Source organism: Oscillospiraceae bacterium (assembly GCA_025758045.1).
Lineage (GTDB): Bacteria > Bacillota > Clostridia > Oscillospirales > Ruminococcaceae > Gemmiger.
Genome location: CP107208.1, coordinates 1,089,682 through 1,551,054 on the forward strand (window position 1 = coordinate 1,089,682; position 461,373 = coordinate 1,551,054).

General features: G+C 57.3%; 411 protein-coding genes, 14 tRNA genes, 6 rRNA genes and 8 pseudogenes (2 of these 439 cut by a window edge). 241 read left to right on the forward strand and 198 right to left on the reverse strand.

Annotation, left to right across the window (positions count from 1 at the left end):
* The 3 genes from argC to OGM81_05175 all read right to left on the reverse strand — a co-directional run.
* Positions 1 to 703: the 5' portion of an N-acetyl-gamma-glutamyl-phosphate reductase gene (gene argC / locus OGM81_05165; protein ID UYJ44525.1), read on the reverse strand. It extends 239 nt beyond the left edge of the window; the window shows 703 of its 942 coding nt (coding positions 1–703); it begins with the start codon at positions 701 to 703; its stop codon lies off the left edge, out of view.
* A gap of 108 nt (positions 704 to 811) precedes the next feature.
* Positions 812 to 2,188, reverse strand: coding sequence for an argininosuccinate lyase (gene argH, locus OGM81_05170; protein UYJ44526.1), 1,377 nt, complete (start codon positions 2,186 to 2,188; stop codon positions 812 to 814).
* Between the two features lie 139 nt (positions 2,189 to 2,327).
* Positions 2,328 to 3,566, reverse strand: coding sequence for an argininosuccinate synthase (locus tag OGM81_05175; GenBank protein UYJ44527.1), 1,239 nt, complete (start codon positions 3,564 to 3,566; stop codon positions 2,328 to 2,330).
* Between the two features lie 366 nt (positions 3,567 to 3,932).
* Between OGM81_05175 and OGM81_05180 the strand changes: the two genes are divergently transcribed.
* Positions 3,933 to 4,223 (forward strand): hypothetical protein, encoded by a 291-nt coding sequence (locus tag OGM81_05180; protein ID UYJ44528.1) that lies wholly within the window; start codon positions 3,933 to 3,935, stop codon positions 4,221 to 4,223.
* Positions 4,224 to 4,236: 13 nt separating this feature from the next.
* Here the strand turns inward: OGM81_05180 and OGM81_05185 are convergent, their stop codons facing one another.
* The gene (locus OGM81_05185; GenBank protein UYJ44529.1) at positions 4,237 to 5,313 is read right to left on the reverse strand and encodes a branched-chain amino acid aminotransferase; all 1,077 of its coding nucleotides are present in this window, start codon (positions 5,311 to 5,313) and stop codon (positions 4,237 to 4,239) included.
* A gap of 450 nt (positions 5,314 to 5,763) precedes the next feature.
* Between OGM81_05185 and OGM81_05190 the strand changes: the two genes are divergently transcribed.
* Positions 5,764 to 6,420: an HAD family phosphatase gene (locus tag OGM81_05190; protein UYJ44530.1), complete on the forward strand. Its 657-nt coding sequence runs from the start codon at positions 5,764 to 5,766 to the stop codon at positions 6,418 to 6,420.
* A 67-nt stretch (positions 6,421 to 6,487) separates the two neighbouring features.
* On the opposite strand, the gene OGM81_05195 is transcribed toward OGM81_05190, so the two are convergent.
* Together OGM81_05195 and OGM81_05200 are read right to left on the reverse strand one after the other, a co-directional pair.
* Positions 6,488 to 7,018, reverse strand: coding sequence for a methylated-DNA--[protein]-cysteine S-methyltransferase (locus OGM81_05195; GenBank protein ID UYJ44531.1), 531 nt, complete (start codon positions 7,016 to 7,018; stop codon positions 6,488 to 6,490).
* A gap of 91 nt (positions 7,019 to 7,109) precedes the next feature.
* Positions 7,110 to 7,186 (reverse strand) — tRNA-Arg (locus OGM81_05200).
* 220 nt (positions 7,187 to 7,406) lie between these two features.
* Between OGM81_05200 and OGM81_05205 the strand changes: the two genes are divergently transcribed.
* Positions 7,407 to 9,080, forward strand: a complete 1,674-nt coding sequence (locus tag OGM81_05205) for a phospho-sugar mutase (GenBank protein UYJ44532.1) — start codon at positions 7,407 to 7,409, stop codon at positions 9,078 to 9,080.
* 120 nt (positions 9,081 to 9,200) lie between these two features.
* Here the strand turns inward: OGM81_05205 and OGM81_05210 are convergent, their stop codons facing one another.
* The 3 genes from OGM81_05210 to OGM81_05220 are packed head-to-tail and all read right to left on the reverse strand — an operon-like array spanning position 9,201 to position 11,905.
* Complete coding sequence (locus OGM81_05210; protein ID UYJ44533.1) at positions 9,201 to 9,881, reverse strand: methyltransferase; 681 nt, start codon at positions 9,879 to 9,881, stop codon at positions 9,201 to 9,203.
* Positions 9,878 to 10,417 (reverse strand): NUDIX hydrolase, encoded by a 540-nt coding sequence (locus tag OGM81_05215; protein UYJ44534.1) that lies wholly within the window; start codon positions 10,415 to 10,417, stop codon positions 9,878 to 9,880. The genes OGM81_05210 and OGM81_05215 overlap by 4 nt, the downstream gene beginning before the upstream one ends.
* Before the next feature lie 27 nt (positions 10,418 to 10,444).
* Positions 10,445 to 11,905, reverse strand: coding sequence for a helix-turn-helix transcriptional regulator (locus tag OGM81_05220; GenBank protein UYJ44535.1), 1,461 nt, complete (start codon positions 11,903 to 11,905; stop codon positions 10,445 to 10,447).
* Positions 11,906 to 12,251: 346 nt separating this feature from the next.
* Between OGM81_05220 and OGM81_05225 the strand changes: the two genes are divergently transcribed.
* Positions 12,252 to 13,205: an ATP-binding protein gene (locus OGM81_05225; GenBank protein UYJ44536.1), complete on the forward strand. Its 954-nt coding sequence runs from the start codon at positions 12,252 to 12,254 to the stop codon at positions 13,203 to 13,205.
* 267 nt (positions 13,206 to 13,472) lie between these two features.
* Here the strand turns inward: OGM81_05225 and phoU are convergent, their stop codons facing one another.
* From phoU to OGM81_05250, 5 genes are all read right to left on the reverse strand, one after another.
* Entirely contained in the window at positions 13,473 to 14,147 is a 675-nt protein-coding gene (gene phoU, locus OGM81_05230) for a phosphate signaling complex protein PhoU (GenBank protein ID UYJ44537.1), read from the reverse strand.
* Between the two features lie 19 nt (positions 14,148 to 14,166).
* The gene (gene pstB, locus OGM81_05235; GenBank protein UYJ44538.1) at positions 14,167 to 14,919 is read right to left on the reverse strand and encodes a phosphate ABC transporter ATP-binding protein PstB; all 753 of its coding nucleotides are present in this window, start codon (positions 14,917 to 14,919) and stop codon (positions 14,167 to 14,169) included.
* A gap of 155 nt (positions 14,920 to 15,074) precedes the next feature.
* Complete coding sequence (pstA, locus tag OGM81_05240) at positions 15,075 to 15,989, reverse strand: phosphate ABC transporter permease PstA (GenBank protein UYJ44539.1); 915 nt, start codon at positions 15,987 to 15,989, stop codon at positions 15,075 to 15,077.
* Positions 15,982 to 16,878: a phosphate ABC transporter permease subunit PstC gene (pstC, locus tag OGM81_05245; protein ID UYJ44540.1), complete on the reverse strand. Its 897-nt coding sequence runs from the start codon at positions 16,876 to 16,878 to the stop codon at positions 15,982 to 15,984. The genes pstA and pstC overlap by 8 nt, the downstream gene beginning before the upstream one ends.
* Before the next feature lie 243 nt (positions 16,879 to 17,121).
* The gene (locus OGM81_05250) at positions 17,122 to 18,081 is read right to left on the reverse strand and encodes a substrate-binding domain-containing protein (GenBank protein ID UYJ44541.1); all 960 of its coding nucleotides are present in this window, start codon (positions 18,079 to 18,081) and stop codon (positions 17,122 to 17,124) included.
* Between the two features lie 426 nt (positions 18,082 to 18,507).
* Between OGM81_05250 and OGM81_05255 the strand changes: the two genes are divergently transcribed.
* The 3 genes from OGM81_05255 to OGM81_05265 are packed head-to-tail and all read left to right on the forward strand — an operon-like array spanning position 18,508 to position 22,510.
* Entirely contained in the window at positions 18,508 to 20,319 is a 1,812-nt protein-coding gene (locus OGM81_05255) for a Na/Pi cotransporter family protein (GenBank protein UYJ44542.1), read from the forward strand.
* Positions 20,320 to 20,376: 57 nt separating this feature from the next.
* A complete protein-coding gene (locus tag OGM81_05260; GenBank protein UYJ44543.1) occupies positions 20,377 to 21,069 on the forward strand; it encodes a response regulator transcription factor in 693 nt (230 codons plus the stop codon).
* Positions 21,062 to 22,510, forward strand: coding sequence for an ATP-binding protein (locus OGM81_05265; GenBank protein ID UYJ44544.1), 1,449 nt, complete (start codon positions 21,062 to 21,064; stop codon positions 22,508 to 22,510). Before OGM81_05260 ends, OGM81_05265 begins: the two co-directional genes overlap by 8 nt.
* Positions 22,511 to 22,671: 161 nt before the next feature.
* Here the strand turns inward: OGM81_05265 and OGM81_05270 are convergent, their stop codons facing one another.
* A complete protein-coding gene (locus OGM81_05270; GenBank protein ID UYJ44972.1) occupies positions 22,672 to 23,136 on the reverse strand; it encodes an Hsp20/alpha crystallin family protein in 465 nt (154 codons plus the stop codon).
* A gap of 404 nt (positions 23,137 to 23,540) precedes the next feature.
* On the opposite strand from OGM81_05270, the gene pckA reads away from it, so the two are divergent.
* Positions 23,541 to 25,145, forward strand: a complete 1,605-nt coding sequence (gene pckA / locus OGM81_05275) for a phosphoenolpyruvate carboxykinase (ATP) (GenBank protein ID UYJ44545.1) — start codon at positions 23,541 to 23,543, stop codon at positions 25,143 to 25,145.
* A gap of 95 nt (positions 25,146 to 25,240) precedes the next feature.
* On the opposite strand, the gene OGM81_05280 is transcribed toward pckA, so the two are convergent.
* Positions 25,241 to 25,789 carry an NUDIX domain-containing protein gene (locus tag OGM81_05280; protein ID UYJ44546.1) on the reverse strand — a complete coding sequence of 183 codons (549 nt, stop codon included), beginning with the start codon at positions 25,787 to 25,789 and terminating at the stop codon, positions 25,241 to 25,243.
* Positions 25,790 to 25,923: 134 nt separating this feature from the next.
* On the opposite strand from OGM81_05280, the gene OGM81_05285 reads away from it, so the two are divergent.
* On the forward strand, positions 25,924 to 26,481 hold the full coding sequence (locus OGM81_05285) for a flavin reductase family protein (protein UYJ44547.1): 558 nt from the start codon (positions 25,924 to 25,926) through the stop codon (positions 26,479 to 26,481).
* Between the two features lie 69 nt (positions 26,482 to 26,550).
* On the opposite strand, the gene OGM81_05290 is transcribed toward OGM81_05285, so the two are convergent.
* Together OGM81_05290 and cls (OGM81_05295) are read right to left on the reverse strand one after the other, a co-directional pair.
* Positions 26,551 to 27,663 carry a GDSL-type esterase/lipase family protein gene (locus tag OGM81_05290; protein ID UYJ44548.1) on the reverse strand — a complete coding sequence of 371 codons (1,113 nt, stop codon included), beginning with the start codon at positions 27,661 to 27,663 and terminating at the stop codon, positions 26,551 to 26,553.
* Positions 27,664 to 27,705: 42 nt separating this feature from the next.
* Positions 27,706 to 29,256, reverse strand: a complete 1,551-nt coding sequence (gene cls / locus OGM81_05295) for a cardiolipin synthase (GenBank protein ID UYJ44549.1) — start codon at positions 29,254 to 29,256, stop codon at positions 27,706 to 27,708.
* A gap of 286 nt (positions 29,257 to 29,542) precedes the next feature.
* On the opposite strand from cls (OGM81_05295), the gene OGM81_05300 reads away from it, so the two are divergent.
* Positions 29,543 to 30,769, forward strand: coding sequence for a hypothetical protein (locus OGM81_05300; protein ID UYJ44550.1), 1,227 nt, complete (start codon positions 29,543 to 29,545; stop codon positions 30,767 to 30,769).
* A 246-nt stretch (positions 30,770 to 31,015) separates the two neighbouring features.
* Here OGM81_05300 and OGM81_05305 read toward each other — a convergent pair whose 3' ends face one another.
* The 3 genes from OGM81_05305 to OGM81_05315 form a co-directional block, all read right to left on the reverse strand.
* On the reverse strand, positions 31,016 to 31,555 hold the full coding sequence (locus OGM81_05305; protein UYJ44551.1) for a phosphatase PAP2 family protein: 540 nt from the start codon (positions 31,553 to 31,555) through the stop codon (positions 31,016 to 31,018).
* On the reverse strand, positions 31,552 to 31,872 hold the full coding sequence (locus OGM81_05310; GenBank protein UYJ44552.1) for a DUF368 domain-containing protein: 321 nt from the start codon (positions 31,870 to 31,872) through the stop codon (positions 31,552 to 31,554). The genes OGM81_05305 and OGM81_05310 overlap by 4 nt, the downstream gene beginning before the upstream one ends.
* Positions 31,873 to 32,002: 130 nt before the next feature.
* Positions 32,003 to 32,521 (reverse strand): helix-turn-helix domain-containing protein, encoded by a 519-nt coding sequence (locus tag OGM81_05315; GenBank protein ID UYJ44553.1) that lies wholly within the window; start codon positions 32,519 to 32,521, stop codon positions 32,003 to 32,005.
* 145 nt (positions 32,522 to 32,666) lie between these two features.
* Here OGM81_05315 and OGM81_05320 point away from each other — a divergent pair, with 145 nt between their 5' ends.
* A complete protein-coding gene (locus tag OGM81_05320; GenBank protein UYJ44554.1) occupies positions 32,667 to 33,020 on the forward strand; it encodes a helix-turn-helix domain-containing protein in 354 nt (117 codons plus the stop codon).
* Positions 33,014 to 33,859 carry an IS3 family transposase gene (locus tag OGM81_05325; protein ID UYJ44973.1) on the forward strand — a complete coding sequence of 282 codons (846 nt, stop codon included), beginning with the start codon at positions 33,014 to 33,016 and terminating at the stop codon, positions 33,857 to 33,859. Before OGM81_05320 ends, OGM81_05325 begins: the two co-directional genes overlap by 7 nt.
* A 70-nt stretch (positions 33,860 to 33,929) precedes the next feature.
* On the opposite strand, the gene OGM81_05330 is transcribed toward OGM81_05325, so the two are convergent.
* The 8 genes from OGM81_05330 to OGM81_05365 all read right to left on the reverse strand — a co-directional run bounded on the left by OGM81_05330 (position 33,930) and on the right by OGM81_05365 (position 44,062).
* Positions 33,930 to 34,202, reverse strand: a complete 273-nt coding sequence (locus OGM81_05330; GenBank protein ID UYJ44555.1) for a hypothetical protein — start codon at positions 34,200 to 34,202, stop codon at positions 33,930 to 33,932.
* Positions 34,199 to 35,221: an ABC transporter ATP-binding protein gene (locus tag OGM81_05335; GenBank protein UYJ44556.1), complete on the reverse strand. Its 1,023-nt coding sequence runs from the start codon at positions 35,219 to 35,221 to the stop codon at positions 34,199 to 34,201. Before OGM81_05335 ends, OGM81_05330 begins: the two co-directional genes overlap by 4 nt.
* Before the next feature lie 3 nt (positions 35,222 to 35,224).
* On the reverse strand, positions 35,225 to 36,379 hold the full coding sequence (locus tag OGM81_05340; GenBank protein UYJ44557.1) for an ABC transporter ATP-binding protein: 1,155 nt from the start codon (positions 36,377 to 36,379) through the stop codon (positions 35,225 to 35,227).
* A 19-nt stretch (positions 36,380 to 36,398) separates the two neighbouring features.
* Positions 36,399 to 37,940 carry an ABC transporter permease gene (locus OGM81_05345; GenBank protein UYJ44558.1) on the reverse strand — a complete coding sequence of 514 codons (1,542 nt, stop codon included), beginning with the start codon at positions 37,938 to 37,940 and terminating at the stop codon, positions 36,399 to 36,401.
* Positions 37,941 to 37,959: 19 nt separating this feature from the next.
* Positions 37,960 to 38,946: an ABC transporter permease gene (locus tag OGM81_05350; protein ID UYJ44559.1), complete on the reverse strand. Its 987-nt coding sequence runs from the start codon at positions 38,944 to 38,946 to the stop codon at positions 37,960 to 37,962.
* Between the two features lie 278 nt (positions 38,947 to 39,224).
* Positions 39,225 to 41,501, reverse strand: a complete 2,277-nt coding sequence (locus tag OGM81_05355) for an ABC transporter substrate-binding protein (protein UYJ44560.1) — start codon at positions 41,499 to 41,501, stop codon at positions 39,225 to 39,227.
* 333 nt (positions 41,502 to 41,834) lie between these two features.
* Entirely contained in the window at positions 41,835 to 42,359 is a 525-nt protein-coding gene (locus OGM81_05360) for a hypothetical protein (protein UYJ44561.1), read from the reverse strand.
* On the reverse strand, positions 42,359 to 44,062 hold the full coding sequence (locus OGM81_05365) for a M3 family oligoendopeptidase (GenBank protein ID UYJ44562.1): 1,704 nt from the start codon (positions 44,060 to 44,062) through the stop codon (positions 42,359 to 42,361). The genes OGM81_05360 and OGM81_05365 overlap by 1 nt, the downstream gene beginning before the upstream one ends.
* A gap of 700 nt (positions 44,063 to 44,762) precedes the next feature.
* Here OGM81_05365 and OGM81_05370 point away from each other — a divergent pair.
* Together OGM81_05370 and OGM81_05375 are read left to right on the forward strand one after the other, a co-directional pair.
* Entirely contained in the window at positions 44,763 to 45,584 is an 822-nt protein-coding gene (locus tag OGM81_05370; GenBank protein ID UYJ44563.1) for a transporter substrate-binding domain-containing protein, read from the forward strand.
* Entirely contained in the window at positions 45,574 to 47,751 is a 2,178-nt protein-coding gene (locus tag OGM81_05375; protein UYJ44564.1) for an ATP-binding protein, read from the forward strand. The genes OGM81_05370 and OGM81_05375 overlap by 11 nt, the downstream gene beginning before the upstream one ends.
* Positions 47,752 to 47,832: 81 nt before the next feature.
* Here OGM81_05375 and OGM81_05380 read toward each other — a convergent pair whose 3' ends face one another.
* A complete protein-coding gene (locus OGM81_05380) occupies positions 47,833 to 49,017 on the reverse strand; it encodes a nucleotide sugar dehydrogenase (GenBank protein ID UYJ44565.1) in 1,185 nt (394 codons plus the stop codon).
* A 174-nt stretch (positions 49,018 to 49,191) separates the two neighbouring features.
* Here OGM81_05380 and OGM81_05385 point away from each other — a divergent pair, with 174 nt between their 5' ends.
* From OGM81_05385 to OGM81_05405, 5 genes are all read left to right on the forward strand, one after another.
* Positions 49,192 to 49,815, forward strand: a complete 624-nt coding sequence (locus tag OGM81_05385; GenBank protein ID UYJ44566.1) for a hypothetical protein — start codon at positions 49,192 to 49,194, stop codon at positions 49,813 to 49,815.
* Between the two features lie 97 nt (positions 49,816 to 49,912).
* Positions 49,913 to 50,818, forward strand: coding sequence for a DMT family transporter (locus OGM81_05390; protein ID UYJ44567.1), 906 nt, complete (start codon positions 49,913 to 49,915; stop codon positions 50,816 to 50,818).
* A gap of 125 nt (positions 50,819 to 50,943) precedes the next feature.
* Positions 50,944 to 52,683 carry an ABC transporter ATP-binding protein/permease gene (locus OGM81_05395; GenBank protein ID UYJ44568.1) on the forward strand — a complete coding sequence of 580 codons (1,740 nt, stop codon included), beginning with the start codon at positions 50,944 to 50,946 and terminating at the stop codon, positions 52,681 to 52,683.
* Positions 52,673 to 54,538: an ABC transporter ATP-binding protein/permease gene (locus OGM81_05400; protein UYJ44569.1), complete on the forward strand. Its 1,866-nt coding sequence runs from the start codon at positions 52,673 to 52,675 to the stop codon at positions 54,536 to 54,538. The genes OGM81_05395 and OGM81_05400 overlap by 11 nt, the downstream gene beginning before the upstream one ends.
* 153 nt (positions 54,539 to 54,691) lie before the next feature.
* A tRNA-Met gene (locus OGM81_05405) sits at positions 54,692 to 54,767 on the forward strand.
* Between the two features lie 84 nt (positions 54,768 to 54,851).
* On the opposite strand, the gene OGM81_05410 is transcribed toward OGM81_05405, so the two are convergent.
* Together OGM81_05410 and OGM81_05415 are read right to left on the reverse strand one after the other, a co-directional pair.
* The gene (locus OGM81_05410; protein UYJ44570.1) at positions 54,852 to 55,961 is read right to left on the reverse strand and encodes a site-specific integrase; all 1,110 of its coding nucleotides are present in this window, start codon (positions 55,959 to 55,961) and stop codon (positions 54,852 to 54,854) included.
* Between the two features lie 118 nt (positions 55,962 to 56,079).
* Positions 56,080 to 56,295, reverse strand: a complete 216-nt coding sequence (locus tag OGM81_05415; protein UYJ44571.1) for a helix-turn-helix domain-containing protein — start codon at positions 56,293 to 56,295, stop codon at positions 56,080 to 56,082.
* Between the two features lie 266 nt (positions 56,296 to 56,561).
* On the opposite strand from OGM81_05415, the gene OGM81_05420 reads away from it, so the two are divergent.
* Complete coding sequence (locus OGM81_05420; protein UYJ44572.1) at positions 56,562 to 57,317, forward strand: helix-turn-helix domain-containing protein; 756 nt, start codon at positions 56,562 to 56,564, stop codon at positions 57,315 to 57,317.
* Positions 57,318 to 57,398: 81 nt separating this feature from the next.
* Here OGM81_05420 and deoC (OGM81_05425) read toward each other — a convergent pair whose 3' ends face one another.
* The 10 genes from deoC (OGM81_05425) to agaB form a co-directional block, all read right to left on the reverse strand.
* Positions 57,399 to 58,079 (reverse strand): deoxyribose-phosphate aldolase, encoded by a 681-nt coding sequence (gene deoC / locus OGM81_05425; protein UYJ44573.1) that lies wholly within the window; start codon positions 58,077 to 58,079, stop codon positions 57,399 to 57,401.
* 37 nt (positions 58,080 to 58,116) lie between these two features.
* Positions 58,117 to 58,992 carry a YitT family protein gene (locus OGM81_05430; GenBank protein UYJ44574.1) on the reverse strand — a complete coding sequence of 292 codons (876 nt, stop codon included), beginning with the start codon at positions 58,990 to 58,992 and terminating at the stop codon, positions 58,117 to 58,119.
* Positions 58,993 to 59,057: 65 nt separating this feature from the next.
* Complete coding sequence (locus OGM81_05435; protein UYJ44575.1) at positions 59,058 to 60,491, reverse strand: HAD family hydrolase; 1,434 nt, start codon at positions 60,489 to 60,491, stop codon at positions 59,058 to 59,060.
* 13 nt (positions 60,492 to 60,504) lie between these two features.
* The gene (locus tag OGM81_05440) at positions 60,505 to 60,945 is read right to left on the reverse strand and encodes a PTS sugar transporter subunit IIA (GenBank protein ID UYJ44576.1); all 441 of its coding nucleotides are present in this window, start codon (positions 60,943 to 60,945) and stop codon (positions 60,505 to 60,507) included.
* A 44-nt stretch (positions 60,946 to 60,989) separates the two neighbouring features.
* Positions 60,990 to 61,742: a GntR family transcriptional regulator gene (locus tag OGM81_05445; GenBank protein UYJ44577.1), complete on the reverse strand. Its 753-nt coding sequence runs from the start codon at positions 61,740 to 61,742 to the stop codon at positions 60,990 to 60,992.
* A 20-nt stretch (positions 61,743 to 61,762) separates the two neighbouring features.
* The gene (locus OGM81_05450; GenBank protein UYJ44578.1) at positions 61,763 to 62,632 is read right to left on the reverse strand and encodes a PfkB family carbohydrate kinase; all 870 of its coding nucleotides are present in this window, start codon (positions 62,630 to 62,632) and stop codon (positions 61,763 to 61,765) included.
* 2 nt (positions 62,633 to 62,634) lie between these two features.
* Positions 62,635 to 63,639, reverse strand: coding sequence for an SIS domain-containing protein (locus OGM81_05455; GenBank protein UYJ44579.1), 1,005 nt, complete (start codon positions 63,637 to 63,639; stop codon positions 62,635 to 62,637).
* Between the two features lie 103 nt (positions 63,640 to 63,742).
* Complete coding sequence (locus tag OGM81_05460; protein ID UYJ44580.1) at positions 63,743 to 64,528, reverse strand: PTS system mannose/fructose/sorbose family transporter subunit IID; 786 nt, start codon at positions 64,526 to 64,528, stop codon at positions 63,743 to 63,745.
* Positions 64,518 to 65,318 (reverse strand): PTS sugar transporter subunit IIC, encoded by an 801-nt coding sequence (locus tag OGM81_05465; GenBank protein UYJ44581.1) that lies wholly within the window; start codon positions 65,316 to 65,318, stop codon positions 64,518 to 64,520. The genes OGM81_05460 and OGM81_05465 overlap by 11 nt, the downstream gene beginning before the upstream one ends.
* A gap of 69 nt (positions 65,319 to 65,387) precedes the next feature.
* Positions 65,388 to 65,864: a PTS galactosamine transporter subunit IIB gene (agaB, locus tag OGM81_05470; GenBank protein UYJ44582.1), complete on the reverse strand. Its 477-nt coding sequence runs from the start codon at positions 65,862 to 65,864 to the stop codon at positions 65,388 to 65,390.
* A gap of 209 nt (positions 65,865 to 66,073) precedes the next feature.
* Between agaB and OGM81_05475 the strand changes: the two genes are divergently transcribed.
* Entirely contained in the window at positions 66,074 to 67,198 is a 1,125-nt protein-coding gene (locus tag OGM81_05475) for an SIS domain-containing protein (protein UYJ44583.1), read from the forward strand.
* A 53-nt stretch (positions 67,199 to 67,251) separates the two neighbouring features.
* Positions 67,252 to 68,262 (forward strand): ethanolamine utilization protein EutH, encoded by a 1,011-nt coding sequence (gene eutH / locus OGM81_05480; GenBank protein UYJ44584.1) that lies wholly within the window; start codon positions 67,252 to 67,254, stop codon positions 68,260 to 68,262.
* 134 nt (positions 68,263 to 68,396) lie between these two features.
* Here the strand turns inward: eutH and OGM81_05485 are convergent, their stop codons facing one another.
* From OGM81_05485 to OGM81_05530, 10 genes are all read right to left on the reverse strand, one after another.
* Positions 68,397 to 69,806 carry a putative DNA binding domain-containing protein gene (locus OGM81_05485; protein UYJ44585.1) on the reverse strand — a complete coding sequence of 470 codons (1,410 nt, stop codon included), beginning with the start codon at positions 69,804 to 69,806 and terminating at the stop codon, positions 68,397 to 68,399.
* An 82-nt stretch (positions 69,807 to 69,888) separates the two neighbouring features.
* Positions 69,889 to 70,197, reverse strand: a complete 309-nt coding sequence (locus OGM81_05490; GenBank protein UYJ44586.1) for a MobC family plasmid mobilization relaxosome protein — start codon at positions 70,195 to 70,197, stop codon at positions 69,889 to 69,891.
* A gap of 159 nt (positions 70,198 to 70,356) precedes the next feature.
* Positions 70,357 to 70,707, reverse strand: coding sequence for a TnpV protein (locus tag OGM81_05495; GenBank protein UYJ44587.1), 351 nt, complete (start codon positions 70,705 to 70,707; stop codon positions 70,357 to 70,359).
* Positions 70,688 to 71,932, reverse strand: a complete 1,245-nt coding sequence (locus tag OGM81_05500; protein ID UYJ44588.1) for a hypothetical protein — start codon at positions 71,930 to 71,932, stop codon at positions 70,688 to 70,690. The genes OGM81_05495 and OGM81_05500 overlap by 20 nt, the downstream gene beginning before the upstream one ends.
* Positions 71,933 to 72,263: 331 nt before the next feature.
* The gene (locus OGM81_05505) at positions 72,264 to 72,542 is read right to left on the reverse strand and encodes a type II toxin-antitoxin system HicB family antitoxin (GenBank protein UYJ44589.1); all 279 of its coding nucleotides are present in this window, start codon (positions 72,540 to 72,542) and stop codon (positions 72,264 to 72,266) included.
* Positions 72,543 to 72,552: 10 nt separating this feature from the next.
* A complete protein-coding gene (locus tag OGM81_05510; GenBank protein ID UYJ44590.1) occupies positions 72,553 to 73,644 on the reverse strand; it encodes an NTP transferase domain-containing protein in 1,092 nt (363 codons plus the stop codon).
* Positions 73,586 to 73,927, reverse strand: coding sequence for a LysR family transcriptional regulator (locus OGM81_05515; protein UYJ44591.1), 342 nt, complete (start codon positions 73,925 to 73,927; stop codon positions 73,586 to 73,588). The genes OGM81_05510 and OGM81_05515 overlap by 59 nt, the downstream gene beginning before the upstream one ends.
* A 9-nt stretch (positions 73,928 to 73,936) precedes the next feature.
* On the reverse strand, positions 73,937 to 74,749 hold the full coding sequence (locus OGM81_05520; GenBank protein UYJ44592.1) for an ABC transporter ATP-binding protein: 813 nt from the start codon (positions 74,747 to 74,749) through the stop codon (positions 73,937 to 73,939).
* On the reverse strand, positions 74,746 to 75,729 hold the full coding sequence (locus OGM81_05525) for an iron ABC transporter permease (GenBank protein ID UYJ44593.1): 984 nt from the start codon (positions 75,727 to 75,729) through the stop codon (positions 74,746 to 74,748). The genes OGM81_05520 and OGM81_05525 overlap by 4 nt, the downstream gene beginning before the upstream one ends.
* The gene (locus tag OGM81_05530) at positions 75,722 to 76,810 is read right to left on the reverse strand and encodes an ABC transporter substrate-binding protein (protein ID UYJ44594.1); all 1,089 of its coding nucleotides are present in this window, start codon (positions 76,808 to 76,810) and stop codon (positions 75,722 to 75,724) included. The genes OGM81_05525 and OGM81_05530 overlap by 8 nt, the downstream gene beginning before the upstream one ends.
* 147 nt (positions 76,811 to 76,957) lie before the next feature.
* Between OGM81_05530 and OGM81_05535 the strand changes: the two genes are divergently transcribed.
* The 4 genes from OGM81_05535 to OGM81_05550 all read left to right on the forward strand — a co-directional run bounded on the left by OGM81_05535 (position 76,958) and on the right by OGM81_05550 (position 81,745).
* Positions 76,958 to 77,719 carry an FAD binding domain-containing protein gene (locus OGM81_05535; protein UYJ44595.1) on the forward strand — a complete coding sequence of 254 codons (762 nt, stop codon included), beginning with the start codon at positions 76,958 to 76,960 and terminating at the stop codon, positions 77,717 to 77,719.
* A gap of 12 nt (positions 77,720 to 77,731) precedes the next feature.
* Positions 77,732 to 78,202: a (2Fe-2S)-binding protein gene (locus OGM81_05540; GenBank protein UYJ44596.1), complete on the forward strand. Its 471-nt coding sequence runs from the start codon at positions 77,732 to 77,734 to the stop codon at positions 78,200 to 78,202.
* Positions 78,199 to 80,475, forward strand: coding sequence for a molybdopterin-dependent oxidoreductase (locus OGM81_05545; GenBank protein UYJ44597.1), 2,277 nt, complete (start codon positions 78,199 to 78,201; stop codon positions 80,473 to 80,475). Before OGM81_05540 ends, OGM81_05545 begins: the two co-directional genes overlap by 4 nt.
* Before the next feature lie 919 nt (positions 80,476 to 81,394).
* A complete protein-coding gene (locus OGM81_05550; protein ID UYJ44598.1) occupies positions 81,395 to 81,745 on the forward strand; it encodes a helix-turn-helix domain-containing protein in 351 nt (116 codons plus the stop codon).
* Between the two features lie 421 nt (positions 81,746 to 82,166).
* On the opposite strand, the gene OGM81_05555 is transcribed toward OGM81_05550, so the two are convergent.
* Positions 82,167 to 83,048, reverse strand: coding sequence for an AraC family transcriptional regulator (locus OGM81_05555; GenBank protein UYJ44599.1), 882 nt, complete (start codon positions 83,046 to 83,048; stop codon positions 82,167 to 82,169).
* A gap of 266 nt (positions 83,049 to 83,314) precedes the next feature.
* Here OGM81_05555 and OGM81_05560 point away from each other — a divergent pair, with 266 nt between their 5' ends.
* The 4 genes from OGM81_05560 to OGM81_05575 all read left to right on the forward strand — a co-directional run bounded on the left by OGM81_05560 (position 83,315) and on the right by OGM81_05575 (position 89,113).
* Positions 83,315 to 85,174, forward strand: coding sequence for an esterase FrsA (locus OGM81_05560; GenBank protein UYJ44600.1), 1,860 nt, complete (start codon positions 83,315 to 83,317; stop codon positions 85,172 to 85,174).
* A 160-nt stretch (positions 85,175 to 85,334) separates the two neighbouring features.
* Entirely contained in the window at positions 85,335 to 86,915 is a 1,581-nt protein-coding gene (locus OGM81_05565; GenBank protein UYJ44601.1) for an FGGY-family carbohydrate kinase, read from the forward strand.
* An 18-nt stretch (positions 86,916 to 86,933) separates the two neighbouring features.
* A complete protein-coding gene (gene araA / locus OGM81_05570; GenBank protein UYJ44602.1) occupies positions 86,934 to 88,412 on the forward strand; it encodes an L-arabinose isomerase in 1,479 nt (492 codons plus the stop codon).
* 11 nt (positions 88,413 to 88,423) lie between these two features.
* Positions 88,424 to 89,113 (forward strand): L-ribulose-5-phosphate 4-epimerase, encoded by a 690-nt coding sequence (locus OGM81_05575; protein ID UYJ44974.1) that lies wholly within the window; start codon positions 88,424 to 88,426, stop codon positions 89,111 to 89,113.
* Positions 89,114 to 89,418: 305 nt separating this feature from the next.
* Here the strand turns inward: OGM81_05575 and OGM81_05580 are convergent, their stop codons facing one another.
* From OGM81_05580 to OGM81_05605, 6 genes and pseudogenes are all read right to left on the reverse strand, one after another.
* Positions 89,419 to 89,901, reverse strand: coding sequence for a GNAT family N-acetyltransferase (locus tag OGM81_05580; protein UYJ44603.1), 483 nt, complete (start codon positions 89,899 to 89,901; stop codon positions 89,419 to 89,421).
* Positions 89,902 to 89,966: 65 nt separating this feature from the next.
* Positions 89,967 to 91,274, reverse strand: a complete 1,308-nt coding sequence (locus OGM81_05585; GenBank protein ID UYJ44604.1) for an L-serine ammonia-lyase, iron-sulfur-dependent, subunit alpha — start codon at positions 91,272 to 91,274, stop codon at positions 89,967 to 89,969.
* A gap of 6 nt (positions 91,275 to 91,280) precedes the next feature.
* A complete protein-coding gene (locus OGM81_05590; protein ID UYJ44605.1) occupies positions 91,281 to 92,561 on the reverse strand; it encodes an L-serine ammonia-lyase, iron-sulfur-dependent, subunit alpha in 1,281 nt (426 codons plus the stop codon).
* Positions 92,562 to 92,711: 150 nt separating this feature from the next.
* The gene (locus tag OGM81_05595; GenBank protein ID UYJ44606.1) at positions 92,712 to 92,918 is read right to left on the reverse strand and encodes a glutaredoxin; all 207 of its coding nucleotides are present in this window, start codon (positions 92,916 to 92,918) and stop codon (positions 92,712 to 92,714) included.
* A gap of 3 nt (positions 92,919 to 92,921) precedes the next feature.
* Positions 92,922 to 93,197 (reverse strand): annotated as a pseudogene (locus OGM81_05600) (Rid family detoxifying hydrolase).
* A pseudogene (locus OGM81_05605) lies at positions 93,196 to 93,396 on the reverse strand (dicarboxylate/amino acid:cation symporter). Before OGM81_05605 ends, OGM81_05600 begins: the two co-directional pseudogenes overlap by 2 nt.
* Here OGM81_05605 and OGM81_05610 point away from each other — a divergent pair.
* Together OGM81_05610 and OGM81_05615 are read left to right on the forward strand one after the other, a co-directional pair.
* Positions 93,389 to 93,616: a hypothetical protein gene (locus OGM81_05610; protein ID UYJ44607.1), complete on the forward strand. Its 228-nt coding sequence runs from the start codon at positions 93,389 to 93,391 to the stop codon at positions 93,614 to 93,616. The pseudogene OGM81_05605 and the gene OGM81_05610 overlap by 8 nt on opposite strands.
* Before the next feature lie 384 nt (positions 93,617 to 94,000).
* Positions 94,001 to 94,249 (forward strand): DUF6061 family protein, encoded by a 249-nt coding sequence (locus tag OGM81_05615; GenBank protein UYJ44608.1) that lies wholly within the window; start codon positions 94,001 to 94,003, stop codon positions 94,247 to 94,249.
* Between the two features lie 49 nt (positions 94,250 to 94,298).
* Here the strand turns inward: OGM81_05615 and OGM81_05620 are convergent, their stop codons facing one another.
* From OGM81_05620 to OGM81_05650, 7 genes are all read right to left on the reverse strand, one after another.
* On the reverse strand, positions 94,299 to 95,324 hold the full coding sequence (locus OGM81_05620) for a sensor histidine kinase (protein ID UYJ44609.1): 1,026 nt from the start codon (positions 95,322 to 95,324) through the stop codon (positions 94,299 to 94,301).
* Positions 95,321 to 95,998 (reverse strand): response regulator transcription factor, encoded by a 678-nt coding sequence (locus OGM81_05625; protein ID UYJ44610.1) that lies wholly within the window; start codon positions 95,996 to 95,998, stop codon positions 95,321 to 95,323. The genes OGM81_05620 and OGM81_05625 overlap by 4 nt, the downstream gene beginning before the upstream one ends.
* Before the next feature lie 19 nt (positions 95,999 to 96,017).
* On the reverse strand, positions 96,018 to 98,090 hold the full coding sequence (locus tag OGM81_05630) for an ABC transporter permease (GenBank protein ID UYJ44611.1): 2,073 nt from the start codon (positions 98,088 to 98,090) through the stop codon (positions 96,018 to 96,020).
* Complete coding sequence (locus OGM81_05635; protein UYJ44612.1) at positions 98,080 to 98,847, reverse strand: ABC transporter ATP-binding protein; 768 nt, start codon at positions 98,845 to 98,847, stop codon at positions 98,080 to 98,082. Before OGM81_05635 ends, OGM81_05630 begins: the two co-directional genes overlap by 11 nt.
* A 77-nt stretch (positions 98,848 to 98,924) precedes the next feature.
* Positions 98,925 to 100,112: a hypothetical protein gene (locus OGM81_05640; protein ID UYJ44613.1), complete on the reverse strand. Its 1,188-nt coding sequence runs from the start codon at positions 100,110 to 100,112 to the stop codon at positions 98,925 to 98,927.
* A 35-nt stretch (positions 100,113 to 100,147) separates the two neighbouring features.
* Positions 100,148 to 100,855: a hypothetical protein gene (locus OGM81_05645; protein ID UYJ44614.1), complete on the reverse strand. Its 708-nt coding sequence runs from the start codon at positions 100,853 to 100,855 to the stop codon at positions 100,148 to 100,150.
* A 10-nt stretch (positions 100,856 to 100,865) separates the two neighbouring features.
* Positions 100,866 to 101,972, reverse strand: a complete 1,107-nt coding sequence (locus tag OGM81_05650; protein UYJ44615.1) for a DUF6076 domain-containing protein — start codon at positions 101,970 to 101,972, stop codon at positions 100,866 to 100,868.
* 222 nt (positions 101,973 to 102,194) lie between these two features.
* On the opposite strand from OGM81_05650, the gene OGM81_05655 reads away from it, so the two are divergent.
* From OGM81_05655 to mobC, 13 genes and pseudogenes are all read left to right on the forward strand, one after another.
* Positions 102,195 to 102,815: a CHC2 zinc finger domain-containing protein gene (locus tag OGM81_05655; protein UYJ44616.1), complete on the forward strand. Its 621-nt coding sequence runs from the start codon at positions 102,195 to 102,197 to the stop codon at positions 102,813 to 102,815.
* A gap of 1 nt (position 102,816) precedes the next feature.
* Positions 102,817 to 104,163 (forward strand): phage/plasmid primase, P4 family, encoded by a 1,347-nt coding sequence (locus OGM81_05660; protein ID UYJ44975.1) that lies wholly within the window; start codon positions 102,817 to 102,819, stop codon positions 104,161 to 104,163.
* A gap of 400 nt (positions 104,164 to 104,563) precedes the next feature.
* Entirely contained in the window at positions 104,564 to 104,779 is a 216-nt protein-coding gene (locus OGM81_05665) for an LLM class flavin-dependent oxidoreductase (GenBank protein UYJ44617.1), read from the forward strand.
* Positions 104,780 to 105,125: 346 nt separating this feature from the next.
* A complete protein-coding gene (locus tag OGM81_05670; protein ID UYJ44618.1) occupies positions 105,126 to 105,341 on the forward strand; it encodes a hypothetical protein in 216 nt (71 codons plus the stop codon).
* Entirely contained in the window at positions 105,322 to 106,959 is a 1,638-nt protein-coding gene (locus OGM81_05675; protein UYJ44619.1) for a C40 family peptidase, read from the forward strand. Before OGM81_05670 ends, OGM81_05675 begins: the two co-directional genes overlap by 20 nt.
* 12 nt (positions 106,960 to 106,971) lie before the next feature.
* Complete coding sequence (locus OGM81_05680; GenBank protein ID UYJ44620.1) at positions 106,972 to 107,223, forward strand: DUF4315 family protein; 252 nt, start codon at positions 106,972 to 106,974, stop codon at positions 107,221 to 107,223.
* The gene (locus OGM81_05685; GenBank protein UYJ44621.1) at positions 107,220 to 107,942 is read left to right on the forward strand and encodes a DUF4366 domain-containing protein; all 723 of its coding nucleotides are present in this window, start codon (positions 107,220 to 107,222) and stop codon (positions 107,940 to 107,942) included. The genes OGM81_05680 and OGM81_05685 overlap by 4 nt, the downstream gene beginning before the upstream one ends.
* Positions 107,939 to 108,123, forward strand: a pseudogene (locus OGM81_05690) (hypothetical protein). The gene OGM81_05685 and the pseudogene OGM81_05690 overlap by 4 nt, the downstream one beginning before the upstream one ends.
* Positions 108,113 to 108,463: a cysteine-rich VLP domain-containing protein gene (locus tag OGM81_05695; protein ID UYJ44622.1), complete on the forward strand. Its 351-nt coding sequence runs from the start codon at positions 108,113 to 108,115 to the stop codon at positions 108,461 to 108,463. The pseudogene OGM81_05690 and the gene OGM81_05695 overlap by 11 nt, the downstream one beginning before the upstream one ends.
* A gap of 174 nt (positions 108,464 to 108,637) precedes the next feature.
* A complete protein-coding gene (locus OGM81_05700) occupies positions 108,638 to 109,594 on the forward strand; it encodes a hypothetical protein (protein ID UYJ44623.1) in 957 nt (318 codons plus the stop codon).
* A gap of 9 nt (positions 109,595 to 109,603) precedes the next feature.
* On the forward strand, positions 109,604 to 110,167 hold the full coding sequence (locus OGM81_05705; GenBank protein UYJ44624.1) for a hypothetical protein: 564 nt from the start codon (positions 109,604 to 109,606) through the stop codon (positions 110,165 to 110,167).
* A 26-nt stretch (positions 110,168 to 110,193) separates the two neighbouring features.
* Positions 110,194 to 110,367, forward strand: a complete 174-nt coding sequence (locus OGM81_05710) for a DUF4316 domain-containing protein (protein UYJ44625.1) — start codon at positions 110,194 to 110,196, stop codon at positions 110,365 to 110,367.
* Entirely contained in the window at positions 110,364 to 110,708 is a 345-nt protein-coding gene (mobC, locus tag OGM81_05715; protein ID UYJ44626.1) for a plasmid mobilization relaxosome protein MobC, read from the forward strand. Before OGM81_05710 ends, mobC begins: the two co-directional genes overlap by 4 nt.
* Before the next feature lie 58 nt (positions 110,709 to 110,766).
* Here mobC and OGM81_05720 read toward each other — a convergent pair whose 3' ends face one another.
* The gene (locus tag OGM81_05720) at positions 110,767 to 111,936 is read right to left on the reverse strand and encodes a DUF262 domain-containing protein (GenBank protein UYJ44627.1); all 1,170 of its coding nucleotides are present in this window, start codon (positions 111,934 to 111,936) and stop codon (positions 110,767 to 110,769) included.
* Between the two features lie 260 nt (positions 111,937 to 112,196).
* On the opposite strand from OGM81_05720, the gene OGM81_05725 reads away from it, so the two are divergent.
* A complete protein-coding gene (locus tag OGM81_05725; GenBank protein UYJ44628.1) occupies positions 112,197 to 113,561 on the forward strand; it encodes a relaxase/mobilization nuclease domain-containing protein in 1,365 nt (454 codons plus the stop codon).
* A 285-nt stretch (positions 113,562 to 113,846) separates the two neighbouring features.
* Here OGM81_05725 and OGM81_05730 read toward each other — a convergent pair whose 3' ends face one another.
* Positions 113,847 to 114,206: a helix-turn-helix transcriptional regulator gene (locus OGM81_05730; GenBank protein ID UYJ44629.1), complete on the reverse strand. Its 360-nt coding sequence runs from the start codon at positions 114,204 to 114,206 to the stop codon at positions 113,847 to 113,849.
* A 167-nt stretch (positions 114,207 to 114,373) separates the two neighbouring features.
* Between OGM81_05730 and OGM81_05735 the strand changes: the two genes are divergently transcribed.
* The 7 genes from OGM81_05735 (at position 114,374) to OGM81_05765 (ending at position 118,825) form a co-directional block, all read left to right on the forward strand.
* Entirely contained in the window at positions 114,374 to 114,580 is a 207-nt protein-coding gene (locus OGM81_05735; GenBank protein ID UYJ44630.1) for a helix-turn-helix transcriptional regulator, read from the forward strand.
* Positions 114,577 to 115,035 (forward strand): hypothetical protein, encoded by a 459-nt coding sequence (locus OGM81_05740; protein ID UYJ44631.1) that lies wholly within the window; start codon positions 114,577 to 114,579, stop codon positions 115,033 to 115,035. Before OGM81_05735 ends, OGM81_05740 begins: the two co-directional genes overlap by 4 nt.
* Positions 115,036 to 115,170: 135 nt before the next feature.
* Complete coding sequence (locus tag OGM81_05745; protein UYJ44632.1) at positions 115,171 to 115,344, forward strand: cysteine-rich KTR domain-containing protein; 174 nt, start codon at positions 115,171 to 115,173, stop codon at positions 115,342 to 115,344.
* A gap of 511 nt (positions 115,345 to 115,855) precedes the next feature.
* Positions 115,856 to 116,278, forward strand: coding sequence for a sigma-70 family RNA polymerase sigma factor (locus tag OGM81_05750; protein UYJ44633.1), 423 nt, complete (start codon positions 115,856 to 115,858; stop codon positions 116,276 to 116,278).
* A 445-nt stretch (positions 116,279 to 116,723) separates the two neighbouring features.
* Positions 116,724 to 116,867 carry a hypothetical protein gene (locus OGM81_05755; protein ID UYJ44634.1) on the forward strand — a complete coding sequence of 48 codons (144 nt, stop codon included), beginning with the start codon at positions 116,724 to 116,726 and terminating at the stop codon, positions 116,865 to 116,867.
* Positions 116,868 to 116,959: 92 nt separating this feature from the next.
* Positions 116,960 to 118,504: a recombinase family protein gene (locus OGM81_05760; GenBank protein UYJ44635.1), complete on the forward strand. Its 1,545-nt coding sequence runs from the start codon at positions 116,960 to 116,962 to the stop codon at positions 118,502 to 118,504.
* Between the two features lie 48 nt (positions 118,505 to 118,552).
* On the forward strand, positions 118,553 to 118,825 hold the full coding sequence (locus tag OGM81_05765) for a hypothetical protein (protein UYJ44636.1): 273 nt from the start codon (positions 118,553 to 118,555) through the stop codon (positions 118,823 to 118,825).
* Between the two features lie 57 nt (positions 118,826 to 118,882).
* Here OGM81_05765 and OGM81_05770 read toward each other — a convergent pair.
* The 19 genes and pseudogenes from OGM81_05770 to OGM81_05860 all read right to left on the reverse strand — a co-directional run bounded on the left by OGM81_05770 (position 118,883) and on the right by OGM81_05860 (position 137,014).
* Positions 118,883 to 118,959, reverse strand: a tRNA-Arg gene (locus OGM81_05770).
* Positions 118,960 to 119,286: 327 nt separating this feature from the next.
* Entirely contained in the window at positions 119,287 to 120,387 is a 1,101-nt protein-coding gene (locus OGM81_05775; GenBank protein ID UYJ44637.1) for a DUF2971 domain-containing protein, read from the reverse strand.
* Between the two features lie 177 nt (positions 120,388 to 120,564).
* Entirely contained in the window at positions 120,565 to 121,461 is an 897-nt protein-coding gene (locus OGM81_05780) for a winged helix-turn-helix transcriptional regulator (protein UYJ44638.1), read from the reverse strand.
* Positions 121,462 to 121,463: 2 nt separating this feature from the next.
* Positions 121,464 to 122,249: a hypothetical protein gene (locus tag OGM81_05785; protein ID UYJ44639.1), complete on the reverse strand. Its 786-nt coding sequence runs from the start codon at positions 122,247 to 122,249 to the stop codon at positions 121,464 to 121,466.
* 57 nt (positions 122,250 to 122,306) lie between these two features.
* Positions 122,307 to 122,897 carry a Fic family protein gene (locus OGM81_05790; protein ID UYJ44640.1) on the reverse strand — a complete coding sequence of 197 codons (591 nt, stop codon included), beginning with the start codon at positions 122,895 to 122,897 and terminating at the stop codon, positions 122,307 to 122,309.
* Positions 122,898 to 122,903: 6 nt separating this feature from the next.
* Positions 122,904 to 123,080, reverse strand: a complete 177-nt coding sequence (locus tag OGM81_05795; protein UYJ44641.1) for an antitoxin VbhA family protein — start codon at positions 123,078 to 123,080, stop codon at positions 122,904 to 122,906.
* Between the two features lie 83 nt (positions 123,081 to 123,163).
* Positions 123,164 to 123,454: a hypothetical protein gene (locus tag OGM81_05800; protein UYJ44642.1), complete on the reverse strand. Its 291-nt coding sequence runs from the start codon at positions 123,452 to 123,454 to the stop codon at positions 123,164 to 123,166.
* A complete protein-coding gene (locus OGM81_05805; GenBank protein UYJ44643.1) occupies positions 123,394 to 123,534 on the reverse strand; it encodes a hypothetical protein in 141 nt (46 codons plus the stop codon). Before OGM81_05805 ends, OGM81_05800 begins: the two co-directional genes overlap by 61 nt.
* A gap of 37 nt (positions 123,535 to 123,571) precedes the next feature.
* Positions 123,572 to 124,690: pseudogene (locus OGM81_05810) on the reverse strand (recombinase family protein).
* Between the two features lie 185 nt (positions 124,691 to 124,875).
* A complete protein-coding gene (locus tag OGM81_05815) occupies positions 124,876 to 127,230 on the reverse strand; it encodes an ABC transporter permease (GenBank protein UYJ44644.1) in 2,355 nt (784 codons plus the stop codon).
* On the reverse strand, positions 127,227 to 127,910 hold the full coding sequence (locus OGM81_05820) for an ABC transporter ATP-binding protein (protein UYJ44645.1): 684 nt from the start codon (positions 127,908 to 127,910) through the stop codon (positions 127,227 to 127,229). The genes OGM81_05815 and OGM81_05820 overlap by 4 nt, the downstream gene beginning before the upstream one ends.
* 101 nt (positions 127,911 to 128,011) lie before the next feature.
* The gene (locus OGM81_05825) at positions 128,012 to 129,049 is read right to left on the reverse strand and encodes a HAMP domain-containing histidine kinase (protein UYJ44646.1); all 1,038 of its coding nucleotides are present in this window, start codon (positions 129,047 to 129,049) and stop codon (positions 128,012 to 128,014) included.
* Positions 129,050 to 129,058: 9 nt separating this feature from the next.
* Positions 129,059 to 129,739 carry a response regulator transcription factor gene (locus OGM81_05830; GenBank protein UYJ44647.1) on the reverse strand — a complete coding sequence of 227 codons (681 nt, stop codon included), beginning with the start codon at positions 129,737 to 129,739 and terminating at the stop codon, positions 129,059 to 129,061.
* 337 nt (positions 129,740 to 130,076) lie between these two features.
* Positions 130,077 to 130,153: transfer RNA gene (locus OGM81_05835), tRNA-Arg, on the reverse strand.
* Positions 130,154 to 130,747: 594 nt separating this feature from the next.
* Positions 130,748 to 131,629, reverse strand: coding sequence for an ABC transporter permease (locus OGM81_05840; protein ID UYJ44648.1), 882 nt, complete (start codon positions 131,627 to 131,629; stop codon positions 130,748 to 130,750).
* A complete protein-coding gene (locus OGM81_05845) occupies positions 131,616 to 133,007 on the reverse strand; it encodes a biotin/lipoyl-binding protein (protein ID UYJ44649.1) in 1,392 nt (463 codons plus the stop codon). The genes OGM81_05840 and OGM81_05845 overlap by 14 nt, the downstream gene beginning before the upstream one ends.
* 24 nt (positions 133,008 to 133,031) lie before the next feature.
* Positions 133,032 to 133,868 carry a carbohydrate ABC transporter permease gene (locus OGM81_05850; protein ID UYJ44650.1) on the reverse strand — a complete coding sequence of 279 codons (837 nt, stop codon included), beginning with the start codon at positions 133,866 to 133,868 and terminating at the stop codon, positions 133,032 to 133,034.
* Positions 133,850 to 134,692, reverse strand: a complete 843-nt coding sequence (locus OGM81_05855) for a sugar ABC transporter permease (protein ID UYJ44651.1) — start codon at positions 134,690 to 134,692, stop codon at positions 133,850 to 133,852. The genes OGM81_05850 and OGM81_05855 overlap by 19 nt, the downstream gene beginning before the upstream one ends.
* A 57-nt stretch (positions 134,693 to 134,749) precedes the next feature.
* Positions 134,750 to 137,014: a hypothetical protein gene (locus tag OGM81_05860; GenBank protein UYJ44652.1), complete on the reverse strand. Its 2,265-nt coding sequence runs from the start codon at positions 137,012 to 137,014 to the stop codon at positions 134,750 to 134,752.
* Positions 137,015 to 137,152: 138 nt separating this feature from the next.
* Here OGM81_05860 and OGM81_05865 point away from each other — a divergent pair, with 138 nt between their 5' ends.
* From OGM81_05865 to OGM81_05900, 8 genes are all read left to right on the forward strand, one after another.
* Positions 137,153 to 137,830, forward strand: coding sequence for a response regulator transcription factor (locus OGM81_05865; GenBank protein ID UYJ44653.1), 678 nt, complete (start codon positions 137,153 to 137,155; stop codon positions 137,828 to 137,830).
* On the forward strand, positions 137,824 to 139,113 hold the full coding sequence (locus tag OGM81_05870; GenBank protein UYJ44654.1) for a HAMP domain-containing histidine kinase: 1,290 nt from the start codon (positions 137,824 to 137,826) through the stop codon (positions 139,111 to 139,113). Before OGM81_05865 ends, OGM81_05870 begins: the two co-directional genes overlap by 7 nt.
* Before the next feature lie 1,083 nt (positions 139,114 to 140,196).
* The gene (locus OGM81_05875; GenBank protein ID UYJ44655.1) at positions 140,197 to 141,381 is read left to right on the forward strand and encodes a helicase RepA family protein; all 1,185 of its coding nucleotides are present in this window, start codon (positions 140,197 to 140,199) and stop codon (positions 141,379 to 141,381) included.
* Positions 141,378 to 141,647: a hypothetical protein gene (locus OGM81_05880; GenBank protein UYJ44656.1), complete on the forward strand. Its 270-nt coding sequence runs from the start codon at positions 141,378 to 141,380 to the stop codon at positions 141,645 to 141,647. The genes OGM81_05875 and OGM81_05880 overlap by 4 nt, the downstream gene beginning before the upstream one ends.
* Positions 141,634 to 142,980, forward strand: a complete 1,347-nt coding sequence (locus OGM81_05885; protein UYJ44657.1) for a relaxase/mobilization nuclease domain-containing protein — start codon at positions 141,634 to 141,636, stop codon at positions 142,978 to 142,980. The genes OGM81_05880 and OGM81_05885 overlap by 14 nt, the downstream gene beginning before the upstream one ends.
* A gap of 18 nt (positions 142,981 to 142,998) precedes the next feature.
* Positions 142,999 to 144,198 (forward strand): site-specific integrase, encoded by a 1,200-nt coding sequence (locus tag OGM81_05890; GenBank protein ID UYJ44658.1) that lies wholly within the window; start codon positions 142,999 to 143,001, stop codon positions 144,196 to 144,198.
* Between the two features lie 162 nt (positions 144,199 to 144,360).
* Entirely contained in the window at positions 144,361 to 145,536 is a 1,176-nt protein-coding gene (locus tag OGM81_05895) for a site-specific integrase (protein UYJ44659.1), read from the forward strand.
* On the forward strand, positions 145,533 to 145,808 hold the full coding sequence (locus OGM81_05900) for a hypothetical protein (GenBank protein UYJ44660.1): 276 nt from the start codon (positions 145,533 to 145,535) through the stop codon (positions 145,806 to 145,808). Before OGM81_05895 ends, OGM81_05900 begins: the two co-directional genes overlap by 4 nt.
* A gap of 62 nt (positions 145,809 to 145,870) precedes the next feature.
* Here OGM81_05900 and OGM81_05905 read toward each other — a convergent pair.
* A tRNA-Arg gene (locus tag OGM81_05905) sits at positions 145,871 to 145,947 on the reverse strand.
* Positions 145,948 to 146,728: 781 nt separating this feature from the next.
* Between OGM81_05905 and OGM81_05910 the strand changes: the two genes are divergently transcribed.
* On the forward strand, positions 146,729 to 146,860 hold the full coding sequence (locus OGM81_05910; protein ID UYJ44661.1) for a hypothetical protein: 132 nt from the start codon (positions 146,729 to 146,731) through the stop codon (positions 146,858 to 146,860).
* Between the two features lie 230 nt (positions 146,861 to 147,090).
* Here OGM81_05910 and OGM81_05915 read toward each other — a convergent pair whose 3' ends face one another.
* A complete protein-coding gene (locus tag OGM81_05915) occupies positions 147,091 to 147,489 on the reverse strand; it encodes a hypothetical protein (protein UYJ44662.1) in 399 nt (132 codons plus the stop codon).
* A gap of 138 nt (positions 147,490 to 147,627) precedes the next feature.
* Between OGM81_05915 and OGM81_05920 the strand changes: the two genes are divergently transcribed.
* A complete protein-coding gene (locus OGM81_05920) occupies positions 147,628 to 147,927 on the forward strand; it encodes a recombinase family protein (GenBank protein UYJ44976.1) in 300 nt (99 codons plus the stop codon).
* On the opposite strand, the gene OGM81_05925 is transcribed toward OGM81_05920, so the two are convergent.
* The 5 genes from OGM81_05925 to OGM81_05945 are packed head-to-tail and all read right to left on the reverse strand — an operon-like array spanning position 147,846 to position 153,548.
* Complete coding sequence (locus OGM81_05925) at positions 147,846 to 149,054, reverse strand: carboxynorspermidine decarboxylase (GenBank protein UYJ44663.1); 1,209 nt, start codon at positions 149,052 to 149,054, stop codon at positions 147,846 to 147,848. The two genes, OGM81_05920 and OGM81_05925, sit on opposite strands and share 82 nt — an antisense overlap.
* A complete protein-coding gene (locus tag OGM81_05930; protein UYJ44664.1) occupies positions 149,054 to 150,313 on the reverse strand; it encodes a saccharopine dehydrogenase family protein in 1,260 nt (419 codons plus the stop codon). Before OGM81_05930 ends, OGM81_05925 begins: the two co-directional genes overlap by 1 nt.
* A 37-nt stretch (positions 150,314 to 150,350) precedes the next feature.
* Positions 150,351 to 151,208: an agmatinase gene (gene speB / locus OGM81_05935; GenBank protein ID UYJ44665.1), complete on the reverse strand. Its 858-nt coding sequence runs from the start codon at positions 151,206 to 151,208 to the stop codon at positions 150,351 to 150,353.
* Positions 151,208 to 152,065, reverse strand: coding sequence for a polyamine aminopropyltransferase (speE, locus tag OGM81_05940; GenBank protein ID UYJ44666.1), 858 nt, complete (start codon positions 152,063 to 152,065; stop codon positions 151,208 to 151,210). Before speE ends, speB begins: the two co-directional genes overlap by 1 nt.
* Before the next feature lie 16 nt (positions 152,066 to 152,081).
* The gene (locus OGM81_05945) at positions 152,082 to 153,548 is read right to left on the reverse strand and encodes an aminotransferase class V-fold PLP-dependent enzyme (protein UYJ44667.1); all 1,467 of its coding nucleotides are present in this window, start codon (positions 153,546 to 153,548) and stop codon (positions 152,082 to 152,084) included.
* Between the two features lie 573 nt (positions 153,549 to 154,121).
* Between OGM81_05945 and OGM81_05950 the strand changes: the two genes are divergently transcribed.
* Positions 154,122 to 154,415 (forward strand): hypothetical protein, encoded by a 294-nt coding sequence (locus tag OGM81_05950; GenBank protein UYJ44668.1) that lies wholly within the window; start codon positions 154,122 to 154,124, stop codon positions 154,413 to 154,415.
* 197 nt (positions 154,416 to 154,612) lie between these two features.
* Positions 154,613 to 154,741 (forward strand): annotated as a pseudogene (locus OGM81_05955) (MerR family transcriptional regulator).
* A 178-nt stretch (positions 154,742 to 154,919) separates the two neighbouring features.
* Here OGM81_05955 and OGM81_05960 read toward each other — a convergent pair.
* Positions 154,920 to 155,075, reverse strand: a pseudogene (locus tag OGM81_05960) (recombinase family protein).
* 314 nt (positions 155,076 to 155,389) lie between these two features.
* Here OGM81_05960 and OGM81_05965 point away from each other — a divergent pair.
* Positions 155,390 to 156,319: an alpha/beta hydrolase gene (locus OGM81_05965; protein UYJ44669.1), complete on the forward strand. Its 930-nt coding sequence runs from the start codon at positions 155,390 to 155,392 to the stop codon at positions 156,317 to 156,319.
* A 108-nt stretch (positions 156,320 to 156,427) separates the two neighbouring features.
* Here OGM81_05965 and OGM81_05970 read toward each other — a convergent pair whose 3' ends face one another.
* Positions 156,428 to 157,297, reverse strand: coding sequence for a patatin family protein (locus OGM81_05970; GenBank protein UYJ44670.1), 870 nt, complete (start codon positions 157,295 to 157,297; stop codon positions 156,428 to 156,430).
* 132 nt (positions 157,298 to 157,429) lie between these two features.
* On the opposite strand from OGM81_05970, the gene aroD reads away from it, so the two are divergent.
* The 3 genes from aroD (at position 157,430) to OGM81_05985 (ending at position 162,077) form a co-directional block, all read left to right on the forward strand.
* The gene (gene aroD / locus OGM81_05975; GenBank protein ID UYJ44671.1) at positions 157,430 to 158,155 is read left to right on the forward strand and encodes a type I 3-dehydroquinate dehydratase; all 726 of its coding nucleotides are present in this window, start codon (positions 157,430 to 157,432) and stop codon (positions 158,153 to 158,155) included.
* Positions 158,152 to 159,048, forward strand: a complete 897-nt coding sequence (locus tag OGM81_05980; GenBank protein UYJ44672.1) for an Ig-like domain-containing protein — start codon at positions 158,152 to 158,154, stop codon at positions 159,046 to 159,048. The genes aroD and OGM81_05980 overlap by 4 nt, the downstream gene beginning before the upstream one ends.
* 227 nt (positions 159,049 to 159,275) lie before the next feature.
* Positions 159,276 to 162,077 (forward strand): methylase, encoded by a 2,802-nt coding sequence (locus tag OGM81_05985; GenBank protein UYJ44673.1) that lies wholly within the window; start codon positions 159,276 to 159,278, stop codon positions 162,075 to 162,077.
* A 255-nt stretch (positions 162,078 to 162,332) separates the two neighbouring features.
* On the opposite strand, the gene OGM81_05990 is transcribed toward OGM81_05985, so the two are convergent.
* The 14 genes from OGM81_05990 to rpmH all read right to left on the reverse strand — a co-directional run bounded on the left by OGM81_05990 (position 162,333) and on the right by rpmH (position 174,919).
* Positions 162,333 to 162,407 (reverse strand) — tRNA-Glu (locus OGM81_05990).
* 93 nt (positions 162,408 to 162,500) lie between these two features.
* Positions 162,501 to 162,577: transfer RNA gene (locus OGM81_05995), tRNA-Met, on the reverse strand.
* Positions 162,578 to 162,724: 147 nt separating this feature from the next.
* On the reverse strand, positions 162,725 to 164,032 hold the full coding sequence (serS, locus tag OGM81_06000) for a serine--tRNA ligase (protein ID UYJ44674.1): 1,308 nt from the start codon (positions 164,030 to 164,032) through the stop codon (positions 162,725 to 162,727).
* A 48-nt stretch (positions 164,033 to 164,080) separates the two neighbouring features.
* A complete protein-coding gene (locus OGM81_06005) occupies positions 164,081 to 164,968 on the reverse strand; it encodes a ParB/RepB/Spo0J family partition protein (protein UYJ44675.1) in 888 nt (295 codons plus the stop codon).
* 4 nt (positions 164,969 to 164,972) lie between these two features.
* Positions 164,973 to 165,737: an AAA family ATPase gene (locus OGM81_06010; protein UYJ44676.1), complete on the reverse strand. Its 765-nt coding sequence runs from the start codon at positions 165,735 to 165,737 to the stop codon at positions 164,973 to 164,975.
* Between the two features lie 158 nt (positions 165,738 to 165,895).
* Positions 165,896 to 166,765: a ParB/RepB/Spo0J family partition protein gene (locus tag OGM81_06015; GenBank protein UYJ44677.1), complete on the reverse strand. Its 870-nt coding sequence runs from the start codon at positions 166,763 to 166,765 to the stop codon at positions 165,896 to 165,898.
* Positions 166,766 to 166,892: 127 nt separating this feature from the next.
* A complete protein-coding gene (gene rsmG / locus OGM81_06020) occupies positions 166,893 to 167,597 on the reverse strand; it encodes a 16S rRNA (guanine(527)-N(7))-methyltransferase RsmG (GenBank protein UYJ44678.1) in 705 nt (234 codons plus the stop codon).
* 10 nt (positions 167,598 to 167,607) lie between these two features.
* Positions 167,608 to 169,473 carry a tRNA uridine-5-carboxymethylaminomethyl(34) synthesis enzyme MnmG gene (mnmG, locus tag OGM81_06025; GenBank protein ID UYJ44679.1) on the reverse strand — a complete coding sequence of 622 codons (1,866 nt, stop codon included), beginning with the start codon at positions 169,471 to 169,473 and terminating at the stop codon, positions 167,608 to 167,610.
* A gap of 15 nt (positions 169,474 to 169,488) precedes the next feature.
* The gene (mnmE, locus tag OGM81_06030) at positions 169,489 to 170,880 is read right to left on the reverse strand and encodes a tRNA uridine-5-carboxymethylaminomethyl(34) synthesis GTPase MnmE (GenBank protein ID UYJ44680.1); all 1,392 of its coding nucleotides are present in this window, start codon (positions 170,878 to 170,880) and stop codon (positions 169,489 to 169,491) included.
* A 970-nt stretch (positions 170,881 to 171,850) separates the two neighbouring features.
* Positions 171,851 to 172,966, reverse strand: coding sequence for a Jag N-terminal domain-containing protein (locus tag OGM81_06035; GenBank protein ID UYJ44681.1), 1,116 nt, complete (start codon positions 172,964 to 172,966; stop codon positions 171,851 to 171,853).
* An 18-nt stretch (positions 172,967 to 172,984) separates the two neighbouring features.
* Positions 172,985 to 174,010, reverse strand: a complete 1,026-nt coding sequence (locus OGM81_06040) for a YidC/Oxa1 family membrane protein insertase (GenBank protein ID UYJ44682.1) — start codon at positions 174,008 to 174,010, stop codon at positions 172,985 to 172,987.
* 85 nt (positions 174,011 to 174,095) lie between these two features.
* Positions 174,096 to 174,353, reverse strand: a complete 258-nt coding sequence (yidD, locus tag OGM81_06045) for a membrane protein insertion efficiency factor YidD (protein UYJ44683.1) — start codon at positions 174,351 to 174,353, stop codon at positions 174,096 to 174,098.
* Positions 174,350 to 174,709 (reverse strand): ribonuclease P protein component, encoded by a 360-nt coding sequence (gene rnpA / locus OGM81_06050; protein ID UYJ44684.1) that lies wholly within the window; start codon positions 174,707 to 174,709, stop codon positions 174,350 to 174,352. Before rnpA ends, yidD begins: the two co-directional genes overlap by 4 nt.
* Positions 174,710 to 174,784: 75 nt before the next feature.
* Positions 174,785 to 174,919, reverse strand: coding sequence for a 50S ribosomal protein L34 (rpmH, locus tag OGM81_06055; protein ID UYJ44685.1), 135 nt, complete (start codon positions 174,917 to 174,919; stop codon positions 174,785 to 174,787).
* A 456-nt stretch (positions 174,920 to 175,375) separates the two neighbouring features.
* Here rpmH and dnaA point away from each other — a divergent pair, with 456 nt between their 5' ends.
* The 7 genes from dnaA (at position 175,376) to gyrA (ending at position 184,677) form a co-directional block, all read left to right on the forward strand.
* Positions 175,376 to 176,698, forward strand: coding sequence for a chromosomal replication initiator protein DnaA (gene dnaA, locus OGM81_06060; protein ID UYJ44686.1), 1,323 nt, complete (start codon positions 175,376 to 175,378; stop codon positions 176,696 to 176,698).
* Positions 176,699 to 177,262: 564 nt separating this feature from the next.
* Complete coding sequence (gene dnaN / locus OGM81_06065) at positions 177,263 to 178,372, forward strand: DNA polymerase III subunit beta (GenBank protein UYJ44687.1); 1,110 nt, start codon at positions 177,263 to 177,265, stop codon at positions 178,370 to 178,372.
* 3 nt (positions 178,373 to 178,375) lie between these two features.
* Positions 178,376 to 178,591 (forward strand): RNA-binding S4 domain-containing protein, encoded by a 216-nt coding sequence (locus tag OGM81_06070; protein UYJ44688.1) that lies wholly within the window; start codon positions 178,376 to 178,378, stop codon positions 178,589 to 178,591.
* Complete coding sequence (gene recF, locus OGM81_06075) at positions 178,591 to 179,682, forward strand: DNA replication/repair protein RecF (GenBank protein ID UYJ44689.1); 1,092 nt, start codon at positions 178,591 to 178,593, stop codon at positions 179,680 to 179,682. Before OGM81_06070 ends, recF begins: the two co-directional genes overlap by 1 nt.
* Positions 179,683 to 179,696: 14 nt before the next feature.
* Entirely contained in the window at positions 179,697 to 179,960 is a 264-nt protein-coding gene (locus OGM81_06080; protein UYJ44690.1) for a DUF370 domain-containing protein, read from the forward strand.
* Positions 179,961 to 180,020: 60 nt separating this feature from the next.
* Positions 180,021 to 182,009, forward strand: coding sequence for a DNA topoisomerase (ATP-hydrolyzing) subunit B (gene gyrB / locus OGM81_06085; protein UYJ44691.1), 1,989 nt, complete (start codon positions 180,021 to 180,023; stop codon positions 182,007 to 182,009).
* A 94-nt stretch (positions 182,010 to 182,103) separates the two neighbouring features.
* Entirely contained in the window at positions 182,104 to 184,677 is a 2,574-nt protein-coding gene (gene gyrA / locus OGM81_06090) for a DNA gyrase subunit A (protein ID UYJ44692.1), read from the forward strand.
* Positions 184,678 to 184,863: 186 nt separating this feature from the next.
* On the opposite strand, the gene OGM81_06095 is transcribed toward gyrA, so the two are convergent.
* From OGM81_06095 to OGM81_06105, 3 genes are read right to left on the reverse strand one after another with little or no spacing between them, the layout of a single operon-like run.
* Positions 184,864 to 186,267 (reverse strand): ABC transporter permease, encoded by a 1,404-nt coding sequence (locus OGM81_06095; GenBank protein ID UYJ44693.1) that lies wholly within the window; start codon positions 186,265 to 186,267, stop codon positions 184,864 to 184,866.
* Positions 186,254 to 187,660 (reverse strand): hypothetical protein, encoded by a 1,407-nt coding sequence (locus OGM81_06100; protein ID UYJ44694.1) that lies wholly within the window; start codon positions 187,658 to 187,660, stop codon positions 186,254 to 186,256. The genes OGM81_06095 and OGM81_06100 overlap by 14 nt, the downstream gene beginning before the upstream one ends.
* Positions 187,661 to 187,677: 17 nt before the next feature.
* Positions 187,678 to 188,460 (reverse strand): ABC transporter ATP-binding protein, encoded by a 783-nt coding sequence (locus tag OGM81_06105; protein ID UYJ44695.1) that lies wholly within the window; start codon positions 188,458 to 188,460, stop codon positions 187,678 to 187,680.
* A 132-nt stretch (positions 188,461 to 188,592) separates the two neighbouring features.
* Here OGM81_06105 and tsaA point away from each other — a divergent pair, with 132 nt between their 5' ends.
* Together tsaA and nifJ are read left to right on the forward strand one after the other, a co-directional pair.
* Positions 188,593 to 189,273 (forward strand): tRNA (N6-threonylcarbamoyladenosine(37)-N6)-methyltransferase TrmO, encoded by a 681-nt coding sequence (gene tsaA / locus OGM81_06110; protein ID UYJ44696.1) that lies wholly within the window; start codon positions 188,593 to 188,595, stop codon positions 189,271 to 189,273.
* A gap of 303 nt (positions 189,274 to 189,576) precedes the next feature.
* Positions 189,577 to 193,116, forward strand: coding sequence for a pyruvate:ferredoxin (flavodoxin) oxidoreductase (gene nifJ, locus OGM81_06115; GenBank protein UYJ44697.1), 3,540 nt, complete (start codon positions 189,577 to 189,579; stop codon positions 193,114 to 193,116).
* Positions 193,117 to 193,344: 228 nt separating this feature from the next.
* On the opposite strand, the gene OGM81_06120 is transcribed toward nifJ, so the two are convergent.
* On the reverse strand, positions 193,345 to 194,205 hold the full coding sequence (locus OGM81_06120) for an undecaprenyl-diphosphate phosphatase (GenBank protein ID UYJ44698.1): 861 nt from the start codon (positions 194,203 to 194,205) through the stop codon (positions 193,345 to 193,347).
* 180 nt (positions 194,206 to 194,385) lie between these two features.
* Between OGM81_06120 and OGM81_06125 the strand changes: the two genes are divergently transcribed.
* The 3 genes from OGM81_06125 to OGM81_06135 are packed head-to-tail and all read left to right on the forward strand — an operon-like array spanning position 194,386 to position 197,284.
* On the forward strand, positions 194,386 to 195,045 hold the full coding sequence (locus OGM81_06125) for an HAD family hydrolase (protein ID UYJ44699.1): 660 nt from the start codon (positions 194,386 to 194,388) through the stop codon (positions 195,043 to 195,045).
* Between the two features lie 58 nt (positions 195,046 to 195,103).
* Positions 195,104 to 196,306 (forward strand): pyridoxal phosphate-dependent aminotransferase, encoded by a 1,203-nt coding sequence (locus OGM81_06130; GenBank protein UYJ44700.1) that lies wholly within the window; start codon positions 195,104 to 195,106, stop codon positions 196,304 to 196,306.
* Positions 196,307 to 196,315: 9 nt separating this feature from the next.
* Positions 196,316 to 197,284: a L,D-transpeptidase gene (locus tag OGM81_06135; GenBank protein ID UYJ44701.1), complete on the forward strand. Its 969-nt coding sequence runs from the start codon at positions 196,316 to 196,318 to the stop codon at positions 197,282 to 197,284.
* Positions 197,285 to 197,366: 82 nt separating this feature from the next.
* Here OGM81_06135 and OGM81_06140 read toward each other — a convergent pair whose 3' ends face one another.
* Together OGM81_06140 and ftsH are read right to left on the reverse strand one after the other, a co-directional pair.
* Positions 197,367 to 197,606, reverse strand: coding sequence for a phosphopantetheine-binding protein (locus OGM81_06140; GenBank protein ID UYJ44702.1), 240 nt, complete (start codon positions 197,604 to 197,606; stop codon positions 197,367 to 197,369).
* 94 nt (positions 197,607 to 197,700) lie between these two features.
* Complete coding sequence (gene ftsH, locus OGM81_06145; protein UYJ44703.1) at positions 197,701 to 199,584, reverse strand: ATP-dependent zinc metalloprotease FtsH; 1,884 nt, start codon at positions 199,582 to 199,584, stop codon at positions 197,701 to 197,703.
* 622 nt (positions 199,585 to 200,206) lie between these two features.
* On the opposite strand from ftsH, the gene OGM81_06150 reads away from it, so the two are divergent.
* On the forward strand, positions 200,207 to 200,560 hold the full coding sequence (locus tag OGM81_06150; protein UYJ44704.1) for a winged helix-turn-helix domain-containing protein: 354 nt from the start codon (positions 200,207 to 200,209) through the stop codon (positions 200,558 to 200,560).
* A 2-nt stretch (positions 200,561 to 200,562) separates the two neighbouring features.
* On the opposite strand, the gene OGM81_06155 is transcribed toward OGM81_06150, so the two are convergent.
* Positions 200,563 to 201,786, reverse strand: coding sequence for a family 10 glycosylhydrolase (locus OGM81_06155; protein UYJ44705.1), 1,224 nt, complete (start codon positions 201,784 to 201,786; stop codon positions 200,563 to 200,565).
* Positions 201,787 to 202,057: 271 nt separating this feature from the next.
* On the opposite strand from OGM81_06155, the gene OGM81_06160 reads away from it, so the two are divergent.
* Positions 202,058 to 202,130 (forward strand) — tRNA-Ile (locus OGM81_06160).
* Positions 202,131 to 202,182: 52 nt separating this feature from the next.
* On the opposite strand, the gene OGM81_06165 is transcribed toward OGM81_06160, so the two are convergent.
* Together OGM81_06165 and treR are read right to left on the reverse strand one after the other, a co-directional pair.
* The gene (locus OGM81_06165; protein UYJ44706.1) at positions 202,183 to 202,398 is read right to left on the reverse strand and encodes a tyrosine-type recombinase/integrase; all 216 of its coding nucleotides are present in this window, start codon (positions 202,396 to 202,398) and stop codon (positions 202,183 to 202,185) included.
* Entirely contained in the window at positions 202,395 to 203,117 is a 723-nt protein-coding gene (gene treR, locus OGM81_06170; GenBank protein ID UYJ44707.1) for a trehalose operon repressor, read from the reverse strand. Before treR ends, OGM81_06165 begins: the two co-directional genes overlap by 4 nt.
* A 233-nt stretch (positions 203,118 to 203,350) precedes the next feature.
* On the opposite strand from treR, the pseudogene treP reads away from it, so the two are divergent.
* From treP to OGM81_06185, 3 genes and pseudogenes are all read left to right on the forward strand, one after another.
* A pseudogene (treP, locus tag OGM81_06175) lies at positions 203,351 to 204,754 on the forward strand (PTS system trehalose-specific EIIBC component).
* A 41-nt stretch (positions 204,755 to 204,795) separates the two neighbouring features.
* Entirely contained in the window at positions 204,796 to 206,439 is a 1,644-nt protein-coding gene (treC, locus tag OGM81_06180) for an alpha,alpha-phosphotrehalase (GenBank protein ID UYJ44708.1), read from the forward strand.
* A gap of 213 nt (positions 206,440 to 206,652) precedes the next feature.
* On the forward strand, positions 206,653 to 207,576 hold the full coding sequence (locus OGM81_06185; protein ID UYJ44709.1) for an alpha/beta fold hydrolase: 924 nt from the start codon (positions 206,653 to 206,655) through the stop codon (positions 207,574 to 207,576).
* Between the two features lie 251 nt (positions 207,577 to 207,827).
* On the opposite strand, the gene OGM81_06190 is transcribed toward OGM81_06185, so the two are convergent.
* The 3 genes from OGM81_06190 to OGM81_06200 all read right to left on the reverse strand — a co-directional run bounded on the left by OGM81_06190 (position 207,828) and on the right by OGM81_06200 (position 209,827).
* Positions 207,828 to 209,018: a sodium ion-translocating decarboxylase subunit beta gene (locus OGM81_06190; protein ID UYJ44710.1), complete on the reverse strand. Its 1,191-nt coding sequence runs from the start codon at positions 209,016 to 209,018 to the stop codon at positions 207,828 to 207,830.
* Between the two features lie 12 nt (positions 209,019 to 209,030).
* Positions 209,031 to 209,444, reverse strand: coding sequence for an OadG family transporter subunit (locus OGM81_06195; protein UYJ44711.1), 414 nt, complete (start codon positions 209,442 to 209,444; stop codon positions 209,031 to 209,033).
* A 62-nt stretch (positions 209,445 to 209,506) separates the two neighbouring features.
* Positions 209,507 to 209,827, reverse strand: a complete 321-nt coding sequence (locus tag OGM81_06200) for a hypothetical protein (GenBank protein ID UYJ44712.1) — start codon at positions 209,825 to 209,827, stop codon at positions 209,507 to 209,509.
* A 58-nt stretch (positions 209,828 to 209,885) separates the two neighbouring features.
* Between OGM81_06200 and OGM81_06205 the strand changes: the two genes are divergently transcribed.
* Positions 209,886 to 211,601 carry an ammonium transporter gene (locus tag OGM81_06205; GenBank protein UYJ44713.1) on the forward strand — a complete coding sequence of 572 codons (1,716 nt, stop codon included), beginning with the start codon at positions 209,886 to 209,888 and terminating at the stop codon, positions 211,599 to 211,601.
* An 83-nt stretch (positions 211,602 to 211,684) separates the two neighbouring features.
* On the opposite strand, the gene OGM81_06210 is transcribed toward OGM81_06205, so the two are convergent.
* Together OGM81_06210 and OGM81_06215 are read right to left on the reverse strand one after the other, a co-directional pair.
* Complete coding sequence (locus tag OGM81_06210; GenBank protein UYJ44714.1) at positions 211,685 to 212,224, reverse strand: hypothetical protein; 540 nt, start codon at positions 212,222 to 212,224, stop codon at positions 211,685 to 211,687.
* A 35-nt stretch (positions 212,225 to 212,259) separates the two neighbouring features.
* Positions 212,260 to 212,661, reverse strand: coding sequence for a winged helix-turn-helix transcriptional regulator (locus OGM81_06215; GenBank protein ID UYJ44715.1), 402 nt, complete (start codon positions 212,659 to 212,661; stop codon positions 212,260 to 212,262).
* Positions 212,662 to 212,855: 194 nt separating this feature from the next.
* On the opposite strand from OGM81_06215, the gene OGM81_06220 reads away from it, so the two are divergent.
* The 7 genes from OGM81_06220 to OGM81_06250 all read left to right on the forward strand — a co-directional run bounded on the left by OGM81_06220 (position 212,856) and on the right by OGM81_06250 (position 220,159).
* Positions 212,856 to 214,154 carry a M18 family aminopeptidase gene (locus OGM81_06220; protein ID UYJ44716.1) on the forward strand — a complete coding sequence of 433 codons (1,299 nt, stop codon included), beginning with the start codon at positions 212,856 to 212,858 and terminating at the stop codon, positions 214,152 to 214,154.
* Positions 214,151 to 215,071, forward strand: a complete 921-nt coding sequence (gluQRS, locus tag OGM81_06225; protein ID UYJ44717.1) for a tRNA glutamyl-Q(34) synthetase GluQRS — start codon at positions 214,151 to 214,153, stop codon at positions 215,069 to 215,071. Before OGM81_06220 ends, gluQRS begins: the two co-directional genes overlap by 4 nt.
* A 47-nt stretch (positions 215,072 to 215,118) precedes the next feature.
* Positions 215,119 to 217,707, forward strand: a complete 2,589-nt coding sequence (locus tag OGM81_06230) for a heavy metal translocating P-type ATPase (GenBank protein UYJ44718.1) — start codon at positions 215,119 to 215,121, stop codon at positions 217,705 to 217,707.
* Positions 217,704 to 217,982 carry an acylphosphatase gene (locus OGM81_06235; protein UYJ44719.1) on the forward strand — a complete coding sequence of 93 codons (279 nt, stop codon included), beginning with the start codon at positions 217,704 to 217,706 and terminating at the stop codon, positions 217,980 to 217,982. Before OGM81_06230 ends, OGM81_06235 begins: the two co-directional genes overlap by 4 nt.
* A gap of 108 nt (positions 217,983 to 218,090) precedes the next feature.
* Complete coding sequence (gene rsmI / locus OGM81_06240; GenBank protein ID UYJ44720.1) at positions 218,091 to 218,924, forward strand: 16S rRNA (cytidine(1402)-2'-O)-methyltransferase; 834 nt, start codon at positions 218,091 to 218,093, stop codon at positions 218,922 to 218,924.
* Between the two features lie 9 nt (positions 218,925 to 218,933).
* Positions 218,934 to 219,428, forward strand: coding sequence for a metallophosphoesterase family protein (locus tag OGM81_06245; protein ID UYJ44721.1), 495 nt, complete (start codon positions 218,934 to 218,936; stop codon positions 219,426 to 219,428).
* Positions 219,425 to 220,159 carry a biotin--[acetyl-CoA-carboxylase] ligase gene (locus tag OGM81_06250; GenBank protein UYJ44722.1) on the forward strand — a complete coding sequence of 245 codons (735 nt, stop codon included), beginning with the start codon at positions 219,425 to 219,427 and terminating at the stop codon, positions 220,157 to 220,159. Before OGM81_06245 ends, OGM81_06250 begins: the two co-directional genes overlap by 4 nt.
* A 147-nt stretch (positions 220,160 to 220,306) precedes the next feature.
* Here the strand turns inward: OGM81_06250 and uxuA are convergent, their stop codons facing one another.
* The gene (gene uxuA, locus OGM81_06255) at positions 220,307 to 221,404 is read right to left on the reverse strand and encodes a mannonate dehydratase (GenBank protein UYJ44723.1); all 1,098 of its coding nucleotides are present in this window, start codon (positions 221,402 to 221,404) and stop codon (positions 220,307 to 220,309) included.
* Positions 221,405 to 221,495: 91 nt separating this feature from the next.
* Positions 221,496 to 223,112 carry a mannitol dehydrogenase family protein gene (locus OGM81_06260; protein ID UYJ44724.1) on the reverse strand — a complete coding sequence of 539 codons (1,617 nt, stop codon included), beginning with the start codon at positions 223,110 to 223,112 and terminating at the stop codon, positions 221,496 to 221,498.
* A gap of 196 nt (positions 223,113 to 223,308) precedes the next feature.
* On the opposite strand from OGM81_06260, the gene OGM81_06265 reads away from it, so the two are divergent.
* From OGM81_06265 to OGM81_06280, 4 genes are all read left to right on the forward strand, one after another.
* Positions 223,309 to 224,175: an AraC family transcriptional regulator gene (locus OGM81_06265; protein UYJ44725.1), complete on the forward strand. Its 867-nt coding sequence runs from the start codon at positions 223,309 to 223,311 to the stop codon at positions 224,173 to 224,175.
* 147 nt (positions 224,176 to 224,322) lie between these two features.
* On the forward strand, positions 224,323 to 224,889 hold the full coding sequence (locus OGM81_06270; GenBank protein UYJ44726.1) for a M48 family metallopeptidase: 567 nt from the start codon (positions 224,323 to 224,325) through the stop codon (positions 224,887 to 224,889).
* Between the two features lie 43 nt (positions 224,890 to 224,932).
* Positions 224,933 to 226,366, forward strand: coding sequence for a polysaccharide biosynthesis C-terminal domain-containing protein (locus OGM81_06275; GenBank protein ID UYJ44727.1), 1,434 nt, complete (start codon positions 224,933 to 224,935; stop codon positions 226,364 to 226,366).
* Between the two features lie 6 nt (positions 226,367 to 226,372).
* Complete coding sequence (locus OGM81_06280) at positions 226,373 to 227,131, forward strand: nitroreductase family protein (GenBank protein ID UYJ44728.1); 759 nt, start codon at positions 226,373 to 226,375, stop codon at positions 227,129 to 227,131.
* 130 nt (positions 227,132 to 227,261) lie between these two features.
* Here OGM81_06280 and OGM81_06285 read toward each other — a convergent pair whose 3' ends face one another.
* From OGM81_06285 to OGM81_06295, 3 genes are all read right to left on the reverse strand, one after another.
* Complete coding sequence (locus tag OGM81_06285) at positions 227,262 to 227,861, reverse strand: prepilin-type N-terminal cleavage/methylation domain-containing protein (protein ID UYJ44729.1); 600 nt, start codon at positions 227,859 to 227,861, stop codon at positions 227,262 to 227,264.
* Between the two features lie 39 nt (positions 227,862 to 227,900).
* On the reverse strand, positions 227,901 to 229,778 hold the full coding sequence (locus OGM81_06290; protein UYJ44730.1) for an LTA synthase family protein: 1,878 nt from the start codon (positions 229,776 to 229,778) through the stop codon (positions 227,901 to 227,903).
* 123 nt (positions 229,779 to 229,901) lie between these two features.
* Positions 229,902 to 230,681, reverse strand: a complete 780-nt coding sequence (locus tag OGM81_06295; GenBank protein ID UYJ44731.1) for a type III pantothenate kinase — start codon at positions 230,679 to 230,681, stop codon at positions 229,902 to 229,904.
* Between the two features lie 568 nt (positions 230,682 to 231,249).
* Here OGM81_06295 and OGM81_06300 point away from each other — a divergent pair.
* The 15 genes from OGM81_06300 to OGM81_06370 all read left to right on the forward strand — a co-directional run bounded on the left by OGM81_06300 (position 231,250) and on the right by OGM81_06370 (position 245,812).
* Positions 231,250 to 232,763, forward strand: a 16S ribosomal RNA gene (locus OGM81_06300).
* Between the two features lie 142 nt (positions 232,764 to 232,905).
* Positions 232,906 to 232,981: transfer RNA gene (locus OGM81_06305), tRNA-Ala, on the forward strand.
* 3 nt (positions 232,982 to 232,984) lie between these two features.
* A tRNA-Ile gene (locus tag OGM81_06310) sits at positions 232,985 to 233,061 on the forward strand.
* A gap of 234 nt (positions 233,062 to 233,295) precedes the next feature.
* Positions 233,296 to 236,125: ribosomal RNA gene (locus OGM81_06315) — 23S ribosomal RNA — on the forward strand.
* Positions 236,126 to 236,201: 76 nt separating this feature from the next.
* Positions 236,202 to 236,318: ribosomal RNA gene (gene rrf, locus OGM81_06320) — 5S ribosomal RNA — on the forward strand.
* Together the 16S, 23S and 5S rRNA genes with 3 tRNA genes alongside form the textbook arrangement of a ribosomal RNA operon.
* 60 nt (positions 236,319 to 236,378) lie before the next feature.
* Positions 236,379 to 236,454 (forward strand) — tRNA-Lys (locus OGM81_06325).
* A gap of 428 nt (positions 236,455 to 236,882) precedes the next feature.
* Entirely contained in the window at positions 236,883 to 237,473 is a 591-nt protein-coding gene (locus OGM81_06330; protein UYJ44732.1) for a cytidylate kinase-like family protein, read from the forward strand.
* A 285-nt stretch (positions 237,474 to 237,758) separates the two neighbouring features.
* Entirely contained in the window at positions 237,759 to 238,595 is an 837-nt protein-coding gene (locus tag OGM81_06335) for a transporter substrate-binding domain-containing protein (GenBank protein ID UYJ44733.1), read from the forward strand.
* A 99-nt stretch (positions 238,596 to 238,694) separates the two neighbouring features.
* On the forward strand, positions 238,695 to 239,390 hold the full coding sequence (locus OGM81_06340) for an amino acid ABC transporter permease (GenBank protein UYJ44734.1): 696 nt from the start codon (positions 238,695 to 238,697) through the stop codon (positions 239,388 to 239,390).
* A complete protein-coding gene (locus OGM81_06345; protein ID UYJ44735.1) occupies positions 239,377 to 240,123 on the forward strand; it encodes an amino acid ABC transporter ATP-binding protein in 747 nt (248 codons plus the stop codon). The genes OGM81_06340 and OGM81_06345 overlap by 14 nt, the downstream gene beginning before the upstream one ends.
* A gap of 56 nt (positions 240,124 to 240,179) precedes the next feature.
* Positions 240,180 to 241,193 (forward strand): alpha-hydroxy-acid oxidizing protein, encoded by a 1,014-nt coding sequence (locus OGM81_06350; protein UYJ44736.1) that lies wholly within the window; start codon positions 240,180 to 240,182, stop codon positions 241,191 to 241,193.
* Positions 241,194 to 241,361: 168 nt separating this feature from the next.
* Entirely contained in the window at positions 241,362 to 242,195 is an 834-nt protein-coding gene (locus OGM81_06355; protein UYJ44737.1) for a transporter substrate-binding domain-containing protein, read from the forward strand.
* Entirely contained in the window at positions 242,195 to 242,854 is a 660-nt protein-coding gene (locus OGM81_06360; protein UYJ44977.1) for an amino acid ABC transporter permease, read from the forward strand. The genes OGM81_06355 and OGM81_06360 overlap by 1 nt, the downstream gene beginning before the upstream one ends.
* A gap of 12 nt (positions 242,855 to 242,866) precedes the next feature.
* Positions 242,867 to 243,649 carry an amino acid ABC transporter ATP-binding protein gene (locus tag OGM81_06365; GenBank protein ID UYJ44738.1) on the forward strand — a complete coding sequence of 261 codons (783 nt, stop codon included), beginning with the start codon at positions 242,867 to 242,869 and terminating at the stop codon, positions 243,647 to 243,649.
* A gap of 171 nt (positions 243,650 to 243,820) precedes the next feature.
* Positions 243,821 to 245,812: a beta-galactosidase gene (locus OGM81_06370; GenBank protein ID UYJ44739.1), complete on the forward strand. Its 1,992-nt coding sequence runs from the start codon at positions 243,821 to 243,823 to the stop codon at positions 245,810 to 245,812.
* A gap of 458 nt (positions 245,813 to 246,270) precedes the next feature.
* Here OGM81_06370 and trxA read toward each other — a convergent pair whose 3' ends face one another.
* Positions 246,271 to 246,582: a thioredoxin gene (gene trxA, locus OGM81_06375; GenBank protein UYJ44740.1), complete on the reverse strand. Its 312-nt coding sequence runs from the start codon at positions 246,580 to 246,582 to the stop codon at positions 246,271 to 246,273.
* Positions 246,583 to 246,866: 284 nt separating this feature from the next.
* Here trxA and OGM81_06380 point away from each other — a divergent pair, with 284 nt between their 5' ends.
* The 4 genes from OGM81_06380 (at position 246,867) to OGM81_06395 (ending at position 251,919) form a co-directional block, all read left to right on the forward strand.
* Positions 246,867 to 247,880 (forward strand): LacI family transcriptional regulator, encoded by a 1,014-nt coding sequence (locus OGM81_06380; protein UYJ44741.1) that lies wholly within the window; start codon positions 246,867 to 246,869, stop codon positions 247,878 to 247,880.
* Between the two features lie 261 nt (positions 247,881 to 248,141).
* Positions 248,142 to 249,455 (forward strand): extracellular solute-binding protein, encoded by a 1,314-nt coding sequence (locus OGM81_06385; GenBank protein ID UYJ44742.1) that lies wholly within the window; start codon positions 248,142 to 248,144, stop codon positions 249,453 to 249,455.
* A 155-nt stretch (positions 249,456 to 249,610) separates the two neighbouring features.
* Positions 249,611 to 251,023: a sugar ABC transporter permease gene (locus OGM81_06390; GenBank protein ID UYJ44978.1), complete on the forward strand. Its 1,413-nt coding sequence runs from the start codon at positions 249,611 to 249,613 to the stop codon at positions 251,021 to 251,023.
* Between the two features lie 53 nt (positions 251,024 to 251,076).
* Entirely contained in the window at positions 251,077 to 251,919 is an 843-nt protein-coding gene (locus tag OGM81_06395) for an ABC transporter permease subunit (protein ID UYJ44979.1), read from the forward strand.
* Between the two features lie 253 nt (positions 251,920 to 252,172).
* Here the strand turns inward: OGM81_06395 and OGM81_06400 are convergent, their stop codons facing one another.
* Positions 252,173 to 253,663 carry a carboxypeptidase M32 gene (locus OGM81_06400; GenBank protein UYJ44743.1) on the reverse strand — a complete coding sequence of 497 codons (1,491 nt, stop codon included), beginning with the start codon at positions 253,661 to 253,663 and terminating at the stop codon, positions 252,173 to 252,175.
* Between the two features lie 125 nt (positions 253,664 to 253,788).
* Between OGM81_06400 and OGM81_06405 the strand changes: the two genes are divergently transcribed.
* Complete coding sequence (locus tag OGM81_06405) at positions 253,789 to 254,634, forward strand: glycosyltransferase (GenBank protein UYJ44744.1); 846 nt, start codon at positions 253,789 to 253,791, stop codon at positions 254,632 to 254,634.
* Positions 254,635 to 254,667: 33 nt separating this feature from the next.
* On the forward strand, positions 254,668 to 255,132 hold the full coding sequence (locus OGM81_06410; GenBank protein UYJ44745.1) for a hypothetical protein: 465 nt from the start codon (positions 254,668 to 254,670) through the stop codon (positions 255,130 to 255,132).
* 32 nt (positions 255,133 to 255,164) lie between these two features.
* Here OGM81_06410 and OGM81_06415 read toward each other — a convergent pair whose 3' ends face one another.
* The 4 genes from OGM81_06415 to OGM81_06430 form a co-directional block, all read right to left on the reverse strand.
* The gene (locus tag OGM81_06415; GenBank protein ID UYJ44746.1) at positions 255,165 to 255,725 is read right to left on the reverse strand and encodes a TetR/AcrR family transcriptional regulator; all 561 of its coding nucleotides are present in this window, start codon (positions 255,723 to 255,725) and stop codon (positions 255,165 to 255,167) included.
* A 60-nt stretch (positions 255,726 to 255,785) separates the two neighbouring features.
* Positions 255,786 to 256,445: a hypothetical protein gene (locus OGM81_06420; protein UYJ44747.1), complete on the reverse strand. Its 660-nt coding sequence runs from the start codon at positions 256,443 to 256,445 to the stop codon at positions 255,786 to 255,788.
* A 243-nt stretch (positions 256,446 to 256,688) separates the two neighbouring features.
* Positions 256,689 to 256,862 carry a hypothetical protein gene (locus OGM81_06425; protein ID UYJ44748.1) on the reverse strand — a complete coding sequence of 58 codons (174 nt, stop codon included), beginning with the start codon at positions 256,860 to 256,862 and terminating at the stop codon, positions 256,689 to 256,691.
* Complete coding sequence (locus OGM81_06430) at positions 256,859 to 257,611, reverse strand: hypothetical protein (protein UYJ44749.1); 753 nt, start codon at positions 257,609 to 257,611, stop codon at positions 256,859 to 256,861. Before OGM81_06430 ends, OGM81_06425 begins: the two co-directional genes overlap by 4 nt.
* A 178-nt stretch (positions 257,612 to 257,789) precedes the next feature.
* Between OGM81_06430 and OGM81_06435 the strand changes: the two genes are divergently transcribed.
* The 4 genes from OGM81_06435 (at position 257,790) to OGM81_06450 (ending at position 261,143) form a co-directional block, all read left to right on the forward strand.
* Positions 257,790 to 259,103 (forward strand): hypothetical protein, encoded by a 1,314-nt coding sequence (locus OGM81_06435; protein UYJ44750.1) that lies wholly within the window; start codon positions 257,790 to 257,792, stop codon positions 259,101 to 259,103.
* Positions 259,104 to 259,411: 308 nt separating this feature from the next.
* Positions 259,412 to 259,744 carry a DUF2200 domain-containing protein gene (locus OGM81_06440; protein ID UYJ44751.1) on the forward strand — a complete coding sequence of 111 codons (333 nt, stop codon included), beginning with the start codon at positions 259,412 to 259,414 and terminating at the stop codon, positions 259,742 to 259,744.
* A 78-nt stretch (positions 259,745 to 259,822) separates the two neighbouring features.
* Positions 259,823 to 260,416, forward strand: a complete 594-nt coding sequence (locus tag OGM81_06445; GenBank protein UYJ44980.1) for a sugar O-acetyltransferase — start codon at positions 259,823 to 259,825, stop codon at positions 260,414 to 260,416.
* 199 nt (positions 260,417 to 260,615) lie between these two features.
* A complete protein-coding gene (locus OGM81_06450; protein ID UYJ44752.1) occupies positions 260,616 to 261,143 on the forward strand; it encodes a hypothetical protein in 528 nt (175 codons plus the stop codon).
* Positions 261,144 to 261,216: 73 nt separating this feature from the next.
* Here the strand turns inward: OGM81_06450 and OGM81_06455 are convergent, their stop codons facing one another.
* Positions 261,217 to 262,611 (reverse strand): MATE family efflux transporter, encoded by a 1,395-nt coding sequence (locus OGM81_06455; protein ID UYJ44753.1) that lies wholly within the window; start codon positions 262,609 to 262,611, stop codon positions 261,217 to 261,219.
* Positions 262,612 to 262,774: 163 nt separating this feature from the next.
* On the reverse strand, positions 262,775 to 264,562 hold the full coding sequence (locus OGM81_06460) for a M24 family metallopeptidase (protein ID UYJ44754.1): 1,788 nt from the start codon (positions 264,560 to 264,562) through the stop codon (positions 262,775 to 262,777).
* 218 nt (positions 264,563 to 264,780) lie between these two features.
* Here OGM81_06460 and OGM81_06465 point away from each other — a divergent pair, with 218 nt between their 5' ends.
* The 4 genes from OGM81_06465 (at position 264,781) to OGM81_06480 (ending at position 269,442) form a co-directional block, all read left to right on the forward strand.
* Positions 264,781 to 265,977: a GTP-binding protein gene (locus tag OGM81_06465; GenBank protein UYJ44755.1), complete on the forward strand. Its 1,197-nt coding sequence runs from the start codon at positions 264,781 to 264,783 to the stop codon at positions 265,975 to 265,977.
* Between the two features lie 79 nt (positions 265,978 to 266,056).
* Complete coding sequence (locus OGM81_06470) at positions 266,057 to 267,034, forward strand: outer membrane insertion C- signal (protein ID UYJ44756.1); 978 nt, start codon at positions 266,057 to 266,059, stop codon at positions 267,032 to 267,034.
* A 157-nt stretch (positions 267,035 to 267,191) separates the two neighbouring features.
* Positions 267,192 to 267,464 carry a hypothetical protein gene (locus OGM81_06475; protein UYJ44757.1) on the forward strand — a complete coding sequence of 91 codons (273 nt, stop codon included), beginning with the start codon at positions 267,192 to 267,194 and terminating at the stop codon, positions 267,462 to 267,464.
* Positions 267,465 to 267,666: 202 nt separating this feature from the next.
* On the forward strand, positions 267,667 to 269,442 hold the full coding sequence (locus tag OGM81_06480; protein ID UYJ44758.1) for an oleate hydratase: 1,776 nt from the start codon (positions 267,667 to 267,669) through the stop codon (positions 269,440 to 269,442).
* Between the two features lie 58 nt (positions 269,443 to 269,500).
* Here the strand turns inward: OGM81_06480 and OGM81_06485 are convergent, their stop codons facing one another.
* From OGM81_06485 to OGM81_06495, 3 genes are all read right to left on the reverse strand, one after another.
* Positions 269,501 to 269,872, reverse strand: coding sequence for a RidA family protein (locus tag OGM81_06485; GenBank protein UYJ44759.1), 372 nt, complete (start codon positions 269,870 to 269,872; stop codon positions 269,501 to 269,503).
* Positions 269,873 to 269,944: 72 nt separating this feature from the next.
* Positions 269,945 to 270,931, reverse strand: a complete 987-nt coding sequence (locus OGM81_06490) for a helix-turn-helix domain-containing protein (protein ID UYJ44760.1) — start codon at positions 270,929 to 270,931, stop codon at positions 269,945 to 269,947.
* A 130-nt stretch (positions 270,932 to 271,061) separates the two neighbouring features.
* Positions 271,062 to 272,243, reverse strand: a complete 1,182-nt coding sequence (locus tag OGM81_06495) for an MFS transporter (GenBank protein ID UYJ44761.1) — start codon at positions 272,241 to 272,243, stop codon at positions 271,062 to 271,064.
* A 324-nt stretch (positions 272,244 to 272,567) separates the two neighbouring features.
* Here OGM81_06495 and OGM81_06500 point away from each other — a divergent pair, with 324 nt between their 5' ends.
* Both OGM81_06500 and OGM81_06505 read left to right on the forward strand, forming a co-directional pair.
* On the forward strand, positions 272,568 to 273,875 hold the full coding sequence (locus tag OGM81_06500; protein UYJ44762.1) for a H(+)-transporting ATPase: 1,308 nt from the start codon (positions 272,568 to 272,570) through the stop codon (positions 273,873 to 273,875).
* Between the two features lie 152 nt (positions 273,876 to 274,027).
* A complete protein-coding gene (locus tag OGM81_06505; protein UYJ44763.1) occupies positions 274,028 to 274,699 on the forward strand; it encodes a TrkA family potassium uptake protein in 672 nt (223 codons plus the stop codon).
* A 153-nt stretch (positions 274,700 to 274,852) separates the two neighbouring features.
* Here the strand turns inward: OGM81_06505 and yfcE are convergent, their stop codons facing one another.
* Complete coding sequence (yfcE, locus tag OGM81_06510; GenBank protein UYJ44764.1) at positions 274,853 to 275,398, reverse strand: phosphodiesterase; 546 nt, start codon at positions 275,396 to 275,398, stop codon at positions 274,853 to 274,855.
* Positions 275,399 to 275,494: 96 nt separating this feature from the next.
* Between yfcE and OGM81_06515 the strand changes: the two genes are divergently transcribed.
* The 13 genes from OGM81_06515 to OGM81_06575 all read left to right on the forward strand — a co-directional run bounded on the left by OGM81_06515 (position 275,495) and on the right by OGM81_06575 (position 292,287).
* Positions 275,495 to 276,580, forward strand: coding sequence for a Xaa-Pro peptidase family protein (locus OGM81_06515; protein ID UYJ44765.1), 1,086 nt, complete (start codon positions 275,495 to 275,497; stop codon positions 276,578 to 276,580).
* Between the two features lie 281 nt (positions 276,581 to 276,861).
* Positions 276,862 to 277,695 carry an MYG1 family protein gene (locus OGM81_06520; protein UYJ44766.1) on the forward strand — a complete coding sequence of 278 codons (834 nt, stop codon included), beginning with the start codon at positions 276,862 to 276,864 and terminating at the stop codon, positions 277,693 to 277,695.
* On the forward strand, positions 277,692 to 278,594 hold the full coding sequence (locus tag OGM81_06525; protein ID UYJ44767.1) for a GNAT family N-acetyltransferase: 903 nt from the start codon (positions 277,692 to 277,694) through the stop codon (positions 278,592 to 278,594). The genes OGM81_06520 and OGM81_06525 overlap by 4 nt, the downstream gene beginning before the upstream one ends.
* Before the next feature lie 217 nt (positions 278,595 to 278,811).
* The gene (locus tag OGM81_06530) at positions 278,812 to 281,202 is read left to right on the forward strand and encodes a hypothetical protein (protein ID UYJ44768.1); all 2,391 of its coding nucleotides are present in this window, start codon (positions 278,812 to 278,814) and stop codon (positions 281,200 to 281,202) included.
* 369 nt (positions 281,203 to 281,571) lie between these two features.
* Positions 281,572 to 282,477: a class I mannose-6-phosphate isomerase gene (locus OGM81_06535; protein UYJ44769.1), complete on the forward strand. Its 906-nt coding sequence runs from the start codon at positions 281,572 to 281,574 to the stop codon at positions 282,475 to 282,477.
* A 178-nt stretch (positions 282,478 to 282,655) separates the two neighbouring features.
* The gene (locus OGM81_06540) at positions 282,656 to 285,349 is read left to right on the forward strand and encodes a hypothetical protein (protein UYJ44770.1); all 2,694 of its coding nucleotides are present in this window, start codon (positions 282,656 to 282,658) and stop codon (positions 285,347 to 285,349) included.
* 3 nt (positions 285,350 to 285,352) lie between these two features.
* A complete protein-coding gene (lepB, locus tag OGM81_06545) occupies positions 285,353 to 285,886 on the forward strand; it encodes a signal peptidase I (protein UYJ44771.1) in 534 nt (177 codons plus the stop codon).
* Between the two features lie 59 nt (positions 285,887 to 285,945).
* A complete protein-coding gene (locus OGM81_06550) occupies positions 285,946 to 287,019 on the forward strand; it encodes a hypothetical protein (protein UYJ44772.1) in 1,074 nt (357 codons plus the stop codon).
* Positions 287,019 to 287,741, forward strand: a complete 723-nt coding sequence (locus tag OGM81_06555; protein UYJ44773.1) for a class B sortase — start codon at positions 287,019 to 287,021, stop codon at positions 287,739 to 287,741. The genes OGM81_06550 and OGM81_06555 overlap by 1 nt, the downstream gene beginning before the upstream one ends.
* Before the next feature lie 15 nt (positions 287,742 to 287,756).
* Positions 287,757 to 288,404, forward strand: coding sequence for a hypothetical protein (locus OGM81_06560; GenBank protein ID UYJ44774.1), 648 nt, complete (start codon positions 287,757 to 287,759; stop codon positions 288,402 to 288,404).
* Positions 288,405 to 288,711: 307 nt separating this feature from the next.
* The gene (locus tag OGM81_06565; GenBank protein ID UYJ44775.1) at positions 288,712 to 289,209 is read left to right on the forward strand and encodes a DUF4352 domain-containing protein; all 498 of its coding nucleotides are present in this window, start codon (positions 288,712 to 288,714) and stop codon (positions 289,207 to 289,209) included.
* Positions 289,206 to 290,063 (forward strand): sortase, encoded by an 858-nt coding sequence (locus OGM81_06570; GenBank protein ID UYJ44776.1) that lies wholly within the window; start codon positions 289,206 to 289,208, stop codon positions 290,061 to 290,063. Before OGM81_06565 ends, OGM81_06570 begins: the two co-directional genes overlap by 4 nt.
* Positions 290,064 to 290,448: 385 nt before the next feature.
* Complete coding sequence (locus OGM81_06575) at positions 290,449 to 292,287, forward strand: InlB B-repeat-containing protein (protein ID UYJ44777.1); 1,839 nt, start codon at positions 290,449 to 290,451, stop codon at positions 292,285 to 292,287.
* A 226-nt stretch (positions 292,288 to 292,513) separates the two neighbouring features.
* Here OGM81_06575 and OGM81_06580 read toward each other — a convergent pair whose 3' ends face one another.
* Positions 292,514 to 294,064: a glycoside hydrolase family 3 C-terminal domain-containing protein gene (locus OGM81_06580; GenBank protein ID UYJ44778.1), complete on the reverse strand. Its 1,551-nt coding sequence runs from the start codon at positions 294,062 to 294,064 to the stop codon at positions 292,514 to 292,516.
* Between the two features lie 132 nt (positions 294,065 to 294,196).
* On the opposite strand from OGM81_06580, the gene OGM81_06585 reads away from it, so the two are divergent.
* The 5 genes from OGM81_06585 (at position 294,197) to gdhA (ending at position 300,089) form a co-directional block, all read left to right on the forward strand.
* Entirely contained in the window at positions 294,197 to 294,850 is a 654-nt protein-coding gene (locus OGM81_06585; protein ID UYJ44779.1) for a response regulator transcription factor, read from the forward strand.
* A gap of 37 nt (positions 294,851 to 294,887) precedes the next feature.
* On the forward strand, positions 294,888 to 296,237 hold the full coding sequence (locus OGM81_06590) for a HAMP domain-containing histidine kinase (protein UYJ44780.1): 1,350 nt from the start codon (positions 294,888 to 294,890) through the stop codon (positions 296,235 to 296,237).
* Entirely contained in the window at positions 296,234 to 297,166 is a 933-nt protein-coding gene (locus OGM81_06595; protein UYJ44781.1) for a hypothetical protein, read from the forward strand. Before OGM81_06590 ends, OGM81_06595 begins: the two co-directional genes overlap by 4 nt.
* The gene (locus tag OGM81_06600) at positions 297,159 to 298,595 is read left to right on the forward strand and encodes a hypothetical protein (protein UYJ44782.1); all 1,437 of its coding nucleotides are present in this window, start codon (positions 297,159 to 297,161) and stop codon (positions 298,593 to 298,595) included. The genes OGM81_06595 and OGM81_06600 overlap by 8 nt, the downstream gene beginning before the upstream one ends.
* Positions 298,596 to 298,742: 147 nt before the next feature.
* Entirely contained in the window at positions 298,743 to 300,089 is a 1,347-nt protein-coding gene (gene gdhA / locus OGM81_06605) for an NADP-specific glutamate dehydrogenase (GenBank protein ID UYJ44783.1), read from the forward strand.
* 80 nt (positions 300,090 to 300,169) lie between these two features.
* On the opposite strand, the gene OGM81_06610 is transcribed toward gdhA, so the two are convergent.
* From OGM81_06610 to OGM81_06655, 10 genes and pseudogenes are all read right to left on the reverse strand, one after another.
* Positions 300,170 to 300,943: a hypothetical protein gene (locus OGM81_06610; GenBank protein UYJ44784.1), complete on the reverse strand. Its 774-nt coding sequence runs from the start codon at positions 300,941 to 300,943 to the stop codon at positions 300,170 to 300,172.
* Entirely contained in the window at positions 300,924 to 302,228 is a 1,305-nt protein-coding gene (locus OGM81_06615) for a HAMP domain-containing histidine kinase (GenBank protein UYJ44785.1), read from the reverse strand. The genes OGM81_06610 and OGM81_06615 overlap by 20 nt, the downstream gene beginning before the upstream one ends.
* Before the next feature lie 63 nt (positions 302,229 to 302,291).
* Complete coding sequence (locus OGM81_06620; protein ID UYJ44786.1) at positions 302,292 to 302,945, reverse strand: response regulator transcription factor; 654 nt, start codon at positions 302,943 to 302,945, stop codon at positions 302,292 to 302,294.
* A gap of 242 nt (positions 302,946 to 303,187) precedes the next feature.
* Complete coding sequence (locus OGM81_06625; protein ID UYJ44787.1) at positions 303,188 to 305,824, reverse strand: TetM/TetW/TetO/TetS family tetracycline resistance ribosomal protection protein; 2,637 nt, start codon at positions 305,822 to 305,824, stop codon at positions 303,188 to 303,190.
* A 207-nt stretch (positions 305,825 to 306,031) separates the two neighbouring features.
* On the reverse strand, positions 306,032 to 306,742 hold the full coding sequence (locus tag OGM81_06630) for a WecB/TagA/CpsF family glycosyltransferase (GenBank protein UYJ44981.1): 711 nt from the start codon (positions 306,740 to 306,742) through the stop codon (positions 306,032 to 306,034).
* Between the two features lie 165 nt (positions 306,743 to 306,907).
* A pseudogene (locus OGM81_06635) lies at positions 306,908 to 307,426 on the reverse strand (hypothetical protein).
* Between the two features lie 255 nt (positions 307,427 to 307,681).
* A complete protein-coding gene (gene glpK / locus OGM81_06640) occupies positions 307,682 to 309,190 on the reverse strand; it encodes a glycerol kinase GlpK (protein ID UYJ44788.1) in 1,509 nt (502 codons plus the stop codon).
* 153 nt (positions 309,191 to 309,343) lie between these two features.
* Entirely contained in the window at positions 309,344 to 309,949 is a 606-nt protein-coding gene (locus tag OGM81_06645) for a hypothetical protein (protein ID UYJ44789.1), read from the reverse strand.
* Positions 309,946 to 310,506 (reverse strand): sigma-70 family RNA polymerase sigma factor, encoded by a 561-nt coding sequence (locus OGM81_06650; GenBank protein ID UYJ44790.1) that lies wholly within the window; start codon positions 310,504 to 310,506, stop codon positions 309,946 to 309,948. Before OGM81_06650 ends, OGM81_06645 begins: the two co-directional genes overlap by 4 nt.
* Positions 310,507 to 310,591: 85 nt before the next feature.
* Positions 310,592 to 311,533, reverse strand: a complete 942-nt coding sequence (locus OGM81_06655; GenBank protein UYJ44791.1) for a magnesium transporter CorA family protein — start codon at positions 311,531 to 311,533, stop codon at positions 310,592 to 310,594.
* A gap of 783 nt (positions 311,534 to 312,316) precedes the next feature.
* On the opposite strand from OGM81_06655, the gene OGM81_06660 reads away from it, so the two are divergent.
* The 7 genes from OGM81_06660 (at position 312,317) to OGM81_06690 (ending at position 317,917) form a co-directional block, all read left to right on the forward strand.
* Positions 312,317 to 313,830: ribosomal RNA gene (locus OGM81_06660) — 16S ribosomal RNA — on the forward strand.
* Between the two features lie 143 nt (positions 313,831 to 313,973).
* A tRNA-Ala gene (locus tag OGM81_06665) sits at positions 313,974 to 314,049 on the forward strand.
* 3 nt (positions 314,050 to 314,052) lie between these two features.
* A tRNA-Ile gene (locus OGM81_06670) sits at positions 314,053 to 314,129 on the forward strand.
* A 233-nt stretch (positions 314,130 to 314,362) separates the two neighbouring features.
* A 23S ribosomal RNA gene (locus OGM81_06675) occupies positions 314,363 to 317,192 on the forward strand.
* 76 nt (positions 317,193 to 317,268) lie between these two features.
* Positions 317,269 to 317,385, forward strand: a 5S ribosomal RNA gene (gene rrf / locus OGM81_06680).
* 60 nt (positions 317,386 to 317,445) lie between these two features.
* A tRNA-Lys gene (locus OGM81_06685) sits at positions 317,446 to 317,521 on the forward strand.
* A 225-nt stretch (positions 317,522 to 317,746) separates the two neighbouring features.
* A complete protein-coding gene (locus OGM81_06690; GenBank protein UYJ44792.1) occupies positions 317,747 to 317,917 on the forward strand; it encodes a hypothetical protein in 171 nt (56 codons plus the stop codon).
* Between the two features lie 49 nt (positions 317,918 to 317,966).
* Here OGM81_06690 and OGM81_06695 read toward each other — a convergent pair whose 3' ends face one another.
* The 3 genes from OGM81_06695 to OGM81_06705 form a co-directional block, all read right to left on the reverse strand.
* Entirely contained in the window at positions 317,967 to 318,314 is a 348-nt protein-coding gene (locus tag OGM81_06695; GenBank protein UYJ44793.1) for a DUF2116 family Zn-ribbon domain-containing protein, read from the reverse strand.
* 33 nt (positions 318,315 to 318,347) lie between these two features.
* Positions 318,348 to 318,554 (reverse strand): hypothetical protein, encoded by a 207-nt coding sequence (locus tag OGM81_06700; protein ID UYJ44794.1) that lies wholly within the window; start codon positions 318,552 to 318,554, stop codon positions 318,348 to 318,350.
* Positions 318,555 to 319,268: 714 nt separating this feature from the next.
* Positions 319,269 to 319,805 carry a TIGR00730 family Rossman fold protein gene (locus OGM81_06705; protein UYJ44795.1) on the reverse strand — a complete coding sequence of 179 codons (537 nt, stop codon included), beginning with the start codon at positions 319,803 to 319,805 and terminating at the stop codon, positions 319,269 to 319,271.
* Positions 319,806 to 320,032: 227 nt separating this feature from the next.
* Between OGM81_06705 and OGM81_06710 the strand changes: the two genes are divergently transcribed.
* Entirely contained in the window at positions 320,033 to 321,427 is a 1,395-nt protein-coding gene (locus OGM81_06710; GenBank protein UYJ44796.1) for a diguanylate cyclase, read from the forward strand.
* A 98-nt stretch (positions 321,428 to 321,525) separates the two neighbouring features.
* The gene (locus OGM81_06715) at positions 321,526 to 322,458 is read left to right on the forward strand and encodes an AEC family transporter (GenBank protein UYJ44797.1); all 933 of its coding nucleotides are present in this window, start codon (positions 321,526 to 321,528) and stop codon (positions 322,456 to 322,458) included.
* A 254-nt stretch (positions 322,459 to 322,712) separates the two neighbouring features.
* On the opposite strand, the gene OGM81_06720 is transcribed toward OGM81_06715, so the two are convergent.
* The 3 genes from OGM81_06720 to OGM81_06730 all read right to left on the reverse strand — a co-directional run bounded on the left by OGM81_06720 (position 322,713) and on the right by OGM81_06730 (position 324,844).
* Positions 322,713 to 323,348, reverse strand: a complete 636-nt coding sequence (locus tag OGM81_06720) for a DUF6198 family protein (protein UYJ44798.1) — start codon at positions 323,346 to 323,348, stop codon at positions 322,713 to 322,715.
* Positions 323,349 to 323,423: 75 nt separating this feature from the next.
* A complete protein-coding gene (locus OGM81_06725) occupies positions 323,424 to 324,260 on the reverse strand; it encodes a YihY/virulence factor BrkB family protein (GenBank protein UYJ44799.1) in 837 nt (278 codons plus the stop codon).
* Positions 324,257 to 324,844 carry a TetR/AcrR family transcriptional regulator gene (locus tag OGM81_06730; protein ID UYJ44800.1) on the reverse strand — a complete coding sequence of 196 codons (588 nt, stop codon included), beginning with the start codon at positions 324,842 to 324,844 and terminating at the stop codon, positions 324,257 to 324,259. The genes OGM81_06725 and OGM81_06730 overlap by 4 nt, the downstream gene beginning before the upstream one ends.
* Before the next feature lie 205 nt (positions 324,845 to 325,049).
* Here OGM81_06730 and OGM81_06735 point away from each other — a divergent pair, with 205 nt between their 5' ends.
* Positions 325,050 to 325,706 (forward strand): DUF6198 family protein, encoded by a 657-nt coding sequence (locus OGM81_06735; protein UYJ44801.1) that lies wholly within the window; start codon positions 325,050 to 325,052, stop codon positions 325,704 to 325,706.
* Between the two features lie 243 nt (positions 325,707 to 325,949).
* Here OGM81_06735 and OGM81_06740 read toward each other — a convergent pair whose 3' ends face one another.
* Positions 325,950 to 326,732, reverse strand: a complete 783-nt coding sequence (locus OGM81_06740) for a ZIP family metal transporter (GenBank protein UYJ44802.1) — start codon at positions 326,730 to 326,732, stop codon at positions 325,950 to 325,952.
* A gap of 263 nt (positions 326,733 to 326,995) precedes the next feature.
* Between OGM81_06740 and OGM81_06745 the strand changes: the two genes are divergently transcribed.
* The 40 genes from OGM81_06745 to OGM81_06940 all read left to right on the forward strand — a co-directional run bounded on the left by OGM81_06745 (position 326,996) and on the right by OGM81_06940 (position 374,903).
* Positions 326,996 to 328,204: a phosphoglycerate kinase gene (locus tag OGM81_06745; GenBank protein ID UYJ44803.1), complete on the forward strand. Its 1,209-nt coding sequence runs from the start codon at positions 326,996 to 326,998 to the stop codon at positions 328,202 to 328,204.
* Positions 328,205 to 328,285: 81 nt separating this feature from the next.
* On the forward strand, positions 328,286 to 329,056 hold the full coding sequence (gene tpiA, locus OGM81_06750) for a triose-phosphate isomerase (protein UYJ44804.1): 771 nt from the start codon (positions 328,286 to 328,288) through the stop codon (positions 329,054 to 329,056).
* A 229-nt stretch (positions 329,057 to 329,285) separates the two neighbouring features.
* Positions 329,286 to 330,812 carry a 2,3-bisphosphoglycerate-independent phosphoglycerate mutase gene (gene gpmI / locus OGM81_06755; GenBank protein ID UYJ44805.1) on the forward strand — a complete coding sequence of 509 codons (1,527 nt, stop codon included), beginning with the start codon at positions 329,286 to 329,288 and terminating at the stop codon, positions 330,810 to 330,812.
* Between the two features lie 258 nt (positions 330,813 to 331,070).
* Positions 331,071 to 331,415, forward strand: a complete 345-nt coding sequence (locus tag OGM81_06760; protein ID UYJ44806.1) for a hypothetical protein — start codon at positions 331,071 to 331,073, stop codon at positions 331,413 to 331,415.
* A complete protein-coding gene (locus tag OGM81_06765; protein ID UYJ44807.1) occupies positions 331,396 to 333,396 on the forward strand; it encodes a hypothetical protein in 2,001 nt (666 codons plus the stop codon). The genes OGM81_06760 and OGM81_06765 overlap by 20 nt, the downstream gene beginning before the upstream one ends.
* A gap of 5 nt (positions 333,397 to 333,401) precedes the next feature.
* Positions 333,402 to 335,714, forward strand: coding sequence for a hypothetical protein (locus OGM81_06770; protein ID UYJ44808.1), 2,313 nt, complete (start codon positions 333,402 to 333,404; stop codon positions 335,712 to 335,714).
* 78 nt (positions 335,715 to 335,792) lie between these two features.
* Positions 335,793 to 337,424, forward strand: coding sequence for a hypothetical protein (locus OGM81_06775; protein UYJ44809.1), 1,632 nt, complete (start codon positions 335,793 to 335,795; stop codon positions 337,422 to 337,424).
* 60 nt (positions 337,425 to 337,484) lie between these two features.
* Positions 337,485 to 338,606 (forward strand): N-acetyl sugar amidotransferase, encoded by a 1,122-nt coding sequence (locus OGM81_06780; GenBank protein UYJ44810.1) that lies wholly within the window; start codon positions 337,485 to 337,487, stop codon positions 338,604 to 338,606.
* Positions 338,606 to 338,908, forward strand: coding sequence for a Dabb family protein (locus OGM81_06785; GenBank protein UYJ44811.1), 303 nt, complete (start codon positions 338,606 to 338,608; stop codon positions 338,906 to 338,908). Before OGM81_06780 ends, OGM81_06785 begins: the two co-directional genes overlap by 1 nt.
* A 106-nt stretch (positions 338,909 to 339,014) precedes the next feature.
* Positions 339,015 to 340,178, forward strand: a complete 1,164-nt coding sequence (locus OGM81_06790) for an amidohydrolase (protein ID UYJ44812.1) — start codon at positions 339,015 to 339,017, stop codon at positions 340,176 to 340,178.
* A 175-nt stretch (positions 340,179 to 340,353) separates the two neighbouring features.
* Positions 340,354 to 341,727 (forward strand): N-acetyl sugar amidotransferase, encoded by a 1,374-nt coding sequence (locus OGM81_06795; protein ID UYJ44813.1) that lies wholly within the window; start codon positions 340,354 to 340,356, stop codon positions 341,725 to 341,727.
* Between the two features lie 12 nt (positions 341,728 to 341,739).
* The gene (locus tag OGM81_06800; protein UYJ44814.1) at positions 341,740 to 342,507 is read left to right on the forward strand and encodes an imidazole glycerol phosphate synthase cyclase subunit; all 768 of its coding nucleotides are present in this window, start codon (positions 341,740 to 341,742) and stop codon (positions 342,505 to 342,507) included.
* Positions 342,504 to 343,154, forward strand: a complete 651-nt coding sequence (gene hisH / locus OGM81_06805; protein UYJ44815.1) for an imidazole glycerol phosphate synthase subunit HisH — start codon at positions 342,504 to 342,506, stop codon at positions 343,152 to 343,154. The genes OGM81_06800 and hisH overlap by 4 nt, the downstream gene beginning before the upstream one ends.
* Positions 343,155 to 343,278: 124 nt before the next feature.
* A complete protein-coding gene (locus tag OGM81_06810) occupies positions 343,279 to 344,205 on the forward strand; it encodes an NAD(P)-dependent oxidoreductase (GenBank protein UYJ44816.1) in 927 nt (308 codons plus the stop codon).
* 2 nt (positions 344,206 to 344,207) lie between these two features.
* Positions 344,208 to 344,996: a sugar phosphate isomerase/epimerase gene (locus tag OGM81_06815; GenBank protein ID UYJ44817.1), complete on the forward strand. Its 789-nt coding sequence runs from the start codon at positions 344,208 to 344,210 to the stop codon at positions 344,994 to 344,996.
* Positions 344,993 to 345,793, forward strand: coding sequence for a glycosyltransferase family 2 protein (locus OGM81_06820; protein ID UYJ44818.1), 801 nt, complete (start codon positions 344,993 to 344,995; stop codon positions 345,791 to 345,793). Before OGM81_06815 ends, OGM81_06820 begins: the two co-directional genes overlap by 4 nt.
* 30 nt (positions 345,794 to 345,823) lie before the next feature.
* On the forward strand, positions 345,824 to 346,942 hold the full coding sequence (locus OGM81_06825; protein UYJ44819.1) for an FAD-binding oxidoreductase: 1,119 nt from the start codon (positions 345,824 to 345,826) through the stop codon (positions 346,940 to 346,942).
* A complete protein-coding gene (locus tag OGM81_06830; GenBank protein ID UYJ44820.1) occupies positions 346,939 to 347,853 on the forward strand; it encodes a glycosyltransferase in 915 nt (304 codons plus the stop codon). Before OGM81_06825 ends, OGM81_06830 begins: the two co-directional genes overlap by 4 nt.
* A 12-nt stretch (positions 347,854 to 347,865) precedes the next feature.
* The gene (locus tag OGM81_06835) at positions 347,866 to 349,584 is read left to right on the forward strand and encodes a DUF6311 domain-containing protein (GenBank protein ID UYJ44821.1); all 1,719 of its coding nucleotides are present in this window, start codon (positions 347,866 to 347,868) and stop codon (positions 349,582 to 349,584) included.
* Between the two features lie 21 nt (positions 349,585 to 349,605).
* The gene (locus tag OGM81_06840) at positions 349,606 to 351,306 is read left to right on the forward strand and encodes a hypothetical protein (GenBank protein UYJ44822.1); all 1,701 of its coding nucleotides are present in this window, start codon (positions 349,606 to 349,608) and stop codon (positions 351,304 to 351,306) included.
* A complete protein-coding gene (locus OGM81_06845) occupies positions 351,303 to 352,520 on the forward strand; it encodes an NAD(P)/FAD-dependent oxidoreductase (GenBank protein ID UYJ44823.1) in 1,218 nt (405 codons plus the stop codon). The genes OGM81_06840 and OGM81_06845 overlap by 4 nt, the downstream gene beginning before the upstream one ends.
* Before the next feature lie 125 nt (positions 352,521 to 352,645).
* Entirely contained in the window at positions 352,646 to 353,308 is a 663-nt protein-coding gene (gene cmk, locus OGM81_06850) for a (d)CMP kinase (protein ID UYJ44824.1), read from the forward strand.
* Positions 353,309 to 353,320: 12 nt separating this feature from the next.
* The gene (locus tag OGM81_06855) at positions 353,321 to 354,118 is read left to right on the forward strand and encodes a 1-acyl-sn-glycerol-3-phosphate acyltransferase (GenBank protein UYJ44825.1); all 798 of its coding nucleotides are present in this window, start codon (positions 353,321 to 353,323) and stop codon (positions 354,116 to 354,118) included.
* Positions 354,119 to 354,139: 21 nt separating this feature from the next.
* Positions 354,140 to 356,059 (forward strand): bifunctional 4-hydroxy-3-methylbut-2-enyl diphosphate reductase/30S ribosomal protein S1, encoded by a 1,920-nt coding sequence (locus OGM81_06860; protein UYJ44826.1) that lies wholly within the window; start codon positions 354,140 to 354,142, stop codon positions 356,057 to 356,059.
* Between the two features lie 255 nt (positions 356,060 to 356,314).
* Positions 356,315 to 356,764, forward strand: a complete 450-nt coding sequence (locus tag OGM81_06865; protein UYJ44827.1) for a GtrA family protein — start codon at positions 356,315 to 356,317, stop codon at positions 356,762 to 356,764.
* A 132-nt stretch (positions 356,765 to 356,896) separates the two neighbouring features.
* Positions 356,897 to 357,055, forward strand: coding sequence for a hypothetical protein (locus tag OGM81_06870; GenBank protein UYJ44828.1), 159 nt, complete (start codon positions 356,897 to 356,899; stop codon positions 357,053 to 357,055).
* A 17-nt stretch (positions 357,056 to 357,072) separates the two neighbouring features.
* Positions 357,073 to 357,726, forward strand: a complete 654-nt coding sequence (gene deoC, locus OGM81_06875; protein UYJ44982.1) for a deoxyribose-phosphate aldolase — start codon at positions 357,073 to 357,075, stop codon at positions 357,724 to 357,726.
* 337 nt (positions 357,727 to 358,063) lie between these two features.
* Positions 358,064 to 358,837, forward strand: coding sequence for a ZIP family metal transporter (locus OGM81_06880; protein ID UYJ44829.1), 774 nt, complete (start codon positions 358,064 to 358,066; stop codon positions 358,835 to 358,837).
* Between the two features lie 50 nt (positions 358,838 to 358,887).
* On the forward strand, positions 358,888 to 360,189 hold the full coding sequence (locus tag OGM81_06885; protein ID UYJ44830.1) for a hypothetical protein: 1,302 nt from the start codon (positions 358,888 to 358,890) through the stop codon (positions 360,187 to 360,189).
* A 14-nt stretch (positions 360,190 to 360,203) separates the two neighbouring features.
* Complete coding sequence (locus OGM81_06890) at positions 360,204 to 360,905, forward strand: response regulator transcription factor (protein UYJ44831.1); 702 nt, start codon at positions 360,204 to 360,206, stop codon at positions 360,903 to 360,905.
* A gap of 236 nt (positions 360,906 to 361,141) precedes the next feature.
* A complete protein-coding gene (locus OGM81_06895) occupies positions 361,142 to 362,590 on the forward strand; it encodes a HAMP domain-containing histidine kinase (GenBank protein ID UYJ44832.1) in 1,449 nt (482 codons plus the stop codon).
* A 33-nt stretch (positions 362,591 to 362,623) separates the two neighbouring features.
* A complete protein-coding gene (locus OGM81_06900; GenBank protein ID UYJ44833.1) occupies positions 362,624 to 363,553 on the forward strand; it encodes a DUF1385 domain-containing protein in 930 nt (309 codons plus the stop codon).
* Entirely contained in the window at positions 363,550 to 364,392 is an 843-nt protein-coding gene (prmC, locus tag OGM81_06905; protein UYJ44834.1) for a peptide chain release factor N(5)-glutamine methyltransferase, read from the forward strand. Before OGM81_06900 ends, prmC begins: the two co-directional genes overlap by 4 nt.
* Positions 364,393 to 364,518: 126 nt before the next feature.
* On the forward strand, positions 364,519 to 365,700 hold the full coding sequence (recA, locus tag OGM81_06910; GenBank protein ID UYJ44835.1) for a recombinase RecA: 1,182 nt from the start codon (positions 364,519 to 364,521) through the stop codon (positions 365,698 to 365,700).
* Positions 365,700 to 366,314 (forward strand): recombination regulator RecX, encoded by a 615-nt coding sequence (locus OGM81_06915; protein ID UYJ44836.1) that lies wholly within the window; start codon positions 365,700 to 365,702, stop codon positions 366,312 to 366,314. Before recA ends, OGM81_06915 begins: the two co-directional genes overlap by 1 nt.
* A 35-nt stretch (positions 366,315 to 366,349) precedes the next feature.
* Positions 366,350 to 367,690 (forward strand): 30S ribosomal protein S12 methylthiotransferase RimO, encoded by a 1,341-nt coding sequence (gene rimO, locus OGM81_06920; GenBank protein ID UYJ44837.1) that lies wholly within the window; start codon positions 366,350 to 366,352, stop codon positions 367,688 to 367,690.
* Positions 367,691 to 367,693: 3 nt separating this feature from the next.
* Positions 367,694 to 368,269 (forward strand): CDP-diacylglycerol--glycerol-3-phosphate 3-phosphatidyltransferase, encoded by a 576-nt coding sequence (gene pgsA, locus OGM81_06925; GenBank protein ID UYJ44838.1) that lies wholly within the window; start codon positions 367,694 to 367,696, stop codon positions 368,267 to 368,269.
* A gap of 84 nt (positions 368,270 to 368,353) precedes the next feature.
* Positions 368,354 to 370,297: a hypothetical protein gene (locus tag OGM81_06930; protein UYJ44839.1), complete on the forward strand. Its 1,944-nt coding sequence runs from the start codon at positions 368,354 to 368,356 to the stop codon at positions 370,295 to 370,297.
* Between the two features lie 233 nt (positions 370,298 to 370,530).
* Complete coding sequence (cysS, locus tag OGM81_06935; GenBank protein UYJ44840.1) at positions 370,531 to 371,928, forward strand: cysteine--tRNA ligase; 1,398 nt, start codon at positions 370,531 to 370,533, stop codon at positions 371,926 to 371,928.
* A 92-nt stretch (positions 371,929 to 372,020) separates the two neighbouring features.
* Entirely contained in the window at positions 372,021 to 374,903 is a 2,883-nt protein-coding gene (locus tag OGM81_06940) for a phospholipid carrier-dependent glycosyltransferase (protein ID UYJ44983.1), read from the forward strand.
* Positions 374,904 to 375,151: 248 nt separating this feature from the next.
* Here OGM81_06940 and OGM81_06945 read toward each other — a convergent pair whose 3' ends face one another.
* The 3 genes from OGM81_06945 to OGM81_06955 form a co-directional block, all read right to left on the reverse strand.
* Positions 375,152 to 376,387 carry a 6-phosphofructokinase gene (locus OGM81_06945; protein ID UYJ44841.1) on the reverse strand — a complete coding sequence of 412 codons (1,236 nt, stop codon included), beginning with the start codon at positions 376,385 to 376,387 and terminating at the stop codon, positions 375,152 to 375,154.
* 384 nt (positions 376,388 to 376,771) lie between these two features.
* A complete protein-coding gene (locus OGM81_06950; GenBank protein ID UYJ44842.1) occupies positions 376,772 to 377,995 on the reverse strand; it encodes a 6-phosphofructokinase in 1,224 nt (407 codons plus the stop codon).
* Between the two features lie 31 nt (positions 377,996 to 378,026).
* Entirely contained in the window at positions 378,027 to 378,857 is an 831-nt protein-coding gene (locus OGM81_06955) for a Cof-type HAD-IIB family hydrolase (GenBank protein UYJ44843.1), read from the reverse strand.
* Positions 378,858 to 379,233: 376 nt separating this feature from the next.
* Between OGM81_06955 and OGM81_06960 the strand changes: the two genes are divergently transcribed.
* The 7 genes from OGM81_06960 (at position 379,234) to OGM81_06990 (ending at position 384,684) form a co-directional block, all read left to right on the forward strand.
* Positions 379,234 to 379,977: a DUF1624 domain-containing protein gene (locus tag OGM81_06960; GenBank protein UYJ44844.1), complete on the forward strand. Its 744-nt coding sequence runs from the start codon at positions 379,234 to 379,236 to the stop codon at positions 379,975 to 379,977.
* Between the two features lie 160 nt (positions 379,978 to 380,137).
* Entirely contained in the window at positions 380,138 to 380,314 is a 177-nt protein-coding gene (gene rpsU, locus OGM81_06965; GenBank protein UYJ44845.1) for a 30S ribosomal protein S21, read from the forward strand.
* A 334-nt stretch (positions 380,315 to 380,648) separates the two neighbouring features.
* On the forward strand, positions 380,649 to 381,158 hold the full coding sequence (locus OGM81_06970) for a YqeG family HAD IIIA-type phosphatase (protein ID UYJ44846.1): 510 nt from the start codon (positions 380,649 to 380,651) through the stop codon (positions 381,156 to 381,158).
* Positions 381,151 to 382,011, forward strand: coding sequence for a TIM barrel protein (locus OGM81_06975; GenBank protein UYJ44847.1), 861 nt, complete (start codon positions 381,151 to 381,153; stop codon positions 382,009 to 382,011). Before OGM81_06970 ends, OGM81_06975 begins: the two co-directional genes overlap by 8 nt.
* Positions 382,012 to 382,307: 296 nt before the next feature.
* The gene (efp, locus tag OGM81_06980) at positions 382,308 to 382,868 is read left to right on the forward strand and encodes an elongation factor P (protein UYJ44848.1); all 561 of its coding nucleotides are present in this window, start codon (positions 382,308 to 382,310) and stop codon (positions 382,866 to 382,868) included.
* Positions 382,869 to 382,935: 67 nt separating this feature from the next.
* Positions 382,936 to 383,367, forward strand: a complete 432-nt coding sequence (locus tag OGM81_06985; protein UYJ44849.1) for a zinc-ribbon domain-containing protein — start codon at positions 382,936 to 382,938, stop codon at positions 383,365 to 383,367.
* Between the two features lie 63 nt (positions 383,368 to 383,430).
* Positions 383,431 to 384,684, forward strand: a complete 1,254-nt coding sequence (locus OGM81_06990; GenBank protein ID UYJ44850.1) for a hypothetical protein — start codon at positions 383,431 to 383,433, stop codon at positions 384,682 to 384,684.
* Between the two features lie 73 nt (positions 384,685 to 384,757).
* Here the strand turns inward: OGM81_06990 and OGM81_06995 are convergent, their stop codons facing one another.
* From OGM81_06995 to OGM81_07045, 11 genes are all read right to left on the reverse strand, one after another.
* Positions 384,758 to 385,045, reverse strand: a complete 288-nt coding sequence (locus OGM81_06995) for a hypothetical protein (protein UYJ44851.1) — start codon at positions 385,043 to 385,045, stop codon at positions 384,758 to 384,760.
* A gap of 60 nt (positions 385,046 to 385,105) precedes the next feature.
* Positions 385,106 to 385,465, reverse strand: a complete 360-nt coding sequence (locus tag OGM81_07000; GenBank protein UYJ44852.1) for a DUF2304 domain-containing protein — start codon at positions 385,463 to 385,465, stop codon at positions 385,106 to 385,108.
* A 2-nt stretch (positions 385,466 to 385,467) separates the two neighbouring features.
* Positions 385,468 to 386,187: a glycosyltransferase family 2 protein gene (locus OGM81_07005; GenBank protein UYJ44853.1), complete on the reverse strand. Its 720-nt coding sequence runs from the start codon at positions 386,185 to 386,187 to the stop codon at positions 385,468 to 385,470.
* A 1-nt stretch (position 386,188) separates the two neighbouring features.
* Positions 386,189 to 387,331: a glycosyltransferase family 4 protein gene (locus OGM81_07010; GenBank protein UYJ44854.1), complete on the reverse strand. Its 1,143-nt coding sequence runs from the start codon at positions 387,329 to 387,331 to the stop codon at positions 386,189 to 386,191.
* A gap of 9 nt (positions 387,332 to 387,340) precedes the next feature.
* Positions 387,341 to 389,884, reverse strand: a complete 2,544-nt coding sequence (locus tag OGM81_07015) for a DUF2142 domain-containing protein (protein ID UYJ44855.1) — start codon at positions 389,882 to 389,884, stop codon at positions 387,341 to 387,343.
* Between the two features lie 71 nt (positions 389,885 to 389,955).
* Complete coding sequence (locus OGM81_07020) at positions 389,956 to 390,462, reverse strand: HAD hydrolase family protein (protein ID UYJ44856.1); 507 nt, start codon at positions 390,460 to 390,462, stop codon at positions 389,956 to 389,958.
* Positions 390,463 to 390,465: 3 nt separating this feature from the next.
* Positions 390,466 to 392,025, reverse strand: a complete 1,560-nt coding sequence (locus OGM81_07025) for an aldolase catalytic domain-containing protein (protein UYJ44857.1) — start codon at positions 392,023 to 392,025, stop codon at positions 390,466 to 390,468.
* Positions 392,018 to 392,752 carry a 3-deoxy-manno-octulosonate cytidylyltransferase gene (locus tag OGM81_07030; GenBank protein ID UYJ44858.1) on the reverse strand — a complete coding sequence of 245 codons (735 nt, stop codon included), beginning with the start codon at positions 392,750 to 392,752 and terminating at the stop codon, positions 392,018 to 392,020. The genes OGM81_07025 and OGM81_07030 overlap by 8 nt, the downstream gene beginning before the upstream one ends.
* Before the next feature lie 174 nt (positions 392,753 to 392,926).
* Complete coding sequence (locus tag OGM81_07035; GenBank protein UYJ44859.1) at positions 392,927 to 393,898, reverse strand: glycosyltransferase family 52 protein; 972 nt, start codon at positions 393,896 to 393,898, stop codon at positions 392,927 to 392,929.
* Between the two features lie 6 nt (positions 393,899 to 393,904).
* Entirely contained in the window at positions 393,905 to 395,188 is a 1,284-nt protein-coding gene (locus OGM81_07040; GenBank protein UYJ44860.1) for a polysaccharide ABC transporter ATP-binding protein, read from the reverse strand.
* Between the two features lie 13 nt (positions 395,189 to 395,201).
* Entirely contained in the window at positions 395,202 to 396,074 is an 873-nt protein-coding gene (locus OGM81_07045; GenBank protein UYJ44861.1) for an ABC transporter permease, read from the reverse strand.
* A 66-nt stretch (positions 396,075 to 396,140) separates the two neighbouring features.
* Between OGM81_07045 and OGM81_07050 the strand changes: the two genes are divergently transcribed.
* The 3 genes from OGM81_07050 to OGM81_07060 all read left to right on the forward strand — a co-directional run bounded on the left by OGM81_07050 (position 396,141) and on the right by OGM81_07060 (position 397,613).
* Positions 396,141 to 396,335: a hypothetical protein gene (locus OGM81_07050; protein UYJ44862.1), complete on the forward strand. Its 195-nt coding sequence runs from the start codon at positions 396,141 to 396,143 to the stop codon at positions 396,333 to 396,335.
* 218 nt (positions 396,336 to 396,553) lie between these two features.
* Positions 396,554 to 397,069, forward strand: coding sequence for a YcxB family protein (locus OGM81_07055; protein ID UYJ44863.1), 516 nt, complete (start codon positions 396,554 to 396,556; stop codon positions 397,067 to 397,069).
* A gap of 100 nt (positions 397,070 to 397,169) precedes the next feature.
* Entirely contained in the window at positions 397,170 to 397,613 is a 444-nt protein-coding gene (locus OGM81_07060; GenBank protein UYJ44864.1) for a GNAT family N-acetyltransferase, read from the forward strand.
* A 134-nt stretch (positions 397,614 to 397,747) separates the two neighbouring features.
* On the opposite strand, the gene thrS is transcribed toward OGM81_07060, so the two are convergent.
* On the reverse strand, positions 397,748 to 399,538 hold the full coding sequence (thrS, locus tag OGM81_07065; protein UYJ44865.1) for a threonine--tRNA ligase: 1,791 nt from the start codon (positions 399,536 to 399,538) through the stop codon (positions 397,748 to 397,750).
* Between the two features lie 431 nt (positions 399,539 to 399,969).
* Between thrS and OGM81_07070 the strand changes: the two genes are divergently transcribed.
* The 4 genes from OGM81_07070 to OGM81_07085 all read left to right on the forward strand — a co-directional run bounded on the left by OGM81_07070 (position 399,970) and on the right by OGM81_07085 (position 403,915).
* Positions 399,970 to 401,094, forward strand: coding sequence for an acyltransferase (locus OGM81_07070; protein ID UYJ44866.1), 1,125 nt, complete (start codon positions 399,970 to 399,972; stop codon positions 401,092 to 401,094).
* Positions 401,095 to 401,300: 206 nt separating this feature from the next.
* Entirely contained in the window at positions 401,301 to 402,155 is an 855-nt protein-coding gene (locus tag OGM81_07075; GenBank protein ID UYJ44867.1) for a transporter substrate-binding domain-containing protein, read from the forward strand.
* A gap of 289 nt (positions 402,156 to 402,444) precedes the next feature.
* On the forward strand, positions 402,445 to 403,212 hold the full coding sequence (locus tag OGM81_07080; GenBank protein ID UYJ44868.1) for an amino acid ABC transporter permease: 768 nt from the start codon (positions 402,445 to 402,447) through the stop codon (positions 403,210 to 403,212).
* Positions 403,199 to 403,915: an amino acid ABC transporter ATP-binding protein gene (locus OGM81_07085; GenBank protein ID UYJ44869.1), complete on the forward strand. Its 717-nt coding sequence runs from the start codon at positions 403,199 to 403,201 to the stop codon at positions 403,913 to 403,915. Before OGM81_07080 ends, OGM81_07085 begins: the two co-directional genes overlap by 14 nt.
* A 169-nt stretch (positions 403,916 to 404,084) precedes the next feature.
* On the opposite strand, the gene ptsP is transcribed toward OGM81_07085, so the two are convergent.
* From ptsP to OGM81_07100, 3 genes are all read right to left on the reverse strand, one after another.
* The gene (gene ptsP, locus OGM81_07090; GenBank protein UYJ44870.1) at positions 404,085 to 405,764 is read right to left on the reverse strand and encodes a phosphoenolpyruvate--protein phosphotransferase; all 1,680 of its coding nucleotides are present in this window, start codon (positions 405,762 to 405,764) and stop codon (positions 404,085 to 404,087) included.
* Positions 405,765 to 405,855: 91 nt separating this feature from the next.
* Complete coding sequence (locus OGM81_07095) at positions 405,856 to 406,116, reverse strand: HPr family phosphocarrier protein (GenBank protein UYJ44871.1); 261 nt, start codon at positions 406,114 to 406,116, stop codon at positions 405,856 to 405,858.
* Positions 406,117 to 406,339: 223 nt separating this feature from the next.
* Positions 406,340 to 407,131, reverse strand: a complete 792-nt coding sequence (locus OGM81_07100) for a Cof-type HAD-IIB family hydrolase (protein ID UYJ44872.1) — start codon at positions 407,129 to 407,131, stop codon at positions 406,340 to 406,342.
* Between the two features lie 200 nt (positions 407,132 to 407,331).
* Here OGM81_07100 and OGM81_07105 point away from each other — a divergent pair, with 200 nt between their 5' ends.
* From OGM81_07105 to OGM81_07115, 3 genes are all read left to right on the forward strand, one after another.
* Entirely contained in the window at positions 407,332 to 407,880 is a 549-nt protein-coding gene (locus OGM81_07105; GenBank protein ID UYJ44873.1) for a gamma carbonic anhydrase family protein, read from the forward strand.
* A 33-nt stretch (positions 407,881 to 407,913) separates the two neighbouring features.
* A complete protein-coding gene (locus OGM81_07110) occupies positions 407,914 to 408,891 on the forward strand; it encodes a Gfo/Idh/MocA family oxidoreductase (protein UYJ44874.1) in 978 nt (325 codons plus the stop codon).
* Between the two features lie 130 nt (positions 408,892 to 409,021).
* Positions 409,022 to 409,723, forward strand: a complete 702-nt coding sequence (locus tag OGM81_07115) for a M23 family metallopeptidase (protein UYJ44875.1) — start codon at positions 409,022 to 409,024, stop codon at positions 409,721 to 409,723.
* A gap of 196 nt (positions 409,724 to 409,919) precedes the next feature.
* Here OGM81_07115 and OGM81_07120 read toward each other — a convergent pair whose 3' ends face one another.
* The 5 genes from OGM81_07120 to OGM81_07140 all read right to left on the reverse strand — a co-directional run bounded on the left by OGM81_07120 (position 409,920) and on the right by OGM81_07140 (position 414,871).
* Entirely contained in the window at positions 409,920 to 411,809 is a 1,890-nt protein-coding gene (locus OGM81_07120; GenBank protein UYJ44876.1) for a heavy metal translocating P-type ATPase, read from the reverse strand.
* A gap of 183 nt (positions 411,810 to 411,992) precedes the next feature.
* Entirely contained in the window at positions 411,993 to 412,208 is a 216-nt protein-coding gene (locus OGM81_07125) for a cation transporter (GenBank protein UYJ44877.1), read from the reverse strand.
* Between the two features lie 245 nt (positions 412,209 to 412,453).
* Positions 412,454 to 412,819, reverse strand: a complete 366-nt coding sequence (locus tag OGM81_07130) for a metalloregulator ArsR/SmtB family transcription factor (protein UYJ44878.1) — start codon at positions 412,817 to 412,819, stop codon at positions 412,454 to 412,456.
* 300 nt (positions 412,820 to 413,119) lie between these two features.
* A complete protein-coding gene (locus OGM81_07135; GenBank protein ID UYJ44879.1) occupies positions 413,120 to 413,476 on the reverse strand; it encodes a hypothetical protein in 357 nt (118 codons plus the stop codon).
* A 66-nt stretch (positions 413,477 to 413,542) separates the two neighbouring features.
* Entirely contained in the window at positions 413,543 to 414,871 is a 1,329-nt protein-coding gene (locus OGM81_07140) for a uracil-xanthine permease family protein (protein ID UYJ44880.1), read from the reverse strand.
* 365 nt (positions 414,872 to 415,236) lie between these two features.
* Here OGM81_07140 and OGM81_07145 point away from each other — a divergent pair, with 365 nt between their 5' ends.
* The gene (locus tag OGM81_07145) at positions 415,237 to 415,620 is read left to right on the forward strand and encodes a thioesterase (protein UYJ44881.1); all 384 of its coding nucleotides are present in this window, start codon (positions 415,237 to 415,239) and stop codon (positions 415,618 to 415,620) included.
* Between the two features lie 122 nt (positions 415,621 to 415,742).
* Here OGM81_07145 and OGM81_07150 read toward each other — a convergent pair whose 3' ends face one another.
* Positions 415,743 to 415,952: a hypothetical protein gene (locus OGM81_07150; GenBank protein UYJ44882.1), complete on the reverse strand. Its 210-nt coding sequence runs from the start codon at positions 415,950 to 415,952 to the stop codon at positions 415,743 to 415,745.
* A gap of 153 nt (positions 415,953 to 416,105) precedes the next feature.
* Here OGM81_07150 and OGM81_07155 point away from each other — a divergent pair, with 153 nt between their 5' ends.
* The gene (locus OGM81_07155; GenBank protein UYJ44883.1) at positions 416,106 to 417,110 is read left to right on the forward strand and encodes a nucleoid-associated protein; all 1,005 of its coding nucleotides are present in this window, start codon (positions 416,106 to 416,108) and stop codon (positions 417,108 to 417,110) included.
* A 59-nt stretch (positions 417,111 to 417,169) separates the two neighbouring features.
* Here the strand turns inward: OGM81_07155 and OGM81_07160 are convergent, their stop codons facing one another.
* The 6 genes from OGM81_07160 to OGM81_07185 form a co-directional block, all read right to left on the reverse strand.
* Complete coding sequence (locus OGM81_07160) at positions 417,170 to 417,874, reverse strand: LrgB family protein (GenBank protein ID UYJ44884.1); 705 nt, start codon at positions 417,872 to 417,874, stop codon at positions 417,170 to 417,172.
* Entirely contained in the window at positions 417,858 to 418,241 is a 384-nt protein-coding gene (locus OGM81_07165) for a CidA/LrgA family protein (GenBank protein ID UYJ44885.1), read from the reverse strand. Before OGM81_07165 ends, OGM81_07160 begins: the two co-directional genes overlap by 17 nt.
* A gap of 193 nt (positions 418,242 to 418,434) precedes the next feature.
* Entirely contained in the window at positions 418,435 to 419,403 is a 969-nt protein-coding gene (locus OGM81_07170) for a transketolase family protein (protein ID UYJ44886.1), read from the reverse strand.
* The gene (locus tag OGM81_07175) at positions 419,396 to 420,265 is read right to left on the reverse strand and encodes a transketolase (protein ID UYJ44887.1); all 870 of its coding nucleotides are present in this window, start codon (positions 420,263 to 420,265) and stop codon (positions 419,396 to 419,398) included. Before OGM81_07175 ends, OGM81_07170 begins: the two co-directional genes overlap by 8 nt.
* A gap of 385 nt (positions 420,266 to 420,650) precedes the next feature.
* The gene (gene cls, locus OGM81_07180; GenBank protein UYJ44888.1) at positions 420,651 to 422,225 is read right to left on the reverse strand and encodes a cardiolipin synthase; all 1,575 of its coding nucleotides are present in this window, start codon (positions 422,223 to 422,225) and stop codon (positions 420,651 to 420,653) included.
* Between the two features lie 164 nt (positions 422,226 to 422,389).
* Positions 422,390 to 422,551 (reverse strand): hypothetical protein, encoded by a 162-nt coding sequence (locus tag OGM81_07185; GenBank protein ID UYJ44889.1) that lies wholly within the window; start codon positions 422,549 to 422,551, stop codon positions 422,390 to 422,392.
* A gap of 554 nt (positions 422,552 to 423,105) precedes the next feature.
* Here OGM81_07185 and OGM81_07190 point away from each other — a divergent pair.
* The 5 genes from OGM81_07190 to OGM81_07210 all read left to right on the forward strand — a co-directional run bounded on the left by OGM81_07190 (position 423,106) and on the right by OGM81_07210 (position 430,458).
* The gene (locus OGM81_07190; GenBank protein UYJ44890.1) at positions 423,106 to 424,491 is read left to right on the forward strand and encodes a radical SAM protein; all 1,386 of its coding nucleotides are present in this window, start codon (positions 423,106 to 423,108) and stop codon (positions 424,489 to 424,491) included.
* Positions 424,492 to 425,697 (forward strand): hypothetical protein, encoded by a 1,206-nt coding sequence (locus tag OGM81_07195; protein UYJ44891.1) that lies wholly within the window; start codon positions 424,492 to 424,494, stop codon positions 425,695 to 425,697.
* On the forward strand, positions 425,694 to 427,757 hold the full coding sequence (locus OGM81_07200) for an AAA family ATPase (protein ID UYJ44892.1): 2,064 nt from the start codon (positions 425,694 to 425,696) through the stop codon (positions 427,755 to 427,757). The genes OGM81_07195 and OGM81_07200 overlap by 4 nt, the downstream gene beginning before the upstream one ends.
* Positions 427,758 to 427,947: 190 nt before the next feature.
* Entirely contained in the window at positions 427,948 to 429,561 is a 1,614-nt protein-coding gene (locus OGM81_07205) for a peptide chain release factor 3 (GenBank protein UYJ44893.1), read from the forward strand.
* A gap of 12 nt (positions 429,562 to 429,573) precedes the next feature.
* Positions 429,574 to 430,458 carry a YitT family protein gene (locus tag OGM81_07210; protein UYJ44894.1) on the forward strand — a complete coding sequence of 295 codons (885 nt, stop codon included), beginning with the start codon at positions 429,574 to 429,576 and terminating at the stop codon, positions 430,456 to 430,458.
* A gap of 511 nt (positions 430,459 to 430,969) precedes the next feature.
* Here the strand turns inward: OGM81_07210 and OGM81_07215 are convergent.
* A complete protein-coding gene (locus OGM81_07215) occupies positions 430,970 to 432,298 on the reverse strand; it encodes an AAA family ATPase (protein ID UYJ44895.1) in 1,329 nt (442 codons plus the stop codon).
* Positions 432,299 to 432,575: 277 nt separating this feature from the next.
* Between OGM81_07215 and OGM81_07220 the strand changes: the two genes are divergently transcribed.
* From OGM81_07220 to OGM81_07310, 19 genes are all read left to right on the forward strand, one after another.
* The gene (locus OGM81_07220; protein UYJ44896.1) at positions 432,576 to 432,998 is read left to right on the forward strand and encodes a hypothetical protein; all 423 of its coding nucleotides are present in this window, start codon (positions 432,576 to 432,578) and stop codon (positions 432,996 to 432,998) included.
* 141 nt (positions 432,999 to 433,139) lie between these two features.
* Complete coding sequence (locus OGM81_07225) at positions 433,140 to 433,334, forward strand: hypothetical protein (GenBank protein UYJ44897.1); 195 nt, start codon at positions 433,140 to 433,142, stop codon at positions 433,332 to 433,334.
* Between the two features lie 67 nt (positions 433,335 to 433,401).
* Positions 433,402 to 434,646: a PBSX family phage terminase large subunit gene (locus OGM81_07230; GenBank protein ID UYJ44898.1), complete on the forward strand. Its 1,245-nt coding sequence runs from the start codon at positions 433,402 to 433,404 to the stop codon at positions 434,644 to 434,646.
* A gap of 98 nt (positions 434,647 to 434,744) precedes the next feature.
* Positions 434,745 to 435,038, forward strand: coding sequence for a hypothetical protein (locus tag OGM81_07235; GenBank protein UYJ44899.1), 294 nt, complete (start codon positions 434,745 to 434,747; stop codon positions 435,036 to 435,038).
* 20 nt (positions 435,039 to 435,058) lie between these two features.
* The gene (locus tag OGM81_07240; GenBank protein ID UYJ44900.1) at positions 435,059 to 436,066 is read left to right on the forward strand and encodes a hypothetical protein; all 1,008 of its coding nucleotides are present in this window, start codon (positions 435,059 to 435,061) and stop codon (positions 436,064 to 436,066) included.
* Complete coding sequence (locus OGM81_07245) at positions 436,059 to 436,232, forward strand: hypothetical protein (protein ID UYJ44901.1); 174 nt, start codon at positions 436,059 to 436,061, stop codon at positions 436,230 to 436,232. The genes OGM81_07240 and OGM81_07245 overlap by 8 nt, the downstream gene beginning before the upstream one ends.
* 100 nt (positions 436,233 to 436,332) lie before the next feature.
* Positions 436,333 to 437,187, forward strand: a complete 855-nt coding sequence (locus OGM81_07250) for a N4-gp56 family major capsid protein (protein UYJ44902.1) — start codon at positions 436,333 to 436,335, stop codon at positions 437,185 to 437,187.
* Positions 437,188 to 437,200: 13 nt separating this feature from the next.
* Positions 437,201 to 437,569 (forward strand): hypothetical protein, encoded by a 369-nt coding sequence (locus tag OGM81_07255; protein UYJ44903.1) that lies wholly within the window; start codon positions 437,201 to 437,203, stop codon positions 437,567 to 437,569.
* Positions 437,562 to 437,972, forward strand: coding sequence for a hypothetical protein (locus OGM81_07260; GenBank protein UYJ44904.1), 411 nt, complete (start codon positions 437,562 to 437,564; stop codon positions 437,970 to 437,972). The genes OGM81_07255 and OGM81_07260 overlap by 8 nt, the downstream gene beginning before the upstream one ends.
* 18 nt (positions 437,973 to 437,990) lie before the next feature.
* Positions 437,991 to 438,425: a hypothetical protein gene (locus OGM81_07265; GenBank protein ID UYJ44905.1), complete on the forward strand. Its 435-nt coding sequence runs from the start codon at positions 437,991 to 437,993 to the stop codon at positions 438,423 to 438,425.
* A gap of 27 nt (positions 438,426 to 438,452) precedes the next feature.
* Entirely contained in the window at positions 438,453 to 438,926 is a 474-nt protein-coding gene (locus OGM81_07270; GenBank protein ID UYJ44906.1) for a hypothetical protein, read from the forward strand.
* Positions 438,927 to 439,013: 87 nt separating this feature from the next.
* Complete coding sequence (locus OGM81_07275; GenBank protein ID UYJ44907.1) at positions 439,014 to 439,472, forward strand: hypothetical protein; 459 nt, start codon at positions 439,014 to 439,016, stop codon at positions 439,470 to 439,472.
* Complete coding sequence (locus tag OGM81_07280; protein UYJ44908.1) at positions 439,469 to 440,065, forward strand: bacteriophage Gp15 family protein; 597 nt, start codon at positions 439,469 to 439,471, stop codon at positions 440,063 to 440,065. Before OGM81_07275 ends, OGM81_07280 begins: the two co-directional genes overlap by 4 nt.
* A 1-nt stretch (position 440,066) precedes the next feature.
* Complete coding sequence (locus tag OGM81_07285) at positions 440,067 to 441,746, forward strand: hypothetical protein (GenBank protein ID UYJ44909.1); 1,680 nt, start codon at positions 440,067 to 440,069, stop codon at positions 441,744 to 441,746.
* A gap of 5 nt (positions 441,747 to 441,751) precedes the next feature.
* Positions 441,752 to 442,099 carry a hypothetical protein gene (locus tag OGM81_07290; protein ID UYJ44910.1) on the forward strand — a complete coding sequence of 116 codons (348 nt, stop codon included), beginning with the start codon at positions 441,752 to 441,754 and terminating at the stop codon, positions 442,097 to 442,099.
* Between the two features lie 613 nt (positions 442,100 to 442,712).
* Positions 442,713 to 444,470 (forward strand): hypothetical protein, encoded by a 1,758-nt coding sequence (locus tag OGM81_07295; protein ID UYJ44911.1) that lies wholly within the window; start codon positions 442,713 to 442,715, stop codon positions 444,468 to 444,470.
* 22 nt (positions 444,471 to 444,492) lie between these two features.
* A complete protein-coding gene (locus OGM81_07300; protein UYJ44912.1) occupies positions 444,493 to 445,959 on the forward strand; it encodes a hypothetical protein in 1,467 nt (488 codons plus the stop codon).
* Position 445,960: 1 nt separating this feature from the next.
* Entirely contained in the window at positions 445,961 to 446,617 is a 657-nt protein-coding gene (locus tag OGM81_07305) for a M23 family metallopeptidase (GenBank protein UYJ44913.1), read from the forward strand.
* 2 nt (positions 446,618 to 446,619) lie between these two features.
* Positions 446,620 to 447,087, forward strand: coding sequence for a phage holin family protein (locus tag OGM81_07310; protein UYJ44914.1), 468 nt, complete (start codon positions 446,620 to 446,622; stop codon positions 447,085 to 447,087).
* Positions 447,088 to 447,700: 613 nt separating this feature from the next.
* Here the strand turns inward: OGM81_07310 and OGM81_07315 are convergent.
* From OGM81_07315 to OGM81_07350, 8 genes are all read right to left on the reverse strand, one after another.
* The gene (locus OGM81_07315) at positions 447,701 to 448,750 is read right to left on the reverse strand and encodes a type IV pilus twitching motility protein PilT (GenBank protein ID UYJ44915.1); all 1,050 of its coding nucleotides are present in this window, start codon (positions 448,748 to 448,750) and stop codon (positions 447,701 to 447,703) included.
* Positions 448,751 to 448,756: 6 nt separating this feature from the next.
* On the reverse strand, positions 448,757 to 450,445 hold the full coding sequence (locus tag OGM81_07320; protein UYJ44916.1) for an ATPase, T2SS/T4P/T4SS family: 1,689 nt from the start codon (positions 450,443 to 450,445) through the stop codon (positions 448,757 to 448,759).
* Positions 450,442 to 451,167, reverse strand: coding sequence for a type II secretion system protein M (locus OGM81_07325; protein ID UYJ44917.1), 726 nt, complete (start codon positions 451,165 to 451,167; stop codon positions 450,442 to 450,444). Before OGM81_07325 ends, OGM81_07320 begins: the two co-directional genes overlap by 4 nt.
* Before the next feature lie 18 nt (positions 451,168 to 451,185).
* Entirely contained in the window at positions 451,186 to 451,776 is a 591-nt protein-coding gene (locus OGM81_07330) for a hypothetical protein (protein UYJ44918.1), read from the reverse strand.
* A 474-nt stretch (positions 451,777 to 452,250) separates the two neighbouring features.
* Entirely contained in the window at positions 452,251 to 453,144 is an 894-nt protein-coding gene (locus OGM81_07335) for a hypothetical protein (protein ID UYJ44919.1), read from the reverse strand.
* Positions 453,145 to 453,294: 150 nt separating this feature from the next.
* Positions 453,295 to 454,506 carry a type II secretion system F family protein gene (locus OGM81_07340; GenBank protein UYJ44920.1) on the reverse strand — a complete coding sequence of 404 codons (1,212 nt, stop codon included), beginning with the start codon at positions 454,504 to 454,506 and terminating at the stop codon, positions 453,295 to 453,297.
* Between the two features lie 28 nt (positions 454,507 to 454,534).
* Complete coding sequence (locus OGM81_07345; GenBank protein UYJ44921.1) at positions 454,535 to 455,326, reverse strand: prepilin peptidase; 792 nt, start codon at positions 455,324 to 455,326, stop codon at positions 454,535 to 454,537.
* Positions 455,326 to 455,793, reverse strand: a complete 468-nt coding sequence (locus OGM81_07350) for a hypothetical protein (protein UYJ44922.1) — start codon at positions 455,791 to 455,793, stop codon at positions 455,326 to 455,328. The genes OGM81_07345 and OGM81_07350 overlap by 1 nt, the downstream gene beginning before the upstream one ends.
* Before the next feature lie 285 nt (positions 455,794 to 456,078).
* Here OGM81_07350 and OGM81_07355 point away from each other — a divergent pair, with 285 nt between their 5' ends.
* On the forward strand, positions 456,079 to 461,373 hold the 5' portion of the coding sequence (locus OGM81_07355) for a prepilin-type N-terminal cleavage/methylation domain-containing protein (GenBank protein UYJ44923.1). Its footprint extends 5,589 nt past the window's final position; only the first 5,295 of its 10,884 coding nucleotides appear in the window; its start codon is at positions 456,079 to 456,081; the stop codon falls past the right edge of the window.

Below are 461,373 nucleotides of genomic sequence, written 5' to 3' on the forward strand. Positions count from 1 at the left end.
CGTAATAGTCGGCCAGGGCATCGGCCACCTGCTGGGCGGTCAGGCCCAGAGCGGGCAGATCCAGCGGGATCATCGTCTCCATACCGGCGTAGTAGTCGGCCACCACCGGCACAAAAGTGGGCGGCGCGGTCAAGCCGGTAATTGCTGCCATCTCCGGCAGGTGCTTGTGGTGCAGTGCCAGCCCGTAGGGGCGGGGCGCGTCCAGCGCGGGATCGGTGCGTTCGGCCTCATACTGGGCGATCATCTTTTTGCCGCCGCCGGAGTAACCCGTCAGGCTGGTGCAGTGCAGCAGCGCGGTCTTGGGCACCAGGCCCAGTTCTACCAGCGGGGCCACCGGGGCAATAAAGCCAGTGGCGTGGCAGCCGGGCACGGCTACGCGGGTGGCGGTTTTCAGCGCCTTGCGGGTGCCGTGCAGTTCCGGCAGACCATAGGTCCAGCCGGGAGCCGTGCGGTGTGCGGTGGAGGTATCCAGCACGCGGACATCGGGCCGCAGCAGCGGCACCACCTCGCGGGCGGCATCGTCCGGCAGGCAGAGGAAGGAGAGGTCACTCTCATTGATCACCGCCGCGCGGGCGTGTACGTCCTTGCGTTCGGCCTCGGAAATATGCAGAATCGTGAACTCCGACCGTTCGGCCAAACGGTCCGCAATGCGCAGCCCGGTGGTGCCGGAACTGCCGTCAACAAAGATTTTATACTTTCCCATTTTTACACCCCTATCATGTAGGCAAGCACACAGTTTGTAGGGGCGGATGCAAGCATCCGCCCGCGGGTCGATGCAAGCATCGCCCCCTACAGAGCCGCAAATATCCCTTTAGGCAAGTTTCTCTTTTACCAATTCGATCTGCTTCAGCACGCTGGCCTTGGTGGGGCCGCCGTAGCTGGTGCGGCCCTCGCAACAGGTAGTCAGGTCAATGGCGGTATACACGTCCTCCGCAAACAGGTCGCTGTACTGCTTGAATTCGTCCAGCGTCAGTTCCTCCAGCGTCTTGCCCTCGCGGATGCAGGCGGCTACCATCGTACCGGTGCACTTGTAGGCATCGCGGAAGGGCATACCTTTCTTGGTCAGGTAATCGGCGCAGTCGGTGGCATTGATAAAACCCTTGGCGGCGGCGCGGCGCATGTTGGCGGGCAGCGGGGTCATGGTGGCCAGCATGGGGGTCACGGTGCGCAGGCACAGCTCCAGCGTGTCCACCGCGTCAAAAATGGCCTCTTTATCCTCCTGCATATCCTTATCGTAGGCCAGGGGGATGCCCTTCATCATGACCAGCAGCGTGTTCAGGTCGCCGTAGACGCGGCCGGTCTTACCGCGGATCAGCTCGGTGACGTCGGGGTTCTTCTTCTGGGGCATGATGGACGAGCCGGTGGTAAAGGCGTCGTCCAGCTCAATGAACTTGAACTCCCAGCTGCACCACAAAATGATTTCCTCGCTCAGGCGGGAAAGGTGCATCATGCAGGTGGCCATGGCACTGCACAGCTCAATGCAGAAGTCGCGATCCGATACACCATCGATGGAGTTCCCGCAGGGGGCGGCAAAGCCCAACTGCTTGGCCGTATAAAAGCGGTCCAGCGGGTAGGTAGTACCGGCCAGTGCGCCGGACCCCAGCGGGCACTCGGCGTCCATACGGGCGGTGGCGTCCTGCAGGCGGCCCAGGTCGCGCAGCAACATCCAGGCGTAGGCCATCAGCTGGTGGCCAAAAGTAACGGGCTGGGCACGCTGCAGATGAGTATAGCCGGGCATGACGTAACCGGCCCCTTTTTCGGCCTGGTCACACAGCACGGTAATCAGTTCTTTAATCTGGCCTTGGATATGTTTGCTGGCTTCCCGCAGATTCAGGCGGATGTCCAGCGCCACCTGGTCGTTGCGGCTGCGGCCGGTGTGCAGCCGCTTGCCTGCATCACCCACGCGGGCAGTCAGGGTCTGCTCTACAAAGGTGTGTACATCCTCGGCGTTGGGGTCAATTTCCAGTGCGCCGCTGTGCAGATCCTCCAGAATAGAGTGCAGCCCCTTGTGAATATCGTCCACATCCTGCTGGGAGATAATGCCCTGACGGCCCAGCATGGCCGAGTGTACCAGGCTGCCCTGGATATCCTGCTCAATCATCCGTGCATCAAAGCGGATGGATGAGTTAAAGTCGTTTACGCGGCTGTCTACGGCCTTGCTTGCACGGCCCTGCCAAAGTTGCGGCATACGGTTCCTCCAATGCTGTTTTGTTTGTTATAGCGTGCATGCGGGGCGGTGCAGCCGCCCGGCACGCACAGTGTATAGAAACGCCAAAACCGCCAAGTGGGCGCGTGCCCTCCTGGCGGTGCTTATAGCGTTGGACAGATTAGTCCTGAGCGGGCCAGTTCTGGGCCAGCTTGGCACGCTCTGCAATGGGCAGGCCAAACAGGTTGATGAACCCGTTCGCATCGGCCTGGTTGTAATCGTCATCCTCGCCGAAGGAAGCGGTCTGCTCATCGTACAGGGTGTACGGGCTGGTGACACCGGCATTGATCATGTTGCCCTTGTACAGCTTCAGGGTAACATCGCCGGTAACAGTTTTCTGCAGGTCGTCGGTGAAGGCACTCAGGGCCTCACGCAGCGGGGTGAACCACTGGCCGTTGTAGACCAGTTCGCCCATCTTCTGGGCAATGCTCTCCTTGAAGTGGAAAGCCTCTTTGTCAATGGTGATGGTCTCCAGCACATTGTGGGCCTTGTACAGGATGGCACCGCCGGGGGTCTCATACACACCGCGGCTCTTCATGCCGACCAGACGGTTCTCAACGATGTCCAGCAGGCCGATGCCGTTGGCGCCGCCCAGCTTGTTCAGGTACTCAATCAGGGCCACACCATCCATCTCCTGCCCGTCAACAGCGGTGGGAATGCCCTTTTCAAAGTGGATCTTGACGTAGGTCGGCTTATCGGGGGCCTGCTCCGGGGAAACGCCCAGTTCCAGGAAGCCGGGCTTGTTGTACTGGGGCTCCAGAGAGGGCTTCTCCAGATCCAGGCCCTCATGGCTCAGATGCCACAGGTTCTTGTCCTTGGAGTAGTTGGTCTCACGGTTAATCTTCAGGGGGATGTTGTGGGCTTCGGCGTAATCGATTTCCTCATCACGGCTCTTGATGTTCCACTCACGCCAAGGGGCGATGATGGCCATTTCGGGGGCCAGGGCCTTGAGGGTCAGTTCAAAACGGACCTGATCGTTGCCCTTACCGGTGCAGCCGTGGCAGATGGCGTCGGCATGCTCTTTCTTGGCGATGTCAGCCAGAGCAGCGGCGATGCAGGGACGTGCATGGGAGGTGCCCAGCAGGTAATCCTCATACTTGGCGTCAGCCTTCAGGCAGGGCCAGATGTAGTTTTCCACATAATCCTTCTTCAGGTCCAGAACATACAGCTTGGAAGCGCCGGTCTTGAGGGCCTTCTCCTCCAGGCCGTCCAGTTCGGTGCCCTGGCCGACATCGCCGGAAACGGCAACGACTTCGCAGTTGTTATAGTTTTCTTTCAGCCAGGGAATGATGATGGAAGTATCCAGACCGCCGGAGTATGCCAGAACGACTTTTTTGATGTCTTGTTTGTTCTTTTTCATGATTCTTACCTCTCCCAATCATATTTGTTCAGGACGCCCGGATGTTGCTTGCCGTCGTCGTGAATATTTATTCATCTGATACTGCATATTATACAACTTTATACAAGATTTGCAAGCGGTAAAATCCACAAAGGATTTTCTACTTTTTCTGCTTTTTTAGGCATAATATACAGTAAAAAGCACGCTTTATACAGAAAAAACGATGAATATACATTCCTTAGCAGGAAACAGCCCTACTTTTTATAAATATAGCACGCTTACGGGGAAAAAACAAGAATAAAAACAAAAACGAGACGGCCACTGCCCCGTCTCGTTTTCTTTAAAAAGAAGGAGAAAAACAGAACGTCTTGCCGGCGCCTGCATCGAATGGAAACCACCCCTCTACAAGTGGATGCCGTTCCTTGGGAATCGGCAGGGCGCTCTGGTATTCTTCCTCTTTTACCTATTGGGAAAGCTTTGCAGCGCCTCAAGCGCTCTTTGCTTTCGATGCCTAAATATTACACTATTTTTGTCGAGATTGCAAGATGCGGATTTATACAACCTGCAATAAATGTTACACTGCATTTTGTTGAAATTGCACAATCGCCAACTCAAAGACCATACAAAAAGCCCCGGCGCGTTCAAAATACGCCGGGGCAAAAAGCATGCGGTTTATAGGGTTTATAAAAGGTTACTGGGCATCAACGGGAACCGTCCAGCCCTTGGTGTCGGGCAGCTTGCCCCACTGGATGCCGGTCAGGGTGTCATACAGCTTCTGGGTCAGCTCGCCGATCTTGCCGCCGCTGATATGGGCAGTCTTGCCCTCCCAATCCAGCTCCTTGACGGGGGAAACGACAGCAGCCGTGCCGGTGCCAAAGACCTCTTCCAGCTTGCCCTCGTCGGCAGCCTTCATGATGTCAGCAATGGCAACACGCTCCTCGTGTACCTTGTAGCCCCAATCCTTCAGCAGCTCGATGATGGAACGGCGGGTAACGCCGGGCAGAACGGTGCCTACGCAGGGTGCGGTATAGATCTCGCCGTCGATCTTGAACATGATGTTCATGGAGCCGACTTCCTCGACGTACTTCTTCTCAACGCCGTCCAGCCACAGCACCTGGCTGAAGCCGCGCTCCTCGGCCAGCTCGCCGGCCTTGATGGAAGCAGCGTAGTTGCCGCCGCACTTGGTAAAGCCGGTCAGGCCCGGGGCGGCACGGATGTACTGGTCTTCGACGTAGATGCGGACGGGGTCCAGACCCTCGGCATAGTATGCGCCGGAGGGAGCAGCGATGATGGCGAAGCGGTAATGCTTGGCAGCATGCACGCCCAGGCCCACATCGGTAGCGATGCAGAACGGGCGGATGTACAGGGAAGCACCGTCCGAATGAGGCACCCAGTCGCGGTCAACATCGACCAGGGTCTTAACGGCCTGGACAAAATCCTCCGGCGGGATGGGGGGCATGCCCAGACGGTCAGCAGAATCGTTGAAACGGTTAGCGTTGCAGTCGGGGCGGAACAGCTGGATCTTGCCCTCGGCGGTGCGGTAGGCCTTCATGCCCTCGAAAATTTCCTGGGCGTAGTGAAACACGGTGGTAGCAGGGTCCATTTCCCACGGGCCGTAGGGGACGACACGGGCATCGTGCCAGCCCTCACCGGCGGTATAGTCCATCACGAACATATGGTCGCTGAAGATCTTGCCAAAGCCCAGCTTCGACTCGTCCTGCGGTTTCTGTTTCGGATGTTCGGTTTTAACAATTTTAATATCCAACATGATTTGCACTCTCCCTTATATTTCCAGGCGCGCTTAGCCGCACAGCAAAGCGCGGATGATGGTTAAATCCATTATAGCGCTGTAAAGCGGTAAAAACAAGTCCCTATTTTATTTCATATTGCACCGGGACACAAAATGGGGTACAATAACCTTGGGCAACACCGCATAATTCCCGCCTTACGGCTTAAGCACCGCTCCGGCGGCTGCGGCACGGCATCTGCGTTGCCAAAATGCTCGATAAGACATCCAGTATTATCTGCGCTTTTGGCTTAGCAGCTGCCGCACCTCGCTCACCGTATCGGCACTTAGAATTATGCGGTATTGCCCTTGGTTTCCCCCGCTTTCTTTGAAACCTTACTTTCTTTGAAAAGAAAGTAAGCAAAGAAACTTTCAATATGTTTCCTGGAAAAGCAACGATTATAAAGCAACGATTATTTTAAGGAGTTACCAATGGTCAAAGCAGTCATTTTTGATATGGACGGCCTGATGTTTGATACCGAGCGCCTGTGGGATACCCTGTGGGAGCCTGCCTGTAAGGAGCTGGGCCTGCCCCTGCCCCCGGATATGGCCAAGTTCCAGGCGGGCGGCCGCGGCCTGGCGGGCGATAACCTGCGCCGCCACGTGGCCCAGTATATCCCCGGCGACCCGCAAAAGGTGCTGGACAAGGTCTGGCAGCTGGCCGACGAGCGCTTTGCCCAGGGCGTGCCCTGCAAGCCCGGCCTGAAAGAGCTGCTTTCTACGCTGGAAGACCTGGGCATGCCCCGCATCGTGGCCAGCTCCAGCCCCCGCAATATGATTGAGATGAACCTGCAGACTTCCGGCACCGCCCGCTATTTCCATGATGTCGTTTCCGGCACCGAGGTCGCCCGCAGCAAGCCTGCACCCGATACCTTTCTGCTGGCGGCCGAAAAACTGCACACCAACCCCAAGGATTGCCTGGTGCTGGAGGACAGCTTCAACGGCGTGCGCGCCGGCCGCGCTGCCGGCTGCGTGACCGTGATGGTCCCCGACCTCATGCAGCCCACCGACGAGATCAGGGCCTTGTACACCTGCTGCTGCAAGGACCTGCTGGAAGTCCGCGACCTGCTGCTGGCCGGCAAGCTGTAACCTTATAATAAGAAAGCCCCCGGCGGGTGGAAGATTCCACGCCCGCCGGGGGCTGTTTTGTGGTTGCTTACAGGGCCGTGCCCTTCTTGGGGATAAACAGGCGGCTCATATCCGCGTGTTCCAGTTCCAGCAGCTTGATTTTTTTATCAATTCCTCCGGCGTACCCGGTCAGGCTGCCGTTGGTGCCCACCACGCGGTGGCAGGGAATGATGATAGACACTTTGTTGTGCCCCACGGCCCCGCCCACCGCCTGGGCGGAACCCCTGCCGCCCTGCTGTGCCGCCAGCTGGCGGGCAATGTCACCGTAGGTGATAATCTGCCCGTAGGGGATTGTCAGCAAGATTTTCCACACCGATTGTTGAAAACTTGACCCGACCGGGTGCAGCGGTGGCAGGAAGTCGGGCTCCTTGCCGGCAAAATAGATGTCCAGCCAGCGCTTGGCCTCAGCCAGAATGGGCGTGGTCTGGGCACAGTGTTCGACGGGCAGGGTGTTGGCAAAATATTTCTGCCCCTCAAACCACAGCCCCACCAGCCCGACCTCGTCCGCCGCCAGCAAAATCCCGCCCAGCGGGGACTGGTATTGTTGGATAGAAACCATAGCGGACACCTCGCAAGGATAGCGGCTGTGCCGCTTTTTTGCCATAAGGACATAAAACAAAAAAGGCAACTTACCATTCAGTAAGTTGCCTTGGTGCGCCGGAAGAGACTCGAACTCCCGACCTTCTGATTCGTAGTCAGACACTCTATCCAGCTGAGCTACCGGCGCGGAACGTGTATTATAATACCATCCGTTCCCCCAAATGTCAAGCGTTTTTTCAAAAAAAGTTTTTACTTTTTTAAATTGGGCGGCAGGGCCGATTTCGGGGCCGTATGCTTGCAATTCGGGGGTAAACGTGATAAATTTATAACAACCACTATGCCGATTTTGAATCGCATCTGCCGGCGCTGCAAGATTGCGGCGCCGGCCCGGGAAAGGACATTCTACCATGACCAATACAGAACTGTTTGACCTCTGGCGCGCCCGCGCAGTGGAGGATCCTGACCTGCTCACCGAACTGGACGGCATCCGGGGTGATGCCGATGCCATCAACGACCGCTTTTACCGCGACCTGGCCTTTGGCACAGGCGGTCTGCGCGGCGTCATCGGCGCAGGCAGCAACCGCATGAATATCTACACCATCCGCCGCGCTACCCAAGGCCTGGCAGACTACATCAACGCCGCAGGCCTGCCTAAAAAAGTAGCCATCGGCCACGACAGCCGCCACAAGGGCGAGCTGTTCAGCCGCGAGGCCGCCCGTGTGCTGGCCGCCAACGGCATCACCGCCTACCTGTACCCCCGGCTGGAGCCTACCCCGGCGTTGTCCTGGGCTGTGCGTTATCTGGGCTGCGGCGCGGGCATCTGCGTGACCGCCAGCCACAACCCCGCCAAGTACAACGGCTACAAGGTCTACGGTGCCGACGGCTGCCAAATCACGCTGGAAGCCGCCGATGCCGTGCTGGCTGCTATCGACAAGCACAATTATTTCGATTCCATCGAGCTGACCGACTTTGACGCCGCCGTGGCCGCAGGCAAGATCGTCTGGATCGACGACAAGTGTCTGCGCGACTTCGTGGATGCCGTACTGGCCCTGCGCCCCGGCAACGATGTCTCCAAACTCAAACTGGTCTACACGCCGCTGAACGGCTCCGGTCTGGAACCTGTCAAGATGCTGTTGGACCGCATGGGCGTGACCCAGGTCACCGTGGTGCCCGAGCAGGAGAAGCCGGACGGCTCCTTCCCCACCTGCCCCTACCCCAACCCAGAGATCCGCGAGGCCATGGAGACCGGCCTGAAGCTGTGCGACACCGTAAAGCCCGACCTGATGCTCGGCACCGACCCGGACTGCGACCGCATGGGTTCCGCCGTGCCGGACGGCAAGGGCGGCTATCGGCTCATCACCGGCAACGAGATGGGTGTGCTGCTGTTTGACTATATCTGCCGCACCCGCATTGGCAACGGCACCATGCCCAAGGACCCCGTGGCCGTGACTACCATCGTGTCCACCGACATGGCCACCCCCATCGCCAAAAAGTACGGCGTGGAGCTGCGCCGTACCCTGACCGGCTTCAAGTTCATCGGTGAGCAGATCGGCTTCCTGGAGGCCGAGGGCCATCCCGAACGCTACATCTTCGGCTTTGAGGAAAGCTACGGCTACCTGTCCGGCGCACACGTCCGCGACAAGGACGCCGTCAACGCCGTAATGCTGGCCTGCGAGACCGCCGCCTATTACGCCGCCCAGGGCATGAGCCTGCTGGACGCTGTAAACGCACTGTACAGGGAGTTCGGTTTCTACCGCAACGCACTGGAAAGCTTTACCTTTGAGGGCGAGACCGGCATGCACAAGATGCAGGGCATCATGGCCGGGCTGCGCACCAGCGCCCCCAAAACCATTGCCGGGTACGAGGTCGCCGAAGTGGTGGATTACGACGCTGACGGCACCGGCCTGCCCCGCGCCGACGTGCTGGAATACCGCCTGGTCAACGGTGCCAAGCTGATGGTCCGTCCCAGCGGCACCGAGCCGAAGATCAAAGTTTACCTGTCTGCTGTGGCTAACAGCGAGGAAGCCGCCGATGCCATCAACACCGCCATGGCAGATGCGGCCAAGGATTGGATGAAGTAAGGCTGTAAAATAAAAACGAAACCTCCCCTGAAACCGTAGGGGCGGATGCTTGCATCCGCCCGCGGGTCGATGCGAGCATCGACCCCTACAGATTCACGGGGAGGTTTTTATTTTATAGATTTATTTTCCGTACCGCGCCACGCCGGATTCGATCAAAATATCCGGTTCCAGCTTCAGGCCGGGCTTGCGGCCTTTTTGGGCTTCGACCAAAAACAGCCAGGGCGTGCTGCCGGTGCGCTGGCGCACAAAGGCCAGTCGCTTGGGTTCCAGCCGGGCGGCGCGCAGGGCACACAGTACTTCCACCAGTTGGTCGGGACGTTGGCACAGCACAAAGCGGCCGCCATCCCGCAGAGCGCGGCGGGCGCACTGGGCCACATCCTCGGTGGTGCAGGTCACAGTGTGGCGGGCGGCGGCCCGCACCGGGTCGGGACTTTGGGGGCCTGCCGTAAAATAGGGCGGGTTGCAGGCAGCAAAATCATATTTTCCCTGCTCCGGCCCGGCGGCGCAAAACATCCGCAGGTCGCCCTGCGCAGGGGTAATGTGGTCGATGCCATTCTCCGCCACGGCCTGAACACACAGGGCGCTGGCGTCAGGGTCCAGCTCCAGCGCTGTGCAGGGGCCGCGGTGTCCGGCATCGTGCCATAACAGCGAGATTATGCCGCACCCGCTGCACATGTCCAAAGCCCGCTCGGCCCGGCGGGGCTGGGCAAAGCGGCCCAGAAGCAGGGCATCGCTGCCAAAGGCGGCGCGAGGAGCGGTCAGCACTCTGGTGCCGTTATCCAAAATTTCTACACCGCTCATGCTTTATCCCGCAGCAGCGCGTATTTCATCAGGCCAATCTGGGTCTTGCTGTCCTTGATCTCGCCATGCAGCACCTTTTGCAGGGCTTCCTCAAAGGGCATGCGCACCACATCCAGGAATTCCCCGGCATCCAGGTGCTGACCGCCCTTGTGCAGGCCGGTGGCGGCCCACAGATAAATCTTCTCGCTGTCATAACCCACAGTGGGGTAGACGACGCCCAGGTCAATGTAGTTGTCGGCGGACAGGCCGCACTCCTCGCTCAGTTCCCGCTTGGCGGATTCAAATGGGTCCTCGCCGGGTTCCAGCTTACCGGCGGGCAGCTCCCAGATCTCCTCGCCCAGCGCGTAGCGGAACTGGCGGACCAGATAGATGCAGCCCTCGTCGTCGATGGGCAGCACGCAGGCGCCGCCGTGGTGGTGTACGACCTCTCGCAGGCTGGTGCGGCCGTCTTCCAGGCGGACGGTGTCCAGCGTAACGTGGATGACATGGCCGTCAAAGATCTCTTTGCTTTCCAGTTTGGTTTCGGTATGCGGCATGGGACAGCACTCCTTTTATTACAGTTTTTACAGCAGGCGCAGACAGAAATCGATATACTCCAGGGTATACCGCTGGGTACACACCAGGCTGGAATCTTTTAAATTGGACATATAATCGGCCAGCCGGTTGGCCAGCATGGCATCCCGCAGGGTGTATTCACGGCAAAAGCCCTCCTGCGGATCGTCGGACAAAGTGCAGAATGCAACGCTGCGGCCACGGAAGGCGGTTACCGTAACGTGGGGGTCCAGGGGAAAGGCTTCGGCACTGACGATGCGCAGCACAGCGGTGTTGTTCTCGCAGGCTGTGCGCATCCGCAGCAGCAGTTCCCGGCGGGCTTCCGGGGGCAGCGGCCCTGTCAGGGAGGCATCTACATCCACTATGCGGCCGGTGCGCACAAAATCCATCAGGCCGTCCTCGCTGAAATAGAACTCATACGGGGCGGTCAGCCAGGCCTGCATGTAGTCGGCCAAGCCCGGCATGGTTTCCAGCGCCGCCAACGCCTGGGGGGCATAACGGCCGATCATTTCCATATCGATAAACTTGGAGACCGGCGGCTGGGCACGCATATAGCAGGCTTCGGTCTCGTTGTCCAGCAGCTGGTTGCCAAACGCCATGGCCTGCTCAAAACTGTGGGCGTCCGATGCCAGAGAGAAGAGCACCGGTGCTTCCAGATACTGGCGGCTGAACTCCATGCGCAGGCACTGCACCACCGATGGCTCGGTCAGGCAGATGCACTTTTGCAGGTTGAGATCCATAAACACGACCACATCGGGGAACAGCACATAGACCGGCATCAGCAGACCGGGCAGCGGCCCGGCAAAAGGCGCACAGGAAAGCCGTGCCTCGTACTGCATTGAGCGCAGGACCAGAAAAGGCAGCGCCCGGGACACGGTGCGCACGTTGCCGATGAAATTCTCCTGTGCATCGTTATTGGTCACAAACCGCAGCAGATGCCATACCGGCTTTGGCGAAGCCTCGGCGGAAAAGGCACCGATGAGGATCGAACTGAGTGCGCGTTCCCCCACAAACGGGGAAAGCATCAGCGGGCGCTTTTCTTCGCTGCGCAGGTAGCGGATCAGCAGCAGATACAGCTGCTGTGTCACCGCCTGGTAGCCCTGGTAGCACCGGCTGGTGAAGGCGGCTTCCAGGTCGGCTTCGCTGCGGGGCATGGGGGCCAGTACATCATCCATCAGGTTGTCACGGGAGCGCATCGCCGTCTGCAGCAGCTCGTACAGGGCTTCATCGGTACGGTGGGCCTGGGCGCCGCTGCGCAGTTCGTCGTATTGGGTGGTCAGGTGCTCGGCCTGGCGGGCGCTCAGGCCCAGGGCATGAATGAGCCGCTGCAGCTGGGCGCGGTTGGGCATCCGCTTGCCGTCCATTATTTTATATAAGGAAGATCGGTCGATCTGCGCCTGGCGGGCCAGTTCGGCCATCGTGCCGGGGTAGCGGTCCACCAGGATCTTCAAGCTTTTGCTCAGGTCATTCATGGGAGATTCTCCGTTGTTGGTTTGTTATCTGTATCATACCGCAAAGCGGGGAAATATGCAAATGTTGGTTTGCTTTGTTTTGCTGCTTTGGGCGGCCCTGCCTGCCTTGCGGCAGGGCCTAATATAACAGGCTGCATCCGTTAAGCCTGCCCTTTTTGGCCACAAGAGAGTACGCATAGCGGCTGGATGCTGTTAAAAAACGAGGGAAGCGCCGCATGATGGCGCGGAGCGAAAGCCGCACGATAAAAAGCACCCATTTCAAACAATTTTCACTAAAAGCATTTTATTGCTGCGCAATTTATGTTATGATAAAATCAACTGATTTTCCGGGAATGGTGCATGCGTTATGATGAGTTACGAAGAATTCACCCAAAAGGAAGCCGCGCCGGAAAGCAACCCCTTCAACCTGGACCGGGTCTGCACCGAAGCGGCCGAGATCGTGCGCTTCCAGGCGGAAAGCGCCGGCCTGCATGTGGAGGAAGAACACCCCGATGTGCGCAATGTCAACCTGCTGGGCAGCGAGCTGTACCTGAAAAAGATCTTGCTGAACCTCTTTAGCAACTGCATCAAGTACAACAAGCCCGGCGGGGCCATCTACACCCGCATGCGCGAGCTGGAGCACACCGACGACACCGTGACTTACGAGTTTTTCATCCGGGATACCGGCGTCGGCATGACCCAGGACTTTATCGACAACCACCTGTTTGAGGCATTCACCCAGGGCGACAACGCGGCCCGCTCCCAGTACGGCGGCACGGGGCTGGGCATGTCCATCGTGGCGCAGCTGATTAAAAAGATGAACGGCACGATTCAAGTGGAAAGCACGGTGGGCGAGGGCAGCAGCTTTACCGTGGTGCTGCCGTTTGCCATCGACCATGACCCGCCTGCGGCGGCCGAGAAGACTCCCCCCGCCGGCGACCTGCGCGGCAAGCGTCTGCTGGTGGTGGAGGATAACGAGCTGAACATGGAGATCGCCGAATTTATACTGAAAAGCACCGGGGCCGAGGTGGTCCCTGTGTTTGACGGCGAAAGCGCGGTCAAGGCCTACGCCCAGGCTGCGCCCGGCACTTACCAGGCCATTTTGATGGATCTGATGATGCCGGTCATGGACGGCTATGCCGCCACCCGCGCCATCCGCAGTTCCGGCCGCCCCGATGCGGGGACCATCCCCATCATTGCCATGAGTGCCAACGCCTATGCCGAGGATGTGCAGAAATGCCTGGACACCGGCATGAACGCCCACATCAGCAAGCCGCTGTATAAGGACGTTATGCTGGAGACGATCGAGCGGTTTGTATAAAAGGATAAAAACGAAAACGACCGTGCCTTACAAAGGGTACGGTCGTTTCCGTTGGTATAGGAAAATAAGGGCAATACCGCATAATTCTAAGTGCCGATACGGCGAGCGAGGTGCGGCAGATGCTAAGCCAAAAGCGCAGATAATACTTTTTGTATTATCGAGCATTTTGGCAACGCAGATGCCGTGCCGCAACCGCCGGAGCGGTGCTTAAGCCGTTAGGCGGGAATTGTGCGGTGTTGCCTAAGGGAATGGTAAGATTGGCCCGCGTCAGACGATCTTGCGGGACTTGTGGACACCGGTCTTCAGGAACTCGACCCACTCGGCCACGTTGACGGCATGGTCGCCCAGGCGCTCCAGATACTTGGCGATCATGAACAGGTCCAGCGCGGTCTCGGCGTCGTCGGGGTGGGCGGCGATGTACTGGGCGATTTCGCGGCTGATCTTGGAAAACATCGCGTCGCAGTCATCGTCCCGGGCAATGACCTGGGCGGCGGTGGATAGATCCACCTGCACGTAGGCGCCAATGGCGGTCTTGACCATGTTCAGCGCCACATCGCCCATTTTATACAAATCATCCATTACGCCCACAGCGGCAGCGCCCGCGGCGTGGAGATGCAGGGTGATCTCGGCAATGTCGCTGGCCTGGTCGGCAATGCGCTCAATGTCGGTGACCATTTTTAATGCGGTAGAAACTTTGCGCAGGTCGCCCGCCACCGGCTGCTGCCGCAGGAAAAGCGTTAAGCAGCGGTGCTCGATCTCATGCTCGGCGGCGTCGATCTCGCTGTCCCGGGCAATAACGCTGCGGGCCATCTCGGCATCGCCGGTGCGCAGGGCTGTCATGGCACTTTCAATGGCGCCGCCCGCGGCGTGGCCCATGCGGGCCAGCATCGTATCCAATGCCATCAGTTCGGCATCATACATTTTGCGTAAACTGGTTCCCATTTGGCTCATCCTCCCTGTATCAACCGAAACGGCCCGAGATGTAATCCTCGGTGCGCTTGTCCACGGGCGTGGCGAATACGCGCTCGGTGGGGCCCATCTCGACCAGCTCACCCAGCAGGAAAAACGCCGTCTTATCGCTGATACGCGCGGCCTGCTGCATGTTGTGGGTGACCATGACGATGGTGTACTTTTCTTTCAGCTCCGTCGCCAGTTCCTCGACCTTGGAGGTGGAGATAGGGTCCAGGGCGCTGGTGGGTTCATCCATCAGCAGCACTTCCGGCTCCACAGCCAGGGCGCGGGCGATGCAAAGGCGCTGCTGCTGGCCGCCGGACATGCCCAGGGCGCTCTTGTTCAGGCGGTCCTTGACTTCGTCCCAGATGGCGGCGTCCCGCAGGGATTTTTCCACAATCTCATCCAGCCGGGCCTTGCTGCGCACACCATGGGTGCGGGGGCCGTAGGCGATATTATCGTAGATGGACATGGGGAAGGGGTTGGGCTTCTGGAACACCATGCCCACCCGCTTACGCAGGACGTTGACGTCCATCTTATCTTTGTAGATGTCCACGCCGTCCAGTTTGATGTCGCCGGAGATGCGGCAGCCCTCGACCAGGTCGTTCATACGGTTCAGGCTTTTTAAAAAGGTAGACTTGCCGCAGCCGGAAGGGCCGATGAAGGCGGTGATCTCCCGCTCCGGGATATTGATGTTGATATTTTTCAGCGCATGAAAGCTGCCGTAGTATAAGTCCATGTTGGAAACTTCAAATTTATTCACAGGTATCCTCCTCGTGTTCTAAACAGCTCCCTCTGGGAGGGAGCTGTCGCCGCAGGCGACTGAGGGAGAGAGCCCAACGAAAGCCGACAGTTAAACTGAATGTCTCTCCCCCCACCCGCTCCGCGGGAGCCCCCTCGCAGAGGGGCCTTTCCTCGTTACTTCTTCGCCAGCTTGCCGGCGATAAAGCCGGACAGGCAGTTGATGGCCAGCACCAGTACCAGCAGCACCACGGCGGTGCCGTAGGTCTCGTTGATGTACAGGCCCTCGTTGGAGAGCAGGTACATATGCACGGCCAGCGTGCGGGTAGAGCTGAAGATGCTCTTGGGGATCTGGGGCATCGAGCTGGCGGTGTAGATCAGCGCAGCGGTCTCGCCCACGATGCGGCCCGTGGCCAGGATAACGCCGGACAGGATGCCGGGCATGGCGCTGGGCAGTACGATGGTAAACACGGTGCGCAGCTTGCCCGCACCCAGGCCGAAGCTGCCCTCGCGGTAGGAATCCGGCACGGCGATGAGCGCTTCCTCGGTGGTGCGCATGATGACGGGCAGCACCATAATGGCCAGCGTGAAGGCACCGGAGATCAGCGAGTAGCCCCAGTGCAGCTGGGTGACGAAGAACAGCATGCCGAACAGGCCGTACACGATGGACGGGATGCCCTGCAGGGTCTCGGTGGTCAGGCGGACCAGACGCACCAGCTTGCTGCCGCGGTGGGCGTACTCCACCAGCCAGATGGCGGCAAAGATGCCCAGCGGCGTAGCAATGACCAGCGAGAAGGCGGTCATCAGCAGCGTATTGATGAGGGCAGGCATCAGCGAAACGTTCTCGCTGTTATATTCCCAGGCGAAGAGGGAGGGTTTGAGGTTGGGGATGCCGTTGACCAGGATGTATCCGATTAGGAACAGCAGCACAGCGGCGGTCAGGGCAGCAGCCAGCCCCACCAGGCCGCGCAGCAGGGCAGCCTGCACGCGGGCGGCGGTGCGGTTGCGGCCACCGTTGGGGTAGATGGCTTTGGCGGCGGCACGGCTCATGTCCGGCACAGCAGTGCCGTTGTTGGCAATGGTATCAGGCATGGTCCTTGCCTCCTTTCAAAACGCTGAAGCAGAGGTTGATCAGGAGAATGAAGACGAACAGCACAACGCCGGTGGCGATCAGTGCTTCGCGGTGCAGGTCGGTGGAGTAGCCCATCTCGATGACGATGTTGGAGGTCATCGTGCGCAGGCCCTGGAACAGACCCTTGGGCATCCAGGTCTGGTTGCCCGCGACCATCACGACGGCCATCGTCTCTCCGATGGCGCGGCCAATGCCCAGGATGACGGCGGACAGCACGCCGGACTTGGCGGCGGGCAGCACGGCGTAGAACACGCTGCGCTCATGGGTAGCGCCCAGGGCCAGGCTGCCCTCGTAGTAGCTTTCGGGCACGGCGTCCAAGCTGGTCTTGCTGACGGTGATGATGGTGGGCAAAATCATGATGCCCAGCAGCACGCTGGCGGTGAACAGGCTCATACCCTTGCCGCCCTTGACGTGCAGCACTGTTTTGAAAAAGTCGCTCTTGACCATGGCCTGCACGGCGGGCACCAGCACGATCATGCCGAAGAAGCCGTACACGACCGAGGGAATGCCGGCCAGCAGCTGCACGGCAGGCAGCATCACCCGCTTGATGGAGGGCGTGGAAAACCGGGACAGGTAGATGGCAGTAAGCAGACCGACGGGCACACCCACAATGATGGCCCCGGCGGTGACGTACAGCGAGCCTAAGATCATGGGCAGGATGCCGTAGATGTCGTTGCCGGGCTTCCAGGTGGTGCCCAGCAGGAACTTCAGCGGGCCGATCTTGCCGATGGTGGGCAGGCCGTTAGCAAACAGGAACACACAGATCAGCACGACGGCTAAGATCGAGATGCAGGCGCAGGCAGTAAAAACGGCCTGCATAATGCCTTCCCGCAGATGAGCGGTCTTCATTTCCCTATACACTCCTTTTATCACATAAAGGCTCCCCTTGAGGGGAGCCGGCTTGCCGAAGAGCGGTACCGTTGCCGGATAGAGGTTGTTGGGGCGAACATTGTTCGCCCGCCAACTTGGCGTTGCAACCCGTTCCGGGAAAGGCCACTCACAAGGCAAACGGCCACGGGCGAACACTGTTCACCCCTGCAGAGCACGTTTTGAAAGCCTGAGCAACACCCTCAAAAGGGGAGCCTATTCAAATTACTGCAAATCGCTCCAGACGGTCAGCTCGCCGGTGTAGATGCCCTTGATCTGGTCAACGGTCAGATCCTCAACAGAATTGACGGGGTTGACGACGACGGCGATGCCATCCTGGGCCAGGACGGTGGAAACGGCGCCGCCCTCTGTCTCGGAATCTTTCAGCTCGCGGCTGGCCATGCCGATGGTGTAGCTGCCATCCAGCGCGCCGGAAACACCGGTGGTGGAATCAGAGGTCAGCAGTTCCAGCTCGGCGTTGGGGTTCACGGTCTTGTAAGCTTCGATCAGCTTTTCCATCAGCGGAGAGACGGAGGAGGAACCGCCAACGGTGATCTTGCCTTCCGGCTGGGCGGAGGTGTAATCCTCGCCCTCGCTGCCAACGTAGCCTTCCTCGGTGGCCAGAGCCTGGCCGTCCTTGCTCAGGCAGTAGGCGATGAAGTCAACGGCCACGGGGTCGGTGGCTTCGCCGTTGGTCACGATGTTGAAGGGACGGGCCAGGGTGTAGCTGCCGTCCTTGACGGTCTCGGCAGAAGCCTCGATGCCGCCGACCTTGACAGCCTTGACGGAATCGTTCAGGGAGCCAAGGCTGATATAGCCGATGGCGGTCTCATCGTTGGCGACGGCAGTCATGACGCCGTTGGTGCTGGACTGGATGGCAGCGGCCTCGGTGGTGTTGTCGACCTTCTGGCCGTCGGCGTTCTTTTCCTCCACGCCGGTCAGTTCGATAAAAGCACCGCGGGTGCCGGAACCGTCCTCACGGGAGATGACGGTGATGTCCTGGTCGGTGTCGAAGTCAGCAGCGGCTTCGCTCTCGGCCGGGGCAGCCTCGCCGGAAGCAGCCTCGGAAGAGGCGGTGCTCTCAGAAGCAGCGGGGGTGGAATCGGCGGCGGAGCTGCCGCAGGCGGCAAGGCTCATCATCATAGCAGCGGCGGTAACAACAGCAGCAACAGATTTGCGTTTCATAGATGTACTTCTCCTTTGCCCAAAGGGGCATTGCATTGCGGCGCACAGGCCGGTACCGGGTTTTCCCGGGTACAAGGCTATTGTACTGCGCCGCCGGGGCGGTTTCGACCATAGTCAGGTACAATCCCCGTAAAGCTTGTGAAAAGCAGGCAGCTGTTTTGCAAAAAAGCTGTAAAATTGGTAAAGTTTTGGGTCATATCCCAGCGGCTGTACAGTTTATATAAGGCAACAGACGACAAAATGTACGCAGAAACGGCATTTTACACAAACTTTACAAAACCTTTACGCATCTCTGCTGGTGAAATGCCCCCGAAACCAGCTATAATATACAACGGTATAGAGAAATAAAAGCAGCACCGCATAGGCCTGCGTTTTGGGCGCGGGGAACGGCGGCGCTGCCTAAAAAGAGAATGGACGTGTAATCCGATGACCATTTTTAATGTGTTCACCCTGATGGGCGGCATCGCTATGTTCCTGTATGGCATGGACCTGATGGGCAAGGCGCTGGAGCAGACCGCCGGCAGCAAATTGCAGGGCATCCTCTCCACCATGACTTCCAGCCCCATCCGGGCGCTGCTGCTGGGCGTAGCGGTCACCGCCGTTATTCAGTCCAGCGGCGCCACCACCGTTATGGCGGTCGGCTTCGTCAACTCCGGTCTGATGGAACTGCACCAGGCCATCGGCGTTATCATGGGTGCCAACATTGGTACCACTGTTACCGGCTGGCTGCTGTCTTTGTCGGGTCTCGAGGGCGAGAGCTTTATCACCAAAATGCTCAACCCCAATGCCTGGAGCCCGATCCTGGGCTTCATCGGCATCTGGCTGTATATGGTCGGTAAGGACCGCAAGCGCGGCGTAGGCAAGATCCTGCTGGGTTTCGCCATTCTGATGGCCGGCATGAACACTATGTCCAACGCCATGTCTCCCCTGGCCGATGAGCCCTGGTTCATGAATCTCTTCCTTAGCTTCAGCAACCCGGTGCTGGGCGTCATTGCCGGCGCTGTGCTGACCGCCGTGCTGCAGTCGTCCTCGGCGGCGGTGGGCATCCTGCAGGCGCTGACCAGCACGGGTGCTGTCACCTACTCCGCCGCCGTGCCCATCATCATGGGCCAGAACATCGGCACCACCGTTACGGCGCTGATCTCCTCGGCCGGTGCGAACAAAAACGCCAAGCGCACTGCCTTCGTCCATCTTTATTTCAACGTCATCGGCACCATTATCTTCCTGTGCGGCTTCTACGGCCTGCATGCGCTGATTTGTTTCAGCTTCTTTAATGCGACGGCCAATACCTTCGGCATCGCTATGGTGCATACCATTTTTAACATAGTCACCACCGCCATCCTGCTGCCCTTCAACCGCCTGCTGGAAAAGCTGGCCATCATGACCGTGCCCGACTCCCCCGCCGACAAAAAGCAGGAGAACTCCCTGCTGGACGATCGTCTGCTGGCAACTCCGTCTGTGGCTGTCGCCCGCGCCATGCTCACCGGCGGCGATATGGCCGAGATCTGCCGCACCTCGCTGCTGCAGGCCATGTCTACCACTCATAAGTGGAACGATGCCATCGCCGACGAGGTCGAGCGCAAAGAGGACGCCGTCGACCATTACGAGGACGTGCTGGGCACCTACCTGGTCAAGCTCAGTGCCAAGCATCTCTCCACCGAAGATAACCGCACGATCAACACCCTGCTGCACACCATCGGCGATTTCGAGCGCGTCTCGGACCATGCCGTCAACCTGATCAAGACGGCCGAGGAGATCCGCGATAAATCCATCCAATTCAGCGAGGAAGCCCTGGGCGACCTGGGCGTGCTGGAAGCCGCTGTGCAGGATATCGTCAACCGCACCGTCGATGCCTTCCAAAAGGGCGATGTCTACGCCGCCGGCAAGATCGAGCCGCTGGAGCAGGTCGTGGACGGTCTGGTGCGCGAGGTCAAGACCCGCCATATTGCCCGCCTGCAGGCTGGTGTATGCACCATCGAGTACGGCTTTGTGCTGGATGATCTGCTGACCAACTACGAGCGTATCGCTGACCACTGTTCCAACATCGCTGTTGCAATGATCGAGGTCGCCGCCGATAAGTTCGATACCCACGAGTACCTGGCTTCCGTCAAGCATGGCGGCAGCGTGAAATTTGAGCAGCGGTACGAGAAATACCGCGGCCGCTATACCTTCCCGCCGGAGACTTACGCCGAGATGCAGCCTGTTTCGGCCCCCGGCAACGCGGAAGAAGACGCATAACCGAAAGGGGCTGGGCGCATGGCCCGGCCCCTGTTTTTGTAAGAGAGGGGAACTTATATGATCTACATTGTGGAGGATGACGCCAGCATCCGCGAACTGGAACAGTATGCCCTGCAAACCAACGGCTACGAGGCCGCCGGCTGTGAGGACGCCGCCAGCTTTTGGGCCGCCATGCACCAGGCCCGGCCGGAACTGGTCATCCTGGACGTGATGCTGCCCGATGAGGACGGCTACCAGATCTTGTCCAAGCTGCGGGACGACCCTGCCACCCAGACACTGCCGGTCATCATGGTCACCGCCAAAACCAGCGAAATCGACGTCGTCAAGGGGCTGGACCACGGCGCGGACGATTACCTCTGCAAGCCCTTCGGCATTATGGAGTTTATTTCCCGGGTCAAGGCCGTGCTGCGCCGCGCCGCGGCAGCCGCCCCGGCCCCTGCGCCCAAGACGCTGCAGTTCGGCGGCATCGTCATCGACGATGTAGCCCGCACCGTCAAGGCCGACGGCGTGCCTGTGGAGCTCACCTTTAAGGAATACGCGCTGCTGCATCTGTTTTTGGAGCATCCCGATCAGGTGTTGGCCCGCGAGCGCATCATGAAAGAAGTCTGGGACACCGATGACCTGCTGGAATCCCGCACCATCGATATGCATGTGCGCACCCTGCGCCAAAAGCTGGGCGCTGCGGGCGAGGCCATCCGCACCGTGCGCAAGGTGGGCTACAAGCTGAGCACGGAGGGCACCGATGAGTGACGAACAACAAAAAGAAAAGCGCCCCCTGAGCATGACCCGCCGCTACCGCCGCGGGCTGGTCATCGTGGGCCTGCTGTGCATGATGGTTACGCTGGCAATCGCCACCGTACTGTTCCAGCGCAGCTACACCGTGCGGGTGGATAAGTACCTGAGCCAGATCTGCGACAGCGTGGCCGCCGGATACAAAGCCCAGCCCACCCATGATGCCGTGACCCTGGCCAACCTGCTGCCCGAGAGCGACGCCTCCCTGCGCTTTACCTTAATTGATGGCGGCGGCACTGTGCTGTATGACAGCGAGGCCGCCACGGGCGTGGTCTATGACAAGGACAGCAAGGTCTACGCCGTGGATGCCCCCGACCTTCCCAGCCATGCCGATCGCCCGGAGTTCATCGCTGCTATGGCCGACGGCAGCGCCAGCGCGACCCGCGAAAGCCAGACCATGCAGGAGGAGACCCACTACTACGCCCGCCGCATCGTCACCCCGGAAGGCACCCAAGTGCTGCGTGTGGGCGAGGACGTGGCCAATATCTGGGGCCTGAGCGCCGACACCCTGCCGCTGCTCTGCGGCGCGGTGGTGGTCATCCTGCTGGCCACGGCGGTGCTGGCCTGGTGGCTGACCCGCCGCCTGGTGCAGCCCATCAACCATCTGGCCGAAAGCCTGGATACCATCGAGGCGGACGTCCCCTATGAAGAACTGATCCCCCTCGCGCGCACCATCCAGACCGACCGCAAACTGCGGGAGGATAACGAGACGATGCGCCGGGAGTTTACCGCCAACGTCAGCCACGAGCTGAAGACTCCGCTGACCAGCATTTCCGGCTACGCCGAGCTGATCGAGACCGGCATGGCCAAGCCCGCCGATGTGCCCACCTTTGCGGCGCGCATCCATAAAGAGGCGCAGCGCATGATCGCGCTGGTCAGCGATATTTTGCAGCTGAGCGAGCTGGACAGCACCCAAGCTAGCCAAAGCCGGGAAAAACCGGCGGAGATGGCGCCGGTGGACCTGGCCGCGCTTCTCAAGGAGACTGCCCAGAACATGACGGTCAACGCCCGCAAGGCCTACGTGACGCTGCAATACAGCGCCCAGCCCGCCACCGTGCAGGGCAGCAAGGACCTGCTGGCTGAACTGGCCACTAACCTGTGCGACAATGCCATCCGCTACAACCAGCCCGGCGGCCATGTGGAGCTGCGCTGCGGCACCGGCCCCGACGGCCCCTGGCTGCAGGTAGAGGATAACGGCATCGGCATCCCCCAGGACAGCCAGGCCCGCGTGTTTGAGCGGTTCTACCGCGTGGATAAAAGCCGCAGCAAGGCCACCGGCGGCACCGGCCTGGGGCTGGCCATCGTCAAGCATATCGCCCTGCTGCACCACGCCCGCATCGACCTGCAAAGCCAGGTCGGCAGCGGCACCACCATCAAGGTGACGTTCCCGAAGGCATAATAACAATAAAAAAAGCTCAAAGGTCTGCGCTTTTATTATTTATAGTGGTTTTCCCTATACGGTGCGGACGCGGAAAAGTCAAAACAAAAAAAGTGCGCCGCAGAGCGTTTTCACTCTGCGGCGCACTTTATATCAGGTCAGGTCTGCTGACGAAGGAACTGTTACTGGATCTCGATCAGCGTGGTGGGCTTTTCGGGGATCTGCTTGTCAGCCTTGGGCAGCTTCAGCTCCAGGATGCCGTTCTCGAACTTGGCGGCAACATCGGTGGGCTTCAGGTTCTCGCCTACATAGAAGCTGCGGGCACAGCTGCCGGTGCAGCGCTCCTGGCGGATGTAGCGGCCCTCGTTGTCCTTCTCGTCCAGATCCTCACTGCGGTTGGCGGTGATGGTCAGGTAGCCGTTCTGCAGGTCCAGCTTGACGTCCTCTTTCTTGAAGCCGGGCAGATCAACAAAGACATCGTAGCCATCCTTCGTCTCGCGCACATCGGTCTTCATCACATTGGCGCTGCGTTTGCCAAACATGTGGCGGGGCTGCATGCTGTGCATAGCGCGGTCGAAGTCGCGCTCCCAATTATCGTTAAACAGGTCATCCATCAAATCATCATTGAACATATACGGAACCATCATCATAAGTCATTCCTCCAATTCTCATCGGCCGCTTATTATATAAGCGGTGGACTTTTGCGATTCTGGTTTTTCTTTTTTGTTCTTGGGGGTTCTTTTCCCTTCGAACACCCTCAGTATAGCACAGAAATTAGCACTGTCAAGCGTAGAGTGCTAATGTTTACAACCTATGCAATGTTTGTTCACAAAATATGCGATTCTGGCCAGAAATTGCCCACTTTCGGCAACAAATGCTGAAGTGTACTAAAAATTTAACGAATTTTTTATTGCTTTTGCGGCGGAAATCTGTATAATAAGAACTAAGGTGAGGAAGTAGCGGGCTGGGCTCCTCATACCGCGAAAAGTGGTGTGCGCACCACTTGGATCACAGCCCAAAACAGACTGATAGAGAAAGAGGTATCTGCATCATGGCAAAGTTGGATTTGACCAAGTATGGCATTACCGGCACGACTGAGATCGTGCACAACCCCTCTTACGAAATGCTGTTCGAGGAGGAGACCAAGCCTGAGCTGACTGGTTACGAAAAGGGCCGGGTCAGCGAGCTGGGCGCTGTCAATGTTATGACCGGCGTTTACACCGGCCGTTCCCCCAAGGATAAGTACATCGTCATGGACGAGAACTCCAAGGACACTGTCTGGTGGACCAGCGACGAGTACAAGAACGATAACCATCCCATGAGCGAGTCCACTTGGGCTACCGTTAAGGATATCGCCAAGAAAGAGCTGTGCAACAAGCGCCTGTTTGTTGTTGATGCTTTCTGCGGCGCCAACAAGGATACCCGCATGGCTATCCGCTTCATCGTGGAAGTGGCCTGGCAGGCACACTTTGTTACCAACATGTTCATCAAGCCCTCTGCTGAGGAGCTGGAGAACTTCGAGCCTGATTTCGTTGTTTACAATGCCTCCAAGGCTAAGGTCGAGAACTATAAGGAACTGGGCCTGAACAGCGAGACCTGCGTTGCCTTCAACATCACCAGCCATGAGCAGGTCATCATCAACACCTGGTACGGCGGCGAGATGAAGAAGGGCATGTTCTCCATGATGAACTACTTCCTGCCGCTGAAGGGCATGGCTTCTATGCACTGCTCTGCCAATACCGACTTGAACGGCGAGAACACCGCTATCTTCTTCGGTCTGTCCGGCACCGGCAAGACCACCCTGTCCACCGACCCGAAGCGTCTGCTGATCGGCGATGACGAGCACGGCTGGGACGACAACGGCGTCTTCAACTTCGAGGGCGGCTGCTACGCCAAGGTCATCAACCTGGATAAGGACTCCGAGCCTGACATCTACAACGCCATCAAGCGCAACGCCCTGCTGGAGAATGTCACCCTGGATGCCGAGGGCCATATCGATTTCGCCGACAAGAGCGTTACCGAGAACACCCGTGTTTCCTACCCCATCAACCACATCAAGAACATCGTTCGCCCGATCTCTTCTGCACCTGCAGCCAAGAATGTCATCTTCCTGTCTGCTGATGCTTTCGGCGTTCTGCCCCCGGTCAGCATCCTGACCCCCGAGCAGACCCAGTACTACTTCCTGTCTGGCTTCACCGCCAAGCTGGCCGGCACCGAGCGCGGCATCACCGAGCCCACCCCGACCTTCTCCGCCTGCTTCGGTCAGGCCTTCCTGGAGCTGCATCCCACCAAGTACGCTGAGGAACTGGTCAAGAAGATGCAGAAGTCCGGCGCCAAGGCTTACCTGGTCAACACCGGCTGGAACGGCACCGGCAAGCGCATCTCCATCAAGGATACCCGTGGTATCATCGATGCTATCCTGAGCGGCGCTATCAACGAGGCCCCCACCAAGAAGATCCCGCACTTCGACTTCGAGGTTCCCACCTCTCTGCCCGGCGTTGATCCCGCCATCCTGGACCCCCGCGACACCTACAAGGATGCCGCTGAGTGGGAGACCAAGGCTGTCGATCTGGCTAGCCGCTTCATCAAGAACTTCGCCAAGTACGAAGGCAACGAGCACGGCAAGGCCCTGGTCGCCGCCGGCCCGAAGCTGTAATGTAAGCGTAGCTGCTTAGTTAATAAGTAGAACACCCCCGCACGAGTAATCGTGCGGGGGTGTTTTGTATAAAAGGCTCCCCTTGAGAGGAGCCTTTAGCGTGTTGCCGCCGCCACCATCTCCAACTCCTCCAAATAAATGCAGTTGGGGATGGTGTTATTCTTCACGGCTTCGATTGCCTCTTCCAGCCCGAACCACCGCACGTAGTCGATCTCCTCTTTCTGCACGGTGAAATCCTCGGCGTTCTTGTCCAGCCACAGGCAGAATACCTTGCTGACCTGGTTATCTTTAAACAGCCTGCCGTGGAAAACGTCCTCAAAGGTAAAGTGCCGCACGCCGCACTCCTGCAAAGCATCGGCGGGCAGGGTCACGCCAAGCTCCTCCCGCAGTTCCCGCAGGGCCGACTCCACAAAATCGCACCCGGCGGGAATGTGCCCGGCCGAGGAAATGTCGTAGCAGCCTGGGAAGGAATCCTTCGCCTGGCAGCGCATTTGCAGCAGCACTTCCACGCGGCCCGCATGCCGCCGCAAGATCCACACGTGGGAGGTGCGGTGCCGGATGCCCTCGGCATGGGCCACGGCGCGGGGTACGGTCTGCCCGGTGGGGCGGCCCTGCTCGTCCACAATATCCAAAATTTCCGCCATAATGGGGCGCTTCCTCTCTTTTGCAAATTTCCCCCAGTATAGCACCGGGAGCGGCAGAGTGTCAATTCCCCAAGGTATTCCCCGTTGACAGGTATGATATAATAAAAGCAGCAAAATCAAGAGAGGTGTTTTCTATGCGCAAAAATTTTGGTGCGAAGGCGTTCAGCTATCCCCAGCCCGTTTTCATCATTGCAACGTACAATGATGACGGCTCTGCCGATGCCATGAATGCGGCCTGGGGCGGTATCAGCGATACCACCGAACTGTCCGTTTGCCTGAGCGAGGGCCACAAGACGGTCAAGAACCTGCTGCGTACCGGCGCGTTTACCGTCAGCATGGGTGACGCCAAGCATGTAGCCGCCTGCGATTATGTGGGCATTGCCTCCGGCAACAACACCAGGGATAAGCTGGCCAAGGCGGGCTTCACCGTCAGCAAGAGCGAGAGCGTGGATGCCCCTGTCATCAACGAACTGGCCGTCTGCATGGAATGTACGGTCAAGAGCTACGACCCCGAGACAGGCCTCCTGGTGGGCGAGATCGTCAACGTCAGCGTGGACGAATCCGCCATGACAGACGGCAAGGTAGACGTGGCCAAAGTTGCCCCCATCACCTTTGACCCCTTCAACAATGCCTACCACGTTTTGGGCGAAAAGGTCGGCAACGCCTTCTCCGACGGCATGGCCCTGCGGTAAAAACAGCAATCGTACAAGTAAAAGAGGTCTGCCCCATGCAAAGGGCAGGCCTCTTTTTGCGTTTAAAAATTACAGCACACTGCGCAAAAACTCCGCCAGACAATTGGCCGCAGCGCGGTGGGCGGCGGCACCGGGGTGCTGTCGGGCACCGATGGTATCGCCCCTTGCCTCAGGCAATTCCAGCAGATACACCCGCTCATCACCGCTGACGGTGCGGTATTGGTCCAGCCCGTCCCGCAGCAGCGGCAGCAGACCGCTGCCCAGCATGCCGTAAGCCCACACGATGACAGCGTGGGGGTTGTGCTTGCGTACCAACGCCAAAAAGTTTCGCACAGCCCCCGCCAGCCGGGCAGCATCGGCAGGGGCAAAGCTGCCGTCATCGGCCAGGGTTTGCTTAAAGCTGCGGCCGGTCTCCGGGTCCACCCAGGGCGGATTGTGGAAGGCGTTCCAGTCGTTGGTGCCCAGGTTGAGGATGACCGCATCGGCGGGCCAGGCGGCAAAATCGTAGGGCTGCTGCGCCCCCAGCGCGGCGTTGCGCTCCCCCGCTGCCAGGCCACACACCTGGGTATAGCAGGGGGCCAGTGTGCAGCGGGGGTCGTTGTCCCAGCCGGAGACCAGCCCCCAGCCGCTGGCCGATACTACGCGGTACTCGGCGCCCAGGGCGTCGGCCGTCATGCGGCCGTAGTGGTTCTCGGCCGAGAAAAAGGTGCTGATCCAATCGGTCTCGCACACCGCGCCGATAGCCCCCTCGCCACTGGTGATGCTGTCGCCGATGAACTCCAGCCGGCAGCGCGGCGCTGGCAGGGGCAGAAACTCGCCGCCCGCATGGCAGATAGCGGTAACTTGCAGCAGGTGGGCCGGGTCCTCAGACATCGCCTGCACGTCCTTCAGCAGCCGCACATGCTTGGCCCGCCCCGGTGCGGCCCCGCGGAATATGCACATCCGGCTGGTTCCGGGGTTCACCGCAAAGCGGCTGATCCACGCGCCGTCCAGTTCCACGCTGACCCAGGGTTCCATGGTGTCGTAGTCGGCATTTAGCTCTACCCAAAGCTCGCTGCCGGTAAACAGCAGTTCAATACCCGACCCGGTCCAGAACAGCGTCAGCGGGTCCGTTCCGGCACAGCGCCCCAGCACCCGCACCTGCGGCAGGGTGGACAGCGGGGATATGGTAAGGTTTTGCATGGTAGTCCTTTCAATGGTTAACATCCCAATTTGTAGCGGCGATTACATCAGTGGGCTGAACAATCTAAACACGCACTGCACGCCGCGCAGGGCCAGACTGCGCTGGCCGCTGTACTGGGGCGTTACGTTCTCGCACTGGGGGAACAACGCCTCAAAATCTGCCCGCACATCCTGTACGGCCTGGCAACCGCAGAACCAGCAGCCATTCTCAAAATGCAGGTACAAACTGCGGTAATCCAGGTTGATGGTGCCCACTGCGGCGGCCTTGTCGTCGGCCACAAACTGCTTGGCGTGGATGAAACCGGGCGTGTACTCGTAGATTTGCACGCCGCCCGCGGCCAGCCGCGCATAGTAGCTGCGGGTGACCGAAAAGATCAGCTTTTTATCCGGGATGCCCGGCGTGATGATCCGCACATCCACGCCCCGCTGGGCCGCCAGCACCAGCGCCCGCTGCATCTCGTCGCTCAAGATCAGGTAGGGCGTGGTGATGTATACATACCGCTGGGCGCTGTTGATAAAGTTGAGGTAGACATCCTCGCCCACCCGCTTGTCGTCCAGCGGGTTGTCGGCGTAGGGCAGCACAGTGGCAGCCTCCCGGGCGGTGTAGCGGATGGCAGGCAGATAGGGCTCGATGGCCGGCATTTCTTTCTGCGTCGTACCCCACATCTCCAAAAAGATCAGTGTCAAATTGCGCACGGCGTCGCCCTCCAGCCGCACGCCGGAGTCCTTCCACCGGCCGTAGGGGTGGGTCAGGTTGAAGTATTCGTCCGCCAGATTGTAGCCACCGGTGTAGCCGACCTGCCCGTCAATGACAGTGATCTTGCGGTGGTCGCGGTTGTTCATAAAGACGTTCAGCACCGGCACGATGGGGTTGAATACCCGGCACTGGATGCCCCGCTGCTGCAGCTTTTTGGCAAAGGCGGTGTCCACAAACCCGATGCTGCCCATGTCGTCGTAAAAAACGCGCACCTCCACCCCGGCGGCGGCCCGCTCGGCCAAAATATCCTCAATGCCCTGCCAGGCGATGGAATCCTCGATAGCGTGGTACTCCATAAAAATAAAGTGCTGGGCTTTGCGCAGGTCGGTCTTCTGGGCCTCCAGCGCGGCGTTGGTGTCACCGTAGTAGGTCACATCGGTGTTGCGGCAGGCGGGATAGTGAGCCTGGGTCTGCAGGTAGTGGATCTGGTTTTGCAGGGCCGGGTCCTGGGGCATGGCGGCGCGGTCCAGCGGCGTGGCATAGTGGGGCTGCAGCTCCGTATCGGTGCGGGTGAACCGCCCGCGCATGATGTTGACCGCCCCGCTGCGCCCGAACAAAAGATACAGACAGACGCCAAAGATGGGAAAGGTCAGAATGACGATGATCCACGAAAGTTTGGTGGCGCTGTTGGTGTGGCGGCCGTAGATGCGCAGCGCCAGCAGAAACGCCAGCACGCTGATGGCCAGCTGCACCCAGGCGTAGTAGCGGGTCAGCCTCAGGGCGGCCCACACGATCCACAGCACTTGCAGCAGCACGCCCAGCGCAGCAATGCCCACGCGGCTCACCCCGCTGGGGACGGCCTCGCGCTTTTCTTCGGTCTGGTTTAAGGGATTCATGGCAAATCATCCTTTTTGTAGCTGTAAAATAATACCAGTATAGCACAAAATTGTGTCTTTTTCTATTGCAAATTGTCGCTTTTTCCGCAGGAACGTCGAATAGTTGGACGTTTTCACATTTTTACACAAAAAAGTCCGTGACAAGGGGATAGTGGCTGTGCTATAATTAAACCAATAGTTACAAAACGGAAACAAAACGCGCTGGAGGTGCTTTGCCACGCAGTTCATAAAAAGAAACGGGCTTCGCCAACTGGTATTGGCGGGGCTGGTGTTGTGTCTGCTGTTTTTGACCGCACCGCATACTTTTGCCGAGGATTATAACACCGTGCTGGACCGCCTGGGCCGCCTGCAGGCCCTGGCCAATTCCTACGTAGAGACCGAGGATTCGTCCGCCGACCCAATTGTGCTGACCCTCTCCTACACCCGCACGGGCGACTACAATACCCAGATGTGGCAGTTGACCGCCGGTGTGCGGGATGCCGCCTTTGAAAATTACGTCAACACCAACGACAGTGATCTGCAGTCTCTGCAAGGCATGAGCACCGTCACCCTGCCCGGCGGGCAGAATATCGATTTCGGCCACCTGCTGGCCTCGATGAACCTGGTGTACAACGGCATCCCCATCACAGGCAGCTGGGGCGGCGACTGCATGCAGCTGGCCAAGGCTTATTACGGCCAGGCCAGCGATGAGACCGGCTACGCTGATGTGATGCGTGCTACCTTTGCCAAAGACGATGACGGCTCGGTCAGTGTCTTTGGCGACCAGGACCTGCGGGCGGACATTGACTCCATCAACGTGGGCACCGAGCTGACCAAGGACACCGACATCGCCACGGCCCTGCGGGATTACTACCAGAATCTAAGCGCCAATGTGGTGGATTACGCCCGCGCCAAGCAGTTCATCATACTCAACTTCGGCACGGTGGATACCTCGGCCGACAACTTCGGCGACGTCATCTACGAGACCATGCTGGAGGATTCCGGCATGCAGCTGCTTTTGTACATGAACCGCATGTGGACCACCAGCGGTTGGACTGTGAACAACGAGTACGCCCCTGCCCTGCACGGCGCGGCGGACCTGCTGGCCGAGTGGCTGGCCAACGCCGTAAACAACGAGAAGATCAAGAGCGACACCAACGACCGCCTGGTAGCCATGGGCGGCGAAGCCCTGGCCGAAGCCCTGGCTGCCCTGGGTTACAGCGATGCCGCCAGCGAGGCCTTGGCCGCTGCCCAGAACGCCGCAGACAGCGCCAGTTCGACGGCTTCGACAACGGAATCTGTCATTTCTGATGCCACGCAGACCTTGCAGCAGAAGTTTAATGTAAAGATCTTCCAGTTGGTACTGCTGATCGTGGCAGCTGCGGCCATCTTTATGCTGATCTTGAGCTGCGCCATGTTTGCCAACCACCACAGCAAACGCAAAAAGGAATTTGAGAAAAAGCAGCGCGCCGCCCGCAAAGCCGCCGCCCGGAAACGGAAAGCCGCGAAGCAGAGGCGGGAGCGGGAAGAGTAAAGCCATATAAACTGTAAATGGTTTCTCCTTGAGGGGAGCTGTCACCGAAGGTGACCGAGGAGTACCCCACGTGCCGTCCGGTGCCCCCCTCAAAGGCCGAAGAAAAAAATCCCTCTGTACCATTTTTTGCATTGGTGGTATAGAGGGATTTGCTTGTTTAACTAAGTGACATTGAGCTTCGGCTGCGCCTTTTTTGCATTGTGCGGGCAGATGCGAACAGCCACCTGCACAAATACCGTCATCTCGTCACTGTAGGGGCCGATGCTTGCATCGGCCTGCAATCCGCCGCTCCCCATACAGCATCAGCAACCCGATCCCCACGCCCAGTACCGCACCTCCCAGGACATCACTGGGAAAATGCACGTACAGGTACAGGCGGGAGAACGCGATGAGCACTGCCAGCGGGATGGCCGCCCAGCCAAACCGCCGGTCCGCCGCCGTCAAGATGGTGGCACCGATGGCCCCGGCCATCGTATGACCGGATGGGAAAGAGTAGTCGCTGGGGCGGGCGATCAGCAATGGTACGCTCTCGTCCAACCAGCAGGGGCGCGGCCGGGCGAAGAGATTTTTCAGCGCCAGATTGCCCAGCAACAACGCCGCCGCCAGCCCTACCAGCAGCATGACGCCGTACCTGCGGTACTTTTTGGTGCAAAGCAGCACTATGGCCGCCACTACCCAAACGATGCCGCTGTTGCCCAGCGCCGTAATTCTCGGCATCCAAAAATCCAGCAGCGGGCAGGCGGTCAACACCCGCAGGCCGTGCAGGATGATCCAATCCAGGTTCATGCCTGTTTTGCTCCTTTCACAATGGGTACGCCAGGTTGTTCTTTACGTTCCATCATCATTTTTGCGCCTTCCAGCGCCAGTAGCACGGTAGCGCCCAACACAAAGCCGACAGGCTGGGAGGTCGCCATACTCAGCGCCGGGCGCGGCGTGGCCAAACTTGCGGGGCCGTTGGCGATGGCGTACAGTGAGCCAAGCATCAGGCCCAAGATCAGCCAAATCATCTGGCTGCGGTACTTTTGCAGCGCGGCGCGGATAGCACTGATGGATATAGCCACGCCCGCCAGCACGCCAAATCCCAGCGTGCACAACCCCGGCAATACTGCCAGCTGCAGGCCTATCAGGCTAATGCTGTTAGAATCATCAGGAACTCTCCCTAAAAAAATTCTTGAACTGTACCCAGTGTAGCGAAGCTTTTTTAACAGAGTCCCCTGTGCATTTAAACGGTTTTTAAACTGTATGCAACCGGTAGCCCACGCCCCACACCGTTTGCAGCAGCTTCGGGTCCGAGGGGGTGTCCTCGATCTTTTCCCGCAGGCGGGCTGCCATCTCGTCTACAGCATCACAGGCAGGGCGGAACTCATCATTTTTTGTGTAGACGATGGGCGCATTGAGGTCGCCGTTTTGGATGTGGTGGATGCCCTGCATCAGCGCAGCCAGCGGCTCACGGATATGGGCAAACAGGTTCCGGGTCAGCCACAGGTTGGTGCCCACCACCGCCGCCAGCAGCACTGCAATGACTACCACGCCGTACAGCACCACAAAGTGCCTGAGGTCGGCAAAGGCGGCCTCGGCCTGCTCGCCCAGGGTATGCAGATCCTGCATGGTCAGCCCCAGACGCGGCAGGTAGATGGTCTCCAGCAGCAGGACCAGCACCCCCAGCCCTACGGCCAGCAGCACCCCAGCCACCGCCACCGGCACCACCAGCATAATAAGATTCGAGCGTTTGAGCCGTTCCTGGATCATCATAACCGTCCCCACTTTCTTAGTTTAGATTGTACCACAAAGCGCGGGCGCAAAGTTAAACAAAAATTAAAAAGCCCGCATCGTTTTTGAACTGCACCCCATTTGTTAGACAGTATGGTATACTATCTAATAAGTGGGGTGTTTTTCTATGCCAAAAGGAGTACCAAACAAACGATATACGCCGGAATTCAAAAAACTGGTGATTGAAACCATGCAGGAAGAGAAATTAAGTTACAGCGAAACCTGTCATAGATTTGAGGTAAACAGCAGAGATCGAATCAAATCATGGGAGCGAATCTATCTGGAGGAAGGGCCGGAAGGCTTTGCCGTCGAACGGCGTGGCCGCAGCAGTAAGGGTCGTCCGCCAAAGCAGCTGCCGAAGCAGGTAGAAGAAGATCTGCTGGCCGAAGTGCAGCGACTGCGTGCGGAGAACGATTACCTAAAAAATTTGCAAGCCTTGGTTTTGGAAGACGAGCGACACCAGCACAAAAAACGCTGGTAGTTCAGAAGCTAAGGCAAAAACACGCACTCAGTATTCTGCTCTCAATCGCTCAACTGCCCCGTGCAACTTTCTACTATCATTTGAAGCAGATGCAGAAAGAAGACAAATATGCATCTGTTAAGGAAGAAATCACAACGATTTACCACGAAAACAGGGGTCGATACGGCTATCGCCGGATCACGGCAGAACTTCGCAAGCGTACATTCTCTGTGAACCACAAGACTGTCCAGCGGCTTATGAAAGAGTTGGGCTTAGTTTGCCGTGTCAGGATGAAGAAGTATCGCTCTTATAAGGGAGAAGTGGGCAAAATCGCACCAAATCTGCTAAATCGGGATTTCCATGCCGAAAAGCCGAATCAGAAATGGGTCACGGATGTGACGGAGTTCAGCCTGTTTGGAGAGAAGCTCTACCTGTCCCCGATTCTCGATCTGCACAGCAGCGATCTGGTCAGTTACACCATATCGGATCATCCTGTGCTCAGCATGGTAACCACCATGCTGGACGAGGCGTTTGCAAAGATCCCGGCCGGAACACGCCTGATTCTCCACTCTGATCAGGGTTGGCAATATCAACACAAGCAGTACCAGCGGATGCTTCGCGAGAAGGGGATCCGACAGAGCATGAGCCGCAAGGGAAACTGTCTGGACAATGCTGTGATAGAAAATTTCTTCGGACTGCTCAAAAGTGAACTGTTATATCTGCAAGAATTTCAATCCATGGAACACTTCAAACAGGAACTGATCGAATATCTGGATTACTACAACAACCGCAGGATCAAGGCAAAGCTAAAGGGCTTGCCGCCTGCAATTCACAGACAGCAAGCCCTTTCGGCTGCTTGAACAATTTTTACTTCAAAATATTGTCTAACTTTTCGGGGTCACTTCATTTCAGATGCGAGCTTTTATCAAATCATTTCCACAGCCAGAACAGCACAGCCAGCAGCACCGCCAGACCCACCAGGTAGGCACCGGCGATGAGCAGGGTGGCCTTCAGCGCGCCCATAACGGCCCAGAATTTCTCCTTGGCGGTCCATTCGTCGGGCTGCTCCCAGGGGCGGTCGTTGACCGGCTCCGGGGCAGCGGCAGGCTTGCGGCTATGGGGCAGCAGCGTCGGCGTGGGGCCGATGCCGCTCATATCGGCGATGGTACGGCCATCGTCCTCAAACAAATCGTGCTTTCTCATTTCTCGTACAGGTGGCAGACCACATAATGGCCGGGCTCGACCTCACACTGTTTGGGGGCTTCGGTCTTGCAGCGCTCGGTGGCGTAGGGGCAGCGGGTGTGGAACTTACAACCAGCCGGCGGGTTGGCCGGGGACGGAATGGAACCCTGCAGCACGATGCGCTCTCGCTTGACCGTCGGGTCCGGGATGGGAATGGCCGAGAACAGCGCCTTGGTGTAGGGGTGCAGCGGATTGGCAAAGATGTCGTCGGTCTCGCCGTACTCCACCAGGTTGCCCAGGTACATAACGCCCACCGTGTCAGAGATATGCTCGACAACGGACAGGTCGTGGGAGATGAACAGGTAGGTCAGGTTGCGCTTTTCCTGCAATGTTTTCAGCAGGTTGATGATCTGTGCCTGGATGGACACGTCCAGTGCGGAGACCGGTTCGTCGCAGACAACGAACTCCGGGTTCAGGGCCAGGGCGCGGGCGATGCAGATACGCTGGCGCTGGCCGCCGGAGAACTCATGAGGATAGCGAGTCTTGTGGTAGGGCTGCAGGCCGCAGTCGTCCATGACCTGGTCGATATAATCATCAAACTCATTCTTCGGCACCAGGTTATGCTCGCGCACAGCCTCGCCGATGATCTCGCCGACGGGCAGACGGGGGGACAGGCTGGAGAACGGGTCCTGGAAGATGATCTGCATCTTGGTGCGCAGTTCCCGCAGCTCGGCGCTGTTCATATCGTAGACTTCTTTGCCGTTGAACAGCACCTGGCCGCCGGTCTTATCGCCGCTCAGGCGCAGGATGGTGCGGCCGGTGGTGGACTTGCCGCAGCCGGACTCGCCCACCAGGCCCATGGTGCAGCCGCGGCGCAGGTTAAAGGTAACGCCGTCCACTGCCTTGACATGGCCCACCGTCTGGGACAGCAGGCCGCCCTTGATGGGGAAATATTTTTTGAGGTGGTTGACCATCAGAATGTACTGAGGGTCATAGGTGACGGGGGTGTAATCCATTGCTTCAGGCATTTTCTTTGCCATACGTCACTCACCCGCCTTTCTGTTTTCTTCGTAGTAGCGGTAGCAGCTGACCTTATGGGTGGGGGACAGGCTGATTTCGCAGGGGTACTCGCCGCTGCAGCAGGGCAGCTGCATCTCGCAGCGGTCCTTGAAGTAGCAGTAGTCCGGCATATCGACCGGGTTGGGCACCTTGCCGGGGATGGAGTACAAGCGGTCGACCTTTTTGCCGACGACCGGCTTGGAGGCCATCAGGCCGATGGTGTAAGGGTGGCTGGGATGGGCGAAGATCTCCTCGACGGTGCCCTTCTCGACCACGCGGCCCGCGTACATGACGACGACATAGTCCGCCATCTCGGCAATAACGCCCAGGTCATGGGTGATGAGCATGATGGAGGAGTTAATGCGGTCCTTCAGGTTGCGCAACAGGTCCAAAATCTGGGCCTGGATGGTCACGTCCAGCGCGGTAGTCGGCTCGTCGGCAATGATGATCTTGGGGTTGCAGGCCAGGGCCATGGCGATCATGACGCGCTGGCGCATACCGCCGGACAGCTCGTGAGGGTACATCTCGTAGACGCCGTTGCTGTTGGCGATGCCAACGGTCTCCAGCATCTCGATGGTGCGCTTCTTGATGTCCTCCTTGGTCTTACCTTCACCCTCGTGCAGGGCGATGACCTCGTCGATCTGGGCGCCGATGCGGAATACCGGGTTCAGGCTGGTCATAGGCTCCTGGAAGATCATCGAGATATAGTTGCCGCGCAGGCCCTGCATCTTATCGGCGGGGGTCTTGGCGATGTCGTAAGCCTTGCCGCCGCCCAGGTTCAAGCGGATCTCGCCATCTACGATCTGGCCCTGGGGGCGCTGCAGCAGCTGCATCAGGGACAGGCTGGTAACGGACTTACCGCAGCCGGACTCACCCACGACGCCGACCGTCTTGCCGACGGGCACCTCGAAGGAGACGCCGTCAACGCTTTTGACCACGCCGGTATCGGTGAAGAAGTAGGTGTGCAGGTTATCGAACTCGACCGCGTTTTTCTCATCGTGCATCTGGACCGTGTACTCGCTCTCCGGCACGTTGCGGCGCTTGCGTTTTTTCTCGTATTGATCGGTAATGCGGCGGTTTTCTTTGGAGATACGCCGCGACTCTTTGGCGGAAAGGTATCCGTCCTGTTTTTTAGCCATCGTGTGTTTCTCCTTCCAATCAGCGTTTCATCTTGGGGTCAAAGGCGTCGCGCAGACCGTCACCCACAAAGTTGAAGCCCAGAACGGTGAGCAGCAGGCAGACACCGGCGGGGATCCAGATAAACAGGTAGTTGGTCATAACGTAGGCATTGTTGACATCGTTGATGATGTTGCCCCAGGAGGCAAACGGGTATTTGACGCCCAGGCCCAGGAAGGACAGGGTGGCTTCGGTCAGGATGGTGGAGCCGAGACCCATGGTGCAGGTGACGATCAGCTGCGGGATGACGTTGGGGATCAGGTGGCGGAAGATACGGTGCCAGACGTTGATGCCGCAGGCCTCGGTAGCCAGCATGAACTCCTGCTCACGCAGGGAAAGGATCTGGCCGCGGACCAGGCGGGCAATGCTGGGCCAGCCCAGGAAGCCCAAAATCAGCATCAGGTACATCATACGGGTCCAGGAGTCCACGCGCATGGCGTCCATGGCGGCGCCGATGATGATAATGACGGGCATCGAGGGGATGCAGTAGAACACGTCGACCACACGCATGATGATGTTATCGACCCAGCCGCCGAAGTAGCCGGAGATGCCGCCCATCAGGATACCCAGGGAGGCTTCGATGACAACGACGATGAAGCCGATGATCAGCGAGACGCGGCCGCCGTACATCAGGCGGGTCAGCATGTCCATGCCGTTGGTGTCGGTGCCCAGCCAGTGCGCCTTGCTGGGGCTGCCGTAACGGTCGTAGACGTAGGTCTCGGTCATCTGCTTGACGCTCCACACCTTGGTGGAAGGATCGTAGACGATGTCGTACTCGGCCTCGTTGCCGTCGGCATCGGTGTAGTCGAACTCCTCGGCATCATCATCGATGGCTTCCTGCAGGAGCTCCTTGAAGTCGCGGGTGATGACGATGCTGGAATCGGCGGCGGAGACGACGAAGCGGCTGACATAGCCCAGTGTCTCGCCGCCGGCGGTGATGTTGCCGTCCTCGTCCAGGGCGTAGTCCACGCCGTTGGCGGCGAACTCTTCCTCTTCATTGGCCATAGCGGTCAGGGCGGCAAGCTTGGTCTCGAAGTTAAACTTATCTGCGCCGTCAGCCTCGTTGACCAGGTCACGGCTGGCGTACCCCATAACAGTATTGCCCTTGTAAACAACGTAGAAATCGTCGTTCACCAGGTCGAGGGTGTAGTCCACATCTTTATAGGTGAACTCGGTCTCGCCTTTTTTGGAGGCTTCCAGCGCCTTGCTCTGGGCGATAGAGCCGAAGTCCTGGCCGTCAGCCACGACAAAGCGCATGGTGTCGTTGCGGGTCACGCCCACATACTCTTTGGACATCTGGGTGTAGGTGAAGAACTGCTCGTCCTGGCCGTAGGGGCTGACAAGGCCGCCAATGAAAGAGAAGACGAACATAGCAACCAAAATGGACAGGCCCACAACGGCCAGCCGGTTGCGGAAGAACCGCTTGGCAACCAGTGCGCCGGGGGAAAGTACCTTGACGCGGCGGTCATCGTTCAGGGAGTACTGCTCCTGCTGGGGGTTCTGGTTCTGGGTGTTTTCACTCATGGGTGTGCAGTCTCCTTTCTTAAGAAATGCGTACGCGCGGGTCGACCACGCCGTACAGGATGTCTGTCAGCAGGTTGCTGGCCAGGGTCAGCACTGCCATAAAGGACAGGTAGAACATCGTAAAGGGAATATCGCCTGCGACCATCGACTGGTAAGAAATGTAGCCGATGCCGGGGATGGAGAACAGCGTCTCGGTGATCAGTGCACCGCTGAACAGGCCGGGCAGGCTGCCGCCAATGATGGTGACCAGCGGGATCAGCGTGTTGCGGAAGGCGTGCTTATAGATAACGGTATGTTCCGACAGGCCCTTAGCGCGGGCGGTGCGGATGTAGTCAGCGTTCAGCACTTCCAGCATATTGGTGCGGGTGTAGCGCATGTAGCCGCCGATGGAAACGATGACCAGCGTGGCGATAGGCAGCACCAGGTGGTTGGCCTTATCCAGGAACTGGCCCATCGAGTCCAGCTGGGCATAGTCACGCCCTACCAGACCGTACAGGTCAAACCAGCCCAGCTTGACCGAGAACAGCAGCTTGAGCAGCGTAGCAAAGAAGAAAGTGGGCAGAGAGATGCCGACCAGTGCGGCCGCGGTAATAACGTAGTCGGTACGGCTGTACTGCTTGGTGGCAGCCAGCACGCCCAGGGGCACCGCGATGATGATGGACAGCACAAAGGAGATGCCGCCCATAATAACGGACAGGCCGACCACTTCCTGGAATTTCTGGGTAGCGGGGACGTTCCATTTCCAGCTGTCACCAAAGTTGCCGACGATGGCCTTGGACAGCCAGGTGAAGAAGCCGGGCACAATGTCCAGATCCAGGCCGTAGGAGGCATTCAGCTGGGCCAGCCATTCCTCATAGGGTTTGGCACCGGGTGCCTGGGCCAGCTGCATTGCCATCGTCTCGGCAAAAGAGCTGGGCAGGCAGCGGATCAGCGCGTAGATAATGAACATGACACAGAACAGGATCAATACCGACTGCGCGACACGCTTGATGATGTAATTTCGCACGGGTGTTTCGTTCCTTCCTTGCACGGCGGGGCCGCGTTTGTTTTTATGCAGGGATTTTTGCAGGGATATGCCGGAATATGGGCATCCCCGTCCCCCGCAAGGGCTGACCCCCTGCGGGGGAGTGGGACAACCATATTATGGCCGAATGTGCATAGTATGGCTGTTTTTGTATCCAAACTGCTTGAATAAGTTTAGACACAGCAACCGTTCCGGCGTTATAAAGCGCCGGAACGGTCGCTATTTATTGCTGTTTAAGCAGAACGCAGGGTGAACTTAACTCAGTTCAGCTCGGTGTTGTTCAGCTCAGACTTGTAGGTCCAGTACGGGGTCTGATCCTTCGCGATGGTGTCGATGTTGACACGCTCGGTGGAGAAGATGGTAGCCTCGCTGCGCTGGTAGACGGGCAGCTCGACACCCCAATCCAGGATGATCTCCATGGCCTCTTTGTACATGGCCTTACGGGCCTCCTGGTCGGTGGTCTGGCGGGCAGCCATGATCAGTTCATCCAGGTCGGCATCGTCGATGGCGTAGTAGTTGGTGGAACCGCTGCTGTGGTACAGCTGGAACATATCGGGGTCATTGGTGGACTGCCAGGCTGCGACCCAACCCTCGGCAGCGCCGGACTGGTAAGAAGCGAACAGGTCAGAAGCGTTGGCCATATCGTTGACAGTCAGGGTGAAGCCGATGGTCTTGAGAGCGGCAGCAGCATTGGTCAGGGTCTGGAAGGAGGGGTGGTCACCGTTGCCGGAAGCACCGATGTTGATCTGATACTCCATCTTGGCACCGGCGGGAGCGGCAGTGACCTGGCCGTTCTCGACGGTGTAGCCGGCAGCCTCAAAGTAACCCAGGGCAGCCTGCAGGGCAGCCTGGTACTTGTCCTCGCTGCTCATGTCAGAGGTGTAGATGTCGTTGCCGTCCACGTCGGTGGAGTAAGCAACCTTGTAGCCGTCATCGGTAACGGAAGGAGCGGCCCAGGAAGTGTTGGAGATGGGGTAGTTGATAACGCTAGCGGTATCGCCGTAGTAAGAGTCGATGCCCTCATCACGGTAAGCGGAGACAACGGTCATGATGGCCTTGCGCAGATTCTTGGAAGCCTCGGAAGCGGGGTCGCCGCCAACATTGACGTTCTTGGCGCTCAGGGCGATGTAGCCGTAGCCGCGGTAGTCCTTCAGGCGGGTGGTGATGACGGGGCCATCCTCGCCCTCGACGCCGTTGATGTCGGCGATCTGGTCAGCAACTTCCAGAGAGTAGGAAGGATCGGAAATGTCGATGGTGCCAGCCTGAACGCCGGTGATCTTATCGGCCTCCTGGGTCTCCTTCATGTTGACGTGAGCAATCTTGGGTGCGCCGTCAAAGTAGTCGGGGTTGGCATCCAGGTAAACAACGCCGTCGCTGTACTTGTTGAAGGTGAACATACCGCCGCCCAGAGGAGCGCTGGTCTTGGAGCGGACACTGCTCAAGTCGCCCTTGGGGAAGCCGAAGGAGTTGTTGTCGTAATCGTACAGAGCGGTATCGCCGTAGTAGTGCAGGGGGGCGATGGGCATCTGCAGCTGATAGATCATGGTGGTGGACAGCTCGGTGGTGGTCAGGGTCATGCTGTAGTCGCCAGTCTTGACGATACCGGCAACATTGGGCACGTCGTTGCCAACGGTGACACCAGTGGTGGAGTAGTTGTAAACTTCCTCGGGAATCAGATCAGACAGGGCAGAGCCAGCAGTCTCGGCTTCCATAGCGGAGAAGTTCCAGTCGTACTGGGCGCCGATAGCCAGGAAGAAATCCTTAGCGGTAGCGCCATCGGCCAGGTCGAAGCCCCAGCCGGCAGCAGCGGAGGCAACATCGGTAGCGCCGCCGTTCTCGGTCATGTCGTCAACGATTTCCTGGGCAAACTTCACGCCGCCGTCGTTGACAGCGTCCCAGAAAGCCTTCTGCTGGTCAGCAGTGAAGTAAGTATTGTCGGTGTTATCCTCGCCAGCCTCAGCGATCAGCTTAGACAGGGTGGACATGGAGTTGCGGTACTCCTCCAGGCCAACGATGGGGGTGGAGTACATGGTGGCAGAACCGTCATAAGTCGGATCCAGGAATACATACATCGAGAAGATAACGTCGTCGATGGTGACAGGCTCGCCGTCAGAGAACTTCAGGTCGTCACGCAGTTTCAGGTCATAGGTAACGGTGCCGTCGTCATTCTCGGTGACAACGCAGTCAGAGGTGCCGTGGTAGGTGTAGTCGGTGCCATTGTACTCGCGGGTCTCGCCCTCGATGCCGTTCAGGATCATTTCGCCCTTACGGTCGGCGCCCAGCAGGCCGAGCTGGGTCAGGTCGATGACATCCTGGTCAGAGGCAGAAGCGGCGAAGAAGGGGCTGAATTTGCCCTCAAAGCCGGTCTCTGCCAGGACGAGGGTGCCGTCGCTGGTGGAAGTGGTAGCCTCGGCCGTGGCAGTGCTGGTAGCTTCGCTGGATGCAGCGGAGGAAGCGGAGCTGCCGCAGCCGGCCAGCATGCTCAGGCTCAGGGCCGCAGCAGATGCCAGCGCAATGGCTTGCTTTGCGTTTTTCATGTGTACAAAACCTCCTAAAATTTTGCCCTCACCCACAAGTCATTATGGCCGCTCCCCAGCGGCCATAACGGGAAAGGGAATTCCCTTTCCGATGACTGTTTATTCATACAGTGTACACTTGTCGATAATGGCTTATCTTATATAGTACCTGAGATTGCGTAAAATGTCAACTTAAAAGTTCTATTTTTGTGGCATTTACCGAAATTTGTGATATTTTTTTGGCAAAGAAAGGTCTTGATTTTATTGTGCCTCGTACCAAAAAGCGGGCAGCTGCACAGTTGCCCGCTTTTTTTCACATTGCTACATATTATATTTATCAATAATTCTGTATAATTATTCCTGCTTTTCATACTTTAGCGCTTTAAATTGATGGTTTTCCATTGCAAAGGCACCGGCTGCTGCTGCCTGCAGCAGGATAAACAGGATACGCGCAGGCAGGTTTTGCCTGCTGACCGCCAGCTGTACCAGCTGGGCGGCAGCTGTAATTCCGGCAAGTACAGCCGCCAGCGTGCAACTGCCCGGCAGTTTCAGAACGGTCTGCTCATGAATATACGCCCGCAGCGGTTCCCCCGCGGCGGTCAGCCGCACCAGCAGGTATACCGCATAGCCTGCCGCCAGCAGGCCCGCCATGTAAGGCAGCAGCAGCCAGACCGGCGCATAGGCGGTCGCGCCGGGCACCAGGCCCGCCGCCACTACCAGCGCGGCCCCACCGCCGCACAAGACCCAAAGCCAGGCCAGTGCCCGGCCGCGGGATTTTGTACCTTTATAATGGTAGTGCGCGCCGCGGTACTGGTAGTTGCCGTTCAGGTCTTTTTCAAAGTCGTCCAGATAGGCGCGCTTCTTTTTGCGGTCCGCCATTATTCCAGCCCCGTCAGGTCGTAGTGGTCCAGCCAATCCTTGGCGGTCTCGCAGACGCCGCGCAGGCAGCTTTCCTCAAAGGGGCTGACCAGGTCGGCGTTTTTCAGCAGCTCGGTAAACACACGGCTGCCGCCCTGGCGGGTGTAGGCCATGTAGTGGTCCCATGCGTTGGCGCGGTCCTTTTGCATCAGCGCCCAGATCTGCAGGCTGACGGTCTGCGCCAGGCAGTAGTCAATGTAGTAGAACGGGCTCTGGTAGATGTGCATCTGGCGCTGCCAGTACTCGCCCGCACCATAGAAGGGGATCTCGCCGTCCAGGCGCATCCAGGGCTGGTAGATGGCGGCCAGCTCCTTCCAGGTCTCGTGGCGCTGGGCCGGGGTCATATTCGGCTTTTCGTAGACGATATGCTGGAAGTGATCCACCATCGTGCCGTAGGGGATGAAGGTCAGCGCCCCGGCCAGATGGCTGTAGCGGAACTTGCGGGCATCCTTGCCAAAGAAGCCCTCGGCCCAGGGCCAGGCCAGGAACTCCATCGACATCGAATGGACCTCACAGCCCTCCATGCTGGGCCATACGGTGGAGTAGGGGATGCGCTTGCGGTTCATATAGGCGGCAAAGGCGTGGCCGGCCTCGTGGGTGACGACCTCGACATCGTGCTGGGTGCCGTTGAAGTTGGCAAAAATAAACGGCACTTCGTAATCATCCAGGCTGGTGCAGTAGCCGCCGCCCGCCTTGCCGGGGGTGGAGAGCAGGTCCATCAGCTGGTCGTCCAGCATCTTGTGGAAGAACTCGGCGGTTTCGGGAGACAGTTCCTCGTAGAACTTTTTGCCCTGAGCCACGATGGCATCGGCATCACCGCAGGGTTTGGGGTTGCCGCTGCGGAACATCAGGGCGTTGTCGGCGGCGTTCATCGGGTACTGCTTACCCAGGCGCCTGGCCTGCTCGCGGTAGATGCTGTCGGCCACGGGGACGAGGTATTTCACCACAGCAGCGCGGAATTTTTCCACATCAGCCTTGGTGTAGCAGTTGCGGCCCATGCGGTAGTAGCCCAGGGTAGTGTAGCCTTCGTACCCCAGTTTTTTGCCCATGGTGTCCCGCAGGTGGACCATCTTGTCGTAAATGGAGTCGAACTCCTCCTGATGCTCCTTATACCAAGCACCCTCGGCTTTCCAGGCGGCCAGGCGGCGGGCATCGTCGGGGTCGTTTTTGAAGGGAGAGAGCTGGCTTAGGGTGTAGACGCCACCCTCAAAGGGGATCTGAGCCGAGGCGATCAGCTTGCCGTACTGGGTGGAGAGGTCGTTTTCCTGGGCCATCTCGTCCAGGATCTCCGGCGAGAAGGCTTTCTGGGCGATCTCGGCGTTGAGGAACATCAGCTCGCCGTATTCCTCGCCCAGCTGTTTGCGGTAGGGGGACGCCAGCAGGGCGGCGCTCCAGGTATTCTGGCACTCCTGGATCTGCGGGGTGGCAGCGTTCCAGAAATTCATCTCATCATCGTAGAATTCATCCCGGGTATCGATGGTGTTGCGGATGCTGGCCAGGTTGGCCAGCGTGTCCACGTGCTTGTTCAGGGTCTGTTCGTCCAGAAAGGCGGCCTTGGCGGCGGCGTAGTCAGGCGCGGCGGCAAAGCGCTGGGTCACAGCAGCAAACTGCGCCTTGATCTCGTCCAGGTTCGGGCGCTGATAGGGCATCTCAGAAAATTTCATGAGCGTATTTCTCCTTTGTGCGTTTTGTAGGCATTATAACATAGAAGCGAAAAAAAGGCAAAGATATAAATAGATACAAAAAAGCCTCCCTTGTGCAAAGGGAGGTGGCACGGCGAAGCCGTGACGGAGGGATTGTAACCTTACGTGGTAGACCGATTTGCAACGCAGACAGGACAATCCCCCACCGCTTCGCGGAGCCCCCTTTACACAAGGGGGTCTTTATGCGTCGTTAAATCCTGCGGTATCTCCGCTTCAAATTCTGCAGCAGCGTATGCTTGGGCCGGCTGCGGATCAATTTCCACAAAAAGCTGCTCAACGCGCGCTCCTCGCGGGCATCGGGAGCCTGGCCGCCGTAGACGCAACGCTCCAGCAGGGCGCAGGTAGAGTGCCTTTTCCTGCTCGGTGGTGACGGTAAGCATATTACGCTTACGTATAACATCCGGTCCGTGATCCCGCAACAGAAAATCTGCATTTTTCGCTACTTTGTCTTATACTTCGCCAGTTGTGCACATGTGTTGGAATTTAACAATGCCTCTTTTTAGCAAGTTGCCGCAAATTTTGAAAACGCACGGTTTTCATGTTTTGCAAAACGCCAATTTATGCCCACACAAGCGATTCAAAATTGACCGCAGTAACTGTTATATGGTAGAATATGTCTATATATTATATGCTGCACCAGTGCCATTTTTAGGAGGGCCTTATGCAGAAAAATTTCACCCTAAAACGTATCGTCTGCCTCCTGGCAGCCCTTTGCCTGGCCGCCGGGCTGGTGGGCTGCGCCGATATGCCCGCCGGCAGCAGTGAGGAAAGCAGCCTGCCCACGATTTTGGTGGGCAGCGATGTCTACCCGCCCTTCAACTATATTGGCGAGGACGGCGCCCCCACCGGCATCGATGTGGAGCTTGCCAAAGAGGCATTCCGGCGTATGGGCTACCGCGCCGAGTTTACCATCATCGACTGGGAGCGAAAGACCCAGCTGCTGGAAACCGGCGACATTGACTGCGTGTGGGGCAGCTTTACCATCAACGGACGGGAGGATGACTACCGCTGGGCCGGCCCCTACATGGCCAGCCGCCAGGTGGTGGCCGTAATGCCCGGCAGCGATATTGAAACCATTGCCGACCTGGAGGGCCGCACCCTGGCTGTGCAGAGCACCACCAAGCCGGAGGAACTGTTTCTGACCGACGCCTCCCTGCCCGCCCTGCGGGACCTCTACTGCTTTGAGGACCGGGAGCTGATCTACACCGCCCTGGGCAAGGGCTACGTGGACGCCATCGCCGCCCACGAAGTCTCGATCCTGCAGTACATGCAGGACTACAACACTGAGTACCGCATTTTGGACGAGCCTTTACAAGTGGTGAGGCTGGGCGTCGCCTTTGGCAAAAACGACGTGCGCGGGCTGGAAACGCAGCTGACCGCCACCCTCGATGAGATGCGGGCGGACGGGACTTTAGCCGCCATCATCGGCAAGTATCTGGCAAACCCCGAGAAATTTTTGGAGGTGGACGGCCTTGTCGAATAGAAAAGTATCTTCCTTCACCGTCCGCTTTTTCTGGCCCCTGATGCTCTGCCTGGGGCTGGGGCTGATGGCGCTGGTGGGGCTGATGTCCTACCGCAGTGACCTGTACCTGGCCAGCCAGAACCTCACCGATGCCACCCAGTACGTCAAACAGCAGCGTACAGCCTACGACCGGTTCAACGATACCTCGATGACCAAAAGCCTGCTGCGCGTCATCGAGAACGCCCAGCAGATCGACCGCGAGATCCAGTACAAGATTGCCCTGACCGGCGAGGCCACGCTGAACACCGACGATCTGCGCCGCTATACCTACGAGCAGCGGCTGACCGGCATCATCCTGATGAACGAGCATGGCGTCGTCCAGCGGGAGTACAGCACTGACGGGCTGGACTACGCCGCCCTGCGCGGGTACGTCACCATGGACACCGTGCTGGGAACCGCCCAATTCCCCATTAAGACCTACACCGCCCGCATCCGGCTGGACGATGGCTCCTACGTGGACCTGGCTGCCCACGGCCGCACCGACGAGCCGGGCGTGATCGTCGTTTATTATCATACCCGCGCCGAATATGCCACCGACTACAACCTGATCATCCAGAACTTGCTGGAAGGCTACGACCCCGGCACCGAGGAAACGCTGGTGGTCACCAGCGGCGACAGCATCATTGCCGCCAACCGCGAAGGCCTGGCCGGGCAGAACGTCGACGACGTGCCGGTGCTGCGCAGCATCCGGGAGAACGCCCACGGCGGCGAGATGACCCGCGTGCGGGCCGGTTCCGGCGACGGCGAGTGGGTCTACTGCATGCTGGAGCGCGGGCGGGACTACTACGTCTACGCCTACATGCCGCTGACCCGCGCGCTGGACACCACGCCCAAGAACCTGCTGTTCACGCTGGTGGCCTACGCCATGGTGCTGTTCATCGTCATCATGATCCGCTGGCGGCTCAAGCATGTCTACCAGGAGGAGCAGCTCCGCCGGGAGCAGAGCTACCAGCAGCAGTTGAAAGACGCCGCCCGTAAAGCCGAGAGCGCCAACCGCGCCAAGACCGAGTTTTTGCAGCGCATGAGCCACGACATCCGCACACCTATCAACGGCATCCGCGGCATGGTGGAGATCGGCGACCATTACAGCGAGGACCTGGCCAAACAGGCTGAGTGCCGCCGCAAGATCTGGGATGCTTCGACTCTGCTGCTGGAGCTGGTGAACGAAGTGCTGGATATGGGCAAACTGGAGTCCGGCGAGATCTTGCTGGAAAGCTGCCCGTTCAACGTGATAGAGCTGAAAGACGGCATCCGCCAGACGATGGAGCGCGCCGCCGCCGAGCGCGGCATCACGATGACCGACCGCACCGAGGTCAAACACACCACACTCATTGGCAGCCCGCTGCACCTGAAGCGGCTGCTGATGAACATTTGGAGCAACGCCATCAAGTACAACAAGGACAACGGTTCCATTGACCTGACCTGCCGCGAGGTGCGCAGCGACGGCAAGATTGCCTGGATCGAGTTTATCTGCGCCGACACCGGTATTGGCATGAGCGAGGAATTTCAGAAGCACCTCTACGAGCCGTTCACCCAGGAGCACAGCGACGCCCGCACCTCCTACAACGGCACGGGGCTGGGCATGGCCATCACAAAAAGTCTGGTGGAGAAGATGGGCGGAACGATAGAATGCCGCAGTAAGCTAGGGGAGGGCACGACCTACTGCATCACGATTCCCTTTGCCATCGACTCCAGCGCTGCCCCGCGGGTCGAGGAAACCGCCGCCCTGCCTGCCGCCACGCCGGAGGGCATGCACGTACTGCTGGCCGAGGACAACGAGCTGAACATAGAGATCGCCGTGTTTGTGCTGGAGAACGCCGGTGTCACGGTGACGAAGGCCGTCAACGGGCAGGACGCGCTGGACCAGTTTGCCGCCAGCGCCCCCGGCACCTTTGATGCCATCATCATGGACGTGATGATGCCGGTGATGGACGGCTACCAGGCCACCCGGGCCATCCGTCAGCTGGACCGCCCCGACGCGGGCAGTATCCCCATCCTGGCCATGACTGCCAACGCCTTTGTGGAAGACCGCCGCCGTGCCTACGAAGCCGGCATGAACGAGCACCTGACCAAACCGCTGGAGCCGGAGGTAGTGCTGAGGACATTGGCGAAATATCGGAGTAAATAAGCAGGAAGGCCCCCTCCCAGAGGGAGCCTTTAACGCAAAAAAGCCGCACATCTGTGCGGCTTTTTTGCGTATTATCATTATTTAGTCCCGGCTATACAAATCTCTCGTATACACCTTCCCGGCCACGTCGGCCAGCTCGGGGGCGGCGCGGTTGGCGATGATCACATCACACTCGGCCTTGAATTTGTCCAGATCTTTCTCCACGCGGTCGCCGTAGAAAGTATCCTCTTTCAACGTTGGCTCGTAGATAACCAGCGGCATGCCCTCGGCCCGCAGGCGGCGCATGACGCCCTGGATGCTGGACTGACGGAAGTTATCACTGCCCGCCTTCATCGTCAGGCGGTAGATGCCGACAGCCTTCGGCTCGCGGGAGAGCACCTGCTCGGCGATAAAGTCCATACGGGTGGCGTTGGAGTCCACGATAGCCTGCATCAGATTCTGCGGTACATCGTTATAATTGGCCAGCAGCTGCTTGGTATCCTTGGGCAGGCAGTAGCCGCCGTAACCAAAGGACGGATTGTTATAGTGGTTGCCGATGCGCGGGTCCAGGCAGACGCCGTCAATGATGTCACGGGTGTTTAGGCCGCGCACCTGGGCGTAGGTGTCCAGCTCGTTAAAATAGGCCACACGCAGGGCCAGGTAGGTGTTGGCAAACAGCTTGATGGCCTCAGCCTCGGTCAAGCCCGGGAAGATGGTATCCACATTCTGCTTGATGGCCCCCTGCTGCAAAAGCCCCGCAAAGGTATGGGCACGGGCGGCCAGTTCCCCGTCCCCCGCCGGGCAGCCTACCACGATGCGGCTGGGGTAGAGATTATCGTACAGCGCATGGCCCTCCCGCAAAAACTCTGGGCTGAAAAGGATATGCAGGTTGTGAAATTTTTTCCGTACCGACGCGGTATACCCGACGGGCACCGTGGATTTGATGACGATGGTCGCCTCCGGCGCATACTGCCCGGCTAGCGTCAGCACAGCCTCCACGCTGGAGGTATCAAAATAATTCTTCTTGGGGTCGTAGTTGGTGGGGGTGGAAACCACGATGATGTCCGCGCCGGTGTAGGCAGCGGCAGCATCGGTGGTCGGGTGCAGGTCCAGCTCTTTTTCGGCTAAATACTGCTCGATCTCCTTATCGGCAATGGGACTTTTGCGGGCCGCCAGCAGGGCCACTTTCTCGGGCAGAATGTCTACAGCCCATACCTCGTTGTGCTGGGCCAGCAGCACACTGATGCTAAGGCCCACATAACCGGTACCGGCAACGGCGATTTTCATAAACAGGCGCTCCCTTAACAGTGATATTTATTGTAAGTATACCATGGTGCGGGGCCAGCCGCAACGGTTTTTACCGGATTTCCTTTTCTGTCCTCTTGTACCCCGGCCCAAAATGCGATATAATACCTATGTTTACTTTGAGTTTTGAGTATTCCCACGGAGGTTTATTAAAATATGAAACGTACCCGTACCCTTGCCCTGCTGACCGCGCTGGTCTGCCTGTGTGTGTCGCTGACGGCCTGTTCCCCCAAAGAAGTGTTGAAAAGCGCCATCCTGAAAACCACCACTGCCCTGGGCCTGCGCCAGGAAACCAGCGATGAGGACGAGGTCGACGATCTGACTTACGCCACCAGCGGCGGCGACGTGACCTTCCCCGAAACGATGGACACCACTGCCTCCAAGCTGGTGTCCGAGGTGGACGGCGACACCCTGTATGTAGCCTTTAACGGCATCCAGAACCGCAGTACCGACTACTTTGTGGCGGGTTCCGACAGCCTGTCCATCACCGGCTATGCCACCACTGAGTCCACCAACGAGAACTTCCAGACTTTCAAGATCGCCTTGTGGGAGCTGTCCGACGACAAGACTTCCACCAGCTATGTCATCGGCTCCACCGTTTACTACACCACCGACGGCACCTGCTACCAGTACAATGTTTCCGGCCTGACCCCCGGCAGGCAGTACAAGGTCTACATCAGCTATGACTCCACCCGTTACTATATCACCGGCGGGCTGAAGGTCCAGGGCCTGGGCAGCGAGGAGCTGACCACCATCGAGAACGAGAACACCGTCCAGTAACCACAAAACAGCACCGCCCGCGCCGCGCCAAGACGGTGTGGGCGGTTTTGTTGTAGAGGAATTTTTAGAGGAAAAAGTAACGTAAAAGGGGAAGTTTATGCCAAACGTACAATTACGCAATACCCTGCTGCTGATGGGGGCTTCCTTCATCTGGGGCACCGCTTTTGTGGCGCAAAGCGTGGGCGCTGACCACATGGGCCCTTACAGCTTTCTGGCGGGCCGCAGCTGGCTGGCCTGTGTGTTTCTGCTGGGGCTGATGGCCGTGCTGCGCAAAGCCGGCAAGACCAACTCCGCCGCCGAGCCGGGCTTTTGGCAGAACCGCAAGGTGCTGGTAAAGGGCGGCACCTGCTGCGGCATCGCGCTGTTTGCGGCATCGGCTGCGCAGCAGATGGGCATTGGCACCACCAGCACGGCCAAGGCCGGGTTCATGACCGCTTTGTATGTAGTGCTGGTGCCGGTGTTCGGCGTGCTTTTTGGCCGCCGCCCCGGTGTAAAGCTGTGGTGCTGCGTGGCCGCCAGCGTGGTGGGCCTGTATCTGCTGTGCCTGGCCGGGCACGACAGCCTGGCCCTGACCGGCGGCGAATGGCAGCTGCTGGGCTGTGCCTTTTTGTTTGCCACCCAGATTTTGCTGGTGGACCACTTCAGCCCCAAGCTGGACGGCATCCAGCTGAGCTTTGTGCAGTTTTTGACGGTGGCGGTCATTTCCACCGTGTTTATGCTGATTTTTGAACAGCCCACCATCGAGCAGTTCCGCCTGGCGGCGGTGGCCATCGCCTACTGCGGCATCATGTCCAGCGGCGTGGCCTACACACTGCAAATTGTGGGCCAGAAAGCGCTGGACCCCACCATTGCCAGTTTGGCTATGTGCTTGGAGAGTGTGTTCAGCGCCTTGGCCGGTTGGCTGATTTTGGGCGAGACGCTTTCCACCACCGAGCTGTGCGGCTGCGGCCTGATGTTTGCCGCCATCGTAGCCAGCCAGCTGCCGGACAAAAAGAAAGTTTAAGTAAAGGCCCCCTCTGCGAGAGGGCTCCCGCGAAGCGGGTGGGGTAGAGACTTTCCCAAGGCGCTCTCCCTCAGTCGCCTCCGGCGGCAGTTCCCTCCCAGAGGGGGCCTTTAATAGGAGCATCTATGAATGACTTGCGCTTAATTTTCCGCTATGGCAAGCCCTACCGCCGGGACCTTTGGGCGGCTGCCGGGCTGATCTTTATTGAATGTATCTTTGAGATGGTCATCCCCGTGCTGATGTCCACCCTGGTAGACGAGGGTGTGCCCAGCCATAATATGGCGATCATCCTGCGGCAGGGCGGGTTGATGGCACTCTGCGCGGTACTGGCACTGATCACCGGCCTGCTGTATGCCCGCTATGCCGCCCGGTTCGCCAACGGCTTTGCGGCCGAGTTGCGCCTGGCCGAGTACGCCGCCGTGCAGAAATTCGACTTTGCCAACCTGGACCATTTTTCCTCTGCGTCCCTCGTCACCCGCATGACCACCGACGCCACCGTGCTGCTCAACGCCATCAACGCAGGCCTGCGCCCCTTTGTGCGCAGCCCGGTCATGCTGGCCATGGGTCTGGGCATGGCATTTCTGCTGAGCCCCAAGCTGACGATTGTTTTCCTCATCACAACGCCTATTCTGACCATTTTGCTGACGCTCATCGTGTGCAAGGTCGGCCCGCTGTACGGCCGCCAGCAAAGCGCTGTCGACCACCTGAACAGCCGCATCCAGGAATCCCTCACCGCCATCCGCGCCATTAAAGCGTTCGTGCGCTGCGATTATGAAAACGAGCAGTTCAACGCCGTCAACACTGAGCTGAGCGACGCCAGCACCGAGACCTTCCGTTACGCCGTGCTCAACCTGCCCGCGTTCCAGACCATCATGTACACAGCCATCGTCTGCATCATGTGGTTCGGCGGCGGGTTCATCCTGCAGGGCGACATGAGCGTCGGCCAGCTGACCGCCTTTTTGAGCTACGTTTTGCAGGTGCTCAACTCGGTCATGATGTTCTCCGGCGCGTTTTTGCAGATGACCCGCTCGCTGGCCAGCGCCCGCCGCATCCGCGAGGTGCTGACCGAGCAGCCCGACCTGGCCAATGCCGCCGATCCGTTGGAGACTGTGCCGAACGGTCAGATCGACTTCGAGGGCGTCAGCTTCAAGTATAACGCTGCGGCACAAAAAAGTGCCCTGTCCGACATTACGCTGCACATCCCCGCCGGGGCGACCGTGGGCATCATCGGCGGCACCGGCTCGGCCAAGACCACGCTGGTCCAGCTGATCCCCCGCCTGTACGACGCCACCGAGGGCACCGTGAAGGTCGGCGGCCACGACGTGCGGGACTACGACCTGACCGCCCTGCGGGACGCCGTAGGCATTGTGCTGCAAAAGAACCTGCTGTTCTCCGGCACCATCCGGGACAACCTGAAGTGGGGCAACCCCGACGCCGCCGAGGAACAGCTGTGGGCCGCCTGCCGCGCCGCTCACGCCGATGAATTTTTGGACCGCATGCCCGACGGCCTGGATACCGACTTAGGGCAGGGCGGCGTCAACGTCTCCGGTGGGCAGAAGCAGCGCCTTTGCATTGCCCGTACCCTGCTGAAGCACCCGAAGGTGCTGATTTTCGACGACTCCACCAGCGCCGTGGATACTGCCACCGAGTCCGGCATCCGCCGCGCCCTGGCCGAACTGACCGACGTGACCAAGCTGATTATCGCCCAGCGCATTTCCTCGGTGCAGAGCGCCGACCTCATCGTAATCTTGGAGGATGGCCGCCTGCACGCCGTGGGCACCCACGCCGAACTTCTGGAAAAAGATACGATCTATCAGGAAATCTACTATTCCCAGATGAAGGGAGGTGACCCCGATGGCGAGTAAAAAGAAAGTCACCGGCGGCAAGCGCCCGCAGAACCTGCGCCGCACGCTGGGACAGTTCAGCGCCTATCTGGGCCGCCACCGCATCATGATCGGCCTGGTGGCGCTGCTGGCGGCCATCAGCGCCCTGGCCGCACTGTTTGGCACCTACATGATCCGCCCGGTAGTCAACGGCCTGCTGGAAAACGGCAGCAAAGCCTACCTGGCCGGGGCCGTGGGCCTTACCGCCTGTATTTATATCATTGGTGCGCTGTCCACCCTGGGCTATACCCAGCTGATGGTGCGCGCCGCGCAAAAAGTACTGCAGGAGATCCGCCAGGATCTGTTTGCCCACCTGCAGACCCAGCCGCTGCAGTACTTTGATACCCACCGCAACGGCGATTTGATGAGCCTTTTCACCAACGATGTGGACACCATCTCCGATGCACTGAACAACAGCTTTGCTGTCGTTATCCAGACCTTTATCCAGGTCGTGGGTACCCTGCTGATGCTGTTTATCCTCAACTGGCGGCTCTCTCTGCTGGTGGCGGTGGGTTATGTGGGCATGTTCTGGTACATCAACTTTTCCACCCAGCACAGCCGTGCCTACTATGCCAAGCAGCAAAGCAGCCTGGGCGAGCTGGACGCTTACATTGAGGAAATGATCGCCGGGCAGAAGGTCGTGAAGGTGTTCAACCACCAAAAAGCCGACCTGGCCGAGTTTGCCGCCCGCAACGAAAAGCTGCGCCTGGCCGGCACCGGCGCGCAAAGCTATGCTGCCACGATGGTGCCCGCCGTCGTCAGCATCGGCTACATCAACTACGCGGTCATTGCGGTGCTGGGTGGCCTGATGGTCATGAAGGGCTGGACCGACTTGGGCAGCCTGGCCAGCTATCTGGTGTTTGTGCGCCAGACCACCCTGCCCATCAACCAGTTTACCCAGCAGGGCAACTTCCTGCTGGCGGCGCTGGCCGGTGCCGAGCGTATTTTTGCCGCCATGGAGCAGTCGCCCGAAGTGGACGAGGGCACGGTAGAGTTGGTGAACGTGCGGAAGAACGCCAACGGCACCCTGACCGCCTGCCCCGAGGTCACCGGCCGCTGGGCCTGGCGTGATTCCGCCCACCCGGACGTAGCGCTGGAGCCATTGCGCGGCGATGTGCGGTTCCATAACGTCAGCTTTGGCTACACGCCGGAGCGGCTGATTTTGCAGGACCTTTCGCTGTACGCCAAGCCGGGGCAAAAGATTGCCTTTGTCGGCTCCACCGGCGCGGGCAAGACGACGATCACTAACTTGATCAACCGCTTTTACGATGTCACCGCCGGTTCCATCACCTACGACGGAATCGATGTGCGACTCATCCGCAAAAACGCGCTGCGCTCGTCCCTGGGCATCGTGCTGCAGGACACCCACCTGTTTACCGGCACCGTGGCGGACAACATCCGCTTTGGCAAGCTGAATGCCACGCAGAAGGAAATCGAGAAGGCCGCAAGGATTGCCAACGCCGACTCCTTCATCCGCCGCCTGCCCCAGGGATACGACACGATGGTCACCTCCGACGGGGCCAACCTGAGCCAGGGCCAGCGCCAGCTGCTGGCCATTGCCCGCGCCGCCGTAGCCGACCCGCCGGTGCTGATTTTGGATGAAGCCACATCCAGCATCGATACCCGCACCGAGGCGCTGATTGAAAAAGGCATGGACGGCCTGATGGAGGGCCGCACGGTGTTTGTCATCGCACACCGGCTTTCCACCGTGCGCAACGCCGATGCAATTATCGTGCTGGAACACGGCCGCATCGTAGAACGCGGCACCCACGATGAACTGCTGGCCCAAAAAGGCGAGTATTACCAGCTGTACCACGGCATGTTTGAACTGTCGTAAACGGACGCGGCGGTGGTTTCTCCAGCTTTCCCAGCTTTTGGAACACGCCGCGGCCCCGTGGCCCGGATTTTTGAAAAAAATTCTGCAAACCTGTTGACATATGTCCACGGTTGTGCTATTATACTATAGCACTCCGAAACACGGAGCATATATCGCGGGGTAGAGCAGATGGTAGCTCGTCGGGCTCATAACCCGGAGGTCGCAGGTTCAAGTCCTGTCCCCGCAACCAACAAAGAACGGTAAGACGTCAAGTTTTACCGTTCTTTTTCTTTTGCAGGCCGCAAAAAAAGAAAAGTGGTAACAAAGTGGTAACTCATTTGTTACCATCTCCGAAAATCACGCTGCTCAGGGTGTCCCCCGCCCTGATTTTGGCGGAGTCGATGACGTGGGCATAGCGCTCGGAAACGGTGGCGGGTTTGTCACCGATAAAGGCAGCTGTCGTCACAATGTCGGTACCGTTCGCCACAAGGATGGACGCAACGGCATGGCGGAAGGCGTGGGGGTTCAGGTGGGGAAAATTCGGGTTTTCCTTTTGCAGCCTGTCCCCCATACGGTTCAGATACTGTGTAATGTTGTCCGGATTCATAGGTCCACCGTACTCATTGGTAAACAAGTAGCCACTTTCCTGCCAGAGGTCCCCGTACCATTCGGGCTGTTCGCCGCGCCACTTCAGGTAGCGGCGCAGGATTTCGTCCATCTGCGGGGTAATCGGCAGCTGACGCGGCTTGCGCTTTTTGGGGTAGGGCTTCTCGTACACACCGTTCTTTGGGTCGTACATGACGCAGGAACAGATGGTGATGGTCTTGCCCCTCAGGTCTACGGCACTCAGCTTGATGCCCGCGCACTCCCCGCGCCGGATGCCGTAGAGCATCAGCACGTGGATCAGCGTGTACCACTTGACGCTCTCGTTCTCCAAAGCCTGACGGATCAGTGTTAGATCGGCGGGCTGGTAGTAGTTCGGCATCGGCGGGTCTGCCACAGGCGGCGTGGCATCGCGGCAGGGGTTGAACGCAATCAGATGCTTGCGGATGGCGTGTTCCATAATGGTGGAAATCACATGGTGGTGTTCCAGCACCGTTTTGCGGGAAAGTCCGCCGCCGGTTTTCTTGTTCTGCCCCGGCTTGAGCAGCATGGCGTAGAAATCGTCCAGCATATCGCCGGTGATTTCGTCCACGGGCGTCTTGCCTAAGTACGGATTGATGCGGGAATCCAGCATATCCTGATATCGTGCGAGGGTGCTTTTCTCCTTGCCGGTGCGCTCCTTAATTTCCATAACCTTAGCGGCAAAATCCTCGAACGATATACATTTCGGTTCGGCGGCTTTTGCCGCTTCTTCTTTTTCATGGGCTGTGATAAGCTCGCACTCCTCCTCAAAATGGACGGTTTCGCGCTGGATCAGCGTTTCGATCTGCCGCGCGTTCAATTCAGGCGGAACACGGACAGTTTTGATAAAGGGCGGAAGCTGCTTGCCAAATTCATCCCTCCCGTGAAAAACGTGGATACGAAAAGAAATAAGGTTTCCGGCCTTATTGTAGCGTTTCTCAACCGATGCCATGGTTCAGTTCGTTTTCGTCAATGGTAAGCCCGAAATAGCGTTCTACATCGTCCAGCGCCACCAGATACTTTGACCCGGCTTTACGGCTGGGAATTTCCTTGTGTAGCACCAGCTGACGGATGTTGTGTGCGCTGATGGCACAGCCGGGATCACGTTTGCGCAGTTCATCGGCTGCGCCTTGAATGGTACGGATACGGTTCATAAGAGAGGTCCTTTCTCGCGTTTTACAGATGCGAAAGCGGCTTCGGAAGTTTCGGCATATTGGATTATCAAGGTGCTATGCAAATGTACTTTTAAGTTACATATGCTATATCTGAATTATATAGTACTTTTAAGTTACTGTCAATCGTTTTTGCAAAAATATTTTAAGGAAACATAAGAAGAATTCTCGCTCTTGTACAGATAGCAAAAGTTTGTTATAATTAGGTTGTTCCTTAAAAGTACAGAGCCGAGGCGGAGGATAAAGGTATGTCAATGCATTGGACAACTGCGAGTGATAAAGATTTTACGTTGATGCGTGATGAATTCGGAAACTACTCTCACGCCGCAGATAAGACACCGATCAGTTTTCAAGAACAGAAGAAGATTTTGGGCAACCGTATCAAACGGTTGCGCCTTTACCGAGAAATGACGCAGGAGGAAGCCGCAGAAAAGACAGGAATCAATGCGACCCTGTGGCGGCATTATGAATATGGTCTGAAAATGCCCCGGCAGGAAAATTTAGAAAAAATCGCACAAACGTTAGATGTTCCGATGCAAATGCTGTTTCCTATCGACACCTGCACCCCGGAGGGAATTGCCACATTGCTGCTGAATATGCAGCTGCAATTTGGCAGTATGGAAATCGTCGAGGTTGACGGCAGCGTCAGCTTGAAATTCCCAAAAAACGAATTCTCGAAAAACGCAACAGATACGCTCCATACAGTTAAAGAGCTGCTGGATAAAATCACTTGGGATGATGGTGTTAATTTGACAGCAGAACGCTTTCTATGCAGCCGTTATGCGGTTCCTAGAGAAATGGGCGCAGAAATTAAAGAAAAACGTGAGCTATGGAAAGAAATTTTGGACGGACGTATGGACGAAAGTTCCATGCCTAAAGGTGAAAGCTGGTCGTATCTGGAAGATACTGCAGGCTCTATAGAGGAAGCCACCTACCGCCTGAAAAATATGGCGCTGCTGGATTACATTACAGAATGTTATAAAAACAAAAAAGAAAGCCAATAAAACAATAAGCACCACCGAGTTATACTTAGTGGTGCTTATTGTTTTATGCGGTTCAGACCTTTCCGGCCATCCCTATCGATTTTATAACCTATGTTTCAGTTCTTCTATAATGCTGACGCTGGCTGTGGAGCCGATGCGGGATACGCCCAGCTCGATCATACGCAAAGCGGTATCCAATGTGCGGATGCCGCCGGCTGCCTTGATTTTCACCTCATCGCCAACGCATTTTTTCATCAGCGCCACATCCTCAAAGGTTGCGCCGCCGGTGCCAAAGCCCGTGGAGGTCTTTATGAAATCCGGGCGAACCTCCCGCGCGATGGAGCACAGTGCGCGCTTTTCCTCCTCGGTCAGGTAGCAGTTCTCAAAAATAACCTTCGAGATCACCCCTGCACCGCGGCATTCCTCTACAATACCGGCCATCTCATGCTCAATAAAATCGTAGTTTTTTTCTTTCAGCTGCGTAATGTTGATAACATAATCGATCTCATCCGCGCCATTGGTGATTGCATCTACGGTTTCGTATTTCTTGACCTTGGGCGTACTCTGCCCCAAGGGGAAACCAACCGCTGCTCCTACATGGACCGATGTTCCCGCCAACAGCTCCTTGCACAGGGAAACCGGAGCCGGGTTGATGGCCACCATGGCAAAGCCGTACTCACGGGCCTCTGCACAGAGCTTTTCAAAATCCTTGCGCTGCGCATAGGCGCGCAGCTGGGTGTGGTCAAAATAAGCTGCCAGTTCGGCAGGCGTAATAGGATTCATAACAAAACATTCCTTTCGTTTCGTGTGCGGTATCGCCTTATAAAAACGACGCCGTCTTGCCCGGGTCAACAAAGCCCTCGCCGTAAACCTCGCCGGTTTCCGTCACCATGACCATACAGCCGGGGTCAATGCGGTAGGCCGCCATCCGGATGCGGTACACCTGCGGTCTGGCACAGACGCAGAGCAGCATCTGCCGCTCCGTACCGGTGTATGTGCCCACTGCTTTGACCATTGTTGAGCCGCGCTCGCATTGGCGGGAAATTTCGTCCGCAATTTCCTGCCCCTTGGTAGTGATGATCGTCAGCATTTTGCCGGCATTGCTGCCGTACATGATTTTGTCGATAACCAGCGAGGTAACCGCCGTTGTGACAAGACCGTACAAAACGGCATCGACAGAGCCAAACACAGGCCAACCTAACAGGATGACCACAAGGTCTATCGCACCGGTCACAACACCGACCGACAGATGCGGGCGCAGCACTTTGATCGACATCGTCAAGAAATCGGTGCCGCCGCTGGACGAACCCCGCATATACAAAAGCGCCAACGCGCCGCCCCATGTGATACCCGCAAACAGGGCCGCCAGCAACGGATCGCCGCCGTAGCCGGGCTGGTCTGCAAAGGCAACATCCTGAAAAAAGGTACACCACAGCATACTGATGACGGTTTTCCCCAGAAAGGCGCGTCCCACAAAGCGGAAACCAAGCAGAACCAGGGGCACATTCAGCACCAGCGTTGTGATGCCGATGGGAAACCCCCACAGATAGTTGCCCAGCAAAGCAAGACCCGACAGCCCGCCGGGTGCAAAGTCCGCGCCCTTGGCAAAATAACAGATGCTCAGGGCGTACAGAAACCCCGCAGCCAGGTTATACAGCTGATCCGTTACAAGGGTCTGCGTTTTTTCTTTCATCATAGAACACTGCCCCTTTTGGAAAACGAGGAGCCTTTCTTGCGGGAAAGCGTTCCTCGTTTTATAATTTATCCAATCAGTTTTAATTTTTGGAGTGCATGGGCGATGCCGTCATTTTCCACGGTGTCTGTGACCATATCGGCACAGGCACACACCTGCGGCAGGGCATTGCCCATTGCCACGCCGATACCGGCCAGCTGCAGCATTTCCAAATCGTTGTCGGCATCTCCAAAGGCAATGGTTTCCTCCGTGGTGATACCGATTGCCGCACACAGGGCACGGATACCGTTTTCCTTGCCGCCGGTTCGGCTCATCAGATCCACCACAGCATCCCCCCAGCGCTTTGTCCGGCAATGGGGCATCTGCCGCAGCAGTTCTTCTTCTTCCTCCTCGTTCACGAAGGGAATGACTTGATATATGCGGCGGTTTTCCAGATCGGAAATGTCCCGCACAGCCGGCACGGCGGTGCCGATTTTTGCCTGCTCGACCTCCATGCGGGAGTCCACACAGTTGGCGTACATCCTGTCTTTTTCAAGAAAAATGCAGCTGCGGTTCTTTTTCTGTAAGAACTGTTTCAATGCCGACAGATCCCCGGCAGGAATGGGCGTTTCCCGCACGATCTGCCCCTGCAGCTCGCAGAGCTGGCCGTTCATATAAACAGCACCGTCAACCGTGATGCCGGGCAGCATGTTTTCTTCCTCGATTTCCAGCGCGTGGCGGCCGGTACACAGAAACACCTGCACACCGCTGCGCTGTAAAGCCTGCAACGCAGGGGCTACGCCGGGCGGCATCCGATGCCCGCCCACGGTAATCAGGGTGCCGTCCACATCAAAGAAGGCGGCGCGTATCCTTATTCCGCCGCACGCCGCCAGCGCAGGCAGTTCGGCAAGGCTGTCGATATGCAGCTGCGCTGCCCGCTGGTCAAACGGGAATCTTTCGTCCCGCAAGGCAGCCACAACGCCGCCTGCCGCCGTACCCGCCTGCACACCGTAGGTGGAGTCCTCCACGATCAGACATTCCTCCGGCTTGCGCCTGAGCTTGTCCATGGTGAAGCGGTAAATTTCAGGGTCCGGCTTACTGCGGGTAAATTCGTGACCGCTGACGATACAGTCAAACAGTTCCCGAATCTCGCATTGGTCCAGAACCTGCTCAATACATTCCCGGCTGCTGCTGCTTGCAAGGGCTACCTGCAGCCCCATCTGCTTTAATTCATGCAGCAGCGGGCGAACCTCCTTGCGCAGAATGTCCGGGTAATACACCCGGCAGCCGGCGTTCATGGCGTCCATTTCCTGCCGGAATGCGGCATCGTCGGTGCGGCGGCAGAGTTTCGCCATAAAGGGCATATATTCCTGCCCGGAAATGCCCACCAACGGGTACATGCTTTCCAGGGTGATCCACGGGTAGGACGGTTTCAGCTGCGTATACTGATGGTGCAGGTAGACCGGTTCACTGTCGATCAGCACGCCGTCCATATCAAAGATGACTGCCTTGATCGGCTTCATGACGTTTCTCCCTTCAGATACCGTCCTCGTCCTCCTGCGGCTGGGCGGGAACCTCCAGCACAAATTTGCCGATGTTTTCGTGCCCGGTCTGCATAATGTCGGCAGCCAGTGCATCCACATCGGGGCATTCGTCACCGGTGATGTTGCGCATGCACAGATCCATCAGCATACTGCTGTTCAGCCCGGAGATCACGCGCACCTTGGGGCGGGTCATCGAAAGTCCCGCTGCGCGGTTGTACGGCGTGCCGCCGGCAATGTCTGCCAGCACCAGAACAGCCTCGCAGTCTGCATAGCTGTCGATTGCCTCTGCCAGCTGCTTTTCAAACACTTCCACATCCATGCCATCGGCAAAATCCACGGCCTTTAGTTCCGCATCACTGCCTGCCAGCATTTTTACATTGGCAGCCATACCGGCGGCAAAGCCGCCATGCCCGGTCACAACTACACCTACCATAGCAAACTACACTCCTTTAGCAAAATCGGGCGCACAGTCCCGGCTTATTGGTTGACAACTTCAAATTCAAATTTCTGGGTAACGCCGTCCAGATATTCTTTACTGAGGTCGATCGGACGGTCGTTTTGGTCCATGACCACGTTTTCGACATACAGCACGGGGGAACCGCGGTGTACGCCGAACAGGTTGGCAAACTCGGCGTTGGCGGTCTGCGCCATCAGCACACGGCGCGATTTAACGATCTTCTCGTGGTAGACAGTTTCAAAGACATCGTACAGCGAGCGCTGGGCGAAGTCGTAGGCATCAATACCGGGAAACACAGATTCCGGCACATAGTTTTCCACGAGAACAAAGGGCTTTCCGCTGGCGTAGCGCATACGCACAAGATGGTAGCAGCGCTCCCCGTGTTCGAGCTTGAGCCGTGCAAAAAGCTCCGGGGTATAGCTTACCCACTCTGCACGCAGCACCTCGGTACGGTGCTCCAGATTCAAAACCCCCATCTCGGCGGCAAAGCTCAGCTGCTTGTTCAGAAAGCGTCCGCGGGTATCAGGGCTGCGCACAAAGGTGCCGCGCCCCCGCATACGTTCCACAAAGCCGTCTTCGATCAGCATATTGTAAGCCTGCCGTGCAACAGGGCGCGAAATGCCGAACTGGGCGCACAGCTCCTCCTCCGTCGGCAATTTTGTCCCTGCCGACAGCTTCCCGCTGGTGATAGCCTCCAGCAATGCCTTACGCAGCTGTTCGTACAGAGGAACTGCGCTGGTTTTGTCAAGCTGTATTCCGTTCAGTTCGATCATGATAGGAAATCTCCTTCTTGTTATTCGGTGCCGTCTGGGGAGATTTCCGCTTTACAGCCAAAGCCGCCCTGTGCCATGCAGTTGCGTGCCGAGACCTGCTGCCCGGCAGCCAGTGCAGCCAGAAGCGCCTGCTCCGGCATGGGCTTTGCCTTTTGCCACCCCGCAGTATACAGCGAGCAGAGGAAGGCAGCAAGGAAAGAATCTCCTGCCCCCATTGTATCACTTGCCTCTACCATTTGGGTAGTCTTTTCCACGATTTTCCCTTGTACAGACAACATTTGTCCGGCTGCGCCCATTGTGGCCAGAATATGCACCACGCCGCGACGATGCAGTGGTGCGCACAATTCCGCAAAGGCAGTCTTGTCCATCGGCTTGCAGGAAAGCATCGCCAGATCTATGCCGTGGCAAACCTCGTCATAGTAGGCATCGGTGCGGTACTTCTCCTTTTCGCCGAAGTCATAGGCGAACACAGCGGGCAGCGCCTGCACAGCCGCCATCTGTTCGGGCATTTTGGCGTTGCAGCTGCTGACGATCAGATCGGCGGTTTTCAGCTCGTCCAGCTCCTGCGCACCGATCTGCAGCGGGCCGGTCCAGCTTTCCCCGGTGATCACCTCGATAAAGCTGCGCTCCCCGTTGACCACATCATAGCTGCACACCTTGGTGGTACGCCCCCGTAAAACGGGGCAATGGCTGATGTCCACGCCGTTTTCCCGGAGTGCTTTCTCCACAATATGTGCCATCTTGTCATCGCCAAGGGAGCCGAGATACTCGGCCTGTGCCCCCAGCCGCGCAGCATGAACTGCGACGTTTACCGCATTGCCGCCGGGGAAACACTCCTGTGTGTTGTGGTAATAGTCTATTACGTTATCCCCTAATGCAATCAGTTTCATACTCAATAGCTCTCTTTTCTGTAATAGCGGCGGATATCCAGAGAATGATCCGTGATGACCTCAATGTTCTTGCTGATGCGCTGCAGAACGGCCGCCATGACAACGGGGCTGAGCAGCGGGCGGAACTCATCGCTGATGCCGGGCAGGGCATACTCCTTTGTGTCAAAGCAGGTCAGCTTTTTGGTATGGCGGGCGGCAAACTCCTTTACGCGCTCGTCCTGCGCACGGGTGGGGCCCTCAGTCAGCAGCAGCGTGGTGCAGACATCGTCCTCCAGCAGCTCCAGCGTGCCATGGAAGAATTCCGGGCTGGAAACGCTCTTGGTGCGGATCCACTGGCTTTCCTCCAGCACGCACATACTGTAGCTGTAGGCGGTGGGCCACAGATCGCCGCTGCCGATCCAGATGTTATACGGCTCCTTGCAGTAATCCTGCGCATATTTCAGGCACTTGGCATCTGCCTGCTTGCGTACCTGTGCCAGCGCAAAGGCAAGGTTCTTCAGCTCATCCGCAAAGCGGGGGTAGGCATCAAAGCTGCAGCTGCGGTACAGGATGCGGCCGATCAGGAGATAAAACACCAGTTCCTGCGGGCGACCCTCGCTGTAGACGATGGTGTCATCGCAGATGGATTCCAGCGTGGAGTTCTCCTTGCCGACGGCGGCAAACAGGCGCACGCCCTGCTCTTTCAGCCAGTTGGCTGCCTTTACGGTCTCGGCGGTGTCACCGGACTTCGAGGTCAGGAACGCCACGGTCTTATTGGTGATGCGGTTGCAGTCACCGGTCATCAGGTTGGCGGACAGTACATTTTCGACCGGCAGGCGGGACATATGGCGGATGTAGAAGGCGAACGGATCCAGCATCGCCTGAGAACCGCCACTGCTGGTGAACAGCAGCAGGTCAAACCCGTTATCCACAATCGAATCGGCGATAGCCTCGATCTTGGCGCGCTGGTCGTAGATTTTGGCGCCGTTGGCAATGATCTGGTTTTCGTCAAAGTTTACCATGCTCATAGGTACAATAGCCTCCATTTGTAATTATGTCATGACAATACAGCATATAAAAAATGCGGCTCGCGGGGGAATGCTGAACCGGCGCGAGCCGCCGCAGTAAAACTTACATGATGCCCAGGAAGGACAGTGCAACCGACAAAGCAATGACCAGCAGGATCAGCTTCATGGTGTTGACATTCTTCTTCTTGAACAGCCAGTAGAGCAGGAACACAAAGCCCAGCGGCAGAATGTTGGGCATGATGGAATCAAAGATGCCCTGCACGGAAACGCTGGAGATGACAAGCGTTTCGGGGAAAGCAAAGGATACATAGCTGGGGATCAGTCCGCCGACGACCATAACGCCCAGAATACCGGCAGCCTTGCTGATATAAGCGGCGTTATCACCGATGAACTTGATGGAGCTTACACCGGCATTGTAGCCCAGACGCACGAACCAGATGCGGCTGAAGATAGCGGTCAGTGCCCAGAACAGGATGTAGAAGATGGGGCCCAGAACATTGTTCTGCGTTGCCAGAGAGCAGCAGATAGAGGCAATGATGGGCATGGCGGTGTACCACCAGATGGCGTCGCCCAAACCTGCCAGAGGTCCGAACAGACCGGTTTTCAGGCTGTGGATCATCTCACGATCCTGACCTGCCTCCTCCATGGAGACGATCAGGCCCTGCAGGATCGCGGCCATGTGCGGCTCGGTGTTGATGAAGTCGAGGTTGTTTGCCATCGCGGCGGCCATTTCCTCATTGTTGTCGCCGTGAATCTTACGGAAGCACTTGGTCATGCCGTAGCAGAAGCCTACGGCCTGCATACGCTCAAAGCTGAAGCAGCACTGCTCCGCCATAGAGCGGACGGCCATTTCGTTGAGGTCTTTTTTGGTAATCTTATTAGATGCCATCTTCAAAATCTCCTTCCTGGGCGGCAGTTGCAGCGGATGCAGCCGTCAGCTTGGCAGTCTCCGTATCGCGGGTGAAATTGACATAGGCGATGCAGCCCGCAATAACAGCAATGGGCAGGATGTTCTGGCAGTTGGTAATGACCATGATGACAAAACCAGCAAGCAGATAGGCTGCGTTTTCCTTCTTGAGCATAACGACCAGCAGCAGGGCAAGGCCGACAGCCGGCATCAGACCACCGGCAACTTCAAAGCCGTGGACAAGCCATGCCGGGAAGGCTGCCACAAAAGCGGAAATACCGCTCTGCAATGCGTAGGTGGACAGGAACGCGGCAAGGGCAAACATGGCGGCATACAGGATCCAGCCGGTATACATGACCTTGGCAATGCCTTTTTCGTCACCGGCGGCAGCGCATTTGTCAACCTTCGGCAGGAAGCCGGCGTAGAAGGTGTTGGTGCCGGTGTTGATCCACTGGCCGATCAGCGCGAACGGAACGGCAAGACCCAGCGCTGTGTTGACATCGCAGCCGGTGGTGTACGCCAGCACGGTGGTCATCAGACCGGCAAACAGGGGATCCGGCGGCACGGTGCCGCCAACGGTCAGCAGACCAAGGTAGGAAAGCTCCGCAACGGCACCTGCCTGCATACCGAGCTGTACATCACCGAGGATGATGCCGGTGAAGAACGCTACGACCAGCGGGCGGAACCACATAAAGGTTTCCATGTGTTTGTCGATCGCGCAGATGAAAACGAGCAGCGCAATCAGCAAACCTTGCACGAGTGTGATTTGCATAGATTTTCTCTCCTCTTTATAAAATATATTTTTTGCTCTGCAGACCGCCTGCAGAGCCGGAACCATGGGTTACTTCTCAAAGTCCAGCTTGTGGTCGCCGGGTGCGATTTGGATGTAGACATCCACACCCTTGGCACGGATGGCGCGAAGGTCTTCCTTGTCCTTCTCGTCCATATAAACGTGCACATCGCCGGTCACTTCCTTGCCGGGGCCGACATGCATATTGCCGATGCACAGCTTATCAATGGGAACGCCGCCCTCGACCAGTTTACGGGCACTCTGCGGGTTGCGCACGACCAGGAAGATGTGCTGGCTGGCAGATGCCTTATGAATGACTGCAATGGTTTTGTCCAGCGTAAAGAACCGGATGCCGCAGCCGGAACTTTTCGCGGTGGCAGCCATCAGGCTTTGCTGCAGCGGGTCAGCAGCTGCCAAATCATCCGCCACAACAATAAGGTTGACACCTTGTAAGGCGGTGGTCCACGCCACACCGACTTGCCCGTGCACTAAGCGATTGTCGATTCTTGTCATCAAAATGTCAGGCATAAGTTTTTCCTCCTTGTAAAATGCTGCAAAGATTTTTAGATTTTTTCTTAATTTTTAGAAATTTTCTCTAAAATCTTTGTAATATTGTAATGACAATATACCAAAGTTGTGGTATAATGTCAATAGAGTTCGGGGACTTCCCGAAGATTTTAACGTTTTACACAAAGTAAGCGTTAGAAATTTAGACAAAACGTGAAGGAGACTGCTTTATGGAACACAAAAAGACTATGCTGGACTACATTGCCGACTGCCCGGAGTTTATCCGCAACAATGTCGCCGACAGCGCCGCGCTGACAAAGCCCCTTGTGGATGAGTATGTAAGCGGCGGCTACAAGAACATCTGGATCGTTGCGTGCGGTTCTTCCTCCAACGGCTCACTCTGTGCGCGGCAGTTTATCCGCCGCCATCTGAAGTGCGAGGTCAAGATCGTCACACCGTTTCATTTTGTATCCAGCGAGAATGATTTCAGCGAGACCGATATGGTCGTTGTCGTCAGCCAAAGCGGCTACAGCCTGAACGCGCTGGACGCCATCAAGGTCATTGAGGCAAAGGGCCGCCGCTGCATCGGTCTGACCGGCGATGTCAACAGCGATCTGGGCAAGGTGTGCGATGTTGTTGCCAACTACGGTGTCGGTCGCGAAACGGTCGCTTATGTCACCCGCGGTGTCACCACGCTGGCACTCTTCTTTATGCTGTTTGCCGTGGAGGCGGCTGTCCGTCTGGGCATCAAAACTGCCGCCGAGGGTGAGGCCGTCAAGCAGCAGCTGCTGAAGGCCGCAGACATCAATGCCGCCGTACAGGCACAGACCCCTTCCTTTATTAAAGAGCACTACCGTCAGCTGTCCGGCATGACCAACGCTTATGTCTGCGGCGTGGGTGCCAACCTCGGCACCGCAAGCGAGGGCGCACTGAAATTCGGCGAGACCGTCAGCATCCCCACCGCTGCCTATGAGGTCGAGGAGTACATCCACGGCCCCAACATCCAGATGACCCCCCGCTACAGCGTATTTCTGATTGACGGCGGCGAGGGCACGGAGCGCATCCACCGCATTTTTGAGGGTACCAAAATTGTGACGGATAACGCTTTCCTGCTGACGCGCTGCGCCGATTACAAGGACGAGCACAATGTTATGTATGTGCCTATGGATGTGCCGGAGGAAATCACCCCGCTGTGCTGGCTGCCCTTCTTCCAGATGACTGCCTGCCGGCTGACGGATGATCTGGACCGCTGGAACAAGCACCCGCTGCAGCGCGCGATGGAGAAGTTTGTTTCCTCCAAGAGCGCCAACTATGTCAACAGTCCCTTCAGTGAAGACACGCCGGGTCGTGCGTAAGAACGATGGCGTGGATATCTGCTGTATTTTTCTGCCTGGGTGCTGCGGACACCTTGTTAGGTGATCGGCTGGGGTTGGGTAGTGCCTTCCGGCAGGGCTTTGCCGCCGTGGTGGATCTGCTGCTGCTCATGACCGGTTTTATGGCACTGGCACCGTGGCTTGGGACCCATCTGGCGCCTGTTATCACGCCGGTGTTTTCCGCCGTGGGGTGTGACCCTTCCCTGTTTGCCTCACTGTTTTTGAGCTGCGATGCAGGCGGTGCCGTGCTGGCCGCGCAGATCGCGCAGGAACCCGCCGCCGGGCTGTATAATGGTTTGATCGTGGCGGCCTTTCTCGGTGCCACGATCAACGGTACGATTCCGCTGGCGCTGGGTGGGCTGACAGGCACCAAACGAGCCGCTGCCGTTCGCGGATTGTTTCTCGGCTTTCTGGTTCTGCCGGTGGGCTGCCTGCTCACCGGAGTGCTGTGCGGCATCCCCTTGTTGGTTCTGCTGCACAACACCTGGCCTGTTCTGGCAGTAGCGGTCGTGTTGCTGCTGCTTTTCAAGTCCGGCAGTAATGCAATCGGCCCGATATTCAACGGCATCTCTTTGACGGTGCGCGGCCTGACCTTGTTCGGCTTCTGCATTTCCGTGCTGCAGGAAACAACCGGTATTGTGCTGCTGGAGGGGCTGACCCCCTTGGCGGAAATCTACCCGGTCATAGGCAGTATCGGCGCGTTTCTTGCCGGGATCCTGCCGTTTTTCGCCTTTGTACAGCGGCTGTTGACCGCACCGCTTGCCAAACTGGCCGCACGGCTGCAGCTGGAGCCCGCCTCCATCACCGGTCTGGTCGTGACGTCCGCCAACTGCATCCCCACGTTGCTGAGTCTTGATACGCTGGAGGAACGCGGCATCACACTGAACACGGCCTATGCCGTAGTAGCTGCTTACAGCGTCGGCGATTTTCTGGCATTTACCCTGCAATTCAGCCCCGCACACGCCCTGCCGATGATGGCAGGCCGCCTTTTAAGCGGCTTGCTGGCAGTGGTGCTCTGCCTGAAAACAACACCCAAAACCACCTGAGTAAACACCCCCAACTGGCAGCTAAAGCCCGTTGGGGGTGTTGGTGTTTTCCTATAGCGTTCCCTGTGAGCCGCACGCATGTCTATAATGCGAGAATTGTGCGGCGATGCCTTAGAAAATTTCCCGCTTCACTGTCAGATACCCGTTTTTGATTGATTATCAACTTCCCAATGCCCGCTGAAGCCGCGACCAATGTAGTGAACATTATCCAGTTTCTTTATACGCCGCAGAATGGTTCGGGTGCTTACGCCCAGCATCATGCCCATTTTTTCGGTGCTGATTTTATTGTTCCGCTTGATGAGCGCGATGATTTTTGCATCCAAATCGTCTTGAGCGACATCTTGACTGACATCTTGGGTGACATCTTGACTGACACCTTGAGGGACACTGTAATTCAAGTTCGGCATAACGACCGTAAACTGGTAGCGGTCAGAACGGAATGTGGGACGCTTATCCTCGGTGTAGTTGATTTGCGCTTTGTAGCCGTTCAGAATTTTCCCAAAGCCGCTGCCCTTGCGCTCCATGTAGCCAAGGCGGTTGAACACATCGGCCAGTACCGGGTTGCGCCGGGTGGACGGCACGGTAAGCGGATCACGGTCTTGGATCATCGACCCGTCCGGCATACCGCCTGGCGAGTAAATCTCTAAGCGGTCATCGTAAATGTCAATGTGGACCTCGCTGCCGTAGACGAGATAATCGCGGTGCGCCAGCGCGTTGATAAGCGCCTCGTGGTAGCTGCGTTCCACATATTCGGGCATTTCTTCACGGGAATTGGGCGTTTTGCGCCACATCATGCGGGCGTTGCGCTTGATGAATGCCTCGCCGTTTTCAATCAACGAAAGCACACTCCCGGAATACTCGGCATCGTCCAGCGCGTCCATCGTGCCGCCGCTTTTGTCCAGCCCGTTCCAGCGTGTGCAGAACAACCGTGACCAGCGGATCGGGCTTTCGTCGGCAATCAGGGCACCGGCATTTGTCAAAAAGCCGCCCTCGTCTGCCAGACCGAAGGAAACAAGGTCTTTGTTGTCAAAGCTGTTTCCCGTCCACTTCTTATAGCGCTCCCGCAGCTTGGAAAAGGCGTAGTCCTCCACCCTGTAAGGTGTCACCTGAGAATCGTAGGATGTGTTTCTGCCGCGCAGGACAAGGCGTTTCAACTCGGTGGCGGATGCCTTAACGCTCTCGTTTCCGATGCGTACAAACGCCTCTAAGGTGCCGTCGCCGGAGTAATAGTAGGGCGTTTCCTCGCCTTTGAACACATCAAGAATCAGCAGCACTTTGCCGTCTTCGGTCCTGTGAAACCGCAGCCGAAACTCCGGGATAGGCTCCATGCGCGTCTTGAGGATCTCGCTGATTTTCTCGGCGTCACTGTCGGGTTCGGTCAGCCCAACGATCTGCCCGTCATCCGCCATGCCGAAAATCAGCGCACCGCCCAGCGTGTTCGCAAAAGCGCTTACGCTCTTGCACCAGCTTTTGGGCTTTCGTACTTCAAGCGCCGCTTTCTTGTCATATTCGGTTGTTTCACCGATCAAGTTCTCCATATCCATCTGTTCCGACCACCTTTTGCGCGAAATATCGGTGCTTTCAGTATAATATAAAGTCGGGCGTTTTTCAAATAATCTTTTGAAATCAAAGTTCATACGCGCAGAAATCCCATATCTTTTCCAGAAGCTGATGCGTTTCTTTCCACTGGTCCTCTGTAATTTTCCCGGTTGCGTTCGCAAGATGGGCAATCTGATTCAGGTTATTCCCTACCGCAGACAGCTCCTTTATGAGCTTGATGTAGGTGGCATTAGGGCGCGGGCGAATCTCGTAACCGACAAGCAGCTTCCGAATGACAGGCTCCATTTTTAAGCCGGATGTTTCGCTCATCTCGCGCAGTTTGGCGTACTCTTTGTCGGTGAGCCGCACGGTGATTTTCTTGGTTCTGTATATCATAGTGTCAATATTCCTTCGAATCAAAAGTCACAAAATGAGGGATGGGGTTTCAGGGGGATTCCCCTGACAAGTGGGCGTTTTGCCGTCATGACGGCAAGATGCCGTGCTTGCGGGGGACGTTCCCGCATTTCCATGCGGGAACAGCCCTCTGAAAAAGAGTTAAATATAAATTAACTCACAGTACACGATTTCCTCGGCTTGCGCCTGCAAAGCTTGCATCTGCGCCGCCCATTCCAGAGGGTGATGCCGTTTCAGATCCTCGGTGACGCCATGCTGTTCTGCAAGCCGGTATACCAGCGCGCTGACCTGATTGTGTGCCTCGCTGTCGACGCCGGCAAGGTGCTGTGCCAGCGTACCATCCAGCAGCATTTGGTCGCGTTCAAAGGGGCGATGCTCGTCAAGAAAACGCGCCCGCATCGTACCGTATTTGCCCAACGGCGGTGTGCTGCCCGTGGGCAGGGCAAACGACGGAACCAAGTACCCGTTTACGTTAGTGTAATCCGTAGACATTTTTGACCTCCTTGTATGGCGCGGTTATACCGCTGATGATGTTGAGTTTGTAGGTAGCAAGGCTTGTCCACAAAAGTGATTTCATGTACTGCGGCAGATTTTTGACCTTCCGCGTGGTGATTGCCTGCAAAAAGGTATCCAGCACATCCTCCACATACGGCTCCAAGCCGTCCTCCTCGCAGCCGTTGCTGGCGCAGCTGATTTCAGCCAGCACCTTGTCGGCCGTGACAAGCGCACCGCGATACGACTGTGTGCCGGTGGCGCAGCACATCTCGGTAAGGCAGGTGTTGAGCAGCCCAAATGCGCTTTGGCGGGCGTCATCCGTGACGCCGTTTGCTTGATACGGATGCTGCTGACGGAAGTCGTATCCGGTCAGGTAGTGGATCGCCGTCTGTATAAGGGCGGGCTTAGCCATATACACCTGCGGAATGGACTTGTGCTTTGTCAGCGCGGGCAGAACTATGTTTTCCAAAGCGTTTTCATCCATCTCTCCCCCGTTTTCAGGCAGCTCTGCCGCAGAAGAGATTGATAGATTAGTTTTTATAAGTTTTTCTTTATGATTTAGTTTTATATTACCGCCCCGGTTTCCACCGCAGTGGTTTCCACTATGGTGGTTACCACCGGGGTAGTAATTGGGGTGGTGGTCTGCGGCTGCTTTTTCAGCAGGCTGTTCGGCGGTTTCGGTTTGGTTTCGTGTCAGATTGGTGCTTTTCACATCGCCGTTGCGGTCGTGGTAGAAAAGGTAGGCGCCGTCCCAACCGCTGTTGTCGGGGCGCAGTTCATACTGATAGACGAAGCGCCCCTTTTCACCGGGATACACATGGATGAACAAATACCCCTTGCTTTTCAATTCGTTCCATGCCGTGTTGAAGGCGTATTCTCCCTCCGGCACACGCTCCATAAGGCTGCCTTTGGTGAGGGTAATGTTCTCCATTGTGATATAGCTTTGGATGCGTGTATACAGCCCCAATGCGCCGCTGCTGAGGTTCCAGTCGCGGGCGACACTGTTCTGCACCACAGTAAAACCAGGCTTCGGGATAAAAGTGCCGTTATTGGCTGCTTGATTTTTCATTTTCCCTCCAACAAGAAGATTCTGATAATTCCAATATGCCGAATTCTTCCGAAACAGAGGGTAACAGACAAAAGTTAGGAATTGTTCTTGATTTTGAAAAGTGGTAACTAAGGTGGTAACAGATAATGGCAAATTTGCGGTAAAACTGCGCAATGCGTACCTTTAAGGTTTACAAGAAACATGAAAATCAAAGAAAAGCGTATCTTTAAGGTACAGAAACGGATCGGTATGCGCTCATAACCCGGAGGTCGCAGGTTCAAGTCCTGTCCCCGCAACCAACAAAAGCTCGTTGAAACGACAAGTTTCAACGAGCTTTTTTCTACCTTATGGCAAAAGTGGTAACAATCTGGTGACTTTGACCCCAAAATGACCCCAAAACGAGAAAACGACTGCGCCCGGACGGCTGAAATTTTCAACCGTCCGGGCGCTTTTTGTGGATAAATTTTGCGGAGTTGGCAGGTAAAAATAGGAGCGGTCTGCGTAGTCAGCTCGCTTTGACAAGTACCAGAACGCTGTTGTCCGGCACGACAATCTGTTCCTGTTTGGTAGGAATGGGCGGGTTCTTGTACTGGCGCAGGGCTTTTTGGATTTGCTGCTTGACTTCGAGCAGGGCGGCGTCCAGCGTAGCTGCTTGGGTAGCGATTTTTGGGAAGTCGGGAACATGGGCGGTGCAGCCGTCTGCCGAGAGTGTGCAAAGAACAGGGTAAGGCTGGTTCTCAACCGAAATGCTGTATAGCATCCTGAACATATAGCTATAAATCAAAAATACGGCATTACCCCTTGCTCCCGCGCAGCGCCTCAAGGTCGCTGCGGGTGTCGATGTCCCGCAGCTCGGCGGCGGGGGTGGGCAGCAGGCGGATCGCCTGCGGGTGGGCGCGCAGCACGGCGCTGCCGCCGCTGCCCTCCGGCAGGTGAAGGAGGGCAGCAAAATAATCCCGACCGAACAGCACAGGGCTGCCCGGTGTGCCGTCGGATGCGGCCGGCCGCCGGATCGTGTCCGGCGCGGCACCGATCGCCAGCGCCTCCAGCGTCTGGCGGGTCAGGCAGGGCTGGTCCCCCGGCAGAAACACACACCCCTGCAGGTCGGGCTGCTGCGCCAGCAGCGCGGTCAGGCCAAGGCGCACCGTATCGCTACGGCGTGGCTCGTCATGGCGCAGCACGGGGAAACCCTCTGCGCGGCAGAGGGCCTCGACCTCGGCCGAGCGGGTCACGGCAATGCGCCCGGCAAACACCGGCGCGGCGGCCAGCGCCAGCGCATGGGCAGCCAGCGGCCGGCCGTTCAGCTCGGCCATCAGCTTGTTGCCGCCGAACCGCCGCCCCAGCCCCGAGGCCATGACGATGCAGCCCAGCGGCGGCACAGGACAGTCCAGATCGTACACAAAGGCGTCCGGATCGGTGCAGAGCGTGCGCAGGAACGGGGTGTCCTGCTTGCGGACGACCGCGAGAACGCGGCAGACTTTCAACATATCCAGCACGCCTTGTTGAAAATCTGCACAGCTGCTCTCCAGATAGCCAAGCTCGTCCAGTACGGCCCAGCCGCCGGCTGCCGCCATCCGCTGCAGGGCGGGCAGTCCCACGGCGGCAAAGCCGGCCGGTACGGAGCGCATCCGGTTTTCACCGGGGGGCAGGGCGGCATCAAACCGGCCGATGACTGCCGTCACCCCGGCGGCATCGCGCATCTCGACCCATCTGCCCGGGACGGCGGTGGTGAGAAGCATCGGGGCATCGGGGCAAAGGGATGGCATAAGTGCGCGCAGCAGCGTTGTTTTTCCGCTGCCGCGCCCGCCGGTCAGCAGCAGATGGCGCTTACCGCTGGCCAGGAAAGAACGCAGAATAGAGCTCGCGGCTGGTCTGTACACAGGCATCACGGTAGGCCTCATACCTTTCTAAAAATTGGCGGGCCTCGGCGGTCAGGGTGCTGCCGCCGCCGCCCCGCCCGCCGATGGTCTTGCAGGTCAGGGCAAAGCCCAGTTCTTTTTCGGCGTGCTGCACAAGTCGCAGCGCCTTGGAGTAGGAAAGCCCCATCCGCGCCGCTGCGCTGCGCAGCGAGCCGGTCTCCTCGATCAGATGGAGCAGGCGGCAGGGCCCCTCGCCAAAAAAACGCTCGCCTGCGTCATCGCAGAGCATCACGCGCAAAGCAGGTTTCATGATATCACCTCACAGCGGCAGCAGGGCCAGACGGCGTCGGCCCCGGCAGTCGGTAACGGGCAGCAGCTCCAGCGGGCCGTACACGGCGGCAAGGGCTGCCTGCAGCACGGCGAGCGGGTCGGTTTTGGGGTGCAGCACCGCCGCGACCCCGCCGCCCTGCAATACCACCAGTATATCACAGCTGTCCAGCGCCAGCGCGGGGTCGTGCAGGCAGACCAGCGCGGTCTTGCCGCTGGTGTGGACCAGCTGCGCCAGCAGCGCGGTCATCCGACTGCGGTTCGCAAGGTCAAGCGCACTGTCCGGCTCGTCCAGCAAGAGCAGCGGCGCATCCTCGGCAATCGTGCGCGCCAGAATACAGAGCTGCTTCTCGCCGCCGCTCAGCGTCAGGTAGTCCTGCCCGGCCTTGTTGGCCAGACCTACGGTGCGCAGGGCCTCGTCCGCAGCGGCGCGCATGGCGGCGGTGGGGCTTTGCAGGACCCCCAGCCGCGGGTTGAAGCCCATAAGCACGACCTCCCGCGCCGAGAGCGAGACCGAGATGCCGCTCTGCTGCGGGATATAGCTGACGGTCTGCGCAAGCCTGCGGGTGGACAGACTCTCCAGCGGGACGCCGTCCAGAAGGCACTGCCCGGTGTGGGGCAGCAGCCCGGCGGCCGCCTTGAGCAGCGTGGTCTTGCCGCTGCCGTTTACCCCCAGCAGCCCGATCAGCTGCCCGGACACCGGGACAGAAAAGCTGACCCCTTGCAGCACGGCCGCTGTGCCGTACCGTACGGTGAGGTCCTGCACGCAAAGCCCCACAGGCGGGGGCGTGGTTTGTGGCATCATGACGCATCCCTCCCCGGCCGCAGGATCAGATAAAGCAGAAACGGTACGCCCAGCAGCGAGGTAAAGATGCTGACCGGCAGCTCAGTGGAGGCAACCGTCTTGGCCAGTGTGTCGGCCGCCAGCAGCAGGGCGCTGCCCAGCAGCCCGCTCAGCAGGCAGGCCGAGCGCCGGTTGTGCCCCACCAGCAGCCGGGCGCTGTGGGGGGCCAGAAGCCCGACAAAGCTGATAAGCCCTGTCACGCTGACAACGGCGGCAACCGTCATGGTGGCAAGCGTCAGCAGCAGCAGACGCATCGCACCCACCCGCACGCCGAGCAGCCGGGCCTCGCCCTCCTCAATCGAGAGCAGCAGCGCCTGCCGGTGCAGCGCAAAGATCGCCGCGCAGCAGACCAGCACGACCGGCACCGGGAACCACACCCGGCTGCGGGTCACGGCGGCCAGACTGCCCATGATCCAATACTCGATGCTGGCCAGCTCCTTCTCGGGGTCGGCGGTCAGCTTGAGCAGCATCAGCAGCGTCTGGGCCAGCGCGTGGACGGCGATGCCCGCCAGCACCAGCGACATTTTGCTGCGCCCCGGCGCGGCGGCGGCCAGCCCCAGTGAGAGGAACACCGCCGCCAGCCCGCCCGCAAAGGCACAAACCGTGGTGGACAGCGCCCCTGACGAAACGAACAGGATGGCGAACGCCGCGCCGACACTGGCCCCCGAGGAGACGCCGATGATGTCGGGGCTTGCCAGCGGGTTGCGGAATACGGTCTGGTAGACAAAGCCGGCCGCCCCCAGTCCAAAGCCGCCGATCAGAGCCATAACGGCGCGGGGCAGCCGCAGCACGGTGAAGGTGCGCACCGCCATAGCATCGCCGGCCAGCAGCGCCGCCGGTGTTATGGGGTAGCGGCCCAGCGCAAGGGCCGCACCAAAAGTCATAAAAACGCAGAGCGCTGCGCCCAGAAGGCACAGCGCCGTGCGCTTGCGGTTATTCATAGGAGGCAGGGGTGAAGCCGTAGTAGGTCGTGTAGAATGCATCGGCGCAGTCATGGTAGAACTGCTCACTCACCTGCTCGGGATGCAGCACGCTGCCCAGATAGACGCTGCCCAGGAAGCTGCCGGGCACGGGGGAGTCCACAGCCTCGATGGCGTGGGGCAGCTGGTAGACATGGCCCTCCTTGACGGCGGTGCAGTCGGCCAGTGCGGCATCGTTCAGGACGGAATCGACATCATAGTCGGCATCGGACGCCAGAATGATGTAGTCGGGATCCCAGTCCAGCACCTGCTCATAGGAGACCTCGGCCCAGTAGGTGTCCTCAACACTGGCGGCAGCGTTGAGACCGCCGGCGTTCTCGATCATATAGTTCTGGTACATGGCGGGGCCGGCGGTCTGCAGCACAGAGCTGTTGCCGGCCATGTAGACGGTGGGGGCCTCGGCATCGCCGATGGCCTCGTGGAGGCTGAGCAGGTTGTCCTCGATCGCGGACTTCAGCTCCTCACCGCGGGCAACGGTGTTGGTGGCCTGAGCCAGCAGGTCGATGGCGCCGTACAACTTGTCCTGATCCTCCGGCTTGACGGCCAGCACGGTCAGGCCCAGCTCCTCCATCTGGGGGATGGAATCCTTCAGCTTGGCGGGCACGATGACAAGGTCGGGGGTCAGCGCGGCGCAGCCCTCAAGGTCAAACTCCTTGGCGGTGCCGATGCTGGGCAGGCTCTGCAGCTCAGGTGCGGAGAGGCTGTAGATCGTGCGCTTGTCGGCCTTGGCCTCAACGCCGACCAGCTCGTCCTGCACGCCGAGGGCGATGAGCAGGCTGGTGGAGATGTAGTAGCCGCTGGCCAGCGTCTTGGGCTCGGTCTCGATGGTGACCTCGCGGCCCAGCTGGTCGGTGACGGTCAGCGGATAGGTGACGGCGGTCTCGGCGGCAGCGGGTTCAACGGCAGCCTCCTCGGGGCTGGCGGTGACCTCGGGTGCAACGGCGGAGGCGGCAGCCTCACTGCTTACGGCGGCGGTGCTGCCGCAGGCGGTCAGCGCCATGGCGGCGGCCAGCAGCAGGGCGGTCATTTTGGTCATTTTCATGGATCTTCTTCCCTCATACAATAAAAAATATCGTTGTATTTTTAAAACAACAACGGTATTGTACCAGATTTTATGGTAGAATAAAAGTACCTATCCACGAAAAGTATGATTTTTTCGCCCAAAATAGAAAAAAACGGAGATTGACCCATGATGACGATACGCGAATATGCCCGCCCCGCCACGCTGGAGGAAGCATGGCAGCTGAACCAGAAAAAGCCCAACCGCGTGCTGGGCGGTATGCTCTGGCTCAAGATGGAAAAGATCAATGTCGGCACGGCCATCGACCTGTCGGCCTTAGGGCTGGATACGATCGAGGAGACTGACACCGAGATCCTCATCGGCGCTATGGCAACGCTGCGCGATCTGGAAACGAACGCCGCCCTGAATGCCTACACCGCGGGGGCTGTGCGGGAGGCTGTGCGCCACATTGTCGGCGTGCAGTTCCGCAACTGCGCCACGGTGGGCGGCAGCATCTATGGCCGGTTCGGCTTTTCCGATGTGCTGACGCTGTTTTTGGCGCTGGACTGCGAGGTCGAGCTGTACAGGGCGGGCCGGATGCCGCTGGCGCAGTTTGCCGCGATGCCCTATGACCGCGATATTCTGACCCACATCTGCCTGCGCAAGACGCCGGGGCTGAAGGTGCAGTACCAGTCGGTGCGCGCGACCCAGACCGATTTCCCGATCCTGACCTGTGCGGCCGCCCGCACGGCGCAGGGGCAGTACCGCTTTGCCATCGGCGCGCGCCCGATGAAGGCCGTGCTTGTCACGCCGGACTGCGACCCGGCGCAGATGCCCGCCGCCGTGCAGGCAGCCGTCAAGACCGGCAGCAACCTGCGCGGCAGTGCCGAGTACCGCACCCACCTGACCGGTGTGCTGGTCCGGCGTGCCGTGGCCGCGCTGGAAAATTGACGGAGGTATACCATGCAGATCACATTTACCTTAAATCATAAAAAAGTCACCGCCGAAATCGCGGCTGACACCGTGCTGCTGGACCTCGTGCGCAGCCTCGGCTGCAAGAGCGTCAAGCGCGGCTGCGAGACCGCCAACTGCGGCCTTTGCACGGTCTTTCTCGATGAAAAGCCGGTGCTGTCCTGCTCGGTGCTGGCGGCGCGGGTCAACGGCCGCAGCGTCACCACGCTGGAGGGGCTGCAGGAGGAGGCTGCCGAGTTCGGCGCCTTTATCGCCGATCAGGGTGCGGAGCAGTGCGGCTTCTGCAACCCGGGCTTTATTATGAACGCGCTGGCGCTTTTCCGGGAAAACCCCGACCCCGGCGAGGATGAAATCAAGGAGTATCTGGCCGGCAACCTCTGCCGCTGCTCCGGCTATGAGGGCCAGCTGCGGGGTATTTTGAACTTTTTAGCGTGGAAAAAGGGGAAGGAGGCCGCCCAATGAAAACCGTGAACCAGTCCATGCGCAAAAAGGACGCCATGCAGCTTGTGACCGGCCAGCCCGTCTACATGGATGATGTCATCCCGCAGGACTGCCTGATCGTAAAGCTGCTGCGCTCCCCCCATGCCAACGCTATCGTGCAGGAAATCGACACGAGCCGTGCCCTGCTGGTGCCGGGCATCGAGGCGATCTACACATGGAAGGATGTGGACCAGCAGGGCCGCCGCTACACCCAGGCGGGCCAGACCTACCCTGAGCCGAGCCCCTATGACCGACTTGTCATCGACCGCCATGTCCGCTTTGCGGGGGATGTTGTCGCAATTTTGGCCGGCAAGGATGAAAAATGCGTCGATAAGGCGATGAAGCTCATCAAGGTCAGGTATGAGGTCCTACCCGCCGTGCTGGACTACCACACGGCGCTGGACAACCCCGTCCTTGTCCACCCGGAGGAAAACTGGGAGTCGCTGGCACCGGTCGGGGCCGACAACAAGCGCAACCTCTGCGCCCACGATGAAACCGGGGCGGGCGATATTGAGGCGGTGCTGGCGGGGTGTGATGTCGTCATCGACCATACATACCACACCCGCGCCTGCCAGCAGGCCATGATGGAGACCTTCCGCACCTACTGCAGCATAGATGCCTACGGGCGGCTGAATGTCCTCAGCTCGACCCAGATCGTTTTCCACTGCCGCCGGATCCTGGCCAATGCGCTGCACATCCCCAAGTCGATGATCCGGGTGGCCAAGCCCCGCATCGGCGGCGGCTTCGGCGCCAAGCAGACCTCGGTCTGCGAGGTCTACCCCGCCTTTGTGACATGGAAAACCAAAAAGCCCAGCAAGATCATCTTCAGCCGGTATGAGAGCCAGATCGCCTCCACCCCGCGCCATGAGATGGAGCTGCATGTCCGCCTTGGTGCGACAAAGGACGGCATCGTCAGGGGCATCGACCTCTACACCCTGTCCAACACCGGTGCTTACGGCGAGCATGGGCCTACAACGGTGGGCCTGTCCGGCCACAAATCCATCCCGCTCTACGGCAAGGCCGAGGCATTCCGCTTTGTCAGCGATGTCGTCTACACGAACCACATGTCCTCGGGCGCTTACCGCGGCTACGGTGCGACCCAGGGCCTGTTTGCGGTGGAGTCCGCCGTCAATGAGCTGGCCGACAAGCTGGGCATCGACCCGTTTGTGATCCGCCAGCGCAACATCGTCCATGAGGGCGATGTGATGCCCGCCTACTACGGGCAGGTCAACACCAGCTGCGCGCTGGACCGCTGCCTGCAGGCCGTGCATGACAACATCGGCTGGGACGAAAAATACCCCGTGCGCGACATGGGTAACGGCAAGGTGCGCGCCGTGGGCATGGGCATGGCGATGCAGGGCTCCGGCATTACGAGTGTGGATGTGGGCAGCGCCAGCCTGAAGATCAACGATGATGGGTTCTACACCCTCTCAATCGGTGCAGCCGACATGGGCACCGGCTGCGATACGATTCTGGCGCAGATTGCCGCCGAGGTGCTGGAGTGCCCGCTCGACAATGTGACGGTCCTCGGCGCGGACACCGATTCCTCGCCCTACGATTCCGGCTCCTACGCATCCAGCACGACCTATGTCACCGGCAAGGCGGTTGAGCAGTGCGCCGAGCAGCTCAAGCAGAAGATCTGTCAGGTCGGCGCGGGGCTGCTGGGCCTTGATGAGCGTGCGGTCGTCTTTACGGGCGATGCCGTGACAAGCGAGGACGGCACGCAGCGCGCCACGCTGGCGCAGATCGCCGCAGCCTCCCAGTGCGGCAGCAATACGGCGCTGGAGGCAGTTGTGACCCACAGCTCGGAAATCTCGCCCCCGCCGTTCATGGTGGGCGCGGCCGAGGTCGAGGTCGATCTGGAAACCGGCGAGGCACAGGTCATCCGCTATGAGGCGGCCGTTGACTGCGGCACACCGGTCAACCCGAACCTTGCGCGGGTGCAGGCCGAGGGCGGCATCCTGCAGGGCATCGGTATGGCGCTGACCGAGAATGTCACCTACGATGACCGCGGCATGCCGCAGGAAAACTCGCTGATGCAGTACAAGATCCCGGCGCGCAACGACATCGGGCATATCCATGTCGTATTTGAGAGCAGCTACGAGGGCACCGGCCCCTTCGGTGCCAAGAGCATCGGCGAGGTGGTCATCAACACCCCGCTGCCCGCCGTGGCCGATGCGATCTACCACGCCACCCACAAGCGGTTCTATGAGCTGCCCATCACCCGTGAGCAGATCGCACTGGCCGGGCAGTAAAAGGCAGGGAACGGCGAAAAAGACCCTCTGCGGGGGATAAAAAAATTGCAAGCCAGCAGATCGCCGGCTTGCAATTTTTTTTCAGGCTGCAAAAAAACTTTTGTAGGGGCGAGCATTGCTCGTCCGTGCCCGTTTGTCTGTGAAAAACCTTCCAGGAAAACGCGCTTCTGCGCCAAGCCGGCGGGCGGCCAATGGCCGCCCCTACACATTCAACAGGCCAGGAATGTGATTTTTTGGAGGAAAGAAATCCGTCAAAGCACCTTGCTGCCCAGCGCCTGGCTGGTGCGGGAGAGCGAGAGGCTGGCAAGCTCCTGATTGTCAAGGGTGTAGCGCAGGACCAGCACATTCATATTTCTCAGTGAGACCAATGCTGCGCATTTATTTGAGAGGTGCAAGTCAGAATCCGTCTCACGAATTTGCCCCCAAAACGGCCCCCAAAAGGGTTTGAAACGGTTCAGCACGGTGCAGCACCTTTTTGTACACATGGGACAAAATCTATTCCGAGCCTTGGTACACAACACCACAAAACCCAACAAAACCGCACTGTAACGCACAAATTTTAGACTTCTCATAACCCGGAGGTCGCAGGTTCAAGTCCTGTCCCCGCAACCATCAGGCTGTGACAAAAATGTTGTCACAGCCTTTTTTGTTGTAACGCCAAAAAATGGCGATTTTGCGCCCTCGTTTTGGAGGCTGAATAGAACACAGTTGTCCGGTCGTTTTGCCACGGCCGGACATTTTTGTTGCCGATTTTCCACCGAGATAAGCTCCCAAAGTGGAAAAATCGGCGATATTTTCCGAAAAAATCTGCAAAATAACAGCTTGTTTTCAAATTGTTTACAAAATCCTGCCTTTTCATGAACTGCACCCCATTTGTTAGACAGTATGATATACTATCTAACAGATGGGGTGATTTATTATGTCAAGAGGAAAACCGAACAAACGATATACGCCGGAATTCAAGAAAATGGTTGTAGAAACCATGGAAAAAGAACATCTGAGTATCCATGCAACGATGCAGGAATTCGGAATTAACGACCATAAAATTATAGAGCGTTGGGAACGCATTTATTTGGAAGAAGGGCCGGAAGGCTTGTCGGTTGAGCGACGGGGCCGCAGCAGCACTGGTCGGTCAAAGAAGCTGCCAAAAGAGGTAGAAGAAGATCTGCTGGCCGAAGTGCAGCGACTGCGTGCGGAGAACGATTACCTAAAAAACTTGCAAGCCTTGGTTTTGGAAGACGAGCGACGCCAGCGCAGAAAACGCAGGTAGTTCAAAAGCTGAGGCAAAGACATTGTCTAACTTTTTGGGGGCACTTCATCACTGGGATATAGAGGGACTTATCAGATTTTGAGCTTATTGGCTATTATTGGCCATTCTTGGCGTACAGTTCTTCCTCATAGGCACGATACTTCTTATCTGATACTGAAAGTGGATTCACTCTCAGCCGGTAAAAAAGCAGTTTTCACCAGCGAGGAAGTCTGCCTTGCAAGAACAGCCGTAAACCAACTGCGAAACAAAAAAATTCAACAAAGGAAGTACACAGATGCCACCGATGATATGCTATATCAGCTTGAAAATGCTGGGCTACGTCAAAGATAGAAAGTCGTAGTTCCCATAATAAGTTCTTGGTATGGTATAGGAGAAGCCACTCTTTTGGGAGTGGCTTCTCTTGTTTTATGTTCTTTTGCCGCTATGGGTTAGTCGCATCCACATAATCGATGAGTTCTGTGCCAGACAATGTCGGATCAAAACTTCCATAGATCGCTGGCAAAGTTCGCGTATTCAATACGAAATTTTTCGGCAATTCTTTTGGTGTATAACCCGTGATGCGCCTGAATTCGCGATTGAAATTGCGAATCGTTGTGAACCCACAGCTTGCACAAATCTCCGTGATTTTTGTGTTTGGTTCCGAATGGATCAACTGAACAGCCTTTTCTACGCGTACGGTGCTGAGATACTGCGAAAATGTCATACCTGCCTGCTTTTTAAAGTATCGCGAAAAGTACGCCGGAGAGAAGTTCATGAATTCAACCGCATCGTCAAAGGTGATGCTGGAATAATCTGTATCGACACGGTTCAATAGCTGCTTATATCGGTTCACCTGTGCATTTTCTTGTTGGCAGTCTATCAATGGTTGTGCCCGATAAATATCTACAAGAATCAGAATCATTAACGCCAGTGTTCTCTGTTCAAAGAAAGGCTGCTTTTCATAAAGCTCACGACGAATTTCCATCAGCTGGTTTTGAATATGCCCATCGTCATGAAAAAGCGATTGAGTCGGCATACGACCACATGTGAGCGATGTTGTTGTTCGCTCATCGATCAATGATACAAAAAGAACACAGTCTTGCCCTGCATTAATTGAATGGATGTTGCCACTGTAGCAGAGTAACCCCTTTCCCGGTGTTAGGCTGTACTCGTGTTCATTGAGAGTTATATGTGCAGTTCCAGTCTTGCATAGAATCAATTCATGCTCCATGTGCCAGTGGGATATGTTATGCAGATTTTTGTACTCTCCAACCCACACACGTTCGTTCCCTGCATAGTATCTTTTTTCGAGTTTTGCTATCACAATTCGTTCCCTCTCTCGCCAGAACAATAAATGTCCACATCTTGCCAAAGGTTGTCTTTCAATCCGTCAATTTATATGTTAATATTACCACAAATCAACGAATTAGTAAATAATTTATGTGCAACATTGACCATTTAGGCAGAATCCTAATCAAAAGTGGTATTCTACCTGCAACGGCACGAAGTCAACACACAGCAAGAAAAGGAGGCTATTTGTCGAAAAAACGCATTTAACGCAACCAATTTAATGAAAGGAAACGGATTACGATGAAAAAGCAAAAAAGCTTGATTGCCTTACTGATATGTCTGGCGTTTTGCCTGATCAGTATGTTTGGAACTTGGTCTATGTTGACTTGCAACGGAACGGTTGAAGTAAATGATTTGAAGATTTCGACCTCCAAGGGTGACTTGGTTCGCTTCCTGGAGTATCGCCCTAAAACAGCTACTGCAGATAACCCTGTTCCTGCGATCGTTTATAGCCCTGGTAATGATAGCACCGCCGAAAGCGTTCGCCTTTGCTCTTCGGAACTGGCGCGTCGTGGTTATGCCGTGTATGTTCTGGATCTGCTCTCCGCAGGTCACTCCTCCGAAGGCATTGGTAATTCGCCCACCTTTGGTTTTGAAGAGCTGATTGACTACGTCTACAGCAACCTCGACTATGTAGACAATGCTCATATCGGCATCGCAGGTTATTCAAAGGGCGGTGGAAATGTTATCCGCGTCATGACTACTCTTGGCGATCAGCAACGTGAAGATCCTGACAACTATGTCCGCAAAGTTGACGCAGCTCTGATCCTTGCTCCGCCGTTCCAGCCTCTGGATGCTCTGGCTACCGGCGTCAACCTTGGTTTTGGTGCTGGCCTGTACGATCCTTATTCTCGCATCGGTTTCAAACCAGTAGAAGGTTACTGGCCAGGCGACCTGAGCGTAAAACGCGAAATGAAGGAAACCATTAACCTTGGTGTGCCTGGCACTTTTGCCGAAGATGAACTGGACGACCCGAATGTTAAGGTTGAAATCGGTCATGTATACGGTAGCTTTGCTGAGAACAACGCTCGCGTCGTTTACAATCCTGCTGACTCTACCCACGGTTCTGGTATGATCAGCCGCGGCTTTATTCATGATACTGTGGACTTCTTTATGCAGGCTATTCCTGCACCGAATCCCATTGATGCCAACGACCTGGTGTATCCTGCGTTGATGCTGTTCTCTGCACTCGGTTTGATCGCTCTGTTGACGATGACGGTTCCTGTTGCTCTTCTGCTCCTCGAGACGCCTATCTTTGCTGCGCTTCACCGTCCGGCCGGCGCTCCCGTTTCCGGTTTGAACACCAAAAAAGACTGGACCATCTTTATTGTAGCTTCTCTGATTGCTGGCTTTGTTCCTCCGATCATGGCTCCTGTCATCATTCAGCAAACCAGCAAGATCTTCTCTCTGACTGGGCAGGGAACCACTGGCAGTGTCTTTGTTTATGGTGTCGCAAACAATGTCGTTGTATGGATGATGTTCAGTGCTTTGTTCCTGTTGGCAATGTTCTTCCTGTTCTATAATGTTATTCACAAGAAGAATGGCGTAAAACTTTCTGATTATGGATTGGCAATTTCTCTGGCTGATATTGGCCGCATCATTCTTCTGGCTATTGCCGTTATCCTGACCTGCCGCAGCGTTGTCTGGTTTGCAGATTACTTCTTCAAGGTTGATTTCCGTCTTGTTGATCTGTCCATGGCTACAATGGACTGGAATCATCTGCGTGTATCCCTTTGCTACGCTCCGTTCTTTATCCTGTACTGGTGCATCAACTCTCTTACAATGAACGGCTGCAACCGCTTTAAAAACATGAGCGAAGGCAAAAACCTTCTGATCTGCGTGCTTTGCAACACTTTCGGAACGATTGTTGTAGTGCTGGTCTACTATATTATGCTGTATCGCACTGGCTGCGGTATTGGTGCATTCTCCAACTGGAAAGCATATATGATGCTCAGCTACATGATTCTTTCCGCTACTGCAGGTACAATTATCAATCGTAAGATTTATAACGCAACCAGCAGCCTTTACCTTGGTCCTGTGATTTTCGGTACGCTGATTGCCATCATTAACACCACAGTTTATACGTTGCCCGCAGCTTAACTGCAAGCAGACCATTTGGGCTAAAGTAAATTGGACAAAATATTTACCTGAAATGCCGAGAAGGAAATAACAGATCCCCCCTAGTGGATTACGCAAGCTAACTAGGGGGGATTTCTCTGGATTATTTAGAAAAGAAAACCAAGGCGGTGATAAGAGTATTATGGCAACGAAACAAAAGTTGACCACTTTGGGCATCGAATTAGGCTCAACACGCATCAAAGCAGTTTTGACGAGTTTTGATGGTACAATACTAGCCAGTGGTATGCATGACTGGGAGAACCGTTTTGAAGACGGTTATTGGACTTACCATCTAGATGATGTATGGGCAGGCATTCGAGATGCCTATCGTGATTTAGCACTGAACTATGAAAACACCTATGGGGAAGTTCTTCAGACCGTTGGCGCTATTGGCGTTTCAGCCATGATGCATGGCTATCTTCCATTTGATTGTAATGGACAACAGCTGACAGCATTCCGTACCTGGCGTAACACTACAACTCAACAGGCAGCAAATGCTTTGACAGAGCGTTTTCATTTCAACATTCCTCAGCGATGGAGCATAGCTCACTTTTATCAGGCCATTCTTAATGGAGAGGCACACGTTAATAATGTTGCGTTTCTGACAACTCTTGCCGGTTATGTCCATTGGCAGCTAACTGGTAATAAGGTTCTGGGTATCGGGGACGCATCCGGCATGTTTCCTATCGACAGCAACACCTGTGATTATAATGCTTCCATGCTCGATTCCTTCGATGCTTTGCTCAAAGAAGCAAAGTTACCATTTCACCTGCGTGATTTGCTTCCCAAGGTACTGTGTGCGGGGGAAGATGCCGGTTATTTAACAGAAGCAGGTTCCAAACTCCTCGATTCCACGGGAACACTATCTCCCGGAATTCCATTTTGTCCACCAGAAGGTGATGCCGGAACCGGCATGGTGGCTACTAACAGCGTTGCACAGCGCACCGGTAATGTCAGCGCCGGCACAAGCGTTTTTGCTATGATCGTGCTTGATAAGCCGCTGAAACAAGTTCATCCAGAGATAGATATGGTCACCACTCCACAAGGTGCTCCTGTTGCTATGGTTCACTGTAATACTTGCACATCTGATCTGGATGGCTGGGTGAATTTGATGGGAGAAATGACCGAGGCTGCCGGGACCACACTGACCAAATCTCAGCTGTATAATCTTTTCTACCAGAAAGCATTACAAGGCGATGCTGATTGCGGTGGGTTGATCAATTTCAACTACTTCTCCGGCGAGCCAGTCACGGGCATATCAGATGGACGGCCAACATTTATTCGTCGCCCCAATGCAAAATTTCATCTTGCCAACTTCGCACGAGCCCAATTGTATTCCTGCATTGCGACTTTGAAGTATGGTTTGGACATTTTGTTCGAGCAAGAGCAGGTAACAGTCGACAATCTACTTGGCCATGGTGGTCTATTCAAGGTCCCCGTAGTTGGGCAGAAATTACTGGCCGGGGCGTTGGGTGTTCCGGTATCTGTAATGAAAACAGCCGGAGAGGGCGGACCGTGGGGTATGGCACTTTTGGCTGGCTATCGTTTGAATCGGAATAAGGATGAGAACTTGGAAAACTATTTACAGAACCATATCTTTATCCATTCCGAAGGAAATACCCAGACACCCGATAAAGCTGATCAGTTCGGATTTTCCGCATTCATGAAAGAGTATATACGTTGCTTGCCGGTCGAACGCGCCGCCGTAGATGCTCTTCGCTAAATTAGGAGGCTATTAATAATGCGTATGCAAGACTATGAATTTTGGTTTGTAGTAGGAAGCCAGTTCCTGTATGGTCCCGAAGTGCTCGAAACCGTAGCTGCTCGTGCTTCCGAAATGGCCGATGTGTTAAATGCTTCTGGCAACTTGCCTTGCAAATTGGTATACAAGGTCACCGCAAAAACTAATAAAGAAATTGCTGATGTTGTACGTGAAGCCAACTATGACCCGCACTGCGCTGGCATTATCACATGGTGCCACACTTTCAGCCCAAGCAAAATGTGGATCAATGGCTTCGTTGACCTGCAAAAACCTTATTGTCACTTTGCCACTCAGTATAATCGCGAAATCCCAAATGAAGAAATCGATATGGACTTTATGAACCTGAACCAAGCTGCTCACGGCGACAGGGAACATGGATTCATTGCCGCAAGACTGCGGATGCCTCGCAAAATCATTTTTGGTTATTGGCAAGACGAGGAAATTCAAAAGCGTCTCGGTCGTTGGATGCGTGCTGCTGTAGGTGTAGCAGTTTCGCGGAATCTAAAAGTCATGCGTTTTGGTGACAATATGCGTGAGGTTGCAGTAACTGAAGGCGATAAGGTTGAAGTTCAGGCTAAACTCGGATGGCAGGTAAATACCTGGGCAGTAGGTGACCTTGTGAAAGTAATGAACGAGGTCACTGATGCTGAAGTCGATGCTTTAATGGACACTTATCGTTCCAGCTACGACTTTGCTACTGATAATATCGATGCTATTCGCTATCAGGCCAGAGAAGAAATTGCCATCAAAAAAATGCTGGATGACGAAGGATGTCAGGCATTTTCTAATACATTCCAAGATTTGTATGGCATGGAGCAGCTGCCCGGCCTGGCCAGTCAACATTTGATGGCTCAAGGATACGGCTACGGCGGCGAAGGGGACTGGAAAGTTGCTGCCATGACTGCCATCATGAAATCGATGGGCGATAACGGCAATGGATGCTCGCTCTTCATGGAAGACTATACTTACAATCTGGTTCCAGGTGCAGAATATAGCCTTGGTGCTCATATGTTGGAAGTTTGCCCTTGCTGCGCAGCAGAAAAGCCCCGTATCGAGACCCACCCCCTGGGTATCGGGATGAATGAAAAAGACCCGGCACGTCTTGTGTTTGAAGGTAAAGCCGGCCCGGCTATTGTTGTCAGCCTGATTGATATGGGTGGTCGTTTGCGACTGATCTGCCAGGATATAGAGTGCGTAAAACCCATTCTGCCAATGCCTAATCTCCCCGTTGCCCGTGTCATGTGGAAGGCACTGCCGAGCTTGGCAACTGGCGTAGAATGTTGGATCACTGCTGGCGGTGCCCATCATACAGTACTGAGCTATGACGTAACTGCTGAGCAAATGCACGACTGGGCCAACATGATGGATATAGAATTCGTCCATATCGGTAAGGATACCACTCCTGAAAGTCTGGAGCACGATCTGTTTCTTGCTGACCTTGCCTGGAAGCTGAAGTGAGGATCATGATGCTGGAATATCTTCGACAACAGGTCTACGAGGCGAACATGGAATTGCCTCGCCACGGTCTTGTAACCTATACTTGGGGAAATGTTTCCGCCATCGACCATGAAAAAGGTCTAATCGTTATTAAGCCATCTGGTGTGGATTATAACGAATTGGCTCCTGACAATCTTGTAATAGTAGATATGGATGGCAATGTGGTAGAAGGCAGCTTGAAACCTAGCAGTGATACAAAAACTCATCTGGAATTGTACAATGCATTTCCTGCATTGGGCGGCATTGTCCACACCCATAGCACTTATGCTGTAGCATGGGCACAGGCGTGCAAGGATATTCCTGCCTTTGGTACAACACATGCTGATTATTTCTACGGTGCAGTGCCATGTACCCGCAAGTTGACCCAGGAAGAGGTTGATTCAGATTATGAGCGGAACACTGGTAAGGTAATCGTTGAAACCTTTTGTGATCACAATATCGATCCCATGCATGTACCAGGTGTCCTGTGTGCGAACCATGGTCCATTCACTTGGGGAAAGGATGCTGCTCAGGCAGTATACCATGCCGTTGTACTAGAAGAAGTTGCAAAAATGACATTACTGACCAATCAAGTCAATCCTAATACAGCACCAGCTCCACAATATGTATTGGACAAACACTATCACCGCAAACATGGATCCACTGCATATTATGGCCAATAATAAGACCTCCTTAACATACCAGCAGAGAGCCGTAAACACAGGTTGGCGTGAAACAGGTTATCTGATACTGAAAGTGGATTCTCTCCCAGTCGGTAAAAAATCAGTTTTCACCAGTGAGGAAATCCATCTAGCAAGAACAGCCGTAAATCAGCTGCGAAACAAGAAAATCCAACAAGGCCAGTACACCGACGCGACCGATGATATGCTGCTGAAATTGGTCTGAAAGAACAAATTATGCATGAACAGAAACTACCCTGCAAGGTGCCTTGCAGGGTAGTTTTCTATAATTACAACGAACACTTTTATCAAAAGGTCAATCTCATCTGATACCACGTCACATCACCGTGGGTGGAGCCGGAAATACCCTCGCTGACAAAGCCGAACTTGGCGTAATAATGTACAAGACGGTCCTTGCAGGTCAGCACAAGCCCCTTGCGGCCCTGACGGCGCGCCTCGGCAATGACATGTTCCAGCAGCATGGCGGCACAGCCGCGGCGACGGTAAGCGGGGATTGTATCCACGCCGAAAATCATCTGCCACGCGCCGTTTTCGTTATGCAGGGCCGCGTCATCGTACATCTCGTCCCGCAGGTCCGGCTCGTCCGTAGCCATGCCATTCACAAAGCCCACCAGCTGTTTGCCGTCCATCAACACCCAAAAATGGTTCGGATACAGCGCCAGCCGTCTGGCAAGGCTCAATTCTGTGGCGGCTTCGGCAGCGGGGAAGCACTCGGCTTCAATTTGTACCACAGCTGCCAAATCGGCGGAAGTCGCGGTTCTGATTTGCATAACAATTCTCCTTATTTTCTCAATGCTTCGGTTTTCTTCTATTTTGCCTTTCCTGCGGGCTGCTGTCAAGATTCCTGCAGCATGATCTTTACGATTTCCTTGTCGGTTTCGCGCATACCCTCGCGGCCGAGCTGGCTTACATTGCGGATTGTGTTTTCTACGCCCTTGGTGACAATGCCGTCGCCGCCGCGGAACTGCTGGCCGTTCTGGTACATATGGTAGCCCATGATACCGGCCTGCACGCTGGACGCAATTTTGGCCGCACAGCTCGGCTTGGCACCGTCGCAGATAATGCCGGACACGATTGCCAGCGAGTTTACCAGTGTGTGTGAAATAGCCTTGAGGTCTGCGCCCTGCAGATAGGCAATACCACACCCGGCCGCACAGCCGGCGCTGACTGCACCGCAGTATGCGGACAGCCGCCCGATACCCGTTTTTTCGTGAATGGCAATCAGGTTGGAGAGTGCCAACGCGCGGTAAAGTCTATCTTTCGGCACCGCCAGTGCTTTGGCGTACTCGATAACCGGCACGGACACCGTAATCCCCTGGTTGCCGCTGCCGGAATTGATAACCACCGGCAGTTCGCAGCCGCTCATGCGCGCGTCGGACCCGGCCGCCGCCTTGGCAATGGCGCGGTTGCGCACATCGTCCCCATAAAATTTGAGCATGGTAGAACCGATGTTGGCACCGTAATCACCCAGCAAGCCTTCCTCGGAAATCTGGGTATTGTACTGAATCTGGGTATCCAGCACCGGGCAGACGTCTGCCGTATCACAGGTGTTGGCAAAGTCGAAAATATCCGCGATTGTCAGCAGGTTCCTGTCGGACAGGCCGTCCTCTGCGGGATTATCGCCGCCGCAGGCCGGTTTGCTTTCTGCCGCGGTATTGTCCAACAGAATGTCACTGTTTTTCTGGATAAACACAATGTTTGTGTGATACCGGCAAATGCGCACCACCGCAGAATCCGCGCCGTGATACAGTGCCACGATAATATCAAAGATAAAGCCGTTGTCGATGGACTCCACCGAAATCGGGACTTCTTTCATAAAACTGCGCATGGAGGCTTTCTGCTCTGCCGTCACCTTCGAGATAACTTCCAGTGCCTTGTCGGCATGGCCGCCCACAATGCCCGCCGCGGCTGCGGCCTCAATGCCTTTCATGCCATCGGTGTTGGGAACAACCACGCTCTTGACATTTTTAATGATATTGTTGCTGACACCGATTTTTACCATATCCGGCGTACAGCCCAGAACCTCCCGCGCTTTGGCGGCCGCGTAGGCAATGGAAATCAGCTCGGTGCAGCCCATTGCCGGAATAAGTTCCTCTTTCAGAATCTGTAAGTAAGTCCGATAGACCTTGCTCTGCTTTTCCATGCTGTGTTACTCCTTTGCTTGTTTATCCTGCAAAATCTCCACAATCGTCTTTTCCGTTCCCACCATACCGGGGGAGGCAATCAGCCCCATGTTGCGCATGGTCTGTTCCGGTGTTGCGCCGTTGATTCCGTGGACATTGTAAATATACGCCTGCTTTTCGGCCAGTGATACCGCCTGCCACGCGGCGTCCACGGCAACAATGCCTTTCATAGTACAGCCCTGGTTGCCGCCGTCGCATATCATGCCGGTAATACTGGAAGCTAAATTGTTGATGGTATGCGCCATAGTTTTGGTACTGCCGCCCCGCAGCAACACCAGCCCGCAGGCCATGCCGGTACCCGCCGCAATGGCACAGCCGCAGAATGCCGACAGCTTGCCGGAATATTCCTTGATGTACATACAGACAAGATAGCTCAATGCCGTGGCGCGCAGCAGCATTTCCTCGGAATAGCCGCGCACCTTGTAGGCCGCATAGAGCGGCATGGTGGCGATAATGCCGTGCGCCCCGGAGCCGGTAATGCTCATAGCCGGTTCCGGCAGGCCCAGAACCCGTGCTTCAATGGCCGCATTGCAGAGCAGGGACGCCGTTTTTTGCTCATCGTCGGAAATCATTTGGCCGTCGTTTGCCTCCAGCAGGCAGCGGGCGTAGGTCGTTTTGGGGCTGGCAATTCCTGCCTGACAGAGTGCATAGTTCAACTCAAATGCTTTTCTGATAAAGGTCAGTTCTTCTGCCGGTACCGTCAGGGCATAATCGTGAAGTTGTGCCAGTGTGTAGCGGTGAATGAGCGGCTCTGCATGGGATTCCTCGGCGGCGGTATGCGGCTTTTCATAGACGGTTTTTCCGTTCTCTGTGATTTTTACGATGTTGGTGTGTGCGTCGCGGATTGTAACGCAGGCAGTATCCGTATCTGTTTCCACTTCCGCTTCAATGAAGATACGGCTTGTGATTTCCGTCATTTCCACTTTGATAATACCGGCGGCCGCCATGTTCCGCGCGGCCTGTGCCTGCTCTGCGGTAATACCGTCCAGACATTCCAGCCTTTTATCCGGGTCAGCCCCGCAGGCCCCCAGTGCCGCGGCTTGGCAGTTACCAACCTCGGTGCTGTTGGGGATTCCGCAGGTAAACGCGTTCTTGAACATACCGCTGTTCAGCCGCAAAGTGATATGTTTTACCGCACCGGCAGTATGCTTTCTGGCTGTGGCAACAACAAAGGCAATCGCGCCCGGCTCGGTCACACCCAGAGCAGGGCACATATCCTGCCGGATAAGTTCTGTCAATTCATGCATAGTCTTGCTCCTTTGGAATGTTCTTTACAGAAAATGCCCCGGCGCGGCCTGCGCCGTTCCGGGGACATTTTCTGAGAAGAGGATAATGCTTATAGCTGTGAACTATCAGCCGAGAATGTCGTTGAGGTCAAGCGTCATGGTGCCGTCCTCCTAAATGAAGCAGGGGACACCCAGACGCTGTGTGCCGCGGATCTCCGCGTACAGGTCGCTGGTTTCGCGGATATGCAGGTAAGTCTGCAACGCCGCGTGACAGGAGAGAATGTCCTGAAAGCTGACTTCGGCACCGGCGGCGCTCAGCTTATTCAGGGCGTAGAGGGTATCGGGGCAGAGATGACTACCGACAACAGTAATTTTCATGGCTTATAGCTCCGCAATTGCTTCAATCTCACACAGAACGCCTTTCGGCAGGGCTTTGACGGCCACGCAGCTGCGGGCGGGCTTGCCGGTAAAATACCGGGCGTAGACTTCATTGAAAGCGGCAAAGTCACCCATATCGGCCAGAAAACAGGTGGTTTTGATAACATTTTTCAGGTCGGAACCGGCCTCGGCCAGAATAGCGCCTACGTTCTTGCAGCTTTGCTCTGCTTGTGCGGCAATGCCCTCCGGCACCGAGCCGTCGGTGGGATTCACGGGAATAGTCACCGATAAGCTGCGGGCCGAACTCGCCGACAAGATTCGCAAAGTAAGCAACCAGGCCGATGGGGGAAAACTTCATAATCATCTCAATCAGCTTCATAATAACCTGATTCATGTTTGCCAGCAGCTTGCCGAAGGGGCTTTCCTCGCCGCCGCACTTGGCAACGGCAAGGCCGGTCAGGATAGCAACTATGATGATGGACCACTATCAGGTCGGCATTCCCAGCCCTTATATGAACGCCCCTGTCAAGTGGGGGTTGGCTTTCGGCATTTCCAGCCGCCCGCTTATGCCTACCTCCACCAAAGTGCTGTTAAGCAAGAATATTCAGGAAGAAACCGCCGAATTTGAAAAAGACCTCCGCTTTTCCAAAGAGGACATTCGCCTGATGAAGCTGTACAATATGCTGACGATATTGTGAGAAGGCCCGATTTCACCGATAACAGAGTATTGAAATTGCTTTGAAAAGCAGACGACAATATAAAAAAATCACCTTGCAAAGTACATTGCAAGGTGATTTTTTGGTGCGACCGGGAGGATTCGAACCTCTGGCCTTCCGGGTCAGAGAACTACGACAGGGCGGGATGAATCAACGATGAAGTGCGAAACTTGTTGGTTCTGCACAGCGGCTCCCAAAACAGGAAAAAAGCCCGTTGTTGGTTGGCTTAACAGTGATAAGGAACTAATTTACTTATCAACTGTTAGCTGACGGTTTCCGGGGTGCATACGGACAAATCCCGTCTGATTTCTAACAGGAAGTCAGACGGGATTTTCGCTTTATATTACGAATTATGGAGGACATACCATGAAAACCTTAATATCTTGTGCCTACAATATGGATAATTGCTGTGTGGAAGTGAAATTCAGCGACGGCAGTATGATTGCGATTGACACTATCGTCGTTGAGAACGAGATTGCTGACAATATGTATCAGCGGTCAGAGCTGGATTATTTGATCTACAACGCTCCTTTGGAGTATGCAGACCTTATCTTGAACGGCGATCCCGAAACCTATTTGAAAACTGTAACAGAATACAAGCCTTGGGATAGCTGACAACACGCTGCCCGCAGGAGAAAATCCTGCGGGCGTTTTTCTGTTTATATTATTTCCCTCCGTTGGATCTCAATTTAGGAAAGAAGATGACAATCTTGAAGCTCTTTCCCCACTGGGAAGCTGCTTCCAGATGAAGATTTAGATCGTCGGCCATCTTCTTAACCAGGTAAAGTCCCATACCGGTAGCCTTCTTTCTGCTGTCAGTAGAATCCCCGGTAAAGCCCTTTTGAAAAATGTACGGCAGATTATATTTTTTTACGCCAATGCCGTTATCTTCAACAGAAAGGATATCTGCAGTCTCCGAATGTATCACGGAAATTGTAAGCATGGGACTATCGCTGCTATATTTGATGGCATTGCTAACGATTTGTCCCAACATAAACTGAAGTCCTCTACGGTCTGTATAGACTGTTTCAGATTGCAGTTTGTTGAGAATGACAAAATGCTTCTCTTCAAGAAGTGGGGCATAGTCCTCCAGAACTTCACCCAAGCAGTCATTCAAATTGACATCCTCAAATCGGTAATCCTTTGTACTGCTCTTCAACCGGGCATAGTACAGCATCTGCGTGACATCCTCCTGAAGCTGACTGCGGACATAATCCAGCTTTGCTTGCAGGGAAGGAGAGATTTCATCGTTCCGGTTATCCAAGAGCATGGTCAGCAACGATAGGGGCGTTTTCGCTTCATGTGCCCAGCCCTCCACGTATTCTTCATAGTCCCGTAGGGCATCCGCCATATTGTTACTCTCGTTTTTGTATTCCCGTAAAACCGAAGCCAAAAATCGGACAGATTCTCCTTCTTTCTGACTAATGGCACTGAGCAGCCGTTCTTCATTGCAGATGGTAGGATCACTGAGGAAATCTCGGAACAGTTCCATGTGGGTGTTCTCCCTCTTGTTTAGTACAAACAGAATCGCTGAAAACAAAAGGATGCTCGTCAGAACTACTAACCCGATCAAGGTTTGAAATACCTGAATGTCAGAAATCCAAAGAATGACAGTGCAAAAGCAATCCACGCCCAGCAGCAACAGAAGCCAGGGGTAGTACCGTTCTATCATGTGCCAAAGCTGCTTCATAGAGACACCTCCGCTTCCAAACGGTAGCCCATTCCTCGAACTGCAACGATTCGCTGCTTCATTTCAAGGGCGGACATCGTTTTTTTCAGCCGGGTTAGGTTAACCTGCAAGGCATTTTCATCTATGTATTCCGTGGTTCCCCATAGTGCCATGCAAAGCTGCTCCGTCGTGACCAGAGCATCGCCGCCGGACAAAAGAGCGACCAACAGTTTTCCCTGATTTTTTGGAAGCACCACAGAGGTATTATGAATATAAAGCGTGTAGGTCTGCTGGTCTAACAGGAAATCTGGTCCCTCTATGAGATTGGTACGGCCTTCATACCTTTTGAGAATATTGGATACCCTGGCAAGAAGTCGATCTTTTCTGCACGGCTTCGTCAAATATTCATCGGCACCCAACTGGAACGCTTGCAGTTCATCCTTTACCTGATCTCTGGAAGTCAGCACCAGGACGGGGATAGCAGTTTTATTCTTTAGCTCCTGGCAGATTTGAAAGCCACTGATCTCCGGCAAGTTCAGGTCTAAGATCACAAGGTCAGGGCGGAGGGCTGCCAAGAGCCGAGCGGCATCTTCAAACTCGGTAATTGCCTCCACAAGATAGCCGTCCTTTTGGAGCATATCGCAGAGTTCTTCCCGCATATAGACTTCATCTTCCACAACAGCAATTCTTTTCATGACAGCACCTCCTTCCAAATTATTCTTCTCTCTGCGGCTGCATCAGTGTCAGCAAATACCGATCACTGGAGCGCTTGACCACTCTCATATAAATATATTCTATCACGCAAAGTAGTAAAATCATAGCAGCAGATACAAGCAGCATTTCAGACACTGTCCCACGGGTTCGGGACGAGAGTATCCCTGTAAATAACGCCCTGACTCCAAACAGACTGCTGACAGCCGCAACCAATACAGGAAGTCCCATAAACCAGGTAATTTGCTTTCCAGCAGACTGGCAAAGGGTTTCGTAAGTAGCTCCCAGGCGGATCAGGGTCTGGTATCTGCGCCCGGTTTTCTGCTGACTCATCAGGAACTGAACACCCACGATGGTGTTGGCAACTACCAGGAAAACAATCGCAAGATAGAGGGTAATATAACTGGATGCTATGGTGTAGAAAAGCTGACGACCTATATTCTGAAGATAGCTTTCATATTCAATGCCAGTTTCGTCCAGCTTCTCGTTCAAATCCAAATATGCAGTCATAAGGCTATTTCCATCCAGAGCCTGCTCACTGAGCACCGCATTGACATAGGTATCATACATTCCCTGGCTATAATATAGGAATGCTTCATCCGGAAGAATCAATGCAAAGGACAAGGTTATAGAACGGTCCGTGACCAAATTCACAGACTGAACCTCTCCTGTAAGATGAATCGGACTACCATCCAGTTCCACCTTGGGCTGTCCGGCCAATACTTGGTTCAGCATTGCGGTACGACTTACTGTAGTAAACTCTGTATCAATATAGACAGCGGCCTCCTTTTCGCCTAATTGGAGAGCCGGTTTGCCGGACAATTCCAACAAACGATTATAGTCCGATAAACAAATCAAATATGGGTATGTGGCATAACCAAGATTGTTCAGAAGGACATCCCGGTCTTCCGACTGGGGCAGGCTCCGAAGAGAGTCCATAACAGCGTCCATGCTGTAGGCATTATCATAATCTTCTGTGGTGCGAATACGCCCAACCCTCATTTCAAAAAGCTCTGAAAATTGATTTTCCAAACCGTTTTCTTTCAGGGCTGCCTTTATATTCGGAAGAACCTGCGATGAATCTTCTGCAGTATGATCTTCAAAAGTATAGTCGATTACATGGCCAGAAGACAGGCTATTCGTTCCTGCAATTCCTACGCCCGCACCAAAACAACACAGCGCCGCCAGAATCAGCAGGGAGCTGATGGCCATGGAGGTTGACTGATGAATAACATTCTCCTGAATCTGCCGGAAGGTAAATACATGAAGCTGCTTATTTCCTTTTCCTTTCTTAACAATCAAAGCAATCAGCGCACGCATCCCATAGAAAAGCAGCATCGTACCAACTATGCCCAACAGCAAAGTCAGTCCCATCATACTTACCTTTGTCCATGCAATTCCCTGAATCGCCATGTAGTAAGCCACTGCCAACATCACACTTCCGCATATAGCAGCCAGTCCATAGATAACAGATGGCATTTGCTTTTTGGGGCGGTTCGTTGGCTGGGATAGCAAAGTACCGATCTCCTGGCGGCTGATTCGTCCACTCAAAATCAGAAGTGCCGTCAGCTTAATTGCCAGAAATCCTGCCAGCGTCCATTCAATTGCAGACCAGGATAAAGAAAACTGATGACCGATGATCCCCATGCCTACCAGCTTGGCGGTGACAAGACTGACAATTTCTGAAAGCACCACAGCCACAGGTAAGCCTATGAGCATGGCAAGAATACTGGTCAGGAAATCTTCCGCCAGAAGCATACCAAACAGTTTACTTCTACGCATCCCCAACATTAGATAAACACCAAACTCATGCCGTCTGCGCTCGAACTGATACTTGCAGGCAAAATAGATCAAAAAGAACAGAATACCGAGGGTCATCCCATAAAACGCAGGAATCAGAAGCAGGAGTTTGTCAACTGCGTCACTCTCCATTTTCTGCAAAAAGAGCATCACATCTTGAGTGGAGATGGAAAGAATCATGTAAAAGGCAACAATAGAAATCACCAGGGAGCTGAAAAACAGACCGTTTTCCTTTCGGCTGCGGTGGCTGTTCCGAAGAATGAGATTAGAGAACATTTGCGCTGCCCCCTCCCAGTTGCGCCATCACCTTCAGGATGCGCCCGTAGAACTCCTGCTGGCTTTCGTCTCCACGCCGAAGCTCATGAAAGATCACGCCGTCCTGGATGAACAGAATGCGCTTGCAAAAGCTGGCGGCATTGGAATCATGGGTTACCATCAGGATCGTAGCTTGTTCGTCACGATTCAGGCCGGACAGCTTCTCCATAAGACTTCTTGCGTTCTTAGAATCCAGCGCACCCGTCGGTTCATCGGCAAGGATCATTTGGGGATGTAAGATCAGAGCCCTTGCTGCCGCAACACGCTGACGCTGGCCGCCGGACATCTTGGACGGAAACTTATCCAGAACATCAGTGATTTCCAGATAGTCAGCCAACTGCTTCAGCCGCTGGCTGCTTTCTGCTTCGGATACCCCATGCAAGGAAGTCGGGAGCAGGATGTTTTCCCTGCCAGTCAGGTTGTCCAGCAATTCAAAGTTCTGGAATAGATAACCAACTTTTTTGCCACGGTACTCTGCAAGAGCCTTTCCCTTGAGGGATTGCAGAGTATCGCCTTCCACCTGAATGCTTCCACCTGTGGGTTGAATCACAGTCGCAATACAATTGAGCAGTGTGGATTTACCGGAACCGCTGCTTCCCATAATGCCGAGAAACTCTCCCGGCATCACCTGGAAGGTGATCCCATTCAGTGCCTTTGTTTGACTTGGCACATTGCCATAGATTTTTGTTAAATTTTCAATATTCAAAATGGGTTTCATGTGAATACCTCCTATCATTTGTAATAAAATGATAGCATGGGAACACAGCAAATACCACTTACAGTGGTTGTAAGGATTCAAGATATAAGTGGCGGCTCAAGGGGGACGAGCATATATTTTGTAAGAGCATCAGGCGACAATGATAAAATATACCGGATCGCCTCCTTGGCAAACCAGTTCGTTTTAATTGTATCCCAATCAGCAAGTCGGATAATCTCTGCTGTGCCGTTCTCAAAATCAACTGAAATTTCGCCCCATTCGCCGTCGCAGTCTGCTTGATATTCGTAGATTGCGGCGGCGATTTTCTTTTTGCGCTTGGTTTTGGTTTTCTGTTTCAGCCGGACAGCATGGAGCGCACCTTCGGCAACCAGCAGTTCTGTCAGTTTGTCCACCGCTTTCCGGTAGGCTCGCTCTGCACCGCTGGCTGTGCTGCCCTCAAACATAATCGCCAATTCTTCAAAAGTGGGGCGGTTCTTCCATGAGCCAACTCGCCCGCAGGTCATACAGATTGCTAACCGTTTTTCGAGCAAGGTCTGTTCCCGGTAATTCAGCTTCTCAAATGCCCGCTGTACCTTTTCTGCTTGTATGCCGTTCCAGAGGATGTCGGTATAGTTCCAGCTATCGTCAAGGGCTATATCCTCGCCTGTTTCCTCGCCGTCCTCGTCCGTTATATAGAACGGCTGCTGGTTGCGGATTCCACGGACAACTTTCAGATATTCTTCCGCAAGAGCAAGGTCGCAGTTATACTTCTTGGAAAACTGGTTGACCGCATCTTTGGTGTTATGGTACAGCCACGCCATTGATCGCACCATTTTGTAATTGGTCAGAGAGGATACCGACCATTTTTCTTCGCCCATGCGGAAACGGAGCATAGAATCCCAGATGAACGGATAGATGTATGTAGCATACTCCGCACCCTTGGCAGGATCATAGTCCATCAGCTTTTGGAGCATTTGCTCCCGGCAGGAGATCTTTATATCGATAAATCGGTCTGTGTCGTACAGATTGCCGCCGTCCACACTGAGAAAGCCTTTGATGCGCTTGTTGAGCTGCGTTTCGTAGTGGTGCAGAAAGAACGAAAAATATAGCAAATTCTTTTCCCGCAAAGCAGACAGGATATATTCATTCAGACTGTCCACCGCTGGCGGTTCCGGTTCCAGTTGGAAGATGCACTCTGCCACATAGGGGATGATGCCGTCACCGTGTGGATTAACTTGGTGCTTCGGTATGTATCCGGTCATGTTCCACGAAAAATCATTTAGCATAGCGCACCTCCCTTCTAAGTAATCAGCGGGAATAATTAACCATAATTCCAAGTTTGTCTTGCAGCATTTATATTATCCAGAAGAACAGATGCAGGATTTGCCTCGTAATAGTACGTGCTCATATCCAAAATGCCTTCTTCCATTTCACCCCACTCTGCTGTGCGAGAAACAAAGATTCTATTATATACACACCAATCGCATGTGGTGGTGAAAGCAGCAATATCTGCAAAGTCTTTTGGAAATACAATTCTTCTTCCATTTGATGTTGGCTTAAGATAGTTCTCCATTATTTCTTTGAAATTCTTCAGATCATAATCCGTAGCGTTTTCCAAAGCTTTACAGACAATCAATTCTTCGTGCGTGAATTCTGTAAGTGTTTCTAAATGGTTTGCAAGAATTAGACCATAAATAACGCAAACCTTTGGGCATTCTGCATTTACGGTTTGTTTGAACAGATTGGCTACGATAATAGCCTTTTCCGGGCTGGAGTTTACATAGTTGTAAAGCTCGTTCAATCTTCTTTCGAGATTAAAGCCAGATGCAAGACCGTTCAGTAGATGGCCGAGTTTGAAGGTATTGTATTCAGATAGAAGATCATTTCCTATTCCGCCTACAATTCCCGCAACTGGGTTTACTACGCCCAACACACCAATAGAGCCAGAACGGATTATTTTGGTCATAGGATTGTCCATAACCCGGCTAAGCGCATTCCCAATATCAGTTAAATCATATTTCTGTGCCATTACATATTCCTCATTTCGTCCGTAATTTTGCTTCTTTCTTCAAAGCAGCCTGTCCCATCTCTTTTTCGTAATCACCTTTGGCATAGGCGACATTGCTCAGCGCTCGAAGCATTTTATCCTTTGCCAGCTTTTTCATAACCTCTGCAAGATCAGCGTCCAGAGTACCACGCTTCACATAGCGGTTTATGGTGTTCAGCCGTTTCTCATAAATCTGTTTCACCGGATGATCGTCCGCAAGCTCCCGTTGTTCTCTGCCTTTCAGGTTGCCGATCTGTCGGCAAGTGCGGTGCAGCTTGTCCCCCGGTGCATAGCCGCCGCAGTATTTGGTGTGCCTTGCGTTGGTGGTGAGGAACCACTTGCCGCAGATTTTGCATTTTTTCGGGGCATGACCAACACATAAGCCCTCAAAAAGATCAGACCGGAACATCCCTACAAAGGATACATAGTGCATCCGCTTGACCAGCTTCGCAACTTTTTCGCCGGGACGGATGACCGATATATACTGAACGGAATTATTCAAAGTAGACATCCAGGCATTGCCCTCCGTGATAGAGAACTCCGGCGGAAAATAGTCGCCGAACATTTTTGCAAAACCCTCTGCGGTGCGTTCTGCTTCATTGCCGTCTGATTTTTCTGCAAAATCAAGCATGGCCGTTTGGTATTCCCCAAGGGAGTATGCCAGATGCCCGAAAACTGCGGTATAGCGTTGGAGCATCATCGCATCGGCAAAGTTCTGGATTTCTTCAAATTGCAAAGAATTGGTTGCGGCTTTTATGGCAAACTCCACATATTTCAGCGCATTGTCCACAGTAAAGACTTTTTCAATCCGTTCTCTGTGCTTTGAGATATTCATATAGGAGAACGGCGGTGTTTGACTGAGAATATCAAGCATCGTCAGAGCAGCTTCCGTTGCAATAGGACAGAGTGCAGAAGCATCCTGTCCGGCGTTTAATATTCCAAGCAGCAGATTGATTTTCTCGCATTGCTCGTTCATCTTTGCGATGGTATCCGCAGGGACATTCAGCGCATCACAGGCAAGAGCGCCGACAGGAAGTGTTTTTCCCTCATATATGACCGTATCCTGCCAAAAATCCAATGTCATCAGTTCTTGGTTCATGCTTGCCCCTCCTGTCCTGTTTTTTCATTTTCTTAATTCTATCATGCTAATGTAAAGAAATCTACATCTATCCATAAGTTGTCCTGTTTTTTGAAACGGGGTTGTCCTCCGATTAGCCTGTTTTTTGAAAAATCCGGCATAACCATAGTAGAAGGAGCCAAACCCCTGCCAATCACGGCGGGTGTTTCGTGCTTTCTAAATACTATGAACGGAGGTTTTTCTATGACAATCTATGAAATCATCAAGGCGGCAATCAGCGTAAAGCAAGCCGCAAAACACTACGGGCTGAATGTCAACCGCAATGGTATGGCTTGCTGCCCGTTCCACAACAACAGGCATCCGAGCTTGAAGCTGAACGAGGATTATTTCTTCTGCTTCGGCTGCGGAGCCAAGGGGGATGTAATCGACCTTGTGGCAAGACTGTTCGATCTGAGCAGTTATGAAGCAGCGCAAAAGCTGGCTGCGGACTTCGGGCTTGACCCGAAACCGCCCACTGCCGCAGCTATGGTCAAGCCAAAGCGTCCCTATATCCGTCAGTTCCGGGAGAATGAAATGCTGTGTTTCCGGGTGCTGACGGATTATCTGCATCTGCTGGAAGATTGGAAAATACGATACGCACCCAAGACACCGGAAGATGCTCTGGATGACCGTTTTGTGGAAGCCTGCCAGATGCACTGCTATATCGAATATATGGCAGATGTGCTGACGGTGGGTGATCTGGAAGAACGGGTGGCATTGGTGGACAAGCTGATGCAGGACGACAAAATTGCTTTTCTGCAAGAGTATACCGCACGAAAGAAAAAGGAGGTGGCGCACCGTGGCGAAGAACCGGAAAACGCCTAATATGAATTTTCCTGTCTGGTTTGACGGGCAGAACATCAACGAAGCTCTGTTTTGTGAAGAATTTCTGCATGAGCGCAGAATCATCTTCGCAAACGGAGCTTTTTTCACGCCCGATGGTCGAGTGACGGATGACCTTCCTCTGCGTGGGGAGATTTACGACAAGCTGAAATTTTGTGCCGTGAACAACATCCCACGGAAGATCACCAACATTCTGGAAGTGCTGAAACTGGAAGCGCAGGTGTCTGACTTCCCTCCGGAGCAGGATCGCATCCATGTTGCCAACGGTACGCTGCTCTTGAACGGCACTTTCACCGAAGGCAGACCGGCTATCGTGCGAAGCCGTCTGCCTGTCGGCTATAATCCCGATGCTCCTGCACCGGTGATCTGGCTGAACTTTCTGGATGGGTTGCTTTACGCCGAGGACATTCCAACTTTGCAGGAGTTTATCGGCTATTGCCTGATTCCCTCCAACAAGGGGCAGCGCATGATGGTGATTAAAGGCAACGGTGGCGAGGGTAAATCTCAAATCGGTGCGGTGCTGTCCACCATCTTCGGCACGAATATGAAAGACGGCAGCATCGGGAAGATTTCTGAAAACCGTTTTGCCCGTGCCGATCTGGAACACATCCTGCTGTGCGTGGATGATGATATGCGGATGGAAGCTCTGCGTCAGACCAACTATGTAAAATCCATCGTGACTGCACAGGGCAAAATGGACTTGGAACGCAAGGGCAAGCAGAGTTATCAGGGCTGGATGTTTGCCCGGTTGCTGGCATTCAGCAATGGTGATCTGCAAGCCCTATATGATCGCAGCGATGGTTTTTACCGCAGACAGCTTGTGCTGACCACCAAAGAAAAGCCCATGGACAGAGCCGATGATCCTGACCTTGCAGAGAAGATGAAAGCTGAAGCCGAGGGTATCTTCCTGTGGGCATTTGAAGGCTTACAGCGGCTTGTTGCCAACAACTTTAAGTTTACGGAGAGTGACCGTATCCGGAAAAACCGGGAAGCGGTCAAGCGTGACAACAACAATATCTTTGATTTCATGGAGTCGGAGGGATACATCCGATTGAAAGCGGATGCTTCCATCAGCTCTAAGGATTTCTATGAAATCTACCGGATGTGGTGTGAGGAAAACTCCCTTGCACCGCTGAAAGCCCGTAGCTTCAGCGATGCCATGATTGCCAATGCCGGGAGATTCAATCTGGAGCATTGCAACAACATCACCAACTCTGCCGGACGGCGGGTGTGGGGCTTTATGGGCGTGGAAGCTGTGGCAAGACCTCATATAAATGGATTTTACGATGTTTCGCCGTGTACGTACGTACCGGAGGACTGGCGGGATTGATTTTGCCAGTCATGCTCTGTACGTATGTACGCAGCATTTACCCCTGTTTTCTTCCGTTATAGGAAACAGCAGCTTTCAAAGCTGACCTGTTTTCGGGCATTAAAAATCAATGGTAATGGAAACAGCAAAGTTTTTGACCGCAGGACGAAACTATTTCACGAAATCGTGCTTCTCTGAACCGTGTACCCTGTTCACGGAACAATGGGTGTTTTCACTGTTCCAGACCAAACCACACAAAACGGCAAAGTGGGATATGGTCATATATGGACAGGACATCACAAGCGAAATTCTGAACGGATTTCGGAGATTGCAGATTTTTCACTGTTCGGTGCATCCACTCCACCTTGGAGCGCAGAGGTTGCACCGACACATGAACTGAATTATGGAGGATTTTATCAATATGAATATACGCAACGAAATAAAGGCACAGATCATCCGTGCCGGGATGACCATGCAGGAAGTTGTTGACCTGCTCTCGGACGAGTACGGATGGAGCGACAGCGTTTCCAACCTGTCCGCAAAATTACAGCGGGAAAGTATACGATACAAGGAAGTATTGGAGCTTGCCGCTGTGCTTGGTTACGACATCGTATGGCAGAAAAGACGGGAGAAGTGATACCCCGGCAACAGCCCTCCGCATCTCCCGTCCCCATAGGCGCACCGCAGTGCTGCCCATGGACAGGCAGTGAAAGATACGGTTTTCGCTGCCATCGTCTGCAAGAAATGTTCCGCAGAACAGCTTCATGCAGACGGGCTGACCAAGGTAAAAGGCGCAGACATTTTGCCTTGGTCAGCAGAGGTCACCGCAGTGACCGCATTCCCCCTCGGGAGAGCCCTCGGAGAGCCCACGGCACTTTGTAGCCAGCATGGATGAAAGTGTAATAGTGGGTTATTACACTTTGAAAAAGTGCCGTTCCTCAGCCCTCCGCTGTCTGCAAATCTTAAAGAAAGGACAAAAATCTATGGCAAGAAATGATGGAATTGATCGTACCTTAGCCAGAAATCAGGACTTGGAAACTCCGGATGATGTGACAAAAGTACAGGAACACAATGAGCGTGAAAAAGACCGTTATTCCAATGTCACCATCCCGTTTGTAGACCGTTTCCCCCGTGGAGAGATCTATGACCTGCTGACTACCCGCCCGGAGGATCTTGCCCATGAGCGAACAGACGAGTAACCCCACTTCGGGACAAAATGTCCCAAAGTCCAAATTCCGCAGGAAGAGCCGGCAGGAGCAAACGGCGGCGTCCAAGCTGCGGATGGAGCGCCGGTGCGAGAAGCTGGATGCCGCCCGGGAGAAGCTGGTAAAGCAGAAGCCACCGAAAAAGCCCGGGGCGGTCAAGTGTCTTGCCCATACCGCCGGACACGGCGTCCACGGCTTTGTGCATGGCAAGCTCTATGAGGTCGAGCATGAAAATGTCGGCACGGAGGGCGCACACCGTTCCGAGCTGGCGGCGGAGTCCGTGTACCGCTTCGGCAGGCGCAAGCTCCGCAAGGCCATCCGGGAGCACCCCACAAAAGTCGTGGAGCGTGCGGAGAGCAAGCATATCAAGGCCACAGCGGATTATTACTACCGCAAGACCGTGGAGGAACACCCGGAAATGCAGGAGGGCGGCGCGGTGTCCCGGTATCTGCAAAAGCAGAAAATCAAGCGCCAGTACGCAAAGCAGGCGCGGGAGGCTGCCAGACAGACCGCCAAGGCCGCCGAGGGTACGGCGTCCGTCACAGGCAAACTGACGGAAAAGGTGTCCGCCTACATCAAGGAACACCCCGGAAGGCTGCTCCTGCTTCTGGCGGCGTTTCTTCTGCTGGTGGTGCTGCAATCGTGTATGTCCTCGCTGGTGACGGTGGGCAACGGCGTGGCCGGAGCCATCGGCGCGTCCACCTATGCCGCCGAGGACGCTGACCTGCTGGGGGCGGAGGCCGCCTACTGCGCTCTGGAGGACGAGCTGCAACGCTACCTCGACACCTACACCCGCACCCACGATTATGACGAATATCATTTTGACCTTGACACCATTGAACACGATCCCTATGTGCTGCTGTCCATCGTCTGCGCGCTCCATGAGGGCGAGTGGACGCTGGACGAGGTGCGGGGAACGCTCCAAATGCTCTTTGACCGCCAGTACATTTTGACCGAGGATGTGGTTGTCGAGGTACGCTACCGCACGGTCACAAGGACGAACAGCGAGGGCAACGACTACGATGTAGAAGTTCCATACAACTATTACATCTGCTATGTCACGCTGGAAAACTTCAATCTCTCCCATCTGCCCGTTTACATCATGGGCGAGGAAACCCTGTCCCGGTATGCCTTATACATGGCGACGCTGGGCAACCGCCCCGACCTGTTCCCATCCTCGCCCTATGTGGGCAAGTACACCAACAAGCCCCCGGCACATGAGATCCCGGAGGACTATCTTGCCGATGAAACCTTTGCCGCCATTCTGAAAGAAGCGGAGAAGTATGTGGGATACCCCTATGTGTGGGGCGGCAGCAGCCCGTCCACATCCTTTGACTGCTCCGGCTTCGTCAGCTATGTCTACAACCAATGCGGCTGGGACTTCGGGCGGCTGGGGGCGCAGGGGCTATACAACATCTCCACCCGGACGAGCAATCCCAAACCCGGTGACTTGGTATTCTTCACGGGGACTTATGACACGCCGGGGATCTCCCATGTGGGCATTTATGTGGGCGATGGCTGGATGCTTCATTGCGGCGACCCCATCAGCTATGCCAACCTCAACACGAGCTACTGGCAATCCCATTTCTACGCTTACGGAAAATTGTTTTGACAGGAGGTTTTTATGGCTATCTCCAAAAGCGCAAAAATTCAGGCTGAGATCGAAAAGGTCACGGCCAAGATCAACGAGCAGCAGGCACGGCTTAAAGAATTGGAGCAGAAGAAGCTGGAAGCGGAAAACAGCGAGATCGTGGAGATCGTGCGCGGTATGAGTATCTCCCTTGCCGATCTGCCGCTGGTGCTTCAGCAGCTCCGGGGCGGTGCTTCTGGTCACGGTGGCCAGAAGCCAACGGAACAGACGGAGGTGACGGAATGAAAAAACTGCGGCTTTTGCTGATGACGCTTTGTGTGACCGTCCTCATGGGTAGTATGGCGGTCACGGCCTACGCCGGGGGCGGTGAGGAATGGGATGGGCTTGACCAGGTGGAGCCGCTGCCCACCGAAACCGTTGACCCCGGCGATGGCTTCACCGAGGACGGCAACCTTGTGACCCGTGACCTGCTCTACGGTAAGGCCACCAACAAGCAGTTCATCACGGTGCAGACCAGCGGCGGCAATACCTTTTACATTGTCATCGACTACGATAAGCCCACCGACGAGGATGGTGAGCAGTACCAAACCTATTTCTTGAACATGGTGGACGAGGCCGACCTGTTGGCGGCGATACAGGCGGCGGGCGGTGAGCTGCCGGAGTGCTCCTGCTCCGATAAATGCGCCGTGGGGGCTATCAACACGGATTGTACCGTCTGCGCCGTGAACATGAGCGAGTGCCAGGGCAAGGCCCCGGAGCCTGCGCCCGTGGTAGAGCCGGAGCCTGACCCCGAGCCGGAGCAGCCCAAGGCCACGGGCAACGTCGGTATGCTTCTGCTGGCGCTGGCCGTGGTGGTCGTTGGCGGCGTGGCTGGCTGGTATTTCAAGATCTATCGTCCCAAAAAGCAGCAGGCCGCCGACGCTGCGGAGGACTACGGCGACGATTACGACGATACCCCGCCTTGGGAGGACGAGGACGAAACGGAAAGTGAGGGAGAGGAATGAGATTTACCAACAGCCCCTATGAGGACTTTATGAAAAAAAAAGCTACTTTAAGGGTGCTCCGCCCAACCTGCCGCCCAAAGGCTCCCGCTGCGACGGCTGCTCCTACTGGCGTGGGATCGGCTGCGTGTTCTGCTACCGGGAACAGCTCAAGCCCAAGACAGGGGGCAAACATGAGCCGTGAACTGACTCGGCAGGAAAGGGCGGCGATCCGCAAGCTGGTGACAAAGTGGTGCGCCAACTACGATAAAGACTATGGCTGCCTGCCACTGGACTGTCCCTGCTATATGCTGGGCAAGTGCTGGACGGGCGCTTATTGCCGCTATTTCCGCACGGCGGTGCTGCCCCTTGATCCCGTACTGGAAAGGTCACTGACCGTGGAGCGTATCACGGAAACCCGGCCTTGCCCGGTGTGCGGCAGGGCTTTTCTCCCAGATGGGCGGCAGCGGTATTGCTCCCCGGCCTGTGCCGGGACTGCCCTGCGGGAACAAAAGCGGGCGTATATGCGCCGCAAACGGAGGTAGTGCGTGGAAAAATAGCCCCGAAAAACGCCTGCATTTACAAGGCTTTTCCGGGGCGCTTTTGGGGTGGGCGGTATGTTTTCCCGCCCGCCACTGTTTTCGCAGAAATGCTTTCCACATCCAAGTGCCGTGGCTTTGGGACATTTTGTCCCAAAGTCCCGGCTGAAAGGAGGACTTATGCCTAAATATTATGAGATCAGCGAGGCGTCGGCAAAGCGGGCAAAGGACATGAACAGCTATTCCGACTATGCCACCGGCTCGGCCACGGCGGGCTACCGGGCGATGGTGGATGAAGCCTATGCGCTGGCAGAGAAGCAGAAAGCGCAGGTCAATCCCATGTACCATGATAAGATTGATGCCCTTGTTGACCGCTACACCCGCAGGCTGGCGGAAAATCTTAATGAGCGCAACGCCATTGACGCCCGTGTTCCGTCCATTCTGATCACCGGGGGCGGCAATTTCCCCGTGGCGAAAAAGGCCATGCAGAACGCCGCCCGGGATCGCAACTACGGCGAGTACGCCGAAATTGAAAAGCTGCTGGACAAAATCCGCTCCACAGGCCGGGGCGGTATCAGCGCCGACGATGACCTCGCCGTGGAAAAGCTCACAAAAAAGCTGGAGGGGATGGAGTCCCAGCAGGCCACGATGAAGGCGGTCAATGCCTACTACCGCAAGCACAAGACGTTGGAGGGCTGCCCCGAGCTGACGGCGGAGCAGGTGGAAAAGGTCAAGGCGTCCATGTCCCAAGACTGGCGCAAAGACCCCGTTCCGTTTCCGTCCTATCTGCTCACCAACAATAACGCCAATATCCGCCGTGTGCGCCAGCGCATTGAGGAGTTGAGCCATAAGGCGGAGTTTGTCGGCTGGACATTCCCCGGCGGTGAGGCCAAGGTCAACGAGGCGGAGAACCGTTTGCAGCTCATTTTTGAGGAAAGGCCGGATGCCGATACCCGGCAGGCGCTCAAAAGCGAGGGCTTCAAATGGGCACCCAGCCAAGGGGCATGGCAGCGGCAGCTCAATCAGAACGCCATCCGTGCCGCCGCAAGGCTGGACTTCCTGCGCCCGGAGGACGGCAAAAGCCCCTATCAGCTCCAGCCCTTTGCAAAACGGGCGGAAAAGGATGTATCACGGTGAGGAGGGTATATGGACAAAAACCAAGGCTATGAGATCATCAAGGCCGTCATGCTGGAAAACGGCAGGGGCTTTGCACTGGGGTATCATCCAACTGCGCCCTCGCCCTATTTCACATGGGCTTGCTATGATGACAAGGACGGCCAGCGGCAGTATGAATGGGGGCATTATGGCAGCGACCGTGCCGCTCTGGAACAGGATTTTGCGGCGCGGGTGCAGGAGTACCAGCGCCTTTACAATGTCGGTGTCAAGCAGACCGAGGCTCCCGGCCTTTACAAGTATTATTCTACTCAGCGCCCCGTGGACATTGGGACATTCCCCAAGCCGCCCCGCAACGCCCCGGATGAGATCGTCAACTATGATCAGCGCGTTCTGGTTGAAAATGGGTCGTTTCTGGCGTGGGGACATTTGACCTACACACGGCCATTGACCAAGCGGCAGGCGTCTGACTATGAGCTGCGGCCTGCGCCCGACAATCCCGACAGGCCCCGCCCGATCCGGGAGCAGATGAAAACCGCCGCAAAGCTGGCCGAGGCTGACCGGGGGGCAATCCGTCCCCAAGAAAAATGCCCCTGACCGGGGCGACAGATAGGAGGATATTTATGGAGCAGGAACATAATCCCAACAAGAACGCCGAGCTTGCGGTGGAGCAGAATGGGAACATGATCGACGGCATCATCAACAATCTGCCTGTGCTGCCCCCGGAGGAAAAGCCGCTGGACAAGGTGCGGGAACACCCGCCCAAGCGCCGCAGCCGGGAGCGTGAGGAGCGTTGACAAAAAAGCGGCGGCGTTCTGTCCATCTTCATGTGATGGTGACACCGGAGGAGCAGGCGTTGATCGCTGACCGTATGGCCGAGGCCGGGATCTCCAACATGGGAGCCTATATGCGGAAAATGGCTTTGAATGGCTATGTGCTCCATGTTGATCTCTCGGACATCCGGGAGCTGGTGGCCTTGCAGCGGCGGTGTGCCAACAACCTAAACCAAGTGGCCGTCCATGCCAACACCTACGGCATCTATCCCTCGGAGATCGCGGCGCTCCAAAAGGACTATGCCGACCTTTGGGAGCCGCTGTCCGAACTGTTGAAAAAGCTGTCGGCGGTGGTGAGCCTATGACCTGCTGGGGAACGGCGCAAGACCGTTCCCCAGCTTTCTTTTGAAACAATTCTTCTAATCACATACACTTCTGCTCAATAAGCGAGTTGAAAATATCACGACGCTCGGTATTAGATTTGTTGGTAAAATCTACGGAGTCGTACCATTTTATCAAGAACTCCCTTGTGCTATCGTCAATGTCAAACCCATTAAATACAAAGTACCCGATGAGATAATTGATATAATCAATCCGATCCGGTTTCTTTAACTCGTTACTGTCCATGAAATCCAACACGGTATCTAATGCCTCTAAAGTCAAAGAAAAACATTTGGTTAATTCCGCTGGCTTTAAATTGCAGAGTTGATTCTCTTTGGTGTCAGAAGGAATAGGAGCATAATTGTTAGAATGAGAGCGTCCTGTGATTTTTTCATAAGCAGGATTAAGTGCCGCAATAGGATAAGATACAGTCGTTTTTTGAGGGGTAAAGAAGTCCTCAAAACCAACTTCTACCAACTTGCTTCGGAAAAGATTAGTGTACTGTGTGTAGATATCAATACCATGAGCTTTGAGTTTAGAGAAACGCATTTGAATAATACTAACTCGGCTACCAGCATTATTCAAAACCTCAAACCATTCGATTTGTTCATCTTCTGACAAATCTTCGGCAGAATTAATGGTGTAGTTATAGTTTTTTATTTTGCTTTTAATCTGTAAAAGTAAGCTCATGATTTCAGGGGCTCGGAGTGCAGATCTCTTCTGCACATATTCAAAAAGTAGCGCATCATCTTTGTGAAGAAGAACTCCTGCTGGAATTTGATTGTTCCGAATTGCACCTTGCACCTCAGTGAAAACTCCCTTTCCCAAGTCCAGAACAATATTCCTGAAATCCTCGTGGTTGACATATGCCTTATAATTTGTTGTTAGGCGTTGCTGACCATCAACAACAGAATACTGCCCACGCTCCACATTATCCAGTAGTTCTCGGTCAATAAATGAGACCTGCGGCACACAATCCTGTGCATTTAAAATAACATTTATGGAAATTGGTGATACGGGAGCTTTACCTAGCAACTGGTAATTAAGCAATGCAATTGATTTTGCAATAGTCCAGCTGAGGTCTCTTTGATATAGAGGCAGGGAAATCGACTGGTTATCAATTTTCTGACACATATCCACAATTGACATTTGGTGGCTCTTTTTGGTCGGATTAAAGGAAGCTGCTTTGACTAATTCTTTGCTGATTCTCATAATGTCACTCCTTTTGTAGTAGCTGCTTAAATTAGCAGCTATATTGTTTTTTGCTAATTATATCAAAAATAAGAAAAAAGTCAATAGCTGCTCTTTGGCTCGGCACCATTAGTATCAATTGAGAGTAGGAATCGATTTAAAACATTCAATGCGGCGGCTGACAGTAGCCGCCGCTTGTCATATCGGAAGGAGGGCTGCCTACGGCCACGACCTACTACAAGAAGCACAAAATCAGCAAGGGCGAAACCATCGCGCAGTCCTTGAAAGAGCGGTTTGACTACGGGCAAAACCCGGACAAGACCGAGGGCGGCGAATTGATTTCCTCCTATGAGTGCGACTACATGACCGCTGATGCGGAGTTCCTGCTCTCCAAGGCCAAGTACAAAGCCGCCACAGGCCGGGAGCAGCGGCGGGACGCGGATGTGCTTTGCTATCAGATCCGCCAGTCATTCAAGCCCGGGGAGATCACGCCGGAGGAGGCAAACCGCATCGGCTATGAAACGGCGATGCGCTGGACAAAGGGCAATTACGCCTTTTTCGTTGCCACCCACACAGACAAGGCACACATCCACAATCACATTTATTATAACTCAACCTCGCTGGACTGCACCCGGAAGTTCCGGGACTTTATCGGCTCTGGCCGTGCGGTACGGCGGCTCTCTGACCGCATTTGTCTTGAAAATGATCTGTCCGTCATCACCAACCCCAAGCTGCACAGCAAGGGGCGCTTTCTCCATTACGGGGCATGGCTGGGGACGGAGCGGCAGCCCCCATACAAGGAGCAGCTACGGCTTGCCATCAATGAAGCTCTTGCTAAACGCCCCGCCGATTTTGATGCTTTCCTCCGGCTCATGGAGGCGTCCGGCTACACAGTCAAGCATGGGCGCGGCGGTACGATCTCTTTTCTTGTTCCGGGGCAGGAGCGGGCGACCCGGCTGCGGGCATCCACCCTCGGGGACAGCTACGATCCCGAGAACATCAAGGCCGTCATCGCCGGGGAGCGCCCGATCCCGGAACAGCCTGTTTCTGTACCTGCGCCCTCTCGCCGTGTCAATCTGATCGTGGATATACAGGAGCGCCTGCGCTCCGGCAAGGGTGCGGCCTATGCACGGTGGGCAAAGGTCTATAACCTTAAACAGATGGCGGCGACGCTTCAATTCATGCAGGAGCAGAATATCACCAAGTATGACCAGCTCTCCGCAAAGGCCGAGAACGCCGTTTCCCGTTTTCACGCTCTGACCGAGCAGCTCCGGCGGACGGAGGCTGACCTGTCCGCAACATCCGAGCTAATGGGAGCCGTAGTGCGGTACGCCAAGACCCGCCCCGTCTTTGATGGGTACAATGATGCCAAGTACAGCCGAAAATACCTTGCCGAGCATGAGGCGGAGTTGGCGGACTACCGGGCGGCCAAGGCCACAATGGGAGAGCTGCTGGGCGGTGAGAAGCTGCCCAAGATGGCAGAGCTAAAAGAAAAACGCCGCCAACTGGCGGCGCGGAAAAAGGCACTCTATACCGAGTACCGCTCGGCGCAGGAGGAAATGCGGCAGGCCGTGGCGGTCAAGGCCAACATTGACCATCTGCTGGGCGTCACGGACGGCCAGCGCAAAAAGGAACAGGAGCGATAGCGCACGGTGACGCAGACAAATTACTTTGGGCATGGGGTGCCCCGCAAAGTCGCAAGACTTTGTGGGGAGAGGAGGCACAACGGAGCGGGCGGATTTTGGGACATTTTGTCCCAAAGTAGCATAGCGGAGTTTGTGCTGACGAGTCCCAAAGCCGGGTTTGGGGAGGCTCCCCAACAAGCATTTTTGCAGCCCGCCGGGATGCAAAAATAGCAAGTGTGGCTACACTTGCCCTGCTTGCCGTTGTGCGTGCCCACAAAAGTGTGAAAAAACGGAGGCGGCGTTTTTTCACACTTCCTCCGCTTCCTTGGCGTCTTTCAACGCCTTTATGGTGGCTTCAATTACCCGCAAATCCTTTTCGCCCAGCGAGTTCAGCATCACATCAATGCGCTTGCGGCAACTGTTTTCCGGGTATTTCTCAGGAAAGAAAAACTGATCCACAGAAATATCAAACATTGTCATCATCTGATAAAAGGCATTAAGGCTGGGATACTGGCCGTTGTTCTCGTTATACATGATCGTGCGCGGGGTACGGTCAATGACAAAGGCCAGATCCTCCTGTGTCATTCCCTTGGCTTCACGCCCCCGCTTGATAGCAAGCCCTATTGGGGTAAAATCCAATCGTCGCTCATCACGCTGAAATTTCATAACATCACCTAATGTAATTTTACATTTCAGGTCTTACTATTTGAACGAATTTATTTTTCATGTATAGTACTTTTTAATTTCTTAGAAGTAAGGTTTACTTGACATATCTTTTGAGATGTGGTATAACTATCGTGTCAGGTTAGCTTGACACGATAGGAGGCGCTATTTTGAAGAACAAACTAAAAGAAATGCGTGAGGCCAAAGGGTTGACGCAAAAAGAGGTAGGAGAAAAGGTAGGTGTTTCTCGACAGGCAATCAATGCTATTGAAACAGGGAAGTTCGATCCGTCAATTTGGCTGGCGTATGATCTTTCAAAATTATTTGATACGACCATTGAAGATTTTTTCGATTTCGAAGGGAGCGAGAGAAAATGAAGTTAATGAAAAATCCGTATATCAATGCCGCCGTTATCGCAATCCTATCCGTGTTCTATGCGGCGGTATTTATTATAACAAGCGGTCACATTGAGTTTCAAAGCATACTCGATCATAGCCAGACTTTGAATAGCACATTTTGGAATGGCTGGTCTACTTTTTTACAGCAAGGTCATCTCAAATATATTGGCTATGGCTATATTCTTGTTGCGCTCTGCATACTTGCATTATCATTCATTCGGGGAAAGAACTATGACGAGTATCAAGTCGGTATCTTGACAACGAGTTTTATCGCAACAGGTATTGTACTTCTACTCTTGTTCCCTATAGCTCTTTTGTTGGTAATGAGTGACCCGAACTATGCGGTTGAAACGCTAATGTTTCTTGTGGTTATTCATTGGTCTGTCTTTCTACTTGTCAACCTAATCTATTCGATCAAATGGTGCAAGGGGTAACTATGAAAAACAAGAAGATTGTTCCAAGCGTGATCATTACGGTTTTGTGCGTCATAACTTTGTTGTTAATTATCCGTGTTTTTAACATCTCAATACTGATGTCGGAATAGTTTTTCATCGAATAGAGGTGGAGCATTGGAAAAAGAAAAATGGATATTATGCCCGATCTGCAACAACAAGACCCGGATCAAGGTACGCCTCCAAACGGTGCTTGAATATTTCCCACTATTCTGTCCCAAATGCAAGCAGGAAACAATAATCAGCGTCAAGCAATTTCATACATCCGTTATCAAAGAGCCAGACGCATAGACGCAGAGCCGATAACCCGTAGCCAACAGGCACACGGTTTATCGGCTCTTTTCTTTTGATGGTAACTGCGCTGGCATACACAACAAGACCGTTTTGTTCGGCCTTGCGGCGCGAAGCGGCGGTTTTGAAATATTGTATTTCAAGCCGCCGTTTTCCTTTTGAAAAAAGGATCAACGGAGGGTGTGTTAAAGTCGCCCTTTTTTAAGGATACGGCGGTGTCCGAGGAGGTATCGCTGTGTCCGTTTTGCTTTTTCTCAGCACTCATGATTTGCACCAGCTAAAAAAAGCATAGCCCCTCCATCGGAGCAGTCCGGCTTTGAAAGTGAAACTAAACATCATGTAATACGAATTTTATTTGCTTGCGTCCGCATAGCGTCATGCTGTGCGGGCGTTTTTATATGCCTGCACCTGCGGACAATTTGTCCCAAAGCAGCCAGCCCCGGCTGCCGATCCCCGCCGTTTCTCCGTTCTGTTCACCCACTCACACATGAACTGAATGGAGGAAATACAAATGACGACCATCAATCTGAAAGACTTTTACCCTTGGTACACCACCGATGAATATATCCAAGCTCCCGATGAAGTGGCCGCCGAGCTGCGGGCGGACAAGCTGTACGAGGCCGCCTACCAGCGCCGGATTGTCCGCAACAAGGCGCAGTTTTCCCTCGACTGTGATGATGGGATCGAATACTCGGCTTGCCTGTCCGAGCCCACCCCGCAGGAGCTGGTAGAGCGCATGGAGCGTTTCTGCGATCTCTGGAACGCCCTCAACACCCTGCCGGAGATCCAGGGCCGCCGTGTGGATGCCTGTATCATTCTCGGCAAGAGCTATCGTGAGGTAGCGGAGGCCGAGGGAGTACACAAAAGTTCTGTGCAGGAGTCTGTTCGCTCCGGCTTGGAAAATATGAGAAAGTATTTGAAAAAAGTTTGGTAAGATACCCCGCCATTTGAATGTTTTTTGTCCTTGGTATATGAGAGGAGTTGATCCTCTCCACAACTGAATAGCGGTGGCCCCAGCTCTGCCGGGGAGCCGCGCGACGGGTACGCTGTGACTTCTCCCACAGGAGGATGAGCGATCCATACCATCGCCGCAAGTGGGGCATCGCCACCCCACGGCCATGATCCGGCGTGGACAGGCTGGCTGCCTGTCCCTCCGGGTCGCCGCACCCCAGCGGGAGCGCCATGCCGAGTATTGCTGTCTTATGACGGGCCAAGGAAATGTGCGTGGCGCTCCCGACTACCTTGGGACAACTTGTCCCGAGGAGGTGGAGAAAGACGAAAGGCCAGCGCTCTTTACGGGCGCTGGCTTTTCCTGTTTCCCCAAGGGACAACGGGAATACGGATCGCAGATTGTTTTACTGTCACGAAAGGAGTGCGCTATGGCCGAAGCAACTTGCCGAGAAGAATATACATACCAAGTCGGAAAAATCACATTCATTGTCACGCCTGTCTACAAAGACGAGGGCGAACCTATGCGTGACATTCTTTTGAAACTGATGTTGGCTGATTTAGAGCCGGCATAACTGCTCCATCGACATCCTTAACATGGGCGGTCGGCAGAGGTATAATATAAATAGGATAAAACCTCTTGCTTGACTGCGGGAAGGAGGATATTTTGAAACAGTCAAGTAAGAAAATCACCCTCGGCACAGCCGCTCTTTACTGCCGCTTGAGCCGTGACGATAACATGGACAACGAGTCCAATAGCATCAGCAATCAAAAAAAGATACTGCAAAAGGCCGCCAAGGACAAGGGATATTCGGACACGATCTTTTTCGTGGATGACGGAATCACCGGCACTACCATGAAGCGTCCCGGTTTTCAGAAAATGATAACCGCAATCGAAGCTGGGTACATCTCGGCAGTGTTCGTCAAAGACCTGTCCCGGCTGGGCCGCAACTACATCGAGGTCGGCAAGCTGACCGAGGAGTTTTTCCCGCTCCATGATGTGCGGCTGGTGGCTGTTTCGGATGGCGTGGATAGTGACGAGGGCGAGGATGACTTCACCCCGTTCAAAAACATCATGAACGAATACTACGCCAAGGACATTTCCAAGAAGCGCCGGATCGTCAACAAAATGAAAGGCAACGCTGGTATTCCGCTGTCACCGCCACCCTATGGCTACATCAAAAATCCGGACGATCCCCGCTTTTGGGTGGTCGATCCCGAGGCTGCCGATGTGGTGCGCCGTATCTACCGCATGGCTCTGGAGGGTTACGGGCTGGCTGAAACCGCCGCCGCTCTCGGTGCTGATGGTATCGTCAACCCTACCTATTACTGGCGCAGCAAGGGTACAAGCCGGGGCGGCTCCAAAAGTACCTTGGAGCCTACCAAGTGGGGCCACACCACAATCAAGAAAATCCTTACCACACAGGAGTATTGTGGCGATGTGATCAACTTCAAAAGCTACTCCAAATCCTACAAGATGAAAAAGCGGATCGAAAACCCGGAGGAAAACCGGGCGATCTTCCTCAATGTTCACGAGGCCATCATTGATCGGCCTACTTGGGAAAAGGTACAGGCGCTGAAATCCGGGACACGGCGCAAGCGCCCTACCGTCACCCAAGAGCCAAGCGTTTTTTCCGGCGTGATGAAGTGTCCCGAGTGCGGCGGCAATTTGAACTTCCACTTTAATCAGAATAACCACGACATCAAGTTTTTCAGTTGCCAAAACCATAATTCGGGGCTGCGTAAATGCTCGTCCACTCACTATATCCGGCTGGACTTCTTGGAGCAGGTCGTTCTCTACGAGGTGCATCGGCTGGCCTGTTTCGCCAACGAGTACGAAAACGACTTTATCAAGGCTATGGTGGGACGCTCGGCAAAGGTGGCCGAAAATGAGCGGGTACGCAAAAAGCGGGAGCTGGATGCGCTGCTGGCCCGTGACCGGGAATTGGATGCGCTCTTTGAACGGCTGTATGAGGACAATGTTTCCGGCAAGATTGACGATGCCCGGTTTGCGAAAATGGCAAAGCGCTATGAACAGGAGCAGGGTGAAAACGCCGGGCGCATTAAGACTCTGCGGCTGGAAGTGAAAAAGCTGGACGAAAAGCGGATGGATGTGGATGACTTTTTGGAAACGGTACGCCGTTATACGGACGCCACCAAAATCACCAAGCGCAGATGGAGCTCTCCTAGCGATTTATGCACACGCCTTTGACAAAAATAAGCGTGAGGCACAGCAAAAGCTCGGAAAGGCGATTGGATTATGAGAAAAATCAAGCTGACCCGCGCCAATAAAATTATTTTGCTGAAAGCGCTGGGCGATTACTATTATCGGCAGAGAGCCATGAACACAGATTGGCGTGAAACTGGATATTTGATACTCAAAGTGGATTCTCTCCCAACCGATAAAAAAGCAGCTTTCACCAGCGAGGAAGTCCACCTTGCAAGAACAGCCGTAAATCAGCTGCAAAACAAGAAAATTCAACAGGGGCAGTACACAGACGCAACCGATGATATGCTGTTGAAGCTGATTTAAAGCGGAAATAGAGCAAACAAAAAATCACCTTGCAAACTACATTGCAAGGTGATTTTTTGGTGCGCCTGAAGGGATTCGAACCCCCGGCACCTGGCGTCGGAGGCCAGTGCTCTATCCAGCTGAGCTACAGACGCAGATGTATGAAAAATCGTTTTTCAGCGGTTCTCAACGTATGAAATTATAGGGAAAATCGGTCAAAAATCAAGTAGTGGTCAATTCGTGGTCTGACTACCGTTGACCACCGCGGTTTTGCGAGCGTAAACAACGGTACATCGAACAAAAACGGCAATGAAATATGCTCTGTCGCAGTAGTCGGAGAACTACGACGCGGCACATAACTCGATGATATATAGTAATTTTTTGTTGGTTCTGCATCACTCTGGCACACTTATCACAAGCAATATAAAACAATGTGTCAACGATAAAAACTGACCGCAGACAGCCAAAAACACTGCCGGTGGTCAGTTGGTAGTCAACGGCCAGACTTTTTCAGCGCCGTCTGGTGAAAATACGCATCGTGGCTTTAGGTGATAATTTCTCGAGTTTGCATTAACAAGCGTTTTATAGACAGGAATTCTTTTTTCTCTTGCAATGTCCAAAAGCAAGCGCGCATATATAGGAGAAATCTTTCTACCAAGATAGATAGCACTCGCTTTTTTCTTTACAAATGTGTGTTCTTCTGAAAGTAGCGCGGGTGTTGCGAAAGTCCCCATAAGGCGCCATTCATGCTCGGATTTCCACTCTGTGGATTTATGTATCATTATTTTGATGGGTGCAAGCATATCGGGGCACGGAAGGATTTTAGCTGCATCAAGTATGTTTCCCTGACTGGAAAATGTCTTAAAATAGTCGTTTACAAGAGAACATATTAAAAGCCATTCGGCATAAGGCGTTGCGTCGTAACGCCTTGATTGGTAAATAATTGGGAACAATTCACATCGAGTGGGCAACTCACTGTTTCCTTCACCTACAGAATCAACACATGGAAAACCTCGAAAGTTATATCCAATGGAAAATCCTGTACTTGAGGATGCATAATGTCCCCACATATTTGCAGATGTAATCGTATCAGAGAAACAGGCGAATTTTAATGTATTTTGCGTTAAAACCGAAATTTTCGGAGAGTATGCTTTAATAGCATTTTGAGAAAATGCTTCAAAGTGTCGTAAATAAGTTTCCATATCCTTTGCAGTAATATGCGCAACGGATTCTCTCATCTGGCAAAGAACTTCACGCGGGAAAAAGCGTTGTACTACCTGCGGAAGTTCTTCCCAAGAAACTTTTCCCGAAGTGAACCGTGAAAATTCGTTTATAGCCTGTAAAACGTGCGCGGTGATTTTTGCTTTATCAAAATACAGCAACGCATCATAATCATCATTCATGACATTTCCCTTGGAAAGCCAGATTTTATCATCCCAAAGGGCTTGAAGAGAAAGTTCATTGCAGGAACGATAGCGAAATAGCATTGGCGGAATCATCGATTGAATGCCGTCCAATAGGGGGTTATACAGACGATTATATTCCTCATTCGAAAGATTGCCTTGAAGTGCGGTATCATTCATCAGCTTCGCGTATTCTCTGAGAGTCACTACATTCACCACCTTTTTATAGATTGCGTTATAAATTAACGAATCCTGCGGTGCCTATTATGTGCCAAATTGTAGCTGAGCAGTTTTGTGAAGCGGATAGGCATTGATTGGTATTTCATTACTGTATGTTCCGAAATGCAATCACTGTACTCATGTTTTCAGCCGATATTTACGCGCACGTCCGGCGCCTTCTGCAACAACAGCCTCTTGTTCAATCAATTCTGCCAAATACATTTTCGTGCGGGAAACCTGTAGTCCAACCGCCTCGGCGATTTCTTTGCTTGCCGCTTCAGGAGTGTCTGTCAGGTACTGTAAAATGTCCGCTTTGCGATGTTCAGCAATGCCGCCACGTTTTACCGCCACTTTTTTACCGCCACTTTTTACCGCCATTTTTGCGGCGGAAAGCGGTAGTGTCAGCGTTGTCCGATCCGGATTAAACGCTTCTACAATCTCTGGCACCTGCCACCCCTGCTTTTGCCAAACGGAGCGAATACTTGGCAATCCGCTTCCTGCACGCTCGCCAACATTTATCAGGTTGAACATTTTAATGAGCGACTCGTTTCGCGGGTCGGATACACCACCGACAAGAGCCTCCTGCACATTGATACGGAAAGCGCCCGGATTGGCGATACGAATTTTATCCGGCCATTTTTGAATCACCAGACCGCGCCGGTCATAGTAGTCGGCATGAATCAAGGCGTTTGCTAAAGCCTCGCGCAAAGCCTTATGCAGAGGGGTGTCATCAATGCGGTCAGCACCATTCAGTTTGAACGGAACTTTTATGTCCTGCGCAATGCGGTTATAAACGCGGAAATAAAAGTCACAGATATTACCACTCCAATCGCCTGAACTGGACACGATTCTGTCCGTCCAGCGCTCATCTTCTGTGGAACTGCGATCATGTTCCTGATAGTCCAGAAAATAATGCGGAAATTCCCGCACGATTTCGTATTCATGTCCGAACATCAATAATCCCGCTGCAGTAGGGCGCAGTTTACCGTCCGTATCTCGTGCCATAGCGCCGATGCGATGCAGAAAATCCTCCACAGCTACTTTTTTTCTTTAAAGTCTTTCGTAACAGTGTTCATTTGAACAGGTATTCCAAAGTGATTTGCCACATGAGAAATCAAAACGCTGTCGATATTATTTCTCAGGCGAAGGCTTTCAGCATCTGATAAAGAAAAAACATATTTCTTATCAAATGTGCCTTTGCTATGAATTGTTGTTATAACCATTTCATATTCGTCGGCCTTCCAAAAGAAATGGTCGTTTAATGCGATTTTTGCTAAAGCATATTCAGGCAGTGCACGTACCGCGCCATCGACAATAGGCAAGGTTGCATTTGGTTGAGAAAATATTGGCATCGTTGCACACACAACCGGATATAAAATGTTATTGGATACTTCATCCATATTAGCGCATTTATCCACAAATTCTACAAATGCAGGTGCCAATGTATCCGCTTCTACTTTAAAGGGATGTGCAGTTTCAAAAGAAGTTTCAAAATTTCCTGCAACTCTGCGACAAATAGGAGAAGGAAAGGTTGACCATATCAGAGAAAGAGTTTCATTATCTGACTGACGGATAACCTTAGCTGTAATTTCCTTGATTGTTGTCGACTTGTTCTTTACCTCATAGACACCTCCAAGGGAAATGTACGATCCGCTCCTGTTGTGAAATAGTGTAATCATACCAGAAGGCAAGAAATCAACTTTTAGCTTTTTAATAAAATGATTATAAATGTATTTTATAAGTGGAATGATTAATGCAATTGTAGACAGTGCAATTGCAATCAGTTCATATACTGTTATTGGTTGTGTCCAATTTATATTCATATACGCGTCTTCCTTGTTTTGACATTGAAAAAGTATATTTTCCAAATTCTATACTCATTAGACAACCATCTCATCAAACAGAACCTTCAAAAAATCATCCACGCCGCCTGCAGCCTGAATTGTGGCAATCATTAAATCATCCGGGTCAACACGGGCAAAATCAATGACATATCCCGCATGGCGGGCAAGCTGCGAAAGAAAAACACGCTGGGTTCTGCCGTTGCCCTCTCGGAAGGGGTGAAGCTCATTCGTTCGTTCATAAAAGTCTACTATGGCAGAAATGAAGTGCGCTCTGTCTAAGCCGACAAGAAAATTCTGCTTTTTTAATCTGGCAAAGATGGCTTTCGCTGTGCTTTCAATTTGCGCAGCGGGGCAAAACTGCGTGCCTTTCTTTGAAATATCCACCGTTCGCGGCTTGCCCGACCATTCGTATAAATCTTCAAACAAAAAGCGATGAATCGCACAGTAATGCGCAAAATCGAAACTTCCGGCTAAAGGTTTTTCTTCCCATAAAGCAACCTTGGCCGGAACGATCGTACCTTCCACGGCATCCAAGTCGGACTGATTTTGAATGCCAAGTATATTTATTAACACCACAGTGCCCGGATAGCACCCATCCTGCAAAGAATCCACTGCATAGTTTGCCATAGCATTTTACCCTCGCTGCGCCCTGCGGCGTGCCAGAATTTCAGCAGCCAAGGTGCGGGCATCTACTTTGCCGTCCATCAGGCGGCGGCAGTCGGCACGGGTCTGTTCGGTGACTTCATACCCCTCGATGCGCGAAGAAGCCAAAGCATTTTCCAATGCCTGTTCACGAGTAATTGGTGCCATATACAAAACCGCCTTTCGCTTTTTCATCAATTATATACGATAAGGCAACCAAATGCAATTTTTCTTGCAAAACTTCTTACCGCTTATTCCATAACCACCTGCATCAGCTTATCGTAGCTATCCACCACATTGTAGACGACGCTGTCGTTGCTGATGGCGGCAAAGTGAGCCTTGGCGCATTGGACCTTTAGGCCCTCAACGCCGCGCAGCTCATTGCGGTCAAGCAGGGTCGTGCCTTTGGTTTCGGCAATAAAATAGATATGCTTGACCGTTCCCTCGTGGAAGGCAATCGCCCAGTCCGGGTTGTACTTGCCTACCGGCGTGCTGATGAAAAGTTGCCGGGCAGCTTGACATACACGGCAATTTTGTCGCAAACATCCAGCTCGTGGGCAAAGCGGCGCTCGTTATCGGAATCGTAAATCACATAATTGTACAGACTGCGGTCGGCGGGCATGGCGTTTACGCCCTGTCTGCCGTGCAGGTTTGCCAGCATTCTGGATACCCGATTCCGCATCCCGAAGCTGCTTCTCATAAAGAGGAATATTGGTGTTTTCCTTATTTTGCAGTCCCATCACCTTGGCGATGATAGATTCCATGGCGGCATCGTCTTTGACAAGCTGCATCGTCTGGTTGACTACCAAATCTTTCAGCCACTGTTTACGGACAGTCTTTTTCTTGCAGCCCTTGTGCTTTTTGGCAGTAGCACATTTATAATAGCGGTGAACTTCACCCGTCCGGCTCGTGCCGCTTTCGCCAAACATCAACGCCCCACAGTAGCCGCAGAACAGCTGGGTGGTGAGCAGGTAGTCATCCTCTGCCTTTCTACGGGCAGGGGCTTTCTTGTTTTTCAACATATTCTCCTGCACATCCTCAAACAGTTCCAGTGGAATGATGGGCGGGATAGCATCCGGCACGACCACATCCCGGAATTTCAGTTCTCCGATGTACCGCCGGTTTTTGAGCATATGTTCAACACTATTATAAGTAAATGCACCGCCCACCGGGTTCTTGATGCCGTTTTCGTTCAGCCAATCACGGATCTCCTTCATAGTGGAGCCTTCATTGTATTTCCTGAACGATTCCAGCACAAAAGGTGAGGTGAGAGGGTCAATATGGAACTTCCGCTCAGAATCCAGCGTGTAGCCAAAAGTTCTACGTCCACCGTTGCAGCGGCCTTTCAGGATGTTCTCGGTCTGTCCACGCACGACCTTCTCGGCAAGGTCTGCCGAATAATACTCGGCATAACCTTCCAGCACCGATTCCAGAATGATGCCCTCCGGCCCCTCGGAGATGATCTCGGTGGCAGACATGAGCTTGACACCGTTATTCTTTAACTGAGTCTTGTACCGGGCACTGTCGTAGCGGTTTCGGGCAAAGCGGTCCAGTTTCCAGACCAGCACGATGTCAAACAGCTTCTTGTCACTGTCCTTGATTATCTGCTGGAACTCCGGGCGGTTGTCCGTCTTGGCAGAGATGGCACGGTCAATGTAGTGCTTGACGATGGTGATGCCATTCTTTTCGGCATAAGCCGTACATTCCCGAATCTGACCTTCGATGGATTCTTCGCGCTGGTTATCCGATGAATAGCGGGCATAGATCACAGCGGTCATGGCAGGCACCCCACTTTACACATCATTAAACGGCGAAAGGTTCTTTCAAAATGTAGTTTCGTATAATAATTTTACAACGGTTTGCAATGGGAAAATCAGCGAACAGCATTTAATTCTTTTCGTAAATCAGATACCCACCGACCTATGGTTTTCGCCATAAGCTGGTGGGCATCTGTTGTTCTGGCTTATAATTCACTGATGGTTGCAGTAATGGGCTGCATGAGGATTCGCCTGACCGGGTTATATACTGCCAGCACCACAGCCGCCAGCACGACTACGACAATCACGGCAAGACACCCCCACGGCACCTGCCACGCTGCACCGAAATAATGGGTGATGAGCAGGATATACAGCTTCCGATTCAGCACAAGACCCAGCGCAATGCCCACCACAAGACCGGACACCGCATAGGTGCCAGCTTCGGCAGAGATCATGCGTTTCAGCTGTGCATCATCCATCCCGATGGCACGCAGGATGCCATACTGCTTCATTCGTGCCGACACGCTCATGGAAATGCTGTTGATGATGTTCAGAATGGTGATTCCTGCAATCACGATGAGAAACGCATAGACCACCAGATGGAACGCCCAGTAGGTGCTTTGTATCATCCGATTTCCTTCGATTCGGTTGGAAAAAACAACCTGCTTGTTTAACGTGTCGCTCAGCAGGGTGTGTATTTGTGCAATGGCTGCGTCTGCTGTGGTATCTTTTAGTTGAATATCGATCACCGCATAGCGGTTTTGCCCGGTCAGCTGATGGAAGGTTTCTTCGGTGCAGATAACAATCGGGGAATCGGTACTACTGAACGGGCTGTCGTTCAATACACCCACGACTGTGAGCTTTGCATCCTCCAGCTGAATGGTATCACCCACAGTCAGAGAGTTGCTTTTGTCGAATACCGTCAGCACAGGGTATGTGCCATCCTCCGGCTCCTGCGGAAGGGTTCCGCTGATCAGGTCTTTTTTCGCCCAGCCAAACTGTATCGTATCGTATGAAATCAGGTCGATGGACCCCTGTTTTCCCTGATATTCCGCCGGGAACGGGCAATACATCCGCCCGAATGCGTGTTTGACTTCCGGCAGAGCTTCCAGCTGCTCCACCAGCACCGGGTCAAGGACATTTTGCCCGGATGTTTCACCCACCGATAAGTCCGGCGCGTAGGGCTGCAACGGATTCAGCGCAAATCCAACCCATCGAAGCAAAACCGAAAAGCTCAAAAACAGGAGAATGCTCAACGCAAAGGAACCTGTCATCAAAAGCAGATTCTTTTTGGACGAGGTTGCATGGCTCACGCCCAAAGAAAGCTCTGCACGACTTCCAAACAACCGAGCATGACACGGAGAAGCCGCTGCATTTTCCACCGCATTCCCAGTTGCTGCTGTGATTGGAGAAGCTTTTGCCGCCCGCCGTGCCGGAGAAGATGCCGCGAACCAAACCGTGACTAGTCCCAATACCATTCCGCAAACAATGCCGACCGGGCTTATTCCGAACACCGGCAAAGAGCTGAATTCATCGCCGACAAATCCACGCAGAAAGGCACACAATCCCCATGTGGAAACGATTCCCAGCACACACCCTGCTGGAACAGCAGTTTTACACCAGAAAAGAGCTTCCAGCCGGACAAGCGTCCGAACCTGATTTTTTCCTGCCCCAAGACAACGCAGCATTCCATAATAGCTGGTACGCTGAGCTACATTGCTGTTGATGCTGCCTGTGATCATAAAAATTCCGGCAAGGACGACCATGCCAGCCAACACAGCCGCCACCGTATATAAGCCTACAATATAATCGTTGTTGCTGCTTGCGTTCAACGCCATCAGGTAAGCGTTTTCGGAGATTTTTTCTTCTGGAATGCCGTACTCTTTTTCGACATTTTCAATAGACTGCCGCAAATTGGTGCGTGGCTTGAACTGGATGTAATACTGTGTTTCAAAGGATTCTTCTACCTGTGCAGTGATCTGAGAAAATGTACTGCGGTTCATCACCAGAACAACAGCATCGTACTGGTTCGCCTCGGAGGTATCTTCATTAAAACCTGCGACAGTAAGTGAAATGGTCTGTCCATCCGGGAGCGTCAGCGGAATCGCTGTACCGACCGTAACATCCAGCCAATCCCGGATGTTTGCTGTCACGAGCACTTCGCCATCCGCCGGGGCAGTGCTACACTGCATTCCCGGAAAGATTTGAAGGATTGCATCATCTGCTCCTACCAGTGCGGCACGTTTATCTCCGGCAAAGTAGTTTTCCGTAAGGGAAGCGTTGATGTCGCTATACGCTGAAAATGCAGCAACATCCTCCTGTGCGGCAAGCTCTGCGGCTGTTTCAGGGGAGATGTCCTTTACCATGATATGCCAGTTTCCGTTTTTGTTCAGCTGGTTTGAGGTTTCCATCCGAATCGCCATATCTGCCATACTGAACACCACCGTAACCAGAAACACCGCAAGGACGATGCACAAAATCGTCATGCGGTTCTGCCGTCTGCGTACCTTGGCAGAAATCGGGATCAGGCTCAGATAGCTTTTCATTTCTGTGCTGCTCATTCCCGGCACCTCCCAAAATCGGTCAGGCAGCCGTCCGATACCTGCAGCACCCGGTCTGCCGTCTGCGCAATGCTGCGGTTGTGGGTGATCATCAGGATGGTCTGCTCGTATTTCCGGGATGTTTCTTTTAGCAGGGCAATGACCTCGCTGGTGTTCTGGGTGTCCAGATTGCCGGTCGGCTCATCCGCCAAAATCAGTGAAGGGCGGGTCATCAGGGCGCGGCCGATGGCTACCCGTTGCTGCTGCCCACCGGAAAGCTGGCTTGGCAGATGCTTCCGACGGTCTTTCAGATTCAGCACGGTCAGCAGTTCTTCCAGATATGCCCTGTCCGGCTTTTGGTAGTCCAGCAGCACCGGGAACAGGATGTTCTGTTCTACGGTCAGTTCCGGGATAAGGTTGAATGCCTGAAAGATAAAACCGATATTGCGGCGGCGGAAGATCGTCAGCTCCCGGTCTTTCATGGCAAAAACATCCTTGCCATCAATCAGCACCTTGCCGGAAGTCGGCGTATCCAGTCCGCCGATCAGATTGAGCAGGGTGCTTTTGCCGGAGCCGGATTCGCCAACGACCGCCACATATTCGCCTTTCGGCACGGAAAAGCTGACATCTTTCAGCGCATGGACAGCAGTTTCTCCGCTGCCGTAGGTCTTGCAGAGATGGTTGACTTCTAATAGTTCCATAGTGTATCCCTCACTTTGCAGGTTCCTTCGATTCAGACGGATTATCTCTGTCTGTGCAGAAAAGGATAACACGTCAACCTTACTGCAAGCCTACACTCAGCCTACAATTTTGTAGGAATCGGAAAATTCAGAGTAAAGGTCGTGCCCTTTCCCAGCTCACTGTCTACTTCAATGGTGCCGTGATGGGCTTCCACAACAGCTTTTGTCAGCGGCAGACCCAGCCCGATGCCCTGTGTATCCTGTGAAAAGCGGCTGCGATAAAACCGTTTGAAGATATGGTACAAATCTTCCGGGTGGATGCCGCTGCCGTTGTCGCGCACTTTGATCTGAACCATGGACGGCAGTGCATTCCACTCTACCTGAATCGTATCTCCGCTCTTTGTGTGGTCAAGGGCATTCTTTACAAGATTGTCCACAGCTTCCTGCATCCAGTCACGGTCGCACCAAAGTGTAACCGCCTCTGAGCCGGACAGAACAAGCTTTTTCTGTTCCTGCTCTGCACGATAGTTATACTGCCGCGCGATGTCCTGCACCATTTCAGCAACATTTTCGTTTTTCTTCTCCAATACGACCGAACCGGCATCCAGCCGGGTGATTTTGAGCAGATTCTGCACCAGCGTTTCGATGCGGTCCAACTCTTGTTCGGACAGGTCTGCAAACTCTTTGACTTCCGACGGCGAAACAGCTTCGTCCTGAAGCAGACCATTGTAGATATTCAACGCCGCCAGCGGTGTTTTGAGCTGGTGCGAAATATCTGCAATGGTATTTTTCAAAAAATGCTTCTCCCGCTGCTCGTTGTCTGCGTGTGCGCTCAGAACTGCCGCCAATGCATTAACGGAGTGAAACAGACGGTAAAGTTCTCCCTCCCGGTCGCAGTCCAGTCGTGCATCCGGGTTGCCATCCAGACAGCTTTGGATTTGCTGGACTGCCTGTTCCAGAAGTGCGCTCTGCCTTTGAAAATAGCAGAAAAGAATGCCCCAGAGGCAGCCGCCCAGCAGCAGAAAAACAAACAGTGACCCGAAAGAGAATGCGTGCGTTGTATGCCATGCAACGCCCTGCGTGAGAGCCAATGCCACTGCCCAGACCGCCAGCACGGCTTGGAATAAATTCCGGATCTCCCGGTTTGCGAATACTTTCATACGGCACCTTTACCCATTCCATTTATAGCCCATCCCGCGGACAGTCAGCAGCATCTGCGGTTTGCCGGGGTCGTCCTCGATCTTCATCCGCAGCCGCCGGATGTACACCGTTAAGGCACTGCTGTCAATGTAATCTCCATCGCAGTCCCACAGTGCATCCAGAATTTGTTCCTTGGATAGCACGGCATTCGGATGCTGCATAAAGAAACAGAGCAGCTTGTACTCTGCGCCGGTCAGTTCCAGCAAGATTCCGTTTTTGTACGCCTGCCCCTGCAACAGCCGGACGGTGATACTGCCCGATTCCAGTACGGGTTCTCCTGCGCTGAACGCATTTGCACGGCGAAGCAGTGCATTGACCCGCGACAACAGGACACCCAGCTTGAACGGCTTGGTCAGGTAATCATCCCCGCCCATATCCAGTCCCATGATGATATTCATTTCCTCATCCGAAGCAGTCAGGAACAGAATCGGCACATTGGATGTGCGCCGCACCTTCTGGCAGAAATCGAAGCCAGAGCCATCCGGCAGGGAAACATCCAGCACCAGCAGGTCATATTTTCTGTCTGACCACAGCACCTCGGCTTCTGCCAGCGTCCGGGCGGTATCCAGTGCAAAGCCCTGCTTCTTGAATGCAAAGGTCAGCCCACTGATCAGGCTCAAATCATCTTCCAAAAGGAACAGTTTTCTCATGATTCCCTCTCTTTTCCGCGTTTTGTGTGTCCTACAAGTTCAAAAGCATTATAAGTTTTTTCTGCGAACATTACAATGTGCGAAACGGAAATTGTTTTTTGCCGTGTGTTAAATATAAGTCCTACTATCACCGCTTTACTGCGTAAAGTACATTGCAATGCGATTTTTAAGTGTGCCCGAAGGGATTCGCCAAGCCACGCCCTAGAAACGCCCCACCGGGGCGTTTCTGCCCCGCGGGACGCAAAGCGCGGGGCACGGGCTGTTCGAATCCGCTCTTTTACTGCTCCATAAAATCCATGCAAAACAAAAAGAGCAGCACCCCATAAGGTGCTGCTCTTGGTGCGACCGGGAGGATTCGAACCTCTGGCCTTCCGGGTCGGAGCCGAACGCTCTATCCAGCTGAGCTACGATCGCTTATATATGAAAAACGCCGTTACAGCGTATTTCAATCTTGTAAAGTGGTCAATTTCCAATAGTGGTCAATTCGTGGTCTGACTACCGTTGACCACCGCGTTTTTGCAAGTGCAAACAACGCTGTATCGCACAGAAACGAACCTAAAACCTACCTTGTCGCAGTAGTCGGAGAACTACGACAAGCCCGTACAGACCAACGTTGAAGCGTGAATTTTGTTGGTTCTGCACAGTTGCGTCCAAAGCAAGAAAACGCCTGTTGGTGGTTGTCACAACGGGCTTTTCGGTGTTTTACGGTGCGTCTGCACAGTAGTAGTCAAATGGTGGTCAAAGAATGTAAAATAAAACGCAATAGAGTACCACTATTCCCGGTATATGACCCTTGCTTTAGCATCTTGCTGTTTTCCTATATAAACCCGTTCATTATGTTCAATTCCAAAAATGCTTGTGCATTTAATTGTCATGTTCATGCAAAAATATCCCAAAGAGTTTGTCCAACTTTCCCAACGATTTCTATAGACATCCTCAGCGAAATATATATCGAAAGCAAGTTTCTTCATCATCAATCTGTGGCTTATTCTGCTTGCAAATTTTAAATTACTTCATATTTCCATTGCAAGTATCCATAATTTTCGTCCATAAAGTGGGCCAAAAGCTGAAATCACTCCAGCGGCCGGGGATAAGCCAGCCGGGCAGGGTTTGCAGAAAATGGGGTACCGCCCACGCAAATGCCAGTGCTAAAGCAAACAGGGCTGCCCCGTGCAAGACACCGGGCAGGGCACAAATAAAGCGCAGCAACAGCACGACCAAAGCCAGTCCGACAATCAGGGCAGGCAGGGCACACGCTGCTTGAGCCAGCCATGCCTTTTGGGGGCCGTAAGTGATGGCGGTGATCTTTCCGGCACCGGTTGCTGCGGCCCACTGTTCGGCGTCCGTTTTGGGGGTGTCGGGCGAAAGACCCCGCAGCGCCGCGTGGGTAAAGCCGCTTTGCGCCGGATAAAGAAGCGTTTTGCTTTTACTTTTAAACACGCCGGAAATGAAATACTCGGTACGGTCCAGTGCAACAGTCAAGCCCATAATATCATAGCTGCCAAACAGTGTCCACGCCAGCGTCGAAGAAATCGCGCACTGCTGTCCTACGACACCGGGTGCTGTGCCCTGAAGATATTCCACAGGCAGACAGTCCTGCGCTGTACCGTCAAAGCCGATACAGGTCACATCTTCCGCTGTGCGGTCAGAATCTGCCGAGACCGCTGCTGCTTTCTCGCTCCAAAAGCTGGCAGTAACGGCTTGAGTGTTGGCATTACTTTTTTCCCATTCCCGTGCAGCGGCAAGCTGCCCGGCTGTAAGCGGGGAAGACAGGGTCACCGTCACGGTTGGGTTCTGCTGTACAATATGCGCTGCGCGGGTCTGCAAAAGCAGCTGCAAAACTACCAGCAATACTGCCGCAACCGCCCAACCTCTTTTACGATGCATCATGGATCTTCACCCGGTCCCCGGCCTGCACGGCCCGCGTACTGCTGACAATGACCTGTGTATCGGCGTCCAGCGCACCACTGACGGCGGCGGTGGTATCGCCCGTTTCCACCACCGTGACAGGCAGCGATACTACGATATTCTGCTGACCCAAGATTGTGGCTTTTTGTTCGATAGCCAGCACATAGCAGCCGGTATTATCTTTATGTACCGCGCTGGCCGGCAGCACACAGGGCCGCTTTTCACCCTGCACCGTGGCCGATGCGTTGGCAGCACCGGCACACCATGCCCCTTTGGACAAGGTGCATTTTGCTGTAACGGTGCCGTTTTCATCCGGGGCCGAAAGGCTCTGCACGGCGGCATCACAGCTTGCGCGGCTCTGGCTCAGGTGCAGTACAGTGCCAACTGAAACAAGGTTGGCTTGAGATTCTTCCAAAGGAATTTCGGCGGTAAAATCGGCATCTGCAGCCAGCTGGCCGCCCACGGCAGGGGAGGGCTGCCCAACCACGAGATCCAGCGACACAAGGGTGCCATCACTGGGGGCAGTCAGTGTGCCGCCCGCCTGCTGCACGGCAAGCAAGGCATCCAGTTCGGCCTGCAGGGTTTCGGCATCAGAGGCCGTTACAGCAGCAGCGGCGCGGTCCAGTGCGTTCTGTTTTTCCGTGGTTTCCTGCTCTTTCTCCAGCGTGTGCAGTGCGGTGTTGCGGTTATCCTCGGCACTTTGGGCGGCGGAAAGTGCCGCATTGTTGGCATCTTCGGCGGCTTTTTGGGCGCTGTACAGGGCATCCTCCGCAGCTTCCAGGGCAGCGGCGGCGTTTTCTACGGCGGCCTGTTTTTCAGCGTCGTCCGCATAGCCGGCATTGCGGGCTTTTTCCAGAGCGGCAGCAGCTTCGTCCCGCTTGGTCTGGGCACGGGAAACGCTCTCTTCACCATCGGCGTAGATTCTGTGTGTTTCCTCGTAGGCACGTTCTAATTGCTGCTGGGCGAGCTGGGCGGCGTAGGGGTCGGCGGTGTCTCCCGCCGTCTGTTGTGCGGCCTGGGTCCGGGCCTGCTGCAACGCGGCCCGCTTGGCGTTTACGGCGCGGTCCACTTCAGCGGCATCAAACACGGCCAGCGTGTCCCCGGCCTTGACGGTCTGCCCCGCCTGCACGGGTACTGCCATGACCAGCAGACCCGCGGGCACTGTAAAAGGGGTGCCGCCCGCAAAGCTGACCGTGGCCGTAGTGCGCACGCTTTTTGTCACATTGCCGGAGGACGGCCTCTGCACCGTCACGCTGGCCATGGCTGCCCCTGCTGTACCGCGGGCCAGCAGTGTCAGCACCAGCAGCAGTGCAAAAAAGCGGACAATCCACCCAAGCCGCTGGCGCTGGCGTGGGTCCATCCCGGTAAGCAGTTCGATAGGTCCTCATCCTTTCACGGCTCCGGCCAGAATCCCCTGTTCCAGATACTTTTGGCCGAAAGCAAAAATCAGTACGGCGGGCAGCAATGCAAACAGGCTGGCCGCCATGGTCAGTGCCAGGTCGCGGGTAGTATCGGTCAGATAGAGTGACAGCGACCAAAGCGACTGTGTTTTTAAAAAGGTCATAGGCTGTTCCAGCGCATTCCAGGCATCCAGAAAGCTCATGGTCAGCGCAGCCAGGATACCGGGCAGCCCCACTGGCAGGCCGATTCGCGCAAACTGCTGCCACGGGGTCGCGCCATCTATAGCGGCAGCTTCCAGCAGCGGCAGAGGAACAGCGTCAAACCCGCGCTGCATCACAAATACGGGAAATGTGCTGAATGCCCCCGGCAGAATGACCGCCCAGACAGTATCCATCAGTCCCAGGTGGTTTATCGTCAGATAGGCAGGCACCATAGTGACCTGGAACGGCAGCAACATTAAAATAAGGTACAGCCCCCGCACGGCCCCGCGCCCGCGAAATTTCAAGCGGGAGAGTGCCCATGCGGCGGGAGCACCCACGACCAATTGACCAGCCAACTGCGGAAATGTCTGCAGGCAGGTGTTCCAATAGGTGGTAAAGTATTCCGGTGTGTCCAGCAGCAGCTTGACAGCAGGTTCCAGCGTAGGGTAGCTGGGCAGCAGGGTCCACGCAGCCTGCCCGCTGCCGGAAAGCGCCGGGCCGATGGTCGCTGCCAGCTCCTCCGAGCCGGTCAGCGTGCCCATCAAAAGGAACCATAGCGGGAACCATACGAGCAGGACGAATGGGAAAAGCAGAATTTTTTTTAGAGCCGTTTTATGCATACCGCGATCACCGCCCCCAGCGCCCCTGCCATCAGGATTGCTGCGGCGCTCAGCCTTGGCAGATCCAGTGCCAGGAACCAGTTGTTGAACAAATGCTGCAATAAATAGATGCTTTTTTCCGGGTAGGCCCCGGCCACCAGATAGGCTTCGCGGAAAACTTTAAAGGTGTTCAGCAGACTCAGCACCAGCGTGACGGCCAGTGTGGGCAGCAGGTTGGGCAGGGTAATGGCTGTAAACTGCCGCCACCCACTGGCACCATCCACGGCAGCGGCCTCGTACAAGTCTGTGGAGATGCTGTCCAGCCCGCTGGACCAAAGGATGCTGTCATAGCCGATGTTTTTCCACAGATAAGTACCGATCAGCACCCAGAACGCAGCATCCGTGCCCATAAAGTCACAATGGGTGCCAAAAGTTCCGTTCACAAGGCCGTTTTGGGCAAACAATACTTTCCAGAGCAGTGCAAGGCTTGCCACCGGCAAAGCCATGGGCAGCAAAAAGGTTGTGCGGCAGACCTCGGCCCAGGAGGTATTTTTTAAGCCTTTCGCCCGTAGCGCCAAAGCCAGTGCCAGACTGAGCGCCAGCAGCAGCGGAACGCATACTCCGATAAACCGCACCGTATTTTCCACCGCCAGTCGGAACGCATCGTTGCCCAGTACCGCCGTATAGTTGGCAAGGCCCACAAAGTGTCGCCCCATCGTGTCGGTCACGCTGCGGCGCACCGTCTCCACAAAGGGGGCCAGCACAAACAGGGTGACACCGCACAGGCTGGGGGCCAGAAACAGCCAGGGCGTAGGGTCCGGGTGTTTGTTTTGTCTTTTCTGCATACAATTTTTTCCTGCAAAGCGATGCGCGGGGCAGCATGGCCGCTCCGCGCACCGATGTTACTTTTGTTCTGCCAGATACAGCGCCAGATCACTCTGCACACCCGCCACAGCGGCGGCCACGTCCTCGCTGCCGTCAATGATGGCCTGGGCATGGTTTATAAAGTTCTGCTGCAGCATCACCGGGAACAATACAGGTGTGGTGCAGTTGGCGTAGAAGGCATCCAGGTCGCCGACATACGCGCCGGTCACTTTACCCGTTTTTGCGCCGCTTACCGTCGCTTTGACGGCATCGAGTTTTTCCCGCAGGCAGTCCGCCCGCACCGTTGTACCATCGGAGCAATACTGGCTTTGCACATCGGTGCCGAAGAACGCAGCGGCCAGCCCCTTTGCGGCATCCGGATTTTTGCTGTTGGCATTCACGCCCACCAGTACCTGCGGGTTATAGGCACCCTGCGTCAGGCCGGGCATCGGGATCATATCCACGGGAACGGCCTCGGCATCCGCATCAAAAATATCGTTGGTGCGCGCCATTGCAATGACGGCGTAGGGGGTGGCAACATCCATCCAGCCGAATTTGGCGCGGCTGCAGGTGCTGTACTCGTCCTGCTGTGCATCGATGGTGACAATGTCCGAGTTGTCGTAGCTCTGGGAAGATACACCGTCCATCTCGGTGTTGATATAGTCAGCCATGCCATAGTAGTCGGCAGTTGTTTTCACAAAGGTAAATATCTTGGTCAGGGCGTCTGCATCCAGTGCGCCGTCGTGCAGCAGGGCATTGGCACTGGAAGGCAGGAGCAGCTTCGCGAAGTCAACGCCGCTGGCCAGCGCCAGAGCATACTTCTGGTCATCGGGCAGAGCCGTGTAATATTCATCGCTGAACTGCTCGGTGTCGGGGCGGGGTGCAGCGGCCAGCACGGCGTCCTGCAGGTCGTTCAGGTCGGTCAGGCCGTCCAGCGTGCCCGCGTCACCACAGAGTGCCGGGACGATGAACCGCGCAGGCAGCACATAGGCCCTGCCATCGGTCATAAACGGATCGATGATATTGCTCTGCAGCGCATCCAGCGGCACGGTGTCACTCATGTCAGCCAGCATTCCCTTATTGATATAGGTCGTGTAGTCGACACGATCCAGAAGCAGCACATCAGGCCCTTCCCCGGCCAGCAGTTCGGTGTTCAGCTGGGTCAGCGCATCGTTGATGGCGGCGCTGACATCATCGGTGTCGGTCTGCACGGCGGTTTCAAAGGTAACGTCCACCTCGGGATTGGCTTTTTTGTAGGCGTTCACGGCCAGCCGCGCCGTGGCGGAATCCGCCAATGACCAGACGGTCAGCGTTGTGTCGGCATGGGTGGGCAGCGTTTCGTCATAGTGATAGAAATAGAGATCGCCGTTTCCGCCGCTGTCGCCAAAGAGCAGGACCATAAAGTCCTCCGCCGCCGTGCGCAGCAGAGAGAGCGGATAGTTGCTGGAAATGCTCATCGCTGTGCCCTCGGCAGGGACGACCTGCTCCGGCAGGGTGCCGCCGGGGGCCAGGCGGTAGATGCCGTCCGTGCAGGCGTAATAAGCCGCGCCGTCTGCGTCGCCGGTCAGCGCTTGAGAACTGGTCGCATTGGGGACCGGGTTCAGCAGTTCGGTGCTTGCGCCGGTGGCGGGGTCCAGGGCGTTCAGGATAATATCGCCGGTATTATTGTCAAAGCTCAGGTAAACAAGCTGGTTGCCGACTGTCGTGAGGGAGTTGAGGCTGTACGCCAGATCCTGCGGCAGTGCGGCGGTCGTAACACTGCCGTCAGTCAGGCTGACCTGCACAAAATCCACGGTGTCGCCGTTGGAGACAAAATCCAGCTTATCCCCCTGAAATACAGCTGTGTTGGGGTTGATGCCCTGCTTTACCGTGTCATCCTCTACAACGGTTTTGGTTCCGTCAGGTGCCTGCAGAACCAGCCCGGCATTCTCCCCGTCATAGGTGATAAGCGCCTGCTCACCGTCCGGCGCAACGAGGATCCACGTGACCATCGCATCGCCCACGTCAAACGCTGCAGGTTCTGATGTCCAGTTGGTTCCGTCAGTGCTGGTGCGGCGGGTGTAGTCTTCGATGCTGTCCTCCCCCACCTTGCCGGTGTACAGAACAACCGTTCCGTCCGCCAGCTGCGTCGGGTAAGAGATGAGCGGCTCACCGCCAAGGTCAACGCGGCTCTCGACCCAGCGGCCCATCTGGGTATCGGTGGTGTCTGCAGCGGTCAGGCTGGGAGTGGTGTCCTGCCTGGCGCAGCCTGCCAGACTCAAAATAAATGCCGTGCATAATCCGGCACTGATGATTCGTTTCATAAGTATGTGCCCTCCTTCATCGGGTGTAGCACCAGTATACCGCCCGAATCTTGAATTGTCCTTGAAAAAAGCTGCGGCTTTTCAAGACTGTTTCAAGGTTTGGGGTGTATACTAGAAAGGGAAAAGGAGAATTATGCCATGCGGATTTTATTGATCGAAGATGACCGCGCCCTTTGCACGGCGCTGCTGCCTGCCCTGCAAGCTGCGGGCTATACTGTAGATACCTGCCACGACGGCGCAGACGGCAAAGCCCTTTTGTGCGGCGGCGCATACGATGTCTGTGTACTGGACCGGATGCTGCCCGGGCTGGACGGTCTTAGCCTGCTGCGGGCCGCCCGCGCCAAGGGATGTACCACCCCGGTGTTAATGCTGACGGCCCTGTCCGGCATCAATGACCGGGTGGACGGCCTGGATGCCGGTGCAGACGATTACCTGGGCAAGCCCTTTGACACGCGGGAGCTTCTGGCCCGGCTGCGGGCACTAACCCGCCGCCCCGGCACCACTGCCGAATCTGCCATACGCTGCGGTGACGTGACGCTGGATGCCGCCCAACTGACCCTGAGCGGGCCAAAGGCCGCTGCGGCCCTGACCAAGAGGGAGGCCGATCTTTTAGAGGTACTGCTGCGCACACCGGGGCAGCTGCAGACCCGTGCGGTGCTTTTGGCGCGGGTTTGGGGACCACTGGCCGAAGTTGAGGACGCTAATCTGGACTGTTACATCCATTTTGTGCGGCGGCGGCTGAAAGCCGTAGGCAGTGCGGTAACGATCACCACCGTGCGCGGTAGCGGCTATAAGGCGGAGGTACAGCCATGCTGACTGCACTGCGCCGCCGTTTGACCCTGCTGATGACGGCGCTGACCTCGTTGGTGCTGGCAGGTGCGCTGGTCGTGACATGGAATTATGCCGCCGCCCAGTACAGGACCGCCGCGGAGACGCTGCTCACGCAGAACTTTTCTGCCATCGTTGACCGGCTGGACAGCGCCGACAGCGTAAGTGACGCTTGGCTGGCTGACCAGGAGCACAACAGCGGCTGCCTTTTGTTTTTGTGGGACAACGGTGCCGCGCTGCATTTTGCGGGCACCACGGGCAGCGCCGATGCCCGCAATGCGGTTGAACCTCTGTTAGAAGAAGGTTTTTCCCCCCTGCTGGACACAAGTCTGCATGCCAGCAGCGGTGCCGTGCAGCGGCAAAGCGCGGTGTTCACGCTGAACGAATACCGCTGCCACGCAGCCTTGCTGCCGCGCGGCACAGCAGGCAGTTATCTGCTTGTGGCCGCTTTACAGGATATGGGCTTTGTACACCGTCATGCGGTCCAGACAGTTGTGCAGTATGGTGCGATCTGGTTCACTGGCACACTGCTGCTGGCGATCATCAGCTGGCGGCTGACCGGCAAAGCGCTGGCTCCGACGGCATTGGCCATGCGGCGGCAGAAGGAGTTCATCGCCGCAGCCGGGCACGAACTGCGCAGCCCGCTGGCCGTAGTAAAAGCAAGCCTGGACGCTGCGTGCCGCACTCCTGTGACTGAACGCGCCACCCTTTTGCGGAATGCCGAGCAGGAGACGGACCGTATGGCGCGGCTGGTGGAGGATCTGCTGGTGCTGGCCAACGGCGACTTGGATGCCTTGCCGGCCCATCTGCACCCCATCGCACCGGATAACCTCTGCCTAGAAGTATACGATGCGTTTTTCCCGTTGGCGCAGCAGCGCCAACACCCGTTAAGTCTGACCCTGCCGGAGGACAGCGTTCCTTCCATAGAGGCGGACCCGGACCGTGTAAAGCAGCTGCTGGCAATCCTGCTCAACAATGCGTTTGACCACACCCCCGCGGGCACCCCCGTGGAACTGTGCTTGACATACTGTGGGGAAAAAATCACCCTGGCCGTGCAAGACCACGGCCCCGGCATACCGGATGCCGAAAAAGCTCGGGTCTTTGACCGTTTTTACAGCGCTGATCCCAGCCGCACCGACAAGCACAATTTTGGCCTTGGTCTAAGCGTAGCCAAGGAACTAGCCCGGCTGCATCATGCAGACTTGACCGTGACCGACACCCCTGGCGGCGGGGCAAAATTTGCGGTGACTTTTGCGGCAAGGATATCTTAATGCTTGATTGACATCCATAACCGAAAGATGCATCAGCGAACCCTGCTGATGACTATGTACAATACATTAGACGGTGAGCAAACTCTCTAATGAAATCCATCATAGGTGGATTGTCGCCTTGAATTGTGAATGTCGTGTAAACAATTAGCACTTACTGTTGACCGACTGCTAATCTGTGGCGTATACTAGACTTACAGATTTATTCTGTACCAGCACCTTTACAACTGAATACACAGCATAACAGGTACTTTACTTTCCCGGTGGGGCGCACAGCAAGGTCAAGGCAGACCCTAACCCACGGCTGGGAGAGAACATAATGATACTCCAGATGCCCCACAGCTTCAGATGGGGTGACCGCGCAGGGGTTGTGATCAGTAAGATCCCTGCAGAGTCAGTGTACGGTCGTCGTCAGCGGCTTGCCTGTTATGTTCCCATGTCTGGGGGCGAGCGGCAAATTAGACATTTTTTCTCAGCATTTATTTTGATGTACACGGTTTCTTTTATTTATTTTTATTATTTACATAACCGTGTAACTAACGCTAACATGCGTATTATTTGATTTTTAATGAATTCACATCAAAATTTGCGGGGAAAGTGTACCCTCACGCCCGGATAGAACAGAGAAAATATAGAAAGAGCCCGGAGGGCCTTACCAAATCGGTAAGGCCCTCCGGGCTCTTTTTTCTCCCCGGAAAGTGTATTCAAGAGGGTTACATGAAACAACAATGCAAATTAAGAAAGAGGGTGTATGTATATGACAAAATCAAATCCAGAAGATTGTGCAAAATATATACGCGGGCCGCCGGAGTGAATCCGTTCTGATTCACTTTTTGAGGGAAGAACTGAAAAGTGAATCATATCTGATTCACTCTCGCACCTCGCCCAAATGCGGCCCACGTGGAGGAGAATCCCCGCATCGCACACGGATCGCGAGGTCACCTACAAAACCGCCGTTTGGCACGTTTGTGGGGCTGTGGGGCGGCATAGCCGTACAGCTTACTACAAGAGAGTAAAACTTACTACACACAAAATCACGATAATATGAGATAATGTATATATCTTGAAATTGAAAGGATGTTGCAAATGACTTTTACAAAACTTCCGAAAGCAATCTCCGCAGAAGAACTCCTCTCCACGCCGCTGCCGCCTGTTAAATGGATTATTCCCGGTCTGCTCCCGGCAGGACTGGCACTGTTTGCTGGCCCCAGTAAAGCTGGCAAAAGTTGGCTGGCCTTGTGGCTGTGTTTACAGATTGCGCAGGGAAATCCCGTTTGGAATCGAGAAATAGAGCCACGCACCGTGATTTATTTCTCGTTGGAAGATACATTCAACCGCTTGCAAAACCGCATCTTTCAGCTTATCGACGGTGGAGACGCCCCGGAACGACTGATTCTCCAAACAGAATGTCCGAGTATCGGGCAGGGCTTAGAAGAACAAATCGATTCTCTTATCTATACATACTCTGACGTAGGCATGATTGTCATCGATACACTTCAAAAAGTGCGTGTGAGCGATGGAAACGGAGGAATGTATGCAAATGACTATAAGGAGGCCGGTGCATTGAAGAAGCTCGCTGACAAGTATGGTATCTGCATTTTGTTAATTCATCACTTGCGCAAGCAGAGTGCGGCTGACCCGTTTGACCAGATTTCCGGCTCCACTGGTCTTATGGGCGTAGCCGATACAAGCTGGGTCATGCAGAGAAAACGCATGAGCCAGACCGCTGACATTCTGCTCACCGGGCGCGATATGGACGATAGGACGCTGCATTTGCGGGAAGATAACTGCATTTGGACACTTGAAGATGAAGAAACCGCAGAGGAACGAGAAATCAGGGTTGTGCCGGATTACTTGTGGAAAGCAGCGGAGTACATCGAAAGTGTGGGAAACTGGCAGGGAACGGCCTCCGAGTTGCTTGCAGCGGCAGGTATTGAAAATGCCAAACCGAACCAGTTCACCTACAACATGGCAAAGTATTTCGATAAAGTGTTCGAGCCGAAAGGTATTCACTATAAAACTCATCGAAAAAACAAGGTTCGTCTTTTGAGCTTCTACGGTGACGATGGTGACGGTGGTGACGATGATATTGACATAACTCAATTATCGGGGTGGGGTATCCCAGAAAGACCGTCACCATCGTCACCATCGTCACCATCGTCACTCGGAGCGCTTGAGAGGAGCAAGCATGGGCGAAGTGTTGCCACAGGGCAACCCGCCGAAAAGCCTACGGGGACAGCCCCGAACCCCTGTGAGGCTGCTGGCGCATGAGAAAGCGCAGCGTTGGGATCAATGTCCGCGTCAGCGTGACCGAAAAGAAAAAGGTGACGATGTTGGCTAGAAAATGTGGTCTGTCGCTCTCGGAATACTTACGCCAGCGGGCGCTGGGATATGAACCGGGCGGGCATCCGCCCAAGGAGGTATTTGATGTGTTGGATAAGATTGATGAAATAGCAGAAAGCTGTTCTGTGCGAGATGGCGCGGCCATCAACGCCCAGACCGACCGTATGAGGGATTTGCTGATTGGCGGTAACTAAGATTTGGACGATCAAGGACAGCTTACAGCGCGTCCTTGACTATGCAGCCAATCCGGACAAGACCGAGTACGATGCCCTTGCCCAGACTCTCCACTATGCGGAGAATGATGCCAAGACCAAGCTGAATGAGAGCGCCCAGCTCGTCACCGGCATTCATTGCAGGGCAAATCATGCGTGGGAAGATATGCGGGCCGTACAGGAACGCTTTGGTAAAACAGACGGCGTGGTGGCGCTCCACGCCTACCAGAGTTTCCGCGAAGGAGAGGTTGCCCCGGAGCAATGCCATGAGATTGGCGTGGCGCTGGCACGCAAGGTCTGGGGCAAGCGCTTTCAGGTGCTGGTCGCCACTCACATGAATACGGATAACCTGCACAACCACTTCGTTATCAATTCCGTATCGTATGTGGACGGGAAGAAATACGAGCAGCGCCGCAGTCAATATGCGGAATTTAGAGAAACTTCAGACAAGCTGTGCCGGGAGTACGGCTTGTCGGTGGTGGAGCAGCCCAAGGCAAAGGAACCGGCACGGTACGCCCGAATGCGGGAGGCCATCGACCAAGCCTGTGAGGATGCCAGTACCGCCGAGGACTTCCACAGGGCTTTGTACCGGCAGGGGTACATTTTCGGTAGTGACCCAAACCGAAAGTACGCAACCATCCGGGCACGGGATGGTGGTCGAGCCGTGCGGCTTTATCGGCTGGGAGAAGAATACGATTTACCTGGCATAGATGACAGGCTTCGCGGAAATTACCTGCTGTATGGATCAAGGTTGTATGAGCTGAAACACCCACCCCGGCAATATACGCCGAAACGGTATCGCCCCAAGGATACCTATGCAGGAAAAGGCATTCTAGAAATTTTCCTTGATGTGTTCTTTGGTGAATCCCAGATGCACCGCTTGTATCTGTACTACTGTTATCAGCTGGGTATCCTGCCCAAGAAACAGCAACCGCGTATCAACCGCCCGGAGTTGGAGCGCATTTGGAAAGATACCGAGAAAATCCTTGCAGAACACGCCTTTGTTTACGACCACAAGTTTCCCTCTTTGCAGGCAATCGTGGACTATCGCAAGAGTTTGTCCCAGCAGATGGAAACCCTTGCCGCGCAGCGGGCGGAAATCGCCAAGCAGATGCGCCGGAAAGATGCCCCGCCGGAACTGGCAGACCGCCGTACAATGCTTACCTGTAAGATTGCGGAACTCCGCAAAGAGGATAAAATTGCAGAGGGAGCAATCAAGCGTATTCAACGCACACGCGAATCCAACCGCATAGACCAAGAAAACCGAAATCAACATACAAACAATAGAAACCGCTGCCGAAACCGTTCTTGGTAGCGTTGACAAGGAGGTACAATGGCTTACATTAAGAAAAAATCCGAACGAAAATTCAAAATCACTGTCTGCAACGGCTACAAGGTCAACGGTCAGAAGCGAATGAAAGCGCAGACCATCACTGTGCCATCATCCGTGCCAAAGCGCGGCATTCAGCAGTATGTCATGGCTGAAGCGGAACGCATTGAGAAAAAGTTCAAGTATGGCGTTGAAGAAAGTGACCAAACCCATTTTGAGCAGTACGCGGAAAACTGGCTCAAGCGGCAGGAACCGTTCTTTAAGGCTACCACTTACGCAGGGTACAAACGCAATCTGGATATTGTTTACCCGCTGATTGGGGGCATTCCACTTGCAAAGTTGCTTCCCATGACCCTAGAGGAAATGTGCGAAGAATTGCGCAAGCGCCCCGGACGTGGTGGAAACTGCATCAAGGAAACAACGGTGCAGAAATACCTCGAAACGGTTTCTTCGGTACTGGAAGATGCCAAGAAAAATGACATCATTCCGTTCAATCCGGCGCACCGTGTCCGCAAGAAGCATTTTGAGAAGGAAGTGCAGCATATTCCGCAGAAATATGAAATGGGTAAACTGATGCAGGCAATTCAGAACGAACCGATTCTGTATCGGGCGTACTACATACTGGCAATCACGACCGGGTTGCGGCGTGGGGAACTGTGTGCTCTGCAATGGGGGGACATAACCGGTGCTTGTGAACTGACCGTCCGCCGTTCCCGCAGCTGTGCATCCGGGGAAATCGTAGAGAGTGACTCCAAGAGTCATCGGGAACGGATCGTAACCATTCCGCTGGGTATATGGGAGCTTTTGATGGCGCTGCGACAGCAGCAGGTGCTGCATAGCGGCGTTCCGGATAGAGAGCAGCCGATTTTTACAGACCCCGATGGTCATGTACCGCACCCGGATACCTTTACCCGACATCTGCGTAAGCTGTATAAGCAATGCGGATTATCTGAGGATTACCACCTGCACACCCTGCGGCATTTCTACGCAACGTACTTGCTGCAGGAAGGCACCAGCAAACAGGTGGCGGCATCCCTGCTGGGTCATGCGGATACGGCATTCTTGGAACGCACCTACTGCCACCCGCAGGATGCTGTAAAGCTTCAGGCCGCAAACCTGATGCAGGATTTGTTGAACAGCCAAAATCCGTGCTATGTTGCATTTATGAAAAATAAGAATAGAAAAGCCAAGAAAGCAGGTTAAATAAGCAGGCGGCACCGTCAGAGATGGCGGTGCCGTTTTGTCGGTTTTACGATAGATTCTGCGCGAAAGATTGGTGGTTCTGGTGATAGCTTTCTGTCGCAGTTGTCGGTATGCTTTGTAGTACCAGAGGTCAATAAAACATACAAAGGAGCGTTGAAAACAATGGCGTCTATCAGAAAACGCGGCAGTAACAGTTACTTGATTGTGGTATCTCGTGGGTATGATTATGAGGGCAACAGGCTGAAATCGGTGCAGAAAACGGTCAAGCCACCCAAGGAGTACACACCCAAACAGGCAGAGAAATGGGTAAAGGAGCAAGCAATTCTATTTGAACGCGAGGTACAGCATACGCCGGAACCCATCAATCGAAGCATCACGCTGGCAAAGTACATTGAGCATTGGGCGGCTGACATAGGACCGAAGAAGCTGGCGGACTCAACATACCAACGAGATTTGCAGGATATTCGCAGAATCCTGCCCGCGTTGGGAAACTACAAGCTGACGGATTTACGCAAGGAGGTTATCCGAGATTTCTATGAGCAGATGAGGCATAGCCCGCGTTTGGACGGCAGAGGGAATCTATCCGAGAAGTCAGTCGAAGGCTTACACAACACGCTGTGCGGCATCCTGTCGGCGGCTGTGGACGAGGGCTATTTGACCCACAATCCTGCATGGCGGTGCTATAAGCCCAAAGGAAAAAAGAAAGAACGCCCCGTAGCCGATGAGGAAACCGTAAAAAAGTTGATTACAGCTTTCGAGGGTCAGAGCATGAAATACGAAACCTATTTCAAGCTGGTGCTGGCAACCGGACTGCGCAGGGGTGAAGCCTGTGGGCTGAAATGGAGTGACATCAACTGGCGCAAACGGACGATTCATGTACAGCGCGGAGTCGTGAAGTTGAGCCACCAAGAGTCCATCACGAAAGACCCTAAGACCAGCAGCGGTGATCGTATGGTCTACTTGAGCAAAGAAATGTGCCAGCTATTGAAAGCGTGGCGGAAAGAGTGTGAGTGGGATAGAGCGCAGACAGCAAATGAAACCGTGGACGATAATGATTATTTGTTCCGCCAGCCGAACGGAAAGCCTATGTGCCCTAGTACATTCACATATAGATTCAAGCTGATTTTGAAGGCTAACAACCTGCCGCTGGATTTGAGTGTGCATAGCTTGCGCCATACCAATGCCAGCCTGCTGATTGCACAGGGTGTGGATGTGCGCACGGTGGCTAGTCTATTGGGCCACGCACAGGCCAGTACAACGCTGGACATTTACGCCCACGCCTTTGACAAGAACAAACGCAAGGCGCAGGAGAAACTCGGAAAGGCGATTGGATTATGACGAGAAAAATCAAGCTGACACGCGCAAACAAAAGTATCTTACTGAAAGCACTGGCACCCTATTACTATCAAGAAAAGGCACTTGGCCATAACACGGAAAACCCGGAGCGACTGATACTGAAAATTGATTCTGTCCCAGCCGATAAAAAAGCTACTTTTTCTACAGAAGAAATCCGCCTCATGCGAATCACTATAAACAGGCTGAGGAACGAGCGTCTAGGAAAAGGGCAGTACACCGATGCTGCAGACGATATGCTGCTAAAATTATTCTGAAAATCAAACACTAACAAAAACAAAAAACCTCATTGCAAAAAATACATCGCAATGAGGTTTTCTGGTGCGACCGGGAGGATTCGAACCTCTGGCCTTCCGGGTCGGAGCCGAACGCTCTATCCAGCTGAGCTACGATCGCTTATGTATGAAAAACGTCGTTCTGACGTATTTCAATCTTGTAAAGTGGTCAATTTCCAATAGTGGTCAATTCGTGGTCTGACTACCGGTGACCACCGCGTTTTTGCAAGTGCAAATTACGCTGTATCGAACAAAAACAAGCCTAAAACCTGCCATGTCGCAGTTGTCGGAGCCGAACGCTCTATCCAGCTGAGCTACGATCGCTTATGTATGAAAAACGCAGTTACAGCGTATTTCAATCTTGTAAAGTAGTCAATTTCCAATAGTGGTCAATTCGTGGTCTGACTACCGTTGACCACCGCGTTTTTGTGAGTGCAAATCGCGCTGTATCGAGCAAAAACAAGCCTAAAACCTGTCCTGTCGCAGTTGTCGGAGCCGGACGCTCTATCCAACTGAGCTGCGATCGCTCATATGCCACATTTATGTGACTAATATAGTATAGCAAACCTGTCGCAAAAATGCAAATATTTCTTGGCGAATCCTTACGGAAAGTTTCTTACCGCCTACGTGCCGCACAGCTTCATGGGCAAATTGTAAACAATTTTCACTTTTCTTGCGTAATTTTTGTCAGTTTGGCAGGAGGATTATCTTTTGTACCATGCCGCGTTTGTGCTTCCGGCAGTGTTTGCCTGCTACAAGACCGATGGAAACCTGAAAAAGCTGAAAAAGGACAATGCTTACCTGCATCAGCTGATCGATGCCAATATCGAGGGCTATCGAGCAATCCGAAACGCCGGGCACGAAATTTTGCCGGATGCGGACAAGGAATTTGAGGGTGCAGCATGGACAAGGAAAAGAAGCCCTATATTTTCGTTGGACTTGTCTGTGTGCGGGAGAAATATCAGGGGCAGGGCTATGCCCGGAACGGCCAGTACACCCACATGGTGGATCTGCAGACCGAAAGCCAGCGCTAGGCCATCTGACCCAATTCAAAAACAGCCCCGCGGCACAACAAAAAAGGACATCTATTCAAAAGAATAGGTGTCCTTTTTAGCACTTGAATGCGTAAGACGTTTCGGGTTCAAGTCGAACGTAATCTCCCAACTCTTTCGCATGAGAGATTCAGCATTGTGGAGCCGGTAGTACAGTTCGAGAAACTTTTGGGGAACATCATAGTTTTCATCAATAAATAGGAAATAACTGTTTAACGGGCATCCCCGATCACCTGCTGGCGCGGGGTGTGCTCAAAGGCTTTTGCCGCCTGGTCTACCTGAATTTTCGCATGTTTCAGAAGCGTCTTGATGATGGTCGCCAGGTGATCCTGTTCCTCCAGGTGGTCCACCATATTCTTACAGCTCTCCGGGAGATATTCAGCCATATCTTTACAGACATCAGCCAGGTCACCTATGAAGCCCCAGCAGCTATCCGTAAGCTCGCCGTTTTTGTAAAGCTCAAAGCCGTAACACTCGCCCCGCAGGTAGGAATCATAAGCGGCCACTTCGCTGCGCATCAGATCCTCCGCCTTTTTCCGAATGGCGCCAGTCATTTTTTCACCGCCGAACTCTTTCCTGTCCCAGGGATCATTGAAACTTGTAGTCTGCATGGCAAGGCCGCTGTGATCCATGAGATAAAGGGGCAGCGTAATGTATTTTTATCGGAGATCACCTTCATCATGGCGTCATCAACCGCCCGTTCCTCTGTCTTTGGATCGTGCCGGAACCGGCTGCTCACAATGTTCACCATGTGTTCATACAATGTTTCCCAAACAAACGGTGTTTGGAGTACATCAACGGTCCTGCGCATTTTAGAAGATCAAAGATATATCGGTACCTATGTAATTGGCAAGAGAAAAGTAAAAGAGATTGGCAGCCGACATACACAGTTAAAGGATGAAAGTAAGTGGTCCAAAATACCGAACCATCATCCGGCTACGCAGAACTGCCATAGGAAGTGGACCAATCATTTTCCAACCCGATGTTTGAAATTGCTGTACCCAAAGGTTGTGATTTCCCGTGTTGTACCGTCAGGCCTGCGGGCGTAGATGGCGGGCAGTGGCATACCGTTGAAGGTGTTGTTTTTGCAGGTGGTATAAATCGCCATATCGCCAAAAACCAGCAAATCTCCCACGGCGGGCACGGCGTCAAAGCTGTAATCACCGATGATGTCCCCCGCAAGGCAGGTCGGGCCTGCAAGGCGCACAGTGCAGGCTTTTTCACCGGGTTCGCCCGCGCCCAGCAGCGGCGGGCGGTAGGGCATCTCAATGACATCCGGCATATGGCAGGCGGCGCTGGTATCCAGAATCGCAATTGTGGTATCGCCGTTTTGCACTACATCCAGTACGCGGGTTAGGAGATACCCCGCGTTCAGGGCGCAGGCCTCGCCGGGTTCCAGATAGACCGTCACGCCCCAGTCTTGATGGGCGCGGCGGATGCAGCGCTCCAGCGTGGTCATGTTGTAGCCGGGGCGGGTGATGTGGTGCCCGCCGCCGAAATTCAGCCACTGCATTTTGGACAGCAGGTCGCTGAATTTATCGGCCACTGCGTCCAGCGTTACGGCCAACGCGTCGGCATCCTGCTCACACAGGGTGTGGAAATGCAGGCCGTCCAACAGCGCGGGCAGTGCCGGGTCAGCCGCCACGGCGGCATCCCACTGCGCGCGGGTTGTGCCCAAGCGGCTGCCGGGGGCGCAGGGGTCATAAATCGCGTGGCCGTCCTGCGTCGAGCACTCCGGGTTGATACGCAGGCCCACACTCTTCTCCGCTGCTTTGGCCGCGGGGCCGAACTTTGCCAGCTGTGCCGGAGAGTTGAAGACGATATGGTCGGCATATTGCAGCAGTTCTTCCATTTCGTCCGCGCGATAGGCCGCGCAGAAGACATGAACTTCTTTGCCGGGCATTTCCTCCGCGCCCAGCCGCGCTTCAAACAGGCCGCTGGCTTCGGTGCCCGCCAAGTGCGGCGCCAGCAGCGGGTATAAATCGTAGTTGCTGAACGCTTTTTGCGCCAGCAGCACCCTGCACCCAGTGCGTCGGGAAAGATTGCCCAGAATTTCCGCGTTACAGGTCAGGGCGGCTTCATCCAGCAGGTAGCAAGGCGTGGGCAGGGCGGCAAATTCCGGCGACACCGCGCCGTCGATGGCCGCAAACGGCGGCCGTGCATCGCGCTGTACCATCAGTCCACCAAAACCGGGTTATGGTTCTCACTGCGGGGCAGGCCGTACTTGTCCAGTGCATTGAGGAACGGATCAGGGTTAAATTCCTCGACCGTGTAGACACCGGGCTTCGTCCACTCGCCGGTCAGCATCATCAGCGCGCCGCACATGGCGGGCACACCCGTGGTGTAGCTGATGGCCTGACTGCCGACCTCGCGGTAGCATTCCTGATGGTCGCATACATTATAAATGTAGTAAGTCTTGTCCTTGCCGTCCTTTTTGCCGGTGAAGATGCAGCCGATGTTCGTCTTGCCCTTGGTGCGGGGGCCGAGGCTGGCGGGGTCAGGCAGCAGAGCTTTCAAGAACTGGATGGGCACGATCTCCTGACCGTTGTAGTTGATCGGTGTGGTGGAGAGCATGCCCACATCCTCCAGACAACGCATATGGTCAAGGTAGCTCTGGCCGAAAGTCATAAAGAAGCGGATGCGCTTGACATCGGGCAGGTTTTTGCCCAAGGACTCAATTTCCTCGTGATGCAGCAGGTACATATCCTTCTGGCCGACCTGATCGAAGTTGTATTCCCGCTTGATGCTCATGGGCGGAATCTCGACCCACTTGCCGTTCTCCATGTAGCTGCCGGGAGCGGAGACTTCGCGCAGGTTGATTTCGGGGTTAAAGTTGGTGGCAAAGGCGTAGCCGTGGTCGCCGCCGTTGCAGTCGAGAATGTCGATCGTGTCAATAGAGTCGAACTCATGTTTGGCGGCGTAGGCGCAGTAGGCCTGCGTCACACCCGGGTCAAAGCCACAGCCCAGCAGCGCAGTCAGGCCGGCATCCTCAAACTTTTTCTTGTAGGCCCACTGCCAGCTGTAATCGAAGTAGGCGGAAAAGCCTTCCTCCTTGCAGCGCTTCTCGTAGATAGCACGCCAGGTGGGGTCGTCGGTGTTTTCGGGTTCGTAGTTGGCGGTGTCCATGTAGTTGACGCCGCAGGCAAGGCAGGCGTCCATGATAGTTAGATCCTGATACGGCAGGGCAATGTTCATAACGAGGTCAGGCCTGTAGCTGTTGATGAGGTCGCACAGCTGCTGGACGTCGTCGGCATCGACCTGCGCGGTGGTGATTTTGGTCTGGGTGGTGGGTGCCAGCTTGGCGGCCAGCGCGTCGCACTTGGATTTGGTGCGGCTGGCGATGCACAGCTCTGTGAAGACATCGCTAACCTGACAGCACTTGGAGATGGCGACGCTTGCCACGCCGCCGCAGCCGATAACAAGAACTTTGCTCATGATAGAACTCCTTTATGTTTGAATTTATAACAGATTTTTATTTTTCCAGTGCCAGCAGCAGCTCCCGCAGCACCTTGCAGGCCATAGCCGTGGAAACGCCGCTCTGGTCGAGCATGGGAGCCAGCTCGTTGACGTCCGCGCCGACGATGATCGCTTTCGTCACGGTGCGGATGGCCCCAAGCAGCTGCAAAAAGCTGACACCGCCCGCTTCGGGCGTGCCTGTGCCGGGGAAGGCCGACGGGTCAAGGCAGTCGAGGTCGATGGTCAGATAGACAGGCACATCGGCCTGGCATAGCCAGTCGGTCAGCTCGGCCAGCCCGGTAAAGTCGAACTTGTGCATATCGGTGTGCCGCGCGGCGAACTGAAATTCCTCCCGTTCACCGCTGCGGATGCAGAACTGGTGGATGCGCCCGTCGCCGACCAAATCATGACAGCGGCGCAGCACGCAGGCGTGGCTCAGCTGTGCGCCGAGGTAATCGTCCCGCAGATCGGCGTGGGCGTCAAAATGGACGATGTGCAGATCGGGATATTTGCGCACGGCTGCGCGCACGGCACCCAGGGTCACAAGATGCTCGCCGCCGAGCAGAAGCGGCAGCTTGCCGTCCCGCAGGATCTCCGCCGCGCGGGATTCGATGTCCACCAGGGCGCTCTCGCTTGAGCCGAAGCACAGCTCCAAATCACCGCTGTCAAAGACGCTGCCGTCCGTCAGGTCCTTGTCCTGATAGGGGCTGTAGGTTTCCAGCCCGTAGCTTTCGTGCCGCATGGCAGCGGGGCCGAACCGCGCGCCGGGACGGTAGCTGGTGGTGGAATCAAACGGTGCGCCGTACAAAACAATGCTTGCCGTGCGGTAGCTGCTGTCGCAGCCGATGAAATTTTCAACATTGCGATGCAGCATCAGTGTTCCTCCACTTCGCGCAGCATTTCCTCCAGAAACGCCGGCAGGTAAAATGCACCGACATGCAGCCGGGTCGTGTAATAGCGGGTGCGCATGTTCAGCGCATTCCACGCATCGGCGTCCATATCGTTGATGGGATGATATTTTTTGCTGGCAAAGCCGAACAGCCAGTAGCCCGCCGCAAAGGTAGGGATGTGTGCCTGATACACCTTGCTGATCGGGAAGGTGCTGGCGATGCGCTTGTGGCTGCGCTGCATGGCGGTCGCGTCCTCAGCATAGAAGGGGCTGCCCTGCTGGTTGACCATGATGCCGTCCGCGCGCAGCGCGTTGAAGCAGTTGCCGTAAAACTCGCGGGTGAACAACCCCTCCGACGGGCCGAACGGGTCGGAGGAATCCACGATGATGAGGTCGTACTCTTCCTCGCACTTGCGGATGAATTTCAGCGCGTTCTCGTAATAAATGTGTACGCGGCGGTCGTCCATGCGGCAGGCGTTGCCGGGCAGATAGGCACGGCAGGCTTCGATGACCTGCGGGTCCATCTCCACAAGGTCGATGCGCTCCACGCGGTCGTAGCGGGTCAGTTCCCGCACTACACCGCCGTCGCCTGCGCCGATAACAAGAATGTCCTTGGCGTTTTTGTGTACCGACATCGGCACATGGGTAATCATCTCGTCGTAGATGAACTCGTCGCGCTCGGTCAGCATGACGTTGCCGTCCAGCGTCAGCACGCGGCCAAACTCCGGTGTCTCAAAAATGTCGATGCGCTGGTAGTCGCTCTGCTTGGAGTAAAGCTGGCGGTTGACCCGGATGCTGTGCTTGACATCAGGGGTGTGAAATTCCGAAAACCACATTTCCATACTGCAAACCTCCCTGTCAAGCCAGCACATTCAGCCGCAGAATGTCCGGGTCCTCGGGGCCGGTCATGCTGCAGCCCTTGGCCTTGGCATACTCGATATAATCCAAGATCTGCGCGGTGATGCGCTCGCCCGGGGCAAGGATCGGGATGCCCGGGGGATAGCACATGACGAACTCGCTGCAGACCATGCCCTCTGTCTCACGCAGGGGCAGGCTCTTTTTGGGGGCGTAAAATGCTTCCTGCGGGCTGGCGGCAACTTCGGGGTCGATGTATTCCTGACTCAAAAGGCCTGCGCCGTCAGTGTGGTAGCGGCGCTTGATCTCGGCCAGTGCGCTGACAAGGCGCTCAACCTCCTGCGGGCGGTCACCGATGGAGAGATAGGCCAGAATGTTGCCGATGTCGCCGAACTCGATCTGGATGTCGTATTCATCGCGCAGGATGTCGTACACCTCGATGCCCGCAAGGCCGATGTCCAGCGTGTGAACGCTCAATTTTGTCGTATCAAAGTCAAAAACGGAGTTGCCGTTGCAAAGCTCCTTGCCGAAGGCATAGTACCCGCCCACAGCGTTGATCTCCTCGCGCGCGTACTCGGCCATGTCGGCCACCTGATGGAACACCTGCTGGCCCCGCAGTGCCAGATTGCGGCGGGAAATGTCAAGGCTCGACATCAGAAGATAGCTGCCGGAGGTCGTCTGTGTCAGATTGATGATCTGCCGCACATAGCCCGCGTGGACGTTGGGGCCGGTCAGCAGCAGGCTGGATTGGGTCAGGCTGCCGCCGCTCTTGTGCATCGAGACGGAGGCCATATCCGCGCCCGCCGCCATAGCCGAGACCGGCAGCCCGCCGCCGAAATAAAAATGCGTGCCGTGGGCTTCGTCCGCAAGGCAGAGCATCCCGGCGTCATGCGCCATCCGCACAATGGCGCGCAGATCGCTGCAGATGCCGTAGTAGGTGGGGTTATTAACCAGTACCGCCACGGCGTTGGGGTGGTCGGCAATGGCCTTGGCCACCTGCTCCCGCTTCATGCCTAGACTGATGCCGAGGCGGTTGTCCACCTCCGGGTTGACGTAGACCGGCACCGCGCCGCAGAGCACCAGCGCGTTCAGCACGCTGCGGTGGACATTGCGTGGCAGGATGATTTCATCCCCGCGCTTGCAGGCCGTCAGCACCATGCTCTGCACCGAGCTCGTTGTGCCGCCCACCATCAAAAAGGCGTGTGCCGCGCCAAACGCATCGGCGGCCAGCTCCTCGGCTTCGCGGATGACCGAAACCGGGTGGCAGAGATTGTCCAGCGGCTTCATGCTGTTGACATCCACACCAACGCACTGCTGGCCCAAAAACGCGGTCAGCTCCGGATTGCCGCGCCCGCGCTTGTGCCCCGGCACGTCAAAGGGAACAACGCGCATCCTGCGGAAATTTTCGAGCGCTTCATGGATGGGTGCGCGGCGCTGATCCAGCCGGGTGCGCTTTGCTTCTCCGTTCATTTTTACCTCCGTTCGCGATCCCTTTGCAAAACAAAAAACGCAAGCCATGCACAGATGTGCAGACTTGCGTTCGAATTCAGCATATTTGGACACAGGCCGATTACCCCCCGATACCTCACCGAGAGAACGTCCTGCATGATTCAAAAAGGCTGAGCGTGTCAGAGTCTATATAGCAATCTTACTTTTACTACTCTTTATTGACCGTTTCACAAGTCTGCACGCCAAAACGTGCAATTTCATGGCTGTAAAGGAACCAACTTATAAAATTTGAGCTTTTAACTCAATCAATAAGGCAACCCAAAGTTGCCGATCGGCAGTGGACCCGGCTGTCCGTATGGCCTTAGCCCCTGACGGGCGGTCCGTAGGTAAATTGCTTTGAAAAACTCTCACAAACTCGATTCGTCTTTCAAAATCGAGACAAAGTATAGCATAGGGAAATCGCGCTGTCAATATTTTGATGAAAAAATTTCTACGATTAAAAAGTTGTACTCTTATGTCACCAACAAAAACCGAGTTGGTTCACACAACAGGGGCAGTAAAAACGCCCCGGAAAAAGAAAGTAAGGGTACAAAAATGAAGTACGAAATCGTAGGTATCGAACACGCAGTTGGCGACTTTACTCCCACTACGGGCAAAAACGCGAACACCGTCCAGCACTATGACGTGTATCGTCTGCACACGCTGAAAAACAGCAAGGACGCATACGGTCAGATTACGGCCGTCGTTCGCGCAACGCCTGACCAGATAGGCAAGATTATGGCTGACCTCGGCGGCAATATCGCAGACGTTCCCGGTCACATCCTCGACATGGAAGTCCACAACAGCTTCGGAAAAATCAACCTCACCGATCACGATGTTGTAGAATAATGAAGCCTGCCCCACCACCAGTTGTTCGACCACCACCAGATAACTGCCAGTGGGGCGGTGAATATAGCTGTTCTTTCCTCCGTAAGGGCGGCTATCTTCACCGCCCCGCACATTTTGTCAGACTTCGGTTTGACATTCCACGGGTGCTACGCCCGTGGAATGTCAAATGTCATGTCAAAACAAAAAGGTGGTACACAATGCTCCGATTCAAATGCTGGTATTATGATCAGGCGATTCAGGACGGTAGCGAGGATTGGATCAAGAGCCTGCTTCCAGACCATCTGCCGGATGATATTCAGCCCCTCTATGACCATGCACATCAATAAAAAGAACGTCTCAGCCAATGTTCAGACAGACATCGGCTGAGACGCTTGTTATAAAAGATTACTCAAATTTTCGATCATACAGCAGTGCTGCAATCAGCATGGTGGTCGTCTGCCACATACAGGCTGGAGTTCCGGCCATTGTGAAATGGGAAGAGGGCCATGCCGTAATGGTTGACCTCCATACCGTACGGGCAATATCATAGGGGCCTTTGCCCTCAATGGTCAGTTGGAAGATGCGTCGCACCACGGCAGCCGCTTCCTCGTCAATCAGCCAGTGGTATTTGTTCTCCGGGTCTTTCTTATAGCCATAGATGGCACAGTTGGTGGTAAACTGTTCCTGTTTCGCTTGCTCCATAGGCTTCCTCCTTGCGTGATTGGTTGGTTTTTGATATAATGTGTTTGGTTTCGTTAGCTGTAAGCCAACCGTGTCTTTCTGTTTGTTTTCCATGTTCTTTTTCTCCTTTCTGTCCTTTGTGTTTTATGACAGTAACCTTAGTAACTCGCGTTTAGATTACCCTTTCACTAATAGGAGAAAAACGGGGTGTAAATCGGAACTGTTTTTTAAAAAAAGAAAAACAGTTTTTCGGGAGATGAAGCTATTGTGGAACCATGGGAGCATAATCTAAACAAAGTGAGGTGCACAAACCTATGAAACGTGTTGCCGCTGCCCTTACCGCTGCTGCGGCGGCAGGCCTGGGCGCTGCCTATGGCATCTACCACCTGGCTTTTTTCCAGCGGCCGAAGCTGGATATTCCCACGGCAGAGGAGTGGGCGCAGGGTTCTCGCTTTTTGCCGCAGATCCGCGAAAACGTGGAGTTTGTGGACAGCCTGCCCTGCGACTATGTACATATCACCGCCGATGACGGTACTTCGCTGTCGGCTCGGTACTGCCACGAGGCCGACGACGCGCCAATCGCCATCATCATGCACGGCTACCGCGCCACTGCGATGCGCGACACGATGGGGCTGATCGTGCTATGCAAAAAGCTGGGCTACAACCTGCTGATGCCGGACCAGCGTGCCCACGGGCGCAGTGACAGCTACACCATCACCATGGGCGCGCAGGAGCGCTACGATGCCCGCGCCTGGGCGTACTGGGCTTCAGTGCGGTCCAGCGGCAAGGTTCCCATCTTTTTAATGGGCGTCTCGATGGGCGCAGCCACCGTTCTGCTGGCCAGCGGGCTGGACCTTCCGGACAGCGTTCACGGCATCATCGCGGATTGCGGCTACTCCAGCATCCGGGACATCTGCCGCACCTGTCTGCCCAAGTACCTGCCGCACGTGCCGGTGGGACCGGGCTATGCCGTCGGCAAAGCTGGTGCCAAGATCTTCGGCCGCTTTGACCCCGATACCGTGGATTGCCGCAAGGCCGTGGCGCAAAGCAAGGTTCCGATTCTCTTCATCCACGGCAGCGCGGACGACTTTGTGCCCTGCAGCATGAGCCGCGAAAACTACGACGCTTGCGCCAGCGAGAAAGAGCTGCTCGTCATTCCCGGTGCCACCCACGCCATGTCCTACTACTACGACACACCCGCCTACACCAAGGCCGTGACAGACTTTTTGAAAAAGCACATCTAAAACCAAAATTCAAAACGCTCCCTGCAGGCAGGACCGCATCGCATGCACAGGTCCGCCGCCGGGAGCGTTTTTATTTCAATCGCTCAGGCTGCAAAAGGGGAGTGGTCACTATTTTTCCAAATACTCCATCATACCGTCCAATTTTTGCTGCATTTCCTTGTAACCGCGGATGTAGAGTTCCGTCAGCTTCTCGGTACTGCCCTCGAAGCGGCCGATGCCTACCGGCTCATCGGGGCGGATAACGCAGATGCGTCCCTCGTCTTCCAGTGCATCGATCTGGTCCAGCAAAGCGTTGTAGCGCATCTCCTGGGTCAGCAGCGTGGCCAGGAACAACGGTTTATCGCCATAAAAATCATCATACAGTTCCACCATGCGCTGGCTGGGCTGCTTTTTTCGGAAACCTTTCTCCCTCGTGGCCACGATGACGATCTTGGCAAAGCCCTGGCGCAGCGCCCAGTTGATGGGGATGGGGCAGGCGCAGCCGCCGTCCAGGTAGCTGTGGCCGTCGATCTTGACCGGCACCGATGCCAGCGGCAAACTGGCCGAAGCCTTGACCGCCTGCTTAAAGTCCAAACCTGGCTGGTCTTTTTCAAAGTAGACTGCCTTGCCGGTCTCCACGCAGGTAGCCACGGCAAACATTCGCTGGCCGCCGTTTTTAAACATATCCTCGTCAAAGGGGACTTCCTTTTCAATGTCATTCAGCAAAAAGTTCAAGCCGAACAAGCTGCCGCCTTTCACTGCCGCCAGCGGGCCAAAGTACCGCCGGTCGTGGCGGTAGCGCAGGTTGATGCTGGCCGCGCGGCCAGGCTGGTGGGCCACATAGTTATAGGCGTTCAGTGCCCCGGCCGACACCCCCGCCACGGCTGGGAAGTACAGGTCATGCTCCATCAAAATATCCAGCGCGCCGGCGGTATACAGCCCGCGCAGCGAGCCACCCTCCAGCAAAATCAACGAATTTTCCGGCAGTTTTGTGTTCATAAGCACACCCTCCATTTATACAGATTATTGTAGCGCGGGGCGGAGGGTATCGCAAGCGAAAGCTGTTGTACAAAACCCAAAAAATGTGGTAAAATGCAGGCAAAGTATTGCTGCCAACAAAAGGAGTGCCTTATGATCGAACTGCACGCCGAAGCTCCCAAAATTATCGTCCCGTTGTTTGCCCGCACTCTGCCGGAGCTGACCGCCCAGGCCTCCGCTGCGCAGCGTGCCGACGCTGCTGACCTGGTGGAGCTGCGCCTGGACCCGCTGCCCCGGCAGGATTGGCCGACGGCTTTGGCTCAGGTGCGCGCCGCCATAACGAAACCGCTCATCGTGACCATCCGCACAGCGCGGGAGGGCGGTGAAGTCGACCTGACCCCCACCGAGTACGGCGAAGCCTGCCAGGCACTTTTGGCGCAGGGCAGTGCAGACGCACTGGACATTGAATGGCTGGCGGACAAGACCCTGACCGAGGAGCTGCGGGACGCCGCCCACCGGGCGGGTGTTTCGGCGCTGTTCAGCGAGCACCACTTTGGTTCCACGCCCGACACAGGCGTCATGACTGACGCACTGGTGGGCATGCTGGATCTGGGCGCAGACATCGCCAAGCTGGCCGTCATGCCCCGCAACCGCGCCGACGCCGCCCGCCTGCTGTTGGCTACGGCTCAGGCGGCCGTCCAGCGCCCGGGCAAAGCCCTTATTACTATGAGTATGGGCCGCGACGGCGCCGTGACCCGCTACTGCGGCGGCGCGTTTGGCAGCGCGGCCACTTTTGGCACGCTGTCCGCCGCCAGCGCCCCCGGCCAGCCGCCGGTGACTCTGCTGAAAGAAAAGCTGATTTTAGGCGAAGATTTATGAAATACCGTGCATTTTTACCGGCTCTGGCCCTTCTTTTGCTGACGGCCTGCGGCAAAGCGGAGCTGACCGGCATCAGCCTACAGCCTGTCACCGTGCAGGCCGGGGAAACCGCCAAAGCCGCCGTGCAGTACGAGACCGCGGGCAAAGCTTCAGACACCGCGATCCAAACTGCGGTGGATGCCAATCACTGGACCTGGCAGACCGGGGACGAGAACATTGCCACCGTGAACAGCCAGGGCGTCGTCACTGGGCTGCACGGCGGTGAGACCACCCTGACCCTGACGGACGCCAGCGGCGACCTGACCGCCAGCTGCACCGTGCAGGTGACCAACCCGCTGCGGGAGCTTATTCTAAACGACATTGTGCTGTACCTTGACGAGCGCACCGAGATCGTTTCGGATTATGACGGCACCGAGCGAATCTCCCATTATCCGTCCAGCCATGCCAGCATCCTCTGCCGCTTTGTGCCGGAGGATGCCACCGGCCGCGAGCCGGTGACCTACCAAATCGCGGATGAAAGCATCGCCAGGCTGGACGGGCAGTGGCTAGTGCCGGTGGCCTACGGGACCACGACCCTGACCGCCACATGCAGTGGCAAGACGGCCACCGCCACGGTCACTGTGGTGCGCATCCCGGAGGAGATTCATCTAAACATTAAGGAGATCCGGCTGAAGCCGGGGGAGACCGTCCAGCTTTCGGCGGAGTTTGAGCTGGCCGACGCAGACCTGTACACGGCCCTGCGCTGGACCACCGACACCCGGGGCGTTGCCACCGTAGACGAAAACGGCCTGGTAACCGCGGTCGGCCCCGGATACACCTACATCCGGGCGACCTCCACCCTGAGCGACTACCCGGAAGGGTATTGCGACGTCACGGTGGAGAACGGGGAATAATATTGATAAAAAGGGGGCTGCACCACACCCGGTGCATCTCCCTTTTTTATGTATGAGTATTTACTAAAACTGTAAGCATCGAAGTTCCTGTTGCTAATTATAAAAAAGCACACGCTAAAATGTTCCATGTGGAACATTTTGCGGCCCACTTTTCTATTAAACATAATTGCCGTAAACTAGGCTTTATGTTATGATAAAGATAACTTTCATGTTATGAGGTGACCGCTATGACCGCTGCGCAGCAACAACAAGCCGCAAAGAATTTTGCCGCCTACTGGAAAGGCAAAGGCTACGAAAAAGGGGAAAGTCAATCCTTTTGGCTTTCTCTCTTGCGTGATGTCTATGGCGTGGAACAGCCGGAACAGTTCATTACATTTGAGGAACAGGTTCACCTCGACCACACCAGCTTTATCGATGGCGCGATTCCGTCCACCAAAGTGCTGATTGAGCAAAAGGGCCTTGGCAAAGACCTGAACAAGCCCATCAAGCAATCAGACGGCACGATGCTGACGCCGTTCCAACAGGCAAAGCGTTATATCACAGAATTGCCTCTTTCCCAGCACCCGCGTTGGGTCGTGACCTGCAATTTCGCGCAGTTCTATGTCTATGATATGGAGCGCCCCGGTGGCGAGCCGGAAATTATCGAGCTGGAAAACCTCGAAAAAGAATACTATCGTCTGCAATTTCTGGTGGACACCGGCAGCGAACACCTCAAGCGTGAGATGGAAGTTTCCATTGCCGCTGGTGAAATTGTAGGGCTTCTGTATGACGCACTATACAAACAATATGCAAATCCGCAGGCCGAACAATCGCTGAAAAGTCTGAACAAGCTGTGTGTGCGGCTGGTGTTCTGCCTGTACGCCGAGGACGCGGGGATTTTTGGTCGGCACGGTATGTTCCACGATTATCTGGCTGCGTTCGACACGCGCGGTATGCGCAAGGCGTTGGTGGAACTGTTTCGCGTGCTGGACACCAAGCCGCAAGACCGCGACCCCTATCTGCAGGACGATAACCCGGAGTTGGCCGCGTTCCCTTATGTCAACGGCGGCTTGTTCAGTGATGAAAATATAGAGATACCGCCCTTTACCGATGAAATCCGCAATTTGCTGCTGAACAAAGCCAGCGAGGATTTCAACTGGGCGGAAATCAGCCCCACGATTTTCGGCGCGGTGTTTGAAAGCACCCTGAACCCGGAAACGCGCCGCAGCGGCGGCATGCACTATACCAGCATTGAAAATATCCACAAGGTCATTGACCCGCTGTTCTTGGACGAACTGAAGAACGAACTTGACGAAATCAGCACCATCCCGGTAGAACGCACAAAGAAAGCGAAACTGCGGGCCTTTCAGCACAAGCTGGCGTCACTGACGTTCTTAGACCCGGCATGCGGCAGCGGCAACTTTTTAACAGAAACGTATTTGAGCCTGCGCCGCCTGGAAAACAAGATTTTGCTGGAACTCTCCCACGGTCAGGTTACGATGTACTCCGCCAGCGAAAGCCCGATACAGGTTTCTATCAGCCAGTTTTACGGCATCGAGATCAATGACTTTGCCGTGACGGTTGCAAAAACTGCACTTTGGATTGCCGAAAGCCAGATGATGAAAGAGACGGAGAAAATTCTGCTCGTCCCGCTGGAATTTCTGCCGCTGAAAACGAACGCATTCATCGTAGAGGGCAACGCCCTGCAGGTGGATTGGGAGAGCGTGGTGCCCAAGGATAAGCTGAATTATATAATGGGAAACCCGCCGTTTGTGGGGGCGTCGTACTGCTCTGCTTCACAAAAACAAGACGTATCCAGCCTATACGGAAAGATAAAACTTTCTAATAGCCTTGATTATGTTGCTGGTTGGTATTATAAGGCTTGTGACATGATTAAGGGGACTCCTATTTGTTGTGCATTCGTATCTACAAACAGCATCACCCAAGGAGAGCAAGTTGCTCCTATCTGGGGGACGCTTATAGAAAGATTCAACATTGAAATCGATTTTGCATATAAAACCTTCATTTGGGAAAGCGAAGCATCCTCAAAAGCTCATGTTCATGTTGTTATCATTGGCTTTTCAATAAAGAACTCCAAAAGCAAAAGTAAAATCGTGTATGATAATGGATTGACAGGCGAATATGAAAACATAAACCCTTATTTGATTGATGCTCCTAATGTATTTATCGAAAGTCGTGCTACTAATCTGTGTAAAATGCCTCGTATCATTCATGGCAGTAAGCCGAGTGATGGCGGAAATTTGATTTTATCGAGAGAGGAAAAAGATTTTCTAATTAAGTCTGAACCTCTGGCAGAAAAATATATTCGGAAATACTCTGGCGGTGTCGATTTTCTTCGGAATCAAGAACGATATTGCTTATGGTTAGTTGGTGCTAGTCCGAGTGATTTAGCAAAGATGCCCTTAGTTAGAAAAAGAGTAGAAGCAGTACGGCAATCACGACTATCAAGTTCCGCAAAAGCTACTGTGCAAAAGGCTGATACCCCAACCTTATTTTTTACAATAACTCAACCTCAAACTGGTATGATGTTGGTCGGTCCGCAGGTTTCGTCTGGAAAACGGAAGTATATTCCTTTCGGATTTTATTCGCACGAAATCATTGCAAGCGACAAACTTCTAATAATGCCTGATTCTAATTTGTTTATTTTCGGCATTATGATGTCTAACTGCCATAACGCTTGGGTTCGGGCATTTGCTGGAAGATTAAAGTCTGATTTTACATATTCTGTTAATATTGTCTACAACAACTTCCCGTGGCCTGCACCAACCGAACAGCAAAAAGCCAAAATCGAACAAACCGCACAAGCGATTCTGGACGCACGCGCTCTTTACCCGGACAGCAGCCTTGCCGACCTGTATGATGAATTGACCATGCCGCCGGAACTCCGCAAAGCCCATCAAGCCAACGACCGCGCCGTTATGGACGCTTACGGATTCATAAAAGGAACTGCCGCAAGAACCAGCGAAAGCGCCTGTGTTGCTGAGTTAATGAAACTCTACCAGCAAAAAGTATCGGAACTGGAGAAATAGTAGCAAAACACCCCTGAGTTATAGGCTCGGGGGTGTTTTTAGGTGCAGGACGCGCACTTTCTATTCTTTGAAAGAGGCGGTGTGACCCGTACGGGAATCTCCCGCGCCTTAAAAACGCCCCACTGGGGCGTTTTTGCCCGCCGGACGTGCGGCGGGCGCAGGCTTTTCGATTCCCGTACAGGTCACCAGGTCCGAAGCCTATTAAGAAGTAACAACATAAAGAAAAAAGCTCTGCTTCCTAAGAAGCAGAGCTTTTGGTGACCCGTACGGGAATCGAACCCATGTTACAGCCGTGAAAGGGCCGTGTCTTAACCGCTTGACCAACGGGCCTTATATAATACAAGATTTCGCTAAAACAGCAAGCAACTTATCGGCTACTATTGCAACCGACCCCCAAGTATTTTAGCGAAACCTTGTATCATGTGGTAGCGGTAACTGGATTTGAACCGGTGACACTTCGGGTATGAACCGAATGCTCTAGCCAACTGAGCTATACCGCCACATTTGTTGAGGTGCACTCGAAAGTGCTTTATTATTATACGAAAAAGCGGGGTCCATGTCAAGTATTTTTCCCGACTTTTTTGAAAAAATACCAAAAAAATTCCCGCATTGCGGCTGCAGTGCGGGAATAAGCGCTTGTTACAAAATTACTTCTTGTTGGGGACCAGCACAGCCTTGCCGCCCATGTAGGGCTGCAGGACTTCGGGGATGGTCACAGTGCCATCGGCCTGCAGATGGTTCTCCAGGAAGGCGATCAGCATACGCGGCGGGGCCACGCAGGTATTGTTCAGGGTATGGGCCAGCTGGGTCTTGCCGTTCTCATCCTTATAGCGGATGTGCAGGCGGCGGGCCTGGGCGTCGCCCAGATTGGAGCAGCTGCAAACCTCAAAGTATTTCTGCTGGCGGGGGCTCCAGGCCTCGATGTCGCAGCTCTTGACCTTCAGGTCAGCCAGGTCTCCGGAGCAGCACTCCAGCTGACGGACGGGGATCTCCATAGAGCGGAACAGTTCAACAGAGTTCTTCCACAGCTTGTCGTACCAGGTCATGCTGTCCTCGGGTTTGCAGACAACGATCATCTCCTGCTTCTCAAACTGGTGGATACGGTAGATGCCGCGCTCCTCAATGCCGTGGGCGCCCTTTTCTTTACGGAAGCAGGGGCTGTAGCTGGTCAGGGTCAGGGGCAGCTTCTCGCCATCAATGGTCTGGTCGATGAAACGGCCGATCATGGTATGCTCAGAGGTACCGATCAGGTACAGATCCTCGCCCTCAATCTTGTACATCATGGCATCCATCTCGGGGAAGGACATAACGCCCTTGACCACATCGCCGTGCATCATGAACGGGGGGATGACGTAGGTGAAGCCCTTGTTGATCATGAAGTCGCGGGCGTAGGCCAGCACAGCTTCGTGCAGGCGGGCGATGTCGCCCAGCAGGTAGTAGAAGCCGTTGCCGGAAACGCGGCCGGCGGCATCCAGATCGATACCTTCAAAGCTCTCCATGATGTCCACATGGTAGGGGATGGGGTAATCGGGCACAACAGGCTCGCCGAAGCGCTGGACCTCGACGTTGCAGCTGTCATCGGGGCCGATGGGCACGCTGGGGTCGATCATCTGGGGGATCGTGTACATGATCTCCTGGATTTTGGCCTGCAGCTCGGTCTCTTTGGCCTCCAGCTCTTTCAAGCGGTCAGCCTGAGCGGTGACCTGCTTCTTGATTTCCTCGGCCTCGGCTGCCTTGCTGGGGTCCTTCTTGGCCTGACCCATCAGAGCACCGATCTGCTTGGACAGCTTGTTGCGGTTGGCGCGCAGGTCGCTGGCCTCGCCGATGGCAGCGCGGTACTCGGCATCCAGCTTGATGACCTCGTCGACCAGGGGCAGCTTGGCATCCTGAAACTTTTTGCGGATGTTTTCCTTGACTGCCTCCGGATTTTCACGGACAAAACGAATGTCTAACATGATGATTCTCCTCTATATTTTTCTATACTTTATAGAAAACCAGGTTGATTATTCGGCCTCCGGGTCGTAATGGCCCAGCAGATCGGCGAACTTTTGCAGCATTTCATCGCTGTAAAAGTCGATCTTCAGCGAGCCTTTGCCATCTTTGTATTCCACGTGGACCTCACTGCCGGTCACTTCTTTTAGGGCAGCTTCGATCTCCACCGCGCGCTTGGGGCGGTTGAAGGGGTCTGGCTTTGGTTTGGGCGGTTTGGCAGGCTTGGCCAGCTTTTTGCAAAGGGCTTCGGTCTGGCGGACGTTCAGCCCGTTGGCCTCGATTTCCTCGGCCGCCTGCTGCATCAGCTCCTGTGTGGGCAGGCCCAGCAGCACTTTGGCGTGCCCGGCACTTAAAATGCCCTCACTGACTTTATGGCGGACCTCCTGCGGCAACGCCAGCAGGCGCAGGCTGTTGGTGACGGAGCTGCGGCTTTTACCCAGCTTTTTGGCGGCCGTTTCCTGCGTCAGGCCGTACTTTTCAATCAGCTGGTGGCAGCCCTCGGCTACCTCGATGGGATTCAGGTCCTCGCGCTGCAGGTTTTCGATCAGCGCCAGGGCTGCGGCTTGTTCGTCCGATACATCCTTGATGATGACCGGCACCTCATCCAGCCCGGCCAGCCGGGCGGCACGCCAGCGGCGCTCGCCCGCAATGATGATGTAGCCAGTGCCCAGCTTTTTGGGGCGTACAGCAATGGGCTGCAGCAGGCCGTTTTCGGTAATGCTGTCGGCCAGCTGGTTCAGCGCATCGTCGTCGAACTGCTTGCGGGGCTGCGCGGGGTCTGGTTCGATCTCCCGCAGCGGCAGGGTAGAGGCAGCCGCATCATCCGATGAGGTCTCGGGCAGGTCGGCAAACAGCAGATCAAGGCCTTTGCCTAAGCCGCCCATTTTCTTTTTTGCCATCGGCTCACCTCTCGTTCTTGCTTAAAAATTCCCGTGCCAGTTCCATGTAAGCCTCGCAGCCTTTGCCGTTCGGCTCATAGAAATTGATGGGCATGCCGAAACTCGGTGCCTCAGACAGGCGCACCGAGCGGGGGATGACCGCCTTGAACACCTTGTCCCCGTAGTACTTTTTGACCTGGGCCACCACCTGCATTGTCAGGTTCAGCCGGCCGGAGTACATGGTAAAGAGCACGCCCTCAATGTCCAGATAACGGTTATACTTTTTTCGCACCATTTTTAAGGTGTTCATCAGCTCCGTCAGGCCTTCCAGCGCGTAGTATTCGCACTGCAGGGGGATCAGCACGGTATCGGCGGCGCACAGGCCGTTGATGGTCAGCAGATCCAGCGAAGGCGGGCAATCGATGAAAATATAATCGTACAGCGGCACAATGGGGGCCAGCACGCTACGCAGGCGCATCTCGCGCCGGGGCAGGTTGACCAGCGCCACAGCAGCGCCGGCCAATTGGGTGTTGGAGGGAAGCAGGTCGGCATTATACTCGGTCTTGACGATGGCGTTGCGCACATCGTCGTCCTCGATCAGGCAAGTATAAATGTCGGATTCCAGCTTGTTTTTGGCAATGCCGTAACCGCTGGAAGCGTTGCCCTGGGGGTCGAGGTCTACGACAAGGACCTTTTTGCCCAGTGCTGCCACGCAGGCGCTGAGGTTTACGGCGCTAGTGGTTTTGCCCACGCCGCCTTTCTGGTTTGCTACTGCGATGACCTTTGCCACGCTTTTCCCTCCGTCTTTTTGCATTTTAAGACGGTTTTGTCCGTCTGGATTCTATTATAGCACAAGGAAACACTATAAAAAAGGGGTCAAACGCAAAAAATGCCCTGTAAAATGTTCCACGTGGAACATTTTACAGGGTTTTCTCTATTTTCAGTACTTTATACCTCGGTCGCGTACTCTTTGGCTGGCTCCTGCGGCGGAGTCGTTGGCTGCTGCACAGGGCGGCCGTCGCTGCCTACGGGGATGCGCACAATGTACTCTAGGCACCCGTCATGCTTATCACAGTGGGTAGTTGCCTGGATGCCCTTCTGGGTCATCAGGTCAACGGCATGCTGCAGGGTATTTACAAAAAAGCGGACATCCCGCACCATGGGGATGGTGCGGCGGCAGGGGCTGGGGCTGTTGGGGGCGGCCAACATCTGGTCCACCAGTTTGTCCGCCTGCCGCACGCTGAGCTTATCCCGCGCCATCTTTTCAAGTGCCGGGGTACGGCGGCTCTCTGGCAGGCGCAGGGCTGCGCGGGCATGGCGCTCGGTCAGGTGGTTGGCGGTGCAAAGCTGCTGCTGTTCCGGTGTAAGTGTAAGTAAGCGCAGTTTGTTGGCCAGGGCAGGCTGACTTAACCCCAGCCGCCTTGCAGCCTCGGCCTGGGTACAGCCCCACAGGCGGATTACCTCTTTAATGCCGCGGGCAGTATCAAAGGGGTCCAACTGGCTGCGCTGCAAGTTTTCCAACAGACCCAGTGCGGCGGATTCGCTGTCATCGTAGTCCGCCAAAATGGCAGGCACTTTTTCCAGCTTGGCAAGGCGGCAGGCGCGCAGGCGGCGCTCACCCGCGATGAGCTGGTATTTCCGCAGCCCCACCCGCCGCACGCTGATGGGCTGCAGCAGACCATTTTGCAGAATACTGACGGCTAGCGCCGCAATCTCCGGCTCGTCAAAAGCCGTGCGGGCCTGGTAAGGGGACGGTTCGATGCAGTCAACGGGCAGCATGACAATGCGCCCTTGTTTTTGTAGTTCATTCTTAGCCACTTTTGATTCCTCCCTGCGGGTGATTATCACATAAAAAATGCTATGCTTTTCCCTGGGAAAAGCATAGCACGAACTGGAAAAAAGTGGAAGAGAAATCGTTCGCTGGATTTTGGCCCTTTTCGCGGTTTTACAGCGGCTTCTTGGCAATTTTGCCGCCGTTTCTGGGGTAAACGGTCGGAGTCTGCGATATTTTTTCGCACACCACCAGCCCGCGGGCACTGCCATCGGGCAGGGTGAACTGCCGGGTCTCGCGGTATTTACCGCCCAGCTTCTTTAAAGCGTTAACTGCGGCCTTGGCTTCGGCGTCAGCTTCGGGGCCTTTCATGGCGATGAACACGCCGCCGACTTTGACCAGCGGCAGGCAGTATTCACTCAACACCGGCAGGGCTGCCACGGCGCGGGCGCTGGCAATATCGAACTGCTCACGCCAGACTTTGCGGGCGGCTTCCTCGGCGCGCTCCTTGGCGAACTCCACGCCGGTCAGGCCCAGCTCGGCACAGGCATACTTTAAAAACTCTACACGCTTGCCGGTGGGTTCCATCAAGGTCAGCTCCAGGTCCGGTTTATAAATTTTAGCCACAATACCGGGGAAACCTGCGCCGGTGCCCACGTCCACCATCTTGCCCTGCACTTCAGGCTGGGCGGCAAACAGCAGGCTGTCAGCAAAGTGGCGGTCCTCGATGCCCTCGGGGCTGGTGATGGCCGTCAGGTTGACCTTCTCATTATAGCTCACCAAAATTTCAGCGTAGTGATCCAACTGGTCCAGCTGTGCAGGGGAGAGACTGATGTTCCACGTGGAACATTTTTCAGCCAGGCGGTTTTTATCGATCATAGTTTAACACTCATTTCTGTTTCAGCAGCACAATGCTCAGCTGGGCCAGGTCGCTGGGGGAGACACCGGGGATGCGCCCGGCCTGGGCCAGCGTGCGGGGGCGGATCTTCTGTAATTTTTCACGGGCTTCCAGCGTGATCATCTCAATGGGGCTGTAATCGAAGTCCTCAGGGATCTTCACATTCTCATGGCGCTGAATGTCCCGGATCAACCGTTCCTCACGGGCGATATAGCCAGCGTAGCGGATCTCGGTCTCGATGCGCTGGGCCATGGCAGGGGTCACACCCTCGCCGCGACCGATGACTTTGGCGATCAGCTCATAGCTGATGTAGGGACGGCGCATCAGTTCCAGCGCCGTGCCGCCGATTTCCCCCAGCTCGGTGTCGTCGGGCACGGCGGCTTTCAGGTCGGCCAGCCGCACCGTGGTTTTGGCCAGGCGGTCCATCTCGTTCTGCTTGATCTCGCGATCCTTGCAGAATACTGCCCACCGGTCATCCTGTACCAGACCGTACTCCCGGCCGATGGGGGTCAGACGTTCGTCGGCGTTATCCTGCCGCAGGCTCAGACGGTATTCACTGCGGCTGGTCATCATGCGGTAGGGGTCCATGACACCCTTGGTCACCAGGTCATCCACCAAAGTTCCCAGGTAACTGGTGTGGCGGGCCAGCACCAGCTCATCCTTTTCCAGCGCGTGGCGGGCGGCGTTCAGGCCGGCAAGCAAGCCCTGGGCGGCAGCTTCCTCGTAGCCAGAGGTTCCGTTGAACTGCCCCGCGCCATAAATGCCCGCGGCCACCTTGCTTTCCAGCGTAGGCTTTAAGGTGGTGGGGTCGACGCAATCGTACTCGATAGCGTAGGCCGGGCGCATGATTTCCAGATGCTCAAACCCCTTGATGGTACGGTACATGGCATTCTGCACCACCTCAGGCAGGCTGGAAGAAAGGCCCTGCAGGTACATTTCCTCGGTGTCCTCGCCGCAGGGCTCTACAAAAATGGGGTGGCGCTCCTTATCCTTAAAACGCACCACTTTATCCTCAATGGAGGGGCAGTAGCGCGGGCCGACGCCCTGGATGTCTCCGCCGTAGAGCGGCGAACGGTGCAGATTATCCAGAATGACCTTGTGGGTCTCGGGGTTGGTGTAAGCGATGTAGCAATCCACCTTGTTGTGCATCGGCTCTCGCGTTAAAAAGCTGAAAGGTTGCAATTCCTCATCCGGGTCGCCGGGCTGACGCTCCAGCTGGGTAAAGTCGATGCTGCGGCGGTGAACGCGGGCCGGAGTGCCGGTCTTAAACCGGCGCAGCGTAAAGCCCTGCTCCACCAGGCATTTGGTCAGTGCCGTGGCGGCATGGGTGCCGTCGGGACCGCTGTCGTAGTGAGCCTCGCCCACAAAGATGCGCCCGCCCAGCGTGGTGCCGGTGGCGATGACCAACGCCTTGCAGCTATAGTAGCCGTTTAAATTGGTGATGATGCCGCAGACTTTGCCTTCCTGAATATCCACGGCCACGATCTCGGCCTGATGGATGTCCAGGTTCGGCGTTTTCTCCAGCGCGTGTTTCATCCACATGTGGTAACGCTTGCGGTCGGTCTGCACACGCAGGCTGTGGACGGCAGGGCCCTTGCCCCGGTTCAGCATGCGGCTCTGCAAAAAGGTGGCGTCGGCAGCAATGCCCATCAAACCGCCCAGGGCGTCCACTTCCCGCACTAAGTGCCCCTTGGCGGTACCTCCGATTGACGGGTTGCAGGGCATGTTGCCGATAAAATCCAGCGACAGGGTGAACACGGCGGTCCTGGCTCCTAGTGTCGCTGCCGCGTGGGCAGCCTCGATGCCCGCATGCCCGGCACCGATCACTACCACATCATAACTTCCCAGTTTATCCATACGTTTTTTCCTCTATCATTTACCCACACAAAACGTCTCAAATACTTCCTCTATGGTCGCGTCGCTGGCATCCTCGCCGGTCAGATCGCACAGAGCCTGCAACGCATCGGTCAGGCAGATACCGGTAGCGTCCAGCCCAAAGCCTGCCTGCCGGGCCTTCATTGCTTCGGCAATGGCATCCCGCGCACGGGTGGCGGCCGCCAGCTGGCGGGCACTGCACAACTGCGCTGCTCCGGGGTCCAGCTGGGCTGTGCCCAGCAGTTCGGCCACGGCATCGGTCAAGGGTTGCAAACTGTCAGCCTCTTTGGCGCAAAGGGTGATGACCTTTTTAAAATAGGGCTGCAAGGTCTGGGCCGCGTTCTCCGTGGAATCGGCCAGATCCTCTTTGTTCAAAATTGCCAACGCAGGGCGATTCTGGCAGCGGTGGGCAATTTCTAAATCGGCATCGGTCAGTGGCTGGGCGGCATCGAACACGGCCAGCACCAGCCCGGCTTCGTCCAGCTTTTTCCAGCTGCGGCGGATGCCCTCGGCTTCGATGGCATCGCCGTCGGCGCCCACGTCCCGCACACCGGCAGTATCAAACAGGTTCAGCCGGATCTCGCCCAGCTGGACGGCCTGCTCCACAATATCGCGGGTAGTACCTGCCACCGGCGTTACGATGGCCCGGTCAAAACCGGCCATCAGGTTCAGCAGCGTACTTTTACCCACGTTGGGGCGGCCCAGCAGCACACAATCCACGCCCCGGCGCAGCACCGCACCGGCACCATAACCACGGATCAGGCTGTCCAGCTCCGCTTTCTGGCCGCCCAGCGTTTTCAGCAGATGCTCATCGGAAAGTTCCGGCACGTCCTCCTCGGGGTAGTCGATCCAGGCGGTCAGGTGGGCGTTCAGGTTTTGCAGCACGGTCTGGATGGCGCCGATGCGTTTTGCCAGCCGCCCATCCAGGGCCGACTTGGCCAGCGCGGCACCCTGGCGGCCGTTGGCGGCGATGACTTCCATCACGGCCTCAGCCTGGGTCAACGACATGCGGCCATGCTCCAGCGCGCGGCGGGTGAACTCACCCGGCCCTGCCGGGGCTGTGCCCGCGGTGATAAGGGCTTCCAGCAAGCCGTCCGCCATAGCGGTACCGCCGTGGACCGAAAGCTCGATGACATCCTCGCCGGTATAGGAGTGGGGAGCGCGGAAGAAGAGGGCGATAGTCTCGTCCATTTCCTGCCCGTGCAGCAGGTAGTGGCCCAGCATGGCGGTGTAGCCCTTGGCCTCGGCCACCTTGCGTCCCACGTGGAGTGGGACGAAGATCTTTTCCACCATGGGGTAGGCGTCCGGCCCTGATACCCGCACCACGGCAATGCCGCCGGTGCCGGGGGGCGTTGCCAGTGCACAGATTGTCTGCTGTAAGCGATCCACTGCGATACCTCCGAGAAGTAAAGTTTCTAACACTTTATCATACCACGAATTTTTTCTTTTTCCTACCTTTTTTCTGCGGTTTTTTGAAAAATAAAAAGTTGCATTCTTATTTCACCAGCAAAAAGCGAGTTGATCCACACAACAGAGGCAAATAAAACACCCTGGAAATCGCCCGCAAGTACAACGCCGACCTGGCTGCTTTCCTACACAAGGTGCAGGCTGTCCGCCGTGCCGAGGATTATATAACTACGACGACTGCTGAGTGATTTTCAACAGCTTGTTGAAAACTGACCATTCCTTTCCTATACTGAAAATGCACCTGTGGTGGGGAACTGCCGGGCAGGTACATTTTATAAATTATAGATTAGTTGCTTCTAACTTTTCGCATTTACCAGGATGGGTTTGGATGTCTGCAAAATATGCGATTCTGAAAAAAGCGGCATGAATCATCAATTTCCAAAAGATCATGACACAGCCCTACAGCAAACTGCAGGAGACATTCAAAACGGCTTATGCGGTGCCGAAGATCCCGGCACCGCAGGATCCGAATCTTACCTTTGAAACGCAAATGCTCTGCAGCCAGCCAGTATTGTACGTTAACCACAAGCAGCTCGTGCAGAAAGTGTGCATCTACGTGGTGGGCAACGACCTGGGGGGATGTAGGTTTTGATTTTGAGGATCTCCGCATCCGAAAGGAAATAATGGGCCGTGCAGACAGAATTTTCCCAGATGGATACCAAAGCATCCAACAGGGATTTCGATTTTAGATTTCGTATAGTTTCATGTTTTCCACAGCCCTGTTTAAAACTTTTGGGATTGCTTGTTTGCGGGCCGATGACGAACATCGGCCCCTGCAATCAAACCGTAAGATTCTACACAAAAAGGGAGACGCCGTGTTACCGGTGCCTCCCTCTTTTTATTTAGGATAATTAAAAGTTCTCTTTCCTACTTTTCTTGAAAGAAAAGTAGGTTAAAACTCGATCTTGCCGAAGGCGAAATCGTCGCCGTCGTGGATGCGCTCCGTGGTCTTGGGGGCCATGGGCTGAGCATTGGGGTCGCGGGGACGATCCGCAAACTCACGGCCCGGCACGTTGGAACGGGGGCCGCCGTAGGGGCGGCCGCCATCACGGCGGGGACCACGACCATCGCGATGCGGGCCGCCGCTGCGGGGACCGCGGCCGCCGTCACGGCGGGGACCACGACCATCACGACGCGGGCCACGGCTGCCATCGCGGCGGGGACCACGGGTGTTGCGGGCGTTGTCACGATCCGGCAGGTTGGATGCGTTGGGATCGGTGGAGTAGATCACGATGTGGCGGGTAGGTCCTTCGCCCTTGCTCTCGCTGCGCACACCCTCAATGTCCGCGATAGCGGTGTGGATGATGTGGCGCTCATAGGGATTCATCGGCTCCATCTCGTAGTAGCAGCCGGTACGGATCACGCGGTCGGCAATGCGCTTTGCCAGGGCAGAAAGATCATCCTCGCGCTTGTTGCGGTAACCGCCCACGTCCAGGCCCAGCTTTACGTAGGGGCCTTCCATGCGGTTGATGACCAGGCTGGCCAGGTAGGACAGGCTCTCCATCGTCTCGCCGCGGCGGCCGATCAGGGCACCCATGTGCTCGCCGGTCACGCACAGGATCGTGGCTTCGCCCTTCTTGACGGCGGTAAAGCTGAATTCCTCCACGCCCATCAGCTTAAAAATGGGGGTCAGGTAATCAACAGCGGCCTGCAGGCGCGGGTCAGCAGCAATATCCAGGGGAACTTCCTCATCGGCAGAAGCGTCTTCCTCAACCGGGGCCTCGGCAGACTCTTCAGCGGCAGGCTCAACAGCCGGGGCAGCTTCCTCTGCGGGGGCGGCGAGAGCTTCGCCGGGAGCGGGGGCATCCTCCACGGGCTTCACTTCCTCTACTTCCGGCTCCTCGACCTTTACCAGAACTTTTGCGGGGATGGTCTTGAACAGTTTACGGGCAGGGAATTCCAGCACTTCGTAGCTTACGTTGATGTCATCGCGGTCTACGCCCAGGGCCTCGCAGGCAGCCTGTACCGCGGCTTCTACAGTCTTGGCGCTCATTTCAATGCTGCGCATCTTTGTTGCCTCCTCTTATTATTGTTCTTTATTCAACGGGGTGGTCCGTTCATCCTTATGCAGTTCAGCTTCGCGCTTGCGTGCCAGCTCCAGGCGCAGCTTGTTGGCGTCTGCCAGGCTGACTTCTTTGGTAACGGTCTGGCCGTTTTCTTCCACGGTCACGCTGCGCTTCTTCTTTTTCTCGGCACGCTTGGCGGCCAGTTCTTCCTCATACTGCTTCTTGAACTTTTCGGGGCTGTAGATCTTATAGGTCACAAAGCTCTGGCCGATCTGCCAGATGTTGGAAACACTGTAGTAGAAGGAGAAGCCGATGGGGGCGTTAAAGCAGAAGGTAACGAACATCAGGTTGCAGACCAGCATCATGATCTTCATGCTGCCCTGCATCTGGGCGTCCATGCCGGAGAGCTTCTGGGTGATGAAGTAGCTCAGGAACATGGTAACGGTAGCGATGGCCGGGAAGATGGCCAGCGGGGTCAGGGCAAAGCCGGCGATGTCGCAGATATCCAGGCCGAAGAAGGTGGTGTTGAAGTTGGCAATCTCGGCAACCGTGGCAGCCGGAATGATGGACGCATCAATGGAAGCACCGTTGTGGATGGCCTGGATCAGGGCCGTCTGCATGGTGGAGGTGTTAGTGGTTACAAGGCCAATTGCCTCGCAGGCAGCCTTGATAGAAGCATTATCCACGCCGAAGATGTAATGGACAGGGTAATACACAACGCCCAGGAAGCCGAACAGAACCAGGAAAGTCAGCAGCATGGGCAGGCAGCCGCCCATGGGGTTATAGCCATGCTCCTGCTGGAGCTTCATCAGCTCCTCCTGCTGTTTCTGAGGGTCGTTTTTGTATTTTTGCTGGATCTCGTTGATCAGGGGCTGGAACACCGACATCTTAGCCGTGGATTTCTGCTGGTGGATCGCCAGCGGGAAAAGCAGCAGCTTCATGATGATGGTGGCGACGATGATCGTCACTGCGTAGTTGCCGATGAAGCTGTACAGCACCTTCATCAGCGGGCCAATCAGGATGGCCAGGAAGTACATAAAGTTCATACTCTATCCATTCTGCCCCGTCTGCGCCCGGGACCTTTTTATTTTTTATGTAGGTCTCTGCCACGCAGAGCAAAGACATGAGAGGCTATTTGGAGCGGGTCAGGTTCCGGTTGGGGTTCACCCATTTTCCTTTTTCCGGCACCGGGTCGTATCCGAATTTTGCCAACGGCTGGCACCTCAATAACCGCCAGACCGTTAAAAGTGTCCCCTTAAAAAAGCCATGCACGGCCAGCGCCTGCATGGCATACTCGCTGCAGGTGGGCACAAAGCGGCAATGATGCCCCAGATGCGGGCTGATGTACTTTTTGTACCCCTTCAGCAGGGCGATCAGCAGCTGGGTCATTGCGGGGGCGTCTGGGGAGCAGCCAGGTCCGGCAGACCGGCTTTTGCAAAGAGTTTACCCAGTGTTCTGCTCAGCTGGGTACTCTTGAGCTTCGGCGTCTGGCCGCGCGCTACCAGTATTATATCATATCCGCCGATATTTTGCGAGAGATGTTCGCAAAGTGCTGCCCGCATTACGCGGCGGGCACGGTTGCGCTGTACAGCGTGACCTACTTTCTTGGTAGCCGTCAGGCCGATGCGGGTATAGCCCAGTCGGTTTTTTGCCACGTACAGCACCACATGGGGGTGCACGTAGCTTTTGCCGCGGCTGTATACCCGATTGAAATGCCAGTTTTTATTTAAAGTGCGATAACGCATGGTAAAAATCCTTTTTTGAAAAAAGGGCTGCTGATATTCCATCAGCAACCCTTTACTTCATTGTTATACCAAAGATCAGACAGTCAGGCTCTTGCGACCCTTAGCACGGCGGCGAGCAATGACCTTGCGGCCGTTCTTGGTAGCCATGCGGTTCAGGAAACCGTGGACGCGGCTGCGCTGACGCTTCTTGGGCTGGAAAGTACGCTTCATTTTTCATTCCTCCTGTTGAAATTCCCAGTATGGGGCTAGTCCAGGCTATTGCCCTACACTGGGGCAGCCTTGCAGACTTAGATTATACGCGATGTATATAGGTTTTGTCAATACTTTTCGGGATATTTTTTCGCAGAAACGCTAAGTTATTGCGGATTTTTTGTTGGTCTACAAGATGTAGTGTACAGCCGGTTTTTTCCCACATAGTCATACGCCGGTCCTGCCCCTCTTGTCTGCGCGTGATTTTTATTTTAAGGGCGGCCGTGCAGTTTTCCACCATGGTTTTTCCACTATCTGTTGAAAACTCGGTTCAGAGCTTGGACTTTTTAAAAAATTTCTACCTTTATATAAAGGGACTGTTGTTTTGGGTGCTGTTTTGTGGTATACTGTATGTGGTATTTTTGCGCCCTGTTGAAAGGGGCGATTTTTAACAGGAAGTGGGGAGTATCGAGATCCATGGATTCCATCAACGACGTATTGAACGCGGCCAAGCAGTATTGCCGTGAACATACTTCCGAGGCGACCTATCAATATTATATCAGCGACATCAAGGCGGTCAGCTTTGAAAATTCCAACACTATCACGCTGGAGATCCGCAATGCGTTTATTTTAAGTATTGTGTCGGACCGCTATGCAACTACGTTGAAGGATGCCTTCAAATCGGTACTTGGCTTTGATGTTGACCTGAAATTCGTTACCCCGAAAGAGGGCGGCGACGAGGAAGGAAAAGAGAAGAAACCCAAGCTGGACGAAAAATCCCTGCCCAGCGGCCGGTATGATTTCACCTTTGAAAACTTCATCAAGGGTCCATCGAACCAGTTTGCCTATGCGGCGGCACAGGCGGTTGCGGCCAACCCGTCCGGCGCGTACAACCCGCTGTTCATCTACGGGCCATCCGGCCTGGGCAAGACCCACTTGCTGAACGCGATCCAGGTGGAGATCAAAAAGAATCACCCGGATTTCAACATTGTGTATGTGGACTGTGAAATGTTCACCAATGAGATCATCACCGCCGTCAAGACGGCCACCACGGAACAGTTCCGAGACAAGTACCGCAAGGCGGACGTACTGCTGATCGACGATATCCAGTTCCTGGCCGGCAAGGAAAGTACGCAGGAAGAGTTTTTCCACACTTTCAACACCCTGCACAACGACGGTCGTCAGATCGTTATCGCGTCCGATCGCCCGGCAAAGGAGATCAAGAGCCTGGAGGAGCGTCTGCGCACCCGGTTCGAGTGGGGCTTGACAGCCGACATCCAGCCGCCGGATTTTGAGACCCGCGTTGCCATTGTCAAGCGCAAGGCGGAACTTCTCAACCTGGACCTGCCCAACGATGTTGCGGAGTACATCGCCAACCATTTGAAGCAGAACATCCGCCAGCTGGAAGGCGCCGTGAAAAAACTGAATGCTTATTACATGCTGGAAGGCATTGCTCCCTGTATCGGTGTGACGACCACAGCCATCAAGGATACCCTGAACGACAGCCAGCCGATCCCGGTCACGATCGAAAAGATCCTGAATGAGGTCGCCCGCACTTACAATGTGCTGCCTGCGGATATCCGCGGGAAAAAGCGCAACGCAAATGTGAGCGCCGCACGGCAGATGACCATGTATATTATCCGCGAAGTTACCGGCATGAGCATGGAAGCTATCGGCCAGGAATTCCAGCGCGATCATTCCACCGTTGTGTATTCTATTAAAACGATGGAGGAAAATATCTCCCGCGACCAGCACCTGAAAGAAATGTGCAGCGACATCATGAAAAACGTGCGTACCTGATTTTACGGGAGTTTCCGTTACTTTCTTGAAAGAAAGTAACCAAAGAACTTTTAATATATTATCACCGTTAAGTGGATATATTTTTTTGTTCCTCCCATTATCCCCAGTTCACATGGGCTGCAAGTTATACTCTACATCCTCTTAGTTTCAGATCGATATTAGAGTTTCTTTGGTTCTTTCTTTGCAAAGAAAGAACGACAAATCTTTCCACAAAGTTTTTAGTTATTAACAACGGGTTTTCCAAGAGTCGTGTGGAAAAGTTGAGTTTTCCCAGTTTTCCACAAAAGATTTCACGGCGAAATCTGGAAAATCCAACGCTTATTTTCCGCGCAGTGATAATAAACGCGCCATTTTTCCACAGTTTTCACACCCCCTACTACTACTACGATAAAAGATTCTAGTTTATTCTCTACTTTTGCAAACTGAACGGCAAAATTGCAAACAAACTACCGACCCTTTTGTGGAAAAATGTAACTAAATCAAAAATTCCCCTCTCAAGAGGACTCATTTAAAGTTTCTTTGCTTACTTTCTTTTCAAAGAAAGTAAGGAGAAAGGAATCAATTATGAAATTTGAATGCGAAAAATCCATGCTCGCCTCCGCCATTGAGGGTGTCAGCCGCGCCATCACCAACCGCGCCGCCATCCCCGTGCTGGAAGGCATCTATATGAAAGCCGAAGGATTTAATTTGACTTTGACTGGTTACGATATGGAGATGGGCATCACCACCACCATTGAGTGCAACGTGTTGGTTCCCGGCGAGACCGTACTGGATGCCAAGCTGCTGGGCTCAATGGTCAGCCGCATGCCCGCCGGCAATGTCCGCATTGAGCTGAACGACGAAGGTCAGGCAAAAATCAGCGGTGGTGTGGCAGAATTTGAAATTCCTGCCCTGAACGCCAGCGACTACCCCAGCCTGCCCGTGACCGGCGCCGATAATACCATGACAATGAAATGCGGCGTCATCCGCGAAATGATCGAAAAGACCATTTATGCCGTCAGCCAGGACGACAAAAAGCCAGCCCACACCGGCGAACTGTTCGTCATTGAGCCGGGCAGCCTGACGGTCGTGGCTCTGGACGGCTACCGCCTCGCCATTATCCAGCGCGACGTCGAGTGCACCCGCGACATCCGCATCATCATCCCTAGCAAAACGCTGCAGGAACTGCTCAAGATCATGGGTGGCGCCGACGAGGACGTGAAGATCGATGCCAACCGCCGTTATGTCGTGTTCACCACCAACGGCTACACCATCATGAGCCGCCTGATCGAGGGCGACTTCCTGAACTACGAGAGCGTTATCCCGAAGGATAAGAAAACACGTATCACCGTTGATTGCAAAACCTTTATCGATACGATTGAGCGCGCTTCTCTGATCATCACCGAGCGGCTGAAGAATCCGCTGCGCATCAGTTTTACCGAGAATAAAATCACCGTGCGCTGCCAGACCCCGCTGGGCAAGGTCGTGGACGAGTTTGCCCCTGTGGAGATGACCGGCGACCCCGTGGAGATCGGTTTTAATAACCGCTACCTGCTGGACGCCCTGCGCTACTCCAAGTGCGAGAAGATGGTACTGGAGATCAACGGACCCTTAAGTCCCGTCAAGATTTTGCCGGAAAACGGCAAGGACTTCATCTACCTGGTCCTGCCGGTTCGCTTTAAGAATGAAGGCTAACGTATGGAAAAAATTCGTATCAACACGGAGTTTATCAAGCTGGATGCCCTGCTGAAATTTGCAGGCCTGTGCGAGACTGGCGGCGAAGCCAAGGAGCTGATCCAGGGCGGCGCGGTCAAGGTCAATGGAGAGGTCTGCACGATGCGCGGCAAAAAGTGTCGCGCCGGTGACACGGTGGAGCTGGAAGGCCAGACCGTGCAGGTCGCGGAGGGCGCGTAATGCGCCTGAACCACCTGACCCTGACCGACCACCGCAATATCAAATACGCCGAGCTGACACCTGACCCTCACCTTACGGTTTTGTGCGGCCCCAACGGCCAGGGAAAGACCAATTTGCTGGAGGCCGTCTGGCTGCTGACCGGCGGCAAAAGCTTCCGTGGGTCCAAGGATGCCGAGCTCATCCGCCGCGGATGCGACTTTTCGGTGATCGAGGGTGCATTCGAGACCGAGGATTGCGCTAAAACTATCCGTTTAACGGTGGGCAGTAAAGGCAGCCAACGGCCGGGCCGCACCGCGAAACTGAACGGTGTGGACCAAGGCCGCGCGGCTGCCTTGGCCGGGAACTTCCAGGCCGTTGTGTTTGAGCCGGACCTGCTCAGTTTGGTCAAAGGCGGACCGGAAGGCCGGCGGCGGTTTCTGGATTCGGCGCTGTGCCAGGTGTACCGGCCTTATCTGGTGGCACTGCGGCGCTACACAAGGCTTGTGGCGCAGAAAAACGCGCTGCTGAAAAGCTACGAAATAACGCCCAATGCCGCGCTGCTGCTGGATGCTTATAATGAGCAGCTTGCCCAGTACGGTGGGCAGATCATGGAGCACCGCCGCAAATTTATTGCGGAGCTGGCCCCCATTGCCGCCAAGAATTACAGCGAGATCTCCCACGATGCCGAAGTGCTGCAGCTGAATTACCAGTTGTGTGCCAATAACACCACTGCAGACGCGCTGGCGAAAAAATTGGAATCGGTCAAAAATGCCGAGCTGCGCGCCGGGTTCTGTTTGGCGGGACCACACCGCGAAGATCTGGAAATAAAACTGGATGACCAGCCTGCCCGCGTGTTTGGCAGCCAGGGCCAGCAGCGCAGCTGCGTATTGGCCATGAAACTGGCCGAGGCCAGCGTGGTCGGCAGCCTTTTTGGCGAACACCCGGTGCTGCTGCTGGACGATGTGCTCAGCGAGCTGGACGATGAACGCCAGACCTACCTGCTGACCCGTATGGGCGAGCACCAGACCATCGTGACCACTTGCGATACTGCCGCATTTGCACGTACCAATGGTAAAATCGTGATGGTGAAAGCAGGCACCGTGACCGAATAAAAGAGGAGCAGGGCATGTATTTCCATGCAGGGCAGGATTTTGTTTTGAATACCCGGGATGTCATCGGTGTGTTCGATCTGGACACAGCCGGGGCCTCCTGCCGGACAGAAGAATATTTCAGAAGTGCCGAGGATAACGGTGCCGTGGTGGATCTGTGTGCCCCCGGCAGCCTGCCAAAAAGCTTCCTCGTCACCGATTTCCCCGATGAGACCATCTACATCAGCCAGCTTTCGCCCGTAGCCTTAAAAAAGCGGGCAGAAAAGGCCGAATTAAAATAAAACTGCTTCCATAGAGGGAAGCAACAGCAGATACCCACCACAACAGGAGGCTATCATTTCATGGCAGAAGAAATCATCACCGAAACCAACCGCGAAACGGCCACGGACCATGCCTACGGCGGTGCGCAGATCCAGGTCCTGGAGGGTCTGGAGGCTGTGCGCAAGCGCCCCGGCATGTATATCGGTTCTACCGGCCCTTCCGGCCTGCATCACCTGGTCTACGAGATCGTCGATAACGCCATCGACGAAGCCCTGGCTGGGTACTGCACCCATATCGAAGTAACGATCAAACCCGGTAATATCATCGAAGTTTCCGATAACGGCCGCGGCATCCCCGTGGACATCCAGCCAAAGCTGGGCATCCCGGCCGTCACAGTCGTATATACCGTGCTGCACGCCGGCGGTAAGTTCGGCGGCGAGGATTCCGGCTACAAGGTGGCTGGCGGTCTGCACGGCGTCGGTGCGTCGGTCGTTAATGCACTGTCTGAGTGGCTGACCGTCCGCGTCCGCCGCGATGGTGCTGAGTATGAGCAGAGCTTCAAGCGCGGCAAACCCGATGGTGATCTGAAAAAGATCGGCGCGGCAGCCTCCACCGGTACTACGGTCACCTTCAAGCCGGACCCGGAAATGTTCCAGGAAACAACGCTGTATCGTTACGAAACGCTGCTCAAGCGCCTGCGGGAAGAAGCCTTCCTGAACGCCGGTGTCCGCATCACCCTGACAGATGAGCGTCCCGAGAGTGACCGCCCACAGGAGGAAAAGAGTGAAGGAAACGAGGTCCGCACCGAGACCATGTGCTACGAGGGCGGCATCCGTTCCTTCGTCAGCTACCTGTGTGAGCGCCGCGACCTCACCCCGCTGACCCCGCAGGTCATGTATATGAAGGGCGAGGGCCAGGGCGCCGTGGCCGAGGTGGCTTTGCAGTATTACGATAACAGCTATAATGAACTGCTGCTCAGTTTTGCCAATAACGTGCATACGCCTGAGGGAGGCACCCACGAGGAAGGCTTTAAGCTGGCCCTGACCCGTGTGCTGAACGAGTACGGCCGCGCTAAAGGCATCCTGAAAGATAAGGACGAGAATCTTTCCGGCCCCGATGCCCGCGAGGGTATCATTGCCATCATCAGTGTCAAGCTGCAGGAAGCTCAGTTCGAGGGCCAGACCAAGGCCAAGCTGGGCAATACCTTCATCAAGGGCCTGGTCAGCAATGTGGTCTACAAGGCCCTGACCGAGTACTTTGAGGAAAACCCCGCCGTTGCCAAGGCAATTCTGGAAAAGGCCACCCAGGCAGCCCGTGCCCGTGCCGCCGCCAAAAAGGCCCGTGAACTGGTCCGCCGCAAGAGCGCGCTGGAATCCAACCGCATGCCCGGCAAGTTGGCCGACTGCCATGAAAAAGATCCCAGCAAGACCGAACTCTTCATTGTGGAGGGCGATTCTGCAGGCGGCTCGGCCAAGATGGGCCGAGACTCCAACATTCAGGCCATCCTGCCGCTTTGGGGCAAGATGCTGAACGTCGAAAAAGCCCGCGCCGACCGTATTTACGGCAACGATAAGCTGATGCCCGTGGTCACGGCTCTGGGCACCGGTATCGGCGATGAATTTGATATTTCCAAGGTGCGTTACCATAAAATCTTTATTATGGCCGATGCCGATGTTGACGGCTCCCATATCTGCACCTTGATGCTGACCTTCTTCTTCCGCTATATGCGGCCGCTGATCGACAACGGTTACGTTTACGTGGCCCAGCCGCCGCTGTTCAAGCTGCAGAAAGGCCAGACCGTCAAGTATGCCTATAATGACGATGAAATGAAGATTTTGAGCGCCGAAATGCCCGGCGCCAAGGTCAACCGCTACAAAGGCTTGGGCGAGATGAACCCCGACCAGTTGTGGGAGACCACCATGAACCCGGATAACCGCGTCATCGTGCAGATCAAGATCGAGGATGCCGAGCGTGCCGACGAAGCTTTCAGCATCCTGATGGGTGAGCAGGTCGAACCCCGCCGCCAGTTCATCGAGAAAAACGCCAAGTACGCGAATCTTGATGTGTAACCTACTTTCTTTGAAAAAAAGTAGGCAAGAAAATTTTAATTTTCCCGCCGTAAAGTGGTTCTAGAGAGATAGATTAGATATTTAAGGTGATAGAATGGAAGAAAATATCATCATGGTGCCGGGGTCCGGCACCAAGGTCATTGTGCGCGATGTAAAACAGGAGATAGAGACGGCCTTTTTGGACTACTCGATGTCTGTTATCGTTGCGCGCGCATTGCCTGATGTGCGCGATGGCCTGAAACCCGTGCATCGCCGTATCCTGTACACGATGCACGAGCGCGGCAATGATCCACAGCATCCCTACCGCAAATCCGCCGATACCGTTGGTGCTGTGCTGGGTTCCTACCATCCCCACGGCGACGCCTCCGTCTACGACGCTATGGTCCGTCTGGCCCAGGATTTCAGCCTGCGTTACCCGCTGGTCGATGGCCAGGGTAACTTCGGTTCCGTGGACGGTGACCCCCCGGCTGCTTACCGTTATACTGAGGCCCGCATGTCCAAAATGGCCTGCGAGATGCTGACGGATATTGACAAGGATACCATCGATTGGGACCCCAACTTTGATGAGACTAAAAAGGAACCCCACGTCCTGCCCAGCCGCTTTCCGAACCTGTTGGTCAACGGCAGCCAGGGCATCGCGGTCGGCATGGCTACCAATATTCCGCCCCATAACCTGCGCGAGATCGTCAACGGTATGGTCGCCCTCATCGATGACCCGGAGATCGACCTGGCGGGCCTGATGGAGTACGTCAAAGGCCCCGATTTCCCCACTGGCGGCATCATCATGGGCCGCTCCGGCATCCGTGCCGCTTACGCCACCGGCCGCGGAAAAATAACGCTGCGCGGCCGAGCCGAAATCATCGAAAAGAAAAACGGCCGCTACGAGATCCTCATCAACGAGATCCCGTACATGGTCAACAAGACCCGCCTGATCGAATCCATCGCGGACCTCGTGAAGGATAAGCGCATCGAGGGCATCAGCGACCTGAACGATGAATCTTCCAGCCGTACCGGCATGAAGATCGTCATCGAGATCAAGAAGGATGCCAACCCCCAGGTCGTGCTGAACCAGTTGTACCGTTACACCCAGCTGCAGGATACCGTTGGTGTCATTATGCTGGCGTTGGATGACGGCGTGCCCAAGATTATGAGCCTGAAAACCATGATGGAACGCTATATTGAGTTCCAAATGCAGGTCATCCGCCGCCGCACCGCCTTTGATTTGAAGAAGGCCAAGGAGCGCGAGCATATCCTGGAAGGTCTGCATAAGGCCGTCGACATCGTCGATGAAATCATTGCTACCATCCGCGCCTGCAAGGGCGGCTTTGCCGAGGCCCGTCAGGCTGTGATGGATAACTTCGGCTTTGACGAACTGCAGGCGGATGCCATCGTCAAGCTGCAGTTGGGCCGTCTGGCTGGCCTGGAAATCCTCAAGATCGAGCAGGAATTGGGTGAACTGCGCACCGCCATCGCCGATTATGAGGACATCCTTGCCAACGACGAGCACGTGAAGAACATCGTCAAAACCGACCTGACCACCCTGGCCGACAAGTACGGCGACGAGCGCCGCACCTCCATCGAGGCTGTCTCCGGCGAGGTCGACATCGAGGACCTGATCCCCGAGGAAACATGCGTCTTCACGCTGACCCACGAGGGTTATATCAAGCGCACCACGCTGGACACCTACCAGGCACAGAACCGCGGCGGCCGCGGCGTGCAGGGCATGACCCAAAAGGACGACGACTTTACTGAGGAACTTTTTGTCGGTTCTACGCATGATTATATGCTGTTCATGACCGACCAGGGCCGCGTCTACCGCCTGAAGGGTTACCAGGTACCAGAGGGCAGTCGCACTGCCAAGGGCACCCACATCGTCAACCTGCTGCAATTGCAGGAGGGCGAAAAAGTCACCCTGATGCTGCAGCAGGCCGCCGATGTGGACGAGGACAACACCTACGCCACGATGGTCACTAAGATGGGCCTTATTAAGCGCACGCCGCTGTCCCAGTTCCGTAATATTCGCAAAGCGGGTCTGATTGCCATTGCCCTGAACGAGGGAGACAGCCTGGTCTGGAGCCACCTGACCAAGGGCAACGATGAAATTATCGTTGCCACCCACGATGGTGCCGCCATCCACTTTACCGAGAGCGGCGCCCGCGCTATGGGCCGTACCGGCCACGGTGTGCGCGTCATCAAGCTGCGAGAGGGAGACTATGTCATTGGAGCCGGTGTATGCCGCCCAGGTGCCAGCGTGCTGACCATTACCGAAGAAGGCAAGGGACGCCGCAGCCGCATTGATGATTACCGCATCACCAACCGAGGTGGTTTGGGTATCCGTAACTACAACAACGGCGGCGTGGCCGGCATCAAGATCGTGGACGATACAGACGACCTGATTTTGATCAGCCAGAATGGAATCCTCATCCGCATCCATGCAGCTGACATCAACACTCAGAGCCGTTACGGCAGTGGTGTGCGTGTCATGCGCCTGGCTGAGGGTGACAAGGTAGCCGTTGTAGCCCGTGTGGACCGCGACAACGAGGCCGAGACCGTCCAAATCGACAACGAGGGCGAAACCGACCCGACCCCCGAGGAACTGGCCGCCATCGAAGCCGAAGAACTCGCCCAGGAAGCCGCCGAGGAGAGCGCACCGAGCGACGAGGAATAAACGAGGGTTATGTTACTTTCTTTGAAAAGAAAGTAACCAAAGAAACTTTCAATAGAATCACAAAAAAGGACGATGCAGAGGTGAAATCTGCATCGTCTTTTTTATATTTCTGTAAAAGTTTGCAACCCATTCACGTGATATATGATTAAAGTTTCTTTGCCTACTTTCTTTTCCAAAGAAAGTAGGTTAGTCGTGGCGGATGGCCTCCAGGGCACTGATTTTTACGGCTTTGTTGGCAGGCAGGATGCCGGAGACAAGGCCAATCAAAGTCGCAAACACCAGGGCACCCAGCATCAGCCAGGGTGGGATGATGGAGATGGTCGAACTGGATGCCCCATACCCGCCCATGATGCCGGACAGGTCTACGTACTGGCCAAAGGACGCCATGATCGTGGTCAGGTTGTTCAAAATGAAACTGACCAGCAGGCTGATAAGCACGCCCAGCACGCCGCCAATAAATCCAATGCAGGAACTTTCCATCAGGAACATTGTGCGGATGTTATTGATCTCACAGCCAAGGACCTTCATAACGCCAATTTCCCGGGTGCGTTCGTAAATCGCCATCGTCATGGTATTGATGATGTTGATGGCCGCCACCAGCAGAGAAACAGCTGCTACACCGCCAAAAATCATCTGGCTGCGGAAGACTTGCTTCTGCATGTCCTCCCGCTGCTGGTTCGAGGACCAGGTGCTCTGAAAGCCCAGGTCATGGATGGCTTCTTCCACATCGCCCACATTTTTCAGGTCGTCGACCTTGACGTAAACCTGATCGTAGGAAGAATTGGTGTCCTTGATCTTGGCCATCTTGTTGTAGGCAGCCTCGATCACTTTCAGGTTCTGCATGCTCATGATAATGCCGCTTTGGGTCCACCAACCCTTGGAGGCATCCTGCTGCAGCTTGCCCACCACTTCCAATTCCCAGGTCTGGGTATTGGGGTTGGTGTTGTCGCCGTTGGTGATGGTCAAGGTCATTTTGTCCTTGTCGACGTCCACAAATGGCGGCAACTCGTTGCCGTTGGCATCGGTCTGGCCCTGCCAGCGGTAACGCTTGGGGCTGTTATCGCTGCGGCGGCTGTCGTAAAAATTGTAGCCGGTGTACTCACAGACCAGGACCGGAATTTTTTTGGATTGCGCATTGATGACGGTCGTGTCCAGCCACCGGCCGGATTCCAGCGCAAAGCCCATCGGCTCCAGAGCCACAGGATCCAGCGCTGTAATGTTGCCAATGTCCGATACATACCTGCCATTGCGCCCGGCTGAGACCGTGCCCTGCAAATTGTAAGGGTTGGTAAACGGGGTGGCCGCCAGCACGTTGTTCAGCTCACGGATCTGAGTCAGCGCGGCATCGTCCAGCTTGATTGCTTTGCCGTCACTGCCGACAGAAATGCCGCCACCGTAAATTTCAATCTGGGTCAGGTCGCCCCAACTCTGGATCATCTCGTCATTGGCCTGGTTCTGGGCAATTCCCAGGGAAATCATCAGCACAACCATGCAGGTGCCAATCACGACACCCACCAGCGTCAGCGCGGTACGGCCTTTGCGGCGTAAAAGATTTCGCGCCGAAAGACTGATCTCATCAGATATCTTCATCGCTGTCCTCATCCAAAGCAGCCAGGGCCTTGGCCTTCTTGCGTTTGCGCAGCACCACGACCACGATAACAGCCACCACAACGCCCACGCAGACTACGATCAGCACCCAGCCCCAAACCGGCATGCCGGTCTGCTGGGGTTCGTCCATATTGGAATCGGGATCCGGCATGTAATCATCGTAGTTCATTTCTTCCGCTGTAGCGGTAAAATCTTTGCTGATGGTGCGCGGGTTGCCGCTGGCATCCTCGTAGTTCAGGGTAATAACGCCGGAGATGTTGCCGGCGGCGTCGGGGGTAATATCAAAGTCGACGCTGCCCTCGGTGCCGGCATTCAGGTTGCCCAGGTACTGGTAGTTTTCGCCGCCCAGGTTGGTGCCAGTCAGACGGGCTTCCAGGTTGCCGATGGCGTTTTTGCCTTTGTTGACGTAGCTCATGGTCACGCTGCCGGTCTCGCCCACCATGATGGATTCGGAGCTTAACTGCAGCTGGCCTACCTCAAAGCGGTCGGGCTGGCTGATAGGCACCGAGATAGCGGTGGTGGAACTGACTGCCTTGCCGGAGATAGCGCCGGTGCCGGTCATGTTCACGGTAATGTCGGCCACTGTGCCGGTAAAACCGGCGGCAGGCAGCACCGAGAAGGTGATATTCTGCATCGACTTGGCCGCCATGCTGCCCACATAGTTGGACAGGCTGCCATCGCCCAGCGAGATATTCTCCGGCAGGGTCAGCGAGACGATGACGTCGTTCAGTGCCTCGTTGCCGTCGGTGGCGTACAGGCCCAGCGAGAGGGTAAAGGCGGTGCCCGCCGTTACGGCGTCACCATAATTGGAGGTGCGGACGATGAGGTTCGGTGTGGTGGCCTGGTCTTTGTCCACGCACTGGCCCAGCGTTACGCTGAACTGCTGCAGCGGCTTGCTGGTATCCAGATAGCTGAGGTTGATGGGCAGGGTATTGCCGCCGCCGTTGTAGATGACATCGCGGAACAACAGCACATAACTGTAATAATTGTATTGGGGGTCCTTGCGGGTCTGGTCAGGGTCGTCGTTGCTTTCAAACAGCTGACCAATTTCGCCGGTGCCGGTGTAAGTAAAGATGGAAGAATTGATGCGGGCCACAATGTCTTCGGCCTTTACGGCATACCGGGCCGAGGAATGGTCCACCACCTGCAGCACGATGTTGACCTGATCGCCCACGTTTAGCGTGGTGATCTCGCCGCCTGCGGGGGTGGTCACGGTGTAGCCGGTGACATAAACGCCCTGGTTGTCTGTGGTCACGGTCGAAGTATCGCCGCCGTTGTTGATGCCGGAATCAGGGTTACTGTCGTCCGCCCAGACAGACAGGCAGAGCGCTGCCGCCAGCGTAAGTACCATCAACAGGGAAAATAAGCGTTTCAAGGTAAAACCTCCATATATCAGTTACTTTTTTCTTTTGCCGCGTCGCCTCCGATGGACATATCGCCCTGCAGGTCGGCAAACAGTCCTTCGCGGTTGCGGGTTTTGGTGGCCTCGTCCTGCACCACGTTGGAGCAGACTTTACCGTCCAAAATGGTCACGACCCGGTCCGCACATTCGGCTAGTTCCGGCTCGTGGGTGACCATGACGAAAGTGACCTGCTGGTTCTTGGTCAGCTCCAGCATGCGGTACAATACCTGCTTACTGGTTTTGGAGTCCAGGTTGCCGGTAGGTTCATCAGCAAAAATGACTTTGGGATTGCTGACAAAGGCACGGGCGATGCCCACACGCTGCTGCTGGCCGCCGCTCATCTCAGTGGGCAGGTGGTTGGCGCGGCCAAGCAGGCCCATACTTTTCAGTTCCTTGCGGGCCAGCTTTAGGCGGGTCTTTTTGTCGATACCCTTAAACATTAACGGTAATGCGACATTTTCTGCGGCGGTCATCGTGGGCAGCAGGTTGTAGCTCTGGAAGATGAACCCCAGATGCTGCTGCCGGAACTGCGCCAATTCGGTTTCGTTCATGGCGCTGATCTCGTGTTTGCCAATGAAAACTTTGCCGCGGGTGGGCTTTTCCAACCCGGCCAGCTGGTTCAGCAGGGTAGACTTACCGCTGCCGGATTGGCCGACGATGCAGCAAAATTCGCCTTTTTCGATCGCAAGGTCTACGTCATTCAACGCTACAACGCGCTCTTTTCCAACAGCGTAGACTTTGCGCAGTTTTTCGGTTCGTATGATGGGTGCCAAAGATTCGCCCCCTTTTCGTAAGATGTGTCTATTTTACCATAAAACGTAAAAAATAGGAAGATAGCGAGATGTAAAAATTTGAAATATGGACCCGTTTCTTATATAATAGGAAAAAGAGGGGAGAGTGTTACCGTGGAGACTATCATCCGTCCTATTGCTCATATAAAAAGTGACTTTACCGATAAATTTGGCATCCCGCGGCAAAGCGGCCTGGTGCCGGAGCTAACCGCCCGCATCGTGTTTGAACCGGAATATCGCGACCCCAACGCGCTGGTGGGGTTAGAAGGCTACAGCCATCTGTGGCTGATCTGGCAGTTCTCGACGGTGGCGGCCGAGTATGCCGCAGGCAAAAGCTGGCGGCCCACCGTGCGCCCGCCCCGGCTGGGTGGAAACGCCCGGCGCGGTGTGTTTGCCACCCGCAGCCCTTACCGGCCCAATGCGCTGGGTCTTTCCTGCGTGGAGCTGTCGGGCATCGAGAACGGCGACATTCTGGTAAAAGGGGCCGACCTTTTGGACGGCACGCCGATCTTTGACATCAAGCCCTACCTGCCTTACGTGGATGCCCACCCCGAAGCCCGCGGTGGCTTTACCGAGCAGACGGCTGCTTACGCGCTGGAAGTACAGTGCCCGCAGCCACTTTTGGACAAACTGCCGGAAAATAAGCGGGCCGCTTTGTTAGGTGTGCTGAAAAACGATCCACGCCCGGCCTACCAGCATGACCCGGACCGTGTATATGCCATGGATTTTGGCGGTTACCGGGTGCAGTTTCAGGCCGGTGAGTCTATGTTAACTGTCATTGACATTCAAAAATAAGCATACTTACGATTGATAAAAATATAACAGTCCCGAAAATGTCCCTGCAAAAAGGGTAAAAAAACTGCCATTTGGTGAAAATGGTCAAAATGTACACATCGGACAAAAAAATCTGTGCAATATTCTAAATAAAACCCCTTTACGAATGGGGGCGTTTTTTGGTACAATAAAGCTATGCAAAAGCGTTTATCTATCAGTGCGCCCGGAGCAAACTACAGGCCGCCAAACAGATAAACGTGGGCCCGTGCGGCATGACACCCGCGCGGAAATGCAATACACTCTAATGAAAACGGAGGAAGAAAAATGCCCAGAGCAAAACAGTCTATGGACGGCAATACCGCTGCGGCGCATGTAGCTTATGCATTCACCGATGTGGCTGCCATCTACCCCATCACCCCCTCCAGCCCCATGGCCGACACTGTTGACCAGTGGAGCGCTGCCGGTCTGAAGAACATCTTCGGCAACCAGGTCAAGGTTGTTGAGATGGAGTCCGAGGCCGGTGCTGCCGGTGCCGTGCACGGTTCTCTCGGTACTGGTGCTATCACCACCACCTTCACCGCCTCTCAGGGCCTGCTGCTGATGATCCCCAACATGTACAAGATCGCAGCCGAGCAGCTGCCCTGCGTCTTCGACGTGTCTGCCCGTACCGTTGCTACCCAGTCCCTGAACATCTTCGGTGACCACAGCGACGTTATGGCTGTTCGTCAGACCGGCTTCGCTATGCTGGCTGAGAGCAACCCGCAGGAAGTTATGGACCTGTCTCCCGTGGCTCATCTGTCTGCCATCGAGGGTCACGTTCCCTTCGTGAACTTCTTCGACGGTTTCCGTACTTCTCACGAGATCCAGAAGATCGAGAAGTGGGACTACGCCGATCTGAAGGAAATGTGCAACATGGAGGCTGTCGAGGAGTTCCGTGCTAAGGCCCTGAACCCCGAACACCCCAAGATGCGCGGTTCTCACGAGAACGGCGACGTCTTCTTCCAGCATCGTGAGGCTTGCAACCCCGCTTACGAGGCCCTGCCCGCTGTTGTTGAGAAGTACATGGCCAAGATCAACGAGAAGCTGGGTACCAACTACGACCTGTTCAACTACTACGGCGCCGAGGATGCTGACCGCGTCATCATCGCCATGGGCTCCATCTGCGACGTTGCAGAGGAAGTTGTTGACTACCTGACCGCTAAAGGCGAGAAGGTTGGCCTGGTTCTGGTCCGCCTGTATCGTCCCTGGGTTTCTTCCGCTCTGCTGAAGGTCCTGCCCAAGACGGTCAAGAAGATCGCTGTTCTGGACCGCACCAAGGAGCCCGGCTCCCTGGGCGAGCCCCTGTACCTGGATGTTGCCACCACCCTGCGTGAGGCTGGCATGAACGATGTCGTTCTGACCGGCGGCCGCTACGGCCTGGGCTCCAAGGACACCCCGCCGTCCTCTGTCTTCGCTATCTACACCGAGCTGGAGAAGGACGCTCCGAAGCCCCGCTTCACCATCGGTATTACCGACGATGTGACCAACCTCAGCCTGCCTGAGGTCAAGCCCGCTCCCATCACCTCCGCCCCCGGCACCAAGGAGTGCAAGTTCTGGGGTCTCGGCGGCGACGGTACTGTCGGTGCTAACAAGAACTCCACCAAGATCATCGGCGACCATACTGACAAGTACATTCAGGCTTACTTCCAGTATGACTCCAAGAAGACCGGTGGCGTTACCATCAGCCATCTGCGTTTCGGCGATAAGCCCATCCGCAGCCCCTACTACATCAACCAGGCTGACTTCGTGGCCTGCCACAACCCCGCTTACATCCACATGGGCATGAAGATGGTCCAGGATGTCAAGCCGGGCGGCGTCTTCATGATCAACTGCCAGTGGACCGATGAGGAGCTGGACGAGCATCTGAACGCTGCTGATAAGAAGTACATTGCTGATAACAACATTCAGCTGTACACCATCAACGCTATTGATAAGGCTATCGAGATTGGTATGGGCAAGCGCACCAACACCATTCTGCAGTCTGCCTTCTTCAAGCTGGCTGACGTCATGCCCATCGACGACGCTGTCGAGTACATGAAGGCCGCTGCCAAGAAGAGCTACGGCAAGAAGGGCGACGCTGTTGTCCAGATGAACTGGAAGGCCATCGATGCCGGCCTGGACGCTGTCCATAAGGTCGAGGTCCCCGCCTCCTGGTCCAACCCCGCTGCTGATCCGGCTCCGAAGGCCCTGAAGGGACCCGACGCCCTGGTCAAGCAGATTCGCGATATCATGGAGCCCATCGCCCGTATGGACGGCGACAGCCTGCCTGTTTCTGCCTTCGAGGGCAACGTCAACGGCGAGTGGGAGCAGGGTGCTTCTGCTTACGAGAAGCGCGGCACTGCTGTTATGGTTCCCGAGTGGGATGCTGAGAAGTGCATCCAGTGCAACCAGTGTGCATTTGTTTGCTCTCATGCTACCATCCGTCCGTTCTGCCTGACCGCTGATGAGGCCGCCAACGCTCCCGAGAGCACCAAGCTGGCCGACACCAAGCCCAAGGCAAGCGAGTACAAGTTCACCATGGCTGTTTCTCCTCTGGACTGCATGGGTTGCGGCGAGTGCGTCACCGTCTGCCCCACCAAGGCCATCGAGATGAAGCCGCAGGAGAGCCAGTCCGCTCAGCAGGCTGCTTTCGACTACTGCGTCGAGAACATCCGCAAGAAGGACAACGTCCCCGGTGTTGTTTCCGAGGTTTCCGTCAAGGGTTCTCAGTTCAACCAACCGCTGCTTGAGTTCTCTGGCTCCTGCGCAGGCTGCGCCGAGACCTCTTATGCCCGCCTGATCACCCAGCTGTTCGGCGAGAAGATGTTCATCTCCAACGCTACCGGCTGCTCCTCTATCTGGGGTGGTACCGCTTCTATCAGCCCGTACACCACCAACAAAGAGTCTGGCCACGGCCCCGCCTGGATCAACTCTCTGTTCGAGGACAACGCTGAGCACGGCCTGGGCATGCAGATCGGTTATGAGACCGTCCGCGCCAACCTGATCACCAAGGTTGAGGCCCTGAAGGGCAAGAATGCTGACCTGGATGCTGCCATTGACAACTTCCTGGCCACCAAGAACAACACCAAGGCCAACGACGCTCCTGCAAAGGCTCTGGTCGCAGCTCTCGAGGCTGACGGCAGCGCCGAGGCTGCTGAGATCCTGAAGGATAAGCAGTACCTGGCTAAGAAGAGCTTCTGGATCTTCGGCGGCGACGGCTGGGCATACGACATTGGTTACGGCGGTTTGGATCACGTCCTGGCTTCCGGCCACGATGTCAACGTTATGGTCTTCGACACCGAGATGTACTCCAACACCGGCGGACAGGCTTCCAAGGCCTCCAACATCGGTGAGGTCTGCCAGTTCGCTGCTGCCGGTAAGGAAATCAGCAAGAAGTCTCTGGCTGAGATCTGCATGACCTACGGCTACATCTATGTTGCTCAGATTGCTCTGGGCGCCAACATGGCTCAGGCTGTCAAGGTCATCGCTGAGGCCGAGGCTTATCCCGGCCCGTCTCTGATCATCGGCTACGCTCCCTGCGAGCTGCACGGTGTTAAGGGCGGCATGACCAACTGCCAGAACGAGATGAAGAAGGCAGTTGCTGCTGGTTACTGGAACCTGTTCTCCTTCAACCCCGCTGCTAAGGCAGAGGGCAAGAATCCGTTCACCCTGACCTCCAAGGCTGGCGATATGTCCAAGTATCAGGAGTTCCTGGCTAACGAGACTCGTTACAGCCGTCTGGCACGCGCCTTCCCGGATCGTGCTAAGGAGCTGTTCGAGAAGAACCAGGAAGTTGCCGATGCTCGTTACACCCACCTGACCAAGCTGGTCGACCTGTACAAGTAATCTTGTATAGGCACCGCTTAACGGCATAAAAAAGTTCCCACCTGCGCTGAGCAGGTGGGAACTTTTTGTTGTGATGGGGTGAAGTTTCCCGTTCTTTCTTTACAAAGAAAGAACCAAAAAAATTATAAACAAAAGTGGGAGGTATGGCCGTAGGCCATGCCTCCCATTTTTAATTAAAAATTCTTTTGGTCCTTTTCTTATAAGAAAAGGACAGAGAACCTCATCCCATTATGCCAGCACAAAAGTCTGCAGTGCCCAAATTCCCAGGACAACGATGCCCAAGGCGATGCGGTACCAGCCGAAGGCGGTAAAAGTATGCTTCTTCACGTAGTTCATCAAGAAGCGAATGGCCAGCATGGAGACCACGAAAGCCACAATGCAGCCTACCAGCAGGGCCGAAATCTCGGCCAGGGTGAACACGCCGCCCTTGGCCAGGAACTTGACAAGCTTGAGGCCCGAAGCACCTGCCATAACGGGAATAGCCAGGAAGAAGGTGAACTGGGAAGCAGCCGGGCGGCTCATACCGCAAAGCAGACCGCCAATGATGGTGGAACCGCTGCGGGAAGTGCCTGGAATCAGAGCCAGAACCTGCCAGGCACCCACGATGAGGGCCTGCTTGTAGGTGATGCGGCTCAGCTTGGTAGTGGTGGGCACGCGGGGGCGGCGCTCAATGAGGATAAACGCGATACCGTAGATGATGAGCATCAGGGCCACGGTAATGCTGTTATACAGATGAGCATCCAGCCAATCATCCAGCAGCAGGCCCAAAACCGCAGCCGGGACGCAGGCTACAATGATCTTGCACCACAGACGCACCACTGGCCAGCGGAAATGCCGGGAAAAACCGGAATCCCGGCCATTGTCGGCGCAGAACGGCCACAGCTTTTTGAAATAGAGAACGACGACCGCCAGAATCGCGCCCAGCTGGATGACCACGCGGAACATCTCCATAAACTCGGCGCTGAAACTGAATTTAAGAACCTGCTCCGCTAGGATCATGTGGCCGGTACTGGAAATCGGCAGCCATTCGGTAACGCCCTCGATGATGCCATACGCCACCGAGCGCAGAAGATTTAGGAAAAATTCCATTGGGGTAAAACCTCCTTTATAATAAGTATATCATACCATAAAATGTCGAAAGTGACACAGCTTTTCGAGAATTTTACAAGGAATTTCCGGGTTTGAGGGTAAATTGGACAAATTCGCCTTGCTGTTTTTGGCAAATACAACTATAATAAGAAAGAACATGAGAATTTTGAGGTGAATGGAATGTTTAAAACCGTACTGTTTGACCTGGACGGCACCTTGCTGAATACCATCGACGACCTGGCTGATTCCGCCAACCGCGTGTGCAAAGCCCACGGCTGGCCGGAACATGACACCGCACAATATAAATACTTCGTCGGTAACGGCATCCCCAAACTGGTGGAGCGGTTCAGCCCCGAGGATCAGCGCGACCCAGAAACGCTGCAAAAAACGCTGGCCGAATTTGATACAGTATATGGCGCCCACATGCACGACAAAACCGCCCCGTACCCCGGTATGCCGGAATTGTTGGCGAAATTGCAAAAAAACGGCGTAAAGATGGCAGTTTTCTCAAATAAAGCCGATGAATTCGCCCGCGCCGTGGTGGCACGGTACTTCGACAGCAGCCTGTTTGAGATCGTGCGCGGCGCACTGCCCGATGTGCCCACCAAACCCGCACCCCAGGGCACCTGCGCCCTGATGAAAAAACTGGGTGTGACGGCCGAGAGCGGGGAAGTGCTCTACGTCGGCGACAGCAACGTGGATGTGGCAACGGCCCATAACGCCGGGCTGCCCTGCTGCGGCGTGCTATGGGGCTTCCGCACTCAAGAGGAATTGCAGCAGGCCGGGGCCGAGTACCTGGCCGCGACCATGCAAGACTTGGAAAAGGTGATTTTGCAGTAAAAATCAAAAAAACGGGATTCGCAGGAAGAACGGATTTTCGCAAGGGAGTGTTGTTATTATGATCGCACAGCATTATAAAGACATGCTGGGGGCAAAATCGGTCATCCGCCAGATCTCGGAGTGGAGCACCGCCCGTGGCGCCGAGATCGGATACGAGAATGTGTTCGATTATTCGCTGGGCAACCCCTCGGTGCCCGCACCGCAAAAATTTACCGATGTCTGCCTGGATCTGCTGGAGCATGTGGACCCGGTCACGCTGCACGGCTACACGCCCACGCTGACCCTGCCCGACGTGCGCGCTAAGGTGGCCGAAAGCCTGAACCGCCGCTTTGGCATGGACTACACCGGCGACCATATCTTTATGACCACCGGCGCAGCCGGCGCGCTGGCCCATGCGGTGCGCTGCATTGCTGTGCCGGGGCAGAACATCGTCACTTTTGCGCCGTTCTTCCCGGAGTATAAGCCCTATGTGGAGGGTGCAGGCCTGACCCTGCGCGTGGCCCCGCCCCGCTGCGAGGATTTCCAGGTCAACTTTGACGTGCTGGACAGCCTGGTGGACGAGAACACCGCCGCCATACTCATCAACTCGCCCAATAACCCCAGCGGCACGGCCTACAGCGCCGAGACGCTGACTAAGCTGGCTGCTTACCTGAAGAAAAAGAGCGCCGAGTATGGGCACCATATCTTCCTGATCTCGGATGAGCCCTACCGCGAAATCGCCTTTGGCGGCAAGACCATCCCGTACCCCGCTAAATTCTACGATGATACGCTTACCTGCTACTCCTTCTCCAAGAGTCTGAGTGTGCCGGGCGAGCGTATCGGCTATGTGGCGGCCAACCCCCGCTGCGAGGATGCCGCCTACATCGTGCCGATGTGCGGCCAGATCTCCCGCGGCACCGGCCATAACTGCCCGTCGGGCCTGTTCCAGCGCGCCGTGGCCGAATGTCTGGAGGAGACCAGCGACCTGTCTGTCTACGAGACGAACATGGAGCTGATCTACGATGAGCTGAAAGCCCTGGGATTTACGGTCTGCAAGCCGGACGGCACCTTTTACATCTTCCCGAAAGCGCTGGAGAAGGACGCCAAAGTCTTCTGCCAGAAAGCCATGAAATATGACCTGGCGTTGGTACCGGGCGACAGCTTCGGCTGCCCGGGCTACTTCCGCATGGCCTACTGCATCGAGACCGAAAAGGTCCGCCGCAGCTTTGTGGCCTTTGAAAAATTCGTAAGCACCGAGTACGGTGTAACAAAGCAACATTAAGGAGAAACTATGACGATTGTGCGCCGTATTTTGCCGGTACTGCTGGCGGCTGTGCTGCTTTCTGCCTGCGGAGAAACTAAGGATGTGCTCCCGGAAATCGAGCAGGAAGTTAAGCAGGAAGTGGAGACCGTGCTGGAGGAAGTAGAACCCACGCCGGAACCCACCCAGACGCCCGAGGAGGCCAAGACCATGGCATCGACGGCCAGCAACGCCACCAAGGATGCCCCGCAGGTCACCGACCCTTCCACCTGGAACGACGCCGGCAAAACCATCATGGAGGAGCTGGAAAAGCAGTATGCCCCCTACGGCATGACCCTGCAGGCAAAAGAGGGCACACCGTACTTCCTGGCCGTGAACCGCGATGCCAACGTGGTGACGGTCTACACTGCCGACGAGGACGGCCGCTACACGGTGCCCTTTATGGCCATGGTGTGCAGCGGCGGCGTGGACACCCCGCTGGGCTACTATGCCACGCCGGTGGATTACGATTGGCGGCTGCTGATGGGCCCCAGCTACGGGCAGTACGCCACACGTATTTTTGACTCCTACCTGTTCCACAGCGTGCCCTACTATAGCCAGCACAAGGACGACATCGAGTACGATGAGTACAACCTGCTGGGTACCTCGGCTAGCCTGGGCTGCATCCGGCTGGAAGTGGTGGATGTCAAGTGGATCTACGATAATTGCCCACTGGGCACGCCGGTGCTGATCTACGCCGACGCCGAGAACCCCGGCCCCATGGGCAAGCCCGGCACCATCTACACCGACCCCGCCGATACCGAGAAGCGTGGCTGGGACCCCACCGACCCTGACCCGGCCAACCCATGGGATGATGCCTTTGAGACCGGCACCACCATCCGCAGCCAGGCGGCCTGGGACCAGTGGGAGGAGCAGCACGAAAGCTGGCAATCCAGCCTGACCCCCACCGACCTGCAGGGCTGGAGCACTGATTCCAGCGTTGTGGGCACCCGCGGTTAAACCCTTACGCAAACATGAACAAAAGAGCCTGTCCTTTTCAATAAGGACAGGCTCTTATCATTTGCTGCGGGAAGTGTAAAGGTCACAGGTCAGCATTTTCTTCTGCGTCATGAACAAAGCGCCAAAGCTCGCCGATCGTGAAATCAACGCTCAAATCACTTTCATCGATTTCGGTGCCCACGGCTTCGCCCAGCCCCCAGGCCAACTCGACCATATCCTCATGGTCGGCGCCCAAATCGGCCAGCGTTACACCGCGTTCCAGCTCGGATGTGTCGCAGCTGAACTGCTCTGCCAGCAGTTCCTGCAAGTCTTCAAAAGTCACTCTTGTATTGCCCCCTCTCACTGGCAGGTTTTCTTTAATGATACAGGGCAGGACGGCGTTCGTCAAGCAAAAATTGAACAAAAACCATCCAAATTTATAGGCTGTTGTTTGTAGAATCTGCCGGTGTGGCGGCGGGCAATTGCGGCTGTGCGTTCAAAATCCGCATAAACTCCTCGCCGGAGATGGTCTCTTTTTCGTACAGGTACTGGGCAATCTCGTCCAGCTTGCGGCGGTTGTCGGCCAGCAGTTTGTAGGCCTTCTTGTGCTGCTCCTGCACGATCTCCACCACCTTGGCGTCCACGCGGCTGGCGGTCTGCTCGCTGCAGGCCAGGCTGGCGTCGCCGCCCAGATAGGCGTTGTTCACGGTCTCCAGGGCCACCATGTCAAAGTCCTCGGTCATGCCGTAGCGGGTGATCAGGGCACGGGCCATCTTGGTGGCCTGCTCAATATCGTTGGAGGCACCAGTGGTGATGGAGTGGAAGATCAGCTCTTCGGCCGCGCGGCCGCCGGTGAAGGTGGCAATCTTATTCAATATCTCTTCCTTGGTCATCAGGGTGTGGTCGCCGTCCTCCACCTGCATGGTGAAGCCCAGCGCACCCGACGTGCGGGGCACGATGGTGATCTTCTGTACCGGCGCACTGTGGGATTGCAGCGCCGCCACCAGCGCGTGGCCGACCTCGTGGTACGCCACGATGCACTTTTCCTTGTCGTTCAGGATCTTGTTCTTCTTCTGCGCACCGGCCAGGATGGTGTCCACGGCCTCCTGCAGGTCGTACTGGGTCACGGCCTTGCGGTGGTGGCGTACGGCGCACAGCGCGGCTTCGTTGATGATGTTGGCCAACTCAGCGCCGGAAGCACCGGGGGTCATGCGGGCCACAACGGGAAAGTCGCAGTCGGGACCAATCTTGACCTTTTTGGCGTGCAGGCGCAGGATGCTCTCGCGGCCTTTCAGGTCAGGCAGCTCCACGGGTACGCGGCGGTCAAAACGGCCGGGGCGGGTCAGGGCCGGGTCCAGGGATTCCGGCCGGTTGGTGGCGGCCAGAATCACAACGCCCTTGGTGGCGTCGAAGCCGTCCATCTCGGTCAGCAGCTGGTTCAGGGTCTGCTCGCGCTCGTCGTTGCCGCCCAGGCCGCTGGCACCATCACGCTTTTTGCCGATGGTATCAATCTCATCGATAAACACGATGCAGGGCGCTTTTTCGCCCGCCTGTTTGAACAGGTCACGCACCTTGGAGGCACCCATGCCCACGAACATCTCCACAAACTCACTGCCGGCGATGGAGAAGAAGGGCACGCCGGCCTCGCCAGCCACAGCGCGGGCCAGCAGCGTTTTGCCGGTACCCGGAGGGCCTACCAGCAGCACGCCCTTGGGCATTTTGGCGCCGATGTCCTCGTACTTTTGGGGGTTGTTTAAAAAGTCGACGATTTCCTGCAGGCTCTCCTTGGCTTCGTCCTCACCGGCCACGTCGTTGAACTTGATGCCGGTCTTGTCGTCCACCACGTACTGTTTGGCGCCGGACTTGCCACCGCCGAATAGCATCGAGTTAGCGCCGCCCATGCTCTGCATTTTTTTGCCGATGTAGCGGTTCAGCCACCAGAACAGCAGGATCATCGGAAGCAGCGAGATGGCCAGGTTCAGCAGGCTGTCCCAGATGGTAGGACTTTGGTAGACAGTGCCAAACTCGACCCCTGCATCCTCCAGCCGGGTGACCAGGTTGTTATCCTGGGCGATGGCGTTGGTCTTGTAGGAGTTATTCTCGTTATCCACAAAGTAGATCTGCTGATCTTCAATCTGGACGGTGGAAAGCTGCTTGTTCTCCAGCATCTGCAGGAAGGTGCTGTAGTTCACGCTTTTGACTTTGGCCTGCATCATGGCTGGGAACAGGAACAGGTTGCAGGCAAACAAAATCGCGATAATAACGGCATAACCAATCCAAAGTTTCTTTTTAGGGTCCTTTGGAGGTGTGGTCTCTTTCATAGGGGTTCCTCCTTTTCTTGTACATTCTATAGCATGGACTAAAATTTTGAACGGTGTATGAATGGACTTTGAAATATTAGCAAAAAGTGCAAAAATCCCTTTGTTTTGCGGAAAATGAGCCATTAGACAGATGGTGAAAATCTGTTACAATTTATTTACAACTATGAGTTTTAAACAGTTTCGACCGGGTTTTCAACAAGAATCCATTCTTTTACACATTGGAAATGTGGAAAACTATGTTGAAAATGTTGAAAACACGGTTGAATCCCGTGGAAACAACAAAAAACTGTTGGTACAACGAACCTTTTATTCCGTGGAAAACTTTGCAAAACTCGCCGCAACGCTCGGAATCAGCAGGGGAAAAGTCCATCATCTTTGTGGAAAACCTGGTAGTGATTTCTACAGGAAAAAGGTGTAATTTTTGCCATTGTACGATATAACGTAAAACATAAGTTTTCAACACGGTTGGGGAAAACTATGTTGAAAAGTGTAGGAAACCCGGGGGAAAAGTCCCAAATAATCAACAAATAGCTGGGGAAAATAAAAAAATGGCCGGAATTGTAACAAATCCGAAACATCTGTCGTTATTATATATAGTAAATAACAACGAAAGGAAACAGCCATGACGAAAGATATGATCGTAAAAGCGGCTCAGGAGGCAGCGGCCCGGCGCAATGAGGTGTTTGCCCTCAATGACCTGCGGGTAGATTTGACCGCCCGCCGCGTGTGGAAAAACGGCAAGCCTGTGCGGCTCACCCCGCGGGAATATGCCCTGCTGGAGATGCTGATCCGCAAGCGCGACCTGGCGCTGACCCGCGGCGAACTGCTGACCACGGCCTGGGGCTACGAGTATGTGGGCGCCAGCCGCACGGTGGATGTACATATCAACCGTCTGCGCACCAAGTTGGGCCTGGATAAGGAGATACAGACCGTGTTTAAGGTCGGCTACCGGCTGAACACCCAACCGGGCTGCTGAGTTTAGTCGCCGCGCCAGATTTGCGCCACGCTGTCCTGCTCGGCCGCGGCCAGGGTGGGATAGGCGGTGTTGTTAAATAGAGAATCGTAACGGTACAGCCCAATGTAATCGATGCCAAGTGTGTTCAGTGCGGCCAGTTGGTCGGCTAGGCTGTGGCCGGTCGACCACTCACCGGGGGTGTCACTGCCGTCGCCATCGCCGATGCGGTAGGCCCCCAACCCAACGGCCAGGGTAACGTCCTCGGCCCGGGGCAGGGCTGCCCACCGCGCGGCCAGCTGGCACAGGCTTTGAGCTGTGCTGCCGTTTTTGGTGTAGTTTTGCCCCCAATACAGCTGGGGCATCAGATAGTCCACATAGCCGCCCTGTGCCAGCCATAGGGCGGCATCACTGTATTGGTCGGCGTAGCTGCGGTCCGGGTCACCAATGGGTGCGACGCCGAACCGTACACCGTATTGGTGGGCGGTTCGGTAGCACAGGGCCATCAGGGCGTTGACATTTTGCCGCCGCCAATCGTCCAGCGAAAGAGCTGTGCCTGCGGCAGCGTAGTCGTCAGCGTCAAAGGCAGGGTCGGTGGTGGGGTAAAAGTAGTCGTCAAAGTGGATGCCGTCTAAGTCATAGTTATGGCACAGCTCGGCGACGGCATCGGAGATGAAAGCGCGGACCTCGGTACTGGCGGGGTTTAGGTATAAGCCGGTGGAGGTGGTTTTGGTCCATTCCGGGTGGAGCAGGGCGGGACTTTGGGCACACAGTAGAGGCATGCTGCCGCTTTGCAGCCGGTAGGGGTTGATCCAGGCTTCCAGCTGCAGGCCGCGGGCGTGGGCCGCCTGCACCAGCAGGGCCAGGGGGTCAAAGCCGGGGCCTTGCCCCTGGGTGCCGGTGCAAAGATGGCTGAAAGGGTAGTAGTCGCTGGGATAGAGGGCATCGCCAAAGGGGCGCACCTGGACCAGCACCACGGTGGCCCCCAGATCAGCGATATTGTCGAACATGGCGGCAATATCTGCTGAAAAGGCCTGCGCGGAGGAAAAGTCTACCTGCTGCCACTCCAGATAGCTGACCCATACGGCATGGTAGGGCTGGCTGGCTGCAGGCTCTGCGGTGGGCGAGGGCGCAGGCGTGGTATCGGGGACAGTGATGGGGGCGAAACCGTTATGTCGCCACCCCCAGAACGGTGCTGTAAAGTAAATGATAAGCAGGAAAACTGCCCAAAAGAACCCCCTGCGCCGCATGAATCAACGCCCCCTTTTACCGCCATTGTATGCAAAGAAAAGGGGACATACCTCTTGGCAAGGGGAGAAAATTCTGCTATAATATAAAATACAACTGTGCGGGCCATTAGTTCAGCGGTTAGAACTCTCGGCTCATAACCGGCTGACCCAACCGCATCCACTTTCAAATATGATGAAGTGCCGCAGTTTTTACTGAACTTCATCGCCAAAATTTTCGTTTTGGCGATAAGTTGGCGATTTAGCCATCAACAGCACTTCTTCATCATAATAAGGGCCGTTAGCTTAACGGTTAAAGCCACCGGCTCATAACCGGTTCAGTGGGGGTTCGAATCCCTCACGGCCCATAAAAAATAGCGCAGCTATGTTATTTTTTTAAGATAACACGGCTGCGATTCTTTATTTTTCGTACAATTCACGGCTCAACTGATTGCGTATCGACTCCCGGCGTTTTTTGTATTGCTGGGTGTAGATCATTAAAGTCGTGCTCGGCTGGGCGTGACCTGCTTCAGCGGCAACCGTTGCAACACCGATGTCAGGATTCGACATGAGCAGGCTGACAAAGGTATGGCGAAACATGTGTGGGTGAATCCAGCCTGAAAGGGCGATGCTCATTTTTTTCGGGTGGCAACGTCCTGAAAGCAGAAATAATCAGGCTGGTGACGGGACTGCGTAAATTCAAACAGCATCCCGGAGGCATTGAATGTCTGGTCTGTTACAACGGCAACGCAGTCATAGCTGTCCATGGCGAGGATTTTTTCATCCTGCGAGGTTGCGTGTTCCACTGTGATACGGCGCTTACTGGTGATAATCTGCATACCCAGTGTGTTTTCTATATAATCGTAAATGGAGTTGGCCGCAATCTCGGGGGTCAGACCGTGAACAAACTCTGTCAAAAAATAGTTGATATCCAAAATGAGTGCTTTTCCATCCAGATACCGCACACGGCGAATGTACCACAATTCATCGCCCACGGAAAACCCGCTCAGCGAGGCGAGGCGCTCATCGGCAATGACGGTTTTAAATTCCAAAACCTTTGTCACTGCGTGTAATCGGTTTCGCCGCGCGGTTTCCTGAAAAGTTTCTATACCTCCGATGGTAAATGTGGTTTTTCCCACCGGTTGATAAATCACCCGTACTCCGCGCCCCTGCATGGCCTGCACATAGCCATCGTTGGTCAGTTCAGCTATTGCACGGCGAACAGTGTTGCGGGAGCAGGCGTATTCCTCGAGCAATGTATTCTCACTGGGCAGCAGGGACTGATAGGGATAGTCCTGCGCTTCAATACGCTTTTTTAAGCTGTGATAAATTCCTTCGTATTTTGCTTTTGGCATAGCGGAAGTCCCCCTTCAACTTGTTCAAACATTTGATTTAGTATATCGTATTTTCAGCCAAAATTCAAGAGGAGAATTTGTGCGCTGCACCGAATTTCATTCCTACACATAGAATTTCCGGAAAAGCGCTTGACTTGTATGAACAAGTTTACTATACTGAGGCTGTAAGGCAAACTTGTTCACACAAGTTTGAATATCCGCTTTAGCGGAATTCTGAAGGAGGAAAAAATAAAATGGGTAAGCACGAACAGGATGCACGGCTGCTGCTTGAGTATGTCGGCGGAAAAGAGAACATTGCGGCGGTATCTCACTGCGTATCGCGTATGCGCTTTGTTCTGAATGACCCTGCCAAGGCAGATGTTGCCAAAATCGAGTCTCTGAAATCTGCCAAAGGTACATTCACACAGGCCGGGCAATTTCAGGTGATTATCGGCAACACGGTCAACGATTTTTACAATGATTTTATCGCGGTATCCGGCATTGATGGTGTTTCCAAAGACGCCGTCAAGAGCGCGGCCAAGCAGAATCAGAACGCACTGCAAAGAATTATGAGCGTGCTGGCTGAAATCTTTGCCCCGCTGATTCCCGCCATCATCACCGGCGGCCTGATTCTGGGCTTCCGCAACTGTATTGACAGTATTTATTTGTTTGGCAACGGCACACAGACGCTTTGTGATATCAGTCAGTTCTGGTCCGGTGTTGACAGCTTCCTTTGGCTGATTGGCGAGGCCATCTTCCATATGCTGCCGGTCTGCATCTGCTGGTCCGTTACCAAAAAGATGGGCACCACGCAGAGCCTTGGCATCGTTCTGGGCCTGACGCTGGTTTCCGGCCAGCTTCTTAACGCCTACGGGGTGGCCTCCACGGCGGCAGCCGACATCCCCAAATGGGACTTTGGCTTTTTCACGATCAATATGATTGGCTATCAGGCGCAGGTCATTCCGGCTATGCTGGCCGCGTTTACGCTCGTGTATCTGGAGCGCTTTTTCCGCAAAATCTGCCCGCCGGTCATTTCAATGATTGTGGTCCCGTTCTGCTCTTTGGTGCTGTCCGTTATCATCGCCCACACGGTTCTCGGCCCCATCGGCTGGAAAATCGGTTCTGTCATCTCCGATGTGGTTTATGCAGGTATCTCCGGCTCTTTCCGCGTTGTGTTCGGTGCTATTTTCGGTTTTGTTTATGCGCCGCTTGTTATTACCGGTCTGCATCATATGTCTAACGCAATTGACATGCAGCTGATTGCCGACTTTGGCGGCACCATGCTGTGGCCGATGATTGCACTGTCCAACATTGCACAGGGTTCTGCCGTTCTCGGTATGATTTATCTCCAGCGCAAAAATGCCGCCGCACAGGAAGTCAATGTTCCCGCCTGCATCTCTTGCTATCTGGGTGTCACAGAGCCTGCCATGTTCGGCGTCAACCTGAAATATAATTTCCCCTTTATCTGCGGCATGATTGGTTCCGCAACAGCCGCAGTGGTCTGTGTGGCAACCTCCACCACGGCTAACGCAATCGGCGTCGGCGGTATCCCCGGCATTCTGTCTATCCAGCCGACCTATATGCTCAGCTTTGCGCTGTGCATGTTGATTGCTATTGTCGTCCCCTTTGTGCTGACGGTTACCATCGGCAAGAAAAAAGGCGTTGCCTAATTCGGTTCTGAATGTAAGTGGGGTTTGCAATGTACAATTTCAAGGACAAGGTTGTCTACCAAATTTACCCGAAATCCTTTCATGATTCCAACGGGGATGGCTTTGGCGATTTGAAAGGCGTCACCCAAAAGCTGGACTATTTGGCGGATTTGGGTGTGGATTATATATGGCTGACACCGTTTTTCCCTTCACCCCAGCGGGACAACGGCTACGATGTGGCCAACTACCGTGCGGTGGATTCCCGCTACGGCACGATGGATGATTTGGACGAATTGATTCGGGAAGCCGACAAACGCGGTATTGGCCTGATGCTGGATATGGTGTTCAACCACACCTCCACCGAGCATGACTGGTTTCAAAAAGCATTGGCAGGCGATAAAAAATACCAGGACTACTACATTTTCAAGGACGGCGCTCCCGACCGCTGCCCCACAAACTGGGTGTCCAAATTCGGAGGCTCCGCGTGGGAGTATGTGCCGCAGTTGGGCAAATGGTATCTGCATTTGTTTGATGTCATGCAGGCTGATTTGAACTGGGAGAATCCTGCTGTGCGTGCCGAAATGGCCGACATCCTGCGCTTTTGGAAAGCGAAGGGAATCAAGGGCTTCCGCTTTGATGTAGTCAATCTTATCTCCAAACCGGAACTGTACGAAGACGACTTGGAGGGTGATGGCCGTCGCTTCTATACGGATGGCTGCAATGTCGGCAAGTATCTGAAAGAACTGGTGGCCGCAGGCGGTATTGACGGTATGATGACTGTCGGGGAGATGTCCTCCACTACGCTGGAAAACTGCATCGGGTACACATCAGAGAAAAACCATGAACTGACGATGTGCTTCAACTTCCATCACCTGAAAGTGGACTATAAAAACGGGCAAAAATGGGAGCTGATGCCCCCCGACCATGGGGCGCTGAAGCGTTTGTTCCAGACATGGCAGGAGGGAATGCAGGAACACGGCGGCTGGAACGCTTTGTTTTGGTGCAATCACGACCAGCCGCGTGCCGTCAGCCGGTTCGGCAGCGACACGACCTATTGGAGAGAAAGCGCCGAAATGCTGGCCACGGCGATTCATTGTATGCGCGGCACACCCTATATTTATCAGGGCGAGGAACTGGGCATGACGAATCCTCATTTTACCGAAATTGACCAGTACCGTGATGTGGAGAGTCTTAACTACTATAAGATTCTGCGTGAGCAAGGTAAATCCGAGGCTGAAACGCTGAATATTCTGGCACAGCGCAGCCGGGATGACGGCCGTACTCCCATGCAGTGGGACAGCAGCCCTAACGCAGGCTTTACGTCAGGTACGCCGTGGATTGGTGTGGCGGATAACTATAAGAGCATCAATGCTGCGGCGCAGACGAGTGATGCGGATTCGATTTATAGCTTCTACAAAGCGATGGTACGCTTGCGGAAGGAACACCGGGTCATAAGTGAGGGAAAAATTGAATTTCTTTACCCAGATAACACGGACCTGCTGGCTTATCGGCGCTATGGCTCGGCGGACAAGGAAGAACTTCTTGTACTTTGCAACCTGACAGAGCAAGAAATCCGCGCTGAACTGCCTGACGCTTGGGCGACTGCAGAAAAACTGATAGGAAACTACGCAGATAACCCTTCAGAAACTCTGCGTCCGTATGAGTGTGTTGTATTGCATACCACAAAGGAATAAAAAGTAAAGCAGCAAGAGTGTCTACTACGAAGGCAGACGCTCTTGTTGCTTTTTTCGCATTTTTTATATCCAGCTCAAGGGGGCTTTCCGGCAGGGGCTTCGCGCTTATGTTGGCCATGAGAGGACTTGAACAGGAAACAATTGACAAACCACCCTGAATACGTTTTAATGATAGTACAATAAACCTGAAAAAAGCAGAAAAGGGGAACCCATATGAAACATGCCAAGCAAACCCGTGCACCTTGGATTCTGCTCGCCTGTTTGGCGGCCATTGCACTGTGCATAGTGGCAGCTGTTACACTATTACAACCCAACACCAAACCCAAGAACATCGAGATCCCCGGTACGCGGGGCAATATCCCGGCTGCCATCCAGCTGCCTGCCAAATCTGCCCGGGGCGAGGAACTGCCGCTGGTGGTGCTGTGCCATGGCTTTACCGGCAACCGGCAGGGAGACGGCCACTTCGCGCCCCTGGCTGAGGACCTGGCCGCCCATGGCATTGCCACTGTGCGGCTTGATTTCGCCGGCTGCGGCGACAGCACTGAACCTTACGCCAACTACACGCTGGCCAATATGGCGGCGGATGTGGACAGCGTGATCGGCTACATGCAGGCCACCTACGGCACCGGCAAAACGGCGTTGGTGGGCCACAGCATGGGTGGGCGGTTGGCCAGCCTCTACCCGCAGCTGGGGCAGTACCCCGTCACGGCACTGGCCCTCTGGAGCCCTGCCAACGGCACGGGCCTGCAGGGCTTGGAGTTTTTAAACATTGATAACTTTGCCGCCGTGGAAGAACTGGCCGCCCGCGCCGATGCCGAGGGCAGTGTAGCGGCTTGGGGCGTGGAGCTGAGTGCCGCCTACATCGACGGTATGCGGGACAGCGACCCCAACGTGACCCTGCAGGAAAGCGGCCTGCCGGTGCTGCTGACCTACAGCGGCAACGAGCGCATCTTGAGCGACACTACCCAAACCGAAACCAAGGCGGCCGTCGAAAGCCTGCCGGACGGCCAGGTGGTGCTGGACCCCTTCGTGAACGGTGACCACAATTATACCAGCGAGGACCCCGCCACCAACACCCAGCTGGACGCTGACCTGCGCCAGGTTACGGTAGATTTTTTGACGTCCCATCTGCAATAAATACCAATAAGCACAAAAAGCGCCCCCGTTCGGTTGCGGCTCCGAACGGGGGCATAAGGGGTATCGATTGGTGTGAGGAGGAATCATGTTCCAGAATTACGGTTGCGGCTCCGTAACCCTGTGCTTATACAATACAGGACATCTGCTAAAAAACTATGATACTGGTATGAACATTTTGTAAATTGCATAAAGCAAACAAAACCTCCGGCTTTCGGGCCGGAGGTTTTGTTTGCTTGTGGTTTAAGCTGCGATTAGCCAAACATGTTGATCAGAATACCAGCAGCAACGGCGGAGCCGATAACACCGGCAACGTTGGGACCCATGGCGTGCATGAGCAGGTAGTTGCGGGGGTTGTACTCCTGGCCGACTTTCTGGGAAACACGGGCAGCCATAGGAACGGCGGAAACACCGGCGGAACCGATCAGCGGGTTGATCTTGCCGTGGGTGATGACGCACATGATCTTGCCCAGGATGACGCCGCCAGCGGTGCCGACACCGAAAGCAACGATGCCCAGGACGATGATCTCGACAGTCTGGATGTTCAGGAAGGTAGAAGCGTTGGTGGTGCAGCCAACAGAGAAGCCCAGGAAGATGGTGATGATGTTCATCAGTTCGTTGCCGGCGGTCTTGGTGATACGCTCAACAACGCCGGACTCCTTCATCAGGTTGCCCATCATCAAGCAGCCAACCAGGATAGCAGCATCCGGCAGGGTCAGGGCAACGATGATGGTAACGATGATGGGGAAAAGGATCTTCTCGGTCTTGGAAACGCGGCGGGGTGCGGTCATGACGATCTGACGTTCTTTTTCCGTGGTCAGGGCCTTCATGATAGGCGGCTGGATAACAGGCACCAGCGCCATGTAGCAGTATGCCGCAACCGCGATGGAACCCAGCAGGTGCGGGGCCAGCTTGGTGGTAACATAGATAGCGGTGGGGCCGTCAGCACCACCGATGATGCCGATAGCACCGGCTTCCTGGTTGGTGAAGCCCAGGATCTTAGCGCCAACGAAGGTGAAGAAGATGCCCAGCTGAGCAGCAGCGCCCAGCAGCAGGCTGGAGGGACGTGCGATCAGCGGCTCGAAGTCGGTCATGGTACCGATGCCCAGGAAGATCAGCGGGGGATAAATACCTAGCTTGACGCCTAAGTAAATGTAGTCGACCATGCCGCCGGAAGAACCCAGCAGCGCCCAGTCAATGTGGTTTGTCTCATTGATGAAGATGTCCATGTGGAAGATGCCGTCCAGGGGCAGGTTGGTCATCAGCATACCAAAGCCGATGGGCAGCAGCAGCAGAGGCTCGAACTGCTTGACGATGGCCAGATACAGCAGCACGCAGGCCACGGCGAGCATGACGGCGTACTTCCAGCCGCCCTCGGTGAAGAAGATCTGTGCCCAGCCGGACTTGGCAAAAATCTCCGAGATGTTGGTTAAAATAGCACCCATTTCCAGACCTCCTTACATAAAGGGCGTGGTATGCTCACGCACACCGGCGTCGCCCCAGGAACCACGGCGGGAGCCTGCGGCGGGCTTGGAAACGCGGCGGATGCCGTGGATCACAGCGCCGGAACCCATCACAGTAGCAACAGCGGCAGAAATCGCAGCAATGACCTCGCCGGGGATGCCGCCATTGTCAGCCTTAGCAGCGGGGGCAGCGGGCTTGGCAGCAGGTGCCGGGGCAGCTTTGGCAGCCGGTGCGGCAGGGGCCTGCGGCTTAGGATCAGCAGGTTTTTTGTTTTTCAGGTCGAAGAGCTTGCCCTCCAGGGTAATGATGAGGCACAGGGCGACCAGCATGGCAAAAACCAGGGTAATACTGGTCAGCACCACGGTGCCGTCGCTGGCTTCCAAGGCAAGCAGAGCGAGGTTGGGCATGGGATTTCCTCCTTTTTGGATGAAGCATAAAACTCTTTTTAACAAAAGGGCATTTATCTGTATTATAGCACAATGTGAATTATTTTGGTAGATTTTTTTGCAAAAAATTTAACATACCCGTAAATTTGCCCAAGTTCGACCGCAAAGTTCAATTTGTTGGCAAGCGCTGACCACGTACAAAAAACACATGCCTGTAAAACATGCATAAAAATCAACGGAAATTTTTGCAGCTGCAAGCCAAAACTGACAAAATGCAGCAAACTGTGGCAATTCCCCTTGACCGTGGGCGCAGACAGTGCTATCATAGCGGCAACACAACAAACGGCAAAGGCGCCGGACGGGATAGCAAGCTCCCGCCCGGCGCCTTTTGTTGTTGGTTGCAAAATGCAGTGCCGCATTGTGCGAGGCGACGCTGTGCAAAGTGAGAGAGGGGAATCTGTTATGTACAACTCTGCGGACGTTACCTGGACACTGGTTGCGGCGTTTCTGGTGTTCTTTATGCAGGCAGGCTTTGCTTTGTGCGAGGCGGGCCTTACTCGTGCCAAGAACACCGGCAATATTCTGATGAAGAATATGATGGACTTCTGTATCGGCACGCCCTGCTACTGGCTGGTGGGTTTCGGCATCATGTTTGCCGGCTCCGGCGCACTGATCGGCGGGTTTGACCCGTTCATCCAGGGCAGCTACGATTTCGGTACCCTGCCGGTCTGGGTCTATGCGGTGTTCCAGACCGTGTTCTGCGCCACAGCAGCTACCATCGTTTCCGGCTCAATGGCTGAGCGCACCAAGTTCAGCGCCTACTGCTGCTACTCCGCCGCCATCAGCCTGATCGTCTATCCCATTTCCGGCCACTGGATCTGGGGCGGCGGCTGGCTGGCTCAGCTGGGCTTCCATGATTTCGCCGGTTCCACGGCGGTCCACTTTGTGGGCGGTGTTACCGCCTGCCTGGGTGCCTGGATGCTCGGTCCCCGCATCGGCAAATATGGTAAGGACGGCAAGGCACGGGCTATCCCCGGCCACAACCTGACCGCCATGGCCCTGGGCGTTTTCATCCTGTGGTTCTGCTGGTTCGGCTTTAACGGCGGCTCTACCGTCAGCATGACCGGCGATGACACGATGGTTTCCGCGGGCCTCATCTGCTTCAACACCAACCTGGCGGCGGCTCTGGCTACGGTGGCCGCGCTGATCGTCAGCTGGGTGCGCTACGGCAAGCCCGATGTCTCCCTAACCTTCAACGGTGCGCTGGCCGGTCTGGTGGCCATCACCGCCGGCTGTGATGTGGTTGACCCCTTCGGCGCGGCCGTGATCGGCATCGTGGCTGGCGTGCTCTGCATCTTCTCGGTGGAATTCTTTGATAACATTGCCAAAATCGATGACCCTGTCGGTGCGGTGTCGGTCCACTGCATGAACGGCCTGTGGGGCACGCTGGCGGTCGGTCTGTTTGCCACCGATGGCGGCCTGTTCTACGGCGGCGGTTTTGCCAAGCTGGGCATCCAGTTGCTGGGTGTTGTCAGTGTGGCGGCCTGGGTTCTGGTCGCGATGACCATCATCTTTACCATCATCAAAAAGACGATCGGCCTGCGCGTTTCTGAGAAAGAGGAACTGGACGGCCTGGACATCCATGAGCATGGCCTGGCCAGCGCCTACGCCGGTTTTGCCATCAACGATGCCACCTACGCTGAGCTGGATGTGAACGAGAACACCGACCTGGGTGAAGATGACATCGCCAAGGCCAGCCCCGAGAAGGTGGCGGCCGCCGTCAAGGTCACCCAGGAAGCTCCGCTGCCGGCCGAGCTGGATTCCGGCATGCACAAAGTGTCCATCATCGTGCAGCTGGCCAAGTTTGAGAGCCTGAAGCGAGCGCTGAACAAAATCGGCGTCACCGGCATGACCGTGACCCAGGTCATGGGCTGCGGCATCCAGAAGGGCAGCGGCGAGAAGTACCGCGGCGCCGAAGTGGATGCCACCCTGCTGCCCAAGGTCAAGGTGGAAGTTGTCGTGAGCAAGATCCCGGTGGAGAAGATCATCGACACCGCCACCAAGGCACTGTACACCGGCCACATTGGCGATGGCAAGATCTTTGTGTACAACGTGGCCAAGGTGGTCAAGGTCCGCACGGGTGAGCAGGATTACGCCGCCCTGCAGGACGTAGAATAAGCGTTACACTATTATAATAAGGTATAAAGGTCAGTAGAAAAGCGGTGCCGCGTGGGAACGGCACCGCTTTTCTGTTGTGTTATTTACCCGGCTTTTCCGGTAAAAACGGTATTCAAAATCACCAGCTTATCCGGTACCCCGGTCAAAACCATGCCGGTAAAATCCGTGGTGACACCGGCGCAGGATAAAAGGTCGGTCTGGCTGGCTGGATCGGCGGCGATGTTTTGGGCATTTGCCAAAATGCCTGCCCAGTTGATGTCCAACAGGTCGCGCTGGTCCTGGGTCAGGTCGGTCATCCAATCGGCGGCGGTGGAGGCGTCGATGTCGGCGCAGCTCAGGTATTCCACCAGCACTGCCGCCGCGCGGGCGCATTTCAGGCTGCCGCCTGCCGTGTCGGCGGAAAAATCCACAAAGCCATCCAGCACATTGCACTGCTCGGTGGTGGTATCGCGGGAGGAGGCCGCAGGTGTTTCCGCCGTGGCCGGGGCAGCATCGGACGCAGCTTCCGAAATAACGGCACTTGCGGCATCCGACGATGCAGTGCCTGAATTTCCCGGCGCCTGCCCGCAGGCTGTCAGCGTGGCCAGTGACAGGCCCAGCAAAAGGGCAATAGATTTACGCATAAAATGTCCTCCTAACAGGTTACTTTACAAATATATTATTCACAACAGCCATGCCTTGCGCCGTAGGGGGCGGCGGGCTTATCGCCGCAGCAATTGCTGCAGGCATTTTTGCGGATATACGCCTGTATATCGTCAAAAATCGGCATCAATGCCTCGCCGTTCGGGGTTAGGCGGTAGTCTACCCGGGGCGGGACCTCGCCATAATCGATGCGCTCCACCAGCCCATCGGCGGCCAGCTCCTTTAACTGGTTTGAGAGCATCTTGTGGGTCACGCCGTCCAGCAGGCGGCGCAGCTCGCCATAGCGCAGGGTGCCGTGGGCGCCCACCATAAACAGGATGCGCATCTTCCATTTTCCGCTGATCTGATCCATGACTTCTTCCATTTTATCGCAGCCAACATCGGCATAGCGGCAGTTACAGTTCGCGTTCGGGTGCATAGATAACCTCCTGGGGGTACTTTCCAAAAAGTGCGTACTTGTCAAAACGGACAGTATGACTATACTGAGTATAGAACAAATTTTCCTGTTTTGCAACTTGTTCCCACTGTAAGTTTGCGGTACAATATTACCGTATGACGCACCCGGGAAACAAAAGCCCGGAAAAATAACAACAGTAAGGAAGAAAAGTACCTATGCTCGATGATTTATTTGAATTTTTGCAGGGGGCAGTGACCCCCTACCACGCGGCTGCCATAGCCGCGGCCTGGCTGGATGCAGCCGGTTATACCCGCCTGGAAGAAGCCGATTACTGGAACCTGGAAGCCGGCAAAGGGTACTACATTACCCGCAACGGTTCCTCGGTCATCGCCTGGCGCGTGCCGGAGCATGCCATCGGTGGTTGGCGCATTGCCGCCAGCCACAGCGATTCCCCGTGCTGGAAAATTAAAAACGAGAAGGTCGAAAACGACGGCTGCTCCCGCCTGAGCGTCGAAGGCTACGGCGGCATGATCATGTCTACCTGGCTGGACCGCCCGCTGACGGTGGCTGGCCGCGTCATGGTCAAGACCGAGGACGGCATCGAGAGCCGCCTTGTCAACATCGATGAGGACCTGCTGGTCATCCCGTCGCTGGCCATCCACATGCAGCGCAACGTCAATAAGGGAAAGGAGTTCAACCCCCAGATCGACATGCAGCCGTTGTGGGGCCCCGCTGGATGCCGCACCCTGACCGATGTGCTGTGCGAGGAGCTGAACGTCCAGCCCGAGGACATCCTCGACCGCGACCTGCAGCTGGTCACCCGTCAGCAGCCTACCTGCATTGGCCCGGACGGTGAGTATCTCCTCGCCCCGCGCATCGATGATTTGGAATGTGCCGCCACCACGCTGCTGGCCTTCCTGGATGCTGCCCCCGATTGCGACAGCGCCTGCGCCCCGGTGTGGGCCATGTTTGACAACGAGGAAGTGGGTTCCTCCAGCCGGATGGGCGCCGAGAGCAGCTACCTGCGGGATGTGCTGGACCGCATCATCGATTCGATCCCCCACAGCGCCCAGGCAAAGCAGCAGGCCATGGCAAACAGCTACATGCTCAGCGCCGACAACGCCCACGCGGCCCACCCGAACTTCCCGCAGAAAGCCGACCCATGCGCCCCGGTGCATATGGGCGAGGGCGTTGTGCTGAAGTACAACGCCAGCCAGAAGTACACCACCAACGCCGTCAGCGGTGCGATTTTCAAGGAAATCTGCCGCAAGGCTGGTGTGCCGGTGCAGGTGTTCACCAACCGCGCCGATGAGCCGGGCGGCAGCACCCTGGGCAACCTGCAAAGCCACACGCTTCCCATCCCGATGGCGGACATTGGCCTGGCCCAGCTGGCCATGCACAGCGCGGTGGAGACTGCGGCCGTGGCCGATGCTGACCACATGATCAACGCGGTGGCGGAGTTTTACCGTGTGCATCTGCGTGCCCTGGGCGATGGCACCTACACGCTGGAATGATCGCCGGCCGTTACGCACCCAGCCCCAGCGGGCGGATGCACCTGGGCAACTTGATGTGCTGCCTGCTGGCCTGGCTTTCCGCCAAAAGCAAGGGCGGGCAGGTGCTATTGCGCATCGAGGACCTGGACACCCAGCGCTGCCCCCGTGTGTTTGCCGATGCCATCATCGACGATCTGGCCTGGCTGGGCCTTGCCGCCGACGGTCCGCAACTGCCGGTCTACCAGAGTGAGAGGGCAGAAATTTACCAGCATTACTACGATATTCTGGACTGCCGCGGGCTGGTGTATCCCTGTTTTTGCAGCCGTAGCCAGCTGCATGCGGCCAGCGCACCCCACCGCAGCGACGGTCAGGTCGTCTACGCCGGGACCTGCCGGGGGCTGACCCCCGCCGAGGTGGCCGAGCGCTGCAAGATCCGTGCCCCCGCCTGGCGCGTGCAGGTGCCGGATGAGACCATCTCCTTTACGGACGGCCATATGGGTATGTATGAGGAAAATCTTGCCCGCGATTGCGGCGACTTTTACCTGCGCCGGGCAGACGGTGTGTTTGCCTACCAGCTGGCCGTGGTGGTGGATGATGCCCTGATGGGCGTTACCGAGGTGGTACGGGGCAGTGACCTGCTGTCCAGCACGCCGCGCCAGCTGTGGCTGTATCGGGAGCTGGGGCTGACGCCGCCAACGTTTTACCACCTGCCGCTGCTGCTGGCCCCGGATGGCCGCCGCCTTTCCAAAAGGGACGGCGACCAAAGCCTGGAAAACCTGCGGGCCAGGTACAGCGCCGAGGAAATTATCGGCAAGCTGGCCTTTGCCTGCGGTTTGCAGGCCACGCCCCGCCCCGTGACGCCGCAAGAGCTGGCGGCGGATTTCGACTGGGCCAAAGTTCCGAAAAATGACATTGTTTTGCCGGAAAGTATGTTTTAATTAGGTTACTGTTTTAGCATTTTTAGCAAAGGAGCAATAGAGGAACCATGCAACGCTATGAGATCACCGGCATGAGCTGTGCGGCTTGTGCCAGCCATGTGGAAAAAGCGGTCTCGGCTGTGCCGGGTGTGGCTGGTGTGGCCGTAAGCCTGCTGACCAACTCGATGCAGGTAGACTACACCCCCGATGCTGACCCGGACACGACGGCCAGGCGCATCTGCAACGCCGTGGAGGCTGCCGGTTACGGCGCCAGCCTGGCCACAGCCGAAAGCGAGAACGCTGAGCTGGAGGACACAGAGACCCCAAAACTGAAAAAGCGCCTGATCGCCAGCCTGTGTTTTTTGGTGCCGCTGATGTATGTCTCAATGGGGCATATGATCGGCCTGCCGCTGCCCTCGTTTATGGAGGGCCATGGCAGTGGTGCCATGGTGTTTGCGCTGGTGCAGCTGGCGCTGACGCTGCCCGTCTGCTGGATCAACCGCGCATTCTTCATCAGCGGTTGGAAGGGCATCAAGTCCCGCGCACCGGGCATGGACGCCTTGGTCTCGATGGGCGCGGGTGCCGCGCTTCTGTACGGCCTGTATGCTATTGTGATGATCGGCATTGGCCTGAAAAACGACGATATGGAGTTGATCATGCAGTATCGGCATGACCTCTATTTTGAGTCTGCTGCCACGATTCTGACGCTGATCACCGTCGGAAAAACGCTGGAAGCTTACAGCAAGGGCAAGACCACCGATGCGCTGAAGAGCCTGATGAAGCTGGCTCCTCAGACAGCCTGTGTGCTGCGCGATGGCGAGCAGATAACGCTGCCGGTCAGCGAGGTGCAGATCGGGGATCTGTTTCTGGTACGCCCGGGCGAATCCATCCCCGTGGACGGCACTGTTACCGAGGGTATCTCCAGCGTGAACGAGGCCGCCCTGACCGGCGAGAGCATGCCGGTGGATAAATTTCCCGGTTCGCCTGTCAGCGCCGCCACCATCAACCAGAACGGCGCCCTGACCTGCCGGGCCGAGCGTGTTGGCCAGGACACCACCCTGTCCCAGGTCATCCGCCTGGTGCGGGACGCCGCCGCTACCAAGGCCCCGTTGGCCAAAACGGCGGATAAAGTCTCCGGCATCTTCGTACCCGCTGTTACCTGCATCGCCTTGCTGACGTTCGTTATCTGGCTGCTGCTGGGCCAGACCTTCACTTACGCGCTGGCCCGCGGTATCAGTGTGCTGGTCATCAGCTGCCCCTGCGCGCTGGGCCTGGCAACGCCTGTTGCCATCATGGTTGGCAGCGGTGTGGGCGCCAAAAATGGCATCCTGTTCAAGACCGCCGCCAGCCTGGAAACCACCGGCTACACCGATGCTGTGCTGTTGGATAAGACCGGCACCATCACCACCGGCGAACCCAGCGTGGTCAAGATCGTGGGTACCCGCAACGTGCCTGCCAAGTTCCTGCTCAGCATGGCCGCTGGCCTGGAACTGCGCAGTGAGCACCCGTTGGCCCGTGCCATTTTGAAAGAGGCCGAAAAGGACAAGCTCTCCTACGCCACCGTTGCCGATTTTGAGGCTGTGCCCGGCAAGGGTCTGCAGGGCAAGGTGGCCGGTAAGGTCATCGCGGGCGGCAACGCCGATTTTATCCGCGAGACCTGCGAGCTGACCTCCGACCTGGAGCGGGCGGGCGAAGAGATGAGCCGCGACGGCGTGACCCCGCTGTACTTCTCGCTGGCCGGTAAACCGGCAGGCGTCATCGGCGTGTCTGATGTGGTCAAGCAGACCTCGGCCGAGGCCATCAGCCAGATGAAGGCCCTGGGCCTGCAGGTCGTGCTGCTGACCGGCGATAACGCCGCCACCGCCAAGCACATTGGTGCTATGGTCGGCCTGGACGAGGACCATGTCATCGCAGGCGTCCTGCCCGCCGGTAAGGAGGCCGAAGTCCGCCGCCTGCAGGCTGCGGGCCGTGTGGCCATGGTGGGCGACGGCATCAACGATGCACCCGCCCTGACCCGTGCCGAGACCGGCATTGCCATCGGCGCTGGGGCCGACGTGGCACTGGACGCCGCCGACGTGGTGCTAGTGCGCAGCGACCTGGCCGATGTGCCCGCTGCGGTGCGTCTGTCCCGCGCGGTGGTGCGCAACATCCACCAGAACCTGTTCTGGGCGTTCTTCTACAACGCTGTCTGTATCCCGCTGGCCGCGGGCGTCTTCACCGGCATTGGCATCACGCTGAACCCGATGATCGCCTCGGCTGCCATGAGCCTTTCCAGCGTTTGCGTTGTGACCAATGCCCTGCGGCTGAACACCTTTAATCCCCGCAGCGCCGCCCATGACGCACCGCCCAAACACAAAGCCCCCGCACGGGAGCTGCCCGCAGAGACCGCGTGCGAAACCAGATCCTGCCCTGTGCAGAACAAAATAAAAACGGAGGAAGTTACTATGAAAAAGACCATCCATATCGAAGGCATGATGTGCGGCCATTGCGAGGCCACCGTGAAGAAGGCTCTGGAGGCCCTGGACGGTGTGCAGAGCGCCGAGGTCAGCCACGAGAAGGGCACCGCCATCGTCGCCCTGACCGCTGACGTGGCTGATGCCGACCTGAAGGCCGCCGTCGAAGCCAAGGACTACACCGTAACGGGCATCGACGCATGAGTGTGATCCGCCGCCGCTGGCATTTCACGGGAAATGTGCAGGGTGTGGGGTTCCGCTACTTTGCTCAGTGCGCCGCCCAAAAGCTGGGCCTGACCGGATGGGTCGCCAACAACTGGGACGGCAGCGTCACCCTGGAAGCCCAGGGCGAACGTGCCGCGCTGGATGAACTGGTGCCGATGATCGAGCGCAGCAATCGCTGGGCGCGTATCGAGGGCATGACCACCGAGACCCTGCCGCCGGAAGAGCACGAGTATAGCTTTAGCACCAGAGGATAATGCAAAGCCTCCCCATTTTGGGGAGGCTTTTTGCATGGACGCGGGGTTTACCGAATGCCCGTAACGTGGTATAATAACCTATTATAGTATAGAAAAGGGGGCAGCATTTTGCCCGGAACATTATATTTGGTGGCAACACCCATCGGCAACCTAGATGATATGCCGCCGCGTGTGGCGGCCACCTTTGGTGCAGCCGATTTCATCGCGGCCGAGGATACCCGCGTGACCCTGCGGCTGCTGAACCATCTTGGCTTAAAAAAGCCGATGGTCAGTTATTATGAGCATGCGCTCCACCATGGCGAGGCCATCTTGCAGCGCATCGAAGCGGGCGAAAACTGCGCCCTGTGCAGCGATGCCGGAATGCCCTGCATCAGCGACCCCGGTGAGCAGATCGTCAAAGAGGCCCACGCCCGGGGCATCAAGGTAGTGCCGGTGCCGGCGGCTTCGGCCTGCGTGACAGCCCTCGCCGCCAGCGGTCAGCCCACGGCACGGTTCGTGTTCGAGGGTTTTCTGCCTGTCCCGAAGCGGGAGCGCCGGGAACGGCTGGACTTTTTGCAGAAGGAGACCCGCACGATGATCTTCTACGAAGCCCCCCACAAACTGCGGGGCACACTGGATGATTTGGCGGTGACCTTTGGCACGGACCGTTCGGTAAGCCTGTGCCGCGAGCTGACCAAGCTGCACGAAGAGATCAAGAAGACCACCCTCGGCGAGGCCGTCGCCTTTTACCGGGAAAACGATCCCCGCGGCGAGTATGTGCTGGTGCTGGCGGGTGCTGACCCGACCCGGCTGGCCGAGGAAACCGCCCCCACACTGGAAGAAGCGGTGGCTGCAGCCCGCACTTTGCAGGCAGGCGGTATGCCGCCCTCGGCTGCAGCCAAACAGGCGGCGGCGGGGACGCCATTCAGCAAAGGGCAGATCTACAAAGAGCTGATCAAGTGAGGAACCTTCATGTCCGAGACCACAAAAATCTTAGTTATTTCCGATGTGCACGGCCGCATGCGTGACCTGCGCTGGGTGCTGCAGAACGAGACCGCCGATGCCATGTTTTACCTGGGTGACGGCCTGTATGACCTGAACGGCGCGCTGGAGCTGAACAAGACCCCCGTGCCGTACCCGATCTACCGCGTGGCAGGCAACTGCGATGTGGGGTATCAGGAACCCACCGAGGGTATGGCCCCTTTTGCGGGTGTGCTGTTTTTCTACACCCACGGCCATCATTACGGCGTAAAAATGGGCAGCGAGCGGCTGGCGGAATCTGCCGGAGAGCGCGGTGCCGATGTAGCGCTGTTTGGCCACACCCATCGGCGGGAGCTGGTGCGCGGTGTGGGCACGGCGGCTACGGTGTTTAACCCGGGCAGTCTGCGGGATGGCGGCAGTTACGGCGTCATCAAGGTGACGGACGGGCAATGTGAATTTTCATGGAAGCGGGTGCCGCAGTTTTGAACGAGAGCGTAATTTATCTGCCGCAGGTCGGCAGCACCAATGCCTGGGCGAAGGAGAACATCGCCCAGTTCGGCCCGGTGGGGGCCGTGTATACCACCGACCAAACCGCAGGCCGGGGCCGTTTGGGCCGCGGCTGGGTCGACGCGCCCGGCAAAGGGCTGTACTACACCGCCGTCATCAAAACGGATCTGGCACAGCCGTCTACGCTGCCGTTGTTCGCGTCCTTGGCTGTCTGCGACGCATTAAAGCAGCGTTATGGTATTGACTGCCAGATTAAATGGCCCAACGACCTGCTGCTGAACGGAAAAAAGATCGTGGGCATCCTTTGCGAAGTCGCGCCCGACGGGCACAGCCTGGTGGTGGGCATCGGCATCAACCTGGCCCAGCCGCAGGAATATTTCGATATGGCCGGCCTGCCCCACGGCACCAGCCTGCTTTTGCAGGGCGTCAACGTGGACCTGGACACCGACCCCGAATGGCTGGCCCAGTATATGACAGATTTCGGTTTTGACCGCGCCCTCTACACCTATGAGGAGCAGGGGCTTGCCCCCTACCGTGAACAGTACAAGGCCCAGTGCGTCAACCTGGGCCGCCGCGTTACCTATGATGGCGGCGCAGGTATTGCCAAGGACATTGACGAGGAGGGCCGCCTCATCGTTCACGATGAATCCGGCGACACCCACGTTTTCACGGGCGAAGTCAGCGTCAAAGGCATCTATGGCGCGGTGTGAGCATGGGCTGGGCTTTTGTTCCTTCTTTGCAAAGAAGGAACCGAAGAAACTCCAAACAAAAAGCAAGGCATGGGCCAACGGCCCATGCCTTGCTTTTTAATTGAAAGTTCTTTTGGTTCCTTTTCTTTCAAGAAAAGGAACGAAAGCTTAGCCCTTCTTCTCCTCGTCCAGGCGGTCGAGCAGATCCCAGACACCCAGCATGTACTGGATACCCAGGGCACGGTCATACTTACCGTAACCGGGGCGGCAGTTACCAGGACCTTCCTCCCACAGCTGACGGCCGTGGTCAGGACGGATGCAGCCATCAAAGCCGCAGTCATGGTAGGCACGCAGGATCTCAATGATGCCGGTCTCGCCGCAGCAATCGCGGTGTGCGGCCTCGCTGAAATCGCCATTCTCGAAGTGATGGATGTTGCGGATATGGGCGAACGGGATACGATCGCAATGCTTGCGCACGATCTCAGCCACGTTGTTGTTGGGGTTGGCGTTCATGCTTCCGCTGCACAGGGTCAGGCAGTTGTACGGATCATCCACCATGGACAGGAAACGGTCGATGCTCTCGGCGTTCACCAGCAGGCGGGGCAGGCCGAAGATGTCCCACGGGGGATCGTCCTGATGGATGGCCATCTTGATGTCGCACTCGCGGCAGGTAGGCATGATGGCTTCCAGGAAGTACTTCAGGTTATCCCACAGCTTCTCCTTGGTGACAGGGGCGTAAGCCTTGAACAGCTCGTCCAGCTTAGCCATACGCTCCGGCTCCCAGCCGGGGAAGGTCATGTGATACTTCTCGGTGAAGCTCATGATGTAATCAGCCATGGCCTTGTAGTCGCCCTTGATCAGATCCTTCTGATAGAACAGGGCGGTGGAACCGTCGCCGACGGGATGGAACAGGTCGGTACGGGTCCAGTCAAAGACCGGCATGAAGTTGTAGCAGATGGTCTTGACACCGAACTTGGACAGGTTGCGGATGCACTGCTTGTAGTTCTCGATGTACTGGTCGCGGGTGGGCAGACCGATCTTGATGTCATCGTGAACGTTGACAGACTCAACGATGGTAGCGTCGAAGCCGTAAGAATGGATCTGATCGACGACGGCCTTGATCTCGTCCTCTTCCCAGATCTCACCGGGCATCTTGCTGTGCAGGGCCCAGACGATCTCCTCAACACCGGGGATCTGCTTGATGTCAGCCAGCGTGATGGGGTCGTTGCCCTCACCATACCAGCGCCAACCCATTTTCATAGACATAGGTAGACTCCTTTATTTTTTAATTATTGCCTCTTATGTAGGTATTGCCTCTTATGTAGGCTCCCTCACAGAGGAAGCCTTTTTCGGAAAATTAAGCATTCACAGCGTCATGCAGGGTCTTGCGGACAGCGCCGGGGCCTGCCAGCTCGGCCTTGAAGTAAGCCTTGATCTTGTCGGCCAGCACAGTCTTGGTCAGATCGGTGCCGAAGATGGAAGCGTTGGACAGGATGTCGTCCAGCTGGTTGGTGAAGGTTTCGGGCTTGCCGACCTCGATACCGGCCAGCTTGGCCTGCAGGTCGTCCTTCAGGGGATCAGCAGAGACTTCAAAGGCATTGCCGTTGTCGTCCACAGCCAGCAGGTAACGCAGCCAGCCAGCCAGGGCCAGAGGGATGCTGACCAGGGTGTTCAGGTCGCGGCCCTCGGCAATGTAGCTCTTGATGGTCTCGCCGAAGCGGATGCCGACTTTCTGGGAAGTATCGGTAGCGATACGCTGCGGGGCGTCGGGCATGAAGGGGTTGGGCAGGCGCTGCTCAACGACTTCGTCGATGAAAGCTTTGGGCTCCAGGATGCCGGGGTTGACCACAACGGGCAGACCCTCAACATAGCCCAGGCGCTTGATCAGGGCAACGATGTCGGCGTCCTTCATCTCGTCGCAGATCAGGGTGTAGCCCAGCATACAGCCGTACACGCTCATGGCGGTGTGCAGCGGGTTCAGGCAGGTGGTGACCTTCATGCGCTCGGTCTTGTTGACGGTGTCGCGGTCGGTCAGGTACACGCCAGCCTTCTCCAGGGCAGGACGGCCGTTGGGGAACTTGTCCTCGATGACCAGGTACTGCGGGCGCTCGGCGTTGACGAAAGCAGCAATGAAGGTGTTCTTGCTGGTAACGATGGGCTCCATACCCTCGATGCCGTCCTTGACCAGCTGCTCTTCCACAATCTTGTGGGGGCGCGGAGTGATCTTGTCGATCATGGACCAGGGGAATGCGATCTTGCTCTCATCGGTCAGGTAATCGATGAAGTCCTGGCCAACATAGCCCTTCTCCAGCCAAGCCTTGGCAATGGTCATCACGCTGGTCTGCAGCTTCTCACCGTTGTGAGAGCAGTTGTCCATGCTGACGACGGCCAGAGGAGCGGCACCGTTCTGGAAACGCTCCAGCAACAGGGCGGTGACCATGCTCATGGCATGGCGTGCGTGGGCGGGGCCCTCGTCGATGTCGGCCTGGACAACGGGCATCAGGCTGCCGTCCGGACGATACAGGGCGTAGCCCTTCTCGGTGATGGTGAAGCTGATCATCTGCAGGCCGGGATCGGTGAAGATCTCCTTGAAGCGGGCCATCATGGCAGCGTCAGAGGAGTCAGCACGCAGGCCCTCGGCGATGGAGCCGATGACCTCGCGGCTGGTGGTGCCGTCCGGGTTCAGGGTGACGTTCATTGTCAGGTTGTCATACGGGGTGTAGATCTTGTCGATGATGTCGTAGTCGAAGGTGTCGGCCGCGATGATGCCGCGATCGGCCAGGCCCTCGTTTAGCAGGCGCTGCTGCAGGGCGGCGATGAAACCGCGGAAAATGTTGCCGGCGCCAAAGTGGACCCAAATAGGATGCTCCTTGGTAGCGGCAGTCATGGCGGCATGGTCAAAGGCGGGCAGCTTAACGCCCAGCTTTTCCCACTCGGCCTTCTGGTTAACGATGGAAGAGGCATTCATCTGCATAATGGTTTGCTCCTTTTCGTGATGCGTAGAAGATGCTTTGGAAGGTTTGGCAGCGTACCGTCACCGCCCCTTTTGTGGTTTCAGTATAGCACGCAATTTTTCGCAAGAAAATTACCACAATTGCTTGATAAATTGCAAAAATTGCGGTAACATAGAAATAAAAGCAAAGCAACGATGAAAAAGGCGGAGGTGTACCATGTCGGCCAGTTTTAACCCCTATACCAAGCGCCAAAGCATGATCGAGCCGGATTATGAGGTGTACCGCTATCGTTCCACCTACATGAACGAAGTGGAGCTGCACCACCATGATTTTTACGAGGTTTATCTGCTGCTGCGCGGCCGTATTGAATATATTGTGGAAAATAAAATTTACCGCATGCGCCCCGGCGACTGGATGCTGTGCAGCCCGCTGGAGCTGCATCAGGCCCGCATCGATACCGATGCCGACGCGTACGAGCGCATCGTGCTGTGGATCGCCCGACCATATCTGGACCGGCTTTCCACCCCGCGCACCAGCCTGACCCGCTGCTTTGATACCAGCGTGCCGGGCCACACCAACCTGCTGCGCCTGCCCGGTGCCATCGGCGCGCCGCTGCGCAGCACGGTAGACCGCCTGTGTGACCTGCGCGCCCGCAAGGATTATGGCAGCGACCTGTTGGCCCAAGGTGCGCTGGTAGAACTGATGATCGGCCTGAACAGGGCGGCGGACTCCCACGGGGACCTGCGCCCGGCCGGCACCAGTGACCAGGTGGTGGACGCTGTCCTACATTATATAAATGAGCACTACAGCGAGAGCCTGACCCTGGACCAATTGGCTGAGCAGTTTTTCATCAGCAAATACCACCTGCTGCGCAAATTTGATGCCCAGGTGGGCACCACGGTACACCGCTATATTTTGCAAAAGCGCCTGATGAACGCCAAGCAGCTGCTGGCGGGCGGCGTACCGCCGAATGAGGTGTGCCAATACTGCGGCTTTGGCGATTACGCCAACTTTTACCGCGCCTTTAAGGCCGAGTATAACCAGACTCCACGGCAGTATATCCAGGAAGCAAAAGGAAAATAAAATAGCATAAAGGCTCCCCCGGAGGGGAGCTCCGCCGCAGGCGGTGAGGGGGGGCTGCTTTAGCCGCCTCTTTTTTGTAGGGGCCGATGCTTGCATCGGCCCGCAAAAGCGTGTACAATATAGAAAATCTGCAAAGGGGGCTTGCACTTGGCTTTGCCGCGGCAACAAACACGCACGGTGGCGGGCGTGACCTATACGCTTACCCGCCGCCGCGTGCGCAATATCAACCTGCGCGTGCGGGCTGATGGCAGCGTAGCCGCCAGTGCCGCACCGCGTGTGTCGGCCATGAGGGTGGATGCTTTTGTTGCCAGCAAGGCAGATTGGGTGCGCAGCGCCCAGGCCCGCGCAGCCGCCCGCCGCGAACAGGAAGCCGCCCAGCAGCCGGAACTGCCCACCAGGGCCGAGGCCCTGGCCCATATCCAGGTGCTGTGCCGGGCATACTATCCCCAGTTCGCGACCACCTGCCCGGGCGGGCATATGCCCAAAATCACTGTGCGGGATATGACCACCCGCTGGGGCAGCTGCAGCTTAAAAACCGGCACGTTGGCTTTTGCGCGGCGGCTGTGTGTGGCACCCATGCCCGCGCAGGAATATGTTGTAGTACATGAGTTCTGCCATTTTGCCCACCCCAATCATGGTCCCGGCTTTTGGGCGGCGGTGGCGGCAGTTATGCCGGACTACAAAGCCCGCGAACGACTGTTAAAGCAGATGTGACCACTGCCTAAACATTCTTATTACGCATTACGGAGGATTTCCCGTGGCATCATCGCAAAAAAAATACTCAACGCTGGTAAGCAATACACTGCTGTTTGCCATCTCCAACTTCAGCTCCAAGCTGCTCAGCTTCTTCATCCGCCCGTACCTGAGCTACGCGTTGGATACGCCGGACATCATGGGTGTGTCCAGCCTGCTGCAGCAGGCTACTAACCTGCTGATCCCGGTGGTCAGTTTGGGCGTGTCCTACGCAGTCATCCGCTTTGGCTTGGATAAAAAGGTCAACAAGTCCAGCGTCTTCGTCAATGGCGGCGCTACCATCAGCGTGGGCTTTTTGCTGCTGCTGCTGGCCATGCCGCTGGTGCGGCTCATCCCCAACGCGGCGGAATACCTGCCGTATCTATACCTCTGCGTGCTGGCCAGCTGCCTGCGCACGCTGTGTACCCAGTTTATCCGCTCCCGTATGTTGAACCGCCTGGTGGCGATAGACGGCGTGCTGACTACCGGCGCACTGCTGGCGTATTACCTGGTGTTTTTGAGTTGGCTCAAGCTTGGCGCGGCGGGCTTTTTGCTGGCAAACGCCTGCGCGGACCTGACCTCGATGGTGTTTGTGTTCTTTGCGGGCGGGTGCTATAAATTCTACAACCCCAAAGCCTTTGACAAAAAGCTGTGGCGCGACATGCTGCGCTACTGCCTGCCCATGATCCCCGCGGCCATCAGCTTTTGGATCATCAACGCCAGCGATATGTTCTTTGTGCAGGCTATGTGCGAGGATTACGGCGGCCGCAGCGGCAACTATTGGGTCGGCCTGCTGTCGGCGGGCTATTTCCTGCCGCAGGTCATCACGATTCTGGGCAGCATCTTCTACGAGGCCTGGCAGCTCTCCGCTGTGACCGAGGAGCAGGACCGCGAGGTGTTCTTCTCCAAAATTTTCCGTATCTACGCCAGTGTTTTGTTCTGCTGTGTGGCGGGCGTTATCTGGCTCTGCCGACCGATGATGCACCTGTTCAAGGCCGAATATTACGACGGCTGGATCTTTGTGCCGTTTCTGACGCTCTGCTCCATGTGCACCTGCCTGAACCAGTTCCTCAACAGCATCTACGTGGTGTATAAGCGGTCCACCGGTTCGCTGGTCACGATGCTGTGCGGTGCGGTGCTCAACCTGATCCTGAACTACTGCTTCATCCTGGCCTGGGGCCCTTGGGGTGTCACTCCGGCCAGCTTCTTAGGGCTGCTGTTGGTTTTTTTGCTGCGTGCCTACTCCACCCGCGGCCTGCTGGAAGTGGACTTCCACCCCGGCTGGCTGCTGCTGAACCTGGCGCTGGTGCTGGCGGAAATTTTCTGCATCATGCGGCTGGAAAACTGGGTCATCCCGGTCACAGTGCTGACGGCCATCGTCTGCGCCATCAACTTCCGCGAAATTTTCAGTATGCTGAACAAACTGGTGGGCAAATTCCTCCACCACAAAAAGGTGTGATATTGTATGGAAACTATGGATAACGAGATCTTACAGGTGCTTTCCGCCCGCAAAAGTGTGCGCGTGTATACCGACGAGCCGGTGACCGAAGCCGAGCGGAACGCTATTTTACAAGCGGCGTTCCAGGCACCCACGGCGGGCAACCAGCAGCTGTACACGATCTTGAACATCACCGACCCGGCGCTGAAAGCCCGCCTGGCCGATTTGTGCGACCACCAGCCGTTCATTGCCAAGGCACCGCTGGTGCTGGTGTTTTTGGCCGATTGCCGCCGTTGGCTGCAGGCCTATAAGGCAGCGGGCATCGAGGATGTACGGACCCCCGGTGCAGGAGACCTGCTGCTGGCCATGGCCGATACCTGCATCGCGGCGCAGAATGCCGTGGTGGCGGCGGAAAGCCTGGGCATCGGCAGCTGCTACATCGGTGATGTCATCGAGAACGCCGAGCAGATGCGAGAAGCCCTGCATCTGCCGGAGCATGTGGTTCCTGCCTGTATGTTGGTGTTCGGCCGCCCGACGGACCAGCAGAAGGCCCGCCCCAAACCGGCCCGGTTTGCAAAGGATGCCGTCGTCTGTGAGAACACCTACCGCGACCGCACCGACGACGAACTGCGCGCGGACTTTACCGCCCGTGCCGCCGCCAACGGCCAGCAGAACTACGATTTCACCACCGCCATCCAGGCCTTCTGCAAACGCAAGTACGAGAGTGATTTCTCCCGGGAAATGACGAGGAGTGCAGAGGTATATCTGGAAGAGTTCCGAAAGTAAAATAATACAAAGCCGCCGCACAGTGTTTACTGCGCGGCGGTTTTTGTTTAATGATGATATGAGAGGCTACGAAGTTTTACGTTCGTTCTCTACGGTTTTCCCAGGATCGGGTGTTGCGGGCGTGTCAGGCTCAGTCGAGGGCGTTTTCGTAGGGGTCGGGCACAGCCGTCGGCACATTGGCGGTGGGAATCACCACGCTGCTGCTGCCGGAAGTCGCCCGATTCGCATACGCCACCAGAATATCATCGGCACTCCTATATAAAAGGAACACGATCTGCCCGTTGGTGTTACACCAGAAGTTCAGTACCGTGCCGTCCACACCGGCGGCTGCCTTGACCTCGGCTACACCGGCGGCAGTACCGTCGGGCGTGTTCTGCGGGGTCAGCAGGTATTCACCGGTGCCCTCGCGCTGGGCCAGTGTGCCCGTAACGGTGGGGCGCTCGTCCCGGACCTGACCGGCCCATGCGGCCAGCGTGGTATCGATTTTTTTACTGCTGTCCTGGATGTAAGCCGTCCGCGCTTCGGTATACTTCTGTGCGCCCAGCCCGGAGGCGGCCGTCACGCAGGCCTGCGCCTCGGTGACTGCTTTTCTCTCCTGTCCGGTCTCCAGCTGGCGGGAAAAGGCCGGTACGGCCACACTGGCTAAAATGGCCAGGATAACCAGAACAACGACCAGCTCCACCAGGGTAAAACCACGGCGGCTTTCATATTTCCGGCGTCGCAGCAGCATAGCGGTGCCTCCTTGTATTTTTCACATCCTGGGCAGGAATTAATGCCCAAAAATCGACTGCACACGCTTGGCGTGGGCACCAATATTGTTATATTCCAGTGCCAGATACCCCTTCACCCAGGCGTCCAGGCTTTCGTCCTCGCCGTAGGTGCCGTAGGTGCCGTCCACCTTCATGTAGTCGTTGGCGGCGGTCACCACGGGGGTCTGCTGCTTCATAGCCAGCAGGTATTTGTAGTAGCCCGTCAGCGGCAGACCGGCCTGCTGGGCAATCGTGGGGGCCAGCATCACCATGTCTATGCGGTTCAGCGGGTCGGCAGCGCTGGTGGCGGCGCCGATGTTCTCCAGCGGGTAATTGGCCCAAATGAAGAACGGCGTGCTGCGCTCCAGAATTTGCAGGTCGTTGCCCTCGGCGCGGGTCTTGTCAGCCACGTGGTCCACAAAACTGGGGGCGTGGTCGCCGGCAAACGCCAGCACTACCTTGCGGCCGGTCTCCTCGTACTGTTTGGTAAAGTAGTCGCACAGTTCCTGCACGGCGGCGTCGCTCATGTGGATGCAGCTCAGGTATTCGTCCATCAGCTCGTCGTACTCGCCGTAGTCGGTGGCGGCGTGTACAATATCCAGCGAAGCATCGTTCATTGTGTAGTCGCCGTGGCTCTGGATAGACACCAGGAAGCCGAACCGCGGCTTGTCCTCGGGCATGGCTTCGTACAGCTTTTCGAAGTCGCGGTAAGAGGCCGAGTCGGTCTGATACGGGCGGTTGCCGTAGTACTCCTTGGTGGGGAAGTCGTCTTGGAAGTGGGTCTCGTCGAAGCCCAGTGCCAACCAGGCAGAGTCGCGGCGGTAGTTGGAGTTTGTGTAGGGGTGGGCAGCCAGCGTGCTGTAGCCCAGGTCCTTCAGGTAGCTGACCAGGCTGTTGGCGTTGTGCAGGTTCAGCCAGTTGAAGGGGGTAATGGAGGGCATCAGCATCAGCGAGTTGCTGGACAGCATCTCGTACTCGCTGGAATTGGTGCCGCCGCCTACGTGGGGGCTGATGGTGTGGCCGTACACAGCGTTGGGCAGGTTCTTGGTAACGGGCATGACCTCGGTGTCGGCCTGCAAATCGGTCACGAGGTCAAAGTCGTAGAAGCTCTCGGACAGCACCAAAATGATGTCAGGGTAGTCGGTGCTGGCGGATTCTGCCGTGGCGGAGGGAAAGTCCTCGGCCATGGCAGCCGCGGTGACGGCGGCGTCATCGCTGTAGTTCTCCGGCTCAATGATGGGGTCGGCCATCAGGCTGGCGGCCTCGATGGTACCGGCCAGGTAGCCGTACTTATAATAGGTATTCTGCCAGGCCCAACCGTAGGTGGTTTTGGGCTTGACCGAAACCGGCCCAAAGTAGCCGAAAAAGAGTACGCAGAACACACCGGCGGCACAACCCAGTACCCGTACACCGCGGGCACGCCAGCTGGCGCGCTTGGGGCAGTCCTTGACCAGCTGCCCCTGCACAAAAGCAATCGCCAGCACCGGCAGATACCACAGAATGATGGTGCGCACGGTGGCGGTAATTTGCAGTGTGTAGCTGCCCATGACCTCGGCGGCGGTGCCCAGGTTCAGGATGTCCTGGGGCATCAGGGCCGAGCCGTGCAGATCGCGGGTATAGTAGTTGATGAGTGCGATCACGGTGAACAGTGCACCGGAGATGCCGGTGGCGCGGCTCCACTTGCCCAGGATGGCAAACAACACCAGTGTCAGGCAGAAGGCGGTCAGGGCGTTCAGCGGGGCATACAGCGGCCACTGCATGGCCAGAAAGTCCGGCGTAACGCCGTCGGACAGTTCCAGCTGATACCGCGCAATAAATGCGGCAGTGATGGCCAGTGCAAAGGGCAGGACCCCCTGCAGGAAGAAATTCTTCCAGTTGAAATTTTTCAGTTTTTGCATGGAAATAGATAAGACCTTTCTATACTACATAATATTACAAATTACAGTATAGCATATATTGCAACAAAAATAAAGACGCCGCCTGTTAGTCAGGCGGCGGTGTTTGTTTGGTTTGTGGGGTGCTTACCGGCGGGTATTGCGCTGCCAGATGGCAAACAGGCCGTCCAGGATGAGCGTTTCCCGGTAGGTGATCTCGGTCACGCAGCAATCGCGAACGCTGGAGGGCAGAGTACCGGTGGCGATCACAGGGGCGGCGTCGGCATGCAGCGCGGCGCGGAACTGTGCTACCATACCGTCCAGCATGGCCGAGGTCCCGTGCACGATGCCGCTGTGCAGGCAATCGGCGGTGTTTGTGCCCAGCAGACGGCGGGGCTTGGCTTCCAACTCCACCTGGGGCAGCTGGGCGGTATTTTTTACCAGTGATGCCAGCGAGCACTGCGGCCCCGGAAGGATAGCGCCGCCCACCAGGGCGCCGGTGTCGTCCACGGCCAGCAGGGTAGTGGCGGTATCGAAGTTGACGACTACCAGCGGCGGCTCGGCCCGGCGCAGCGCGCCGACCACCGCGCAGAGCAGTTCGCCGCCCAACTGGGCCGGGTTGTCCATGCGGATACGCACACCGCTTTTCAGACCGGGCCCTACTTCCATGACCGGGGCCTCGCACATCTTGCGCAGAGCCTCCCGGATGCGGGGCGTCAGCGCGGGCACCACGCTGGAAAAGATGATGGCAGTGATCTCCTGCGGTTCCGCGCCGTACAAGGCCAGCATGTTTACCATTTTATATAGAAGCTCATCGCTGCTCAACGCGGTATCCGCAAACAGCCGTGAGGAAAACACCAGCTTACCATCCGGCGTATAACTGCCAAAGGTAATGTTGGAGTTGCCGATATTTAATGCCAGGATCATTCGGGTCCCTCTTTCTACAGGTGATGCTTATATACTATTATAATAAAGAAGAAATTGCAAGAGCCGCTATTGATTGGCTGCCTCTCTGCGAGGGGAGCTTGCGTTACCACCCCTTATCCCTACAAATGGTGCCAATCCCACCCAATCCCCACAATATACACCTTGCCCAAAAGTACAATAAAAACTTTGTCAAAAAACCGAAAAAAGTGCTTGACAAAGGTCATACTCCTTGCTATAATAATCAAGCTGTCTCGCGAGGGGACAGCCGCTAAAGCTTGTAACTACGGCTTGTATGGGGATTTTGAAGCCGAAAGGCTTCAAAAAATATCGAAAAAAGTTCTTGACAAAAGAACTTTTATGAGATATAATATACAAGCTGTTACGAAACAAGTGACAGCGCAGCAGGACCTTGAAAATTGAACAAAACTGAAACTTGTGGAACCTTGAACGTGGGTTTGGAAACCCACGATAATCAATTCCAAATTTACAAGTAATTCATACAGGACGCAAGCGATTGTGTCTGAGTGATTACAGAGATTTAACGCTTTTAAATGGCGATTAAATACCATTTATAAAGAGTTTGATCCTGGCTCAGGACGAACGCTGGCGGCGCGCCTAACACATGCAAGTCGAACGGAATCAAGAGGAGCTTGCTTTTCTTGATTTAGTGGCGAACGGGTGAGTAACGCGTGAGTAACCTGCCCTGGAGTGGGGGACAACAGTTGGAAACGACTGCTAATACCGCATAAGCCCACGGTATCGCATGGTACTGAGGGAAAAGGATTTATTCGCTCTAGGATGGACTCGCGTCCAATTAGCTAGTTGGTGAGGTAACGGCCCACCAAGGCGACGATTGGTAGCCGGACTGAGAGGTTGAACGGCCACATTGGGACTGAGACACGGCCCAGACTCCTACGGGAGGCAGCAGTGGGGGATATTGCACAATGGGGGAAACCCTGATGCAGCGACGCCGCGTGGAGGAAGAAGGTTTTCGGATTGTAAACTCCTGTCGTTAGGGACGATAATGACGGTACCTAACAAGAAAGCACCGGCTAACTACGTGCCAGCAGCCGCGGTAAAACGTAGGGTGCAAGCGTTGTCCGGAATTACTGGGTGTAAAGGGAGCGCAGGCGGACCGGCAAGTTGGAAGTGAAATCCATGGGCTCAACCCGTGAATTGCTTTCAAAACTGCTGGCCTTGAGTAGTGCAGAGGTAGGTGGAATTCCCGGTGTAGCGGTGGAATGCGTAGATATCGGGAGGAACACCAGTGGCGAAGGCGACCTACTGGGCACCAACTGACGCTGAGGCTCGAAAGCATGGGTAGCAAACAGGATTAGATACCCTGGTAGTCCATGCCGTAAACGATGATTACTAGGTGTTGGAGGATTGACCCCTTCAGTGCCGCAGTTAACACAATAAGTAATCCACCTGGGGAGTACGACCGCAAGGTTGAAACTCAAAGGAATTGACGGGGGCCCGCACAAGCAGTGGAGTATGTGGTTTAATTCGAAGCAACGCGAAGAACCTTACCAGGTCTTGACATCCGATGCATAGTGCAGAGATGCATGAAGTCCTTCGGGACATCGAGACAGGTGGTGCATGGTTGTCGTCAGCTCGTGTCGTGAGATGTTGGGTTAAGTCCCGCAACGAGCGCAACCCTTATTGCCAGTTACTACGAAAGAGGACTCTGGCGAGACTGCCGTTGACAAAACGGAGGAAGGTGGGGATGACGTCAAATCATCATGCCCTTTATGACCTGGGCTACACACGTACTACAATGGCGTTTAACAAAGAGAAGCAAGACCGCGAGGTGGAGCAAAACTCAGAAACAACGTCTCAGTTCAGATTGCAGGCTGCAACTCGCCTGCATGAAGTCGGAATTGCTAGTAATCGCGGATCAGCATGCCGCGGTGAATACGTTCCCGGGCCTTGTACACACCGCCCGTCACACCATGAGAGCCGGGGGGACCCGAAGTCGGTAGTCTAACCGCAAGGAGGACGCCGCCGAAGGTAAAACTGGTGATTGGGGTGAAGTCGTAACAAGGTAGCCGTATCGGAAGGTGCGGCTGGATCACCTCCTTTCTAGGGAGTCAGACGTTCAGCTAAAGCAGGTCTTTGGCTGAACGGACAGGAAAGCAAGTTTCAGTATTGTTCAATTTTGAGGGCCGTGCAAACGGAACCTCAAAGCATAAGGGACACAGCGAAACCCGAAACGTGAAAACGCGGGGGTATAGCTCAGTTGGGAGAGCACCTGCTTTGCAAGCAGGGGGTCAAGGGTTCGAATCCCTTTATCTCCACCATTTGGGCTGATAGCTCAGCTGGTTAGAGCACTCGGCTGATAACCGAGAGGTCGATGGTTCGAGTCCATTTCAGCCCACCACTGGTAATCCAGTGCGCTGGGTTACCCAAAGCCTTATGCGATGTACCTTGAAAACTGAATATAGAACTGCGAAATGAGATTTTATTAGCTATGTAAAATTCCTGATTTTAAATTAAAATCTATAATTTCACCAAGCGGAACTGAAGCTTAGTAATAAGCGACAGTAAAATGGTAAAATCTCGTTGGCAAATGGAGAATCTGAAATAAAGATATGTTTTGCGAAAGCGAAACAACGGTCAAGCTACAAAGGGCGCAAGGAGAATGCCTTGGCACTGGGAGCCGATGAAAGACGTGATAAGCTGCGATAAGCCTTGGGGAGGAGCAAATATCCATTGATCCAGGGATTTCTGAATGAGGAAACTCACCGAAGCTCATACTTCGGTACTGCACACTGAATCCATAGGTGTGTGGGGGGAACCGCCTGAACTGAAACATCTAAGTAGGGCGAGGAAGAGACATCAAACGAGATTCCGTTAGTAGTGGCGAGCGAACGCGGAAGAGGGCAAACCGGAAGGAGAAATCCTTCCGGGGTATGGACCGCTTTTAGGACTTAAGTTGCTAGCTGAATGGCATGGGAAGGCCATCCAAAGAGTGTGAGAGACACGTAAGCGAAAGTAACGAGAGCTGCGCGAGTTCCAGAGTACGGCCAGACACGTGAAACCTGGTCGGAAGATGGGGGGACCACCCTCCAACCCTAAATACTACCCAGTGACCGATAGCGTATAGTACTGTGAAGGAAAGGTGAAAAGGACCCCGGGAGGGGAGTGAAAGAGAACCTGAAACCTTGTGCCTACAAGCACATAGAGCACATCAACGTGTGATATGGTACTTTTTGTAGAACGGTCCGGCGAGCGATTGTATGTTGCGAGCTTAAGCGCTTAAGGCGTGGAGGCGTAGCGAGAGCGAGTCTGAAAAGGGCGTTCAGTAGCATGCAATGGGCCCGAAACCGGGTGACCTACCCATGATCAGGCTGAAGTGAAAGTAAAATTTCATGGAGGGCCGAACCGACCTCCGTTGAAAAGGCGGCGGATGAATTGTGGGTAGCGGAGAAATTCCAATCGAACTCGGAGATAGCTGGTTCTCCCCGAAATAGCTTTAGGGCTAGCCTCATATTAGATACCCGGAGGTAAAGCACTGAATGGCCTAGCGCCCGAGAGGGTAGCGAAGCCTATCAAACTAAGAATGCCGGAGTATTGATGTATGGGAGTCAGACAGTGTGAGATAAATCTCATTGTCAAAAGGGAAACAGCCCAGATCTACAGCTAAGGTCCCAAATTGTATCTAAGTGGAAAACGATGTGGAAATACGCAGACAACCAGGATGTTGGCTCAGAAGCAGCCACTCATTTAAAGAGTGCGTAATAGCTCACTGGTCGAGCGTCTCTGCGCGGAAAATTTAACGGGGCTAAGATACAAACCGAAGCTTAGGCTGCACGTAAGTGCGGGGTAGGGGAGCGTTGTGTAAGCGGAGAAACAGTAGCGTAAGCGGCTGTGGAGTTTACAGAAGTGAGAATGCCGGAATGAGTAGCGCGAATGTGGTGAGAATCCACATGGCCGGAAACCTCAGGTTTTTGGAGGAAGGTTCGTCCGCTCCAAGTTAGGCGGGAGCTAAGGTAAGGCCGAAAGGCGTAGCCGATGCACAGACGGTAGAGATTCCGTCCCCACCGAAAGACTTAAGCACAGGGACACTTTCAGAAGGTCGGAGCCAGGTGTTGGTTCTGGTAGTGATCGAGGGAAATATAGTACCGAAGTCCGGCTGGAAGAGAGGCGAGAAAAGCTGTGTGTATGTTTAAGGTGCCCGTACCGCAAACCGACACAGGTAGGTAGGAAGAAGATTCTAAGGCCAACGGGAGAAGGGTTGTTAAGGAACTCGGCAAGTTGACCCCGTAACTTCGGAATAAGGGGTGCTCACGAGAGTGAGCCGCAGAGAATAGGCCCAGGCAACTGTTTACCAAAAACACAGGTTTGTGCTAAATCGAAAGATGACGTATACGAGCTGACGCCTGCCCGGTGCTGGAAGGTTAAAAGGAGATGTGCAAGCATTGAATTGAAGCCCCAGTGAACGGCGGCCGTAACTATAACGGTCCTAAGGTAGCGAAATTCCTTGTCAGGTAAGTTCTGACCCGCATGAAAGGCGTAATGATCTGGGCACTGTCTCAACAGCCCGCCCGGCGAAATTGTAGTACCGGTGAAGATGCCGGTTACCCGCGACAAGACGGAAAGACCCCATGGAGCTTTACTGTAGCCTGATATTGGGTTTCGGTGTTGCATGCACAGGATAGATGGGACGCTGGGAAAGAGTCGCTTTGGCGATTCTGGAGCGGACGTTGGGATACCATCCTTGCGACATTGGAATTCTAACCTGCGCCTCTGAATCGAGGCGGGGGACATTGTCAGGTGGGCAGTTTGACTGGGGCGGTCGCCTCCTAAAAAGTAGCGGAGGCGTTCAAAGGTTCGCTCAGCTTGGACGGAAACCAAGCTAGAGAGTGCAAACGCAAAAGCGAGCCTGACTGCGAGACTGACGGGTCGAGCAGAGACGAAAGTCGGAGTTAGTGATCCGGTGGTATGTGAGTGGAAATGCCATCGCTCAACGGATAAAAGTTACCCTGGGGATAACAGGCTGATCTCCCCCAAGAGTCCACATCGACGGGGAGGTTTGGCACCTCGATGTCGGCTCATCGCATCCTGGGGCTGAATTCGGTCCCAAGGGTTTGGCTGTTCGCCAATTAAAGCGGTACGCGAGCTGGGTTCAGAACGTCGTGAGACAGTTCGGTCCCTATCTGTCGTGGGCGCAGGATATTTGAGAGGCGCTGTCCCTAGTACGAGAGGACCGGGATGGACGAACCTCTGGTGCACCAGTTGTCACGCCAGTGGCACAGCTGGGCAGCTATGTTCGGATCGGATAAACGCTGAAAGCATCTAAGCGTGAAGCCGGCCTTAAGATAAGATATCCCACTGAGTTAATCAGGTAAGACCCCTTGAAGACTACAAGGTTGATAGGCACAGAGTGTAAGCGGAGTGATCCGTTCAGCTAGTGTGTACTAATAGGTCGAGGGCTTGACCCCATCTTTATGAGATACTCTATTTGCTAGAGCAGTTCGATATTCAGTTTTGAGGGTACATCCTCAGAAAAAAGAGACGGTCGGTGTCGATGACGGTGAGGTTCCACCTGTTCCCATTCCGAACACAGAAGTTAAGCTCACTCGTGCCGAAGATAGTTGGCTGGAGACGGCCTGTGAAAATAGGTAGATGCCGACTTCTCTTTTAAAGAACAAGCCTCCGGGCCGGGTTTTGGCCCAGCCTGGAGCTTGTTTATATGCACCATTAGCTCAGTTGGTAGAGCAACTGACTCTTAATCAGTGGGTCCTGGGTTCGAGTCCCCGATGGTGCACCACAAAATACCTCGCACGAAGCTGCGGGGTATTTTTTTATTGTATATTTTTGAGGGAACTGCCGTTTATGCACCATTGGGGACGAGAATGGCTTGCTGCGGAGGTGACCGCCGCCTGCAGCGGTAACCGCAAGTCGTAGGCCGGCGGTACGTCCCGGCCAGAAAAAATGCCCAGTGGGGCATTTCTAGAGCGCGGGAGAGTCCCCGATGCCTAAAAAGAGACTTTTGCTGCTTGCTTATAAAAAGGCACAACATGTGATGTTTACATAAAAATAGTCCGTTTTACATATAGTTATGATTGCGCTATACCCTGCGCAGGCGCATGTACAAAAATAACGTGCTATGCCCCTTGCAAATCGCTGTAGATTTGTTACAATAAAGGCAGCAGAACGGGTGGCTTGTGGAGCAGCCCGCAGAAGGAGGAACCCTTTATGAAACAAATCATCACGATCGGACGAGAATTTGGTGCAGGCGGCGGCGAACTGGGACGCCGTCTGGCTCGGGAGCTGGGTATCGCCTACTATGACCGCGACATCATCCTACGCACGGCCAAGGTCAGCGCCCATTTGACGCCGGAACAGGTGCGCCGCTGGGACGAGCGTGTGCCTCACGAGTTCGGCTTTACACAAAGCCTGTTCAACTTTTACGAGCGCCCGCTGAGCGAGGAACTGTGGGACGCTCAGGTGCGGGCCATCCGCGAGATTGCCGACAAGGAAAGCTGTGTTATCGTTGGCCGCAATGCGGACTACATCCTACGCGAATTCGACCACTGCCTGCGCGTGTTTGTGCATGCCGACCGTAACTGGCGCCTGCTGCACATGCGCAAGCTGATGCCGGACACCCCCTTTGACCAGCTGGAAGTCGACATGGACAAGGCCGACCGCGCCCGCAAAAATTACTGCGTCAAGCATACCGGCCGTGTGTATGGCGACAGCCGCAACTACGATTTGACGCTGTGCACCAGCAAGTTGGGCATTGATAAGGCGCTGGAAATTTTGCTTTGCGCGGCGAAGGATATTTGAGATTTGAGTAGATCGGGAGAGGGGTATCTGCCCCTCTTTTTGCATTTTTATGCCGAAAATCATACTTTCTTTTGCGAGAAATCAAAAAGGCTTAATTTTATTAACCTAATAACGCAGATTCGGCTTGACTTTTAAGGAAAGGATGATATAATATTCACATACGGTTTAAAAACTATCAAGGGCGATAGCGGCACCAGTTGGGCCCTATTGCCCTTTTCTGTTTTTAAGCGGTTACCCGCTGCGCGGCAGTGGCGCATTTTATGGAGTGGAAAGGAACGTATCAACATGAAAAAACTATTTTCTTTCGGCATGGCTGCTGCCATGACCCTCTCTCTGGCTGCCTGTGGCGGCGCTGCTTCCAGCGCTGCACCGTCTGAAGCCGCTTCCGAAGCTTCCTCTGAGGTTGCTTCCAGCGAAGCCGCTGCAGAGTCCACCGATGCCACCGGCAAAACCTGGGTCATCGCTACCGACACCGTCTTTAAGCCCTTTGAGTACACCGATGCCTCCGGCAACTTTGTCGGCATTGATGTTGATATTGTCGCGGCCATCGCCGAGGACCAGGGCTTTGACTACGAGATGAAGAGCCTGGGCTGGGATGCTGCCATCGCTGCCTGCCAAGCTGGCCAGGCCGATGGTATGATCGCTGGCGCTTCCATCACCGATGAACGCAAGGCCTCCGGCTGGACTTTCTCTGACGGCTACTACGATGCCACCCAGACCATGACCGTGGCGGAGGACTCCGACATTACCGGCTTTGCTGACCTGAACGGCCAAACCGTTGCGGTCAAGACTGGCACCCAGGGCGCTGCTTATGCCGAAAGCCTGAAGGACGAGTACGGCTTCAACATCACCTACTTTGAGGATTCCCCCACGATGTACCAGGCTGTTCTGGGCGGCCAGTGCGTGGCTTGCTTCGAGGATACCCCCATCATGAAGGCTTCCATCAAGGACGGCGGCCTGGCCCTGAAGGTTTTGGACGATACCGCCAGTGACCCCGCCCCCTACGGTTTTGCGATCTTCAGCGCAGACAGCCAGGAATTGCTGGATATGTTCAACGCTGGTCTGGCCGATATCAAGGCCAACGGCAAGTATGACGAGATCCTGGCCAAGTACCTGGGCTAAGATCTGCGCCATAAACAACTGAACCAGGTTTGCGCGGGGACGCCTGTTTTCGCAGGAGGTCCCCGCATTTTTCGATAGGGAAAAGGAGCGTGCTGCCACTTGGCCAGAATCATTACCAACTATGGCGGACTGCTGCTGTCGGCAATGGGGCAAACCCTGCTGCTGGCGCTGTGCGGTCTGTTCTTTGCCTGTATTCTGGGCTTGGTGTTCGGCATTTTAAGCGTGCTGAAAAACCGGGCCTGCAACATTCTTGCCACCGTGTTTGTGGATATCATCCGCGGTGTGCCAATGATCGTGTTGGCGTTTTATGTATATTTTGCCGTGCCGATGCTGCTGAACAATATCCTGCACCTGAATACGATGCTGGGCATGAAAGGGCAGATCACTTTCTCGGCGCTACAGGCGGGCACCATCTGTCTGGCGCTGAACTGCGGCGCTTATATGGCAGAGATCATCCGTGCCGGTATTGAAAGTGTGGATAAAGGGCAGATGGAGGCAGCCCGCAGCCTGGGCCTGCCCTATTGGCGCGCCATGTACCGCGTGGTGCTGCCGCAGGCGATCCGTACGATGATTCCCTCGATCATAAACCAGTTTATCATTACCCTGAAAGACACTTCGATCCTGTCGGTCATCGGTTTCCCCGAACTGGTCAACACCGCCAAAAACGTGGTTGCGAATACGATGAGCGCGTTCCAGGTATGGACGATTGTTGCTGTGATGTACCTGGTGGTCATTACGCTGCTGTCCCGTCTGGCCAAAAAGGTAGAGAGGAGGCTCAACCGTGGGCGTCAATAAAAACAATGTTAAAATTCACGTTGAGCATCTGAAGAAAAACTTCGGCAAACTGGAAGTGCTGAAAGATGTCTCGACCGATATTTATGAGGGTGAGGTCGTGGTCATCCTCGGTCCCTCCGGCAGCGGTAAGTCCACCTTTTTGCGCTGCCTGAACCGGTTGGAAGAGATCACCGGAGGTGAGGTCGTCGTGGACGGCCACGACCTGACCGACAAAAAGACTGACCTGAATAAAGTGCGTGAGAACGTCGGTATGGTGTTCCAGCACTTCAACCTGTTCAACAACCTGAACGTCATGGGCAATATGGTGCTGGCCCCGGTGGAACTGAAAAAGGCATCGAAAGCCGAGGCTAAGGAGCGTGCGCTGCATCTGCTGGACCGCGTGGGGCTGGCCGAAAAGGCCGAAGCCTACCCGGCACAGCTTTCCGGCGGCCAGAAGCAGCGTGTGGCGATCGCCCGTGCGCTGGCGATGAACCCCGACATCATGCTGTTTGACGAGCCGACCTCGGCGCTGGACCCGGAGATGGTCGGCGAGGTTTTGCAGGTTATGAAACAGCTGGCGGCGGACGGCATGACGATGGTCGTCGTCACCCATGAGATCGGCTTTGCCCGCGAGGTAGCCAGCCGTGTGATCTTTATGGAGGGCGGCTACATCGTGGAGGAGGGCACCCCCGAAGAGGTCATCGACCACCCGAAACAACCACGTACCATCGACTTTTTGAGCAAGGTTCTGTAAGGGACTGCGGCCTCTGGCGCAAAGCCGGAGGCCCTTTGCTTAAAGGAGGCAAAATCATGAATTATGCAGAACTATTGCAGGCCGCCCGCGGGCAGATGGGCCCCTGCCGCGCCTGCCCCGTGTGCAACGGCCGTGCCTGCGGCGGCAACATCCCCGGCCCCGGCGCCAAGGGCGGCGGCACCGTGGCCATCCGCAACTTTGACGCCTGGCGCAATGTGCGGCTGAATATGGACACCATCCACGAGAATTTTACCCCCGATACCAGCTTGCAGCTGTTTGGCCGTACATTTAAATACCCATTTTTTGCCGGGCCGGTGGGCGCGATGACGCTGCACTACGGCGACAAGTACAATGACATGGATTATAATGCCATCCTGGTCCCTGCCTGTGCGGCTGCGGGCATTGCCGCCTTTACCGGCGACGGCACCAACCCCAAGGTGATGGAGGGGGCCACCGCGGCCATTGCGGCCAATGGCGGCTTCGGCATCCCCACGGTCAAGCCCTGGGATAACGCCACCGTTGCAAAGAAAATGGCGATGGCACGCGAGTCCGGCTGCTTTGCGCTGGCCATGGACATTGATGCAGCGGGCTTGCCCTTTTTGCAGAACCTGACCCCGCCGGCGGGCAGCAAGACCGTGGAGCAGCTGCAGGAGATCGCTCGGGAGGCGGGCGTTCCCTTTATTTTGAAGGGCATCATGACCGCCAAGGGCGCCGAAAAGGCAGTGCAGGCCGGTGTGGCGGGCATCGTGGTGTCTAACCACGGCGGCCGCGTGTTGGACGATTGCCCAGCCACCGAGGAAGTGCTGCCGGAGATCGTGGAAGCCGTGGCAGGCCGTGCCAAAGTGTTTGTGGATGGCGGCATCCGCACCGGCGGCGATGTGTTCAAGGCGCTGGCGCTGGGCGCAGATGCCGTGCTGGTTGCCCGCCCCTACGTTACGGCGGTGTATGGCGGCGGTGCCGAGGGCGTTGCCTGCCTGACCGAGAAGCTGGGGGCCGAGCTGGCTGACACCATGCGGCTGTGCGGTGCGGCTGCACTTAAGGATATTTCCCGGGATATGGTACGGGTCTGATTGCATTTTGGGCGCATTAACTGCCGATTTATCCAGCTTTTTGCATTTTAAACTTGCATAAAATTACAGTTTGCGGTAAAATTGTAGCATACGCTTGCTTTATTACCCTGAATCGATAAAGCAAGCGTGAGAGGGAACTGTGCAAAGTATTTTGAGGAGGTCACAACTATGAAAAAACTCATCAGCATGGCGCTGGCTGCCGGTATGGCGGTCAGCCTGGCCGCTTGCAGCGGTGCCGCTTCGTCGTCTGCCCCGGCAGCCGATTCCGCCGCTGCTTCCACCACCGAGGCCGCTGCCGACAGCGATCTGGCCTATATCCAGGGTAAGGGCAAGATGACCATCGGTTACACCGTCTACGAGCCGATGAACTACACCGACGCCGACGGCAACTTTACCGGCTTTGACACCGAGCTGGCCACCGCCGTCTGCGAAAAGCTGGGTGTGGAGCCGGACTTTGTGGAGATCAACTGGGATACCAAGATCGTCGAGCTGGACGCCAAGAGCATCGATTGCATCTGGAACGGCATGACCCTGACCGATGAGATCCAGGCCAACGCCGCCTGCACCAAGGCTTACGCCAAAAATGCGCAGGTCGTCGTGATGAAGTCCGACGCTGACTACAGCTCCACTGCTGACCTGGTGGGCAAGACCGTGGTGGCCGAGGCTGGTTCTGCCGGCGAGAGCGCCATCCAGGATGACGAGAGCCTGTCCCAGGCTGACTACGTGAGCAAGAGCGTCCAGACCGATTGCCTGATGGAAGTAGCCGCCGGCACCGCCGACGCCGCCGTGCTGGATCTGACCCTGGCTACCGCCATGATCGGTGAGGGCACCGATTACGCCAACCTGGCCATCAAGGACGAGCTGAACGCCGAGGAATACGGTGTGGCTTTCCGTAAGGGCAGCGATGTAGCCGAGGCTGTCAACGCTGCGTTTGACGAATTGAAAGCTGACGGTACCATGCAGAAATTGGCTGACAAGTACAGCCTGACCCTGGCCGAGTGATGGGCGAGGCGGCTGTTATTTGGGGACGCCTGACCGAATCTTTCTGGCTGAACTGCCAGCTGTTCGGGCTGACGCTGCTGTTTGCGATCCCGCTGGGCCTGGTGGTGGCGTTCGGCTCGATGAGCCGTTTTGCCCCGCTGCGCGGCGTGGTAAAAACCTTTGTCTGGGCGATCCGCGGCACACCGCTGATGCTGCAGATTCTGGTCATCTACTTAGGCCCCGGCCTGATGGGCTTTACCAACCCGTGGCCATCGGGCAGTAGCGGCCGTTTGGTGGCGGCTGTGGTGGCCTTTGCCATCAACTACGCCTGCTATTTCTCGGAAATTTACCGCGGCGGCATTGAGGCTGTGCCCAAGGGCCAGACCGAGGCCGGGCAGGTGCTGGGCATGACCCGTAGCCAGATCTTTTTCAAGGTCACGCTGCTGCAGGTGGTCAAGCGCATTTTGCCGCCCATGGGCAACGAGATCATCACCCTGGTCAAGGATACCTCCCTGGCCAACGTCATCGCCAACAAGGACATCATCATGATGGCCAAGGAGTACAGTGCCAAGGGCCTGATCTGGCCGCTGTTCTCCACGGCTGTATTCTTCCTGATATTTGTTGGCGTACTGACGCTGTTTTTTGGCTGGCTGGAAAAACGGCTGGACTATTTCCGCTAAGGGGGCACGGCTATGGCATTGTTGGAAGTTGCCGGTATCGGCAAAAGCTTCGGCAGCACCGCCGTGCTGCGGGATATTTCGTTTGACTTGCAAAAAGGTGAGGCGCTGGCCATTATCGGGTCCTCCGGCTCCGGTAAAACAACGTTGCTGCGCTGTTTGAACTTTTTGGAGACTGCCGACACGGGCTCTATCACCGTGGCGGGCGAAACGCTGTGGAGCGCGGACGATGCCCGCACCCAGAGCGAGGCCGTGCTGCGCAAAAAGCGGCTGCACTTCGGACTGGTGTTCCAGAATTTTAACCTTTTTCCGCAATATACAGCGCTGCAAAATGTGATGCTGGCGGGCGAACTGCTGGCGAAAGAGCGCCCGGACTACAAGCAGAACCGCAAGCAGATCCACGACGAGCTGGAAGCGCATGCCCGGGAACTGCTGGCCCAGATGGGGCTTTCCGACCGGGCGGGGCATTACCCGCACCAGCTTTCCGGTGGGCAGCAGCAGCGCGTGGCCATTGCCCGTGCCCTGGCCCTGCAGCCGGACATCCTCTGCTTTGACGAGCCGACCTCGGCCCTCGACCCCGAACTGACGGGCGAGGTGCTGCGGGTCCTGCGCGATCTGGCCGAGCACAAGACCACCATGATCATCGTGACGCATGAGATGAAGTTTGCCCGCGATGTGGCTGACCGCATCCTGTTTATGGATGGCGGTGTGGTGGTGGAACAGGGCGACGCCAAGCAGGTCATCGACCACCCACAGGAGGAACGCACCCGCAAATTTTTGGCCAGTTACGGAAAATAAGCAAAATTATGGCAGGCCCTCCCCGTGTGGGAGGGCCTTTTTGCGTCCTTTTTCCGGCTGGATGCAACAAATATCTATCCCAGGCGGCTTGCGCCGCGTGGGGTTTGTTGCTATACTGAACATCAAAGACGCACATTACTTTTTATGCAAACGCAAAGCGGAGGAAAAACTATGCAGTTGGATAAACTTCTCCATGGCGGAGATTATAACCCGGAACAGTGGCTGGACCGCCCGGATATTCTGGCCAAAGATGTGGAACTGATGGAAAAAGCACATGTCAACGTAGTTACGCTGGGCGTGTTCTCCTGGTCCACCATCGAGCCGCAGGAGGGCGAGTTTCACTTGGATTGGCTGGCGGACATCATCCACAACCTGTATGCCCACGGTATCTCCACCATTCTGGCCACGCCCAGCGCCGCACGCCCGGCCTGGCTGGCCCAGAAGTACCCCGAGGTGCGCCGTGTGCGCGGCGACCGCGTGCGCGAACTGTACAACCGCCGCCAGAACCACTGCTACACTTCGCCGATCTACCGCGAAAAAGTGGCCATCATCGACCGCAAACTGGCCGAGCGCTTCGGTGATGACCCGGCCGTGATCCTGTGGCACATCGGCAACGAGTTTGGTGGCGAGTGCCACTGCGAGCTGTGCCAGAACGCTTTCCGCGCCTGGTTGCAGAAGCGTTACGGCAGCCTGGACGCGCTGAACAAAGCCTGGAATGCCACCTTTTGGAGCCACAACTACACCGAATGGAGCCAGATCGAAAGCCCGGCGCCCCATGGAGAGAACGCCGTGCAGGGTCTGGCCCTGGACTGGAAGCGGTTCGTCAGCTACCAGAGCATCGATTTTTACAAGTGGGAGCGCGATTGCGTGCGGGAACTGGCCCCCAAGGCGGAGTTCACCGTCAACATGATGTACCGCTTCAACGACATCAACTACTTTGATTTTGCCAAAGAGATCGACGTGGCCAGCTGGGACAACTACCCCACCTGGCACAAGCCCACCGAGACCGTCGAGGAGACTGCCCTGGACACGGCGATGATGCACGACCTGTACTATTCGCTGAAGGGCAAGCCTTTCCTGATGATGGAGTCCAGCCCCAGCTTTACCAACTGGCAGCCTGTCAGCAAGCAGAAGCGCCCCGGTATCGCCGAGCTGTCTGCCCTGCAGGCTGTGGCCCATGGGGCGGACAGCGTTTGCTACTTCCAGTGGCGTGCCAGCCGCGGTGCCGAGGAGAAGCTTCACGGTGCAGTGGTCGGCCATGACGGCCGCGAGGATGCCCGCCCCTTCCGCGAGACCGCCGAAGTCGGCGAGACTTTGGAGCAGTTGGCCTTTGTGGCGGACACCCGCCGCGTCAAGCAGGCGGCCATCGTGCATGACTGGGAGAACAAGTGGGCGCTGGAAGGCTCCTGCGGACCGCGCAACTGCGGCCTGGGCTACTGGAAAGAGTTGGCTTGCCACTACAACGCCCTGGCCCGTCGCGGCATCACCGTGGATTTCGTTAACCAGGAAAGCGACCTGACCGGTTACGGCCTGGTCATTGTGCCGATGCAGTACCTGCTGCGCAACAAATTTGCGCAGGCACTCTGCGATTACACGGCCCAGGGCGGCACCGTGGTGGTGACCTACTGGACCGGCGTGGTGGATGAGAGCGATCTGTGCTACCTGGGCGACACCCCCTACGGCCTGACCGATCTGTTGGGCCTGCGCCGGGAGGAGATCGACGCCCTGTACGATGGTGAGACCTGCCACTGTGCTGCCACTGACGATGGCGCGATGGAAGCGGACGGCAGCATCCTGTGCGAGGTGGCTGTCCTGAACGACACCGATCCCGCCACCCCGCTGATGCTGTATGCGGAGGATTACTACGCCGGCTGCCCCGCCGTTGCTGTGCATGCCTTTGGCAAGGGCCAGGCGTATTACCTGGCCAGCCGCTTCAATGCGGATTTTTACAATGACTTTTATGCGCAAGTATGCGAGAAAGCAGGCCTGCAGCCTGCCTGGCCGGAGCAGCTGCCCACCGGTGTGCTGGCCACTCGCCGCGGTGATTTCGTATTTATGCAGAACTGCAACGACCACAGCGTAGACATCGATGGCGTGGAGCTGGAGAAATACAGCACCCGTTTGGTCCAGCTGGAACCTGTGGACGAAGACGACGAGAGCTGACCCACTTTCTTTGAAAAGAAAGTAGGCAAAGAAACTTTTAATATTTTCCATAAAAAAGAGGGCGGTGCCGGGAAACGACATCGCCCTTTTGTAATGGCATACACGGGGCGCTGGGGAACGCTGCCCCCTACAAATGTAGTAAGAGTATTGGCTCCCCTTGAGGGGAGCTGTCACCGAAGGTGACTGAGAGATGGCCCTGAGGCAGTATGTTACTAAAGTAGCCACTCTTCACCCGCTGCGAGGGAGCTCCCCTCTAGGGGAGCCAAAAAGCTTTGGTGAGGCCGTGTGCCATTGTAGAGGAATTGGCGGCGGGCAGCCGCCAAACGCGCGCTATCGGAAGTGGCGGGAATCTTTTCGGTTCCTTTTGAGTCTTCAAAAGGAACACTTATCGGCGATATGCCGTTAAAAAAAGTGGCTCACCGCAAGGTGGTGAGCCACGCCAGAAGTCGTATAAAAAATCAAAGCACGCCGTTCAGCCAGGCAACCAGCGCCGGTTTCGGCTGGAAGCCTACCTGATGGGTAACCATCTTGCCGTTTTTCAGCACCACCAGACAGGGGATGCTGCTCACACCAAACTGCGCGGCCAGCTGCGGGTTTTCGTCGCAGTCAATGCCGAAAAAGGCAGCCTTGTCGGCCATCTCATTGCTTACTTCTTCCAGCACGGGTCCCAGCATCTTGCAAGGGCCGCACCAGGTGGCGTTAAAATCCAGTACAGCCACGGGGGCGGCCAGTGCAGCGGTCAAATCGTTATGATGAACTTCCTGTACCATAGGAAAATTCCTCCTTTTATCGTGTGTTTGTCAGTATGGGCAGAGCCCGGCTGAACTATACCACTATCTTACACGATAAACTGCCAAAAAGCAATAGATAACATATTAAAATACTATGAATTAAAAATAAGACAAGTGTACATTGTGCCGAAATTTGGCCCGGCTTTTTGGCGGTTCTGCGGCTTGACAAAAATTGCGCAGGTGCGTATGCTTGAAGAAAAGCACAATCAATTTGCGCGGCTTTTCGCTAAGAAGTTGCGCAAAAGAAAAGGGGAGTACAGCCCATGGCTACGGGGCAGGGACGGGATGGACGTCCGCCGATCGAGGAAATCGCACAGGCACTTGGCGTATCAAAAACAACAGTATCACGTGCATTGTCAGGCAAAGGACGTGTGAGCGAGGGGACCCGCGCCAAGGTGTTTGCCTATGTGGGCCGCCCGGGGGTTGATAGCAGCACCCCAGTGCGCAGGCAGGATCCCGGTGCAACACACAATCTTTCGCTGGTGATCCCCAAGCACTTCATGCAGTTGGACCTGCCGTTTTTGCGCAAGTGTATGGGCGGTGTCTGCACCATGGCGGCGCAGCGCGGGTACGATCTGCTGCTCTGTTACGTCAGCGATACCGATACCGTCCAGCTGGAGCGCCAGCTGGCCAGCCATAAAGTGGACGGCGTCATCCTCTCCCGCACGATGAACGATGACCCCAGCATTGACCTGCTGCAGCAGTACGGTGTGCCCTTTGTTGCCATCGGCCGCATCGAAAATGACGATATACCGCAGGCTGATAACGACCAGCTGGGCGCCGCCAGCGAGATGACGCGGGTGCTGTTCCAGATGGGAGCGCGCCGCATCGCTTATTTGGGCGGCAGCGGCACCTACACCGTCAACGCCGACCGCCTGCGCGGCTATTTGCGCGGGCTGGCGGAATTTGGTGTTCCCGCCGACCAGTCGCTGATCCGCACCGGCATTGAATCCGACGAGCAGCGCACCGACGCGCTGGAGGCTGTGTTGGAGCAGCACCCGGATTGCCTGCTGTGCTGCGATGATCGCATTGCCTTTGATTTGATGCGCGAGCTGCGCAATCGCCATATCCGTGTGCCGGAACAGCTGCGGCTGGCCAGCCTGTACGACAGCGAGCTGCTGGCTGGTACGACCCCGGCCATCTCGGCCGTGCAGTTTGACGCTGAGCGGTTGGGTTCTACGGCCTGCCGTATGCTGCTGGACGTGATGGCGGGCAAGGATATCCCGCTGCGCCAGGTGCAGGGCTATCAGGTCATCCTGCGGGAATCGACAAAGTAATGCTACAATTTGCATAAATCTGTCAAAAAAAGCAATTTGCGCAACAAGAAATTGCGCAAAACGGTGCCAAATGGTAGAAAAGCGCGAAATTTATGGGTAAAAACTTACAAAAAGTTATCCCAAACACCGTCAATTATGTACATTGACACCAGCGCAAAAATCTTGTATCCTAAGTATTGTAAAGCGGCTGCGCAACATGATTGCGCAGCACTGCGAATTGTTTGAGTAACGAGCAAAAACAAGAAGAAGGAGAACACAATTATGAAAAAGCAATTGAGCCTTGCCATGGCCGGTGTCATGGCCCTGTCTCTGGCAGCCTGCGGTGGCAGCTCTGCCAGCAGCGCAGCAACCTCTACCGCTGAGGCTGCTTCCTCCGCTGCCGAGAGCACCGCAGAGAGCACTGCTGCTGAGGGCGACGTTCTCGACCAGGCTGCTGCCGCTGCCTTCGCTCAGGATGTTACCTTGACCATGTGGGGCGCTGAAGAGGATCAGGATCTGCTGCGTGAAATCAGCGATAAGTTCATCGAGAAGTACGGCAACTACGGCGGCAAGATCACCATCAATCTGGGAACTCAGTCCGAGTCCACGGCCAAGGATACCGTCCTGACCGACCCCACCGCCGCTGCTGATGTTTATGCTTTTGCCGATGACCAGCTGAACGAGTTGGTCAAGGCTGGCGCTCTGCAGGAAGTGCAGCTGAATGCGGACGATGTCAAGAGCCGCAACACTCCCGCGTCTGTCGATGCTGCCACGGTCGATGGCAAGATTTATGCTTACCCCCTGACCGCTGACAACGGCTACTTCATGTTCTACGACAAGAGCTTCTTCACCGAGGACGACGTCAAGAGCCTTGACACGATGATGGAGAAGGCAGCCGACGCAGGCAAGAAAGTCTCTATGGACGTTGCGAACGGCTGGTACCTGTACAGCTTCTATGCTGGCGCTGGCCTGAACCTGAGCCTGGCTGATGACGGCGTGAATACCGTCTGCAACTGGAATGAGGCACCGGGCGCTGACGTTACCCAGGCTGTCATTGATATCTGCAAGAACCCCGGCTTCATCGCCCTGAAGGACGAGGAGTTCACCGGTAAGCTGAAGGACGGCACTTTGGTTGCTGGCGTCAACGGCACCTGGCGTGCAAACGACGCTGCTGAAGTTTGGGGCGACAACTACGCCGCCTGCAAGCTGCCTACCTACACGCTGAACGGTGAGCAGGTCCAGATGGCCTCCTTCTCCGGCTACAAACTGATCGGTGTCAACCCCCACAGCGCTAACGTCGGTGCTGCTATGCTGCTGGCCGACTTCGTTACCAACGAAGAGAACGAGGGACTGCGCTTCAAGGAGCGCGCACAGGGCCCCTCCAACATCAACGCTCTGGCAGCCGCTTCTTCTCCGGCTCTGACCGCTGTTGTTGCCCAGTCCGAGTACGCTAACCTGCAGCGCGTTGGCGGCAACTTCTGGGCTTCCGCTGAGACCCTCGGTTCCATCTGCGTCAACGGCAACCCCGATGGCAAGGACACCCAGACTTTGGTCGATGACGCTGTTGCCGGTATCACCGCTCCTGTCACCCAGTAATCTCTGCTTCTACCTATAATAATGAAATGATCTGATAAGACAGCCCGCTTGTGATAGAAAACACTTGATGCAAGCGGGCTGTTTTATCCGTATGATTTATGAAGATCGTGTGAACGAAAGGGGACTTCGCTGTGGCGAAAACTGCAACGCAAGCCATGCCGGGCGAGAAGAACTTCTTCCAGACTTTTGGGGAAGCCTTTGCAAAAGGCGATATCTTTACTAAAGTTTCGTTTCTGGTATGGGGTCTTGGCTATATCGGTCATGGCCAGCTGATGAAAGCGCTCCTTGTCACCCTCGTGGAGGGCCTGGGGCTTTACTTCCTGGCATTTTACGGTGCGCCGAACCTTGCTAAATTCGGCACGCTGGGCACTGTCAAAATGGAGATGGTGTTCGACGTTACGACGATGAAAAACGTCGTGAACGATTACGATAACTCTTTCGAGATCCTGCTGATGAGCATGATTTCCTTCGTGGTCATCGCTGCGCTGATTGCGGCCGCCATGATGGTGGTCACATCCAACTACCAGCTGCAAAAAATCCGCGCAGCGGGCAAAAAAACGAACAACTTATTACAGGACGTCAACGTCTACCTGAACGAAAAGTTCTACGTCACCCTGCTGACGCTGCCTGTGCTGGGCGTTGTGGTGTTCACCATTGTGCCGCTGTTCATCCTGATTGCGGTCGCCTTTACCAACTACGACCAGCAGCACATGCCTCCGAACGACCTGTTTACCTGGGTGGGTCTGTCCAACTTCTTCACGCTGCTTGGCGGCGGCGGTATGACCTCGACCTTCGGCTACTCCTTTGCCAAGGTGTTGACCTGGACGCTGGTCTGGGCGTTCTTTGCCACCTTTACCACCTTCTTCGGCGGTATCCTGATGGCCATGTTCATCAATGACAAAAAGACCAAATGCCCGAAGCTCTGGCGTACCCTGTTCATGGTGACCATCGCCGTGCCTCAGTTCGTTACGCTGCTGCTGGTACGCAACTTCTTCTCCAACAACGGCATCTGCAACACAATGATGGCCAACGCCGGAGTTACGGATTTCCTGCATAACATCGGCCTGTTGGACAAGGGCCTTAGTTACATTCCGTTCCTGACCCAGCCGGGCTGGGCCATGTTCACCATCATCATGATCAACATTTGGATCGGCGTGCCGTACCAGATGCTGATCGCCACGGGTGTGTTAATGAACATTCCCGCCGACATGATCGAGGCCGCCCGCATCGACGGTGCGAACCCGGTTCAGATGTTCTTCCGCATCAAGCTGCCCTACCTGCTCAGCGTGCAGGGACCGTCGCTCGTCACGGACTTTGTCAAGAACGTCAACAACTTCAACGTTATTTACCTGCTGACCCAGGACGTGTTTGTCACGAACAACCAGCAGCTGGCCCAGTCCAACGCCAAGGAAATTGACCTGCTGGTTACCTGGCTGTTCCGCTTGACGCAGGAGTATTACAACTACAAGATGGCCGCTGTGCTGGGCATCATGGTGTTTATCGTCTGCGCAGTGTTCACCGTTGTGTGCTTCCACTTTATCAATAAGAAGGAGGCGACGTTCTCTTGAGTACCACTGCTGTATCCTCTGCCGCTGTGCAAAAGCAGCTCAAGCAGGGCAAAGTGAAAAAAGGCATCTTCTCCGTCATCCGCCATCTGGTGCTGGCACTGCTGGCTTTTATCTGGCTGGTACCCATCGCCTGGCTGTTGCTGACCTCGTTCTCCACCGATAAGGGCATCAACTTTACCCGCTTTGTGCCGGAAGGTTTTACCCTGTGGAACTACATCAGCATTATGGCAGAGCCGGACTCTGTTGCACAGTTCCCGCGCTGGTTCATGAACACCTTGGTTGTGGCATGCTTTAACTGTGTGATCTCCACCTGCTTTGTGCTGATGGTGGCTTACGCCATAAGCTGCTGCCGCTTCAAGGGCCGCAAGCTGCTGCAGAACCTGTCCGTTACGGTCAACCTGTTCCCCGGCGTTCTGGCCATGATCGCGGTTTACTTCGTCTTGAAGTACATGAACCTGACCAACTCTTACGCCGGTCTGATCATGGTGTACGCGGGATCTTCCGGCCTGGGCTACCTGATCTGCAAGGGCTTCTTTGATACGGTGCCTGTGGCACTGCGTGAGGCCGCCAAGCTGGACGGCGCATCCGAAGCGCGCATCTTCTTCCAGATCGTCATCCCGATGTCCCGCCCGATCCTGGTGTACACCATCATCAACTCCTTCCTGACCCCGTGGACCGACTTTGTTATGGCAAAGATGATCCTGAACTCCGGTGTCAGCGCGGACTGGACGGTTGCCATCGGCCTGTACAACATGCTGCAAAAGGCTCTGATCAACAACTACTTCTCCCGTTTCTGCGCAGGCGGTGTTTTGGTGGCTATCCCCATCTCGGTGCTGTTTGTTATCATGCAGAAATTCTACGTCGAGGGTATCACCTCCGGCGCTGCCAAGGGTTAAACCTGGCGTAAATAAGCTAAGGCAACACCGCACAATTCCCGCCTAACGGCTTAAGCACCGCTCCGGCGGCTGCGGCACGGCACCTGCGTTGCCAAAATGCTCGATAATACACAAAGTATTATCTGCGCTTTTGGCTTAGCAGCTGCCGCACCTCGCTCGCCGTATCGGCACTTAGAATTATGCGGTATTGCCCTAAAAAAGGTTCCCACTGCGAAAGCAGCGGGAACCTTTTTTGTGGTGGGGAAATTCTTTTTTACAGCTGGTACAGGGCAGTGTATTTCTCTTTCAGGTAGCGGGTGAAATAGTGCGGGTCAAACTTGCCGCCGCACAGGCTTTGCACCAGCCACTGGGGTTCCTTCATGCTGCCCCACTGCCATACACGCTTTTTCAGCGCGGCCTTCAGCGGCTCCATGTCGCCGGCAGCCCACTGAGCGTCCAGATCCATGGTCTTGCGCAGGTCGGCGATGGCCTGGGCACCGTAGGCGCTGCCCAGCGCATAGCTGGGGAAGTAGCCAATGTCGCCCATCGACCAATGGATGTCCTGCAGGCAGCCGTGGGCGTTGTCGGGCACGTCCACGCCCAGGTACTCCTTGTACTTGGCGTTCCAGGCGGCGGGCAGGTCGGCCACGGCCAGCGTGCCCTGAATCAGCGCTTTCTCGATCTCGTAACGCACCATGATGTGCAGCGCGTAGGTCAGCTCGTCGGCCTCGGTACGGATCAGGCCCGGCTCGGCACGGTTGACGGCGCGCCAGATCTCCTCCTCGGTCACATCGGCCAGCTGGGTGGGGAACAGCTCCCGCAGGGTGGGGTACAGGCAGTGTACAAAGGCGCGGCTGCGGCCGACGTAGTTCTCAAACAGGCGGCTCTGGCTCTCGTGGATGCCCATGGTGGCGCCGCCGGTGACGGCAGTGTAGTCGTAGGCGGGATCAATGTTCAGCTCGTACAGAGCATGGCCGCCCTCGTGGGCCACGCTGTACAGGTTACTGAACATATCGCGGGGCATGTAATGGGTGGTGATGCGCACATCGCCGCGCCAGAACTCGGTGGTAAAGGGATGTTCGCTCTCGGCCAGGTAGCAGTGGGCCGGGTCCAGGCCCCACAGCTGCATGATCTTCTCGCTGACCTTGCGCTGGGCGTCGATGGGCCAATCCTGGTCCAGGAAGTCGGTGCGGATGGGGGTGCCGTGGTCGCGGATGTCGGCCAGCAGCGGCACGATGGTCTCCCGCAATGTGGCGAAAAATTCATCGCACTGGGCGATGGTCAGGCCGTGCTCGTACTGATCCAGCAGCACCTCGTAAGGAGCGCGGTCGGGGGCAAAGTAGTGGGCCTGGGCGCGGCGGGCAGCCACGATCTTCTCCAGATACGGTGCAAATACGCTGAAATCGTTGGTGCGCTTGGCCTTGACCCAGGCGGGGATGCTCTGCTGGGTCAGCTTGGTAAAGGCGGCGTACTCGTCAGCCGGGATCTTGGAGATCTGGTCGTAGGCACGCTGCAATTCCCGTACCTCGGCGCGCTCCTGCTCGGTCTCGGCATCCTGGGCTGCCTGGCGCAGCAAAGCGGCGGTGTTGTCGTTGACCAGCAGGTCGAAGTCGGCGCGGCTCAGCACCTCGCAGGCTTCGGCGCGGCCATCGGCGCTGCCCTCGGGGGCGACGGTTTCAGCGTCAAAATCCACCACGTTCAGGGCGTAGCGGTAGGCAAAGCGCTGCTTCTCCAGCGCGCGAAGGCGGACAATGCTTTCTTTCATGGCAAAACCTCATTTCTTGCAAATGCTTTTTCTCATCATACCACAAAGCGGCGGTTTTTTCCATTGAAAACCGGGCAAATTTATGGTATGGTGGGTATATTATAAAATGTAGGAGGGCCGCCGCCATGCCGGAACAGCCGCTTGTCAGTATTATTGTCCCCATATACAACGCACAGGATCACATTGCCCGCTGCGTAGAGAGCATCCGCCGCCAGACTTACAAAAACATTGAGATTTTGCTGCTGAACGACGGCAGCCAGGACGTCAGCCTGCAGGTGTGCGAGATGTACGCCCGGGTGGACCACCGCATTGTGCTGATCGATAAGGCCAACAGCGGCGTGGCGGCCACCCGCAACCTGGGGCTGCGCCAGGCCAAGGGCAAGTATCTGCAGTTTGTGGATGCGGACGATACCATTCAGCCCTACGCCACCGAAATGCTGGTGGCTCGTGCCGAGGAGAGCGGGGCAGACCTGGTGATCGCCCACTACAACCGCATCACGCCGCCGCGCCCGCGCAGCGAGGCCAGCGCCCGCCCCGAGCGCCCGACCAAAGTGCAGACCTTCGGCTTTTTGCTGGAGGGTGCCATGACGAAAGAGGAGTTTGCCGCCGGTCTGATGCAGGAACCGGCCAGCTTTTACTACGGTGTTATGTGGAATAAGCTCTACCGTGCCGACATCGTACACGCCCACGATGACATTATCTGCGCCGAGGACATGGATTGGTCGGAGGATCTGTATTTTAACCTGAGCTATATCCGCTATGCTGAAAAGTTCTACGCATTGTCTACGCCGATTTACAATTACTACAATACGCCGGGCAGTGCAGTGCATACGGTGCTGAATCCTGTCAATATCGTTTCTACCCGTGCAACGTTGTTTGCGTATTACAAGGAATTGTACGAGAATTTGGGGCTGTACGAGGAGTATAAGCCGCAGATTTATAAATACCTGGTTGCTGTGGCGGAGAGCTGAAAGGAAAAGAGGGAATAGCCATGGCTGTATAGCTTGGGAAAATTACGCGGGAACACGATTTGCGGACCGTATGGTCTTACCCCGTGGCTGGCCGAGCATTTGGACGTGCTGGGGGATGCGTTGGGCATTACAATAGAACTGGAAGAGCGGGAGTCGTCGGTTGGGGCGTTCTCGCTTGACATATTGGCGCGTGACCAGGATTCCGGCGAAGCGGTCGTGATTGAAAACCAAATCGAGCAATCAGACCATGAGCATCTGGGAAAACTGATTACTTATGCGTCCGGCAAAGATGCAAAGTATATTGTATGGATCGTAAAAGATGCGCGGGAGGAACACCGCGCTGCCATTGAATGGCTGAATAAAATCTCTGACGATACGATTGGATTTTTCAATCCGCTTTTTCGTCGTGTCATTTTGCTTGAAAACACAAACAAACCAGCCCGCAGAATCTTTGATGGGCAATTCTGCGGGCTGGTTTCTATTTCTTTTTGGCACTAACTAAGTGACATTGCTCCCAGAGGGGGCCTTTCTCAGTCTCCGATCCTACATGCTTCCAGCGCTTTGGTAATGCCGCCGTGGGTCACGGTGGAGACGCGCTCCACGATGGCGGCAGGAGCCTCTTTCATGCCGCCGCGTATCCATTCCAGCGTAAGCCCCACAAAGGCGTACTTATAAAAGTGGGCGATAAACTCCTTATCCTCGGCCCGCACAGACATACCGGCGGCCCGCTCCTCCACCACGCCGATCATCAGATCATAGGTCAGCTTATACAGGTACTGCTCGATGTACTCGCGGCTGATGGAGTGATAGACATTGATGTAAAAAACCTTATCCTTTTGCAGGCTTTGCAAAATCTGCAAAAAGCCCTGCTGCCAGGTATCGTAGGTCTTTTGGCCCGCCAGGGCGCGGGTAGCTTCCTCCACGCAGGCCCATTCCACCAGGTCGTAGATGTCTTTGAAATGGTAGTAAAAGGTCATGCGGTTGACGCCGCAATGCTCGGTCAGGTCGGTGACGGTAATTTTATCCAGCGGCTTTTCGGCCATCAGTTCTTTCAGCGAGGCTACCAGCGCACGCTTGGTCATCTGGGACATAAGGGCAAACCTCCTTGCGGTACTGCCCTTATTATAATAGGTATTTGTGAAAATTTCCACTCAATCGCTGGCCCGCAGCAGCAGTTCCATCCCCTGCTTACCCCAGCCGAAATCCGCCGCCGCGTACCCGCGTTCCAGCACGCGGGAGAGCGCCGGGTCGTCCAGATGCAGGCGGCGGAACGGCTCCTGCCAGTGGGGCAGCCCCCGGGCCGAGAAGATGAGCATGCCCTCGGTGCCCACCATCGGCCGCAGCCCCCGCAGAGTCAGCCCGGCCGAGAGGTACTGGGCGCAGAGATCCTCGCAAGAGGGCAGGTCGTCGATGGTAAGGGGCTGCACGGCCCAGATGTGGTAGCTGGCGTAGCGTTCGGTGGCCCAGCGCAGCGCCATGCGCAAAAAATGGCGCAGCTGGGTGTAGTTTTCGTTCAGCACCGGCGGGGTCAGCACCGCGCCCTGGCCGTCGGCCCCGTAGCCCGCGGCCCGCAGGCTGGTGGGCAGCGGTGCGTCGTCGTACAGGGGCATCAGGGCGGCGGCCGCCTGCAGCTCCGGCTGGCCAGCATAATCCGCGATGATCTGGCCGTTTTCCAGCGCGGTGCGCTGACGGTCCGGCGGCAGAAATGGCAGCCCTGCCGGGCCGGTAAGTTCTGCCAGCGCCGCGGCCCCCGCGGGCGTAAGCACCTGAGCATCAAAAGTGTGGACATTGCGTTCGAGTGTTTGCAGCATAAAACAGTTCCCTCCGTGGATTTAAAATTCTTTACGGAACTATTGTATGTGCCCCCCGCCGCCGAACCTGCCGAAAGCCGGCGAGGAAATGGAAAATTTTACCAGTTTATTTTGCTCCACAGAAATAGAAAAGGCCCCCTCTGCGAGGGGGCTCCGCCGGCAGGTGGTGGGGGAGAGACATCAATTTTATATGCTCTCTCCCTCAGTCCGCTTCGCGGCCAGCGCCCTCACAAAGGGAGCCTTTCACTGCTTCTCGTTTATATTCGGTCTCGCCAGCTCTTCCAAACTTCGATTCTGCGTAAAAAATCGGTGGTACGGGTTATCCACCGGCGGTGCCTTGGGGGCGGCAGGCTTGGGGGCAAAACGCTTGATATACGCCCGCAGTGCCGGGGTGGCCCGCAGCTTGCGGCGGCTCATTCGGCCGCGGCTGTCGAGACAGCCCCCGCGGTCAGCGTCTGCCACAGTTCCTCTCCGTCGGCGTAGTGGGCGGCCTGTTCCTCATTCAGCACAGCGCGGCGGCCCACATACAGGGTGGACAGCACGCTCTGGTTGCTGTCGGTGGCATCGTCCAGCAGCGTGTAGCCGTCATAATCGCCCAGATCCATCCCGGCCAGCACCCGGCAATCGGTCCAGCGGTAGACCATATTCTGCCAATCGTCAGCGTCATCCTCGGGCGGGGTGCCGTCCAGGTAGGCCAGTGCGCCGGTGGATTTCTGGAAGCCCGCCGGGTCCGCGATGAGCATCACATACAGCGTGCCGCTATCGCTCAGGTCGGCGCTCAGCCGGGTGACACCCGCCATCTGGTTGTAGGCATCGGTGTTGTCGTTCTCGGCGTTAAAATCTACGGTGTAACTGTTGACCTGCACCACAACCTTGCCATCACCGTTCAGGTCGGTGCAGTAGGGCGTCAGCGCATCCTGCAGGGCAGTCACGGTGTCAGCGGGCAGGTCGTACTGGCCGATGTAGCCGATCTGCACGTCCGGCCGGGTCTGGAAGACGGTATCCTTGATGAACCACGCCACCACCAGAATGGCCACCACCACGCCCAATACGATGAACTTATGATAGTGCCACCAGTTCTGGGCCTTTTCCTTTTTGGTGTATTCCTTCGGCGGTTTGGGGGTATGATCGTACTGTTCTACGCTGTCTTTGGTGACCCATGCCATGGGGTGCACGCTCCTTCGGGGCTTGAAAGCCAAATTTCTATTTATTATAACACATAAAGCAAGGGCGAATTGTAAACTTATTTTGACGCCGCCCTGATAACGCCTTGCAAAACCGGGCTAAAGCGGGTATCATACAAATAAGAGCGGCCCAAAACAGCCGCAGAAAGGCTGCATTTGTATGGATAAAAACACCTTTTTATTGCAGGACACCGAGGCTTTTATGCGCGGCGAACTGGACAACGTAACCGTGGCGGGGGGCAGCATCGTGCTGGATCTGGTACAGGGCAGCTATGTGCCCTACGGCTGCTACACCAGCGCGCCCATCCCGATGCCGCTGTTTGACGCCCTGTGGCCCAGCTGGAACGCCGCCACTCCGCCGGGCACCGCCGTGGAGACCCAGGTGCGGGTTCTGGTGGACGGTAACTGGACGGCCTGGATGGCCTTTGGCAAGTGGAGCCTCTACCTGAAGCGGGAGGGGGCTGCCCCCCGGGAGCGCGGCCCGCTGCAGATGATGCCGGATTGCCTGCTGCTGGACAGCAAGTGTGCCACCCAGGTGCAGCTGCGCATCTACCTGTACAGCAAAAACGAAAAGGCCACCCCCGCCGTACACCTGCTGGGCGCTACCGTGCGGATGGTGGATGTCATCCCCTCCGGCGGGCGGCCGGTGAACCGAACCCTGCACCTGATGCCCTACCTGCAAAAGCGCCGCGCCCCGGTCCTGGCCCCCTGGATGGACCTGGCCATCAGCCTGGCCAGCCTGACCAACCGCTGGGGCGCCGACATCCTGCCTGAAGAATTTGCCCAGGCCTTGCGGGACTGGCGCAAACCCGACGGCTGCGATTGCCGCAATTTAGGCTTTGCCGCCGCTGCCGCCGGAAGCTGGGGCTTCCCCGCCTGGCTGTGCTGGGGTGGGCTGAACATTTTGCGGGACGAAATGCGCAAAGGCTACGGCGCGGTGGTAGCCCTGCAGGCCACCCCTGCCGAGAAAGAGCACGGCCTGCCTGACCGCCGCTTTGCCGCCGTGCGCGGCTTTGTGGCAGGGGCCTCCGCCCCGCAGGTGCTGCTGTGCGACCCCTGGGCCGACGGCACCGATTTTGACGCCGAGACCGCCATGCCGCTGGATGACTTTTTGGTTGCTTGGGACAACGTAGCCCTGCTGATGCGCCGCCGCCTTGAGGAGCAGCCCGCCTGGGCCCCCACCCACGGCAGCGCATGGATCCGCCCCGTGGGCACCGACGCCCCCGGCATCTACCGCCTGTATGTGAACGGCGAGGAGCACCCGATTCCTGATGACTTCTGCGCCCTGGGCGGCCTGCTGGCCTGGACCACCCCGGACGACCACCCCCACGCCACCACGGCCCACCGCAGCTTCCACTTTGTGGAGCCGGAGGCAGGCGGTATCCGGCTGGAATCCGGCGAAACGCCCTGCAAGTACACCGTCTACCTTATCGATACCTCCGGCTGCATGCTGGTGGGGGATGTGACGGTGTAAGGAATTTGCCAAATCGAAATTTGTGGAGGAAAGCCCGATGAAAGAAAAGAGTTGTCAAACTCGTTGAGGAACGATTCACTATTGAGCAAGCGTATCAAACCCGGATACAATTACTCTTGTTTTTCTGCCGGGATTGACTGCGGATCATCGATCGTTTGATAAGCAGATTCCGTATTTTGAGAACAGGTATAATGTTATCATCTGGGATGCGGCGGCACATATTCTTTTTTGTCCGGAAGCGTGGTATACATTGCACATAGACGCACCTGAGGGAGGGACAGAAATGGAAACTGAAAAAAGTATATGCCATGCCATTTGCAAAAATATATCCTATGCTGGTGGAAAAGGCAGCCCGCAAGGGGCGGACGCAGGCAGAAGTAGATGAAATTATTGGGTGGCTGACGGGTTACAGCGCCCCACAAATTGAGGCTGCGGTGCAGAATGGAACGCTGTATGGAGATTTCTTTCGAGATGCTCCGCAGCTCAATCCGGACCGGGTGCTCATAAAGGGCAGCATCTGCGGCGTAAAGCTGGAGAGCATCGAAGAGCCGCTGATGAAGGAGATCCGCTATTTGGACAAGCTGGTGGATGAGCTGGCTAAGGGCAAAGCGATGGAGAAAATCAAGCGGACAAACAAATGAGGAAAAGCAGCCTATTATACACCGACAGAGAATGTGGTATAATCCTTGAAAAAACACTGTATGGAAAGGACAAACACGATGAACGCTCTGGATATTATGAAACGCCCTGCCGCCTACGTCAGCGGCTATGAAAACACCCCCACGGAGGAACAGAACCGTGCAAAGCAACTGTGCTGGGAGTACAACCGCACCGCTCCTAACGAACAGGAAAAGCGGCGCAGTATCCTGCAGACCCTGCTGGGCACCTGCTCTCCCATGACCGGCATTGAGCCAGATTTCCACTGTGACTATGGCTTCAATATCCATACCCACGGCTTGGCGGTCATCAATTATAACTGCGTCATTCTGGATACCTCTCCGGTAAACATCGGAGCAGGTGCCTTTATTGCCCCCGGCGTATGCCTTGCCTGCTCCGGTCATGCCATCGACCCGGAGCAGCGCAGCCACGGCATTGGCATCTCGGCACCCATTACGCTGGAGGAAAACGTCTGGATCGGTGCAAATTCCACCGTCTGCGGCGGCGTTACCATCGGGGCAGGCTCGGTTATCGGGGCGGGAAGCGTCGTCACTCATGACATTCCCGCCGGCGTCATCGCTGCGGGGGTGCCCTGCAAGGTGATCCGCCCCATTACCGAAAAAGATAAGTTCAAGCCGGAGGATATTCTGTTCTGAGAAATTCAGATTGGAAACGCTGAAAAAACATACGCACAAGCCCTCCGGGGACATTTTTGTTTTTCGCCATGCTTTTCTGTGGGGAGAAGGCATGGTATACTGAAACCGACAACTCGGAATTGACCGAGTTCTTTGAGTGAGATATACTTTTTGGACGAAGGGAAGGAAGAAGAAAAAAGTACTTTAGAGGTATTATGGAATGAGTAATAAATTGGTTGAGCACAAAGAATCAAAAGAAATATTAACTGGAAATCAAAAGAAAATTTTGTTTTGGATTTGTTTCATTATTTTAAGTATAGTTTTCATTACAGTCTGGATAAATATACTTTTGACATCTAAAGCATTTAATACACAAATGGAAGAGATGGTACTGGGAGAAGATTACTATATGGAGGATATTGTGATTACAGGTAAAAGGGCTGAAGATGCCTCGGCTGATACGATATCTCAGAATTATTTCTTCTACTACAACAATGGAAAAGTGAATGATTATCACAAGCGAATGCAAGTACCAGGATTTGTATATTCGGAATATAATGTAGGAGATTCCATAGCTGCATATACCACAGACCATGTTAGTTATTCTTATTACAAGTATGGGATTCTTCCGGATACAGAGTATACAAACAATGAATTAATGAAAGTGGCTGGCGTATTGCTTGGAATAGGAATATTTTTATTGGCTTTGTTTGGGGTATTAAGTAAGAAAATGAATTACAAGAAGTAACCAACTTCCAGTTTGTCGTCTAAAAGTCATCCTATACAAAAGCCGTCGGAGGTTGTGCCTCTGGCGGCTTTCTTTAAAAATCTATCCGTTTTTTCGCCCGCTTCTGGTACAGCACCAGCGCCACTACCAGTGTGGCGGCTTCGCCCAGGGCCAGCGGCCACCAGACGAGGGAGACATTCTCCGGGCCGGTCACCAGCCGGGTCAGCGCCCAGACCGGCGGCAGCACAAACAACACCTGGCGGCACAGCGAGATGACCAGCGACTCTACGCCGCACTCCAATGCCTGGAACACCCCCTGGAATGCGATGCACAGCCCCGCAAACAAGAAGCCCAGCGAGACGATGCGCATGCAGTCCACACACATGGCGTGAGTGGTAGCGGACAGCGAGAACAGCCCTGCCAACGGCTGGGCGAATAATTCCACTCCGGCACAGCCCAGCAGCATCAGCCCGGCCGTGTAACCCAGACCCCAGCGGATGCCCTGCTGTACCCGAGCCCGGCTGCGCAGGCCATAGTTGAACGCCACCACCGGCGTGATGGCATCCCGCACGCCAAAGGCCGCAAAAATAATCAACTGCTGAATTTTATAGTACAGCCCGTAGACTGTCACGGCATTCTGCCCCACATCGGGCATGACGGCCAAAATCAGGTTGAGGGAGTAGGTCATAACGGTGAGCAGCGCTTGCGAAATAATGGCAGGCAGGCCGATGGCATAAATAGAGCGGATAACGTCCCAGCGCGGTTTCCAATAGCGCAGGCTGCTGTCCAGTTCCACATTCAGCTTCAGGTGGAACGCAAGCCCCAGACCCATCGAGGCCAGCTGGCCGATGACCGTTGCCCAGGCTGCGCCCTGTACGCCCATCTGCGGCAGGCCGCACCAGCCGTAGATCAAAAACGGGTCCAGCATAATGTTCACCAAGGCACCGCTGATCTGCGCCACGGTGGACCAGAGAGACCGCCCGGTAGCCTGCAGTGTTTTCTCGTACACCGAGAAGAACACGATGCCGAAGGGGATGCCGCAGCAGATGTGCAGGTAGTCGATAGCCTCGCTTAGCACCTCGCCGCTGATGCTGCCGCCCGCGCTTTGGGAGTTGACGTAAGGCACCACCCCCACCGCCGAGAACAACATAAACACCGCCGAGATGACCAGCGCCAAAAACTGCGCATTGCCCACGGCGGCATCGGCACGGTCCTTGTCGCCCAGGCCCAACAGGCGGGCCAGCAGGGCGTTGGTGCCCACACCGGTGCCGATGGACACCGCCACCATAAACAACTGCACCGGGAAAGCCAGGCTCAAGGCGGTCAGGGCGGTTTCGCCGCCGGTTGCCATGCGGGCCAGGTAGGCGCTGTCCACTACGTTGTAAGCGGCCTGCAGGATCATGGATAAAACGATGGGCAGGCCGATGCGGGCCATCAGTTTGGGTACCGGCTCGACCGCCATCGGGTTTTGGGATTGGTTTTGCTGCATATACGTTCCTCCTGTAAAAAAGCACAAAAAAATAACGAGTGACGCGATAACCGGATTTACGCAGTTACGCCACTCGTTATTGTTTTTATTGTACCAATTTCACCCGGGAAATGCAAAGGTGGTTTTGCACAAAGATTTTTGGGTTCACCAAATGGTTTTTATATTACCGTCCGATGGGTGCGCACTTATTCTTCAGCCACACCTTTTCGTCCTCGGTCAGGCGGGGGCTGAGCATTTCGTACACGTGGGCGTGGTAGTTGTTCAGCCAGGTGATCTGGTCGCGGCTCAGCTCGTCCACCAGTACGGGGGTAGTGTCGATAGGCACCAAGGTCAGCGGGGCAAAGCCCAGCCAATGGCCGTACTGGTTGTCGCCCAGGTCGATGCACTCCAGCTCGTTCTCGATGCGGATGCCTACCTCGTCGGTCTCGTAGATACCCGGCTCGTCGGTGATGGTCATGCCCGGCTTGAAGATGATAGGGTTGTTGGGACGCAGGCTCTGGGGGCCTTCATGCACGCCGGAGATAAAGCCGACGCCGTGGCCGGTGCCGCAGCGGTAGTTGATCTGGTGTGCCCAAACAGGGCCGCGGGCAAAGGTATCCAGCGCAAAGCCGGTGCAGTAATCCAGGAACACCGCGCGGGCCATGTCGATATGGCTCTGCAGCACGTAGGTGTAGTAACGGCGCTCGTTGTCGGTCAGCGGGCCGACGGTGTAAGTACGGGTGATATCGGTAGTGCCGCAGTCATACTGGCCGCCGTTGTCTACCAGCAGGAAGCCCTTCGGATCGATCTTGCTGTTGACGTCGCCCTCAGCATGGTAGTGCATCATGGCAGCGTTGGTGCCATAAGCGGCGATGGTGGAGAAGCTGTCCTCGAAGTAACCGGGCATCTCGGCGCGGCGCTTCTGCAGCATGGTCTCGATGTCCGTCTCGTAAAGGGTCTCGCCGTTGGCCATAGCCTTTTCCAGATCCATCTGGAAGCGGACGACAGCCACACCGTCACGGACATGGCACTCGCGGATATTCTCCAGCTCGGTGGGGTTCTTGATGCCCTTCAGCGCAAAGATGGGGTCGGCACCGGCCACGGTCTTATGGGCAGTCAGGGCGGTGTACAGGTCGTAGTTGGTGGCCTTCTCGTCCACCAGGAACACCTCGTCGGCAGGCAGGGCGTGAACAGCATCCACCAGCTCGTTGTAGCCGCGCACGGTCACACCGCTGGCAGCCAGGGTGGCAGCATCCTCGGCGTTTAGACGGCCGTCGGCCAAAAACAGAGTGCAGGCCTCACGGGTGACCAGGGCGTAAGCCACGGCCAGCGGGGTGCAGGGCAGGTCGCGGGCACGCAGGTTCAGCAGCCAGCCCACGCAGTCCAGGCCGGTGACGGCCAGGGCAGTAGCACCGGCCTTTTCCAGTTCGGCGCGCACCAGGGCGATGCGGTCCGCAGCGGTGGCGCCGGTCTGGGCCGGGGTCAGCAGCTCGCAGGCGGTGTCAGGCAAGGGCTTGCGCTCGCCGGTAGCATCCCAGATGGAGCTGGCTACGTCCTGACTCTTGAGGGCAGCGCCGCTTTTGGCCAGGGCGGCGGCGTATTCCTCGGCCAAAGTGGCGGGCACACAGCTGCCGTCCAGCAGCAGGGTCTCGCCGGCCGTGAAGTTGGCGGTCAGGTACTCGGCCACAGTAGGCACACCGGCAGAACCAGCGTGCATGCACTGGATCTCGGTGCCGGCCAGCTGCTTGTCCGCCTGGACATAGAAACGGCCATCGCACCACAGGGCGCTGGTGTGCTGGTTCACCACCAGGGTGGAGTTCTCGCCGGTAAAGCCGGAGAACCAGGGCAGGGCGTTGTAATAGTCAGGCAGGTACTCACTGCAATGGGGATCACTGGTCATCAGCAGCACACCGTCGGCCCCGGCTGCTTTTGCAGCGGCGCGCAGTGCGGCGATTTTTTCGTTGGTAGTCAAAACGGATCGCTCCTTTTTATTAATGTAGGCTAGGAATATCATACCACTTTCTTAGGAAATAATAAAGAGGGTAGACTTTTTCGCGATAAATTTTCAAAAAATTCAAAAATTTCCGCGCAAAAAGGCCCGAAACCCCTTGACGCGTTTGTTATAATGATATTAGCAGTTAAACACATATATTGCTAACATCTGTGAACATTTGAATAGAGGTAACAATCATGGCAGAAAACAAGACAAAGATCGACATTTTCTCCGGCTTTTTGGGTGCCGGTAAAACCACACTGATCAAAAAGCTGATCCAGGAAGCTTTCAAGGGTGAGAAGATCGTCCTGATCGAGAACGAGTTCGGCGAGATCGGCATCGACGGCGGCTTCATGCGTGAGGCTGGCATCCAGGTCAATGAGCTGAACTCCGGCTGCATCTGCTGCAGCCTGGTGGGAGACTTCCGCGAGGCCCTGAAGAAGGTTGTCGAGACCTACCATCCCGACCGCATCCTCATCGAGCCCTCCGGCGTTGGCAAGCTGTCTGATGTGACCCGCGCCGTTGAGGGCGTGGCCGAGACCCTGCCTGTCGTGCTGAACAGCTTTGTCACTGTGGCCGATGTGAACAAGGTCAAGATGTATATGAAGAACTTTGGCGAGTTCTATGATGACCAGGTCAGCCATGCCTCCTGCATTATCCTGAGCCGCACCGGCAACGCCAGCGAGGAGAAGATCGCCGCCGCTGTCGCCATGCTGGCCGAGAAGAACCCCACCGCTACCATCGTGACCACCGATTGGACCGCCCTGACCGGTGCCCAGATCGTTTCCGTCATGGACGGCAAGCGCGATCTGGTGGCTGAGCTGCTGGCCGAGGCCAAAGCTTCCAACGAGGCCCACGCCGATGAGGACGAGCACGAACACCACCATCATCACCACCATGACGAGGATGGCGACGAGCATGAGTGCTGCCACCATCATCATGACGACGATGATGATGACGACGAGCACGAACACCATCATGAGCATGGCGAGCATTGCTGCCACCATGACCACGACGAACACGATCACGACCATGACGACGATGATGACCATGATGAGCATCATCACGAGCATGGCGAGCATTGCTGCTGCGGCCATCATCACCATCATCATGACCACGACGCCGACGAGATCTTCACCAGCTGGGGCAAAGAGACCGCCCACAAGTACAGCCGCGAGGATCTGGACAGCGCCCTGGAAAAGCTGGACAGTTGCGCTTACGGCATGATCCTGCGCGCCAAGGGCATCGTCGATGGCGGCGACACCTGGTATGAATTCGACATGGTTCCCGGCGAGCATGAGATCCGCGCCTGCGGCCCCGATGTCACCGGCAAGCTGTGCGTCATCGGCTCTGACCTGAAGGAGCACGAGATCGCCGCGTTGTTTCACGTCTGATATTCAAACGCAATTTATCTCCGTGCGGGCAGACCTGCTTTGACCGCATGCTTCACGATTTACCGAAAGGATTTCCACCATGGCAAAACAGATCCCGGTTTACCTGTTTGTTGGTCAGCTGGAAAGCGGCAAGACCAAGTTCATCCAGGAAACGATGGAAGACCCCAACTTCGACTCCGGCGACAAGACACTGCTGCTTGTCTGCGAGGAGGGCGAGTTGGAATATGATCCCTCGCGCTTCGCTTTCGGCGGCGTGCATGTCGCCCAGATCGAGGACAAGAGCGAGCTGACCCCCGAAAACTTGACCGCGCTGGAGAAAAAGTCCGGCTGCGGCCGTGTCATCATTGAGTACAACGGCATGTGGCTGGTGCAGGAACTGTACGACGCCATGCCGGATAACTGGCTGGTGTACCAGTGCCTGGCCACCGCCGACGGCACCACCATCAAGACCTACGCCGGCGACAACGCCATGCGCGGCCTGCTGCTGGACAAGCTGCGCGGCAGCGAGCTGCTGGTGGTCAACCGTGCCGAGGCCGTGAACGACGACGAGAGCCGTCAGCTCATCCACAAGCTGGTGCGCCAGGCCAGCCGCCGCTGCGATATCGCCTATGAGTTCAAGGATGGCAGCGTAGCCTACGATGACATCCCCGATCCGCTGCCCTTCGACATCAATGCCCCGGTCATCGAGATCCCGGAGGAGTTCTTCGGCGTGTGGTACATGGATTGCATGGATGACCCGAAGAAATACGACGGCAAGACGGTGAAATACTTGGCCCAGGTCTGCCAGACCCCGCAGGCCGGCAAGGGTGCCTTTGTGCCCGGCCGCTTCGCCATGACCTGCTGCGTGCAGGACATCCAGTTCGTCGGCATGCCCTGCAAGTACGACGACTATAAGTCGCTGGAGCAGCGCAGCTGGATCACCATCACCGCTAAAATCAACGTGAAGTACCACCCCATCTACAAGGGCCAGACCCCTGATTCCACCGGCCCGGTGCTGACCGCCCTGTCTGTGGAGCCTGCCGAAAAGCCCGCCCAGGATGTGGTCATGTTCAGCTGATTACCTTTACGTTATAATAAGTTTTACCCCCCCCCTGTCTGCGCAGAAACGCGTCCGGCAGGGGGATTTTTGTTGTATATAAAATGTTGCGGGGCTGGTGTTTTGCGTCGAGTTATGCTGTGCTAACCTTGACGTGGCAACCTTGAGGAGGGTTCGTATGAATGTACTGGTCAAAGAGGGCATTTTAGGCGCCATTTTGCTGATCGTGGGCGTGTTTGACCGCCTGTATATTGATTGGTACTGGGTGGGCCGCACCAAAGCGTGGATCATCCCCGGCACCGAGGACCTGATGCCCTGCATGCCGCAAAGCGACAGAGGGGCCCGACGTGTAAGCTGGTGGCATGGCGCAATCGTGCCGGAGGGATTGCAGCCTTACGGTGTAGACCGATTTACAACACAGACGGGACGATCCCTCAGTCAGCCTCGCTGACAGCTCCCTCACAGAGGGAGCCTTTTGCTCGTCACTGTCATAAATCATTCATAATCTATACAATTCATCCCCGGTGATAAAAAACTTATCACCGGGGATTTTTTGCTGATTGTAAGCAGGGCCCCCGCGGGCTATACTATAAGCATCCCAAGCAACAACACCCCAAAAACAACGTAAGCATGAAACCTAAGGAGGTTTTTGTATGTATTATTCCAGCGGTAATTATGAAGCTTTTGCTATCCCCAAAAAGCCCGAAGGCGTCGACGCCAAGTCCGCCTATCTGATTGGCAGCGGCCTGGCTGCACTGTCTGCCGCCTGCTTCCTGGTGCGTGACGGCCAGATGAAGGGTGAGCATGTCCACATTCTGGAAAAAGACCCCATCCCCGGCGGCGCCTGCGATGGCTATAAGTATCAGGACATCGGCTACGTCATGCGCGGCGGCCGTGAAATGGACAACCATTTTGAGTGCATGTGGGACCTGTTCCGCTCCATCCCCTCCATCGAGGACGAGAACTACACCGTGCTGGACGAGTACTACTGGCTGAACAAGGCCGACCCCAACTACAGCCTCTGCCGTGCCACCGTCAACCGCGGCCAGGATGCCCACACCGACGGCAAATTCGGCCTGTCTGACAAGGGCGCTATGGAGATCCTGCAGCTGTTCATGACCCCGGATGAGAAGCTGTACGATAAAAAGATCACCGACTTCTTCGACGATGAGGTGCTGAACACTAATTTCTGGATGTACTGGCGCACGATGTTCGCTTTTGAGAACTGGCACAGCGCCCTGGAGATGAAGCGCTACCTGCAGCGTTATATCCACCATATCGGCGGTCTGCCTGATTTCACAGCCCTGCGCTTTACCCGCTACAACCAGTACGAGTCGATGATCCTGCCCATGGTCAAGTACCTGGAAAGCTTCGGCGTGCAGTTCCACTACAACACCAAGGTTGTCAACGTGGCCTTTGACTGCGCCGGCGGCAAAAAGCAGGCTACCCGCATCGACATCCTGCGCGATGGCCTGGAGGATTGCATCGACCTGACCGAGAATGACCTGGTCTTTATCACCAACGGCGGCTGTGTTGAAAATTCCACCATCGGCAGCCAGAACACCGCCGCCCCCTATCGCCCCGAAATCAAGGAGGGCGGCGGCTGGGACCTGTGGCGCAAGATCGCAGCCCAGGACCCCAGCTTCGGCCATCCGGATAAGTTCTGCTATGACCCCGAACTCTCCAACTGGATGAGCGCCACCATCACCACCCTGGACCAGAAGATCGTGCCCTATATCAAAAAGATCTGCAAGCGCGATCCGTTCAGCGGCAAGGTGGTTACCGGCGGCATTGTTACCGTCAAGGATTCCAGCTGGCTGCTCAGCTGGACGCTGAACCGCCAGCAGCAGTTCCGCGACCAGCCCAAGGACCAGCTTTGCGTCTGGGTCTACGGCTTGTTCAGCGATAAGCCGGGCGACTTCGTTAAGAAGCCGATGCGGGAATGCACCGGCAAGGAGATCTGCATGGAGTGGCTGTACCACATCGGTGTGCCCGCCGACCAGATCGAGGAGCTGGCGGCCAACAGCGCCAACACCGTGCCCTGCATGATGCCGTATATTGATGCCTTCTTTATGCCGCGTGCTGCGGGCGACCGCCCCGATGTCGTGCCCGAGGGCGCTGTGAACTTCGCCTTCCTGGGCCAGTTCGCAGAGACCGAGCGCGACACCATCTTTACCACGGAGTATTCCATCCGCACCGGTATGGAGGCTGTTTACACCCTGCTGAACGTCGACCGCGGCGTGCCCGAGGTCTGGGGCAGCGTGTATGACATCCGCTGCCTGCTGGATGCCACCGTGAAACTGCGCGACGGCAAAAAGATCACCGACATGGAGATGCCGCTGGTAGGCAAGCTGGCCCTGAAAGAGGCCCTGAAAAAGATTGAAGGCACCGAGGTGGAGAAGCTGCTGAAGGAGTATAATGTGATTTAAGCCCCTTATAAAAGGGAACAAGGCCCTGCCGAAAGGCAGGGCCTTGTTGTTTGTGATGTTAACCGCGTGCGGCGATGCACTCGATCTCCACCAGCGCACCCTTGGGCAGGGCGGCGATCTGCACGCAGCTGCGGGCGGGATACTCGTGGAAATACTGGGCATAGATCTCGTTCACGGTGCCAAAGTCGCCCAGGTCCTGCACAAAGACCGTGGTTTTGACAACATTGTCCAGGGTCAGACCGGCTTCGGCCAGCACGGCCTGCAGGTTCTTCAGGGACTGGTGGGCCTGTGCCACTACGCCCTCAGCCAGAGCGCCGGTGGCGGGGTCAATACCCAGCTGGCCGCTGCAGTAAACGGTGCTGCCGGTGTCCACGGCCTGCACATAGGGACCAAGCGCGGCGGGTGCCTTATCAGATACAATACGCTTCATACAAAACAACTCCCTCTTATAATATGAAGATGGCCCTATTGTACGCGCGTTTGGGTGAAAAGTAAAGCCTCTTTATTGCTTTTTTCGCCGGGCGGCTTTCATCACCACCATCACGGCGGCAAACACGACACCGGCGATGGCCCAGATGAACCAGCTGTACTGCGGCTGGCCGTTGCCGTAGGGGCCGAAGGTGTAAAACAGGAAAATGGCTACCACCACCAGCCAGTAGGCGGCAGCAACCGCGCCGATGACCCCCTTGCGGGCCTTGGCGTCGCGGGTGAAGTCACCTTCCTCCAGCAGTTGGTCCATGGCATCGTGTACGGTGCCTGCCCATACAAACGCATACACACCGCAGGCCACCAGCACCATGAGCAGGCAGACGGAGAGCGCGGCTAAAAGGTCGGCATTGCACATCATAGCGGCAAACAGCGGCACGGCGGCCAGTATGCACAGCACGGTGCCTATGGTGTTGGCGCGGTTGTAATGGGCGGCAAAGGCATCACGCCGCTCCCGCACCAAGCCGGTTACGCCATACTCAGTGTCGATGGGCTCTTTTTCGAGAAATTCATACGGCTTTACCGCCGCGCCGCACTGCATAAACAGCACCACCGCCACGGCTACCAGCGCCAGCAGAATGCACAGCCCCAGCCCGGCGGCAAAATTCTCGCTGATGCCAAGCAGGTTATACTCGCTCAAAGCGCACAGCGCCAGCAGTGAAACCGGGCTGAGCACGCACAATGCCGTGGCCAGCGCCATTCTGGGCGCATTGGCGCGGGCTTTTTTCAGATAATCCCCTGCCTGTGTTAGCGTGACCCGGTGCAGGGCAGGGGTGTCATCCTCGGTGGTATATTCCGGCTCGCCCTGTTCCTCTTTTAATAAGTAGTCGGTGGTCACACCGAACAGACGGGCTAACTGCAAAATTTTGTCGATGTCGGGTACCGATTGGGCACCCTCCCACTTGGAGACCGATTGCCGGGTCACGCCCAGCTTTTCAGCCAATTCCTCCTGGGACCAGCCCGCTTTCTTGCGTAAGGTAATGAGTTTGTCAGCAAAGATCATGGGGAAAACCTCCTCTTGGTTGTTCGTGGTTGTTTTACTGTCTGCACTCTACCATTTTTCCCGGTTGCGGGGCAAGAAAGTGGAACTGGAAGTTTGTCAACGGGTAGTTGCAACTGCGATGTATCGTAAATTATTTTCTGCGCGGCAGCGTCAGGGCCGAAAGCAGCACCAACCCGCCCAAAGCGCAAAGTCCCGCCCCGGCCAGGCCGGTCACATCGGCGATCAGCCCGATCAGCGGGCTGGCGGGGATCATCAGCACGCTGTAAGCCATGTTGTCAACGCTGATCAGCGTGGCCCGGCGGTCGCTGGGGATGGCATCATTGAACCGCTGCATCGCGTGCAGGAACCACACGCTCAACGATGCCTGCACCAGCATCGGCCCCACCAGGCAACCCCAGGCAGGCCCGGCCCCGGCCAACAGCACACCACCGCCGCAGACCAGGGCACACAGTCGGTACAGCGGGCGCAATTTCCCGGGATGCAGCCGCCGTGCCAGCGCTGTGCATACCATGGCGGCAGCCGAGGCCAGCAGGGGAGAGACGAACAGCCAGGAGGCATCCCACCCCAGCGTGACCAGCCGCTGCTGTACAAACATCGTGGTCAGGTAGCTGGGCAGCGAGATGATGGCATCCGCAGTGATCAGCCGCACCGCCAGCGGCGTAGTGCGCAGCACGGCCGCACTATCTGTGATATGGACGCGCAGCCGGGCGGCTATATCCGCAAAGGGATTCTGCTGCCGCGCAGCTTGGGCCTCGGTCACCAGAGGCTCCTGCAAAGTCAGCGCCGCCAGCAGCGAGCAAAAGCAGATCGCTGCATTGGCCAGGTAAAACCTGGCAAATTGCAGCACGTCGGAGAGTAAACTTGCCAGCGACCCCAGCGCTGTGGCCAGCTTTTGCAAAACCGAGATTTTTGCGTCAGCCTGCAAATATTCGTTTTCCCGCCCGGCAGTTTTCAGGCTGTCATAGGTCAGGGCCTCCAGCGTGCCGGAGATCATCGTGCAGGCCAGCGCTTTCAGTGCCATGGCGGCGCATACAGCGGCCAGATTGGGAGAAAACGCCATCGTTACATCGGAGAAAATTTCAAACACAGCGCTGACGGCCAGATTCAGCCGCCGCCCCAGCAGGTCAGCGGCCACGCCGCTGGGTACCTCGCACAGCAGACTGGTGAGGTGGAAAACAGCTTCGGCCAGACCGATCTGCGCCAGCGTAAAGCCCCGGGCGGCCAGCAGCGCCACCCAGACGGCATCGGTCAGCCGCAGGCAGGAGGTAAACGAGTACACGCGCACCGCGCGCAATTGCTTTGGTAAATTCATCGGGAACACCCTTTCTTTAGACATACAAGAAATAGGTGCCCAAAAATAAACGACCCCACAGCAAAGCTGCAGGGTCGATAGTGTTACACTTCAACCTTGCTTTGCCGGGTCAGTTTTAAAAATGGGCACACTTCTAGCTCTGATTGCTTAAGGGTTTCCTTTTTTCTGGAAAAGAACACCAAAGCGCCAGCGCATGGGTGTGCCCTCCTTCCCGGTAAAATATAGGGTAACTATACCACGCCTGGTGTGCTTCGTCAAGTACTGCTTGACGCATCCGCCCTTTCGTGGTAAAGTAGGAATAATTTACGAATCACAGGTGAAAATGTGGAAAACTTCAAAAAAATCACAAAACAGCAGTCTCCTGCGCGCACCATCGCCTTTGGCTTTGCGGTGCTCATCTTCATCGGCGCGGCGCTGCTCTCGCTGCCCATCGCGGTGCGCGGGGCCGTGCAGCTGCCGGGGCTGGACGCTCTGTTTACCGCCACCAGCGCTGTCTGCGTGACCGGGCTGGTCACGGTGGACCCCGGCGATACCTTTACGCTGTTCGGCCAGGCCGTGCTGGCAGTGCTGATGCAGCTGGGGGGCCTGGGCATATCCTCGGTCAGCATGGGGCTGGCCATTGCGGCGGGGCGGCGCATCAGTTTCCGCGGCCGCAGCCTGGTGCGGGAGGCCCTCAACGTGGAAAGTTTCGGGGGCATGGTCAAGCTGGTGCGGTCCATTATGGCCATGACTCTGCTGGTGGAGGGCATCGGCGCGGTGGCCAGCTACCCGGTGTTTGCCCGGGACTATTCGCCGCTGCATGCCGCCTGGATCAGCGTGTTCCACGCGATCGCTTCCTTTAATAATGCAGGGCTCGATGTGCTGGGCGGCGGCCACAGCCTGATCCCCTACTGCAATAACCTTTGGCTGAACCTTGTCACCGATGGGATGATCGTCTTGGGCGGCATCGGCTTTATGGTGATGCTGGATGTACTGCGCTGCCGCGGGCGGTTCCGCAAACTGACGCTGCACAGCAAGGTGGTGCTTTCCACCACGGCCGTGCTGATTTTGGGCGGTGCGATACTGCTTTGGCTGAGCGAGCCGATCAGCTTTTTGGCGGCGCTGTTCCAAAGCATCACCACCCGCACGGCGGGTTTTTCCACCATCGATATTGGTGCCATGACCAATGCCGGGCTGCTGGTGATAATGATTTTAATGTTCATCGGCGCGTCGCCTGGGTCTACGGGCGGCGGCATCAAGACCACCACCTTTTTTGTGCTGATGCAGGAGGTGCGCATCATCTTCTCCAAGCGCAGATTGGGTGCGTTCAGGCGCCGCCTGCCGGAGGAAAGCCTGGCCAAAGCCGCTACCATCACGCTGCTGGGCACCATCGTGGTGTTTGTGGGCACCTTCATGCTCTGCGTGCTGGAGCCGCAGCACAGTTTTGTGCAGCTGCTGTTTGAGCAGATCTCGGCCTACAGCACGGCGGGCCTGTCGATGGGCATCACCTCCAGCCTGCATGCCGCCAGCAAAGCGGTGCTGATCGTCACGATGTTCATTGGCCGCGTGGGTGCGTTCACGCTGCTGTCCCTCTGGGTCTCCCGCCCGGAGCCCAGCGCCAAATATACCGAAGAAGCCATTACGATAGGGTGATATACCCCGAGAGGCCCCCTCTGCAAGGGGGCTCCCGCGAAGCAGATGGGGAGAGACTTTACCCAAAGTGCAACTATGGTGATGTCTCTCCCTCCGTCTGCGCTGTCGCGCAGACACCTCCCTCGCAGAGGGAGGCAGAAAGGAATGATTAGATGAAAAAACAACTGAAAACCGACCTCTACGGTGTGATCGGCCTGGGACGGTTCGGCACGGCACTGGTGCAGACGCTGGCCGAAGCGGGCAAAGAGGTCATCGCCATTGATAAAAACGAGGAGAAGGTCAAGGCGGTGCGCCGCTATACCGACTACGCTTTTGTGGTGGATAACCTGAGCGAGGATGCCTTAAAGGAGACCGGCATGCAGAACTGCGGCACGGTTACGGTGTGCATCGGCGAGCAGGTGGACATCAGCATCCTGACCACGATGCTGGTCATCAAACTGGGCGTGCCCCAGGTCATTGCCAAAGCCGCCAGCGAGGTGCACGGCGAGGTGCTCAAGCACCTGGGTGCCACGGTGGTTTATCCGGAGGCCGACATGGCCGTGCGCATCGGCAAGCGGCTGATCTCGGGCAATCTTTTGGATTACATCGCTCTGGATGACGGCGTCGAGGTGCGCCGCATCGCCGTGGGCGGCAAGCTGCTGGGCCGCACCATCCGCGAACTGGACGTGCGCAAGGTTTACGGCATCAACATCATCGCCGTTGAGCGCGGCCACCGCACCGATGTGGAGTTTTCCGCGGATTATCGCTTTGAAGAAGGGGATACCGTATCGGTAGTAGGCAAGGTGGAAAAGATCGGCCGCTTTGAGCGGGCAATACAGGAATAAAAAGGCAAAAAGGCCCCCTCTGAGAGGGGGCTCCCGCGAAACGGGTGGGGGAGAGACTTTACGTTGGCAGAAGTTTCAGGCTATTGCAAGGTTCTCTCCCTCAGTCAGCTTCGCTGACAGCTCCCTCCCAGAGGGAGCCTTTTTATGTTGCAATTAAATATTCAGTTCATGGTACACCGTTCCATCCAGTCCTTTCCACAAAAATTTTCCGCCCTCCAGCGTCAGGTAGCTGTGGGGGCTGTTTTCTTTGGGGAGGGAGACCGAGCCGGGGTTGAGGTAGAGGTTTCCCTCGCCAAACGCCTGCCAGGCGGGCACGTGGGTGTGGCCATGCAGCAAAATGTCGTCGGGCTGCAGCGGCGGCAGATGGGCAGTGTTGTACACATGGCCGTGGGTGGCGTAGATCAGCCGCTCGCCCTCGGTCAGCACTGCATAATCTGCCATGATGGGAAAGTCCAGCACCATCTGGTCTACCTCGCCGTCGCAGTTGCCGCGCACGCAGAAGATGCGGTCCTTGCGCTCGTTCAGCATCGCCAGCACCTCTTTGGGGGCGTAGCCTTCGGGCAGGTCGTTGCGGGGGCCGTGGTACAAAATATCACCCAGCAAAAATAAGCGCGGGGCACCCTCGCGGTCCCAAGCGTCCAACAGTTGATGGGTATAGTAAGCGGACCCGTGCAGGTCCGATGCGATCATCAGTTTCATAAACATCACCTCGTAATTTTATTGTACAGGCTCTTTATAAGAATTGCAAGCCGTGGCTAACCATGTTATAATGCCAAGGAAAGGATGATGATTTTAATGAAAAGGATTCATGCTGAACGTATCGCCCGGGTGCGCACCGCGCTGGAAAGCTGCGGCCTGACCCAGATGATCGTATGTGACCCCAAGAGCGTGTGGTACCTGACCGGCGTAGCCGTGGAACCCTACGAGCGCCTGCTGGCCCTCTACCTGCCGGTAGCAGGCGAACCCACGCTTTTTTTGAATAAGTTGTTCAACGTGTCCAACCCGCCGTGCCAGGCTATCTGGCATACCGACACCGACGCGCCTGTTGAGCAAATTGCCGTCGTGGTGGATGCCGGCAAGCCGCTGGGCATCGATAAGGAATGGCCCGCCAGGTTCCTGATCCCGCTGATGGAAGCCCACCCCGCTATGCCGGTAAAACTGGCCAGCGATTGCGTGGATAACTGCCGCGCCTGCAAGGATGAGGCCGAGCAGGCGCTTATGCGCACGGCCTCCCACATCAACGACCTGGTCAACGAGGAAGCCAAGCACTACGTCAAGGCCGGCATGACCGAGCGCCAGGTGGCCGAGTTCATCGACGCCCGGTTCCGCGCCCATGGCTGCGAAGGCCCCAGCTTTACCACCATCGTATCCTTCGGCGCCAACGCCGCCGACCCCCACCACGAGCCGGACGACACCGTGCTGAAAGAGGGCGACTGCGTGCTGTTTGATATGGGCTGTGTGAAAGACCGCTATTGCAGCGACATGACCCGCACCTGGTTCTGCGGCCAGCCCACCGAGAAGCAGGCCGCCGTGCACGATCTGGTGCGCCGCGCCAACGAGGCCGCCGAGGCCCTTATCAAGCCGGGCGTAAAGCTGTGCGACCTGGACGCCGCCGCCCGTGACCTCATCACCGAGGCCGGTTACGGCGAGTATTTCAACCATCGTCTGGGCCACTTCATCGGCCAGACCGACCACGAGAAGGGAGATGTCAGCAGTGCCAACCGGACCGAGGTGCGCCCAGGCATGATCTTCTCCATCGAGCCGGGCGTTTACCTGCCGGGAGAGTTCGGCGTGCGTGTGGAGGACCTGGTCCTTGTCACCGAGACCGGCTGCGAAGTGCTGAACCACAACGATAAGCATTGGGATGTGGTTGGTAAGTAAAGGCAATACCGCATAATTCTAAGTGCCGATACGGCGAGCGAGGTGCGGCAGCTGCTAAGCCAAAAGCGCAGATAATACTTTGTGTATTATCGAGCATTTTGGCAACGCAGATGCCGTGCCGCAGCCGCCGGAGCGGTGCTTAAGCCGTCAGGCGGGAATTGTGCGGTGTTGCCTAAACAAAGCAAATACTTCTGTAGGGGTCGATGCCTGCATCGACCCGCGGGCGGATGGCGAGCATCTGCCCCTACAAATTGGCGATAAATTAAACGTAGGAGCAAACCATGAAAATACCTGCAAAAGGCTTTACCCACGGGGGCAAATTCCACGCGGATGACGTGTTCTCTACCGCCCTGCTGCAAATTGTGCGGCCGGACATCCAGGTCACGCGCGGCTTTGTGGTGCCCGATGATTTCGACGGCATCGTCTATGATGTCGGCGGCGGCATGTTCGACCACCACCAGGAGCCCCGCGAGACTCGCCCCAACGGCGTGCCCTATGCGGCGTTCGGCCTGCTGTGGCAGGTGCTGGGCGCCCAGCTGGTGGGCGAGCATCAGGCCCGCCTGCTGGACGAAAACTTCATCCAGCCGTTGGATCTGAACGATAACACCGGCGAGCAGAACTCTCTGGCTGACGCCATCGGCAGCTTCAATCCGCTGTGGGACTCGAAGGACGACCCGGACGAGTGCTTCTGGCGCGCCGTGCCGGTGGCCAAAAAGATTTTGGAAAACGAGATCGCTGCCGCCAACGCTGTCAACCGCGCCGACGACACCGTGCGCCGCGCCTATGCCAACATGAAGGACGGCATCGTGGTGCTGCCCGCCTACATGCCCTGGAAAAACGGCCTGTACAAGACCGATGCGCTGTTTGTGGTCTACCCCAGCCAGCGCGGCGGCTACAGTGCCCAGTGTGTGACCGACCACCGCACAAAACGCAGCAAACAGCCGTTCCCGCCCGCGTGGGCCGGTAAACCGGAAGCCCAGCTGCGCCAGATCAGCGGCCTGGGGCTGCGGTTCTGCCACCCCAGCCGGTTCTTGATTACGGCGGACGATAAAGAGACGGCCATCGAGGCCTGCCGCCGCACCCTGCGCGCCGCGGGCCGTAAGGTGAGCGAATGAGCGGGAAAAGCCTGCGGGGCCCGGCCCCCAGCCTGGCAGATGCCTGCCAGCCTGCCCCTGAAACCGCCTGGGTCTATCTGCTGCGCTGCCCGGACGGCAGCCTGTATGGCGGCTGGACCAACGACTTGGCCCGCCGCTTAAAGGCCCACCGCACCGGCAAGGGCGGGGCCAAGTACACCAAAAGCCACGGCGGCCCGGCCGTATGCCTTGCCTATGCCGAGCGCTGCGCTGACAAAAGCGCGGCCTTAAAGCGTGAAGCCGCCATCAAGAAACTGCCAAAGGCTGAAAAAGAAGCCCTGGCGTCAAAGTGGGCGGCGGACAACCGTATCACCATCCGCATGGCTACCCCGGCGGACGGCGCGGCGGTGGCCGAGCTGTATAACTGGTACGTGCTGCATGGCACCCAGACTTTCCAGTACCGGCTTTCCACGGCCGAGGAGTACGCCGCCAACATTGCGGGTGTGCTGGAAAAAGCACCGTTTCTGGTGGCCATCACCCCGGACGGCCGCTTGCAGGGGTTTGCCTGCGCCCACCCCTGGCACAGCCGCGAGGCCTATGCCTGGAATGTGGAGGCTACCATTTATTGCGCACCGGATTGCGTCGGCCAGGGGTTGGGTAAGCGCCTGTACACTGCCCTGCTGGAGCTGCTGCGGATGCAGGGCTACTATAACGCCTTTGCCATTGTGACCGGCGAGAACAAGGCGAGCCACGAATTCCACAAACGGATGGGCTTTACCAAAAGTTTTGTGGAAAAGCACAGCGGCTACAAGTTTGGCCGCTGGCTGGATGTGGTGTACTGGCAGTACCCGCTGCGTATCGGAGATGCCCCGCCGGAGCCGGTACGCTACCGGCTGACGGAGGCCGAGATGGTTTCAATTCTGGAAAAAGTTAATTTGTAACAAAGCAAACCGGCACAGCGCCTTTTCTGTATAACAGAAAGGCGCTGTTTTTTGTGCAGTACAGAAAAGTTATCTTAATCATTAAAAATATTGGCTGATAAAGATTGACAAAACTTAGTGGGGGGGGGTATTATACATATATCTGGTATTTTATAGGTTTATTATATAAATGCCAAAAGAAGAAGGAAATACAGAATCAGAGATGAGGTAACCAAGCATGCACCAGAATGGAATTGCAAAGCGCATTACAGCGCTTGCCCTGGGCGCGGCACTGCTTACAGCCACTGCCCTGCCTGCGTTTGCCGAGGGGACGCAGAAAGTAACGTACACGGCAGGCAACTATACGTTTGAAAAGATCTCCCACCCCACCAAGGGCACCATGTCGGCAGACGGCATTGTGGATTATATCGGCAACGGTGCGGTAGATGTGATCACCGACTCCAGCAACCCGAACTACAACGCGGGCGACCGCGGCCAGAACTACAGCTGGTCCGCTGTTGCTTACGGTGACTGGATGTATGTGGGTACCTGCTACTCGGCTATGGGCAACACGCTGACCCTGATGCAGAATATCCTGGGCGATAAGTTCGATAAGGACGTTATGGAGGCTGCCCTGAAAGCTATGTTCAACGGCACCTTCTATTATGGCCACGAGGACGGCGTGGACGGCGGCGGCATCCTGGTCAAGGTAAACACCAAGACCGGCGAGACCAAGCTGCTGATGTCCAACTCCCTCAACCACATGGCACCGCTGTTCCGCAACGCGATTGCCTATAACGGCAAGCTGTACTTCTGCGGCAGTGTGCATGTAAACGGCCGAAGCGGCCTGCCCAGCGTGTATGAGATCGACCCCACGGACGACAGCTACAAGGCCGTTTACGTGGGCCTGTCCTCCATGCAGGACTACGGCGCAGCATACAAAAAGGGCATCTCCACCGGTATCCGCGGCATGTGCGTGTATAACGGCAAGCTCGTGATCAGCAATGTTTTCGCCGATGCCACCACCGGCGAGAGCGGCGCTACCATCCTGGCTTCGTCGAACCCCTCTGAGGGCTTTACCGTGATTGCCAGCCAGCGCGACCTGTTTGACTACCCGGCCTACACCTACCGCGACAGCATCTACGGCGGTTCCGTGTGGGATATGGTCGAGTACAACGGCCACCTGTATGTTTCCATCTGCACCGGCACCGAGGAGAATGCCCCCGATGACAACACGATGCAGTCCTTCGCCATCGTGCGCGGCGACGAAAACGCCGACGGCACCTTTACCTGGACCCCGCTGATCGGCGACCAGGAGAAGGACGGCGCCCGCTACACCTTCGGCATCGACCCGGAGCGTACCCGTTCCGGCGCAGCCAACCTGATTGTTTACAAAGACCACCTCTATATCGGCGAGTACAACGACGAGCAGATCGCCATGGAGCGCATCCTTTTCAATAAGACCGGCGAGGGCAGCGATGGCTCCCTGGGCGGTGTGGATTGCAGCTTCGTCAACGCCAACCTGGAACAGTCGGTAAACCTGTACCGCATGGACAAGGACGAAAACATTGAGCTGCTGGTCGGTGATGCCACCACCATGTTCCCCAACGGCGGTATTTCCGGCATTGGTTCCGGTTTCGGCCATAACGAGAACCAGTACATCTGGCGTATGGAAGTGTACGATGGCAAGCTGTACATCGGCACCTTTGATACCAGCAGCCTGTTGGAGCCCATCGGCCAGTTCTCCAACGGCGATATTATCGGCATGACGCCCGAGCAGTGGGCGACCCAGCTGCAGTACATCAAGGAGCTGCTGGAACTGCTGTACGAAAAGAACAAAACCAACCCGGTGGCTACCTATGAAATGCAGGCTACGCCGGAGACCGCCACCCCGGAAACGGCTATGTATATGGATGACATGGCAGTGGAAGTTGAAGATTCCTTCGCCAGTGAGGCAGCTGCCCTGACTGACATGATGGAGATAGCCCCCGATGTGTTGGGCAATGATACGGAGGTGGCAGTACTGTCCCCGGAAAATTCTGTGGAGGATCGTATTACCAGTCTGCAGGATTTCTCTGACTACTACGAGACCATGCTGGACCAGTATGAACAGCTGGCCGCTGAGTATGATCTGGGTGATGACCTGAAAGATGCTTTTGAAAAGCTGCTGAACCAGGAGACCTGGGACAAGATCAAGAGCGTTCTGGTCTGCCTGAACTACATGCGCACCGCGACCCGCGGCTTTGACATGTATGTTACTTCTGACGGTGTGAACTTTGAAACGCTGACCACCAGCGGCTTCGGTGACCCGTACAACCACGGCCTGCGCGTGTTTGCTGTTACCAACCAGGGCCTGTGCCTCGGCACGGCAAACCCGTTCTATGGCACGCAGCTGTGGATCCAGCGCAAAACCGAGACCAAGCCGCAGCCGACGGCCCCTGCCGCTACTCAGAAGCCCACTACCGTGACCGCTACCGCGGCCGAGACCACCGCACCCGTGGCTAAGACCACCGGTGTTATCCCGCAGACTTCGGATGATATGCCTATCGTTCCGTTGGCGGTTGTCTGCCTGGGTGCCCTGGGTGCCTTTGGCGTGGCCTTTGCCCTGAAAAAGCGTAACCACCAGTAACCCGAACCGCAATTTCCCATAAAGCTGAATCAGCTTTTTCTGCATGCTGACGTCCCCGTCGTTGCCCCAAGCAGCCGACGGGGACGTCTTTTTTTGCCAATTAACTAAAATAGCCGCTTAAACATTAGTTAAATTCGGGTTGACCTGCCCGAGACCGGGGGAGTATAATACAGGTACATGCAAACCGTAGGGTATCCACCCCTACCATTTTGCCTGGACGCTGGCTCCCGGCGAAAGCTTCACCGCGCCGGAAGCCGCCTTTATAGCAGCGCCGGCTTTGTGCTGCACACCCTGGGCTTGCCCCTGTGGAGGGGACTACGGCGAGGTGCCTGCAAAAGACCTTCTATTTAAAAAAGGAGCAACCTGTTTATGGCAATCATCAAACTGACCCCCAGCTGCAAAGACTACCTGTGGGGAGGCAGCCGTCTGCGCACCGATTTTGGCGTGCAGAGCGATCTGGACCCGCTGGCCGAAGCCTGGGTGCTCTCCCGCCACCCGGACGGCCCCAGCTACCTGCCCGACGGTACCACCCTGGCTGATTATGCGGCCGCTCACCCGGAAGCCCTGGGCACCGATTGCGCAAAATTTGAACAGTTCCCGGTTTTGATAAAATTTATCGATGCAAGGAACGATTTGTCCATCCAGGTACACCCCTTCAATGAGTACGCACTGAAAAATGAGCACCAGTACGGCAAGACTGAGATGTGGTACGTGCTGGATTGTGAGCCGAACGCCTTTCTGTACTATGGCTTTGACCATGAGATCAGCAAAAAGGAATTTGCCGAGCGCATCAAAAACAACACCCTGACGGAGGTTTTGAACGCCGTGCCTGTGCACAAGGGGGATTGCTTTTTTATCCCGTCGGGCACGCTGCATGCCATCGGCAAGGGCATCGTGTTGGCCGAGGTACAGCAGAACTCCAACGTGACCTACCGCGTTTACGACTACGGCCGCGTCGGCGCCGACGGCAAGCCCCGAGCCCTGCATGTGGAAAAGGCACTGGATGTGACCCTGTGCACCCCGCCGGTAAAGCATGATTTTGGCGAACATCTGGCCCAGTGTGAGTATTTCACTGTGGACGCCAGAAACGGCGCCTTTGAGGGCGTGGCGGACGAGAAGAGCTTTGTTTCGCTGCTTATCACCGATGGCGAAGGCACCCTGACCAGCGGCGGCGAGACCGTGGCTGTGAAGAAGGGCGAGAGCTACTTCCTGCCCGCCGCAAGCGGCCCCTACGCCGTGACCGGCACCTGCCAGACGCTGGTGACGACCGTATAACGGAATAGATTTAAGCAATTTAGGGACAGCCCGTACTGCAGAAAACAGTGCGGGCTGTCTTTTTTTGTGTGAAGCTGCGTGCGACGTTTTTTCCCCGTTGGCGGGGGTATACTCAGCCTTGAAATCAGCGGACGGCTTGTCCCACAGGCCGCCTGGATCAAACGGGGGAGGAACCGCCATGAACAAACGTCTGTTGGCAGGGGTTATGGCCTTTTGCCTTGCGGCTGGGGCCGCCAATGCCGCTTTTGCTGAGGACCCGCCATTATCGGGACCGCTACATACCGAGATCGCCACCAGCGAGACCGCCGCCCCGGCAGAGCCGACACCTGTGCCGCCCGGCCCGACCGAGGAGGACCCGGCAGGGGAGAACACGACCGGGGACGAGCTGTACACACCCACGCCAAGCACGACACCGGCCACCACCGCCACGCCTGAAAGCGCCGACCCGCCGGATGACGAGGATGAACCGGCAGTGCAGGAGGTGACGCTGCGCAGCGTGAAGATACAGGATAACATCAAATCTACGGGCGAGCTGGTAGCGGTCGTCAACGGACAAAGTGACCCGGTGGACGGCGTGACCTACACCTGGTATCGCAGCAAGACCGGCGCGGATGGCAGCTGGCAGCAGGTCACGGGCCAGGTCGTCAATGGTTCAGACAAGAACCTGACCGCCGAACACCCCCACGCGCTGAACGCCGCGCTGGATACGCTGCTGGCCCGCCAAAGCGACCCCGGCGCCGCCGACACCGACCGCTACCATTATAAGGTGGATGTCGCCTCCGGCAGCAGCACCCTGCAGGCCGAGGCTCAGGTAAACTATTATGTGCAGCTGCAAAACGGCAGCTTTGAGTACCCGGTGGTCAGCGACGGTAATTTTGCAAGTGACCGTTTTTGTTACCCGAACGACCATCAGCGCGCCCACTTTTTGCAGACGCGGGATGCGGAAACGACCAGCAGCATTTACTGGTATACAACTACCGAGTGCAATCGCTGGGGTGATGGTGTCAAGGGAAAATTTGTCGAGATTGCCGACGCGACCACGACCGTTTATACGGACACTGTTATTACAGGATGGGGCCGCAAGGGTAATGAGATAAAAGAAACTTACACAGACCCCAACGACGTGACCCAGGCCTACGCCATCGGCAAGGCCTACGATGGCGGCCAGTTTGCCGAACTGAACTGCCAGGCTTACGGCGCCCTGTACCAGGACGTGCTGACCGTGCCCGGCGCAACCTTAAACTGGAGTCTGGCCCACGCGGGTCGCGACGGCACTGACACGATGGCCCTGCTGATCGCTCCGGTGGATGTGGCCCAGGACATCACCGGCGCGCTGAAAAATAAGACCACCCGCGCCGCCATCCAGGAAGCTCTGAACGGCAGCATCATGGTGAACGGCGTGAACGTGCCCATCCGCAACTACATTGTGGACGGCAATATCTCGGATGGCTGCACCGCATGGGGCGTACACAACGGTACCTACACGGTCCCGGCGGGGCAGTACGTCAGCCGGTTCTTCTTTGTGGCGGTGACCAGCGCCAGCGGCGACAGCGAGGAGGGCCTCAAGCGCGGCAACCTCATCGACCGCGTCTGGTTCAGCACCGACCCTGTGCCCCCGGCTGCGGGCAGCGGCATCCTGCGCGTTACCAAAACGCTGCTGAAAACCGACGGTACCGCCCTGACCGATGCCGAGCTGATGCAGGCTAAAGAAAATCTGCACTTTACCGTGGTCAACTCGGACCGCCAGATCGTGGGGGACTTCAGCGGCAGCGCGATGCAAGCGGATAGCATCAACCCCAACATGCTGCAATACACGCTGGAGCTGCCCCTGGCGGACAGCAGCGGCAACACCTACAACTACGCTGTGACCGAGACTGCCCGCGGTGAACCCAGCGGTTACGATTGCACGCTGGTACGCACCGTAAAAGACGGCGGTGTGTGGACAGACGTGACGGATACACCGATACACAGCGGCATTGCACTGACCGCCCAGGCGGCAACAAATATTCGGTTTGAAAACACCTACGCCCGCGCCACTGGCAGCCTGACTATCACCAAGCAATTGCCCGACGATGCCGACGATGCCCTGCAAGCCGACTTCGCCGAAACAGTCAACACCTTTACGATCGCATCCGTTGCCGCAGGCAGCTACACGCCGCAGTATAGCGCGGGCGCCCGCCCGGCGGATGCCCCGGCTGCCGTCAGCCCGGATTCAAACGGCCGCCTGACGCTCTCCATCAAAGGCGCAGGCAGCGTGACCCTGCCGGGCCTGGCCCCCGCCAGCTACACCGTGACCGAATCCACCGCGCCGGACCTGACCAACTACTACCTGACCACTCCCACCGCCGACCGCACCCGATCGCTGGACGTCACAGCAGGCGGCACGGTCGAGGCGCACTTTACCAACACCTACGAACCCTACCTGTCCGTCACGATCACCAAAAAAGTGGTGGGCGATATGGGCGATACTACGAAAAACTTCTCCTTCACCGCCACGCTGGACACCACCCAGATCCGCCAGGGCAGCGCGTACACCACGGCGGGTGACGGCGCGGCGCTGACCGACACAGGCTTCACCCTGCGCAGCGGCGGCAGCGTCACCCTCACCCACCTGCGCGCGGACCAGACCCTCACCCTGACTGAGACCGACCCCGGCGACCACACGGTCAGCTGGCAGCTCAACGGCGACGACGGCCCCACCGGCGCAACCTGCACGCTGCAAGTGCCCCGGGCCCAGCCCGCCGAGATCACCTGCATCAATACCCGCAACGTGGGCATCCCCACAGGCCTGCACACCGGCGCGGTGCCCTACCTGGCACTGGTCGGCCTGTGCTGGCTGGGCTGGCGGCTGCTGCGCCGCAGGGAGGTGTGACCCATGCCACGGGAGGACCTTCTGGCTACTGACAAGGAAAAAACACGTGCCAAAGCGGAAATTCACCGCTTCCTCACCCGCCTGGCGGTGTTCGCCGCGCTGTGCTGGGTGCTGTTCGGGGTCGTGTTCGGGCTGGCGGTGGTGCCGGGCAGCGCTATGGCGCCCCGCCTGTGCGGCGGCGACCTCGTCCTGTTCAGCCGGTTCGAGCGCGGCACCGCGGCCGGGCAGGTCGTGCTCTACCGGCAGGACGGTACGCTCCGCCTTGGGCGCATCGCGGCGCGTGGCGGCGATACCGTCACTGTGACCGACACCGGTGCGCTCATCATCAACGGCAGTACGGTGGCCGAGCCGGACATCACCACCCCCACCCAGCCGGTCGAGGGCGGCCCGGACTACCCTGTCACCCTCGCGGAGGACGAGCTTTTCCTGCTGTGCGATGCCCGCACCACGGGGGCGGACAGCCGCCTCTACGGCCCCATCCCACAGCGGCAAGTGCTGGGCACGGCCCTGGCCGCCCTGCGCCGCAGCGGGCTGTAAACCCTGCTGCAACCCCAACAAAAGCAACATAAATCCATGTTGGAAGAGAGGAACCACCTATGAAGACCACCTACATTTCCCGCGCCAAATTCGGCAGATTTACCGCTGCCATCGCTGTGGCTGCCCTGCTGGCAGGTACCGCAGCGCCCGGCGTGCTGGCCGCGGATTACACCGCTCAGCTGACAAAAACCATCGACATGACCGCCGCCCCCGGCGCAGGCGTGCCCCACGGCAGCATCACCTTCACGGTCGGCACGGTCGCAAACCTGCCCTCCTGGGCGGCCGGCACTGCCATCAAAGGCACGGCCGCACAGATCAAATCCACCGAGCTTACCGCCGCCTTTACGGGCGGCACGGTCAACACCGTCACAGTCCCTTTCACCTTTGACAGCGACGATTTCACCGCCCCGGGCGACTACATTTTCTCCCTCACGGAGACCGCTGCCGGCATCACTGGCCTGACGCAGGACACCGCCGCCCGCTACATCGTGGTGCGGGTGGTCAACACCGATCCCACCGCGCCGGACGGCAGCCTGGAGATCAGCGAGGTCAACATCGTCAACGCGGACGGCACGGCCAAGGCGGACGAGGTCACCAACACCTACACCGCCTACGGCCTCTCGGTGGTCAAGCACCTCAGCGGCAACTTTGCCAATGCCGGCGACGAGTTCACCTTTACCATCGCGCTGGACGACCCGGACGAAACGCCCCATGCCAGCTCGGTCACGGTAAAAACCGGCGGCGAATCGGCAGATTTCTCCACCATCACCGGCGACACCGTCGCTTTCAACGCAGACGGCACCGCTGAAGTCAAAGCCGGCATCACCGGCGGCGAAAAAATCGAGGTCACCGGCCTGCCCGCTAACACGGGCTACACTATCACGGAATCCGGCGATACGGCGTCAAGTTACACCACCACCTGGGACGGCATCACCAAGACCGGCAGCGACGACAAAACCTCGGACGCCCAGACGATGGCCGCCGCGGACAAGACCATCACGGTCACCAACAGCCGCACCGCACCTACGCCCACGGGCCTGCTGCTGGACGCTGCGCCCTACGGCGCCATGCTGCTGGCGGCGGGCACGGGCAGCGTGTTGCTGCTGCGTAAACGTCGTAACAGCGACGAATAATGCTGCTGGCGGCAAAACTGGCGCGGTGGGGTGACCGTCTGCTTACGCTGGCGGCGGCGCTGCTGCTGGGGGCGCTGGCGCTGTTTGGGGCGTGGTCGCTGTGGGACATCGCCGCCACACGCCGCGCGGCCCTGCCGGAGCAGACGCTGCGGTTCAAGCCGCTGGCCGCCGCGCCCGCGGATAGCCCCGGCTTTGCCGAGCTGCGCGCCCTCAACCCGGACGTCTGCGGCTGGCTCACGCTGGACGGCACCCGCATCGACTTTCCCGTCGTGCAGGGGGCGGACAACATGGTCTACGTCAACACCGACGTGTACGGAGATTTTTCGCTTTCTGGCGCGATATTTTTGGACTCACGCTGCCCGGCGGACTTCACCGCGCCCTACAGCATCGTCTACGGTCACCATATCGAGGACGGCGGCATGTTCGGTGACATCGTGCAGTTCACCCAAAGCGATTACTTTGCCGCGCACACCACGGGCACACTGATAACAGACGATACAGCGTATAATATCGCACTGTTCGCCTGCGTGCGGGCCGACGCCTACGACCCCGTGCTCTACGACCCCGCCCAAAGCCCGGACGCACTGCTGGCTTACATCAAGGCGCACGCGGTGCAGTACCGCACGCCGGGCAGCGGGCCGGTGGTGGCCTTTTCCACCTGCACCGAGGCCGCCACCAACGGCCGGGTGCTGCTGTTCGGCCAGCTGCTGCCCCAAACGTAAAAGGAGGAAATAAGGATGAATAACACCCAAAAACGCACATTGCGCCGCATAATAATAGAGGCCGCACTGCTGCTTTTGCTGCTGCCGCTGCAAGCCCGCGCGGCGGAGTACAAATGCACAGCCGAGCTGCCCGTCGAGGTCCGCACCTCGGGCGCGGCCACGGCCGAGCGGTTCACCATCACCCTTACGCCCGAGGACGGCGCCCCCGCCCCCGCGGCGGACACGGTGCAGGTCAAAGGCAGCGGCACGGCCAGCTTTACGGGGCTGACCTACACCGCCCCCGGCGACTACCGCTACACGGTGCGCCAGTCCGCGGGCGGCACGGCGCACATGACCTACGATGCCACGGTATACACGGTGACGGTGCGGGTGACCAACCGGCCGAACGGCAGCCTGGGGGCCGAGATCTGGGCCACGGGCGGCAGCAGCGAAAAGACCGGCCTGCTGCTGTTCCAGAACCGGTACGACCCGCCCGCCGCGCCGACGCCCACGCCTGCCCCGGCAAAAACTACCCCGGTCCCCGCGCACCCTGCGCCCAAGCCCGCCCTGCCCCAAACCGCCGACCCCATGCCGGTGATCCTGCTGGCCGCACTGGCCGTGCTCTCTGCCGGTGGGCTAATGGGTTTATATTATAATAAGTACGGGAGAAAGGAGAGAAAATAGTAATTTAGGCAAAAGGCTCCCCTCAAGGGGAGCCTTATCCCCGCCCCCGGCCCTCGACCGGGGGCCTTTTTGTGTATCCCACTAAAATTTTACTAAACCCTACAAATTGTGGTGCGATGCGCTAAGCTCTACTATTACCACAAGTCATTCACAAATTGCCGCAAAGTTGGCGGAATAATTGTGCATTTTTACGGCGAACAAAATGTGCGCAACTCTTGAAAAAATTTTTAATTTGGTGTACTATTATAGAAACTATCGTAGCAAAATGTTCGCTGGGATAGATTTTACTAGTGGAGATACGGAAGTTTTGAGTAAAAAAGCATTTAAATTTAACAAAACATTACTTTGTGTACTAATTTTGGCGGCGGCCCTGTTGTTGGCTGGCTGCGGCGGGGCAAAGTCCACCCGTGCAAAAGCGGATGAGACCGTGCACACCGCGCTGTTTGATTTCACCTGCGGCCAGCCGGAAACGATCGAAAAGTTCGGTAATATCGCAATCCCTGAGGGGGACAAGTTGGTACAATTTCACATCTCTGTGACCAATACCAGCGACGAGACTTACGACATTTTCAAGGACGATTTTCAACTGCAATGGGGCGATGGCGACAACGATTTCGGCGTTGCGATTTACCCTGTTACGCCTGAAATGTTCCCGAATGATACTAAGCTGGAACCTGGTGCCACGGTTGAAGGCAATATGCTGGTTGCCGTGCCCAGCGATTCCGCCACGCTGACTGTTGCGTACCAGGAAGTCCTGGGCAACGGCAACGATGGCAACAACTTCTTTGTGGATCTTAGTTTATGAAACAACGCACCAAAGCACTTTTAGCGGCGGTCATCTCCGGCGCGGCCTTTGCAGGGCTGGTCGGCGGGCTGATCTTCTGGCTCCCCTCGTATAAAGAGAAAAAAGAGATGGAAGCCATCAAGCCCCAGGAAACGCAGACCACCGCACCCCCTACGGACGAACCCGAAGCGACCCCTGACCCGGCCGCCGAGGAAGCCGCCCAGCGGGCCAAATACGCCGATCTCATTGCCCGCAACCCCGAGTTCGCAGGCTGGATCGAGATCCCCGGTGTGGACATTGACCTGCCCATCCTGCAAACCACCGATAATTACTTTTACTTATACCACGACCTGGACCGCGCCGATGATAAGCGCGGCATGCCCTTTGCGGATTATGAGTGCGACATGAAAAACGGCCGCCACCTTATCATCTACGGGCATAACATGGGCGTTAATAATACCGACCGCTTCTCCAACCTGCAAAAGTACCGCGATGCCGATTACTACACCGCGCACCCCTACTTGAAGCTGGACACGCTATATAAAAGCGAGATTTACAAGATCGTAGCGGTCTATGCTGTCACCTCCCGCGAGAGCGACGGCGATGTCTTCCACTTCAACCAGTATATCGACCTGGACGATGCCGCCGAGCAGACGTTTTTGGACGAAGTGGCCAAGCGCGCGTTTTACACCACCGGCGATTACGCCTACCCCACCGAGCGGCTGCTGACCTTAAGCACCTGCACCTACCAGATGGACGATGCCCGGCTGGTCATTCTGGCCCGCCCCCTGCGGGACGGCGAGACCACCGAGGCCGACACGGTGCATGTCAACAGCGACCCGCTCCTCCCTGCCCGCTGGCCTGCGGGTAAATGATTTTCGCAATAACCGAAAAGCCCTAGGGCTTTTGTTATTCCTTGTTTGCACAAGGAATAATGGGTTCTATTGGTAAGTTCTCTCCCTCAGTCAGCTTCGCTGACAGCTCCCTCTCAGAGGGAGCCATTAGGCGCTGCGCGCCAGAAAGGCCCCCTCTGCGAGGGGGCTCCCGCGAAGCGGGTGGGGGAGAGAGCCTAAGACCAGCAACCCTCTTAAAAGGCCCCCTTGTGTAAAGGGAGCCTTTACCCATCCTTGGTTCACCACCTCCATCCCAAGTGGGGGTGTTGGATATATGTCCGTATCTACTGCGTTAGCAAGCGGGTGCGCTTGGGGCACCGGCTTGCAAAACGCTTTAGATAAATTTTAAAGAATAGGAGAAATTAACATGCAGAAAACGAACTTTAAAACTCGTCTGCTGGCTCTGCTGACGGCTGTGTTCATGGTTATCATGTGCGTACCGTTTGCAGCGTTTGCAGATGCAGCTGAAGTTACTGTTAGCTTTAACAGACTGAATTCCGATCCGGTTTACACTCCGTATCTGACCCAGGTTCTGACTGAGGCTAACCCGGAAGTCGTCGCCCCGGCTCTGCCCGAGGGCTACAATGCTTGGACTAGTGATAGCACGAGCAAGGTCCTGAAGGCTGGCGACAAGCTGACCTATGCTGATGTTAAGGACACCAATGGCTATGTTAACTTCAACCCCGCAAAGGTTGAGGAAGAGAAGCCTGAGGTCAAGAAGACCGTCGAAATCAACCTGAACACTGACAATAACAAGGGTACTTTCGTTGGTTACGACGGTGCTGAGACCATCAGCTTCAAGAACCTGCCGGAGATCGGCGATCCTATTGCTCTGCCCGAGGTTAAGGCTAACGACGGCTACAAGTTCACTGGTTGGAAGGTCGAGGGTGCTGGCGAAGCTGGCCACCTGGACGCTAACGCCACTGAGTTTGGTTACACCGGCGTTGCTCACTTCCCCAAGGACTCTAACGTTGGTTACGTCACTCTGACTGCTCAGTTCGAGGAAGTCAAGACCGAGCAGCCTGAAGAGACCAAGAAGACCGTTGAGATTTACCTGAACACCGATAACACCAAGGGTGTCTTCGTTGGTTACGACGGTGCTGAGACCATCAGCTTCAAGAACCTGCCGGAGATCGGCGATCCTATTGCTCTGCCCGAGGTTAAGGCTAACGACGGCTACAAGTTCACTGGTTGGAAGGTCGAGGGTGCTGGCGAAGCTGGCCACCTGGACGCTAACGCCACTGAGTTTGGTTACACCGGCGTTGCTCACTTCCCCAAGGACTCTAACGTTGGTTACATCACTCTGACTGCTCAGTTCGAGGAAGTCAAGACCGAGCAGCCTGAAGAGACCAAGAAGACCGTTTCCGTTACCATCACCACCAACAACGAGCAGGGTATCTTCCCCGACTACGACGGTCAGGAAGTTATCCACTTCGATAACCTGGACCCCAACACCGACCAGCAGTTCGAGCTGCCCAAGGTCGAGGCTAAGCCTGGCTACGAGTTCATCGGCTGGCATGTGAATGGTAATGAAGTGGGCGCTTGGGATGCCGACGCTAAGACCTTCGGCATCACTGGTCTGGCTCATTTCGAGAAAGGTTCCAACGTTGGTTACCTGACCATCGCTGCTGTCTACAAGGCAAAGACCGAGCGCACTGTTGAGGTCACCTTCTCTGTTGACCCCGATAAGGGCGAGTTCGAGAAGAACGACCTGTACACCAGCCCCGCTGCCAACGTCAAGAAGCTGACTGCCACCGAGTTCGATGGCACCCAGTATGCTATCCCCACCGTTAAGGCTAAGGCTGGCTACAAGTTCGTTGGTTGGAAGGGCCAGGGCGCTGACGTTATCGCTTGGAACGCCGAGGCTAAGACCTTCGGTGTGACCGGCCTGTGCTTCTTCAACGGCGACGATGCCACCACTGGCTACGCTACCGTTGAGGCTGTCTTCGAGAAGGTCGAGGACAAGAAGAACGACAACAGCTCTTCTTCCTCCAGCTCTTCCTCTTCCAGCAACAAGACCACCACTGCCTCCAGCAAGGCTGAGCAGAAGGTCGTCAAGGCTGCCGCTGCCCCGGCTAACACCACCAAGGTTCTGCCCAAGACCGGTGCTTCTAATGTTGCTCCGCTGCTCGGCGGCAGCCTGGCAGTTGTTGCCCTGCTGATGGGCTACGGCGTTTACAGCCTCGTTCTGCGCAAGAAGGACTAAGATAAACCTTTGACCCCCTGCGCCCTTTGGGCGTAACGGATATTGGTTTACCTAAAATTGTGTGGTTTCCCCATAGGGTAGCGGTACCCAATGCTGCCGCTCCTGGGTGGGCGCGCTAGCATCCACCAAACCCGATGCGATTCAACACAAAAACACCCCCGCACGGATTCATACCGTGCGGGGGTGTTGTCGTTATAAAGGCTCCCCTCAAGGGGAGCCATTTGAATCATCCAAAATTCAGCCCCAAACTTGCCCTAATATCCCGGCTGGTGTGGCCCAGGCGGAGGAGATAACGGCCGGGGGCGGCGTACCAGGCATGGCGGGCGGGGTCATAGTGGGCCAGGTCCCGGGGCGTCAGGGTAAAGTCCACCTTGCGCTCCTCGCCGGGGTCCAGCCAAACCTTGCTGAAACCCCGCAAAACCTGCGGCACCCGGCCGCCCGCAATGGGCGTGCCGGTTTCATCGCTTACATACAGCTGCACGGTCTCGGCCCCGCGCACGGCCCCGCTGTTTTTTACGGTGACCGATACCGTGACCGTACTGTCCCCGGCCAGGACATCGGCAGACAGGCGGGCACTGCGGTACACAAACCCGGTGTAGCTCATGCCGTGGCCAAAGGGCCAGCGCACCGGCATACGGCGGGCATCGTACCAGCGGTAACCCACGTATACGCCCTCCCGGTAGTCGGCCGTGCGGCCGTCACCGGGGTAGTCCAGGTAGCAGGGGGTGTCCTCCAGCCGCAGGGGCCAGGTCTCGGGCAGGCGGCCGCTGGGGTTGGCGTCCCCCCACAGCAGGGCGTCGGTGGCTTCGCCTACGCCCTCGCCCGCCAAATACATACATAGCACCGCCGAAACATCCCCCGCCCACGGGCACTCCACAGGTGTACCGGTATGCAGCACCACTACGGTGTTTTTCTGCACCGCCGCAATGCGGGCGATCAGGTTGTTCTGGCAGTCCGGCAGGCGCAGGGTGCGGCGGTCGGCATCGGGGCTGACGAAACTTTCCGGCAGGCCCGCAAACACTACGGCTACATCGGCGTGCACCGCCGCCGATACCGCCCGCAGGAATTCGCCCTCGTCCCGCTCGTCCCTGTTGGCGGGAAAGCCCGTCACATACCCCACGCGGCGGCCTTTCAGCAGCGCGGCGTCCAGCGCACCGATGGCCGCAGGGGTGGGCTGACCCTCGCCATAATAGCGCGGGGTCTCGGCAAACGCGCCGATGTACGCCACCCGCTGCCCGGCCTTGAGCGGCAGTGCGCCCAAATTCTGCACCAGCACGCCGCACTGTGCGGCTAGCTGCACCGCCAGCGCGTGGGTGGGTGCGGTGGACGGTGTATCGTTGGTTTTGGCGGCGGGCTGCGGCAAAAGCGCGGCGGCGGCCTCGGCCAGGGGTACGCCGTTCAGCGTGCCGCTGCCGTACCGCACCCCCTGCGGCCCGGCCTGCAGGGACGCAGCGGCGGGCGGCAGGTAGATCTCCTGCAGTGTGCGCTCATCTACGCGGCGGTCCGGGGCGTCGGTGACCTGGCTGCAGCACAGCAGCGGCCCCACCACGGCATTTTGTGCGCCGCCCACAACCGCTGCCGCCAGCACGGCGGTCAGGTGCGGGTCCTCACTGAACATGGCAAAATTGCGGCCGCACAGCGGGCTGCGCTTGATGTTGGGGTCGACCTCCGCCTGCCCCTGCGCCGCGCCCACGCTGCGCGCCAGGGCAGGGTCAAAGCTGGCCGCCACGGCACACGCCGCCGGCAGCACCACACCCGCCTTTTGCTGAACGGACATAGAAATAACGCTCCTTTTTTTGGAATATTGTTCATTATAGCACACGAAACATGGTAAAATAAAGGGAAAAAGCCGAATTGTAACAAGTCGTACACAACTGCCCGCTACACTGGGGGTGGAAAGGGGATAAACATGACAAAAGTGCTGATCGCTGAGGACGAGCGGCCCATCGCCCGCCTGCTGGAAATGAACCTGACCCGCGCCGGGTACGTATGCACCCTGGCGCCCGACGGCCTGACCGCCGCCGATCTGATCGAGAAAAGCGACTACGACCTGGCCCTGCTGGACATCATGCTGCCCGGCCTGGACGGCTACGCCCTGCTGGATTACCTGCGCCCCCAGGGTGTGCCCGTGATATTTTTGACCGCCAAGGCCGCCGTGAAGGACCGCGTGCTGGGCCTGCGGCTGGGTGCGGATGATTACATTGTAAAACCCTTTGCCATGGACGAGCTGATGGCCCGCATGGAGATGGTGCTGCGCCGCGCCGGCAAGGGCGGCCACCAGCTGCAGGCCTTTGATGTGACGCTGGACAGCGCCGCCCACATGGTTTTGCAGCGCGGCCAGCCCGTGGAGCTGACCCCGCGGGAGTTTGCCCTGCTGGAGCAGCTGATGCGCAACCGCGGGGCGGCCATTTACCGCGATACCCTGATGGAGCGCGCCTGGGGCGGCGACGCCGAGACCACCCGCGCGGTGGATACCTATATTACCAGATTGCGCAAAAAGCTGAACTGGGGCGATAAGATCGAGACCGTTTACCAGATCGGCTACCGGTTAAAGCAAGAATGAGGCCCGACGACCGCCCCACTGCGGGGCCGGGAGGTACATGATGAAATTTGCCCACAAGATGATCTGCCTGCTGGTGCTGGTGCTTAGTGCATCCTTTGGGCTGGGCGGGTGCTGGCTGCTGTACAGCGATTTTGCCGTGCAGCGCCGTACCGTTCTGACCGCTGACGCCGCCCTGCACAGCCAGATCTGCACCGACGTGCAGACCGACCTGCTGGATCGCCAGCGCCGCGGGCTGGAGATGGGCGGCGCCGTGGCGGCCGCGCGGCTGGCCCTGCACCAGCAACCCGCCGCCCTGTGGCAGGGGGAGGAGCTGGTCAGCAGCAACATCCCGGTAGACGTAACCGCCCCGCTGGCGGACGGCACCATGACGACGGTGCGGTCCGGCGGGGGTACTTACGCCCTGTTTGCCAGCGAGCTGCAGGGCGGCTACCGCATTGTGACGGCCTACGACCTGACCGCGCTGTATACATCCCGCGCCGCGGCGGTGCGGCGCTTTTTGGGGCTGGAGGCTGTGGTGCTGGCGGCGGCTGCCCTGGTCACAGCACTGCTGGCCCGCCAGATGACCCGCCCGCTGCAAATTTTGCGGACCGCCAGCGCGGAGATCGCAGGCGGCGACTACGACCGCCGCACCGCCCTGCATACCGGCGACGAGCTGGAAAACGTCAGCCAGAGCTTTGACAAAATGGCCGATGCTGTGCAGGAAAAGATCGCGGATCTGCAGGTGGATGTCCAGCGGCGGGAGGACTTTATGGGCGCGTTCGCCCACGAGCTGAAGACGCCGATGACCTCGATCATCGGCTACGCCGATATGCTGCGCACCTTGCAGATCGACCCCGCCGAGCAGCACGAGGCCGCCGGGGCCATCTACCACGAGAGCCGCCGCCTGGAGGCGCTGAGCTACAAGCTGCTGTCGCTGCTTTCGTTGAGCGATGAACGGCTGGAGCTTGCCCCTGTGGACCTGACCGACCTGTGGCCGCGGCTGCGGATGGCCTGCCCCCAGGTGCCGCTGCTGACGCCCCAGGGCGGGGCTGTGGTGCACGGCGATGCGGACTTGCTGCTGGACCTGCTGTGCAACCTGGTGCAAAATGCCGCCAAAGCCAGCCCGGCAGGAATGCCCGTCACGGTGCTGCTGGCCGATGCGGGGGACACCGTGGCGCTGACCGTGCAGGACCACGGCTGCGGCATCCCGGCGGATAAGCTGGCCCGCGTGACCGAGCCGTTTTACATGGTGGATAAATCCCGCGCCCGCAAGCAGGGCGGCAGCGGCATGGGCCTGGCCCTTTGCCAGCGCATTGCCGCCGTGCATGGCGGGACGCTGCAAATCAGCAGCCAGGTGGGCGTGGGCACCGCCGTTACCGTTACCCTGCCCAAGGAGGTGCAGCCATGAAACTGTGGAAGAAACCCCGCCTTGCGGCGGCCCTCTGCGCGGTGGTGGTGCTGGTCTGCGCCGCCGCCCCGGCGGTGTTCCTCTCGGTAGTGGATGCCGCCAGCCTGGGGCACAGCCAGGCCGTGGCCGACCCCTACACGGCGCCCACCCCCACGGCGGACGACTACTACCTGCTGCGGCAGCTCAGCGCCCGGCAGCTGACCCAAAGCAAATATACCTTCCAGCCCGGCGATACCGGGCAGGAGCGCAAGCCGTTGATCTACTACAACAATCAGGCCAACGACCTGACCGATATGACAAACGGCTGGGACTATGTGGATACCGTGAACACCGCCCTGCAAAGCCTGGCCGATGCCGGGGCGATCTCTCAGGCGTGGGCCGACTATGCCGCCGATTGGTACAGCACTGAGGAGACCACCCTGACGACCTACGATGAGAGGCAATACAGCCTGACCGTGCCCTATTACAGCGTCGACAGCCTGGGCCTTGTGACCTTTAAGCGGTTTGCTGTGCAAAACGGCGTGCCCACCACCCTGATGGCCCTGAAAATGGACAGCCGCACCGGGCAGGTGTATTCTTTTTGGCTGTCCACCCCGGCGGATTCTGCCGCCGCCCACGACCCGGAGTCTCTGCCCAAGGAAGCCGCCTTGCGCGCCTTTGCCGACCAGGCCGGGCTGACCAGCCTGGGGGATTGGACCTGGCGGGAGGACCTGACCTACCCCCGGGCCATCTACAGCCTGAACGGACAGGCGCTGGTGGCCGCTGCGTCGGGCGCCTACACCGTCGATGATTACTTTACCTACAGCGGCGCTACGTCGGACCGCTGGTATGTCAGCATTGAACTTTCGCTGTGCGCCGAGGCGAACCTGCCGCTGCGCATGCAGGATAACACAACGAACTTGGAAAAGGAGGCAAACCCCGATGCGTAAAATGTGGAGCTTTTTGCTGGCCGCCCTGGCCCTGACCGGCTGTGCCGCCGCCCCGGCGGATGCACTGCCTGCCGCCGAGACCGCCGAGATGACTGCGACGGAGACCGAAGAAACTGCTGCCCAGCCGGTCGGATTTACTGTGGGCAACCTGAGCGAGGTCCCCAACACCTGCGGCGGCTACTGGGGCTGGAACACAGGCGACGCCTATTATGAGATTGCACGGCTGGATGATGAAAATGACCAGGAAAGCATGCACGCCCTGCTGCTGAAGACCGACTACGCCACCGCCCAGCAAACCGTGCTGTGCAATGTGCCCGGCTGCACCCATGACAATGCCGCCTGTCCCGCCTGGCTGGAGGATTGGGCACGCACCGACGTGCTGGTGATGCCAAGCGGCATCTACCTGTCTTACGCGGGGCTGGATGATACTTCCCCCTGGGAGCAGGTGGAAAAAGCGTGCCGGGATGATTTCGAGCAGGGCAATGTGAAAAATTTTGCCGATGAGGAAGCCTACATCGACTACTGCCGCCATAACTATGAGCTGAGCAGCCGCCCCTCCAGCATCGAAAAGCTGAACGACGATCTGACCGCCCGCGAAACGGTGCTGACCTTTGACCCGTCCCTGCTGGGCAGCGGTTACTTTGCTTACTGTGATGAGAATGCGCTGTACGCAAAAGAATATTCTGACGCAAACAGGAGCCGCATCCTCCGGCTGGACCTGACCACCGGCGAATGGAGCACCCTCCCACTGAATCTGGGTGAACAGGTGCGGGGCGTGAACGGACACCGCTTTTTGACCTCGCGCCTGCTGACAGATGCCCCGCTGCCGGACTATAACGACTACGAAGCCTATAATGCCGCCCTGCAGAACGCTCGGAGCGAGCTTGTCTGGCTGGACCCCGCGACCATGCAGCGGGAAAAGATCTGCGAGACGGAACGCCTTGACGGTAGTACGATCTATGTAAAAATATACAACGACCGCGTCTATGTGCAGGATAACCCCCAGGAACGCAGCGAGTACGGCACCAGCTACAGCCTGAGCTACTACAGCAAAGACCACCAGCACACGGTGCTGATCGATACGCTGCCCATGAACCTGTATCTGCCCTCCACAGACAATGGCTTTATGCCGATGTTTGGCAGCGAGGAGCGCGGCTGGATCTGGGCCCAGGATTATACCGGCAATGGCGAGATCAATTATTTAATTGACCTGGATACCGGCGAAATGCACACCATGACCCAGACCCAGTACCGGGACGGCATGTACATGGGCGTAAGCCTGATGGCCCAGACCAACGACGGCCGTTGGATGGTAGGGTATAAACCCCATAGCAATACGCATAACGACCGCTGCGATTACGGCTTCATCGACCCGCAGGAATTTTGGAACGGCGGCGAAAATTATACTCCTGTGCAGATGTGGGATTAAGAAAATAAAGTCTGTCGTTCTGCGGTAAACATACGGGCATCTGCTACAAACAATATTTTTAAAAATGCCTGCAAAAACCTTGCAAAATTATGCACATGGTGCTACTATAAACTCGGTGAAAGAATTATATAAAGGAGTGTTACCACTATGGCATTTACCAATCCGTATCTGCAGCGCGTCTATGACGACCTGGCAAAGCGTAACCCCGAACAGAAAGAATTCCTGCAGGCTGTTGAGGAAGTCCTCGAGAGCCTGGAGCCCGTTGTGGCTGCCCACCCCGAGTACGAGAAGGCCGGCCTGATCGAGCGCCTTGTCGAGCCTGAGCGCATCATCATGTTCCGTGTGCCCTGGGTCGATGACGCTGGCAAGGTCCAGGTCAACCGCGGTTACCGTGTGCAGTTCAACTCTGCCATCGGTCCCTACAAGGGCGGCCTGCGTTTCCATCCTTCTGTCAACCTGTCTATCCTGAAGTTCCTGGGCTTTGAGCAGTGCTTCAAGAACAGCCTGACCAGCCTGCCCATGGGCGGCGGCAAAGGCGGCGCTGACTTTGACCCCCACGGCAAGTCTGATGCCGAGGTCATGCGTTTCTGCCAGAGCTTTATGACCGAGCTGTACCGCCACATCGGCCCCGACACCGACGTGCCCGCCGGTGATATTGGCGTTGGCGGCCGTGAGGTCGGCTACCTGTTTGGCCAGTACAAGCGCCTGAAGAACGAGTACACCGGCGTGCTGACCGGTAAGGGCATCCCCTTCGGCGGTTCTCTCGCCCGTACCGAGGCTACCGGCTACGGCCTGTGCTACTTTGCCAAGGAAATGCTGGCTGATGCCGGCAAGAGCTTCGAGGGCCAGCGCGTGGTCATCTCCGGCTCCGGCAACGTGGCCATCTACGCCAACCAGAAGGCTACCCAGCTGGGCGGCAAGGTCATTGCCATGTCTGACTCCAACGGTTACATCGTGGACGAGAACGGCATTGACTACAAGGTTATGAAGGAAATCAAAGAGGTCAAGCGTGCCCGCATCAAGACCTACCTGGACTATGTCCCCACCGCTAAGTACGTCGAGGGCAGCCAGGGCATCTGGACCGTCCCCTGCGACATCGCCCTGCCCTGCGCCACCCAGAACGAACTGCCCCTGGACGGTGCCGAGGCTCTGGTTGCCAACGGCTGCTATGCAGTAGCCGAGGGTGCCAACATGCCTTCTACCCCCGAGGCCATTGCTTACCTGCAGAGCCACGGCATCCTGTTTGCCCCGGCTAAGGCATCCAACGCCGGTGGTGTTGCTACCTCCGGCCTGGAGATGAGCCAGAACAGCCTGCGCCTGTCCTGGACTTTCGAGGAAGTGGATGAGCGCCTGCACAACATCATGGTCAACATCTATCACAGTGCTGCCGCCACTGCCGAAAAGTACGGCATGAAGGGCAACCTGGTCGCCGGTGCCAACATCGCCGGTTTCGAGAAGATCGCCTCCGCTATGATGAGCCAGGGTATTGTCTGATAACCTGTAAAACCGCATAATTCAAAGGCCCGCCGTGGAAACACGACGGGCCTTTTTGTATCTGCTTTATTCTTTTACTCTTAGACAAAGGGATTGAGAAAAGCCGACATCATAACACCTCGATTGGTGGCGGTGCAGGCGTCCACGAGAGTGACCAGATTACTGGACGAATAATTGCGCTGGCCGCCGCCGATGTCAGTCCATTCCCCGGGAACCGTCAGCTTCAACTGGTCGCAGAAGCGGTCCTGCAGGGTCTCGAGGTCAACGGTGCTTTCGGGCAGGTCATCGTAGGAGATCGTCATGCTCAGGATGGGGCCATTGTTGGGCAGGTAACTGATAAAGATGGTGGCGTCCAGTGTAAGAGCGTTCTCCGGTGAGGCAACTTTCTCCGGCGTGACACTGCAATAGGTCAGTTGCAGTTGCTCTACACCGGCCGCATCAGAGTAAAAAATACAGGTATGCAGACCAGTATAATGATAGTCGCCTCGTTCAGCAGTTTCAGCGGCTTCCGTGACATCGACCAAGGCGAGAAGTGCGTTCAGCTGTTCATCGCTCAGCAGACCACGGCGGTTCGCCTGCCGCAGCTTGCCAGACATTCGTGAATACTTTTGGGAATTTTCCTCACCGACCAGAAAATTATTGGATGCACTCAAAATCTTCTGACTATAGAGGGCACTTATGGTGGGGTCCAGCCGCTCTTCATCGGTCATTACACCAGCTACGGCAGGGCGGGTGAGGGCCGTGGTGTAGGCCTGCCGGTCCCGCGCCTGGGTCAGCAGCGGCGGCGCAGCCAACAGGGCGGCGCAAAAGGCGGCCGTCAGCCAAAAACGGGGGTCAATCGTCAGCTTCTTCATGGGCGTACACCTCCTTGGGCAGGGTCAGGGCGACGGTGGTGCCTTCGCCCACGGTGCTGGTAAATTCCAGCTTGGCGCCAAAGGCGGCGGCAATGTCGGCGCAAAGGGCCAGCCCCACGCCGCTGCCGCCGTTGGCCCGGGCCCGGGCCTTGTCCACCCGGTAGAACGGCTCGGTCAGGTGGGGCAGGGCCTCGGGCGGGATGCCGCAGCCGGTGTCGGCTACCTCCAGCCGCCAGCGGTCCTCGGCGGGCAGGCAGCGCAGCGTAACCGTGCTGCCCGGTGCGCTGGCGTGGGCGGCGTTCAACACAAGGTTACGCAGCAGGTCTGCCAGTAGTACCCGGTCGGCCCGCACGGCGGCGTCCTCTGGGCAGGTCTTTTCGAGGGTCACGGGGCAATCGGGCAGACTGCGGGCCACATCCTCAAAGGCGGCGGCCACCGGCACGGCGGTCAGGGTCAGGGCTTCCTGCCGCAGGTCCTGCAGGCTGAGCAGCTGTTGGCTCAGGCTTTCCAGCCGGGTGGATTCATGGTAGATGGCATCGGCGGCGCGGCGCTGGTTTTCGGGCGGCAGTTCGCCGCCGCGCAGTAAGTCGGCGTAGCCGATCATACTGGTCAGGGGCGTTTTCAGCTCATGGGTCAGGTCGGCCACAAAGCGGCTTTGGCGGTCGTTCAGCTGCTGCAGGGCAGTGGTGTGGTGGACCATCAACAGTGCCGCCAGCGTCAGTACGGCCTGCAGCAAGAACCACTGGCGCAGTGTGGCGGTGCGGACCGCGTAGGCCGAGCTGGTATCCAGCGCTGTGACCATCCAGACCCAGACGCGCTGACCGCTGGCCCCGGCGACTTGATCGCAGAGCAGCAATGTTTGCCCGCAAAGGCGCATCGTGGTTGTGTCGGCGTCTTTCAGTGCGGCCAATTCACTTTCGGGGATGGTGTCGGGCAGCTTGGAGTAGATGACCCGGCCGGTCTGGTCCAGCAGGGCAAAGGTGCAGGGGATCGACCCCACGATCAGCCGCTGGCGGTCAAAATACAGCTGCCCGGCAAAGGCTTTGTCACTGGCGTTGACATAGCGGGTGCCGCTGTCGTCCGCCAGGATCATGTGGGGCGAGTCGTCGGCCTTGACTTCCTGCAGGGTGTCGGCATAGCCGAACAGATTGCGCTGGTGCTGCAGTACGGCCTGATCGGCCAAGGTATCCAGCGCGGCGGTGAACTGGCGGTCCGCCAGCCACTCGCCCACCAGTGCCAGCACCAGCGAAAAGCCGCAGACAGCAAGGGCGAGGGAGCGTTTCATGGGGGCCTCCTTTCTAAGGTGGTAGAGGGCTTTGACGGCCCCCTCTGGGGAGCCTTTTAGGGGCTACGGCAATAACTTGTACCCTACCTTGGGTACGGTCACGATTTTATCATCCCAGTGCAGTTTTTTGCGCAGGCGGTGGATGTGGATGTCTACCGTGCGCGGCCCGGCATTGCTGTCCAGGCCCCAGACTCGCTCATACAGGGCCTCGCGGTAGAGCAGCTGCCCCCGGGCACGGACAAGGGCCAGCAGCAGATCAAACTCCCGGGGCGTCAGCTCTACGCGGGTGCCGTTTTGGGTGACGATGTGGTTGTCCGGGTCGATGACGGCATCGAAAGCTTGCAGTGTGGCGGCCCGGCGGCCGGTGTGGCGCAGCAGGCCTTCCACCCGGGCCAGCAGCTCCGGCGGGGCAAAGGGCTTGACGATGTAGTCATACGCGCCCAGCCGCAGCCCGCGCACCCGGTCCTCCACCGTGGCTTTGGCCGTTAAAAAGATGACCGGCGTGCCCGTAGGGGCAATGTAGTCCATCAGGGTAAAGCCGTCCACGCCGGGCAGCATCACGTCCAGCAGAATAAGGTCGAACAGCGTGGACTCCAGCAGGTTGGCGGCTTCGTTGCCGGTGTGTGCCTTGATGAGCGGCTGGCCCAGGGGTTCCAGCGTCATTTCAATTAAGTCGGCAATGGCGGGCTCGTCCTCGACAATTAAGATAGGCCGCATGGCGGGCATCTCCTTCCTTTGGATTTGACACCAGTATAGCACAGGCGTTTTTCAAAATCATTTCTAAATGAGAAATAGTGCAAACAAAAAGGCCCCCTTGTGTAAGGGGGCTGCCTGCGCGTAAGCGCAGACTGGGGGATTGTGACCTTGCGGGGCAAACCGACTTGCCAGGTAAACGGAACGATCCCTCAGTCACCGTCGGTGACATATCCCTTTGCACAAGGGAGCCTTTAAGCGGTGCGTCAATTCTGCAAAAACTCTCGTATTTCCTTTTCTACTGCGGCTACTTCCTCGGCGAAAGCGCGGGCGGAGACGCGCAGGGCACCGTTGCCCAGCACGATGATCTGCTCGGCACCGTCGCTGCTCACCACGCGGGTGCGGTGGTCCTTGGCCAGCTCGTGGGTGGTGCGCTCGATGTACATGTCGGCGGTCTCGGCCTCCTGGGTGTAGACTACGTACAGGTTGTGGTGCTTTTCTACTTCCCGCGTGCCGCCGCGTACTTTGTAAGCGTCAAATACCAAGATGGGCACGCAGCGCTTGTACCCGGCGTAGTTGCACAAAATGTCCATCAGGCGGCGGCGGGCGGCATCCAGGTTCGTCTCGGCCATTTTGCGCAATTCATCCCAGGCAAAAATCACGTTGTAGCCGTCCACCAGCAGGTAGTCCGGCCCGGTGGGTTGGGGCTTGGCAGGGGCGGAAGAAGTCACCACCGGGGCCGGGCGGGTGTGCATGGCGGTGCGGGCGGCTTTGCCGTCGTTATCCGCCCCGGCGGGCTGGCCACGGCGCTTGATCTTGCCATAGGTGCGCTCAAAAATCGCCAGCAGTTCCTTGTCCTGCTCCAGCGTGCCCCGGTAGGCGGCCGCGCGGCGGCGGGCGTTGTTGGCCTGTACTTCCTCGTCCTCATCGGCGGCATCGGTGTTCACCCCGGCGGGGCTGTCCAGGCGGCGGGCAAGCCCGCTGTCCACATGGGCCTTGGCAGGCACCTCATCCCAGCGGACGAGATACCCCGCGCCGTGGCTGCAAAAGACCGAGTCGGCCGGGTTCTCCACGTCGGCGTCCGGGTCGTAGCCAAAGTCAGCCAGCACTTCGTCGGCGTTGTGGCAGGCATCGTACCCGGCGGGCAGCACAGACCAGCGGCCCAGGCCGTGGGTGTAGGCGGCAATTTCCCGGGCATAGCCCCGGGCAGTGGCTACCGGCAGGCGGCCGGTCAGGGTCACGGTGTCGCCCTGGGCGAGGGGAGGCTCAAAGCTGCCGCACATCCGCTGCACATCGGCCATGGCGCGGCCCAGGCAATCGACGGGCAGCTCCAGCGTGAACTCATACCACGGCTCCAACAATTGCACGGCGTTTTTGGCTTCGGCCATCCGCAGGCCCTGGCGCACGGCGCGGTAGGTGGCCTGGCGGAAGTCCCCGCCCTCGGTGTGCTTTTGGTGGGCGCGGCCTGCAGCGAGCGTGATCTTCACATCGGTCAGCGGCGCACCGATCAGCACGCCGGGATGGGTGCGCTCGGCCAGATGGGTCAGCACCAGGCGCTGCCAGTTTTCGGCCAGACTATCCGGCGGGCAGTCCGCTGCCAGCTGCACGCCGCTGCCCCGGAGGCCGGGCTCCAGCAGCAGGTGCACCTCGGCATAATGGCGCAGAGGCTCGTAGTGGCCGATGCCCTCGACGGCAGCGGTGAGGGTCTCTTTGTACAAAATGCCGCCCTCGCTGAAGGTGACGGTCAGCTTGAACCGCTCCTGCAGGATGTTCTGCAAAATTTCCAGCTGCACTTCGCCCATCAGCTGCACATGCACCTCGGCCAGATCGGCGCGCCAGGCCACATGCAGCTGCGGGTCCTCGTCCTCCAGGGTTTGCAGCGCTCTTAACACGGTGTGGGGGTCGGCGTCGGGGCAATCCACCCGGTAGTTCAGCACCGGCTCCAGCAGTGGGGCGCTGGCGTCGGCCTCGGCCCCCAGGCCTTGGCCGGGGCGGGTGTTGGCGGGGCCGGTCACGGCCACCACGGTGCCGGGCAGGCACTCGCTGACCAGCCGGAACTTGCCGCCGCTGTACAGGCGAAGGGTGTCGGCCTTTTCGCCGCCCGGCAGCGTATCTTTTACGTGCAGCACACCGCCGGTTACTTTCAGCCAGCTCAGGCGGGTGCCAGCATCCTCGCTGACTTTGAACACCCGTGCGCCGAATTCGCCCCAGGCGTGGGGCATCCGGGTCAGGGATTGCAGACCATGCAGCAGGCCATCCAGGCCGTCCAGCCGCAGGGCTGCGCCAAAAAAGCAGGGGAACACCTGCCGCCGCGCAATAGCCATCAGCAGAGTCTCGCGGCTGGGAATACCGCTGGCCAGCACTTCCTCCATCAGCGGTTCGCTGCACAGGGCCAGGGCCTCGGGGTCCGGCACGGTGGTGAAATCCACACAGCCATCCCCGAACCGCCCACGCAGCTCCCGTAGGCGCACGGCGGCATCCGCCCCGGGCAGGTCCATCTTGTTGACGAAGATAAAGGTAGGTACGCGGTAACGTGCCAGCAGCTTCCACAGCGTTTCGGTGTGGGCCTGCACGCCGTCGGTGCCGCTGATGACCAGCACCGCGTAATCCAGCACTTGCAAAGCGCGCTCGGCCTCGGCGGAAAAATCCACGTGGCCGGGGGTGTCCAGCAGGGTCAGGGTGGTCTCCTCGGCGTCCGGCAGGGCAGGCAGCGTCAGCATGGCCTGCTTGGAGAAAATGGTAATGCCCCGGGCGCGCTCCTGGGCGTCGGTGTCCAGAAAGGCATCCTTATGGTCCACCCGGCCCAGCTTGCGCAGCACACCGGCACGGTAGAGCAGACCCTCGGCCAGGGTGGTTTTGCCGCTGTCCACGTGGGCCAGCAGACCGATGACGAGTCGTTTCATTTATACAAACTCCTTAGAGAAAAACTTTCTGCAATCCTGAATGAGAGCTTTATCGAAGGCTCTCTCCCTCCGTCTGCGCTGTCGCGCAGCCACCGCTCCCCTTCTGACGCTTCGCGCCACCTCCCCCGTATCGGGGGAGGCTGTCTCGCAGAGGGCGGCTTGTGTGTGGGACAAAAAACGCCACCGCGGTGTGCGATGGCGATAGGGTCATTGTTTCCAGGTCCACCACAGGTATTTGATGTTGGTGGTCAGGTAGCGCTTAAACAGGCGCTTGGGGTCCTGCATCAGGCGGTACAGCCATTCCAGGTTGTGGCGCTGCATCCACATGGGGGCGCGGCGGATGTTGCCGGCTTCGTAGTCGAAAGCGGCACCCACACCCACCATCACGGCCTGTACCTTGTCCTCGTGGGCGGCCATCCAGCGCTCCTGCTTGGGGGCACCCAGGCCGACCCAGACGAAATCCGGCTTTGTCTCGTTGATGCGGCGGATGACGGCGGCGTCCTCCTCAGGCGTGAGGGGACGGAACGGCGGCGAGTACATGCCGGCAATCACCGCGCCGGGGTAGTTCTTCTCAATAGTTGCCTTTAAAATATCCAGCGTTTCCTGCGTAGAGCCGTAGAAATAGTGGCGGTAGTGCTTGCCCGCGCTCTCTTTCAACATCTCTTTCATCAGGTCGGGGCCGGTCACGCGGGCGGCGTCCACATAGCCCTGCTCGCGGCTGAATTTGGACAGCGGGCCGCCGTCCGGAAGGGCCATTACGGCGCCGTTCTGCACGGCCTGGTAGGTGGGGTCGTCGTGGGCGGTCACAGTGGTGTGGACGTTGGCCACGCAGATGTATTTGCCGCGCCAATCCTCCAGCTTTTCCTCCAGTAGACGGACGGTCTTTTCCATGTCGGTGACAACGATATTTACGCCCATGATCTCGCAGGTGTTCAGCAGGCGCAGGTCCACGAACCGCATGCCGCCCAGGGTGCTGATCTCGGTGCGGGAGCTGACGTAATCATTGTACACCGGCACTGCGGTTACCCGCAGGTGGAAGTTGTCGGCCAGCATCATAATGCGCTGGGTAGTAGCTACATCCTGCACATCCTGAGCCAGTACGATCATATCGACCTTGTGGGTCTGCAGCAGTTCGTACAGGCTGTCCACGGTACCCAGATAAGCGGGAAGACCCTCGCGGGGGGCGGCGTCCAGGTAGCCCACATACTGCATGGCGGTGCTTCCGCGGCCCTCGATCACATCGCGGAAGAAGCGGTGAGCCAGCTGCCCGCCGCCGATGAGCAGCGCCCGGGGCACGATGTCGTGCTTACGCACGTAAGCATCCGCCAGCCTGTCAAACACCAGCCGCTTGAGGTAGATCATAATGACCGACAGCAGGTAATAATATACCAGCAGCAGGCGGGAAAGCTGGCTGACGCGGAACACGTAAAACGCAGTAGCCATCAGCGCCAGGCCCATCAGGCTGGTCAGCGCGATAAGAAAAAGCTGCTTGATGCTGTTGCGCAGGTGCAGTGTGCGGTAGCTGCCCAGCACGGCGTTACAGCCTACGATCACCAGCGCATACAGGGCCGAAATGGGCAGGAACGTCCAGATGTCCCACATAAAGAACTGGCTGCCCATGGGTGTGTAGCTGCGCAGCCAGCCGGCAAAGATGAAAGTAAGGATCAGCAGCAGAAACTCGAAAGCGGCGTTTGCAAACCGCAGAAATTTGGATTTGTGATAATGCATGCAGGACCTCCGTTGTCCAGGCTGTCGGTTACAGGGATACAACCATTCATTTTATAATAACATTATAAGGCTGCTTTTTCAATAGAAAAATGGCTGCTCCTGGCAAAAGGGGCAGCCATGGGGTGTGCATTATTCGTCCTCGTCGTCGTCCCGCGCCCAGTTGTAGGCGCAGCGTACGGCCTTGTGCCAGCCGCGCAGCCGCTTGCGGCGCTCTTCCTCGGAGATGTCAGGCACAAACATTTTGTCGATAGCGTGTTTTTTCGCCAGTTCCTCCGGCCCGGACCAGAAGCCGACGGCCAGACCTGCCAGGTACGCCGCACCCAGGGCGGTGGTCTCCACCGAGGAAGGCCGCTCCACCGGCGCGTTGCTGATGTCGGCCTGGGTCTGCAGCAGGTAGTTGTTGGCCGCCGCGCCGCCGTCCACTTTCAGCGTGGACAGGCGGATGCCGGAGTCGGCACTCATGGCGTCCAGCACGTCGTTGACCTGATAGCACAGGCTGTCCAGCGTGGCGCGGATGATATGGTTTTTGTTGCAGCCGCGGGTCAGGCCTACGATGGTGCCGCGGGCGTACTGGTCCCAGTGGGGGGCGCCCAGACCGGTGAAGGCGGGCACCACGTAGCAGCCGTTGGTGTCCGGCACCTTGCGGGCCATGTACTCGGAGTCGCGGCTGTCCTCCAAAATCTTCAGCTCGTCCCGAAGCCATTGAATGGCTGCACCGGCGACGAAAATGGAACCTTCCAGCGCATAGTTCACCTGGCCATTCAGCCCCCAGGCGATGGTAGTCAGCAGGCCGTTTTTGCTGCGCACGGGGTGGTCGCCGGTGTTCATCAGCAAAAAGCCGCCGGTGCCGTAGGTGTTTTTGGCCTCGCCCTTGTTAAAGCAGGTCTGGCCGAACAGCGCGGCCTGCTGGTCGCCTGCTGCACCGGCGATTTTGATGGCGCCGCAGAAGTGCATCGGGTCAGCATACTCGTAAAATTCGCTGTTGGAAACGGGCTTGGGGAGCACGCTGCGGGGGATGTCCAGCAGCTTCAGGATGTCGTCGTCCCAATCCAGCGTGTGGATGTTGAACAGCATCGTTCGGCTGGCGTTGGAGTAGTCGGTCACATGCACCTTGCCGCAGGTCAGCTTCCAGATCAGCCAGGTCTCCACGGTGCCGAACATCAGCTGCCCGGCCTCGGCCTTTTCCCGCGCACCCTCTACGTTGTCCAGGATCCACTTTAATTTGGTGGCGGAAAAGTAAGCATCAATGATCAGACCGGTCTTTTCCCGGATCATCTCGGTGTAGCCTTCGGCTTTCAGCTTATCGCAGTATTCGCTGGTGCGGCGGCACTGCCACACAATGGCGTGGTAGATCGGCTCGCCGGTGTCGCGGTCCCACACGATGGTGGTCTCGCGCTGGTTGGCAATGCCGATGGCGGCGATATCCTCGGCGGTGGCACCAATCTTGTTCATGGCAGAGAGGGCCACGCCCAGCTGGGTGGTCCAGATCTCGTTGGCATCATGCTCGACCCAGCCCGGTTTGGGGAAATACTGGGTGAATTCTTTCTGGGCCACGCTGCAAATTTTGCCGTCGTGGTCAAACAGAATGCAGCGGTTCGAGGTCGTTCCGGCGTCAAGCGCCATAATGTACTTTTTCATAAGGCACTTCCTTTGGCGGGTATTTGCGATGATTAAAATTATTGTAGCATAACCACCAAAAACTGCAAGCAAAAAGCAGGGCATAGTAGCTGAATCTGCAAAACGCCCAAAACCGATTCCGCGGTTTTGGGCGTTTTGCTAAATGCTGTTTGCTTATTGGTTGGCGGCAAAGATCCACCATTCGTCGTCGATCTGCACCTCCAGTGTGCCGTTCTCACTGCCGTAGCGGTAGGCGTAGCCGGTGCCGAAGTTGGATTGCCCATCTTCGGTGGGAAAAGAGTCACTGTCCACGGTGGAGGTAATGGTGCCGTCGGGGGCGGCCTTGGCGTCAGTGCCGCTGACCGTGCAGGTGTCGTAGTAGATAACACCTTCCAGCATCACGGCGTGCGCCGGGGCGATGGCAATGCTGGATTCGGTGCTGTCCTCGGCCTTGTAGGTGCCGTCGGTGCTGCCCTCCACGGGGGAACTGCCCTCGTCCGCGTAAAGGCTGGCGGCGCTCATCAGCGGTTCATCAGGGGCGGCTGCTGCTTCGGGGGCGGTTTCGGCGGCAGCAGCGGCGCTTTCCATAAAGTCGTTCTTGCTGTTTCCGGCGCGCCAACCGGCCACGCCGACCATCAGCAGCCCGGCGCAGGCGGCCGCCGAGAGCGCGGGCATCCAGTATACAGATTTCTTGCGGCGGCGCACGGCGGGGCGGTCGGCCGCCAGGATCAGGTCATCGTCCACCCGGCCGATGGCCTCAAATAACTGGCGTTCGTTCATACGGCCACCCCTTTCTTTTGTAAGTATGCGGCCAGCTTGCCGCGGGTGCGGTGCAGCGTCACGCGGACCTTGCTCTCGGTCAAGCCGTAACGCGCCGCAATGTCGGCGGTGGCATCGCAGTACCAGTACCGCCGCAGAAAAATATTGCGGGTCCCCTCGGGCAGGGTGCGCAAAAACTCGCTGATGAGCCGCCCGGTCTCGGCGGCGTCGAAGGTATCCTCCACACTGCCGGGGGCGGCCACGCACTCGGCCAATTCGTCCAGCGGTGCAAAGGTCTGCCCACTGCCGCGCTTTTGGGCCGTGGCTTTGTCCAGGCGGTCCAGCGCCAGGTTGCGGGTGATGCGCCCCAGGTAGGGGGCCAGCCGTGCGGGCCGGTTATCCGGCATACTGTTCCAGGCGGCCAGCCAGGTATCGTTTTCACATTCTTCCACGTCGTGGGCGCTGTGCAGGATATTGTCGGCAATTTTGCGGCAGTACGCGCCGAACTTAGTGGCGGTCTCGGCCAGTGCCTGCTCGTCCCGGGCCCAGTACAGGGCCACGATGGCAGCATCCTCCATGCTTAAACCTCCTTTATACCTTTATATAAGGAAAGCGGGCGGAAATGTTACAGCAAAAGCCTGCTTTTTTGGGCAGGCTTTGGTTTTACAACATGTGTTTTTTGTGCAGCACCCAGGCCGACAGGATGCACAGTGCCAGCGTTAGCCCCAGCACGATGGCGAAACCGGCGGTGGAGTTGGCAAAAGGCATGCCGTCCGCCTGCACGTTCATGCCGTACAGGCCGCTGATGACGGTTGGCACGGCCATCAGCAGGGTGATGCTGGTCAGATATTTCATGGCGTTGTTTAGGCGGTTGTCCAAAATCGAGCTGAACAGCTCCCGCGTACCTTTTATATCGTCGCGGTAGATGCTGGTCATCTCGATGGCCTGGCGGATCTCAACGATAACGTCGTCCAGCAGTTCGCGGTCGTCGGGGTACTGCTCCAGCCGTTTGTAGCGGGTCAGGCGGTCCAGAACCGTGGCATTGGCCCGTAAGCTGGTGGCAAAGTAGACCAACGTGGACTCTAAGCCGTGCAATTCCATCAGGTCGCTGTCCTTCAAGTCGCCGGACAGGTTTTTCTCAATGGCCTGGCGGCGGCGGTCAATGAGCCGCAGCTCCTGCTGGTACATCGAGGCCGCACGGTAGAGCAGCTGGTAGACGAACCGCATCTTTTTGCGGGTGGAAAAGCCCTTGACCCGGCAGGCGGTGAAGTCGCCGATAACAGGTGTGTCCACCGAGCAGACCGTGATGATCAGCTCCTGCGTCAGGATGATGCCCAACGGGATGGTGGTGTAGATGCCCTCGCCGGAGTCAGGCACCTTGATGGGAATGTCCACGATGATGAGGGTGTAGCCATCCTCCAGGCTGATACGGGCCGACTCTTCCGGGTCGGTAGCGGCCATCAGGTCGGCAGGCTCTATATCTAAGGTAGAGGCCACCAGGCGGGCCTCGTTTTCATCCGGGCTGTTCAGGCAGACCCAGCACCCCTCGCCGATCTCATCAACGCGGGTAAGCTGCTTGTCCTGGGTACGGTAAATCTTCATCATGGCAGTTGACCATCCATACATTATAATAATACCAGTATAAAGCCTGCAAGATAAAAGCGCAAGTATCTTTCTATATGCTGTCCCTCTTACACCACCCATTCTGTAGGGGCTGATGTTAGCATCGGCCCGCTTGGAGCGAACTTCATTTATGGTATGTAGGGGGCGGCGTCCCCGACGCCCCGTGGCGCCCCCAGACTAGAGGGGAGCTGTCCGCGCAGCGGACTAAGGAGTGGCTACTTTATCAACAAAGTTTCCGGTATAGCCCCCTAAAGGCCCCCTCTGCGAGGGGGGCGAAGCGGGTGGGGGAGAGAACTTACGGTATAACCCTTTACCCCTACACTTGGTGCCGCATTTGCACAACACCACAATATACACCTTACCCAAAAGTACAATAAAAACTTTGTCAAAAAAACCGAAAAAAGTGCTTGACAAAGGTCATACTCCTTGCTATAATAATCAAGCTGTCTCGCGAGGGGACAGCCGCTAAAGCTTGTAACTACGGCTTGTATGGGGATTTTGAAGCCGAAAGGCTTCAAAAAATATCGAAAAAAGTTCTTGACAAAAGAACTTTTATGAGATATAATATACAAGCTGTTACGAAACAAGTGACAGCGCAGCAGGACCTTGAAAATTGAACAAAACTGAAACTTGTGGAACCTTGAACGTGGGTTTGGAAACCCACGATAATCAATTCCAAATTTACAAGTAATTCATACAGGACGCAAGCGATTGTGTCTGAGTGATTACAGAGATTTAACGCTTTTAAATGGCGATTAAATACCATTTATAAAGAGTTTGATCCTGGCTCAGGACGAACGCTGGCGGCGCGCCTAACACATGCAAGTCGAACGGAATCAAGAGGAGCTTGCTTTTCTTGATTTAGTGGCGAACGGGTGAGTAACGCGTGAGTAACCTGCCCTGGAGTGGGGGACAACAGTTGGAAACGACTGCTAATACCGCATAAGCCCACGGTATCGCATGGTACTGAGGGAAAAGGATTTATTCGCTCTAGGATGGACTCGCGTCCAATTAGCTAGTTGGTGAGGTAACGGCCCACCAAGGCGACGATTGGTAGCCGGACTGAGAGGTTGAACGGCCACATTGGGACTGAGACACGGCCCAGACTCCTACGGGAGGCAGCAGTGGGGGATATTGCACAATGGGGGAAACCCTGATGCAGCGACGCCGCGTGGAGGAAGAAGGTTTTCGGATTGTAAACTCCTGTCGTTAGGGACGATAATGACGGTACCTAACAAGAAAGCACCGGCTAACTACGTGCCAGCAGCCGCGGTAAAACGTAGGGTGCAAGCGTTGTCCGGAATTACTGGGTGTAAAGGGAGCGCAGGCGGACCGGCAAGTTGGAAGTGAAATCCATGGGCTCAACCCGTGAATTGCTTTCAAAACTGCTGGCCTTGAGTAGTGCAGAGGTAGGTGGAATTCCCGGTGTAGCGGTGGAATGCGTAGATATCGGGAGGAACACCAGTGGCGAAGGCGACCTACTGGGCACCAACTGACGCTGAGGCTCGAAAGCATGGGTAGCAAACAGGATTAGATACCCTGGTAGTCCATGCCGTAAACGATGATTACTAGGTGTTGGAGGATTGACCCCTTCAGTGCCGCAGTTAACACAATAAGTAATCCACCTGGGGAGTACGACCGCAAGGTTGAAACTCAAAGGAATTGACGGGGGCCCGCACAAGCAGTGGAGTATGTGGTTTAATTCGAAGCAACGCGAAGAACCTTACCAGGTCTTGACATCCGATGCATAGTGCAGAGATGCATGAAGTCCTTCGGGACATCGAGACAGGTGGTGCATGGTTGTCGTCAGCTCGTGTCGTGAGATGTTGGGTTAAGTCCCGCAACGAGCGCAACCCTTATTGCCAGTTACTACGAAAGAGGACTCTGGCGAGACTGCCGTTGACAAAACGGAGGAAGGTGGGGATGACGTCAAATCATCATGCCCTTTATGACCTGGGCTACACACGTACTACAATGGCGTTTAACAAAGAGAAGCAAGACCGCGAGGTGGAGCAAAACTCAGAAACAACGTCTCAGTTCAGATTGCAGGCTGCAACTCGCCTGCATGAAGTCGGAATTGCTAGTAATCGCGGATCAGCATGCCGCGGTGAATACGTTCCCGGGCCTTGTACACACCGCCCGTCACACCATGAGAGCCGGGGGGACCCGAAGTCGGTAGTCTAACCGCAAGGAGGACGCCGCCGAAGGTAAAACTGGTGATTGGGGTGAAGTCGTAACAAGGTAGCCGTATCGGAAGGTGCGGCTGGATCACCTCCTTTCTAGGGAGTCAGACGTTCAGCTAAAGCTGGTCTTTGGCTGAACGGACAGGAAAGCAAGTTTCAGTATTGTTCAATTTTGAGGGCCGTGCAAACGGAGCCTCAAAGCATAAGGGACACAGCGAAACCCGAAACGTGAAGAACGCGGGGGTATAGCTCAGTTGGGAGAGCACCTGCTTTGCAAGCAGGGGGTCAAGGGTTCGAATCCCTTTATCTCCACCATTTGGGCTGATAGCTCAGCTGGTTAGAGCACTCGGCTGATAACCGAGAGGTCGATGGTTCGAGTCCATTTCAGCCCACCACTGGTAATCCAGTGCGCTGGGTTACCCAAAACCTTATGTGATGTACCTTGAAAACTGAATATAGAACTGCGAAATGAGATTTTATTAGCTATGTAAAATTCCTGATTTTAATAAAAATCTATAATTTCACCAAGCGGAACTGAAGCTTAGCAATAAGCGACAGTAAAATGGTAAAATCTCGTTGGCAAATGGAGAATCTGAAATAAAGATATGTTTTGCGAAAGCGAAACAACGGTCAAGCTACAAAGGGCGCAAGGAGAATGCCTTGGCACTGGGAGCCGATGAAAGACGTGATAAGCTGCGATAAGCCTTGGGGAGGAGCAAATATCCATTGATCCAGGGATTTCTGAATGAGGAAACTCACCGAAGCTCATACTTCGGTACTGCACACTGAATCCATAGGTGTGTGGGGGGAACCGCCTGAACTGAAACATCTAAGTAGGGCGAGGAAGAGACATCAAACGAGATTCCGTTAGTAGTGGCGAGCGAACGCGGAAGAGGGCAAACCGGAAGGAGAAATCCTTCCGGGGTATGGACCGCTTTAAGGACTTAAGTTGCTAGCTGAATGGCATGGGAAGGCCATCCAAAGAGTGTGAGAGACACGTAAGCGAAAGTGACGAGAGCTGCGCGAGTTCCAGAGTACGGCCAGACACGTGAAACCTGGTCGGAAGATGGGGGGACCACCCTCCAACCCTAAATACTACCCAGTGACCGATAGCGTATAGTACTGTGAAGGAAAGGTGAAAAGGACCCCGGGAGGGGAGTGAAAGAGAACCTGAAACCTTGTGCCTACAAGCACATAGAGCACATCAACGTGTGATATGGTACTTTTTGTAGAACGGTCCGGCGAGCGATTGTATGTTGCGAGCTTAAGCGCTTAAGGCGTGGAGGCGTAGCGAGAGCGAGTCTGAAAAGGGCGTTCAGTAGCATGCAATGGGCCCGAAACCGGGTGACCTACCCATGATCAGGCTGAAGTGAAAGTAAAATTTCATGGAGGGCCGAACCGACCTCCGTTGAAAAGGCGGCGGATGAATTGTGGGTAGCGGAGAAATTCCAATCGAACTCGGAGATAGCTGGTTCTCCCCGAAATAGCTTTAGGGCTAGCCTCATATTAGATACCCGGAGGTAAAGCACTGAATGGCCTAGCGCCCGAGAGGGTAGCGAAGCCTATCAAACTAAGAATGCCGGAGTATTGATGTATGGGAGTCAGACAGTGTGAGATAAATCTCATTGTCAAAAGGGAAACAGCCCAGATCTACAGCTAAGGTCCCAAATTGTATCTAAGTGGAAAACGATGTGGAAATACGCAGACAACCAGGATGTTGGCTCAGAAGCAGCCACTCATTTAAAGAGTGCGTAATAGCTCACTGGTCGAGCGTCTCTGCGCGGAAAATTTAACGGGGCTAAGATACAAACCGAAGCTTAGGCTGCACGTAAGTGCGGGGTAGGGGAGCGTTGTGTAAGCGGAGAAACAGTAGCGTAAGCGGCTGTGGAGTTTACAGAAGTGAGAATGCCGGAATGAGTAGCGCGAATGTGGTGAGAATCCACATGGCCGGAAACCTCAGGTTTTTGGAGGAAGGTTCGTCCGCTCCAAGTTAGGCGGGAGCTAAGGTAAGGCCGAAAGGCGTAGCCGATGCACAGACGGTAGAGATTCCGTCCCCACCGAAAGACTTAAGCACAGGGACACTTTCAGAAGGTCGGAGCCAGGTGTTGGTTCTGGTAGTGATCGAGGGAAATATAGTACCGAAGTCCGGCTGGAAGAGAGGCGAGAAAAGCTGTGTGTATGTTTAAGGTGCCCGTACCGCAAACCGACACAGGTAGGTAGGAAGAAGATTCTAAGGCCAACGGGAGAAGGGTTGTTAAGGAACTCGGCAAGTTGACCCCGTAACTTCGGAATAAGGGGTGCTCACGAGAGTGAGCCGCAGAGAATAGGCCCAGGCAACTGTTTACCAAAAACACAGGTTTGTGCTAAATCGAAAGATGACGTATACGAGCTGACGCCTGCCCGGTGCTGGAAGGTTAAAAGGAGATGTGCAAGCATTGAATTGAAGCCCCAGTGAACGGCGGCCGTAACTATAACGGTCCTAAGGTAGCGAAATTCCTTGTCAGGTAAGTTCTGACCCGCATGAAAGGCGTAATGATCTGGGCACTGTCTCAACAGCCCGCCCGGCGAAATTGTAGTACCGGTGAAGATGCCGGTTACCCGCGACAAGACGGAAAGACCCCATGGAGCTTTACTGTAGCCTGATATTGGGTTTCGGTGTTGCATGCACAGGATAGATGGGACGCTGGGAAAGAGTCGCTTTGGCGATTCTGGAGCGGACGTTGGGATACCATCCTTGCGACATTGGAATTCTAACCTGCGCCTCTGAATCGAGGCGGGGGACATTGTCAGGTGGGCAGTTTGACTGGGGCGGTCGCCTCCTAAAAAGTAGCGGAGGCGTTCAAAGGTTCGCTCAGCTTGGACGGAAACCAAGCTAGAGAGTGCAAACGCAAAAGCGAGCCTGACTGCGAGACTGACGGGTCGAGCAGAGACGAAAGTCGGAGTTAGTGATCCGGTGGTATGTGAGTGGAAATGCCATCGCTCAACGGATAAAAGTTACCCTGGGGATAACAGGCTGATCTCCCCCAAGAGTCCACATCGACGGGGAGGTTTGGCACCTCGATGTCGGCTCATCGCATCCTGGGGCTGAATTCGGTCCCAAGGGTTTGGCTGTTCGCCAATTAAAGCGGTACGCGAGCTGGGTTCAGAACGTCGTGAGACAGTTCGGTCCCTATCTGTCGTGGGCGCAGGATATTTGAGAGGCGCTGTCCCTAGTACGAGAGGACCGGGATGGACGAACCTCTGGTGCACCAGTTGTCACGCCAGTGGCACAGCTGGGCAGCTATGTTCGGATCGGATAAACGCTGAAAGCATCTAAGCGTGAAGCCGGCCTTAAGATAAGATATCCCACTGAGTCAATCAGGTAAGACCCCTTGAAGACTACAAGGTTGATAGGCACAGAGTGTAAGCGGAGTGATCCGTTCAGCTAGTGTGTACTAATAGGTCGAGGGCTTGACCCCATCTTTAAAAGATACTCTATTTGCTAAAGCAGTTCGATATTCAGTTTTGAGGGTACATCCTCAGAAAAAAGAGACGGTCGGTGTCGATGACGGTGAGGTTCCACCTGTTCCCATTCCGAACACAGAAGTTAAGCTCACTCGTGCCGAAGATAGTTGGCTGGAGACGGCCTGTGAAAATAGGTAGATGCCGACTTCTCTTTTAAAGAACAAGCCTCCGGGCCGGGTTTTGGCCCAGCCTGGAGCTTGTTTATATGCACCATTAGCTCAGTTGGTAGAGCAACTGACTCTTAATCAGTGGGTCCTGGGTTCGAGTCCCCGATGGTGCACCACAAAATACCTCGCACGAAGCTGCGGGGTATTTTTATTTTATGTTGATATACCGTTGAAAATAAACGAGCATAGCCTTTGAAACAAGATAAGCCTTGAAAAATAAGTCGAATCATAAGACTGGTTACGATAGGCTAAAAACTGCCGAAAATGGCTCTAATTGCCATGCGCGTAACAGTTTACCGATATACATTTTATTAGTCAGTATGCGGCGCATTAAGAACAACATGAACATTCGCATTTGTGGCCGCGCAGACACTACACTGTCTACCATCATCATCGGGGACGGACGCGCAGCTGAGCAGATTCCGCACGATGCACAGGGGCGCTTCATTATTGAAGACGGCACGGTGTTTCAGGCGTATTATTTTAGCGACGATACAATTTCAAAGTGGTAATATAAAAGGCAGACGTTTTTAGCGCCTGCCTTTTGTTTTTTATCGGGTATTAGAGAAAACCTACCCATATACCAACGGCAATAAGTAGTATGCCTAATAATCTGCCCACAAGTTTTGCTTTTTGGTATCCTAAAAGTTCTGCTGTTTCAGGAGTAGTAAATGGAAGTAAGACAACATCAATACCCATTACTATAATTCCGATTCCGATTGCGGAAGCGCGATTACTTAGGGCGATGCCATAAAGTAGAATGAGAAAACCTAAAGCAATGCCCAAAATAAAATACTTGGTTTTACGGCTATCTTTTTCCAGCGCTTCTTTATAGTTGCTTTCGCATTCATTGCAGCAAAATTCGGAAGTGCCATTTAGTTCATTCCCGCAGTATTTACATTTCTTCATACGAATACCTATAATGGTTAAATAAACTGGAAATTACCATTTCCCTTTAGCAATTCGCCCGCCGACCAAGATGGCGGAAAAAATAGCAGCGAAAAATAAGAATGTAAGCCAAATTGGACTTAGTACCCACAACCAAGACCATGAAATGAATCTTGCTGCTTTTAGTACAACAAAAATCAGCGTTAAAACAACAATGGGGTCATGTCTATGCCGTCCATACCGTTTAGATTCATTCTTCATGCGTATAATCACCTCACGGTTTCAGTTTAGCTAATTGTATCATATACCGTGTTGCTTTACAAGCAACTTGCCATTTTAATCTATATCAAGTAGTCAGACCGCTGCTGATGTCTTTGGGTGGCGGTATATTCTGGAAATGCCCATATCTCAACACTTACGCTTTCCTCAATCTCAACTCACGTTATCCAATCGGGATAAGGAGATGTGGGTTGTTCCGCGATTAACCAGAAAAAGAGGAATGGGGAAATGTCAAGGGGACTGTGGAATACCGCAGCCCAGTTTGTAGAGCGAGGATATGCCGCAAAAGCCCCTTGATATTTCAACACCCCTCTTTTATCCTCGCGCGGAGGAACAACAGCATCACTTCCGGGTGAGCAGTCGTGTGATGCCGATGCCGCCCGGACAAACAAAAGTGTTCGGGTTTGCTCCCACATGGTGCACCACAAAATACCTCGCACGAAGCTGCGGGGTATTTTTTTATTGCTTGTTTTTGAGGGAACTGCCGTTTGTGCACCATTGGGGACGAGAATGGCTTGCTGTGGAGGTGACCGCCGCCTGCGGCGGAGACAGAGATCCAGAGCAGGCGCAGCGGTCGCAGAGGACAAGCCCCGCCCAAGGGGCGCAGGCCGATGCGGTAACCGCAAGTCGTAGGCCGGCGGTACGTCCCGCCGGACAAAAACAGTCCAGTGGACGGTTTTTAGAGCGCGGGGGATTTTATGCCTCGCCCAGAATCTGCTTGATCTCTGCCAAATCAGCGGCAAAGTAGATGCCCTCCTGGCGGGCGGGGGTGGAGAGGCCGGTTTCGATCATGTGGTCCAACAGGGATTTTAGGCTGTCGTAATAGTTGTTGAGGTTGTAGAGGATGCAGGGAGCATCCAGGTGCTTGAGGGACACTTTCGACATGACCTCAGTGATCTCCTCCAGCGTGCCGGTGCCGCCTGGGAACGCGATAAAAGCATCGCCCAGCTCGATCATTTTGGCTTTGCGCTCGGTCATGTCCTGCGTGACGATCAACTGCGTCAGGCCGTCCAGCTCGTAGCCTTCATCAATGAAAAACTGCGGTTCTACGCCGATCACGGGACCGCCGGCGGCCATTACGCTGCGGGCCAGCACACCCATCAGGCCGCTGGCAGAGCCGCCGTAGACCAGCGTGTGGCCGCTTTTGCCGATCCATTGCCCCAGCTCGGCCACGGTAGTTTGCAGGGCGGGGTCTGTGCCATAATTGGCGCCTAAATATACAGTAACATTCATAGCAGGTGCTCCCTTTTACTTTGCTATACAGCCAGCATAACGCGAACCACGCCATTTTGCAAGAGCGAATCGTCCAAAGCGGGGCGGCAGCAGCCGTAAAACACTGCGCAATCATGTTGATAATTGTCTTGCAATCTAACAATAAACTTTCTATAATAAAAATATCGAAAATTTTAACAAAATGCTGCGGTATGACGATGCGCATTTTGTGCGGGAGTTGAGCGCGTGTGAAGAAAATACGGATCGAACGGGTCAGCATTGGGAGCATTGCGGTGACCATTCTGCTGGGCATCCTGCTTGTGTTTGTTTCGTCTGAGTGCACGCAGCAGTTTGCGGCGTTGCAGACCGCCACGGATGAATATATTGAGTGCGAAAACCAGGCAAGTGAGCTGCAGGCGGCATCGGATTATCTGGCCGAGCAGGTGCGGCTGTTTGTGGTGACCGGGCAGCGAGAGTACATGGACCTTTACTTTGAGGAAAAGGACGTGACCCGGCGCCAGGAGAAGGCGTTCGCCTATTTGGAACAGGAATTTGACGGAACAACGTCGTTGGAATCACTGAAAACTGCGCTGAACAGCACCAAAAATCTGAGCTATGCCGACCGTTATGCCATGCGGCTGGCGGCCGAGGCCTACATTGCGGACGGGGAAAGCTGGCCGGAGGCCATCCGGGCGGTGACGCTGCACGAGAGCGACCAGCGGATGACCGACAGCGAGAAGATCCGCAAGGCACAGCAGCTGGTTTGCAACGACCAGTACCAGACGCTGCGGGAGAACATCAACGACAATGTTGCGGCCTGCACCCAAAGCCTGATCGAACAGACGAAGAACCGCCAAAACAACGCAGCAACGGTGTTCAGTGACATTTATTTTAGGTTTGAGATCAGCGTAGTGGCGTTGATTTTGATGGTGCTGATGATGTGCGCCATCGTGCAGCATTTAATCGTAAAGCCGCTGCTGCTGTACGGAAAGAGCATCCAGAACGGGGAGATCTTTCCGGTGGTGGGCGCGGCGGAGCTGCAAAACCTGGCCGTGACCTACAACAAAGTCTACCTGGAAAACCAGGAGACGCAGAAGCTCATCCGTCATGAGGCCGAGCATGACGCACTGACCGATGCGCTGAATCGAGGGTCGTTTGAGAAGATTTTGTCCATTTACGAGAAGGGGCAGTCAGACTTTGCCATGATCATCTGCGATGTGGACAGCTTCAAGACCGTTAACGACACCTACGGCCATGCGGTAGGCGATGAAATTTTGAAAAAGGTGGCATCCCTGCTGCAGAAAGCGTTCCGCAGCATCGACTATGTCTGCCGCATCGGCGGCGACGAGTTCGCGGTCATTATGGTGGATATGACCACCGACCTGACCAACACTGTTAAAGAAAAAATCGATATAGTCAACGACCTGCTGAGCAACCCGGCCGACGGGTTGCCGCCTGTCTCGCTGAGCGTTGGCGTGGCGTTTTCTGACCGGCAGGACCCGGGGGAGAGCATCTTTAAGGATGCCGACCACGCGCTGTACCATGTAAAGCAGCACGGCAAGCATGGCTGCGGCTTTTATGGCGCAGAGCAGGAGCCTTGCGCGGAGCCGGATGCCGCAGTACCCATGAGCGAAACTGAATAGCGTTAAAGGGAAGGACTGAGGCCTTTCCCTTTTTTGTGGTGCTTGCGCGGTGCGGCAAATTGTGGTAGTATGGCAGGAGAAATGAGGGGGATGAAAGTATGTCGATCAGTATCCTGCTGGCGGAAAAAATCGCGCAGTTGTTTCTGATTTTGCTGATGGGGTATCTGGTGGTCCGGGTCGGGCTGTTGAAGCCTGAGGACAGCCGGGTGCTGTCGGTCATCATGGTGTATCTGGTCATGCCGTGCATGATCCTGAACGCGTTCCAGATCGACAACACGCCGGAGGTGCGCACCGGCATTGCGTATTCGTTTGTGGTGGCAGGCATCATGCACCTGCTGTTTTTGGCGCTGACGGCGCTGCTGAAAAAGCCGCTGAAACTGGATGTGATTGAGCGGTGTGCTGTGATTTATTCCAACGCATCGGCGTTGGTCATCCCGCTGCTGCAGGCTACGCTGGGCAGTGAGTATGTGGTGTATTCCTGCGGGTTCATCATTGTGCAGCTGGTGCTGCTGTGGACCCATTGCTGCACGGTGCTGCGGGGCGACAAGGGCATTGACCTGAAAAAAATCGTGACGAACCTGAACCTGATCGCCATTGTGGCGGCGGCGCTGCTGTTTGCGCTGCACATCACGCTGCCGGCGGGGCTGGTGACGACCATCTCCAGCGTGGGCAATATGATCGGTCCGCTGGGTATGCTGCTGGCGGGCATGGCAATCGCGTCCAGCCCGCTGAAAAAGCTGGTGCTTACGCCGCGGTATTATTTGACCGTGTTTTTGCGTTTGATTTTGTACCCGATGGTGACGCTGGGGTTGTTATGGCTGCTGAAAGCGCAGACCTGGATCCCAGACGGCAAGGCGATTTTGATGACAGTGTTTTTGTCCGGCATTACGCCGGTATGTTCGGCGTTGAACTCGATGGTGCAGTTGTATGACCGCGATATGGAGGAATCCGGTGCTTTGTACGTGTTGACAACGTTGTTGTCGATTGCAACGATGCCGATGGTGATTGCGGTGTTTGAACGAGTTATTTGATTATGGCAATACCGCATAATTCTAAGTGCCGATACGGCGAGCGAGGTGCGGCAGATGCTAAGCCAAAAGCGCAGATAATACTTTGTGTATTATCGAGCATTTTGGCAACGCAGATGCCGTGCCGCAGCCGCCGGAGCGGTGCTTAAGCCGTCAGGCGGGAATTGTGCGGTGTTGCCTTATATTTGTGCGGTTATCCGGCCCTGCCTACCTTGAGGCAGGGCCTTTTTTAGTGGGTGGCACCTCTTAGGAACAAATCAAGAAGTTTCCACAGGTTTATATTGCAAAACCTTCTCAGAGAACGCGCCATTGAAGAATTGAATGAAAGGTCCAAGACCGAAGGCGCAGACCAGGGTGCCGATGCCGACCAGGCCGCCCAGCAGGAAGGTGATGGCCGCACAGAGTGCATCGGTAAAGACGCGGCAGCCGAAGTAAGGCTTGTGCAGGTGGTCCTGCAGGGCCAGAGCCAGCGAATCGTAAGGTGCAACGCCCAGGTCGGCCGTCTGGTACAGCGAGCAACCAAACGCTGTGACAGGCACGGCAATCACGACCCACAGCAGCTGGATGGGCAGCTGTTCGGCAGGGCCGAACCAGCCCGCAATGATGTCGTAGAAAAAAGTGATGATGAACCCACAGCCCAGGCCGTTGACCAGGGTGCCCAGGCCAATGTACTTGCGGCCCCAGATGAATTCCACCACCAAGAACACCAGATTGGTGCAGATGTTCTGCACGCCCAGCGAGATGCCCAGCAGCTCGGACAGGCGGATGTTCAGGGCCGTGATGGAATCATTGCCCAGGTGGGATTGCTTGAAGATGGCAATGCCCAGCGAGATGATGACGATGCCGATCACCATACCCAGGACACGGCGCACAGTAGGACGTTCCGTTTTCATGGTTTTCTCCAGCTTTCCTTATTAGACTATAAATGCAGAGGGTTGTATCCAGTGTAACACGTCGTGCAGCGCGGGTCAACCGTTGCGGCGGCTGCAGGTGCGCATGCCATTGACGCCCGCACCCAGGAACATCACGTTGATGCTGACATTCAGCCACAGGATGACCAGGATGATCGAGGTCAGGGAGCCGTAAATATAGGACAGCTTCCAGGATGTGCGAATATAATAGGTGAAGATCGAGGAGAAAACGAACCAGACAACAGCCGTAAACAGCGCCCCGGGCAGCTGGTCCCGCATACGGCGGCGGCCGCCCGGCACGAAGGTGTAGATCAGGACAAAAGTCAGGATGGACAGCCCGAAGGCCGCCAGCGCACTGAAGCTGACCAAACTGTGCAGCCTGAGAAACAGATGGCTCTGGGACAGCCAGGGCAGCAGGCTCAACGCCCAATGCAGCAGGGGGCTGAGGTTCTGGCAGAACAGCACGATCAGCAGCAGCCACAAAAACGCGAAGGTGTACACTACCGCCCACAGCCGGTCGAGCATCGTGCGGCGGGAGCCGGGGGTCAACTTTTGCAGGCCCTTCTGGATGGCTGCCATGCCGCTGGACGCCGACACCAGTGTGGTAATAACGGCCAGCGATGCCACAAAGGTGTTGGAGTTCTCGTTCATGCTGGTGATAAGGCCGGCGATGGTATCACGAATGACCGGAAGATCCGGCAGAAAACGGAAAAACAGCTCGACTACGCTGTCCACCGTAAAGCCCGGCAGGGTGTTGACCACCACCAGCAGCCACATCAGCAGCGGAAAAAACGCCGTGAGCAGGAAAAGCGTGGCGTGCCCGGCGTAGACCGTCATGTCCTGGGCCATGTACTGCTGCAGCAGGGTGATGGCGGGCTGCAGTTTTTTCTTCATGCTTCCACCCCCGGGCACAGGCCGCGCATGGCGTTGTGGATCAGCCGATAGGTGCGCTGGGCCATCACCTCGGGCGGGGCGGGTTCCTTGGCCTGGAGCCAGTTTTTGATAAGCCCCACGCAGCCAGACAGGCAAAAGGAATACCCGCTGTCCAGATCGGCCCGGTGATCCGGGTAGGCATCGGCCAGTACCTGCAGGCTGTAGCGGGAGAGGATGGCTTCGATCTGCAGCAAAAACGCCATGTCGCCGTGGGGACCCAGCAGTGCGGCGCAGATCTCGCGGTTTTCGGCCATCAGGGAAAACAGATCCCCCACCAGCGGGAAAATCTGCGCCTGGTGCGGGTCGATGGGGTGTGCCTGCACGGACGCCTCAATGCGTTCCAGCAGCTCGCCCTCGACGGAAGCCAGCATCTGGTCAATGTCGGTGTAGTGCAGGTAAAAGGTGGAACGGTTCACGTTGGCGTGGGCGACCAGCTCTTTTACGGTGATGTCGCCTGCGTTTTTCTCCTGCATCAGCTCGGCCAGGCCCTGGCGCAGCAGGGCACGGGTACGCAGGATGCGGCGGTCGGTTTTGGGTGCCGTCATAAGCGGAAAATCCTTTCCGGTGCGTTACAATTTCTATAATAGACATTATACGCCGAACCGGGGAGAAAAGCAACACGGTGTTGCATATCGGACGCCTTTTGCCGAAAATGCAGGGCAGCGGCCCGTCAACCAGACAACGCTTGCCATGCCGCAGAAATTGGCGTATATTGATGGTATAGACGTATCCGGGGGAGGAAACAGGACGATGGAAGCGAAGGATAAAATTATAGTGCGGGGCGAGCTGGCGTTGGTGCTGGCCGTGCTCATCAACAGCTTTGCAGTGGCCGTGACGGTGTATGCGGGGCTGGGCATTTCGCCGGTGTCCAGCTTCCCGTATGCGGTGTCGCTGGTATTTCCGTTTTTGACGCTGGGCACCTGGACGTACCTGTTCCAGGGCGTGCTGGTCATTACGTTGATGGTGCTGCGCAAACGGTTTGTGCCGTCGTACCTGTTCAGCTTTGTGGCGGGCTTTTTCTTCGGCAAGCTGCTGGATGTGTTTGGTGCGTGGCTGCCCTGCCTGCCCTACAGCTGGGGCTGGCGCATCTTCTACTTTGTGGCCAGCTGCCCGGTCATCGCGCTGGGCATTGCACTGTCCAACCGGTGCAAGCTGCCGATCATCCCGACGGATCTGTTTGCCCGGGACCTTTCGGAGATTATCCGCAAGCCTTACGCCAAGGTCAAGACGACCATGGACCTGACTTGCGTTGCGGTATCCATTGTGCTGACCGTAGTGGGTACCGGTACGCTGAAGGGAGTAGGCATCGGCACGGTGGTGGCTGCCCTGACCTATGGACGGACCGCTGGTTTGATTGGCAATTTGATTGATAAGAAGTTTTATTTTGTATCAGTGCTGGAGAAATAAACGAATTGCCTCCGCAGGGTGGCGCGGAACGGAAGCCACTCCATAAGACAAAAGGAGTCAGCCAAGATAAAAAGCATTTATCTGATGAGCCACGGCGAGACATTATTTAAGGCAACACCGCACAATTCCCGCCTGACGGCTTAAGCACCTCGCTCGCCGTGTCGGCACTTAGAATTATGCGGTATTGCCTTAATACATGGTAACTTCGTGATAGAAAAAATTATCAACCCAGATGGGCAAAAATCACCCCAGCGCCACATCCAGCACCATCATCACGCTGAATCCCAGCGCAAAGCAGATGGTGCCGACGTTGGAGTGCTCGCCCTGGGACATTTCGGGGATCAGCTCCTCGACCACGACGTAGATCATGGCCCCGGCGGCAAAGCTGAGCAGGTAGGGCAGGGCAGGCACCACCAGCCCGGCGGCCCAGATGGTAAACAGTGCGCCCACTGGCTCCACGGCACCGGACAGCGTACCCGCCCAGAACGCCCGGCCGCGGCTCATGCCCTCGGCTTTCAGAGGCATCGAAATGATAGCGCCCTCGGGAAAGTTCTGGATGGCAATGCCCAGGGACAGCGCCAGTGCACCCATCGCCGTGATAGACGCACTGCCCGTTAAGTAACCCGCGTACACCACGCCGACGGCCATGCCCTCAGGGATGTTGTGCAGCGTGACGGCCAGCACCAGCATCGTGGTGCGGGAAAAGCCGCTGTGGGGGCCTTCGGGAGTGTCGGCACCCTGGTGCAGATGAGGCACCGCCATATCCAGCAGCAGCAAAAAGCCGATGCCCAGCCAGAAGCCCACGGCGGCGGGGATGAACGCCAGCCGCCCCAGGCCCTTGGACTGCTCCATGGCGGGGATGAGCAAACTCCAGATCGACGCCGCTACCATGACCCCGGCGGCAAAGCCGGTTAAAGCGCGCTGCACACCTTCGTGCAGCGTTTTTTTCATGAAAAATACGCAGGCGGACCCCAGCGTAGTACCGGCAAAGGGGATAAGGATACCGGGTAAACATTGCATTAGCATAAACTAACCCTCCCTGTAAAAAAATGACCCGCCCGGCCCAAAACGGCAGTAACAGCGGGGAAAAGTTGACGAAAAACGAAAACACGATATTTGCCCTTATCCTACCACACCCGGCCCGTGCCGTCAATAGCCGGGAAGATGTGAACCATTGGTTAAAAATATATCAAAAACACTTGCGCAAATTCCTTTTTATGCGTATAATATGGGTATTGGGCGCAAAACGTCCCCATAACTAATGTGTAATACCGAGAGGAGCTTTTACTATGGGTTTGGGTAAAAAGACCATTGACGATGAAAACTACGCTGGTAAGCGCGTGCTGGTTCGCTGCGACTTCAACGTCCCGATGAAGGACGGCGTGATCACCAATGACAACCGTATCAACGCGGCTCTGCCGACCATCAAAAAGCTGATCAATGATGGCGCCAAGGTCATTCTGTGCAGCCACCTGGGCAAGCCGAAGAACGGCCCCGAGGCCAAGTTCAGCCTGGCCCCTGTTGCTGTCCGCCTGAGCGAGAAGCTGGGCCAGCCCGTCACCTTTGCTGACGATGACACCGTTGTCGGCGAGAACGCCAAGGCTGCTGTTGCCACCATGGGCAACGGCGATGTTGTTCTGCTGCAGAACACCCGTTTCCGCAAGGAAGAGACCAAGAATGAGCCCGCTTTCAGCGAGGAGCTGGCCAGCCTGGCCGATGCTTACGTGGATGACGCTTTCGGCTCCTGCCATCGCGCCCACTGCTCCACCGCCGGTGTTACCGACTACATTAAGGATACCGCTGTCGGCTACCTGATGGAAAAGGAGATCAAGTACCTGGGCAACGCAGTGAACGATCCCGAGCGTCCCTTCACCGCCATTCTGGGCGGCGCTAAGGTCGCTGATAAGCTGAACGTTATCTCCAACTTGCTGGAAAAGGTCGACACCCTGATCATCGGCGGCGGCATGGCCTACACCTTCCTGAAGGCCCAGGGCTACGAGATCGGCAAGAGCCTGTGCGATGACTCCAAGCTGGATTACTGCAAGGAAATGATGGCTAAGGCCCAGGAGAAGGGCGTTAAGCTGCTGCTGCCCGTTGATGCTGCCTGCATCAAAGACTTCCCTGATCCCATCGATGCCCCTGTCGAGACCGTCATTGTTCCTGTTGACGCTATCCCGGCTGACCAGGAAGGCTGCGACATCGGCCCCGAGACCATGAAGCTGTTCGCTGATGCCGTCAAGGCCAGCAAAACCGTTGTCTGGAACGGCCCCATGGGCGTCTTCGAGAACCCGACCCTGGCTGCCGGCACCCTGGCTGTTGCCAAGGCTATGGCTGAGAGCGACGCTACCACCGTGATCGGCGGCGGCGACAGCGCTGCAGCTGTCCAGCAGATGGGCCTGGGCGACAAGATGACCCACATCTCCACCGGTGGTGGTGCTTCTCTGGAGTACCTGGAGGGCAAGGAACTGCCCGGCATCGCCGTTATCCAGAAAGCTTAATTTGTAACCCGCAGGGCGCGGCGGCAGAGCCGCTGCGCCCCTTTTTGTTTGAAAAATATATGAAATAAAGGAGCAACTATCATGGATAAGCAGAACCGCAAGGCAATCATTGCCGGCAACTGGAAAATGAATAAAACCGCTACCGAGGCCGCCGAACTGATCGACGCCCTGATCCCCGCTGTGAAGGACGCTGGCTGCGAGGTCGTTATCTGTGTGCCTTTCACCGACCTGGTCACCGCTGTTGCCAAGACCAAGGGCACCAACATCCACGTTGGCGCTGAGAATGTCCACTTCGAGAAGTCCGGCGCTTACACCGGCGAGATCAGCGCTGACATGCTGACCGACCTGGGCGTTGAGTACGTCGTTGTCGGCCACAGCGAGCGCCGCCAGTACTTTGCCGAGACCGATGAGACTGTCAACAAGCGCGCCAAGGCTGCTCTGGCTGGCGGCCTGAAGCCCATCATCTGCGTCGGCGAGAGCCTGGCCCAGCGTGAGCAGGGTGTCACCGAGGAGCTGGTCCGCATGCAGGTCAAGATCGCCCTGAACGGCGTGACCGCTGACGAGCTGAAGAACGTCGTTATCGCCTACGAGCCCATCTGGGCTATCGGCACCGGCAAGACTGCTACCGCTGACCAGGCACAGGAAGTCTGCGCCGCTATCCGCAAGGTCGTCGGCGAGCTGTACGGCGAGGATGCCGCCAAGGCCCTGACCGTCCAATACGGCGGCAGCATGAACGCCAAGAACGCTGAGGAACTGCTGGGCAAGCCCGATGTTGACGGCGGCCTGATCGGCGGTGCTTCCCTGAAGGCCGACCAATTTGCCATCATTGTTGACGCCGCCACCAAGGGCTGATACAATAGTAGAGTAAAATGCCTCCCTCTGCGAGGGAGGTGGCGCGAAGCGCCGGAGGGAGAGACTTTCAACTAAGCAACAGTTTACTTTATGTCTCTCCCCCACCGCCTACGGCGGAGCCCTTCGGGCCCGGACCCCTCTGTCGCTACGCGACATCTCCCCACACTGCGGGGAGTCACCCTCCCAGAGGGGGCCTTTTGCGCTACCTGTACAAAAGGAGTTTCAATTTATGTCTAAAAAACCTGTAATGCTTTGCATCATGGACGGTTTCGGCTGGACGCCGGATCAGACCTACGGCAACGCCGTGGCCGCCGCCAATAAGCCCAACCTGGACAAGATCTTTGCCAACTATCCCATGACTACCATCCAGGCCAGCGGCATGGCCGTCGGCCTGCCCGAGGGCCAGATGGGCAACTCGGAAGTCGGCCACACCAACATGGGCGCTGGCCGCATCGTCTACCAGCAGCTGACCCTCATCACCAAGTCCATCAAGGACGGTGAGATGCTCAAGAACCCCGTGCTGGTCAAGAACATGAAAGCTGCCATCGATGCCGGTAAGGCCATCCACCTGATGGGCCTGGTCGGCACCGGCGGTGTCCACAGCCATGCCGACCACTGGTACGGCGTGCTGGAGATGGCCAAGCACCTGGGTGCCAAGGACGTCTACCTGCACTGCATCATGGACGGCCGTGACACCGATCCCCACAGCGGCAAGGGCTTCCTGGCTGACCTGCAGGCCAAGCTGGACGAACTGGGCATCGGCAAGATCGCCTCTGTTTCCGGCCGTTACTACGCCATGGACCGTGACAATAACTGGGACCGCGAGGAGAAAGCCTACGCTGCCTTTGTTTACGGCGAGGGCAACCACGCCGCCAACGCTGCCGAGGCTATCGAGGCCAGCTATGCTGCCGATGTGACCGACGAGTTCGTCGTGCCCGTTGTCACCTGCGAGGGCGGCCGTGTGCAGGATGGCGATACCGTTATCTTCATGAACTTCCGCCCCGACCGTGCCCGTCAGATGACCCGCATCTTCTGCGATGATGCTTTCACCGGCTTTGAGCGCCGCGGCGGCCGCAAGCAGGTCAACTATGTCTGCATGGCCGAGTACGATGCCACCATGCCCAACTGTGAAGTGGCTTACCCGCCGGTCGAACTGAAGAACACCTTGGGTGAGTACCTGGCTGCCCACGGCAAGACCCAGCTGCGCATTGCCGAAACCGAGAAGTACGCCCATGTGACGTTCTTCTTCAACGGCGGTGTCGAGCAGCCCTGCGAGGGCGAGGACCGCAAGGTCATCCCCAGCCCGAAGGTTGCCACCTACGACCTGAAGCCCGAGATGAGCGCCTACGAGGTTGCCGACGAGTGCAAGGCCCGCATCGAGAGCGGCAAGTACGACGTCATCATCCTGAACTTTGCCAACTGCGACATGGTCGGCCACACCGGCGTGTTTGACGCCGCTGTCAAGGCTGTCGAGGCTGTTGACAAGTGCGTGGGCGAGGTCACCGACGCTGTGCTGAACGCTGGCGGCGTGGTCTTCCTGACCGCCGACCACGGCAACGCCGAGAAGATGAAGAACCCCGATGGTTCTCCCTTCACCGCCCACACCACCAACGTAGTGCCCTTCGCCGTCATTGGCGCTGGCGATGTGAAGCTGCGTGAGGGCGGCTGCCTGGCAGACATCGCCCCCACCATGCTGCCCTATATCGGCCTGCCCGTCCCGGCTGAGATGACCGGCAAGAGCATTATCGTCGACTAAGACGAGGGATTTTCGGCCTTTTTGGAAAAAAGGCCTGGCGAAAAACTTTTAATATTTCGCCCCATAAAGCGGGAGCCTGCGGTAAGCGGGCTCCTGCTTTTGTTTGTATGGGCTGATGTATGTGTTTTGCTGTAGGGGCCGATGCTTGCATCGGCCCCTCAACTTGCCGTGGTTTACGCTGTTTTATAGGTTGAGAAAATGCACGAAAAATGGTATAGTAGAAACTACAAAAGTATGCCTGTAAGGGGAATTTACCGTATGAAAGAAAAACTGCGCTTACTGCTGCGTAAACCGGCTGTGACCGCCTTGCTGATAGCCGAGCTGCTGGTAATAGGCTTTGCCTTGGCAGCGGCCCTGCGCCCGGCGGCTGCGTATACGTTCACGGCGGACCAGTGGGAAAACATCGCCCAGGAGTCAGAAATTGGTTATGACGAGGACGGCCGCATCGGCGTTACCGAAATGACCGACGGCGAGGACATCCTCCAAACCCCGCCCATGACCCTGCCCAAGGGGCACTATAAGGTGACGCTGGATTACCGCTACGTGCCCAGCGTATGGGAGGGGGGGGGAGCGCCGCTCCTGCGTGTATTTTGCTTCGTATGATGCGGGTACCGTTACCGGGGAAAAGCCCTGCGTCAATGTGAAAAAGCAGAAGGACACCCTGACGCTGAATGTCAGCGACTACAGTGAAACGGTCCGGTTGGTAGCTCATAATGATGGCGGTATCTTTACGCTGGGGCCTGTGCATATTGAACAGGATATGCTGTATGCGGGGGCCTGTGTGGCGGGCTGGCTGCTGCTGTTTGTGCTGCTGGATGCCTTTTTGCTGCTGACCGTACCCGGCAGCCCGGTGCGGCTGGCAGATGCTGAACTGTGTGCCTGCCTTTGGGTGCTGTGTGCAGTGGCCGTGCTGACCTGCGCCCCGGCCATGACCAACAGCGGTGCACTGCAGGGGGCGGACTGGTCGTTCCATCTTTCCCGTATTGAGGGCATTGCCCAGGGCCTACGGGAGGGGCAGTTCCCGGTCCGCGTTTACAGCATAGCGAAAGATGGGTATGGCTATGCGCCCTCGCTGTTTTATGGCGAACTGCTGCTGTACTTCCCGGCGGTACTGCGCTTATTGGGGATGAGTGTGCAGGGGGCGTATCATACCTATCTGCTGGCACTCCAGCTGCTGACGGCTGGCATTGCCTTTTTCAGCCTGCGGCAGATTTTCCGGCATAACAAGACGGCCCTGGTGGGCAGCGTCCTGTATATGCTGTCTACCTATCATCTGTATAAGATTTACTGGCTCAGCGCGGTGGGGGAGTACACAGCCATGGCGTTTCTGCCGCTGATTCCGGCTGCCCTGTATGAATTGTATGGGGAACGTCCGCTTACCCGCAAGCGGCTGCGCCGGGCCTGCGCAGAACTTGTTGCGGCCTTTGGAATGCTGCTGCAGGTGCATCTGCTGTCCCTGGAGATGGCAGTTCTGGCAACAGCCGTGTTCTGCCTGATGCGGTTCCGCCGGACGTTCAGCAAGGCAGTGTTCTTCACATGGCTGAAGGCTGCTGTGCTGACGGTGCTGTTGAATCTGTGGTTCCTGGTGCCGTTTCTGACCCTGATGCTGAGCGGCGACTACAATAATATGTATACCGGCAGTGCCGAAAATGGCGGCCAGATTGTGAAAAACAGCGGCCTGCGGATTGCAGAGCTGTTCGGCTGGCAGAAAAACCACAACAACCTTGGCCCGGAATTGTTGGCCGGTGGGTTTGTGCTGCTGTGGTGCTGGCTGACCCTGCGGGCCAAGGAGGAACCGCAGCAGCCGGAGCGGCGCAGTATCCGCCTGGGGCTTTGGGCCGCAGGGTTTGCGGCGCTGGCCTGCTGGATGAGCACGAACACTTTCCCGTGGCAGGCCGTGGGCCGCATCCCGGTGGTGGGGCGTATCCTGGTGGCAATCCAGTTCCCGGGGCGGTATCTTTCTTTGGCGACGGTGCTGCTGGTGCTGGCGACGATGTGCGGGTTGGCGGCGTTGCGGCAGGTCGGCTATGCGCGGCCGGTGGCGGTGCTCCTTGTGGGGGTATCGGTTTTCGGCGCGGCGCTTTTCTTCCGCGACCAGCAGGCCGATGCTGCCTACCTGGGTGACGGCGGACAGCTGATGTATTCCGAGTACAAAAAGTTCAACATGGGCTGGTACTTTGACGGCCTCTACCTGCCGGACGGTGCCAGCGAGACCCAGAACGGCTACGAGAGCACGGCACAGGTCACCACGGTGGAGGTTACCTCCGTAGAGCAGGAAAACGGCGTCACAACCCTGGCCTGCACGGAGACCAGCGGCCAGGACCAGCACGCGGAACTGCCGCTGCTGTATTATCCCGGCTATACGGTGACGGAAGGCCCCGGCACGGCTTTTAAGACGGTCAACGGCCTGGTAGGCGTGACGGTGCCCGCCAACTACAGCGGCACCATCCGGGTAGCCTTCCGCGAACCCAAGCGCTGGCTTGCGGCGGATGTGGTAAGCCTGGTGACGCTGGTAGGGGTGCTGCTGATAATACGCAGAAAAAAGTGCAAAGGTAAGAGAAAAGATCAGCCGGAGAAAGGATAAAAGAAATGATGAAAAGGATTTGGCCCTTTCTGCGCAAATCAAAAGCAGCCATGGTTCTGCTGGCGGTTGAGCTTGCCATTATTGGATTTACGCTTGCACAGGCTGTGCAGCCAGCAGCGAACTATGAGATCATGCCGGATCAGTGGGAAGTCATAGCAAAAAATGCAACGATCGACTATGACGAGGAGGGCCGCATTGGTGCAGTAGAACCAGCCGAGGAAGAAAGCATTCTGCGTACATCCCAGCTGAGGTTGTCGGCGGGGCACTATAAAATCGAAGCAGACTATAATTTTGTACCGACGCAAAATAAAGACGAGCAGGAATCCCATGCCGGCGTTTATTTTATGGCAGATGACGCAATGGTAGTGACGGGCGAACGTGAGCTTTTTGCAGTGGGGCGGACGCATGATGCCGTTGTACTGAATGTGCGTTATACAAACAAGACGATCCGTCTGGTGGCCTATGATGGCGGCGGCGTTTTCACGCTTGGCAAAGTGACGATACAGCAGGATAGGGTCTATGCCTGGGTGCGTGTATTGGGATGGCTGCTGGCAGCGTTTTTTCTGGATCTGCTGCTGCTGCTGTTTTTGCCGACCAGTCCGCTGGCAATCCGAAATGCGGATTTGCGTGGGTGTCTTTTCCTGTTGGGCGGTGCTGTGCTGCTGGCCAGTATGCCTGTGCTGATGCAGGGGGGTGGTATTTTTGGCGACGATATCCATTTTCACCTTTCCCGCATTGAGGGAATTGCCCAAGGGCTGAAATCCGGACAGTTCCCGGTAAGGATCTACAGTCAGGCAAAAAATGGGTATGGGTATGCACCTTCGCTGTTTTACGGGGAACTGTGCCTGTATTTCCCGGCAGTCTTGCGTACATTGGGTGTGAGCGTACAACTGTCTTACCATCTGTATGTGTTGGCTGTGCAAATGCTGACGGCAGGTATTGCGTTTTATAGTTTTCGTCAGATGTTCAGCCATAATAAAACAGCATTGCTGGGCAGCGTTTTGTATTTGCTGAACCCCTATCGGTTGCAGAATCTTTATTGGCGTGCTGCAGTGGGGGAGTACACAGCCATGGCGTTTTTGCCGCTGATCCCCGCAGCGCTCTGCTTGCTGTATGGAAAGAAGGAGCCGACGAAAAAGCAGGCGGGTGTGGCCTGCACAGAGATGGTAATTGCTTTTGGAATGCTGCTGCAAACGCATATGATCTCGCTGGAAATCATGGTGCTGGCAACGGCTGTGTTCTGCCTGTTTCATCTGCGGCGCACATTCAGCCGGTGCGTGCTGTCTGTATGGCTGAAATCAGTCGCCATAGTATTGCTGCTGAATTTGTGGTTCTTGCTGCCATTCCTGGAAATAATAGGCAGCGGCATATACGGTGGTATGTATGGCGGCACAACGATGAACGCCGGGCGTATGATCCAACGGCTCGGCTATACGATTCCCGAACTTTTCACTTGGAACACCTATAGTAAAAATATTGGAATAGAGCTTATTATTGGTTGCATGGTATTCCTTTGGGTGTGGGTTGGACATGACGAAGAAATACCACATCGTGAACAAAAAATCGGGCTTTGGTCAACAGGGATTGGGTTGGCAGCCTGCTGGGCCAGTACGAATACTTTTCCTTGGGGGCTGGTGGGAGCCCTGCCAGGAAAAATCAGTGGTATTTTGCTGGCAATTCAGTTCCCGTGGCGTTACCTGACACTTGCGGCGATTTTGCTGACGCTTGCAACGCTTTGTGCCGTTTCTCTATTACGGCCGAAAAAATTGGCTCGTCCGCTGGCGGTACTGCTGCTTTCCGCCAGCCTGCTGGGTCTGGGCATATTTTACAGAGAGTTCTTTCCTTACGAATCCAGAAGTTATAGAGGGGATTGTGGCGAACTTGTTTATGCAGACAGCATCGTTTCGAACATGTCCTGGTATTATGATAACCTTTATTTGCCCGCTGGGGCAAAAGAAAATCGTGACGGATTTGTATTTGAAACCGAGGTCACTACCGCAAAGGTGGAACGGATAGAAAAGACAGAGAACGGTGTGATGTTGCAGTACGTTTGTGACAAAGAAGCGGACGGCAAAATCGAACTGCCGCTGCTGTACTATCCGGTTTATAGTATAAAAGAAGGAGCAGGAACACTTTTTAAAACCGAAAACGGGATGCTGGGAATCCAAGTTCCGGCGGGCAGCAGTGGGACGATCCGTGTAGCCGTGCAAGAACCGCTGCATTGGCGATTGGTCGAACTTGTCAGTGTAGTTACTATTCTTGTATGGACAGAAAGTTCGCAAAAGAAAAAGCGGAAAATGGTATGTGAAAAAGCATGACGGCTTTGTTTTGCACAGAACTTGCGCTTTTACAGAAAATGGGGTATAGTAAAAGCAAAGATAAAATAGGAGCATTTCATGGAAAAACAAACAAACGGCGGCGTACTGAAAAAAGTATGGGCGCTGCTGCCGTGGCTGTGGCTGGCGGCGGGGTATGGATTGGATTTGTGGTTTCAACTGGTGCCAGGGCGGTGGATGGTGGATTCCGACATGGCATCGGAAATGATGCTGTCGAATTTTTTGAACCAGGAAGGCCGGATTATCAGCAAGATCTGGTACTACTCAACAGAACTTCGCGTAGTCAGTGTGCAGTGGGTCTACCGCTTTACACTGCTGCTTTTCCCCAATGATTGGCACATGGCCCGTACGGTGGGCATGGCGATCATGCTGGCCGCGTTTGCAGGGCTGATGCTTTTACTGGCCCGCAGTATAGGGCTGGGCCGCATAGGTGTGTGGATGGCCGGGGTGCTTATCTGGCCCTATGGCCGTATTTACCTGATTTATGCGATCTATGGCGGGCACTATCTCGTTTATACGTTCCTGTATGTGGTATCGCTTACGCTGGTGCTGTTCAGCCTGGCGGCAAGCAGAAAAAAATGCGTCTGGATGAATATTGCTGCGTGCATTGTGGCAATGCTGTCCGGTATGAACGGCGTAAAAACGCTTATGGTTTTCCAGGCACCGTTTGTGCTGGCGGCCATGGCAGTGCTGATTCTTGCACTAAATGCTAGCAAAGAAAAAACATGGCGCGGTGCTTTACGGGTGTGCAGCCAGGAGAGCTGGCTGATGGCAGGTGCTTTAGCCACAACGATGGCCAGCTTTGTTGGCTATATTATTAATAGCAAAGTCCTGGCTAAGATGTACTCCTTCAAGTCTTTCTCGGGAGTGACGTGGAATCGTTTTGGCGTAGATTGGACACTGGACCGCGTACTGATGGACTTCTTCCACGAATTTGGCTACCGTGACGGCGTAGGGGTGTTCCACTTCAGCGGTATTGCTTCGGGTATCGGATTGTTGATTGGTGCGTGGATGTTTTTCTGCATCGTGCGGGTGGCATGGCGTTACAAAAAGCTGAATGTGACGGAGCGGCTGATCATTGCGCTCATGCTTACCATGCTGGCTGTATGTGGCGTGGCTTACACATATTTTGGTGACTATAGCCAGTATTTTTGGCTGCCTTGTATGCCAGTAGCAATCGCGGTAATGATGATCGAGATCAAGACCGAAGATCTGCATCTGCCCGGCGCAAGGGCTGTGCTAACCTTGGTGCTGGCGGGGGCCATAACGCTTTGCTCGCTCAACAATGTCCGCCAGGAGAGCGAACACCCTGCATTGGCTCATGTCGGACTGGATAAGGTGGCTGACTGGCTGGTGGATAACGGCTATAAAGAGGGCTATGCAACGTTCTGGAACGGCAACTGCATGGTTGAGATGACCAGCGGCAAGCTCGACGTCTGGATGCCCGGTGACCTGAACAATGTCAACATTGAGGGTTGGCTGCAACCGGATTATCACCTGACCCGCTATCCGGAACATCCGTTTGTGCTGGTGGATACGGCGACAGACGGCCCGGCTGAAGAATGTGGCCTGATCAAAAACGGCCACGGTACAGAGGTATACAACGATGGCCGCTATGCGGTTTATGCGTTTGATTCGTCGGACGATCTGTGTGCTGCCGCTGAGATCACGAAAGCGGAGCATGAAAACTAACTGAACTGATACCTGCATGTAAAAACCTGTCTGTCAGAACTCAATAAAAAGGAGAAACTTATGCGTTACTGCAAAAAATGTACGATGCCGGATACACGGCCCGGTATTACCTTTGATGCCGAGGGTGTGTGCAGCGCCTGCCGCCATTACGAGAACCGCAAAAATGTGGATTGGGATGCCCGCTTCAAGGAGTTTGAGGCATACTGCAACAAGTACCGCGGCATGAACGGCCCCGGCGGTTACGACTGCGCCGTTGCCGTTTCCGGCGGCAAGGACAGCCACTTTCAGGTCTGGATGCTGAAAGAGGTCATGCACATGAACCCCATCCTGTTCAGCGTGGAGGATAACTTCCCCATGACCCAGGCCGGTATCCACAACCTGAAAAACATCAGCGAGGAATTCGGCTGCACCATCATCTCCTGCAAGCCCAACATCAAGGTGCAGAAGGTCCTGATGCGCAAATTCTTTGAAAAGTACGGCAAGCCGACCTGGTACGTCGACCGCCTGATCTACACCTTCCCGCTGCACATGGCGGCCAAGTTCAACACTCCTATGCTCTGCTATGGCGAGAACGTCAGCTTTGAGTACGGCGGCAACGCCGACAAGGAGACCTACTCCGCCATGGACCAGATCGAGAACGGCGTGGCCGTGGGCATGCCCATGGAAGAACTGCTGGGCGACGGCGTGACCGAGAAGGACCTCTCCCTGACGCTGGCTCCCAGCGCCGAAGAGCGCGCCAAGCTCGACCCGTTCTATATGAGCTACTTTGTGCCTTGGAACAGCTACAAAAACTACCAGATCGCCAAGGCCCACGGCTTCCACGACCTGACCCACGAATGGGACCGCACCCACCATGCCGAAAACTTCGACCAGATCGACTCCCGCGCCTACTTGGTGCACAGCTGGCTGAAGTACCCCAAGTTCGGCCACGCCGCCGCTACCGACTACACCGCCCGCTACATCCGCTACGGCATGATGACCCGCGAGGAGGCTATCCCCATCATCAAGGCCCGCGACGGCAAGCTGGACCCGCTGTGCGTGCGTGACTTCTGCGATTTCTGCGGATACACCGAGAGTGAGTTCTGGGCCATCCTGGACAAGTTCTACAACCGCGACCTGTTCAAGAAGAACGAGTACGGCGAGTGGCAGCTCAAGCACCCGATTTGGGAGGAGAACAAATAATGGTACGTCACGTTATTTTGTGGAAGCTGAAAGACATGCCCGAGGCCGAAAAGACCGCTGTTAAGGCGGGCATCAAGGCCGGGCTGGAAGGGCTGGCCGGGCAGATCCCGGGGCTGCTGGAAGTGCACGTTTACACCGATGCGCTGCCCAGCTCTGCCAATGCGGACCTGATGCTGGACACCACCTTTACCGATGAGGCGGCCCTGAAAGGCTATGCCGTCCACCCGGCCCATGTGGCTGTAGCCGATGGCAAAGTGCGTCCTTACACCGCGGTGCGCACCTGTCTGGATTTTACTGTGTAAGAGATAAAATTTGACCGTAGGGGCGGATTCCATATCCGCCCGTGGAGTAGGCAAAGCTCTGCGGGCGTATATAGAATACGCCCCTGCGGTGTAACGGAGGCAAATTATGCAAACAAAAACCATCCTGATCCGCGGCGGTCTGGTGCAGGACGCGGTACACCGCGAACCCCGCAAGGTCGATCTGCTGCTGGCGGGCGGCAAAATTGCCGCCATTGGCGAAAATCTGGACGCCACCGCTGACGCCGAGGTGTTCGACGCGGCGGGTCTGCAGGTATTTCCCGGGTTTGTGGACGCCCACACCCACATCGGCCTGGACGGCTACGGCATCGGGTACGAGGGCTGCGACTACAACGAGATGAACGACATCTGGACGCCGCAGCTGCGCGCCATCGACGGCATCAACCCCCGCGACCCCAGCCTGGCCCACGCCCGTAAAGCCGGTGTGACCTGCGTGTGCACCGGCCCGGGCAGCGCCAACGTGCTGGGCGGCACCTTTTTGGCCATGAAAACCATCGGCGACCGTGTGGACAACATGATCGTGAAGGACCCCGTGGCCATGAAGTGCGCCTTTGGCGAGAACCCCAAGCGCTGCTACCGCGACAAGTGCGACTCCACCCGCATGTCCACGGCGGCGTTCCTGCGCGGGGCGCTGAACCAGGCCAGGGACTACGGCGCCCGCAAGCAGGCGGCCAACGGCGACGTGACCAAGATGCCTGCCTACAACCAAAAGCTGGAAGCTCTGCTGCCGGTGCTGGACGGCACCATCCCCCTGAAAGCCCACGCCCACCAGGCCAACGACATCTTCACCGCGCTGCGCATCGCCCACGAGTTCGGCCTGCGACTGACGCTGGAGCATGTCACCGAGGGCCACTTAATCGTGGACGAACTGGCGAAAGAGGCTAACGTGCCGATGGCCGTCGGCCCCAGCCTGACCTTTGCCAGCAAGTTTGAACTGCAGAATAAATCCTGGGCGACCCCCGGCGTGCTGGCCAAGGCAGGCTGCCATGTCTCCATCATTACCGACAACTCGGTCATCCCCCAGCAGTATCTGCCGCTGTGTGCCGGTATGGCTGTCAAAGCGGGCATGGACCCGTTCGATGCACTGCGTGCCATCACGCTGAACGCTGCTGAGCACATCGGTGTGGCCGACCGTGTTGGCTCGCTGGAAGTGGGCAAAGATGCGGATGTGGTCATCACCGACGGAAGCCCCTTTGAGGTCATGACCGAGGTGCGGGCTGTGTTTATTGATGGAGAAATGATCCGCGCGTAAATTGTGCCTGAATCTGCGCCGTGCCTCCAAAAGAAAACACTGACAGAATAAACAGCCCTCTTGCATAACCGCCGCACCTGTGCTATAATGTCCACAAACGGCAAAGGTGCCGTCTGATAGCATTGCTATCGGACGGCACCTTTTTCTTTTATCTTGCCGATGGGAGTGTAGAAATATGGAAAAGATGCCTCGCTATGTGGAAATCGATTACAGCAAGTACGCACCGGACCTGCCGGTGGAACAGCGGGAGGCCTACTACGGCCTGCCCAAGCACGTGCAGTTTTGCAAAGAGTGCGTGATGAGCAACCAGAAGCCCAACTCCTGCTATGAGTTTGAGCATACCATCAAGTCCATCAAGAAAACGATGGTCATCCAGGACGACGGCGTCTGCGATGCCTGCCATGCCTGCCATAACAAGGCCAACGGCCAGATCGACTGGGCTCTGCGTGAGAAGGAACTGCGTGAACTGTGCGACCAGTACCGCAAAAACGACGGCAGCTACGACTGCCTGGTGCCCGGTTCCGGCGGCAAGGACAGCTTTTACGCCGCCCATCTGCTGAAATACAAGTACGGCATGCACCCGCTGACCGTCACCTGGGCGCCGCATATTTATACCCCCTGGGGCTGGGACAACATGCAGGCCTGGATTCATGCCGGGTTTGACAACTACCTGTGCACCCCCAACGGCATGACCCACCGCCTGCTGACCCGACTTGCTACCGAGAACCTGTTCCATCCGTTCCAGCCGTTTATTCTGGGGCAGAAGCAGCTGGCCCCCAAGATGGCCGCCAAGTTCGGCATCCCGCTGGTGTTCTACGGTGAGAACGAGGCCGAGTTCGGCAACCCCATTGCCGACAACAACTCCGCTTTGCGTGACGAGCATTTCTTCGCCGTCAACGACTACGACCACATCTACCTGGGCGGCGTCAGCCTGCGCCAGCTGGAGGAGGACTACAAGGTGGACAAGGCGGATCTGGCGATCTACCTGCCCAGCGAGACCTCCAACCTGGAGAAGAACCATATCCAGGTGCGGTATTTGGGCTATTATGAGAAGTGGCATCCCCAGGGTGCCTACTACTACAGCGTTGAGCACGGCGGCTTCCGCCCCGCGCCGGAGCGTACCCAGGGCACCTACTCCAAGTACAATTCCATCGATGATAAAATCGATGACTTCTTCTATTACACCACCTACATCAAGTACGGCATCGGCCGCACCACCTACGATGCCGCCCAGGAAATCCGCAACGAGGAAATCACCCTGGACGAAGGCAAGGCACTGTGCAAGAAGTTTGACGGCGAATATCCCGACCGCTTTGAGAAAGAAATTTTCCAATATCTGTCGCTCGACCGCCAGCATTTCCCCTGGGCCAGCCAGCTGTTTGAGCAGCCCCGCATGGACCGCGAATACTTTATGCACCTGGCCGACCGTTTCCGCTCGCCGCATCTGTGGAAGTGGGAGGACAACATGTGGAAGCTGCGCTACACCCCCTACGAGGGCGACAGCGAGGTACTGTGGGGCGACCCGCGCGGCACCCACCACGAAGTATAAGGAGCGGCTGTTATGGGAAAGAAAATACGCCTGATTGCCCGGCTGGATGTCAAAGACACCAACCTGGTCAAGGGCATCCAGCTGGAGGGACTGCGCAAGCTGGGTGACCCCAACCGGTTTGCCAAAGAATATTACGAGCAGGGCATCGATGAACTGCTCTACATCGACATCGTGGCCAGCCTTTACAACCGCAATAATTTGAGCGACATCGTGCGCAAAACCGTGGACGATGTCTATATCCCGGTCTGCGTGGGCGGCGGCCTGCGCAGTGTGGAGGATGTGCGCCACATCCTTGCTATGGGCGCGGACAAGGTGGCCATCAACACGGCGGCCATCAAACGGCCCGAATTGATTACCGAGGTGGCCGAGGCGTTTGGCAGCCAGTGCATGGTGCTGTCCATCCAGGCCAAGCGCAGCCGCACCTGGCCCGGCAAGTGGGAAGCCTACTACGACAACGGCCGGGCACATTCCGGCTACGATGTGGTGGAGTGGGCCAAACGCGGCGAAGCGCTGGGCGCAGGCGAAATCCTGCTGATGAGCGTGGACAACGAGGGCTTGCAGCGCGGCATGGATTTGGAGCTGATCGAGGCCGTGACCAAGGCGGTCAGCATTCCGGTCATCTGCGGCGGCGGCGTAGGCTGCGGCGAGGACATCGTGGACGGTGCCAACGCCGGGGCGGACGCCGTGGCCTGTGCGGCGGTGCTGCACTACAAAAAAGAGACGGTGGCGGAACTGAAAGAGGACATCCGCGCCGGGGGAGTGGAGGTGCGCCGCGTATGAAAAAGGTGACGATCATCGACTATGGCCTGTCGAACCTGTTGAGCGTGCAGCACGCCTTTGCCCATTTTGGCGCCGAAACCCTGGTGACCGGCAAGGCCGAGGATGTGCTGGCCGCCGATGCGTTGGTATTGCCCGGCGTGGGTGCGTTCAAGGACGGCATGGCCGGGCTGGAAAAGCTGGGCCTGATTGAGCCGATCCGCCAGAAAGCCGCCGCAGGCACGCCGCTGCTGGGCATCTGCCTGGGCATGCAGATGCTGTTTGACGAATCCGAGGAGTTCGGCCTGCACAAGGGCCTGGGGTTGATTCCCGGCCGCGTGGTGCGGATTCCTTCCACCGATGTGCAGGGCCGCCCGCAGAAGGTACCGCATATCAGCTGGGACCCGCTGAACCCGGCGGGCGGACGCACCGATTTTGCCGGCACCGTGCTGGCCGGGGTAACGCCCGGCGAGGAGTGCTATTTCATCCACAGCTACGAGGCGAAGCCCGCCGATGAGGCCGACCGTTTGGCCGACACCGTGTACGGCGGGCGTGCAGTTTGCGCCGCCGCAGCGCATGGCAGCGTTGTGGGCTGCCAGTTCCACCCGGAAAAATCCGGCAAGGTGGGGCTGAAGATCATTGAGGAATATATGAAGCGCGCGGAAAAGTAAGAGAAAAGTATATAGAGGTACAGTGCGGGGAGAGGCTTCGGTCTCTCCCTTTTGCTTTGGTTGCTTTTTTGCCCCTGATACGGTATAATATATTCTGTATCAATATGTAAAAGGGGAATTGCGCATGTACAGGGATCTGCTGGTGGGGTCTACGGGCTTTGTGGGGGGCAACCTGCGGGCAAAACATACGTTTGCCGCGGTGTGCCATAGCAGCGATATTGCCGCCCAGTACGGCACACAGCCGGACCTTTGCGTCTATGCGGGCGTGCCGGCGGCCATGTTTTTGGCCAACGCTGACCCGGAAGCGGACATGGAAGTTATGCGCACTGCCCGGGAAAACCTGCGCAAAATTGCACCAAAATCCCTGGTGCTTATTTCCAGCATTGCCGTGTTTGCCGACAGCCGCGGCCGCTGTGAGGACGATGCCCCCGATACCGACGGCCTGCCTGCCTATGGCCGCAATCGCCTGCAGCTGGAACAGTGGGTGCGGGAGGATTTTAACGATGCCCTCATCGTGCGCCTGCCCGCGTTGTATGGTGCAGGGTTGAAGAAAAACTTCCTGTTTGATCTGCACACCATCACCCCGGCTATGCTCAAACCGGAAAAATACAACGAACTGGCGGCTAAATCCTTGCTGGTAAAAACCGGCTATACCCTGGCCGACAACGGCTTTTACAAGCTGAACGGCACCGCCGATAAAACAGCATTAAAAGAATTTTTCGCGGGCAATGATTTCAACGCCCTGGCGTTCACCGATTCCCGCAGCCGCTACCAGTTCTACAACCTGGGCCGCCTGTGGCAGGACATCGAGACCGCCCGCGCCGCCGGGCTGACGATGCTGCACCTTTGCACACCGCCCATCTCGGCCGCCGAGGTCTACACCGCCGTAACCGGCAAAGCCGATTGGACCAATGAACTGCCCAAGTCCCCGTTTGACTACGACCTGCGCAGCCGTTATGCCGCCGTTTTGGGCGGCAGCGGGGACTACCTGTGTACCAAAGAAGAAGAACTTGACGATGTTACGAATTTCCTGCGTGAGTGGAGGGATTGAGGATGGCAAACTATCAGCTGGCGATCTCCAACATTGCCTGGCATAAAGAGGACGACGAGGCGGTCTACACCGCCATGCAGCAGGCCGGTTTTACCGGACTGGAAATCGCGCCGACCCGCATCTTCCCGGAGATGCCCTACGAAAACCTGACCAGCGCGCTGCTGTTTGGCGGGTATCTCAAAAACCAGTGGGGCTTCTCGGTGCCCAGCATGCAAAGCATCTGGTACGGCCAGACCGGCAACATTTTTAACCCGGCGGACGCCGAGCACTTGCTGGATTATACCGCCGAGGCATTTCAGTTTGCCCACAGCCTGAACTGCCCGTCGCTGGTGTTCGGCTGTCCCAAAAACCGCATGCGCGCCCTGGGTGACAGCGATGCCGCCGCCGAAGCCTTCTTTATGCAGGCAGGCAACCTGGCCGCGCGGTACGGCGTGCGCCTGGCCATCGAGGCGAATCCCCCGATGTATACCAACTACTTAAACGGCACCGCCGAGGCGTTCAGCCTTGTCAAGCGGCTGGATAACCCCGGCCTGGCCGTCAACCTGGACCTGTCCACCATGCTGGCCCAGGGTGAAAAGCTGCAGAATTTTGTGGATGACCTAAAGTACGTCAGCCATGTGCATATCAGCGAACCGGGCCTGGCCCCCATCCAGAAGCGCCCCGAGCATAAAGAGCTGGCCCTGCTGCTGGGCGCAGTGGGCTACCGGGGCTTTGTTTCGGTGGAGATGGCCCGCACCGACCTGGATACCGTAAAGCGGACGCTGGACTATGTGGCGGAGGTGTTCCAATGATCGAATATGAACGCAAGGCGTTGCAGGGCGTGCCTGATTACCGCGCCGCCGAGCTGCTGCCTAAGCGCAGTGAATACTGCCTGCTGATCCCCGTTATCAACGAGGGGGCGCGCATTTTGACCGAGCTGGGCCGCGCCCAGACCGCCGGGGTGGACACCCTGTGCGACATTGTCATCTGCGACGGCGGCTCCACCGACGGCAGCATGAAGCTGGACACCCTGCAGCTGTACGGCGTCAACACGCTGCTGACCAAGACCGGCCCCGGCAAGCAGGGGGCACAGCTGCGCATGGGCATCTACTTTGCCCTGAACCGCGGCTACAAGGGCGTGCTGACCATCGATGGCAATAACAAGGATTCCATCGAGGACGTGCATAAATTCATCGAGAAATTGCAGGCGGGCTATGACTTTGTGCAGGGCAGCCGCTTCATCCGCGGCGGCCACGCCGTCAACACCCCGCCGGTGCGGTACGCCGCCGTGCGGCTGGTGCATGCGCCGCTCATCAGCCTGGGGGCGCACCGGTGGTTCACCGATACCACCAACGCCTACCGCGCCTACAGCCGCGAGTACCTGACCCACCCCGACGTGCGCCCCCTGCGGGACGCGTTTATGGGGTACGAGCTGCTGGCGTATCTGAGCATCCGCGCCACGCAGTTGGGCATGAAGGCCTGCGAGGTCCCCGTGACCCGCGCCTACCCCGCCACCGGCAAGACCCCCACCAAGATCAACGGCTTTAAAGGCAACAGCGACCTGATGCAGGTACTGCTGAAAGCCCTGGCAGGAAAATATAACCCGTGAAATAAAAACGGCAGAACGAAGGAAAACGCCATGACCTACGATAAAATCATCCTTGGTGCGGGCCTGTATGGGCTGTATGCGGCGCAAAAGTGCGGTGCGGCAGGGCAGCGGGTGCTGGTGCTGGAGCGTGACCCTGCGCCCTTTATGCGGGCAACCTACATCAACCAGGCGCGGGTGCATATGGGCTACCACTACCCCCGCAGCTATTCCACGGCCATCAAATCTGCCCATTATTTTGAGCGGTTCTGCCGGGATTATGGCTTTTGCCTGCATACCGAGTTTGACCAGGTCTACGCCACCAGCGCCCATTTTTCCTGGACGAATGCGGCCGAGTTCCGACAGTTCTGCCGTGCGGCGGGCATCCGCTGCGACGATGTGCCGCCGGAGCGGTACTTTAACCACGGCCTGTGTGACGGCGCGTTTTTGACCACCGAATACACCTACGACGCCCAAGTGCTCAAACGCTGGTTTTTGGAGCAGCTGGCCCGGCTGCCCAACGTGGAAGTGGCTTATAGCCACAAGCCCGACCGCATCGAGAAGGCGGGTAATGTTTGGCGCGTGACGGCGGGGAACATTACCGCCGAAGCGCCCTACCTGCTCAACGCCACCTACGCGGGCGTGAACGATGTGCACGCCATGCTGGGCCTGCCGCCTTTCGGCATTAAGTACGAAAAGTGCGAGATCATTTTGTGCACTGTGGACGAAAGCCTGAAGAACACCGGCATCACCGTGATGGACGGGCCGTTCTTCAGCCTGATGCCCTTTGGCCAGACCGGTCTGCACAGCCTGACCAGCGTGACCTTTACCCCCCACGAGACCAGCTACGACAGCGTGGCGACCTTCCCCTGCCAGCAGGCGTGCGGCGGGGTGTGCAAGCCGGGCGACCTGTACAACTGCAATGAGTGCCCGGCCAAGCCCGCCAGTGCCTGGCCCTACATGAGCCAGCTGGCCCGCAAATATTTAAAAGAGGAATATGGCTTTGCCTACCACAGCAGCCTTTTCAGCATGAAACCGATCTTAAAGGCCAGCGAGGTGGACGACTCCCGCCCCACGGTGGTGCGTGTGATGTGTGACGAGCCGAAGCTGGTCAGCGTGCTGTCCGGCAAGATCAACACAGTCTATGATTTGGACGAGGTGCTGGAACTGTGAGTAGTATCAACAATAAGGAAAAAAACTTTATCTCCGCCGTGGTCTACCTCCATAACGACGGGGCCCGCGCGGTGGAGTTCTGCCACGCGGTGGCGGCGGAGCTGGACAGCCACTTCGCCCAGTATGAACTGGTAGTGGTGGATGACGCCTGCACCGATGACACCGTGGAGCGCCTGCGCGCCTGGGGCAAAGACCAGGCCGCCCCGCTGACGATTTTGCATATGAGCCTGTATCACGGCCTGGAAAACGCCATGAACGCGGGCCTGGATGCCAGCATCGGCGACTATGTGTACGAGTTTGACTCCACCGAGCTGTGCTACCCGGCGGCCATGATCTTTGACGCGTACCGCACGGCGCTGCAGGGCAGCGACATCGTTTCGGTCTGCCCTAAGGCGACCCGCAGCGGGCTGTTTTACCGCATTTTCAACGCGAATTCCCACAGCAATTACCAGCTGCGCACCGATGCGTTCCGGCTGGTCACCCGGCGGGCCATCAACCGTGTGCATGCCAGCAGCGCCCACCTGCCCTACCGCAAGGCGGCCTATGCGGCCTGCGGCTTAAAAATGACCGACCTGGAATTTGACGGCAGGGTGGGGGCCGGTGCGCCCCACCGCTTCAACCTGGCCATCGACAGCCTGGCACTGTACACCGATGCCGGGTTCAAGGCCAGCGTGGGCATTACCCTGTTTATGCTGGCACTGGCATTGGCGGAACTGGTGTATACGCTGGTCATCTTCGCCACAGGCCACCCGGTGGCGGGCTGGACTACCACCATGTTTGTGATCACCGTGGGCTTTGCCGGGCTGTTTGCCGTGCTGGCCATCGTGGTCAAGTACCTCTCGCTGCTGTTGGAATTGACGTTCAAACAGCAAAAATACCTCGTGGAAAGCATCGAAAAGCTGCAAAAGTAAATGGGAGCATCTATGCAGGCATTGCAGAAAAAACAGAAAACCTGGGCCTTGCTGTTGCTGGGGGCCTTGTTGGGACTGGCGGCGTTTTTGTGTTTGTACGGCACCGCGCCGCTGGACCCCGCCAACGATGCCTGGATCTGGTACGGCTACGACGAGACCGACATCCACCAGCATTACGCCGGGTGGCTGGGGTTCCGCAACAGCAGCTGGCAGTTCCCGCTGGCCCAGGCCGATGCCCTGGCCTACCCGGCGGGGACGGGGGTAAACATCTCCTTTACCGATTCGCTGCCCTGGGTGTCGGTGCTGTTTAAGCTGCTGGCCCCGGTGCTGCCAGCGCAGTTCCAGTGGTTCGGGCTGTATGAGCTGGCCGCCTTTATTTTGCAGGGCATGGCCGCGGCGCTGGTGCTGGGGCTGTTCCTGTACGATTTGCTGCCGCTTGCGGCGGGCACGGCGCTGTTTGCGTTTTCGCCCATCATGATCGAGCGGGCGTTCCGCCATGTGGCGCTTTCCTCCCATTACATTGTGCTGTTTGCGCTGTATGCCTACCTGCGCGGCCGGCGGGAGCAACGCTGCTTTATGCCGGTGTTCTGGCTGCTGGCGGCACTGGGCGTGGGCATTACACCCTACTTTTTGCCGATGGCGGCTATCTTTGCGTTGCTGTTGGCGGTGGAAAACGCCCTGCACACCCGCAAACTGCTGGCCCCCTGCGGGCTGTTTTTGGGCACCTGCGTGGCCGGGTATGCGGCGGGCGTGGTGCTGGGTTCGCTGAACAACGGCTACTCCGCCAGCCGGGAAAATTACGGCGTGTTCTCCTTCAATTTAAATGCGCTGTTCAATCCCAGCTCCAAGGGCGGGTACACCTGGTCCCGGATTCTGCCCGCCCGGCCGCAGCTGTACGGGCAGTATGACGGCTTCAATTATCTGGGCTTTGGCATGCTGGCGTTACTGGGCGTGCTGTGCGCGGCGGCAGTGGTGTTGGCTGTGCGCAGCAAGGCAGGCCGTGCCGCGCTGGCGGGGCTGCTGCGCCGCAATCTTGTACTTATTTTGGGCATGGCGTTTATGACGCTGTTCGCCATTACCAATGTCGTCTGCTTTGACGATGTGGAACTGCTGAATATCCCCCTGCCGGAGGGGCTGGTGAAACTCTGCGGCATCTTCCGCGCCAGCGGGCGGATGTTCTACCCTGTGTACTACGTGCTGATGACCGCCTGCATCGTGGGGCTGGCGCGGCTGCTGCGCCGCGTGGGCAAGGCTGCGCTGTATCCGGCGGTGCTGGTGCTGGTGGCGGCTGTGCAGCTGTTTGACCTGAGTGCTATGATCGCTGAAAAGCACACTGCTATGGCAGAAACCGCCGCCAAACCGCAGCCCTACCCGCAAGAGCTGGTGGACTGCCGCGATAACTACGGCACGCTGATGCTGGCGGATGACATCATCCACGCCCGCAACGTCATCTGCGCGGCATGGCACCCCGGCATGGTCACCAACGGGTACGATGTGAACACCTACACCGGCGCGTGGAATGTGACCATCGACTGGACGGCCCAAACCAGCGCCGCCGTGGACAGCGGCACGCTGGACCCGGACACCCTGTATGTGACCGGCGACGCCGACCGCTTTACCAGCTGGCAGGCACAGTACGGCGACAAGGCCGACTATATCACCTGGGATATTGCCGCCGCCGGCATCTACGACCGGCGGGACGAATACTACTTTATGGCACCAAAACAATAACGAACCATTGAGGTAAAATGTATGAAGCATCCCCGCCTGCAACTGAACAAGCGCACTTTCTGGTGCGGTGTGGCCGTGCTGGTTTTGCTGCGCTGCGGCCTGACCGGCTTCCAGCAGGCGTATACCTGGGTGGGCGGCGCACCGTTGGATGACGAGCTGATGTTCCGCGCGGCGCAGGCCATCACGGCGGGGGAGTGGCTGGGGGTTTACGATTATCTGACCCTCTCCAAGGCCATGTTCTTTCCGGTATGGCTGGCGCTGCTGCATGTGCTGCACCTGCCGTATCTGGTCAGCGGGGCAGCACTGTGGTGCGCAGCTTCGCTGCTGGCGGCCTTTGCCTTTGCGCCGCTGTGGCGTAACGCCGAGCCGGGCTGCGGCCGCGTGCTGACGCTGGGGCTGTTTGGGGCGCTGGCGTTTTTGCCCTCCGGTTGGGCGGCCTACACGCTGCGCGTTTACCGGGACAACATCTTCCCGGCACTGTGCCTCGTTTTCTTTGCGGGCATGGCGGGCATGGCCCTGCGGGCCGTGTTTTACACTGCGAAACAAAAGCCGCTGTGGCCCTGGCTGCTGGCGGCGGGCGTGGGGCTGGCTTGTGCCTATCTCGACCGTGAGGACGCGGGGATGTTCCTGCTGCCCTTTGCCGGGGCGGCGACCATCATCGTGCTGGTGGTGCTGGTTGGCAAGCGCCGGTGGCTCTGCTGCGCGGCGCAGGCTATCCCGTATGCCGTGCTGGCAGCGGGGGTGCTGACCTTCTGCGGGCTCAATTACAGCCACTACGGCGTGTTTGCCCTGTCGGATTTTTCCGAAGGCTCCTTTGCTGCCGCCATGGGCGCGATGATGCGGGTGGATACCGACAGCGACGCGCCCTACTTGTCGGTGCCTGCCGATGCCCGCGCCAAAATTTACGAAGCTGTGCCCGAGCTGGAACCCCTGGCCTACTGGCTGGAGGAGGACGCCCAGATGGAGAACGACTTCCGCGACCCCGGCCTGAACGACTACCGCGCGGGCAGCTTCTATTGGGCTATCCGCCGCGCCGCCCAGTTTGAGGGCATCTACGACAGCGCCCAGACCGCCGATGCTTACTGGCAGAACGTGGCCGATAAGATCAACGCCGCCTGTGACGCGGGCACCCTGCCCAGCCGCACCGGCAAGCGGGTTGCCACCAGCCAGCCCATCAAGGCCGAGTACGTGGGCGCGACCCTGGCCGAGACCTGGAAGGGCTTTTGGCATGTGCTGGGCTTTAAGGATTGCCAGCCCTATGAAAACCTACGGTCCATCGGCACCACCGATGATATTGCCGCCTGGTCCGGCTACCTGCACTGCGGTTTCAACAATGCCGCTGTGGCGGGGGAGGATACCCCCTATTACAGCCCCTACCAGAAGGCTGTGTTTGCAGTGATGCAGGCATGGACCGCCGTGTACAGCGTGGTGCTGACGGTCTGCGTGCTGTGCGCGGTGCTGTTCCGGTTGATACATCTTTTTACGAATCTGCGAAAAAAACACACGGCCGAAACGGTGGTTCCGTGGCTGCTGCTGTTCGGCATCTTCGGCATTGCACTGCTGCGCTGTGCTATGATCGCTTTTGTGGAGGTGTCCAGCTTCGGCATCGGCACCAGCACGATGTATCTGGCTACCGTGCCCCCGCTGCTGGCGGTGTACGCGTTTACCGGGCTGTTTTTGTACGGACGGCCCATTGGGAAAAAGAGAAAGGATAACGCATGACGGATCTATTGGTCATCGGCGGAGGCGCCGCAGGCCTGATGGCGGCGGGCGCGGCCTGCGCCAAGGGCCTGACAGTGACGGTGCTGGAGCACAACCCCAAAGGCCCGGGGCAGAAGCTGCTCATTACTGGCAAGGGCCGCTGCAACGTCACCAGCGACAGCGACGTGCGGGAGTTTTTGCCCTACGTGCGGCATAACGGGCGGTTCTTGTATTCCAGCCTGTACGCCTTCCCGCCGGCCTCGGCCATGCAGCTGTTTGAGGAACTGGGCGTGCCGCTGAAGACCGAGCGCGGCCGCCGGGTCTTTCCCCAAAGCGACCGCGCCGCCGATGTGCTGGCGGCCCTGCGGGACTATGCCCGGAATGCAGAATTTGTGCGCGGCAGCGCTAAAAAGCTGCTGTTAGAGGATGGCGTCTGCAAGGGCGCTGTCACCGACCGGGGCGAGACACTGCGGGCAGAGAACACCCTCATCGCCACCGGCGGCATCAGCTACCCGGCCACCGGCAGCGACGGTAGCGGCTACAAGCTGGCGCGGCAGGCGGGGCATACCATCGTGACGCCGCAGCCCAGTTTGTGCAGCCTCATCAGCCCGGACCCGGCCTGCCGCCGCATGATGGGTCTGGCCCTGCGCAACGTGCGGCTGACCCTGCTGTGCGACGGCAAGGAGCTGTTCACCGAGCAGGGCGAAGCGCTGTTTACTCATTTTGGCTTGTCCGGGCCGCTGGTGCTCTCGGCCAGTACCTATATTGAGGATATAGCGAAGCACCGTTATATCTGCGAGCTTGACTTAAAGCCCGCGCTGGATGAAAAGACGCTGTACGACCGCCTGACCCGCGATTTTGCCGAGCAGGGCGCCCACAGCGTCCAGGGTGCGCTGGCCAAGCTGCTGCCCAACTCGATGCGGCCGGTGGCGGTGGAAAAGTGGGGCGTCGACCCCGCGACCCGCGCCGCGCAAATTACAAAGGAGCAGAAGCAGGCGCTGGTGCAGCTGTGCAAGCATTGGCAGGTGCCGGTCACGGCCCTGGGCGACAAGGAGCACGCCGTGGTCACCGCCGGCGGCGTGGACGTGAAGGAAGTGGCCCCCAAGACCATGGCCAGCAAGCTGTGCAGTGGGCTGTACTTTGCCGGCGAGGTGCTGGACGTGGACGCCCGCACCGGCGGGTACAATTTGCAGATCGCCTGGTCCACCGCGCAGGCAGCGGTAAGGGCGATGTGAGGTGCGGGGCGTCGAGGACGCCGCCCCCTACAAATTGCCCTGAGGTGGATGTAGGGGCCGATGCAAGCATTGCCCCCTGCATAGGACGGTTGATAAAAAGATTTTATTTATAAAAGGTGATAAAAATGATCTCTGTAGCAATTGATGGGCCCTCCGGGGCGGGAAAATCCAGCCTGGCGAAACGGCTGGCGAAAGATCTCGGCTACGTCTATGTGGATACCGGCGCTATGTACCGTTCCATCGGCCTGTACGCCGTGCGCGCCGGGGTCGACCCCAAGGACGAAGCCGCTGTAACGGCGCTGCTGCCCCAAATCAAGCTGGCCATCCGCCTGGTGGACGGCGCCCAGCACATCTACCTCAACGGCGAGGACGTCAGCGACGCCATCCGCGCCGAGAACATCGGCATGGCGGCCTCCGCTGTGTCGGCCCATCCGCCGGTGCGCGCCTTTCTGCTGGACACCCAGCGCGGGCTGGCTGCGGACCAGAACATCCTGATGGATGGCCGGGACATCGGCACCGTGGTGCTGCCCAACGCTACCGTGAAAATTTTCCTCACCGCCAGCGCCGAGGCCCGCGCCGAGCGCCGCCGCAAGGAACTGGAAGAAAAAGGCCAGCCTGCCGACTTCGCCACCGTGCTGGCCGACATCCGGCAGCGCGACTACCAGGATACCCACCGGGCCATCGCCCCGCTGAAGCAGGCCGACGATGCCATCCTGGTGGACACCAGCGACATCGGCTTTGACGAAAGCTTCGAGCTGCTCAAGCGCACGATTCTTGCACATATTTAAGGGGGACGCGCTATGCTGTTGTATTGGATCCTGCTGCCCATCGTCTGGGTGCTGGCGCACATCGTGTTCCGCATCCAGGTCATCGGCCGCGAAAACCTGAAAGCCGTCCGGGATGGCCGTGCCTACGTCATTGCGCCCAACCATATCGCCAACCTGGACCCTGTGCTCATCGCCATTACGATTTTTGACTGGAAGCGCCTGCGCATCCTGGCCAAAGAGGAACTGTTCAAAAATCCGTTGGCTGGGTGGTTCCTGCGCTGCATGGGCGCGGTGTCCATCGAGCGCGGCAAGGGCGACACCGTCACGCTGGAAAAAATTACGAACGAGTGCAAAAACGGCACCGGCGTCATGATCTTCCCCGAGGGCACCCGTACCAAGACCGGTAAATTGGGCATGATCAAGAGCGGCGCGTTCGTCATTGCTGCCGCAGCCGGAGCCGATATGCTGCCGGTGCGCATCATCTACGGCACCAAAGACGGGCGGCTGCATCTCTTCTGCAAGGTGCGCATCGTCTTTGGCGAGGCTATCCCCGCCGCTGACCTGCAGATCAAGGACCAGAGCCACAAGATCGCCGAACTGCGCTGCATGAAGAACCGCCTGAAGGACGAGCTGGAAGCCCTGCTGAAAGCCAACGCTTTTGACGTGCAGGCAGCCGAGACCGTTGAGGCCGACAATCCCACCCCCAAGGCTGCCGAAAAGGCGAAGCCTGCCGGGGAGCCAAAGCCCGCCGCACTGCCCGCCGAGGCCGCACAGCCCGCCGAAAAGCCCGCACTGCCCGAAGCAACAGAGGGAGAGACCCAGGGCGCATAACCTGAAAAATGAGGTATAACGATGAATATTATCCGTGCCAAGACCGCGGGGTTCTGCTTTGGCGTGGACCGCGCAGTCAAGCTGACCTATGACCTGCTGGCCGACGGCCACAAAGTGGCCACCCTCGGCCCGCTGATCCACAACCCCCAGGTGGTGGAGGATCTGGAGGCCAAAGGCGCCCTGACCTGCCCCGATGTGGCCAGCGTGCCCGATGGGTATGAGGTCATCATCCGCAGCCACGGCGTGCCCCAGACGGTCTACGACGAAATAAGCACACGCCGCCTGGCGTATCACGACGCCACCTGCCCGTTCGTAGCAAAAATCCATAAAATTGCTATGAGGGCAGACGAAAATCATGCACTTTTGTTGGTTGCTGGCGATGCCAGCCACCCTGAAGTACAGGGGATTGTCGGACATACAAAGGGAAAAGTGAAGGTTTTCGCCAATCTGGAAGAACTGGAGAAAATGCTCCCGGAACTTTTGCAACAAAAATCTATCTATGTGGTGGCGCAGACGACTTTCCGTGTGGAAAGCTGGGAAAAGTGCAAGGAATTTTTAAAAAAACAGTGTACAAAAGCCGAAATTTTTGATACAATATGTAATGCAACGTGGGCGAGGCAACAGGAAGCGGAAGACCTCAGCCAAAAATGCGATCATATGGTCGTCATTGGTGGTCATCATTCTTCCAATACCCAAAAGCTTTTACAGGTCGCTGCACGGCATGCTGTAGCCATCAACGTCGAGACTGCTGATGAACTCGACCCGGCATGGCTGAAAGATGCTGTGACAGTGGGCGTAACGGCCGGGGCTTCAACGCCTTCGTCTATAATTGAGGAGGTACTTAACAGTATGAGTGAAGAGATCCGTGACGACATGAGCTTTGAGGAGATGCTCGCTGCATCCGAAGCAAAGCCCCTGTACGCAGGTAAAATCGTAAAAGCCAAGGTCATCAGCGTTTCCCCGACGGAGTGTGTCGTCGGTATCGATGGTTCCAAGCACACCGGTGTTGTCACCCTGCGCGAGATGAGCCATGACCCCAACGCTAAGATGGAAGACCTTGTTAAGGTAGACGACGATCTGGATCTGGTCGTTATCAAGACCAACGACCAGGAAGGCGTCGATACCCTTTCCCGCGTCCGTTTCGAGGCCCAGAAGGGTATGAAGGACGTTTCCGAGGCTGCTGAGAACGGCACCGTTATGGAAGGTGACGTTATGGAAGCCAACAAGGGCGGCGTTGTTGTCAATGTCAAGGGCGTTCGCGTCTTTGTTCCCCGCTCTCAGGCTACCATGCGCCGCGACGAGGATTACACCAAGCTGGTTGGTCAGCACGTTCAGCTGGTCATCACCGAGTGCGCTGGCCGCAAGATCGTCGGCTCCATCAACAAGGTCACTGCTGAGGCCAACAAGGCTAAGCGTGAGGAGTTCTGGGCTAACGTCGAGGTCGGCAAGCAGTACAAGGGCGTTGTTAAGAGCCTGACCTCTTACGGCGCTTTCGTGGATGTCGGCGGCGTTGACGGCCTGTGCCACATCAGCGAGCTGAGCTGGTCCAACATCAAGCATCCCTCTGAGGTTGTCAGTGTTGGCGACGAGATCGAAGTCTACGTCAAGAGCTACGATCCCGAGAACCAGAAGGTCTCCCTGGGCTACAAGAAGGAAGAGGACAACCCCTGGGTCAAGCTGGAGAATGAGGTCCCCGTCGGCACCGAGTTCACCGCTCCCGTCGTTTCCATCACCAAGTTTGGTGCTTTCGTCCGCATCATGCCCGGTATCGATGGCCTGGTTCACATCAGCGAGATCAGCAATGAGCGCGTGAATAAGGTTTCTGACGTGCTGAAGGTTGGCGACGAAGTCCGCGTTAAGCTGACGGCTGTCGACTTCGACCGCAAGCGCATCAGCCTGTCCATGAAGGCTTGCCTCGACGAGGCCGAGGATGCTGAATAATCTGTAAGCAACCGTTAAGGGGCCTGCCTGTAGTAACAGGCAGGCCCCTTTTTTAGTATTAGGCAATCACCCTCAACTGTAGGGGCGGATGCTTGCATCCGCCCGCGGGACCACTTAGCGGGCAAAACGATGCCCGCCAGCCAGCGATGCTGGCCCGCTCGTGCGGTTCAATGCCCCACTGGGGCATTGATCGCTGCGCGACCCCGCAATGCGAGCATCGACCCCTACAAGCGAAAGGGCAAAACGGGAGCCGTCATGCAAAAAATCAAAGATCTTATCAACAAATATTACGAGGGCTTGGCCTACCTGTTCTTTGGCGGGCTGGCAACACTGCTGAACCTGGTGGTCTTTGCTGTATTCCAGGCGGCACTGGGCACGGCCTTTGCCACCGGTATCGGCAATATCCTGGATAACGTCATCTGCATCCTCTTTGCCTATTGGACGAACCGTACCTTTGTGTTCAAAAGCCAGAACACCGGTAAAGCGGCCTGGGCGGAGTTCGGGCAGTTTGTATCCTGCCGCATCGCCACCATGGTCATGGACCAGGTCATTATCTGGGCGGGCGTCAGCCTGCTGGGCCCCCACGTCGGCTTTGCTGTGGCCAATGCCAAGCTGTGGGCGATGGGCGTCAAGCTGTTCAGCCAGGTGATCGTGATTTTGTCCAACTACATTTTCAGCAAGGTGCTGATTTTTAAAAAGAAGTAAAATTTACACCCGAAGGAGCAGATCATGCTTGTTTTTAAGGTGGAAAAATTTGCGCTGCATCATCCGTTATTGACCCACGAGGCAAAACGGCTGGTACATAAAAAGTTACGACCCAAAAAGGAGGCATCCCCTATGAAACAGAAAGTGCGCGGCCATGCGTTCCGTCTGGTTGGTTTGATCCTTGGCATCATTGGCGCTACCGTCAGCATTACGTCCATCGTCTTTGCAGCGCTGGGCCTGCACCAGGCCCGCCTGTGCAAACATTGCGATAAGGGGGAAAATTTCCGTTGAAGTACACGAAAGAAGAAATGCTCGGCAAGGTGGACCACACCCTGCTGAAACCCGAGGCCACCTGGCCCCAGATCCAGACCCTGTGCGATGAGGCCATCGCCAACCATTGTGCATCCGTCTGCATTAACACCTGCTATGTCGCCAAGGCGGCCGAGTACATGGCGGGCCGCGTGCCGGTCTGCTGCGTGGTCGGCTTCCCTCTGGGCGCTATGGACACCAAGAGCAAAGCTTTTGAAGCTAAGACTGCTGTGGAAAACGGCGCGTCCGAGGTGGACATGGTCATCAACATCGGCTGGCTGAAAAACAAGCAGTACGATGACGTGCGCAATGATATTGCTGCCGTCAAGGCTGCCGTCGGTGACAAGGTGCTGAAGGTCATTATCGAGACCTGCCTGCTGACCGAGGAAGAGAAAATCAAGATGTGCGACATCGTGCCCGAGGCCGGTGCTGATTTCATCAAGACTTCCACCGGCTTCTCCACCGGCGGTGCAACCTTCCATGACATCGAGCTGTTCGCCGAGCATGTCAAGGGCCGCTGCAAGATCAAGGCCGCCGGCGGCATCTCCACCGTCGAGGACATCGAGAAGTTCCTCGACCTCGGCGCCGATCGCCTGGGCACCTCCCGTGCTGTCAAACTGCTGACCTCCGGTGAGGCGGGCAGCGGGTACTAATTACGGGGGATTTGTTCCTTTCTTGAAAGAAAGGAACCGAAAGAACTTTTAATACAATAATAAAACACCCTTTGTCTGGCGGCATAGCTGGACAGGGGGTGTTTTGTTATGGCAATACCGCACAATTCTAAGTGCCGATACGGCGAGCGAGGTGCGGCAGCTGCTAAGCCAAAAGCGCAGATAATACTTTGTGTATTATCGAGCATTTTGGCAACGCAGATGCTGTGCCGCAGCCGCCGAAGCGGTGCTTAAGCCGTAAGGCGGGAATTGTGTGGTGCTGCCTTATAGCATACGCGCTGCATCTAGGGCATACAGTCCCCCAAGGGGGGAATTGCATATGCAGGCATCACCAATCGTACTTACAACTTTGGCCGGATTGTCAACAGGTTTGGGCGGCGCATTGGCCGTGATGGCAAAACCCAGCGAAACTATGCTTGCCGTCAGTGCAGGCTTCGCCGGTGGCGTAATGCTTACCGCGTCGCTGGCGGATCTGATGCCCGAAGCACTGGAATTTTACAGCGGCTATCTGCAGCCGCTTCCCTGTGGGGGAGCAATCGTAACGCTGTTGGCCTTGGGTATGCTCACCGCCGGATTGCTGGGCCGCCTGCTGCCCGAGGAAACTGAACTGGCCTCAAAATACGGCCAGAACACCGCTCGCACCAAAGCTATGCGCACGGCATTGATAACCGGCACGGCCTTGCTGCTGCATAACTTCCCGGAGGGGGTGCTGACCCTCTTTGCCGGAACAGCTGACCCCGCCCTCGGCCTGCGCACAGCCCTGGCCATTGCCCTGCACAATATCCCCGAAGGTCTGGCAGTGGCGGTGCCCTTTGCCTATGCCACCAACAGCCGGGCCAAAGGCGCACTGGCGGCACTGGTCTCCGGTCTGGCCGAACCGGCGGGCGCCCTGGTGGCGCTGTTTTTGTTCCGCAGCCTGTTCACACCCGGATTTTTGACCGGCACGATGGTGCTGGTGGCAGGCATTATGATCTGGGTCGCCCTGGCCCAACTGCTGCCCACGGCCTTCGCCCCGGCCCACCGCCTGCCCGGCATTTTAGGTGCCGCCGCCGGCTGCCTGCTCATGCTCCTGGGCATTGCGGCTTTGCCGTAAATGTGCTATACTATACTCTGTATTCATATCGGAAAGGGAGGGCGGCACAGATGAAACAGACAAAACAAAAACTGGCGCTGGCCCTGGTCTTTTCGGCCCTCCTCCTCACCGGGTGCAGCAGCTACGGGGATGTGGAGACCCTGCTGCGGGCACCGCAGTTGTCGGGGGAGAGCAGCGCACTGCAAAAGGCGCTGAACAGCTACCTGGGCGGCAGCGCTACCCTAAAATACCCGGCCAGCGGTGATTTCTTGTCGCCCTTTGCCTTTGGCGATTGGGACGGTGACGGTGAGGACGAAGCCGCTGTGCTGTATACTGCCGACACCACCGGCTCCAATGTCTGCCTGGCTGTGCTGGAACCCAGCGGCGAAGACAGCTGGCGGGTCAGCCGCACGGTGGAAGGCCTGTCCAGCGAAGTAGAAAACTTCAACACTGCCAACCTGAAAAACGCCGAGTCCCAACAGCTGGTCGTCGGCTACAGCAGCGCCCAGGGTGACAGCTATTGCGTGGTGTATCAATATGATGGGGAGAACATCACCACCGTCATCAGCCAGAGCTACACCCAACTGCTGCTGGCCGACCTGACCGGCAAGAAGGACACTACCGACCTGGTGCTGGCCCTGCCGGAAAATGAGATGGGCGGCGTGACCCTGCAACTGCTGACCAATGTGGACGGCGAGTTCCGCTCCATCCAGACATTGGCGCTGGGCGCGGGCAGCTACAACGGATGCGCGGCCCTGCACGCGGGCACTGGCCGGGATGATGCCGCCTACCTGGTGATGGATGCCTGGGCCGACGGCAACGCGATGGTATCGGACATTATCCTGTATGATGCCGAGTCCGGCTCGCTGCAGCCGTACCATCCGCCGGGCCTGAGCGACCCCCAGCGCAGCACGCTGCGCTACCACACTGAGCTGCTGAGCCGCGACATCGACGGCAACGGCACCGTGGACATCCCGGCGGAGATCGATGACGGCGGCGACCTGCAGACCCCGGTGGACAAGCGGCTGGTGTTTTTGCTGTGGAAGGACTACGCCAACAACAGCGGCGGCAACAGCCTGTTCGGCGTGTATGACAGCAAGGAAAACTTCTTTATGGCATTGCCGGAATCGATGCACGGCAGCATCATGATCCGGGGCAACCAGAGCAGCACCGGCTGGCTGATCTGCAACCGCGAGGGTACCGTTGTGTACTGTGAGATGCGCGTGGTGGACCTAGACGAGCCGGAAAGCATCGAGTACGAGCGCATCGCCACCATCGGCAGCCAGCAGCTGCAGGCCCGCATGGTGACAAGCTACTACGGTTTGAGCATGGACTATATCAAGAGCAATACCGTGCTGTTGGGCACGGCGTAAAGAAAGGATAGGCTATGAAACGAGTTCTGGTCGTAGAAGACGAAGCGAGCATCCGCGAAATGGTCGCCCTGAACCTGAAAATGGCCGGCTGGGAGGTCGTGGAGGCCCCCAGTGCTGAGCGCGCCCTAGAACTGATGCACCATGGCGAGGAGTGCGACGCCGCCCTGCTGGACATTATGCTGCCCGGAATGGACGGTTTGAGTCTGTGCGAGACGATCCGCCGCGAGAACAACGAGATCGGCATCATTATCGTGTCGGCCAAAGGGCAGGAGAGCGATAAGATCCGCGGGCTGTCCATCGGTGCGGACGATTACATTACCAAGCCCTTCTCGGTGTCGGAGCTGGTGGCCCGGCTGGAAGCATTGACCCGCCGCATCAAGCGGGGCGGCGTGCCCGCCAAACCCGCCGAGGAGCAGGAGCAACTCATCAGCGGCCCCTTTGTGCTGGATGAAAAGAGCCGCATGCTGTACAAAAACGGCACGGCCATCGACCTGACTCAGGTGGAGTTCCAGATCATGGAGCTGTTCTTCCGCAACCCCGGTACAGCGCTGGTGCGGGAGAAGATTTTGGAAGGCGTATGGGGCAAGAATTATTTCGGCGATGTGAAGATCGTGGATGTGAACATCCGCCGCCTGCGCATGAAGATCGAGGACGAACCCAGCAGCCCCCAGCACATTTTAACCGTGTGGGGGTATGGATACCGGTGGAATGCGTAAATGAGCGAATGGCCCCCTCTGGGAGGGGGGGCTCCCGCGAAGCGGGTGGGGGAGAGAGCCTAAGATTTGACGACATCTGAATGTTTGTCTCTCCCACAGTCAGCTTCGCTGACACCGCTTACGCGGCCAGGCTCCTCTGTCGCTTCGCGACATCTCCCCACACTGTGGGGAGTCACCCTCACAGAGGGAGCCTTAGAAGCGAGCGATAACATAGAACAGGAAAGGAGGAACCCTCAATGGCGGCAGCCGGCATTACCAAGCGGTGGGTGCGGGGCAGCCTGCTGATCACCGTGCTGGTGATCCTGGCGGCTGAAGTGATGTTCCTCTATACCGATTATCGGGAACTGTACGGCAGCGTGCAGCGTGCGGCGGAGAGCCGCTTTTCCACCATTGCGGGCCGCTTGCAGGCCACCGGCACGGCGGGCGACGCCAACGAGACCTCCGAGAGCCGCGGCCAGGCCCTGCGCCGCACCGTCGAGCAGTTCGACGAAAAGGACAAGTTCGAGTTTATGCTGCTGGACGCCCAGGGGGTCATCCTGGCCACCAGCAGCGGCACCATGACACGCGACCTGACCGACGGCACCGACTTTCTGTCGGCTCAGACTTCCGCCAGCGGCAAAGGGCACGACATCTTCACCACGCCCCAGGGCGAACGGGTGATGGCTGTGACCGAGCTGGTGCCCTACGCGGCCGGCAATGTGGCGGCCATGCGCCTTGTCACCAGCCTGACGCTGGTGGACCGCCAGTGGTGGAACACCGTTACCGCCGCCACCGGCGTGGGTGTGCTGGTGCTGGTGTTCACGATTTGGAGCGGGCTGTTTTTTGTGCGCTCCATCGTGCGGCCGCTGGGAGAAATTGAAGCAACAGCGACAAAAATTGCAAAAGGCGATTTGCAGGTGCGTCTGCCGGACAACCGGTATAATGACGAGGTGGGCCGCCTGTGCAAGACCATCAACCAGATGGCCGAGGACCTGGCCGAGACCGAGCGGCTGAAGAATGAGTTCATCTCCTCGGTCAGCCATGAGCTGCGCACCCCGCTGACCTCTATCAAAGGCTGGGTCGAGACCATCCGCAACATCGACGACCCCACGGATAAGAACTACCAGCGCGGGCTTTCGGTCATCGGTACCGAGACCGACCGCCTGTACACGATGGTGGAAGAACTGCTGGATTTCTCCCGTTTGCAGAACGGCATCAAACTGAACTGCCAGGTGTTGGACCTGGTGGCCGAGGCCACCGACGCGGCCCTGTTTGTGGAGGCCCGCATCCGGCAGGAGGGGCTGCACTTCGTCTACGAGGAACCGCCCGACCCCTACCCGGTGTGGGCGGACCCGGCGCGGCTGCACCAGGTGTTCATCAACATCCTGGACAACGCCATCAAATACTCCGAGTCGGACGGAACCATCTTCCTCACGCTGACCCGGCGGGGGGATTTGGTCACGGCGGCGGTGCGCGACCAGGGCCGCGGCATTGCACCCGACGACCTGGAAAAGGTCAAACAGAAATTTTTCAAAGCCAAAAACTCGGTGCGGGGCTCCGGCATCGGTCTGGCAGTGGTGGATGAGATCATCTCCGCACTGGGCGGGCGCGTGGATATTGCCTCCACCCTGGGGCAGGGGACCACGGTCAGCATCACGCTGCCGGTCTACCACCCCGGGCAGGAACACCTGCACGAGAAAATATAATGTTATACCGTATAAAACGGCCAAGGAGAAACTATGCCCAATGAATTTCGCACTTCCGTCGGCGGCCAGGCCTTGATGGAAGGCATCATGATGCGCGGCCCCGAGAAGATCTGCTGTGCCGTGCGCAAGCCGGATGGGACCATCGACCTGACCTACGATAAGGTCGTGACCCGCTGGTACAACAAAGTGCCGCTGCTGCGCGGCGTCTGCAACATGGCCGAGAACCTGTACAAAGGCTACAAGTACCTGATGCACGCCGCCGATGTGGCTATGGAGGGCGTCGAGGACGCCGAGCCGGAAAGCAAGCTGGACAAATGGCTGGACGAGCACACCGGCCCGGTGTTCCAGAACGTGCTGATGACCTGCGCTGCCTTTGCCGGTGTGGCGCTGGCGCTGTTTTTGTTCACCTTTCTGCCCACCTTTTTGACCGGGCAGCTCATCCGCTTTATCCCGCTGGGCCGCTGGGGGCGCGTGATTTTAGAAGGCGCGCTGAAAATGGCCATCTTCCTTTTATATATGTTCCTGTGTACCCGCATGAAGGAACTGCACCGCGTGTTTGAGTACCACGGCGCCGAGCATAAGACCATCGCCTGCTACGAGGCGGGCCTGCCGCTGACCGTGGAAAACATCCGCAAGCAAAGCCGGTTCCATCCCCGCTGCGGCACCAGTTTTATGATCTTGGTCATTATCATCAGCATCTTTTTGTATGCGGTGTTGCCCTGGACCAGCACCGGTCTGCGCATCGTGTACAAGCTGTGCATGTTCCCGCTGCTAGTGGGCGTGTGCTATGAAATTCTAAAGTGGGCCGGCCGCTCCCACAGCATGCTGTCCCGTATCGTATCCCAGCCGGGGCTGTGGATGCAGAGGTTGACGACCTTTGAGCCGGACGACTCGATGATCGAAGTTGCTATTGCGGCAGTGACCCCGGTACTGCCCGAAAATCAGGAGGAAGCCCGCTGGTGAACGCTGCTTATCAAAAACTTTGTGCCCGGCTGATGATGGCCGGGGTACCCGATGCCCGCTTTGACGCGGCGCAGTTGTATACATTTGTGACAGGCCGTGACCACAGGCTGGACGACGGCCCCACCGCCGAGGAAGCTTCCCGCCTGCAGGTGCTGGCCGAGCGCCGCGCGGGCCGCGAACCCCTGCAATACCTGCTGGGGGAGTGGGACTTTCTGGACTTTACCCTCAAGGTCGGCCGCGGCGTGCTTTGCCCCCGTGCCGACAGCGAGGTCGTCTGCGAGACCGCCATCGAGCTGCTGAAGGACAGCGAGGCCCCGGTAGTCTACGACCTGTGCGCCGGTACCGGCTGCCTGGGCCTGGGCATTGCCCGCGCTGTGCCCAGTGCCAAGGTGACCTGCGTGGAGTTGAGCCACGACGCCTGGCCCTACCTGACCGCCAATGTGGCGGCGCTGGGCGGCAAGGCCACCCAGGCCGAGCGCGGCGACGTGATGAACTACTATACCCAGATCGAGCCGGAGAGCGCCGACCTCATCATCTCCAATCCGCCTTACCTGACGGCCCGCGAGATGCAGAATTTAATGCCCGAGACCGCCAGGGAGCCGGCCATGGCGCTGGACGGCGGCGCGGACGGCCTGGACTTTTACCGCGTGCTGGTGCGCCAGTATTACGATGCGGTGCGCCCCGGCGGCTGGCTGGTGCTGGAGATCGGCTACGCCCAGGCCGAGGCTGTGCTGGAGCTGGGCAAGGCTGCCGGTTGGCAGGCTGGCACCTGCCGCAAGGATGCAGGTGGCAATGACCGGGTAGTTTTTTTCCGAAAACCGCTTGAAAATCCTGTTTAAGGTACTACTAAAACACAACAAACAGTTGTACTGCGTGTGAAAATCGTGTATAATAGGGGCATCTGGGAAATAATACCCCTGTACTACCTTGCAATTGTGTTTTTGAGATAAAAGGAGAGCAAAACCATGGCAGCAAAAAAAGATACGACACCCAAGACCCCCGGCCCGGCCTCTGACAAGAAGCAGGCGTTGGAAACGGCCCTGGCGCAGATCGAAAAACAGTTTGGCAAAGGCGCCGTGATGAAGCTGGGCGCCAACATCGCCATGCAGGTCGACGCCATCCCCACCGGCAGCCTGGGCCTGGACCTGGCCCTGGGTATCGGCGGTGTGCCCCGCGGCCGTATCATCGAGGTCTACGGCCCCGAATCCTCTGGTAAAACTACGCTGGCTCTGCACATTCTGGCCGAAGCCCAGAAGATGGGCGGCGAAGTCGCGTTCATCGACGTTGAGCATGCGCTGGACCCCGTGTACGCCGCCGCGTTGGGCGTAGACATTGACAGCCTGCTGGTCAGCCAGCCGGATACCGGTGAGCAGGCCATGGAAATCTGCGAAGCACTGGTGCGCTCCGGCGCTATCGATGCCATTATCGTGGACTCGGTCGCTGCTATGGTGCCCAAAGCCGAAATCGAGGGCGAGATGGGCGACAGCCATGTCGGCCTGCAGGCCCGCCTGATGAGCCAGGCTCTGCGTAAGCTGACCGGCGTTATCGGCAAGACGAACACCGTCTGCATCTTCATCAACCAGCTGCGTGAGAAGGTCGGCGTGGTCTACGGCAGCCCCGAGGTCACCACCGGCGGCCGCGCGCTGAAATACTACTCCAGCGTGCGTATCGACGTGCGCCGTATCGAGGGCCTGAAGGACTCCACCGGCGCTTTCATCGGCAACCGCACCCGCGCCAAGGTCGTGAAAAACAAGGTGGCCCCGCCGTTCCGCGAGGCTGAGTTTGACATCATGTTCGGCGAGGGCATCTCTAAAATCGGTGAGATTTTGGACCTGGGCGTCAAGCTGGGCGTTGTGCAGAAGAGCGGCGCCTGGTTCAACTACGGCGATGTCCGCCTGGGCCAGGGCCGCGATAACGCCAAGATCTTCCTGAAAGAGCACCCGGAGATCTCGGACGAGATCGAGAAGATCGTGCGTGCCAATGCGGACCGCCTGCTGGCCGCCGGTAAAAAGGGCACCGTGAAGCCGCTGGACCCCTCGGAAATCGTTAAGCCGGCCGCCGATGGGGAAGCCCCTGCCGCAGCCTCCGCCCCCGCTGCCAAGACCACCGGCAGTGAGGTAGACCTGGACATCATGGTTGATGAATAATGCCCCAGCTGACACAAATCAAGGAAACGAAAAAAGGCCGTATGGCGCTGTTTTTTGACGGCAAGTTTGCCTTTTCCCTCGATGCGGATACCTTTGCCAAGGCTGACCTGCACGAGGAAGACCTGCTGGAAGAATGGCAGATCGAGGACCTGCGCAAGCAGAGCGACACCCGCCGTGCGCTGGATAAGGCCATGGATTATCTCTCGCTGCGGGACCATGCGGCGGGGGAACTGTACCAGAAACTCTGCCGCAAGTTCGACGAGCACAGCGCCGCCTACGCGGTGGCGCGCGCCGGAGAACTGGGCCTTTTGAACGATGCCGATTTTGCCCGCCGCCGTGCCGCGGAGCTGCTGCGCAAGCGGAAATCCCGCCGCGAAATTTTGCTGGACCTGACGGCGAAGGGTATCGACCGCGATACCGCTGCCGAAGCCGTGGAAGCACTGTATGCCGAAGCCGATGACGGCGAAGACCCTGAACTGGCCAATGCCCGCGCCCTGGTGGAGCGGCACTATGCCGCCAAACTGGCCGCCGGCAAGCGGGATCAGGTAGCGGCCGCGCTGGCCCGCCGCGGGTTCAGCCACAGTGTCATCCGCGCCGCGCTGGCGGAGGATTGACAGCGCAAAAACATACTGTATATAAAGGAAGTTCTATGAAGATTGCGATCATCTCCCTCGGCTGCCCCAAAAACCAGGTGGACGCCGACGTTTTCTGCCACGCCCTCATCAAGGACGGCCACACCACCGTGGCGGACCCGGCCGAAGCAGACATCATCATCATCAACACCTGCGGCTTTATCGAGTCCGCCAAGGCCGAAGCCATCGAAAACATTCTGATGGCCTGCCAGTACAAGCAGCAGAACCCGGACCTGAAGGTCGTCGTCACCGGCTGCCTGGCCGAGCGCTATAAGCAGCAGATCGTGCAGGAGATCCCCGAGGTCGACGCCGTTGTCGGCATTGGCTCCAACGCCGCGCTGCCTGCCATCGTGCGCCGCCTTTGCGCTGCCGGTGCGGGCCAGATCGAGAGCTACGGCCCCAAGACCGATATGCAGTTGGGTGGTGCCCGTGTTATCTCCACCCCGCGCCACTATGCGTACTTAAAAATTGCCGAGGGCTGCAACAACCGCTGCCACTACTGCGCCATCCCGCTTATCCGCGGCCCGCTGCGCAGCCGTGAAATTAAGGATTGCGTGGCCGAGGCCCGCTGGCTGGCAGGGGAAGGCGTCAAGGAGCTGATTCTGGTCGCCCAGGACCCCACCGCTTATGGCGAGGATTGGGGCAAGCCGGGCGCGGTTTGCCAGCTGCTGGACGAGCTGCAGGCCATCGACGGCATCCGCTGGATCCGCGTGCTGTATGCCTATCCTGAACGTATCACCGATGAATTTATCGCCGCGCTGGTCCGCAACACCAAGGTGGTGCCGTACCTGGACCTGCCCATCCAGCATTGCGACGACGCTGTGCTGAAGGCGATGAACCGCCGCGGCGGCCGCAAGGAAATTGAGGACGCCATCCACCGCCTGCGCAAGGCCATCCCCGGCATCACGCTGCGCACCACGCTGATCGCGGGCTTCCCCGGCGAGACCGAGGAGCAGTACGCCGAGCTGTGCGACTTTGTCAAGACGATGAAGTTTGACCGCTTGGGCTGCTTTGCCTACTCGGCCGAGGAAAACACCGTGGCCGCCAAGATGGACGGCCAACTGGACGAGGAGACCAAACAGCGCCGCGCGGACCATATCATGGAACTGCAGGCCGAAGTCAGCGCCGAGCGCGAAGGCGAAAAGGTCGGCCAAACGCTGGAATGTGTCTGCGACGGTGTGGACGACGAGACCGGCATGTATCTGCTGCGCTCCAAGGCCGATTGCCCGGAGATCGACGGCAACGTGCTGACCCCCGCTGATACCCCGCTGGAGACCGGCGCGTTCTATAACGTGACCATCACTGACTCTGACACTTACGACCTGTACGGCTACGTGGAAGAAAAGCTGGAGGACTAAGGTATGAATCTGCCCAATAAACTTACAATGATGCGTGTTGTTTTGGTACCGGTGTTTATGGTATTTGCCGCACTGGCCCAATATGGCACAGCGGATTTTAACGCAACCTTCTCGCTGGTAGCGGGCATTATCTTCACCGTGGCCAGCATCACCGATTTTCTGGACGGTTATATTGCCCGGAAAAACCATCTGGTCACCGATTTTGGCAAGTTCATGGACCCGCTGGCCGATAAGTGCCTGACCACCGCCGCCTTTATTTATATGGTGGTGGATGGTGTATGCTCGCCCATTGTGCTGGCCGTGATCTTGTTCCGCGAGTTTGCGGTGGCAGGTGTGCGGATGATTGCCGCCGAGACGGGCACGGTGATTGCCGCCAATATGTGGGGCAAGGTCAAGACCGTGCTGCAGATGTTGACCATCATCTTCTATTACTTTGCCGCTGCGCTGGCCGGGCCTACCGATGTGGGCGTGGTCAGCCTGGTGACCGTGGTGCTGTGCTGGCTGTGCGGCGCGGCCACGCTGCTGTCCGGCTGCATCTACCTGTGGCAGAACCGCCAGCTGTTTATGCAGGCAAAGTAATACCTTTGCTGCTGCAGGGGCGGATGCTCGCATCGACCCCTACAATAGGGAGCGGCTGAATCCAACCATCAAGGAGCTATTGTTTTGCAAAAATCAACACTCCAAACAAAACTGCATAATTTTTACGGCAGGATGACCCGTGCAGAGCGGGCCGTCCTGCTTCTGTTGTGTATCTTTGCCGTTAAATTTGTGTGCAGCACCGTGGCGCACTTTGTGCCCGCGCTGCAGGGCATTGATATGCTGGGCAGCGGGCGGCACCCGGTGGATGTCTGGCTGCTGCTGCTCTCCTGCACGGCGGTGCTGGGCACCTGGTGCCTTTACCGCCGCGCGGCCAAAGCACTGGATGCCCGGCTGACGAAGTTCGACGCCGTGGTGCTGGCCATCTGCATCGCGGCCAGCGCCGCCTTTTACCTGCACGCTATGGTGGGGCGGCAAAGCCTGTACCTGTGGGACAATGCCACCTACTATAACCTGCAGATCCGGCTGGAATCCAACTTTGCAGACGGCGTATTTACCGGCGTAGGTTCGACGATCTATAAGACCTGGTTCAATGATTACGCGCCGCTGGTCATCAATTTGCTGGCCGAGCCGTTCTTTATGTTCACGCCGCGCACGGCCAACACCTTTGCGCTGCTGTGCGGGCTTTTGGTGCCCACGCTGGTCTATTACAGCGCATGGGTGCTGCTGGCGGTGCTGCGCCGCCAGTGCCGGCCCAAAGCGCCCCGCCTGTTTACCGCGCTGGGCCTGGCCATGACCACCCTGCTGCCGCTTTTGCATATTGCGCTGTACCGCGGCATGCCGGACCTGCTGGGTGTGGCCTTTGCGCTGATGCTGCTGGCACTGGGCATCGGGTATGATTTCTCAGCCCCTGCCCCGGCGCGGCTGGTGAGCATGGCTGCCTTTACCGGCCTGTTGATGCTGACCCGCCGCAGCTACATGTTTACCGTGGCAGCCTTTTTTGTACTGTACGGCGTGTGGGTGCTGGCACGGGCAGCATTGCAAAAGCAGGGGACGGCAGCCCTTTGTTTTGCAAAATTTGCTGTTACATCGCTGATTTGTGTGGGCGTGCCGCTGGTGCCCATGTTCTGGCGCATCGTAAAGGCCGATTACAGCGACCGCTACGCCACCTACCAGACCGGCGGCTTTTTGGCCGAGCTGGACCACCAGCGGGTCTACCTGGGGTATTTCATCGGGATTTTGTTTGTAATTGGAATTTTGTACGCACTGTATAAAAAACAAACAAGATTTCTAACTGTATTATCGGCCGTTGGTTCGGTGCTCACCGTCTTTCTCGTGACCAAAGTGCAGAACATGGACGACCACCAATCACTGGCGGTGGCGCCGTTTTACCTGCTGGGGCTGTACATGCTGGCTCTGCTGGCGGCGAACCTGCCCGGCAAATGGCTGCGCCGCGCCCTGGCCGCGCTGGTCAGCGTGGGGTGCGCTATCAACTTTGCGGGGTGCAGCCAGCTGATGCCTATCAAGCTGCCCGGCGCGTGGTACAGCGGCCTGTTTTTCACCATCGATAACGAGCGCACCGATATGGCCCAGATCGCCGAGGTGAACGACTTCCTGCGGGAAAACTGCGAGGGGGACAACTCCGCCTACATGATCTGCCATGGCCTGACCTACAGTGCCGATGTCTTCCGCGCGGCGGCCCTGCCGGACGAGAGCATTCGCTCCATTCTGGCTTACGGTGCGGTCAACCCGGGCAACGATGCCTTCCCGAAAGAACTATTTACGGCACAGATCGTGCTGACCTGCACGCCCTTTGACCCCAGCAACCATACCGAGAAGATCAACAGCGCCTTTTTGGAGAACGTCGAGACCCTGCACTGCTTTGAGGTGGCGGCGGAATTTGACATGGGCAACGGCTACACCATCACGGCCTACCGCCGCGTAAAAGCCCCGGCAGTGGCCGAGCTGGACGCCTACCGCCGCTGGCTGGCCGAGGAGGACGAGCAGTTTCCCTACAATTTCAGCGCCGTGTGGGACCAGCTGGAAACAGAGCTCGCAAATAACGGATAATACGTTACTTTTATAAGCATCGCGCACCGCCTAAGTGGCCTTTTTGCTCGCATACTGCGTTGCTTTCCCTTGCAATCCGTCAGGGTTGCTGCGGAAAAGCGCCTTGCCTGCGGGCAAAAAGTTATGTCCATTCGGCGCACCCTGCTTATAAAAGCAACTTAAGTCTTGCAACCGCCCGCTGCGGCGGCTATAATAGAAACCAAGGAAACCTTTTTGAGAGAGGAAAGTGTATCATGCAGATCTTTAACACCATGTCCCGCCAGAAAGAGGAATTTGTTCCGCAGACTCCCGGTGAATACCGTATCTACGTCTGCGGCCCTACGGTTTATAACTACATCCACATCGGCAATGCCCGCCCGATGATCGTGTTTGACACCCTGCGCCGCTATCTGGAATATTGCGGCAATAAGGTCTACTATGTTTCCAACATCACCGATATTGACGATAAGCTGATTAAAAAAGGCCAGGAAGAGGGCACCAGCATGCAGGAGGTGGCCCGCAAGTTTGAGGCCGAGTACATCAAGGACTCTGACGGTCTGAATGTCAAGGCGCCTACCGTGCGCCCCCGCGCTACCGAGCATATCGGGGAGATCATCCACATCGTCAAGGACCTGGTCGACTCCGGCCATGCTTACGTGGCCCGCAACGGCGACGTGTACTTCCGCGTGAAGTCTGACCCCGGCTACGGCAAGCTGAGCCACCTGAATCTGGACGACCTGGAGAGCGGTAACCGCGCCCTGCGCAGCCAGATGGATGACGATTTGAAGGAAGATCCCGCGGATTTCGCCGTCTGGAAGGCCGCCAAGCCCGGCGAGCCCTACTGGGAAAGCCCCTGGGGCCACGGCCGCCCCGGCTGGCACATTGAGTGCAGCGCCATGGCCCGTAAGCACCTGGGCAAGATCATCGACCTGCATGCCGGCGGTCAGGACCTGATTTTCCCCCATCACGAGAACGAGATCGCCCAGAGCGAGTGCGCCAACGGCTGCACCTTCAGCCGCTACTGGATGCACAACGGCTTCCTGAACATCAACAACGAGAAGATGTCCAAGAGCGCCAACAACTTCTTCACTGTGCGTGAAATTGCCGATAAGTACGGCTACGAGCCTATCCGCTACTTTATGCTGACGGCTGGTTACCGCATGCCGCTGAACTATACCGTCGACCTGATCGAGAGCTGCAAGAACAGTCTGGAGCGCATGTACACCTGCCGCGACAACCTGGACTTTGCCATTGAGCATGCCCACGGCACGGACACCGCCCTGGCCGCCAAGTGTGAGGAAGCCCGCACCAAGTTTAAGACTGCTATGGACGACGACCTGAACACCCCCGATGCGCTGGCCGCCATCTTTGACCTGGTCAAGGACATCAACACCCTGTCCGATGCCTCCGACAAGGCCACGCTGGAGAGCGCCGCCAAGACCTTTGATGAGCTGACAGGCGTGCTGGGCCTGCTGTACAACCGCAAAAAGACCGACGCTATCCCCGCTGAGGTGACCGCCCTGGTGGAGGAGCGCGCCGCTGCCAAGAAGGCCAAGGACTGGGGCCGCGCCGATGCGATCCGCGCTCAGCTGACCGAGATGGGCTGGAGCGTGACCGACACCGCCCAGGGGCCGAAGATCGCCAAGCTGTAATTTGTAATTGATTTGCTGTTATGACGATTCAACGCCAAAAACAGAACAATAGCGCTCTCTGGCTGGTGCTGGGGGGCGCTTTTGTGCTGCGTATGATCCTGGCTGGGGTGACCGAGGGCTACCCCTACGATATGAGCTGCTTTGTGGCCTGGGGCGAAAAGCTGCTGGCCGACGGTCCCGCCGGTTTTTACAGCGGGGGCTATTTTGCCGACTACCCGCCCGGCTACCTGTTTGTGCTTGGCTTTGTGGCGCTTGTACGCCAAATTTTTGCCATACCCTACGAGGCCGGGATGACCTACGTGCTGCTGGCCGTGGTGCCCAGCCTGTGCGATTGCGCCGCCGCCGCGCTGGTGTGGCATATTGGCCGGGAAAAGCTGCCCGAAAGCCGCCTGCCGCTGCTGCTGGCCGCCTTTGTAGCCTTTGACCCGCTGCTGCTGTTTGACACAGCGGTGTGGAAGCAGATCGACGGGGCGTTTGCCCTGCCGCTGCTGCTATGCTTTTATCTGCTGGAAAAACGACGCTACCTGCCCGCGGCGGTGCTGTACGGCGTGGCGCTGGCCATTAAGCCCCAGGCGCTGCTGTTTGGGCCGGTGCTGGCCGTGTGTTTTTTGGCGGCCATCGTGCAGGAAGAAAACCGCTTCCGCGCGTTTTTGCGCTGCTTCGGTGGTGCGGCGCTGGCGCTGTTCCCGCCGCTGGCGCTGGGCCTGCCTTACTTTGGCCTGACCAATTTGCTGCCGAAGCTGCTGGAAAAATATGCCGGTACAGCGGCAAGTTACCCCTACGCCACCATCAACGGTTTTAACTGGCTGGCGGCGCTGGGGGGCAACTGGGCACCGCTGGACAACACCGTGCTGCTGGGCATCACCTGGAAACAGCTGGGCTTTTTCAACATTTTGCTGGTCACGCTGGGGCTGGTGTACCTGGCGGCGCACAGCGTGCGGGAGGGCCGCTTCTCGCCGCTGCTGCTGGCGGCCTATTACGGGTTGGGCGTTTTTACGCTGGCTCACTGCATGCACGAGCGCTACATGGTGCCCGGGGTACTGCTGACCCTGCTGGCTGCCGCGCACTGGGATGATATCCGCCTCTACGCGGCAGGCTTTGGCATGTCGCTGACGGGGTTCTTGAATTTAAGCACCGTCTACAGCCTGACCGGCTCCGATGACGAATGGCTGACCAGCGCGACCAGCTCCAGCGTGGCGATTTTGGTCGGCCTGGCCGAGACTGTCTGTTTTGTGCTGCTGTTATTTGCGGTGTGGGATATTGTGGTTCACGGCCACGCTCTGCCGCTGCCCGCCCGCAAGGCGGAGAACACGGCACCCCCCGCAATGCCGGCCCCCCAGCCCAGGTGGCAGCGAAAAGAGCTGCTGGCCATGCTGGCGCTGACGGCGGCGACTGCTGTGATAAGCTTTACGTACCTGGGCAGCCTTACCGCGCCGCAGAACCCGCTGGATGCCACCGACACGACCCTGACCGAATCCGTGACCCTGCAGGGGGACACGGCGGCGCTGTGGGTGTACCCGGGCATCTCCTACGGTGGGCGGATGACCGTGACCGACGCTGCAGGCACGACCGTTTATGAGAAAGAACTGGACTACGGCACCTGCTTCAGCTGGACATCGGTGGAATTGTACGCCGACGCGGGCAAAGTTTTCCACATTACGGTGGAAAACGCGCAGCTGTTTGAGCTGGCGTTCCGCGATGCGGACGGCGCGCTGGTGCCGGTAACGGGTGGTGGGGCCCTGTTTGATGAGCAGGACGCCGTGCCCGAGGCCATCAGCCAGCTGAACAGCATGTATTTCGACGAGATCTACCATGGCCGCACGGGGTACGAGCAGCTGCACCGCCTGCCGGTGTACGAAACGACCCACCCGCCGCTGGGCAAGGATTTTATCATGCTGGGCATTGCGTTGTTTGGCATGACGGCCTTTGGCTGGCGCTTTGCGGGCACGCTGTTTGGTGTGCTGCTGGTGCCGCTGGCCTGGTGCTTTGTGCGTCGCCTGACCCGCCGCCCCTGGGCGGCCGCCATGGCAGGTGTGCTGCTGGCGCTGGACTTTATGCGCTTCTCCCAAAGCCGGTTGGCGACCATTGATATTTATGGTACTTTTTTCATCCTGCTGGGGGCTTACTTTATGCTGTGGTACTGCCAGCAGGTGCTGACGGTGGGCGTGAACGGCGCCGTCCTGCCCATGTTTTTGGGTGGGCTGGCCTTTGGCCTGGGCTGCGCATCCAAGTGGACCGGCATTTACGCCGGGGCCGGGCTGGCGGTGCTGTACCTGGGCGTGCTGTACGCCCGCTGGCGGCAGGGCAAGCCGGGCTTTGCCCAGGAGTTCCGCACCGCTTTTTTGGGCGGTGTAGTGTTTTATGTGGTGATGCCGCTGTGCATTTACATTGCATCTTACCTGCCGTACTGGTGGCGCGACCACAGTTTTGGTCTGGCCGACTGGTGGCGGTGCCAGGTCTCGATGTACAATTACCACTCCACGCTGGAGGCGACCCACCCGTTTGAGAGCCGCTGGTATACCTGGCTGCTGGGCCTGCGCCCGGTGTGGTATTACCGCAACGGATACCTGCCCGCAGGCCTGAAGGCCAGCATTGCGGGCATGGCTGGGCCGGTGATCTGGCTGGGCGGCCTGGCGGCGCTGTTGTGGCTGCTGTGGCGGCAGGTCTCGGGCCGGGGCACCCGCGCGGGGGTGGGGGTGCTGATCTTGTACGGCACGCAGCTGATCCCCTGGATGCTGGTGACCCGGTGTACCTTCCTGTACCATTATTTCCCCAGTTCAATGTTCTGTCTGGCGGCGCTTTCGCTGGTGCTGGCCACGGCGAAAGATCAGCGCCGGGGCAGGCGCCTGGGCGCTGCGCTGTGCGCAGCGGCACTGGTGCTGTTTGTGTGGTATTACCCGGCCCTCTCCGGCCTGCCCACCGCCGCCTGGCACGCCGACCTGCTGAACATTTTACCGAGCTTTGGATTTTATTGACGGGGGTTTTGTTCCTTTCTTGCAAGAAAGGAACCGAAAGAACTTTTAATATAATAGAATAAAAATAACCTGTGTACGTGGGAGATATGATCCGGTACACAGGTTATTTTATTTAAGGAGCAAGCGGGGCGTCGGGGACGCCGCCCCCTACAAATAGGTTTTGACTATTTATAAAATCATATGTATATGTGATTTTGATTAAAGTTTCTTTGCTTACTTTCTTTTCAAAGAAAGTAAGGCAACCCCCATTAGGCTTCGGGCAGGTAGATGTGGTGGGGGAGACCCTCGACGTAGATGGGGGTGAGTTCGGCCTGGACGAGGGGCAGGGCGTAGGCCAGGAACTCGTCGGTCATGGCGGTGTGGTCGGCATTGACCCATTCCAGCGGGACCTTCTTTTCTAGGTTGGCGACCTCACTGATAGGATGCAGGCTGGTGCCGCACTGGTACGGTGCGTTGGAGATGCGGTCCAGGGCGACCATCTCACCGGTATGACCCTCAAAGGCGGCCTTGGCGGCGGCACCGCCCACCTGGTACGCCTCGGTGATGTCGGTGCGGCTGGTCAGGTGGCCGGCGCAGCGCTGCAGGGTCGAAAGCTCGATGCAGCGGGTCTTGGTGTCTAGACGGCGGGCCACCGTGTTGGCCAGGAAACGGGCCGTGCCGGTCAGGGTCTTGTGACCGAAAGCGTCCACTGCGTGGACATCATCGGCCAGCTCGCAGACGTAGCGGCCGTCCTCCAGCTTGACGCCCTCGGAGACGGCAATGACGATGGAGGGCTTCTCTTTCTGCATGCGCTCGACCTTTTCGACAAAATGATCGACGTTGAAGGGGACTTCCGGCAGGCAGATCATGTCTACGCCCTCGCAATCCTCGGCCTTGGCCAGGGCAGCGGCGGCGGTCAGCCAACCGGCATTGCGGCCCATGATCTCCACAATGGTGACGTACTTGGTGCCGTACACCGTGGCGTCACGGATGATCTCTTTCATGACAACGCCGATGTATTTGGCGGCGCTGCCGTAGCCGGGGGTGTGGTCAGTGACCATCAGGTCGTTGTCGATGGTCTTGGGCACGCCCATAAAGCGGATCTCGCTGCCGATATGGGTGCCGTAGTCGGCCAGCTTGCCGATGGTGTCCATCGAGTCGTTGCCGCCGATGTAGAAGAAATAGCCGATGTCCAGCTCTTTCAGGATCTCGAACAGCTGGATGTAGACGGCCTCGCCCTCGGGGGTATGCCAATCCGGCAGCTTGTAGCGGCAGCTGCCCAGATAGCTGGACGGCGTGCGCTTGAGCAGCTCAATGTCCAGGGCGGTCTTGAGCTTTTCATTCAGCACGCAGGTGCGGCGCTCCAGCAGACCCGCCACGCCGTGCAGCATGCCGTAGACCTTGCCGGCACCGCGGCGCTTGCAGCTCTCATACACGCCGGCCAAGCTGGCATTGATGACCGAAGTGGGACCGCCGGACTGACCGACGATTGCATTTTTTGCCATAGTTTCTCCTCCTGCAATTTCCATGGGGTGGGTTGCGCTGCGGGTACGTTCCGGCAGCGCACGATAATTGTCATGTTTAGTGTAGCATGGAGTACACTTTTTTTCTATTGCAGGAGTTGCCGAAAATTTGTACGTGTCTTTGTACAACTTTGCGTTCCACAGTGCGGAACGTGTTTTGCGGGGTGGATGGAGCTGTATGGATAAAAATTCCGCTGTATGGAATATTTGTGCCATGTGGCGGGACAAAATGAGTGCTGAAACCTTGCAAAAATTGCGCAGGAAAGTTGACTTTCGGCAAGGTGAATAAACTTTTTGCGACGAAATTGTGCGGTATGACGGAAAATAGAAAAAGCCCACCCCAAAAGGGGCGGGCAAAGTGCAAAATCAATCCAGATGAATATGCCGCGGCACACCGTTGATGTAGATGGGGGTCAGCTCGGCCTGGATCAGGGGGCGGGCGTAACGCTCAAAATTGGCGTTGACGTGCATGCCGTCGGCGGTGATCCACTCGTCGGGGACCTTCTTCTCAAAGTTGGCGACCTGGGTCACGTCGACCATCTTGGTCTCGATGCGGTAGGGCTGGTCGCTCAGGCGCTTGATGGCGGACATCTTGGCGGTCTCGCCGCGCACGGCGGCTTCCACAGCGGCACCGCCCACCTGGTAGGCCTCGGTCACGTCGGTGCGGCTGGCCAGGTGGCTGGCGCAGCGCTGCAGGGTCGAGAACTCGATGGCGCGGGTCTTGCAGCCCAGGCGGACGCGGATCAGGTCGGCCAGGTAGCGGCTGGTGCCGCTCAGGATGGCCTTGTGGCCGAAGGCGTCCAGCTGACCGGCGGTGGAGACCAGGTCGCACAGGAAGACACCGTCCTTATTTTTGACGCCCTCGCTGGCGGCAATGATGACATTGTGGCGCTCTTTTTCCAGCTCGGCGACGCGGGCCAGGAAGGCTTCCTCGTCAAAGGGGCGCTCCGGCAGCAGGATCAGGTCGGGACCGTTGCAGTCCGGGCCGGCGGCCAGGCTGGAGGCAGCGGCCAGCCAGCCGGTGTGGCGGCCCATGATCTCGGCCACCGTCACGCTGCGCAGGTCGTAGACGCTGGAATCGCAGATGACTTCCTTTAAAATAGTAGCGATGTACTTGGCGGCGCTGCCGTAGCCGGGGGTGTGGTCGGTCAGCAGCAGGTCGTTGTCGATGGTTTTGGGCACGCCGATGAAGCGGATCTCGCTGCCGATGGTCTTGCCGTAGGCGGACAGCTTGGAGATGGTATCCATCGAGTCGTTGCCGCCAATGTAGAACACGGCACCGATGTCGTACTGCTTGAACAGGTCAAACAGCTGCACAAAGGGGGCCTCGTCCACATCGGGCTGGGGCAGCTTGTGGCGGCAGCTGCCCAGGAAGCTGGACGGCGTGCGCTTCAGCAGCTCAATGTCCATTTTGTCGGAAAGGACCGCGTCCAGATCGACGAGCTTGCCTTCCAGCACACCGGCGATGCCGTACTGCATGCCGTAGACGTGCTCGGCGCCGCAGGCCTTGGCGGTCTCGTAGACGCCTGCCAGGCTGGAGTTGATGACGGCAGTGGGACCGCCCGACTGCCCGACCAATACGTTTTTCATGGAACACCTCATTGATTTATAATGTGTATTTTTAACGATGCAAAGCATATTTCTCGATGGCCAAGGCGACGCCGTCGTGGTTGTTGTCCGCAGTGACGGCATCGGCGGCTGCGAGGATCTCCGGCGTGGCGTTGCCCATGGCTACGCCCAAACCGGCATCCTCGATCATCGAAAGATCGTTGCCGGAATCGCCCACGGCCATGACCTGGTCACGGCGCAGACCCAGCTTTTCGGCCAGGGCCAGCAGGCCGCTGCCCTTGGTAACGCCGGGGGCGTTCAGTTCGATGTTGCTGCCCAGGCTGGTGGTGGCCTCTACGTCCGGGCAGGCGGCCAGCACGGCGCGCCAGGCCTCGTCCCGCAGCTCCACTTTGGGGTACATGACGCTGAATTTTTCCACCTGGCCGACCTTCTCCTGCAGGACGGTGCGCAGGTCAGGGACCTCGATGCGGGTCTTGCGGAAGTAGTCCCGCAGGTTTTCCGGCACCAGCACGTCGATGAGGTCGTTGTCGGCCTTGGTGGCGTAGCTTTTGCCGCCCACAAACAGGCTGAACACGCCGCCGAAGGGCTTGAGCGCATCATAGACCCGCAGCGAATCCTCCAGCGAGAAGGGCTGGTCGACGATATGCTCGCCGGTGCGCATGTCTACCACCGAGGCCCCGTTGGAGGTCAGCGCGTAGTGTACGCCGGGGATGCCGGTGAACGCCTGGGGTACGCCGGTGGCGGTGCGGCCGGTGGCGGGCAGCACAATGATGCCTGCCTGTACGGCGGCCTCGATAGCAGCCAGGTTGCGCGGGCTGATGTGTTTGGCATCGTCAAAAACCGTGCCGTCCAGATCCAGGCCGATTAAGCGGATGTCCTGCATAGATTTACCACTCCCTTGGGCAACCCAGCACAATTCGCGCCCTATGGGCTTAAGCACCGCTCCGGCGGCTGGCACACCCCGCTCGCCGTATCGGTACTTAGAATTATGCCGTGTTACCCTTAACCATCTAAGTGTACCGCAAATGCGGAATAATTGCAAGACGACGCGGGGTGTGGTAGAATAAATAAAAACATTTTGTAAGGAACACGCCAAAAGGCCCCCTTGTGCAAAGGGGGCTCCGCGAAGCGGTGGAGGATTGTGGCCGTGCGGGTGTAGACCGAATGGCCTGGTGAACGGGACGATCCCTCAGTCACCTTCGGTGACAGCTCCCTTTACACAAGGGAGCCTTTGCGAGGCTGCAGTAAAGGAAAAAACAATGACAAAACAACGCTTATGGCAGCTGGATGCCCTGCGGGGGCTGGCGCTGTTGAATATGCTGGCCTACCACGCGATGTACGACTGGGTGTATGTGTTTGGCCATGCCGGCAGCTGGTACAATATCGGCGCGCCGGGGTGCCATGTGTGGCAGCAGTATATCTGCTGGAGCTTTATTTTGCTCTCCGGCTACAGCTTTACGCTGGCCCGCCGCCCGCTGAAAAATGGGCTGATCGCGGCCGGGTGCGCTGCGGTGCTGACCGTGGTGACGGTGGGGTTCATGCCGTCGGAGAGCATCTGGTTCGGTGTACTGCACTTAAACGCCGCCGCTGTGCTGCTGAGCTGCCTGATTAAGCCGCTGTTGGACAAAATATCCGCTGTGCCGGGGCTGATAGGCAGCGCCATGCTGTTTGCGCTGACCAATCAACTGCCCTGGGGCTGGCTGGGGTTTGAACGGTGGCACATTGCTGCGCTGCCTGCCGGGTGGTATGATGCCAACCTGTTCTGGCTGGGGCTGCCGGACCTGACGCGGTTTAGCTCGGCGGATTATTTCCCTATTCTGCCATGGGTGTTTTTGTTCTGGTGCGGGCTGTTTCTGGCGCGGCTGTGGCGGCCGCGTGCGGGGCAAGCACCGGCGGCGCTGCAGCCGCTGTGCGCGATAGGCGGCCGGACGCTGCTGGTTTACATGCTGCACCAGCCGGTAATTTACGGCATTTTGTGGTTGTGGACGTCCCTGCGTGGTTGATAGTTTGTGGAAAAGCAGAAAATTTGTTAAAAATTTAAAAACGACCCCTTTTCGGCGAAAAATAGTGTTGACAGAGACGGGAACTATATAGTATAATTGCTGTTACTGGTTAATGTTTTTGACCGGCAAACTCCTGTCTCAGGTCAAGGGAGGGAAGAAGATGTCGGAGATCCGTGTCAAAGAGGGCGAGTCCCTCGAGAGCGCACTGCGCCGTTTTAAGCGCAGCACTGCTCGCAGCGGCGTGTTGGCTGAGGTTCGCAAGCGCGAGGCTTATGAGAAGCCGTCCGTTAAGCGTAAGAAGAAGTCCGAGGCTGCCCGCAAGCGCAAGTTTAAGTAAGGTTTCTTACCAATGAACGACTGTGCAGACCCGCGCAATGCGCGGGTCTGCACTTTTTTCTTGCGCGTTGCTGACGCAACGCTTCAAAGAAGGGGTTCGTCGCTTGTGGCTGTTGGCTGACGAGAAAGTGGCTTGTAGGGGGCGATGCTTGCATCGCCCCGCAAACAGGCAACCGCCCAGACGGGCCGATGGCGGGCATCGGCCCCTGCATCACCGCCCGCAAAGTGGATTATAACGCGAAGTCCCGCAGGCGAACAATGTTCACCCCTGCATACTCTACAAGAGATACGTGCAGCTTTTTGTGCGAGACCACTTTATAAGGGGAGAAAACCGTATGATTTTAACTCCTGAAATCGTATTTCGGAAAATTGAGTGCATCCACCCGGACTATCTGAAAGCGCATGGCATTACGGCGCTGGTGCTGGATGTGGATAATACGCTGACCGGGGATAACAGCCAGGTGTTGGAACCCACCGTGCAGGCCTGGCTGGACGAGATGCGGGCGGCGGGCATCAGCCTGACCATCGTGTCCAACAACACGGCCAAGCGGGTGCGCCCTTTTGCCGAGCGTATCGGCCTGGATTGGGTGCCCCTGGCCTGCAAGCCGCTGACCATCGGCCTGATGGTGGCGCGGCATCGTCTGGGCGTGAAAAAAAGCCAGATGGCCATGGTGGGCGACCAGATCTTTGCCGACCGCATGGCCGCCGGGCTGTACGGCTGCCCCTGCCTGTACCTACTGCCCCGCACCCCCCGCGACCGCAACAAATTTGTCCGGTTCAAACGCAAGTATGAACCTTACTGGCTGGACCGATACTATAAAAAGGGAGGGACTGTGCATGAATGAGCCGCGTTTTGGCACGGCCGGCCTGGCGGACAGCTACACCGTCAAAAAGTTTGACCCCGCCGCCATCGCCGCCTACACCGCCGGTTTTGGCCTGACCGCCTTTGAATACCAGTGCGGCCGCGGCGTGCGGCTGGCCCACGACAAGGCACACGCCTTGGGCGAAGCCTGCGCCGTGCGGGGCATCGCCCTCTCGGTGCACGCGCCCTACTATATCAGCATGTCCAGCCTCGAGGAGGACAAGCGGCTGCACAGCATCGACTATCTGCTGCAAAGCTGCGCACTGGTCAAGGCGCTGGGCGGTAAGCGGGTCATCTTCCACTCCGGCTCCTGCGGCAAGCAGAGCCGCGAAGAAGCGCTGGAAAAGGCGCTGGACACGATGGCGCGTGCTGTGAAAGCCTGCGATGAGGCGGGCTACGGGGACTGCATCCTCTGCCCCGAGACGATGGGCAAGGTGAACCAGCTGGGCACGCTGGACGAGGTGCTGGCCCTGTGCGGCGTGGATGAGCGCATCACGCCCTGCATCGATTTTGGCCACCTGTACGCCCGCAGCCTGGGCACTCAGTTTGCCGAGGGCACCGCAGCCGCCGACTACGCCGCCCTGCTGGACACGCTGCAGGCCGGGCTGGGGGATGAACGGGCAAAGCAGTTCCACGCCCATTTCTCCCGCATCGCCTACACCAAGGGCGGCGAGAAGTGCCACCTGACCTTTGCCGATACCGAGTACGGCCCGCCCCATGCACCACTGCTGGCACTGCTGAAAGAGCGCGGGCTGACCCCCACCATCATCTGCGAAAGTGCGGGCACCCAGGCCGAGGATGCGGCGGAACTGGCGAAAACGTATGCCGCGTTATAAGAGACTAGGACAGTGACACATAATCCGGAGTACCGATACGACGAGCGAAACATGCCGGCTGCTAAGCAAAAAGCGCAGAGAATACTTTGTATATTCCCGAGCATTTTTGCAACGCAGATGGCGTGTTGTAGCCGCCGGAGCGGTGCTCAAGCCGTCAGGCGGGGATTGTGTGGAGCTGTCCAAAGAAAAAATACCAAATTTCGCGCAAAAAAATCGGCTCAGGGCTTGAAAAAGTCCATTGTATCCTGTAAAATAAATACAGGTATGTATTTTGTAATTTATGGAGGAATTTTTATATGATTTCTGCAGGCGAATTCCGCAACGGCGTCACCTTCGAGCAGGACGGCCAGGTCCTTCAGGTCGTTGAGTTCCAGCACGTCAAGCCCGGCAAGGGCGCCGCTTTTGTGCGCACCAAGACCAAGAACGTCATCACCGGCTCTGTCGTTGAGACCAGCTACAACCCCACCGCTAAGTTCCCTCAGGCTTTCATCGAGCGCAAAGAGGTCACCTACTCCTACGAGGATGGCGATCTGTACCACTTCATGGATGTTGAGACCTACGACGACATCCCCGTTGGCGCTGCCGATGTGCCCGACAACTTCAAGTTCTGCAAGGAGAACGATACCTGCAAGCTGCTGAGCTACAAGGGCAAGGTCTTCAGCGTTGAGATCCCCAACTTTGTTGAGCTGGAGGTCACCGCTACCGAGCCGGGTGTCAAGGGAAACACCGCCACCAACACCCTGAAGCCCGCCACCGTCGAGACCGGCGCTGAGATCCGCGTGCCCCTGTTCATCAACGAGGGCGACAAGATCCGCATCGATACCCGCACCGGCGAGTATATGGAGCGCGTGAACTGATTTTGTTCCACAAGCCGGGCCTGGCATACCGCCGCGCCCGGCATTTTTTGAACGGAGGATTTCTGTTATGGCTATGGATTTGAATGCAAAGGCTGCCTACATCCGCGGCCTGATGACCGGTATGGAGTTTGACCCCGCCAGCAAGAACGGCAAGGTCATTGCCGCCATGATGGACCTGCTGGAAGAGATGGCTGCCCAGGTGGTCGAGCATGACAACGCCCTGGACCAGGTCTACGATGAGCTGGAGACCCTGGACCAGGATGTGGACGACATCGTGAGCGACCTGTACGCCGACGATGACGAGGACGACGACGCCGAAGAGGACAGCGACGAGGCCCTGTACGAGGTCACCTGCCCCAACTGCGGCAAAGTCTCCACTGTGGACGAGGAGACCCTGCTGGATCAGACCCAGGAGCTGGTCTGCCCCTACTGCAATGCCTCTTTTGACATTGAGCTGGAAGGCACCGAGGACGAGCAGCCCGAGGATAACGACCAGTAAGTAAAAACGATGCGGCCCGGTGGAAACACCGGGCCTTTTTGGTATGCAAAGGAGGTGGGGCGGATGCTGACGGCGATAAAACTTGTGCTGCCCGCTTTGGTGGCGGCACTGTTTGTGTGGGGCGCGGCGTGGTGCGTGGTGCGCACGCTGCGGCCGCAGATGGCGGATACTGCGGCTGTTGGCGGTGAGCCACCCCGCAGCAGCAAGGCCATGGCGGCGCTGGCCGGGCTGCTGTTTGTGTGCGTACTGCAGCTGGTGTTCTGCCATGCGGCGCAGGCAAACAACCCCGGCGTGGGGCTGGCCCAGGCCATGGAGTGGCAGTTTTACGGCAACACCGACGCGCGGCATTACATCGACCTGGCGCAGTACGGCTACGGCACCGGCGGCGCGTTTGCGGAGCAGGAATTGATGATCGTGTTCTTTCCGCTGTTCCCGGCGCTGCTGCGGGTCGTGCATTTGCTGGTGGGAGGCAGCTATCCGCTGTTGGGGCTGGCCGTGCAGGGGCCGCTGTTTGCCGGGGCGGCGGTATCGCTGTACACCCTGGTCAGCCGCCGCTGGGGCGAGCGCCAGGCGGTGCTGACGCTGGCCCTGCTGATGGCCAGCCCGGCGGCTGTATTTTTTGCCGTGCCGATGACCGAAAGCCTGTTTTTGCTGGTGACTGTGCGCTACGTGCTGGCGTGGGATCGGCGGCAGTGGGGCCGCTGTGCGGTGCTGGGTGTGCTGGCTGGGTTGTGCCGCGCCCCCGGCGGACTGCTGCTGGGGCTGGCGGCGCTGGAACTGGCGGCCGCATGGCGCCTGGGAAAGCGGCCCGCGCTGGCAAGTATCCCGGCTATGCTGGCCCCGGCGGCGGGGCTGGGGCTGTACTTTGGGCTGAACCAGGCTGTGTATGGCCGCTGGAACCAGTACAGCGTGTACCAGTGGGAGCACTGGGGCCAAAAACTGGGCCTGTTTACCGATACCGTGCGCTACCATTTGGACTATATGGCCAGTTGGTGGGAGGATAACCGCAAGGCGGCGGTGGGCATCTGCCTGGCGGCGATACTCTGCATCCTGTTGGCGCTGGGGCTGCTGGCGGCTTCTGTGCGGCGGCTGCCTGCGGCCTGGCTGGGGTTTGGCCTGGCCTACCTGGCCGTGACGATGGGCGCGACCTGGCTGTTGAGCGCCCCGCGGTACGCAGTGGGGCTGTTCTGCCTGCCGGTGGCACTGGCGCTGCTGCTGCAGGACCGCCCCCGGCTGACCTGCGGGGTGCTGGCGGTGCAGGTGATGGTGAGCGTGGTGTATACCTGGCAGTATCTGCACGGCTGGCCGATCTACTGAGCTGTTGCAGGATAAGAAAAGAGCCTGTCTCGGGGAAGGAGACAGGCTCTTTTGTTGTTGGTATGGTGAAAAATTACTTTTTCTGCAGTGCGCCCTGCAGCATGATGTCACCGAAGGACAGGGCGTTGTACAGGCCTACCTTGTTGGCCTGGCGGATGATGCGCTCCGGCAGGGGCTTGGTGTCGTCTGTGGAAAGCAGGACGATGTGGACCTTATCGGCCACGTCGACGCCGTTCTCTTTGATGGTGCTGAGCACCTGCAGGTACACTACGTAGGGATCGCTCATCGAGCCGTAGTAGATATCGTTGCCGCAGCGCACCAGCGGGCGGCCTTTATAGGTCAGTTTCGGGGTATAAGCCATGGCTGAAACCTTCTTTCTTCGTGTTGTCTAATAATACATTATAGCATAGATGCGGTTGTATTACAAATCTAATTTTTCCCGCTCGACTTTTTCCTCGTTGAGGGCGACCTGCTCGGTCAGGATGCGGACTTTGCTGTCCAGCTGGCTGAGGCGGATGGACATGAAGAACTGCTTGGCCAGCAGCAAAAAGATGATGACCACATACACAAAGTTGATGGGGCTCATGAAGCCCAGCAGGTTGGCGGCCCAGTAGGCGATGCCGGGGAAGATGGCCAAAATCAGCAAAGCGGCGCTGAACAGCAGCCAGAAGATCGTATCCTCGATCTGGACTTTTGCCTGGCGCACGCGGCGCAGGATGTACCACGCTGTGACCAGGCTGCCGAAGATCAGGCAGATGCGGATAAGCGTTTGGTCGAACATTTTTACAGGCTCCTTTCGGGATACGGGGTCGCGGTGTCGCGCTTGCGGAACCACTGGATCAGCAAGATGGATATGGACATTTTGACCATATACTGCACGCTGCGCCAGAATGTCAGGTAGCTTTGGCCGGCGGTGCGCTCGCCCATTTCCACCTGCACTTCCTTGACTTTGGCACCGTTTTTGATCAGGTAGCTGATGGTGTCCGGCTCGGGACCGTAGTTCAGGTTTTGGGCAAACTCCTGCATCAGGCGGCGGTTGAACATCCGCATGCCGCTGGTGGGGTCGCAGATGGCGCGGCCGGTGGTGAGCCGGATGGACCAGCTGATGATGTAGCTGCCCAGCATGCGCAGGGTCTTGGGCTTTTTCACGGTCAGGAACCGGCTGCCGATGACGATGTCGTTGCCCTCCTCCAGCGCCTCCAGCATGGGGGCAATGAACTCCGGCTTATGCTGGCCGTCGGCGTCCAGCTGCATGGCGCAGTCGTAGTCGTTCTCGGCCGCATAGCGCAGGCCGGTCTGGAACGCGCCCGCCAGCCCCAGGTTGACCGGCAGATCGATGAGCCGGTAGCCGTGGGCGCGGCAGACGGCGGCGGTCTTGTCGCGGCTGCCATCGTTGACGACGACATAATCGTACTGGGGGTAGTGGGTGGTCAGTTCCTCGACCACGGAAACGATGCTTTCTTCCTCATTATAAGCGGGGATGACGATGAGTAATTTAGACATCTTAGCTCCTTTTGGCTGCTTGGGCCGCGGTTTTCTCCATTGTAGCAAAGACGGCCTGCCATGTAAAGTGGGCGCACAGGTTGATGTAAGCGGCGTCGGCCCGGGTGCGGGCGGCGTCGGGATCTGCCAGGACCGCCTGCAGGGCCGCGGCCAGCGCGGCAGGGGCGGTGCTTTCCAAGTAGGCAGCGTAGGTCCCATCGGGCAGCAGCTCGCCGGTGCCCGCCGTGTGGGTGGTGACGATGGGGCAGCGGCAGGCGGCGGCTTCTAATAACGTGGTGGGGAAGCCCTCGGCGTACTCCGTCGGCAGGCAATAGCAACTGGCTTGCGTTAACAGCTGGACGATCTGCGGGTGGGGCAGGGCACCCAGCGCGTAGATGGGGGCGCCGAGCTGGCGCAGGGTGTTTTCCTCGGGGCCGGTGCCGGCGATGAAAAGGGCGCAGGACGTGCCGTTTTGGTTTAGCTGCCGCACGGCTTCGGCCAGCTTGGCCGCGCCTTTTTCGGGGATGAGCCGCCCCACAAAGGCTATGATGGGGGTGGCGGGGGCGAGATCGAATTCTGCCCGGAAGTCGCGGGGGTGGTCGCTGGCTAAGGCGGCCAGTTCCGCCGGGTCCACGGCGTTGGGCAGGCGGCCAGCGGCGGTGATGCCGAAGGTGCGCAGCCAGCTGCAGACATCGCCGGAGACGCCGTAGAAGGGGAACCCGCAGGCTTTGATACTATTGCAGGCCAGGTGCTCGTACATTTTGCCTGCAAGGCCCGCCGCGCCGCCGTGCATCATATAGCCGGTGGAGTGGTCCAGCACCAGCGCGGGGATGCCCCGGCGCTTGCACTGCCGCGCGGCCCAGACGCTTTGGGTGTACATGCGGGTCTGGATGACGGCAAAGTCGATGCCCTGCGCCCACAGGTCCGCTGCGGGCGGGTGGGGCTTGAGGACCGGAAACCGGCCGTTCATCACCGGCCAGACGGGCAAGCGCCAGATCTCGATGCCGTCGGCGTCCGTTTCCCGCGCGGGCAGACCGGGCAGGCTGCTGGTGACCACCAGCGCCCGGTGCCCGGCAGCCAGGCATCGGCGCGCCAGGTTCCAGGTGTACCGCTCGACCCCGCCGGGAGTGGGCAGATATTGGGTTGTGAAAAAGCAGAAAGTCATAAGCAGGTGTCAGCGGGCGATGACCGCCAGCATAATGTTGAGGATGACGCCCCACTGTACCAGCGCCAGCGCGCCGGTCAGGCGGGCTTGGGCGGAGGCTTCGTCCGGCACGGCGGCCAGGCGGCGGGGCAGGCAGGTCAGCAGCAGGGCGGGCAGCACGGGCAGGAAATACCGCCCCTGCAGGCCGTACAGGGTCTCGTAATGGGTAGGAGTCCACAGCAGGCAGCCAGCCACGGCCAGCAGGCAGCTCAGGACGGCCGCCGCCGCGCCAAAGCCCCGCAGCCTGCCCGTAGGCAGCTTGCCGTTTTGGGCGGACAGCGCCGCATAGGCCAGCAGCAGGTAGAGCGCCACCACCCAGAACCAGGCCAGGTCCAGTGTGTAGTAGCTTAGGCTGCCGCCTACCAGCGTGCGCAGGTAATGGTCGCCGTTTTGCACGATGCTGCGCACAAACAGCAGGGCGGTGGCGGGCAGGTGGTGCAGGATGTAGCCGGGGGTGTAGGTGGCTTCGTCGGCAGCATCGGTCACACTTTGGGTGGCGCGGGTGGCGCGGGCAGCTTCCACCTCGGCGGCTACGGTCTCGCGGTCCAGCGGGATGCGGTCGTCCATGGTGCCTACGTCCAGCCCCAGCGCGGCGAACCGCTCCACGCAGGTGGGCAGGTTAAACAGCTGCTTGTAGGCCTGCATGGCACCGCCCTCGGCAAAATAGGGCAGGTAGGCGTCGGCGTTGCCGGTGGTGACATCGGTGCCCAGCAGGGCGTAGGAGGCCATGGTGTAGAAAGCCTGCGCATCGGTGTAGCTGTTGGCTTTGTCGGTGGTGAAAATGAAGCTCTGGCCCAGCACGGCGGGGGTGACATCCCCCTCAGCGAGGGCCTGCACCCAGAAGTCCACCTCGCTCTGGGCGGGGTCGCGGGTGTCCGCTACATAGTAGTATAACCGCCGCACGTAGTTTTCCATCGTATTGTCGGCGCAGATGGTTTCCTCGTAGGCGGCGTCCGGCTCAGCCGGGGCGTTTTTGGCGCTGCGGGCGTCATCGGTGGTTTCCTCGGTGGCAGCTGCCGCGTTGTCAGCGGCGGGGGAGCCGAGGGCACCGGTGAGGGGGCCGGTGTTCAACACCAGCGCCAGCGCCAGGCAGGCGGCCAGGTAGCCCAGCTTTTTCGCTTTGGCATGGTGGCCCAGCGCGGCGGCGGGGACCAGCACAAACAGCGCGGCCAGGGGCAGATAGACCATCTTGCCCGGGGCCAGCAAAATGCCGGCGACGGCCAGTGCGGCCATGCGTTTCGGCGTGGGCTGGCCGTAGACGGCATCCAGCAATAAGGCCGTAAAGCCGAAGCACAGCCCCAGCAGCACAGCGTCGCGGCTGAAGCTGGCGGCGAGGTGCAGCGTCATGGGCAGCAGGGCCGCCGCAGTAAAGATGCGCTTGCCGCAGGGCGCGGCCTTGACGGCGAAGGCCGCCAGCAACGCAAACACGATAAGGTTTGCCAGCCGCCCCAGCGCCAGCGCCGGGGTAAAGCCCAAGTGCAAAAGATACGCAAGGAACACCGCACCGCCGCTGGCCAGATACAACAGCGGGTTCTGGTCAGTCTGCAGCTCGTGGTATTCCTGATGACTGGTGTAGGGGGCGTCGGTGGTGGTGAACAGTGTGTCGGTGAACTCCTGCCAGGTGAAGACGGTGGTATTTTCGTCCTGCAAAAGCTCGTCGGCGTCGGTCTCCCGGCGGAAACTGGTGGTGGTGGGCACCTTGCCCATCTTCCAGTCATCGTGGGAGATCATATTGGCCCACTTAGTAGCTAAGGTAAAGCTTTGGTTGATGTGGTACTTTTCATCCGGTGCGGCGTAGGGCGGCAGAATGACCGAGTAGATGAGGCCAAAGCCCAGCACCAGTACAAAAACAAGGCGGTGCAGCGATACTTTGCGGCTGAGGCAGGCATACACGGCAAAGGCCGCCAGCAGCGCGGCCGCGCCGCCCGCCAGCAAAAAGAACCGCGTCAGGTAGCCGCCCATGCGCTGGTAGGTCACCTGCATGGCTAAAGTGCCGTCCACCGGCTCGCCGTTCAGGGTCATCTGCTCTTTCCAGAGGGCGACGCCGTTGCTGTGGCCGATGGCAAGGACTGCATCCGAGGTATAGTGCGCCGTGACGGACAGCCGGTAGCGGCGTCCCTCCTGGGCGGGCACGACGGGATCCAGCCCCAGGGTGGTGTACTGGTCCGGGATGATGTTTTGCATCACGCCGGTGGAGCGGGCCAGTTCCTCGCCGGTGTCGGCGTCGGACAGGACCACTTCCAGCTCACCCTGCGGCTGGGCGCCGGGCAGGTAGAACTCCAGCCCGATGGTGTAGAGCGCCTTGTCGTAGGTAAAGACCTGGGCGGCGGTGTCGCCGTCTGCCAGCAGTTCCGAGCGGTCGAAGTTATCGCAAAGGGTCTCGGTACGGCCCTTGCCCAGCTGGGGGCGCACGACGGCCAGCCAGATGAGCAGGGTAGATGCCAGCAGGACCACCAGCGTAAGGAGCGCGGCCGGGAGCGGGCGGTATTTGGTTTTGGTGTTGGGTTGGGGCATGGGGGCCTCCGGATCGTAGAGATGAGAGAGCCTCCCTTTGCACAAGGGGGCTTCTTAAAGGGTGGCCGAAATTACACGTCTACGTGAAACGCCGCTTTAACGGCATCGTGCCAGCGGCCGTCGGTGCGCAGGATGTGCTCGACCGCACCGCGAACGGCACCTTCGCCGCCGCGCTGGGGACACTGGTAGTCGGCGCGGGCCTTTACTTCGGGCGCGGCATCCGCCGGGCAGGCCACAAAGCCGCACAGCGCCATGGCAGCCAGGTCGTTCAGGTCGTCGCCGCAGTAGGCGATCTCCTCGCGGGCATAGCCGTTTTCGGCAAAAAAATTCTGCAAAAAGTCCGCCTTGTGGGGGACGTTCTGGTAAATATCGGTGATCTTCAGGTCGGCAGCGCGGCGGCGGACGGCTTCGCACTCGCGCCCGGTGCAGATCATCACGCGGATGCCTGCGGTACGGGCCAGCACCAGCCCGGCGCCGTCTTTCACGCCGAACTTTTTCAGCTCGTTGCCGGTGGAATCGTAGTAGATGCCGCCGTCGGTCAGTGTGCCGTCCACGTCCAGCACCAGTAAACGGATCATAAATTACGCCCTTTCGTATTCGCTGGGGGTGATGAAGCGCACCGGCAGCCCGGCGGCGCGGATGGCCCCGGCCAGCTGGGCGTTGTAGGCGGCGCCGCGCCCCGTGTGGGTGTGCAGGCCCGTGTCCGCGTAGGCGGCGGTGCCGGGACGGTAGCCGTCGGCGCCCGCCAGCAACACTTCAGCTGCATTGCACAGGCGCAGCAGCCGCAGCAGCATCAGCACACTGTTGCCGCCCTGGGCATCGGTGCCGGAAAGCCGGTCGTAGTTGACGACGGTGGCATCGGCAGCAGCGCGCAGGTTGCTGGTCAGAATCAGCGGGCAGGGGTAGGTGGTGCTTTCGTCAAACCGCTTGGCGTTGGTGAAAAACGCATAGTCCGGCTTTACAAAGTCCGGCACAAAGTTGGCCGAAAGGGTCACGTCGGCGTCGGCGGCCGCCACGGCGGCGCGGCCTTCCTCGGCAGCCAGGGTGGCACCCGGGGCCAGGATCAGCACCCGCTTGCCCGCAAAGGCAGTGTGCAGGGCGGCGAGGGCCGCTTCGTCGTCGATGCGGCGGTTCTTGTACTCGGTGTAGAGCTTGTCCGCGTAGGCGGCGTCGAAGGCGGTCTTTTTGCCGGGGGCGATGGCGGCCAGCAGATGGTTGATGTCCCGGTTGGTCAGGTCGCCCTTGTGGAGGTAATGCTCGGCGTAATTGCGGTGCAGGTTGAACCGGGCGGACAGGAAGTAGGCCGGGGAATAGCCCCAGGCGCTTTCGCCCTTGATGGGGGCAATGTGATCCTGGATGGCGTCCATGATCTCATCCAGATCGTAGTGGGTGTTGAGGTTTTCGTTGCAGTAATCGGCCACCAGCTCGATGGGCAGGTTGCCGGGGGTGCGGCCCATGCCGTTCAGGCTGCCGTCCACGGTCTTGTCCCGCAGCAGCGGCTTATCGAGAAACTCCTGCGCCAGGCAGAAGCTTAATGCCATATTTTCATGCAGATGGAGGCCTAAGCGGATGTCCGGGGCCAGGTTATGGTCGGCCAGGCTGACGATGCGCTCTAAATCCCGGCGGCGCATGCTGCCGAAGGTATCCACAATGGAGAACTGCCACGGGTGGATGGCGTTGACCTGGTCAAAGATCCACAGCAGGTCCTTGTCGGCGTAGCCCATAATGTTGATGGGGTTGATGGACAGCTTGTAGCCCCGGGCCTTGACCTCGCGGGCAAAGTCCATGCCGTCGCGGATGTCGTAGTCATGGGCGGTGATGCGGATGATCTCGATGCCGTGGCCGTCATAGGGGGAGAGCTTCGAGATATCGTAGTTGGAGCGCATGGCCATGCCGGAGTAGATGGTGTGGCCGCGCTGGGATTCCGGCGGCAGCAGGCGGTTCAGCTCCTCGATGGTGTTGCAGACGGTGACGTCGGGGTCGTAGCCGTCCACATTGCGCAGGAAGCCGACCTCGACGATGTCGGTGCCGGCACGGGTCAGGGATTGGATGATGCGGCGGGCGGAGCCAAGGCCCCAGTGCCAATCGTTGATATAACCGCCGTCACGCAGGGTGCAATCCAGCAGTTTTACATCAGCCATGCTGTTTCTCCTTTAAAATCGTGTTGACAAGGGCCAGATCCTTGGGGGTGTCCACGCTGACGGTCTTGTAGGGGCTTACGATGGCGTGGACCTTGTGGCCGTTCTCAATAAAGCGCATCATATCGTTCTCTTCGGCCTTTTCCAGGATGGATTTGGGGGTGGCGTGGTAGAATGCCAGCGCCTGCTTGCTGTACAGCTGGATGCCGGTGACCTTCTCGTACTCGAAGTCGAGGGTGCCTTTCGGGTAGGGGATGGGGCTGCGGGAGATGAGCAGGATCTCCCGCGCCGCATTGGTGACGACCTTCTGGTTGGAAAAGTCGATGACGTCGGCGGGATGCTCCATAATGTTGGTGAGGACGGCGACGTAGCAGGGGTCCTCGGGCAGGGTATCCGGCAGGATGAGGTCAAAGGCGGCGGGGTTGACCAGCGGCTCGTCGCCCATCAGCTGCAGGTAAAGGTCGGCATCCTCGACGGTGCTGACCTCCCAGATGCGGCCGGTAGGGGTATCGTGGTCGGGGCTGGTCATCAGATAGCGCATGCCGTAGGTCTTGCAGGCATCGGCGATGCGCTCGTCATCGGTAGCGATGAGGACGTCGTCCAGCTTGGGGCAGGCTTTGGCGGCCTGGTAGACCCACCAGATCATGGGTTTGCCCAGCACATCCGCCAGCGGCTTGCCGGGCATACGGGTGCTTGCATAACGGGCAGGGATCACAGCGATTGTTTTCATAAAGATACCTCGCTTTGTCGAAGGGTGCTGCGGAAAGCCTCCCTCTGGGAGGGAGGCGGCTGCGCGATAGCGCAGACGGAGGGAGAGGGCTTTGGATTTAGAGGAACACATAGAGGAAAAGTCTCTCCCCCGCCCGCTTCGCGGGAGCAGAGGGGGGCCTTTCTGAGGGGTGGCTTACATTAAGGCTTTCGCTTCGTCGAGGGTTAGGAGAATTTTTTCGTCGGCGGCGGTGAAGGCACGAAGCACAAAGCTTTGGACCGTGACGGCGCGGGCGAATTTGAAGGGAAGGCAGAAGTTCAGCACTTCGCTGGGCATCGTGCGCTCTAAGATCACCGCGTCGGGGAACAGGGCGTGGTAGTCGGTGGTGTCCCGCGGGTGGGTCTTGATGAACAGCGGCCCGGCGGTGTATTTGGCGGCAACTGCTTTGAACATCGCGTTCTGCTCAGCTTGTGTCATCAGGCCGTCCTCCACAAAGCTGCGGGGCAAAAGCAGGGTGGCCCCGGCGGCATTTTCGGGCAGGGGCTGGGTGAGAAAAACACGGCGCACCATCGCTTTTTCGGCGTCGGTCAGGCTTTCCAGCAGTTCGCGCTTGCTGTCGGTTACCAAGCGGCTGGCGGGGAACAGCGTGCATTTCGCGGCGTCCTCGCTTTCCACTTTTGCGCACCACGGGCTGTCGCCCCAGTAAAGGTAGCCTTTTCCGGTGCGCCGCTTCCCGGCAAAATCGGGGGCGGCGCGCTGGTCGGTGACAAGGTGCTGGTCGGGGCCGAGGGTGCTGGCGAAGGTGTCCTCGCACAGGATATACCCGGCATGGCAGTCCTGCAGGTAGCGGCCCAGCACGCTCCAATCGTTGTGGATGCGCACCTCGTTATAGGCGGCGCGGGTAAAGCGCCAGCCGCACAGCTTCTCGAACGCCCGGCGGGCGCGCCGGGCGGCGAAGGGGCCGGTGACGGTGCCCGGCCAGCGGGTCTCGTCCACGATAACGACTTTGACAGCGCCGGTGGCCTCCAGCTTTTTAGCCAGAGACTGCGGCTCCGGCACGGCGGCGGAAAGCACCATGGTGTGGGGCTGGCCGTCAGTGCGGGAGGCCCGCAGCAGGTCGACAAGCACCTGATAGGCGGTGTGGCAGATGTAAAGATTCGGCTTCATGAAAAATTATTCTCCGTCCGCCAGCAGCTTGACCGGCGGGAAGTGGATGCGGCCCCAGCCGGAGGCCCACTCGGGCATGGTCAGGTCGCTGTTGGTGACCTCGAAGGCAAACTCGGTCACGGGCTTGTCCAGGCAGACGGCCTGGGCCAGCGCGCCATCGAAGATGTCGAGGTAGAAGAAATACTGGCCCTCGCCCAAAAGACTTGGGTCGAACTCAAACACCGTGGTGTAGAGTTTGCCCGGCTCGGCGGCGCCCAGGTCCACCGGGTGGGTGATGCCCACGGGGCTGGAATCCCGCGCGTGGAGGTTCATCTTCATGTGGATGCCGGTGAAAGGCTCGGACACGCGCCAGGTGATTTTAATTTTCATCTTCTCGGTGTCGGCAAACACGCTGGATTCCTTGCCCACAAAGTCGAGGGTCTCCAGCCGCAGGCGCTTGCCGGCGCTGCCGGTCATGCGGGCCACATCAGCCAGGTCGTAGTGGACGACGTTAACGTCGGTAGTGTCCATGTAGACGGCGATGGCCTGTTCGACGTCGCCGTCGAAGATGACCCTGCCTTTATCCAGCACCACGCAGCGGGTGCACAGCTGGCGGATGGTGGACATGTTGTGGCTGACGTAGAGCACGGTGCGGCCGTCCTGGTTAGCGACATCGCTCATTTTGCCCAGGCATTTCTGCTGGAACTTCATGTCGCCCACGGCCAGGACCTCGTCCATGACCATGATCTCGCTGTCCAGATGGGCAGCGACGGCGAAGGCCAGCTTGACGAACATGCCGCTGGAATAGCGCTTGACGGGGGTGTCGATGAAGTCGCCGCACTCCGAAAATTCGATGATCTGGGGCAGTTTGGCGTCGATCTCGGCCTTGGTCATGCCCAAGATCGCGCCGTTCATATAGATGTTTTCGCGGCCGGTCATTTCGTTGTTGAAGCCGGTGCCGACTTCCAGCATGGAGGCCACGCGGCCGCGAATTTTGATCTCGCCCTCGGTGGGGGCGGTGATGCGGGACAGCAGCTTGAGCAGCGTGGATTTGCCTGCGCCGTTGCGGCCGATGATGCCCAGGGCCTCGCCCTGGTAGACGGTCAGGTCCACGCCGTTCAGTGCCATAAAGGTCTGGCCGAAGAGGCGCTGGTCGGTGCCAATGACGGTGTTGGGGTCCTCTTTGCCGCGGACGCGCGCCCACCAGCTTTGCAGGTCGTGGGTCAGCGTGCCGCCGCCGATCTGGCCGAGTTTGTACTGCTTTTTTAACCCCGTGACTTCGATAACGGGGCGTTTTTCGGTTGTAGCCATCTTGCGCCCCTCCTTACACGGTATCCATAAAGGTCTTTTCGATGCGGCTGAACAGCACCACGCCCAGCACCAGCGCCGCCGCGGTGAACACCAGGCTGTACACGATGCCAAAGGTGGTGACCGTGCCGGTACCCAGCGTTGCCATGCGGAAAATTTCGATGGGCGAGGTCATGGGGTTGAGCTGGACCAGAACTTTCAGGCGGGGGCTGGATTCCAACATGGACAGCGGGTAGACCACGGGGGAGGCGTACATCCACAGCTGTACGCCGAAGCCCACGGCAATGGCGAGGTCGCGGTACTTGGTGGTGAGCGACGACACGATGATGCCGACGCCCAGGCCCAGCAGCATGACCTCGAGGATGACAAAGGGTATGGCCAGCAGCCACAGCGTGAAGTGTATGCCGCTACCGGTGGCGAAGAAGTAGATCCAGAAAATCAGGTACATGGCCGCCTGGATGAAGAAGTTGATGAGGCTGGTCAGCACCTGGCTGACGGGCATCGTCAGGCGCGGAAAGTACACCTTGCCGAATATCTGCGAGTTGGTGACAAAGGTGTTGGCCGTGTTGTTGACGCAGTTGGCGAAGAAAGTCCACAAGGTGTTGCCGGCCATGTAAAACAGGAAACCGGGCACGCCGTCGGTGGGCATATTGGCCATGCCGCCGAACACCACGTTGAAGATGATGGTGGTGATAAGCGGGTTGAGGATGATCCACGCGGGGCCCAAAATCGTTTGTTTATACAGCACGGTGAAGTTGCGCTTGACGAACATCACGATAAGGTCACGGTATTGCCAAAGCTCGTGCAGGTCGATGTCAAACCACCCGGTTTTGGGGCGGATGACGGTCGTCCAGCCATCGGCAGGGAGGGTATGATTGTTTTCAGCCATGGAGGGCACCTTTTCCTTTTATATAATGGGCGATAGTTTGCATACTGATAGATATTACATTTTACCATGAAATGGAGGAAAAAGCAACTGACCGTGGACGAGAACGGTCAGTCCGTGACGGTGAAAGGCACCGATGGTACTGTGTATGTGCAGGGGACCAGTGATGTGACCGTTACTGTGGGGAGCTACAGCACTAATGTGGATACCTCCGGTGCCGCCACCGCCGACAGCTGGTCCGACTACGCCGTGGACAAGGCATAAACCAACGCAGTAAATTTCAGCATAAAATAAGCCCTGCACCGGAACCTACAGCTACCGGTGCAGGGCTTATTATGGTATAATGAAGAAAATGCGGAGGTACCCCTATGGTACTGCCTCCTCAGGGATGTATTTTTTTGACTGTTGCAGGTGTTCGTGCGTTTATAACAGTCAGATAAATCGGAATTTATAGAACTGTGAAAAGTAAAGGTGGTAATTTTGTGGTTAAATATTGTATGAATTTAAGTGATGAAAAAAAAGAAACTGCAATTAAAATTGCTTTGGAAAGTAAAGGAAATGTTCGCAAGCGTAAGATAGCGGTTCCGCTTCTGATGATTTTGGGTATCGTCATTATTTTTAGTAGCATATTTTTAATTATAAATTCTCCTGCTATTTTATGGTATATCTATATGGTGCTTGGAATAGTTTGTCTGCTTCTTGCGTTTAATGCAAAGTCTTTTCAAAAATTTGTATTGAAAAAAGCGGAGTTACTCTTAGATAAGTCTTTTCGTACTGGAATTGTAGAGTATCATTTTGACGCTGAAGGGATAGAAACAATTTCCCAGATGGGATATAGCAAAAATTATTGGACTGCATTTAAAGAGTACGGTACTATGGGGCAGTATATATATGTTAAACGAAAAGATAATAAAATGGTTTTGATAGATAAAAATGATTTGTCTACTGGGGAGTTAGAAGAATTGACTCAACTATTGTTAAATAATGTCAAAATGTAAATTCCAGTTCACAACTTCATATCCCTACACACAAAGCAGTTAGTCTTTAGGATTGACTGCTTTTTTCTTGCCAAAATTCCAGTTTGACGGAGTAATGGATATGAAAATCCGAGAAGTGAATGAGAATAAAAAGCAATTTATAGCATTATTGTTATTAGCTGATGAACAAGAGAATATGATTGACCGTTATCTTGAAAAAGGTACTATGTATGTACTTGAAGATAATGATGTAAAAGCTGAATGTGTTGTCACCGATGAAGGTAACGGAATACTTGAAATCAAGAATATTGCGGTTGATCCGAAATATCATGGAATGGGATATGGGAAAGCATTGATTGACTTCCTTGCAAGTAAATATGCAGATGAATATTCTATTTTGCAGGTTGGAACAGGTGACAGCCCGTTGACCGTACCGTTTTATGAAAAATGCAGATTTGTCCGCTCTCACAATATTCCGAATTTCTTTACGGACAATTATGACCACCCAATTTATGAGAGTGGTGTACAGTTAATAGATATGGTATATTTGCAAAGATGTTTATAACTTCAAGTTTATCTCCTTGCTGCTGTACTATACAAGATATGCGCCCCTGCTCCCGCCGGGGTGGCTGCCATAGAAAAAGGGAGGCACCGCCGCGCGGTGCCTCCCTTTTCACATTTTATGCAGAAAGCTGAAAATCAGACGTTGAAGGTCTTATCCTTGATCTCACCGACAACCTTGGCGGTGAAATCTTCCAGATCCATCGTGGTGGTCTCGCCCTGGCGGTCGCGGACGCTGATGTTGTTGGCTTCGACTTCCTTGGCGCCGAGGACCAGCATATACGGCACGCGGTCGACCTGCTGGGCCTGGCGGATCTTGTAGCCGATCTTCTCGTTGGACTCATCCAGCACGGCGCGGATGCCGGCGGCCTTCAGGCTGTCGTTGACGGCGCGGGCGTAGTCCAGCGTCTTTTCGCTGACGGGCAGGACCTTGACCTGCGTCGGGGCCAGCCAGGTGGGGAAGCGGCCCTTGGTCTCCTCGATCATATAGGCCATGAAGCGGTCCAGAGAGCCGAGGATGGCGCGGTGCAGGACCACGGGGGTCTTTTCGGAGCCGTCCTTGTCGATATAGGTCAAGTGGAACTTGGCGGGCAGGCAGAAGTCCAGCTGGCAGGTGGACAGAGTGTACTCGGCACCGACAGCAGGCTTGACGTTGACGTCCAGCTTCGGGCCGTAGAAGGCGGCCTCGCCGATCTCCTCGGTAAAGTGGATGCCCAGCTCGGTCAGGACCTCGCGCAGGGCGTTCTCGGCATGGTTCCACATGGCGTCGTCGTCATGGTACTTCTTCTTGTCGGCGGGGTCGCGCAGGGACAGCACGCAGCGGTAATCGGTGATGTTGAAGTCCTTGTAGACGTCGAAGATCAGGTTGCAGACGTCGGCAACTTCGCTCTTGATCTGCTCCGGGGTGCAGAACAGATGGGCGTCGTTCTGGCAGAAGTGACGGCCGCGCTCGATGCCCTTCAGGGTGCCGGAGGACTCATAGCGGAAGTCGTGAGCGATCTCGCCGATGCGGATGGGCAGCTGGCGGTAGCTGTGGGGCTGGTTGGCGTAGATCATCATGTGATGGGGGCAGTTCATCGGGCGCAGCACGTAATCCTCGCCCTCCATCTCCATGGCGGGGAACATGTTCTCGCGGTAGTGATCCCAGTGGCCGGAAGTGCGGTACAGGTTCACGGTGCCGATGCAGGGAGTCATGACGTGCAGATAGCCGCGCTCACGCTCCTTGGCTTTGATATAGTTTTCCAGCTCCTGCCAGACGGTGTAGCCGTTGGGCAGGAACATGGGCAGGCCGCGGCCGACCAGGTCGTCGGTCATGAACAGGCGCATTTCCTTGCCGATCTTGCGGTGGTCGCGCTCGCGGGCCTCCTGCTGCTGCTTCTCCCAGGCGTCCAGCTCCTCCTGATTGCGGAAAGCCACGCCGTTGATACGGGTCAGCATCTTGTTCTCTTTGTCGTTCTTCCAGTAAGCGCCGGACTGCTGGGTGATCTTGAAGGCTTTCAGGGCCTTGGTGTAGGTCAGGTGGGGTCCGATGCACATGTCCACGTACTCGCCCTGCTGGTAGAAGCTGAACTCGGTCTCCTCGGCCAGGTCAGCCATATGCTCGATCTTGTAGTGCTCCTGGCGATCTTCCATCAGCTTGACGGCTTCGGCGCGGGGCAGGATGAAGGGCTTGATGGGAAGATTCTCTTTGCAGATCTTCTTCATCTCTTTCTCGATGGCGGCCAGGTCCTCGTCGGTCAGCTTGGTGTCGCCGAGGTCGACGTCGTAGTAGAAGCCGTTCTCGGTGGCGGGACCGAAAGCAAAGTCAGCCTGGGGGTACAGGCGCTTGATGGCCTGGGCCATGATATGGGCAGCGGTGTGGCGCAGGACATGCAGCTCCTGGTCCTGCGGGCACTCGGCGACGGTACCGTCTTTGTAGATGATCTTCATGATTGTACGCTCCTTTTGCAATTGCACAAAAATGCAATAAAAAATGCTCCATCCCTCGCTTACAAAAGGGATGAAGCATGCAGCTCCACGGTTCCACCCAGATTGCGCTTCTATATAAGGTAAGCGCCGCTCGTGCCGGCTGTAACGGGCCGTACCCGGCGGAGGTTCGCCCCCGCGCTCGGCAGTGGTAAGAACGCAGCTGCGCACAAAACCGCTTGCACCACGCGGGTCTGCCGCGGCGGTTCTCTCTTGTGTGGCTGGGGTGCGTTCCGTTTGTCTGCCTCATGGCTTTGTCAGGATGAAGATAGTTTATTTATAGCACAAGATTTAGGGGAAGTCAAGAGGGAAAACGGTGAAAATGCAGGTTTGAAATGCGGTGGGAAACATGGTATTATTAAAAATAAGATTGCAAAAGAAAACGGAGAGCCGACATGGAAACGACATTTACCCGCACAGATACTAAGGTCATCAAGGGTGTGGCCGTGCTGCTGATGCTGATGCACCACCTGTTTTATTTCCCGGATAACCGCCCTTACTCCATGCCGGAGGTACGGCAGACCCTGCCGAACTTTATGGGCCAGGGGCTGGAAACGATGCTGGGCATCTTTGGCGTCATCTGCGTGCCGATCTTTTTCTTTTTGGCGGGGTACGGCTTGTACCTGCAGACCCGGCGGGACGGCTTCCGGTTGGAAAAGCGCATCCTGGCGGTGTATACGCAGTATTGGAAGATTTTTTTCATCTTTATCCCCATTGGGTTCCTGTTTTTCCGCCACCAGAGCGATTATTGCAAGGCGACGGCTTACTGCCATGTATTTGAGCAGCGGGGCATGCAGGAGCTGTTCTCGGCACTGTTCTGCCTGAAAACACCGTACAACTACGAATGGTGGTTCCTGCGTGGGTATGTGGTTTTTCTGGTGCTTGGGTATGTGTACCTGCGGCTGACCGAGAAAATACGGAACTTCTGGGTGGAGCTTGTCGTTGTACTGGCGGTGAATTTTTACGGCGGAAATCTGCTGCAATTTTTGATGAACGCCGGGCTGCTGCCGCAGGATGGGCCGTTCCTGGGCCTTGCGGCCAGCCATTGGAACGGCGCGCTGGTGCTGGTGGGCATTGTGTTTGCCAAGTACGGGGTGCTGGACAAGTGGAAGGCGCGCAGCGTGGAAAAATATACGGCGCTGACCAACCTGCTGTTCTCGCTGACCATCATCGTGGGCTGCTTCTTCCTGCGGCTGGGCGATATGAGCATGAACTACGACGCTATTTTGGCGCCGCTGTTCGTGCTGGCGGTGGTAACGCTGCTGCATCTGGCCGCGCCGCTGTATAAGGCTGCCGCTTTTGTGGGGCGCTACAGCACCAGCCTGTGGCTGATCCACACCTTCTACCTGTACTATTATGAGCCGGCGGCAAAGCTGACCCATATCTCCGGCAACCTTTGGGTAGACTACGTGATTTTGGTGGTGATGACGCTGGTGAGTGCAATTGCCGTAGAGTGGTTTTGGAAGTGTGTGCCGGTGCAAAAGCTGAGCGGTTTGCTGATGAAAGAAAAGGCTGTGTGAACTGAGAACGCGAAGGCCCCCTCTTGGGGGCTTTTCTGTTTCTCACCGCTAAATTGCACAAAAAGTGGGGGCACGGGGGGCGCGGGCGGCAGTAATGTGCCAAAATTTGATTTTATACATTGACTTTACATATTTATGCAACTATACTGGATACATACCAAGTGAGGGCTTGGGAATTTATTGAATAAGATTCGAGGGAATATACCATGAAAAAACTGACTGCTCTTTTGATGGGCACCGCTATGGTGCTCAGCCTGGCCGCCTGCGGCGGCTCCGCTTCCTCTGCTGCTTCTTCTGAGGCTGCCTCCAGCGAGGCTGCTTCTTCCGAGGAGACCAGCGAGGCTGCTTCTGAGGAAACTACCGACGAGGCTGCCGGCGAAGTGACCACCGTCAACGCCGGCAAGCTGACCATGTCCACCAACGCCGCTTTCCCCCCGTATGAGATGACCACCGACAGTGGTGATCTCGAGGGTATCGACATTGAGGTCGCCGGCGCCATTGCTGAAAAGCTGGGCCTGGAGCTGCAGGTCGACGACATGGACTTCGACGCGGCCCTGCTGGCTACCCAGAGCGGCAAGAGCGACATGGTCATGGCCGGCGTTACCGTTACCGACGAGCGCCAGAAGGTCATGGACTTCTCCGACACCTACGCCGAGGGCATCCAGTCCATCATCGTGCCCGAGGATTCTGACATTGCTTCCGCTGACGATCTGGCCGGCAAGATCATCGGCACCCAGCGCGGCACCACCGGTTACATCTACTGCACCGACGACTTCGGCGAGGACAGCGTCGTTGCTTACGATGACGGTCTGACCGCTGTGCAGGCCCTGAACAACGGCCAGGTCGACGCTGTTGTTATCGACAACGCCCCCGCCAAGGAGTTCGTGGCTGCCAACCCCGGCCTGAAGATCCTGGATGCCGCTTATGCCCAGGAAGATTACGCCATCGGCGTGGCCAAGGGCAACACCGAGCTGCTGAACGCCATCAACGGCGCCCTGGAAGAGCTGCAGGCTGACGGCACCCTGCAGAGCATCGTTGACAAATACATCAAGGCAGAGTAAAATCTGACGTAGGGGCGTTTGAACACTTACTGTCCGAGGAAGGGCACGCCGGGAGCACCGGCGCGCCTTTTGTTTGTTAGGGTGTATCTGAAAAGTCCTCAGCGCTGTTCAATTCTACTAAAAAGCACATCTGCTGCGTTGCTCATCCTTGCAATACATCCAGTATTGCAGCGGATTCGCGCCTTGCAGCTGTTGCTTTTCAGCGAATTTTCCAGCACTTTTGACTTATCAGATACACCCTAGGAACCCGTAAAAGATCACCGGCGCGGCCGGGAAAGGTTGTGGTGCGATGGAAGCACAGTTTGAAATGCTTTCAGAAATGGCAAAAAACGGCGATAAGCTGAACTTTGGACAGGATTTCTTTGTGAAATTCTACCAGGCGTTTTTGTATTCTGACCGCTGGCAGCAGTATTTTAAGGGCGTGGGTACCACGCTGTTGGTAACAGCCATTGCGCTGGTACTGGGCGTTGTGCTGGGCGCCATCGTGGCTATGGTCCGCGTGGGTCATGCCCAGCAGAAACCCCACCACCGCAACCCGATCCTGGGTGTGCTGAACGCCGTGTGCCAGGTGTATGTCACGGTCATCCGCGGCACGCCTATGATGGTGCAGCTGCTCATCATGAGCATGGTCATCTTTGCCAGCAGCCGCAACTTTACCATGGTCGGCGCACTGGCGCTGGGCATCAACTCCGGCGCGTATGTGTCGGAGGTCATCCGCGGCGGCCTGATGGCGGTGGACCCCGGCCAGATGGAAGCCGGGCGCAGCCTGGGCCTGAATTACATGACCACGATGTTTGAAATCATCATTCCCCAGGCAATCCGGTCCATTTTGCCGTCTTTGGGCAACGAGTTCATCATGCTGCTGAAGGATTCCTCGCTGATCACGGTCATCGGCGGCAAGGAGCTGCTGTATGCGGCCCAGGGCGTTATGAACCGTACCTACGAAGCCATGTTCCCGCTGCTGGGCGTTGCCGCCATCTATCTGGTGCTGGTCATGCTGTTCAGCGCGCTGCTGGCAAAATTTGAGAGGAGGCTGGCACAAAGTGATCGACGTTAAAGGACTGAAAAAGAATTACGGCGGTCTGCAGGTGCTGAAAGGCGTAGACCTGACCATTGACAAAGGCGACTGCGTGGTACTGGTCGGCCCCTCCGGCTGCGGCAAATCCACGTTCCTGCGCTGCCTGAACCGGCTGGAAGAGCCGGACGGCGGCAAGGTCATCTTCAACGGCAAAGCTGTGACCGACCACGACATTGACCATGTGCGCCAGAAGATGGGCATGGTGTTCCAGCATTTCAACCTGTTCCCCCACCTGACGGTGAAAAAGAACATCACGCTGGCCCCGGTCAAGCTGGGCCTGATGAAGCAGGCCGAAGCTGACGCCAAGGCGATGGAGCTGCTGGAGCGCATCGGCCTGGCCGACAAGGCCGACACCTACCCGAACATGCTTTCCGGCGGGCAGAAGCAGCGCATTGCCATTGTGCGTGCGCTGGCTATGAACCCCGACGTGCTGCTGTTCGACGAGCCGACCTCGGCCCTTGACCCCGAGATGGTGGGCGAGGTGCTGGAGCTGATGAAGGAACTGGCCCGCAGCGGTATGACGATGGTGTGTGTGACCCACGAGATGGGGTTTGCCCGCGAGGTGGCGAGCCGTGTGATTTTTATTGACGAAGGCGTCGTCAAGGTCGACAAACCGCCGAAGGAGTTTTTTGCCAACCCGGAAAACGAGCGGTTGAAGGCGTTTTTGTCGAAGGTTTTGTAAGTTTAGTTTTTATATTGTGTTTTATGTGGTTCGCCATTTTGTGGTGAGCCACTTTTTTAATGGGCGGAAAGGGAAATCACAAAAAAGGCAGGCTTAATGGAAGTATGCCATTATAAAAGGCCCTGCCGCAAGGTGGGCAGGGCCGGGGGATGCTATTAAAATTTAAATCTTACCGCGCGGTATAATCGGCATCCAGTTCAGCCATGAGGCGTTCGGCGCTTTCGCGGGTGTCGGTCATGCGGACAGCGTTGCGCAGCGGCAGCACAGCGCGGGGGGTGACGGAGAGCTCGTCCAGGCCCATGGCCAGGAAAGTCTCGGTCAGGGCCAGGTCAGCGCCCAGCTCGCCGCAGATGCCGACCCAGATGCCGTTCTTGTGGGCGTTCTCGGTGACCAGCTTGATCAGGCGCAGCACGGCGGGATGGTGCGGGTCGTAGAAGCGGCCCAGGTCGTTGTTCTGGCGGTCGCAGGCCAGGGTGTACTGGGTCAGGTCGTTGGTGCCGATGCTGAAGAAGTCGACTTCCTTGGCCAGACGGTCGCTGTTGATGGCGGCGGCCGGGGTCTCGATCATGATGCCGATCTGCACGTCCTCGCTGTAGGGGATGCCCTCATGCTTGAGGTCGCGCTTGACTTCCTCGCACAGCTTCTTGGCTTCCCGCACTTCCCACACGCTGGTGACCATGGGGAACATGATGCCCAGCTTGCCGTAGGCAGAGGCGCGGAACAGGGCGCGCAGCTGGGTGCGGAAGATCTCCGGGCGGGTCAGGCAGATGCGCAGGGCGCGCATGCCCATGGCGGGGTTGTCCTCTTTGGGCAGGTCAAAGTAGCCGATCTGCTTGTCGGCGCCGATGTCCAGCGTGCGGATGATGACCTCTTTGCCATCCATGTCGGACAAGACATGCTTGTAGGCCTCGAACTGCTCGTCCTCGGTGGGGAAGGTGGAGGAGTTCAGATAGAGGAACTCGCTGCGGAACAGGCCGATGCCGCCGCCGTCGTTGACCTGTACGGCGTGGACGTCCTCGGGCGAGCCGATGTTGCAGTAGATGCGGACGGTCTTGCCGTCCTTGGTCACGTTGGGCTGGCCCTTCAGGGTCTCCAGCAGGCGCTGCAGGCGCTGCTGCTCCTCACGCTTCTTCAGCAGGCGGTCGCGGGTGTCGTCATCGGGGTCGATGACCAGTGCGCCGGTGCTGCCGTCGGCGATGGCCTGGCGGCCTTCGTACTCAGGCTTGAGGGCGTCGCCCACGCCGACGATGGCGGGGATGCCCATGGTGCGGGCCAGGATGGCGGTGTGGCTGGAGCCGGAACCGCCTGCCGTGATGAAGCCCAAAATCTTGGACTTGTCCAGCTGGATGGTCTCGGAGGGAGCCAGGTCGTCGGCGGCCAGCAGGACCGGCACGTCGGAGGCGATGCCGCCCTGCACCACACCGCACAGGATGCTGAGGATGCGCTGGCTGACGTCCTTGACGTCGGCGGCGCGGGCCTGCATGTAGGCATCGTCCATGGAGGCGAACATCTCGGCAAACTGCTCGGCGGTGTCGGAGACGGCGGCCTCGGCGTTCATCTTCTGGTTGGTGATGCGGTCCTCGATGGCTTCCTCGTAGTCCAGGTCCTCGGCCATCATCTGGTGGGTCTCAAACAGCATGGCGGCTTCGTCGCCGGCCTCGGCGCGGGCCTGCTCGGCCAGCTGGCCCAACTGCTCCACGGCGCCGGTCTGGGCGCCCTTGAAACGATGCCACTCGGCATCGGTATCTTCTACGGTATAGCGCTTGATCTCGGCGGTGGCGCGGCGATAGTAGTACAGCGGGCCTACGCCCACGCCGGCGGAAACGCCCTTGCCCTGAATGGTGATCATCGTGCAAAATCCTCCCTTTTCATGTAGGATGCGAAAAAAGCCGCGGCCTCCGTTTGGTTGGGGCTGCCGCGGCCGGGTGGTGCAATAAGGTTTACAGATGCTCGGAGAAGAACTTCTCCATGGCGGGGGCAGCGGTGTCCTCGTCAGCGCCCTCGATGCGGACGGTAACGGTATCGCCGCACTTGATGCCCATGCCCATCAGGGCCATCAGGCGGGTGGCGTCAACGGACTTGCCGTTCTTGTCCACGATGGTAACGGTGCTCTGGCAGGACTTGGCCTCTTTGGCCAGCATGCCGGCGGGACGGGCGTGGATGCCAACGGGCTCTTTGATCGTATAGACGAATTCTTTCATTTCGGTTTCCTCCTAATTCTCCGCGAAATCAGGGCGGAGCTTCTCCATTAAGTCGTTATAATAATAACACACTGCGGCGTGAGCGTCAACCGAAAACAGAGCATTTATCGTCGTACATTTTGGCGATTTGTGCGTAAAATATGCGGTTGAGGATGGGCGGATTCTCCATGCGGGTACAACAAGGGATACGGGTGGGGCGCTGGCTGTATATATGCTGTTTGGGTCACATATATGCCAAAAGGGTACGCAGCACGTCCTCGGGCCGGGGCGTGTGCAGCGGGTAGCGGGCGCGCAGGGCGGGGGCGGCGCTGTCCATGATGTAGGGCGTGCCCACCAGGTCCAGCATGGCGGTGTCGTTGAAGTTATCGCCAAAGGCCATGACCTCGGCGGGGGTGATGCCCAGCGTTTTGCAAAGCAGCGCCACGCCGGTGCCCTTGTTGGCCAGGGTGGTGTCGATCCAGTACGGCCCGGCCACGGCGGCATTGGCCTGCTGCCAGCGGGGGATGAAGCGGTCAACGTACTTTTCCACGCCCTCGTGCAGATAGACGCTGACCTTGACGATGTCCTCGGGAATCTCGGCAGGGTCGTGGATGAATTTGTACTTGTTGCCGATGAATTTTACGCGGTCCGCCATCCCTAAGCCGCGGGACATCAGATAGCCGCAGCACTGGCCGGAGAGCATGACCTCGCCCTGACCGTCGCAGCGGTTCCACATGTCCCAGGCGATCTCCTCGGCCAGGGCGCGGGGCATGGGGGTCTTGCCGATGCACTGCTCGTTTTTGTACAGCACGCCGCCGTTTTCGCACAGGAAAACGCAGCAGTCGGCTACCGGCTCAAACAGTTTGCGCAGGCTGGTGTACTGCCGCCCCGACGCCGGGCAGAACAGGATGCCCCGGGCGGAGAGAGCTTTGATCTGGGAGAGGATTTCCGCTTTCAGCGTCTTTTTGCCGTATTGCAGCAGCGTGCCGTCGATGTCGCTGCAGATGAGTTTGATGTTGGTGGGGGTGATGGGCATAATGGGTCTCCTTGCGGTGTGAGGGGTATGATAGGGCAATACCGCATAATTCTAAGTGCCGAAGCTGCCGGAGCGGTGCTTAAGCCGTCAGGCGGGAATTGTGCGGTGTTGCCATAGGGATATTGTAGCACAGGGGTGCAGGCTTTGCAATTTTAAGGGCGGAGGTGTATGATGGAGAAAAGCAATCAGGAGGGGCTGTTATGGCGATTTATAAAGTGGATGGCCGTGCGCCGCAGGTGGGTGCGGCGGCGTTTGTGGCGGACAACGCCACGCTGGCGGGGGATGTGACCCTGGCCGAGGAGAGCAGCGTCTGGTACGGCGCGGTGCTGCGGGCCGATACCGGGCGGATCACCGTTGGTGCGGGCAGCAACGTGCAGGACAACGCCGTGCTGCACACCGGCCCGGGGCTGGATGTGGTGGTTGGACGGAATGTGTCCATTGGCCACAGTGCCGTGGTGCATGGGTGTACCGTGGGGGATGATTGTCTGATCGGCATGCACGCCACGATTTTGAACGGTGCGGTGATTGGGGCCGGCTCGCTGGTGGCAGCGGGGGCCCTGGTGACGGAAAATGCCGTTATCCCGGCGGGGAGCCTTGTTGTGGGGGTGCCGGGAAAGGTGGTTAGGACGGTTTCGGAGAAACAGAAAGCTTCTATTGCGGCAAATGGGGAGGAATACCGGCATCTGGCCGAGGTGCATGCCGGAGCGGTGCTTAAGCCGTCAGGCGGGAATAAGAAAATCATGCTATAATACCCACAAATGAAGATGTGCGAGGTGCTGAAAATGGCTTTACAAATTGCAGTGTTGTCTACCAGCCGGATCGTGGCGGAGGTAATGCGGGAGATCGGAAACTGGCCGGAGGTCGAGGTGACGGCGATTGTCTGCCGGCCGCAGAGCGCCGAGAAGGCCCATGCCTGGGCGGCGGAATACGGCGTGCCGGCCGTGTATACCGACGAGGCCGCAGCCTACGCGGCGGGCGGGTTCGATGCCGTGTACATCGGCACGGCCAACCACCTGCATTATGCGGCGGCCAAGCGGGCGCTGCAGGCGGGGTATCATGTGCTGCTGGAAAAGCCCTTCACCGCCACAGCGGCCGAGGCGCGGGAACTGTTTGCCCTGGCGGACGCCAAGGGGCTGGTGCTGATGGAGGCTATCACGATCCCCTACCTGCCGCAGTACGCCTTTTTGCAGGCCGAGCTGCCCAAGATCGGTGAGGTGCGCGGCGCGATGGCCAGCTTCTGCGCCCGCAGCGCCCGGTACGATGACTACCTGAAGGGCATCTGGAACACCACCTTTGACCCGGCCTGTCTGGGCGGTGCGCTGAACGACATGAACGTTTACAATCTGCACCTGCTGTGCGGGCTGCTGGGCGTGCCCGGCCGGGCCGAGTACCGCCCCAGCTGCGGGCCAAACGGCATAGATACTGCCGGTCTGGCGCTGCTGGACTACGGCGGGTTCACAGCAGCGGCGCTGGCCGCCAAGGACAGCGAGGGCCGCAACGGCATGGTTTTGCAAGGGCCGGGCGGTTACCTGGTGGTGGAGGGCGGCACCAACGCCCTGCCCGTGGTGTACAGTGTACTGGGCGGCGTGCGCGGCGGCGGCACCCGTGTGGACGGCCCCAAGCCGGAACGCCACCGTATGGCCTATGAATTTGCGGAGTTTGCACGGATCATTGCGGAAAAAGACGCGGATGCCGAGGCTGCAGCCCGGATGCGCACCATGCGGGTGATGGAACTTTTGGACGTGCTGCACGAGAAATAAGGCGCGACCCAGAGCAGCCCCCTCGCAGAGGGGGCCTTTTGTGTACGGTCCTACAAAATGTGTGAATAAACCCATCGTCCCCGGTCCAAACTAACGGCATACACAAATTTTGCCGAAAGGACCGGGGACGATGGAGCATTTGAAGCATTTTTTTAAGCAGAAGGGGCTGTATCTGGCCTGTCTGGCGGTGGTGTTTGCGGCCACGGCGGCCGGGGTGCTGGCGCTGCGCAGTGTCTTGAACCATGTTGTTGAGCTGACCGGCACCGCACAGGAGGAGACCCCATGGCAGGACGATACGACCGTAAACAAACCCGATACGACCCAGCCCGAGCCGGTGCGCACGCCTGCGCCTGCCTCATCGGCATCGCCGTCCTCGGATGTTGCTTCCGGTGTGCCCGCTGCATCGCCCACACCCGCCGCTTCTGCCGCGCCGTCCGGTGCTGCGGCAAAGTCTTCGGACTTCTGGCAGGGTAAGGTGCTGGCCCCCTACAGCGGCGACGAGCTGGTGTACAATGCAACCCTAGGCGATTGGCGGACGCACAATGGCGTGGATGCTGCCGCTGCTGCCGGGGATGAGGTGCCCGCCGTGAAGGGCGGGCGGGTCTCTGTTGTGGAGGACGATGCGCTTTGGGGCGGCGTGGTGGAGATCGTTGATGCAAACGGCTGCACCTGGCGGTATTGCGGGGTTACACCCAGCTGTGTTGTGGGCGGCGATGCGGCCGCCGGGGATGTGATTGGGGTGGTCGCGGCCATCCCTGCCGAGGCGGATTTGGCTTCCCATGTGCATCTGGAGTGTTTGAAAGATGGGGCTTGGATGAAGCCGGAAATTTGATTCTTAATATTGCATTGCGGTTTAATTGCATTGCGGTTTATCGGCCCTGCCTACCTTGCGGCAGGGCCTTTTATCATGGGATTTTCCCGTTAGGCCTACCTTTTTGTGACCCAAAAAAGGTAGGCTTGCCGGTGGATGCTGTTATAAAAAAGAGGGGCCGCGTGACGGCCCCTCTTGCAAGGTGGAAATATAAAGTTTATTCATCAGAAACCTGATAATTGCGGGTATTCAGCATGCGGGTGGCGTTGAGGACGGCCAGGACCATGACGCCGACGTCGGCAAAGACGCCCCACCACATGTTGGTGATGCCAAGGGCCGTCAGGACCAGGCAGACGGCCTTGACCGCCAGGGCGAAAACGATGTTCTCGTAGGCGATGCGCATGCACTTGCGGGAGATGCGCATGGCCAGGCTGATCTTGGCCGGGTCGTCGTCCATCAGCACGATGTCGGCGGCCTCGATGGCGGCGTCGCTGCCCAGGGCGCCCATGGCGATGCCGATGTCGGCACGCATCAGGACGGGGGCGTCGTTGATGCCGTCACCCACGAAGGCCAGCTCGGTCCTGGGCCTCTTTGCAGCCAGCAATTTTTCAACCCATTCCACTTTATCCGCAGGCAGCAGGCCGCCGTGAACCTCCTGCACGCCCAGCTCCTTGGCCACGTACTCGCCCACGCGGGGGGAGTCGCCGGTCAGCATGACGGTGTGCACGCCCTGCACGATCAGCTGGATGATGGCCTGCTTGGAGGTGGGCTTGACCTCGTCGGAGATGACCAGAAGGCCGCGGAATTTGCCGTCCACCGCGATGTAGACCACTGTGCCGAACTTGCCGTCGCCCTCGCCGTTCTGGTACATGTTGACGTTTTCAGCGTCCATCAGCTTTTTGTTGCCGGCCAGCACCCAGTGGCCGTCGACCTTGGCCTTGACGCCCTGGCCCGCGATCTCTTTCGCTTCGGTCACGCGGCGGGGGTCCAGGTCGGGGCAGGCCCGCTGGATGCTTTTGGCGATGGGATGGTTGGAGACGCTCTCGGCCAGGGCGGCGTACTCCATCATCTGCAGGTCGTAGGCCTTGCCGTTGATGGGGATGACCTGGGTGACCTTGAAAACGCCCTTGGTCAGGGTGCCGGTCTTATCAAACACAGCTATGCTGGTTTTGGACAGGGCCTCGAGGTAGTTGCCGCCCTTGACCAGGATGCCGCACTTAGACGCGCCGCCGATGCCGCCGAAGAAGGTGAGGGGGATGGAGATGACCAGCGCGCAGGGGCAGCTGATGACCAGGAAGGTCAGGGCGCGCATGATCCAGTCCAGCCAGTTGCCCAGGAACAGCGGCGGCACAAAGGCCAGCACCAGCGCGCCGATGCAGACGGCCGGGGTGTAGTAACGGGCAAACTTGGTGATGAAGTTCTCGATGGGAGCCTTCTTCAGGCTGGAATTTTCCACCAGATCGAGAATTTTTGCCACGGTGGAGTCGTCGTAGAGGGTGGTGGTCTCGATGCGGAGGATGCCTTCCTCGTTGACGCAGCCGCTGATGACGTCGTCGCCGGGGCGCACGGTGCGGGGGCGGCTCTCGCCGGTCAGGGCGGCGGTGTTCAGGGTGGATTCGCCGGAGACGACCTTGCCGTCCAGGGGGATCTTCTCGCCGGGTTTGACCACGATGATGGAGCCGATCTCCACAGCGTCAGGGTCGACCACGCTGACGTTGCCCTCGGCGTCCTCCAGGTTGGCGCTCTCGGGGCGGATGTCCATCAGGGCGGTGATGCTACTGCGGCTCTTGCCCACGGCGTAGGACTGGAACAGCTCGCCGATCTGGTAGAACAGCATAACGGCCACGCCCTCGCTGTACTCGCCGCAGGCGACCGCGCCGACCGTGGCGATGGCCATGAGGAAGTTTTCGTCGAAGACTTCGCCGTTTTTGATGCCCATGAAGGCTTTGCGCAGGACATCATGGCCGATGACGAGGTAGGGCACCAGCCACAGGATGAGCTGGACGAACCACGGCAGGGCAACAAAGTGGAAGAGCAGCGCCAGGGCCACCGTGAGGATGGCAGCAATGATGATGCGCTGCAGCGTCCTTTTTTGCTTTTTGTTCATGGTGTGGGACCTCCGTTAGGGGTATAGAAAAGCCTCCCCTTTGAGGGGAGGTGGCCACGTAAGCGGCCGGAGGGGTGGCTGCTTTAGCTGAGTATTTTTAGGGGGATGCAATTGCTCTACAAGGGAGCCACCCCTCACCCGCTGCGCGGGAGCTCCCCTCGGAGGGGAGCCTTTAAGCGGATTTTACAGCTCGATCTCAAAGTCGGGTTCGACTTTCTTGGCGACCTTGACGGCTTCCTGCAGGACGGCATCGAACTTGTCGTCGTCGGCTTCCAGCATCATTTTCTGGGCCATAAAGCTGATGCTGGCGTTGGTGACGCCGGGCAGCTCCTTAACGGCGGTCTCGATCTTAGCGGCGCAGTTGGCACAGTCGACTTCGATAGCAAACTTCTTTTTCATGGCGGTGGACTCCTTTATAATAAAATTTAAGTTAAAGGCAATACCGCATAATTCTAAGTGCCGATACAGCGAGCGAGGTGCGGTAGCTGCTAAGCCAAAAGCGCAGATAATACTTTGTGTATTATCGAGCATTTTGGCAACGCAGATGCCGTGCCGCAGCCGCCGTAGCGGTGCTTAAGCCGTTAGGCGGGAATTGTGCGGTGTTGCCTTAAAGGGGAAACGGGGTTGGGGCTAAGGGGAGCCGATCACTCCTCGACGTGGTCCATGCCGAGGGAGATCATGCTGCGGACGTGGTCGTCGTCCAGCGAGTAGTAGATGGCTTTGCCGTCCCGCCGGAACTTGACCAGCTTGCTGGTTTTGAGCACCCGCAGCTGGTGGCTGACCGCGCTTTGCGAGATGCCCACGACCTGGGCAATATCGTTGACGCAGAGCTCACTCTCGAATAAAGCATACAAAATTTTGATGCGGGTGGAATCCCCGAACACCCGGAACAGCTCGGCCAGGTCGTAGAGGATCTCATCGTCGGGGAGATCGTTTTGCAGCCTGGCGATGGCGGCATCGTCCAGAGGCTGGGTGGATGGGGGATTTTCGATAGGGGCGATGTCTGGCATGGGGTGATTCATCCTTTCATATGTTTATCTGCTCATATGTTAGCATGATAACGAGGCGTTGTCAATAGGATTTGATATTTTTTTGGCGGGCGGCTGCGGGCACACTGCTTTTAACAGGCGGCTTTCGGTGTCCGCCACCCTGCGGCGCTTCACTTGTTTTAACGGTATACCGATTTTTTATGTCTCTTTTGGGTCTCCGAAAGGAACACAGAAAGGCAGTATGCCGTAATAAAAAGGGCCACCGCAAGGTGGCGGCCCTGGGCGGGCACGCGCTTTGCGGTGGCTTTCAAATAATTTGGCTTACACCTGCACAGGCGGGATAAAGCCCGGTTCGCCAGGGAGAATGACATTGCTGTTGGCAAGCATCCGACGGAACTCTTCTTCGGGGAAGTCGAAGTAGACCTCCTTGAACATGGTGGTATCGTTGACCAGAATCTTCCAGGGGGCACCGTCCGGCTGCTGCAGGAACATGATGCCGGTCACACCCTCCAGGGCTTTGATGGCTTCGTCCTGCCAGAAATTGGGGGACGGCGTGACGAAATAGTGGTCCACCATGCGGCCGTTGTGGAAATCATGCTCGATGGTGGCCGGGAGTTCGCCCTCGGCCTGGGTGGAGAGATACTGCAGGTGCAGGTTGGTGAAATCTTCGGCAGTCATGGGAAACCTCCTTATAAAAGAAAAGCTCCCCGCAGAAGGGAGCCTTTCTCAGAAGAACATGGGAAATCAGACGCGCAGGCTGGCGCTTTCGGGCTCGTTGCTGCCCTCGTCGAACTGGTAGTCGTTGCCGGGCAGGAGGGCGTTGAGCAGGATGCCCGCGATGGCGGCGATGGCCAGGCCGGACAGGTTGATGCTGACGCCGGCGATGGCGAAGGTGATGCCGCCCACCGAGTTGAAGCCCAGGGCGCAGACCAGGATGACGGCGGCGATGATCAGGTTGCGGCTGTTGGAGAAGTCGACGCGGTTCTCGACCACGTTGCGCACGCCGATAGCGGAGATCATGCCGTAGAGCACGAAGCTGATGCCGCCTACGATGCCGGAGGGGATGGTGTTGATGATGGCCTCAAACTTGGGGCAGAAGCTCAGGATCATAGCAAAGACAGCGGCGATGCGGATGACCAGGGGATCGTAGATCTTGGTCAGGGCCAGGACGCCGGTGTTCTCGCCGTAGGTGGTGTTGGCGGGGCCGCCCAGCAGGCCGGCCATGGCAGTGGCAAGGCCGTCGCCCAGCAGGGTCTTGTTCAGGCCCGGATCGCGGATATAGTTTTTGCCGGTGGTGGCGCTGATGGCGGCGATGTCACCGATATGCTCCATCATGGTGGCCAGGGCAATGGGCACGATGGTGAACACCGCGCTGATGAAGGTCTCGCTGCCGTCCATGGCAAACAGACCCATGCTGTCCTTATGGATGGGGATGCCGAACCAGGCGGCGGCACCGATGGCCTGGTAGTCCACCGCGCCGGTGACGAGGGCCACCGCGTAGGCAACCAGCACGCCGATGAGGATGGGCAGGATCTTGACCATGCCCTTGCCCCAAATGTTGCAGACGATGACCGTTGCCAGGGCCACAAAGGCCAGCAGCCAGTTGGACTGGCAGTTGGAAATGGCGCTGGGGGCCAGGATCAGGCCGATGGCGATGATGATGGGGCCGGTGACCACCGGCGGGAAGAAGCGCATCATTTTACGGATGCCGAAGGCGGAGATCAGCGCGCTGAACAGCACGTAGACCAGGCCGGACAGGGCGACCGCAGCGCAGGCGTAGGGCAGATTCTCGGGGTTGGCACCGCCGTTGGTGACAATGGTGAAGCCGCCCAGGTAGGCAAAGCTGGAACCCAGGAACGCGGGCACCTTGCCCTTGCACAGAAAGTGGAACAGCAGCGTGCCCAGACCTGCGCAAAGCAGCGTGGTGCTGACGCTCAGGCCCGTCAGCAGCGGGACCAGCACCGTTGCGCCAAACATGGCAAACATGTGTTGGGTGCCCAAAATCAGCAGTTTGGGCGTGCCCAGGGATTTGGCATCGTAAATGCCTTTGGAGTAATCGATCTTTTCGCTCATGACATCCTCCTGTCAGTTGGCGGCGCTGCGGGTCCTGCCGCGGGGCGGACGCAGCGCACAAAGGCCGCAAAAAAAGGGAACAGCTGTGTGTTTAACAACTGCTCCCTCGCTTTCCTATATAGTATAGCGGGTTTTGCGGGGAATTGCAAGATGGAAGAGGGAATTTGGTGAAATTTGGTGCGGACGGCCCGCCGGGGCAATTGTGGCGGGCCGGGGGATGTGGTATAATAAGGCGGCAATTTTTGGGGCCGCGGGAATACAGGGGGCGATGCCTGCATCGCTCCGCCATCAGGCAGGCGGCCGGCGGGCCGATGACGAGCATCGGCCCCTACATGTGTGATGTGGCTTGATTATAGGAGGATACCATGATACAAGTTGGATGCAAAGGGCATGCGGCGCTGCGGGTGACCACCGAGAACACCGCCCGGGCGATGGGCAGCGGCGAGCTGCCGGTGCTGGCGACCCCCGCCGTGGCGGCGCTGGTGGAAAAGACCTGCTGGCAGGCCATCGCGCCAGAACTGGAGCTGGGCATGACCACCGTAGGCACTAGTTTGCAGCTGGCCCACACCGCGCCGACGCCCATCGGGATGGTGGTGCAGTGCGATTGCGAGGTTTTGGAAGTGACCGACCGCCGGGTGCGTTTTGGGTTCCGCGTGTATGATGATGTGACCGAGGTGGCCGGCGGGGAACATGAACGGTACCTTGTGGATGCCGAACGGTTTTTGAAAAAAGCCGAGAGTAAAATTTGATTGTTTTGTTTTAGTTTGTTTTAGTATGTTGCTATGCGGGCGTCACCACCATGCGGTGACACCCTTTTATCATGGGTTGCATCCGTTAAGGCAAGAGCGCGGCCGCGGCATAAGAACATGGATCAATAAATCGCGTCTTCCCGCCAGTGGGCCAGGCGGTGGACGGTGTCTTCGGATTCAACGAAGCCGTCTTTATCATCGGCGTGGGCATCGGGGGCGTAGGATCGCATCACGCCGGGGGAACGGCCCTGCAGGTATTCTTTGGCCTGTTTTTGGCGGCAGGGGACGGTGTGGGTTAATGTTTCCTCGGAGATAATATGCTTCTTTTTCATCGTGATTGCTCCTTTCACGGGCAGGCCGATGACGAGCATCGGCCCCTACGGTGGGGGATACTTTCCATAAAGTAAGTGTTCCCGCAATTCCACTGGCCATCCCCGCCAAAATATGGTATACTGTTTCCTATGCCAAACAAAGGAGCGAACCAAATGGAAGTCACGATCAATCAGGTCATCCTGCACCTGCTGGACCCCGGCGCGTCGGAGCCGATGCTGTCCGACCGGCCCATGGAGATGGATGCCGACCTATTTGAATATTTCACCGCCGTGCTGGAGAAGGCTTTCGCCAGCGACGAGGTCAAAAACTGCCGGTTCCTGCCGGACTCTGCCTTTGCTGCCGAGATGGCCCACAACAACGATTTTGTCGATATTTCGCGCAGAATTGCGGGCGTCATCTTTGAGCAGATGCTGCAGTATCCCACCATCCCGGCGGGCGATCTGGCCGTGGTGGATTTTAACTACGGCGCGGTGCCCCACTACGGCGTGCTGAAGCTGAACTACCGCCCCGGCTACACCCACAACACCCAGGTACTGGGCAACGGGCAGGTCAGCAGCATGGTGCCCCAGCGCACGCTGCTGCCCGGCACCCCCAAGGCCGACGAAGCCGCGCTGATCGACCGCGCCAACGGCGTGGTGCGGTTGATCGAGAAGAAGTACACCATCGACGACAAGAAGGATTTTTACCTGTCTACGCGGGTTTTTGGCTGCACCGAGGCCATGCAGGAGAAGGCCAAGCTGAAGGCCGTCTGCGAGACCGCCGTGGCCGCCGTGAAGGAAGCCTACCCCGAGACCGACGACCTGGACGATGTGCCCCCCTTTGACGGCGGCACCGAGACCGCTGTGGAGCTGCTGGTGCGCAACCAGGCCGTGGACAACCAGATCGCCGTCGAGGATGTGCGCAGCCGCATCCGGGAGAATTTCCCCCTGGCAGCGCCGAAATTTGAGGAGGCTCTGGCCGAGACCGGCGTGCGGGAAGACGACCGCATGACCGTAAGCCCCGCCCGCATACGCAAGCTGGAAAGCCGCAGCTTTAAAACCGAATCCGGTATCGAGATCAAAATTCCGGCAGAGTTATGCAGTTCCGACGATGCCGTCGAGTTTATCCACAGTGCCACCGGCGGGTTGAGTTTGCTTATCAAAGACGTGCTGGTGTAAATTTTGCATAGGAAAAGGGAGTCTCCCGTGGATGGGAGGCTCCCTTTTTTATTGGAAATTTAAGAGATAAAGGATGAGAAAAGCGGGCAGAGGATGGCGGTCATGACGCCGGCGACGGCGACGGCCAGGCCGCTCATGGCGCCTTCGACTTCGCCCATCTGGAGGGCTTTGCTGGTGCCGACGGCGTGGGCTGCGGTGCCGATGCCGATGCCCCGGGCGATGGGGTGGGTGATGTGGCAGAGCTTGCAGACCGTCTCGGCCATGAGGGCACCCAGGATGCCGGTGAGGATGACGATGGCGCCGGTCAGGGCTGCGATGCCGCCCAGCTCCTTGCTGACATCCATGCTGATGGCTGTGGTGACCGACTTCGGCAGCAGGGTGATGTACTGGCTGTGGTCCAGCCTCAGCAGCAGGGACAGCACCAGAACACTGCCCAGGCTGGCCAGTGTGCCTGCCAAAATACCCATGACGATGGCAAGTACATTTTTGCGCAGCAGGTCCCATTTTTCGTACAGGGGGACCGCCAAGCTGACCGTGGCCGGCAGCAGCAGGTAATTGACTGGCGAGGCGCTGGCCTTGTAGGACGCGTAGGGGATGCCGCAGACGCTTAAAAACACGATGACAAACACCGTGCCCAGCAGCAGCGGGTTGAAAACAGCTTTACCCGTTTTGTGGTTGATGAGGGTACCCAGGGCAAACGCTGCCAGCGTGAGCAGCACGCCCCAGGTGGCTGAGGTGGACAGAAAATCATTGAGCATCGTCATTTGCTAATTCCTCCTCCAGTTCGGGCTCGGCCTTGGCGAACCGCTGGGTGACACGGCCCGCCGTGGCCATGACCAGGAAAGTGACCGGCACCAGCGCGATGAGCACCGGCAGCAGCATGGCGTGAAGCTCCGCCCACAGGTCCATGACGCCTGCGGCGGCGGGGACGAACAGCAGCGGGAAGATGCCGATGAGGAACAGCGCCGCCGTGCGCACCTGTTCCAATTTGACCCACCCCAGTTTGAGGGCGGCCAGCAAAAGCAGCAGGCCGTAGACGCTGGCCGGGATGGGGAGGGGCAGGAAGTTATAGCAGAGCTCGCCGGCGAAGCAGAATACCATAATGCGGAGAAATTGGAAAATAAGGTCCATTGTAGATTACCTTCTTTGTGTGGAGATGAATGGGGGATCATCGGGAAAAATGGGCGCACAAAAGCCGCCATCGGGTGTTTGGAGGAAGTGAGTCCCGACAGCGGCAGTGGATAATTTATTTGTGAGGAACTTAATAAGCAGAGAACGAGAAGGCGCGAAGTAGAGGCCGCGCTAACAAAAGCTAAGTAGAGGTTTATTCAGCGGCGGCGGGCTGGTCGGGGCGGACCATCTCGCGGACGGCGGAGACGATGTTTTCTGCCGTCAGGCCGTAGTCACGCAGGACTTCGGCGGCGGGGCCGGAGTGACCGAACTGGTCCATGACGCCGATGCGGCGCACGGGGACGGGCAGCTTTTCGGCCACGACAGAGCAGACAGCCTCGCCCAGGCCGCCGATGATGCTGTGCTCTTCCACCGTGATGATGCGGCGGCACTCGCGGGCGGCGGTGAGGATGATGTCCTCGTCGATGGGCTTGATGGTGGGCATGTTGATGACCCGGATGGCGATGCCCTGGCGCTTGGCCAGCACGGCGGCGCGCAGTGCCTCGGGGACCATCAGGCCGGTGGCGATGACCGCGATATCGTAGCCGTCGGTGAGCTTTTCGCCCTTGCCGATCTGGAACTGATAGGTCGCAGGATCGTGGAAAACCGGCGTGGCCAGGCGGCTAAAGCGCAGGTAGACGGGGCCGTTGTAATCGTAGGCGGCGATGACTGCGGCGCGGGCCTCGACGTCATCGGCCGGGCTGAGGATGACCATGCCCGGAATGGAGCGCATGAGGGCGATGTCCTCGCAGCACTGGTGGGAGGCGCCGTCCTCACCGACAGACAGGCCGGCGTGGGTGGCAGCGATCTTGACATTCAGGTGGGGGTAGCCGATGGAGTTGCGGATCTGCTCGAAGCCGCGGCCCGCCACGAACATGGCAAAGCTGGACACGAACGGCACGTAACCCATGGTGGACATGCCAGCGGCTACGCCGACCATGTTCTGCTCGGCAATGCCGCAGTCAAAGTGACGGTCCGGGAACTCTTTGCGGAAGATCTCGGTCTTGGTGGCGGCGGCCAGGTCGGCATCAAAGACGACCAGGTTGTCGGCGCCCTGGCGGGCAAGCTCCACCAGCGTGTTGCCGTAGCTTACACGGGTGGCAATTTTTTTCATATCAGCCATTGATCAGCTCAAGCTCCTTCTCCAGAGATTCATGGGCGGCGCGCAGCTCGTCCATGGCCTGTGCGTACTCTTCGTCGTTGGGGGCCTTGCCGTGCCAGTCGACGGCATTTTGCATGTAGCTGACGCCCAGGCCCTTGGTGGTGCGCAGCAGGAAGCAGGTGGGCTTGCCGCTGCCATGGCTCAGGTCAAACATCTTGAAAGCCTGCTCCAGCTCCGCAAAGCTGTTGCCGTTGCAGACGATGGTGTTGAAGCCGAAGGCATCCATCTTTTTATCCAGCGGCTCGCTGTTCATGACCTCGCGGGTGGGGCCGTCGATCTGCAGGCCGTTGACATCGACCATGATGCACAGGTTATCCAGCTTGTAGTGGTTGGCGAACATGAAAGCTTCCCAGCATTCGCCTTCCTCGACCTCGCCGTCGCCCAGCAGGGTGTAGACGTTGATGTCGCTGCCGGCCTGCTTGGCGGCCAGTGCCATGCCGCAGGCGGCGCTGACGCCCTGGCCCAGAGAGCCGGTGCTCATGTCCACACCGGGGACGGTGTTCATGTTGGGGTGGCCCTGCAGGTAGCTGTTGGAGTGGCGCAGGGTGGGCAGGTCAGCCACGGGGAAAAAGCCGCGCTCGGCCAGCGTTGCGTACAGGGCAGGGGCGCAATGGCCCTTGCTGAGCACGAAGCGGTCGCGGGCAGGATCCTGGGGCTGCTCGGGGTCGACACGCATCTCACGGAAATACAGATAGGTCAGCACGTCTGCGCAGGACAGGCTGCCGCCCGGATGGCCGCAGCCTGCGCCGTGGGTGCCCTCAATGACGCCCATCCGCACACGGGTCGCAGTCAGCTTTAACTGCAGCGTTTCCATTTTTGTCATAATCAAGTTCCTCCGGTCCCGTTTGGGGTTTTGTTGGCGGCAGGCTGCCTGCCGGGGCGCAGAGCTTTACATAGTATTATGTAAAGAGAAACGCGCGGCCCGGCGGGAGATAGTATACCGCAACATAATTCACTACTTTATATTATACACGGTTTCGGCACGGGTGCAAGAGATTTTATGGAAATTGTCGGATTTTAACGGTCTGACAATTTTTGGAGTTTTTGATTTGCAGGGGCGGCCTGGTCAGGGCCAATTCTTCTGCAGGGGGATACGGTCTTGCTAACGGATGTGACCCATGATAAAAGGCCCTGCCGCAGGGGAGGCAGGGCCGGAGCGGTGCTTAAGCCGTTAGGCGGGAATTGTGCGGTGGTGCCTAAAGAAAAACTCAGCACAGCGGTGCCACCAAACGCAGGCAGGCGCTGAGCATGCTGCCTAAAAATCCATTTCGGCAGTCGTCGGGGCCGAGGCGGCGGGAAACGGACTCGATGCCGTCGAGATCGCGGCGGATGTCGGAGAGGACCTCGCCGCCGTAGAGGACGGTGCTGTTCTCAAAGTGGAGATACAGGCTGCGGTAATCCAGATTCACCGTGCCTACCGCGGCCGCGCGGTCATCAATAAGCCACGTTTTAGCGTGCAAAAAGCCAGGCGTGTAGCTGTAAATCTTTACGCCCGCCTTGAGCAGATGCGGGAAGTAACTGCGGGACAGCTGGTAGATGGTCTTTTTGTCCGGCACGCCAGGGGTGTAGATGCGCACGTCCACGCCGCGCTTGGCGGCCAAACTTAAACAGGTGAGCAGGTCGTTGTCCAAAATCAGGTAGGGCGTGCAGATGCGCAGGCTGTGCAGGGCCTGGTTGATGAACTCCAGATACACATTTTTGGCTACCACTTCCCGGTCGACGGGGCTGTCGGCAAAGGGCTGCACCAGCGTGCCGCCGGTAGGGGCCACGGGGGCGACCTGCGGCAGCAGCTTGTCGTAATCCGACGTTTCATCAGGAAAATGTGCCCGCCAGAACGTGAGGAACACGTTCGCATAGCTGCGGGCGGCGGGGCCTTCCAGGCGGACGCCGCTGTCCTTCCAGTGGCCGAAACGAGTCACTTTATTGATGTATTCATTCGCCAGATTCACGCCGCCGGTGTAGGCGATGCGGCCGTCCACCACCATGATCTTGCGGTGGTCGCGGTTGTTCAGCACCAGATTCAGCACCGGCACGCAGCGGTTGAAACTGAACGCCCGGATGCCGTCGGCACGCAACAGATCTACATAGTTGTGGGGCAGCAGGCTCAGGCAGCCGGCATCGTCGTAGATGACGCGAACGTCCAGGCCGGAGGCGGCTTTCTGCCGCAGGATCTCGTGGATCTGGCCCCACATCTCGCCCATGCCGATGATGAAGCTTTCCACAAAAATGCTGTGCTGCGCGGCCTGCAGGTCGGCCAGCATATCGGGCAGCATCACATCGCCCACGGGGTAATACCTGACGGCGGTGCCGCCGAAAACGGGCGAAGCAGCGTAGTTTTGCAGGTAATCAGCGGTCTCGGCCAGGCGCGGGTCGCGGCGGGCCAGCTCGGCGCGGGCGGCGGGGTCGCCGGTGCGCAGGGGCGCCAGCTCGGCCTCGGCACGCTCCATGCGGCGGCGCAGGGGGATGGCCGGGCGCTTATTGCCCCACATTAAATACAGGAGGCCGCCCTGCACGGGCATGAGCATGAACAAAATCATCCAGCTGATTTTAAATTCCGGCGCGGTGGAGTCCTTGCGGACCAGCGCCAGGCACATCAGCGCGCTGACGGCGAGCCCCACGCGGGAGATGAGGTGCGAGTAGTCGCTCAGCCAGTAAAACACGCTGAACAGCCACACCGCCTGCGCCAGCACGAGCACGACTGTGACCACGGTGCGGCTGAAGACGATGGACAGGGCGCGGTGCAGCAGCCAGCGCCAATCTTTGGGTTTGTGCAGTTTTTGCATAGATGCGTCCTTTTTGATGAAAAGGGGAACAAAAAGCCCCCTCGGCACGGCCTTGCGGCAACGAAAACCGGGGGGGGTATTGCAAACAGCTATACCCAAGCTACAGCCGAAAGCAAACACAGAAATTATGCGCAGCACCGTTTGTTGCGGGCTGCCGGGGCGAATCAGGCGTGGAGACGTGCGTCGATAGCGGCCATGCAATCGTCCATGGTCAGGAACGTGACGGCGCAGTCAGAGCCGATAAACCAGCGTTCTTCCCCGTTGCAAACGATCTTGCGGATCAGTTTGCCGTGGTACTCCGTCTGGATGTAGATCCCATTCGGCATGTGGTCAGCCCTCCTTACATTTATATGTATTATGGGGGCGTCCCCCGGATCGAACTTGAACTGGTATTATTATCGCATATTTGAAGGTATTTGACAAGTGGGAGAAGTGACAGATATTTTGGAATTTTGGGGGTTATTTTCTACGCAGCAAGGTATACATTTTGTACGGTTTTACGTGATGTTTTATCGCCTTGGATTGACTTTGGAGGGTTGCTTTCGGTGTTCCGCCACCATGCGGCGGACACCTCGATATGAGTTTGCAACTTACCAAGGCCTACCTTTTTTTGGTCACAAAAGAGTACGCATAACGGCTATATGCCGTTAAAACGAGTGAAGCGCCGCAGGGTGGCGCGGAGCGAGAGTCGCGTGGCTAAAGGGGCCACCCCTCACCGCCTGCGGCGGAGCTCCCCTCGAGGGGAGCCTTTCATAGCGCAACAATAAAGAACAATTTATTGTATTCCTCCCGCGACTATGGTATACTTGCCTTGTATGTACTCGCAAAAGTGTACTAAAATTTGTAACGGGCGTGAGCCTGTTTTGGGAGGAAACCCCCTATGAAGTATCTCTCCTACGGCGAGCGGGCGTTTTTGCGCGGGCACCTCAACCGCGTGCGGCATGTTACGCTGGACCCAGACGGGCCGGGCGTCGTGCGCATCCACCTTATCCCCTGCACCAAGCCCGACCGCGATACGCCGTTTGTGGCCATTTTGAACGGCCAGGATATTCTGCCGCTCAACCTCAGCTGGGCCATTCTGCTGACCAACCTGATCGAGGCGCTGCAGCCCCATGCGGGGACTGAGTTAAAGGACTCCGACTGGTCGGCCATCAACGCCCAGGCAGTGGCGGCTACCCGTAAAATTTATCGTAAGACCGAACCTTTGCAGATCGAATCCGATTTGCAGATGATGCTGGATACCCTTATCGCCGTGGCGCGGGGCAAGGAGCCGCCGCTGCACATCCAGCCGATCTCGCTGGCCCAGTACGCCCCCCGCATGGCCGCGCCCCACCGCATGGACCTGATGATCTCCACGATGGTGAAGGACAACGCCTGGCATTGTAATCAAAAATGTTTGCACTGCTACGCCGCCAACCAGCCCCTTTCCGCCGTGCCCGAAATGGACACCGACCAGTGGCTGGCGGTGATTGAAAAATGCCGCAGCATCGGCATACCGCAGCTGACTTTTACCGGCGGCGAGCCGACGCTGCGCCAGGATCTGGTCAAGCTGGTGCAGGCTGCGCAATGGTTTGTAACGCGGCTGAACACCAACGGCCGCATGCTGACCAGCGCCCTGTGCAAGGACCTGCGCGCTGCCAGCCTGGACGCAGTGCAAATTACGTTCTATTCTGCCGACGAGGCCGTGCACAACGAGCTGGTGGGCGTGGACGGTTACACCGACACCGTGAACGGCATTAAGAACGCACTGGCCGCCGGCCTGAACGTGAGTTTGAACACGCCGCTCTGCAGCCTGAACAAAGATTATCGTGCTACCGTTGAATTTGCCCACAGCCTGGGCATCCGGTACCTGACTTGCAGCGGGCTGATCCCGGCCGGCAACGCGGCGGAGTCGGCCAGCAAAAGCGTGCGGCTGACCCCCGAGGCGCTGACCGAGGTGCTGCGCCCTGCGATGGATTTTGCGCTTTCTCACGGCATGGAAGTGAACTTTACCAGCCCCGGCTGGCTGGACGAGGACACCCTGACCGGGCTGGGATTTACCCAGATCCCCAGCTGCGGCGCGTGCCTGAGCAACATGGCGGTGGCGCCCGACGGCACCGTGCTGCCCTGCCAGAGCTGGCTGACCGGCCACGGCTTGGGCCATATTTTGCGCACCCCGTGGAACCGCATCTGGCGAAGCCCGGAGTGCGGCACGATCCGGGTGGAGAGCGCCCGGATGAAGCGGCTGTGCCAGCTGGGGGATACCCCGATGCAGGAGGGTTTTTAAATGTTTCAGCGTAAGCGCTGGGGCGGTGTGGGGAAAGTTCCACGCGGCTTCGTATGCAGTTTTCTGTTATTGATTTTTGTATTGATTTTTGTTGCAGCGTCCCTGCTGTTCCCGCTGTCTGCCCGGGCGGAGAGCGGGCAGGCGGATCTGGACGGGCTGGCGCCGTATGCGGACGACGGGGATCTGGATTATATTCCCGACTACTTCGTTACGGTGGACCTGCGGGAGGATGGCTCGGCGGACATTGTCTACGACATCACCTGGCAGGTCATCGGCGGCGACCAGACCGACTACCTCTCCTGGGTCAAGATCGGCCTGCCCAACGCCTACGCCGAGGACCTGACCCCGCTGACCGACACCATCTCCGATTTGCAGTACACCGGCGACGGCGGCAGCTACGCCAAGGTTGTGTTTGCACGGCGGTATTACTCGCCCGAGGTGGCCGCCCAAAACGGCGGCGAAAGCCGGGTGCGGTTCGCGTTCTCGGTGCATCAGAGCCACCTGTTTTCCTTGAATAGTGACGGTACAGCGACATTTGAGTTCACGCCCGGCTGGTTTGACGACCTGGTGGTGGAGCACATGCAGGTGCGCTGGCGCAGCGGCGACGGCTTTGTGGCCGACAACAGCAGCGAGGAAGACGGCTACCTGATTTGGGATTTTGGCCCCATGGGCCACGGCCAGAGCGCCAACATCCACGTGACCGTGCCGGTGACGACGGCCGAGACCTTTGACCCCGACGCCCAGCTGACGGCGGCGGATTACGACGACGGCGGCATGACCGCCGATGAGATGATCGGCATCCTGACGGTGGTGATCGGGCTGCTGATTTTTGCCGCAGCACTGATTATTATTGTCGGCTCGATGACACCGGACTGGGGCGGCGGCTTCGGCAGCGGGCTGGACCCGGACGACTGGTTCTGGTACACCAACGGCGTACACACCATCCATGTGGCCCGCACCGCACCGCCCCCCAAGGGCTACACCCGCACCGACCCGCCGAAAAATTACCATACCGGCGGCGGTTCTTCCCGCGGCGGCGGCGTGGGGCGGCACAACAGCGGGTGCGCTTCCAGCTGCGCCTGCGCCTGTGCTTCCAGCTGCGCGTGTGCCTGCGCCTGTGCGGGCGGCGGCCGTGCCGGATGCACTGCAAAAGATTTTTACACGTACAAACTGCCCCATAAGGCGGACCGGGAGGATGACCAATGAGCCTGGAAGATCAGTATGATGCCTGGGTGCGCGGCCTGATGGGCGGTAAAAAATACGCCGCTACGTCGAAACAGGCCGAGGAGGCCAGCGACGCCGTGCAGCAGATGCAGGCAAGCCTGGACGCGCTGACCGCTGCCCAAAAGCGGCAGAGTGCGGCAGGCTCGGCGCTGGATGCTGTGCAAAAAGCGGGCGCTGCCACCGCCGAGAGCGTGCGGAAAATGAGCAGCGAGCTGACGAGATCGCTGCATCAGGACGGGCTGCTGGGCGGGACCACCGCCGCGCCGGCTGCCGAACCGAAAAACGCGGACAAGCCCGTGAACACGGATTTTAGCGGTGCAGCGGATAAAATTAAAGCGCAGGTGTTGGGGCAGGACGCCTTTGTGACGGCGCTGGTCAAGGCGTTCCGCCGCCCCTTTGTGATGGGCACGGCGGGGGACACCGGCCGCGCCCGCAACCTGATGCTGCTGTGCGGCCCCAACGGCACCGGCCGCCACTACGCGCTGACCTGCGCGGTGGAGGAGCTGGCCGACCGGGGGATCTTGCGCAGCGCGGCCATTGAGCGGATGGACTTATCGCTCTATCCCGGCCCGGCCCAGGAAAAATTATTTTTACAGGATCTGTATGCGGCGCTGCAGTCCGATGCCGAGGTTTTGGCCTTTGACCACTACGAGGGCTGCGCGGCCAATTATTTAAATATGTTGTCGACACTGGCCATCGAGGGGACGCTTTCGCTGAGCAGCCGCTACGTGCTGCAGCGGGGCATCCTGGTGGACGTGGGCACCGCGCTGGCGCCAGGAGCCATCGGAGAATTGACGGCCGGCGGTAAATATTTTGTGTTTTTCTCCAACAAGGACGAGGCCGCGCTGGCCGATACCTTTGGGGCGCGGTTCGTGGATGCACTGGCCGGGGACGTCTGCCGCACCCAGGCCTTTACCCCCGAGGCGCTGGCCGCCGTGGCCGCCCGCGAGCTGAACTGGCTTGCGCAGCGTGTGCGCAAACAATGCGGTCTGGCGCTGTCCATGGGGGCCGACGTGCGCGATCTGCTGGCCGCCCAGTACGGCAAGACTACCGGCATGCAGGCCATGCGGGATTACTGCGAGACCGCCTACCGCGCCCTGGCCGAGTACGTGCTGGACGCGGAGGAGCCGCCCGCCGACGGCACACCCGCCGTGCTGACCGCTGCGGATGGAAAATTGCTGCTTAGCGTAAATGGCGGCGAGCCCTTTGACCTGCTGGCCCTGCTGCCCCAGCAGTACCGCGGTGACGTGGATGCCGTGGAGGCCGAGCTGGACGAGATCGTTGGTTTGGCTGAAGTGAAAAATTATGTGCGTGACATCGCCAAAAATGTGCAGGCCCAGCAGCGCCGCAAGGCCCAGGGCCTCAAGGTGGCCGAGGTCAACATGCACATGATCTTTACCGGAAACCCCGGCACCGGCAAAACCACCATCGCCCGCATTTTGGCGAAATATCTCAAGGCCATCGGTGCGCTGCGCGGCGGCCAGCTGGTGGAAGTGACCCGTGCGGACCTGGTGGGCCGGTATGTGGGGCACACCGCGCCCCTGACCAACACCGTGATACAGAGTGCGCTGGGCGGTGTGCTTTTCATCGATGAAGCGTACAGTTTGTACCGCGGGGGCGAGGACAGCTTCGGGCTGGAGGCCATTGATACCCTTGTGAAAGGCATTGAGGATAACCGGGGCGACCTGGTCGTAATTTTGGCCGGGTATACCAAGGAGATGCAGCTGTTTTTGTCGGCTAACTCGGGTTTGGCGAGCCGGTTCCCGAACCAGATCGAGTTCCCGGATTACACCGGCGAGGAGCTGTACCGCATTACCTTGTCGATTGCCAAGAGCAAGGGGTATCATTTGGACGAAAGCTGCCGGGATGTGCTGATCCAATGGTATGATGAGCAGCAGGCGGCGGATGCCGCGACCAACGGCAACGGACGTATGGCCCGGAATGTTTTGGAAAAGGCTATTTTGAACCAGGCAAAACGGCTTATTGCTGACGCCGACGCGGATCTGGCGCTGCTGCTGCCGGGGGATTTTGAATTGGATTGATTTGATTTTAATAGCAGCCTTCAAGAGGGACCACCATGCGGTCCCTCTTTCTTTTTAAAACGAGTGCGCCGCCGCAGGGTGGCGCGGAACGAAAGCCGCCGCAGCCTTAAAAAATCTCAAAAAATATTGCATTTTCGCTTAAAACTGTGTATGATATACTACGATACTTATAGTAGAGGAGTATGCCCCAATGGCATCATTGCGCGAAGAAATTGAATCCCGGCGCACGTTTGCGATCATCTCGCACCCCGACGCCGGTAAAACTACACTGACCGAAAAACTCCTGCTCTACGGTGGGGCTATCCAGACCGCCGGCTCCGTGAAGGGCAAGCAGAGCGCCAAACACGCTGTCTCGGACTGGATGGACATTGAGAAACAGCGCGGAATCAGCGTTACATCGTCTGTTCTGCAGTTCAACTACCAGGGCAAGTGCATCAACATCCTGGACACCCCCGGCCACCAGGATTTCTCCGAGGATACCTACCGCACCCTGATGGCCGCCGACTGCGCTGTCATGGTCATCGACGCGGCCAAGGGCGTTGAGGCACAAACCATCAAACTGTTCAAAGTTTGCACCCTGCGCCACATCCCCATCTTTACCTTCGTCAACAAGATGGACCGCGAAGCCCGCGACCCGTTTGAACTGATGGAGAACATCGAGGAAATTTTGGGCATCAAGACCTACCCGATGAACTGGCCCATCAGCTGCGGCAAGGATTTTAAGGGCGTGTACGACCGCACCGCGCGCCGCGTGCTGGCGTTTGAGAGCGACGGCCGCGCCAACGGCGTGAAGATGGTGGACGAGATCGAGGCCGAGCTGGGCGACCCCCGCCTGGACGAGCTGATCGGCGCGGCCAACCACGCCAAGCTGGCGGAGGATATTGAACTTTTGGACGGTGCAGCGGAAGAATTTGACCTGAACGCTGTGCAGCACGGCGAGCTGAGCCCCGTGTTCTTCGGCTCGGCACTGACCAACTTTGGCGTGGAACCGTTTTTGAAGGAGTTCCTGCGCCTGACCCCCACCCCGCTGCCCCGCAAGGACAGCGTGACCGGCGAGCTGGTCGACCCGTGCAGTGAACAATTTAGCGGCTTTGTGTTCAAAATTCAGGCCAACATGAACAAAAACCACCGCGACCGCATCGCGTTTTTGCGCATCTGCTCCGGCAAATTTGAGCGCGGCATGGAGGCTTTCCACGTCCAGGAGGGCAAAAATATCAAGCTCGCCACCGGCACCAGCCTGATGGCCGACGACCGCGCCATCGTCAGCGAGGCCTACGCGGGCGACATTATCGGCCTGTTTGACCCGGGCGTCTTCTCCATTGGCGACACTTTGTGCACCGGCAAAAAGCATGTGCAGTTCGCCGGCATCCCCACCTTTGCGCCCGAGCACTTTGCCCGCGTGACCCAGGTGGACACCATGAAGCGCAAGCAGTTCGTGAAGGGCATGGAGCAGATCGCCCAGGAGGGCGCTATCCAGATCTTCCGCGACCTTGGCTCCGGCATGGAGGAGGTCGTTGTCGGCGTGGTGGGCGTGCTGCAGCTGGAAGTGCTGGAGTACCGCCTGAAAAACGAGTACAACGTGGATATCCGCATGCAGACCCTGCCATACGAGCATCTGCGCTGGGTGCTGAATGACCCGGACGAGCTGGACATAAAGCACCTGGACCTGACCAGCGACACCCGCGCCATCGAGGATATGAAGGGCAACCCGCTGCTGCTGTTTGGCAGCCCGTGGAGCATCAACTGGGCCGAGCAGCATAACCCCGACCTGAAGCTGTCCGAGTTCGGCAACCTGACGTTCTAAGGGGGATGCTTTGTGCTGACTGAGGTAAAAAAGCACCTTACACCGAAACAAATCCGGGCGGATGCAGAGTTCTTCTTTCTGCTGAACCTGGGGCTTGTGGCCACTGCCGCAGGCATCGCCCTGTTTAAAACGCCCAACCATTTTGCGTTTGGCGGCACGTCGGGCCTGTCCATCGTGCTGGCGACGCTCTTCCCGCGATTTAACGTAGGTGCGTTCATGTGGGTGGTCAACGCCGTGCTGGTGGTTTTGGGGTTCATCTTCCTTGGCATACGTTCCATGGGATGGACGATTTACTCATCGTTTGCACTTTCTTTTTATGTGTCCGCTTTTGAATGGGCTGTACCTTTACGTGCGCCGTTGACCAACGATGTGTTTCTGGAGCTTTGCTACGCGGTGATCCTGTCGGCCGTGGGCGCGGCCATCGTCTTCAACATTGGCGCATCCACCGGCGGAACCGACATTGTAGCGATGATTTTGAACAAGTACACCTCCATGCCGGTGGGCCGCGCCCTGATGGTCAGCGACTTAGGGATCGTGCTGGCGGGGGCTTACCTGTACGGGCCGGCCACCGGGCTGTACTGCATTTTGGGCATGATCTTGAAAAGCACCGTGGCGGACAGCGCGATTGAAGGTATTAACCTGCGGAAGGTTTGTACCGTCGTGACCTCCCAGCCGGAACCGGTGCGGGATTTTATCGTGAACCAGCTGCATCGTTCGGCCACCATGGAGCAGGCCCAGGGTGCCTACACCCACGAGGAAAAGTGGGTGCTGGTTACTGTGTTGACCCGCGGACAGGCGCAAAAATTACGGCTGTTCGTACATTCGCTGGATGAACATGCGTTTATTACGATTGTGAACAGCAGTGAGATCGTGGGTAAAGGGTTTCGGTCTATTTGATTTTTTGATTTTAATAGCTGCCTTACGGGCGTTGCCACCATGCGGCAACGCCCTTTTTTATTGGCTTCTGGCCGGTAAGCCTACCTTTTTTGTGACCAAAAAAGGTAGCGAAAAAAGTCTCGCTGTTGCGAGGCAGCGAACCCCGCCCAAGGGGCTACTCGCCCCTTGGAACCCCAAAGTTGTGGTCAGCCGCCCCAAAAGCTAAAAATTGCAGGAGTGCTGCAATTTTCTTAACGCTTTTGGGCCCTTCTCCATATTGACCCCTTCGGGGCCTAAATCCTCTACGCCTTTTCTGTAGGGGGCGATGCTCGTCATCGGCCCGTGGGCGGCTCCGTTGCCATCTACTGCAAACCAACGCAGGTAACTGCCTGTACTGTTTTTGCACCCTATATATACCCTAAAACTAGCAAAACACCCCGGTGTTTGCAACTGTTTGTACAGTTATAAAAACAGTTAAAATTAACATATCTATGCAATATATTGAACTGTTTATCTAGTTGTAGAGTTTTATCTACGCGCGCGCGGCCTCCAAGGTCAGCTGCTCGATGATGTTTTCGGGGACTTTCTTTGTGTCATACCAAATCGCATAAGCACCTTTATGCCCTTGGCGAATCGTGGCATTTTCGAGGCCCATTTTCTTGGCTGCTTTTCGCAGGATGGATTCACTAATAACCTCCTTTTTAGCGTCGGCAATAGCAATGGATGTCTTCACCCAGCCTGTGTTATTTGTCAACTCGCCCAACAATGCCACGGCGCGATTCCCAACGACCGGCTCTGGCCCTCTCGTGTTGCCGCCCGCCTGTGCCCGCAAGATCTCATCCGCCGTTAAAGCACATTCGTCCATGATTTCCACCCCACCATCGTGGATGGAAAACTTGCGGCTGGGGCCGGGCGGGCCCAGGCTGCTTTTATCCTGGGCAAAGACGCGCAGGCTGCGGTCGTCCGGGTCGCAGCCTACAAAAATGATGCTTCGCGCTGCGTTGCGGAAGTCGCTGGAGCCGAGGATGCGGTCGCTGGCCGAGCCGCCGGACAGGTTGGGCTTGCTGATGTGGCTGACCAGCATCACCGCGCAGTGGTAGCGGGCGGCGAAGTTTGCCAGGTGGTCCATCATGGGGCGCACGTCGGCGGCCTGGTTCATGTTGGCGTGCTTTTCGAGGTAACTTTGTATTGGGTCGAACACCACCAGCGACGGACGGCATCCGGGGCGGCTGGCCAGCGCGTCCAGACGGGCGTCGCACATGGTCAGCGCCGGGGTGTCGGCCATTTGCTGCATGATAACGATGTTTTCCGGGTCGGCGCCCAGAGATTCCAGCCGCGGCGAAAGCACGATGTGGGGGTCGTTCTCCTGGGTAAAATAATACACCAGGCCGGGCGTACCGTCCCTGGTGGCGCGGCCGGTGCTGATGTCGGCGGCCCATTTCAGCGCCAGCCAGGTCTTGCCCATGCCCGCCACACCGGCCAAAATGGTAATGGCGTCCAGCGGCAGATACGGCTCGATCAGGTACTCGGCCTGCCGCGTTTCCACGTCCGCCATGGGCGTGAAGCCAAGCTCCTGCATGGCCTGGCGGCGCAGCGCCATCCGCGCGATCTTCAGGCAATAGCTGGGGTCGGCGTCAAACTGAGATGTATAATTGTCTCGCCGGTCGGCGTACTCCTGCTCGCTGATGCCCAGCTGCAAGGCCCGCGTGCGCAGCAGCATCATGCGGCGCAGGCGCTCCTCATCGGTGGAAACATTGCAGGCATCGAAAAAAGAAAGCGGAGCCAACAGGCACGTTTTGTCCATGCTGTTGATCTTCGCATCGAACATCTGGGCTTCAAGTGTCAATTCATTGGGCTGCATGGGGTCCTCCTTACACAAATGTTGTTGAATACACTACTTATAGTAGTATTATAACGCGCGGGCGCTGTACTGTGCAATGAAATACCGCTGAAAATTTACTGCAATCTTACTGCAGGGATTTTTGGCGGATTTTTTGTTTGCAGGTCTTGTTATGGGACTGCAAAAATAAAACCTGCCAAAGTATATTGACAACTATTGGTAGTTGTACTATGATGGGTGTACTGACAAGGAGAACGGCAAAACAAAATCGGACACTAGAAAGGAGACATTTGGGAAAATGACGTACAAAGAAAAGGTGGCATGGCTGCAGCGATACCTGAAGGCGCGGGAGAAGGCGAACTTTCTGGGGGGCTGCGTGCAGGAGATGGAGGCCGAGGCACAGGGCATGCGCACCCGGCTGAACGGCGTGCCCGGGGCCGGGCGGGACACGGCACGGCTGGCGCGAAGTGTGGAAAAGGTCGAAGAAACGCGGAAAATGTGGAACGACCAACTGGACCGCTGCGGCGAGCTGCGCATCGAGCTGGTGGCCGAGCTGGCGAAGATCCAGCATCCGCTGGCACAGGAGGTGCTGCGCCGCCGCTACATGAACGGCGAAAGCTACGCCGAGATCTGCGACGCGCTGGCCCTGGTGGAGCGCCGCGTTTACCAGCTGCACCGCCTGGGCGTGAACAAGGTGTGCGAGCCGGAGAACGGAGGGTGAAAGGAATTCAGTAAGATTTCAGCGCGATTTCATTGCAAAGTACAACTAAACGTGGTAGAATGGTAACATCGAAACTCGTGGAAGGGCAGCTGCCCGCTGCGGGTTTTTTATTTTGCACTTTTTGCCGGAAGGGGGGCAGGAATGGACCGGGTAACAGAGGAAAACGTCATTGCCGAGCTGGCGGGCATTGCGTTTGATGACGGTTGTAATGATGGTTGTGGTTTGGTTGTTAAAACTGCCGATAAGCTCCGGGCGCTGGAGCTGCTGTATAAATATCTTGGCCTGGGCGACCGGGGTGGCGGGGTTGATAAGGTCGTGATTGTGGATGATGTGTGATTTTGGCGGTCGCCTTCGGTGTTCCGCCCACCATGCGGCCCGCCTATTGAAAGGAGTAACGAAACAAATGGACATTCATCTCAAAGAAACAATTCCAAAAGTATTCCAACCGATCCATAAGGCTGTGCAAAACGAAGGCATACAGGAAGTCGTGGCCAAGGGCGGGCGTGGGTCGGGCAAGTCCAGCTACCTGTCGCTGGAGCTGGTTTTGCAGCTGCTGCGCCACCCGGACTGCCATGCGGTGGTGCTTCGCAAAGTGGCAGGCACGCTGCGCAACAGCGTGTATAACCAGGTGGTCTGGGCCATCGATGTGCTGGGGTGTACGGCCTGCTTTCGCTGCACGGTTTCGCCGATGGAATGTACTTATTTGCCTACCGGACAGAAGATCCTCTTTTTCGGCCTGGATGATGCCGGCAAGTTGAAAAGCTTAAAGCTTCCCTTCGGCAGCGTCGGTATCTGCTGGTTCGAGGAGTTGGACCAGTTCGACGGCCCCGAGGAGGTGCGCAACGTGGAGCAGAGCATTTTCCGCGGCGGCAGCTACAGTTTGACTTTAAAAAGTTTTAACCCGCCCGCCATGGCACGCAGCTGGGTCAACCGCTACGCGCTGGAAAAACGGGATGGAAAATTGGTGCATCACTCCACCTATAAGGACCTGCCCCGCGCCCTGCTGGGCGAGCGCTTTTGGGCCGACGCCGAGCACCTGCGCACCACCAACCCCGAGGCCTACCGCCATGAGTACAGCGGCGAGGTGGTAGGCAGCGGTGCGGCCGTGTTTGCCAACCTGCAGCTGCGCGCTGTGCCGGACGACGAAATTTTGACGTTCGACCGAATGTATCACGGCGTGGACTGGGGCTGGTGGCCCGACCCGTGGGCCTACAACGCCTGCGCTTACGACCCGGCGCGGCGCAGGCTGGTGATTTTTGACGAACTGACGCGGTTTCGCTGCCCCAATGCGGACACGGCACAGCTTTTGATCGAGCGTGGTGTGGGCGGCGACGAGGGCGGCTTTTTGATCGCTGACGGCGCCGAGCCGAAGTCCTGCGCGGATTACCGCGCCGCCGGCCTGCCCTGCCGCGCCGCCCGCAAAGGCCCCGGCAGCCTGCGCGAAAGCATGAAGTGGCTGCAGAGTTTGGCCGAGATCGTGGTCGACCCGGCGCGATGCCCCGACACCGCCCGCGAGTTTGGCGAGTACGAATATGCAAAAGATGCACGTACAGGCGAGGTTTTGGGCGGATACCCCGATGCGGGGAACCATCATATCGATGCGGTGAGGTATGCAGTGGAAAGTGTCTGGCGGAGACGCGGGACGTGAACTTTTGGCTTGTGGCCGGGCGGCTTTCGGCGTTCTGCCGCCGGGCAGGGCCGAGAAGTTTGCAACATAAATACAGAAATGGCAAAAGGAGTGACAAAATGCAGACTTATTTGGAGCAGGCGTTTGGAAAGAGCGATTGTTCGTCGGTGAAGATGCGTGGGGCGGTGCGGGAGTGGATGGACTTATATTACGGCGCTTCCCGCAGCGGCGAGGACGGCAGTGCGCGGCTGGCTGTGCTGATCGTATCGAAACTATGCAGAACGGTTTTTGCCGAGTACGACATGCATCGGGACAAGCACGACGATTGGGCGCAGGAGTGTTATACGGACGCCCTGAACAAGGTGGCAAAAACAGCGATGCAGTATGCTTTAATCGGCGGCGAGTCCTTTTGAAGGTGGTGGACGACCATTTTGTGCCGATCCGGCGCGATTGCTACCTGCCGCTGGGACGCGACGACAAGGGAAATCTGACTAGCGTGGGTATGATGCAGACGCTGTACGAGAACGGCAAAAAATATGTACTTTTGGAGCGCCGCACCGACATGGAGGACAACACGCTGATCGAAAATCGGCTGTTTGAGGTCAACGGCCAGGCGTTGGGACGCCGCGTTCCGCTGGACACGCTGACGGCCTGCAAAATGCTGTCGGACGATGAATTTTTGCCCAACGTGCCCTGCATGGGGCTGGCCGTGCTGCGGATGCCCACCGTGAATTGCGTGGACGGCAGCGCCGACCCGGTAAGCATTTACGCGCCCGCCGTGGGGCTGATGCACGCGCTGGCCCGGTGCGAGGACCAGCTGAACCATGAATTTTTGAACGGCGCGTCGAGGGTGTTTGCTTCGGAGGACCTGCTGCGGCCCGATGCCTCCGGGGTGCGCGGGCTGCGGGATGACCTGTTTGTGGGCCTGCCCGACGACCCCGCCAACGTGGGTGTGACCGTGTACAGCCCCACCCTGCGGGAGGGCAGCTACCTGGCCCGCAAGCAGGATATTTTGCGAAGCTGCGAGAGTTTGTTGAGCCTGCGCCGCGGCATTTTGAGCGAGACCAACGCCGAGACCCAGCCCCGCACCGCTACCGAAATTACCGCTGCCAGCGTTGACTACGATTTGACCATACGCAGTTTGCAGAAGGCGTGGGAAGATTGCGCAGGCGATGCTTTGTTTATCTGCTCGTGTCTGGATAGAGCCTATCACAAGGATGATTGGTGGCCGACCGAGCTGAGCATCGACTGGGGCGACGGCGTGCTGTACGACCGAAGCCGCGTCTGGGCCGAGCAGCAGCAGATGGTGGCGAGCGGCCTGCTGCGGCCGGAGATCGCGCTGGCGTGGTACTATGACCTGCCCGCCGAGACCGAGGCTGATTTGCAGGCTGTGCGCGAAAAGTACATGCCGACTGCGAAGGGAGGTGAAAAACATGAGTGAAGAAAAGCTTGACCGAAAGCCTGCGCCCGCGCCCTATGCGGCCGGTACCGGCAGTGTGCCTGTCGGCCCCGACCGCGCGGCCTTTGAGCGGATGAGTTACCGCGAGAGGGTGGCGTTCAAGCGGGAGGACCCGGAGGGGTATGCCTTGATGAAAGCGGCGCTTTGAGGGCGGCTGCTGGCTGAAAGGCGGCTTCGCCAAACGCAAAAACGAAGCACAACAAATCAACAAAGAATCAACACGTACACACAACGAAAGGACAAAAACCATGGCAGATTTTATTACGAAGCTTTCCGATATGATCGATCCTGAAGTGATGGCGGATATGGTTTCTGCGCGGATTCCTAAAAAATTGCGCGTAGCACCGTTTGCTAAGATCGACGATACCCTGGCGGGCGTGCCGGGCGATACCATCACCGTGCCCGCCTACACCTACATTGGCGATGCCGCCGACGTGGCCGAGGGCGGTGAGGTAGCTATTGAAAAAATGACCACCTCCACCCGCAAGGCCACCATCAAAAAGGCCATGAAGGGCATCGGCCTGACCGACGAGGCCGTGCTGTCCGGCTACGGCAACCCTGTGGGCGAGGCCAACACCCAGCTGGCCCTGGCTATCGCCGCCAAGATCGACAGTGATTGCATGGACGCCCTGCAGACGGCCAGCCTGATTTACGATGGTACGGCAAAAACCATCAGCTACAATGCCATCGTCGACGCCGTGGACCTGTTTGAGGATGAGATGGGCTGCAGCGAAAAAGTCATGTTCATCCACCCCAAACAGGTCACGCAGCTGCGCAAAAACCCCGACTTTTTGAGCGCTGATAAGTACACCCCCGGCGTCGCGCTGACCGGCGAGATCGGCATGATCGCGGGCTGCCGCCTGGTGCCCAGCAAAAAAGTGCCGCTGGATGGTGGAATTTACGCCTGCCCCATCGTCAAGCTGGAGGACGACCCCGAGGTCGACGACGAGATCCCGGCACTGACCATCTACCGCAAGCGCGAGGTCAACATCGAGACCGAACGCAAACCCAAGACCCGCACCACCGAGATCACCGCCGACGAATTTTACGTGGCCGTGCTGTCCAACGAGGCTAAGGTGGTGCTGGCCAAGTTCAAGGCATAAGGAGGAAGAAACAGTGCCGGATTATCGTTACTACGTTGAAACTTACCTGGGCGAGGACATCCCGGAGGCCGACTTTCCGCGATTGATCCGGCGTGCGCAGGCCGAGCTTGCCCGCATGCGGGATGTCTACGCGGTGCAGCCCCGCCCCGGCCTGGACCCCGCAGAGGCCGATGCCATGGCGGTGTGCGCCGTCGCTGACGCGATGTACGAGTTTGACCAGGAGGACGCCGCCCGCGGCCTGGCCAAGGTGACTGTGGGCAGCGTGAGCGAGACCTACACCGCTCCGCCCGAACTGTGCGCCGCCACCCTGGCGCTGCGGGCCGCGCACTTCCGCCGCGAGGCCGGGTACTACCTGCAGATTGGACGGTGGGTGCATGCGTAAGCGCGGCTTGTACGGCCAGACCGTGACCGTGTACCACCCCGTGCCGATGAAAAAGCGCGTTGACAGGTATGTTTTGCGCGACGTGTTTTGCCAGATCGGCAACCGCGAGATGCCCGATGCAGCCGGCGCCAAGAGCGGCGCGGCGATGCTGCTGGTGGTGCCCGAAACGGATGTAACACGATATCGTGTTGATTATAAGCTGGCGGCAGGGGACAGGGTGATGCTTGGCGAAGGGCCGGAGGTAGAGTGGGCGGCGTGGCCGTCCTTTGTGCCGGCCGAGGTGGACGGCCTTGGTGCGATAACTTACGTACTGCCGTTGTATTTGCGCGGGGCGGTGCACCATGTGGAAGCCGGGGCCTGGTGGAGTGCCGGTGGAGCGGGCGCCGGGCGGCTGGCAAGGTAAACAAGAAAGGATGACAAGATGATCGACGAAATGCTGACATTTTTGGCCCGGGCCCCCACTTTGGGGGACCTCTCCCTCACCTGGGGGCAGGCCGGTCCGCGGCTGGGCACCGGCGGTGTGTACCTGCGGGGCGTAAAAGTGCTGCAAACCAAAACCGACCTGCTGGGCTGCCAAAAACAGCGCTGCCGTGCGGAATTTTTGCTGCGGCTCTGCCTGCCGCTGCCAGCGGGGGACACCGACACCGCCCTGCAAAACGCCCGCCGCCTGGCGGCACTGCAGGCGTGGGTCGCGGCCGAAAGCGCCGCAGGCCGCGCGCCTCGGCTGGGCAACTGCGAACCCCTCACCGAGCAGGTCCGCACCGAGGGCGGCCAGCTGGACCGCGCCGACCCGGGCGGCACCGCGCTGTACAGCATCCGCGTGATGGCCGAGTACACCATGCGGTACGACACATAGCAAACTTAACACGAAAAGGAGCAAAACATGAAAATTGAACGTAGATACATGGCGCATTACCTCAATGCCGGATTTGGCGGCGCAGAAAACTACTGCCGCCTGGGCGCTGACCTGGAGGAATACAGCCCCGAACTGACCGCCAATGTTGAGAAAAAATCCAACATCCTGGGCCAGACGTCCGTCACCATCGACGGCTACCAGAAGCAGGGCGAGGTCAGCCCCTACTACGCCGAGGCCGGCGACCCGCTGTTTGAAAAGCTGCAGGAGATCATCGACGGCGACCTGGTGCTCGACGACCTGAAGACCGACATCGTCGAGGTGAAGCTGTGGGGCGAGACCGCCGACACCACCTACCCCGCCGTGCGCGAGGAGTGCTACATCGAGATCGTCAGCTACGGCGGCGACACCACCGGGTATCAGATCCCGTTTAATGTACACTACACCGGCGTGAAGGTGAAGGGCAAGTTTGACGTTAAGACGAAGAAGTTTGTGGCAGACTGATGGGACGGCCTGGCGGAAGTATCCTACTAAAACGAGTGAAGCGCCGCAGGAGGGCGCGGAACGGAAGCTGAAAGAAAGGAAAGAAAAATGCAAAACCTGACGATCGATACCGGCATGCAGGAATATCTCATCAATAACCGCGCGGTGCTGCGCTTCAACCCCAGCGACCCCAACCTGTATCACAGGTTCTTCGCTGCGGCCCCGAAGCTGGACGCCCTGGATGCAGAGCTGACCGAACAGCTCAAGGCCCTGCCGGCAAAGCCGGACGATGCCCGCGCGGAACGGGGCCTGGCCCTGTTGACTGACTACGACCACCGCATCAAGGCGCTGCTGACCGAGATCTTCGGCGGCGAGAACGACTTTGACAAGGTGCTGGAGGGCGTGAACCTGGCGGGCACCGGCGCCAACGGCAAGCGCGTTGTGCAGAACCTTTTGGACGCACTCACGCCGATTTTGCAGGACGGCGCGGCCCAACACCTGCAAACTGCCGCCGCCAACGCCCGGGCGGAAGCCGACGCCGCCCGCGCGGCGCGGGAGCAGGCATGACCCCGAACCTGTGGACGCTGCCCGAGACCGTACACTTTGCTGACACGGATTGGCGGGTGCATACCGACTTCCGGGATGTGCTGGAGATCCTGCGCTGGCTGGACGGTTCTGCTGACCCTGCACTGACCGACAGCGAGCGTTGGTACGTAGCGCTGGCGCTGTTCTACCGGGATTTTTCGCTCATGCCGCCAGTGCAATACCGAGAAGCCTGTGAAGCAATGGCAACATTTGTGCAGGCAGGTCGCCCCGACGGCGGACCCTGTGCGCCCCGGCTGATGGACTGGCAGCAGGATGCGGCGCTCATCGCGGCGGGCACGGCGCGGGCGGCCGGGCAAGACCTGCGTGCGCTGCCCCACCTGCACTGGTGGAGCTTTTTGGGCTGGTTCGACAGCATCGCTGACGGGCCGTTTGCCACCGTGGTGGCCCTGCGGGACAAGCTGCGCCGCGGCAAAAAACTGGAGCCGTGGGAACGTGAATTTTACCGCGCCCACCGTGCCGAGGTGGACCTGCACCGCCCCGCCAGCCCCGAAGCAGACGCAGAAAAGCAACGTCTGCTCGCACTTTTAAATGAGGACGAAAGGAGAGGAAAGTAACGTGGAAACGATTTCTTTTGATGAGATGTCGACCCTGGACGTGCCCAGCGCCGCGCTGCGCAGCAGCCTGGACAAGATCGCGTCGGCGCTGCAAAAGGTGGGCGCGGCGGGCACCGACGCCAGCGCCGCCGTGGACGAACTGCGCACCAGCCTGCGGGCGGCCGCCGCCCAAAGCGTGAAAAGCGCCCGCAGCCTGGCCAAGTTTGACGAGATCAACCGGCTGAGCGCCCCCGCCGCCGAGAAAGCGGATGCCGAGAAAACAACCGCTGCAGCGAAGAAAACGGGCGGCTCCACCCGCAAAAGCGGCAGCCGGTCCGGCAGCAGGGCCAAGGCCGAAGCGGACGGGGAGGTGAGCATCTGGCAGGCGGCACTGCAAACCCTGCGGGATGCCTTGGATGGATTTTTGTTGTATCTGCAAACCTATTACGGCCCGGCCATTGCGGCGTGGCAGGCCGCGTGGGAGCAGATCAAGCAGACCGCGCTGGCTGTGTGGGAGCCGGTGCGCGCGGCAGCGCTGGACCTTTGGAATGGCGCACTGCAGCCCTTGGCCGACTACCTGCTGACGGTGTTTCTGCCCGGCGTGGCCAACAGCTTTTCCCAGGCGTTCGCGCCGATCCTGGGTGGGACCATCAGCGCGGCCATGACAATTTTGGGCAACCTGTTTGTCTGGCTTTGTGGGCTGATCGGGGAGCTGGTCAACACCGTGGTGCAGCCCGCGCTGGCCCTGCTGCTGGAGATCTGGCAGGGGGTGATGGACGGCATCACGGCCGCGTGGCAGGCCTATGGGCAGCCGATCCTGGATGGGCTGGTGCAGGCGTTTCAGGGCTTGACCGACCTGCTGACCTCCCTGTGGCAAGGTGTGCTGCAGCCCGTTTTAACGGACCTGATTTTGCTGATCGGCACCCTGTGGAGCGAGCATTTGCAGCCCCTGTGGCAGCAGCTGACCATGGCGCTGGGCGCTGTGATGAACCTGGTGCTGACTGTGTGGAACACCGTGCTGATGCCGCTGGCTGCCTGGCTGGTCAGCACGCTGGGCCCGGTAGTGGCGCAAGTGTTTAACGGTATAGCGTCTGTTATTGGCGTTGCCATCGGTCTGGTGGCGGATGCCGTCAACATTGGCCTGACCATTTTGCAGGGATTGGCGGACTTTTTGACGGCCGTATTGCAGGGCCGGTGGTCCACTGCCTGGAACGCCATGGCCGCTACCGTTACCACCGTTTGGAGCAAGATCACTTCGACGATTCAAAGCGCGGTCAGCGGCATTTTGTCGGTGGTGCGGGGCATGGTCAGCGGCATCCAAAGCGCTGTCAACGGCCTGCTGTCGTCCATCAGTTCGGTGCGCAGCGTAGCGGGCAGCGCCATCGGTTCCGTGATGGGCCACAGCCTGCCGGTGGGGCTGCCCGTCGTGGCCGGGCTGGAAGATCTGCCGGTCCCGGCGCTGGCGGCGGGCGCGGTCATCCCGCCAAATCGCAAGTTTCTTGCGCTGTTGGGCGATCAGGGGGCGGGCACCAATGTGGAGGCTCCGCTGGCCACGATCCGGCAGGCGATGGCCGAAGTTTTGGCCGGCTGGAATGGGGCAAACGACGGCCAGCCCATCAACGTGTACATCGGTGAGGAGTTGCTGGACAGCGTTATCGCCAACAGCGAGCGGCGCCGCAGCCTGCGCAGCGGCGGGAGGTGAAGGATATGGATATTTTGACCATCGGCGGCGTAACACTGCCCGCCCCCAACGAGTACAAGGTGCAGCTGAACGATCTGGACAGCAGCGACACCGGCCGCACCGAGGACGGCGTGATGATGCGCAACCGCGTGCGGGAGGGCATTGCCAAGATCTCTGCCAGCTGGGCGGCGGTCTCCACCGCGGATTGCGCGAGGATCTTACATGCGGTAAAACCGGAAAGCTTTGATGTGGCGTACTTTTTTGGCGAAATGCGGACGGCAAGGATGTATGCGGGGGACCGCAGCGCGGATCTGATCGCGGCCCGGGAAGGGAAAGGCGTTTGGGATGTTAGTTTGAATTTGATTGAGTTTTGAGGGTGATGGTTGGTCAGGGTTGCCACCCTGCGGCAACCCTTTTTTATAACGGCATCTTGCGAGTAGGCCTTCCTTTTTGGACACCCAAAAAGGAAGCGAAAAAAGTGCCCGCTACTTGCGAAAGCGCGGGAGGCCCGCCTTAGGGGCTGCTCGCCCCTAAGAACCCCAAAGAGGAGGTTGAGAAGCAAAAAAGCTAAACCGTGCAGGAGTGCTGCACGGTTCTTAACGCTTTTTTGTTTCTCTCCGATTGACCCCTCCGGGGCCAAAACGGGCCGATGACGAGCATCGGCCCCTACAGTATGGTTATAGAGGAATTTAGGCCCCGAAGGGGTCAATGTGGAGAAGGGCCCAAAGGCGTTAAGAAAAATGCAGCACTCCTGCATTTTTTAGCCTTTGGGTCTTTCGACCACGACTTTGGGGTTCCAAGGGGCGAGCAGCCCCTTGGGCGGGGTCCGCTGCCTCGCAACAGCGGGACTTTTTTCGCTACCTTTTTTGGTCACAAAAAAGGTAGGCCTATCGGAAGAATCCCATTATAAAAGGCCCTGCCGCAAGGTAGGCAGGGCCGCAAAGCCACCCTATACAATCCAAACAATCTCAGAAAGGACAACCAAAAATGTACGATGTACCAAAAGAATACCGAGCTGCGATCCGCTCCCCGACGCGGAAGGACCGCATGGCGGGCAAGCTGATCCTGACCGACGGCAGCACCATCGAACTGACCGACAGCGCCGTTATTTCCGGGTCGGTCAGCGTGGACAACCAGTGCGTGTCCGGACAGGAGCTGGCCTTCGGCAGCGTGTACATGGGGCAGGCGTCGCTGCAGCTGCGCACCGCGCTATCCAGTGCTGCGTTTTACGATGCAGCGCTGCAAATCGACTATGAGATCCAGCTGGCAGACGGCAGCTGGTACACCCTGCCGGTGGGCCGCTACACCGTAGCCGAGGCCGAGCGCAGCGCCGCCGTGGTCAGCCTGACCGGCTACGACAACATGCTGAAGCTGGAGCGCAAGTTCTCCGGCAGCGCGATTTTGGGCGACGCCTACACGATGCTGACCCAGATCGCCGGCACCTGCGGCGTGGAGCTGGCGCAAAGCGAGGCGGAGATCAAGGCACTTTCGCCCAACGCCGAGATCCTGCGCCAGCTCGACGGCAGCTACCGGGTCTCCACCTGGCGCGACTGCGTGGGGGCCATTGCCCAACTGCTGGCCGGGTTTGCCACCATCGACCGGCTGGGCAGGCTGCGGATCGTGCAGTTTGGAGAGACACCCTGCGTGATGCTTTCAAAAAACGCACGTACCAATGCGAAAATCTCTGACTTCTCCTGCCACTACGCCGCGCTGGTCATCGAGACCGACACGGATACCTTCACCTCAGACATCGAGGGGGAGAGCGGCCTGGAAATGACCATCTCCGACATGCCGCTGGCCGAAAGCGGCACCGCTGAGGTGCGGCAGGGCATCTGCGACGCGGTGTTTGCGCGGCTGCGTGCGCTGGACTACACCCCCGCCGCCGTGACGATGCCCGGCGACCCGGCGCTGGAGCTGGGCGATCGCCTGGCGCTGCCCACTGCCCATGCCGCGCCCGAAACGCTGGTGACCCACCTGGTGTGGAAGTTCCGCGGCGAAATGACGCTGAAAGGCGTGGGCAAAAACCCCTACCTGGCGGGCGCTGCCACCCACACCGACGCCCAGCTGCGCAGCCTGCAAAAGCAGGCCGGCGCGAACAAAATCATTTATTACAGCTTCACCAACGGCTCCGACATAAAAGTGAAGGACAACGGCAAGGAGACCAACGCCGTGAACTTGACTTTTGTTACCACGCAGGATACCTCGGCCATGTTTTTGGCGCAGGTGCTGCTGACGGCAGAACCGGATGCTAAGGTGGTGAAGCTGCCTGTAACAGGCGATACTGCGTCTGATTTTGAAGGTGCGGCCACGCTGGAACAGGATGCCGCCCTGACGCTGACCGTGCGGTACTACCTGGACAATGTTCTCATCGACAGCTTTACCCCGGCCCAGCGTCTGGTGCGGGGTGCCCACGCCTTGGCGCTGTTTTACCCCTTCCCGGATTTGGAGGGCGCGGCCAGCCACCGCTGGAGCGTGCGCCTGCTGTGCGCGGGCGGCGGCGTGAAGATCGCCAAAGGGCAGATCCGTGCTACCATCACCGGCCAGGGCATGGCGGTGGGCGACGCCTGGGACGGTACGCTGGAGTTTGAGGAGCTGGTCGGCCGACCGACCCGGACGCCTGTGGCCCGCAAGGTGCTGGCCATTCAGGACGTCATCCTGGCAGGCACGCAGAAGCCCATCGGTGATGCGGCGGCCGAGATCATCACCAGGCTGCTGCGCAAGGCACCGGCAAGAAACATTTTGTAAAACCGAGAGGAGGAACTTTACCATGCCCATCCATGGTCACACCAAAATCGAACTCACCAGCCAAACTACCGGTGAGGTCGAGACGATCGAGAAAGACAACATTGTAACAAACGCTGTATCGCATATATTTAACGCTTTCAACGGTATGGCCCTCCTGCGGGAGGCCAACGCCAACGGCGAGTACGGCAGCACCTCGGATAAGAGCTGGGAGCTGCTGGAAAGCCTCTACGGCGGCATTTTGCTGTACGACACCGCCCTGGGCAGCGACCCGAACACCCTGTTCGCCCCGCCGGAGGCCAACCTCGTGGGCAGCGGCGTGCCCAAGGTGCTTAACAACGGCAAGGGCCTGCAGCGCGGCAGCTTTAACGCCACCGAAAGCAAAACAGACCTAAAAAACGGCGTTGTCACGTTTGTTTACGACTTCGCCACCAGCCAGGCCAACGGCACGATCGCCAGCGTGTGCCTCACCAGCCGCTACGGCGGCTTCTTCGGTGAGAGCGAGACCGCCCTGCCCGCCGCCGACGGCTCCAACACGTCGAGCTACTACAACAGTGCGCTGTTCGGGCAGGAGACGATCTTTCCCAATGCGCCGGGCAAGAACGACCGCCACCTCTACGGCCGCCCGCTGTACGCCGACCCGGAAAACGACGAGATGGTGTTTGGCGCTATCATCAACAATAAGCTGGTGCTGCGTTACGCCACCGCTTTGACGACCGAGATCGATCTGTTCAATCCCATCAACACCACCCGCGTCAAAAAGACCGAGGAGCGTGACCTTTCGGACTTTCTGCAGGCCGACCACTTCAGCTACTGTGCCGTAAGTTATGACGTAGATGCGGATAAGATCTGCGTCGTCAGCACCCCCGGCGCCGACCAGCTGAAAACCACCGGCCTGATCCGCGTGCGCACCTACGACCGCAAGACCCTGGAGGAAAAAACCTACGCCTTCACCAACCCCACCGGCGTGACGCTGGCGGGCAACGTGGGCGGCACCTCGCCGGGACTGCGCAATACCGGCCGTCTGCTGGGCGGCTGCCTGTTCATGGCCGGGTACACCACCTCGCCCGCGGCCAACGCGGTGCCGTTTTTCAAAATTCCGCTGGCCGATCCCAGCAACGTGACGGCCATCACCACCCACGATCTGCTGATGCCCATGTTCCAGGATATGCACGACGGGCGCATCTACTTTATGGGCAGCAGGTACACGGCCTGCGGCACCGTGCTGAACACCGCCACCAACGAGATGCACGCCATCGAGGCCTACTACAACTACGAGCAGTACCCCTACCTGGCTGTGCCCGTGCTGGGCCAGCCCGCTGTGCCCTACATGGTGCGTTACGACGCCAACTCCGGCAACAACCAAAGCACCGTGCACCAGGGCATCCGGCGCAACTACCTGGCCACCATCAACGATTTGGACGCGCCGGTGCAGAAAACAGCCGATAAAACGATGAAAATTACCTACACACTGCGCAGAGAGGAGAGCTGATATGCAGGGCATTTTTGCGGGGCGCACCCAGCTGCGCTACCCCTACGGCCGTTACGGATACACCCGCGGCGGCGGCAAAATTTGGCACGGCGGTATGGATCTGGTCGGGTCGGACTCGACCGATATACGCATGCCGTATTACAAAAATAAGCGTATCACCGGCAAAGTCGTCCGTGCCCGCCGCGTGACCGACCACAGCAATAAGACTTGGGAGTGGGGCTGGTACGTCTGCGTGCAGCTGGACCCCGGCCAGACCCCCGACGACGTGAACTATCTGTACTTTTGCCACTGCCGCGAGCTGAAAGTGACGGCGGGGCAGGCGGTGGCCAGCGGCGACCTGCTGGCCGTGATGGGCCAAAGCGGCAACGCGGCGGGCGGCTACGACCATTGCCATTTCGAGGCCCGCGCCACGGCTACCGGCAAGGGCCTGGACCCCAGCCAGTACGCGGGCTGCCCCAACGCGGTAGGCGTGTACGGCGAGGCGCCGGGGCAGGCGGATTCCGGCGAGGAGAATGAGGAAAACGCCGATGCTGTGAAGAAACTGCAGCGTATTTCCATCGGCCCGGTAAGCCGGGGCGACGCCGACGCGGTGTATGCGGTGTGCGTCAGCCGCGGGCTGGTGGCCGCTGGTTTGTACAAAAGTGAATGGAGTGTTTGAATATGAACGGAAATTTGGACAAGAAAAACGGTTTTTTATATGCAAAAGCCGCCGTGGCCGCGCTGTGCGGGGCCTTTACGGCGGCGTTTGGGTGGCTGGGCTGGCTGGTGCTGGCCTGGGCGGCCTGCATGGCGCTGGATTGGCTGAGCGGCAGCGCGGCCGCCGCCAGCAGGGGAGAGTGGTCCAGCGCGGCAGCCCGCGCGGGGATCTGGCACAAAGCCGGCATGGTGGTGGTCGTCTGCGTAGCGGCGCTGACCGACTTGGTTTTAAACGTGGCGGTGGAAAACCTGCCGGCGTTTTGGGATGGTGTTGGGTTTGATTTTGAAGGGGTAGTCCTGCCGGTGGTGTTGGTGTGGTATATTTTTACCGAATTAGGCTCCATTGCCGAGAATGGCGCGGCCATGGGGGCACCGGTGCCTAGTTGGTTGCTTTCGTTGTTGGCCGAAAGCAAGGAGAAAGCCGCTAAGTAGCAGTCTGCTGCGCGGCCCTGCCTACCTCTTGCGGGCGGCTCCCGTTCCGCGCCACCCTGCGGCGCTTCACTCGCATTAACGGCATTTTGGCGTTATGCGTACTCTTTTGTGACCAAAAGAGTACCAGAAAAGTCCCGCTAGTTCCGAGGCGCGGGGCACGGCTTAAGAGCGCTAGTTCGCGCTTCGCGCGAAGCGTCGCTGACGCGCCGCGGGCCGCGCTCTTAAGAATTTAACAAAGGTTGGTCTGGCGGCTGCCCGCCGCCGATTCCTCTGCAATGGTGTACGGTCTCGCTAAAGTGCATTGGCTCCCCTAGAGGGGAGCCATTCACCTTATTTTATAGAGGAATTTCGGCCCCGAAGGGGTCAATATGGAGAGGAGCGAAAAAGCGTTAAGAAAAACGCAGCACTCCTGCGTTTTTTAGCTTTTTTGCTTCTCGACCTCATCTTTGGGGTTCCAAGGGGCGAGTAGCCCCTTGGGCGGGGTTCGCTGCCTCGCAACAGCGAGACTTTTTCGCTTCCTTTTTGGTCACAAAAAGGAAGGCCCTTATGGATGCAACCCATAATAAAAGGGCGTCACCGCATGGTGGTGACGCCCGTAAGGCAGAAACATCGATCAAAAATACTGCTCAAGATCCTTCTTATCGGTAGAGCACCGCAGCGCCGCCTCGCGGGTAATCTTCCCGCAATCCACCAGCCGGGCCAGGTCGCCGTTCAGGCTGTGCATGCCTAAAGCGGCCCCGGACTGCAAAACACTGGGGATCTGGAAGCACTTATTCTCGCGAATCAGGTTGCACACCGCATCGCTGCCCACCAAAATTTCAGTGGCGGCACACCGCCCGCGGCCGGTGGCCAGGGGCAAAAGCTGCTGGGTGATAACACCACGCAGCACCGTTGAAAGCTGCCCGCGGATCTGGCTTTGCGCACCCGGCGGGCAGACGTCGATGATACGGTCAATGGTCTGCGCTGCGCCGATGGTGTGCAGTGTGCTCATCACCAGATGGCCGGTCTCGGCGGCGGTCACGGCGGCGGAGATGGTCTCGTAGTCGCGCATCTCGCCAACGAGAATCACGTCCGGGTCCTCGCGCAGGGCACTGCGCAGGGCGGCGGCAAAGCCGGTCACGTCGCTGCCCACCTCGCGCTGATGGATCAAAGCTTTTTTGCTTTTATACACGTACTCGATGGGGTCCTCGATGGTCAGGATGTGGTCGGAGCGGTTCTGGTTGATGTAGTCGATCATCGAGGCCAGCGTCGTGGACTTGCCGCTGCCCGTGGGGCCGGTGACCAGGATCAGGCCGCGGGGCTCGTCCGCCAATTTCTTCAAAACCGGCGGCAGGCCCAGCTGCTCCATGGTGGGGATCTCATCGTTTAAAAGACGCAGCGTCGCTGAAATTTTGCCCTGCTGGTAAAACACGTTCACACGGCTGCGGGTGCCGTCCGGCGCGGCGATGGCAAAGTCCGCGTCCAGCCGCTGGGTGTCCAGTGCTTCGCGGTGGCTCTCGTCCAGGGTATTTTCAATCAGGGCACGGGTGGCGTCCTCGTCAAACTGCACGGGGGCTTCCACCAGCTTGCCGTCAATGCGGAACATCAGCGGCAGGCCTTGGGAAATATGGATGTCGCTGGCCTTCATCTGGCGGGCCAGCGCGGTCAGTTCATGGATCTGCATAGGGTATCACTCCTCAAAATAGGTGATCTTCAGCAGTTCTTCGGGGGTAGTCACGCCGTCGCGCACCAGCTGCACGGCGCTCTCCCGCAGGCTGCGCATGCCCTGGGTTTTCCGCGCTGCATCGGTCATTTCTTCAATGCTCGCGCCCTCGGCGATCATGCGGCGCAGCGCCTTGTTGATGACCACCATCTCGTGGATGGCCACGCGGCCTTTGTAGCCGGTGCCGTTGCACTGGGGGCAGCCGGTGCCGCGGGCGACAAAGGGGATGCTCGGCCCCAGCAGCTCGGCTTCGGCCTCGGTGACGGGCACTTTCCTGGCGCAGGCGGGGCATACGCGGCGCATCAGGCGCTGGGCCACCACACCGGCCAGGGAGTTGGCGATCATGTACCGCTCCACGCCCATATCCTCCAAACGGACAATGGACGATAGAGCGTCGTTTGTGTGCAGGGTAGAGAAAACCATGTGGCCGGTGATGGCCGCACGGACGGAGATGGACGCGGTCTCAGCGTCGCGGGTCTCGCCCACCATGATGACGTCCGGGTCCTGGCGCAGCAGGGCGCGCAGGCCGCTCTCGAAGGTCAGGCCCGCCACGTTGTTCACCTGGGTCTGGTTGATGCGGTCCAGGTTGCGCTCCACGGGGTCCTCAATGGTGGAAACGTTCACCTGCCGCTGGGCGACCTCCTGCAGCACCATGTACAGCGTGGTGGTCTTGCCGCTGCCGGTGGGGCCGGTCAGGTAGACGATGCCGTTGGGGCGGTCCAGCAGCGGGCGGAACCGCTTATAGGTCTCGTCGTCCATGCCAAAGTGGTCGGCGTGTTCAATGTGGGTGTTGGTGGCCAGCAGACGCAGCACGGCTTTTTCGCCAAACACGGTGGGCAAAATCGACACACGCACGTTCACGTCCGGCCCGGTCTCCAGCCGGGCGCGGAAATGCCCGTCCTGGGGCACGCGGTGCTCGGCAATGTCCAGGTTGGACATGATCTTGATACGGGCAATCAAAGACTGGTGCAAAGCACGCTGCAGCGTTACATAATCGATGATAACGCCGTCAATGCGCATGCGCACCTTCGTTTCGCCCTCGAACGGCTCGATGTGAATATCGGAGGCGCCGGTGGTGGCGGCACGCTGGACCAGGCTGTTCAGCAGGCGGATGATGGGTGCGTCGGTGTCGCCGCCCTCCTCGGTCATGTCCACGGCGAACTCCTCGCTGCGGGCGGCGGCCATGTCGCTGCTGTTGGCCTTGCTGGCGGCCTTGCGGGCGCGGACCTCAGCGTAATAATACTGGATGCTGCGGCGCAGGGGCTCCAGCTCTGCCAGCACGATCTCCGGCTCCATGCTGGTCAGCTGGCGGATGTCCTCGATGGCGTAGTAGTTCAGCGGGTCGTTGGCGGCAATGACCAGGCTGCGGCCGTTGATGGCGATGGGCAGCATGTCGTACTTTTGGGCCAGCTCGCGGGGAACCTTCTCCACGGCGGAAATATCCGCGTTGATCTGTGTAAAATCAATCACCCGCAGATGCAGGCGCTGGGCCAGGGCTTCCAGCACCTGGTGCTCGTTGACATAGCCAAGCTCCTGCAAAGCCTGGCCGACGCGCAGATTCTTATGCTCTTTCTGGTAGGCCAGGGCGGCCTGCAGCTGGTCCCGGGTGATATAGCCAAAGTCGATCAGGACATCGCCAAGACGGATGTTGTTCAAGATACCACACTCTCCTTATCGCAGAGGATCACATTCAGCTGTACGGTATAGGTGGCGGTGTTGGTGGTGGCACCGCTGGCGTTGGTGTAGGCGGCGTGGTCGATCTGCACGCTTTTCAGCTGTACCGAGGGGTACTGCGCGGCCAGGTCGTCCAGCATGGTGTAGAAGCTGCTGTCGCTGCCGGTGCAGCGGAAAGTGACGGTACACTGTTTAAAATAGTCAGCCTGGGCATAGATGCGGGTCAGCGGCGGGGCCAGTTCCATCAGCACGGTGTTGGTATCGGCGGTGGCCAGCATGGGGTCGGCGGAGTTAATGTCCGTCGGCGCGGCGGTGTCGTCGGCCTGGGTGCTGGCGGCGTAGCCGGTCAGGCTTTGGGTGTCAATGGCACTGATGTCCAGCGAGACAGGCCTCAGATCATGCCCCAGCTCTAAATTGGAGACGAGGGTGTCCAGGTCGCTGCTGGAAAGCAGACCGTAGTAGTTGGCGTTGGCCTGCTGCAAAGCGGCCCAGCTCTCGGTTTTGGCGGCGGCGTTGGTGCCGGCCAGGGCGATGGTCTCCTGCATGGCGATCTGCGCCTGCTGGGCCTCGGCCAGGCTTGCTGCGGCCTCGTCGCTGGCTTCCAGGGCCGGGGTGAGCATAAATTGTACAAAGAAGAAGATGAAAGCTAACATACCTACGACATAAAGCAGCAGCTTGTCGCGGGCGGTGATCTCAGTAGTCATGGCGTCCTCCTTACAGGGTTATTCCGGTGCGGCCAAGGTGCAGCGCAGGTTCAGCGCGTACCCGGCGGGCTGGCCCCGGCCGTTGGTGGACTGGTAGCCGGTGTAGTCCACGTCCGAAAAGACGCCGCAGTTTTGCAGCGCCCGCACGTAGGCGGGGATGTCGATAACGGTATTGGAGGTGGCGTTGAACTGCAGCACCCCGGAGGCGGCGTCGTAGCTGGTGAACTCCACCGTGATGCCGCTGCCGGAACCTGCCGCGTCGATGCGGTTGAGCAGGCTGCTGGTCAGGTCGGGGTAGCTTGCCAGCAGGCTGGTTACGCTATTGGCGTAGTCAGTCAGGCTGTGGTAAGCGTCGGCGGCCTGCTGGTCCTGCAGCGATTGCTGGTAGGGCGTAAGGTTTTGTTCATCGGCGCACCAGGCCCGCAGGTCGCGGATATCGGCGCGCATCATGGCCGTGTGCAGAAACACACCGCCCCAGGCCAGCATGCACCCGGCCACAATGATGGCCCCCGGTGCCGCCTTGCGCAAAAATGCCTTACGGTCGGCATTTTTGCCCGCCTTAGCGGCCAGCTGGTATTGCAGATAAAAGTTGTTTTGTTTTGTTGCCATAAGGATGACCTCTTTTGCTTTATCCTGTGCGCGGTGTGGCAGCCCTGCGAAAGCCGCCACCTTGCGGCGGCTTTCTTTTATAACGGCTTCTTGTCGTTAGACCTTCCTTTTTGTGACCAAAAAGGAAGCGAAAAAGTCCCGCTGTTGCGAGGCAGCGGACCCCGCCCAAGGGGGCCCGCCCCCTTGGAACCCCAGAGGGGAGGTCGGCCAACGAAAAAGCTAAAAAATGCAGGAGTGCTGCATTTTTCTTAACGCTTTTTCATCGCCCTCCATATTGACCCCTTCGGGGCCGAAATTCCTCTATGATTTGTAGAGTAGATGGCCCCCTCTGTGCGGGGCCTCCCGCGCTATCGGAAGTAGCGGGGACCTTTTCGGTTCCTTTTGGGTCTTCAAAAGGAACACAGAAAAGCCAAATGCCGTTTAGACGAGTGAAGCGCCGCAGGGTGGCGGCTTCCGCTGAACGCGAACAAAAAATCAACGACCAATCAAATTGCCGGCCGCTAAAGCAATATCCGCCAGCCGGATGCCTTCCGGCAGCTTGATATTTTCCGTCTCCGGGTAGGCGGCGACCTCCAACTGCAAAGCCCGGCAAGCCGGCGTACAGACAGCCAAGTCAGCGGCGGTGCTGCCGCCGAAAAAAACGGCCTTAATGGGGTGCTCGCTCTTGGCAGCGGTCTGGAACTGGATCAAACCGGAAAGCTTCTGCCCGATCTCGGTGCCCGAAGCCTCGGTCCCGCGGGGATTGAACAACCGGCTGCGGGTGGAGTATTTGTACTGCCCCTTTTCGTACAGCCCTGCAATCAGCGAATCACCGTCAAATTGCAGCACTACAAAGCTCTTGCCGGCAAGCTCCGGGGTGGCGCGCACCAGCTTGATCTGCCCGGCCAGCGCCAGGTCGATGCTGTACAGCTTCAGCCCGCAGGCTGCGGCCAGGTTGATGTAAGTTTCGATCACCGCGCTCTCCACGCGGGTGGCCAGCACCGTGTCGGCCTTGGTCTTTTTGTCGGTGGAAAGCAGCATGTAGTCGTCCAGCGGGGCGGTCACGTCGGCGCCGCCGGTGGAAAACTCCCGCGTCAGCACGGCCGCGCGCTTCTTTTCACTCATGCGGGGCAGGGTCAGCACCCGGTGGTTGAACTGGCTGCCGCCCACCGCCAGCGCCACACGCTGGGTGGGCAGCTCGTTGGCGGCAAAAAAGCCTTGCAGCGCAGCGGTCAGCTCGGCCTCGTTGGTGATGATGCCGTTGATCAGGCAGCCCTCCGGCAGTTCGGTCTGGCAGGCCGCCGTGATTTTGGCCCCATTCGCCGTCGGTGAGCCCACCGCCGCATACACGGTACTGTTGCAAAGATAAAGTGAGGTTAAAACGGGCATAGATGCGATCTCCTTTTTAGAAGATTTTGTGTGAGGAAAAGTGCAGGCTTCGGGGCCACCCCTCACCCGCTGCGCGTAAGCGGTGTCACCGTTAGGTGACTGAGGGGTGGCTACTTTAGCCACATCCTAAACATCAATGAAAACACAACATCAATACGTCGAACTCGACTGCCCGATCGTGCCGTAGGACTGGTAGATGGGCAGGATGACGGCGACCACCACGAACGCCACGATGAGGCCCATGATGACGATCATGATGGGCTCCAGCAGCGTTACCAGCCGCTTGGTGGCGACCTCCGCCTCAAAGTCCAGCGTCTCGCTGATGGTGGCCAGCAGCTCGTCCAGCTTGCCGGTCTCCTCGCCCACGGCGATGGAGGAGGACATCGACTGCTCGAAGCCGTCCACCAGTGCCAGCGATTCCGACAGGCTGTTGCCGGCGCGGACCTTGTCCAGCACCTCATCAAACTGGCTGATGATCCAGCGGTTGCCCACGGCGTCGCGGCTGGCAATCAACGTAGCTACGATGGGAACACCGCTGGAATACAGGTTGGACAGCGTGCGGGCGAAGCGGGCCGTGCAGATCTTCTGGTTCAGCTTGCCGATGACGGGCGCGTGCAGCTGCATGCGGTCCCACTGGCGGCGCACGGCGGGCTGGGCCAGCGCGATGCGGCCGCCCACCACCCAAAAGGCTGCGACCAAAATGATAAGCACCCAGTTGGCCGAAACAAAGTCCGATACAGCAAACAAAATTACCGTGGGCAGCGGCAGAGAATCCATCTGCTCAAACATGGGCATGAACTGGGGCACCACAAAGCCCATCAAAATAGCGATAACACCCACGATCATGACCGACAGGATGATAGGGTACATCAAACTGTTGCCCACCTGCTGGTTGACCTTGTGCTCGCGGTCGTAGTAGCGGCCCATGCGCAAAAAGCTGGCGTCGATGCTGCCGGTGCCCTCGGCGCTGCGGGTCATGGCGATGAGCAGCTCCGGGAAAGCAGGCGCACACTGGTGCATCGCGTCGGAAAGCGGCACGCCCTTGCGCAGCTCTTTTAATAAGGTGTTGTACAGCAGCCTGGTGCGGGCGTTCAGGCCGCGCTCGTCCGCCATGATGCGAAACGCGCGCACCAGCGGCACGCCCGCCGAAAGCAGTGTGCCCAGGCCGCGGCAAAACTCCGCCAGCTCCGGCGTTTTCAGCGGGCGGTAGACGCTGGCATTGGTGCCGACCTCTTTGGCGTCGGTCATGTACAGGTCTTGCTCCCGCAGGGTGATGTACAGCGCTTCGGCGCTGGCGGCCTCGGTGACACCGTGCAGTGTCTTGCCCGAAAGCGCCGTGGCTGTGTAGCGGTAACGCGGCATGGAAAACCTCCGAAATTACGATGAAACGTTATAAGAACCGGCAGTACCATGCAAGCACGGGATCGCCGAAAAGCAGCGCCAGCACAATGCCGACGCAGAGGAATGGTCCAAATGCGAAGTGGTCTTTTTTGTCGGCCTTGCGGGCGGCCAGCAGATACATGCCGTAAAACCCGCCGCCCAAAATGCCAAAAAACATCGCCAACAGGGTATGCTGCCAGCCCAAAAACAGCCCGGCAGCGGCCATTAACTTGATGTCCCCGCCGCCGAACGCGCCGGGGATCGCCAGGCAGAGCAGCAGCATCGGCACGCTGATGCACACCATACCGATGAGCGCCCCGGCCCACCGGGCAGGGGAGAGCAGCAGGTTGAGCACCGCCAGCACGGCCACCGCGGCGTTGAGCCGGTTGGGGATAAGCTGGGTCTCGGCATCGATCAGCGCGATGCTGAGCAGCACGCCGCAGAGCGCCAGGGCCAGAAGCCCCTGCCACCGCATGCCGAACAGCCCCTCGCCCAGCGTGTAGGCCGTGCCGAACCGCCAACGGCAGCCCAGCGCCAGCACGCCGCCCAGCAGCTCCACCAACAGGTAGCGCACCGGGATGGGTGCCCTGCAGTGGCGGCACCGCCCGCGCAGGAATAGCCAGCTGAACACCGGGACCAGATCCCCGGCGGTGAGCGCAGCCCCGCATTGCGGGCAAAAACTGCGGCCGGTCAACGGATTTTTACCCCGGGGCAGCCGCCAGGCCACGACGTTCATAAAGCTGAACAGCGCGGCCCCCAGCAAAAACGCGATGAGCCCCAGCAGACCTTCCACCAGCAGCATCACGCGCCCTCCGATCTGTCAAAGCGGATGCGCTGCTCGGCCCGCCAGACAGTATAGCCGGTCTCGGCGTCATACAGCGCGCGCATGTCGCCCTCGGCGTAGAGCAGCTGCTCCACGGTGTAGCCGTCCTCGCTGATCTGCAGCAGAGTCACAGTGCCGGGCAGAGCGCCCAGGGTCTCGATTTGTCCGGCGATGCCCTCAGCGAAGCCATCGTGGGTGGACTGGTCGGCAAACGGCGTACCGGTAGAGTAGCATTGGGCCGACACGGCGCGGGCGGCCAGCTGGGCGGCCTTGACCTGGGTCAGCGCGGCGCGGGCCTTGCCCTGGCGGTCCAGCTGGGTATAGCCGGCCAGGCAGACAAAGACCAGCGCGGCGGCGCAAAACGCAAGCAGCAGCTTTTCCGCCATCGAGAGCGGCGGAGCATCCTGGAAACCCCGGACTTTCGCGCCGATACGATCAGACAGCATCCCGCCGCCCCCCTTCCGTTGGATTTTTTTTATACAGACTAAAGTATACTGTACCTTGCGACAATATGCAAGGCGATTCGACAAATTTTATGTTATATAAGAACGGAATTCTTTGGCCGGCGGCAAGGGGCAGCCACCACAAAAACCTACAATTAGTGCCCGCTGCCAAGGCAAACTACCATATTTCCTCTTGCAACTTGCAAACTGTTATACTATAATGAACCTACTTATATTGGAAAATCTGTCGATTTTCGTCGACCGCCCGGATATAAACGAGGTACACTTGTGCTGCCTATTATAAAGGAAATCAAACAAAAACTGCGCACCGCCCGGGGCTTCACGATGGTGGAGCTGATGGTCGTGCTGCTCATTCTTGGCATCCTGGCTGCCCTGGCGGGCACCGGGCTGATCGCCTATGTCCGCCTGGCCCGGTTTGAACGTAACGAATCCGGCGCCCGCACCGTGTTCCAGACCGCCCAGATCGCCCTGACCCGCAAGGATACCAGCGGCGATATGGATACATTTTTGACGGAGCTGCGCGAAGTCGGCACGCTGGGCGACCACTTCAGCGCTGATGGATTGAGCGAACAGTTCGGTGACGGAGCCGCGGAAAAAGCCAATGCCTTCAACAGCCAGATCTACGCGTTGTACTATGATAAGGCGAACCCCGACAGCGACGCCAGCAGGATGGTGCGCGGCCTGTTGGACCCCTACGTCTACGATGAGTCGCTTTTCAACGCGTCCATTGTGGTGGAGGTGGACAGCCTGACCGGGCAGGTCTACTCCGCTTTTTACGATACAGCGTCCGATAAGCTGCGCTTTGCCTCGGATGACGGTGCCGACGGCGCGATGCTTATTGACGACCGCAGCTACGGCCACCGCCGCGGTGATTCGCTGGTGGGCTACTACTCGGCCGAGGACACCGTCAACGTGGTGGCCCTGAGCCAGACCCGCTTGAAAGTCAAAAACCCGCAGCTCATCAACAACGAGACCCTGACCTTAAACTGGAGCGGCAACAGCAAAAACGGCGACATCGACACCATTCATGACGCTGAATTCTACGATGCAACGACCAATGAGCCCCTCTTTAAGCTGGAGATCGAGTGGAGCCGCGTCCTTGCCGACCCCACCCACAACAACGCCCAGATCAAGGTGTACCGGCCCAACGCTGATGGAAACGGCTGGAGCGAAACGTACCAGGACTACACCTTCCCCCTCAGCTACAGCAAGGGCCGCTTTATCCTGACGCTGGACGCCATGTGCGATGCCAACCTGCTGCGCGCCGCCGAAAATGACGGTGCCGACCTGAGCTCCACCAAGACCACCCTGTTCAGCATTACACGCCTGACGGACAATGTTCCCAAAGATGTTTACGTTAAGATGAAAGCACGTCCTAACGCGAACTTTCAGGATCTTTATACCGAAAGCAAACCGCAGCAGTCCAATACCGAAAATACATTGTTTGCCGCAGGCAGCAATGCAAGCGGCGGCACGTTGAAATACTTCCGCCACCTGTACAACCTGCGCTGGGTAAATAGCGGCGAATATGCCTTTACGGGTAAAAACACCGCCCTGGATTGGACCGACGGCGGCGTCACCGTCTACTGCTCGCCCGAGAAGAAGAACGCGGAGCCTGTGGCCAAGGTGCCCAGCCGCACCGGCGAGATCGTGGCCTGGCCCACCATCCCCGCCATCGGCAAGGACGTCACCCTCAACGGCAGCACCGGCGGCAGCGGGCAAGTGATCATCAGCAACCTGCAATTGCGGGGCAGTTCTATCGCTGCCGTGGAGCGGAAATATGCCGGAGAAGCTGCCTACAAGGCCCGCGACCACTACCTAGGCCTGGTGGGTGAAAACAACGGTACACTGAAAAATATCACCCTGCGCGACCCCGATGTGCAGATCAACGCCGAGGTCAGATCCGCAGGCGAGCAAAACGCCGACACCGCCATGGCGATGGATGCCAACGGCACCCAATACCTGCAGGCCCTGGCCGATATCGACCCCGACTACCGCACCGAGATCTGGTCGGTGGGCGCACTGGCGGGCGTGGACACCGGCAGCCTGACCAACTGCACCGTCGACCGCAGCAGCCGCCGCGGCGCTGAGGCCAAGGTCACCGCTGTGCTGACCTTCAGCAGCAAGACCACCGGCGTAAACCGGGTGGACGGCACCTCGTACAAAGACGAACCCCACGGCATCGGCGGGCTCGTCGGCTTTGCCATGCCCAAAACCGGCGCCAAACTCACCGGCCTGACGCTGGACCAGAACGTCACCGTGGCGGGCATCTTCCAGGATGAGGACGCCGCCAACAACAGCGGTGCGGATACCGGCACCAGCGCCGATACAGCAGAAAAAGAACGCTATAACGCCATCGCCAACGAAAACGAGAGCCAGACCCTCTGGCGCGCCGTGGGCGTGGGCGGCGTGGCCGGTGTACTGGACGCCACCAACCTGACCGGCACCCGGAACGCCGAAAACCTCAAGGACATCACCAACAAGTCCACCGTGGTGGGCAATGCCTTCGTGGGCGGCATCACGGGCAACCTGTACTCCACCACCGAGAACGACAGCGCCAACACCCTGACCGGCCTGGCCAACCAGGGCACCGTGCTGGCCGGGGCCAACTACCAGGGCAGTACCGCAGGCCAAAGCCGCGTGCTGGGCCAGTTCTTCGGCGGCATTGCGGGCTATGCGCGCAGCCTTGTACTGGATGAGTGCCACAGCGCCACCCGCAGCGGCCTGAGTGAGACGACCCTGACCAACCTTGTGCAGGCGGGCTATAACGCCGACGGTACGTTGAACGAGAACAGCCCCCTCAAGGGCGACTTTGTCGGCGGCCTGGTGGGCTTTGGCCGCGATGTCCAGATGACCAACTGCTACACCGAGTCCGGGTATGTGCTGGGCCGCAGCTTCGTGGGCGGCTTTGTCGGCGGTTTTGTGGGCAGCAACCTGTACACCAGAGGCGGCACCAACAACAGCTATGTGTTCGGCAACCGTTACGTGGGCGGTATCGTCTCGGTCAACGGCCTGAACAGCACCATCGAAAACATGACCAACAAGGGCCTGGTGGCAGGCCTGGGCGCCAATGCGGCCTACGTGGGCGGCATTGCGGGCGTCAACGATGCTGCCTGGGGCAAGCAGGACAGCGCGGCCCTCGCCAAAAACGAGACCGCCAAACTGGTGGACAGCGTCAACAGTATGTCTACTGTTGAGGTAACGGATAAAAACAAAATTGCGCTGCTGCAGCAGTTGAGCCAGACCGGGGACGGCACCCCCCGCTATGCCGATTTCGTGGGCGGCGTGGCCGGATGCAACGGCACCCACGGTCAGATCAGCTGGCAGGCCGAGTCCGACAAGGGGGCCGTCCTGGGCGCGGTGCTGTACGGCGGCAGCTTTGTAGGCGGCGTGGCGGGCTGCAACGACGCCACCGCCACCATCACAAACAGCCAAGCCACCATCCTCAGCGTCACCGGCACCATCGTGGCCACCGGCGACTGCGTGGGCGGCGTCATCGGCCTGAACGGCGCGGCCAGCCTGCCCACCGTGCAGGTCAGCGCCAACCGCATCGAGGGCGTCCACTTTGTGGGCGGCGTCATCGGCGCCAACCTGCCCGCGAACGAATTCAAATTTGTCAACGCCGGCGGCGCGGCGGCCAACGCCGCCACCATCGGCACCGGACGCATCGTGGCCGACGGCGTGGCGGGCGGTATGATCGGCTACAACCGCGTAGTCAACGCAGATACGCTGAAAAACGCCCTGCAGAACAAGAACGGCACCATCGCGGCCGACCTGCAGACCTTGCTGCCTAAGTTCAGCAGCGGCAACGCCCTCGACGAGCCGACGCTGAACCCTAGCGGCAGTGCCATCACCCTGACGAGCCTGAGCAACCAGTTCAACATTTACGCCAACGCCTACGTGGGCGGCATCATCGGCTACAACGCAGCCGACACCACCCTCACGCTGGAAAACGCCAGCAACGGCAACCAGAGCCAGGCACAGTCCTACGGCGGCCTGGCCCTCAGCCCCAGGGCTGACGCGGCCAACGGCGGGGCCTATATCTTGGACAGCGGTGTCTCGCTGGGCGAGCTGGACCCCGACCACAACGGCTACTTTGCGGGCGGCATCATCGGCTGCACTACGGCCAAAACCACGCTGAATCATTGCACCAACTACGGCGGCGTGCAGCACCCCGTAGCCGCAGGCGGCCTGACCGGCGTCAACAACGGCACCATCACCAACGGCCGGATGGTCAACTCCATGGGCAGCCAGCAGGAGGGCTACCGCTACCTGGGCGGCATCGCGGGCATCAACAACGGCACCATCACCAACTCCGCCCCGGCGGAAAGCAGCAGCATCCGCGGCGGGCTGGACATCGGCGGCGTGGCCGGTTATAACAGTAAATCCGGCGTTATTACGCTGGAAAATGCCGGCGGCAATGTCTACGGCATCACCGCCACCGGCGGCGTGGCAGGCTATAACCTGGGCACCGTCACCGCCAAGAGCGTGACGGTAAAGGTCAGCGGCACCACCCAGACCGGCGGTGTGGCGGGCTTGAATGCGGCATCTGGCACGATTGGCCAGGACCCGACGGACCCGGGCAGCATATCCATCACCGTGCAAAACGGCACGACCGTTTCCTCCACCACCCAGGGCGGCGGCGTAGCAGGCCGCAACGAGGGCCTGATCCAGAACGCCACGAACCGCGCAGGCTCTATCCAGGTGGTAAACCAGTATGCGGGCGGCATTGCCGGCAGCAACAGCGGCCGCATCTACGGCTGCATGCACGCAGCCAGCGGCAACCGTGTGCTGTATACCGGCGGTGGCTTTGCAGGCGGCATCGCCGGCTGCAACGAGGTCGGCGGCAAGCTGGAGAACGTTACCATGAACGGCAGCGTTACAGCAGCCAACGGCGAAGCCGGCGGCGTGACCGCCCATAACTACGGCAACATCACAATGTCCCGGGTCTACGGCTCGGATATTCGCGGCACGTCGGACGCCATCGGCGGCATTACAGCCTGCAACGAAGCCGGTGCAGTGATCAGCGATGCGAACCTGTTCAATATGGCAAATTTCGGCGGCGACGTGCGCCTGTACGGCCCGGCTACCCGGGTGGGCGGCCTGGTCGGCTATAACGCAGGCTCCCTCAGCAAGGGCAATGTGCGTGCGGATTCCCTCAGCCTTGCCAACCTGACGGCCGGCGACAGCACTGTCACGGCGGGCGGCGCACTGGGCGAAAACACCGGCACGGCTGAGAACGTGACCGTAAGCACCAACCTGCAGGACAGCATGGCAAAATATCTCAACCTGGGCGGCGTTGCTGGCAGCAGCAGCGGCACCTTAAGTGCGTGCAGCTATACGGGCGCCATCGGTAAGGATAACGGCTTTACCACCGTGGGCAGCACCGTGGGCGGCATCGTGGGCAGCAACGACGTGGTGTATAACACCGACGGCACGGCCGCCGCCACCGGCAAGGTGAAGGACTGCAAGGTCGGCTATATCGAGCTGAAAGTGCAGGGTGCCTCCAACGTGGGCGCCAGCCAGGACGCTGCCACCAAGATGAACAGCGCCGCCCATATC

What these genes read in the sequence shown, in the direction of transcription:
- OGM81_05660 (UYJ44975.1), top strand. Translation starts at nt 102,817, where the DNA reads ATGAATTTTCCTGTCTGGTTTGACGGGCAGAACATCAACGAAGCTCTG.
- OGM81_06785 (UYJ44811.1), top strand. Translation starts at nt 338,606, where the DNA reads ATGGTACGTCACGTTATTTTGTGGAAGCTGAAAGACATGCCCGAGGCC.
- OGM81_06245 (UYJ44721.1), top strand. Translation starts at nt 218,934, where the DNA reads ATGTCCGAGACCACAAAAATCTTAGTTATTTCCGATGTGCACGGCCGC.
- OGM81_06740 (UYJ44802.1), bottom strand. Translation starts at nt 326,732, where the DNA reads ATGCTAATGCAATGTTTACCCGGTATCCTTATCCCCTTTGCCGGTACT.
- deoC (UYJ44982.1), top strand. Translation starts at nt 357,073, where the DNA reads ATGCTCGGCAAGGTGGACCACACCCTGCTGAAACCCGAGGCCACCTGG.
- OGM81_07075 (UYJ44867.1), top strand. Translation starts at nt 401,301, where the DNA reads ATGAAAAAACTGACTGCTCTTTTGATGGGCACCGCTATGGTGCTCAGC.
- gpmI (UYJ44805.1), top strand. Translation starts at nt 329,286, where the DNA reads ATGTCTAAAAAACCTGTAATGCTTTGCATCATGGACGGTTTCGGCTGG.
- OGM81_06835 (UYJ44821.1), top strand. Translation starts at nt 347,866, where the DNA reads ATGCAGGCATTGCAGAAAAAACAGAAAACCTGGGCCTTGCTGTTGCTG.
- OGM81_06040 (UYJ44682.1), bottom strand. Translation starts at nt 174,010, where the DNA reads ATGAACTTTATGTACTTCCTGGCCATCCTGATTGGCCCGCTGATGAAG.
- OGM81_07190 (UYJ44890.1), top strand. Translation starts at nt 423,106, where the DNA reads ATGAAGTATCTCTCCTACGGCGAGCGGGCGTTTTTGCGCGGGCACCTC.
- rsmG (UYJ44678.1), bottom strand. Translation starts at nt 167,597, where the DNA reads ATGATCGATAAAAACCGCCTGGCTGAAAAATGTTCCACGTGGAACATC.
- OGM81_07300 (UYJ44912.1), top strand. Translation starts at nt 444,493, where the DNA reads ATGCCCATCCATGGTCACACCAAAATCGAACTCACCAGCCAAACTACC.
- recA (UYJ44835.1), top strand. Translation starts at nt 364,519, where the DNA reads ATGGCAGCAAAAAAAGATACGACACCCAAGACCCCCGGCCCGGCCTCT.
- OGM81_06790 (UYJ44812.1), top strand. Translation starts at nt 339,015, where the DNA reads ATGCAAACAAAAACCATCCTGATCCGCGGCGGTCTGGTGCAGGACGCG.
- OGM81_06360 (UYJ44977.1), top strand. Translation starts at nt 242,195, where the DNA reads ATGGGCGAGGCGGCTGTTATTTGGGGACGCCTGACCGAATCTTTCTGG.
- OGM81_05355 (UYJ44560.1), bottom strand. Translation starts at nt 41,501, where the DNA reads ATGAAAAACGCAAAGCAAGCCATTGCGCTGGCATCTGCTGCGGCCCTG.
- OGM81_06455 (UYJ44753.1), bottom strand. Translation starts at nt 262,611, where the DNA reads ATGCAGCAAAACCAATCCCAAAACCCGATGGCGGTCGAGCCGGTACCC.
- OGM81_05875 (UYJ44655.1), top strand. Translation starts at nt 140,197, where the DNA reads ATGACTTTTACAAAACTTCCGAAAGCAATCTCCGCAGAAGAACTCCTC.
- OGM81_05180 (UYJ44528.1), top strand. Translation starts at nt 3,933, where the DNA reads ATGGAAACCACCCCTCTACAAGTGGATGCCGTTCCTTGGGAATCGGCA.
- OGM81_07095 (UYJ44871.1), bottom strand. Translation starts at nt 406,116, where the DNA reads ATGAAAGAATTCGTCTATACGATCAAAGAGCCCGTTGGCATCCACGCC.
- OGM81_07220 (UYJ44896.1), top strand. Translation starts at nt 432,576, where the DNA reads ATGACGTACAAAGAAAAGGTGGCATGGCTGCAGCGATACCTGAAGGCG.
- OGM81_05970 (UYJ44670.1), bottom strand. Translation starts at nt 157,297, where the DNA reads ATGAACACAAAACTGCCGGAAAATTCGTTGATTTTGCTGGAGGGTGGC.
- OGM81_05985 (UYJ44673.1), top strand. Translation starts at nt 159,276, where the DNA reads ATGACCGCTGCGCAGCAACAACAAGCCGCAAAGAATTTTGCCGCCTAC.
- OGM81_06745 (UYJ44803.1), top strand. Translation starts at nt 326,996, where the DNA reads ATGGGTTTGGGTAAAAAGACCATTGACGATGAAAACTACGCTGGTAAG.
- OGM81_05540 (UYJ44596.1), top strand. Translation starts at nt 77,732, where the DNA reads ATGCAGATCACATTTACCTTAAATCATAAAAAAGTCACCGCCGAAATC.
- OGM81_05450 (UYJ44578.1), bottom strand. Translation starts at nt 62,632, where the DNA reads ATGAAACTGATTGCATTAGGGGATAACGTAATAGACTATTACCACAAC.
- recF (UYJ44689.1), top strand. Translation starts at nt 178,591, where the DNA reads ATGCGCCTGAACCACCTGACCCTGACCGACCACCGCAATATCAAATAC.
- OGM81_07110 (UYJ44874.1), top strand. Translation starts at nt 407,914, where the DNA reads ATGGCTTTACAAATTGCAGTGTTGTCTACCAGCCGGATCGTGGCGGAG.
- yidD (UYJ44683.1), bottom strand. Translation starts at nt 174,353, where the DNA reads ATGACCCAGCTGCTGATCGCCCTGCTGAAGGGGTACAAAAAGTACATC.
- OGM81_05610 (UYJ44607.1), top strand. Translation starts at nt 93,389, where the DNA reads ATGATGATGGACCACTATCAGGTCGGCATTCCCAGCCCTTATATGAAC.
- cls (UYJ44888.1), bottom strand. Translation starts at nt 422,225, where the DNA reads ATGCAAAAACTGCACAAACCCAAAGATTGGCGCTGGCTGCTGCACCGC.
- OGM81_06120 (UYJ44698.1), bottom strand. Translation starts at nt 194,205, where the DNA reads ATGGAATTTTTCCTAAATCTTCTGCGCTCGGTGGCGTATGGCATCATC.
- OGM81_05290 (UYJ44548.1), bottom strand. Translation starts at nt 27,663, where the DNA reads ATGCAAAACCTTACCATATCCCCGCTGTCCACCCTGCCGCAGGTGCGG.
- OGM81_05560 (UYJ44600.1), top strand. Translation starts at nt 83,315, where the DNA reads ATGAAAAAGCAAAAAAGCTTGATTGCCTTACTGATATGTCTGGCGTTT.
- OGM81_05965 (UYJ44669.1), top strand. Translation starts at nt 155,390, where the DNA reads ATGAAACGTGTTGCCGCTGCCCTTACCGCTGCTGCGGCGGCAGGCCTG.
- OGM81_06095 (UYJ44693.1), bottom strand. Translation starts at nt 186,267, where the DNA reads ATGAAGATATCTGATGAGATCAGTCTTTCGGCGCGAAATCTTTTACGC.
- OGM81_06205 (UYJ44713.1), top strand. Translation starts at nt 209,886, where the DNA reads ATGTACAACTCTGCGGACGTTACCTGGACACTGGTTGCGGCGTTTCTG.
- OGM81_07140 (UYJ44880.1), bottom strand. Translation starts at nt 414,871, where the DNA reads ATGAGCGAAAAGATCGATTACTCCAAAGGCATTTACGATGCCAAATCC.
- OGM81_05270 (UYJ44972.1), bottom strand. Translation starts at nt 23,136, where the DNA reads ATGATGGTTCCGTATATGTTCAATGATGATTTGATGGATGACCTGTTT.
- OGM81_07070 (UYJ44866.1), top strand. Translation starts at nt 399,970, where the DNA reads ATGGAAACGACATTTACCCGCACAGATACTAAGGTCATCAAGGGTGTG.
- rnpA (UYJ44684.1), bottom strand. Translation starts at nt 174,709, where the DNA reads ATGCGTTATCGCACTTTAAATAAAAACTGGCATTTCAATCGGGTATAC.
- OGM81_05655 (UYJ44616.1), top strand. Translation starts at nt 102,195, where the DNA reads ATGACAATCTATGAAATCATCAAGGCGGCAATCAGCGTAAAGCAAGCC.
- OGM81_05280 (UYJ44546.1), bottom strand. Translation starts at nt 25,789, where the DNA reads ATGGCGGAAATTTTGGATATTGTGGACGAGCAGGGCCGCCCCACCGGG.
- OGM81_07200 (UYJ44892.1), top strand. Translation starts at nt 425,694, where the DNA reads ATGAGCCTGGAAGATCAGTATGATGCCTGGGTGCGCGGCCTGATGGGC.
- OGM81_05415 (UYJ44571.1), bottom strand. Translation starts at nt 56,295, where the DNA reads ATGAACCGTATCCGTACCATTCAAGGCGCAGCCGATGAACTGCGCAAA.
- OGM81_06220 (UYJ44716.1), top strand. Translation starts at nt 212,856, where the DNA reads ATGCTCGATGATTTATTTGAATTTTTGCAGGGGGCAGTGACCCCCTAC.
- rimO (UYJ44837.1), top strand. Translation starts at nt 366,350, where the DNA reads ATGAAGATTGCGATCATCTCCCTCGGCTGCCCCAAAAACCAGGTGGAC.
- OGM81_07005 (UYJ44853.1), bottom strand. Translation starts at nt 386,187, where the DNA reads ATGTCTAAATTACTCATCGTCATCCCCGCTTATAATGAGGAAGAAAGC.
- pckA (UYJ44545.1), top strand. Translation starts at nt 23,541, where the DNA reads ATGGCAAAGTTGGATTTGACCAAGTATGGCATTACCGGCACGACTGAG.
- OGM81_06215 (UYJ44715.1), bottom strand. Translation starts at nt 212,661, where the DNA reads ATGCACCCGAACGCGAACTGTAACTGCCGCTATGCCGATGTTGGCTGC.
- OGM81_05805 (UYJ44643.1), bottom strand. Translation starts at nt 123,534, where the DNA reads ATGCCCGCCGACCGCAGTCTGTACAATTATGTGATTTACGATTCCGAT.
- OGM81_05925 (UYJ44663.1), bottom strand. Translation starts at nt 149,054, where the DNA reads ATGGTACAGCGCGATGCACGGCCGCCGTTTGCGGCCATCGACGGCGCG.
- OGM81_06985 (UYJ44849.1), top strand. Translation starts at nt 382,936, where the DNA reads ATGGCTATGGATTTGAATGCAAAGGCTGCCTACATCCGCGGCCTGATG.
- OGM81_06295 (UYJ44731.1), bottom strand. Translation starts at nt 230,681, where the DNA reads ATGATCCTGGCATTAAATATCGGCAACTCCAACATTACCTTTGGCAGT.
- cmk (UYJ44824.1), top strand. Translation starts at nt 352,646, where the DNA reads ATGATCTCTGTAGCAATTGATGGGCCCTCCGGGGCGGGAAAATCCAGC.
- OGM81_06290 (UYJ44730.1), bottom strand. Translation starts at nt 229,778, where the DNA reads ATGCAAAAACTGAAAAATTTCAACTGGAAGAATTTCTTCCTGCAGGGG.
- OGM81_07270 (UYJ44906.1), top strand. Translation starts at nt 438,453, where the DNA reads ATGAAAATTGAACGTAGATACATGGCGCATTACCTCAATGCCGGATTT.
- OGM81_06450 (UYJ44752.1), top strand. Translation starts at nt 260,616, where the DNA reads ATGAGTAATAAATTGGTTGAGCACAAAGAATCAAAAGAAATATTAACT.
- OGM81_06265 (UYJ44725.1), top strand. Translation starts at nt 223,309, where the DNA reads ATGTCGGCCAGTTTTAACCCCTATACCAAGCGCCAAAGCATGATCGAG.
- dnaA (UYJ44686.1), top strand. Translation starts at nt 175,376, where the DNA reads ATGGATTCCATCAACGACGTATTGAACGCGGCCAAGCAGTATTGCCGT.
- serS (UYJ44674.1), bottom strand. Translation starts at nt 164,032, where the DNA reads ATGTTAGACATTCGTTTTGTCCGTGAAAATCCGGAGGCAGTCAAGGAA.
- OGM81_07275 (UYJ44907.1), top strand. Translation starts at nt 439,014, where the DNA reads ATGCAAAACCTGACGATCGATACCGGCATGCAGGAATATCTCATCAAT.
- OGM81_06600 (UYJ44782.1), top strand. Translation starts at nt 297,159, where the DNA reads ATGCGTAAAATGTGGAGCTTTTTGCTGGCCGCCCTGGCCCTGACCGGC.
- OGM81_07050 (UYJ44862.1), top strand. Translation starts at nt 396,141, where the DNA reads ATGAAATGGAGGAAAAAGCAACTGACCGTGGACGAGAACGGTCAGTCC.
- OGM81_05685 (UYJ44621.1), top strand. Translation starts at nt 107,220, where the DNA reads ATGAAAAAACTGCGGCTTTTGCTGATGACGCTTTGTGTGACCGTCCTC.
- lepB (UYJ44771.1), top strand. Translation starts at nt 285,353, where the DNA reads ATGCCACGGGAGGACCTTCTGGCTACTGACAAGGAAAAAACACGTGCC.
- rpsU (UYJ44845.1), top strand. Translation starts at nt 380,138, where the DNA reads ATGTCGGAGATCCGTGTCAAAGAGGGCGAGTCCCTCGAGAGCGCACTG.
- OGM81_05320 (UYJ44554.1), top strand. Translation starts at nt 32,667, where the DNA reads ATGCCAAAAGGAGTACCAAACAAACGATATACGCCGGAATTCAAAAAA.
- yfcE (UYJ44764.1), bottom strand. Translation starts at nt 275,398, where the DNA reads ATGAAACTGATGATCGCATCGGACCTGCACGGGTCCGCTTACTATACC.
- OGM81_06370 (UYJ44739.1), top strand. Translation starts at nt 243,821, where the DNA reads ATGCAGTTGGATAAACTTCTCCATGGCGGAGATTATAACCCGGAACAG.
- OGM81_07165 (UYJ44885.1), bottom strand. Translation starts at nt 418,241, where the DNA reads ATGGACCTTATTTTCCAATTTCTCCGCATTATGGTATTCTGCTTCGCC.
- cls (UYJ44549.1), bottom strand. Translation starts at nt 29,256, where the DNA reads ATGAATCCCTTAAACCAGACCGAAGAAAAGCGCGAGGCCGTCCCCAGC.
- OGM81_07330 (UYJ44918.1), bottom strand. Translation starts at nt 451,776, where the DNA reads ATGGCAACAAAACAAAACAACTTTTATCTGCAATACCAGCTGGCCGCT.
- OGM81_06285 (UYJ44729.1), bottom strand. Translation starts at nt 227,861, where the DNA reads ATGCTGCTGCGACGCCGGAAATATGAAAGCCGCCGTGGTTTTACCCTG.
- araA (UYJ44602.1), top strand. Translation starts at nt 86,934, where the DNA reads ATGCGTATGCAAGACTATGAATTTTGGTTTGTAGTAGGAAGCCAGTTC.
- OGM81_06725 (UYJ44799.1), bottom strand. Translation starts at nt 324,260, where the DNA reads ATGAAGAAAAAACTGCAGCCCGCCATCACCCTGCTGCAGCAGTACATG.
- OGM81_05420 (UYJ44572.1), top strand. Translation starts at nt 56,562, where the DNA reads ATGTCAATGCATTGGACAACTGCGAGTGATAAAGATTTTACGTTGATG.
- OGM81_06435 (UYJ44750.1), top strand. Translation starts at nt 257,790, where the DNA reads ATGGATAAAAACACCTTTTTATTGCAGGACACCGAGGCTTTTATGCGC.
- OGM81_06515 (UYJ44765.1), top strand. Translation starts at nt 275,495, where the DNA reads ATGAAAAGGATTCATGCTGAACGTATCGCCCGGGTGCGCACCGCGCTG.
- OGM81_06650 (UYJ44790.1), bottom strand. Translation starts at nt 310,506, where the DNA reads ATGGAGGATGCTGCCATCGTGGCCCTGTACTGGGCCCGGGACGAGCAG.
- OGM81_05285 (UYJ44547.1), top strand. Translation starts at nt 25,924, where the DNA reads ATGCGCAAAAATTTTGGTGCGAAGGCGTTCAGCTATCCCCAGCCCGTT.
- OGM81_07205 (UYJ44893.1), top strand. Translation starts at nt 427,948, where the DNA reads ATGGCATCATTGCGCGAAGAAATTGAATCCCGGCGCACGTTTGCGATC.
- OGM81_07345 (UYJ44921.1), bottom strand. Translation starts at nt 455,326, where the DNA reads ATGCTGCTGGTGGAAGGTCTGCTGGGGCTCATCGCGTTTTTGCTGGGG.
- OGM81_06950 (UYJ44842.1), bottom strand. Translation starts at nt 377,995, where the DNA reads ATGAAAAACGTATTGGTCGGGCAGTCGGGCGGTCCCACTGCCGTCATC.
- OGM81_06350 (UYJ44736.1), top strand. Translation starts at nt 240,180, where the DNA reads ATGAATTATGCAGAACTATTGCAGGCCGCCCGCGGGCAGATGGGCCCC.
- OGM81_05765 (UYJ44636.1), top strand. Translation starts at nt 118,553, where the DNA reads ATGAGAAAAATCAAGCTGACCCGCGCCAATAAAATTATTTTGCTGAAA.
- OGM81_07105 (UYJ44873.1), top strand. Translation starts at nt 407,332, where the DNA reads ATGGCGATTTATAAAGTGGATGGCCGTGCGCCGCAGGTGGGTGCGGCG.
- efp (UYJ44848.1), top strand. Translation starts at nt 382,308, where the DNA reads ATGATTTCTGCAGGCGAATTCCGCAACGGCGTCACCTTCGAGCAGGAC.
- OGM81_05485 (UYJ44585.1), bottom strand. Translation starts at nt 69,806, where the DNA reads ATGGATATGGAGAACTTGATCGGTGAAACAACCGAATATGACAAGAAA.
- OGM81_06595 (UYJ44781.1), top strand. Translation starts at nt 296,234, where the DNA reads ATGAAACTGTGGAAGAAACCCCGCCTTGCGGCGGCCCTCTGCGCGGTG.
- thrS (UYJ44865.1), bottom strand. Translation starts at nt 399,538, where the DNA reads ATGAAGATCATCTACAAAGACGGTACCGTCGCCGAGTGCCCGCAGGAC.
- OGM81_05785 (UYJ44639.1), bottom strand. Translation starts at nt 122,249, where the DNA reads ATGAATATAAATTGGACACAACCAATAACAGTATATGAACTGATTGCA.
- OGM81_06820 (UYJ44818.1), top strand. Translation starts at nt 344,993, where the DNA reads ATGATCGAATATGAACGCAAGGCGTTGCAGGGCGTGCCTGATTACCGC.
- OGM81_06405 (UYJ44744.1), top strand. Translation starts at nt 253,789, where the DNA reads ATGCCGGAACAGCCGCTTGTCAGTATTATTGTCCCCATATACAACGCA.
- OGM81_07315 (UYJ44915.1), bottom strand. Translation starts at nt 448,750, where the DNA reads ATGCAGATCCATGAACTGACCGCGCTGGCCCGCCAGATGAAGGCCAGC.
- OGM81_07100 (UYJ44872.1), bottom strand. Translation starts at nt 407,131, where the DNA reads ATGCCCATCACCCCCACCAACATCAAACTCATCTGCAGCGACATCGAC.
- OGM81_06485 (UYJ44759.1), bottom strand. Translation starts at nt 269,872, where the DNA reads ATGAAGCGTATTGTATCTGATAAGGCACCCGCCGCGCTTGGTCCCTAT.
- OGM81_05195 (UYJ44531.1), bottom strand. Translation starts at nt 7,018, where the DNA reads ATGGTTTCTATCCAACAATACCAGTCCCCGCTGGGCGGGATTTTGCTG.
- OGM81_05625 (UYJ44610.1), bottom strand. Translation starts at nt 95,998, where the DNA reads ATGAAAAGAATTGCTGTTGTGGAAGATGAAGTCTATATGCGGGAAGAA.
- OGM81_06135 (UYJ44701.1), top strand. Translation starts at nt 196,316, where the DNA reads ATGACGATTGTGCGCCGTATTTTGCCGGTACTGCTGGCGGCTGTGCTG.
- OGM81_06400 (UYJ44743.1), bottom strand. Translation starts at nt 253,663, where the DNA reads ATGAAAGAAAGCATTGTCCGCCTTCGCGCGCTGGAGAAGCAGCGCTTT.
- OGM81_06355 (UYJ44737.1), top strand. Translation starts at nt 241,362, where the DNA reads ATGAAAAAACTCATCAGCATGGCGCTGGCTGCCGGTATGGCGGTCAGC.
- OGM81_06705 (UYJ44795.1), bottom strand. Translation starts at nt 319,805, where the DNA reads ATGAATGTTACTGTATATTTAGGCGCCAATTATGGCACAGACCCCGCC.
- OGM81_06825 (UYJ44819.1), top strand. Translation starts at nt 345,824, where the DNA reads ATGACCTACGATAAAATCATCCTTGGTGCGGGCCTGTATGGGCTGTAT.
- OGM81_05535 (UYJ44595.1), top strand. Translation starts at nt 76,958, where the DNA reads ATGATGACGATACGCGAATATGCCCGCCCCGCCACGCTGGAGGAAGCA.
- pstA (UYJ44539.1), bottom strand. Translation starts at nt 15,989, where the DNA reads ATGCCTGATACCATTGCCAACAACGGCACTGCTGTGCCGGACATGAGC.
- OGM81_05340 (UYJ44557.1), bottom strand. Translation starts at nt 36,379, where the DNA reads ATGGCTAAAAAACAGGACGGATACCTTTCCGCCAAAGAGTCGCGGCGT.
- OGM81_05620 (UYJ44609.1), bottom strand. Translation starts at nt 95,324, where the DNA reads ATGAAGCAGCTTTGGCACATGATAGAACGGTACTACCCCTGGCTTCTG.
- OGM81_05395 (UYJ44568.1), top strand. Translation starts at nt 50,944, where the DNA reads ATGAATGACTTGCGCTTAATTTTCCGCTATGGCAAGCCCTACCGCCGG.
- speB (UYJ44665.1), bottom strand. Translation starts at nt 151,208, where the DNA reads ATGCTGCATCGCAATGTTGAAAATTTCATCGGCTGCGACAGCAGCTAC.
- OGM81_05380 (UYJ44565.1), bottom strand. Translation starts at nt 49,017, where the DNA reads ATGAAAATCGCCGTTGCCGGTACCGGTTATGTGGGCCTTAGCATCAGT.
- OGM81_06570 (UYJ44776.1), top strand. Translation starts at nt 289,206, where the DNA reads ATGAAACAACGCACCAAAGCACTTTTAGCGGCGGTCATCTCCGGCGCG.
- OGM81_07215 (UYJ44895.1), bottom strand. Translation starts at nt 432,298, where the DNA reads ATGCAGCCCAATGAATTGACACTTGAAGCCCAGATGTTCGATGCGAAG.
- OGM81_06945 (UYJ44841.1), bottom strand. Translation starts at nt 376,387, where the DNA reads ATGGCAAAAAATGCAATCGTCGGTCAGTCCGGCGGTCCCACTTCGGTC.
- OGM81_05330 (UYJ44555.1), bottom strand. Translation starts at nt 34,202, where the DNA reads ATGAGAAAGCACGATTTGTTTGAGGACGATGGCCGTACCATCGCCGAT.
- deoC (UYJ44573.1), bottom strand. Translation starts at nt 58,079, where the DNA reads ATGAATCCTATTACGCCTGCCGAACTGGCAGCTTATTTTGACCACACC.
- OGM81_06625 (UYJ44787.1), bottom strand. Translation starts at nt 305,824, where the DNA reads ATGAAACGACTCGTCATCGGTCTGCTGGCCCACGTGGACAGCGGCAAA.
- OGM81_06695 (UYJ44793.1), bottom strand. Translation starts at nt 318,314, where the DNA reads ATGAAGAAATGTAAATACTGCGGGAATGAACTAAATGGCACTTCCGAA.
- OGM81_05705 (UYJ44624.1), top strand. Translation starts at nt 109,604, where the DNA reads ATGGACAAAAACCAAGGCTATGAGATCATCAAGGCCGTCATGCTGGAA.
- dnaN (UYJ44687.1), top strand. Translation starts at nt 177,263, where the DNA reads ATGAAATTTGAATGCGAAAAATCCATGCTCGCCTCCGCCATTGAGGGT.
- OGM81_06005 (UYJ44675.1), bottom strand. Translation starts at nt 164,968, where the DNA reads ATGGCAAAAAAGAAAATGGGCGGCTTAGGCAAAGGCCTTGATCTGCTG.
- OGM81_06810 (UYJ44816.1), top strand. Translation starts at nt 343,279, where the DNA reads ATGTACAGGGATCTGCTGGTGGGGTCTACGGGCTTTGTGGGGGGCAAC.
- OGM81_05930 (UYJ44664.1), bottom strand. Translation starts at nt 150,313, where the DNA reads ATGAGCAAAGTTCTTGTTATCGGCTGCGGCGGCGTGGCAAGCGTCGCC.
- OGM81_06230 (UYJ44718.1), top strand. Translation starts at nt 215,119, where the DNA reads ATGCAACGCTATGAGATCACCGGCATGAGCTGTGCGGCTTGTGCCAGC.
- OGM81_05910 (UYJ44661.1), top strand. Translation starts at nt 146,729, where the DNA reads ATGGACAAGGAAAAGAAGCCCTATATTTTCGTTGGACTTGTCTGTGTG.
- OGM81_07080 (UYJ44868.1), top strand. Translation starts at nt 402,445, where the DNA reads ATGGAAGCACAGTTTGAAATGCTTTCAGAAATGGCAAAAAACGGCGAT.
- OGM81_05630 (UYJ44611.1), bottom strand. Translation starts at nt 98,090, where the DNA reads ATGTTCTCTAATCTCATTCTTCGGAACAGCCACCGCAGCCGAAAGGAA.
- OGM81_06775 (UYJ44809.1), top strand. Translation starts at nt 335,793, where the DNA reads ATGGAAAAACAAACAAACGGCGGCGTACTGAAAAAAGTATGGGCGCTG.
- OGM81_06165 (UYJ44706.1), bottom strand. Translation starts at nt 202,398, where the DNA reads ATGAGCATCGCCCTTTCAGGCTGGATTCACCCACACATGTTTCGCCAT.
- OGM81_05255 (UYJ44542.1), top strand. Translation starts at nt 18,508, where the DNA reads ATGACCATTTTTAATGTGTTCACCCTGATGGGCGGCATCGCTATGTTC.
- OGM81_05585 (UYJ44604.1), bottom strand. Translation starts at nt 91,274, where the DNA reads ATGGAAAAGCAGAGCAAGGTCTATCGGACTTACTTACAGATTCTGAAA.
- OGM81_06900 (UYJ44833.1), top strand. Translation starts at nt 362,624, where the DNA reads ATGCCCAATGAATTTCGCACTTCCGTCGGCGGCCAGGCCTTGATGGAA.
- OGM81_06260 (UYJ44724.1), bottom strand. Translation starts at nt 223,112, where the DNA reads ATGCAGATGAATGCCTCTTCCATCGTTAACCAGAAGGCCGAGTGGGAA.
- OGM81_05855 (UYJ44651.1), bottom strand. Translation starts at nt 134,692, where the DNA reads ATGCAGAAAAGACAAAACAAACACCCGGACCCTACGCCCTGGCTGTTT.
- OGM81_06495 (UYJ44761.1), bottom strand. Translation starts at nt 272,243, where the DNA reads ATGAATTTACCAAAGCAATTGCGCGCGGTGCGCGTGTACTCGTTTACC.
- OGM81_06995 (UYJ44851.1), bottom strand. Translation starts at nt 385,045, where the DNA reads ATGGCTTATACCCCGAAACTGACCTATAAAGGCCGCCCGCTGGTGCGC.
- OGM81_07035 (UYJ44859.1), bottom strand. Translation starts at nt 393,898, where the DNA reads ATGAAGCCGAATCTTTACATCTGCCACACCGCCTATCAGGTGCTTGTC.
- OGM81_05980 (UYJ44672.1), top strand. Translation starts at nt 158,152, where the DNA reads ATGAAATACCGTGCATTTTTACCGGCTCTGGCCCTTCTTTTGCTGACG.
- OGM81_06840 (UYJ44822.1), top strand. Translation starts at nt 349,606, where the DNA reads ATGAAGCATCCCCGCCTGCAACTGAACAAGCGCACTTTCTGGTGCGGT.
- OGM81_05950 (UYJ44668.1), top strand. Translation starts at nt 154,122, where the DNA reads ATGAAGTACGAAATCGTAGGTATCGAACACGCAGTTGGCGACTTTACT.
- OGM81_07040 (UYJ44860.1), bottom strand. Translation starts at nt 395,188, where the DNA reads ATGGCTACAACCGAAAAACGCCCCGTTATCGAAGTCACGGGGTTAAAA.
- OGM81_05205 (UYJ44532.1), top strand. Translation starts at nt 7,407, where the DNA reads ATGACCAATACAGAACTGTTTGACCTCTGGCGCGCCCGCGCAGTGGAG.
- OGM81_05750 (UYJ44633.1), top strand. Translation starts at nt 115,856, where the DNA reads ATGACGACCATCAATCTGAAAGACTTTTACCCTTGGTACACCACCGAT.
- pstC (UYJ44540.1), bottom strand. Translation starts at nt 16,878, where the DNA reads ATGAAGACCGCTCATCTGCGGGAAGGCATTATGCAGGCCGTTTTTACT.
- treR (UYJ44707.1), bottom strand. Translation starts at nt 203,117, where the DNA reads ATGCCAAAAGCAAAATACGAAGGAATTTATCACAGCTTAAAAAAGCGT.
- OGM81_05815 (UYJ44644.1), bottom strand. Translation starts at nt 127,230, where the DNA reads ATGAGCAGCACAGAAATGAAAAGCTATCTGAGCCTGATCCCGATTTCT.
- OGM81_06610 (UYJ44784.1), bottom strand. Translation starts at nt 300,943, where the DNA reads ATGAAGAAGCTGACGATTGACCCCCGTTTTTGGCTGACGGCCGCCTTT.
- OGM81_06425 (UYJ44748.1), bottom strand. Translation starts at nt 256,862, where the DNA reads ATGAGCCGCCGCAAGCTGCGGGCCACCCCGGCACTGCGGGCGTATATC.
- OGM81_05215 (UYJ44534.1), bottom strand. Translation starts at nt 10,417, where the DNA reads ATGCCGCATACCGAAACCAAACTGGAAAGCAAAGAGATCTTTGACGGC.
- OGM81_06555 (UYJ44773.1), top strand. Translation starts at nt 287,019, where the DNA reads ATGCTGCTGGCGGCAAAACTGGCGCGGTGGGGTGACCGTCTGCTTACG.
- OGM81_05335 (UYJ44556.1), bottom strand. Translation starts at nt 35,221, where the DNA reads ATGGCAAAGAAAATGCCTGAAGCAATGGATTACACCCCCGTCACCTAT.
- OGM81_05435 (UYJ44575.1), bottom strand. Translation starts at nt 60,491, where the DNA reads ATGAAGCCGATCAAGGCAGTCATCTTTGATATGGACGGCGTGCTGATC.
- OGM81_07120 (UYJ44876.1), bottom strand. Translation starts at nt 411,809, where the DNA reads ATGAACAAAAAGCAAAAAAGGACGCTGCAGCGCATCATCATTGCTGCC.
- OGM81_06890 (UYJ44831.1), top strand. Translation starts at nt 360,204, where the DNA reads ATGAAACGAGTTCTGGTCGTAGAAGACGAAGCGAGCATCCGCGAAATG.
- OGM81_05700 (UYJ44623.1), top strand. Translation starts at nt 108,638, where the DNA reads ATGCCTAAATATTATGAGATCAGCGAGGCGTCGGCAAAGCGGGCAAAG.
- OGM81_05345 (UYJ44558.1), bottom strand. Translation starts at nt 37,940, where the DNA reads ATGAGTGAAAACACCCAGAACCAGAACCCCCAGCAGGAGCAGTACTCC.
- OGM81_06415 (UYJ44746.1), bottom strand. Translation starts at nt 255,725, where the DNA reads ATGTCCCAGATGACCAAGCGTGCGCTGGTAGCCTCGCTGAAAGAACTG.
- OGM81_06480 (UYJ44758.1), top strand. Translation starts at nt 267,667, where the DNA reads ATGTATTATTCCAGCGGTAATTATGAAGCTTTTGCTATCCCCAAAAAG.
- OGM81_06585 (UYJ44779.1), top strand. Translation starts at nt 294,197, where the DNA reads ATGACAAAAGTGCTGATCGCTGAGGACGAGCGGCCCATCGCCCGCCTG.
- OGM81_05520 (UYJ44592.1), bottom strand. Translation starts at nt 74,749, where the DNA reads ATGATGCCACAAACCACGCCCCCGCCTGTGGGGCTTTGCGTGCAGGAC.
- OGM81_06520 (UYJ44766.1), top strand. Translation starts at nt 276,862, where the DNA reads ATGAAAATACCTGCAAAAGGCTTTACCCACGGGGGCAAATTCCACGCG.
- OGM81_05545 (UYJ44597.1), top strand. Translation starts at nt 78,199, where the DNA reads ATGAAAACCGTGAACCAGTCCATGCGCAAAAAGGACGCCATGCAGCTT.
- OGM81_05385 (UYJ44566.1), top strand. Translation starts at nt 49,192, where the DNA reads ATGAAACGTACCCGTACCCTTGCCCTGCTGACCGCGCTGGTCTGCCTG.
- OGM81_07155 (UYJ44883.1), top strand. Translation starts at nt 416,106, where the DNA reads ATGGAAGTCACGATCAATCAGGTCATCCTGCACCTGCTGGACCCCGGC.
- OGM81_06735 (UYJ44801.1), top strand. Translation starts at nt 325,050, where the DNA reads ATGGAAGCGAAGGATAAAATTATAGTGCGGGGCGAGCTGGCGTTGGTG.
- OGM81_07350 (UYJ44922.1), bottom strand. Translation starts at nt 455,793, where the DNA reads ATGCTGTCTGATCGTATCGGCGCGAAAGTCCGGGGTTTCCAGGATGCT.
- OGM81_05775 (UYJ44637.1), bottom strand. Translation starts at nt 120,387, where the DNA reads ATGAATGATACCGCACTTCAAGGCAATCTTTCGAATGAGGAATATAAT.
- OGM81_06125 (UYJ44699.1), top strand. Translation starts at nt 194,386, where the DNA reads ATGTTTAAAACCGTACTGTTTGACCTGGACGGCACCTTGCTGAATACC.
- OGM81_07000 (UYJ44852.1), bottom strand. Translation starts at nt 385,465, where the DNA reads ATGTTCGACCAAACGCTTATCCGCATCTGCCTGATCTTCGGCAGCCTG.
- OGM81_06470 (UYJ44756.1), top strand. Translation starts at nt 266,057, where the DNA reads ATGGCAAAACAGATCCCGGTTTACCTGTTTGTTGGTCAGCTGGAAAGC.
- OGM81_05525 (UYJ44593.1), bottom strand. Translation starts at nt 75,729, where the DNA reads ATGAATAACCGCAAGCGCACGGCGCTGTGCCTTCTGGGCGCAGCGCTC.
- OGM81_05790 (UYJ44640.1), bottom strand. Translation starts at nt 122,897, where the DNA reads ATGGCAAACTATGCAGTGGATTCTTTGCAGGATGGGTGCTATCCGGGC.
- OGM81_05360 (UYJ44561.1), bottom strand. Translation starts at nt 42,359, where the DNA reads ATGGCGGACCGCAAAAAGAAGCGCGCCTATCTGGACGACTTTGAAAAA.
- OGM81_07290 (UYJ44910.1), top strand. Translation starts at nt 441,752, where the DNA reads ATGGATATTTTGACCATCGGCGGCGTAACACTGCCCGCCCCCAACGAG.
- OGM81_07195 (UYJ44891.1), top strand. Translation starts at nt 424,492, where the DNA reads ATGTTTCAGCGTAAGCGCTGGGGCGGTGTGGGGAAAGTTCCACGCGGC.
- OGM81_06560 (UYJ44774.1), top strand. Translation starts at nt 287,757, where the DNA reads ATGAATAACACCCAAAAACGCACATTGCGCCGCATAATAATAGAGGCC.
- OGM81_05675 (UYJ44619.1), top strand. Translation starts at nt 105,322, where the DNA reads ATGAGCGAACAGACGAGTAACCCCACTTCGGGACAAAATGTCCCAAAG.
- OGM81_05665 (UYJ44617.1), top strand. Translation starts at nt 104,564, where the DNA reads ATGAATATACGCAACGAAATAAAGGCACAGATCATCCGTGCCGGGATG.
- OGM81_07045 (UYJ44861.1), bottom strand. Translation starts at nt 396,074, where the DNA reads ATGGCTGAAAACAATCATACCCTCCCTGCCGATGGCTGGACGACCGTC.
- OGM81_05845 (UYJ44649.1), bottom strand. Translation starts at nt 133,007, where the DNA reads ATGGACCCACGCCAGCGCCAGCGGCTTGGGTGGATTGTCCGCTTTTTT.
- OGM81_06590 (UYJ44780.1), top strand. Translation starts at nt 294,888, where the DNA reads ATGATGAAATTTGCCCACAAGATGATCTGCCTGCTGGTGCTGGTGCTT.
- tpiA (UYJ44804.1), top strand. Translation starts at nt 328,286, where the DNA reads ATGGATAAGCAGAACCGCAAGGCAATCATTGCCGGCAACTGGAAAATG.
- OGM81_06475 (UYJ44757.1), top strand. Translation starts at nt 267,192, where the DNA reads ATGAATGTACTGGTCAAAGAGGGCATTTTAGGCGCCATTTTGCTGATC.
- phoU (UYJ44537.1), bottom strand. Translation starts at nt 14,147, where the DNA reads ATGGGAACCAGTTTACGCAAAATGTATGATGCCGAACTGATGGCATTG.
- OGM81_06960 (UYJ44844.1), top strand. Translation starts at nt 379,234, where the DNA reads ATGACAAAACAACGCTTATGGCAGCTGGATGCCCTGCGGGGGCTGGCG.
- agaB (UYJ44582.1), bottom strand. Translation starts at nt 65,864, where the DNA reads ATGCCTGACATTTTGATGACAAGAATCGACAATCGCTTAGTGCACGGG.
- OGM81_06800 (UYJ44814.1), top strand. Translation starts at nt 341,740, where the DNA reads ATGGGAAAGAAAATACGCCTGATTGCCCGGCTGGATGTCAAAGACACC.
- OGM81_05945 (UYJ44667.1), bottom strand. Translation starts at nt 153,548, where the DNA reads ATGAACGGAGAAGCAAAGCGCACCCGGCTGGATCAGCGCCGCGCACCC.
- OGM81_07225 (UYJ44897.1), top strand. Translation starts at nt 433,140, where the DNA reads ATGGACCGGGTAACAGAGGAAAACGTCATTGCCGAGCTGGCGGGCATT.
- OGM81_05865 (UYJ44653.1), top strand. Translation starts at nt 137,153, where the DNA reads ATGCGGATTTTATTGATCGAAGATGACCGCGCCCTTTGCACGGCGCTG.
- OGM81_06870 (UYJ44828.1), top strand. Translation starts at nt 356,897, where the DNA reads ATGAAACAGAAAGTGCGCGGCCATGCGTTCCGTCTGGTTGGTTTGATC.
- OGM81_05440 (UYJ44576.1), bottom strand. Translation starts at nt 60,945, where the DNA reads ATGGTAGGTGTAGTTGTGACCGGGCATGGCGGCTTTGCCGCCGGTATG.
- OGM81_05640 (UYJ44613.1), bottom strand. Translation starts at nt 100,112, where the DNA reads ATGCTAAATGATTTTTCGTGGAACATGACCGGATACATACCGAAGCAC.
- aroD (UYJ44671.1), top strand. Translation starts at nt 157,430, where the DNA reads ATGATCGAACTGCACGCCGAAGCTCCCAAAATTATCGTCCCGTTGTTT.
- OGM81_05530 (UYJ44594.1), bottom strand. Translation starts at nt 76,810, where the DNA reads ATGAAAATGACCAAAATGACCGCCCTGCTGCTGGCCGCCGCCATGGCG.
- OGM81_07170 (UYJ44886.1), bottom strand. Translation starts at nt 419,403, where the DNA reads ATGGCTGATATGAAAAAAATTGCCACCCGTGTAAGCTACGGCAACACG.
- OGM81_07250 (UYJ44902.1), top strand. Translation starts at nt 436,333, where the DNA reads ATGGCAGATTTTATTACGAAGCTTTCCGATATGATCGATCCTGAAGTG.
- hisH (UYJ44815.1), top strand. Translation starts at nt 342,504, where the DNA reads ATGAAAAAGGTGACGATCATCGACTATGGCCTGTCGAACCTGTTGAGC.
- OGM81_05820 (UYJ44645.1), bottom strand. Translation starts at nt 127,910, where the DNA reads ATGGAACTATTAGAAGTCAACCATCTCTGCAAGACCTACGGCAGCGGA.
- OGM81_05840 (UYJ44648.1), bottom strand. Translation starts at nt 131,629, where the DNA reads ATGATGCATCGTAAAAGAGGTTGGGCGGTTGCGGCAGTATTGCTGGTA.
- OGM81_05720 (UYJ44627.1), bottom strand. Translation starts at nt 111,936, where the DNA reads ATGAGAATCAGCAAAGAATTAGTCAAAGCAGCTTCCTTTAATCCGACC.
- OGM81_07015 (UYJ44855.1), bottom strand. Translation starts at nt 389,884, where the DNA reads ATGCCCCAACCCAACACCAAAACCAAATACCGCCCGCTCCCGGCCGCG.
- OGM81_05515 (UYJ44591.1), bottom strand. Translation starts at nt 73,927, where the DNA reads ATGAAACCTGCTTTGCGCGTGATGCTCTGCGATGACGCAGGCGAGCGT.
- ftsH (UYJ44703.1), bottom strand. Translation starts at nt 199,584, where the DNA reads ATGAAAGAGACCACACCTCCAAAGGACCCTAAAAAGAAACTTTGGATT.
- OGM81_05475 (UYJ44583.1), top strand. Translation starts at nt 66,074, where the DNA reads ATGGAACACAAAAAGACTATGCTGGACTACATTGCCGACTGCCCGGAG.
- OGM81_05190 (UYJ44530.1), top strand. Translation starts at nt 5,764, where the DNA reads ATGGTCAAAGCAGTCATTTTTGATATGGACGGCCTGATGTTTGATACC.
- OGM81_05265 (UYJ44544.1), top strand. Translation starts at nt 21,062, where the DNA reads ATGAGTGACGAACAACAAAAAGAAAAGCGCCCCCTGAGCATGACCCGC.
- OGM81_07125 (UYJ44877.1), bottom strand. Translation starts at nt 412,208, where the DNA reads ATGAAAAAGAAGTTTGCTATCGAAGTCGACTGTGCCAACTGCGCCGCT.
- OGM81_05370 (UYJ44563.1), top strand. Translation starts at nt 44,763, where the DNA reads ATGCAGAAAAATTTCACCCTAAAACGTATCGTCTGCCTCCTGGCAGCC.
- OGM81_06465 (UYJ44755.1), top strand. Translation starts at nt 264,781, where the DNA reads ATGGCAGAAAACAAGACAAAGATCGACATTTTCTCCGGCTTTTTGGGT.
- argH (UYJ44526.1), bottom strand. Translation starts at nt 2,188, where the DNA reads ATGCCGCAACTTTGGCAGGGCCGTGCAAGCAAGGCCGTAGACAGCCGC.
- trxA (UYJ44740.1), bottom strand. Translation starts at nt 246,582, where the DNA reads ATGGTACAGGAAGTTCATCATAACGATTTGACCGCTGCACTGGCCGCC.
- OGM81_05615 (UYJ44608.1), top strand. Translation starts at nt 94,001, where the DNA reads ATGAAAACCTTAATATCTTGTGCCTACAATATGGATAATTGCTGTGTG.
- gyrB (UYJ44691.1), top strand. Translation starts at nt 180,021, where the DNA reads ATGGCAGAAGAAATCATCACCGAAACCAACCGCGAAACGGCCACGGAC.
- OGM81_06505 (UYJ44763.1), top strand. Translation starts at nt 274,028, where the DNA reads ATGAAAAAACAACTGAAAACCGACCTCTACGGTGTGATCGGCCTGGGA.
- OGM81_05550 (UYJ44598.1), top strand. Translation starts at nt 81,395, where the DNA reads ATGTCAAGAGGAAAACCGAACAAACGATATACGCCGGAATTCAAGAAA.
- OGM81_05895 (UYJ44659.1), top strand. Translation starts at nt 144,361, where the DNA reads ATGGCGTCTATCAGAAAACGCGGCAGTAACAGTTACTTGATTGTGGTA.
- OGM81_07145 (UYJ44881.1), top strand. Translation starts at nt 415,237, where the DNA reads ATGATACAAGTTGGATGCAAAGGGCATGCGGCGCTGCGGGTGACCACC.
- OGM81_05390 (UYJ44567.1), top strand. Translation starts at nt 49,913, where the DNA reads ATGCCAAACGTACAATTACGCAATACCCTGCTGCTGATGGGGGCTTCC.
- OGM81_06690 (UYJ44792.1), top strand. Translation starts at nt 317,747, where the DNA reads ATGAACATTCGCATTTGTGGCCGCGCAGACACTACACTGTCTACCATC.
- OGM81_05250 (UYJ44541.1), bottom strand. Translation starts at nt 18,081, where the DNA reads ATGAAACGCAAATCTGTTGCTGCTGTTGTTACCGCCGCTGCTATGATG.
- cysS (UYJ44840.1), top strand. Translation starts at nt 370,531, where the DNA reads ATGCAGATCTTTAACACCATGTCCCGCCAGAAAGAGGAATTTGTTCCG.
- OGM81_06390 (UYJ44978.1), top strand. Translation starts at nt 249,611, where the DNA reads ATGCCGGGCGAGAAGAACTTCTTCCAGACTTTTGGGGAAGCCTTTGCA.
- OGM81_06630 (UYJ44981.1), bottom strand. Translation starts at nt 306,742, where the DNA reads ATGGGCGTAAATATCGTTGTCACCGACATGGAAAAGACCGTCCGTCTA.
- OGM81_06445 (UYJ44980.1), top strand. Translation starts at nt 259,823, where the DNA reads ATGAACGCTCTGGATATTATGAAACGCCCTGCCGCCTACGTCAGCGGC.
- OGM81_06780 (UYJ44810.1), top strand. Translation starts at nt 337,485, where the DNA reads ATGCGTTACTGCAAAAAATGTACGATGCCGGATACACGGCCCGGTATT.
- OGM81_07235 (UYJ44899.1), top strand. Translation starts at nt 434,745, where the DNA reads ATGCAGACTTATTTGGAGCAGGCGTTTGGAAAGAGCGATTGTTCGTCG.
- OGM81_06070 (UYJ44688.1), top strand. Translation starts at nt 178,376, where the DNA reads ATGGAAAAAATTCGTATCAACACGGAGTTTATCAAGCTGGATGCCCTG.
- gluQRS (UYJ44717.1), top strand. Translation starts at nt 214,151, where the DNA reads ATGATCGCCGGCCGTTACGCACCCAGCCCCAGCGGGCGGATGCACCTG.
- OGM81_07030 (UYJ44858.1), bottom strand. Translation starts at nt 392,752, where the DNA reads ATGAAAACAATCGCTGTGATCCCTGCCCGTTATGCAAGCACCCGTATG.
- OGM81_06190 (UYJ44710.1), bottom strand. Translation starts at nt 209,018, where the DNA reads ATGGGTGCTATTTTAACCAACATCTCGGAGATTTTTGCCAAGTCCGGC.
- OGM81_05880 (UYJ44656.1), top strand. Translation starts at nt 141,378, where the DNA reads ATGAGAAAGCGCAGCGTTGGGATCAATGTCCGCGTCAGCGTGACCGAA.
- OGM81_07305 (UYJ44913.1), top strand. Translation starts at nt 445,961, where the DNA reads ATGCAGGGCATTTTTGCGGGGCGCACCCAGCTGCGCTACCCCTACGGC.
- OGM81_06855 (UYJ44825.1), top strand. Translation starts at nt 353,321, where the DNA reads ATGCTGTTGTATTGGATCCTGCTGCCCATCGTCTGGGTGCTGGCGCAC.
- OGM81_06530 (UYJ44768.1), top strand. Translation starts at nt 278,812, where the DNA reads ATGCACCAGAATGGAATTGCAAAGCGCATTACAGCGCTTGCCCTGGGC.
- OGM81_06440 (UYJ44751.1), top strand. Translation starts at nt 259,412, where the DNA reads ATGCCATTTGCAAAAATATATCCTATGCTGGTGGAAAAGGCAGCCCGC.
- OGM81_06535 (UYJ44769.1), top strand. Translation starts at nt 281,572, where the DNA reads ATGGCAATCATCAAACTGACCCCCAGCTGCAAAGACTACCTGTGGGGA.
- OGM81_07150 (UYJ44882.1), bottom strand. Translation starts at nt 415,952, where the DNA reads ATGAAAAAGAAGCATATTATCTCCGAGGAAACATTAACCCACACCGTC.
- OGM81_06620 (UYJ44786.1), bottom strand. Translation starts at nt 302,945, where the DNA reads ATGCGGCCTATCTTAATTGTCGAGGACGAGCCCGCCATTGCCGACTTA.
- OGM81_05915 (UYJ44662.1), bottom strand. Translation starts at nt 147,489, where the DNA reads ATGCAGACTACAAGTTTCAATGATCCCTGGGACAGGAAAGAGTTCGGC.
- gyrA (UYJ44692.1), top strand. Translation starts at nt 182,104, where the DNA reads ATGGAAGAAAATATCATCATGGTGCCGGGGTCCGGCACCAAGGTCATT.
- nifJ (UYJ44697.1), top strand. Translation starts at nt 189,577, where the DNA reads ATGCCCAGAGCAAAACAGTCTATGGACGGCAATACCGCTGCGGCGCAT.
- OGM81_05445 (UYJ44577.1), bottom strand. Translation starts at nt 61,742, where the DNA reads ATGATCGAACTGAACGGAATACAGCTTGACAAAACCAGCGCAGTTCCT.
- OGM81_05455 (UYJ44579.1), bottom strand. Translation starts at nt 63,639, where the DNA reads ATGAGCATGGTAAACTTTGACGAAAACCAGATCATTGCCAACGGCGCC.
- OGM81_06380 (UYJ44741.1), top strand. Translation starts at nt 246,867, where the DNA reads ATGGCTACGGGGCAGGGACGGGATGGACGTCCGCCGATCGAGGAAATC.
- OGM81_06330 (UYJ44732.1), top strand. Translation starts at nt 236,883, where the DNA reads ATGAAACAAATCATCACGATCGGACGAGAATTTGGTGCAGGCGGCGGC.
- OGM81_07340 (UYJ44920.1), bottom strand. Translation starts at nt 454,506, where the DNA reads ATGCCGCGTTACCGCTACACAGCCACGGCGCTTTCGGGCAAGACACTG.
- OGM81_05510 (UYJ44590.1), bottom strand. Translation starts at nt 73,644, where the DNA reads ATGCCTGTGTACAGACCAGCCGCGAGCTCTATTCTGCGTTCTTTCCTG.
- OGM81_05430 (UYJ44574.1), bottom strand. Translation starts at nt 58,992, where the DNA reads ATGATGAAAGAAAAAACGCAGACCCTTGTAACGGATCAGCTGTATAAC.
- OGM81_05825 (UYJ44646.1), bottom strand. Translation starts at nt 129,049, where the DNA reads ATGAAAGTATTCGCAAACCGGGAGATCCGGAATTTATTCCAAGCCGTG.
- OGM81_06730 (UYJ44800.1), bottom strand. Translation starts at nt 324,844, where the DNA reads ATGACGGCACCCAAAACCGACCGCCGCATCCTGCGTACCCGTGCCCTG.
- OGM81_06385 (UYJ44742.1), top strand. Translation starts at nt 248,142, where the DNA reads ATGAAAAAGCAATTGAGCCTTGCCATGGCCGGTGTCATGGCCCTGTCT.
- OGM81_06195 (UYJ44711.1), bottom strand. Translation starts at nt 209,444, where the DNA reads ATGCCCAACCTCGCTCTGCTTGCCTTGGAAGCCAGCGACGGCACCGTG.
- OGM81_06795 (UYJ44813.1), top strand. Translation starts at nt 340,354, where the DNA reads ATGGAAAAGATGCCTCGCTATGTGGAAATCGATTACAGCAAGTACGCA.
- OGM81_07230 (UYJ44898.1), top strand. Translation starts at nt 433,402, where the DNA reads ATGGACATTCATCTCAAAGAAACAATTCCAAAAGTATTCCAACCGATC.
- OGM81_07130 (UYJ44878.1), bottom strand. Translation starts at nt 412,819, where the DNA reads ATGCCAGACATCGCCCCTATCGAAAATCCCCCATCCACCCAGCCTCTG.
- OGM81_05740 (UYJ44631.1), top strand. Translation starts at nt 114,577, where the DNA reads ATGAAGTTAATGAAAAATCCGTATATCAATGCCGCCGTTATCGCAATC.
- OGM81_06760 (UYJ44806.1), top strand. Translation starts at nt 331,071, where the DNA reads ATGAAAGAAAAACTGCGCTTACTGCTGCGTAAACCGGCTGTGACCGCC.
- OGM81_06865 (UYJ44827.1), top strand. Translation starts at nt 356,315, where the DNA reads ATGCAAAAAATCAAAGATCTTATCAACAAATATTACGAGGGCTTGGCC.
- OGM81_07060 (UYJ44864.1), top strand. Translation starts at nt 397,170, where the DNA reads ATGAAAATCCGAGAAGTGAATGAGAATAAAAAGCAATTTATAGCATTA.
- OGM81_05645 (UYJ44614.1), bottom strand. Translation starts at nt 100,855, where the DNA reads ATGGCACAGAAATATGATTTAACTGATATTGGGAATGCGCTTAGCCGG.
- OGM81_05595 (UYJ44606.1), bottom strand. Translation starts at nt 92,918, where the DNA reads ATGAAAATTACTGTTGTCGGTAGTCATCTCTGCCCCGATACCCTCTAC.
- OGM81_07325 (UYJ44917.1), bottom strand. Translation starts at nt 451,167, where the DNA reads ATGACTACTGAGATCACCGCCCGCGACAAGCTGCTGCTTTATGTCGTA.
- OGM81_06915 (UYJ44836.1), top strand. Translation starts at nt 365,700, where the DNA reads ATGCCCCAGCTGACACAAATCAAGGAAACGAAAAAAGGCCGTATGGCG.
- OGM81_05670 (UYJ44618.1), top strand. Translation starts at nt 105,126, where the DNA reads ATGGCAAGAAATGATGGAATTGATCGTACCTTAGCCAGAAATCAGGAC.
- OGM81_06715 (UYJ44797.1), top strand. Translation starts at nt 321,526, where the DNA reads ATGTCGATCAGTATCCTGCTGGCGGAAAAAATCGCGCAGTTGTTTCTG.
- OGM81_05635 (UYJ44612.1), bottom strand. Translation starts at nt 98,847, where the DNA reads ATGAAACCCATTTTGAATATTGAAAATTTAACAAAAATCTATGGCAAT.
- OGM81_07280 (UYJ44908.1), top strand. Translation starts at nt 439,469, where the DNA reads ATGACCCCGAACCTGTGGACGCTGCCCGAGACCGTACACTTTGCTGAC.
- rpmH (UYJ44685.1), bottom strand. Translation starts at nt 174,919, where the DNA reads ATGAAGCGTACTTTCCAGCCCAAGAAGCGTCAGCGCAGCCGCGTCCAC.
- OGM81_05755 (UYJ44634.1), top strand. Translation starts at nt 116,724, where the DNA reads ATGGCCGAAGCAACTTGCCGAGAAGAATATACATACCAAGTCGGAAAA.
- OGM81_05680 (UYJ44620.1), top strand. Translation starts at nt 106,972, where the DNA reads ATGGCTATCTCCAAAAGCGCAAAAATTCAGGCTGAGATCGAAAAGGTC.
- OGM81_05490 (UYJ44586.1), bottom strand. Translation starts at nt 70,197, where the DNA reads ATGATATACAGAACCAAGAAAATCACCGTGCGGCTCACCGACAAAGAG.
- glpK (UYJ44788.1), bottom strand. Translation starts at nt 309,190, where the DNA reads ATGAAAAAGTACATTATGGCGCTTGACGCCGGAACGACCTCGAACCGC.
- OGM81_06490 (UYJ44760.1), bottom strand. Translation starts at nt 270,931, where the DNA reads ATGATCTTTGCTGACAAACTCATTACCTTACGCAAGAAAGCGGGCTGG.
- OGM81_06645 (UYJ44789.1), bottom strand. Translation starts at nt 309,949, where the DNA reads ATGAACGAACGCCAGTTATTTGAGGCCATCGGCCGGGTGGACGATGAC.
- OGM81_05225 (UYJ44536.1), top strand. Translation starts at nt 12,252, where the DNA reads ATGATGAGTTACGAAGAATTCACCCAAAAGGAAGCCGCGCCGGAAAGC.
- OGM81_07245 (UYJ44901.1), top strand. Translation starts at nt 436,059, where the DNA reads ATGAGTGAAGAAAAGCTTGACCGAAAGCCTGCGCCCGCGCCCTATGCG.
- OGM81_06575 (UYJ44777.1), top strand. Translation starts at nt 290,449, where the DNA reads ATGCAGAAAACGAACTTTAAAACTCGTCTGCTGGCTCTGCTGACGGCT.
- OGM81_06885 (UYJ44830.1), top strand. Translation starts at nt 358,888, where the DNA reads ATGAAACAGACAAAACAAAAACTGGCGCTGGCCCTGGTCTTTTCGGCC.
- OGM81_05710 (UYJ44625.1), top strand. Translation starts at nt 110,194, where the DNA reads ATGGAGCAGGAACATAATCCCAACAAGAACGCCGAGCTTGCGGTGGAG.
- OGM81_07160 (UYJ44884.1), bottom strand. Translation starts at nt 417,874, where the DNA reads ATGACGATGCTCAATGATTTTCTGTCCACCTCAGCCACCTGGGGCGTG.
- OGM81_07260 (UYJ44904.1), top strand. Translation starts at nt 437,562, where the DNA reads ATGCGTAAGCGCGGCTTGTACGGCCAGACCGTGACCGTGTACCACCCC.
- OGM81_06235 (UYJ44719.1), top strand. Translation starts at nt 217,704, where the DNA reads ATGAGTGTGATCCGCCGCCGCTGGCATTTCACGGGAAATGTGCAGGGT.
- OGM81_06550 (UYJ44772.1), top strand. Translation starts at nt 285,946, where the DNA reads ATGAAGACCACCTACATTTCCCGCGCCAAATTCGGCAGATTTACCGCT.
- OGM81_06185 (UYJ44709.1), top strand. Translation starts at nt 206,653, where the DNA reads ATGAAACATGCCAAGCAAACCCGTGCACCTTGGATTCTGCTCGCCTGT.
- OGM81_05830 (UYJ44647.1), bottom strand. Translation starts at nt 129,739, where the DNA reads ATGAGAAAACTGTTCCTTTTGGAAGATGATTTGAGCCTGATCAGTGGG.
- OGM81_05400 (UYJ44569.1), top strand. Translation starts at nt 52,673, where the DNA reads ATGGCGAGTAAAAAGAAAGTCACCGGCGGCAAGCGCCCGCAGAACCTG.
- OGM81_06975 (UYJ44847.1), top strand. Translation starts at nt 381,151, where the DNA reads ATGAATGAGCCGCGTTTTGGCACGGCCGGCCTGGCGGACAGCTACACC.
- OGM81_06880 (UYJ44829.1), top strand. Translation starts at nt 358,064, where the DNA reads ATGCAGGCATCACCAATCGTACTTACAACTTTGGCCGGATTGTCAACA.
- OGM81_06150 (UYJ44704.1), top strand. Translation starts at nt 200,207, where the DNA reads ATGACGAAAGATATGATCGTAAAAGCGGCTCAGGAGGCAGCGGCCCGG.
- OGM81_05920 (UYJ44976.1), top strand. Translation starts at nt 147,628, where the DNA reads ATGTGTTCATACAATGTTTCCCAAACAAACGGTGTTTGGAGTACATCA.
- OGM81_05220 (UYJ44535.1), bottom strand. Translation starts at nt 11,905, where the DNA reads ATGAATGACCTGAGCAAAAGCTTGAAGATCCTGGTGGACCGCTACCCC.
- OGM81_07020 (UYJ44856.1), bottom strand. Translation starts at nt 390,462, where the DNA reads ATGATCCGTTTACTGGTGCTGGACGTGGACGGCACACTGACCGACGGC.
- OGM81_05565 (UYJ44601.1), top strand. Translation starts at nt 85,335, where the DNA reads ATGGCAACGAAACAAAAGTTGACCACTTTGGGCATCGAATTAGGCTCA.
- OGM81_05460 (UYJ44580.1), bottom strand. Translation starts at nt 64,528, where the DNA reads ATGGCATCTAATAAGATTACCAAAAAAGACCTCAACGAAATGGCCGTC.
- OGM81_07265 (UYJ44905.1), top strand. Translation starts at nt 437,991, where the DNA reads ATGATCGACGAAATGCTGACATTTTTGGCCCGGGCCCCCACTTTGGGG.
- OGM81_05590 (UYJ44605.1), bottom strand. Translation starts at nt 92,561, where the DNA reads ATGCATGAATTGACAGAACTTATCCGGCAGGATATGTGCCCTGCTCTG.
- OGM81_05365 (UYJ44562.1), bottom strand. Translation starts at nt 44,062, where the DNA reads ATGAAATTTTCTGAGATGCCCTATCAGCGCCCGAACCTGGACGAGATC.
- OGM81_05315 (UYJ44553.1), bottom strand. Translation starts at nt 32,521, where the DNA reads ATGATGATCCAGGAACGGCTCAAACGCTCGAATCTTATTATGCTGGTG.
- OGM81_06655 (UYJ44791.1), bottom strand. Translation starts at nt 311,533, where the DNA reads ATGATGAAGATTTACCGTACCCAGGACAAGCAGCTTACCCGCGTTGAT.
- OGM81_06770 (UYJ44808.1), top strand. Translation starts at nt 333,402, where the DNA reads ATGATGAAAAGGATTTGGCCCTTTCTGCGCAAATCAAAAGCAGCCATG.
- OGM81_06430 (UYJ44749.1), bottom strand. Translation starts at nt 257,611, where the DNA reads ATGGCATGGGTCACCAAAGACAGCGTAGAACAGTACGATCATACCCCC.
- OGM81_06540 (UYJ44770.1), top strand. Translation starts at nt 282,656, where the DNA reads ATGAACAAACGTCTGTTGGCAGGGGTTATGGCCTTTTGCCTTGCGGCT.
- OGM81_06860 (UYJ44826.1), top strand. Translation starts at nt 354,140, where the DNA reads ATGAATATTATCCGTGCCAAGACCGCGGGGTTCTGCTTTGGCGTGGAC.
- OGM81_05730 (UYJ44629.1), bottom strand. Translation starts at nt 114,206, where the DNA reads ATGAAATTTCAGCGTGATGAGCGACGATTGGATTTTACCCCAATAGGG.
- speE (UYJ44666.1), bottom strand. Translation starts at nt 152,065, where the DNA reads ATGGAAATGTGGTTTTCGGAATTTCACACCCCTGATGTCAAGCACAGC.
- OGM81_05870 (UYJ44654.1), top strand. Translation starts at nt 137,824, where the DNA reads ATGCTGACTGCACTGCGCCGCCGTTTGACCCTGCTGATGACGGCGCTG.
- OGM81_06720 (UYJ44798.1), bottom strand. Translation starts at nt 323,348, where the DNA reads ATGAAAACGGAACGTCCTACTGTGCGCCGTGTCCTGGGTATGGTGATC.
- OGM81_05175 (UYJ44527.1), bottom strand. Translation starts at nt 3,566, where the DNA reads ATGAAAAAGAACAAACAAGACATCAAAAAAGTCGTTCTGGCATACTCC.
- pgsA (UYJ44838.1), top strand. Translation starts at nt 367,694, where the DNA reads ATGAATCTGCCCAATAAACTTACAATGATGCGTGTTGTTTTGGTACCG.
- OGM81_07115 (UYJ44875.1), top strand. Translation starts at nt 409,022, where the DNA reads ATGGAGCATTTGAAGCATTTTTTTAAGCAGAAGGGGCTGTATCTGGCC.
- OGM81_05580 (UYJ44603.1), bottom strand. Translation starts at nt 89,901, where the DNA reads ATGCAAATCAGAACCGCGACTTCCGCCGATTTGGCAGCTGTGGTACAA.
- OGM81_06035 (UYJ44681.1), bottom strand. Translation starts at nt 172,966, where the DNA reads ATGCGCAGCATTGAAATGAGCGCCAAGACTGTAGAAGCCGCGGTACAG.
- mnmG (UYJ44679.1), bottom strand. Translation starts at nt 169,473, where the DNA reads ATGGATAAACTGGGAAGTTATGATGTGGTAGTGATCGGTGCCGGGCAT.
- uxuA (UYJ44723.1), bottom strand. Translation starts at nt 221,404, where the DNA reads ATGTCTATGAAAATGGGTTGGCGCTGGTATGGTGAGGGCAACGACCCC.
- OGM81_05890 (UYJ44658.1), top strand. Translation starts at nt 142,999, where the DNA reads ATGGCTTACATTAAGAAAAAATCCGAACGAAAATTCAAAATCACTGTC.
- OGM81_06335 (UYJ44733.1), top strand. Translation starts at nt 237,759, where the DNA reads ATGAAAAAACTATTTTCTTTCGGCATGGCTGCTGCCATGACCCTCTCT.
- OGM81_05495 (UYJ44587.1), bottom strand. Translation starts at nt 70,707, where the DNA reads ATGTCTACGGATTACACTAACGTAAACGGGTACTTGGTTCCGTCGTTT.
- OGM81_06525 (UYJ44767.1), top strand. Translation starts at nt 277,692, where the DNA reads ATGAGCGGGAAAAGCCTGCGGGGCCCGGCCCCCAGCCTGGCAGATGCC.
- OGM81_06700 (UYJ44794.1), bottom strand. Translation starts at nt 318,554, where the DNA reads ATGAAGAATGAATCTAAACGGTATGGACGGCATAGACATGACCCCATT.
- OGM81_05650 (UYJ44615.1), bottom strand. Translation starts at nt 101,972, where the DNA reads ATGAACCAAGAACTGATGACATTGGATTTTTGGCAGGATACGGTCATA.
- OGM81_07310 (UYJ44914.1), top strand. Translation starts at nt 446,620, where the DNA reads ATGAACGGAAATTTGGACAAGAAAAACGGTTTTTTATATGCAAAAGCC.
- OGM81_06895 (UYJ44832.1), top strand. Translation starts at nt 361,142, where the DNA reads ATGGCGGCAGCCGGCATTACCAAGCGGTGGGTGCGGGGCAGCCTGCTG.
- OGM81_06210 (UYJ44714.1), bottom strand. Translation starts at nt 212,224, where the DNA reads ATGCGTAAATCTATTGCCCTTTTGCTGGGCCTGTCACTGGCCACGCTG.
- OGM81_05210 (UYJ44533.1), bottom strand. Translation starts at nt 9,881, where the DNA reads ATGAGCGGTGTAGAAATTTTGGATAACGGCACCAGAGTGCTGACCGCT.
- treC (UYJ44708.1), top strand. Translation starts at nt 204,796, where the DNA reads ATGTACAATTTCAAGGACAAGGTTGTCTACCAAATTTACCCGAAATCC.
- gdhA (UYJ44783.1), top strand. Translation starts at nt 298,743, where the DNA reads ATGGCATTTACCAATCCGTATCTGCAGCGCGTCTATGACGACCTGGCA.
- OGM81_07010 (UYJ44854.1), bottom strand. Translation starts at nt 387,331, where the DNA reads ATGACTTTCTGCTTTTTCACAACCCAATATCTGCCCACTCCCGGCGGG.
- OGM81_05465 (UYJ44581.1), bottom strand. Translation starts at nt 65,318, where the DNA reads ATGCAAATCACACTCGTGCAAGGTTTGCTGATTGCGCTGCTCGTTTTC.
- OGM81_06420 (UYJ44747.1), bottom strand. Translation starts at nt 256,445, where the DNA reads ATGCTGCAAACACTCGAACGCAATGTCCACACTTTTGATGCTCAGGTG.
- OGM81_06970 (UYJ44846.1), top strand. Translation starts at nt 380,649, where the DNA reads ATGATTTTAACTCCTGAAATCGTATTTCGGAAAATTGAGTGCATCCAC.
- OGM81_06815 (UYJ44817.1), top strand. Translation starts at nt 344,208, where the DNA reads ATGGCAAACTATCAGCTGGCGATCTCCAACATTGCCTGGCATAAAGAG.
- OGM81_07025 (UYJ44857.1), bottom strand. Translation starts at nt 392,025, where the DNA reads ATGGCTGATGTAAAACTGCTGGATTGCACCCTGCGTGACGGCGGTTAT.
- OGM81_06155 (UYJ44705.1), bottom strand. Translation starts at nt 201,786, where the DNA reads ATGCGGCGCAGGGGGTTCTTTTGGGCAGTTTTCCTGCTTATCATTTAC.
- OGM81_07295 (UYJ44911.1), top strand. Translation starts at nt 442,713, where the DNA reads ATGTACGATGTACCAAAAGAATACCGAGCTGCGATCCGCTCCCCGACG.
- OGM81_07185 (UYJ44889.1), bottom strand. Translation starts at nt 422,551, where the DNA reads ATGCCGAATGGGATCTACATCCAGACGGAGTACCACGGCAAACTGATC.
- OGM81_06130 (UYJ44700.1), top strand. Translation starts at nt 195,104, where the DNA reads ATGATCGCACAGCATTATAAAGACATGCTGGGGGCAAAATCGGTCATC.
- OGM81_06940 (UYJ44983.1), top strand. Translation starts at nt 372,021, where the DNA reads ATGATCCTGGCTGGGGTGACCGAGGGCTACCCCTACGATATGAGCTGC.
- OGM81_07175 (UYJ44887.1), bottom strand. Translation starts at nt 420,265, where the DNA reads ATGACAAAAATGGAAACGCTGCAGTTAAAGCTGACTGCGACCCGTGTG.
- OGM81_05850 (UYJ44650.1), bottom strand. Translation starts at nt 133,868, where the DNA reads ATGCATAAAACGGCTCTAAAAAAAATTCTGCTTTTCCCATTCGTCCTG.
- OGM81_05695 (UYJ44622.1), top strand. Translation starts at nt 108,113, where the DNA reads ATGAGCCGTGAACTGACTCGGCAGGAAAGGGCGGCGATCCGCAAGCTG.
- OGM81_06080 (UYJ44690.1), top strand. Translation starts at nt 179,697, where the DNA reads ATGTATTTCCATGCAGGGCAGGATTTTGTTTTGAATACCCGGGATGTC.
- OGM81_07335 (UYJ44919.1), bottom strand. Translation starts at nt 453,144, where the DNA reads ATGCCCGTTTTAACCTCACTTTATCTTTGCAACAGTACCGTGTATGCG.
- OGM81_07135 (UYJ44879.1), bottom strand. Translation starts at nt 413,476, where the DNA reads ATGACTGCCGAAGATTTCACCAACCTGCACCTGCAGTATCTCTCCACC.
- OGM81_06990 (UYJ44850.1), top strand. Translation starts at nt 383,431, where the DNA reads ATGCTGACGGCGATAAAACTTGTGCTGCCCGCTTTGGTGGCGGCACTG.
- OGM81_06580 (UYJ44778.1), bottom strand. Translation starts at nt 294,064, where the DNA reads ATGTCCGTTCAGCAAAAGGCGGGTGTGGTGCTGCCGGCGGCGTGTGCC.
- ptsP (UYJ44870.1), bottom strand. Translation starts at nt 405,764, where the DNA reads ATGATCACCATTCAGGGCAAGGGCGTTTCCGCCGGCGTGGGCGTAGGC.
- OGM81_06365 (UYJ44738.1), top strand. Translation starts at nt 242,867, where the DNA reads ATGGCATTGTTGGAAGTTGCCGGTATCGGCAAAAGCTTCGGCAGCACC.
- OGM81_05795 (UYJ44641.1), bottom strand. Translation starts at nt 123,080, where the DNA reads ATGGCACCAATTACTCGTGAACAGGCATTGGAAAATGCTTTGGCTTCT.
- OGM81_05185 (UYJ44529.1), bottom strand. Translation starts at nt 5,313, where the DNA reads ATGTTGGATATTAAAATTGTTAAAACCGAACATCCGAAACAGAAACCG.
- OGM81_05260 (UYJ44543.1), top strand. Translation starts at nt 20,377, where the DNA reads ATGATCTACATTGTGGAGGATGACGCCAGCATCCGCGAACTGGAACAG.
- OGM81_06955 (UYJ44843.1), bottom strand. Translation starts at nt 378,857, where the DNA reads ATGCAGGACATCCGCTTAATCGGCCTGGATCTGGACGGCACGGTTTTT.
- OGM81_06280 (UYJ44728.1), top strand. Translation starts at nt 226,373, where the DNA reads ATGGAAACTATGGATAACGAGATCTTACAGGTGCTTTCCGCCCGCAAA.
- OGM81_05900 (UYJ44660.1), top strand. Translation starts at nt 145,533, where the DNA reads ATGACGAGAAAAATCAAGCTGACACGCGCAAACAAAAGTATCTTACTG.
- OGM81_06615 (UYJ44785.1), bottom strand. Translation starts at nt 302,228, where the DNA reads ATGAAACGCTCCCTCGCCCTTGCTGTCTGCGGCTTTTCGCTGGTGCTG.
- OGM81_06845 (UYJ44823.1), top strand. Translation starts at nt 351,303, where the DNA reads ATGACGGATCTATTGGTCATCGGCGGAGGCGCCGCAGGCCTGATGGCG.
- OGM81_05305 (UYJ44551.1), bottom strand. Translation starts at nt 31,555, where the DNA reads ATGAACCTGGATTGGATCATCCTGCACGGCCTGCGGGTGTTGACCGCC.
- OGM81_05860 (UYJ44652.1), bottom strand. Translation starts at nt 137,014, where the DNA reads ATGAAACGAATCATCAGTGCCGGATTATGCACGGCATTTATTTTGAGT.